This is a genomic window from Tenacibaculum aquaeponti (assembly GCF_057221555.1).
This window is the reverse complement of record NZ_CM170147.1, coordinates 2,497,298-2,958,670: the sequence shown is the minus strand read 5'-3', so window position 1 is coordinate 2,958,670 and position 461,373 is coordinate 2,497,298. Positions and strand designations below refer to the sequence as shown.

Annotated in this window: 436 protein-coding genes and 6 tRNA genes (2 of these 442 only partly in view); 221 read left to right on the top strand and 221 right to left on the bottom strand. The window is 29.7% G+C overall.

The annotated features are described in order from the left end of the window. The 4 genes in view from AC2TEO_RS13430 to AC2TEO_RS13415 are tightly spaced (at most 4 nt apart) and all read right to left on the bottom strand, a layout consistent with a single transcriptional unit that may run on beyond the window. Positions 1 to 338 carry the 5' portion of an NAD(P)/FAD-dependent oxidoreductase gene (locus AC2TEO_RS13430; RefSeq protein ID WP_442265322.1) on the bottom strand. Its footprint begins 910 nt before the window's first position, so 338 of the gene's 1,248 nt are visible here — the first part of the coding sequence; the start codon lies at positions 336 to 338; its stop codon lies off the left edge, out of view. A 2-nt stretch (positions 339 to 340) separates the two neighbouring features. Continuing rightward, entirely contained in the window at positions 341 to 1,348 is a 1,008-nt protein-coding gene (locus tag AC2TEO_RS13425) for a 4-hydroxyproline epimerase (protein ID WP_442265321.1), read from the bottom strand. Between the two features lie 4 nt (positions 1,349 to 1,352). Then, on the bottom strand, positions 1,353 to 2,930 hold the full coding sequence (locus AC2TEO_RS13420; protein WP_442265320.1) for an aldehyde dehydrogenase (NADP(+)): 1,578 nt from the start codon (positions 2,928 to 2,930) through the stop codon (positions 1,353 to 1,355). A gap of 4 nt (positions 2,931 to 2,934) precedes the next feature. Then, complete coding sequence (locus tag AC2TEO_RS13415) at positions 2,935 to 3,849, bottom strand: dihydrodipicolinate synthase family protein (RefSeq protein ID WP_442265319.1); 915 nt, start codon at positions 3,847 to 3,849, stop codon at positions 2,935 to 2,937. 150 nt (positions 3,850 to 3,999) lie between these two features. Between AC2TEO_RS13415 and AC2TEO_RS13410 the strand changes: the two genes are divergently transcribed. Continuing rightward, the gene (locus tag AC2TEO_RS13410) at positions 4,000 to 4,839 is read left to right on the top strand and encodes an AraC family transcriptional regulator (protein ID WP_442265318.1); all 840 of its coding nucleotides are present in this window, start codon (positions 4,000 to 4,002) and stop codon (positions 4,837 to 4,839) included. On the opposite strand, the gene AC2TEO_RS13405 is transcribed toward AC2TEO_RS13410, so the two are convergent. Both AC2TEO_RS13405 and AC2TEO_RS13400 read right to left on the bottom strand, forming a co-directional pair. Continuing rightward, on the bottom strand, positions 4,836 to 5,201 hold the full coding sequence (locus AC2TEO_RS13405) for an MmcQ/YjbR family DNA-binding protein (RefSeq protein WP_442265317.1): 366 nt from the start codon (positions 5,199 to 5,201) through the stop codon (positions 4,836 to 4,838). The genes AC2TEO_RS13410 and AC2TEO_RS13405 overlap by 4 nt on opposite strands. Beyond that, positions 5,201 to 5,812: a DUF4230 domain-containing protein gene (locus AC2TEO_RS13400; protein WP_442265316.1), complete on the bottom strand. Its 612-nt coding sequence runs from the start codon at positions 5,810 to 5,812 to the stop codon at positions 5,201 to 5,203. The genes AC2TEO_RS13405 and AC2TEO_RS13400 overlap by 1 nt, the downstream gene beginning before the upstream one ends. Before the next feature lie 309 nt (positions 5,813 to 6,121). Between AC2TEO_RS13400 and AC2TEO_RS13395 the strand changes: the two genes are divergently transcribed. Further along, a complete protein-coding gene (locus AC2TEO_RS13395) occupies positions 6,122 to 6,703 on the top strand; it encodes a hypothetical protein (protein WP_442265315.1) in 582 nt (193 codons plus the stop codon). Next, the gene (locus AC2TEO_RS13390) at positions 6,700 to 7,695 is read left to right on the top strand and encodes a hypothetical protein (protein WP_442265314.1); all 996 of its coding nucleotides are present in this window, start codon (positions 6,700 to 6,702) and stop codon (positions 7,693 to 7,695) included. Before AC2TEO_RS13395 ends, AC2TEO_RS13390 begins: the two co-directional genes overlap by 4 nt. On the opposite strand, the gene AC2TEO_RS13385 is transcribed toward AC2TEO_RS13390, so the two are convergent. Genes AC2TEO_RS13385 through ruvC form a run of 4 tightly spaced genes read right to left on the bottom strand, consistent with a single transcriptional unit; the run spans position 7,692 to position 11,554 of the window. After that, on the bottom strand, positions 7,692 to 8,444 hold the full coding sequence (locus tag AC2TEO_RS13385) for a cyclase family protein (RefSeq protein WP_442265313.1): 753 nt from the start codon (positions 8,442 to 8,444) through the stop codon (positions 7,692 to 7,694). The two genes, AC2TEO_RS13390 and AC2TEO_RS13385, sit on opposite strands and share 4 nt — an antisense overlap. Continuing rightward, entirely contained in the window at positions 8,441 to 9,574 is a 1,134-nt protein-coding gene (gene hemW, locus AC2TEO_RS13380) for a radical SAM family heme chaperone HemW (RefSeq protein WP_442265312.1), read from the bottom strand. The genes AC2TEO_RS13385 and hemW overlap by 4 nt, the downstream gene beginning before the upstream one ends. After that, the gene (locus AC2TEO_RS13375) at positions 9,575 to 10,954 is read right to left on the bottom strand and encodes a DUF4932 domain-containing protein (protein WP_442265311.1); all 1,380 of its coding nucleotides are present in this window, start codon (positions 10,952 to 10,954) and stop codon (positions 9,575 to 9,577) included. Between the two features lie 48 nt (positions 10,955 to 11,002). Further along, positions 11,003 to 11,554, bottom strand: coding sequence for a crossover junction endodeoxyribonuclease RuvC (gene ruvC, locus AC2TEO_RS13370; RefSeq protein WP_442265310.1), 552 nt, complete (start codon positions 11,552 to 11,554; stop codon positions 11,003 to 11,005). A gap of 46 nt (positions 11,555 to 11,600) precedes the next feature. Between ruvC and AC2TEO_RS13365 the strand changes: the two genes are divergently transcribed. From AC2TEO_RS13365 to AC2TEO_RS13335, 7 genes are all read left to right on the top strand, one after another. After that, positions 11,601 to 12,344 (top strand): Bax inhibitor-1/YccA family protein, encoded by a 744-nt coding sequence (locus AC2TEO_RS13365; RefSeq protein WP_442265309.1) that lies wholly within the window; start codon positions 11,601 to 11,603, stop codon positions 12,342 to 12,344. A 132-nt stretch (positions 12,345 to 12,476) separates the two neighbouring features. Continuing rightward, positions 12,477 to 12,989: a hypothetical protein gene (locus AC2TEO_RS13360; RefSeq protein ID WP_442265308.1), complete on the top strand. Its 513-nt coding sequence runs from the start codon at positions 12,477 to 12,479 to the stop codon at positions 12,987 to 12,989. A 63-nt stretch (positions 12,990 to 13,052) separates the two neighbouring features. Further along, the gene (locus AC2TEO_RS13355; RefSeq protein WP_484730859.1) at positions 13,053 to 14,783 is read left to right on the top strand and encodes a tetratricopeptide repeat-containing sensor histidine kinase; all 1,731 of its coding nucleotides are present in this window, start codon (positions 13,053 to 13,055) and stop codon (positions 14,781 to 14,783) included. Then, positions 14,776 to 15,522 carry a LytR/AlgR family response regulator transcription factor gene (locus AC2TEO_RS13350; RefSeq protein WP_299617500.1) on the top strand — a complete coding sequence of 249 codons (747 nt, stop codon included), beginning with the start codon at positions 14,776 to 14,778 and terminating at the stop codon, positions 15,520 to 15,522. The genes AC2TEO_RS13355 and AC2TEO_RS13350 overlap by 8 nt, the downstream gene beginning before the upstream one ends. A gap of 231 nt (positions 15,523 to 15,753) precedes the next feature. After that, positions 15,754 to 16,224 carry a hypothetical protein gene (locus AC2TEO_RS13345; RefSeq protein ID WP_442265306.1) on the top strand — a complete coding sequence of 157 codons (471 nt, stop codon included), beginning with the start codon at positions 15,754 to 15,756 and terminating at the stop codon, positions 16,222 to 16,224. A 43-nt stretch (positions 16,225 to 16,267) separates the two neighbouring features. Continuing rightward, complete coding sequence (locus AC2TEO_RS13340; protein WP_442265305.1) at positions 16,268 to 16,675, top strand: DUF1842 domain-containing protein; 408 nt, start codon at positions 16,268 to 16,270, stop codon at positions 16,673 to 16,675. Between the two features lie 44 nt (positions 16,676 to 16,719). Beyond that, a complete protein-coding gene (locus tag AC2TEO_RS13335; RefSeq protein WP_442265304.1) occupies positions 16,720 to 17,028 on the top strand; it encodes a hypothetical protein in 309 nt (102 codons plus the stop codon). 70 nt (positions 17,029 to 17,098) lie between these two features. On the opposite strand, the gene ade is transcribed toward AC2TEO_RS13335, so the two are convergent. From ade to AC2TEO_RS13320, 3 genes are all read right to left on the bottom strand, one after another. After that, on the bottom strand, positions 17,099 to 18,721 hold the full coding sequence (gene ade / locus AC2TEO_RS13330) for an adenine deaminase (protein ID WP_442265303.1): 1,623 nt from the start codon (positions 18,719 to 18,721) through the stop codon (positions 17,099 to 17,101). A gap of 145 nt (positions 18,722 to 18,866) precedes the next feature. After that, entirely contained in the window at positions 18,867 to 20,477 is a 1,611-nt protein-coding gene (pckA, locus tag AC2TEO_RS13325) for a phosphoenolpyruvate carboxykinase (ATP) (protein ID WP_442265302.1), read from the bottom strand. A gap of 94 nt (positions 20,478 to 20,571) precedes the next feature. Beyond that, complete coding sequence (locus AC2TEO_RS13320; RefSeq protein ID WP_442265301.1) at positions 20,572 to 20,946, bottom strand: DUF423 domain-containing protein; 375 nt, start codon at positions 20,944 to 20,946, stop codon at positions 20,572 to 20,574. Between the two features lie 78 nt (positions 20,947 to 21,024). Here AC2TEO_RS13320 and AC2TEO_RS13315 point away from each other — a divergent pair, with 78 nt between their 5' ends. Beyond that, entirely contained in the window at positions 21,025 to 22,395 is a 1,371-nt protein-coding gene (locus AC2TEO_RS13315; protein WP_442265300.1) for a saccharopine dehydrogenase family protein, read from the top strand. A 65-nt stretch (positions 22,396 to 22,460) separates the two neighbouring features. Here AC2TEO_RS13315 and AC2TEO_RS13310 read toward each other — a convergent pair whose 3' ends face one another. The 5 genes from AC2TEO_RS13310 to AC2TEO_RS13290 form a co-directional block, all read right to left on the bottom strand. Beyond that, positions 22,461 to 22,865 carry a hypothetical protein gene (locus AC2TEO_RS13310; RefSeq protein ID WP_442265299.1) on the bottom strand — a complete coding sequence of 135 codons (405 nt, stop codon included), beginning with the start codon at positions 22,863 to 22,865 and terminating at the stop codon, positions 22,461 to 22,463. Positions 22,866 to 22,969: 104 nt separating this feature from the next. After that, complete coding sequence (locus AC2TEO_RS13305; RefSeq protein ID WP_442265298.1) at positions 22,970 to 23,692, bottom strand: tRNA1(Val) (adenine(37)-N6)-methyltransferase; 723 nt, start codon at positions 23,690 to 23,692, stop codon at positions 22,970 to 22,972. Continuing rightward, the gene (locus AC2TEO_RS13300; RefSeq protein WP_442265297.1) at positions 23,692 to 23,823 is read right to left on the bottom strand and encodes a hypothetical protein; all 132 of its coding nucleotides are present in this window, start codon (positions 23,821 to 23,823) and stop codon (positions 23,692 to 23,694) included. Before AC2TEO_RS13300 ends, AC2TEO_RS13305 begins: the two co-directional genes overlap by 1 nt. A gap of 297 nt (positions 23,824 to 24,120) precedes the next feature. Then, positions 24,121 to 24,774 (bottom strand): tRNA (5-methylaminomethyl-2-thiouridine)(34)-methyltransferase MnmC2, encoded by a 654-nt coding sequence (gene mnmC2, locus AC2TEO_RS13295; RefSeq protein ID WP_442265296.1) that lies wholly within the window; start codon positions 24,772 to 24,774, stop codon positions 24,121 to 24,123. Positions 24,775 to 24,776: 2 nt separating this feature from the next. Next, positions 24,777 to 25,295, bottom strand: a complete 519-nt coding sequence (locus AC2TEO_RS13290) for a DUF4920 domain-containing protein (protein WP_442265295.1) — start codon at positions 25,293 to 25,295, stop codon at positions 24,777 to 24,779. Positions 25,296 to 25,412: 117 nt separating this feature from the next. On the opposite strand from AC2TEO_RS13290, the gene AC2TEO_RS13285 reads away from it, so the two are divergent. Continuing rightward, positions 25,413 to 26,477 carry a branched-chain amino acid aminotransferase gene (locus AC2TEO_RS13285; RefSeq protein WP_442265294.1) on the top strand — a complete coding sequence of 355 codons (1,065 nt, stop codon included), beginning with the start codon at positions 25,413 to 25,415 and terminating at the stop codon, positions 26,475 to 26,477. A gap of 80 nt (positions 26,478 to 26,557) precedes the next feature. Further along, complete coding sequence (locus AC2TEO_RS13280; RefSeq protein WP_442265293.1) at positions 26,558 to 27,475, top strand: TlpA family protein disulfide reductase; 918 nt, start codon at positions 26,558 to 26,560, stop codon at positions 27,473 to 27,475. Between the two features lie 16 nt (positions 27,476 to 27,491). On the opposite strand, the gene AC2TEO_RS13275 is transcribed toward AC2TEO_RS13280, so the two are convergent. From AC2TEO_RS13275 to AC2TEO_RS13265, 3 genes are read right to left on the bottom strand one after another with little or no spacing between them, the layout of a single operon-like run. Then, entirely contained in the window at positions 27,492 to 27,878 is a 387-nt protein-coding gene (locus AC2TEO_RS13275; RefSeq protein WP_442265292.1) for a pyrophosphohydrolase domain-containing protein, read from the bottom strand. A gap of 18 nt (positions 27,879 to 27,896) precedes the next feature. Next, the gene (locus tag AC2TEO_RS13270) at positions 27,897 to 28,577 is read right to left on the bottom strand and encodes an HAD family hydrolase (RefSeq protein WP_442265291.1); all 681 of its coding nucleotides are present in this window, start codon (positions 28,575 to 28,577) and stop codon (positions 27,897 to 27,899) included. A gap of 2 nt (positions 28,578 to 28,579) precedes the next feature. Then, entirely contained in the window at positions 28,580 to 29,302 is a 723-nt protein-coding gene (locus AC2TEO_RS13265) for an SDR family NAD(P)-dependent oxidoreductase (RefSeq protein ID WP_442265290.1), read from the bottom strand. Between the two features lie 31 nt (positions 29,303 to 29,333). On the opposite strand from AC2TEO_RS13265, the gene AC2TEO_RS13260 reads away from it, so the two are divergent. After that, the gene (locus AC2TEO_RS13260) at positions 29,334 to 29,579 is read left to right on the top strand and encodes a hypothetical protein (RefSeq protein ID WP_442265289.1); all 246 of its coding nucleotides are present in this window, start codon (positions 29,334 to 29,336) and stop codon (positions 29,577 to 29,579) included. Here the strand turns inward: AC2TEO_RS13260 and AC2TEO_RS13255 are convergent. After that, a complete protein-coding gene (locus AC2TEO_RS13255) occupies positions 29,576 to 30,505 on the bottom strand; it encodes an ion channel (RefSeq protein ID WP_442265288.1) in 930 nt (309 codons plus the stop codon). The genes AC2TEO_RS13260 and AC2TEO_RS13255 overlap by 4 nt on opposite strands. Positions 30,506 to 30,514: 9 nt before the next feature. Further along, on the bottom strand, positions 30,515 to 31,075 hold the full coding sequence (locus AC2TEO_RS13250; RefSeq protein ID WP_442265287.1) for a DNA-3-methyladenine glycosylase I: 561 nt from the start codon (positions 31,073 to 31,075) through the stop codon (positions 30,515 to 30,517). Positions 31,076 to 31,170: 95 nt separating this feature from the next. On the opposite strand from AC2TEO_RS13250, the gene AC2TEO_RS13245 reads away from it, so the two are divergent. From AC2TEO_RS13245 to sppA, 3 genes are all read left to right on the top strand, one after another. Then, positions 31,171 to 33,231, top strand: a complete 2,061-nt coding sequence (locus AC2TEO_RS13245) for a protein-disulfide reductase DsbD family protein (protein ID WP_442265286.1) — start codon at positions 31,171 to 31,173, stop codon at positions 33,229 to 33,231. Positions 33,232 to 33,307: 76 nt separating this feature from the next. Beyond that, the gene (locus AC2TEO_RS13240) at positions 33,308 to 33,718 is read left to right on the top strand and encodes a DUF6146 family protein (RefSeq protein ID WP_442265285.1); all 411 of its coding nucleotides are present in this window, start codon (positions 33,308 to 33,310) and stop codon (positions 33,716 to 33,718) included. A 48-nt stretch (positions 33,719 to 33,766) separates the two neighbouring features. Continuing rightward, a complete protein-coding gene (gene sppA, locus AC2TEO_RS13235; RefSeq protein ID WP_442265284.1) occupies positions 33,767 to 35,518 on the top strand; it encodes a signal peptide peptidase SppA in 1,752 nt (583 codons plus the stop codon). Positions 35,519 to 35,937: 419 nt separating this feature from the next. Here the strand turns inward: sppA and AC2TEO_RS13230 are convergent, their stop codons facing one another. Both AC2TEO_RS13230 and metK read right to left on the bottom strand, forming a co-directional pair. Continuing rightward, the gene (locus AC2TEO_RS13230) at positions 35,938 to 36,696 is read right to left on the bottom strand and encodes a hypothetical protein (RefSeq protein ID WP_442265283.1); all 759 of its coding nucleotides are present in this window, start codon (positions 36,694 to 36,696) and stop codon (positions 35,938 to 35,940) included. A gap of 98 nt (positions 36,697 to 36,794) precedes the next feature. Next, a complete protein-coding gene (gene metK / locus AC2TEO_RS13225; RefSeq protein ID WP_442265282.1) occupies positions 36,795 to 38,048 on the bottom strand; it encodes a methionine adenosyltransferase in 1,254 nt (417 codons plus the stop codon). A 286-nt stretch (positions 38,049 to 38,334) separates the two neighbouring features. Between metK and trxA (AC2TEO_RS13220) the strand changes: the two genes are divergently transcribed. The 5 genes from trxA (AC2TEO_RS13220) (at position 38,335) to AC2TEO_RS13200 (ending at position 40,869) form a co-directional block, all read left to right on the top strand. After that, a complete protein-coding gene (trxA, locus tag AC2TEO_RS13220) occupies positions 38,335 to 38,652 on the top strand; it encodes a thioredoxin (protein ID WP_299677588.1) in 318 nt (105 codons plus the stop codon). A 66-nt stretch (positions 38,653 to 38,718) separates the two neighbouring features. Beyond that, positions 38,719 to 39,645, top strand: a complete 927-nt coding sequence (locus AC2TEO_RS13215; RefSeq protein WP_442265281.1) for a DUF58 domain-containing protein — start codon at positions 38,719 to 38,721, stop codon at positions 39,643 to 39,645. A gap of 66 nt (positions 39,646 to 39,711) precedes the next feature. Further along, positions 39,712 to 39,785: transfer RNA gene (locus AC2TEO_RS13210), tRNA-Asp, on the top strand. Between the two features lie 122 nt (positions 39,786 to 39,907). Then, a tRNA-Asp gene (locus AC2TEO_RS13205) sits at positions 39,908 to 39,981 on the top strand. Positions 39,982 to 40,113: 132 nt separating this feature from the next. Next, complete coding sequence (locus tag AC2TEO_RS13200) at positions 40,114 to 40,869, top strand: ThiF family adenylyltransferase (RefSeq protein WP_442265280.1); 756 nt, start codon at positions 40,114 to 40,116, stop codon at positions 40,867 to 40,869. On the opposite strand, the gene AC2TEO_RS13195 is transcribed toward AC2TEO_RS13200, so the two are convergent. Beyond that, positions 40,866 to 41,624: a response regulator transcription factor gene (locus tag AC2TEO_RS13195; protein WP_442265279.1), complete on the bottom strand. Its 759-nt coding sequence runs from the start codon at positions 41,622 to 41,624 to the stop codon at positions 40,866 to 40,868. The genes AC2TEO_RS13200 and AC2TEO_RS13195 overlap by 4 nt on opposite strands. A 164-nt stretch (positions 41,625 to 41,788) precedes the next feature. On the opposite strand from AC2TEO_RS13195, the gene AC2TEO_RS13190 reads away from it, so the two are divergent. From AC2TEO_RS13190 to AC2TEO_RS13100, 19 genes are all read left to right on the top strand, one after another. Continuing rightward, a complete protein-coding gene (locus AC2TEO_RS13190) occupies positions 41,789 to 42,469 on the top strand; it encodes a hypothetical protein (RefSeq protein WP_442265278.1) in 681 nt (226 codons plus the stop codon). A 129-nt stretch (positions 42,470 to 42,598) separates the two neighbouring features. Then, positions 42,599 to 42,832 (top strand): hypothetical protein, encoded by a 234-nt coding sequence (locus AC2TEO_RS13185; RefSeq protein WP_442265277.1) that lies wholly within the window; start codon positions 42,599 to 42,601, stop codon positions 42,830 to 42,832. A 75-nt stretch (positions 42,833 to 42,907) separates the two neighbouring features. Next, positions 42,908 to 43,483 carry a hypothetical protein gene (locus AC2TEO_RS13180; RefSeq protein ID WP_442265276.1) on the top strand — a complete coding sequence of 192 codons (576 nt, stop codon included), beginning with the start codon at positions 42,908 to 42,910 and terminating at the stop codon, positions 43,481 to 43,483. Between the two features lie 28 nt (positions 43,484 to 43,511). After that, positions 43,512 to 44,423, top strand: a complete 912-nt coding sequence (locus AC2TEO_RS13175; RefSeq protein WP_442265275.1) for an HTTM domain-containing protein — start codon at positions 43,512 to 43,514, stop codon at positions 44,421 to 44,423. A gap of 54 nt (positions 44,424 to 44,477) precedes the next feature. Beyond that, positions 44,478 to 44,813, top strand: a complete 336-nt coding sequence (locus tag AC2TEO_RS13170; RefSeq protein ID WP_299677561.1) for a PadR family transcriptional regulator — start codon at positions 44,478 to 44,480, stop codon at positions 44,811 to 44,813. Next, positions 44,810 to 45,394 carry a DUF1700 domain-containing protein gene (locus tag AC2TEO_RS13165; RefSeq protein WP_442265274.1) on the top strand — a complete coding sequence of 195 codons (585 nt, stop codon included), beginning with the start codon at positions 44,810 to 44,812 and terminating at the stop codon, positions 45,392 to 45,394. Before AC2TEO_RS13170 ends, AC2TEO_RS13165 begins: the two co-directional genes overlap by 4 nt. A 71-nt stretch (positions 45,395 to 45,465) precedes the next feature. Then, entirely contained in the window at positions 45,466 to 48,075 is a 2,610-nt protein-coding gene (locus AC2TEO_RS13160; RefSeq protein WP_442265273.1) for a carboxypeptidase-like regulatory domain-containing protein, read from the top strand. Between the two features lie 35 nt (positions 48,076 to 48,110). Then, a complete protein-coding gene (locus AC2TEO_RS13155) occupies positions 48,111 to 48,836 on the top strand; it encodes a GLPGLI family protein (protein WP_442265272.1) in 726 nt (241 codons plus the stop codon). A 57-nt stretch (positions 48,837 to 48,893) separates the two neighbouring features. Then, the gene (locus tag AC2TEO_RS13150; protein ID WP_442265271.1) at positions 48,894 to 49,754 is read left to right on the top strand and encodes an ABC transporter ATP-binding protein; all 861 of its coding nucleotides are present in this window, start codon (positions 48,894 to 48,896) and stop codon (positions 49,752 to 49,754) included. Between the two features lie 4 nt (positions 49,755 to 49,758). Continuing rightward, the gene (locus AC2TEO_RS13145) at positions 49,759 to 51,315 is read left to right on the top strand and encodes a hypothetical protein (protein ID WP_442265270.1); all 1,557 of its coding nucleotides are present in this window, start codon (positions 49,759 to 49,761) and stop codon (positions 51,313 to 51,315) included. Then, positions 51,305 to 51,712 (top strand): thiol-disulfide oxidoreductase DCC family protein, encoded by a 408-nt coding sequence (locus tag AC2TEO_RS13140; protein ID WP_442265269.1) that lies wholly within the window; start codon positions 51,305 to 51,307, stop codon positions 51,710 to 51,712. The genes AC2TEO_RS13145 and AC2TEO_RS13140 overlap by 11 nt, the downstream gene beginning before the upstream one ends. Before the next feature lie 306 nt (positions 51,713 to 52,018). After that, entirely contained in the window at positions 52,019 to 52,843 is an 825-nt protein-coding gene (locus tag AC2TEO_RS13135) for a prephenate dehydratase (protein ID WP_442265268.1), read from the top strand. Continuing rightward, positions 52,840 to 53,997, top strand: a complete 1,158-nt coding sequence (locus AC2TEO_RS13130; protein WP_442265267.1) for a pyridoxal phosphate-dependent aminotransferase — start codon at positions 52,840 to 52,842, stop codon at positions 53,995 to 53,997. The genes AC2TEO_RS13135 and AC2TEO_RS13130 overlap by 4 nt, the downstream gene beginning before the upstream one ends. A gap of 7 nt (positions 53,998 to 54,004) precedes the next feature. Further along, entirely contained in the window at positions 54,005 to 54,868 is an 864-nt protein-coding gene (locus AC2TEO_RS13125; RefSeq protein ID WP_442265266.1) for a prephenate dehydrogenase, read from the top strand. Positions 54,869 to 54,880: 12 nt separating this feature from the next. Then, positions 54,881 to 55,963, top strand: coding sequence for a chorismate mutase (locus tag AC2TEO_RS13120; RefSeq protein ID WP_442265265.1), 1,083 nt, complete (start codon positions 54,881 to 54,883; stop codon positions 55,961 to 55,963). A 56-nt stretch (positions 55,964 to 56,019) separates the two neighbouring features. Further along, positions 56,020 to 56,772 (top strand): DUF5995 family protein, encoded by a 753-nt coding sequence (locus AC2TEO_RS13115; protein ID WP_442265264.1) that lies wholly within the window; start codon positions 56,020 to 56,022, stop codon positions 56,770 to 56,772. Between the two features lie 42 nt (positions 56,773 to 56,814). After that, on the top strand, positions 56,815 to 57,765 hold the full coding sequence (rsgA, locus tag AC2TEO_RS13110; RefSeq protein WP_442265263.1) for a ribosome small subunit-dependent GTPase A: 951 nt from the start codon (positions 56,815 to 56,817) through the stop codon (positions 57,763 to 57,765). Between the two features lie 7 nt (positions 57,766 to 57,772). Further along, positions 57,773 to 58,225, top strand: coding sequence for a D-aminoacyl-tRNA deacylase (gene dtd, locus AC2TEO_RS13105; RefSeq protein ID WP_442265262.1), 453 nt, complete (start codon positions 57,773 to 57,775; stop codon positions 58,223 to 58,225). 73 nt (positions 58,226 to 58,298) lie between these two features. After that, the gene (locus AC2TEO_RS13100; protein ID WP_442265261.1) at positions 58,299 to 58,943 is read left to right on the top strand and encodes a YceI family protein; all 645 of its coding nucleotides are present in this window, start codon (positions 58,299 to 58,301) and stop codon (positions 58,941 to 58,943) included. Positions 58,944 to 58,980: 37 nt separating this feature from the next. Here AC2TEO_RS13100 and lipB read toward each other — a convergent pair whose 3' ends face one another. Next, positions 58,981 to 59,694 carry a lipoyl(octanoyl) transferase LipB gene (lipB, locus tag AC2TEO_RS13095; protein ID WP_442265260.1) on the bottom strand — a complete coding sequence of 238 codons (714 nt, stop codon included), beginning with the start codon at positions 59,692 to 59,694 and terminating at the stop codon, positions 58,981 to 58,983. A gap of 276 nt (positions 59,695 to 59,970) precedes the next feature. Here lipB and AC2TEO_RS13090 point away from each other — a divergent pair, with 276 nt between their 5' ends. The 3 genes from AC2TEO_RS13090 to AC2TEO_RS13080 all read left to right on the top strand — a co-directional run bounded on the left by AC2TEO_RS13090 (position 59,971) and on the right by AC2TEO_RS13080 (position 68,077). After that, positions 59,971 to 62,238: a zinc-dependent metalloprotease gene (locus AC2TEO_RS13090; protein ID WP_442265259.1), complete on the top strand. Its 2,268-nt coding sequence runs from the start codon at positions 59,971 to 59,973 to the stop codon at positions 62,236 to 62,238. A 122-nt stretch (positions 62,239 to 62,360) separates the two neighbouring features. After that, positions 62,361 to 65,663 carry a reprolysin-like metallopeptidase gene (locus AC2TEO_RS13085; protein WP_442265258.1) on the top strand — a complete coding sequence of 1,101 codons (3,303 nt, stop codon included), beginning with the start codon at positions 62,361 to 62,363 and terminating at the stop codon, positions 65,661 to 65,663. Between the two features lie 167 nt (positions 65,664 to 65,830). After that, positions 65,831 to 68,077, top strand: a complete 2,247-nt coding sequence (locus tag AC2TEO_RS13080; protein ID WP_442265257.1) for a reprolysin-like metallopeptidase — start codon at positions 65,831 to 65,833, stop codon at positions 68,075 to 68,077. Between the two features lie 67 nt (positions 68,078 to 68,144). Here the strand turns inward: AC2TEO_RS13080 and AC2TEO_RS13075 are convergent, their stop codons facing one another. The 4 genes from AC2TEO_RS13075 to AC2TEO_RS13060 form a co-directional block, all read right to left on the bottom strand. Further along, the gene (locus AC2TEO_RS13075; protein WP_442265256.1) at positions 68,145 to 70,916 is read right to left on the bottom strand and encodes a TonB-dependent receptor; all 2,772 of its coding nucleotides are present in this window, start codon (positions 70,914 to 70,916) and stop codon (positions 68,145 to 68,147) included. A gap of 30 nt (positions 70,917 to 70,946) precedes the next feature. Beyond that, positions 70,947 to 71,804, bottom strand: a complete 858-nt coding sequence (locus AC2TEO_RS13070) for a GLPGLI family protein (protein WP_442265255.1) — start codon at positions 71,802 to 71,804, stop codon at positions 70,947 to 70,949. Positions 71,805 to 71,908: 104 nt separating this feature from the next. Next, entirely contained in the window at positions 71,909 to 72,736 is an 828-nt protein-coding gene (locus AC2TEO_RS13065; RefSeq protein WP_442265254.1) for a GLPGLI family protein, read from the bottom strand. A 39-nt stretch (positions 72,737 to 72,775) separates the two neighbouring features. Next, the gene (locus AC2TEO_RS13060; protein WP_442265253.1) at positions 72,776 to 73,360 is read right to left on the bottom strand and encodes a hypothetical protein; all 585 of its coding nucleotides are present in this window, start codon (positions 73,358 to 73,360) and stop codon (positions 72,776 to 72,778) included. 122 nt (positions 73,361 to 73,482) lie between these two features. Between AC2TEO_RS13060 and AC2TEO_RS13055 the strand changes: the two genes are divergently transcribed. From AC2TEO_RS13055 to AC2TEO_RS13045, 3 genes are read left to right on the top strand one after another with little or no spacing between them, the layout of a single operon-like run. Next, the gene (locus AC2TEO_RS13055) at positions 73,483 to 75,075 is read left to right on the top strand and encodes a sensor histidine kinase (protein ID WP_442265252.1); all 1,593 of its coding nucleotides are present in this window, start codon (positions 73,483 to 73,485) and stop codon (positions 75,073 to 75,075) included. Then, positions 75,068 to 75,748, top strand: a complete 681-nt coding sequence (locus AC2TEO_RS13050; RefSeq protein ID WP_442265251.1) for a response regulator transcription factor — start codon at positions 75,068 to 75,070, stop codon at positions 75,746 to 75,748. The genes AC2TEO_RS13055 and AC2TEO_RS13050 overlap by 8 nt, the downstream gene beginning before the upstream one ends. Before the next feature lie 57 nt (positions 75,749 to 75,805). After that, positions 75,806 to 76,420, top strand: a complete 615-nt coding sequence (locus AC2TEO_RS13045) for a deoxynucleoside kinase (protein WP_442265250.1) — start codon at positions 75,806 to 75,808, stop codon at positions 76,418 to 76,420. On the opposite strand, the gene AC2TEO_RS13040 is transcribed toward AC2TEO_RS13045, so the two are convergent. Continuing rightward, positions 76,412 to 77,149 carry a TrmH family RNA methyltransferase gene (locus AC2TEO_RS13040; RefSeq protein ID WP_442265249.1) on the bottom strand — a complete coding sequence of 246 codons (738 nt, stop codon included), beginning with the start codon at positions 77,147 to 77,149 and terminating at the stop codon, positions 76,412 to 76,414. The genes AC2TEO_RS13045 and AC2TEO_RS13040 overlap by 9 nt on opposite strands. Positions 77,150 to 77,219: 70 nt before the next feature. Here AC2TEO_RS13040 and tamL point away from each other — a divergent pair, with 70 nt between their 5' ends. From tamL to accD, 3 genes are all read left to right on the top strand, one after another. Then, positions 77,220 to 79,700: a translocation and assembly module lipoprotein TamL gene (tamL, locus tag AC2TEO_RS13035; protein WP_442265248.1), complete on the top strand. Its 2,481-nt coding sequence runs from the start codon at positions 77,220 to 77,222 to the stop codon at positions 79,698 to 79,700. Between the two features lie 113 nt (positions 79,701 to 79,813). Continuing rightward, positions 79,814 to 80,872, top strand: a complete 1,059-nt coding sequence (gene fbaA, locus AC2TEO_RS13030) for a class II fructose-bisphosphate aldolase (protein WP_442265247.1) — start codon at positions 79,814 to 79,816, stop codon at positions 80,870 to 80,872. A 213-nt stretch (positions 80,873 to 81,085) separates the two neighbouring features. Beyond that, positions 81,086 to 81,943: an acetyl-CoA carboxylase, carboxyltransferase subunit beta gene (gene accD, locus AC2TEO_RS13025; protein ID WP_442265246.1), complete on the top strand. Its 858-nt coding sequence runs from the start codon at positions 81,086 to 81,088 to the stop codon at positions 81,941 to 81,943. Between the two features lie 56 nt (positions 81,944 to 81,999). On the opposite strand, the gene AC2TEO_RS13020 is transcribed toward accD, so the two are convergent. Beyond that, entirely contained in the window at positions 82,000 to 82,845 is an 846-nt protein-coding gene (locus AC2TEO_RS13020; RefSeq protein WP_442265245.1) for a hypothetical protein, read from the bottom strand. Positions 82,846 to 82,997: 152 nt separating this feature from the next. On the opposite strand from AC2TEO_RS13020, the gene rpsO reads away from it, so the two are divergent. From rpsO to folK, 3 genes are all read left to right on the top strand, one after another. After that, positions 82,998 to 83,267, top strand: coding sequence for a 30S ribosomal protein S15 (gene rpsO, locus AC2TEO_RS13015; protein WP_075341725.1), 270 nt, complete (start codon positions 82,998 to 83,000; stop codon positions 83,265 to 83,267). A 148-nt stretch (positions 83,268 to 83,415) separates the two neighbouring features. Then, the gene (locus tag AC2TEO_RS13010; RefSeq protein WP_442265244.1) at positions 83,416 to 85,596 is read left to right on the top strand and encodes a polyribonucleotide nucleotidyltransferase; all 2,181 of its coding nucleotides are present in this window, start codon (positions 83,416 to 83,418) and stop codon (positions 85,594 to 85,596) included. 168 nt (positions 85,597 to 85,764) lie between these two features. Then, positions 85,765 to 86,895 carry a 2-amino-4-hydroxy-6-hydroxymethyldihydropteridine diphosphokinase gene (folK, locus tag AC2TEO_RS13005; RefSeq protein WP_442265243.1) on the top strand — a complete coding sequence of 377 codons (1,131 nt, stop codon included), beginning with the start codon at positions 85,765 to 85,767 and terminating at the stop codon, positions 86,893 to 86,895. Here folK and AC2TEO_RS13000 read toward each other — a convergent pair. From AC2TEO_RS13000 to gldB, 3 genes are all read right to left on the bottom strand, one after another. Further along, complete coding sequence (locus AC2TEO_RS13000) at positions 86,892 to 87,224, bottom strand: hypothetical protein (RefSeq protein WP_442265242.1); 333 nt, start codon at positions 87,222 to 87,224, stop codon at positions 86,892 to 86,894. The two genes, folK and AC2TEO_RS13000, sit on opposite strands and share 4 nt — an antisense overlap. 285 nt (positions 87,225 to 87,509) lie before the next feature. Continuing rightward, positions 87,510 to 87,848: a gliding motility protein GldC gene (gldC, locus tag AC2TEO_RS12995; protein ID WP_442265241.1), complete on the bottom strand. Its 339-nt coding sequence runs from the start codon at positions 87,846 to 87,848 to the stop codon at positions 87,510 to 87,512. Further along, a complete protein-coding gene (gene gldB / locus AC2TEO_RS12990; RefSeq protein WP_442265240.1) occupies positions 87,849 to 88,808 on the bottom strand; it encodes a gliding motility lipoprotein GldB in 960 nt (319 codons plus the stop codon). A 57-nt stretch (positions 88,809 to 88,865) separates the two neighbouring features. On the opposite strand from gldB, the gene nadE reads away from it, so the two are divergent. Then, on the top strand, positions 88,866 to 89,654 hold the full coding sequence (gene nadE, locus AC2TEO_RS12985; protein WP_442265239.1) for an NAD(+) synthase: 789 nt from the start codon (positions 88,866 to 88,868) through the stop codon (positions 89,652 to 89,654). 312 nt (positions 89,655 to 89,966) lie between these two features. Here nadE and dnaG read toward each other — a convergent pair whose 3' ends face one another. From dnaG to AC2TEO_RS12930, 11 genes are all read right to left on the bottom strand, one after another. Then, on the bottom strand, positions 89,967 to 91,985 hold the full coding sequence (gene dnaG / locus AC2TEO_RS12980) for a DNA primase (protein ID WP_442265238.1): 2,019 nt from the start codon (positions 91,983 to 91,985) through the stop codon (positions 89,967 to 89,969). 228 nt (positions 91,986 to 92,213) lie between these two features. Beyond that, positions 92,214 to 93,452, bottom strand: a complete 1,239-nt coding sequence (gene clpX, locus AC2TEO_RS12975) for an ATP-dependent Clp protease ATP-binding subunit ClpX (RefSeq protein ID WP_442265237.1) — start codon at positions 93,450 to 93,452, stop codon at positions 92,214 to 92,216. 34 nt (positions 93,453 to 93,486) lie between these two features. Continuing rightward, on the bottom strand, positions 93,487 to 94,146 hold the full coding sequence (gene clpP, locus AC2TEO_RS12970) for an ATP-dependent Clp endopeptidase proteolytic subunit ClpP (RefSeq protein ID WP_299677428.1): 660 nt from the start codon (positions 94,144 to 94,146) through the stop codon (positions 93,487 to 93,489). 366 nt (positions 94,147 to 94,512) lie between these two features. After that, positions 94,513 to 95,832: a tetratricopeptide repeat protein gene (locus AC2TEO_RS12965; protein WP_442265236.1), complete on the bottom strand. Its 1,320-nt coding sequence runs from the start codon at positions 95,830 to 95,832 to the stop codon at positions 94,513 to 94,515. A 784-nt stretch (positions 95,833 to 96,616) separates the two neighbouring features. Continuing rightward, on the bottom strand, positions 96,617 to 96,781 hold the full coding sequence (locus AC2TEO_RS12960; RefSeq protein WP_442265235.1) for a hypothetical protein: 165 nt from the start codon (positions 96,779 to 96,781) through the stop codon (positions 96,617 to 96,619). 486 nt (positions 96,782 to 97,267) lie between these two features. After that, positions 97,268 to 98,581 (bottom strand): NADH:ubiquinone reductase (Na(+)-transporting) subunit F, encoded by a 1,314-nt coding sequence (nqrF, locus tag AC2TEO_RS12955; protein ID WP_442267766.1) that lies wholly within the window; start codon positions 98,579 to 98,581, stop codon positions 97,268 to 97,270. Positions 98,582 to 98,583: 2 nt separating this feature from the next. Beyond that, on the bottom strand, positions 98,584 to 99,324 hold the full coding sequence (nqrE, locus tag AC2TEO_RS12950) for an NADH:ubiquinone reductase (Na(+)-transporting) subunit E (protein WP_299677412.1): 741 nt from the start codon (positions 99,322 to 99,324) through the stop codon (positions 98,584 to 98,586). 26 nt (positions 99,325 to 99,350) lie between these two features. Then, positions 99,351 to 99,995, bottom strand: a complete 645-nt coding sequence (locus AC2TEO_RS12945; protein ID WP_095074484.1) for an NADH:ubiquinone reductase (Na(+)-transporting) subunit D — start codon at positions 99,993 to 99,995, stop codon at positions 99,351 to 99,353. A gap of 1 nt (position 99,996) precedes the next feature. Further along, positions 99,997 to 100,737 carry a Na(+)-translocating NADH-quinone reductase subunit C gene (locus tag AC2TEO_RS12940; RefSeq protein ID WP_442265234.1) on the bottom strand — a complete coding sequence of 247 codons (741 nt, stop codon included), beginning with the start codon at positions 100,735 to 100,737 and terminating at the stop codon, positions 99,997 to 99,999. Between the two features lie 2 nt (positions 100,738 to 100,739). After that, positions 100,740 to 101,945 (bottom strand): NADH:ubiquinone reductase (Na(+)-transporting) subunit B, encoded by a 1,206-nt coding sequence (locus AC2TEO_RS12935; RefSeq protein ID WP_442265233.1) that lies wholly within the window; start codon positions 101,943 to 101,945, stop codon positions 100,740 to 100,742. 4 nt (positions 101,946 to 101,949) lie between these two features. Next, complete coding sequence (locus AC2TEO_RS12930) at positions 101,950 to 103,296, bottom strand: Na(+)-translocating NADH-quinone reductase subunit A (protein ID WP_442265232.1); 1,347 nt, start codon at positions 103,294 to 103,296, stop codon at positions 101,950 to 101,952. A gap of 161 nt (positions 103,297 to 103,457) precedes the next feature. Between AC2TEO_RS12930 and AC2TEO_RS12925 the strand changes: the two genes are divergently transcribed. From AC2TEO_RS12925 to AC2TEO_RS12915, 3 genes are read left to right on the top strand one after another with little or no spacing between them, the layout of a single operon-like run. Continuing rightward, complete coding sequence (locus AC2TEO_RS12925) at positions 103,458 to 104,675, top strand: type IX secretion system plug protein (RefSeq protein WP_442265231.1); 1,218 nt, start codon at positions 103,458 to 103,460, stop codon at positions 104,673 to 104,675. Positions 104,676 to 104,721: 46 nt separating this feature from the next. Continuing rightward, a complete protein-coding gene (apaG, locus tag AC2TEO_RS12920; protein WP_442265230.1) occupies positions 104,722 to 105,108 on the top strand; it encodes a Co2+/Mg2+ efflux facilitator ApaG/CorD in 387 nt (128 codons plus the stop codon). Beyond that, positions 105,108 to 106,226: a DUF3667 domain-containing protein gene (locus AC2TEO_RS12915; protein WP_442265229.1), complete on the top strand. Its 1,119-nt coding sequence runs from the start codon at positions 105,108 to 105,110 to the stop codon at positions 106,224 to 106,226. The genes apaG and AC2TEO_RS12915 overlap by 1 nt, the downstream gene beginning before the upstream one ends. On the opposite strand, the gene AC2TEO_RS12910 is transcribed toward AC2TEO_RS12915, so the two are convergent. After that, a complete protein-coding gene (locus AC2TEO_RS12910; protein ID WP_442265228.1) occupies positions 106,215 to 106,922 on the bottom strand; it encodes an NRDE family protein in 708 nt (235 codons plus the stop codon). The two genes, AC2TEO_RS12915 and AC2TEO_RS12910, sit on opposite strands and share 12 nt — an antisense overlap. 133 nt (positions 106,923 to 107,055) lie before the next feature. Here AC2TEO_RS12910 and pruA point away from each other — a divergent pair, with 133 nt between their 5' ends. After that, positions 107,056 to 108,681: an L-glutamate gamma-semialdehyde dehydrogenase gene (pruA, locus tag AC2TEO_RS12905; protein ID WP_442265227.1), complete on the top strand. Its 1,626-nt coding sequence runs from the start codon at positions 107,056 to 107,058 to the stop codon at positions 108,679 to 108,681. A gap of 100 nt (positions 108,682 to 108,781) precedes the next feature. Beyond that, positions 108,782 to 109,876, top strand: a complete 1,095-nt coding sequence (locus AC2TEO_RS12900; RefSeq protein ID WP_442265226.1) for an acyltransferase family protein — start codon at positions 108,782 to 108,784, stop codon at positions 109,874 to 109,876. A gap of 13 nt (positions 109,877 to 109,889) precedes the next feature. Here the strand turns inward: AC2TEO_RS12900 and rsmG are convergent, their stop codons facing one another. After that, the gene (gene rsmG / locus AC2TEO_RS12895) at positions 109,890 to 110,519 is read right to left on the bottom strand and encodes a 16S rRNA (guanine(527)-N(7))-methyltransferase RsmG (RefSeq protein WP_442265225.1); all 630 of its coding nucleotides are present in this window, start codon (positions 110,517 to 110,519) and stop codon (positions 109,890 to 109,892) included. A gap of 141 nt (positions 110,520 to 110,660) precedes the next feature. Here rsmG and AC2TEO_RS12890 point away from each other — a divergent pair, with 141 nt between their 5' ends. From AC2TEO_RS12890 to AC2TEO_RS12880, 3 genes are all read left to right on the top strand, one after another. Further along, complete coding sequence (locus AC2TEO_RS12890) at positions 110,661 to 111,752, top strand: fatty acid desaturase family protein (RefSeq protein ID WP_442265224.1); 1,092 nt, start codon at positions 110,661 to 110,663, stop codon at positions 111,750 to 111,752. Positions 111,753 to 111,764: 12 nt separating this feature from the next. Further along, positions 111,765 to 112,952, top strand: coding sequence for a pyridoxal phosphate-dependent aminotransferase (locus AC2TEO_RS12885; protein ID WP_442265223.1), 1,188 nt, complete (start codon positions 111,765 to 111,767; stop codon positions 112,950 to 112,952). Between the two features lie 85 nt (positions 112,953 to 113,037). Continuing rightward, positions 113,038 to 113,682, top strand: coding sequence for a hypothetical protein (locus AC2TEO_RS12880; RefSeq protein WP_442265222.1), 645 nt, complete (start codon positions 113,038 to 113,040; stop codon positions 113,680 to 113,682). Between the two features lie 42 nt (positions 113,683 to 113,724). On the opposite strand, the gene AC2TEO_RS12875 is transcribed toward AC2TEO_RS12880, so the two are convergent. Further along, positions 113,725 to 114,204 (bottom strand): retropepsin-like aspartic protease, encoded by a 480-nt coding sequence (locus AC2TEO_RS12875; RefSeq protein ID WP_442265221.1) that lies wholly within the window; start codon positions 114,202 to 114,204, stop codon positions 113,725 to 113,727. 41 nt (positions 114,205 to 114,245) lie between these two features. Between AC2TEO_RS12875 and AC2TEO_RS12870 the strand changes: the two genes are divergently transcribed. From AC2TEO_RS12870 to AC2TEO_RS12860, 3 genes are read left to right on the top strand one after another with little or no spacing between them, the layout of a single operon-like run. After that, a complete protein-coding gene (locus AC2TEO_RS12870) occupies positions 114,246 to 115,010 on the top strand; it encodes a TatD family hydrolase (protein ID WP_442265220.1) in 765 nt (254 codons plus the stop codon). 1 nt (position 115,011) lies between these two features. After that, positions 115,012 to 115,410: an NUDIX hydrolase gene (locus tag AC2TEO_RS12865; protein WP_442265219.1), complete on the top strand. Its 399-nt coding sequence runs from the start codon at positions 115,012 to 115,014 to the stop codon at positions 115,408 to 115,410. 8 nt (positions 115,411 to 115,418) lie between these two features. Then, positions 115,419 to 115,901 (top strand): methylated-DNA--[protein]-cysteine S-methyltransferase, encoded by a 483-nt coding sequence (locus AC2TEO_RS12860; protein ID WP_442265218.1) that lies wholly within the window; start codon positions 115,419 to 115,421, stop codon positions 115,899 to 115,901. Between the two features lie 12 nt (positions 115,902 to 115,913). Here the strand turns inward: AC2TEO_RS12860 and AC2TEO_RS12855 are convergent, their stop codons facing one another. Then, positions 115,914 to 116,360, bottom strand: a complete 447-nt coding sequence (locus tag AC2TEO_RS12855; protein WP_442265217.1) for a nucleoside deaminase — start codon at positions 116,358 to 116,360, stop codon at positions 115,914 to 115,916. Then, positions 116,357 to 116,914, bottom strand: coding sequence for an MOSC domain-containing protein (locus AC2TEO_RS12850; RefSeq protein ID WP_442265216.1), 558 nt, complete (start codon positions 116,912 to 116,914; stop codon positions 116,357 to 116,359). The genes AC2TEO_RS12855 and AC2TEO_RS12850 overlap by 4 nt, the downstream gene beginning before the upstream one ends. Positions 116,915 to 116,983: 69 nt before the next feature. On the opposite strand from AC2TEO_RS12850, the gene AC2TEO_RS12845 reads away from it, so the two are divergent. Together AC2TEO_RS12845 and AC2TEO_RS12840 are read left to right on the top strand one after the other, a co-directional pair. Beyond that, positions 116,984 to 117,739 (top strand): UDP-2,3-diacylglucosamine diphosphatase, encoded by a 756-nt coding sequence (locus AC2TEO_RS12845; RefSeq protein WP_442267765.1) that lies wholly within the window; start codon positions 116,984 to 116,986, stop codon positions 117,737 to 117,739. A 181-nt stretch (positions 117,740 to 117,920) separates the two neighbouring features. Next, complete coding sequence (locus AC2TEO_RS12840; protein ID WP_442265215.1) at positions 117,921 to 118,070, top strand: T9SS type A sorting domain-containing protein; 150 nt, start codon at positions 117,921 to 117,923, stop codon at positions 118,068 to 118,070. 77 nt (positions 118,071 to 118,147) lie between these two features. Here AC2TEO_RS12840 and AC2TEO_RS12835 read toward each other — a convergent pair whose 3' ends face one another. Further along, entirely contained in the window at positions 118,148 to 119,467 is a 1,320-nt protein-coding gene (locus tag AC2TEO_RS12835; protein ID WP_442265214.1) for a RagB/SusD family nutrient uptake outer membrane protein, read from the bottom strand. Positions 119,468 to 119,477: 10 nt separating this feature from the next. Continuing rightward, a complete protein-coding gene (locus AC2TEO_RS12830; protein ID WP_442265213.1) occupies positions 119,478 to 122,438 on the bottom strand; it encodes a SusC/RagA family TonB-linked outer membrane protein in 2,961 nt (986 codons plus the stop codon). A gap of 211 nt (positions 122,439 to 122,649) precedes the next feature. On the opposite strand from AC2TEO_RS12830, the gene AC2TEO_RS12825 reads away from it, so the two are divergent. The 13 genes from AC2TEO_RS12825 to AC2TEO_RS12765 all read left to right on the top strand — a co-directional run bounded on the left by AC2TEO_RS12825 (position 122,650) and on the right by AC2TEO_RS12765 (position 136,062). Then, positions 122,650 to 123,639, top strand: coding sequence for an AAA family ATPase (locus AC2TEO_RS12825; protein ID WP_442265212.1), 990 nt, complete (start codon positions 122,650 to 122,652; stop codon positions 123,637 to 123,639). Between the two features lie 73 nt (positions 123,640 to 123,712). Further along, entirely contained in the window at positions 123,713 to 124,042 is a 330-nt protein-coding gene (locus tag AC2TEO_RS12820) for a hypothetical protein (protein WP_442265211.1), read from the top strand. A gap of 1 nt (position 124,043) precedes the next feature. Continuing rightward, a complete protein-coding gene (locus AC2TEO_RS12815) occupies positions 124,044 to 124,910 on the top strand; it encodes a DUF58 domain-containing protein (protein ID WP_442265210.1) in 867 nt (288 codons plus the stop codon). A 1-nt stretch (position 124,911) separates the two neighbouring features. Beyond that, positions 124,912 to 125,994 carry a hypothetical protein gene (locus AC2TEO_RS12810; RefSeq protein WP_442265209.1) on the top strand — a complete coding sequence of 361 codons (1,083 nt, stop codon included), beginning with the start codon at positions 124,912 to 124,914 and terminating at the stop codon, positions 125,992 to 125,994. Continuing rightward, positions 125,984 to 126,988, top strand: a complete 1,005-nt coding sequence (locus tag AC2TEO_RS12805; RefSeq protein ID WP_442265208.1) for a vWA domain-containing protein — start codon at positions 125,984 to 125,986, stop codon at positions 126,986 to 126,988. The genes AC2TEO_RS12810 and AC2TEO_RS12805 overlap by 11 nt, the downstream gene beginning before the upstream one ends. Before the next feature lies 1 nt (position 126,989). Next, positions 126,990 to 128,030: a VWA domain-containing protein gene (locus AC2TEO_RS12800; RefSeq protein WP_442265207.1), complete on the top strand. Its 1,041-nt coding sequence runs from the start codon at positions 126,990 to 126,992 to the stop codon at positions 128,028 to 128,030. A gap of 2 nt (positions 128,031 to 128,032) precedes the next feature. Further along, positions 128,033 to 128,830, top strand: coding sequence for a TPR repeat aerotolerance protein BatC (batC, locus tag AC2TEO_RS12795; protein ID WP_442265206.1), 798 nt, complete (start codon positions 128,033 to 128,035; stop codon positions 128,828 to 128,830). A 91-nt stretch (positions 128,831 to 128,921) separates the two neighbouring features. Next, the gene (gene batD, locus AC2TEO_RS12790; protein WP_442265205.1) at positions 128,922 to 130,679 is read left to right on the top strand and encodes an aerotolerance protein BatD; all 1,758 of its coding nucleotides are present in this window, start codon (positions 128,922 to 128,924) and stop codon (positions 130,677 to 130,679) included. After that, the gene (locus tag AC2TEO_RS12785) at positions 130,676 to 131,443 is read left to right on the top strand and encodes a tetratricopeptide repeat protein (protein ID WP_442265204.1); all 768 of its coding nucleotides are present in this window, start codon (positions 130,676 to 130,678) and stop codon (positions 131,441 to 131,443) included. Before batD ends, AC2TEO_RS12785 begins: the two co-directional genes overlap by 4 nt. Before the next feature lie 113 nt (positions 131,444 to 131,556). Then, positions 131,557 to 131,796, top strand: a complete 240-nt coding sequence (locus AC2TEO_RS12780) for a hypothetical protein (RefSeq protein ID WP_442265203.1) — start codon at positions 131,557 to 131,559, stop codon at positions 131,794 to 131,796. 86 nt (positions 131,797 to 131,882) lie between these two features. Continuing rightward, positions 131,883 to 133,493 carry a SulP family inorganic anion transporter gene (locus AC2TEO_RS12775; RefSeq protein WP_442265202.1) on the top strand — a complete coding sequence of 537 codons (1,611 nt, stop codon included), beginning with the start codon at positions 131,883 to 131,885 and terminating at the stop codon, positions 133,491 to 133,493. Positions 133,494 to 133,557: 64 nt separating this feature from the next. Then, positions 133,558 to 135,420 carry a SulP family inorganic anion transporter gene (locus tag AC2TEO_RS12770; protein ID WP_442265201.1) on the top strand — a complete coding sequence of 621 codons (1,863 nt, stop codon included), beginning with the start codon at positions 133,558 to 133,560 and terminating at the stop codon, positions 135,418 to 135,420. Positions 135,421 to 135,432: 12 nt separating this feature from the next. After that, positions 135,433 to 136,062 (top strand): carbonic anhydrase family protein, encoded by a 630-nt coding sequence (locus tag AC2TEO_RS12765; protein WP_442265200.1) that lies wholly within the window; start codon positions 135,433 to 135,435, stop codon positions 136,060 to 136,062. A 77-nt stretch (positions 136,063 to 136,139) separates the two neighbouring features. Here the strand turns inward: AC2TEO_RS12765 and AC2TEO_RS12760 are convergent, their stop codons facing one another. Beyond that, positions 136,140 to 136,664, bottom strand: a complete 525-nt coding sequence (locus tag AC2TEO_RS12760; RefSeq protein ID WP_442265199.1) for a CvpA family protein — start codon at positions 136,662 to 136,664, stop codon at positions 136,140 to 136,142. Between the two features lie 66 nt (positions 136,665 to 136,730). On the opposite strand from AC2TEO_RS12760, the gene AC2TEO_RS12755 reads away from it, so the two are divergent. After that, positions 136,731 to 137,087, top strand: a complete 357-nt coding sequence (locus AC2TEO_RS12755; protein ID WP_442265198.1) for a hypothetical protein — start codon at positions 136,731 to 136,733, stop codon at positions 137,085 to 137,087. On the opposite strand, the gene AC2TEO_RS12750 is transcribed toward AC2TEO_RS12755, so the two are convergent. Further along, complete coding sequence (locus AC2TEO_RS12750; RefSeq protein ID WP_442265197.1) at positions 137,080 to 137,874, bottom strand: SDR family oxidoreductase; 795 nt, start codon at positions 137,872 to 137,874, stop codon at positions 137,080 to 137,082. The two genes, AC2TEO_RS12755 and AC2TEO_RS12750, sit on opposite strands and share 8 nt — an antisense overlap. Before the next feature lie 119 nt (positions 137,875 to 137,993). Between AC2TEO_RS12750 and AC2TEO_RS12745 the strand changes: the two genes are divergently transcribed. Further along, positions 137,994 to 139,388 (top strand): TlpA family protein disulfide reductase, encoded by a 1,395-nt coding sequence (locus AC2TEO_RS12745; protein WP_442265196.1) that lies wholly within the window; start codon positions 137,994 to 137,996, stop codon positions 139,386 to 139,388. Between the two features lie 3 nt (positions 139,389 to 139,391). Then, a complete protein-coding gene (locus tag AC2TEO_RS12740; protein WP_442265195.1) occupies positions 139,392 to 139,649 on the top strand; it encodes a TlpA family protein disulfide reductase in 258 nt (85 codons plus the stop codon). A 482-nt stretch (positions 139,650 to 140,131) separates the two neighbouring features. On the opposite strand, the gene AC2TEO_RS12735 is transcribed toward AC2TEO_RS12740, so the two are convergent. Next, a complete protein-coding gene (locus AC2TEO_RS12735) occupies positions 140,132 to 140,491 on the bottom strand; it encodes a YraN family protein (protein ID WP_442265194.1) in 360 nt (119 codons plus the stop codon). 36 nt (positions 140,492 to 140,527) lie between these two features. Between AC2TEO_RS12735 and AC2TEO_RS12730 the strand changes: the two genes are divergently transcribed. Further along, positions 140,528 to 140,890, top strand: a complete 363-nt coding sequence (locus tag AC2TEO_RS12730) for a hypothetical protein (RefSeq protein ID WP_442265193.1) — start codon at positions 140,528 to 140,530, stop codon at positions 140,888 to 140,890. A gap of 34 nt (positions 140,891 to 140,924) precedes the next feature. Here the strand turns inward: AC2TEO_RS12730 and AC2TEO_RS12725 are convergent, their stop codons facing one another. Beyond that, positions 140,925 to 141,845: a S66 peptidase family protein gene (locus AC2TEO_RS12725; RefSeq protein WP_442265192.1), complete on the bottom strand. Its 921-nt coding sequence runs from the start codon at positions 141,843 to 141,845 to the stop codon at positions 140,925 to 140,927. 89 nt (positions 141,846 to 141,934) lie between these two features. Here AC2TEO_RS12725 and metG point away from each other — a divergent pair, with 89 nt between their 5' ends. The 7 genes from metG (at position 141,935) to AC2TEO_RS12690 (ending at position 151,744) form a co-directional block, all read left to right on the top strand. Further along, positions 141,935 to 143,995, top strand: a complete 2,061-nt coding sequence (metG, locus tag AC2TEO_RS12720; protein WP_442265191.1) for a methionine--tRNA ligase — start codon at positions 141,935 to 141,937, stop codon at positions 143,993 to 143,995. Positions 143,996 to 144,090: 95 nt separating this feature from the next. After that, on the top strand, positions 144,091 to 145,560 hold the full coding sequence (locus tag AC2TEO_RS12715; RefSeq protein WP_442265190.1) for a hypothetical protein: 1,470 nt from the start codon (positions 144,091 to 144,093) through the stop codon (positions 145,558 to 145,560). After that, the gene (locus AC2TEO_RS12710) at positions 145,561 to 146,463 is read left to right on the top strand and encodes a histone deacetylase family protein (RefSeq protein ID WP_442265189.1); all 903 of its coding nucleotides are present in this window, start codon (positions 145,561 to 145,563) and stop codon (positions 146,461 to 146,463) included. A 60-nt stretch (positions 146,464 to 146,523) separates the two neighbouring features. Beyond that, a complete protein-coding gene (locus AC2TEO_RS12705) occupies positions 146,524 to 148,647 on the top strand; it encodes a Tex family protein (protein ID WP_442265188.1) in 2,124 nt (707 codons plus the stop codon). A gap of 95 nt (positions 148,648 to 148,742) precedes the next feature. Then, positions 148,743 to 149,324, top strand: coding sequence for a hypothetical protein (locus AC2TEO_RS12700; protein ID WP_442265187.1), 582 nt, complete (start codon positions 148,743 to 148,745; stop codon positions 149,322 to 149,324). Positions 149,325 to 149,411: 87 nt separating this feature from the next. Further along, complete coding sequence (locus AC2TEO_RS12695) at positions 149,412 to 150,725, top strand: cytochrome ubiquinol oxidase subunit I (RefSeq protein WP_442265186.1); 1,314 nt, start codon at positions 149,412 to 149,414, stop codon at positions 150,723 to 150,725. Next, positions 150,722 to 151,744: a cytochrome d ubiquinol oxidase subunit II gene (locus tag AC2TEO_RS12690; protein ID WP_442265185.1), complete on the top strand. Its 1,023-nt coding sequence runs from the start codon at positions 150,722 to 150,724 to the stop codon at positions 151,742 to 151,744. The genes AC2TEO_RS12695 and AC2TEO_RS12690 overlap by 4 nt, the downstream gene beginning before the upstream one ends. Before the next feature lie 190 nt (positions 151,745 to 151,934). Here AC2TEO_RS12690 and AC2TEO_RS12685 read toward each other — a convergent pair whose 3' ends face one another. Together AC2TEO_RS12685 and AC2TEO_RS12680 are read right to left on the bottom strand one after the other, a co-directional pair. Further along, complete coding sequence (locus AC2TEO_RS12685) at positions 151,935 to 152,444, bottom strand: endonuclease V (RefSeq protein WP_442265184.1); 510 nt, start codon at positions 152,442 to 152,444, stop codon at positions 151,935 to 151,937. A 114-nt stretch (positions 152,445 to 152,558) separates the two neighbouring features. Further along, positions 152,559 to 152,894 (bottom strand): single-stranded DNA-binding protein, encoded by a 336-nt coding sequence (locus AC2TEO_RS12680; RefSeq protein ID WP_299673171.1) that lies wholly within the window; start codon positions 152,892 to 152,894, stop codon positions 152,559 to 152,561. 167 nt (positions 152,895 to 153,061) lie between these two features. Between AC2TEO_RS12680 and AC2TEO_RS12675 the strand changes: the two genes are divergently transcribed. After that, the gene (locus AC2TEO_RS12675; protein ID WP_299673169.1) at positions 153,062 to 153,415 is read left to right on the top strand and encodes a hypothetical protein; all 354 of its coding nucleotides are present in this window, start codon (positions 153,062 to 153,064) and stop codon (positions 153,413 to 153,415) included. Here the strand turns inward: AC2TEO_RS12675 and AC2TEO_RS12670 are convergent, their stop codons facing one another. Together AC2TEO_RS12670 and AC2TEO_RS12665 are read right to left on the bottom strand one after the other, a co-directional pair. Continuing rightward, the gene (locus tag AC2TEO_RS12670) at positions 153,416 to 154,990 is read right to left on the bottom strand and encodes a hypothetical protein (protein ID WP_442265183.1); all 1,575 of its coding nucleotides are present in this window, start codon (positions 154,988 to 154,990) and stop codon (positions 153,416 to 153,418) included. It lies immediately after the preceding gene. Between the two features lie 112 nt (positions 154,991 to 155,102). Next, complete coding sequence (locus AC2TEO_RS12665) at positions 155,103 to 155,804, bottom strand: hypothetical protein (RefSeq protein WP_442265182.1); 702 nt, start codon at positions 155,802 to 155,804, stop codon at positions 155,103 to 155,105. 102 nt (positions 155,805 to 155,906) lie between these two features. On the opposite strand from AC2TEO_RS12665, the gene AC2TEO_RS12660 reads away from it, so the two are divergent. Beyond that, complete coding sequence (locus AC2TEO_RS12660) at positions 155,907 to 156,584, top strand: hypothetical protein (protein ID WP_442265181.1); 678 nt, start codon at positions 155,907 to 155,909, stop codon at positions 156,582 to 156,584. Positions 156,585 to 156,586: 2 nt separating this feature from the next. On the opposite strand, the gene AC2TEO_RS12655 is transcribed toward AC2TEO_RS12660, so the two are convergent. Then, positions 156,587 to 157,054, bottom strand: coding sequence for a CBS domain-containing protein (locus tag AC2TEO_RS12655; RefSeq protein ID WP_442265180.1), 468 nt, complete (start codon positions 157,052 to 157,054; stop codon positions 156,587 to 156,589). 103 nt (positions 157,055 to 157,157) lie between these two features. Here AC2TEO_RS12655 and AC2TEO_RS12650 point away from each other — a divergent pair, with 103 nt between their 5' ends. Both AC2TEO_RS12650 and AC2TEO_RS12645 read left to right on the top strand, forming a co-directional pair. Continuing rightward, positions 157,158 to 159,452: a M20/M25/M40 family metallo-hydrolase gene (locus AC2TEO_RS12650; RefSeq protein ID WP_442265179.1), complete on the top strand. Its 2,295-nt coding sequence runs from the start codon at positions 157,158 to 157,160 to the stop codon at positions 159,450 to 159,452. A gap of 57 nt (positions 159,453 to 159,509) precedes the next feature. Further along, positions 159,510 to 159,791: a Sec-independent protein translocase subunit TatA/TatB gene (locus tag AC2TEO_RS12645; RefSeq protein ID WP_442265178.1), complete on the top strand. Its 282-nt coding sequence runs from the start codon at positions 159,510 to 159,512 to the stop codon at positions 159,789 to 159,791. Here the strand turns inward: AC2TEO_RS12645 and AC2TEO_RS12640 are convergent, their stop codons facing one another. The 4 genes from AC2TEO_RS12640 to AC2TEO_RS12625 form a co-directional block, all read right to left on the bottom strand. After that, positions 159,792 to 160,433: an O-methyltransferase gene (locus AC2TEO_RS12640; protein ID WP_442265177.1), complete on the bottom strand. Its 642-nt coding sequence runs from the start codon at positions 160,431 to 160,433 to the stop codon at positions 159,792 to 159,794. 102 nt (positions 160,434 to 160,535) lie between these two features. After that, positions 160,536 to 160,802, bottom strand: coding sequence for a hypothetical protein (locus AC2TEO_RS12635; protein ID WP_442265176.1), 267 nt, complete (start codon positions 160,800 to 160,802; stop codon positions 160,536 to 160,538). Positions 160,803 to 160,806: 4 nt separating this feature from the next. Next, positions 160,807 to 161,376 carry a sigma-70 family RNA polymerase sigma factor gene (locus tag AC2TEO_RS12630; protein WP_442265175.1) on the bottom strand — a complete coding sequence of 190 codons (570 nt, stop codon included), beginning with the start codon at positions 161,374 to 161,376 and terminating at the stop codon, positions 160,807 to 160,809. Between the two features lie 15 nt (positions 161,377 to 161,391). Further along, positions 161,392 to 161,871 carry a nuclear transport factor 2 family protein gene (locus AC2TEO_RS12625; RefSeq protein ID WP_442265174.1) on the bottom strand — a complete coding sequence of 160 codons (480 nt, stop codon included), beginning with the start codon at positions 161,869 to 161,871 and terminating at the stop codon, positions 161,392 to 161,394. Between the two features lie 115 nt (positions 161,872 to 161,986). Here AC2TEO_RS12625 and panB point away from each other — a divergent pair, with 115 nt between their 5' ends. The 5 genes from panB to AC2TEO_RS12600 all read left to right on the top strand — a co-directional run bounded on the left by panB (position 161,987) and on the right by AC2TEO_RS12600 (position 167,512). Further along, positions 161,987 to 162,805 (top strand): 3-methyl-2-oxobutanoate hydroxymethyltransferase, encoded by an 819-nt coding sequence (panB, locus tag AC2TEO_RS12620; RefSeq protein ID WP_442265173.1) that lies wholly within the window; start codon positions 161,987 to 161,989, stop codon positions 162,803 to 162,805. Positions 162,806 to 162,851: 46 nt separating this feature from the next. Beyond that, a complete protein-coding gene (locus AC2TEO_RS12615) occupies positions 162,852 to 163,790 on the top strand; it encodes a 2-hydroxyacid dehydrogenase (RefSeq protein ID WP_442265172.1) in 939 nt (312 codons plus the stop codon). Positions 163,791 to 164,181: 391 nt separating this feature from the next. Then, positions 164,182 to 166,335, top strand: a complete 2,154-nt coding sequence (locus tag AC2TEO_RS12610) for a C10 family peptidase (protein WP_442265171.1) — start codon at positions 164,182 to 164,184, stop codon at positions 166,333 to 166,335. Positions 166,336 to 166,670: 335 nt separating this feature from the next. Beyond that, positions 166,671 to 167,126 (top strand): DUF1801 domain-containing protein, encoded by a 456-nt coding sequence (locus tag AC2TEO_RS12605; protein WP_442265170.1) that lies wholly within the window; start codon positions 166,671 to 166,673, stop codon positions 167,124 to 167,126. Then, the gene (locus tag AC2TEO_RS12600) at positions 167,123 to 167,512 is read left to right on the top strand and encodes a VOC family protein (RefSeq protein ID WP_442265169.1); all 390 of its coding nucleotides are present in this window, start codon (positions 167,123 to 167,125) and stop codon (positions 167,510 to 167,512) included. The genes AC2TEO_RS12605 and AC2TEO_RS12600 overlap by 4 nt, the downstream gene beginning before the upstream one ends. Here AC2TEO_RS12600 and AC2TEO_RS12595 read toward each other — a convergent pair. After that, the gene (locus AC2TEO_RS12595; RefSeq protein WP_442265168.1) at positions 167,507 to 169,012 is read right to left on the bottom strand and encodes a hypothetical protein; all 1,506 of its coding nucleotides are present in this window, start codon (positions 169,010 to 169,012) and stop codon (positions 167,507 to 167,509) included. The two genes, AC2TEO_RS12600 and AC2TEO_RS12595, sit on opposite strands and share 6 nt — an antisense overlap. Positions 169,013 to 169,166: 154 nt before the next feature. On the opposite strand from AC2TEO_RS12595, the gene yiaA reads away from it, so the two are divergent. Together yiaA and AC2TEO_RS12585 are read left to right on the top strand one after the other, a co-directional pair. Then, entirely contained in the window at positions 169,167 to 169,661 is a 495-nt protein-coding gene (gene yiaA / locus AC2TEO_RS12590; RefSeq protein WP_442265167.1) for an inner membrane protein YiaA, read from the top strand. A gap of 109 nt (positions 169,662 to 169,770) precedes the next feature. After that, positions 169,771 to 170,271 carry a hypothetical protein gene (locus AC2TEO_RS12585; RefSeq protein WP_442265166.1) on the top strand — a complete coding sequence of 167 codons (501 nt, stop codon included), beginning with the start codon at positions 169,771 to 169,773 and terminating at the stop codon, positions 170,269 to 170,271. A gap of 73 nt (positions 170,272 to 170,344) precedes the next feature. Here AC2TEO_RS12585 and AC2TEO_RS12580 read toward each other — a convergent pair whose 3' ends face one another. The 4 genes from AC2TEO_RS12580 to AC2TEO_RS12565 all read right to left on the bottom strand — a co-directional run bounded on the left by AC2TEO_RS12580 (position 170,345) and on the right by AC2TEO_RS12565 (position 174,932). Further along, a complete protein-coding gene (locus AC2TEO_RS12580; protein WP_442265165.1) occupies positions 170,345 to 171,214 on the bottom strand; it encodes an OmpA/MotB family protein in 870 nt (289 codons plus the stop codon). A gap of 134 nt (positions 171,215 to 171,348) precedes the next feature. Continuing rightward, positions 171,349 to 173,154, bottom strand: coding sequence for a lysophospholipid acyltransferase family protein (locus AC2TEO_RS12575; RefSeq protein ID WP_442265164.1), 1,806 nt, complete (start codon positions 173,152 to 173,154; stop codon positions 171,349 to 171,351). 52 nt (positions 173,155 to 173,206) lie between these two features. Next, a complete protein-coding gene (locus AC2TEO_RS12570) occupies positions 173,207 to 174,460 on the bottom strand; it encodes an aspartate kinase (protein ID WP_442265163.1) in 1,254 nt (417 codons plus the stop codon). After that, complete coding sequence (locus AC2TEO_RS12565) at positions 174,447 to 174,932, bottom strand: GNAT family N-acetyltransferase (RefSeq protein WP_442265162.1); 486 nt, start codon at positions 174,930 to 174,932, stop codon at positions 174,447 to 174,449. Before AC2TEO_RS12565 ends, AC2TEO_RS12570 begins: the two co-directional genes overlap by 14 nt. Before the next feature lie 184 nt (positions 174,933 to 175,116). Here AC2TEO_RS12565 and fbp point away from each other — a divergent pair, with 184 nt between their 5' ends. Further along, on the top strand, positions 175,117 to 176,127 hold the full coding sequence (gene fbp, locus AC2TEO_RS12560; RefSeq protein WP_442265161.1) for a class 1 fructose-bisphosphatase: 1,011 nt from the start codon (positions 175,117 to 175,119) through the stop codon (positions 176,125 to 176,127). 128 nt (positions 176,128 to 176,255) lie between these two features. Further along, complete coding sequence (locus AC2TEO_RS12555) at positions 176,256 to 176,864, top strand: superoxide dismutase (RefSeq protein ID WP_442265160.1); 609 nt, start codon at positions 176,256 to 176,258, stop codon at positions 176,862 to 176,864. Between the two features lie 316 nt (positions 176,865 to 177,180). On the opposite strand, the gene AC2TEO_RS12550 is transcribed toward AC2TEO_RS12555, so the two are convergent. The 3 genes from AC2TEO_RS12550 to AC2TEO_RS12540 form a co-directional block, all read right to left on the bottom strand. Beyond that, the gene (locus AC2TEO_RS12550) at positions 177,181 to 177,774 is read right to left on the bottom strand and encodes a TetR/AcrR family transcriptional regulator (protein ID WP_442265159.1); all 594 of its coding nucleotides are present in this window, start codon (positions 177,772 to 177,774) and stop codon (positions 177,181 to 177,183) included. A 77-nt stretch (positions 177,775 to 177,851) separates the two neighbouring features. Next, positions 177,852 to 179,000: a cystathionine gamma-synthase gene (locus tag AC2TEO_RS12545; RefSeq protein WP_442265158.1), complete on the bottom strand. Its 1,149-nt coding sequence runs from the start codon at positions 178,998 to 179,000 to the stop codon at positions 177,852 to 177,854. 15 nt (positions 179,001 to 179,015) lie between these two features. Then, on the bottom strand, positions 179,016 to 179,471 hold the full coding sequence (locus AC2TEO_RS12540) for a DinB family protein (protein ID WP_442265157.1): 456 nt from the start codon (positions 179,469 to 179,471) through the stop codon (positions 179,016 to 179,018). Between the two features lie 42 nt (positions 179,472 to 179,513). On the opposite strand from AC2TEO_RS12540, the gene AC2TEO_RS12535 reads away from it, so the two are divergent. After that, positions 179,514 to 179,861, top strand: coding sequence for an arsenate reductase family protein (locus tag AC2TEO_RS12535; protein WP_442265156.1), 348 nt, complete (start codon positions 179,514 to 179,516; stop codon positions 179,859 to 179,861). 20 nt (positions 179,862 to 179,881) lie between these two features. Here the strand turns inward: AC2TEO_RS12535 and AC2TEO_RS12530 are convergent, their stop codons facing one another. Genes AC2TEO_RS12530 through AC2TEO_RS12505 form a run of 6 tightly spaced genes read right to left on the bottom strand, consistent with a single transcriptional unit; the run spans position 179,882 to position 184,154 of the window. Then, positions 179,882 to 180,346, bottom strand: coding sequence for a DUF4252 domain-containing protein (locus AC2TEO_RS12530; RefSeq protein WP_442265155.1), 465 nt, complete (start codon positions 180,344 to 180,346; stop codon positions 179,882 to 179,884). Between the two features lie 50 nt (positions 180,347 to 180,396). Continuing rightward, complete coding sequence (locus AC2TEO_RS12525; RefSeq protein WP_442265154.1) at positions 180,397 to 180,861, bottom strand: DUF4252 domain-containing protein; 465 nt, start codon at positions 180,859 to 180,861, stop codon at positions 180,397 to 180,399. A 56-nt stretch (positions 180,862 to 180,917) separates the two neighbouring features. Further along, the gene (locus tag AC2TEO_RS12520) at positions 180,918 to 181,943 is read right to left on the bottom strand and encodes a DUF3089 domain-containing protein (protein WP_442265153.1); all 1,026 of its coding nucleotides are present in this window, start codon (positions 181,941 to 181,943) and stop codon (positions 180,918 to 180,920) included. A gap of 1 nt (position 181,944) precedes the next feature. Then, positions 181,945 to 182,787 (bottom strand): tetratricopeptide repeat protein, encoded by an 843-nt coding sequence (locus AC2TEO_RS12515; protein ID WP_442265152.1) that lies wholly within the window; start codon positions 182,785 to 182,787, stop codon positions 181,945 to 181,947. A 13-nt stretch (positions 182,788 to 182,800) separates the two neighbouring features. After that, on the bottom strand, positions 182,801 to 183,193 hold the full coding sequence (locus AC2TEO_RS12510) for a DUF6165 family protein (protein ID WP_442265151.1): 393 nt from the start codon (positions 183,191 to 183,193) through the stop codon (positions 182,801 to 182,803). Positions 183,194 to 183,209: 16 nt separating this feature from the next. Further along, positions 183,210 to 184,154, bottom strand: coding sequence for a DUF8457 domain-containing protein (locus tag AC2TEO_RS12505; protein WP_484730858.1), 945 nt, complete (start codon positions 184,152 to 184,154; stop codon positions 183,210 to 183,212). Positions 184,155 to 184,256: 102 nt separating this feature from the next. On the opposite strand from AC2TEO_RS12505, the gene AC2TEO_RS12500 reads away from it, so the two are divergent. From AC2TEO_RS12500 to mscL, 3 genes are read left to right on the top strand one after another with little or no spacing between them, the layout of a single operon-like run. Then, a complete protein-coding gene (locus AC2TEO_RS12500) occupies positions 184,257 to 184,865 on the top strand; it encodes a thymidine kinase (protein WP_442265149.1) in 609 nt (202 codons plus the stop codon). Then, on the top strand, positions 184,862 to 185,962 hold the full coding sequence (gene alr, locus AC2TEO_RS12495) for an alanine racemase (protein ID WP_442265148.1): 1,101 nt from the start codon (positions 184,862 to 184,864) through the stop codon (positions 185,960 to 185,962). Before AC2TEO_RS12500 ends, alr begins: the two co-directional genes overlap by 4 nt. 55 nt (positions 185,963 to 186,017) lie before the next feature. Continuing rightward, positions 186,018 to 186,428, top strand: coding sequence for a large-conductance mechanosensitive channel protein MscL (gene mscL, locus AC2TEO_RS12490; RefSeq protein ID WP_442265147.1), 411 nt, complete (start codon positions 186,018 to 186,020; stop codon positions 186,426 to 186,428). Positions 186,429 to 186,509: 81 nt separating this feature from the next. On the opposite strand, the gene AC2TEO_RS12485 is transcribed toward mscL, so the two are convergent. Beyond that, positions 186,510 to 187,100 (bottom strand): carboxymuconolactone decarboxylase family protein, encoded by a 591-nt coding sequence (locus tag AC2TEO_RS12485; RefSeq protein WP_442265146.1) that lies wholly within the window; start codon positions 187,098 to 187,100, stop codon positions 186,510 to 186,512. Between the two features lie 59 nt (positions 187,101 to 187,159). On the opposite strand from AC2TEO_RS12485, the gene AC2TEO_RS12480 reads away from it, so the two are divergent. Genes AC2TEO_RS12480 through AC2TEO_RS12470 form a run of 3 tightly spaced genes read left to right on the top strand, consistent with a single transcriptional unit; the run spans position 187,160 to position 189,683 of the window. Further along, positions 187,160 to 187,582, top strand: a complete 423-nt coding sequence (locus AC2TEO_RS12480; RefSeq protein ID WP_442265145.1) for an OsmC family protein — start codon at positions 187,160 to 187,162, stop codon at positions 187,580 to 187,582. A gap of 18 nt (positions 187,583 to 187,600) precedes the next feature. After that, positions 187,601 to 189,286, top strand: coding sequence for a single-stranded-DNA-specific exonuclease RecJ (gene recJ, locus AC2TEO_RS12475; RefSeq protein ID WP_442265144.1), 1,686 nt, complete (start codon positions 187,601 to 187,603; stop codon positions 189,284 to 189,286). Positions 189,287 to 189,338: 52 nt separating this feature from the next. Further along, positions 189,339 to 189,683, top strand: a complete 345-nt coding sequence (locus AC2TEO_RS12470) for a hypothetical protein (protein WP_442265143.1) — start codon at positions 189,339 to 189,341, stop codon at positions 189,681 to 189,683. A 98-nt stretch (positions 189,684 to 189,781) separates the two neighbouring features. Here AC2TEO_RS12470 and AC2TEO_RS12465 read toward each other — a convergent pair whose 3' ends face one another. The 3 genes from AC2TEO_RS12465 to AC2TEO_RS12455 all read right to left on the bottom strand — a co-directional run bounded on the left by AC2TEO_RS12465 (position 189,782) and on the right by AC2TEO_RS12455 (position 192,844). After that, positions 189,782 to 190,207 (bottom strand): hypothetical protein, encoded by a 426-nt coding sequence (locus tag AC2TEO_RS12465; protein ID WP_442265142.1) that lies wholly within the window; start codon positions 190,205 to 190,207, stop codon positions 189,782 to 189,784. Positions 190,208 to 190,218: 11 nt separating this feature from the next. Then, positions 190,219 to 191,703 (bottom strand): hypothetical protein, encoded by a 1,485-nt coding sequence (locus AC2TEO_RS12460; protein ID WP_442265141.1) that lies wholly within the window; start codon positions 191,701 to 191,703, stop codon positions 190,219 to 190,221. 97 nt (positions 191,704 to 191,800) lie between these two features. Next, entirely contained in the window at positions 191,801 to 192,844 is a 1,044-nt protein-coding gene (locus AC2TEO_RS12455) for an endonuclease/exonuclease/phosphatase family protein (protein ID WP_442265140.1), read from the bottom strand. Positions 192,845 to 192,997: 153 nt separating this feature from the next. Between AC2TEO_RS12455 and AC2TEO_RS12450 the strand changes: the two genes are divergently transcribed. The 4 genes from AC2TEO_RS12450 to AC2TEO_RS12435 all read left to right on the top strand — a co-directional run bounded on the left by AC2TEO_RS12450 (position 192,998) and on the right by AC2TEO_RS12435 (position 200,518). After that, a complete protein-coding gene (locus AC2TEO_RS12450; protein ID WP_442265139.1) occupies positions 192,998 to 195,763 on the top strand; it encodes a carboxypeptidase-like regulatory domain-containing protein in 2,766 nt (921 codons plus the stop codon). 24 nt (positions 195,764 to 195,787) lie between these two features. Continuing rightward, complete coding sequence (locus AC2TEO_RS12445; RefSeq protein ID WP_442265138.1) at positions 195,788 to 197,212, top strand: DUF5689 domain-containing protein; 1,425 nt, start codon at positions 195,788 to 195,790, stop codon at positions 197,210 to 197,212. Between the two features lie 76 nt (positions 197,213 to 197,288). Continuing rightward, positions 197,289 to 198,179 (top strand): metallophosphoesterase, encoded by an 891-nt coding sequence (locus AC2TEO_RS12440; protein WP_442265137.1) that lies wholly within the window; start codon positions 197,289 to 197,291, stop codon positions 198,177 to 198,179. A gap of 80 nt (positions 198,180 to 198,259) precedes the next feature. After that, a complete protein-coding gene (locus AC2TEO_RS12435) occupies positions 198,260 to 200,518 on the top strand; it encodes an inorganic phosphate transporter (RefSeq protein ID WP_442265136.1) in 2,259 nt (752 codons plus the stop codon). A gap of 40 nt (positions 200,519 to 200,558) precedes the next feature. On the opposite strand, the gene AC2TEO_RS12430 is transcribed toward AC2TEO_RS12435, so the two are convergent. After that, on the bottom strand, positions 200,559 to 201,881 hold the full coding sequence (locus AC2TEO_RS12430) for a serine hydrolase domain-containing protein (protein WP_442265135.1): 1,323 nt from the start codon (positions 201,879 to 201,881) through the stop codon (positions 200,559 to 200,561). 88 nt (positions 201,882 to 201,969) lie between these two features. Between AC2TEO_RS12430 and AC2TEO_RS12425 the strand changes: the two genes are divergently transcribed. The 4 genes from AC2TEO_RS12425 to AC2TEO_RS12410 all read left to right on the top strand — a co-directional run bounded on the left by AC2TEO_RS12425 (position 201,970) and on the right by AC2TEO_RS12410 (position 206,050). Further along, positions 201,970 to 203,181, top strand: coding sequence for an aminotransferase class V-fold PLP-dependent enzyme (locus tag AC2TEO_RS12425; protein ID WP_442265134.1), 1,212 nt, complete (start codon positions 201,970 to 201,972; stop codon positions 203,179 to 203,181). Between the two features lie 290 nt (positions 203,182 to 203,471). Then, positions 203,472 to 204,527, top strand: a complete 1,056-nt coding sequence (locus AC2TEO_RS12420) for a zinc metalloprotease (protein WP_442265133.1) — start codon at positions 203,472 to 203,474, stop codon at positions 204,525 to 204,527. A 76-nt stretch (positions 204,528 to 204,603) separates the two neighbouring features. Next, positions 204,604 to 205,563 carry a zinc metalloprotease gene (locus AC2TEO_RS12415; protein WP_442265132.1) on the top strand — a complete coding sequence of 320 codons (960 nt, stop codon included), beginning with the start codon at positions 204,604 to 204,606 and terminating at the stop codon, positions 205,561 to 205,563. A gap of 70 nt (positions 205,564 to 205,633) precedes the next feature. Continuing rightward, entirely contained in the window at positions 205,634 to 206,050 is a 417-nt protein-coding gene (locus AC2TEO_RS12410) for a hypothetical protein (RefSeq protein WP_442265131.1), read from the top strand. Between the two features lie 4 nt (positions 206,051 to 206,054). On the opposite strand, the gene AC2TEO_RS12405 is transcribed toward AC2TEO_RS12410, so the two are convergent. After that, entirely contained in the window at positions 206,055 to 206,693 is a 639-nt protein-coding gene (locus tag AC2TEO_RS12405) for a ribonuclease H1 domain-containing protein (RefSeq protein WP_442265130.1), read from the bottom strand. Beyond that, on the bottom strand, positions 206,686 to 207,258 hold the full coding sequence (purN, locus tag AC2TEO_RS12400) for a phosphoribosylglycinamide formyltransferase (RefSeq protein WP_442265129.1): 573 nt from the start codon (positions 207,256 to 207,258) through the stop codon (positions 206,686 to 206,688). The genes AC2TEO_RS12405 and purN overlap by 8 nt, the downstream gene beginning before the upstream one ends. 171 nt (positions 207,259 to 207,429) lie before the next feature. On the opposite strand from purN, the gene AC2TEO_RS12395 reads away from it, so the two are divergent. From AC2TEO_RS12395 to pyk, 5 genes are all read left to right on the top strand, one after another. Continuing rightward, positions 207,430 to 207,666: an acyl carrier protein gene (locus AC2TEO_RS12395; protein WP_075340350.1), complete on the top strand. Its 237-nt coding sequence runs from the start codon at positions 207,430 to 207,432 to the stop codon at positions 207,664 to 207,666. Between the two features lie 12 nt (positions 207,667 to 207,678). Next, positions 207,679 to 208,932, top strand: coding sequence for a beta-ketoacyl-ACP synthase II (fabF, locus tag AC2TEO_RS12390; RefSeq protein WP_442265128.1), 1,254 nt, complete (start codon positions 207,679 to 207,681; stop codon positions 208,930 to 208,932). Positions 208,933 to 208,948: 16 nt separating this feature from the next. Further along, entirely contained in the window at positions 208,949 to 209,686 is a 738-nt protein-coding gene (gene rnc / locus AC2TEO_RS12385) for a ribonuclease III (RefSeq protein ID WP_442265127.1), read from the top strand. Positions 209,687 to 209,764: 78 nt separating this feature from the next. Beyond that, a complete protein-coding gene (locus tag AC2TEO_RS12380) occupies positions 209,765 to 210,235 on the top strand; it encodes an IPExxxVDY family protein (RefSeq protein WP_442265126.1) in 471 nt (156 codons plus the stop codon). Between the two features lie 3 nt (positions 210,236 to 210,238). After that, a complete protein-coding gene (gene pyk, locus AC2TEO_RS12375) occupies positions 210,239 to 211,666 on the top strand; it encodes a pyruvate kinase (protein ID WP_442265125.1) in 1,428 nt (475 codons plus the stop codon). 510 nt (positions 211,667 to 212,176) lie between these two features. On the opposite strand, the gene AC2TEO_RS12370 is transcribed toward pyk, so the two are convergent. The 8 genes from AC2TEO_RS12370 to AC2TEO_RS12335 form a co-directional block, all read right to left on the bottom strand. Next, complete coding sequence (locus AC2TEO_RS12370) at positions 212,177 to 212,470, bottom strand: F0F1 ATP synthase subunit delta/epsilon (protein ID WP_442265124.1); 294 nt, start codon at positions 212,468 to 212,470, stop codon at positions 212,177 to 212,179. Positions 212,471 to 212,493: 23 nt separating this feature from the next. Then, positions 212,494 to 214,005, bottom strand: a complete 1,512-nt coding sequence (gene atpD, locus AC2TEO_RS12365; protein WP_442265123.1) for a F0F1 ATP synthase subunit beta — start codon at positions 214,003 to 214,005, stop codon at positions 212,494 to 212,496. A gap of 182 nt (positions 214,006 to 214,187) precedes the next feature. Continuing rightward, positions 214,188 to 215,585: an OmpA family protein gene (locus AC2TEO_RS12360; RefSeq protein ID WP_442265122.1), complete on the bottom strand. Its 1,398-nt coding sequence runs from the start codon at positions 215,583 to 215,585 to the stop codon at positions 214,188 to 214,190. Between the two features lie 120 nt (positions 215,586 to 215,705). Then, positions 215,706 to 216,899 (bottom strand): glycine C-acetyltransferase, encoded by a 1,194-nt coding sequence (gene kbl, locus AC2TEO_RS12355; protein WP_442265121.1) that lies wholly within the window; start codon positions 216,897 to 216,899, stop codon positions 215,706 to 215,708. 24 nt (positions 216,900 to 216,923) lie between these two features. Next, positions 216,924 to 220,049, bottom strand: coding sequence for a UvrD-helicase domain-containing protein (locus AC2TEO_RS12350; RefSeq protein ID WP_442265120.1), 3,126 nt, complete (start codon positions 220,047 to 220,049; stop codon positions 216,924 to 216,926). Between the two features lie 66 nt (positions 220,050 to 220,115). Then, on the bottom strand, positions 220,116 to 220,943 hold the full coding sequence (locus AC2TEO_RS12345) for a DUF2911 domain-containing protein (protein ID WP_442265119.1): 828 nt from the start codon (positions 220,941 to 220,943) through the stop codon (positions 220,116 to 220,118). Between the two features lie 3 nt (positions 220,944 to 220,946). After that, positions 220,947 to 221,945 (bottom strand): AraC family transcriptional regulator, encoded by a 999-nt coding sequence (locus tag AC2TEO_RS12340; RefSeq protein WP_442265118.1) that lies wholly within the window; start codon positions 221,943 to 221,945, stop codon positions 220,947 to 220,949. Positions 221,946 to 222,069: 124 nt separating this feature from the next. Next, positions 222,070 to 222,759, bottom strand: a complete 690-nt coding sequence (locus AC2TEO_RS12335; RefSeq protein WP_442265117.1) for a hypothetical protein — start codon at positions 222,757 to 222,759, stop codon at positions 222,070 to 222,072. 209 nt (positions 222,760 to 222,968) lie between these two features. On the opposite strand from AC2TEO_RS12335, the gene AC2TEO_RS12330 reads away from it, so the two are divergent. Continuing rightward, the gene (locus tag AC2TEO_RS12330) at positions 222,969 to 223,919 is read left to right on the top strand and encodes a carbon-nitrogen hydrolase family protein (RefSeq protein ID WP_442265116.1); all 951 of its coding nucleotides are present in this window, start codon (positions 222,969 to 222,971) and stop codon (positions 223,917 to 223,919) included. 6 nt (positions 223,920 to 223,925) lie between these two features. Further along, complete coding sequence (locus tag AC2TEO_RS12325; protein WP_442265115.1) at positions 223,926 to 224,492, top strand: cysteine hydrolase family protein; 567 nt, start codon at positions 223,926 to 223,928, stop codon at positions 224,490 to 224,492. 245 nt (positions 224,493 to 224,737) lie between these two features. On the opposite strand, the gene AC2TEO_RS12320 is transcribed toward AC2TEO_RS12325, so the two are convergent. Together AC2TEO_RS12320 and AC2TEO_RS12315 are read right to left on the bottom strand one after the other, a co-directional pair. After that, positions 224,738 to 225,574, bottom strand: coding sequence for a ZIP family metal transporter (locus AC2TEO_RS12320; RefSeq protein ID WP_095074666.1), 837 nt, complete (start codon positions 225,572 to 225,574; stop codon positions 224,738 to 224,740). Next, a complete protein-coding gene (locus AC2TEO_RS12315) occupies positions 225,571 to 226,227 on the bottom strand; it encodes a metal-dependent transcriptional regulator (protein WP_442265114.1) in 657 nt (218 codons plus the stop codon). Before AC2TEO_RS12315 ends, AC2TEO_RS12320 begins: the two co-directional genes overlap by 4 nt. Before the next feature lie 114 nt (positions 226,228 to 226,341). Here AC2TEO_RS12315 and AC2TEO_RS12310 point away from each other — a divergent pair, with 114 nt between their 5' ends. The 3 genes from AC2TEO_RS12310 (at position 226,342) to AC2TEO_RS12300 (ending at position 233,951) form a co-directional block, all read left to right on the top strand. Further along, positions 226,342 to 228,624 carry a TonB-dependent receptor gene (locus AC2TEO_RS12310; RefSeq protein ID WP_442265113.1) on the top strand — a complete coding sequence of 761 codons (2,283 nt, stop codon included), beginning with the start codon at positions 226,342 to 226,344 and terminating at the stop codon, positions 228,622 to 228,624. A 197-nt stretch (positions 228,625 to 228,821) separates the two neighbouring features. Continuing rightward, positions 228,822 to 231,608 (top strand): TonB-dependent receptor, encoded by a 2,787-nt coding sequence (locus AC2TEO_RS12305; RefSeq protein WP_442265112.1) that lies wholly within the window; start codon positions 228,822 to 228,824, stop codon positions 231,606 to 231,608. 126 nt (positions 231,609 to 231,734) lie between these two features. Then, positions 231,735 to 233,951 (top strand): beta-helix domain-containing protein, encoded by a 2,217-nt coding sequence (locus AC2TEO_RS12300; RefSeq protein ID WP_442265111.1) that lies wholly within the window; start codon positions 231,735 to 231,737, stop codon positions 233,949 to 233,951. A gap of 77 nt (positions 233,952 to 234,028) precedes the next feature. Here AC2TEO_RS12300 and AC2TEO_RS12295 read toward each other — a convergent pair whose 3' ends face one another. After that, positions 234,029 to 234,379, bottom strand: coding sequence for a toxin-antitoxin system YwqK family antitoxin (locus tag AC2TEO_RS12295; protein WP_442265110.1), 351 nt, complete (start codon positions 234,377 to 234,379; stop codon positions 234,029 to 234,031). Between the two features lie 157 nt (positions 234,380 to 234,536). Between AC2TEO_RS12295 and AC2TEO_RS12290 the strand changes: the two genes are divergently transcribed. The 3 genes from AC2TEO_RS12290 (at position 234,537) to AC2TEO_RS12280 (ending at position 236,476) form a co-directional block, all read left to right on the top strand. After that, a complete protein-coding gene (locus AC2TEO_RS12290; RefSeq protein WP_442265109.1) occupies positions 234,537 to 234,737 on the top strand; it encodes a dodecin family protein in 201 nt (66 codons plus the stop codon). A 244-nt stretch (positions 234,738 to 234,981) separates the two neighbouring features. Further along, positions 234,982 to 235,782, top strand: a complete 801-nt coding sequence (locus AC2TEO_RS12285; protein ID WP_442265108.1) for a mechanosensitive ion channel family protein — start codon at positions 234,982 to 234,984, stop codon at positions 235,780 to 235,782. A gap of 16 nt (positions 235,783 to 235,798) precedes the next feature. Continuing rightward, positions 235,799 to 236,476, top strand: coding sequence for a hypothetical protein (locus tag AC2TEO_RS12280; RefSeq protein ID WP_442265107.1), 678 nt, complete (start codon positions 235,799 to 235,801; stop codon positions 236,474 to 236,476). Here AC2TEO_RS12280 and tsaB read toward each other — a convergent pair. The 10 genes from tsaB to cyoE all read right to left on the bottom strand — a co-directional run bounded on the left by tsaB (position 236,461) and on the right by cyoE (position 243,594). Further along, positions 236,461 to 237,147 carry a tRNA (adenosine(37)-N6)-threonylcarbamoyltransferase complex dimerization subunit type 1 TsaB gene (gene tsaB, locus AC2TEO_RS12275; protein ID WP_442265106.1) on the bottom strand — a complete coding sequence of 229 codons (687 nt, stop codon included), beginning with the start codon at positions 237,145 to 237,147 and terminating at the stop codon, positions 236,461 to 236,463. The genes AC2TEO_RS12280 and tsaB overlap by 16 nt on opposite strands. Before the next feature lie 92 nt (positions 237,148 to 237,239). Further along, positions 237,240 to 238,577 (bottom strand): TolC family protein, encoded by a 1,338-nt coding sequence (locus AC2TEO_RS12270; RefSeq protein WP_442265105.1) that lies wholly within the window; start codon positions 238,575 to 238,577, stop codon positions 237,240 to 237,242. Between the two features lie 70 nt (positions 238,578 to 238,647). Then, the gene (locus AC2TEO_RS12265; protein WP_527252139.1) at positions 238,648 to 238,857 is read right to left on the bottom strand and encodes a CAMCR motif-containing small membrane protein; all 210 of its coding nucleotides are present in this window, start codon (positions 238,855 to 238,857) and stop codon (positions 238,648 to 238,650) included. Then, on the bottom strand, positions 238,850 to 239,380 hold the full coding sequence (locus AC2TEO_RS12260; protein ID WP_442265103.1) for a DUF420 domain-containing protein: 531 nt from the start codon (positions 239,378 to 239,380) through the stop codon (positions 238,850 to 238,852). The genes AC2TEO_RS12265 and AC2TEO_RS12260 overlap by 8 nt, the downstream gene beginning before the upstream one ends. Continuing rightward, positions 239,373 to 240,020, bottom strand: coding sequence for an SCO family protein (locus AC2TEO_RS12255; protein ID WP_442265102.1), 648 nt, complete (start codon positions 240,018 to 240,020; stop codon positions 239,373 to 239,375). Before AC2TEO_RS12255 ends, AC2TEO_RS12260 begins: the two co-directional genes overlap by 8 nt. After that, the gene (locus AC2TEO_RS12250) at positions 240,007 to 240,687 is read right to left on the bottom strand and encodes a hypothetical protein (protein ID WP_442265101.1); all 681 of its coding nucleotides are present in this window, start codon (positions 240,685 to 240,687) and stop codon (positions 240,007 to 240,009) included. The genes AC2TEO_RS12255 and AC2TEO_RS12250 overlap by 14 nt, the downstream gene beginning before the upstream one ends. 56 nt (positions 240,688 to 240,743) lie before the next feature. After that, on the bottom strand, positions 240,744 to 241,082 hold the full coding sequence (locus tag AC2TEO_RS12245; protein ID WP_442265100.1) for a cytochrome C oxidase subunit IV family protein: 339 nt from the start codon (positions 241,080 to 241,082) through the stop codon (positions 240,744 to 240,746). A 23-nt stretch (positions 241,083 to 241,105) separates the two neighbouring features. After that, the gene (locus AC2TEO_RS12240) at positions 241,106 to 242,086 is read right to left on the bottom strand and encodes a cytochrome c oxidase subunit 3 (protein ID WP_442265099.1); all 981 of its coding nucleotides are present in this window, start codon (positions 242,084 to 242,086) and stop codon (positions 241,106 to 241,108) included. A 57-nt stretch (positions 242,087 to 242,143) separates the two neighbouring features. Next, complete coding sequence (locus AC2TEO_RS12235) at positions 242,144 to 242,728, bottom strand: cytochrome c oxidase subunit 3 (protein ID WP_442265098.1); 585 nt, start codon at positions 242,726 to 242,728, stop codon at positions 242,144 to 242,146. Further along, on the bottom strand, positions 242,728 to 243,594 hold the full coding sequence (gene cyoE / locus AC2TEO_RS12230) for a heme o synthase (RefSeq protein ID WP_442265097.1): 867 nt from the start codon (positions 243,592 to 243,594) through the stop codon (positions 242,728 to 242,730). Before cyoE ends, AC2TEO_RS12235 begins: the two co-directional genes overlap by 1 nt. A 257-nt stretch (positions 243,595 to 243,851) precedes the next feature. On the opposite strand from cyoE, the gene AC2TEO_RS12225 reads away from it, so the two are divergent. The 16 genes from AC2TEO_RS12225 (at position 243,852) to AC2TEO_RS12150 (ending at position 257,695) form a co-directional block, all read left to right on the top strand. Then, a tRNA-Leu gene (locus AC2TEO_RS12225) sits at positions 243,852 to 243,937 on the top strand. A gap of 257 nt (positions 243,938 to 244,194) precedes the next feature. Next, positions 244,195 to 244,266 (top strand) — tRNA-Gly (locus tag AC2TEO_RS12220). A 25-nt stretch (positions 244,267 to 244,291) separates the two neighbouring features. Next, positions 244,292 to 244,377, top strand: a tRNA-Leu gene (locus AC2TEO_RS12215). Between the two features lie 486 nt (positions 244,378 to 244,863). Beyond that, positions 244,864 to 245,031 carry a hypothetical protein gene (locus AC2TEO_RS12210; RefSeq protein ID WP_442265096.1) on the top strand — a complete coding sequence of 56 codons (168 nt, stop codon included), beginning with the start codon at positions 244,864 to 244,866 and terminating at the stop codon, positions 245,029 to 245,031. Between the two features lie 530 nt (positions 245,032 to 245,561). Further along, positions 245,562 to 246,272, top strand: coding sequence for a DUF547 domain-containing protein (locus AC2TEO_RS12205; RefSeq protein ID WP_442265095.1), 711 nt, complete (start codon positions 245,562 to 245,564; stop codon positions 246,270 to 246,272). Positions 246,273 to 246,307: 35 nt separating this feature from the next. Beyond that, complete coding sequence (locus AC2TEO_RS12200; RefSeq protein WP_095074706.1) at positions 246,308 to 246,643, top strand: arsenosugar biosynthesis-associated peroxidase-like protein; 336 nt, start codon at positions 246,308 to 246,310, stop codon at positions 246,641 to 246,643. 75 nt (positions 246,644 to 246,718) lie between these two features. Beyond that, positions 246,719 to 247,771 carry an arsenosugar biosynthesis radical SAM (seleno)protein ArsS gene (gene arsS / locus AC2TEO_RS12195; RefSeq protein ID WP_442265094.1) on the top strand — a complete coding sequence of 351 codons (1,053 nt, stop codon included), beginning with the start codon at positions 246,719 to 246,721 and terminating at the stop codon, positions 247,769 to 247,771. A gap of 3 nt (positions 247,772 to 247,774) precedes the next feature. Then, the gene (locus AC2TEO_RS12190; protein ID WP_442265093.1) at positions 247,775 to 248,278 is read left to right on the top strand and encodes a rhodanese-like domain-containing protein; all 504 of its coding nucleotides are present in this window, start codon (positions 247,775 to 247,777) and stop codon (positions 248,276 to 248,278) included. Then, positions 248,271 to 248,873, top strand: coding sequence for a TIGR04282 family arsenosugar biosynthesis glycosyltransferase (locus AC2TEO_RS12185; RefSeq protein WP_442265092.1), 603 nt, complete (start codon positions 248,271 to 248,273; stop codon positions 248,871 to 248,873). The genes AC2TEO_RS12190 and AC2TEO_RS12185 overlap by 8 nt, the downstream gene beginning before the upstream one ends. Then, complete coding sequence (locus AC2TEO_RS12180) at positions 248,870 to 249,685, top strand: purine-nucleoside phosphorylase (protein WP_442265091.1); 816 nt, start codon at positions 248,870 to 248,872, stop codon at positions 249,683 to 249,685. Before AC2TEO_RS12185 ends, AC2TEO_RS12180 begins: the two co-directional genes overlap by 4 nt. After that, positions 249,685 to 250,098, top strand: coding sequence for a DoxX family membrane protein (locus AC2TEO_RS12175; protein ID WP_095074716.1), 414 nt, complete (start codon positions 249,685 to 249,687; stop codon positions 250,096 to 250,098). The genes AC2TEO_RS12180 and AC2TEO_RS12175 overlap by 1 nt, the downstream gene beginning before the upstream one ends. A gap of 2 nt (positions 250,099 to 250,100) precedes the next feature. Further along, positions 250,101 to 251,069, top strand: a complete 969-nt coding sequence (arsM, locus tag AC2TEO_RS12170) for an arsenosugar biosynthesis arsenite methyltransferase ArsM (protein ID WP_442265090.1) — start codon at positions 250,101 to 250,103, stop codon at positions 251,067 to 251,069. A gap of 201 nt (positions 251,070 to 251,270) precedes the next feature. Beyond that, positions 251,271 to 252,632 (top strand): TlpA family protein disulfide reductase, encoded by a 1,362-nt coding sequence (locus AC2TEO_RS12165; protein WP_442265089.1) that lies wholly within the window; start codon positions 251,271 to 251,273, stop codon positions 252,630 to 252,632. 119 nt (positions 252,633 to 252,751) lie between these two features. Beyond that, positions 252,752 to 253,426, top strand: coding sequence for a DUF2064 domain-containing protein (locus AC2TEO_RS12160; protein ID WP_442265088.1), 675 nt, complete (start codon positions 252,752 to 252,754; stop codon positions 253,424 to 253,426). Positions 253,427 to 253,522: 96 nt separating this feature from the next. After that, entirely contained in the window at positions 253,523 to 256,633 is a 3,111-nt protein-coding gene (locus AC2TEO_RS12155; RefSeq protein WP_442265087.1) for a TonB-dependent receptor, read from the top strand. A 159-nt stretch (positions 256,634 to 256,792) separates the two neighbouring features. Further along, on the top strand, positions 256,793 to 257,695 hold the full coding sequence (locus tag AC2TEO_RS12150; protein WP_442265086.1) for a sterol desaturase family protein: 903 nt from the start codon (positions 256,793 to 256,795) through the stop codon (positions 257,693 to 257,695). A 13-nt stretch (positions 257,696 to 257,708) separates the two neighbouring features. Here the strand turns inward: AC2TEO_RS12150 and AC2TEO_RS12145 are convergent, their stop codons facing one another. The 6 genes from AC2TEO_RS12145 to AC2TEO_RS12120 form a co-directional block, all read right to left on the bottom strand. Continuing rightward, positions 257,709 to 259,739 (bottom strand): DUF3857 domain-containing protein, encoded by a 2,031-nt coding sequence (locus AC2TEO_RS12145; RefSeq protein ID WP_442265085.1) that lies wholly within the window; start codon positions 259,737 to 259,739, stop codon positions 257,709 to 257,711. Continuing rightward, positions 259,705 to 261,525 (bottom strand): transglutaminase-like domain-containing protein, encoded by a 1,821-nt coding sequence (locus AC2TEO_RS12140; RefSeq protein WP_442265084.1) that lies wholly within the window; start codon positions 261,523 to 261,525, stop codon positions 259,705 to 259,707. The genes AC2TEO_RS12145 and AC2TEO_RS12140 overlap by 35 nt, the downstream gene beginning before the upstream one ends. 119 nt (positions 261,526 to 261,644) lie before the next feature. Next, positions 261,645 to 262,907, bottom strand: a complete 1,263-nt coding sequence (locus AC2TEO_RS12135) for a POTRA domain-containing protein (protein WP_442265083.1) — start codon at positions 262,905 to 262,907, stop codon at positions 261,645 to 261,647. A gap of 2 nt (positions 262,908 to 262,909) precedes the next feature. Continuing rightward, positions 262,910 to 263,647 (bottom strand): hypothetical protein, encoded by a 738-nt coding sequence (locus tag AC2TEO_RS12130; RefSeq protein ID WP_442265082.1) that lies wholly within the window; start codon positions 263,645 to 263,647, stop codon positions 262,910 to 262,912. Continuing rightward, positions 263,637 to 264,638: a glycoside hydrolase family 113 gene (locus tag AC2TEO_RS12125; protein WP_442265081.1), complete on the bottom strand. Its 1,002-nt coding sequence runs from the start codon at positions 264,636 to 264,638 to the stop codon at positions 263,637 to 263,639. Before AC2TEO_RS12125 ends, AC2TEO_RS12130 begins: the two co-directional genes overlap by 11 nt. A gap of 46 nt (positions 264,639 to 264,684) precedes the next feature. Next, positions 264,685 to 265,566: a hypothetical protein gene (locus AC2TEO_RS12120; RefSeq protein ID WP_442265080.1), complete on the bottom strand. Its 882-nt coding sequence runs from the start codon at positions 265,564 to 265,566 to the stop codon at positions 264,685 to 264,687. A 157-nt stretch (positions 265,567 to 265,723) separates the two neighbouring features. Here AC2TEO_RS12120 and AC2TEO_RS12115 point away from each other — a divergent pair, with 157 nt between their 5' ends. The 6 genes from AC2TEO_RS12115 to AC2TEO_RS12090 are packed head-to-tail and all read left to right on the top strand — an operon-like array spanning position 265,724 to position 272,732. Next, positions 265,724 to 267,067 (top strand): NAD(P)/FAD-dependent oxidoreductase, encoded by a 1,344-nt coding sequence (locus tag AC2TEO_RS12115; protein WP_442265079.1) that lies wholly within the window; start codon positions 265,724 to 265,726, stop codon positions 267,065 to 267,067. 17 nt (positions 267,068 to 267,084) lie between these two features. Next, a complete protein-coding gene (locus AC2TEO_RS12110; RefSeq protein ID WP_442265078.1) occupies positions 267,085 to 268,689 on the top strand; it encodes a 4Fe-4S binding protein in 1,605 nt (534 codons plus the stop codon). Continuing rightward, complete coding sequence (locus tag AC2TEO_RS12105; RefSeq protein WP_442265077.1) at positions 268,679 to 269,155, top strand: toxin-antitoxin system YwqK family antitoxin; 477 nt, start codon at positions 268,679 to 268,681, stop codon at positions 269,153 to 269,155. Before AC2TEO_RS12110 ends, AC2TEO_RS12105 begins: the two co-directional genes overlap by 11 nt. Then, a complete protein-coding gene (locus AC2TEO_RS12100) occupies positions 269,155 to 269,850 on the top strand; it encodes a glycosyltransferase family 2 protein (RefSeq protein WP_442265076.1) in 696 nt (231 codons plus the stop codon). The genes AC2TEO_RS12105 and AC2TEO_RS12100 overlap by 1 nt, the downstream gene beginning before the upstream one ends. Continuing rightward, a complete protein-coding gene (locus AC2TEO_RS12095) occupies positions 269,850 to 271,340 on the top strand; it encodes a cellulose synthase family protein (protein ID WP_442265075.1) in 1,491 nt (496 codons plus the stop codon). The genes AC2TEO_RS12100 and AC2TEO_RS12095 overlap by 1 nt, the downstream gene beginning before the upstream one ends. Then, complete coding sequence (locus tag AC2TEO_RS12090; RefSeq protein WP_442265074.1) at positions 271,341 to 272,732, top strand: MptA/MptB family glycosyltransferase; 1,392 nt, start codon at positions 271,341 to 271,343, stop codon at positions 272,730 to 272,732. A 164-nt stretch (positions 272,733 to 272,896) separates the two neighbouring features. Here AC2TEO_RS12090 and AC2TEO_RS12085 read toward each other — a convergent pair whose 3' ends face one another. The 9 genes from AC2TEO_RS12085 to glpK form a co-directional block, all read right to left on the bottom strand. Next, positions 272,897 to 273,646: an energy transducer TonB gene (locus AC2TEO_RS12085; RefSeq protein WP_442265073.1), complete on the bottom strand. Its 750-nt coding sequence runs from the start codon at positions 273,644 to 273,646 to the stop codon at positions 272,897 to 272,899. Positions 273,647 to 273,748: 102 nt separating this feature from the next. Further along, positions 273,749 to 274,474 (bottom strand): energy transducer TonB, encoded by a 726-nt coding sequence (locus AC2TEO_RS12080; protein ID WP_442265072.1) that lies wholly within the window; start codon positions 274,472 to 274,474, stop codon positions 273,749 to 273,751. A 48-nt stretch (positions 274,475 to 274,522) separates the two neighbouring features. Further along, positions 274,523 to 274,912 carry a VanZ family protein gene (locus tag AC2TEO_RS12075; RefSeq protein WP_442265071.1) on the bottom strand — a complete coding sequence of 130 codons (390 nt, stop codon included), beginning with the start codon at positions 274,910 to 274,912 and terminating at the stop codon, positions 274,523 to 274,525. Beyond that, positions 274,878 to 275,258, bottom strand: a complete 381-nt coding sequence (gene gcvH, locus AC2TEO_RS12070; protein WP_442265070.1) for a glycine cleavage system protein GcvH — start codon at positions 275,256 to 275,258, stop codon at positions 274,878 to 274,880. Before gcvH ends, AC2TEO_RS12075 begins: the two co-directional genes overlap by 35 nt. A 35-nt stretch (positions 275,259 to 275,293) precedes the next feature. Further along, entirely contained in the window at positions 275,294 to 282,469 is a 7,176-nt protein-coding gene (gene sov, locus AC2TEO_RS12065) for a T9SS outer membrane translocon Sov/SprA (protein WP_442265069.1), read from the bottom strand. A gap of 5 nt (positions 282,470 to 282,474) precedes the next feature. Further along, the gene (ruvA, locus tag AC2TEO_RS12060; RefSeq protein WP_442265068.1) at positions 282,475 to 283,056 is read right to left on the bottom strand and encodes a Holliday junction branch migration protein RuvA; all 582 of its coding nucleotides are present in this window, start codon (positions 283,054 to 283,056) and stop codon (positions 282,475 to 282,477) included. A gap of 66 nt (positions 283,057 to 283,122) precedes the next feature. Next, positions 283,123 to 285,411 carry an NADP-dependent malic enzyme gene (locus AC2TEO_RS12055; protein ID WP_442265067.1) on the bottom strand — a complete coding sequence of 763 codons (2,289 nt, stop codon included), beginning with the start codon at positions 285,409 to 285,411 and terminating at the stop codon, positions 283,123 to 283,125. Positions 285,412 to 285,491: 80 nt separating this feature from the next. After that, the gene (locus tag AC2TEO_RS12050) at positions 285,492 to 286,928 is read right to left on the bottom strand and encodes an SLC13 family permease (RefSeq protein ID WP_442265066.1); all 1,437 of its coding nucleotides are present in this window, start codon (positions 286,926 to 286,928) and stop codon (positions 285,492 to 285,494) included. Between the two features lie 14 nt (positions 286,929 to 286,942). After that, on the bottom strand, positions 286,943 to 290,113 hold the full coding sequence (gene glpK / locus AC2TEO_RS12045) for a glycerol kinase GlpK (protein ID WP_442265065.1): 3,171 nt from the start codon (positions 290,111 to 290,113) through the stop codon (positions 286,943 to 286,945). 134 nt (positions 290,114 to 290,247) lie between these two features. Here glpK and AC2TEO_RS12040 point away from each other — a divergent pair, with 134 nt between their 5' ends. Next, a complete protein-coding gene (locus AC2TEO_RS12040; RefSeq protein ID WP_442265064.1) occupies positions 290,248 to 290,874 on the top strand; it encodes a PAS domain-containing protein in 627 nt (208 codons plus the stop codon). A gap of 38 nt (positions 290,875 to 290,912) precedes the next feature. Here the strand turns inward: AC2TEO_RS12040 and queG are convergent, their stop codons facing one another. Then, complete coding sequence (queG, locus tag AC2TEO_RS12035; RefSeq protein WP_442265063.1) at positions 290,913 to 291,848, bottom strand: tRNA epoxyqueuosine(34) reductase QueG; 936 nt, start codon at positions 291,846 to 291,848, stop codon at positions 290,913 to 290,915. 116 nt (positions 291,849 to 291,964) lie between these two features. Between queG and AC2TEO_RS12030 the strand changes: the two genes are divergently transcribed. From AC2TEO_RS12030 to AC2TEO_RS12020, 3 genes are all read left to right on the top strand, one after another. Continuing rightward, entirely contained in the window at positions 291,965 to 294,595 is a 2,631-nt protein-coding gene (locus AC2TEO_RS12030; protein WP_442265062.1) for an AsmA family protein, read from the top strand. A gap of 411 nt (positions 294,596 to 295,006) precedes the next feature. Then, positions 295,007 to 297,472 carry a DUF5686 and carboxypeptidase regulatory-like domain-containing protein gene (locus AC2TEO_RS12025; RefSeq protein ID WP_442265061.1) on the top strand — a complete coding sequence of 822 codons (2,466 nt, stop codon included), beginning with the start codon at positions 295,007 to 295,009 and terminating at the stop codon, positions 297,470 to 297,472. 173 nt (positions 297,473 to 297,645) lie between these two features. Continuing rightward, on the top strand, positions 297,646 to 298,398 hold the full coding sequence (locus AC2TEO_RS12020) for an ATP-binding cassette domain-containing protein (protein WP_442265060.1): 753 nt from the start codon (positions 297,646 to 297,648) through the stop codon (positions 298,396 to 298,398). On the opposite strand, the gene AC2TEO_RS12015 is transcribed toward AC2TEO_RS12020, so the two are convergent. Genes AC2TEO_RS12015 through porZ form a run of 4 tightly spaced genes read right to left on the bottom strand, consistent with a single transcriptional unit; the run spans position 298,395 to position 304,203 of the window. Further along, the gene (locus tag AC2TEO_RS12015; RefSeq protein WP_442265059.1) at positions 298,395 to 298,676 is read right to left on the bottom strand and encodes a DUF3817 domain-containing protein; all 282 of its coding nucleotides are present in this window, start codon (positions 298,674 to 298,676) and stop codon (positions 298,395 to 298,397) included. The two genes, AC2TEO_RS12020 and AC2TEO_RS12015, sit on opposite strands and share 4 nt — an antisense overlap. A gap of 8 nt (positions 298,677 to 298,684) precedes the next feature. Further along, positions 298,685 to 301,156: a TonB-dependent receptor gene (locus tag AC2TEO_RS12010; protein ID WP_442265058.1), complete on the bottom strand. Its 2,472-nt coding sequence runs from the start codon at positions 301,154 to 301,156 to the stop codon at positions 298,685 to 298,687. A gap of 3 nt (positions 301,157 to 301,159) precedes the next feature. Next, positions 301,160 to 301,882: a DNA repair protein RecO gene (gene recO, locus AC2TEO_RS12005; protein ID WP_442265057.1), complete on the bottom strand. Its 723-nt coding sequence runs from the start codon at positions 301,880 to 301,882 to the stop codon at positions 301,160 to 301,162. Then, positions 301,882 to 304,203, bottom strand: a complete 2,322-nt coding sequence (porZ, locus tag AC2TEO_RS12000) for a type IX secretion system anionic LPS delivery protein PorZ (protein ID WP_442265056.1) — start codon at positions 304,201 to 304,203, stop codon at positions 301,882 to 301,884. Before porZ ends, recO begins: the two co-directional genes overlap by 1 nt. 68 nt (positions 304,204 to 304,271) lie before the next feature. Between porZ and AC2TEO_RS11995 the strand changes: the two genes are divergently transcribed. Then, positions 304,272 to 304,742, top strand: coding sequence for a CYTH domain-containing protein (locus tag AC2TEO_RS11995; RefSeq protein ID WP_442265055.1), 471 nt, complete (start codon positions 304,272 to 304,274; stop codon positions 304,740 to 304,742). On the opposite strand, the gene trhA is transcribed toward AC2TEO_RS11995, so the two are convergent. Then, positions 304,743 to 305,384 carry a PAQR family membrane homeostasis protein TrhA gene (trhA, locus tag AC2TEO_RS11990; protein WP_442265054.1) on the bottom strand — a complete coding sequence of 214 codons (642 nt, stop codon included), beginning with the start codon at positions 305,382 to 305,384 and terminating at the stop codon, positions 304,743 to 304,745. Beyond that, positions 305,359 to 306,147 (bottom strand): lysophospholipid acyltransferase family protein, encoded by a 789-nt coding sequence (locus AC2TEO_RS11985; protein WP_442265053.1) that lies wholly within the window; start codon positions 306,145 to 306,147, stop codon positions 305,359 to 305,361. Before AC2TEO_RS11985 ends, trhA begins: the two co-directional genes overlap by 26 nt. Before the next feature lie 79 nt (positions 306,148 to 306,226). Here AC2TEO_RS11985 and AC2TEO_RS11980 point away from each other — a divergent pair, with 79 nt between their 5' ends. From AC2TEO_RS11980 to AC2TEO_RS11960, 5 genes are all read left to right on the top strand, one after another. Next, the gene (locus tag AC2TEO_RS11980) at positions 306,227 to 306,703 is read left to right on the top strand and encodes a hypothetical protein (protein ID WP_442265052.1); all 477 of its coding nucleotides are present in this window, start codon (positions 306,227 to 306,229) and stop codon (positions 306,701 to 306,703) included. 143 nt (positions 306,704 to 306,846) lie between these two features. Further along, positions 306,847 to 307,026, top strand: a complete 180-nt coding sequence (locus AC2TEO_RS11975; protein WP_442265051.1) for a hypothetical protein — start codon at positions 306,847 to 306,849, stop codon at positions 307,024 to 307,026. A 1-nt stretch (position 307,027) separates the two neighbouring features. Then, on the top strand, positions 307,028 to 307,996 hold the full coding sequence (gene trpS / locus AC2TEO_RS11970; RefSeq protein WP_299672760.1) for a tryptophan--tRNA ligase: 969 nt from the start codon (positions 307,028 to 307,030) through the stop codon (positions 307,994 to 307,996). Between the two features lie 82 nt (positions 307,997 to 308,078). Continuing rightward, positions 308,079 to 309,329 carry a hypothetical protein gene (locus AC2TEO_RS11965; RefSeq protein WP_442265050.1) on the top strand — a complete coding sequence of 417 codons (1,251 nt, stop codon included), beginning with the start codon at positions 308,079 to 308,081 and terminating at the stop codon, positions 309,327 to 309,329. A 254-nt stretch (positions 309,330 to 309,583) separates the two neighbouring features. Next, complete coding sequence (locus AC2TEO_RS11960; RefSeq protein ID WP_442265049.1) at positions 309,584 to 311,011, top strand: S41 family peptidase; 1,428 nt, start codon at positions 309,584 to 309,586, stop codon at positions 311,009 to 311,011. Between the two features lie 82 nt (positions 311,012 to 311,093). Here the strand turns inward: AC2TEO_RS11960 and AC2TEO_RS11955 are convergent, their stop codons facing one another. The 4 genes from AC2TEO_RS11955 to AC2TEO_RS11940 all read right to left on the bottom strand — a co-directional run bounded on the left by AC2TEO_RS11955 (position 311,094) and on the right by AC2TEO_RS11940 (position 314,346). Beyond that, positions 311,094 to 311,444, bottom strand: coding sequence for a c-type cytochrome (locus AC2TEO_RS11955; RefSeq protein ID WP_442265048.1), 351 nt, complete (start codon positions 311,442 to 311,444; stop codon positions 311,094 to 311,096). Between the two features lie 4 nt (positions 311,445 to 311,448). Further along, a complete protein-coding gene (locus AC2TEO_RS11950; protein ID WP_442265047.1) occupies positions 311,449 to 312,489 on the bottom strand; it encodes an NADP(H)-dependent aldo-keto reductase in 1,041 nt (346 codons plus the stop codon). A 2-nt stretch (positions 312,490 to 312,491) separates the two neighbouring features. Further along, entirely contained in the window at positions 312,492 to 313,091 is a 600-nt protein-coding gene (locus tag AC2TEO_RS11945) for a hypothetical protein (protein WP_442265046.1), read from the bottom strand. Positions 313,092 to 313,158: 67 nt separating this feature from the next. Then, the gene (locus tag AC2TEO_RS11940; RefSeq protein ID WP_442265045.1) at positions 313,159 to 314,346 is read right to left on the bottom strand and encodes a phosphoglycerate kinase; all 1,188 of its coding nucleotides are present in this window, start codon (positions 314,344 to 314,346) and stop codon (positions 313,159 to 313,161) included. A 137-nt stretch (positions 314,347 to 314,483) separates the two neighbouring features. Here AC2TEO_RS11940 and AC2TEO_RS11935 point away from each other — a divergent pair, with 137 nt between their 5' ends. Further along, entirely contained in the window at positions 314,484 to 315,014 is a 531-nt protein-coding gene (locus AC2TEO_RS11935; protein WP_442265044.1) for a GNAT family N-acetyltransferase, read from the top strand. 66 nt (positions 315,015 to 315,080) lie between these two features. Continuing rightward, a complete protein-coding gene (locus AC2TEO_RS11930; RefSeq protein WP_442265043.1) occupies positions 315,081 to 315,659 on the top strand; it encodes a hypothetical protein in 579 nt (192 codons plus the stop codon). Here the strand turns inward: AC2TEO_RS11930 and AC2TEO_RS11925 are convergent. After that, on the bottom strand, positions 315,640 to 318,390 hold the full coding sequence (locus tag AC2TEO_RS11925) for a PD-(D/E)XK nuclease family protein (protein ID WP_442265042.1): 2,751 nt from the start codon (positions 318,388 to 318,390) through the stop codon (positions 315,640 to 315,642). The two genes, AC2TEO_RS11930 and AC2TEO_RS11925, sit on opposite strands and share 20 nt — an antisense overlap. A 145-nt stretch (positions 318,391 to 318,535) precedes the next feature. Between AC2TEO_RS11925 and AC2TEO_RS11920 the strand changes: the two genes are divergently transcribed. From AC2TEO_RS11920 to AC2TEO_RS11905, 4 genes are all read left to right on the top strand, one after another. Then, positions 318,536 to 319,312 (top strand): amidohydrolase, encoded by a 777-nt coding sequence (locus AC2TEO_RS11920; protein ID WP_442265041.1) that lies wholly within the window; start codon positions 318,536 to 318,538, stop codon positions 319,310 to 319,312. Continuing rightward, positions 319,313 to 319,933, top strand: coding sequence for an acyloxyacyl hydrolase (locus tag AC2TEO_RS11915; RefSeq protein ID WP_442265040.1), 621 nt, complete (start codon positions 319,313 to 319,315; stop codon positions 319,931 to 319,933). It abuts the gene before it with no gap. A gap of 56 nt (positions 319,934 to 319,989) precedes the next feature. Beyond that, entirely contained in the window at positions 319,990 to 320,823 is an 834-nt protein-coding gene (locus tag AC2TEO_RS11910) for a rhomboid family intramembrane serine protease (protein ID WP_442265039.1), read from the top strand. Positions 320,824 to 320,905: 82 nt separating this feature from the next. Beyond that, complete coding sequence (locus AC2TEO_RS11905; RefSeq protein ID WP_442265038.1) at positions 320,906 to 321,445, top strand: DUF4377 domain-containing protein; 540 nt, start codon at positions 320,906 to 320,908, stop codon at positions 321,443 to 321,445. Between the two features lie 51 nt (positions 321,446 to 321,496). On the opposite strand, the gene AC2TEO_RS11900 is transcribed toward AC2TEO_RS11905, so the two are convergent. The 26 genes from AC2TEO_RS11900 to AC2TEO_RS11775 all read right to left on the bottom strand — a co-directional run bounded on the left by AC2TEO_RS11900 (position 321,497) and on the right by AC2TEO_RS11775 (position 347,016). Then, positions 321,497 to 322,477, bottom strand: a complete 981-nt coding sequence (locus AC2TEO_RS11900) for an acyl-ACP desaturase (RefSeq protein WP_442265037.1) — start codon at positions 322,475 to 322,477, stop codon at positions 321,497 to 321,499. A 12-nt stretch (positions 322,478 to 322,489) separates the two neighbouring features. Beyond that, positions 322,490 to 323,221, bottom strand: coding sequence for a lysophospholipid acyltransferase family protein (locus AC2TEO_RS11895; RefSeq protein ID WP_442265036.1), 732 nt, complete (start codon positions 323,219 to 323,221; stop codon positions 322,490 to 322,492). 49 nt (positions 323,222 to 323,270) lie between these two features. Then, positions 323,271 to 323,684, bottom strand: a complete 414-nt coding sequence (locus AC2TEO_RS11890; protein WP_442267764.1) for a hypothetical protein — start codon at positions 323,682 to 323,684, stop codon at positions 323,271 to 323,273. Positions 323,685 to 323,781: 97 nt separating this feature from the next. Beyond that, on the bottom strand, positions 323,782 to 327,009 hold the full coding sequence (locus AC2TEO_RS11885) for an outer membrane beta-barrel protein (RefSeq protein WP_442265035.1): 3,228 nt from the start codon (positions 327,007 to 327,009) through the stop codon (positions 323,782 to 323,784). Positions 327,010 to 327,133: 124 nt separating this feature from the next. Then, positions 327,134 to 328,702: a glucose-6-phosphate isomerase gene (gene pgi, locus AC2TEO_RS11880; RefSeq protein ID WP_442265034.1), complete on the bottom strand. Its 1,569-nt coding sequence runs from the start codon at positions 328,700 to 328,702 to the stop codon at positions 327,134 to 327,136. A 7-nt stretch (positions 328,703 to 328,709) separates the two neighbouring features. Continuing rightward, positions 328,710 to 330,026 carry a M23 family metallopeptidase gene (locus tag AC2TEO_RS11875; protein WP_442265033.1) on the bottom strand — a complete coding sequence of 439 codons (1,317 nt, stop codon included), beginning with the start codon at positions 330,024 to 330,026 and terminating at the stop codon, positions 328,710 to 328,712. A 91-nt stretch (positions 330,027 to 330,117) separates the two neighbouring features. Beyond that, positions 330,118 to 330,897 carry a DUF3108 domain-containing protein gene (locus AC2TEO_RS11870; RefSeq protein WP_442265032.1) on the bottom strand — a complete coding sequence of 260 codons (780 nt, stop codon included), beginning with the start codon at positions 330,895 to 330,897 and terminating at the stop codon, positions 330,118 to 330,120. A gap of 65 nt (positions 330,898 to 330,962) precedes the next feature. Then, a complete protein-coding gene (locus AC2TEO_RS11865) occupies positions 330,963 to 333,521 on the bottom strand; it encodes a TonB-dependent receptor (protein WP_442265031.1) in 2,559 nt (852 codons plus the stop codon). Continuing rightward, positions 333,518 to 334,447: a FecR family protein gene (locus AC2TEO_RS11860; RefSeq protein WP_442265030.1), complete on the bottom strand. Its 930-nt coding sequence runs from the start codon at positions 334,445 to 334,447 to the stop codon at positions 333,518 to 333,520. The genes AC2TEO_RS11865 and AC2TEO_RS11860 overlap by 4 nt, the downstream gene beginning before the upstream one ends. Positions 334,448 to 334,450: 3 nt before the next feature. After that, positions 334,451 to 334,969, bottom strand: a complete 519-nt coding sequence (locus tag AC2TEO_RS11855) for an RNA polymerase sigma factor (RefSeq protein WP_442265029.1) — start codon at positions 334,967 to 334,969, stop codon at positions 334,451 to 334,453. Positions 334,970 to 335,063: 94 nt separating this feature from the next. Continuing rightward, entirely contained in the window at positions 335,064 to 335,717 is a 654-nt protein-coding gene (locus AC2TEO_RS11850) for a hypothetical protein (protein ID WP_442265028.1), read from the bottom strand. Between the two features lie 141 nt (positions 335,718 to 335,858). Beyond that, on the bottom strand, positions 335,859 to 336,776 hold the full coding sequence (locus tag AC2TEO_RS11845) for a tryptophan 2,3-dioxygenase family protein (RefSeq protein WP_442265027.1): 918 nt from the start codon (positions 336,774 to 336,776) through the stop codon (positions 335,859 to 335,861). Between the two features lie 139 nt (positions 336,777 to 336,915). After that, positions 336,916 to 338,076, bottom strand: a complete 1,161-nt coding sequence (hppD, locus tag AC2TEO_RS11840) for a 4-hydroxyphenylpyruvate dioxygenase (protein ID WP_442265026.1) — start codon at positions 338,074 to 338,076, stop codon at positions 336,916 to 336,918. 259 nt (positions 338,077 to 338,335) lie between these two features. Then, entirely contained in the window at positions 338,336 to 339,493 is a 1,158-nt protein-coding gene (locus AC2TEO_RS11835) for a homogentisate 1,2-dioxygenase (protein WP_442265025.1), read from the bottom strand. Positions 339,494 to 339,796: 303 nt separating this feature from the next. Then, positions 339,797 to 340,303, bottom strand: a complete 507-nt coding sequence (locus AC2TEO_RS11830; RefSeq protein WP_299618465.1) for a ferritin — start codon at positions 340,301 to 340,303, stop codon at positions 339,797 to 339,799. 96 nt (positions 340,304 to 340,399) lie between these two features. Then, positions 340,400 to 340,702: a hypothetical protein gene (locus AC2TEO_RS11825; protein ID WP_442265024.1), complete on the bottom strand. Its 303-nt coding sequence runs from the start codon at positions 340,700 to 340,702 to the stop codon at positions 340,400 to 340,402. 36 nt (positions 340,703 to 340,738) lie between these two features. Next, the gene (locus tag AC2TEO_RS11820) at positions 340,739 to 341,074 is read right to left on the bottom strand and encodes a 2Fe-2S iron-sulfur cluster-binding protein (RefSeq protein WP_442265023.1); all 336 of its coding nucleotides are present in this window, start codon (positions 341,072 to 341,074) and stop codon (positions 340,739 to 340,741) included. Position 341,075: 1 nt separating this feature from the next. After that, the gene (locus tag AC2TEO_RS11815; protein ID WP_442265022.1) at positions 341,076 to 341,513 is read right to left on the bottom strand and encodes a hypothetical protein; all 438 of its coding nucleotides are present in this window, start codon (positions 341,511 to 341,513) and stop codon (positions 341,076 to 341,078) included. 104 nt (positions 341,514 to 341,617) lie between these two features. Further along, complete coding sequence (locus AC2TEO_RS11810) at positions 341,618 to 342,523, bottom strand: sterol desaturase family protein (RefSeq protein ID WP_442265021.1); 906 nt, start codon at positions 342,521 to 342,523, stop codon at positions 341,618 to 341,620. A gap of 1 nt (position 342,524) precedes the next feature. Then, positions 342,525 to 343,580 carry an NAD(P)/FAD-dependent oxidoreductase gene (locus tag AC2TEO_RS11805; RefSeq protein ID WP_442265020.1) on the bottom strand — a complete coding sequence of 352 codons (1,056 nt, stop codon included), beginning with the start codon at positions 343,578 to 343,580 and terminating at the stop codon, positions 342,525 to 342,527. Between the two features lie 13 nt (positions 343,581 to 343,593). Next, entirely contained in the window at positions 343,594 to 343,827 is a 234-nt protein-coding gene (locus AC2TEO_RS11800; RefSeq protein ID WP_299672661.1) for a NifU family protein, read from the bottom strand. 11 nt (positions 343,828 to 343,838) lie between these two features. Beyond that, complete coding sequence (locus AC2TEO_RS11795) at positions 343,839 to 344,969, bottom strand: Mrp/NBP35 family ATP-binding protein (RefSeq protein WP_442265019.1); 1,131 nt, start codon at positions 344,967 to 344,969, stop codon at positions 343,839 to 343,841. Positions 344,970 to 345,094: 125 nt separating this feature from the next. Then, a complete protein-coding gene (locus tag AC2TEO_RS11790; RefSeq protein ID WP_442265018.1) occupies positions 345,095 to 345,424 on the bottom strand; it encodes an MGMT family protein in 330 nt (109 codons plus the stop codon). Between the two features lie 3 nt (positions 345,425 to 345,427). Continuing rightward, a complete protein-coding gene (locus AC2TEO_RS11785) occupies positions 345,428 to 346,039 on the bottom strand; it encodes a hypothetical protein (protein WP_442265017.1) in 612 nt (203 codons plus the stop codon). Between the two features lie 69 nt (positions 346,040 to 346,108). Then, complete coding sequence (gene trmB / locus AC2TEO_RS11780; protein ID WP_442265016.1) at positions 346,109 to 346,780, bottom strand: tRNA (guanosine(46)-N7)-methyltransferase TrmB; 672 nt, start codon at positions 346,778 to 346,780, stop codon at positions 346,109 to 346,111. 17 nt (positions 346,781 to 346,797) lie between these two features. Beyond that, a complete protein-coding gene (locus AC2TEO_RS11775) occupies positions 346,798 to 347,016 on the bottom strand; it encodes a DUF6341 family protein (RefSeq protein ID WP_299672638.1) in 219 nt (72 codons plus the stop codon). Between the two features lie 42 nt (positions 347,017 to 347,058). Between AC2TEO_RS11775 and AC2TEO_RS11770 the strand changes: the two genes are divergently transcribed. Continuing rightward, positions 347,059 to 347,961 carry a DUF6427 family protein gene (locus tag AC2TEO_RS11770; protein ID WP_442265015.1) on the top strand — a complete coding sequence of 301 codons (903 nt, stop codon included), beginning with the start codon at positions 347,059 to 347,061 and terminating at the stop codon, positions 347,959 to 347,961. Here the strand turns inward: AC2TEO_RS11770 and upp are convergent, their stop codons facing one another. After that, positions 347,962 to 348,615, bottom strand: a complete 654-nt coding sequence (gene upp, locus AC2TEO_RS11765; protein ID WP_442265014.1) for a uracil phosphoribosyltransferase — start codon at positions 348,613 to 348,615, stop codon at positions 347,962 to 347,964. It lies immediately after the preceding gene. A gap of 115 nt (positions 348,616 to 348,730) precedes the next feature. Between upp and AC2TEO_RS11760 the strand changes: the two genes are divergently transcribed. Continuing rightward, positions 348,731 to 349,516, top strand: coding sequence for a hypothetical protein (locus AC2TEO_RS11760; protein ID WP_442265013.1), 786 nt, complete (start codon positions 348,731 to 348,733; stop codon positions 349,514 to 349,516). A gap of 80 nt (positions 349,517 to 349,596) precedes the next feature. Here AC2TEO_RS11760 and AC2TEO_RS11755 read toward each other — a convergent pair whose 3' ends face one another. The 4 genes from AC2TEO_RS11755 to AC2TEO_RS11740 all read right to left on the bottom strand — a co-directional run bounded on the left by AC2TEO_RS11755 (position 349,597) and on the right by AC2TEO_RS11740 (position 355,186). After that, complete coding sequence (locus AC2TEO_RS11755; protein WP_442265012.1) at positions 349,597 to 351,969, bottom strand: TonB-dependent receptor domain-containing protein; 2,373 nt, start codon at positions 351,967 to 351,969, stop codon at positions 349,597 to 349,599. 132 nt (positions 351,970 to 352,101) lie between these two features. Next, the gene (locus tag AC2TEO_RS11750; RefSeq protein WP_442265011.1) at positions 352,102 to 353,220 is read right to left on the bottom strand and encodes a helix-turn-helix domain-containing protein; all 1,119 of its coding nucleotides are present in this window, start codon (positions 353,218 to 353,220) and stop codon (positions 352,102 to 352,104) included. Between the two features lie 4 nt (positions 353,221 to 353,224). Continuing rightward, a complete protein-coding gene (locus AC2TEO_RS11745) occupies positions 353,225 to 354,355 on the bottom strand; it encodes a helix-turn-helix domain-containing protein (protein WP_442265010.1) in 1,131 nt (376 codons plus the stop codon). A 45-nt stretch (positions 354,356 to 354,400) separates the two neighbouring features. Beyond that, a complete protein-coding gene (locus tag AC2TEO_RS11740; protein WP_442265009.1) occupies positions 354,401 to 355,186 on the bottom strand; it encodes an alpha/beta fold hydrolase in 786 nt (261 codons plus the stop codon). Positions 355,187 to 355,231: 45 nt separating this feature from the next. On the opposite strand from AC2TEO_RS11740, the gene AC2TEO_RS11735 reads away from it, so the two are divergent. Together AC2TEO_RS11735 and brnQ are read left to right on the top strand one after the other, a co-directional pair. Further along, positions 355,232 to 356,020 carry an alpha/beta fold hydrolase gene (locus AC2TEO_RS11735; protein WP_442265008.1) on the top strand — a complete coding sequence of 263 codons (789 nt, stop codon included), beginning with the start codon at positions 355,232 to 355,234 and terminating at the stop codon, positions 356,018 to 356,020. Positions 356,021 to 356,027: 7 nt separating this feature from the next. Next, positions 356,028 to 357,302, top strand: a complete 1,275-nt coding sequence (gene brnQ / locus AC2TEO_RS11730; protein ID WP_442265007.1) for a branched-chain amino acid transport system II carrier protein — start codon at positions 356,028 to 356,030, stop codon at positions 357,300 to 357,302. On the opposite strand, the gene AC2TEO_RS11725 is transcribed toward brnQ, so the two are convergent. From AC2TEO_RS11725 to AC2TEO_RS11695, 7 genes are all read right to left on the bottom strand, one after another. Then, entirely contained in the window at positions 357,299 to 357,775 is a 477-nt protein-coding gene (locus AC2TEO_RS11725) for a hypothetical protein (protein ID WP_442265006.1), read from the bottom strand. The genes brnQ and AC2TEO_RS11725 overlap by 4 nt on opposite strands. A gap of 88 nt (positions 357,776 to 357,863) precedes the next feature. Then, positions 357,864 to 361,238, bottom strand: coding sequence for a DUF8818 domain-containing protein (locus AC2TEO_RS11720; protein WP_442265005.1), 3,375 nt, complete (start codon positions 361,236 to 361,238; stop codon positions 357,864 to 357,866). Between the two features lie 212 nt (positions 361,239 to 361,450). Then, positions 361,451 to 361,981, bottom strand: a complete 531-nt coding sequence (locus AC2TEO_RS11715) for a hypothetical protein (RefSeq protein ID WP_442265004.1) — start codon at positions 361,979 to 361,981, stop codon at positions 361,451 to 361,453. A 220-nt stretch (positions 361,982 to 362,201) separates the two neighbouring features. Then, positions 362,202 to 362,693: a hypothetical protein gene (locus AC2TEO_RS11710; protein WP_442265003.1), complete on the bottom strand. Its 492-nt coding sequence runs from the start codon at positions 362,691 to 362,693 to the stop codon at positions 362,202 to 362,204. Positions 362,694 to 362,735: 42 nt separating this feature from the next. After that, positions 362,736 to 362,852 (bottom strand): FeoB-associated Cys-rich membrane protein, encoded by a 117-nt coding sequence (locus AC2TEO_RS11705; RefSeq protein ID WP_442265002.1) that lies wholly within the window; start codon positions 362,850 to 362,852, stop codon positions 362,736 to 362,738. After that, positions 362,849 to 364,945, bottom strand: a complete 2,097-nt coding sequence (feoB, locus tag AC2TEO_RS11700) for a ferrous iron transport protein B (protein ID WP_442265001.1) — start codon at positions 364,943 to 364,945, stop codon at positions 362,849 to 362,851. The genes AC2TEO_RS11705 and feoB overlap by 4 nt, the downstream gene beginning before the upstream one ends. Continuing rightward, positions 364,946 to 365,176 carry a FeoA family protein gene (locus AC2TEO_RS11695; RefSeq protein WP_299672588.1) on the bottom strand — a complete coding sequence of 77 codons (231 nt, stop codon included), beginning with the start codon at positions 365,174 to 365,176 and terminating at the stop codon, positions 364,946 to 364,948. A gap of 126 nt (positions 365,177 to 365,302) precedes the next feature. Between AC2TEO_RS11695 and AC2TEO_RS11690 the strand changes: the two genes are divergently transcribed. The 6 genes from AC2TEO_RS11690 to AC2TEO_RS11665 all read left to right on the top strand — a co-directional run bounded on the left by AC2TEO_RS11690 (position 365,303) and on the right by AC2TEO_RS11665 (position 372,030). Continuing rightward, a complete protein-coding gene (locus tag AC2TEO_RS11690; protein ID WP_442265000.1) occupies positions 365,303 to 366,454 on the top strand; it encodes a DNA polymerase III subunit in 1,152 nt (383 codons plus the stop codon). Position 366,455: 1 nt separating this feature from the next. Further along, a complete protein-coding gene (locus AC2TEO_RS11685; protein WP_442264999.1) occupies positions 366,456 to 366,947 on the top strand; it encodes a hypothetical protein in 492 nt (163 codons plus the stop codon). 52 nt (positions 366,948 to 366,999) lie between these two features. Beyond that, entirely contained in the window at positions 367,000 to 368,412 is a 1,413-nt protein-coding gene (locus AC2TEO_RS11680) for a sensor histidine kinase (protein ID WP_442264998.1), read from the top strand. A gap of 3 nt (positions 368,413 to 368,415) precedes the next feature. After that, positions 368,416 to 369,198 carry an enoyl-CoA hydratase/isomerase family protein gene (locus AC2TEO_RS11675; RefSeq protein WP_442264997.1) on the top strand — a complete coding sequence of 261 codons (783 nt, stop codon included), beginning with the start codon at positions 368,416 to 368,418 and terminating at the stop codon, positions 369,196 to 369,198. 146 nt (positions 369,199 to 369,344) lie between these two features. Beyond that, positions 369,345 to 370,088 (top strand): LytR/AlgR family response regulator transcription factor, encoded by a 744-nt coding sequence (locus AC2TEO_RS11670; protein ID WP_442264996.1) that lies wholly within the window; start codon positions 369,345 to 369,347, stop codon positions 370,086 to 370,088. A gap of 1 nt (position 370,089) precedes the next feature. Next, a complete protein-coding gene (locus AC2TEO_RS11665) occupies positions 370,090 to 372,030 on the top strand; it encodes a tetratricopeptide repeat-containing sensor histidine kinase (protein ID WP_442264995.1) in 1,941 nt (646 codons plus the stop codon). Here the strand turns inward: AC2TEO_RS11665 and dinB are convergent. Next, complete coding sequence (gene dinB, locus AC2TEO_RS11660; protein WP_442264994.1) at positions 372,027 to 373,109, bottom strand: DNA polymerase IV; 1,083 nt, start codon at positions 373,107 to 373,109, stop codon at positions 372,027 to 372,029. The genes AC2TEO_RS11665 and dinB overlap by 4 nt on opposite strands. Positions 373,110 to 373,226: 117 nt before the next feature. Here dinB and AC2TEO_RS11655 point away from each other — a divergent pair, with 117 nt between their 5' ends. After that, on the top strand, positions 373,227 to 374,291 hold the full coding sequence (locus tag AC2TEO_RS11655; protein WP_442264993.1) for a COX15/CtaA family protein: 1,065 nt from the start codon (positions 373,227 to 373,229) through the stop codon (positions 374,289 to 374,291). Here the strand turns inward: AC2TEO_RS11655 and AC2TEO_RS11650 are convergent. The 6 genes from AC2TEO_RS11650 to mutY are packed head-to-tail and all read right to left on the bottom strand — an operon-like array spanning position 374,283 to position 378,903. Further along, positions 374,283 to 375,071, bottom strand: a complete 789-nt coding sequence (locus AC2TEO_RS11650; RefSeq protein ID WP_442264992.1) for a hypothetical protein — start codon at positions 375,069 to 375,071, stop codon at positions 374,283 to 374,285. The genes AC2TEO_RS11655 and AC2TEO_RS11650 overlap by 9 nt on opposite strands. A gap of 16 nt (positions 375,072 to 375,087) precedes the next feature. Beyond that, complete coding sequence (locus AC2TEO_RS11645; RefSeq protein ID WP_442264991.1) at positions 375,088 to 375,489, bottom strand: hypothetical protein; 402 nt, start codon at positions 375,487 to 375,489, stop codon at positions 375,088 to 375,090. A gap of 10 nt (positions 375,490 to 375,499) precedes the next feature. After that, the gene (gldD, locus tag AC2TEO_RS11640) at positions 375,500 to 376,060 is read right to left on the bottom strand and encodes a gliding motility lipoprotein GldD (protein WP_442264990.1); all 561 of its coding nucleotides are present in this window, start codon (positions 376,058 to 376,060) and stop codon (positions 375,500 to 375,502) included. Beyond that, a complete protein-coding gene (gldE, locus tag AC2TEO_RS11635; protein WP_442264989.1) occupies positions 376,053 to 377,381 on the bottom strand; it encodes a gliding motility-associated protein GldE in 1,329 nt (442 codons plus the stop codon). The genes gldD and gldE overlap by 8 nt, the downstream gene beginning before the upstream one ends. Positions 377,382 to 377,400: 19 nt before the next feature. Next, a complete protein-coding gene (locus tag AC2TEO_RS11630) occupies positions 377,401 to 377,826 on the bottom strand; it encodes a single-stranded DNA-binding protein (RefSeq protein ID WP_442264988.1) in 426 nt (141 codons plus the stop codon). A 33-nt stretch (positions 377,827 to 377,859) separates the two neighbouring features. Then, a complete protein-coding gene (mutY, locus tag AC2TEO_RS11625; RefSeq protein WP_442264987.1) occupies positions 377,860 to 378,903 on the bottom strand; it encodes an A/G-specific adenine glycosylase in 1,044 nt (347 codons plus the stop codon). Between the two features lie 142 nt (positions 378,904 to 379,045). On the opposite strand from mutY, the gene AC2TEO_RS11620 reads away from it, so the two are divergent. Both AC2TEO_RS11620 and AC2TEO_RS11615 read left to right on the top strand, forming a co-directional pair. Then, positions 379,046 to 379,336, top strand: a complete 291-nt coding sequence (locus AC2TEO_RS11620) for an HU family DNA-binding protein (RefSeq protein WP_075340504.1) — start codon at positions 379,046 to 379,048, stop codon at positions 379,334 to 379,336. 282 nt (positions 379,337 to 379,618) lie between these two features. After that, positions 379,619 to 381,160, top strand: coding sequence for an Rne/Rng family ribonuclease (locus AC2TEO_RS11615; RefSeq protein ID WP_442264986.1), 1,542 nt, complete (start codon positions 379,619 to 379,621; stop codon positions 381,158 to 381,160). Positions 381,161 to 381,220: 60 nt separating this feature from the next. Here the strand turns inward: AC2TEO_RS11615 and AC2TEO_RS11610 are convergent, their stop codons facing one another. The 4 genes from AC2TEO_RS11610 to AC2TEO_RS11595 are packed head-to-tail and all read right to left on the bottom strand — an operon-like array spanning position 381,221 to position 387,016. Further along, positions 381,221 to 383,419, bottom strand: a complete 2,199-nt coding sequence (locus tag AC2TEO_RS11610) for a patatin-like phospholipase family protein (RefSeq protein WP_442264985.1) — start codon at positions 383,417 to 383,419, stop codon at positions 381,221 to 381,223. Next, the gene (gene uvrC / locus AC2TEO_RS11605; protein WP_442267763.1) at positions 383,416 to 385,215 is read right to left on the bottom strand and encodes an excinuclease ABC subunit UvrC; all 1,800 of its coding nucleotides are present in this window, start codon (positions 385,213 to 385,215) and stop codon (positions 383,416 to 383,418) included. Before uvrC ends, AC2TEO_RS11610 begins: the two co-directional genes overlap by 4 nt. 47 nt (positions 385,216 to 385,262) lie before the next feature. Then, positions 385,263 to 386,261, bottom strand: coding sequence for a sensor histidine kinase (locus AC2TEO_RS11600; protein WP_442267762.1), 999 nt, complete (start codon positions 386,259 to 386,261; stop codon positions 385,263 to 385,265). Positions 386,262 to 386,320: 59 nt separating this feature from the next. Further along, positions 386,321 to 387,016: a response regulator transcription factor gene (locus AC2TEO_RS11595; RefSeq protein ID WP_442264984.1), complete on the bottom strand. Its 696-nt coding sequence runs from the start codon at positions 387,014 to 387,016 to the stop codon at positions 386,321 to 386,323. A gap of 213 nt (positions 387,017 to 387,229) precedes the next feature. Between AC2TEO_RS11595 and AC2TEO_RS11590 the strand changes: the two genes are divergently transcribed. Beyond that, positions 387,230 to 389,359: a T9SS type A sorting domain-containing protein gene (locus AC2TEO_RS11590; protein WP_442264983.1), complete on the top strand. Its 2,130-nt coding sequence runs from the start codon at positions 387,230 to 387,232 to the stop codon at positions 389,357 to 389,359. A gap of 91 nt (positions 389,360 to 389,450) precedes the next feature. After that, a complete protein-coding gene (locus tag AC2TEO_RS11585) occupies positions 389,451 to 390,074 on the top strand; it encodes a DUF6973 domain-containing protein (RefSeq protein WP_442264982.1) in 624 nt (207 codons plus the stop codon). On the opposite strand, the gene AC2TEO_RS11580 is transcribed toward AC2TEO_RS11585, so the two are convergent. The 5 genes from AC2TEO_RS11580 to AC2TEO_RS11560 all read right to left on the bottom strand — a co-directional run bounded on the left by AC2TEO_RS11580 (position 390,071) and on the right by AC2TEO_RS11560 (position 394,485). After that, complete coding sequence (locus tag AC2TEO_RS11580; protein WP_442264981.1) at positions 390,071 to 391,210, bottom strand: ATP-binding protein; 1,140 nt, start codon at positions 391,208 to 391,210, stop codon at positions 390,071 to 390,073. The genes AC2TEO_RS11585 and AC2TEO_RS11580 overlap by 4 nt on opposite strands. 1 nt (position 391,211) lies before the next feature. Further along, entirely contained in the window at positions 391,212 to 392,084 is an 873-nt protein-coding gene (locus AC2TEO_RS11575) for an aldo/keto reductase (protein ID WP_442264980.1), read from the bottom strand. Next, positions 392,074 to 392,829 (bottom strand): SDR family NAD(P)-dependent oxidoreductase, encoded by a 756-nt coding sequence (locus AC2TEO_RS11570; protein ID WP_442264979.1) that lies wholly within the window; start codon positions 392,827 to 392,829, stop codon positions 392,074 to 392,076. Before AC2TEO_RS11570 ends, AC2TEO_RS11575 begins: the two co-directional genes overlap by 11 nt. Positions 392,830 to 392,967: 138 nt before the next feature. Next, complete coding sequence (locus AC2TEO_RS11565) at positions 392,968 to 393,900, bottom strand: hypothetical protein (RefSeq protein ID WP_442264978.1); 933 nt, start codon at positions 393,898 to 393,900, stop codon at positions 392,968 to 392,970. 105 nt (positions 393,901 to 394,005) lie between these two features. Further along, positions 394,006 to 394,485 carry a hypothetical protein gene (locus AC2TEO_RS11560; protein WP_442264977.1) on the bottom strand — a complete coding sequence of 160 codons (480 nt, stop codon included), beginning with the start codon at positions 394,483 to 394,485 and terminating at the stop codon, positions 394,006 to 394,008. An 83-nt stretch (positions 394,486 to 394,568) separates the two neighbouring features. On the opposite strand from AC2TEO_RS11560, the gene AC2TEO_RS11555 reads away from it, so the two are divergent. Next, entirely contained in the window at positions 394,569 to 395,675 is a 1,107-nt protein-coding gene (locus tag AC2TEO_RS11555) for an NAD(P)/FAD-dependent oxidoreductase (protein WP_442267761.1), read from the top strand. Further along, positions 395,672 to 396,121, top strand: coding sequence for a GreA/GreB family elongation factor (locus AC2TEO_RS11550; RefSeq protein ID WP_442264976.1), 450 nt, complete (start codon positions 395,672 to 395,674; stop codon positions 396,119 to 396,121). The genes AC2TEO_RS11555 and AC2TEO_RS11550 overlap by 4 nt, the downstream gene beginning before the upstream one ends. Here the strand turns inward: AC2TEO_RS11550 and AC2TEO_RS11545 are convergent. The 4 genes from AC2TEO_RS11545 to AC2TEO_RS11530 all read right to left on the bottom strand — a co-directional run bounded on the left by AC2TEO_RS11545 (position 396,111) and on the right by AC2TEO_RS11530 (position 400,634). Continuing rightward, positions 396,111 to 397,037, bottom strand: coding sequence for an ABC transporter ATP-binding protein (locus tag AC2TEO_RS11545; RefSeq protein WP_442264975.1), 927 nt, complete (start codon positions 397,035 to 397,037; stop codon positions 396,111 to 396,113). The genes AC2TEO_RS11550 and AC2TEO_RS11545 overlap by 11 nt on opposite strands. A gap of 65 nt (positions 397,038 to 397,102) precedes the next feature. Beyond that, positions 397,103 to 397,840, bottom strand: a complete 738-nt coding sequence (locus AC2TEO_RS11540; protein WP_442264974.1) for a DUF3667 domain-containing protein — start codon at positions 397,838 to 397,840, stop codon at positions 397,103 to 397,105. Positions 397,841 to 397,951: 111 nt separating this feature from the next. Further along, positions 397,952 to 398,416, bottom strand: a complete 465-nt coding sequence (locus AC2TEO_RS11535) for a hypothetical protein (protein ID WP_442264973.1) — start codon at positions 398,414 to 398,416, stop codon at positions 397,952 to 397,954. Positions 398,417 to 398,480: 64 nt separating this feature from the next. Next, the gene (locus tag AC2TEO_RS11530) at positions 398,481 to 400,634 is read right to left on the bottom strand and encodes a prolyl oligopeptidase family serine peptidase (RefSeq protein ID WP_442264972.1); all 2,154 of its coding nucleotides are present in this window, start codon (positions 400,632 to 400,634) and stop codon (positions 398,481 to 398,483) included. 146 nt (positions 400,635 to 400,780) lie between these two features. Here AC2TEO_RS11530 and trxA (AC2TEO_RS11525) point away from each other — a divergent pair, with 146 nt between their 5' ends. The 3 genes from trxA (AC2TEO_RS11525) (at position 400,781) to AC2TEO_RS11515 (ending at position 405,095) form a co-directional block, all read left to right on the top strand. Beyond that, entirely contained in the window at positions 400,781 to 401,140 is a 360-nt protein-coding gene (gene trxA, locus AC2TEO_RS11525; RefSeq protein ID WP_299672485.1) for a thioredoxin, read from the top strand. Positions 401,141 to 401,643: 503 nt separating this feature from the next. After that, positions 401,644 to 402,615 (top strand): ribonucleotide-diphosphate reductase subunit beta, encoded by a 972-nt coding sequence (locus AC2TEO_RS11520; protein WP_442264971.1) that lies wholly within the window; start codon positions 401,644 to 401,646, stop codon positions 402,613 to 402,615. Positions 402,616 to 402,704: 89 nt separating this feature from the next. Continuing rightward, positions 402,705 to 405,095 carry a ribonucleoside-diphosphate reductase subunit alpha gene (locus AC2TEO_RS11515; RefSeq protein ID WP_442264970.1) on the top strand — a complete coding sequence of 797 codons (2,391 nt, stop codon included), beginning with the start codon at positions 402,705 to 402,707 and terminating at the stop codon, positions 405,093 to 405,095. Positions 405,096 to 405,151: 56 nt separating this feature from the next. Here AC2TEO_RS11515 and AC2TEO_RS11510 read toward each other — a convergent pair whose 3' ends face one another. Both AC2TEO_RS11510 and AC2TEO_RS11505 read right to left on the bottom strand, forming a co-directional pair. Continuing rightward, positions 405,152 to 405,484: a hypothetical protein gene (locus AC2TEO_RS11510; protein ID WP_442264969.1), complete on the bottom strand. Its 333-nt coding sequence runs from the start codon at positions 405,482 to 405,484 to the stop codon at positions 405,152 to 405,154. After that, entirely contained in the window at positions 405,477 to 406,013 is a 537-nt protein-coding gene (locus AC2TEO_RS11505; RefSeq protein WP_442264968.1) for a Panacea domain-containing protein, read from the bottom strand. Before AC2TEO_RS11505 ends, AC2TEO_RS11510 begins: the two co-directional genes overlap by 8 nt. Positions 406,014 to 406,151: 138 nt before the next feature. Here AC2TEO_RS11505 and AC2TEO_RS11500 point away from each other — a divergent pair, with 138 nt between their 5' ends. Next, the gene (locus AC2TEO_RS11500) at positions 406,152 to 407,489 is read left to right on the top strand and encodes a deoxyguanosinetriphosphate triphosphohydrolase (RefSeq protein WP_442264967.1); all 1,338 of its coding nucleotides are present in this window, start codon (positions 406,152 to 406,154) and stop codon (positions 407,487 to 407,489) included. A gap of 64 nt (positions 407,490 to 407,553) precedes the next feature. Beyond that, the gene (locus AC2TEO_RS11495) at positions 407,554 to 410,736 is read left to right on the top strand and encodes a PA domain-containing protein (protein WP_442264966.1); all 3,183 of its coding nucleotides are present in this window, start codon (positions 407,554 to 407,556) and stop codon (positions 410,734 to 410,736) included. Positions 410,737 to 410,819: 83 nt separating this feature from the next. Here the strand turns inward: AC2TEO_RS11495 and AC2TEO_RS11490 are convergent, their stop codons facing one another. From AC2TEO_RS11490 to AC2TEO_RS11470, 5 genes are all read right to left on the bottom strand, one after another. After that, the gene (locus tag AC2TEO_RS11490; RefSeq protein WP_442264965.1) at positions 410,820 to 411,500 is read right to left on the bottom strand and encodes a hypothetical protein; all 681 of its coding nucleotides are present in this window, start codon (positions 411,498 to 411,500) and stop codon (positions 410,820 to 410,822) included. A gap of 1 nt (position 411,501) precedes the next feature. Then, positions 411,502 to 412,101, bottom strand: coding sequence for a hypothetical protein (locus AC2TEO_RS11485; protein ID WP_442264964.1), 600 nt, complete (start codon positions 412,099 to 412,101; stop codon positions 411,502 to 411,504). A gap of 129 nt (positions 412,102 to 412,230) precedes the next feature. Continuing rightward, complete coding sequence (locus AC2TEO_RS11480; RefSeq protein ID WP_442264963.1) at positions 412,231 to 414,414, bottom strand: T9SS type A sorting domain-containing protein; 2,184 nt, start codon at positions 414,412 to 414,414, stop codon at positions 412,231 to 412,233. 11 nt (positions 414,415 to 414,425) lie between these two features. Beyond that, complete coding sequence (locus AC2TEO_RS11475) at positions 414,426 to 414,995, bottom strand: hypothetical protein (protein ID WP_442264962.1); 570 nt, start codon at positions 414,993 to 414,995, stop codon at positions 414,426 to 414,428. 2 nt (positions 414,996 to 414,997) lie between these two features. Further along, positions 414,998 to 415,759 (bottom strand): DUF4412 domain-containing protein, encoded by a 762-nt coding sequence (locus AC2TEO_RS11470; protein WP_442264961.1) that lies wholly within the window; start codon positions 415,757 to 415,759, stop codon positions 414,998 to 415,000. A 107-nt stretch (positions 415,760 to 415,866) separates the two neighbouring features. On the opposite strand from AC2TEO_RS11470, the gene AC2TEO_RS11465 reads away from it, so the two are divergent. Together AC2TEO_RS11465 and AC2TEO_RS11460 are read left to right on the top strand one after the other, a co-directional pair. Next, a complete protein-coding gene (locus AC2TEO_RS11465; protein WP_442264960.1) occupies positions 415,867 to 416,409 on the top strand; it encodes an RNA polymerase sigma factor in 543 nt (180 codons plus the stop codon). Next, on the top strand, positions 416,402 to 417,124 hold the full coding sequence (locus AC2TEO_RS11460; RefSeq protein ID WP_442264959.1) for a tetratricopeptide repeat protein: 723 nt from the start codon (positions 416,402 to 416,404) through the stop codon (positions 417,122 to 417,124). Before AC2TEO_RS11465 ends, AC2TEO_RS11460 begins: the two co-directional genes overlap by 8 nt. A gap of 2 nt (positions 417,125 to 417,126) precedes the next feature. On the opposite strand, the gene AC2TEO_RS11455 is transcribed toward AC2TEO_RS11460, so the two are convergent. Further along, positions 417,127 to 417,693, bottom strand: coding sequence for a DUF3109 family protein (locus AC2TEO_RS11455; protein WP_442264958.1), 567 nt, complete (start codon positions 417,691 to 417,693; stop codon positions 417,127 to 417,129). Between the two features lie 94 nt (positions 417,694 to 417,787). Between AC2TEO_RS11455 and AC2TEO_RS11450 the strand changes: the two genes are divergently transcribed. The 5 genes from AC2TEO_RS11450 to AC2TEO_RS11430 all read left to right on the top strand — a co-directional run bounded on the left by AC2TEO_RS11450 (position 417,788) and on the right by AC2TEO_RS11430 (position 421,513). Then, positions 417,788 to 418,369, top strand: coding sequence for a MarC family protein (locus tag AC2TEO_RS11450; RefSeq protein ID WP_442264957.1), 582 nt, complete (start codon positions 417,788 to 417,790; stop codon positions 418,367 to 418,369). A 1-nt stretch (position 418,370) separates the two neighbouring features. Beyond that, the gene (locus AC2TEO_RS11445; protein WP_442264956.1) at positions 418,371 to 418,985 is read left to right on the top strand and encodes an FAD-dependent oxidoreductase; all 615 of its coding nucleotides are present in this window, start codon (positions 418,371 to 418,373) and stop codon (positions 418,983 to 418,985) included. Between the two features lie 184 nt (positions 418,986 to 419,169). Then, complete coding sequence (locus AC2TEO_RS11440) at positions 419,170 to 419,820, top strand: hypothetical protein (protein ID WP_442264955.1); 651 nt, start codon at positions 419,170 to 419,172, stop codon at positions 419,818 to 419,820. Beyond that, positions 419,820 to 420,836, top strand: a complete 1,017-nt coding sequence (locus AC2TEO_RS11435) for a sensor histidine kinase (RefSeq protein ID WP_442264954.1) — start codon at positions 419,820 to 419,822, stop codon at positions 420,834 to 420,836. The genes AC2TEO_RS11440 and AC2TEO_RS11435 overlap by 1 nt, the downstream gene beginning before the upstream one ends. After that, positions 420,833 to 421,513, top strand: coding sequence for a LytR/AlgR family response regulator transcription factor (locus AC2TEO_RS11430; protein ID WP_442264953.1), 681 nt, complete (start codon positions 420,833 to 420,835; stop codon positions 421,511 to 421,513). The genes AC2TEO_RS11435 and AC2TEO_RS11430 overlap by 4 nt, the downstream gene beginning before the upstream one ends. A gap of 1,135 nt (positions 421,514 to 422,648) precedes the next feature. Here AC2TEO_RS11430 and AC2TEO_RS11425 read toward each other — a convergent pair. After that, positions 422,649 to 423,827 (bottom strand): acyl-CoA dehydrogenase family protein, encoded by a 1,179-nt coding sequence (locus tag AC2TEO_RS11425; RefSeq protein WP_442264952.1) that lies wholly within the window; start codon positions 423,825 to 423,827, stop codon positions 422,649 to 422,651. A gap of 69 nt (positions 423,828 to 423,896) precedes the next feature. Between AC2TEO_RS11425 and rnpA the strand changes: the two genes are divergently transcribed. The 18 genes from rnpA (at position 423,897) to purD (ending at position 444,129) form a co-directional block, all read left to right on the top strand. Then, positions 423,897 to 424,280: a ribonuclease P protein component gene (rnpA, locus tag AC2TEO_RS11420; RefSeq protein WP_442264951.1), complete on the top strand. Its 384-nt coding sequence runs from the start codon at positions 423,897 to 423,899 to the stop codon at positions 424,278 to 424,280. Continuing rightward, positions 424,270 to 425,892, top strand: coding sequence for a S41 family peptidase (locus AC2TEO_RS11415; RefSeq protein ID WP_442264950.1), 1,623 nt, complete (start codon positions 424,270 to 424,272; stop codon positions 425,890 to 425,892). The genes rnpA and AC2TEO_RS11415 overlap by 11 nt, the downstream gene beginning before the upstream one ends. 8 nt (positions 425,893 to 425,900) lie before the next feature. Then, positions 425,901 to 427,574, top strand: a complete 1,674-nt coding sequence (locus AC2TEO_RS11410; RefSeq protein ID WP_442264949.1) for a DUF6909 family protein — start codon at positions 425,901 to 425,903, stop codon at positions 427,572 to 427,574. Between the two features lie 2 nt (positions 427,575 to 427,576). Next, positions 427,577 to 428,626 (top strand): hypothetical protein, encoded by a 1,050-nt coding sequence (locus tag AC2TEO_RS11405; protein ID WP_442264948.1) that lies wholly within the window; start codon positions 427,577 to 427,579, stop codon positions 428,624 to 428,626. A 45-nt stretch (positions 428,627 to 428,671) separates the two neighbouring features. After that, positions 428,672 to 429,787, top strand: a complete 1,116-nt coding sequence (gene gmd / locus AC2TEO_RS11400; RefSeq protein ID WP_442264947.1) for a GDP-mannose 4,6-dehydratase — start codon at positions 428,672 to 428,674, stop codon at positions 429,785 to 429,787. Continuing rightward, positions 429,780 to 430,838: a GDP-L-fucose synthase family protein gene (locus AC2TEO_RS11395; protein ID WP_442264946.1), complete on the top strand. Its 1,059-nt coding sequence runs from the start codon at positions 429,780 to 429,782 to the stop codon at positions 430,836 to 430,838. The genes gmd and AC2TEO_RS11395 overlap by 8 nt, the downstream gene beginning before the upstream one ends. Further along, a complete protein-coding gene (locus tag AC2TEO_RS11390) occupies positions 430,828 to 431,697 on the top strand; it encodes an N-acetylneuraminate synthase family protein (RefSeq protein WP_442264945.1) in 870 nt (289 codons plus the stop codon). Before AC2TEO_RS11395 ends, AC2TEO_RS11390 begins: the two co-directional genes overlap by 11 nt. Further along, entirely contained in the window at positions 431,697 to 432,848 is a 1,152-nt protein-coding gene (locus AC2TEO_RS11385; RefSeq protein ID WP_442264944.1) for a 3-deoxy-D-glycero-D-galacto-nonulopyranosonate 9-phosphatase, read from the top strand. Before AC2TEO_RS11390 ends, AC2TEO_RS11385 begins: the two co-directional genes overlap by 1 nt. A gap of 1 nt (position 432,849) precedes the next feature. Continuing rightward, positions 432,850 to 434,076: a CDP-glycerol glycerophosphotransferase family protein gene (locus AC2TEO_RS11380; RefSeq protein WP_442264943.1), complete on the top strand. Its 1,227-nt coding sequence runs from the start codon at positions 432,850 to 432,852 to the stop codon at positions 434,074 to 434,076. After that, positions 434,069 to 435,286, top strand: a complete 1,218-nt coding sequence (locus AC2TEO_RS11375) for a hypothetical protein (RefSeq protein WP_442264942.1) — start codon at positions 434,069 to 434,071, stop codon at positions 435,284 to 435,286. The genes AC2TEO_RS11380 and AC2TEO_RS11375 overlap by 8 nt, the downstream gene beginning before the upstream one ends. Before the next feature lie 805 nt (positions 435,287 to 436,091). Then, the gene (gene wzy / locus AC2TEO_RS11370; RefSeq protein ID WP_442264941.1) at positions 436,092 to 436,697 is read left to right on the top strand and encodes an O-antigen polysaccharide polymerase Wzy; all 606 of its coding nucleotides are present in this window, start codon (positions 436,092 to 436,094) and stop codon (positions 436,695 to 436,697) included. Continuing rightward, complete coding sequence (locus tag AC2TEO_RS11365) at positions 436,698 to 437,903, top strand: O-antigen ligase family protein (protein ID WP_442264940.1); 1,206 nt, start codon at positions 436,698 to 436,700, stop codon at positions 437,901 to 437,903. Then, the gene (locus AC2TEO_RS11360; protein ID WP_442264939.1) at positions 437,893 to 438,972 is read left to right on the top strand and encodes a glycosyltransferase family 4 protein; all 1,080 of its coding nucleotides are present in this window, start codon (positions 437,893 to 437,895) and stop codon (positions 438,970 to 438,972) included. The genes AC2TEO_RS11365 and AC2TEO_RS11360 overlap by 11 nt, the downstream gene beginning before the upstream one ends. Further along, on the top strand, positions 438,965 to 439,513 hold the full coding sequence (locus AC2TEO_RS11355) for a putative colanic acid biosynthesis acetyltransferase (RefSeq protein ID WP_442264938.1): 549 nt from the start codon (positions 438,965 to 438,967) through the stop codon (positions 439,511 to 439,513). Before AC2TEO_RS11360 ends, AC2TEO_RS11355 begins: the two co-directional genes overlap by 8 nt. A gap of 17 nt (positions 439,514 to 439,530) precedes the next feature. Continuing rightward, positions 439,531 to 440,703, top strand: a complete 1,173-nt coding sequence (locus AC2TEO_RS11350) for a glycosyltransferase family 4 protein (RefSeq protein ID WP_442264937.1) — start codon at positions 439,531 to 439,533, stop codon at positions 440,701 to 440,703. A gap of 6 nt (positions 440,704 to 440,709) precedes the next feature. Next, positions 440,710 to 442,065 (top strand): undecaprenyl-phosphate glucose phosphotransferase, encoded by a 1,356-nt coding sequence (locus AC2TEO_RS11345; RefSeq protein ID WP_442264936.1) that lies wholly within the window; start codon positions 440,710 to 440,712, stop codon positions 442,063 to 442,065. Continuing rightward, positions 442,065 to 442,820, top strand: coding sequence for a glycosyltransferase family 2 protein (locus tag AC2TEO_RS11340; RefSeq protein ID WP_442264935.1), 756 nt, complete (start codon positions 442,065 to 442,067; stop codon positions 442,818 to 442,820). Before AC2TEO_RS11345 ends, AC2TEO_RS11340 begins: the two co-directional genes overlap by 1 nt. 37 nt (positions 442,821 to 442,857) lie before the next feature. Beyond that, on the top strand, positions 442,858 to 444,129 hold the full coding sequence (gene purD, locus AC2TEO_RS11335; protein ID WP_442264934.1) for a phosphoribosylamine--glycine ligase: 1,272 nt from the start codon (positions 442,858 to 442,860) through the stop codon (positions 444,127 to 444,129). A 26-nt stretch (positions 444,130 to 444,155) separates the two neighbouring features. Here purD and AC2TEO_RS11330 read toward each other — a convergent pair. Beyond that, positions 444,156 to 444,239: transfer RNA gene (locus AC2TEO_RS11330), tRNA-Leu, on the bottom strand. 111 nt (positions 444,240 to 444,350) lie between these two features. On the opposite strand from AC2TEO_RS11330, the gene AC2TEO_RS11325 reads away from it, so the two are divergent. Together AC2TEO_RS11325 and AC2TEO_RS11320 are read left to right on the top strand one after the other, a co-directional pair. After that, a complete protein-coding gene (locus AC2TEO_RS11325) occupies positions 444,351 to 445,292 on the top strand; it encodes a ribose-phosphate pyrophosphokinase (protein WP_442264933.1) in 942 nt (313 codons plus the stop codon). A 22-nt stretch (positions 445,293 to 445,314) separates the two neighbouring features. After that, a complete protein-coding gene (locus AC2TEO_RS11320; RefSeq protein ID WP_442264932.1) occupies positions 445,315 to 445,890 on the top strand; it encodes a 50S ribosomal protein L25/general stress protein Ctc in 576 nt (191 codons plus the stop codon). Positions 445,891 to 445,973: 83 nt separating this feature from the next. Here the strand turns inward: AC2TEO_RS11320 and AC2TEO_RS11315 are convergent, their stop codons facing one another. Then, positions 445,974 to 446,357, bottom strand: coding sequence for an ankyrin repeat domain-containing protein (locus AC2TEO_RS11315; protein WP_442264931.1), 384 nt, complete (start codon positions 446,355 to 446,357; stop codon positions 445,974 to 445,976). 245 nt (positions 446,358 to 446,602) lie between these two features. Here AC2TEO_RS11315 and AC2TEO_RS11310 point away from each other — a divergent pair, with 245 nt between their 5' ends. Continuing rightward, positions 446,603 to 447,523, top strand: a complete 921-nt coding sequence (locus AC2TEO_RS11310) for an OmpA family protein (RefSeq protein WP_442264930.1) — start codon at positions 446,603 to 446,605, stop codon at positions 447,521 to 447,523. A gap of 11 nt (positions 447,524 to 447,534) precedes the next feature. Further along, entirely contained in the window at positions 447,535 to 448,272 is a 738-nt protein-coding gene (locus tag AC2TEO_RS11305) for a hypothetical protein (RefSeq protein ID WP_442264929.1), read from the top strand. A gap of 62 nt (positions 448,273 to 448,334) precedes the next feature. On the opposite strand, the gene AC2TEO_RS11300 is transcribed toward AC2TEO_RS11305, so the two are convergent. The 16 genes from AC2TEO_RS11300 to AC2TEO_RS11225 all read right to left on the bottom strand — a co-directional run. Further along, positions 448,335 to 448,697, bottom strand: coding sequence for a hypothetical protein (locus AC2TEO_RS11300; protein ID WP_442264928.1), 363 nt, complete (start codon positions 448,695 to 448,697; stop codon positions 448,335 to 448,337). 50 nt (positions 448,698 to 448,747) lie between these two features. Next, the gene (locus AC2TEO_RS11295; protein ID WP_442264927.1) at positions 448,748 to 449,305 is read right to left on the bottom strand and encodes a carboxymuconolactone decarboxylase family protein; all 558 of its coding nucleotides are present in this window, start codon (positions 449,303 to 449,305) and stop codon (positions 448,748 to 448,750) included. A 313-nt stretch (positions 449,306 to 449,618) separates the two neighbouring features. Continuing rightward, positions 449,619 to 450,464: a helix-turn-helix domain-containing protein gene (locus AC2TEO_RS11290; protein ID WP_442264926.1), complete on the bottom strand. Its 846-nt coding sequence runs from the start codon at positions 450,462 to 450,464 to the stop codon at positions 449,619 to 449,621. 165 nt (positions 450,465 to 450,629) lie between these two features. Further along, positions 450,630 to 451,061: a TIGR02594 family protein gene (locus AC2TEO_RS11285; protein ID WP_442264925.1), complete on the bottom strand. Its 432-nt coding sequence runs from the start codon at positions 451,059 to 451,061 to the stop codon at positions 450,630 to 450,632. Positions 451,062 to 451,349: 288 nt separating this feature from the next. After that, the gene (locus tag AC2TEO_RS11280; RefSeq protein WP_442264924.1) at positions 451,350 to 451,895 is read right to left on the bottom strand and encodes a hypothetical protein; all 546 of its coding nucleotides are present in this window, start codon (positions 451,893 to 451,895) and stop codon (positions 451,350 to 451,352) included. A gap of 3 nt (positions 451,896 to 451,898) precedes the next feature. Further along, positions 451,899 to 452,594, bottom strand: coding sequence for a hypothetical protein (locus AC2TEO_RS11275; RefSeq protein WP_442264923.1), 696 nt, complete (start codon positions 452,592 to 452,594; stop codon positions 451,899 to 451,901). Positions 452,595 to 452,663: 69 nt separating this feature from the next. Beyond that, positions 452,664 to 453,284, bottom strand: a complete 621-nt coding sequence (locus tag AC2TEO_RS11270; RefSeq protein ID WP_442264922.1) for a DUF2589 domain-containing protein — start codon at positions 453,282 to 453,284, stop codon at positions 452,664 to 452,666. Positions 453,285 to 453,751: 467 nt separating this feature from the next. After that, a complete protein-coding gene (locus tag AC2TEO_RS11265; protein ID WP_442264921.1) occupies positions 453,752 to 454,090 on the bottom strand; it encodes a hypothetical protein in 339 nt (112 codons plus the stop codon). 173 nt (positions 454,091 to 454,263) lie between these two features. Beyond that, complete coding sequence (locus tag AC2TEO_RS11260) at positions 454,264 to 454,779, bottom strand: hypothetical protein (protein ID WP_442264920.1); 516 nt, start codon at positions 454,777 to 454,779, stop codon at positions 454,264 to 454,266. Between the two features lie 20 nt (positions 454,780 to 454,799). Continuing rightward, positions 454,800 to 455,144: a hypothetical protein gene (locus AC2TEO_RS11255; RefSeq protein WP_442264919.1), complete on the bottom strand. Its 345-nt coding sequence runs from the start codon at positions 455,142 to 455,144 to the stop codon at positions 454,800 to 454,802. Positions 455,145 to 455,146: 2 nt separating this feature from the next. Next, positions 455,147 to 457,894, bottom strand: coding sequence for a hypothetical protein (locus AC2TEO_RS11250; RefSeq protein ID WP_442264918.1), 2,748 nt, complete (start codon positions 457,892 to 457,894; stop codon positions 455,147 to 455,149). A 141-nt stretch (positions 457,895 to 458,035) separates the two neighbouring features. Continuing rightward, positions 458,036 to 458,956 carry a hypothetical protein gene (locus AC2TEO_RS11245; protein WP_442264917.1) on the bottom strand — a complete coding sequence of 307 codons (921 nt, stop codon included), beginning with the start codon at positions 458,954 to 458,956 and terminating at the stop codon, positions 458,036 to 458,038. Positions 458,957 to 458,960: 4 nt separating this feature from the next. Further along, complete coding sequence (locus tag AC2TEO_RS11240; RefSeq protein ID WP_442264916.1) at positions 458,961 to 459,680, bottom strand: hypothetical protein; 720 nt, start codon at positions 459,678 to 459,680, stop codon at positions 458,961 to 458,963. A gap of 535 nt (positions 459,681 to 460,215) precedes the next feature. Further along, a complete protein-coding gene (locus AC2TEO_RS11235; RefSeq protein ID WP_442264915.1) occupies positions 460,216 to 460,704 on the bottom strand; it encodes a hypothetical protein in 489 nt (162 codons plus the stop codon). A gap of 85 nt (positions 460,705 to 460,789) precedes the next feature. Beyond that, positions 460,790 to 461,125: a hypothetical protein gene (locus AC2TEO_RS11230; protein ID WP_442264914.1), complete on the bottom strand. Its 336-nt coding sequence runs from the start codon at positions 461,123 to 461,125 to the stop codon at positions 460,790 to 460,792. 96 nt (positions 461,126 to 461,221) lie between these two features. After that, a protein-coding gene (locus AC2TEO_RS11225) for an SMI1/KNR4 family protein (protein ID WP_442264913.1) crosses the window boundary here: on the bottom strand, positions 461,222 to 461,373 show its 3' end. It continues 268 nt past the right edge of the window; only the last 152 of its 420 coding nucleotides appear in the window; the start codon falls outside the window, past its right edge; the stop codon is at positions 461,222 to 461,224.

Here is a 461,373-nt window from a genome sequence, read left to right as displayed (position 1 = left end):
TTAATATCTCTAATTACAGGTATAGAAGTGGTTACTTTTTGAGAAGTTGCTGATTTTTTAAATAACCAAGTCCATTTTAAGAAATCGTAATTTAACCTTGGCTTTACATAAAAAGGACTCGATGCATCAAACATCCATTGTAATCCTTTTGTAATTATTCCTGGGCTGGCTAAAGAAATAATATGACTTGGAGTAATTAAACCTGCATTTACATAAGAAGCCCCTGAAGAAAAATCTGATTTATCAATCACAATAATCTCAGCAGCTTCTTTTTGTAAATAATAGGCTGTGCATAGCCCAATTATTCCCCCTCCAATTATAACTACTCTTTTTTTCATTTTTATATCACTTGAAACCCATGTGCATATGGATCATCTTCATCATCTATAATTATTGTATTATAACCATATATCTTAGCCCATCCTTGAACACTTGGTATTATCGCTTTCTTATTATCTATTGTAGTTTCTTCTTCAATCTTACCTACAAACTTGCTTCCTATAAAGCTCTCATGTACAAAATCTTCTCCTTGTTTTAATTTTCCTTTAGCATATAATTGAGCCATTCTTGCAGAAGTTCCTGTTCCACAAGGACTTCTATCTATAGCCTTATCTCCGTAAAAAACAGCATTTCTACCAGAAGAATTTTCATCTAAAGGACTACCTGTCCACAACATATGAGATACATCTCTAATGGTATCATCTTCTGGATGCACAAAATAATTCGGGTATTTTATATTTATTCTATCACGAACAACCTGAGAATACTGTATAATTTTAGAGGCAGTAAAATCTTGTATTCCTGAGAAGTTTTTTTGAGGATCTATAATTGCATAAAAATTTCCTCCATAAGCTACATCAAAAGTTAACTCTCCCAATTCAGGACAATCTACAGTTAATCCTTCTGCTGCTAAATAACTTTTTACATTTTTTAATTTAACCCACTCAACTTTACCTTCATTTTCTTTATAAACTATTTCGACAAGTCCAGCAGGAGCTTCCATTTTAATAACCCCTTTAGTTTTAGGCTGAACTAACCCCTCTTCAACGGCTATTGTAATAGTACCTATTGTTCCATGTCCACACATTGGTAAACAACCAGAAGTTTCTATAAATAAAATCCCAAAATCATTTTCTGGATTTTGTGGTGGATACAAGATACTTCCGCTCATCATATCATGTCCACGAGGTTCAAACATTAAACCTTTACGAATCCAATCGTATTCTTTAAGAAAGTGCTGACGTTTTTCACTCATTGAATTACCAATAAGATTTGGTCCCCCTTCTTTTACTACTCGAACGGGATTTCCACATGTATGACCATCAATGCACGTAAAAACACTTTTCATCTTATTAAAATTGATTTAATTGTCCGTTTACTAATCTTGTTATACCTAATGGATTCTCATCCTTTAACTCGTCTGGCAATAATTCATTAGGCCAGTTTTGAAAACTAAACGGACGAACCCAACGTTTTATAGAGTTAATTCCTACAGCTGTAAAACGGCTATCTGTTGATGCAGGATAAGGTCCGCCATGGACCATTGAAGGACAAACTTCAACTCCAGTTGGAACTCCATTAAAAATTAATCTTCCTACTCTGTTTTGCATTTTAGCCACTAAACTAGGATACTCTGATATTTCATTATCATCTGAAATTATAGTTCCTGTTAATTGACCTTCTAAATTTTCAATAATTTGCTCTAACTCATTTGTGGTTTCACATTGAATTACAATTGAAAATGGCCCAAAAACTTCATGATGCAATGTAGAGTTTTCTATAAATGTTTTTCCTGACACAACAGCAACAGCTTGAGAACCATAATTTATTTTTAAATCAGCATCTAAATCTGCAATTACTGTAACTTTGTTTTGACTTATTGCTTCTGATTTTCCTTTTTTGTAAGCCTCATAAATATTAGGATGTAACATACACGAAGGATTTATTCCTTTAATTTTTGATCCTAATTCTTCAATAAAACCAGATAATCCCTCTCCAGCAACTCCTAAAATTAATCCTGGATTTGTACAAAACTGCCCAGCTCCTAAAGTGATAGAACCTGCAAAAGTTTGAGCAATAGTTTTCCCTCTGTTTTTCAATGCTTTTGGCAATACTACGACAGGGTTCACACTACCCATTTCTGCGAAAACAGGAATTGGCTCTTCTCGTTTAGCCGCAATATCTAATAAAGCTCTTCCTCCTTTGATACTTCCAGTAAAACCAACAGCCTTTATTTTGGGGTGGCTAACCAACTGTTGACCAACTGCATAATCTTTAGAGTTAACATTTGAAAAAACTCCTTTTGGCATTCCTGTTTTTTCTACAGCTTTTATAATTGCTGAAGCTATTAATTCACCAGTTCCTGCATGCATTGGATGTGATTTCACTATTACTGGACAACCTGAAGCCAAAGCAGCAGCCGTATCTCCCCCAGCAGTTGAATATGCTAGCGGAAAATTACTCGCTCCAAAAACTACTACAGGTCCTAAAGGAATATTCATTTTCCTCAAATCTGGTTTTGCTACAGGAGTTCTATCTGGAATTCCTGTATCTATACAAGCTTCTACCCAAGAACCTTCCTCTACTAAATCTGCAAAAGATCGTAATTGAAAAACTGTCCTACCTCTTTCTCCCGCAGCTCTTCCTTCTGGAAGACCAGTCTCTGAACAATAAGTATTAATTAAATCGTCTCCCAAGGCTTCTATCTCATCGGCTATTGCTCTTAAAAAATCAGCTTTTCGCTTTCCTGAGTAATTTTTATAACTATGAAATGCTTCTTCAGCTAAATTTATAGCTTGATTTACTTCCTCTTCAGTAGCCTGAACAAATGAATATTCATTCTCTGCATTTAATTCAGGATTAATTGTTGTAAATGTGATATTTCCTTGAGAAGATAATTGATTTCCAATATGATTTTTTCCAGTAATCATGGTTTTATAAACTTTTATAATTTGGTAGTGATGGTCTTTTTTTAAGTCCGTCTTCAATAATTTGAAGCACTTTACTTCGTTCCTCACCTATTAATGGTAATCGAGGAGCTCTTACAGTTTCAGTTCCTATTCCTGTAGCAACTTCAGCTAATTTAATATTTTGAACTAATTTAGAATTTATATCTAACTCTAACAATGGTAAAAACCATCTATAAATCTCAATCGCTTCTTTTATTCTCCCTGCTTTTTGTAACTCATAAATCGCCACAGTTTCTCTTGGAAATGCACAAACCAAACCAGCAATCCAACCATCTGCTCCCATTAATAAACTTTCTAAAGCTAATGTATCTACACCTGTCATTATCTTTAATCTATCTCCAAAATTATTTTTAATTCTGGTAACGTTAGATATGTCACGGGTAGATTCTTTAACAGCCTCTATATTATCACAAGACAATAATTCATCAAACATACTTAATGTTACTTCTATACCATAATCTACAGGATTATTATATACCATAATTGGCAATGAAGTATTTTCTGCAACTGCTTTAAAATAAGCAACAGTCTCTCTTCCGTCGGCCTTATATCGCATAGGTGGTAACATCATTAATCCTTTAGCACCATCTTGTTCAGCTTTTTTTGCTGCTGCTATAGCTGACTTAGTTGTTTGTTCCGCAATATTTATTAAAACAGGCACTTTACCGTTAACTACATTTACAGTTGTTTGTGTTAAAATGCTTTTTTCTTCATTAGATAAAGTACTCGCCTCTCCTAAAGTCCCTCCTAAAACAATTCCGTGAACACCAGCGTCTAACTGAGCATTTATATTTAACTCAAAAGTTTTAAGATCTAATTGATCATCTGATGTGAATTTTGTAGTTACGGCTGGCATAACTCCGTTCCATTCTATTGACATGATAGTTTGTTTTTTTTATGACAAAATTATCAGAGGTTTAGAAATGTAAAATCATCAAAATTACTCAAAACTAATACTATATTAATCATTTTTGTTCTTAATTAGTTAAAATCTATTAATTTTATACTTAACAGTATTTTATTGTTTATTATGAAAGTGTTACCATTTAAAATTCCCAAACCGAAAAACCTAGGTTTAATTTACCAAGAAGACAAAGGTGTCTTATATGATAAATTACATCAACATGAAGAAATACAAATCTCATACATTGTAAATGGAAAAGGAACTTTAGTTGTTGGAGACACTGTTCATCATTATTACACTAATGATGTACTTATAGTAGGTAGCAACTTACCTCATCTTTTTAAAAGTGACCCTTCGACTTCAGACAATTCATTTATGATTTCTCTTTTTTTTACTGAAGAGTCTTTCGGTAAAGATTTCTTTTCTTTAGATGATTTTAACTCTCTAAAACACCTACTAAAAAAAACAGCTAACGGACTAAAAATAAGCAAACCTAACATCATTATAACTCAGTTGTTTCATTCTCTAAAAAACACTTCTGATTTAAATCGCTTTATTGCTTTTTTTAAATTATTAGATGAGTTTAATAAAGTAAACTCTAAACCGCTTTCAAAATTTATTTATCCTAAAAAATATACTGAGAATCATGGTAGAAGAATGCAAGCTATTATGAACTATACTATGAATAATTTTAGTTCTGATATTGACTTAAATACAATTGCTGAAAAAGCAAACATGACTAAGAATGCTTTTTGTAATTATTTTAAAAAAAGAACCAATAAAACTTATTTTACTTTCTTAAATGAACTTCGTGTTGAAAACGCTTGTAAATTACTTTTAGAAAATAGAGAAGTAGCTATTAATGAAATAGCCTACCAATGTGGCTATAGTAGTTTATCTAATTTTAATCGAAAATTTTTAGCTGTAAAAAAAATGACTCCTTCTCAATATAGAAAAAACCATTAACTTTTTTTGAGTTCTTCTTTTAATTTTTTTGTTAGTCCTTTCACAACCAAATCATATGAATGATCTATTAACTCAAAGATTAGTTTATCTGGAACATCTTGATTTATAGTTATTGTGTTCCAATGTTTTTTATTCATATGAAATCCTGGATTAATTCCTTCATATTCGCTTCTTAGTTCCTCTGATTTTTCGGGATCGCATTTTAGATTTATTTTCTCTTCGCCTTTTTCCCAGTGATTAAGTCCAACTAAAGCAAACATTTTTCCCATTACTTTAAACACTAAAGTAACTTCATCAAAAGGAAATTCTTCAGTAATTCCTTTTTTACGAATACAATATTCTCTAAGTTGTTCTATATGCATTATTCTAATAATTTCATGTTTCCACTTGGTAATTCAAGAGATGAATAATCTAATTTCCAACCAATAGCTTCTATTAAATTTTTCATCAACGCAATTGCCTCTAGCGCTTCGTGATTTGCAGCATGCATTAAATTACTATTCGGGATTTTTTGAAGCACATGTTCTTTAGCAGCTTGATTAACTTTTGTTAAATCTTCTGAATTAAATTTATTTAAAAAACCATCTTGTATATCGTAAAAACGAATATTAGGTTCTACAGATAACACTTCTGGCTGAGGGAATTCAGATAATTTAATTGTTTTATTTTTTGTATCAGCTTCCATTTTAATCTTTCTAAAATCAAAACCAATATGTGTTTTTGCGTTAATTAAAATAATTGCTTTTTTCTTACTAGAAATTAATCCTAAAAATTTTCCCTGCGTATCTTCATGGTGATAAATCTCTGCAAAATCTCCTTCAACAGTAATTAGCTTAGTAACCTTTTTTATCTTATCTAATAAAATTACAGATTGATTTTCTGTTAAGTTCCTGCTTTTCACATGAGAAAACTTTTGAAAAACAAAATAAGAAACCACAGCACCTAAAGCCAATCCAAAAAACAATAATTCCATAGGATAAATATAAGTTTATATCATTAATTGAGACCAATTTTTCACAATGAAAGTCACAAACATTTTAGTATTGTTAAGAATACTAAAATTATTTTTGATTTTATAATTCCTCATTTTTTATTCTGTCATTAAAAAACTTCATAAAGAATTACTTAAGAATTTTATTTAACATTAGTCTGAAATAATCTATAATGTTTAATTTTTCCAAAAAAATATATTGAGAACAAATAACAACCCACAATTAAGCATTTATAATCACAGGTTTTTATATTACCAATAATTCAGTAAATTCGTGTAAATTAATTTCTATTGAAAGAGAACTTCCTTTTTAATCCATTTTCTGGAGTTTTGCATGAAGATATTCCTCAGGTAATTCTGCCAAATATTGATATCAACCAAATAATTCATAAGATTAAGAATTCTAATTCTTTAGCTATTGAGTTTATCGGAAAACAAGGAAGAGGAAAAACTAGCCATTTAAGATATTTACAACATATATTACCTGAATATCCTATTTTTCTTTTAAACTCTACTTCATCAGTTTCTGATGTTATGAAAAATACTTCAGAAATTGTTTTTGTAGATAGTATTCATCATTTAAGTTTTTCAAACAGAGTTCAATTATTAAAACAAAAAAAAGTAGTAATTTACACTACACATTGGCGAAGAAAAATTGATTGTTTATTAGCTAAAAAAGAATACCATTCTATACGATTTAAAGGAATTGAGCCAGAAAAACTTCAAGCTATTTTAAATGAAAGATTAAAGTTAGCTTCTAGCTCTAATACACCTGAAACTTTATTTAGCATTACTGATGTAAATAAGCTAATCAAAAAATTTGGAGATAATTACCGAGGAATTATTAATCATTTATACGAAAAATACCAATGAGCAATTCTATATTAAATGCCAGTATTAACGTTTTTGGCACTATAACATCTAACGTATATGATGGGGTTTTAAATATTCATCCTAAAGAAGATTTAATAATCGACCATATTGATGGAATTGTATATTTGGAAGCTCGCGGAAGAATGTCGAGTGTAAAAAAACAATTGGTAACTTTTAAAATTGATGACAGAATAGTTTTAACTAAAGACGAAGCTTATGAAATTCCTTTTTCATTTAACTTAGATGAGGATTATATTGAATCTTATACCGGAAAAAATGTTAGTATTTCATATAGTTGTGAAGCCAAAATTCATGTTAATGAAGAAGATTTAGAAAAATTAGACCGAGGTGTGTTAACAAGAATGAAATCTTTTTTCACTTCAGATTATTCCACTAAAATATCTGGTTATTTTAATAAGTTCAATAACGAAGAACAATATAAAATCGGGGAAAGTCATAGTGATTTAAAATTAGCATTTAACTTTTCGAGCGCATTAATTATTGCTTTAATTATTGCTGCTTTATATATATTTTTCTTGATTGGCTTAAATTTTAATTTTCATGGATTTCATATTTTTTTACTAGTTATTGCGACTGCAATAATAAGTTATGTTCAATTCAAAATTAAAAAGAGTAGAATTGGAGATATTTCTTTAAAAACTTCTAATAGAGAAAATGGATTTATTTGCTATGTAAAACCTGCTCGAAATTTTAGTTTGAATAAAGCTAAAATTCACTATCGTATTGTAGAAAAAGTAGTAGATAACAGAGGAACTTCTTCTACAACATATACAGAAGCTATATTTAAATCACCCATAAAACCTTTAAAAAGTAGAGGGAGTTCTGAAGTAGAATTTCAATTCCCTGAAAACAAAAGATTAGCAAGCATGGAGTTTGAAGACGCTTCAATTTATTGGGAAATAGTAATTAATGGAACACATAACGGAGTTACAGAAAAACTAACTTGCACTATAGAAGCCTATAAAGTTTAATTTAAAATTTTATATAAAATAGGTTTGCTTGGTGTTGCGTCATTTTCAAAAGGTGCAATCATTAAATTTAAAAAGTAAGCTCCATCCTCTATTGTATTTGCTACAAATATAAACTCTGTAATTGTAGCATTTAATCGTACTTTTCCATTAGTAAACCAAAAAGCATTGTGAGCAAGTAACAATCCATCATCTTTTTCTTTATCTACAGAAGGCAAATCAATTAATAAATGTTCTATTCCTTTTTCTCTTAAATAAACAGCTGCTTCTTCTAACAAATATGGTGGGTTAGTATTTGAATATCTTTTTGATTTTTTTTCATTTTCTAAATTAGGTAAAGTTCTAATTACTATTGCTTCTCTTTTTTTATTTCCTAAGGCAATTTGTAATTGCTTTTTAGAAATTACTTCATCTTCCCCTAATGTTTCTGGAACTACAGTAATTACTTCGGTTAAAAAGAAAAAACGTTTCAAATTTTCATTAACAGAATGTACTTTCTCTGTGATATGACCAACACACTCTGTATGCGTAATGTGTGCATGAGGATTAAATTGAATAGAATTAAAATTCACTGGTGCTCCTTCTGAAACTTTTATTACCTCATCACCAAATTGTTCTGCATAAATCTTGGGTTCATCTAAATACCATGCGTTTACATTTCCTTTGGAAATATCAATAGGAATAGAAATATCTATTGGATTAAGTAAATCTATTTGATATTTTTTTGAGTTGTATTGAATTGTTGTAATCAAGATAAATTTAATTTAAACAAATCGGAAGCTATACCATCGGTTAAAAACTTTCCTTTTCGCGTTGTTTTTAGTGTTTCATTTTCAATATACAATAAATCTTCAAGAATAAATTTCTCTGATTGCATTTTTAAATATGTTAAATATTTAGCCCCAAAGTCTTCTTGAATTTTTTGAAAAGACACTCCCCAAATCGTTCGTAAACCAGTCATTACATACTCATTATAACGATCTGTAATCGATAAACTTTCTATTTCAGATGGCAATTCACCTTTTGTTATTTTTTTAATATACAAAGCGTTATTCGCTATATTCCAACCACGTTGTTTTCCATTGAAAGAATGTGCAGAAGGGCCTATTCCTAAATATTTTTTCCCTTGCCAGTATGCTGAATTATTCTGACTAAAAAAACCTTCTTTCCCAAAGTTCGACAATTCATAATGTTGAAATCCTGCTTTATCTAATTCATCAACTAAGATTAAAAACTGCTCTTGAGCTAATTCATCATCAACATTATCAATTACTCCTTTTTTAATAAAACTTTCTAAAGCAGTTTTGGGCTCTACTGTTAACGCATAACTTGAAATATGTGGAACTCCAAAAGATAGTGCTGTTTGAATATTTTCTCGCCACTCTTCATTTGTAGTATTTGGAATTCCATAAATTAAATCAATTGAAATATTATCAAACTTACGAATCGCATGAGATAAACTTCTTTTTGCTTCTTCCGCATTATGCGCTCGATTCATTAGTTTTAAATCCTTTTCAAAAAAAGATTGAATTCCTATACTTAATCTATTTACAGAAGAACTTGCTAAGTTTTCAATTCGCTCTGAAGTTAAATCATCTGGATTGGCCTCCAAAGTAATCTCTGGATTAGCAATAACTTTATAATTATCGTAAACTTCTTTAATAATACAATCAATTTCTACTTGATTTAACACACTTGGTGTTCCTCCTCCAAAATAAATTGTTTTAACCTCTTCTTTATCAAATTCATGCTTACGCATTTTTAACTCAGAGATTAATGCTTTGATCATATCTTCTTTTGTTTTTAAAGAAGTAGAAAAATGAAAATCGCAATAATAACATGCTTGCTTACAAAATGGGATATGTATGTATATTCCTGCCAATTATTTATTACACTCTTGTTTTTTTATCCATTGAATTACTTCTGGATATAACTTTTCTAAAGATACATTTGGGTTTTTCTTGTACCAATCTAACACATAACGGTTAAATGATTTAAATTTTATAAACCCTCTACTTTTTGACATCATGAAATTTTCTAAAGCTGTGTTTCTTTTATTAAAAACTTCTTCATTAAAATTATCATATAAGTATAAAGTAAAAACAGACCAAGTCATATATTCATTAAATGTAGCATAGCTACTACCATAACCTTGTTCGCTTTTATTCCAACAATTTAAAGGTTTTAATAATGAATTAATTTCTGGATATTTATTTGTTGTTGGGTTAACATAGTTATGATCTATTTCAGTAAAAACAATTCTAGACAATATGGCTTCCTTTTCTTTTTCTGAATATTGATCTGGTAATGTAGGTCCGTTAACAAACATTAGTGTTTCCGAAAAACCATTGTCTTTAAATGTTTTTGTACTATGAGCTCCTCCCACTAAAGGTGAAAAATAAATTTTATACGAATCGTGTTTAACTGAAAATTTATTCTCTATCCATTGCCACATTTTATCTACTGGAACCAACTTATAATAATCATCAATTAATGATTTATAATAGGTTTCATTAGCTTTATAAAACTCATTGAATTTAGATTTTTCAGAGAAATCTTCTAATAAAGGTAATAAATTGTTTAAATAATTATCTTCTCCAAAACTCATTCTTTTATATGGTGAATCATTAACTATTTTACCATCTTTATACGAATATATATTTGCATTCATTCTAATATTGTAGTAATACTCATAAGTTTTACCACTCATTCCATAAGCCTCTGTAATATGATTGTTTAAACTATCTATTAAGGGATGTGATTTATATGGCTCGAAATACGCCATTACTCTCTCATAATAATCAAATCCTTTAGGTATCATATTATTATCCTTAGCTCCAACTTCCGTTAATGCGATAGCAATATTTACTAATTCATGGACTTTTGGCGCATATACTTTATATTTTCCTTTTTGCTTTTGTATGTATGCATCTGAAAACTCTGCTGAATTAGATTTTCCTATTACTAATACAGAAATACTATCCTTTTTATTAATAACAAAAGTTAAAGGAATACTATCTTTTGGAGCTAATTTAAATTTTACACTATCATTTTCAGAGTAAAATCCAACTTCGTTTGTTTTTCCGGTATAAGGAAAAAAAAGATCTTCATTAACAACAGAAAACGGAAACTTTTGTCCGTTAAACATTGCTTGAATTTCTTTTTTATTTGTAGATAAATACTTTTTTGTCTCTTTTTCATTTTTCTCTTTACATGATAACACTATAAAAATTAAGCAAAATAAGGCTAGTTTTTTCATCATAGAATTTAGTTTATTGGTTGAATAACAAATGTAAAAAAAGCGTAGTTATTATTTTATTTTATTAGGATTTTGTTTCACAAAAGCAGCCCAACCAGTGTAGTTCTTCCCTCCTACTTTTGTTCCAGAATTATAAAAATGACAAACTGCTGCTGCTAGTCCATCTGTTGCATCTAAATTTTTAGGTAAGGTTTTTAGATTCAATAATGATTTTAACATTAAAGCTACTTGCTCTTTACTCGCTTTTCCATTACCAGTTATTGCCATTTTAATTTTTAATGGTGCATATTCTGTTACAGGAATTTCACGAGACAATCCTGCAGCCATTGCAACTCCTTGTGCACGTCCTAATTTTAACATCGACTGCACATTCTTACCAAAAAATGGAGCTTCTAAGGCTATTTCATCTGGCTTATATGTATCGATAAGTTCAATAGTGCGTTCAAAAATGAGTTTAAGCTTTAAGTAATGATCAGTATATTTTTTTAAGATTAATTCATTCATTTGAACAAACTCCATCTTCTTTCCTACGACCTTAATTATCCCAAATCCCATAATGGAAGTTCCTGGATCTATACCTAATATGATTTTTTCTGTCTTCAAATTTATTGTACTTTGTACAAACACAAAACTAATCAATAAAAAACGAATGCCTTTATTTGGATTACGAACTTCTAACCCAGCTTTTAATCGTTATTTCTGGCGAAAACAGAAGATGTATTTCAAAAGTAAAATGAGTATTAGTGGAATAATCATAAAGTCTTTTGCTATGCTTATCATTGTCCTAATTACAGCCTCATATACTTGGCATCTTTTTTTCTCTGGAGTTATTATTAAATGGTATACTGCTATTGGTATGTTTGTTGCTATATGCTGTAGTTTATTTATATCTTTTAAACATAATACTGTAAAATACCTACTCCCAATTTATGCTATTGCAAAAGGTATGTTTTTAGGAGGCATTAGCGCTTATGCTCACAAACGTTTTCCTAATTTACCTTTTCAAGCTATTGCAGTTACAATTACCACATTCTTTGTAATGCTTTTTTTATATCGTTTAAAAATTATTAGAGTTACCAAAGAATTTAGAGCAATAATTATTAGTGCTTCTGTTACTATTTTTTTATTCTATTTTATTGGTTGGGTGTTATGGCTTTTAAAAATTGATGCTTTGCCTTTATGGGGGACTTCGTGGTTTGCTATTGGTTTTAATGTAGTAGCCGCAATTGTAGCTTCATTCTCTTTATTACTCGATTTCTATCATATAGACAAACAAGTTGGTCGTTATCCTAAAGAACGAGAATGGTTAGCTACTTGGGGATTGTTAATCACTTTAATTTGGTTGTATGTTGAAACTTTACGCTTATTAAAAAAACTTGCCATACGGTTTTAGTTTCATTCCTAAAAAAAGAACGTTTGTACCAATAAACAACTACACTTGTGCCTTTTTAATTTTTAAAATCTTTAAATTATTAGTTGATTTGTTTTTAAACATAAAAATATTTAACCAAACACCAATTTTATTATGGAAAATACTAAAATAAGACAATGCAGTGATATCACAAATCCTGCTGGAATTTGTATAACAGATTTTACAGTTAATGAATTAAATTCTGAAATAAGTTTTGACTTCCAGAGAAATTCTATAAAACCTTTACAACCACTAAATGCTACACAAGTAGACAACAAAGGTAATTTAAACGTAAGTTCGATCGTATTTATAGATAACTCTGTTACGATTAAAAAGAAAAATACTCATATTAAGCAATATTTAAGTTATGATAACAATGGCGATCCTTTTTTAAATTTTTATATTATTTACGACTCTAAACCGAAAAAAAAGCAAAAATTTAAAGCTTACCAGTTTAATTTCACTACAGTTTGGGGAGAAAATGGTTATACTCCTAACCCTATTCATTCTAACCCTAATCCTCCAACTTTAAATGATATTAATTTTATTAATACGTTTTTAATGGATTTAGATCCTGAATTATCTAGAGGGACTGTTACTACTGTTAAAACTACAGGAGGTAATTAAAAAACTCATTAAGAAATCAAGTAGGTTTTTTTTTTATAAGTTTGTAACTTAACTAGTAGTTACATGAATTTTCAAATTAAATTAAGCCTACTATTTCTCTTTCATATTTTCTTAACTTATTCTCAAAACAAATACAAAGAAAAAATTGATAATGAGATTTTATTAATTAGTAATTCCCCAAAAAAAGATCTAGATTTTGAAAAGACTTTAAATTTTTTTATTAAAAAAAAATGGGACTCAGTTATAGTTTATTCTCAGAAAACTTTATCAAAAAACATAGATCCTCAAATAATTAACTACACTCGTTTTATGAGAGGGTTTAGTTTTAAAACGAAAAAAATCTTCTTAGAATCTAAAAAAGAATACCTGCTTATACCAAAAGATTTTAAATTATACCTTTTAACAAAAACTTATTTAGGAGAAATAGCTTTAGAACAAAAAAAATATAACGAAGCAATTGTTTTTTTTAATGAAGTATTAAACATAAAAGATGATGAAAGAGAGTTTATAAATAAAGAATCTCTTATCCACAATCTAGGAATTGCATATTTACATCTAAAAAAATACAGTAAAGCTGAACCTTATTTAATTCAGAGTCTACAATACCAAGAACAGAAAAAAGATACTTCAGAACTTGTAGGTTCGTATAGTGATATTGCAAATTTTTATTATGAGCAATATAAAGATGACATCGCAATTCCTTATTTTGAAAAAGCTTATTTATTAGCTAAGCAGACCAATGATTTTACATTAAAAAAAAATACTACTCAAAACATGTCTGTAGTTGAACAAAATCGTAAGGATTTTGAAAAGGCATTGATTTATAGAAAAGAAATGGAAATCTGGGTAGATTCTTTAAACAATCAAAATAGAATTTACGAGGTTGCTAAAAAAGAAAAAGAATTTGCTGTTGCAGCTAAACAACAAGAAGTAGATCTTTTACAAATAGAAAACAAATTAAAGGAAACACAACGAAATATCTTTTTAATCTCAGCTATTAGTTTACTAGCATTTTTAGGTGTTGGTGCTTATTTATTTAGAGAAAAAGTAAAAGCCAATAGAATTATTGCTCAACAAAAAGAAACCTTAGATGAATTAAATGCTACTAAAGACAAATTATTCTCAATTGTGAGTCATGATTTACGTTCTTCTGTAAATGCTTTAAAATGGAGCAATGCTGTTTTATTAGATAATTTACAGTCTAAAAACTTAGATGCTTTAGAGCATTTACTTCAAAAAAACAGTGGTATTGTAAACGGTGCCTATGGCTTATTAGACAATTTATTAAATTGGGCTTTACTTCAAACCGATGGCGGTTATTTTCACGTAGATACACATCGATTATTTATCATAGTAGAACACGTTGCTTATAATTACAAAGCCTTACTTTCAGAAAAAGCAATTCATTTTGAAAATACCGTTTCGAAAAAGGCTGTTGTAGCAATTGATCAAGAATCAATTAAAATTGTATTACGAAATTTAATTGATAATGCAATTAAGTTCTCAAAACCAAAAGGAGCGATAACTATTTATGCAGAAGAATCTGGTAATTTTTGGAATTTAATTGTGGAAGATACTGGTTTAGGAATGAGTGAAACCACTAGATTAGAATTACTAAAAGATTCTGCTTTACTTAATAAAAAAGAACATGAAGATGTTTTGGGAACCGGATTGGGTTTAAGTTTAGTGAAATCTATGATTCAAAAAAACAATGGAAAATTCAATATTGAGAGTATATTAGGAAAAGGTACGAAAATGATTGTATCTTTACCTAAAACTACTACTAATGGATAACATTAACGTACTAATTATTGAAGATACAGTTGAAGAAAGCAACAAGCTTGTAAAACTTTTAGAAGAAAATAATTATACTGTTAGTGGAATTGCAAGAACTTTTCAAGAAGCTCTAGCTTTATTTTATAAAGTGAAGGTTGATATTCTTATTGTAGACATTTTTTTAAACGGTGTTCCTGAAGGGATTACTTTTGCTGAAACCATTACTACTGTTCCGGAAGCTGCAAAACCGTTTGTGTTTCTAACAAGCTCAAAAGATCGACAAATTTTTGAGCGTGCAAAACTTACCAAACCTTATAGTTTTTTATTAAAACCTTTTAATGAACTAGAGGTTTTGTATGCTATTGAAATGGCAATTGAAAAATTTTACGATCAGTCTGATGTGTTTTTCACTGAAGAAGAAGATACTGTAATTAGTGGAGATAGTTTATTTATTAAAAAAGGAAAATCTTTAAAAAAAGTATTACTTACAGACATTATTTACATTGAAGTTGAAGAGAAATACTGCAATATAATTACTGAAAAAGAAAAATTCGTAATTCTTATTTCCCTTACTAAGATTTTAAAACTTTTAGACCCGAATTCTTTTTGTAGAACACACAGAAATTATATCGTAAATATTAATAAGATCGTTGAAATTGTTCCTTCGGATAATCTTATTGTATTACAAGGAAAACATCATGTTACGCTTAGCGAACGCTATAAAGACTTAATTAAAAAAGTCCGTACTCTTAAATAACATTTTTCTTTCTTTTTCTACTGAAGTGATTTAGCTATTTATAAAAATAGATTGCTTCATTCTTCATACTACTTATTTTTTTATTCCATTTTTTTCCTTTTACATGGAAAAGAAAACGTCCTTCATTCCATTTAAAGTCTGCAACCTATTTGTTCACAGTAATTTTACATCAGAAATAACACGCTAGCATATTTGTTTCATGTAATATTTACTAACCACAAAAAACTTATTATGGCTTCAAAAAACACATTTCAATTATCAGCTTTAAGTCAAAACGACCCAGGAGCTGCAGACGGATCAAAATTATACTGTGAAGTAACTTCAATTAGTAATGGAACATTAAGAACAGGATCATTTCCTATTAATGAAGAAGTAAAATTACCAATTCCTCCAGGAGAAGGAAAAGATGCTCCAGCTACACCAACTTGGTTTTTAGAAACTGAAGAAGGTAAAGATGCTAGTTTTGAAATTACAATCTTCTGTCCTACTGACATCAATTATCCAAAAACAACAATTGTAGTAAAAGAATCTGATGTAATCGGATGGGATACTCAACCTTTTGATGAAAGAGTTAATCAAATCTATCAAAAAGGTGAATACGGAATTATTGGTTTTGCTCAAAAAGGTCCAGAAGGATATATCTACACAATAACAGCAGGAATATTAAATCCAAGATTACACGGAAACTTAGCCGCTATTTAATACTCCTAAAATTTAATACTAACCAAACTTAAAATTTAAAATTATGGCAACTACAGCTTTAGCAACAAAAACAGTTTATTTCAAAGGATTAATGGGATTTGCTCCTAACCTTTTAGCAACAGTCGTTAATTTTTCATTATTAGTTCATTCCGATAAACACACTGTAAGTGGAACTGTAAAAATCAACGTAGGAACAGATAAAAAATCATACTCTGGTAAAGTAAGCGGAACAGTATATGCAACTGGTTTAAACGATATTGTAAGAGTAATTAGTTTACAAGGACATATTCCTTCTGAGAATAAATTAACTCCATTAGAATTTCCTTTTGAAGCAAATATGGCTTTAAAAGCAGATTGGAGTGGTGAAGGTGGGTTTTCTTTTCAAGGACAACATGATGAGAAAGTTCCTGTAAAAGGTTCGACTTTCAATTTAGATTCGGCTGCTGAATAAAATTTAGAATTTCAACAATTCAATAACAGTAAAAAATCAAAACAATGTCAAATAATGTACAAACAAACCTAATCAAAGGAACTAGCCATATAGAGAGACTTGAAATATCATATACTATTGACACTACTACTTACAACATAACAACTTCATTAAACTTTGATGGACTTGATTTAGGAAGTGGAACTATGACTCCTGAAAACCCAAACCAAACTATATGGAAAAATTTAGGAATTCAACAATTTAGCGGAGAGCTTAATGCTAACTTTGAAAATTCTACATTAGAATGTAAATTTGAAATTACCGAGTATGGTCAAGTTGTGTTTAAAGATACAAAAACCATAGCTACATGGTAACTCTTGTAAAAAAAAGTGTTTTTAAATTTAACAAATAAAGAGAGAGCTAACTTTAAAAAAGTGCTCTCTTTTATTTTATTTCCACAGAAGTATATTTAAAAGAATTACCATCAAATAACCCTTTATCAGAAAGTTTTAAAGATGGGATTACTAGTAATGCCATAAACGATAAAGTCATATAAGGCGCTCTTAGTTTACTTCCTAAATCTTTAGCCATTTGATCTAATTCAGCATAAGATTTCCCGATTTCTTCAGCAGACAAATCACTCATAATCCCAGCTACAGGAAGCGATACTATTTTTGCTTCAGTGTTTGAAACTGCACAAACTCCTCCTCTATTTTCGATAATTAAATTCACAGCTTTACAAATCGCTTCATCAGATACTCCTACAGCAATAATATTGTGAGAATCGTGTCCTACTGAACTTGCAATAGCACCTTCTTTTAGTCCGAAGTTTTTGATAAATGCAATAGCTGGTTCTGAGTTTTGATAACGATTTACAACCGTCATTTTCAAAACATCATTTTCTACATCTGAAACTAGATTTCCATTCTTGATTAAAGAATTCTCTTCAATTTCATTTGTTACTAATTCTCCATCTAAGGCTTCAATAACTCTTATTTTTTCTGAAGCTGAATGAAATTCGAAATCAGTGATTTGTTTTTTATCGGTATCGAAGTTATTTAAAACCTCAAAATCTACAGAAGTAATATTGGATTTTCCGTTTTCTGCTACTAATTCTCCATCAATGTAAGTTTGTAGCACTTTAAATTTTTCTAAGTTTTCAACCACAATAAAATCAGCTTCATCTCCTTCTTTTAATAAACCTACATCTAAATTATAATGAAATACCGGATTTATACAAGCAGCTTGTAAAACTTTAAACACATCAATTCCTTTCGCAACAGCTCTTTCACACAATTGATTGATATGACCTAATAATAAATCATCTGGGTGTTTATCATCTGAACAAAACATCATGTTTTCATAATGTTCTGGTAAAAGATCAATTAAAGCTTCAAAGTTTTTAGCCGCACTACCTTCACGAACAATTACTTTCATTCCTTTTTGTAGCTTTTCTAAAGCTTCATCATAAGTAAAACATTCGTGATCTGTATAAATTCCTGCGGAGATATATTTCGTTAAATCTTCACCTCTTAACCCTGGTGCATGACCATCAACCGGTTTATTATAATGCTTTGCCCATTCTATTTTTTTCATGACTTCTGCATCTTCATAAATTACTCCCGGGTAATTCATCATTTCAGCTAAATATTTAATATCAGGATTCTCTAAAAGTTTTTTAATATCACCAGAATCTATAACTGCTCCAGCACTTTCAAAAGAAGTTGCTGGCACACATGATGGCGCTCCAAAATTAAATTTCAAAGGAACTTTTTTCCCATTTTCAATCATAAAATCAACTCCTGTAACTCCTAAAACATTTGCAATTTCATGCGGATCTGAAACAGTTGCAATTGTTCCATGAGTTACTGCAATTTTTGCAAATTCAGAAGGTACTAACATTGAACTTTCAATATGAATGTGTGCATCTACAAAACCTGGTAAAATATAATTCTCTACATTATGATTACTTTCTGTTATCGATTTTATTTTACCTTCTTCAACTACAATTTCTCCTTTAAAAATCTTTTTATTTAAAATATCTACAATATTTCCTTGAATAACCATTTGATTGAATTTTAATATAAAAGTAAGTAATAATTATACGTTAATCATTACAATAATAAATGAGTTTTTCACTGTTTAAGATTATAAAATACAAAAGCGATTGTATTACTACAACCGCTTTTATATTTAACAACTACTAAATATGTTAGTAACCATAACGTTGAGGTCCTCCACGTCTGATTTCTTCATTAGCATATTCTTCAAACTTTTTGAAATTTTCTCTGAATGCATTCGATAATTTAAATGCAGTTTCATAATATAATTCATCATTATTCCAAGTTGCTCTTGGGCTTAGAATCTTATCTGGTACTCCAGGGCAAGTTCTAGGTTGAGCTACTCCAAATACTGAATGGATATGATAATCTTCGTAAGTATAATCTCCTAAATCACCATTTAACACAGCACTAATCATGGCTCTTGTATATTTTAAAGCAATTCTAGAACCAACTCCATACTGTCCACCAGACCATCCAGTGTTTACCAACCAAACATTTACATTTGCCTCAATCATTTTTTTACTTAACATTTCAGCATAACGAGTTGGATGTAATGGCATGAAAGGAGCTCCAAAACACGCTGAGAAACTTGGCATAGGTTCAGTAACCCCTGCTTCAGTTCCAGCAACTTTAGCTGTGTAACCAGAAATAAAGTGGTAAGCAGCTTGAGCTGGAGTTAATTTAGATATTGGAGGTAACACTCCAAATGCATCTGCAGTTAAGAAAAAGATATTCTTTGGATTCTTTCCTGTAGATGGTACTCTAATATTCTCAATATGATGAATCGGATAACTTACACGTGTGTTTTGTGTAATAGAGGTATCTCCAAAATCTACTTCCCCTTTATCGTTCATGATGATATTCTCAAGGATTGCTCCTTTTTTAATAGCTCCATAAATTTCAGGTTCTTTTTCTTGAGAAAGGTCTATTACTTTAGCATAACAACCTCCTTCAAAATTAAATACTGTATTTTCAGCAGTCCATCCATGTTCATCATCTCCGATTAAACTTCTGTTTGGATCTGTAGACAAAGTCGTTTTACCTGTTCCAGATAATCCGAAGAAAATTGCGGTATCGCCATCTTTACCAACATTTGCAGAACAATGCATAGGCAATGTGTTCTTATTTACTGGTAAAATAAAGTTTAATGCAGAGAAAATTCCTTTCTTTATTTCTCCAGTATAACCAGTCCCACCTATTAAAGCTACTTTTCTAGAAAAATTTAAAATTGCAAAATTATGTTGGCGAGTTCCATCAATAGCTGCATCAGCCATAAAACCTGGTGCATTTATTACAGTCCATTCAGGAGAAAAACCATTTAATTCCTCTTGACTAGGTCGTAAAAACATATTGTAAGCAAACATGTTACTCCATGGATACTCGTTTACAACTCGTATATTTAATTTATAATCTTCATCTGCACAAGCATAACTATCTCTAACAAAGATTTCTTTATCTGAAAGATATGTCGTTACTTTATCATATAGTTTATCAAATTTACTTGATTCAAAAGGAATATTGATATCTCCCCACCAAATTTCATCTTTAGTGATATCATCTTTAACTATAAATCTATCCATAGGAGATCTACCTGTAAATTCACCTGTATTTACAGCTAATGCCCCAAATACAGTTTCCTTTCCTTGTTCTTTTTCTATAGTTAAATTATGTAACTCCTCAGAAGTTAATTGATAACGAACATTATTGCTCTTGATACCAAGATACTCTAACGAAATCGTTTTCGTGTCAAGATTATTCATCTCTGTAATTTTAAGTTGTGTTTAATTTGTGACAAAAATAAACCTTTTTGTTTAAACAGGTTAGTCTATTTATTTTTTTATTGTTTTTTTAATTTTAGGCTGATTTCTTAAAAAATATTATACCTAAATAAAGCCAACCTAATATTAATATTAAACCTCCTAATGGAGTTATAAACCATATCTTTTTAGAAGAAATTTCTGCTAAGTAAATCGCATAAATTGAACCTGAAAAAAACAAAATTCCTAATAAAAATAAATAAGTCATAATTTTCTTTTCTTTTGATGAAAAAGTATGACTTAAATTAATTATAAGTAAAACTATTACATGATAAACTTGGTATCGTACTGCTGTTTCGAAACTTGCCATCTCTTCTGTATTCAACTTATTTTTTAATATATGAGCTCCAAAAGCGCCTAACACGACTGCTAATCCACCAATAATTGAAGTTAGTGTTAAATTTTTATACATATTTAGTATATTTGTTAAATTTCAAACTTTAAACAACTAAAAAACTTAGTTCTTTTTACAAAAGTACTGCATTATTTTATGAGAAAAATATTAATTATTGGAGCTGGAAGATCTAGTTCTTCTTTAATAAAATACTTATTAGACAAATCTAATTCTGAGAATTTACAAATAACGATTGGAGATATTTCTATTGAAAATGCTCAAAAGAAAATAAATAATCATCCTAATGGAAAAGCCATTACTTTGGATGTTTTTAATGAAGAACAACGTATAGCTGCAATTAAAGATTCAGATATTGTAATTTCAATGTTGCCTGCACACTTACATATAGAGGTAGCTAAAAATTGTTTAGAGTTTAAAAAACATATGGTTACTGCTTCATATATTTCCAAAGAAATGCAGGAACTAGATCAACAAGTTAAGGATAATGGATTAATTTTTATGAACGAAATTGGCTTAGATCCTGGAATAGATCATATGAGTGCTATGCAAGTAATTCATAAAATACGTGAAAAAGGAGCAAAAATGTTGCTTTTTGAGTCTTTTTGCGGTGGTTTAGTTGCTCCTGAAAGTGATGATAACTTATGGAATTATAAATTTACTTGGAATCCAAGAAATGTTGTTTTAGCTGGACAGGGAGGCGCTTCTATGTTTATTCAAGAAGGAACTTATAAATATATTCCTTACCATAAATTATTTAGAAGAACTGAATTTTTAACAATTAATGGAAGTGGAAAATTTGAAGCTTACGCTAATAGAGATTCTTTAAAGTATCGAAGTATTTACGGTTTAGAAAATATTCCAACCATGTACAGGGGTACAATTCGTAAAGTTGGTTTTTCTAGAGCTTGGAATAGTTTTGTGCAATTGGGTATGACGGACGACACATATACTATAGAAAATTCTGAACACATGAGTTACAGAGATTTTACAAACTTATTCTTAGCATACTCTCCTTCCGACTCTGTAGAATTAAAGTTTCGTTCATATTTAAAAATTGATCAAGATGATTTAATGTGGGCTAAATTTATAGAATTAGATCTTTTTAATCCTAACAAAAAAATTGGTTTAGTAAATGCTAGCCCTGCTCAAATTCTTCAAAAAATCTTAATGGATTCTTGGACTTTACAACCAGATGACAAAGACATGATAGTTATGCATCATAAATTTGGTTATGAAGATGAAAAAGGAAAGCATCAAATAGAAAGTAGTATGGTTATAAAAGGTGATGATCAAACTTACACAGCCATGGCTAAAACAGTAGGACTTCCTGTAGCTATTGCTACTTTACAGATATTAAACAAGAAAATTACAACCACAGGGGTTCAATTACCAATAAATAAAGAAGTGTATGAGCCTATTTTAAAGGAACTAGAAGACTATGGTGTAATTTTCATTGAAAAAGATGTACCTTATTTAGGATACAATCCAGAAAGTATAAGGGGGTAATATATACTCTCTTTGGTTTAAAAAAATTTCTTTTTAATTGTTATTAGGTTATTTAATTAAATAGCCTAATAACTTTTTTTATTAGAACTACAATCTTGTTCGAAATTTATCTTTACTCCTTCTTTTTGCAATTCAAAAAAGGTTTCTTTATTAATAATTATCTCCCATACTCCATTGTAATTAGCTAAGACATATCCTAAGTTTGATAATACAAATTTCCCTTCTATAAAAGCCCAATTTCCCTTATCTACCATTTCTTTATCACTGTTATAAACAACAACGTTATTATTAGAAAAATCAATAGATAAAATAAAATTTGCTCCCTGACTAAAAGGTGACCAAAAACATTCAGATAAATTAGCTTGCAAATTTACTGGAGTAGTTACTATAGTTGTATCTCCTGTATTTTGACAAGATGTTAAAAATAAGGCAACAGACACAAAAATAATGTATAAAAAGTTGCTATTCATTTTTTTTAAAAGAGGTTAAGTTTAATTTGAAAATAGTTTTATAATTATTAAACATTTTACCTCAAAAAAACCCTACCCTTTTTAAAAAACAGTATAATTTAGAGCTACATTTTTAAATAAAAATCTTTAGTTAGATCGATATAGGCATCAGTATACTGGTGTCTTTCTTTTTCTATAATTAATTCCTCTTCAATTACTTCTTTTTCTTCAAAAGAAAATGCAAGTAAACTTCTTTTTATTTCTGAAGTTTCATTTCCTTTAACACGACAAACTTTAGTATTAAAAAGATCATAATTAAGAGCTAGTTGAATAAACTTCTGTTCTTCTTCAAAAGGAATTATAACATTAAAAACTCCTGCTTGACTCAAAAGTTGGCTTACACCTTTTAATAAACTTTCAAACGATAATGCACTTTTTGTAAATCTAGCTTTATTTCTTGACTCATCTTCTGAATGATAATCTGTATTGTAAAAAGGTGGATTAGAAACAATTAGATCATAAGTTTCTTCATCTTCTTGCATTTCGTTAGCAAATTCCTGAAAAGATACATGGTAACAAAACAAACGATCTCCCCAATCTGAACGTTCAAAATTTTCTACAGATTGTTCATATGCTTCTTCTTCAATTTCGATAGCATCTATAGTCATTGCATCTGTTCTTTGTGCTAACATTAGCGCAATGACTCCTGTACCAGAGCCAACATCTAAAATTGAATCAGGATAGAAATTAATATCACTCCACGCACCTAATAAAACAGCATCTGTACCAATTTTCATAGCTGCTTTATCTTGATGAACTGTAAACTCTTTAAATTTGAATGGTTTCATTATAGAATTCGAGATAAGATTTTATCTGCATTAAAAAACAAGTATAATGCTAAAGCTAAAAGTATTACTAAAAACAATCCTCTTTTGGAATTTGTTCTTTTTCTATTACCAAATCGTTTTTGAAACTTCATTTTATCTTATTAAATCTTTAAAAATAATCTCCAATCTTTTCTTCTCTGGGAAGCTGCAAGATACTTTATTGTTTTATATTCTTTAATTGTTATTACTAACTTTTCTGCATGAAAATCATTCTATGATATTCGCGTCTTAAATTTAAAATATTAGTCAAACTATATTTTTTTGTATCAGAAATACATATGATTTTTAACCAAAAAATATTTTCAACTGAAAAGTAAAAAAAGAAAAATGAAACCATCACATAAAGAACTATTATCTTTATCTTTAATCTTGTGTTTATCTCAATAAAATTATTTCTTTATTGCTCTTAACATTTCTCTTTTCCCAGGAGGACCTGATAATCTTTCGACAGTAAAACCAACAGATTCCATAGCTCTTCTTACACTACCTTTTGCAGAATACGTTACTAAAACCCCTTCTTTTTTAGTTGCTTTATACATTTTTTCGAAAATAACTTCAGACCATAATTCAGGCTGAACTCTTGCTCCAAAAGCATCAAAGTAAACTAAATCGAAAGCATTTTCATCATCAATATCTTGAAAAAACTGTTCACGTTTCGTTAATAAAAAATCTGAATCTATTTCATTTTTAACTTCCCAAGCAAGCTCATGAATTAATTGAAATTTTTCAGTTCTTTTTTCTGCTTTCAGTTCTTTTACATAATTCAATTTATTCACCTCTTCTTTAGCTACAGGATAAGCTTCTACTCCAACATAATCGATTTTTGCTGTATGTTCTAAATAAGTAATAAAGCAATTTAACCCTGTACCAAAGCCAATCTCTAAAATAGAAATTGGCTTTGCTTTGAATAATTCTAATCCATTCTTTATAAACACATGATATGCTTCTTGAATAGCACCATGTTTTGAATGGTATTGTTCATTCCAATCAGGTAAATGGATAGTTGTAGAACCATCCGAAGTAATTATAATTTCTCTCTTCAAGTTTACTTTAATAATACACCATGAGCTAAGAATGCCATTTCTTGCTTAGGTTCTGTAATTTTTTCAATCTCTTCTTTAGATTTACCAGCATCTTCTGCATAATGACGTAATTCATCTACAGGTGTAATTTTCACAAAAGCTTTTCCTTCAACAATCACATCTTTACCTTGACTATCTAAAGGCATAAAAAATCCGTAATCTTTAAAACGCACCATAATCTCTTCATCTTGAGACAATGGTAATTTCATCCAACATCCTTTTTTAGTACACACTTCATTAATCTTAGAAGCAAACTTGATAGTTACTGTATCCCCTACTTTTAAATCTTGATATTTTTTTAAAGCTTCTTCTGAAGTTGAAGCTCCTTCTGCAGAAATTTTTTCACCAAATAAAGCATATTCACTTTTCTTCTTTTCAACAGTTACTTCTTTTTCAACTTCTTTAGAAGTTTCTTTTTTTTCTGTTTTACAAGATGTTAACAATAAAGTCGCGCTAAAAAAAGCAATAATTAAGTTTCTCATTTACAATAATTTGAACATAGTTTAATACAAAGATACAATTTTGAGTGTTTTTTCCTTCCTTGAATTAGAATTTAAGTGCGCTCTATTTTGTAATTTAGCGTATCTAAAAATTTATTTATGAGTTCATCATCAAACATTAAAATTACCCCAATACAAAATTCTAAAATTGATAGTGTAGATTTTAATAATTTATCTTTTGGTACTGTTTTTACTGATTACATGTTTGAATGTGAATATAAAGATGGAGAATGGCAAACTCCAGAAATAAAACCTTATGGTAATATTTCTGTTGCTCCATCTGCAAGAGTATTTCATTATGGGCAAGCTGTTTTTGAAGGTATGAAGGCATATAAAGATGAAAATGAAGATATTTTTCTTTTCAGACCAGAGGAAAACTTTAACCGTATAAATAAATCATCAAGTCGTTTAGCTATCCCAGAATTTCCGAAAGAGTATTTTATGGATGGTTTAACTCAGTTATTAAACTTAGAAAAAGATTGGATAAAAAAAGGAAAAGGAAATTCTATGTATATCCGTCCTTTTGTTATTGCTACACAGCCTGCTATTTCTGCTTCACCAGCTAGTGAATATAAATTTATGATTATACTCTCTCCTGCTCAAGCATATTATGCAGGTGAAGTTCGTGTTTTAATAGCTGAAGAATATAGTAGAGCTGCAGATGGTGGAGTTGGTTTTGCTAAAGCTGCTGGAAATTACGCAGCTCAATTTTACCCAACAAAACTAGCTCACGAAAAAGGGTTTCAACAAATTATTTGGACAGACGCTAACACTCATGAATATTTAGAAGAAGCAGGAACTATGAATGTTTTCTTTAGAATTAACGATAAACTAGTTACTGCACCTAATAATGATCGTATTTTAGATGGAATTACTCGTAAATCTGTAATTCAATTAGCTGAAGATAATAATATAGAAATTGAAGTACGAAGAGTTTCAGTAGCCGAAATTAAAGAAGCTGCAAAAAACAAAACTTTATTAGAAATTTTTGGAACTGGTACAGCAACAGTAATAAATCCAATTATTGGTTTTAGTCATAAAGGAGAATCTTTCGATTTACCTAAAATTGAAAATACTTACGCTTCATTTTTTAAAGAAAAACTAACAAATATTCAATATAATCTAGCTGAAGACCCACATAATTGGAGACTAAAAATTAGTTAACATCTGATTATTAAGTAACAATTTTTTAACATTCCCTTCGCTTTTCATATATTTGTTAAAAAGCATTAGGGGTTATTAGTATGAAAAATCTACTCATTACGATTGTTACCATAGCAGCTGGATTCGGCATTACTTATTATGTATTAGATAATGTTTTCATTCAGAAAGATGATACTTTAACATCTATTATTAACGATGACTCTATAAGTTCACTAGATGATAACAAAGAAATAGACGAAACTCCTTCTAATAATACAAGTACAGCTATTATAGATAACGAGATGTTTCCTCAAGATTTTAACAACAACCTTACTTCTGAAAAAAACTGGAAAGATTATTATAACGAAAATATTGATTTATCAAGTAATTTTATAGCGTTAAATTCTGAAGGAGAAGAAATAGATAAAGGTGATTTTTTATCTAACTTAACTTCCGGAGACTATGTACCTGTTAAACTTCTGTCAGGTGAAGAAATGTACCAACTTTATAGTTTAAACGACTCTCAAAAAGACATTTCTGAAATTATAAAAAACACTTCAGAAGTAATATATTCATACTATTCAAAAGAGGGAACTAAACTGCCTGAGTTTAATTTTACTGATTTAAATGGCACTAAATTTTCAAGCGAAAACACCAAAGGGAAAATTATAATTATGAAATGCTGGTACATGGACGACAATGCCAGCACAAAAGAATTTAAAGAGTTAAATAATTTATATGATGAATACGAAGCTTATGAAGATGTAATTTTTTTAAGCTTAGCCTTTGACACTCCAAGTAACCTTAAAAACTTTTTAATTAAAAACGAATTTAGATACCCTGTAATACCTAACCAAAGAGATTTTATTGAAAACAAAATGGAAATCTCTCACTTTCCTACACATTTAATTATCGACGAAGAAGGATATGTTGAGAAAATGGTTGGTAGTGTAACAGAACTTAAAGAAACCTTAAATAAAATGTCAGCTCCTGATATTAATGAAGAAATAAATCAATAATTTCTTTTAAATTGTTTTATTTTTCTAGAATAGCTTTAATATCTGGTTTAAAATAATCTGGTCCTTTCATTACTTTTCCATCCTCTCTATAAATAGGGTTTCCTTCTTTGTCTAATTTACTCATATTACTTCTTTGAATCTCATTAAAAACCTCATCAATTTTATATTGCATTCCGTGCTCTATTATTGTACCACACAAAATATATAGCATATCGCCTAAAGCATCAGCGGTTTCAACTAAATTGTTATTTTGTACAGCTTCTAAATACTCTTCATTTTCTTCTTTCATTAAATTGAAACGAAGTAATTTTCTATCATCACCAATATCAACTTTGGGACTTTCATTTATTCCTAAACCAAAAGCTGTATGAAACTCTTTTACTGCTTTAATTTTATTTTTCATTTAATTTGATTCTTGTTTTTAGTTTATTTTAAATATTTCTTCTGCTTTATTCAGATCGAAGCTTGTCCAATCTTCAACATGATACAATACATTTTGTTTTCTAAAATCTTCAACATTTCTCTTATTTACTCCTACAAAGTGTAAACCTAAATTTTCTGCAGTTGTAACATCCCATAAACCATCACCAAAAGATATAATGTGATCGAAATTTGTTACCCCATAATATTTCTTTGCTTTATCTATTGCTGAAGAAACAATTCCTTCTCTTGTATAAATTTGGTTTGAAGTTTCTAAAACTTCTTCAGAAAATAATATTCCTGCTTGTTTTAACTTTAATAATGCAGGCTGAAACAATGATCCTGTAGCAAAACAAACTCCGTAAACGGTTTCTTTCTCAAAAAAATCTACAATATTTTTTGCTCCTAAAACCTCCTTCGAATCTTGATAAGTAATAAAATGATCTGTCATTACTTTTTCGAAATCTTCAAGTAATTCTAAAGAGAAATCTTTTTGAAAAACTCTTTCAAAGTTTTTTTTAACGATATAACTATCTGTAGCATTAGCATAATTTCTCCAATCTGTATCTACATTTTTAATCCCCATATTATCCATAGCAAAAAGCAATGAATCTGTATGTTTTTTTTCACTACTTGTTAATGTATCATCGATATCAAAAACAATTAAATTCTTTTTTTTCATTCTTAAATTACTTTTTTAAGTAACCAACTTGGTGTTAATTTTAAAGCGAAAGCAATAATACGCCAACGTTTAGAAATATAAGCCACTCTTTTCTTTCTTTTTATGGCTTGAAATATTTGTTCTGTGGCTTTTTCAAGAGATACCATCCAAAATATTCCATCTCCTAAAGCCATAGCTGTATCTACAAAACCAGGACGAATATCTGTTATAAAGACTTGTTTACTTTTTATTGTTTTGGTTTTAATGTAAAGACTTTCTAAATATGCCTTTTGATATGCTTTTGAAGCAAAATATGCTGGCGCTGCTCGATTACCTCTAAGTGAAGCAATGGAAGAAATTCCTACTAAATGCCCATAACCTTGCTCTCTAAATAAATTATAAGTTAAATCGTACAATTTTGTAACTCCTAAGACATTAGTTAAAATAGTTTCCTGTTCTTTATCCCATGCTAAATCTGGATTTACATAACCAACTCCTGAAGATTGAACTACAATATCAATAGCACCAAATTCCTTTACAATTTCTAAAAAAACTCTCTCTACTTCATTTATTTCCTGAATATCATTTTGTTTAATTAGTATTTTTTCTGGGTACTTTGCTTTTATCTCTTCTAACTTCACCAATCTTCGTCCAGTAATTGCAACTTTACAGCCTTCTTTAACAAACAAATCGACTAAAACTTTACCTATACCTGATGTTGCTCCAAAAATTACTACTTTTTTCATTTATTTAGTACTTTTGTTAAATGTACAAAGAATGTACACACTAATCTATTTAACACATAATTTTATGCTAATTATAGCTTCTAAAATGTTTACAACTGGCAGAATAATTTTTGCTTCACTTTTCCTTATTGCATTTACTGCCTTAATGATTTTTAGTTATAAAAAAGACGCTAAGAATAATAAAAAGTATTATCAAAATGCTGCTATTTATGTTGCTATTGGAATTATAGTAACCATAGGACTTTTATTTCTTTCAAAATATTTAGTGAAAGGTTAGAGTTTTTCCACATCACTTAATTTATCATGATCTAAAACCGTGTAACCTTCTTCATTAAAACTTGAAGAGGGCGCGTATTTCACATCAATTTCTACTTGTGAAAACTTGTAAGATGTTGCTTGATATACTGTTTGACCAAATGATTCTTCGTGATATTGAATTAATATATATAAACCAGCGTCTAAATTTTTAATTTCTTCGTTAGATAAATCATATAACGGACTTTTTTTATCAATAATGTGAACTACTGTCCACACTGTTGGCAAATACATAATCTTATTGCGTTCTAAATCTAAAGCGAAAAAACTTCTTTTATACTGACCGCTTTCATCTTTATGATTTAAAGATAATGTTACAGTTACTTTTGGTTCAATCATTATTGTTTTTCGGCTATTCATTAATCGAAACATTAAGGCTCTACCTCCATTAAACTCTCTAACGATTAAATTCTTACTGAAACGAATAGCTGCTTTAGGCCTAGAAAATCGACCATAAAGTAATCCAGTTACAAAAGCGAAACTCACCAAACCAATTAAAGCCTCAAAGGCAGCAATAACATTAGCTGTTAATCCTTTCGGAGCAATCCCTCCGTAGCCAACAGTTGTTAATGTTTGTGCACTAAAGAAAAAACCATTTAAAAAATCTCTAAATGCATTTCCTGTAGAGGGAGTTATTTGTTCTATACCAATTAATGTATATACTATTCCAAAAAAAACATTTAGCATCGTATAACTTAGAACCACAATAATAGAAAACTGAATCCAAGATAAACTGATAAAAAAACTATATAAATCATCAACACCAAACTTACGATTGATGTGAATAATATTAGAACTTCCATCTTTATTGATAGTTCCTTTTACATTTTTAGCTGATTTATAACCAAATCCTGGATCTTTAGTTTTTTTAGCCATTATCTTTAACATATTATTCTTTTAAACTTCATTATACTTGAAACAATCTGTTGTATGATCGTTTACCATACCTGTAGCTTGCATAAAAGCATAAATAATTGTTGATCCTACAAATTTAAAACCTCTTTTTTTAAGTGCTTTTGATATTTCATCTGACAAAGGTGTGGTTGCAGGAACCTCTTCTCTAGTTTTAAAATTATTTTTTATTGGTTTTCCATTAAAAAAAGCCCAAATATATTTAGAAAAAGAACCATACTCCTTTTGAACTTCCATAAAAGCTTTAGCATTAGTTATTGCAGCTTTTATTTTTAATTTATTCCTTATGATCCCTTCATTTACTACTAATTCATTGAATTTATCTTCGTTATAATTTGCTATTTTCTTATAATCAAAACCATCAAAAGCTTCTCTAAAATTCTCTCTCTTTTTCAAAATGGTAATCCAACTTAAACCCGCTTGAAAAGACTCTAAAAGTAAAAATTCAAATAATGTTTCATCATCGTAAACAGGACCCCCCCATTCTTTATCATGATATTCAATATATAATGGATCATTACTAACCCAAAAGCAACGTTTTTTCATTGTTAAAATTTGTTTTAAATTTAACAAAAACAGGAACAAGTCTATTATTTGAAAAAAGTTATTTTTACAAATCGTAGCTACAAATTTAAAACACAATGAAAAAAGTCTTTTTTCTATTCACTATATTAATTAGTTATATTGGTTTTTCGCAAATCCTAGATCCAGTAAAATGGAAAACTAAAACTGAAAAAATATCTGATAACGAATACTATTTAATTTCTACTGCCACTATTGATGATGGATGGCACTTATACGCACAAGACATTCCTAAAGGAGGACCAAGACCAACAATATTTTCTTTTACTCCTAACGATAGTTACGAACTTATGGGAAAAACTTCAGAAGAGAAAGGTATTACAGAAGATGACAAAGTGTTTAAAATGCAAATTAAGTACTTTGCCAATAAAGCTACATTCAAACAAAAAATACGTTTACTTAAAGAAGACGCTAAAATTGAAGCTAATGTTCAATTTATGGTCTGTAATGATACTCGTTGTTTGCCCCCTCGATCTGAAGATTTAACTTTCTTCACTTCTGAAAAAAGTAAAGCTTCTGCTGTTAATAAAGTAGCTAAAGTAGCAGATTTAAGTGACGATGAAGCTAACACAATACTATACGGCTTATCTAGCAAAGACATTAGAGAACCTTCTGTTGATTTAAATGCTGTGGGAGTAACAAATGAGAATGCTACTATTGAGAAAAAAAATGACAACTCTTCTTTATTTAGTATTTTCGGTTTAGGTTTTTTAGGAGGTTTACTTGCATTATTAACTCCTTGTGTTTTCCCTATGATTCCTCTTACAGTTAGCTTTTTCACTAAAAAAGACAGCTCTAAAAGCTCTGGAATTTCTAAAGCACTTTTATATGGATTCTTTATTTTGGCCGTATACTTATTACTAAGTGTTCCTTTCCATCTATTAGACTCTATTAATCCTGATATTTTAAATGAAATTTCCACTAACGTTTGGCTTAACGTTATCTTCTTTATTGTATTTGTCTTCTTTGCTGGATCATTTTTTGGTTTTTATGAACTTACATTACCTAGTAGCTGGACTAATAGAACTACTGAAGGAGAAAATTCTGGAGGAATAATAGGAATATTTTTTATGGCTTTAACTTTAGCTATAGTTTCATTTTCATGTACTGGGCCAATTTTAGGTTCTTTACTTGCAGGGTCTTTATCTTCTGATGGTGGTGCTTGGCAATTAACTTCCGGGATGGCTGGTTTTGGAGTTGCATTAGGACTTCCTTTTACTCTTTTTGCAATGTTCCCGAACATGTTAAAATCACTACCTAAATCTGGTGGTTGGATGACAACTGTTAAAGTTGTTTTAGGTTTCTTAGAATTAGCCTTGGCATTTAAATTTTTATCTAATGCCGATTTAGTAGCACACTGGAATATTTTAAAAATTGAACCTTTCTTAATTTTATGGATCTTGATTTTCGCTGGTTTAGCTTTATATCTATTTGGGTTAATTAAATTTCCGCATGATTCTCCTTTTCAAAAAATTGGTTTCTCTAGAATAACTTTTGGAATTTTAGTAGCTGCTTTTACAGTTTATTTAGCTTCAGGATTTATGGTAAATAAAGAGACAAAAACTTTTTCGTCTTTATCTCTTTTAAGTGGTTTAGCTCCACCTGTGGGTTATAGTTATATATACCCTAACGAGTGTCCTAATAATTTAACTTGTTTTAAAGATTTAAAAGAAGGTTTAGCTTACGCTAAAAAAACAAATAAACCTATCATGTTAGACTTTACAGGTTATGCCTGTGTAAACTGTAGAAAAATGGAAGAACATGTATGGCCTGCAGAAAAAATAGATAATGTATTACGAAACGACTATGTTTTAATATCTCTTTATGTTGATGACAAAAAAGAACTTCCTAAAGAAGAACAAATTATAGTGAATAGAGTTAATGGAGGTACAAGACAACTTTCTAACTACGGGCATAAATGGTCGCATTTTCAAACTGTTTTCTTTAAAACTAATACACAACCTTATTATGTTTTATTAAGCTCTGATGGAAAACAAATTTTAAACACACCTGTTGGCTACACACCTAACGAAGATGAATACTTTAATTGGTTACAAGATGGAAAAGAGAAATCTAAAAACACATTAAATAACTTATTTAACCAAGTAGAATTTAACTAATAACAAAATATTAACGAATTAAAAATTAAAGACATCTTCTTAATTTTCGTATCTTATAAGGTAAATTGATTTTTGTATGAAAACTAAATTCTATTATATCTTTTTAGGACTAGCGATTTTTCTTTTTATAGGTAATTGTAATACTCCAAAAAAAATTTCTAATTCAGAAATAAAGGAAGAACCTGTTGTAATTAAAAATGATAGCTTAGAATATGAAATTATAATTCTTGATATCGGTTTTAATCAATATTTAAATACAATAGCTCAACCTGTTGGTTATTATACACAAGCTTATTTAGAAAACAGAAATCGTTTTTTAGTTCCAATTTGGAATTCTAGAGTTTCAGATCCAACGAGATTTAATCCTAATATTTATCAGAATATTATAGATTATAATGCAAATATTAATTATGGATACGACGTAAATTACAAACTCTTTAATTACTTTCAATTTGCTCAACGAAAGTACCGCATGACGTTGAGATAATTAACCACCTTAAAAAGCGTATATTTGCACGCAATTATTATTAATAAAATGAATTTTTTACGAAACTTATTAGCCGCTATTTTAGGTTTTTTTATTAGCCTATTTTTAATTTTTATTTTGTTTATCGGTATAGCTTCTTTAGCTGGAAAACAAGAAACTGTAGTTGTTAAACCAAATTCGATTTTAGAATTAGATTTAACTTCTATTGTTAAAGATTATGCTCCTGACGAAAAGAACCCAATTTTAGAGGCTTTAGAATTAGATAATACTAAATTAGCTTTAAATAAAATCTTCAACGCATTAGACAACGCCCAATTAGACAACAACATTAAAGGAATCAGTTTAAATTCAACTTTTGTAAATGCTGGTTTTGCCCAAACTCAAGCCTTGAGAAAAAAGTTAGAAGAATTTAAAGAATCAGGAAAATTCATTTATGCTTATAACGATGTATATACTCAAAAAAACTACTATTTAAGTTCTGTAGCCGATAGTGTTTATTTAAATCCTGTTGGACAAATAGACTTCACTGGTTTATCTACTGAAATTTTATATTATAAAGATTTTGAAGATAAGTACGGAGTAAAAATGGAAGTTATAAGACATGGTAAATATAAAAGTGCTGTTGAACCTTACTTAGACAACAAAATGAGTGAAGCTAACCGTGAACAAACAACTTCTTTCTTAAAGTCTATTTGGTCTGAAATCACTGCAGATATTAGTAAATCTAGAAAAATAACTGAAGAAGAAGTTAACAGTATAGCTGATAATTCTAAAGGTAGAAATGCTGAATTAGCAAAAACAAATAAACTTATAGATAATTTTATTTATCAAGATGAGTATGAAGAGAAGTTAAAAGCTGCTGTAGAAGATGGTAAATACGCTACAATATCTATTCAAGACTATATTAAGTCTGGAAAAGGCAGAAAAACTTCATTAGCAAAAGACCGAATAGCTGTTATTTACGCTCAAGGTCAAATTATGTACGGACAAGGAAATGAAGATGTTATTGGTCAAGGAATTATTAATGAAGCTATCAAAAAAGCTGTTAAAGACAAAAACGTTAAGGCAATTGTTTTACGCGTAAACTCTCCTGGTGGAAGTGCATTAGCGTCTGATTTAATTTGGAGAGAATTAGAATTAGCCAGAAAAGAAAAACCTTTGGTAGTATCTATGGGTAATTTAGCAGCTTCTGGTGGATATTATATCGCTTGTAACGCAGATTTGATTGTAGCAGAACCTACAACTATTACTGGCTCTATTGGTGTATTTGGCGCACTACCAAATGCTTACGAACTTTCTAAGAAAATGGGAATAAATGCAGAGCAAGTTTCAACTAATAAAAGTGCTCAGTACAGTCTTTTTGAACCAATGAATAAAAAGTTTTACGACGTTACCAAAGAAGGTGTTGAACAAATTTACAAGACATTTGTTAATAGAGTAGCTCAAGGAAGAAAAATGACTTTTGAACAAGTAGACGCAGTTGCACAAGGTAGAGTTTGGTCTGGAAAAGAAGCTATCTCAAAAGGTTTAGTTGATGAATTAGGTGGATTAGATCATGCTATTAATGCTGCAGCCCAACTAGCTGAGTTAAACAAAGGTTATCGCATTAAAAACTTCCCTAACTACAAAACAGACTATAAAGAAATGTTTAAATTCTCTCCCTTTGGAAAAGTAAACAAACAAGAAATTTTGAGAAAAGCACTTGGAGATGAGAGTTATCGTTTATTTAATGAGATTAACCAATTAAAAAACTTAAAAGGAATTCAAGCTAGAATGCCTTACATTATCAACATAAAATAAACGTCTTTTTCTTTTTTAAACAAAATAGAATCAAAAAGAGCTACATATTTAATGTAGCTCTTTTTCTTTTTTTTTAGTATTTTAATGTTTGATAGCATAACTAGCAGCTTTCCCCGACTCTGCTAAAGCTTTCAAAACTATTCTATAAAATACTCTAATTCTAATAAGTAAAATTTTCCCCATGATTTTATAATTTTATAATCCCCTTTGATTAATTCTATTACAAAAATACATTAACAAAACAACAGAGAGTTTAAAATTTGTAACACAACACAAAACCCAAAAAAATACTGATAAACAACATATTAGATGTTTCAGGACTTCTATTTGTAACATCTTTAAAGATTTGAATTTAACTTAAACAAAAAAAGGTGAGAAAATTAATTTCCTCACCTTTTAAATAGTTTATAATATATTTTCTAATTGTAGGAAAAATTAATCGCAACTGTTTCTGAAGAAGATCTCGCATTTAATACTGCAATTGCATTAATCGGATAATTATCTTGATCATAAGTATAACTAATATCAATTGAAGCCTCTACACCTCCATTTTCATTCTTATAAACAAACTTTACAGGATTGTTCATAGGCAATAACTGACTTGCCTTAATAATTTCTGAAGCTTGAGCATTCATACTAAAATCTAATTGAACTTTATCTAAAATATCAATAATACCAGCAGCTTTTAAAGTATAAAAATACATATTAGGAGCATCATCGTAGATAATTTCTGCCGTTAAACTAATAGTTTCATATTGCCCTGTATTGTAATTATAAACCTGATCTTCAAAAGAAATTTGAGAAGGGTTTCTATTATCATCATAACTTACAACTTGTCCTAATTCATAAGCATTAAATGGTGATTGAAACAATTCTTCTAGATTTAATGTTTCATTAAGTCCTTGAGCAGAAACATTTAATAAATCACCTGTATTTGTATATTGAATAGAGCTTGTTTCATTTCTAGACACACCTGTAATTCCTGTTAATTTATTGTTTCCATCATATGAAAAACTTACAGAAATATCTTCTCCGTTCTGATTCGATGAAATTTTCTTTAATCTTTTTTCTGCAACATCTTGATTCATGTCATCAAAATCATCAGAAACTGAATTACTACAACTTGTAGCTAAAATAGAAAGTGTTAAAATCGATAAAAAATAATTGATTTTTTTCATAGTTAATAATTTTATAATTGGTACACAAATAAACAAAAAAAGTCTAGAAAACTTTGTGTAATCTAGACTTTTAACGTTATAGTAATGTCAAATTATTTTTATAAGCTAAAAGCTCTTTTTACTTGATCTATATAATCTAATTTTTCCCAAGTAAATAATTCTACATCTAATGTTTTTTCTTCACCATTTGGTTGAACAAATGTTTTAGACACTATTTCATTTACTCTTCCCATATGACCATAGGCAGCAGTTTCACTGTACATTGGAGTTCTAAGCTTTAACCTTGATTCAATTGCATGAGGTCTCATATCAAAAATCTCAGATACCTTATTCGCAATTTCACCATCATTTAAATCTACTTTTGAAGTTCCATAAGTATCTACAAAAATCCCCATTGGCTCAACAACCCCAATCGCATAAGAAACTTGAACTAAAACCTCATCTGCAACTCCTGCAGCAACTAAGTTTTTAGCGATGTGACGTGTAGCATAAGCTGCACTTCTATCTACTTTACTTGGATCTTTTCCTGAAAAAGCTCCACCACCGTGAGCTCCTTTTCCTCCATAAGTATCAACGATAATTTTTCTTCCAGTTAAACCTGTATCTCCATGAGGTCCACCAATAACAAATTTTCCTGTAGGATTAATATGATATTTGATATCATCGTTAAATAACTTTTGAATACTCTCTGGTAATTTAGCTATTACTCTTGGAATTAAAATATTTTTGATATCCTCTCTAATCTTATCTAACATTGTAGCATCGTCTCCAAAATCATCATGCTGTGTAGAAACCACAATTGCTTCAATTCTTTGTGGCACATTATCATCTGAATACTCAATAGTTACCTGACTTTTAGCATCTGGCCTTAAATAAGAAATATCTTTTCCTTCTCTTCTTAACTCTGCTAATTCTTTTAAAATTAAGTGAGATAAATCTAAAGCTAAAGGCATATAGTTTTCAGTTTCATTAGTCGCATAACCGAACATCATACCTTGATCTCCTGCACCTTGCTCTTCTTTCTTAGCTCTATCTACACCTCTATTGATATCATCTGACTGTTCATGAATTGCAGAAAATACTCCACAAGAATTTCCATCGAACATATATTCGCTCTTAGTGTAACCAATCTTATTAATTACATTTCTAGCGATTTTTTGAACATCTAAATAAATATTAGACTTCACCTCACCTGCTAAAACTACCTGACCAGTAGTCACTAAAGTTTCACAAGCAACTTTAGATTCTGGATCGAAGGCTAAAAAATTATCAATTAATGCATCACTAATTTGATCTGCAACTTTATCTGGATGTCCTTCAGATACACTCTCTGATGTGAAAAAATATGGCATGTTATCTTTTTTTCGTTTTGAATTAATAAACTTTTTCTGAGGAAGTTGTCGTAAAATATAGCAAACATTACTGTTTTAGCATTTTTTTACGAGGTCGCAATCAGAACAAATCTTTCCTCAAAAAAATCAGCGTCAAATTTAATATATATATATTCATTTTTAAAATTTATCTCCGTTAATATTTACAAAATCAATTGATACATAAGAAAAACCAATTTAAACACTATTGAAAAAAGTGAAATAAATTATTACATTTGTAGTTAATAAATACATAAAAGACAAAAGAATGGCATTAGAAATTACAGATACATCATTTGAAGAAGTAGTATTAAAATCTGACAAACCTGTTTTAGTTGATTTTTGGGCTACTTGGTGTGGGCCATGTAGAATGGTTGGACCTATCATAGATGAGATTAGTAGCGAATATGAAGGTAGAGCTGTTGTTGGTAAAGTAGATGTAGATGCTAACCAAGAATTTGCAGCTAAGTACGGAGTTAGAAATATTCCTACTGTATTAGTTTTTAAAAATGGTGAAGTTGTAGCTAAGCAAGTTGGTGCTGCTCCTAAGAAAGCATATACTGACAAAATTGATGCTGCACTATAAATTTTATAGAAAAATTAAATAAAAAAGGTTTGACGATCGTCAAACCTTTTTTATTTTTAAAAACTTATGAGTATACAACTTTCATCTCTTCAATCTTCAGAAATAAAAAATTTAGAACTTCTTGCGAAACAAGTTGTAGAAGGTTTTATAACAGGAATGCATAAAAGTCCGTTTCATGGTTTCTCTGTGGAATTCTCTGAACATAAACTTTACAACAAAGGAGAAAACACTAGACATATTGACTGGAAACTTTTTGCTAAAACAGAAAAACTATACACTAAGAAATATGAAGAGGAAACTAATTTAAGGTGCCATATCATTATAGATAACTCTTCATCGATGCATTATCCGATTAAGCAAGTTCAAAAATTTGATGATCTTAACAAAATTGGATTTTCTTGTGTGGCTGCTGCTTCATTAATTGAAATCTTAAAAAAACAAAGAGATGCAGTTGGCTTGAGTATTTACTCTGACACATATGAATTTTACGCTCCTGAGAAAGGAAGCGAACGTCATAGAAAACTCATTATTAATGAATTAGAAAAAACATTAACTTCAAAAACTAATTCAAAGTCAACAGATACATATAAATATCTTCATGAAATTGCAGAAAAGATTCACCGTAGGTCTTTAATTTTTGTTTTTACTGATATGTTTCAAACCAATAAAAATCAAGAAGAATTATTTAATGCACTGAGACATTTAAAGTACAACAAACATGAAGTTGTGTTATTTCATACTTACGATAAAAAGTTAGAATTAGATTTTGATTTTGAAGATGGACCTAAAAAGTTTGTTGATATAGAAACTAATCAAGAAATAAACCTTTATCCTGATACAGTTAAAGACAATTATAAAAAACAGACGGAATTATTTTTTAATGATTTAAAAAACGAATGTTTGCAATATAAAATTAATTATGTGCCTGTTAATATTCATGATGGATACAATTCTATTTTAACAAGCTATTTAATTAGCAGAAAGAAAATGTAATTTTTTTAAAAAAAGTTTTTGCAGAAATGAAAAAAGATTATATATTTGCACCCGCAATAAGGCAACGGTCTGGTAGTTCAGCTGGTTAGAATACATGCCTGTCACGCATGGGGTCGCGGGTTCGAGTCCCGTCCAGACCGCAAAAGCTTCTCAATTTTGAGAAGCTTTTTTTATACATTAAAATTTTTTCTCTAAACATTTCTTCATAAATACTTTATCAATTTAAAAAAAAATAGTAAGTTTGCACCCGCAATAAGGCAACGGTCTGGTAGTTCAGCTGGTTAGAATACATGCCTGTCACGCATGGGGTCGCGGGTTCGAGTCCCGTCCAGACCGCAAAAAGCTTCTCAATTCTGAGAAGCTTTTTTTATATTTTCAAAATAATTGACTTACTTTTTAAACAACTAAACTTTTGTGTAGTTAACATCTTATTAATTGATAGTACTTTTGACCTAAATCCCAGTAAAAATGAATGAACGATACATTAGAAATAGATTATATTTAAATAGCCAAGAGCAAGAGATCATTAAAAATTGTTCAGTTATTCTTGGTGGATCTGGGATAGGAAGTGTAATAGCCGAATGTGCATTACGATTAGGTTTTGAGAAAATAACCATTATAGACGGAGACCAAGTAGAATACTCTAATTTAAATCGTCAAAATTACACGGAAAAAGATATTTCAATAGACAAAGTAGAAGCAATTAAAAACAGATTATTAAGCATTAACTCTAATGCTGAAATTAATGTATTTAATGAATTTATTACAGAAGATAATATAAAAGGATGTATAGAAGGTCATCAAATTGCGATTAACGCTTTAGACTTTTCTTCAGACATCCCTTTATTATTTGACGAAATTTGTCAAGAAAACAACATACCTGTACTTCACCCTTACAATTTAGGTTGGGGCGGTTTAGTAACTGTGATATCTCCTAAAGGATTATCTTTAAAAACCCTTAAACGTGTAAATGAAGATTTTAACGAAGTTAACGTAGTGAAATACGCTACTAGTTATCTAAAATTTTGGGGTAACCCACACGATTGGATTGAAGAAATCCTTGAAAAATACATTAACGAAAAAGAGCCTTTACCTCCACCACAGCTTTCTATAGCATCATGGACAGTAGCAGCAATGTGTACACATCTTTTATTTAACATTGCAACCGGTAAAGAGCACAAAGAATTTCCTGAGTTTTATTTATCTACAATTATGAATAACTAGATTAATCTATTGTTTGTAGCATAAGCAATTGCTTCAGAGATATTAACTACTTCTAGTTTGTCAAATAACTTTCTTCTATGAAATTTTACAGTATCTGGAGATACAAAAATTGCTTCTGCAATCTCATTTATAGTGTAACCCCTAATAGAATATCTTAAAATTTCACTTTCTCTACTAGTTAATTTTATCTTCTCTGTAGTTTTCCAAAAGTCTCCCTCAAGATCATATTTGAAAATTTTATTATCCCCTTTTTTGTAAACTTTAATATTCCCCGAGTTTTGTTCAGCCGATAACGATATTATACATAAAGCTTTCCATATTTTCCCATCATTAGTTAAAAACAAAGGAGTTAATTTCTGATTAATCAAAATTATTTTCCCTTCGTTATTCTTTAAATGAAAATCATAAGAAATAGTATAATTCTTTCGTTCCTCTACCGGTAGCTTCTCATAAAAATCGAAACCTATAGTATTAATCTTTAATAAGAGATCTAAATCTGGTTCAGTAACATACTTGAAATAAAAAGCGTACCCCATCTTTTCCACTTCCTCTGCTGTATGTCCACATAAAAAAAGTGGATTATCTGAAACATATTCAAAACCTTTTTTTTCATAATCTATAATATAGATACTTTTATAGGTAGTCCTAGCAAAAGCCTTTACTGGTTCCAGATAGTCAACCGTTTGATTTTGATCTTCATCTGAAATTTCGTTAACGGTATTTTTGCTGTAAAAAAAATCATTAACATTTGCCATATATAGAAGGTTGGTTAGTATTTTCCAAATATAAATCTTTTTTTTATTTCACAATTTTCAAAACTACACTTTTGTGTAGTTTTCAGTAAATCAACATATTACTACACTTGAGTGTAACAAAACTGCTTCAATCTCTAGATAGTTTTAAGGTAAAATATTCAATTATGATACCATCTAAAAACTATTTACAGAAACTAGAAATACATCAAATAATAGAATTAGCAGAGTTTATTGTTCATGAAAACTACAATCATCACACCAATGAAACTCTACCTGAAAATCATACAGATGACATCAACTCTATCTATTATGAAGAACTAAACTATTATAATAATTCTGAAATTTTTGTATCTAAAGATATCATAGGCAGTATAAACGGAGCTATTCGAGTTTTAAAATGGAATTTTAAAGATATTTTACCCATTCAAAAGATATTTGGTATTAATCCATTTTTAGCAGTTAAGAATGACTCTATAAATAACATATTTCATATTGGTCGTTTTGCAATCAAAAAAAATGTTGGAGATATTAATTTATTTAAAAAATTAATGGTTTGCGCCATAGCTCCAGTTTGTGAACATGAAAATAATGTTGCATTTGCAGAATGTGATAGTAAATTATTAAGAGTATTGCGTTTATTAGGTATAAAAGCAGAAATAATAGGCAGACCTATACACTATTTAGGGTCAGAAACTATACCAGTAGCATTACCATATAAGGGACTAATAGACTTCTATAATAAAAATAAATCATTAGTAACAATAAACACTACTGAGGACAACTCTCAATTACTACCCAAAAGTGTAGTTTTCAATAGATTAAACATCAACTACCCTTTTGTGTAGCATCGAAAGAAGAGATTGTTACTACCTTTGAAGTGTAACAAATACCGAAGGCCAGAGGTTAGACCGATGATCAATTAACGTCTCAAAACTATGATTGTTTTTAATTAACCTTTTTTAAATATTATAAACATGAAAAATTTAGTATCAAAATTAATCGGAGGAATCGCTTTAACTGCTTTAGTAATCGGATCTTTAACTACAACTGTAAACGCTCAACCAGTAGACATGAATGATGTAAACATCAATACTGCTGAAAGTTTTGAAGCTTTTGTAGCTGAAAAAGAAGATTGGACTTTTATTTCTAGAGATTTCGTTTACAAAGGATCTAAAGAAACTGCTACTCCTGATAAATCAGAGAACTAAGATTCTTTTAAAAAATAAGGAAGGGTTACAACCGGTAACCTTTTCCTTTTTTTAAACTTTTTAAAATTAAACTCTATGAAGACTTTTAAATACATACTATTAGGATACCTTATTACTCATATTTCTTTTATGTTGATTGTTGGATTTACAAGCTTTACCGAGTTTAAAGACAAAAAATCGTACGAAACATTAAATCCGGTTGGTCAATCAATTGTTGATTTCAGCAGCATATTTGAATGTTCTAAATCTGTAAACGATTTCATATACTTTTATTCAATTTTTACAGGAACAAACAGAGGATATTCCTTTTTTTCACCAAATGTAGCTGAGACAAAAGTAGATATCACTTTTGTTGCTGATGGAAAACGAATTGACTTACCATTACTTACTCAAGAATCTAAATTAAAGTTTGAATGTGCAAACTTGCATTTCAAATCTAATATTTTTAATGAGGAAGAACGGGATGTTATACTGCGCTCCATATCTTCTTATCTTTTCTCTGCTAATCCAACCATTGATAAAATAGATGTTTATTTACACTTAAGTAAATATATGGATCTACAAACAGCAAGAGATTTAGGTTACGGTGTTAAGCGTAAAAGTATATTAGGATTTTCTGCAACAAAAAAGGAGAGAATAGCTAAAAAATAATCAAGTAATAACAATTAATAATAGTATTATGATTACTAAAATTGAATCTTTTATTTTTAAAAATTCTATAAGTATAAACAGAGAGTTTGCGATTAAACTTATTACTCTTTTTGCTTTAGTGAATATACTTACAGTATTACCAGATGTATTTCATATTTTTAGCGATCAAGGCATTATTAAAAGCCAAGTAAATCAAAGATATGCTTTTTGGTACCAACCAGTACTAAATTGGTTCTTTAAAAGTTTTTCTTATATCGGCTTAAATGCTAATGCTACGCTACTAGTGTTTATCTTTATGTATATTGGTAGCTTAATAGCAATACTTTCTAATTTTAAAAGAACTGGATTTGCTTTTGTAGCTTGGTTTGTTCACTTTACATTAATTAATTCAGCTTACTTATTCTCTTACGGAGCAGATTATTTCATGTCGTTTACATTATTTATTAATCTAGCTATATGTTCTAGTTTATTATTTAAAAAAGACATACAAAGTTCATTGTATTCATTTATCATACGATTTTTACAAATTCATTTGTGTCTGGTATATTTCTTTGCTGGACTAGGAAAAGCTTTAGGTACAGATTGGATTGATGGAAATGCAATATGGTTCGTTATAAACACTTACACTTCTGATAGTGTAATTGAAAACTCATTACCTTTAATTGCTTATCCAATGTTTTTTAAAATACTGGGGTGGGGAACTGTGATTTTAGAATTACTATACCCAATTTTAATGTTCACTAAATTCACAAGAAAAGTAACATTGTGGTTAGTTGTTTTATTACACGTAGGAATCGCGGTATTTATGGAATTTTACACTTTTGGCTCGATAATGATATTATTAAATTTTATTGCATTCGGACAACATCTTAAATTGAAGTTCATTGAAAAAATCAATATTAAATTCAATAAAAAGTCTTTAAAAACGCAAACAGTCTAACATTTTTTAGCACAATACATAGCATTACAATGTATTTTTTTATATATTTGAATTATGAATTCAGAATTTGTTCAAAAATGGCAGTCGCAAGTAAAGAAAGGTACATTAGCTTTTATCCTGTTAAATGTACTAAGAGATAATGAGTTTTATGGCTACGAACTTATTGAACAGGTAAAAAAATATACAACTATAGAAATTGCTGAAGGTACATTGTATCCATTAATGAATCGACTAAAAAAAGAAGGATTAGTGACTTCTAAATGGGTAGAACAAGAATCAGGAATTCCTAGAAAATATTATCAACTTACTGCTATTGGGGTTGAAACATTAGACGAAATGATTGAGTATTGGCAATCACTTGAAACATCAATTAAAAAGCTAACAAAATGAAAAACATAGAGTTTAAAGACAAATCGGCTCAAAAAATCTACGATAATTATTTTGGAAGAATTCGTAGAACGATTTCTGTGTTAGCGGATAGCGATAAACAAGATGTATTAATGGAGTTTAATAGCCATATATATGAAGGTATATTAAATAATAGCAACACAAACGAAGTGGAAAAAATATTAAAAATAACACAAGATTTAGGAGATCCAGAGGTAGTTTTAAAACCTTTAGTTGCTGACAAAAAATTAAAACAAGCAACAAGAACTTTTAATCCTAAACATATATTTGAAGCTATATTTTTAAATATAAAAAATGGATTTGTTTATAGTGTTTTTGCTATTCTATACATTCTTTTATTAGGTTTTGGGATTTTAATGTACTTGAAAATTAGATATCCAGAAAATACTGGTTTATTCTTAAAAGACGGAGAATTTGTAGCCTTAGGAATGTTAAAGACAAATGAGAATGTAACAGAAATACTAGGTAATTGGTTCATTCCTGCCGTATTTTTTAGCGCATTAACATTATATATTCTTTTAACTATACTGCTAAGAACAACAAGAAAAAGAAAGAAAGAATAATTTTTTTGACCATATACATAGCTTTACAATGTATATGGTTATGAAAACAACATTGTATAACTCATACTGAAATGAATTTAAATCGTAAACATATTATCATCCTTATTTTCTTAATGCAAACCTTATTAGGTTTTGCTCAAAGTAAGGTTATCTCAGGAAAAGTGATAGACTTAAATCAACTTCCTATAGAAGGTGTAGCAGTAATACTTTACAATACTCAAAAGAAAATTATAGAGTACACTGTAACCAACGAACAAGGAAACTATGAAATTAAAGCTGCTGTAAATTCGGGTTATACATTAGAAGTATCTCACATTGCTTTTCTTAAAAAACAATACAACTTTACAACTGAAGATCTAAACAAAAACTCAATTATTAAAAATTTCACACTAGAAGAAAATCTAACTTCTTTAGATGAAGTAATTCTAGTGTCTAGTAAAAAAGCAAAAGACACTGTTAAGTTAGAGTTAGATAAACTTAACTTATATGATAACGACAATTTAAAAGACATACTAAAGAAAATACCAAACTTTAGACTTTCTGATGATGGGACTATTATTTATAAAGGAAAAAACATAGATAAAATTTTAGTTAACAAAAAACCTTCATTTGAAAATCAAAATAGTATTGCTTTAGAAAATATTGAAAATAAAATCATAGAAGGAATTAGCGTAATTAATAACTATAGTGATGATTTCTCTTTAGATTTTGAAGATGAAGAAGAAAGTGTATTAAACATTGACACTAAAAATAAGAATCAAACAATTATGAATGGTTCTTTAGAGACTAAGTACGGCTACAACAACAAATACGAAATACGTGCAAAAGGATTTTTATTCTCTCAATCTTTAAACGCATTCTTAACACAAAACACCAACAACATTGGTAAAACAACAATAAAATCAAACGAAATAAAGAAATTATTTAGTGTAGGACAACCTTTCTCTCCATATCAGGCTCAGAGTTTAGGAATGTTATTTGCATCAAACGAAAACCTTCAAAAAGATTTCTTTTCAAGCACAAACTTAACTTTAAGAAATCAAACTCAACGTTTAAAAACTTCAGGAGTATTTTATCACTTTGCTCCAGATAGAATTAGCAGTGTTTTACAAAACACAAGCACATTAAACAATGAGAATTTATTAAATACAACAGATAATACAAGAACAAAAACTCAATCTTTCTTAGGCGCTTTAGGTTTAGCATACAAAGTTTCAGACAAAACAATTTTAAGTTACAATTTAAATGCAAATTATATAGATGATACAAATAAAAGTACAATTGAAAATGAGTTGTTCACTAACGGAACAGCAAGCGGCACTAACAATATTTCATCTAGTAATTTAAATGAGGTTTTCTCAGGATATCATCAATTAAATTTAAAAAGTAAACTTAGAAAGAATTTAATTTTAGAGGCAAATACAGCATTATATCATGAAGGAACAAATTTCTTGAACGATTATAACGTTACAGATAATTCATCTACAATTAACGATGAACAAGATTATAAGTTTAATAAGAATCAATTTTCTGGAGGTTTAGGGTTACGATTAAAAGTATCTGAAATCTTTATTCCAAGGTTAACACTGGATTATTACAGGACTCAAGAAAAAATCTTCGACAAAAATAATAGTATAAATCTTATAGAAAGAGATCGTAATAATTACATAGTAAACTTAAAAGTAAGAGGTAACGATGTTATTAAAAAAGGATTAGATTATCAATTTTCTTTAGGAACAGATGTTTTTTCTAACACATTAAACAACATTACTGAACAGAATGACACTTTTATACCAATGTCACTTTGGGTAGATTATGATCGTAAAATGCATAGATATTACATTAGTTATTCTAGAAAAAGAAAATTCAACGAAATAGAATCTGGTATAAATACAATTCAACCTTTTAATAGTATCTGGAATGGAAATTCAATTTTTCCTTTAGGCTTTAACTATTCAGATCAATTTTACACGAGTTATAATTACGATAATCTTTTTGATGCAGAAATATTCTCTATCTCTTTTAATTATGAAACACAGAATAATTCTTTAAGAAGAGCTTTTGTACAACAACAAAACGGTATTTCGGAATATGATTTTTTCATTGCCGAAAAAGCACAAGACTATTCTATAGAAACTTTTTACTCTAAAACAGTAGCGCCAATTAAGTTTCCTACAAAAGTTGATCTTTCTCTATCATATTCTGGAGCTAAATACCCGTCTAAAATCGGGCAACAAGATGTAAATATTACAACACAAAATATAGCTCCAAGATTAAATATAGAAACAATAACAGACAGTTTTATAAATTTTAGTCTTTCTACAAGATTATCTTTTATTACTGATGAAGTTGAAAATTTATCTTACGATTCTAGATACTCAAGCAGTTCTTTTTCAATCTTATTTAAAGATAAATCTTACAAAGGAAACATTAGTTTCTTATACGATAATAACATTATAAACAACACTACTTTTTCTAGAAAGAACATTAATCTAGGATTTGAATATACTAAAGGTAAAATCACTTATAGTATAGAAGGACGACACTTAGGAGAATTGTTAAACATCTTTGAAAACGATGCTTATAACTCACAATTCATCATCAGAAACGGTATTACCACAACGCTGGTAAATAACCAATCATTAAACTATTTCATAGCAGGAATAAAATTCAATTTATAAAAATTAAAAAATATAACCTTTTAAAACTTAATACCATGAAAACATTTAAAACTTTAGCAGTAATCATTTGTGCAATCTTCGCATTAAACACTAACGCTCAATCAAATAAAAAAGAAGTACTTAAAGTAAATTATACCAGTGGATGTGTATCTGACTTTATGGTTGGAATGATGAAAAAGCAAATTCAAGATCCTCAGAAATTATCAAACTTTTTAAAGATGATGGGAGATTACAAAGTTCATAGTACATATTATATCAACACAAAAACTAAAGAATCGTTATTCGTTTTAGATTCTGTTTCTGAAGTTAAAAATTTAAGTACAACAGGATATACTTTTTATGTTTTAAAGAACAAAAAAGGAGAAATTAAAGGAAAAGAAAACTTTATGGGTAAAGACATCTTTTTCCAAGAAAAAAGTAACAACATTAAGTGGGAATTTACTGATGAGCAAAAAGATATTAACGGATACCAATGTAAAAAAGCTCACTTAAAAGGAAATGCTGATATTTATGTTTGGTTTACTCCAGAAATTCCAGTAAACGGTGGACCTCATACTTTCTTCGGATTACCAGGATTAGTATTAGAAACTAATAGTCCATTCGAATCTACAAACACAAACACAATTTCTTATTGTACAGCTAAAGAGTTTAACAATCGTTTTAAAGAAGTAGACGAAAAAGATAAGACTCAAAAATCTATTCCATTATCACAAGTACATGTTAAGAAAGAGAACTTCCAACGTATGATTAGCAAAGGATAGTCTTTCAATAAAAAAACAAAAATATCAATAGAATATTCACCTTAAAAATTAAAGAACATGCAGTTAACGATAAAAAATCTTACGAAAAAATACAATTCAAAGAAAATAGGATTAAGTGATTATTCTATTGATATTTCATCAGGAATCTTAGGAGTTTTAGGTCCGAATGGTGCCGGTAAATCAACATTAATGAAAATGATTTCTACCATTACAAAACCAACGCAAGGTGATATTTTCTTAAATGAAAATGATGTGGTGAAACATCCTAATTATATGCGTCAAACACTTGGTTATTTACCTCAAGATTTTGGAGTATATCCTAACTTAAATGCTTACGAATTTTTAGCATATATGGCTGCTATGAAAGGTGTCGGTGGAAAAAATTTACACTATAGAATTGAAACATTATTAGAAGAGGTTAATTTAACTGATGCAGCTAAAAACCAACTAAAAACATACTCTGGAGGAATGATTCAGAGAATTGGAATTGCACAAGCATTATTAAATGACCCGAAAGTCTTAATTTTTGATGAACCAACTGTTGGTTTAGATCCAGAAGAAAGATTGCGTTTCCGTGATTTAATTTCAGATTTAGCAACAAATAGAATCGTTATACTATCTTCTCATATCGTTTCTGATATAGAATCTATCGCAGATGAAGTTGCGATCATGAAAAAAGGTAATCTTATTATTAAAGACAAACAAGATTCAATTACCAAACTAGCAGAAGGTAAAGTTTATGAAACTACTATAAGTAGAGCTAATATAAATAATTTCAAAAACAATTTTAACGTAGTTAGTTCATATCGAATGAATGACGAATTTAAAGTACGTTACATTTCAAATGCAGTGAATCAAATTGGAGAAATGGTTACTCCTACTCTAGAAGATGCCTATATCTATTTAACTAAAAACTAAAACCATGATGTTACAATATTTCAATATTATTAAAGGAAATTATTTACAATATATTAGAAGTTATTCTTTTCTGATAACTATAGCCTTTAGTTTATTTATTGCTTTTAATTTTGTGCCTTCTCAAGAAGCAAATTATACCACTGTTAGTTTTGGCGGATATACTGGAGATTATACAGCAGAATGGATCGGTTTTGTAACAGCCATTTTAGCAAGTACATTTTTATCTTTATGTGGATTCTTCTTAGTTAATGGAAGTATTAAAAAAGATATAGAAACCAGAATTGGTCACATTATAGGAACTACTAAAATCTCAAATATTGCTTATATATTCTCTAAAATAGCAAGTAATTTTTTAGTTTTATTAACCATTTTGCTTATAATTTTTATTACTGGAATTGCATTATTTTTCTTGTATGGAAACACCCATACTTTCAATGTTTTAAGTTTTATTATACCTTATGTATTAATAGCTATTCCAACATTGTTTTTAATTGCTAATCTAGCTGTAGTATTAGAAATATTTTTTCCAACTAAACGAATGCTTCAATATGGAGTGTTTTTATTCTTATTCTTCGCTACATTATTTTCAGCAACTAATAATGAAACTTCAGTTTTTTCTTCAGACATTTTTGGAATTCAACATGTAACAAGTAGTGTTGCAAATCAAGTACAAGAAACTTTTAATAAAAAGGATATTGGATTATCTATTGGTTTTGTCTCTGGAAGTAGAAATCCTGAAAAAACATTTCAAATGAACTCGCTTTTTTTTCCTAGTTGGTACATATATAGTAGGTTGTTTTGGATTTTAATTGCTGCTTTGGTATCTGTAATTGCTTCTTTTTTCTTTCATAGATTTAATTATAAGGAATCACCTAGGAAAACTATTACTATTTCTGAAGAAACTAAATATAAAAGTGCTGATTTCAAGCTCGGAAACTTAAATCAAGATATTGAAATGTCTTACAGCTTAGCTCCGTTAATTGAAGCAGAGTTATTAATGATTGTTCGTAAAAACCCATCGTATTTATGGATATTAACTATATGCGGATTTACAAGTATGTTTTTTATACCTTTAAGTATTGCTCATTTATATGTATTACCTATTTTATGGTTTTTACAAGTAACCGTATGGTCAGATTTAGTTACAAAGGACCAAACATTTAGAACACATTTCTTTACCAACTCTTCGTATAATCCATTAAAAAGATTAACTATTTCAAGAATTATAGCTGGCTTATCTATCTCATTATTTATTGCATTACCTGTACTAATTAGGTATTTAATAGAATTAAATTTTAGTAGTGTATTAAATGTTTTACTTGGCGCTATCTTCATTGTTCTAGTTGCAGTTTTTTTAGGAGCTTTTACAAAATCTAAAAAAACTTTTGAAATCACCTTTTTCTTTTTAGTGTACTGCAACTTAAACCAAGTTAAAGAATTAGATTATTTTGGCGGATTACATAGTTCTTATAGTTATGGATTTGTAATGACTATAATTGTTTCAGTTTTATTCATTGCATCATATTTACTTCTATATCGAAATAAAACTTATGGAAACTAAAAAGTTATTAGAAAAATACGTTATTGTATTATATGATGGAACTTGCGGATTTTGCAATCAATCTATCTTATTTATATTAAATAAAAAACCTTCTGATAGATTACGATTTATTTCTCAACAATCTAATATTGGCAAACAAATTAAGCTACAGTTTAATATTAATGAACAATTAGACTCTATTTTTTTAATTGAAAATCAAATAGTTTACACTAAAGCAAATGGGTTTTTAAAAATTTTAAGTCATTTAAACTCTAAATGGTATTACATTTCTTACTTAAAATATGTTCCAAACTTCATTAGTAATCCTGTTTATGATCTAATTGCGAAATATCGACATCAATTTATATCTAAAAGTTGTAGATTATTATCTTTAGAAGAACGTAAATATTTTATTTAATTTTTTATTAAACACATAAATACCTCAAAACTTTTTTCACTTTTCAAAAATTAAACAACTTTTTTTATTAAAATCATAAAAATTAAACTTTGACAAATCATTTATTTGTTTTTATCATTTTAATATATAGATTTGTTTCAGACATTTAAGTTAAGAGTATATGTTACAAAATTTATGGCAAGGTTTCTTTTTTTACTTTTACTATTTTAGTAAGAGGAGAGGCTTTGTATCATAAATTTAAAAAATAACATTAAATTATATAAACTATAAAGCCTCGATTTTCGAGGCTTTTTTTTATGGATTAAAATGAAAAAAATAGCCATCCAAGGAATAGAAGGAAGCAACCATCATATTGTTGCAGAGAAGTTTTATCAAGAAGACATTATCTTAGAAAAATGTTTATCTTTTGATGCTCTTGTAGAAAGTTTAACGAGCCAAAAATCCGAACAAGCAGTAATGGCTATTGAAAACACCATTGCTGGTTCAATTATACCTAACTATGCATTAATAGATAAATACAACTTGCATATTTCAGGTGAATATTACTTACCTATTCATCATCATTTAATGGCTTTACCGAATCAATCTATAACAGAAATTCGTGAAGTTTGTTCTCATCCAATGGCGTTGTTACAATGTAAAGAATTCTTTAAAAAACATCGTCATATCAGATTAGTTGAGGATGTAGACACATCTGCAATAGCTCGTAGAATAGCTGATAAACAATTAAAAGGTGTAGCTGCAATTGCTCCAAAAATGGCCGCAAACATTTTCAATTTAGAAGTTTTAGAAGATGAAATTCAAACGATTAAAAATAACGCTACTCGTTTTGTAATTCTACAGACATCTAATCCAGAAAACGGAAAAGAAAACATTAATAAAGCATCGTTAAAATTCGAATTAGATCATAAGCGAGGAAGTTTAGCTGCAATGTTAAATGTAATGAGCGATTGTAAACTGAATTTAACTAAAATTCAGTCGTTACCAAAAATCGAAACACCTTGGAAATATGCTTTTTTCGTTGATGTTACTTTCGATACTTATGACGATTACGCTAAAGCCAAAGCAATTATAGAGATAATGGCTACAGATTTTAAAATATTAGGAGAATATAAAAACGGAAGATCATGATACAATTTGCAGATCGTTTAAATACCGTACAAGAATACTACTTCTCAAGAAAACTCAGAGAAGTTAGAGAGTTAATAGCTGAAGGAAAACCAATTATTAATATTGGAATTGGAAGTCCAGATTTACAACCACCTTCAGAAGTTATTAAAGCTATTACAGATGGAATTAACGAAAATGGTGCTCATAAATATCAGAGTTACCAAGGAATCCCAGAATTAAGAGAAGCTATTTCATTATTTTACAAAACACACTACAACACAACTGTAAACCCTTCAAATGAAGTGCTTCCCTTAATGGGTAGTAAAGAAGGAATTATGCATATCTCTTTAGCTTTATTAAACGAAGGAGATCAAGTTTTAATTCCAAATCCAGGATATCCAACGTATACTTCTGTTACAAATCTTATTGGTGCAGAAACTGTGTACTATAATCTTTCAGAAGAAAATGGATACCAACCTAATTTTGATGAATTAGAAAGTTTAAATCTTTCTAAAGTAAAGTTAATGTGGATTAACTACCCACATATGCCAACAGGTGAAAATGCAAAAAAGAATACCTACGAAAAACTAATTCAGTTTGCAAAAAAACATAGTATTCTTATTGTAAATGATAACCCGTACAGTTTCATTTTAAATGAAAAACCAACTAGTATTTTAGAGTTGGATGGAGCTAAAGATGTGGCCTTAGAATTGAATTCTTTAAGTAAAACATTTAATATGGCGGGTTGGCGTGTAGGAATGTTGTTAGGAAACGCTAATTTTCTCAACCAAGTACTCAAAGTAAAAACACAAATGGACTCAGGAATGTTTTATGGAGTACAAAAAGGAGCTATAGAAGCTTTAAAAACTTCTAAAAGTTGGATTCAACAACAAAACGAATTGTATAAAGAACGAAAAGAACTTGTTTTTCAATTAGCAGAAAAAATAGGTTGCACTTTTAATAAAAATACAAGCGGGCTTTTTGTTTGGGCAAAACTTCCATCAGGAAAAACAACAGAAGAGTTTATTAATGAATTGCTATATAAGTATCACATTTTCGCGGCACCAGGAACTATTTTTGGTTCGCAAGGAGAAGGATACATACGTTTCTCTTTATGCGTAAATAAAGATCAAATTAAAGAAGCTATTAACCGATTGGAAAATCATAACAATTAAGAAAATTATGAATGTTTTTATTATAGGAATTGGATTAATTGGTGGTAGTTTAGCTAAAGATATTCGAGAGAAATATGCTGAAGCAGTACTATTTGGAGTAGACAATAATGAAGCTCATATTAATGAAGCTATTGAAAAAGGTATAGTTGATAAAGATGCTTCTTTTGAAGAATTAAAGAATGCAGATATTGTTGTTGTTTCTGTTCCTGTAGATGTTTCTTTGACTTTAATTCCTAAAGTTTTAGATATTGTTTCTGAAAACTGTTTAGTTTTTGATGTAGGATCTACCAAAGAACAAGTTTGTGAAGTAATTAAAGAACATCCTAAAAGAAGAAATTTCTTAGCAACGCACCCAATTGCGGGAACAGAATTTTCTGGTCCTTCAGCAGCTTTAAACAATTTATACAGAGGTAAAACAAATATTATTTGTGAAGTTGAAAAAACAGCTTTTAAACTTCAAGAGAAAGCCTTAGAGATCTTTTCAAACTTAGGAATGAGAATCCGATATATGGATCCTGTTTCTCACGATAAGCATATTGCTTATGTATCACATTTATCACACATAAGTTCATTTATGTTAGGTAAAACAGTAATCGAAAAAGAAAAAAACGAACGAGATATTTTCGATATGGCAGGAAGTGGATTTGCTTCTACAGTTCGTTTGGCAAAAAGTTCACCTGCAATGTGGACTCCAATTTTCGAGCAAAACAAAGAAAATGTCATAGAAACCTTAACTGAATACATTCAAAATTTAGAATATTTTAAATCATTATTAGAAAAGAATAATTTCTCAGCAATATACACTGAGATGGAAAATACCAATCATATTAAACAAATTTTAAACGGAATACAAGAAGTAGAACTTCATTAAACGAGATTCACAATGGAAAACAAAAAAGAATTAAGAACATGGTTAGATGATTTCAAACTTAATCATCCATTAGTAATAGCAGGTCCATGTAGTGCTGAAACTGAAGATCAAGTATTAAAAATTGCTCATGAATTAAAAGATAGTGATGCTACGGTTTTAAGAGCTGGAATCTGGAAACCAAGAACTAGACCTGGAAATTTTGAAGGTGTTGGTGCTTTAGGATTAAAATGGTTAGAAACTGCCAAGAAAGAAACTGGAATGTTAACAACTACAGAGGTAGCCAACAAAAACCATGTAGAATTAGCATTAAAACACGATGTTGATATTCTTTGGATTGGAGCAAGAACAACAGTAAGTCCTTTCATCGTTCAAGAGATTGCAGATGCTTTAGAAGGAACTGACAAGATCGTTTTAATTAAAAACCCTGTAAATCCAGATTTACCTTTATGGCTAGGAGCTTTTGAACGTTTTTATACTGCTGGAATTACTAAATTAGGAGCTATTCATAGAGGTTTCTCTACTTATGAGAAAACGAGATATAGAAACAATCCAAACTGGCAAATTCCTATCGAATTACAAAATCGTTATCCAGATTTACCTTTAATTTGCGATCCTTCTCATATTGCTGGTAGAAGAGATATCATTTTTGATATTTGTCAGACTGCCTTAGATTTAAATTTTGATGGATTAATGGTAGAAACTCACTATGATCCAGATAATGCTTGGAGTGATGCAAAACAACAAATAACACCAGCTACTCTTATCCAAATGATGATTGATTTAAAAATCAGAAAGGAAACAGATACTGAAGCCGATTACAAAAATGCACTAAATACTTTAAGAACTCAAATCGATGTGGTAGATCACCAATTAATCGAAATGATGGGAAAAAGAATGAAAATTTCTGATAAAATAGGTTCTTTAAAGAAAGAAAAAAATGTCGCTATTTTGCAAACAAAACGTTGGAACGAAATATTAGGCAAAATGATTTTAGAAGGTGAAGAAAATAATTTAAGTGAAGAATTTGTTTTAAAAATATTTAAAGCAATTCACCAAGAAAGTATTAATCATCAGAAAAAGATTATTAACGGATAAAAAAAGCGCAGTTTTGCGCTTTTTTTATTTTCTTTAGTCATCTAAATCAACCGACTATGAGAACCATCAATACAATCGATGATGTTATCAACACACTAGAAAACATCATTACCGAATCTAAACAAACCTCTTCTACTCTTGGTTATTTTGCTGCTCTTTATAAAAAAGTTACTATAAAAGTTAAAGAAGGTATTGCCGAAGGATTCTTTGATGATGGACCTAGAATGGAAAAACTAGATGTAATTTTTGCGACAAGGTATATTGATGCTTATTATAATTTTAAAAAAAACATCCCTATAACTCAATCTTGGGAAAAAGCATTTAACTTATCTGAAAAATTTTGGCCGATTGTACTACAGCATTTATTAATAGGAATGAATGCGCACATTAATTTAGATTTAGGAATAGCTGCCTACGAAGTAACTAAAGGAGAAAACATTGAAAGCTTAAAAAACGATTTCAATAAAATAAATACAATTCTCTCTTCTTTGGTATCGGATGTTGAAAATGACTTAGCTACAATTTGGCCTTTTTTAAGAAAAATATTAAAACTCACTAGTAAATTTGATAACTTTTTGGTTAATTTTAGTATGGAAATAGCTAGAGATGGTGCATGGGGTTTTGCTGAGAATCTAGCTAATTCTCCAAAGAATCAAATTCAAATATTAATAACTAAAAGAGATCATAATGTTTCAGAAATAGCTTCTTTAATTACAAATCCTGGAATTATTGCAAACATTATTTTTGGTATAATTCGATTAGGAGAAAAAGGAAGCATTCCTCAAAAAATAAATGACTTAACCGTATAATCTTATAGTTAAGATTCGCTAATTTATTCTCATCTTTGTTTTATGAAAGGAACGGTATATAAATCAACAGGAAGCTGGTATTGGGTTAAGAGTGATAACACCTTTTATAAATGTCGTATCAAAGGAAAATTCAGAATAAAAGGTATAAAAAGTACCAACCCAATTGCTGTAGGAGATCACGTTGTATTTACAATTGAAACAAAAAACAATGAGGAGACAGGAATTATTACAGATATTTTAGAACGAAAAAATTATATCGTTAGAAAATCTGTAAATCTATCTAAACAAACTCATATAATTGCTTCAAATATAGATCAAGTTTTTCTACTAATTACTATTGATAATCCTCCTACATTCACTACGTTTATCGATCGTTTTTTAGTTACTGCAGAAGCTTACTCTATAGATGTTATTCTTATTTTTAATAAAATAGATACATATACAATTGAACAAAAAGCAGAAATTTTATACTTAAAAGATATTTACGAACCAATTGGTTATAAATGTATTGAAACCTCTGCTACTACAGGTAAAAATGTTGATTTAATAAAAAACATGATGATTGATAAGGTAAGTATGTTCTCAGGACATTCTGGTGTTGGTAAAACTACTTTAGTAAATTATATAGAACCTTCTTTAAATTTAAAAACAAAAGAAATTTCTGATCAGCATAAACAAGGACAACACACTACAACTTTCGCAGAAATGTTCGATTTAAGCTTTAATGCTTCTATTATTGATACTCCTGGAATTAAAGGTTTTGGAGTAGTTGATATGGAAAAAGATGAATTAGGTGATTATTTTCCTGAATTTTTTGCTTTAAAACAAGATTGTAAATTTAACAACTGTATTCACTTAAACGAGCCTCGTTGCGCTGTTAAAGATGCTTTAGAAAATGAAGAAATCTCTTGGTCTCGTTACAAAAGTTATTTACAAATAATTGAAGGTGAAGAAGAAAATTATAGAACTGATATTTTATCTGGAAGACAATAATTAAGTTATGAGAACTGTAATTCAAAGAGTTTCAAAAGCAAGTGTTACTGTAGAAAATAAAGTTATTTCAAGCATTAAAAATGGATTGTTAATATTAATTGGTATTGAAGATGAAGATACTGATGAAGATATTTTATGGTTAGCAAAAAAAATAGTTAACCTAAGAATTTTTAATGATGAAAATAATGTGATGAACTCTTCGTTATTACAAACACATGGCGAAGCGATAGTGGTAAGTCAATTTACTTTACATGCATCAACAAAAAAAGGAAATAGACCAAGCTACATTAAAGCTTCTAAGCCAGATATCGCAATTCCTATGTATGAGAAATTTGTAAAAGAATTCGAAAATCAATTAGGTAAACAAGTTCAAACAGGAATCTTTGGAGCAGACATGAAAGTAGAATTACTAAATGACGGACCAGTAACCATTGTAATAGACACAAAAGACAAAAAATAATTCTTCAGGCAAGAAATAATAAATATATTTGCCATGGAATATAAATTTTAAATACACATAAAACAATCTAAAAATGAAAAAACTAATCTTATCATTAGCAGTAGTAGCTATAGCTTTAACATCTTGTAAGAGTGAAAAAAAAGTAGAAACTAAAGAAGAAGTTAAAGTTGAGAAAAAAATAACTAACCCTATCAATTCTTACAATGTAAATGTTGCTGAATCTACAATGACATGGAAAGGAGATAAAAAAGTTGGAGATGCACACAACGGTACTATTAAACTAGAAAAAGGTTTATTTGATGTTGAAGCTGGTCTTTTAAAAGCTGGTGAGTTTACAGTAGATATGAACTCTATTTCTTGTTCGGATTTGGAAGCTGGAAAAGGTAAAGAGAAATTAGAAGGACATTTAAAGGCTGCTGATTTTTTCGATACTGAAAAATTTCCTACTGCAAAATTTGTAGTTGCTAGTTCTGAGGTTAAAGATGGTAAACTACACATTACTGGTAACTTAACCATTAAAGAGGTTACTAAAAGTATTACAATTCCTGCTACGTTAACTGAAAATGGAAACGATGTTACTTTAAAAAGTGATACTTTTGGAGTTGATAGAACTGATTTTGGAGTACAATATGCATCTGGTAAGTTCTTTGATAGTTTAAAAGATAAAGCGATCAACGATATTATCCAGTTCTCTTTCGATATTAAAGCTAGAAAGTAATTATATAAATATAGCTAATATTAAAAAAGCGAGCATATTATAAGCTCGCTTTTTTAATAAACTCATTTACTTCAAAAAGTTCTTTAAAATAGAAGAGTATTTTTTCTTTAACCTCGTTTATATTTAACTTTTCACCAAGCTCAACTTCCATAGAAGTAACTGATTTATCATTAATTCCACAAGGAATAATATGATCAAAATAGCCCAAATTGGTATTTACATTCAATGCAAAACCATGCATCGTTACCCATCTACTTGTTCGGATTCCCATTGCACAAATTTTTCTTGCAAAAGGAGTTCCAACATCTAACCAAACACCTGTTTCACCAGGACTTCTTTCCCCTTTTAAACCATACTCACCAATAACCTTAATAATTACTTCCTCAAGTAAACGTAGATATTTGTGAATATCTGTAAAAAAATTTTCTAGATCTAAAATTGGATAACCGACTATTTGCCCTGGTCCATGATATGTGATATCTCCTCCTCTATTAATTTTGTAAAAAGAAATCTCTTTCTCTTCTAATTGTTTTTCATTTAACAGAAGGTGTTTTATATCTCCACTTTTCCCAAGAGTATAAACATGAGGATGTTCAACAAATAAAAAATAGTTTGAAGTAGGAATATTTAATTCCTCTCTTCTATTTTTAATTTTTAAATCTACTATACTTTGTAAGGTTTTTGTTTGTAAATCCCAAGTATCTTTGAAATCTTTTTGAGATAAATCTACTAAACAGATGTTTTTATTCATATTTTTGTAATCTGTTATAAAATATTTAACATTTTATAGTTATTTTAGTTTGGTGTAGTTTGAGCAAATTTCGTGGAAAAAAATTAATTTATAAAATTTAGATGCTATCCCTAACCAATCAGAATTTCCAGGAATAATCAAAAACACCAATAGGAGTGTTAAAAAAACGTGTTATTATTTTTTTATACACTAATATTGACCTCCCGATTTAACCCAAAACAAGTAGTAAACAAAAACTTAACTATTTCGTTTATTGTTTTTTATAAATTTAACCCCATGAGAAAAATTACATTTCTTTTACTTTTTTTAACTTTTAATATAGTTAATGCTCAAAGTTCTTGGAAAAAATTAGATTCTGAAAACTTATCATTTAGAAGTAACCAATTATTAGAAAGAGACACAAATCCTCTTAAATTTGATCTCTTTAGCTTAGATCTTGCAAATTTCAAAAAAAAATTAACACTTAAATCTCGAGGATTAAATAAAACTATTGAGCTACCAAACCACAAAGGCGAAATTATAAATTATCAGATTATTGAATCTTCAAACTTTACAGAGCCAGTAGCTAAAGAATATGGTTTAATTACCTCTTACAACATAATTAGTACTAAAGATAAAACCGAAACAGGTAAATTAACTGTTGGTTCTAATGGAATAAATATTTCACTAAAATCTGGAAATCATTCTACTTTATTAATTAATCCTTATACAAAAGATAACAAAACTTATATTAGTTTTCTAATAGAAAATAATAATATTTTAGAAGATAATTTTTCATGTAAAGTTAAAAATGAAGTTGAAAGTGAATTTAATGAAAGGGTTAGTTTCAACAAACGAAAATCTATCCCTTTGAATGATGGTAACTTAAGAACTTATAAATTAGCTTTATCTTGTACTGGAGAGTACGCTCAATTTCATATTAATCAACAAGGTGTTTCAACAGGAAGTACAAACGAACAAAAAGCTGCTGTTTTATCGGCAATGAATACCTCAATTGCTCGTATAAATGGAATTTTTGAAAGAGAAATAGGTGTAAAATTAGAAATAGTACTAATTAGTGGCGACAATCCTTTAATTTTTTTAGATCCTAGTAGAGATAATTTAACAAACGACAACACTTCCACTTTACTAACTGAAAACCAATCCCTTTGTGACAACTTAATAGGAACTAATAATTATGATGTAGGCCATATTTTAGCAGCGGATAACCCTGGAGGTAGCGGAGTTGCTTTCTTGAATTCAGTCTGTGACAGAAACTTTAAAGCTGGAGGAGTTACTGAAAACATTACTCCATCTGGTGATGGGTTTGATATAATTTTAGCTCATGAATTTGGACATCAATTTGGGACTCCTCATACATGGAATGCAGATGCAGGAGTTTGTGATGATTCGAATAGATCACAAGCTACTGCTGTGGAACCAGGAAGTGGTTCAACTATTATGAGTTATGCAGGTAGATGTAACGATAGGTTTTCTAATCATAATGTCCAAAATAGAGGTGATGATTATTTTCATGCAGTTAGTTTGTCCTTAATTTGGAGTTTCATAGAGACAACTTCTTGTGCTAATCTTACAAGCACAGCAAATAATGTCCCTTCTGCAGATGCTGGTAGCGATTATACAATACCTAAATTAACACCTTTTGCCTTAAGAGGTGAAGCAAATGACACCAATAACACAGGATTAACTTATACATGGGAACAAACTGATAATGAACCTACAATTGTTCCTCCATCAGATATCAGTACGTCTGGACCTGCATTTCGTTCTTTCCCTCCTATTAGTACCCCAACAAGATACGTTCCTAAATTAGAAACTGTTTTACAAGGTAAAACTCAATCTAAATGGGAAGTTTTACCTTTTTTTGCTAGAGAATTTAATTTTGCTTTTGTCGTAAGAGACAACAATCTTGGCGGAGGTGGTACTTCAAGAGATGACGTAGTCGTTACAGTAGTTAACGTACTACCTTTCAAAGTTACAGCACCTAGTACAGCTGTGAGTTGGAATGGAGCTACTACACAAACAATCACTTGGGATAAATCTGCAACAGATCAAGCACCAATTAATTGTCAGAATGTTAGAATTAAACTTTCAACAGATGGAGGATTAACTTTCGATACCGTTTTAATTGACAGTACTCCTAACGATGGTTCTCAAGATGTTGTTATCCCTAACTTACCAACAACTCAAGCAAGAATTATGGTTGAAGCCGTTGATAATATATTTTTTAATGTAAATTCTACAAACTTTACTATTGTAGATAATCCTACTGCTTCTGTAGAAGATTTTAGTTTCAATAATTTTAGTTTATTCCCGAACCCTTCTAATGGTAGATTTAATATATCTTTTGATGTTTTAAATACCGAAGAGGTTAAACTTAGGGTTTTCGATTTTAGCGGACGTTTGGTTGAAAATGTAGCATACAAAAATGTTTCAAATAAGTTTACTACAGAATTAGATTTTGAAAAATTAAACTCAGGTTTATATCTGTTACAAATTGAAAACGGAAATCAACAAACAACAAAAAAACTAATTATAAAATAATTTAAAAGAGCGCTTTAAGTGCTCTTTAATTAACCTTTTTATTTAAGAATCAATAAATTACTACTGTATGTTTTTTTATTGTTTTTTATTGTTTTTTATTGTTTTTTAAAAAATTTCACCCCATGAGAAAAATTACATTTCTTCTACTTTTTTTAGCTTTTTGTATAGCTAACGCACAGAGTTCTTGGAAAAAAATAGATTCTGATAAGTTATTTTTTAGAAGTAACCAATTATTAGAGAGAGATACGAACCCTCTTAAATTTGACCTCTTTAGCTTAGATCTCGAGAATTTCAAAAAAGAATTAAATCTTAAATCTCGAGGATTAAATAAAACTATTGAGCTACCAAATCACAAAGGCGAACTTATAAATTATCAGATTATTGAATCTTCAAACTTTACAGAACCAGTAGCTAAAGAATATGGTTTTATTACCTCTTATAATATCGTTAACAATGAAGACAAAAGCGAAACTGGTAAATTGTCTATAGGAATAGATGGTGTTCATGTTACGCTATATTCAGGGAAAAGACCTACACATTACATAGATCCTTATACCAAAAATAATAAAACATATATTTCTTACAGTAGAGCTAATATTAACAAACCTAGTTCAGGATTTGGATGTAATTTATTAAAAGATGTTAAAATTCCTTATTCAAATAAATTAAGTACTAGAAATCCTAATGATGGAACCCTAAGGTCATATAGATTAGCTTTATCGTGTACTGGAGAATACGCTCAGTTTCATGTAAACAGACAAGGTTTATCTTCAGCTACAGCAGCGCAACAAAGAGCAGCTGTACTATCTGCTATGAATACAACTATGGCTAGAGTTAATGGGTTATTTGAAAGAGATTTAGCTGTACACATGAATATTGTTTTAATCGCTGGAAGTAATTTATTAATTAACTTAGATCCTGCTACTGACAATTTAGATAATAATAATGCTACTACATTAATAAATCAAAATCAAACTCTGTGTGATAATGAAATTGGTAGAAATGGTTATGATATAGGACATAACTTTTCTACTGGTGGTGGTGGTTTAGCTTCATTAGGAGGTGTTTGTCTTAATGGTGAAAAAGGTAGGGGTATTACAGGTTTATCTTCTCCTACAGGAGACTCTTTTGATGTAGACTTTGTTGCTCATGAATTCGGACATCAATTTGGTGCTAATCATACCTTTAATGGTGACACAGGTAGTTGTGCAGGTGCTAATAGAAATAATACTACTGCTATAGAGCCTGGAAGTGGAACTACCATTATGGCTTATGCAGGAATTTGTACTCCAAAGAATGTACAAAATAATAGTGATGATTATTTTCATGCAATAAGTATTGGAGAAATTTGGAATACTATTCAAACAGGAGGAACTTGTGCTTCCACTACAAATACAGGTAACACTGCTCCTACAGCTAATGCAGGGGCAGATTATATTGTTCCAAAAAGTACTCCACTAATTCTAAGAGGTAGTGGTTCTGATATTGATTCTGGTGCTAGTTTAACATATTGTTGGGAACAAGTTGATAATGAAATTGTAGTTTCACCACCGGTATCTACAAGTATAGGAGGAGCAACATTCCGTTCATATTCACCTACAAGTTCTCCAAACAGGTATCTACCTAGATTGCAAATAGTTTTATCAGGAGCTGTATCTGATCAATGGGAAGTAATGCCATCTGTGGCAAGAGATATGGATTTTACTTTAACAGTAAGAGACAACCAAACTGGAGGTGGTGCTACAGCATCGGATGATATGAAAATAACAGTATCTGATACTGATCCATTTATTGTAACTTCAGAACTCACCGGAGTAACTTGGGATGCAGGTAGCACACAAACTATTACATGGAATAAATCTACAACAGACCAAGCTCCAGTAAACTGTAAAAATGTTAGAATCAAACTATCAACTGATGGAGGAAATACTTTTCCTATAGTTTTAGCAGAAAATACTCCAAATGATGGCTCACACAATGTAACTGTACCTAACAATGTAACTAATTCTGCTAGAATAATGGTAGAAGCAATAGATAATATTTTTTATAATGTTAATTCTAGTAATTTCTCTATAGTCTCTAATATTCCAACTTTTGTATTAAACAATACCACTTCTAAACAAATAACTTGTAATTCCGGTAATAATACAGTAGAATACGATCTAAATTTAGATTTTGTTAATGGATTTAATGAAACTGTTTCATTTAACGCTAGTAACGTTCCTTCAGGAGCTTCTGTTACCTTTACACCAAATACTATAAATAGTGACGGAAATGTAAAAATGACTATTACTAACTTAAACGGGATAACCCCTAATAGCTACAATTTAACGATTAACGGTACTTCTACATCTGTTAATCAATCTACTGATGCAGAATTAGAAATATCAGATGGTAGTTTTTCTAGTTTTAATTTGACTGCTCCATCTAACGGAGCTACTAATGTTAGTATAGTTCCAAATTTATCTTGGGAAAATATTGCGGAAGCAGAATCTTACGACATACAAGTAGCTACAGATAATGCATTTAATAATATTATACTTAATATTAATTCTGTAACTAATTCTTTCTCTATTACTCCTCCTTTAAATGGTTTAACACAATATTTTTGGAGAGTTCGAGGAAAAAACGCATGTGGAGAAGGAAATTACACAAGTACATTTAACTTTACAACTAACAATCCTTCATATTGTACTTCTACTTTTACTGATGAAGCTGGAGGAAATGAACATATCACTAATGTTACATTTAATACAATTAATAACACTAGTGGTAATGATACTGTTGATGGATATATAGACTATACATCAATTTCAACAGATATTAATGCAGGTGATAATTACTCTGTAAGTGTATCTTTCGATCCTGCTGGATATAGAGATCACTGTTATGTTTTTATTGATTGGAATCAAGATTTTATTTTCGATGTAAGTACAGAAAGATACGACTTAGGAAGTTTAACAAGTCCAGGAGCTAGAACTGCAGACATTACAGTTCCTTCAAATGCTATTAATGGAAACACTCGAATGCGTGTAATAATTCAGTACTTTGACAATAATACCTTTATTCTTACTGATGGTGCTTGTGATACAGATCATTCATCTGAATGGGGAGAAACAGAAGATTACACAGTTAACGTTATTAACAATACTGCTTCTGTAGAAGATTTTAGTTTCAATAATTTTAATTTATTCCCAAACCCTTCTAATGGTAAATTTAATGTATCCTTTGATGTTTTAAATACAGAAGAAGTAAAACTTAGGGTTTTCGATTTTAGTGGACGTTTGGTTGAAAATGTTGCGTACAAAAATGTTTCAAATAAGTTTACTACAGAATTAGATCTTGAAAAACTAAATTCTGGTCTATATCTGTTACAAATTGAAAACGGGAATCAACAAACAACAAAAAAACTAATTATAAAATAATTTAAAAGAGCGCTTAAGGCGCTCTTTTTTATATAATTTAAATTGAATTTTCCTTTCTAGAATATTTTTATCAATACAGCGTTTTTATTTATACATTTGTTAAAGTCCTATATTTATTTACCATAAAACAAGTAATTAAAATCGTAAAACACTCAAATTAAAATTTCATGAAAAAAACACTATTACTGCTTTTTATTAGTATTTATGTTGTAAACTCACAGAATACTTGGGAAAAAATAAACCCAAATAACTCTAGTTTGTTAACAAAAAAAACTAAACAAACTAATCATCTACCTAAGAAGTACAGTTTATTTTCATTAAATATTAATAACTTTAAAAACCAACTGAATTTAAAAAGTCGAGGGACAGAAAAAACAATTCTGCTTCCTGATACTAATAATAATATTTCTGAATTCTTTATTAAAGAAAGCTCTAATTTTTCAGAATCTTTAGCCCCTGAATTTGACTTTATCAAATCATATTCAATTATAAGTAAACTAGATAAAAAAACCACTGGTAAATTAAGTATTGGTAGCGATGGTGTTCATATAACTTTATATAAATTAGATAAACCAACATATTATCTAAACCCTTACACAAAAGACAATTCGGTTTATATACTGTTTAATAGATCTGATTTAAATCAAAATAATTCTAATCCTGGGTGTACAGTGCTCGAAGAAAACAAAATTCAAGAATCTATTCATTATTTTGATAAAAAAATAATAAATGATGGAACATTACGCACATATAGATTGGCTTTAGCTTGTACTGGTGAATATTCTCAATTCCATGTAAATGAGCAAGGTTTAAGTTCAGGAACTGAAACTCAACAAAAAGCAGCAGTTTTATCTGCTATGAATACAACTATTGCTCGAGTAAACGGAATCTACGAAAGAGATTTATCTGTACATATGAATATCGTTTTAGTTGGTGGAACTAATCCTTTAATCAATCTTGACCCTGTTTCTGACAATTTAGACAATGATGATTCTATTGCACTTATCGATCAAAATCAAAATTTATGTGACAACATCATTGGTTCCGAAAATTATGATTTAGGACATATATTTGCTACTGGAGATGGTGGAATTGCTCGTTTTAGATCAGTCTGTGTTAATGGTTTTAAAGCTGGGGCTATGACTGGGTTAAATTCTCCTATAAATGATCCTTTTGACATTGATTTTGTTGCACATGAATTAGGACATCAATTTGGCGGGCATCATACGTTTAATGGTAATACTGGAAGTTGTATCGGTGGAAACAGAAATGATGAAACTGCTATTGAACCAGGAAGTGGCTCTACAATTATGGCATACGCAGGCATCTGTCACCCTAATAATATTCAAAATAATAGTGATGACTATTTTCATACAATAAGTATTCAAGAGATGCTTGGTTTTATTCAAAATAGCACTCCTTGCAGTTCGAATTCAAGTACGGGAAATACCGCTCCTACAGCTAATGCTGGTTTAGATTACACAGTACCTAAAAGAACACCTTTAATATTAAGAGGTAATGGATCTGATAACAACACTTCTGCTAACTTAACATATTGCTGGGAACAAGTTGATAATGAAATTGTCATCTCTCCTCCTTCTTCAACAAGTACAGGTGGGGCATCATTTAGATCTTTTACTCCAACAACTATCCCTAACAGATATTTACCTAAATTAGAAACTATTGTTTCAGGTGAATTTTTCTCTTTTTGGGAAGTTATTCCTGAAGTAGCTCGAGAAATGAATTTCACATTAACTGTAAGAGACAATCAACCTAATGGTGGAGCTGTTGCTTTTGATGACATGAAAGTTACAGTTATAGATGCTAAACCTTTTACCGTTACATCTCCAAACACAGAGGTTAGCTGGGATGGAGCAACGGCTCAAACTATTATTTGGGATAAATCTACAACAGATCAAGCTCCTATAAATTGTAAAAATGTACGCATTAAATTATCTACAGATGGTGGTCTTACTTTTCCAACTGTGATTATTGATAATACTCCTAATGATGGAATAGAAACAGTTATTATTCCTAATATGGCTACGACTGAGGCTAGAATAATGATTGAAGCTGTGGATAATATCTTTTACAATGTAAATCCAACAAATTTTACAATTATTAACAATCCGAATGCAGGAACTGGAGAAGTTATTGACTTTGCAAATTTTAGTATCTTCCCAAACCCTTCAGAAAACAAAACTTTTAATTTAGTCTTTGATATTGAAGCTTTAAGTTCAGTAAAAGTTCAATTATTTGATTTAAGCGGTAGATTAGTAGGAAATAAAGAATTTAGTAATACTACAAACAAATTTGCTGAACAACTTAATTATAATAATATAACTTCAGGGTTATATTTATTACAAGTTGTGAAAAATGATAAAACAGAAGTAAGAAAAGTTATTATTAAATAGCATTCTTAATTTTATATATCAAAAAGGGCGAGGAATACCTCGTCCTTTTTGTTGATTAAAACAATAATTATAAATTATATTTTACTGAAAAAGTAATATATCTTGGTTGGATTATGTAAGCTGAAGAGCTATTAAAAATGGTATTAGAACTATCTTGATTTAAAGATTTTGTATCTAAAATATTTGTCACCATCATTTTGTATTCCCACTTACTATCTTTCTTTTGATAAGTTAAATTTGCATCCCAAAAACTAAAATCATTTAGTGTTTCAGATTGATTTCTGTAGTTATTATAGGTGTATTTTGTATTAAATATTAAATCTCTGGTGATAAAAGCATCGAAATTAATAAACGGGCTGTGTGTAGTAAATGTATTTACAATTCCTCCTTGATCATACCTATTAATACTTACATTATAACCTACATCAAAATTTGGAAACTCTCTAAAGTTTGTACTAAACCTTGTTCTATAAGCTTGAGTAAATGAATTTGACTCTCTATTCTCATTTTCATTTGTAAAACGATTAAAAAACAGGTTGTTTGAAACTGAATAACCTACATTTCCGCCGACTGTAACTTTAAATTTTCGATAACTCTTTTGAAAATTAGCATTCGCTGAAATTGTTTCATCTGGGAATATAGAATTGATTGATGTTGATACTTGATCTACTCCATTAAACGTAGTTAATCCTTTTACCGCATCTATAAGTTTACTGTAATTTACGCTAGCAAAAATGTTTGTGTAATTAAACATATTAAAACTGAAATAACTCAAGTTTACATTGTGTGATAAAGAACTTTCTAATTCTCTATTTCCTGAGTACAACCTATTGTAATTATTAAATACAAAACCTTCTGCAACTCTATTTATATCTGTAAAACTTACTTGTTGACTATAATTTAATCGTATAGTTTCCGACTTTTTAAGTGCTACTTTTATAGAAGCATCTGGTAATAATTTTGTAAAACTATTATCAAAAACACTTCCTAGTTGTGTGTTTTTTGCTGAATACTGATGTGCTGTAAATCCTTGATTAAAAGTAAATATTCCTGTAATAAACTTATAATGTAAACCAGCATAATAATCATCGAAAGTATAATTTACATCATTAATTGAGTTTACATTACTTATAGAATTCGTTGTTCCATTTTCTAAAACTTGAAAAATATTAGAGTTGAATTGCTGATCACTTACAGTAGTTCCTAAAGTTACATTTAAATTACTCTTTGGGTTAATCACATAAAAGTAATCTAACTTAGCATCTAATTTATTTGTTTTGACTCTTTTATTCTGAGAAACATCAAAAGGAACAGGACTTTCATCAACTAAACCTAGAACATTGAAAAAAGATAAGTTTTCTAACTCAGCATTGTAAAAAGGATCTTCATTTTGCCATAAATATTGAGCTTCTAAAGCAAATATATTACTGTCGTTTAATGTATAATAATAATTCAAATTTTGACTAATTGAATACGGATTTTGACTAGATAGTTGATGAATTGGAATAGACTCATCTGCATCATTTAAATAGGTACGTGTAGAATTTAAACTTTGTATTTCTTCTTGATTTGAAATTTTAGCGAAAACATCATAATCAAATTGATTATCGGTATTTGGGCGATAACTTGAACTTAGTTTTAGTAAACCTAAATCACTCCTTTGTTTAGAAACACTATTTATTTCTTCAGTATTAATAAATCTAATCGAATTTGGATCTGTTCCATTGAATGGCGGCAAAGCAGAAGCATCAACATTTTCATTGATATAATTTCTTATTGTATTTTCTTCCATATCTACTTCTGATCCAGAGTAAATTCCGAATCCACTTAAATCCCAATTCTTTTTAGGAGAATAACTAAAATTCACTGCTCCGAATCTTGATTCGATTTCTTTAGCTCTGTTGTTTCGAAGTGTTAAGAAACCTATATCAGATGACGCTACATTAAAACCTGTACCTCTTCCTCCGGCTCCTCTAAATCCACCAGTAAACTTAAAGTAATCTCTACGTGTAAATGGAACCTCACCAATATTATTAAAATCTGTAATTAAGTTTAAACTATATTTCGGACTGTAATAAAATAGCTTTGGATGTACGATATATCGGCTATCTTCTGTTGCCATTCCTACTCCCGCAGAAACCTCTCCAAACCAAAAATTCTTCTTTCCTTCTTTTAGTTTTAGATTTATAACAATATTATCTTCATTATCAGTAACACGACTCATCTGACTAACTTCACTATGATTTTTTAAGACCTCAACTTTATCAATCGCATTAGCTGGAATATTTTTAGTAGCAAGTTTAGAATCTCCATCAAAAAAATCTTTTCCTTCTACCATTACCTTTTTTACTGTTTTTCCTTCGACTTGAATTTCTCCTTCATCGTTTACCTCTACTCCAGGAAGTTTTTTTAGTACGTCTTCTAGCTTTTTTTCTGTTCCGCTTTTAAAGGAATCTGCATTGTACACAATTGTATCACCTTTTACAGTTACAGGCATTTTAGAAATAATTTCTACTTCATCTAAAGTATTATCAAAAAGTAAAACAATATCTTTTTTAATATCACTTTCTTTAGTGCTAACGTTAAACTCACCTGTTTTCATTCCTACATAACTCGCTTTAATGATATAGCTAGCATTTTTCTGCAAATTCAGTTTATAATTACCAAAAGCATCTGTAAATCCGTAAGAATCTACTTTGTTATCTTTTTGGTTTATAGCCAACATATTTGCCATTTCTAGCGGGTTTCCAATGCTGTCTTTTACTATCCCTGTCAGTTTAATTTGGGCACTAGTATAACAGGCAACCATTACGATCGCCAGAAAAAATATTTTTTTCATTATTAAAGTTTGATTAATTCATAAAACTTACTAAGACCTACCTCTTCTTCTGCCTCTCCACATTTCTCTCATTTCTTCCATCTTCTTTTTCACTATAGCATTATACTCTTCTCTTGTAACTTCGTCTCCTTTAGTTAAAGGCTCTATTTCTTTCTTTTCTTTAGGATTTAAAGTTACTTCTGTACATAAAATTGTAGTTTTTCCTGAATTTATTTCCAAAATTAAACCTGGTAACCCCCAATATTCTCCAGGGCCATTACTTACAGGAATTTGTGGTGTATACCATGCCGTAACTAGTATTTCTTTTGGTATTTCTAAATCTTCAGTAACTTTTTTAACTTTTGCACTATCAGGTTTCTTATTATCTTTATCTCTATTTCTACCTCTTCCTCTTCTTCTCATATTTTGCCAATCGAACTCATCAGTTTTTTTTACCATGGTAGCTTTATAACATAAATAGTTTCCTATTTGTTTTTGCTCTCCACTCATTTCCCATTTTGGCATTTCAGACGGATCTTCTATTAAAAACTTCTTTCCAAAAAACTCTCTCTCTTCTAAAAACTTTTTGTCTTGTGTATTTTTATATTGAATTCCACTAGAAAAACCTCCAAAACGAAAACCTCCTCTTCCTCCACCTGGTGCTTCTAATTTTTCTTCTTCTTCATACAATGATGAAGTTCTATTGAAATGAAGCGTATATGTTTTTTCTAACATATTCTTCATTCTTTCCATGATTCTTTTCTTTTGTTGTTCGGATAACTGACGATTTCCCCATTGATTCATATCAAAAGAAGTTTTCGATTTATACACAGCTTTTCCGTGAAAGTTTTTTTGAGCATAACCAAATGCTACTGAAAATAATAAGAGGTAAGTAAAAAGCGATTTCATAATTACATGATTAATTTTATTCTTTTCTTGTTAAAGATAACCTTAGTTATCTTTACTAAGACTTAAAAAAATTGTAAAGGTTTAAAATCGCTTCTTTAAAAAAATCACCCTCCTATTTGTATATTTATAGATTCTCCATTTCCACGATTATTTTTAAATCTTTCATTCATTTCAGCAACTTTTTCCTTCACTATTTTTTCATATTCTTCTTGATTTACTTTTTTTCCTCCCCTAGGTTCTTTAATTTTTACTTTCTCGGCAGGATTTAAAACAATCTCGGTACAAACTATGGTTCTTTTACCTTCATGTACTTCTAAAATTAAACCTGGTAAACCCCAAAACATATCTGGTCCATTACTCACTGGAATCTCTGGTGTATACCATGCCACAGTATTAATCGTTACCATTTGCTTTTTCTCCTCAGTTTCACCATCGGTCATTATGTGACTTATTTGTTCTTCTTCTCTAGTTCTCGTAGCCTTATAACACGTATATTTTCCAATCTTTTTTGTTTCTCCACTCATTTCCCATGCTTCGTCAGACAACTTGTCTTTGATTAAAAATTCTTTACTAAACACTTCTGTTTTATTCACATACTTCTTTTCAGTAGTATTTTTATAAAGAATATCGTTTCCTCCACCACTTCCGAACATCATTATTTGAACTCCTCCTGATTGAGCTGCTGGCTCTAACTCTTTATTTTGAGTATATGTTGATGTAGATTTGGTAAAGTTTAAAGTGTATGTTTTTTGAAACATTTTCTTCATTTTTTCTTGAAGCTGTTTCTGAAGATCTGAATTTGGTGCTTTATCACCTGTACTTATTTTAAGATCTACATTTCTATGTGTCTTATAAACTGCTCTTCCTTGAAAATCTTGAGCTATTGTAGTTAATGAACATAATACGGCTAAGAATAGAAATTGAATTTTCATTTTTTTATATTTTTATATTTTTATATTACTGTTTTACTTCTATTTTTCTTGAGATGACGTATAATTCATCATCATTTTAATTAATTTGTCTAACTCTTTTGCTTCAGCTGAAACAATAAAACTTTGCTTTACATCTAATTTTGATTTTTCTTTTTTTACTCTTTTTACTTTACAACCTAAAGTAATTTTTTGGTCTTGATCATGATCTTTAAAAAAAGTCCTTGCTTCTTCCCAGTCAATTGTTTTTAACTCTTCAATAGAGTCTACTGTATAAATTAGAGATAAAGGTTTTGTCTTTGCTGTAGTTTTTACTTGATACTTTTTCATAATATGTATCAACTTGTCTAGATCTTTAACCTTTCCTTTTATTTCAAAACTTTGCTTTGTTTTAACTTTTGATTTTTTCTTATTTAACCCTTTTACTTTTATACCTAAAGTCACTTCCTCTTCTTCCGTATTTCCTTCAAAAAACTCTTTAGCTTCGTTCCAATTAATAGTTTCAAGTTCATTAACAGAATCTACTGTATAAATTAATGATGAAGCTTTAATCTTTACACTATCAACAGATTGAGAAAATGTTTTTACTACTATTATTAATAACACTATTAGTATTGCTTTTTTCATGACGAAATAATTTTTTGTTTCACAGCACAAAGATGTTTTCAATATTTGTATTTCTAAGTTAACGAGTGTTAACGAGTGTTAACCGACTTATTTTTATAGAATTAGAAATGTACCTTTGGAGAATGAATACTAAAAAACATAATTGGATTCTTTATTTTATAGTTATAACAATATGCACGACTATAACTGTACAGTTTTATTGGAATTATAAAAATTACCAACAAAACAAACTAAGAGTAATGAATGAAATTCAGATAAGTTTAGATAATGCTATTGAGAAATATTTTACAGATTTAACGAAGGCTAATCATTTTTCAATTATCACTCCAAAAAATGATTCTACTAAATCTATAAAAGTTAGAAATGTTATGAAAGATATTTTTTTATCTATTGATAACATTAATAATCGTCCTAAAAAAAAGGGTCGTAAAAAAACTAAAGAAGAATCAAAAGACAGTACAAGTTTAGCTATTCAATCTTTAGTTATTACTACCGATAGTTCGAATGAATACAACAATACAGCTTTTACAGTAGATAATTTTTTTAAAAAAAATAATGACTGTAATTTAAATCATACTCATTATGATAGTATAAACTGTAAACAAAATCAAAACTTAACCAAAGCAAACGACATTAGAGTTTTTAGAGGAAAAAAGGCTGCAGATAGTTTAAAATTAATTAAAGGAATTCAAACTTTTTTTATTGCGATTCAAAATGACACTATGAATCATGGGAAAATTGACACTATTCTTAAAAATGAACTTCGTCAAAAAAAAATTAATGTAGACTACGCTTTCGAATATTACAAACAAGACACTATTCATACCATTTTTTCTCCTCAACCAATAGAAGAGTATACTATTATAGAATCAAAATCAACATTTCTTGGACCTGATAAGAAATTCAAAATGAAGTATAGCAACCCTTCTTCTGAAGCTTTAAAACGAAGTTCTACAGGAATTCTATTGTCTTTATTATTATCCTTAGCTGTTGTTTTTAGTTTATTCTATCTATTAAAAATCATTAATGATCAAAAAGAATTAGCAGAAATTAAAAATGATTTAATTAGTAATATCACTCACGAGTTTAAAACACCTATTACTACAGTATCTACTGCATTAGAAGCTATTAATAACTTTAATGCTATTGATGATAAAGAGAAAACTAAAAAGTATGTTTCTATTTCTGAAAGTCAGATTAAGAAATTACATGTAATGGTAGAAAAGCTTTTAGAAACCGCTACACTCGACAGCGAAAAATTATTATTAAAAGAAGAAGCTGTTGAAATTGTAAGTTTATTAGAAAAATTAAGTAGAAAACATCAGCTATTTACAACTGATAAAAAAATAAACTTCATTTCAAACACTGACGATTTAGTGATTAAAGTTGATGAGTTTCATTTAGAAAATGCTGTTTCTAATTTAATTGATAATGCAATAAAATATGGAGGAGATGAAATTCATCTTGAATTTGAATCTTCTGCAAAAAACCTTCAGATTACTGTATCTGATAACGGAAAAGGAATCGACAAAAACCAACAAGATAAAATCTTCGATAAATTCTATAGAGTTCCTAAAGGAAATACACACGATGTAAAAGGTTTTGGAATCGGTTTATATTACACTAAAAAAATTATTGAAAAGCATAACGGAAGCATTCAATTACACTCTATTCCTGGAAAAACAACATTTAAAATCACTATGCCTTATGAGTAAAAAGATAAAATTATTGTTAGCAGAAGACGAACCTAGCTTAGGTCAAATTGTTAAAGAAAGCTTAGAGACTAGAGATTTTGAAGTTTTTCACGCTGTAAATGGTGAAGAAGCCTACGATATGTATACTAAAGAATCACCCGAAATTTTGGTTCTAGATGTAATGATGCCTAAAAAAGACGGTTTTACTTTAGCCAAAGAAATTAGAGAAGAAAACAACAGTATTCCAATTATATTTCTCACTGCAAAATCACAAACAAAAGATGTTATCGATGGCTTTCAACATGGTGGAAATGATTATTTAAAGAAACCTTTTTCGATGGAAGAATTAATCGTTAGAGTCCATAGTTTGTTAGATAGAATTAACTTAAAAAAGAATCTAGAAAAAATAATTATTGGTAATTATACATTCAATTACGAAAAGCAAAAATTATATTTTAAGAATGAAACAGAACTATTAACTCATAGAGAAAGCGAATTGCTATACTACTTAACAGAAAAGAAAAATGAAATCTTAGATCGTTCATTTATATTAAAAAAAATATGGGGAGACGACGATTTTTTTAATGCTAGAAGTATGGATGTATTTATTTCTAAACTACGAAAAAGACTCAAAAAAGACCCAGCAGTAGAAATTATTAATGTTCGAGGTTATGGATATAAATTAACTTGTTAATATCTAATAATCGAAGAATAATATGTAATTTTGACCCCATCAAAAAACAAGTATAGTATGCATGTAGCTATTGCAGGAAATATAGGAGCTGGTAAAACTACACTTACCAAATTATTAGCAAAGCATTACAATTGGCAACCACACTTTGAATCTGTAGATGAAAATCCTTACCTTGATGATTTCTATGGAGAGATGGAACGTTGGTCGTTTAATTTACAAGTATATTTCTTAAATAGTAGATTCAGACAAATTTTAGATTTAAGACAAACTGGAAAAAATGTAATTCAAGATAGAACAATCTACGAAGATGCACATATATTTGCTCCGAACTTACATGCTATGGGATTAATGACTAATAGAGATTTCAGTAACTATTCATCTCTATTTGAATTAATGGAAAACTTAGTAAACCCACCAGATTTATTAATTTATTTACGTGCTGATATTTCTACTTTAGTCGGACAAATTCACAAAAGAGGTCGTGATTACGAAAGCTCAATTAGTATCGATTATTTGAGCAGATTGAATGAAAGATATGAAGCTTGGATTAGCACTTATAATAAAGGAAAATTACTTATTATTGAAGTAGATAAATTAGATTTCGTTGACAATCCTGAAGATTTAGGATATATTATTGATCGAATTGACTCTCAAATCAACGGTTTATTCTAAATTTCTTTTAAATTCGCTTATTAATATTGATGTTGCTGTGGCTACATTTAAACTTTCCGTTTGGTTACTTTCACCAAAACGAGGTATTGTTAGTTTGTTTTGTATGATTTTTCGAATAGACTCAGAAACTCCATTTGCTTCATTACCCATAACTAAAACAGCTTCTTTTGGTAAAGTAGTTTTGTAAACATTTTCTCCATCCATATCAGCAATAAATGTTGGTAAAGTAGTTGTTTCTAAATAATTCCCTAAGTCTTCATAAGAAATATCTACTCTACTAATAGACCCCATTGTTGATTGAATTACTTTTTGATTGTAACAATCAACAGTATCTATGGAACAAACTAATTTTTGAACTCCAAACCAATCACATAAACGTATAATTGTTCCCAAATTACCTGGGTCATTAATAGCATCTAAAGCAATTACCAAACCCCTATCTTCAATTTTACTTTCTTCAGGAATATAAAAAACACCTAAAACTTTATTAGGAGTTTTTAACGTTGTAATTTTCTTCAATTCTTTTTCAGAAATGATAGTTGTAATCTTTGCGTATTTTTCATCCAATTGGTAATCTTCTGTAGCAAAAATTGTATTTACTTTTAAACTAGATTGCAACAATTCATTAACTACTTTTATTCCTTCAGCAATAAAAAGTTGATTAATTTTTCTATATTTCTTTTGTCTTAAACTATTGATTAGCTTAATTTGGTTTTTTGACAAGCTCATTGGCAGTTTTTTAACAGCTCTTAATTGTAAAAATGGTATTTTTGACAATTCAATTCGACGTGTAAAGTTAATGAAAAAACACAGCTTTTATTTTTTATTATTCTTATTTTTTGGTGCTTGTAGCACAATTAAACACGTTCCTGAAAATGAATTACTACTTACAAACAACATAATAATTGTTGATAGTATTAAACAAAAAGACGAACGTTTAAATAGTTTACTGCTTCAACAAAAAAATGCTAGAGCTATTGGCTTACCTCTATCTCTTTATTTCTACAACTTAGGAAATCCAAAAGGCTCTAAAGATGTTGAAGAATGGGAAAAAAACCATCCAAAATGGTATAATCTTTTTAAAAATATCTTTTCAGAAAAACAAAGTATAGCTGTAGCTAATACATTTATAGGATTAAATAACTGGTATTTAAATAATGGACAAGCACCAATAATAATTAATGATAAAAAAACTAGAAGAACAGCAAATAAGTTATTGGCGTACTACATTACCGAAGGTTATTTTAGAGCAAAAGTTTCCTATAGAAAAGATACAGTAGGACAAAAAAAAGGAACCCTAACTTATTTTATAGAAAAAGGTAATCCTTCTTTTCTAGATTCAATTTATACAGATATAAAGTCTCCTGTTTTAGATTCAATATATAAAAAACATGCCCAGAAAAATTTCTTAAAAAAAGGAGAACAATACAAAGATGAAAACTTTATCAAAGAGGCAAATAGAATTGTGCAACTTTTTAGAAACAAAGGAGTATACAAATTCAACGAAAATTCTTTATCATTTGAACCAGATACTTTAAAAAACTATCAAAAAACAGACGTTAAAATAGAAATTAAAGACGAGTTAGTTGAAATAGATGGAAAATATGTATCTAAACCTTTTAAAATTCAGAAAATAAAGAACATTAATATTTTCACTGACTATACTTACACTAAAAGAAATGAGCCTTATTATAATAAAGCAAAATTCGAAGGAATTAATTTTCTTTCTCACGATAAGCTAAAATATAATCCTAAACACTTAACTCAATCAATTTTTATAAGGCCCAATCAGGTATATACTGATTCTTTAAGAAGACTAACTCAATTACATTTAAGAGGTTTAAAAAACTTTAAAACAACATCTATTCGTTATAACTCTATTAGTGATGATGAATTAGAGGCTAATATTTTCTTAACTCCTATTGAAAAATATTCTATTGGAATTGATGCTGAATTATCTCGTTCTAATATTAGAAATTTTGATATTTCTGGAAAGTTTTCAATTACAAACAGAAATACATTTAAAGGAGCTGAAATATTTCAACTTTCTCTTCAAGGAGGTTTTTTTAACTCAGCCAATGGCCCTGGATGGGAATTCGGAGGAAATTTATCATTAGAAGTTCCCCGTTTTATGGCTCCTTTCGGTTTCCATAAACTCGTTCCTAAACGTATGCAGCCCCGAACCATTTTTAATACTGGATTAAGTATTCAAAAAAACATTGCTTTAGATAAACAAAATGTTTCTGCAGGAGTTGATTATAGATGGCAATTTAACAAAAGAAAATCTATTCAATTAGAACTTTTAAATGCTCAATATATTAGAAATTTAAATGTTGGGAATTATTTCAATATTTATGGATCTGAATACAATAAGCTTAAAGAAGTTGTTTCTATTTTCGATTCAACTTTCAATTTACCCCAACCTGCTCCAGAAAATAATGATCTCATTGTTAACAAAATGAGAGAAATATCTATAGATGAAAACTTCAGAACAAACAACCCTGAAGCTTTCAGAGATAATTTAAATATCTTAAATAGATATAACATTATTACCTCAGATTTCTTAATCCCTGAAATTGCTTATACTTTTACATATAATAATCAAGAAAACATCAAAGATTCTAACTTTTCTTACTTCCGAATAAGATTAGCAAATTCTGGAAATATAATGGGGGTATTATCTAATCAAACTAATAGAAACGGACAAACCACTGTTTTTAAAATTCCAATTGCAGAATACTTTAAAACGGATATTGAATACAAAAAATATTGGAATTTAGGAGACAATAATATTCTAGCACATCGTACATTTTTAGGAGCTATATTAACTTATAATGACTCTAGTATTCCATTTTCTAGAAGTTATTTCGCTGGTGGATCTAATGATATTAGAGCATGGCAAACTTATGATTTAGGACCTGGTAGAAGAACTCCAGGATTAGAGTATAATATTGGTAGTTTAAAGTTTTTATCTTCTTTTGAATATCGTTTTGATATTGCTGGAAGTTTAAAAAGTGCTATATTTTTAGATTTTGGAAATATTTGGGATATTACTAATTCTTCTAGAGTAGATACTGAATCTAGATTCCAAGGAATTAAATCATTAACAGATATGGCTGTTGGAACTGGTTTTGGTTTACGCTACGACTTTAAATTTTTAGTTGCACGTTTAGATCTTGGATTTAAAGTAAGAGAACCTTACTTAACAAACAATAGGTGGTTTCAAAATACCAATTTCGCAAACTCTGTATTTAATATTGGAATTAATTATCCTTTCTAAAATTAAACAACTAAAACGTAATCGTAATCTAACTTTTGTTTTTCTTCTTTTAATACAAAAATTATGTAGTTTTGTTTCAATTGAAATTACAACACAAACTAAAAAACAAAAAAATGATAAAACCAGGAGTAGCCACTGGACGCGAAGTTCAAGAAATTTTTAAGTTAGCAAAAGAAAAAGCATTCGCATTACCTGCGGTAAATGTAGTTGGGTCTAATTCTATTAATGCTGTTTTAGAAACTGCTAAAGAAGTTAACTCTCCTGTAATTATTCAATTCTCAAATGGAGGAGCATTATTTAATGCAGGAAAAGGGTTATCAAATGAAGATCAAAAAGCTGCAATTGCTGGAGCTGTAGCTGGTGCAAAACATATACATTTATTGGCAGAAGCTTATGGTGTTCCTGTAATTTTACATACAGATCACGCTGCTAAGAAACTATTACCTTGGATAGATGGATTATTAGATGCAAGTGAAAAACATTTTGAAGAAACTGGTAAATCATTATTCAGTTCTCATATGATTGATTTATCTGAAGAGCCATTAGAAGAAAACATCGAAATTTGCAAAGAATATCTAGCTCGTATGAGTAAAATGGGTATGACTTTAGAAATAGAATTAGGAATTACTGGAGGAGAAGAAGATGGAGTAGATAATACTGATGTAGATAGTTCTAAATTATATACACAACCTGAAGAAGTAGCATATGCTTACGAAGAGTTATTAAAAGTAAGTGATCAATTTACAATTGCAGCTGCATTTGGAAATGTACACGGAGTTTACAAACCAGGTAATGTAAAATTAACTCCAAAAATCTTAAAGAATTCTCAAGAATATATTTCTGAAAAATATAATGTACCAGCTAATACAATCGATTTTGTATTTCACGGAGGATCAGGTTCAACTTTAGAAGAAATTCGTGAAGCAATTGGTTATGGTGTTATCAAAATGAATATCGATACAGATTTACAATATGCTTTTAATGAAGGGATTCGTGATTATATGAAGAAAAACGCCGATTATTTAGCTGCTCAAATTGGTAATCCTGATGGAGATGATATTCCTAACAAAAAATACTACGATCCTCGTAAATGGCTTAGAGAAGGAGAATTAACTTTCAAAACTCGTTTAAAGCAAGCTTTCGAAGATTTAAATAACATAAATACTTTATAGTAGCTTTTATAAGTTATAACCAACTTTACACAAAAGAGTCTCTTAAATTTTAAGAGGCTTTTTTACCTTATAAAAGACTAAAAATCAAACCATTATTAATTTTAATTTAAAAAGAATACTCAGTAATTAAAAAACTTTTACATTTGTAAACTAACCTATCCCTAAATAAGGGCTGAGTTATTTAAACTGACACTAAACAAACAAAACTAGATTATGGCTTGGTTTAAACGAAAAGATAAAGGGATTCATACCCCTACCGAAGAAAAGAAAGACACACCAAAAGGCTTGTGGTATAAAACGCCTAGCGGTAAAATTATTGATACTGAAGAATTAAAAAGAAACTTATATGTAAGTCCAGAAGATGGTTATCATGTAAGAGTTGGAAGTAGAGAATACTTCGAATTATTCTTTGACAACAATGAATTCACAGAACTTAATGAAAAGTTAGTTGCTAAAGATCCTTTAAAGTTTGAGGACACTAAAAAATATCCAGACAGATTAAAAAGCGCTCAAGATAAAACAGGATTAAAAGATGCTGTTAGAACTGCAGTTGGTAAATCTCAAGGAAAAGACTTAGTTATCGCTTGTATGGATTTTGCTTTTATTGGAGGTTCTATGGGAAGTGTTGTGGGAGAAAAAATAGCTCGCGCTATCGATTATTCTATCCAAAATAACATTCCTTTCTTAATGGTATCTAAATCTGGTGGAGCTCGTATGATGGAAGCTTCATTATCATTAATGCAATTAGTAAAAACATCCGCGAAGTTAGCTCAATTAGCAGACGCTAAAATTCCATATGTATCTTTATGTACAGATCCAACTACTGGTGGAACGACTGCTTCTTTTGCAATGTTAGGAGACATTAATATTGCTGAACCAAATGCTTTAATTGCATTCGCTGGTCCTCGTGTTGTAAAAGATACTACTGGTAAAGAATTACCAGAAGGTTTCCAACGTTCTGAATTTGTTTTAGAACACGGTTTCTTAGACGCTATTTACGAACGTAAAGATTTAAAGAAACAAGTTAATTTATACTTAGATTTAATACAAAATCAACCTGTAAGAGCTTAATAAAATAAAAAGACCAGCGTTATGCTGGTCTTTTTTTTATCCTAAATAAATCCTAATTATCTTCTTCTTAGCATTATTTCTCTTGATTCTCCACTACTATTAGTTACTGTAGCTATATTGTCACAAGTACCATCTCCAAAATCTAAAGTATAAGCAACTCCATTTTTTGTAATTTCTGTAACTCCACTTACTATGAATTTACAAGCGTACTCTCTTCTTAATTTTTCTGTAATATTTCCTGTAAATTCATTACCTAATTTATTTACAAACTTCCAATTACCTGAAATTAAATACACATCATCTCCTCTAGTTAATGTATCGTCACCAGCTATCTTTTCTCTTACTCTAGTTCCTTCTAAACTTACAGTTTCTCCAGTAGCTAATGTTACAGAAATATTTACCGTATGCGTTGCTTCTTTATTTCCATTACCATTATCTTTTACTTTTACTACAGACTTAGACCCTTCAATTACATTACCATCAACAGAGAAATTATCGAAACTAACTTCTTTTGAGTAACCTGTATCTGTTTTTTGATATACAATAACTATTTTACCAGATAATTCTTTACCTCTTGGCCCAATACAATTATCTCCAAAATCTAGGGTAATTGTTAATGTTTCTGACGTTGTATCTGCTTCAACAGTTCTAGTTACACAATCAGCCACACTACTACTTGAACTACCTGCACTTCTACTTAATAAATTAAAATCGATATCATCGTCTTCTAAAATGTTATCAATATCAGAAGTAATATCATCTGCTATCACTACATCTTGAATATCTTCTGTACTTAATTCCACTGAATCATTCATGGTAACTCCCTCTTCATCAGAACATGAAATAAAAATCATGGTTCCAAGCAACATTATTAATCCAAATTTTAAAACTTTCGCTGTCATAATTAATAGTTTTTAAAAGTTAATCTGATTCTTGGACTTAACATTAAGAAAAAGGTTTAATAAACTTTAATTATTTTTTTAGGAAAATTAGTTGTACTTTTGCCACTTCAATGAAAAATTTGATACATTAAAATCATTTAAACAATATTGGTATGTATTTAACTAAAGAAGTAAAAGAGCAAATTTTTGCAAAGCATGGTAAAGACGGAAAAGATACTGGAACAGCAGAGGGACAGATCGCGTTATTTACTCACAGAATTAACCACTTAACTGAGCACTTAAAAAGAAATCGTAAAGATTTTAACACAGAGCGCTCTCTAGTGAAAATGGTAGGTAAGCGTAGAAGCTTACTTGACTATTTAAAGAAGAAAGATATCAACAGATATCGTGCAATCATTAAAGAATTAGGAATTAGAAAATAATACCTATCTAAAAGAGGCTGGAATTTTCAGCCTCTTTTTTTATTATCTTAGCGAAAGTTTTTTAACTTTATAAACTTCCATTGAAACAACAACAACACACACAACACAACTACAACTAACAACGTAATTTATTTGAAAAAAACACTTTATGATTCCAAAAGTATTTAGCCAAGTTATTGAACTTGGAGATGGAAGAACCATTACCTTAGAAACAGGAAAGTTAGCAAAACAGGCAGATGGTTCAGTTGTTGTAAGTATGGGAGATACCATGATTTTAGCTACTGTAGTTTCGGCAAGAGAAGCTAATCCTGGAATTGACTTTTTACCACTTACTGTAGACTATAGAGAGAAATTTGCCGCTGCTGGTAGATACCCAGGTGGTTTTATGAAACGTGAAGCTAGACCAAGTAACGAAGAAATCCTTACAATGCGTTTAGTAGACAGGGTATTACGTCCATTATTCCCAAAAGATTATCATGCAGAAACTCAGGTAATGATGCAATTAATGTCTCATGACCCAGAAGTTATGCCAGATGCTTTAGCTGGTTTAGCTGCATCAACTGCAATTCAGTTATCTGATATTCCTTTTGAAGCTCCTATTTCTGAAGTAAGAGTTGTAAGAGTAAATGGAGAATTTATTATTAACCCTAGCCCTGCTCAATTAAAGGAAGCTGACATCGACTTAATGGTTGGTGCTTCTAAAGACTTCGTTGCCATGGTTGAAGGTGAAATGGATGAAGTTTCAGAAGAAGAAATGGCAGATGCAATTCGTGTAGCACATGACGCTATTAAAGTACAATGTGAAGCGCAAGAAGCATTAGTAAATCAAATAGGTAAAAAAGAAACTCGTGAATACGAGGCTGCTGTTACTGATGAAGAGTTAGAAGAAAAAATTAAAGCTGTAGCTTACGATAAATGTTACGAAATCGCTAAAAAAGGAACTTCTAAAAAAGAAAGAGGTCAAGCTTTTTCTGAAGTAAAAGATGAAGTTTTAGCTTTATTTACTGAAGAAGAATTAGAAGAAAAAGGAGATTTAATCTCTAAATATTTTAGCAAAGCTCATAAAGCAGCTGTTCGTGATTTAACATTAAATGAAGGTTTACGTTTAGATGGACGTACAACTACAGATATAAGACCAATTTGGTGTGAAGTAGATTATTTACCAAGAACTCATGGTTCATCTATCTTTACACGTGGAGAAACTCAAGCATTAGCAACTGTTACTTTAGGTACTTCTAGAGATGCTAATATGATTGATTCTCCAACAATTCAAGACGAAGAACGTTTTTACTTACACTATAACTTCCCTCCATTTTCAACAGGAGAAGCACGTCCAATTCGTGGAACTTCTCGTCGTGAAATAGGACATGGAAACTTAGCACAAAGAGCTTTAAAAGGTATGGTTCCTGAAGATTGTCCATATACTGTTCGTGTAGTTTCTGAAGTTTTAGAAAGTAACGGATCGTCTTCTATGGCAACAGTTTGTTCTGGTACAATGGCATTGATGGATGCTGGTGTTCAACTTAAAAAACCAGTTTCAGGTATTGCTATGGGATTAATCTCTGATGGAGAACGTTATGCAGTTTTATCTGATATTTTAGGAGACGAAGATCATTTAGGTGATATGGATTTTAAAGTAACAGGTACGGCTGATGGAATTACTGCTTGTCAGATGGATATTAAGATTAAAGGATTATCTTATGAAATCTTAGTAAATGCATTAAAACAAGCTCGTGATGGTCGTTTACATATCTTAGAAAAATTAACAGATACAATCGCAACTCCAAATGCTTCAGTAAAAGCTCACGCTCCAAAAATGGTTACTGTTCGTATTGCAGGAGATTATATTGGTGCTATGATTGGACCTGGAGGTAAACATATTCAAGAATTACAAAAAGAAACTGAAACTACTATTGTAATTAATGAAGATGAAGTTACTGAAGAAGGTATCGTAGAAATTTTAGGTACAAGCCAAGAAGGAATAGACAAAGTACTAGAACGCATTAAAGCAATTACTTTTAAACCTGAAAAAGGTAGTATCTATGAAACAAAAGTTATAAAAGTTTTAGAATTTGGTGCTGTAGTAGAATATACTGAAGCTCCTGGAAATGAAGTTTTATTACATATATCTGAGCTAGCTTGGGAACGTACAAACAATGTTACAGATGTTGTTAATATTGGAGATATAGTAGATGTAAAATACTTTGGTGTTGATCCAAAAACTCGTAAGGAAAAAGTTTCTAGAAAAGCTTTATTACCTAGACCTCCTAGAGAAGACAAAAAACCTAGGGAGGAAAGAAAACCTAGAGAAGATAAGAAACAATCTTAAAACTCTTCTTTATTCATAACAAAAAAACGTCAAGTAAAAAATACTTGACGTTTTTTTGTTTGTTTCATTCATATCTAATAAATAACATTATCTCTTTTTAAAAAAACAACCTAAAAATTTAAATTAATCCTATAAGGTTTTGTTTCTTTGCCTACTGAAATAAAGGCATTGAGAATACAACGTATTACATATTTATCATTAGGTACTAACCAAGGAAATAAGGCAGAAAATCTTCAAAATGCAATTAATTTAATTGCAGAAGAAGTTGGTTCAGTTTTAAAAATTGCTTCTATTTATGAAACAGCTTCTTGGGGTTTTAATAGCGACAATTTTTATAACACTTGTATTAAAGTTTCCACCTATTTACCTCCTGAACAACTTATTCAGAAACTTTTATGGATAGAAAAAGAGTTGGGAAGAATTAGAAAAACTTCTGATTCTTATGCTGATCGATTAATTGATTTGGATGTATTATTATTTGAAGATGAAATTATTTTCACTCAAGAATTAATTGTTCCACATCCAAGAATGTTAGATCGTAAATTTGCCTTAGCTCCACTTGCTGAAATCGCTAAAAATGTAATTCACCCTATAGCTAAAAAACAAATAGCGAATTGTTTACAAGAATGTTCAGATACTTCTGAAATTAAACTGTTAGATATCATTTTAGAAAGACCAATTCCTATTTCTGAACAATATAATTATATTGCTATTGAGGGAAATATTGGTGCAGGAAAAACGACTTTAGCGACTATGATTTCTAATGATTTTAATGCTAAAATCGTTCTAGAACGTTTTGCTGATAACCCGTTTTTACCAAAATTTTACGAGGATCAGGAGCGTTATGCTTTTCCTTTAGAAATGAGTTTTTTGGCTGATCGCTATCAACAACTTTCTGATGATTTAGCACAATTTGATTTGTTTAAAAATTTTGTAATTTCTGATTATTACATTTTCAAATCATTGATTTTTGCTCAAGTTACTTTACAAAATGATGAGTACAAATTATATCGAAAAATGTTCGATTTAATGTATAAGGAAATTGTAAAGCCAGATGTATATGTGTATTTATACCAAAACACTGATCGATTATTACAGAATATTGAAAAACGTGGGCGTGAATACGAGCAAAATATTGAAGCTTCTTATTTAGAGAAAATTCATGATGGTTACAGTAACTTTATAAAAACACAGCAAAATTTAAATATTTTAGTGATAGATGTTTCTGAGCTAGACTTTGTTCAAAATAAAGAACACTATAAAACTATCATAAAAAAAATCAAGGAACACCGTCCTTAATTGAATTCTTTAATCTCAACCGTATCTTTTTTAAGAATCACTGTAATATCTTTATTTGGAGGAAATCCATTGGAATAATAACCAAACGAATATATTTGATTAGAATAGGTTTCATCAGTTTTTAACCCCATTATTCCATCAGTTTTAGTTTTAAGCTCATTAAAATCGATGAAAAAACTTTGTGATTCTCCTTCATTAATTTTCTCTAACAACTCTGAACTAAAACCTGTTTCAATACTAATATTTTCTAAAGTTTTCCCACTTTCATTAATAACATGTATTGTTGTACCGTTTTTACAAGAGAAACAAAACCCAATTAAAATAATCAATAAATAATACTTTATATTTTTTATAACTATAATTTTTAATTCTTATTCTTTATTAGTTTAAAATTTACTTCAGTATTTTTTAATTCTATAAAATTATCTCCAAAATTTAAAATTTTATACGCTTGAATATCTCCCTTAATTGCCTTCGGGTGATAAAATCCTTGTGATTCGCTGTTGCTCTTGTAGACTTCTAAAATATAAATTTATCACAAAACAAAAGTGCGGGTAAACCACACTTTTAATGTGGTTTATCCGCACTATATACTTTAAAATTAAGTCTGAGACTTACTTTTTAATCAGCTCTAATTTTTCTGCGAAATAATCACAGAAATCACGCATAGTTGCGCTCATTTTAGTATCGTCTGTAGCACGTTCAAAAGTATCTGCCATAGAAACTAAAGTTTGGTGAAAAAATTGCTTCATTTCATCTACTGGCATATCTTTTGTCCATAAATCCATACGCAATGTATCTTTTTTCTTATGATCCCATACAGACAACATAACAGCTTTAGATTCTGCTTCTTTTATGCCTCCATCTTCAGCATTCCATGTGATTTCTTCAGGAACTCTATTTTCATCTAATGCTATTTTAAATTTTATTTCAGAAGTATGTGCTATTGCCATTTATTTACGCTTAGGTTTGTACTTTGATTTTTTAAAAATTTCGTCTCCTCTTTTTGATAAAAGTTCCTGCAAAGATACGTCATTATTTCGCATGTAAGAACGAACTATTTGCCATCCTACCCAAGCTCCAATTCTGCCTGGAGATAAATTATCTTCTCCTAAATAAAATTTAGAAAAAGGAGCAATATCTAAAAAACGTTTGTTCAATTTACTATCAGTACTATATAACAAATCTCGCTCTATAAAATACTTCCAAATATCTTCTTCACTATTTACTGCCCAGTCAAACTTTTCAGATGCGTAACCTATTTTTTCTTTATCTGATATATTAGGCAAATATCTATCGAGCAAATACAACTTTTTACCTTCATAAATCATTTTATTAATAAAACTTCGCTCGGTATTTGGTGGTAACTGCACATTAACTATTGCATTTGCTGCATCTACTATAATATGATCTTCTGTATTATTTTGTTTTACATACTGCGGATAATCATTATAAAACTCATGCGATGCACCTAAATAACAATCTAAAGAAATCAACATAAAATCACCATTATAAACAACTCTATTATCATAATCTATATTTGTTAGCATAGTAATTACCACTGGTGCTACAAACTTTTTGTTGTAATATGTAACATACTGAAATAGTGATTTTAATTTTTGAACCTGTGCTGTAAAATCTGTATATTTTTTTTGAACTTCTGTAAAAAGCTCTTGTTCATCTTTATTTTGAATTTTATTTACCCAAACAGAATCGTTATTATGAGGAAAAAGTAATGGATACTTTTCTTTAACCTTTGGCAATGTTTTTTCAGTAGCTGTATAAAAATCGATATCAAATCGATATAGTTTAGAATCTACTGTAATTTTAGACACATCTACTTTAAATTTTTCTTCTTTTTTACAGGATAATATTATGAATCCTACAATAAAGAGGCATATAATTTTACGCATGAAATCGCTATCTTTACGTTTAAATATTAAACTTCGAATTTACTAAAATCGTATAACATGAATACACCTAAAGTTGCTGAACATATTACAAACTGGTTAAAAGATTATGCTGAAAATGCGAAAGTAAAAGGATTTGTAGTTGGAGTTTCTGGAGGAATTGACTCTGCTGTTACATCTTCTTTATGTGCCAGTACAGGATTACCAACTTTATGTGTAGAAATGCCAATTCACCAAGCGCAAAGCCAGGTAAATCGCGCACAAGAACATATTGCACAATTAAAAGAACGTTTTTCTAATGTTTCTGAAGCTAGAGTTAATTTAACATCTACTTTTGAAGATTTTAAAACTGTAACTCCAGAAGTGGAACAATCTGCTCAATTAGATTTAGCTTTGGCAAATACACGAGCACGTTTAAGAATGACTACTTTATATTATTTTGCTGGTTTACATGGTTTACTAGTAGCTGGAACAGGGAATAAAGTAGAGGATTTTGGTGTTGGTTTCTTTACGAAATATGGTGATGGTGGCGTAGATTTAAGTCCGATTGCTGATTTAGTAAAATCTGAAGTATATGCTTTAGGTGAATATTTGAAAGTACCTGAATCTATCCAAAAAGCACAACCTACAGATGGACTTTTTGGTGATAGCAGAACAGATGAAGATCAAATAGGAGCTTCTTATGATGAATTAGAATGGGCAATGAAAATGCAAGATGCAGGTAAAAAAGCTGATGATTTTTCTGGTAGAGAAAAAGAAGTATTTAGTATTTACATTCGATTAAACACAATTAACCAACACAAGATGGTTCCAATTCCAGTTTGTGAAATTCCAAATGACTTAAAATAGGAATTCATTTCTACACAAATAAAACTGTCTTAAGACACAAATAAAAAACCATATAAAAAATATATGGTTTTTATTTTTTTGCGATAAAGGAACTATAATAAGTTCGCTGAAATCATTAATTGTTTAATTTTTTTGTATGCTTTTTTCTTGTGTCCATTTGAAATTTGAAATGGCAATTCAATGAACAACACGATTAATTGACCAATTTGGAGCAATTTTCTCATAGTTTCTAGATTTATTTCTGATTCTTTTTTGTTTCTGTTTCTTTCTTTCGGACTACGAATATATAAAAAAATGTTAAAAATCAAAAAGTTAAATCACCCTACTAAGCTTTTCGTACAATAATTTTTTTAGTTCAATGTAGTTTACAACTTCTTCTTTTAGTTCATTATATAGATTTGTATCTTCAGTTTCATCTTCTTTATCAGATGAAGTTTTTGATAATTCTTGACCTTTACTCACTATATCCAGCAATTTTCTCTCTACCAAAACTCTCCTTAAATTAAGAATAGCATCTGTTACTAATTTTGGTAAAATTTTACCCACTTCTGTAATCACAATATCCTTTCTACTCCAATCACTTAACTGATACCTCTCTTCGTCCATCAATATATTTGTTACCACTTCAGCGATTGTAGGGTTTTCATTTGCTATAAGCTTATCTATAGAGATTTTTTCATCTTGGTTTAGCTGATGTATAATTTCGTAATAAACCACTCTAAAAACTTCATTAGAAAACTCTATTTCATCTTCTTGCAAATTTAAATACAACTCATTAGAAACTGTATTGATATATTCTTCTTTTTCTAAAATTGGTCTTCCATGTTTATCATGTGCATTTACCCAATTAACAAACCCAACCTCCTCATTTCCATACAATAATAAAATTCTAATTATTTCCTTTTCCAACAAAAGAAGGCTATCTACTTTTGGTTTTTTAGAACTTTCCCTTACAGGTTGCATTTGTGGTTTAGCAGAAGCTTGATTTCTATTTCTTTCTACTCTAGTTTCACCACCTCCCCTATTAATTAACTGTGCTAATTCGCTAAAAAGTACTCGTTCGGAAATATCCATAATACGAGCACATTCTTGCACATACACTTCTCTTTGAATTCCATCAGGGATTTTTGAAATACTTGTTACAATATCTCGAATTAATCCTGCTTTTTTAACCGGATCGTTTTGAGCATCTTTAATTAATAACGATACTTTAAAATCGATAAAATCTTGAGCTGTTTCTTCTAAATATTTTTTTAATTCTGCATCGGAATGTGATTTTGCAAAACTATCAGGATCTTCTCCTTCAGGAAAAGTTACTACTTTTACATTCATTCCTTGCTCTAGAATAAGATCTATACCACGTAAAGAAGCTCGAATACCGGCAGCATCTCCATCAAAAAGTACCGTAATATTATTAGTTAAACGGTTTATCAATCGGATTTGATCTGGAGTTAAGGCTGTTCCTGAAGAAGCTACAACATTTTCTATTCCTGATTGATGGAAAGAAATTACATCGGTATATCCTTCTACAAGAAAACAATTATCTTGCTTTGCAATCTCTTTCTTAGCATGGTACAATCCGTAAAGAATTTTACTCTTATGATAAATATCGCTTTCTGGAGAATTTAAATACTTAGCAGCTTTTTTATCATTGGTTAAAATTCTCCCTCCAAAACCAAGTATTCTACCAGACATACTATGGATTGGAAACATAACTCTTCCTTTAAATCTATCGAAAGTTCTTACTTTTTCTCCACCTTCTTTTACAATAGTTAACCCTGTAGATTTTAAATACTTTAAATCGTATCCTTTAGCTAGAGCTGCTTTTGTAAAATTATCCCATTCATCTTTACAATAACCTAAGTCAAACTTTTCTATTGTGTCTTCTCTGAAACCACGTTCTTTAAAATACGAAAGTCCTATTGCTCGACCTTTTTGGGTATTCATTAAAACATCATGAAAGTAATCTTTAGCAAATTTTGAAACCAGAAACATGCTTTCTCGTTCATTCATTTGCTCTTTTTGCTCATCACTTTGTTCTGTTTCTTCAATTTCTATATTGTACTTTTTCGCTAACCATCGAATTGCTTCAGGATAGGTAAAATGTTCGTGCTCCATTAAAAATGAAATCGAATTCCCTCCTTTTCCAGTACTAAAGTCTTTCCATATTTGTTTTACAGGAGACACCATAAAAGAAGGAGTTCTTTCATCTGTAAAGGGGCTTAACCCTTTAAAATTACTTCCTGCTTTTTTCAATTGAACAAACTCTCCAATCACCTCCTCTACTCGAGCAGCTTCGAAAACTTTTTCTATGGTTTGTTGGGTAATCATCTATAAAAATTGAAGCGCAAATATAGTTTTGTTCTTCTATGAAAACTAATATTTAAATCAATCAAATTTAATAAAACCTTATTTAATAATATTTTTTAGTCTTTTATAACTCAGTCTCAAAGATATTTAACAAAAAAAGCATCGAGATAAACTCAATGCTTTAAATATTTTTTTTTAAAAAACCTGTCAACCTAATTTAGGACGACTTATTTTTTGAATAAAAACTTTTTAAGATGCTGCTTTTAATTTCTGCAAAGCCTTCTTTGTTAATTTTTCTTCTGCATATTCTCTTGTTACTTCAAACTCTTTTATCTCTGAACCTGGTAATTCGAACATCGCATCTGTTAAAATTGCTTCACATAATGAACGTAAACCTCTAGCTCCTAACTTATATTCAACAGCCATATCTACAATATACTGTAAAGCATCTTCTGTCATAGAAAACTCAACATCATCCATAGAAAATAACTTTGTATATTGCTTTACTATTGAATTTTTAGGTTCTGTAAGAATCGCTCTTAATGTTTTTGCATCTAAAGGATTCATGTAGCTTAAAACTGGTAAACGACCTATAATTTCTGGTATTAAACCAAAAGATTTTAAATCTGCAGGTATGATATATTGAAGTAAATTATCCTCATCAATTTTATCTTCATCTATAGAAGCACTATACCCTACAGCTTGCATATTTAATCGTTTACTAATGATTCTGTCTATACCCGAGAATGCTCCACCCGCTACAAATAAGATATCTTTTGTATCTACTTGTATAAATTTTTGTTCTGGATGTTTCCTTCCTCCTTTAGGTGCTACATTTACAATTGCTCCTTCAAGTAACTTTAACAAAGCTTGTTGAACACCTTCTCCTGAGACATCTCTAGTTATAGAAGGATTATCCCCTTTACGAGCAATCTTATCAATCTCATCTATAAAAACAATTCCTCTTTCTGCTTTTTCTACATCATAATCAGCAGCTTGCAATAGCCTGCTTAATATACTTTCTACATCTTCTCCAACATATCCTGCTTGAGTTAATACTGTAGCGTCTACAATAGCAAAAGGAACATTTAGCATTTTAGCGATAGTTCTAGCTACTAATGTTTTACCTGTACCTGTTTCTCCTACTAATACAATATTTGATTTTTCAATCTCAACACCATCGTTTGGAGATTTAGATTGTAGCAATCTTTTATAATGATTGTATACTGCAACAGACATTGCTTTTTTAGTTTGCTCTTGTCCTACAATATATTCATCTAAGAAAGATTTTATTTCTATTGGTTTTTTTAAGATTAGATCATTAGAGAGACTTGTTGTTTTTGCTTCTGCAATTTCCTCCTCCACTATTCCATGTGCTTGCTCGATACAACGATCACAAATATGTGCATCCATACCTGCAATTAATAAATCTGTTTCCGCTTTTTTGCGTCCACAAAACGAACATTCTAAATTTTGATCTTGTGACATATTAATTTACTACATTTTCTATTATAATCTTAGCTTACTTTCTGCTAAGTACTTCATCAATCATTCCGTATTCTTTCGCTTCGTCTGCTTTCATCCAATAATCACGATCAGAATCTTCATGAACTTTATCGAAAGGTTGCCCTGAATGATTAGAAATAATGTTGTAAAGTTCAGTTTTTAACTTTCCTATTTCCTTTACAGTAATTTCCATATCAGAAGCTTGACCTTGAGCTCCGCCTAAAGGTTGGTGGATCATTATTCTTGAATGTGGTAATGCAGAACGCTTACCTTTTTCTCCTGCACACATTAAAACTGCTCCCATTGAAGCTGCCATACCAGTACAAATTGTTGCTACATCTGGTTTAATAAATTGCATAGTATCGTAAATACCTAAACCAGCATAAACTCCACCTCCTGGAGAATTAATGTATATTGAAATATCTTTGTTTGAATCTACACTTTCTAAGAATAATAACTGAGCTTGAATCACATTTGCAATTTGATCGTTTATTCCTGTTCCTAAAAAAATAATACGATCCATCATTAAACGCGAAAAAACGTCCATTTGTGCAACATTTAATTGACGCTCTTCAATGATATATGGAGTTAAGCTACTTGTTATTTTATTATAATATGTGCTACTGATACCGTGGTGTTTAGTAGCATACTTTTCAAATTCTTTTCCGTAATCCATTATATAAGATTTGTTTTAAAGTTACAAACGTTAAAGATACAAAGATTTTTTTGTTAAAAAACAGTTTACTTTTGTTATTGAAACGCTAAAAACAAAAGTAGAAAACATGAAAAAAAGCATTCCTAAAAGCAAAAATTTTCTCTTATATTTTAAATTTAGCACAATATTATTCCAATAAAAAAACCAGTAAAAATTTACTGGTTTAGATTAACTACTTATCTAGGGATAATTTATTCAAATTAATTTAGGGATTATTAAATGGTGGAAACCACGCCCGTGTAGTTTTTGAAAACTCTTCACTTTACAAAAGTAACCTCTTAATTCAAAAAACGAAACAAAGTTAAGGTAACAAAAAGTGACAAATCACTATAAACTTTGAATAAACCTCTCTAATTCTTGATTTTTAGGCACTTTCATTTTTTTACGGATTCTATAGCGTAATGATTTAACCGAATCGATACTTGAATTCCTAATTGATGCTATTTCTTTTATTGACAAATTTAACCTTAAAAAAGTACAGACTTCTCTTTCTGTTTTAGTAAGTTCTGGAAATTTATCAATAATAATTTGATCAAAACCATGATTAACTGCGTTGATTTTATCTTGTAACGATGATAACTTATTTTCTGTTCCTATTTGATTTTGCAATTTTAGCAATAACACATTCGCATAATTCTTTACATCATCTGAAGTAGATTTATTTTTATCGTCTTTAATTTGTTTAGATAAACGTTTAATAAACTCTAATCTCATTGTATTATCTGCTATTAAACTTTTTAATTCAGATTCTGAAACTTTTATTTTCTGTGATAAAATTTCTTTTTTTAACTTTTCTTTTTCGAATTTATCTCTAATTCTTTTAGCTCTAGTTTTATAATCTCGCCATAGTAATAAACCAATAATTAATGTAAAAAAAAGTATTAAAATTACAATTAAAACATATGATCTTAATTCTAATTCTTTTTTATTGGCTAATATTTCTAAATCTTTCTTTTTAACTTCAAACTCTCTTTTTAACTCTAATTCTTTTATTTGCTTCTGTTTTTTTAAATCAAAAATAGAATCAGAATATTTCTTGTGTAAAACCTGGTACTGATATGCTTTTTCATATTGCTTTAAATGATAAAGTACTTTTCCTTTAACATCTGTCACTTTAGATAACCTAAATTTAAATCCATCTTTCTTAGCTATAGCTTCAGAAGAATCTAAGTACTTTAGTGATTTTTCATATTCTTTTAATTTATAGTACGAATACGCGATGTTAAAATATGTTATGGCTACATTTCTTTTACTATGATTGTTTTTTATATATTCTATGTTGTTTAAATGAACCTCTAATGACTTATCATAACGATTTTGAAAAGCATAAAGAATTGCCATATCATTGTTTACATTACTTAACCTAAGCTCGTTATTAGTTTTTTTAAAAATAGTAAGGGCTTTATTATAATAAAATAATGAAGAATCTATTTGTCTTAATCTCCTAAAAGATCCTCCCATACTGGTGTAACATCTACCTAACAATGTAGAGTCGTTCATTTTCAAAGCTAACGAAACTGATTTTCTATAACTTAGCAAAGCTCTTCTATTTTCATTCAAATTTTTTTGTACTCTACCTTCTCTTAAAAATAAATCAGCAACATTTAATGAATCTTGTAGTTTATTGTATATTTTTTTTGCATTCATAAAATACATTAAACTTTCTGTATAATTCCCTTTTCTATAAGCTATACTACCAAAGAATCGTAAAATATTTGCTTGCTGAATAGAATCTTCATTTGAGACTAAACTTTTTGCTTCGTTAAAATATATTATAGATTTATCTAAGTCTTTTTCTAAAAAATAATCTCCTTTTTTAATTAAATAATTGAGTTTATTATCATATTCTTTTATTCCTTCTAAATCTTTTCGGATTATTAAATAAGTAGAATCTATGTTCTGAGCATTAGTTAAAACGCTACAAACAAAAAAGTTGTTATGATATATTTCTTAAACATTTAACAAATTTCAAAAAAAAACCAGCAATAATATTGCTGGTGCATACTACAAATTTGGGCAATTTAATTCAAATTAAATTAGGGATTATTAAAATAGGGAAATTACCCTGTAGTTTTAAAACTATTTGAGAAACAAATGTATAAGAAGTAAGCAAATTTCAAAGAAATTAATGGTAACAAAAAGTGACAAAACTTTTACAAACCATGAATAAAACACACTAATCATTGACTTACAGATATTTATACTTCTCCTCTAATCCTATACCTCAAAGCTATTATTTCGTCTATACTTGAGTTTCTTAATAACACAATCACTTTGATCGATAAATTTAGAAGTGAAAAAAACAAACTTTCAGTTTATATTGTAAAGATTTATTCTGTTTTTTTACATAAAACACTTAGAAGCTACAATTGAATATACTGGTGCAACACTTAATTTTATCATCTGAATTTTTAATACTTTAAATGCATTTTTAAGGCTTTATTACTCTTGTAGTCGTTTCATTTTCTTTCTTCATTTTTTGCTTTGAAAATTGAAATAGCCTTACGTTAGAAAGTAAAAGAAGAATCAATTTTTTTAACCCTATATATGCTACCTCATAATACATTATAGGATGTACTGATAATAATACTATCATTTTTGAATAAAGCTAATCATAGTGCTTCTTAAACATAACTACAGATGTTTTATAATCGCCTAGCAGCTTATTTATTATTCAATTATGAATAGCCTCGGCTATTTTTAATGTGTTATTTAAATCATAATAAAGCTTTTTGGACTCTATTCCAAACTTCATACTCTTATTAAAATTTTCACAATTCCTATAAATCAAACCTATTTTTTAAAAACATCAACTTTATTAACTAGATCATCTTTTTTTTAATTTTCTCTGCTTGTAACTAATATCATTCAGCTTTAGCGTTATCTTTTTTATATAAATGATGCTATATCAAGTACAAATTTCACTTTTTAACATCATAATTAACGGTAGAGTCTAATTTCTGTATGACCTTTAAAATTGATATTAAAAAAACAAAAAAATAGCTTTCTTAGAAATTTATGTATTAAATACAAAAAAAAACCAGCATTCGTGCTGGTTTTTTTTATTGTATGTGATTTTTTCTTATCCTCCAAAGTCATCAAAACGGATATTTTCGTCATCAAGACCAAAATCTTCACCCATTTTTTGTACTGCTTTGTTCATTAATGGTGGTCCACAGAAATATAATTCTAAATCTTCAGGACTATCATGTTTCGATAAATATTGATCTATTACAACTTGGTGAATAAAACCAACAAAACCGTCACCTGATTCATCGTTAATATCTGTTTTAACTTTCCAGTTATCTTTCTCTAACGGTTCAGATAACGCTAAATAAAACTTAAAGTTTGGAAAATCTTTTTCTAATGCTCTAAAGTAGTGGATATAGAATAATTCTGCTTTAGAACGACCTCCATACCAATATGTTACTTTTCTACCAGTTTTTAAAGTTCTAAATAAATGATAAATGTGAGAACGCATTGGTGCCATACCAGCTCCACCACCTACATATAACATTTCTGCTTCAGAATCATTAATAAAGAATTCTCCATAAGGTCCTGAAATCGTTACTTTATCACCTGGTTTTTGGTTAAAAATATAAGAAGATGCTACTCCAGGATTTACATCCATCCATGCATTTTTAGCTCTATCCCATGGCGGAGTTGCAATACGAACATTTAACATAATTTCTCTTCCTTCTGCTGGGTAAGAAGCCATAGAATATGCTCTTTCTACAGTCTCATCATTCTTCATTACTAATGGCCACAATCCAAATTTATCCCAATCTGCTTTGAATTTATCTGGTTCACCTGGATGATCATCTGGGTGAGCAGTAATATCCATACCTTCATATTTTACTTCACATTGAGGTATTTCTATCTGAATATATCCACCCGCTTTGTAGTCCATTTCTTCAGGAATTTCAACTACAAATTCTTTAATAAAAGTTGCTACGTTATAATTTCTTACAACAACTGCCTCCCATTTCTTAATTCCAAAAATTTCTTCTGGAATAGAGATATCCATATCTTGCTTTACCTTAACCTGACAAGCTAAACGGATACCGTGTTGTAATTCTTTTCTCGTAAAGTGAGGTGTTTCTGTTGGTAAAGCTTCACCTCCACCAGAATTTACATGACACTCACACTGGACACAAGAACCACCACCACCACATGCAGATGGTAAGAAAATCTTTTGATTACCTAATGTAGATAATAACGTTCCACCTGATGGTACTTCGATAGTTTTTTCACCATTGATCGTAATTTTAACTGGACCAGATGGTGCTAATTTTTGCTTTACAAATAATAACAGTGCTACCAATAACAAAGTAACTGCTAAAAAAGCGACTACGGTTATTGCAACTGTTCCTCCTGTACTTACTTCTAAAAACATCATTACTTTGTAATTTCTTTAGTGTTATTTGCTAATTTTTCAGCTTTCTTATCTACATCCTCTTTAACCTCTACCTTCACTTCTGCTTTAGTAGTAGCTCCTTCTTTCTTTGGCGCATCATCTCCACCAGTTAACATTCCACCGAAACTCATGAATCCGATAGCCATTAAACCAGTGATGATAAATGTAATTCCCAATCCTCTTAATGGACCTGGAACTTGAGAATATCTGATTTTCTCACGGATAGCAGCGATTGCTAAAATAGCTAAGAACCAACCGATTCCTGAACCAATTCCGTAAACAAAAGATAATCCTAAAGTTGGAATCTCACGAGACTGCATAAATAAAGAACCTCCTAAAATCGCACAGTTTACAGCGATTAATGGTAAGAAAATACCTAAAGAGTTATATAATGCTGGTGCAAATTTCTCAACGATAATCTCTACTAATTGTACCATAGTTGCAATCGTAGCGATAAACATAATGAATGATAAGAAACTTAAATCGTAACCTGCATATTCTTCACCTAACCAAGATAAAGCTCCTGGTTGTAATAAATATTGATCTAATAACCAGTTTACAGGAACCGTTACAGCTAATACGAAAATAACTGCTGCTCCTAAACCTACAGCTGTTGATACTTTTTTAGATACTGCTAAGTAAGAACACATTCCTAAGAACGTAGCAAATACCATGTTATCTATAAATATCGACTTAAAAAATAATTCTATGTACTCTAACATAATTTTTTCTTTTAATGTGTGTTAGACTAATCTTCGATTAATGCTTTATTTCTACTACGTTGTACCCAAATAATGATTCCAACTACGATTAAAGCCATTGGTGATAATAACATAAATCCGTTATTCTCGTAACCGATAGCATATAAACCAGTTTTTTCAATTGGATCTCCTAAAACTTTGAAGCCTAATAAAGTTCCAGAACCTAACAACTCTCTAAAGAATCCTACAATAATTAAGATTACTGCATATCCTAAAGCATTTCCAATACCATCTAAGAATGATCTCCATGGTCCATTTCCTAAAGCAAATGCCTCGAAACGTCCCATAATAATACAGTTTGTAATAATTAATCCAACAAATACCGATAGCGTTTTACTTAACTCATAAGCAAAAGCTTTTAGTACTTGGTCTACAATAATTACTAATGCAGCAACTACGATTAACTGTACGATAATTCTAATTTTTGATGGAATAATATTTCTCATTAATGAGATTACCACGTTACCTACTCCTAATACAAACAATACAGAAATAGACATTACTATTGAAGCTTGTAATTCTGCTGTAATTGCTAAAGCAGAACAAATACCTAATACCTGAATTGTAATCGGGTTATTATCCGCTAACGGATCAGTGATTAGTTTTGCGTCTTTCTTTGATAAAAGTCCCATATTATTTTAATGTTTTAAAGTAAGGCACGTACAATTTCAACTCAGACTTGATCATTGCTGCAACACCGTCACCAGTAATTGTAGCACCTGCAATTGCATCTACCTCATTATCAGTTTTATCTTCATTCTTAGGATCTGCATTAGATTTAGAAACTGCAATTCCTTTGAATTGACCGTTACTCATTAAATCTTCTCCTGCAAAATCATCCATAAAGAAACGTTGCTTAATGTTAGCTCCTAAACCTGGTGTTTCTCCTTTATGATCGAAGAATACTCCTTGAACTACCATATTTTTGTCCATTGCAACATATCCCCAAATCGCATCCCAAAGACCTTTACCTCTAATTGGAGCGATATAAGACATTTTACCATCTTTAGAACCTATAAACAATGGTAATCTTCTTACTTTACCGCTTTTAGCAGCAGCTTGTTCCTTTTTAATATCAATTAAGAAAGCTTCATTATTTTCAGAAATTTTATCTCCTTCAATAACTAATTGCTTTTCGATATGCTTTTTAAATACATCTTCTACTTGATCTTTAGATATAAATGCTACGCTAGTTCCTTCGTTTTCATTTACACCCATAGCGTATAAGATGTTTTGTTGTTTTTCTATTTTCTTATTAGCATCAATCATTGGACGCAACGATGACGCTGTAAAAGCCAACAACGCACCTACTACTAACACCATTCCGATGGCGAATAGTACTGTATATGAATTACTATCTGTCTTGTTACTCATAATTAAGCAGTTTTAACTTTAGCACGTTTTAATCTCTTCTTCACATTACCTTGCACTACGTAATGATCGATTGTTGGAGCAAATACATTCATTAATAAAATCGCTAAGAATACTCCTTCTGGGTAAGCTGGATTGAATACACGAATCATAATCGAAATAAAACCAATTAAGAAACCATAAATCCACTTTCCTTTATTAGTTTGTGAAGCCGTTACTGGGTCTGTTGCCATATATACAGCTCCGAATGCTAAACCTCCAATCATTAAATGATCATACCAAGAAGCACTCATTAATCCGTAAAACTTACTTGTATCTGCAATAATTCCATTACTTGCAACCGCATTAAAGATTAATCCCATTACAGCAGCTCCAATGAAAGTAGAAACGATAATTCTCCAACTACCAATCTTCGTAAAGATTAAGAATGCAGCTCCTAATAAGATTAAAAATGTAGATGTTTCTCCAACAGAACCTGGAATAAATCCGAAGAATTTCTCAAACATTGAATATGCTACTTCTTGATTTTGTGCATAACTACCTAAAATAGTTTCACCAGAAATAGCATCTGCAGTACCTGCTCTATTTACAGCATCGTGAACCCATACTTTATCTCCAGACATCCAAGTTGGATATGCAAAGAATAAAAATGCACGAATTGTTAACGCTGGGTTTAAAATATTCATTCCAGTTCCTCCAAATACTTCTTTACCAATAACAACTCCAAAAGCAACTGCTACCGCAAGCATCCATAATGGTAAATCTACTGGTACTATTAACGGAACTAACATTCCTGTTACTAAATAACCTTCTTCAATTTCGTGTCCTTTAATAATACAGAAAACGAATTCAATTGCTAAACCTACAACATAAGATACAATTACAAGTGGTAATACTTTAATTGCTCCTATCCATAAGTTTGATAAACTCCAAAAGTTACCACTAAAAAAACCTGTAACTCTTTCTACTTCACCAGTAGCTAAGTGATGTTGGTAACCTGCATTTAACATACCGAATAATAAACATGGGATTAAAGCCATGATTACAGTATTCATTGTACGTTTTAAATCATCTGCTGCCTTAATGTGAGTTCCTCCGTGAGTAGTCTCATTTGGCAAGTATAAGAAAGTATGGAAACCATTAAATAGTGGTGCTATTTTTTTTCCTTTATACTTTTCTTTTAAGTTATGTAAATTTTGTTTTAAGCTCATAATCTTATCCTAATTCTTTCATCATCAAGTCTAATCCTTCACGAATAATCTTTTGATGTGGTTGTTTTGATACACAAATAAACTCTGTTAAAGCAAAATCTTCTGGCGCAACTTCATAAGCTCCTAGACCTTCCATTTCATCAAGATCTTTGTACATACAAGCTTTTAATAATTGCATCGGATAGATATCTAACGGGAAAACCTCCTCATAAGCTCCTGTTACTACAAATGCTCTATGTTCTCCGTTAGTATTAGTATTTAAATCATACTTTTTCTTAGGAGTTAACCAAGAGAAAGTTAATGCTCTAGAAGTAGAAATTTTATTAAATATTGGTTTATTCCAACCAAAAAATTCATAATCGTCTCCTTCAGGAATAGCAGTAACTTGGTTATCATAAAAACCTAAAAATCCATCTTCGCTAACTTCTAAACCAGATAAAACGTTACCACTAATAACTCTTGTGTTGTCGTTATTTAAGTTTCCTTTTACTACATCAGAAATTTGTGCTCCAGCGATTACAGAAACATACTTAGGCTCGTTTATTTTAGAACCAGTTAATGCAACTTTTCTTGTAATATTTAACTTACCTGTTAAAAGTAACTCACCTATTACAACTAAATCTTGTGGAGTAACCACCCATACAACCTCACCTTTGTTAATTGGATTAACTTGTGCAATTTGAGTACTTACATTTCCTACTGGATGTGGTCCTTTAACATTATGTAACTCTACTCCTTTAGCAGATGCTAGAGGTGATTTAGCAGAACCAACAGAAACATGAACTTTACCTTCAGTTAATTTTGTTAACGCAGTTAAAGCAGCGTTTAATTCAGCCTCTTTACCTTCTAAAACATAATCATAATCTGCAGCTAAAGGCGCACTGTTATACCCTGACACAAAGATTGCTTTTGGCGCTTGATTTGGATTAGCAACAACATCATACGGACGTTGTTTGATAAAAGGCCAGCATCCAGAAGCAAACAGGTGATTTTTTATCTCTTCACCAGACATTGCATCTACATCTACCTTACCAAAGTCTTTATGATCTTGCGTTCCGTTAGTTGTAATTTTTATCTCTAAAACTTTTCTACGAGCTCCACGAACAACCTCTGTCACTTTACCACTTACAGGACTTGGAAATAAAATACGCTCGTCACTTTTATCGTAAAAAAGTGCCTCACCTGCCTTTACTTCAGTTCCTTCTTTTGCTAAAATTTTTGGGATAACGCCGTGAAAATCATCTGGTCTTACAGCAAAAACACTACCTAATGGAAGTTCGGTAGTTACTTGCTTTGCCTCACCAACGAGCTTTATATCAAGCCCTTTTTTTATACGGATGTCTTTTGACATAGTAACTAATGTATTTGATTTTCTTAAAAAACACGCAAATTTAATTATTTTAAAATCGACCAAGTAGTGAATTAGTGGTATATCTTACAATCACACTCTTATTTATACTTGTTCTAAATAAAAGATTGTTCTTTGGCTTACATTTTGATATTTTTGTAAGCATGAAAAAAATCATTGTTTTTTTAAATCTATTTTTATTTTTCTGCTTTAATACAGCAGGTCAAGAAATTAAAACCATACAACTAAAACCTAGAGGAAATAAAAACCCAGTTCCAATTGCAAGATTAGGCTCTGTTTTAGAATTATCTTTTGATGACTTAGAAGCCGATAATAAAGAATATCAGTATAAAATTCAACACATGACTTACGACTGGAAGCCTAGCAACCTTCAGTCTAATCAATATATAAATGGCTTTGATCAAAATTACATAATAGATGTTACAAACTCATTTAACACGCTACAAAATTACACTCATTACAAATTAACTATACCAAATCAAAATACCACAATCACAAAAAGCGGCAATTATCTATTATCTGTTTTAAATGATTATGATGAAGTTGTTTTTACGCGAAGATTTGTTTTATATGAAGATTTAACTACTGTAGGCGTAAATGTTATTAGAAGCAGAAACACAAAAACTGTAGACACCCAACAAACTGTTCAATTTATTGTAAATCACGAAAACTTATTCATTAACAACCCCAATCAAGAGGTAAAAATTCAACTTTTACAAAACAACATATGGGAAACTGCTGTTACTAACTTAACCCCTCTTTTTATCAGAAACAATCAACTAGTTTACAACAACACCATAAAAACTAATTTTTGGGGAGGAAATGAGTATTTCAATTTTGACAATAAATACATAAGAAATACTAATGTAAATATTGTAAAAACAGAAAGAAGAGATCTTTTCCACAACTACTTATACACAAATATCGAGAGAAACGATAGGCCATACACTTATTACCCAGACATTAACGGACAATTTACTATCAGAACTTTAGACGCAGAAGATGAAGCCTCAGAAGCCGATTATGCTATGATGCATTTTTCGTTAGAAGTATACCAACCTTATGATAAAGATGTTTACGTGTACGGAGCTTTTAATGATTTTCAATTAGAAGAGGAAAATAAAATGACCTATAATTTTGATAAAGGAATTTATGAAGCAAAAATCCTTTTAAAACAGGGATTCTATAATTATACTTATGTCACAGTAGATTCTAATGGAAAAGTAGACCCTACAGAAATTAACGGATCTTTTTTTCAAACAGAAAATGTGTACAATGCTATAATTTATTACAGACCTTTTGGTGGTATTTTTGATAGAGTAATTGGGCTTGGACTTGGATACTTTGATCAAAACAGGTAATTTGCACGAAATTGCTATTGTAAATAAAAAGCATTATATTTAATATATGTTTCAACAGGTCACGAAAGGAATTAAAATATCAGTAAAAACCGCTTTTAACGGTACAATTTACAGAGGATACATGCAACATTATGCCTTTAGTTATTTTATTACCATAAAAAATAATTCCAATGAAACTGTTCAACTACTTGAACGTTTTTGGACTATTTTTGATGCTTTAAACAATAAAGAATACATAGAAGGAGAAGGAGTTGTTGGCCAGATGCCCATAATAAAACCTAACGAAGAATACAATTACAGATCTAACTGTTTTTTACTTTCTTCTGTAGGATCTATGACAGGAAAATACAAAATGATAAATACCGAAACTCAAGAAGAGTTTTTAGTAAACATACCAACTTTTCAACTAACTACGACACCGACGCTTAATTAATGGCGAAAAAAAAACAACTAATTAAAAGTAACGAAACTAACTGTTTAAATTGCGGTTATGAATTCGAAGGACATGAACTATTTTGTCCTGTGTGCGGACAAAAAAACAAAGATAAAAGAATAACTTTTGGCAGTTTTGTTAAAGAGGTTTTTGCAGGGTTCTTTTCTTGGGACGCTAAATTTTGGCGAACCTTAAGACCTTTACTATTTAAACCTGGAAGAGTATCGAAAGATTACATAGAAGGAAAGCGAGTGAAATACAGCAATCCTTTTCGTTTTTATCTTACCACTTCTGTTTTATTTTTTCTTCTTGTCGGCTTAAATAATACAATCAAGGAATATAGAGAATTATCTTCTACAGATATAAAAAATGAGAAAAAAATAACCGTAAAACAAGTTTCCGATTCAATAAAAAAAGAAATTGAAACAGGCAAAAAACAATACATAAACACAGATTTTAGAGGATTCAAAAAAGGCCTACAAGCTGGAATGAAGAACGGGATGAAAGATGGAATTAAAAAAGATTCTAGCTCCACTACCGATAGCATTAAAAAAGGCAATAGCTTTGATAACTTCGTAAAATTTAATACTAAAAACCCTAAATTATCTACAGATGAAGCATTAGACAGCTTAAACGTAGAAAAAAACTTTAGTAACCGTCTTAAATATTCTAAAGCAAAAACATTCTCTTCTCTTATTAACAATGAAGATGGTGTTAAATCTTTTATAGACAACTTAGTCTCTAAAACATCAGTAGCTCTTTTTATACTATTACCAATCTTTGCTTTATTTTTTAAGCTAATTTACATCAGAAGAAAATTTACATACGTTGAACATTTAGTATTCATCTTCCACATACAAACTGTGTTTTTTATCATTTTTATTTTGTTTGTACTATTTGATATTGGATTACCTGAACAAATGGAAACAAATGGCTCAACAGTAATTTCTATTCTAGTTTTAATTTTTATGATTTACCTTTTTATTGCAATGAAAAGGTTTTATAAACAAGGTTTTTTTAAAACTTTAATAAAGTACTTTTTTGTAAACTTAACTTTTATGATGCTTGCAAGTTTAGGAATGTCTGTTCTAACCTTAATAACATTTCTACTTAATTAACACATGAGATACCTCCTCAGAAACATAATCAATATATTTCAAAGAAACAGTTTCTTTATTTTTTAATACAGAAGTTGTTGAGACTGTTTCTACATTTTTTCTTTTCATTTTTATTGAAGTTGTCGTATCTCCTAAATGCTCGTTTTGATGAAAATTCAAAATATCAACTTGATTAAAAACCTCCTTATCACTTAACCAATCTTCAAACCATTCTTTCCTTTGTGCTTTCATTTGTGAACTATACAATGTAGAACTAGACCAAACTCGTGGTTTTTGTGGTAATTTTTCAAAAAACTTTTCTTTTCCTGTCCATATTAATTCATACAATTCTAAATTAACACCCCAATCAACCAAAACAATTGTAAAAGGCTCTATTTCTAACAAATCATAATCTTCAACATCTTTAACAACATTATCCGAACTCAACAACCTTTTAACAATAATCCCTCTACTATACCTGTATTTATCTTTTTTTATATGATTTTCCAAACCTCCATTTAACAAACAGATCAATCTTTCTTTCCCACTAACTCCAATCCAAGTACCACCAGCGAACTTATCTTTAGGATAAAACAAATCCACATTATCTTCGGCATATTTTCGAGGCTCTATAGTTTCTCTTTTAGGATCTTCATCTCTATTAGAAGTTAATATAAAATCATCATTCCCTAATGGTAAGTAAGTAACTGTACACATTTATTATTCGTTTTTAAAATCGTATTATTCACTTTTGTAGTAGTATAATAAAAACTATCATTACAAAAAGATCTAAAAATTGTAACTTTGTTACACCAAAATTATCATATATAAATTCAATAAACAAACAACCATGGGAAAAGGATTTTTCAATGTACCTATAGCTGTAAACGAACCTGTAAAAGCTTACATTCCTGGTTCTCCAGAAAGAGAAAGCGTATCTGCACAATATAAAGAGTACTTCAATGGATCTATTGATGTACCAATGTATATTGGGAGTGAAGAAATTAGAACAGGAAACACTAAAAACATGACCCCTCCACATGACCATCAACACGTTGTTGGTCAATACCACATAGGAGACAAAACACATGCGCAAAAAGCTATAGACACTGCTTTAGAAGCTCGTAAAGAATGGGCTCAAATGCCATGGGAACAAAGAGCTGCAATTTTTTTACGTGCTGCTGAGTTAATTGCTGGGCCTTACCGTGCAAAAATTAATGCAGCAACAATGATTGCCCAATCTAAAACCATTCATCAAGCTGAAATTGATGCTGCATGTGAATTAATAGATTTTTTACGTTTTAACGTAGAATACATGTCTGATATTTACAACGAACAACCAAATTCTGACGACGGAATTTGGAACAGAGTAGAATACAGACCATTAGAAGGTTTTGTATACGCAATCACCCCTTTTAACTTCACAGCTATTGCTGCAAATCTACCTGCTTCTGCTGCTATGATGGGTAACACTGTAGTATGGAAACCTTCAGATAGTCAAATATTTTCTGCAAAAGTAATTGTAGATATATTTAAAGAAGCTGGAGTTCCTGACGGAGTTATTAATGTAATTTATGGTGATCCAGTTGAAATTACTGAGGTTGTATTATCTTCTCCAGATTTTGCTGGCTTACACTTTACAGGATCTACTTTTGTTTTCAAAGAATTATGGAAAAAAATTGGAGAAAACATCCACACATACAAAACTTACCCAAGAATTGTAGGTGAAACTGGCGGTAAAGATTTTATTGTAGCTCACCCTTCTGCAAATCCAAAACAAGTTGCAACTGGGATTTCTCGTGGGGCTTTTGAATTCCAAGGACAAAAATGCTCTGCTGCTTCTAGAGTTTATTTACCAAAATCTATTGCTAACGAAGTTTTAGATTACGTTAAAGAAGATATTGCTTCATTTAAAATGGGATCTCCAGAAGACATGAGCAATTTTATCACTGCTGTAATTCATGAAGGATCTTTTGACAAATTAGCTAAATATATTGATCAGGCTAAATCAGATAATGATGCTGAAATTATTGCTGGAGGTAATTACGATAAATCAAAAGGATATTTTATTGAACCTACTGTTATTTTAGCAAAAAACCCTAAATATACTACTATGTGTACTGAATTATTCGGACCTGTAGTTACTATTTATATTTATGAAGATGCCGACTGGGCTAAGACATTAGAATTAGTAGACGGAACTTCTGAATACGCTTTAACTGGAGCTATTTTCTCTACAGATAGATACGCTATTGCCGAAGCTACAAAAGCATTAGAAAACTGCGCTGGTAATTTCTATATTAACGATAAACCAACCGGAGCTGTTGTAGGACAACAACCATTTGGTGGAGCAAGAGCATCTGGAACAAACGACAAAGCTGGTTCTGCACAAAACTTATTACGTTGGGTTTCTCCTAGATTAATCAAAGAAACTTTTGTTTCTCCAACTGATTATAGATATCCTTTTTTAGGATAATTTAAAAATATTTTTTTTTACTAAAGACTGGATTAAAATCCAGTCTTTTCTTTTTCAAAAAAAATTAATACATTTCTCATGATTCTTAAAGCGTAATAAAATGAAACGAGACCGAATAGCTTCTGTAGACTTTTTAAGAGGTATTACTGTTATTCTAATGATTTTAGTTAACACACCAGGTAGTTGGTCTCATGTTTACGCTCCTTTACTACACGCTAAATGGAATGGATTAACTTTCGCTGATCTTGTTTTTCCTTTTTTTTTATTTATAATGGGAATATCCATATCCATAGTATTTAACAACAAAAAAATAAACTCCTCTGTATTAAAAAAGATAACTATTAGGAGTTTTAAACTAATTTTAATTGGATTATTCTTAAATGCATTTATCCCATATTTTCCTTTTTTTACAAATTTAGAATCTATTCGAATTCCTGGTGTTTTACAACGTATAGGAATTGTATTCTTTTTCACTTCATTGTTTTATTTAATTTGCAACAAAAAATCTTTTTACATCTTAACCACAATCAGTCTAATTGGCTATTGGTTTTGGATCGCATACCTTCCTATTCCAAAATTCGGAACTGTTAGCTTAGAACAAGTTCCTAACAATTGGATTATGTACATAGATATGCTTTTTTTAAAAGGACATACCTGGTTACCAGACTATGACCCTGAAGGAATTTTAAGTACAATCCCATCAATTTCCACGGCTTGTATTGGTGTAATTATTGGTGAATTTTTCCACACTACAAAAAACAAACAACGTATTTTTCTACTACTAGGAATAATTTTATTATCTATAGGATATCTTTGGAGTTTTACCTTTCCTATTAATAAAAACCTATGGACAAGTAGCTTCGCTTTAGTAACTAGTGGATATGCGACACTAATTCTTTCCTTTTTCTACTATTTTTTAGACATAAGAAAGATTAATCTTGGCACAGCAATTATTGCTGTTGGAACCAATCCAATAATTATTTATTTTTCATCAATGTTTATTGCTAAATGTTTTTATCTATTAAAAATTAATTCTAAAACAAACATTCATGATTGGCTGTTTAACAATTTCTTTATTAATCAAGAAATTATAAGCCTTAAAACATCCTCTTTACTTTATGCTATAACTGTTATTCTTTTTTACATACTATTTGCTTATATCCTGTATAAAAAGAAAATCTTTATAAAAGTATAATTTTTATTAAAAATTAGCCCTTAAACTTTATTGGTAAGTGGACTACTTTTTTGGTTTTAAAGAAATCTTCATCAAAAAAATCTGGTAAATCATAAATAGTAGCTTTAGGAAACTTTGCTAATTCCTCTGTTAAATCACCACCTTTTAAATATAAAATTCCATTTTTTAATTCATGATTTTGCTTCTTGTGAACTTTATTTTTCACCCATCTATGAAAAGTTTCCATTTGCGCAACAGCTCTACTTACAATAAAATCATAAGTTTCATCCACTTCTTCTACTCTTCCATGCGTAGTTTTTACATTTTCTACCCCTAAACCTTCTACAACTTCATTTACAACTTTAATCTTTTTTCCAATAGAATCTACTAAATGAAAATTAGTTTCAGGAAATAAAATAGCTAAAGGCACACCAGGAAAACCACCACCAGTTCCTACATCCATTACACTAGTTCCAGGTTGAAACTCCATCACTTTTGCTATACCCAAAGAATGTAATACGTGACGTAGATACAGTTCATCAATATCTTTTCTAGAAACAACATTAATTTTTAGGTTCCAATCTTCATATAATTCCTGTAAAAGTGTAAATTGGCGTAACTGATTTTCAGTTAAATCAGGAAAGTATTTTAAAATGATATCCATGCTATTATATTTGCGTGACAAAAGTAATAACATTTGTTTATATAGTTAAGATTTTTACAAATCAATAATTATCGTTAAAAACTTTCGTTATCAGATAAACATGAGCGAAAAACACTTATTTTTACCCCATTAAATTACGACATGAATTCGATTAAATTTTCAAGAATAGATAAAGCCAAGTTCTTTAGAACTTTAAACAAAAGAGTAAACGATTACTTTAAAGAAAATGACATTAAAAGAACAGGAAACTGGAAATTGTATTTAAAAGCAATTATCATGTTTACACTTTTCTTAGCGCCTTTTGCAGTTATATTAACTGTTGACATGCCTAACTGGCTTAGATTTCTATTAACAATTGTTATAGGAATTGGTATGGCTGGTGTTGGTATGAATGTGATGCACGATAGTAACCATGAATCTTTCTCAAGTAAAAAATGGGTCAACAATCTTATGGGAAGCAGCATGTATATTTTAGCAGGAAATGTGTATAATTGGAAAGTACAACATAATGTTTTACATCATACATATACCAATATTCAAGATCATGATGAAGATATGGATGCTGGTAGAATTATTCGTTTTTCTAGACATACAGAATGGAGACCTTTTCATAGATTTCAAAAATATTACTCACCAATTTTATATGGTTTATTAACTATAAACTGGGCAATTACTACAGATTTCAAGCAAATGCATAGTTATTTAAAGAGAAAATTATCTTACGGAAAATTTCCTAATCCAAAAGTGGAATGGACTAAATTAATTGTTACTAAAATTATTTATTATGCAATGTGGTTAGTTCTTCCATTATTAGTTTTAGACATTGCATGGTGGAAAGTTTTAATTGGTTTCTTTGTGATGCATTATACTGCTGGAATTATTTTAAGTTTTGTTTTCCAATTAGCACACATCGTACCATCAACAGAAACTCCTTTGCCAGATGAAAATGGTAATATGAAAAATACTTGGGCAATTCATCAGTTATATACCACAGCAAATTTTGCCCCAAAAAATTGGTTCATTAATTTCTATACAGGTGGTTTAAACCACCAAGTAGAACACCATATTTTCCCTCACATTTCGCACATTCATTACAGTAAAATAGCGAAAATAGTTAAAGAGACTGCTAAGGAATTTAATTTACCTTATCACGAATATAAAACAACACGAAGAGCAATATTAGAACACTTAAGACATATTGCCGAACTAGGAAAAAAACCGCAACTAGCATAATCAACTAAAACAATGTCAGAAGCATTATCGAACAGAATTAATAGTTTACCTGTATCGCAAACATTAGCCATGGCTGCTAAAGCCAGAGAATTAAAAAGTCAAGGAAAAGACATTATCAGTTTAAGTTTAGGAGAACCTGATTTTAACACACCTGATTTTATTAAAGAAGCTGCCATTGAAGCAGTAAATCAAAATTACAATTCATACACTCCAGTAGACGGATATGTAGAATTAAAAGAAGCTATTTGTAAAAAATTCAAACGTGATAATGATTTAAACTATACTCCAAATCAAGTTGTAGTCTCTACAGGAGCCAAGCAATCTATCACAAATGTAATGCAAGTGTTATTAAACCCTGGAGACGAAGTTTTATTACCTTGCCCTTACTGGGTAAGTTACTCTGCAATTGCAACATTATGCGAAGCTGTTTCTGTTGAAATTCCATCAACTATTGAAACAAACTTTAAAATTACTCCAGAGCAATTAGAAGCTGCAATTACACCAAAAACAAAATTAATTTTATTCAACTCACCAAACAATCCGAGTGGTACAATTTACACTAAAGAAGAGTATTTAGCTTTAGCTAAAGTATTAGAAAAGTATCCAGAGATTTTCGTGATGTCTGATGAAATTTATGAGCATATTAATTACGGAACAAAGCCTTTTAGTTTTGCCGCTATAGAAAGCATGTACGATAGAACAATTACCGTAAACGGATTAGCAAAAGCTTTTGCCATGACAGGTTGGAGAATTGGTTATATAGGAGCTCCTGCTTGGATAGCTAAAGCTTGTACTAAAATGCAAGGACAAGTTACTTCTGGAACCAATTGTATTGCACAGAGAGCCGCAATTACAGCTGTATCTGCAAACCCAAGTGCTGTTCAGTACATGGTAGATGAGTTTAAATCGAGAAGAGACATTGTACTTGATTTATTAGGAAAAATCGAAGGTTTTAAATTAAACGTTCCTGAAGGAGCTTTCTATATCTTCCCAGATATTTCTGCTTTCTTCGGAAAAACAATACAAGGTAAAGAAATTAACAATGCTTCTGACTTCTCTATGTTATTATTAGAAGAAGCAAATGTAGCTACAGTAACTGGCGATGCTTTTGGTGCACCAAACTGTATTCGTATGTCTTATGCCGCTTCAGAATTACAATTACGTGAAGCTATAAAGCGTATTAAAGAAGTATTAAGTTAGTTTTCTTAATAAACACTTAAAAACATAAAACAAGAAACCTGATTTATTATTATCAGGTTTTTTGTTTTTAAAAGCTCGAAAAAGAATGAATAAATTGGTTTGTAAATTAAAAAACGTTGAAAATTTAACCATCCAAAGCTTACGACGAAGAATCGATGACGGATATCGATTTATTGTCTATCAATACAGTATCTCTTTAATTGTAGGTAATATTTTTACTGTATCATCTGCATATTTACTAAAAAAAGAAGATCAAAAAACACACACACTCAAATACAACTTATTATCCTTTATTTTTGGTTGGTGGTCTTTAGACGGAGTTACAAATACTTTAAAAAGTTTAAAAACAAATTCCAAAGGTGGTCTTGATGTAACTAAGGACATAATGCTTAATCTAGACCACACCTCTTTAAAAGCTAGAAAAGTAAAAATAGAAGAATTATACACAATATTTAAACACCCGTCGAAAGCTATTTTAAAAGATTTTATCAAATCGATTAATAATGTTATTGGTTTAAACACTTATCAAAATATTTATTTAGGACAATATTTAAATACTGAAGGCTCAAGTTACTTTATTACATTCGAAAATATTTCAGAAACTTCTAAAGAAGATTTAATGAAAGAACTCAGAAAAATATTTTATGATCATGTTCATATTGATATTTCAGAAATTAATAATCAAGATGAAGTAACTAATAGACTTATCGAACAAGGAATAAAGTTGTAAATCTTAATTTAACTACGAGATTTCGAAATAAATTCAATAGTTCTAAAAAGGCAACGATAAATTTCGTTGCTTTTTCTTTTTAATTTTTCTTAAGTACAACACTTTCTTATCATAATCGATAAGAGCTTTTCCTTTTTCTAAAACATCAGCACCAATTATTCCATGTACTTCTTTAGCATTATGCATCGTTAATGCAGCATTTACATGTTTTAAGTCAAAAAGAACTAAATCACAATTTTTCAATTTCCAATCTCCTATTCTTAATCGATTACCAGTAGATTTATAAGTTTCCATATCAGTTGCTCCTGCACCAGCTGCCTTAACTTCGCTAACCTCAGAAACCAACTTAAATTGATCAACTAAATGTAATCCAACACAAGAGTTTGAAGCTCCAGTATCTAAAATAAAAACACCTTTTACACCGTTGATTTCAGCTTTCAACTCAAGGTGATTTGTTTTCATTTTTTTCAACTTTATTCGAACGTATTTCTTTTTTCGTAATACTTTTTTCAAACTTGCCATTTCTTGTACTTTTGTCGCTACAAAGATACAGTTAAAATCACATGATTACAGATACACACACGCACTTATATTCAGAGCAATTTAATGACGATAGAGATGAAATGATTAATAGAGCCAAAGATGTTGGTGTTTCTCGTTTTTTTATTCCAGCAATTGATAGTTCACACACAGAAAGCATGTTCGAATTGGAAAAGAATTATCCCAATGATATTTTCTTAATGATGGGACTTCACCCAACTTCTGTTAAGGAAAATTATAAAGAGGAATTAGCTCACGTAAGAGAATGGATTGACAAACGTGATTTTTATGGAATTGGAGAAATTGGAATTGATTTGTACTGGGACAAAACATTTTTAGCTCAACAACAAGAAGCTTTTAAAACTCAAATACAATGGGCAAAAGAGAAACAACTTCCAATTGTAATTCACTGTAGAGAAGCTTTTGATGAAATTTTCGAAATTTTAGAGGAAGAAAAAGGAGATGATTTGCATGGAATTTTCCATTGTTTTACAGGAACTTTTGAACAGGCTCAACAAGCAATTTCATACAATATGAAGTTAGGAATTGGCGGCGTAGCAACTTTTAAAAACGGAAAAATCGATAAGTTCTTAAATGAAATAGATATCCAACATATAGTTTTAGAAACCGACTCACCTTACTTAGCTCCTACTCCATATAGAGGAAAAAGAAACGAAAGCAGCTATATCACTCAAGTTGTTGGTAAATTAGTTGATATTTACGGTAAATCATTTCAGGAAATTTCCGAAATTACAACAGAAAACTCGAAACAAATTTTCAAAATATAATATGAAAGAAATTGATAAAATTGCGTGGATAGAAACTAAGAATGGCAAAATTCTAAGTACTCGATCTAAAGGAAAAGAAAAATTTTATATTCCTGGAGGAAAAAGAGAACATAACGAATCTGATGAAGAAACACTTATTCGTGAAATAAAAGAAGAGTTAAGTGTTTCTATAATAAAAGACACTATAGAATATCTTGGAACTTTTAAGGCGCAATCGGACGGTGCTAAAGAAGGAATCTTAGTTAAAATGACTTGCTACAAAGCAAAATTTACAGGAACCATACTAACAGATAACGAAATTGAAGAAACACAATGGTTAGATTCTTCTCATATGGACATTATTTCCGAAGTTGATAAGAAAATATTTTCTTTCTTGAAAGAGAAAAAAGAGATTAAATAACTACTAAAGTGAATAGAGAAACAGCATATTATTCATCTCCTATTGGGATTGTAGAAATAACCGGAGATGATAAATCAATTCACTCTATTTATTTCATAGAAGATGAACATTCTGCCTCAGAAAATATTTCATCAAAAGAAATTAGAAAATGTGTTCAACAACTAGACGAATATTTCTCTGGAAACCGTAAAGAATTTGAATTAACTTTAGCTCCTAAAGGAACCATGTTCCAAGAAAAAGTTTGGAATGAATTATTAAGAGTTCCTTTTGGAAAAACTAGGAGTTATTTAGAACAATCAAAAGCATTAGGTGATATTAAGGCCATAAGAGCCGTAGCCTCAGCAAATGGTAAAAATCCGATTTCAGTAATTATTCCGTGCCACAGAATTATAGGTTCTGACGGTTCTTTAACTGGATATGCAGGCGGTGTATGGCGAAAAAAATGGCTTTTAGAACATGAAAACGGAACGAAACAACAAAGCTTGTTTTAATAAAATTACAGTTTAATTCAAATTACGTTTTTGAATAAAAAACTTCTTCATAATTTCAGCACATTCTTTTTCTAAAACACCAGACACAACCTTAGTTTTTGGATGCAATTTTGTTCCTAAAATTGTAAAACCAGATTTAGGCTCATTGGCTCCGTAAACGATTTTTCCTATCTGAGTCCAAAAACTTGCACCAGCACACATTTGACAAGGTTCTAGAGTTACATACAATGTACAATCTCTTAAATATTTGCCACCTAAAAAATCTGCTGCTGAGGTAAAAGCTTGCATTTCTGCATGAGCTGTAACATCGTTCAATCGTTCTGTTAAATTATGAGCTCGCGCAATAATCTGATTTTTAAAAACTATAACTGCACCAACAGGAACTTCACCTTTATCAAAAGCCAATTCAGCTTCCTGTAATGCTTTTCTCATGAAGTAGGCATCATCGAATACATTCATCCTATTTTCTTCTTTCTTTTCATTGAATATACCTCTGCTATAGTTGGATTTTCTGGTTTTGATACTATTTTTTCAAAAACATCTCCTGTTTTTACAAATCCTGTTTTCAGTACCTTGAAGTAAACTCCACTCATTGTTGTATTCCAAAATTCTTTTACTACAGACATGTCATTAAAGCGAACTCCTAATTTCATGCAAGGTTGCCTTGGTTTTGTTACTTCTAAAAGTGTTTCTCCAACTTTATAAGTATCTCCTACATGAATTTCTGATTCTTCTAAATCACTTAACGTAAGATTTTCTCCGAACATTCCTAATTCCCATTCTAAATTTGGATATATTTTTTTAAAGTGAGCATAATGTTTTTCTGAAAAAGCATAAACAGCCTGATCTACACCTCCATGTTTTTCTCGATTACAAATTGTATCTCCTTTAACATCTTCAACATCTAAAAAAATAGGTTCTTCAACCGGATATTTAAAAATTCCAGTAGTAACTTTTTTACCTTTCCAATCTATTTCTTTACGTTCTCCAATATTTGTAGCAAGAATCTTCATATAAGTGCTTTTTTACAAAGTTAGCTAAATAAAATAGTTATTTTTACCAAAATTTTAGGTTTGATTTCAATAGATATCCCAACAGATAAAAAAGTATATTTTGCCTCAGATCAACACTTAGGAGCACCTACAAGAGAAAAAAGCTTTCCTCGAGAAAAGAAGTTTTTAAGCTGGTTAAATGAAATAGAAAAAGATGCTGAAGCTATTTTCCTTTTAGGTGATTTATTTGATTTTTGGTTCGAATATAAAACTGTTGTTCCTAAAGGATTTGTTCGCGTTTTAGGAAAGTTAGCACAACTAAGAGATAATGGAATTCCGATTTACTTTTTTGTTGGAAACCATGATCTATGGATGAAAGATTACTTTGAAACAGAATTAAATATCCCTGTTTACTTTAAGCCTAAAGAATTCAAAATCAACAACAAAATTTTTTTAATTGGACACGGAGATGGCTTAGGTCCACATGATCTTGGTTATAAAAGAATGAAAAAAGTTTTTACTTTTCCTCTTTTTAAATGGTTATTTAGATGGTTACATCCAGATTTAGGAGTTCGCTTAGGTCAATATATGTCGGTAAAAAACAAAATGATTTCTGGAGATGAAGATTTTAAATTTTTAGGGGAAGAAAAAGAATGGTTAGTTCAGTATTGCAAACGTAAGCTAGAAACTAAACATTACGATTATTTTGTATTCGGACATCGACATTTACCTCTTGATATCACACTTAACAAAAATAGTAAATACTTTAATCTTGGTGACTGGGTTCAATATTTCACTTATGGAACTTTTGCTAGTTCTAAATTTACACTCGACAAATACGAATAACTATTTTTTAATCTTTTTTCACTAAAAACAAAAAGGGATTTCACCCATAAAAAACTAACTAACAAGACCATACTATTGTTTTTAACATGAAAATTGCATAACACATTTTCACTTAAAAACATGAATATGATTAAAAGAATTACCTCTATTATTTTTCTACTTATAACTTAATGATAGGATTTTGAATAAAGAGGTTAAATCTTATAAAAACTTAAACACCCAAAAAAGTTTGGTAAACTCTCAAGGATTAAATTCAGGTATTTACATTGCTAAAATAAGTACAACTGAAGGTGATAAAACAATACGACTCATTAAAAATAAAATTTATTAAACTCATAATCAAAATTTAAGCAATAAAAAAAGTAATCTCAAACGAGATTACTTTTTCATTTTATTACTGTTTTTATTTTAATTCACATTTTCACTAAATGGAGTTGGAAAAGCATCTAAAGCATTATCTCCCATTCTATCTAAAGGCAAGAAATTAACATCATTTAATCTTCCTGTTCTTCTTAAATCAATCCACCTATGTCCTTCTCCAATTAAAGAGTACCTTCTTTGGTTTAGCACCTCTAATTCCAAAGCAGTATCTGTTGTAGCTCCAGAATAATTTGCTAATCCAGCAGCGTTTCTAATCACATTTATTGCATTTACAGCTTCAGCATTATTAGTTCCGATATTAGCTTCTGCATAAATTAAAATTAACTCTTCATTTCTGATTAAATATACAGGATCGGTATTACTCGTATATAAAGCCATTTGATGTGTTGCTGTTAAATCGTCAAACATTCTTGGTGTTGATAGCATAAATGACTTATTTGCAACTCTTGTATCTCCAGCTTCAGCATCTGCAATCCAAGAATTATGAATCATATACTCTTGACCAGATTGACCTAAAACATAAAATTGAGCATTTAAAACATCGTTTCCTGTAGCACCAAAAACATGAGCAACTCCTACATTTAAAGCTCCTGAAATATCAAAGAACGAATTACTTAATAATGATAAAGCATCTGATTTATTCCCTTGATATAATGCTACTCTAGCCGCTAAAGCTCTATTGAAAGTAGCAAATGTTGCTGGTGTAGCAAACCCATCATAACCAGAACTAATAGGAAAGTCGAAAGTTCCTCCACCGTTTGTTAAATCTGAATTTGCATCATTCAATAAATTTCTAATTGCGGTTAAAGCTTCTGGGTATCCTAAAAACGGACCTAAATTATCTGGATCTGCAACATCTACTCTAATTCCATTACTGAATTGACGATTAGCAACCATTAATAACGCATAAGCTTTAATTGTATTTGCATATCCATAATAAGAACGTTTAGTCGCATCTGAAAAACCTGCTTCAGAATTTTCAACAGCAGTTACTAAAACATTTGCTGCTTTTACAACTCTATACCAAGCAGAATAAGCACGTGTTGTTAAAAATCCATTATTATCTAAAGGCCCTTTTAACAACTCTCCTGTATATCTTGGATCTGTTCCTGTTAAATCATAATACTCTCTACCGATATAGCTAATTGTCTGATAGTGAAACTCTAAATCATTTCTCATTACTGCCTCTAATCCTACTGCTAAAGATTGAACATCAGCCTGAGAAGCTCCATCTGCAAAACTCTCTAAAGTAGGAGCATTTTCGTTAGGTAAATCTTCTAATTCACAACTTGTAAAAAAAACAGCTGTGAACACTAATATTAAAATTGAAATTTTATTTTTAAGCATTGTATTTTTTTTAGAAGTTAACATTTAAATGAAAGTTAATAAACTGAGAAGCTGGATAAGGAGTTACTTCTACATTGTTTGCTAAAACATTATTTCCGAAGTTAGAAACCTCAGGATCGTAACTATTATAATCGAAAATATTAATTAAGTTTCTACCAGAAATTCCAACTTTCACTCTTTCAAAACCTTTAAATACATTTTCGTCAAATGTGTAATACAAACCTACTTCACGTAATCTAATATATCCTGCATCTTCAATTACTGGTGCTGGATTAACGAAAGCCAAACTAGATCTATACTCTCCGTTCGTTTGTACTCCTAAAGGATCTAAACCAGTATCATCATAATCCCAAGTAGTACCTGCTAAATCATAAAGTAAAGTTGTTAAATTAATTCCATCTCCACCTTTTTTCCAATGCCACAAAAATGTTAAATCAAAGTTTTTATAACTAATCTGGTTTTGCCATGACATTTGAAAATCTGGCTCTGCATTACCATACACAGCAAATCCATCTCCTTCTGGATCTATTTGCGCTATAGCTTCTGGAGTTAATCCAGTACTATCGTATGTACCTACAATTTGTGTAGCACTAAATCCTTCTTGAATGTAAAAAGTTCCTAATGATGATGCAAATCCTCCTGTTGTAAAGGCAGGAACATCTAAACGAGTGATTTCAGAAGTATTTTTCCACCATTTTAAATTAGCACTCCAAGAAAAATCTTCTTTCTCTATTATGTTCGCGTTTAAACCTATTTCGATACCATTATTAGCTAAAGCACCAGCGTTTTTAGACTCTCTTGTTTGTCCACTTGACGTAGGAATTTGATCTTGAATAATTAAATCTTCGATTTCTTTGTTATAAAAAGTAGTTTCTAAAACAACTCTATTATCAAATAGTCCTAAATCTAAACCGTACTCTAATTCTTTTTGACGCTCTGGCTTGATATTTGGATTTCCTCTTAATGTCCCAGGAGCTAAACCAGAATTACCATCAATAAATTGTCCAGATGTTAGTGTAAACTTGTTTCCAAAAGGAGGAAATCTTCCTGCCTCACCATAGGCTACTCTTGGTTTAATTGTTGAAAAAATTTCAGACTCAAATAATCCTAATTTATGGACATTAACTGCTAAACTCGCTTTAGGATAATAGAAAATTTCATCTGCACTACCATTATTTGTAGACTTATCACCTCTAATACCTAATGTTCCAATAATTTTATCTGCATAATTAATTTCTTCTTGAACAAAGAAACCTGTATCCTCTTGTAATCTTATATCTTGAGTAACAGAAGAATTTTCCGCAAGCCCTAAGTTAGTTAAAGAACCATTAAACCCTGTTCCAACAGTGATTACAGTATTACGATCAAAATCTTGCAAGAAAGTACCTACCTGAGTTGTAAACCCTAAACCATTTTCAAAATCTAAATTATAAACCAAAAATGCAGAAAGGTTATAGTTGGTATTTACTGTAGTACCAGAAATAGCAGCACCTCTTAATGTGCTTGGATCTCTAAAGTATGATAAACTTCTTGGAAAAATATTTGTTGTTCTTAAAGTATATTGATCAAAACCTAATTCTAAAGTTAACTTTAATCTATGCATATCAGAATCTAAAATCTGTAAGTTTGATTTAGCACTTCCAATAAAACGATTCACGTTTTCTCTATTTGTAGTATTCGCTACAGTTTCTAAAACATTAGATCCAGCGGCTCCTGCTGGAAAAACACCATTAACTGGAGATAAATCTTCCCAAGGGAATGTAAAAGCCAAGGCGTAACCAACAGTTCTGTTAGCATTACCATTATTAAAAAAACCTCTATCAGCCTCAGAATTAATGTAATTAGACGTAACATAAATATCTAACCAATCTGTTAATTTCTGACCTAAATTTAATCTAAATGAAGTTTTTTCATATCCTGTATTTTCTACCAAACCAGGCTCATCTTTATGAGTAACTCCAAAGAAATAATCCGATTTATCATTTCCTCCAGAAGTAGTAAATCTTGATGTTGTAGAAACTCTTGTATGATCGAAAAGCTCTGCTTCATAATCATTCAAAGTTGCATTTGCTGGCCCTCCTGCTGCAGTTATTTCTGCCTGATCCCAATCTCTTAAACCTAACAACCTTGTTGGACTTCTTAATCCTACAGTTTGAGAAAAAGAAACTCTAGGTTTACCAGATTTTCCTCTTTTAGTAGTAATAATAACAACTCCTCCTGCTGCTCTTGAACCATAAAGTGCAGCTGCAGATGCTCCTTTTAAAATCTCAACATTTTCAATATCCTCCGGATCAATATCTGCAATCCTGTTTGAAGCGTCATCTTGATTTGTAGAGGTATTTCCTCCTCCTGCTGCTTCACTCACTATATTATTACCTGATGAAATTGAAGAGTTATCCACATAAACTCCATCTACAATAAATAAAGGTTGTTGGTTTCCAAAAACAGAAGTTACTCCTCTTAACCTCATAGATATTCCTCCACCAGGAGCTCCTGAATTTGCTCTAATTTCAGCTCCTGTAAATTTTCCTGACAAGGCACTATCAAATCCAGATTGATTTGTTACTTGCGCTAATTGAGCTGCTGATACACTAGCAACTGTATTGGCTAAATTCGATCTTTTCGTAGTTGTTGCTAATCCTGAAATTACTACTTCTTCTAAAACATCTGAATCTTCTTTTAATGTTACGTTAATAAATTTTGATGCAGAAGTAATTTTAATTTCCTGGTTTGCAAAACCTAAAGAAGATATAACTATTGTAGTTGGTATTTTTTTTACAGTTATACTGAATTCCCCGTCCCCGTTTGTTGAAGTTCCATTAGTAGTTCCTTTTTCAATTACATCTGCAAAAGGAATGCTTTCCCCGGAAGCTTCGATTACTTTCCCCTTTATAGTTTGTGACGATAAGCTAAAACTCACAAACGTCAATAAAAAGAAAAAAAGATTTTTTTCTAATGATTTTTTTCTCATAGATAAGAAGTGTTTTTAATTAATATTCGGTTAAGCCCTCAATTTAGTAAAATAAAATATTAAAAAATGTTAAAATTATTCCAACCCCTTAATTAACAATCGTTTTATTTATTAAAATCTTCAAATACCTTTAACCTCACTTTAACAAGAAAAAAATTGTTAATATTGTAGCTTTGTTCACTTAAAATCATAACTAATAATTTCTTATCACATGGACGTAGATGTTAGAGCGATTAACGAAAAAATAGAGAGAGAGAGTGCTTTTGTTGACCTTTTGACCAATGAAATGAATAAAGTTATAGTAGGTCAGAAAACAATGATTGAAAGACTTTTAATAGGTTTACTAGGAAATGGACACATTTTACTTGAAGGTGTACCAGGTTTAGCAAAGACTTTAGCTATTAATACATTATCTAAAGCTGTACAAGGTAGTTTTAGTAGAGTTCAATTTACACCAGATTTACTTCCTGCTGATGTTATTGGTACTATGATTTATAACATAAAAGATAATGATTTCTCAATTAAGAAAGGACCTATTTTTGCCAACTTTGTATTAGCGGATGAGATTAACAGAGCTCCTGCTAAAGTTCAATCTGCATTACTTGAAGCAATGCAAGAAAGACAAATTACTATTGGAGATGAGACTTTTAAATTAGACGAACCTTTCTTAGTAATGGCAACTCAAAACCCTGTTGAACAAGAAGGTACTTATCCGTTACCTGAAGCACAGGTTGATCGTTTCATGTTAAAAACAGTAATTGATTATCCTAAATTACAAGACGAACAATTAATTATGAGACAAAGCTTAAACAATAGCTTTGGTAAAGTAAACCCAGTTATTTCTTTAGATCAAATTCTTAAGGCTAGAGAAGCTGTAAATGAGGTTTACATGGATGAAAAAATAGAAAAATATATTTTAGATATAATTTTCGCTACACGTTATCCAGAAAACTATAATCTAGAAAAACTTAAACCTTTAATAAGTTTTGGATCTTCTCCTCGTGGTAGTATCGCATTAGCTAAAGCAGCTAAATGTTATGCCTTTATCAAACGAAGAGGATATGTTATTCCTGAAGATGTTCGTGCCATGACAAAAGATGTATTACGTCACAGAATTGGCATTACTTACGAAGCTGAAGCAGAAAACATGACTTCTTTAGATATTATTAATGCAATTATTAACGAAGTTCAAGTTCCATAAATTACCAAACTAAAAATCAACAAAACTAGCCATTCAACAAAACTAAATTAATCCCTTAAATTTTTTGCTAAGAATGACTTTCAAATTAACAACGTACAAAACACTAACAGGAAAAAAAGAAATTTTAGAAACTAAACAACAAAAAAACACACAAGCCATAGTTTACCAAAATGATAAACCATCGTTTTGGGTAGATTGTTTCGATTTAAAAACAGAATCAAATGTTCAAATGAACTATTTAGTATTGTGTCAAAAAAGAAGTATGAAGGAGGTAATTAAAGAAATCGCTAAAAAGAATAATGTAAATATTACTATTCAAGAAGCACCTTTATTTTCAGTAAAATCAGATTCTATTGATACTGAAATTCAATTACCACCTTTACCATTAGAATGGTTAAATTAATATGAATACCAAAGAGTTATTAAAAAAAGTTCGTAAGATAGAGATTAAGACAAAACGTTTGTCTAATCACATTTTTGGAGGAGAATACCACTCAACCTTTAAAGGTCGTGGTATGACTTTCTCCGAAGTGCGTCAGTATCAATATGGTGACGATATTAGAGCGATAGATTGGAATGTTACTGCTCGATATAACGAACCTTATGTTAAAGTTTTTGAAGAAGAACGCGAACTTACAATGATGCTCATGGTAGATGTTTCTGGATCAGAATCTTTCGGGACATCAGTTCAATTTAAAAGAGATACTGTAACAGAAATTGCTGCTACATTAGCTTTTTCAGCAATTCAAAACAATGATAAAGTTGGATTAATCTTGTTTTCTGATCAAATTGAATTATTCATACCTCCAAAAAAGGGAAAAAGCCATGTACTTAGAATTATCCGTGAACTTATAGAATTTTCTCCAAAAAGCTCAAAAACAAATATAAACGAAGCCTTAAAATTCTTATCTAGTGTAATGAAGAAAAAAGCTATTGTTTTTATGTTATCTGACTTTATTGATGAAAACTATATGAAAACATTAAAAATTGTTGGAAATAAACATGATTTAACAGGAATTCGAATTTACGATAAGTTTGATGAAGAAATTCCTAATCTAGGAATGGTTCCAATGTTAGATAATGAAACCAAGGAAGTACGATTAATTAATACCAGTTCTAAATCTTTACGAAATAAATACAAAGCTAATGCACTTCGTTTAAAAGATGAATTCCAAACTTCTTTTAAGAAAAGTGGATTAGGAACTATTAACATAAGAGTTGACGAGAATTACGTCAAAAAACTATTAAGTTACTTTAAAAACAAGGCATAATTTGAAAAATTTATTACTATACATAGTATTATTACTTTCTATTCAAGCTATTTCGCAAACTGGTCCTGTTCAGGCTGAAGTGGATACTACGAATATTCGTATAGGTGAACAGTTTCAATATAAATTATCTATAGATGGTACAGAAAATGTAATCATTCCTAAGCTAGAATTGAATGGTTTAGAAATGATAGATAGTCTTAAACTAGATACATTAAAAAACAAACTTGTTCAGAAATATATTTTAACTGGCTTTGATAGTGGATCTTTTTATATCCCTAGACAACAAATATTTATTAGAAACCAAACTTTTTTTACAGATAGTTTATTAGTTAATGTAGCTACAGTACCTGTAGATACAACTCAAGTAAAAATGTTTGCTATTAAAGGAATTAAAGGAGAACCTCTTCGTTTCAGTGATTACAAGCATATTGTTTTTTGGGTTTTAGCCATATTTCTCTTAGTAGGTTCTGTATTATATTTCGCTTTAAAAAGAACTAATGATGATCAAATTCAAACTTCAGAGCAACTCTTATCTCCATATCAAGAAGCTTTAAAAAATTTAAAGGTACTTGATGGAAAATTATTGTGGCAAAACAATCAAATTAAAGAACATTATAGTGAATTAACTCACATTATTAGAAATTTTATTGAACGTGAACTTCATATTCCTGCTTTAGAAACGACTTCTGACGGACTTATAGAAAGCCTAACAGATTTCAAAGATTCAAACTCAATTATAGCAGAAAAAGAAACAATTGATAAACTAAACGGTTTACTAAAACAAGCAGACTTAGTTAAGTTCGCAAAATCTAAACCTTTAGCTCACGAGATTGAAGCTGATAGAAATATTGCTAAATATGTAATTGACAATTTAAAACCTAATGGTGTAGATACCGAAACTACTGAAGTGGATTTAGAACCTATTATTATTGTTGAAAAACCAATAGTAAAGAAACCATCTATACTTGTTAAAATAATTACTATTACCGTATTACTTTTAATAATAACTGTTATTATTTACTCTGTATCTAAATCAGCTCCAGAATTAAACTCATTAAAACCTCAAGTAACAAATGTTCAATAATTTTGAATTCCATAATCCAGAATTTTTGTGGTTATTAATTATTGTACCACTTTTAGCTTTGTGGCTTTTTTCTAACAGAAAAAAAGAGAACACATTACTTTCAGTACCTAACCTAAAAGGTTTTGGCACAAGTGGTTCTTTACTACCAAAACTAAAACCATTTTTACATGTTTTTCGACTTTTAGCATTAGCCGCTTTAATTGTTGCTTTAGCTAGACCAAGAAATGTTTCTGTTAGTAAAAAAACAAAAACAAATCGAGGTATTGATATCGTTATGGCAATAGATGTTTCTGCTAGTATGTTAGCTAAAGATTTAAAACCTAACAGACTTGAAGCTTTAAAACGAGTTGCTATCGATTTTGTTAATAGAAGACCAAACGATAGAATAGGTATTGTAGTTTATGCAGGAGAAAGTTTTACACAAACACCAATAACCAGTGATAAATCTATCGTAAAAAGAACCATTTCAGAAATTAAATGGGGACAATTAGAAGGTGGTACAGCTATTGGTATGGGACTAGGTTCTGCAGTTAATAGACTAAAAGAAAGTAAGGCAAAAAGTAAAGTAATTATTTTACTTACAGATGGTGTAAACAATGCTGGTTTTGTAGATCCGAAAACTGCTACAGAATTGGCAAAAGAAATAGGAATTAAAGTATATACTATTGGTATAGGAACTAATGGTATGGCTCCATTCCCATGGGCAAAAGACCCAAGAACTGGTAAATTATCTTTTAGAAATCAGAAAGTTGAAATTGACGAAAAATTATTACAATTTATCGCCGATGAAACTGAAGGTGAGTATTTCAGGGCAACCGACAATACTTCTTTAAAAGAAATTTACGATGAAATAGACAAGTTAGAGAAAACTAAAATTGAAGAATTCAAATATTATAATTACACAGAAAAGTATCGACTTTTAGTGATTTTAGCAGGAATATTCTTGATTTTAGAATTCATATTAAGAAACACGTTATTTAAAAGCTTTATATAACATGTATAAAATAGAAGAACCAATATATTTTACCCTTTTCATTATCATTCCAGTAATGATTATCATTTTTTTATTGGTTTTATGGTGGAAAAAAAATACCCAAAAGAAGTTTACTAATACAGAGCTATTGACAAAATTGGCTCCTAATGCCTCTACATTTAAACCTATTTTAAAACTTATCTTTTTATTAGTCGGTTTAAGTTTTTTAATTATTTCTTTAGTAAACCCTAAAATGGGAACTAAACTCAAAACTGTAAAACGCGAAGGAGTTGATATTATTTTTGCTTTAGATGTTTCAAAAAGTATGTTAGCTAAAGATATTGCTCCGAACCGTTTAGAGAAATCAAAACAAATCATCTCTAAAATTATAGATAAGCTAGGAAGCGATCGTGTTGGAATAATCATTTATGCCGGAAATGCATATCCTTTACTTCCGATCACAACCGATCATGCGGCAGCTAAAATGTTCTTGCAAAATGCAAATCCTGATATGGTTTCTAGCCAAGGAACAGCAATTAATGAAGCTCTAGATCTTTCTAAAACATATTATAACAACGACGAACAAACTAATAAGTTTCTAGTAATTATTTCTGATGGAGAAGATCATCAAGAAGAAACTAAACAAAAAGCTCAAGATATAGCTAATGAAGGCGTAAAAGTATACACAATTGGTGTAGGAACAGAAACTGGTGGTCCGATTCCTATCGAACTTAATGGCGGACATATTGGTTATAAAAAGAACAGACAAGGTGAAACTGTAATTACCAAACGTAAAGCAGACGTTTTAGAAAGTATTGCAAGTGTAGCCAATGGAAAATATATTGACGGAAACAAAACCGAACAACCTGTAAAAATGATCGAGAAAATTATTTCAAATGCTCAAAAAAGTGAGTTTGAAACCACCCAATTTTCTGATTATAAAGATCAATTTCAATGGTTCATCGGTATTGGAATACTATTCTTAGTAATAGATTTGTTTTTCTTTGAAAGAAAAACAAAATGGATTAAAAAAGTAGACTTGTTTAACGAAAAGGAATCATAACCATGAGATTGTTTATTAATTTTTGTACTGTTTTCTTATTACTAACAAGCACTTTTATTGGTGCTCAACAAGACACACTAAAACTTCAACGTGAAGCCAGATCTTTACTGCGTGAAGGAAATGAGTTATACAACAAAGAAAAATTCAATGAAGCTTCTATTGCATACAGAAAAGCTTTAGGCAAAAACAGTAAATACGATAAAGCGAGTTACAACTATGGAAATTCTTTATATCAAGGAAAGAATTTTAAAGAAGCTGTATCTCAATACGAACTCACTACGAAAACTTCTAAATCTAAAGCAGAAAAGGCTGAAGCATTCCATAATATTGGAAATGCAATGATGGAGCAAAAACAGTTTGAACAAGCTGTAGAAGCTTATAAAAATGCTTTACGAAATAATCCTAATGATGATGAAACTCGTTATAATTTAGCTGCTGCTCAAAAGCAAGTAAAAAAGCAACAACAGCAAAATAAAAACGACAAGAACAAGAACAAAAAAGACAAGAAGGATAATAAAGATCAGAAAAAGGACAACAAAGATCAAAAGGATCAGAATAAGAAAGATCAAGATAAAAAAGACGACAATAAAGATCAAAAGGATAATAAAGATCAGAAAGATCCGAAAAAAGACAAACAAGATAAGAACAAACAAAAACCCAAACCTCGTCCAGGTAAAATGACACCTGAACAAATGAAACAGCTATTAGAAAGCTTAAATAACGAGGAAAAGAAGACTCAAAAGAAAATGAACGTTAAAAAATCAAAAGGTAGAAAAATAAAACAAGAAAAAGACTGGTAAGAATTAAGAAAATTTTAAGGATCAAAATCTTAAAAATCAATTAATTTATACTTCGGAAAAATAATTATTTTTGTGCGTTTTTGAATAACAAATGAAATTGAAGTTTATAACATATATACTAACATTAGTATCGCTAACAGTTTTTGCTCAAGATGCTAAATTAACAGCTACGGTAAGTAAAAACAAACTTGGAGTGAATCAACGCTTACGAGTTGAGTTTGCTATAAACAAACAAGGTGCAGATAATTTCAGTCCACCAAGTTTTAAAAATTTTAAAATAGTAGGAGGACCAAGTCAATCTGTTAGTCAATCGTGGATTAATGGTAAATCAACATTCTCTCAATCTTATACCTATATAATTCAACCTTTAAGAAAAGGAGAATTTAACCTTCCATCAGCAAGTATTCAACTAAATGGAATAACTTTAAAATCTGAACCTGTAAAGATTATTGTTACTGCAGCTGTAAAAACACCTAAAAACCCTAATGATCCAGATTATATAGCTGAACAAAACATCCATTTAGTAGCTGAAGTCTCAAAAGGGAAGCCTTATGTTGGAGAAGGTATTTATGTAGAATACCGACTGTATTTTAGTAATAATGTTGGTATTTACGACAATGCTATTACAGAATCTCCACAATATATTGGTTTTTGGAATCAAGAAATAAAAAACAACAATTACGATTTTAAAACAGCTATGTACAATGGTGAACAATATAGATATGCTGTTTTACATAAGGCTTTATTAATTCCTACAAAATCAGGGAACTTAACTATTGATCCTATGAAGATGGATATATTAGTTGCAGTTCCTACAGGAAGAGCAGACTTCTTTGGAAACCCAATCACAAGAAGAGTTAGAAAACAATACGCCTCTGCAAAAAAAATAATTAAAGCTAAAGCTTTGCCTGAAGAAGGAAAACCTGATAGTTTTACTGGAGCGGTTGGTAATTTTGAATATACGTTAACTTCTAATAAAAACACATTAAAAGCTAATGAATCTTCAGAATTAAAAGTGGAAGTTTCTGGTTTAGGGAATTTAAAATTATTTGAACTTCCGAAGGTTGAAACACCAAAAGAACTTGAAGTATATCAACCCGAGAGAAAAGAGAATGTAAAAATCTCTACTTCTGGTTTAAAAGGATCTGTTACAGACACATACACTGTTGTACCTCAATATAAAGGAAAATATAAAATACCTAGTACTGAGTTTTCATATTTCAATCCTAAAGACAATAAATATCATACGATTAGTACAGATGACTTATTTGTTAATGTAACTGAAGGAAAAGAATTAGTATCAACTACTGAAAATCAAGTAAGAAAACAAGATGTGCAGGTAACAGGAAATAACTTTAGATTTATACAAACTTCTACATCGTTAGGAGTAATTGATACATCTAAATTTTTCAAATCTATTCCTTTTTATTTCCTTCTTTTACTTCCTTTAATAACTATACCATTTGCTATTTTTATTGGTAAAAAGAAAAATAAGAGAGATGCTGATATATTAGGAAACAAACAACGTAAAGCAGATAAATTAGCAAAAAAATATTTATCCGAAGCTAGTCAACAATTAGGTAATAAAGAAGAATTTTATGAAGCTTTAGAACGTGCTTTACATAATTACCTTAAAGCTAAACTAAATGTTGAAACATCAGATATAAGTAAAGAAAAAATAACTGAATTACTAGATAATAGAAAAGTTCAAATTTCAATTATTGATGATTTTATTGATGTATTAAAGCAATGTGATTTTGCAAGATACACTCCAATAACAAATACTCAAATGAATGAAGAGTATAATAAAGCTAAACAAGTAATAACCTCATTAGACAGACAATTATGATGAAGAGAATAATTTGGTTACTTACCTTAGTTGTAACTACCAACTTTACTAACGCACAGAACTCCGATGAGCTTTTTAACAAAGCTAATAACTTATATAAAAACGGTTCTTATGAACAAGCTGTAGAGTTATATAAAAGTGTAATAGAATCTAAAAACGTTTCTTCTGAATTATTTTATAACCTTGGTAATTGTTATTATAAGCTTAACAAAGTAGGTCCTTCGATTTATAATTACGAAAAAGCTCTATTGCTAGATCCTTTAAACAAAGATGCAAAAAACAACCTTGTGTTTGCTAAGCGCTTAACTTTAGACAGAATTGAAGAGTTACCAAAGTCTGTTTTACAAAAATTTAATGAAAATTATATTAGTAAAATCAGTTTTAACAACTGGGCTGTCGTAGCAATAATGTTTTCTATTTTGACATCGCTATTTTTCATTTTATATTACTTCTCGAGTAAACCAACAAAAAAAAGAATATTTTTCGCTACAAGCATTTTATGCTTTATTGCGTTAATATTTTCTATTTCGATTACTTATCATCAATATAATAAGTATAACAATACTATTGAGGCTATTGTATTTTCAGATGAAGTTTCTGTAAAAAACGAACCTACTATAAATGGTGATGAAATCTTTACTCTTCATGAAGGAACTAAATTAATTGTTATTGACGAAGTAGATGATTGGAAAAAAATACTCTTAGCTGACGGTAAAATAGGCTGGTTAAAAAGTAAATCTATAAAAGAACTAAGCCTTATTTAAGTTTTTTTAACAAGATTTTTAACGTTTTGTTTCTTATATTTGGTTTTTTCATATTAATGACTAGGCAGTTTTACACATATTTTTTTTCACTTGTACTAATAACATCTATAGTGTTGCCTACTTATATTAGTATTACAAAATTTAATTGTGAAATTTCTATAGAAATTGATATAGATGAAGATGGTGAAGAAACAGAAGTTACCAAAGATTCTGAAGTTAAAATTGTGAATCCTTCACCTCTTTTTAACACTTTTTCTAAAAACAAAATTCAAAACTCAATAATCTATATATCTACTAGATATAACTCTATTTTCAAAAAATTAGACTCACCTCCACCAGAAATTTATAGTTAATTTAATCTGTTTCCCATTTAAAATACATTAAAAATTAATTATAAATACTCAACTTGTATGTACAGGTTGTAAAAATATATTTCACCATGTTTAAAACAATAAAAAGTGATATACCCGCTAGTATAGTGGTATTTTTTGTGGCATTACCTCTATGTTTGGGAATTGCCTTGGCGAGTGGAGCGCCATTATTTTCTGGATTAATAGCTGGTATCGTTGGAGGTATTGTAGTAGCTAGTATCAGTGGATCAAGTATAGGTGTAAGTGGACCTGCTGCTGGCTTAGCAGCTATTGTATTAGCAGCAATAGTAACTTTAGGAGGGCTAGAAAACGGAGGTTTTGAAAAATTTTTAGTTGCAGTAGTTTTAGGAGGAATTATTCAAATCCTTTTAGGAGTTGCCAGAGCTGGTATCATTGCATATTTCTTTCCTTCTTCAGTAATTAAAGGAATGCTTACCGGTATTGGAATTATTATCATTTTAAAACAAATTCCATATTTCTTTGGAATGGAGAAAAATCCAACAGGAGATTACTCCTTCCTTCAAGTTGAATGGAAAAATTTAATTTCCGGGTTATTAAATTCAATTAATGCATTAATTAGTGGTAACATTAGTATTGGAGCAACAGTTGTTGGATTTATTGCTTTAGGAATTTTATTATTATGGTCTAATATTTTATCAAAAAAAGGAAAAATATTCCAGTTAATTCAAGGACCATTAGTTGCAGTAGTAGTAGGAATCATTTTCTATGTAATGACTAAAGGAGGTTCTTTAGAGTTATTGCAAAAACAATTAGTATCTGTACCTGTTCCTGATAGCTTCGATAGTTTTAAAGCACAATTTAGTTTTCCAAATTTTTCAGCTATTGGAGATAAAGATGTTTGGGTAATAGCATTTACTATCGCTATAGTTGCAAGTTTAGAAACATTATTATGTGTTGAAGCCACGGATAAATTAGATCCAGATAAAAATGTAACTCCTACCAATCGTGAGTTAATAGCTCAAGGAACTGGAAATATTATTTCTGGATTAATTGGTGGATTACCAATTACTCAAGTAATCGTAAGAAGTTCAGCAAATATTCAATCTGGAGGAAAAAGTAAAATGTCTGCTATAATGCATGGATTTTTGTTATTAATATCTGTTATTTTAATTCCAACTTTATTAAATAAAATCCCTTTATCTGTACTTGCTGCTGTTTTATTTGTAGTTGGTTTTAAATTAGCAAAACCATCAACATTCAAAACAATGTTTAAGTTAGGATGGAAACAATGGTTACCATTTATGACTACAGTTTTACCAATGGCAATTACTGGTGATTTATTATTAGGAATCGGATTAGGATTAGCTGTTGGGATTTTTGTTATCTTATTTAAGAGTTTTCAAAACTCGCACTTCTTACACAAAGAAGGTGAAGATATTAATGACGGAAAAATAAAAATGACATTAGCTGAAGAAGTTACTTTCTTTAACAAAGGAGCTATATTAAAAGAATTAGACAGCTTACCTGAAAATTCAGCTTTAGAACTAGATGTTACTAAAACAAGATACTTAGATAATGATATTATAGAAATTTTAGAAGACTTTGCATATAAAGCAAAAGAAAGAAATATTAATATCAAATTAATTTCAGAAAGAGGTATTGTTGAAAACCCACCAAGTTATATTGAGTTTTTTAAACTTAACCCTAAGTTAAGTTAAGCGGATTCTTGTAAAATGATTTTTTGTAATATAAAATAAAACTAAAAATTCAATTTATCTGAAAATGAAAAGTTTATTTTCTAATATTAAAGGCGATTTATTTGGTGGTATCACAGCTGGTATTGTAGCACTACCTTTAGCGTTAGCTTTTGGAGTTTCTTCAGGCTTAGGACCTACAGCTGGACTTTACGGAGCAATAATCATCGCTTTTTTTGCTTCTCTTTTTGGCGGTACAGATACTCAAATATCTGGCCCTACAGCTCCAATGACTGCTGTAAGCATGGTTGTTATTGGTACAATTATAGCTGCAAATGATGGCAATATAAACCAAGCTTTACCAACAATCCTTACAGTTTTTTTATTAGCTGGTCTTTTACAAATTGGGCTTGGATTACTTGGTTTCGGTAAATATATAAGGTATATACCTTATCCTGTAGTTTCAGGATTTATGACTGCTATAGGTATCATTATTTTATTTACTCAAATTTTACCATCTATAGGGTATTATGCTAAGGAAGATAATTCTTTTGTGGAACAATTTAAACCTAAAGCGCAAGAAATAATTCTACAAAACATTTTAAAAGATGAATCTGGAGAAGGAATATTAGTATTAGAAGATTTTAAAGAAACAATTAAACGTTCTAGTGAAATTACTCAAGAAGCTATTTTAAAAGAAGCTAAAACTTTAGCTGGAAAAGAATCTTCTGGAGTAATTGGAGCGTTAAAAGTATTACCAAGAGCGATAAAAAAAATCAATCTTTTAGAACTACTTTTAGCATTAGGAACAATTATTATTATTTACGGATTTAAAAAAATCACTACTGCAATACCTAGCACATTGGTTGCATTAGTTATCATGACGGCTATTGCTCTAATTTTTAATTTAGAGTACAGACCTATTGAAGAAATACCAGGTGGATTTCCAGTTCCAAATCTAGAAATTTTCACCGGATTTAATCTCGGCAGTATAAAGCCTTATATTTTTACAGCTTTTACACTGGCATTACTGGGCGCTATAGACTCTTTATTAACTTCTGTTGTTGCAGACAACATGACTAAAACCAAACATAAACCAAATAAAGAATTAGTTGGTCAAGGTATTGGTAATAGTATTGCTGCAATTTTTGGTGGTATTCCAGGTGCAGGTGCTACAATTAGAACCGTTGTAAATATTAAATCTGGAGGAAAAACTAAACTTTCTGGTATGATTGCTGGTGTTATGCTATTAATCATATTATTAGGTTTAGGTCCAATAGCCTCTAAAATACCAGCTGCCGTATTAGCGGGAGTATTAATCACTGTTGGTATTGGTGTTATGGATTATAAAGGTTTACGTGCTATACCGAACTTACCTAAAGATGTAAAATTAGGACCAATAAAATTAAGTTCTGAATTTATTATTATGTTAGTAGTATTATTATTATCAACATTTTGGGATTTAGTTTATGCTGTAGGTATTGGTTTAGTAATTGCTTCTTTAATTTTTATGAAAAAAATCGGAGATGTTTCAGCAAAAAGATCAGATGTTTCACCTCTCCAAGAGGAAGCTTGGGAAGATGAAGCTGAATTTCCAGATCAACTTTCAGAGGAAGTATTTATTAAACACATTGATGGGCCTTTATTTTTTGGATCAACAAGTAATTTTCAACAGTTAGCAAAACAAATCCCAGATACAGCTAAGACAGTAATTGTTAGAATGGGAAAAATGCCTTATGTAGACCAATCTGGTTTATTTGCTCTAGAAGATATTCTTATCGATTTAGAAAAAGATGGGGTTCAAGTATTATTTGTAGATGTACTTGAACAACCTAGATACATGATGGAAAAGATTGGATTAATTCCTGATTTAGTATCAAAAGAACATACATTTAAAACCTTTTCTGATTGTTTAGATTGGGTTAAAGAAAATATAAAAGATAACCATTAAAAAGAATTTAAAATGAGAAATACAGCTTTAACAAAAGAATTACAAGGTGGATTAACCCCAAATTCTGTTTTAGAAGAATTATTAGAAGGAAACAATCGTTATGTTTCTAATAGCTTAACAGCTTCTGATGTTACCTCTTTAGTTAAACAAACTACTGGAGGTCAATTTCCAAAAGCAGTAATTTTATCTTGTATCGATTCTCGAGTACCTGTAGAGTTAGTTTTCGATCAAACTATTGGAGATGTTTTCGTAGCTCGAGTAGCTGGAAACTTCGAAAATGTTGATATTTTAGGAAGCATGGAATATTCATGTGCTGTAGCTGGTAGTAAATTAGTATTTGTATTAGGACATGAAAGTTGTGGTGCTGTAAAAGCTGCATGTGATGGTGTAGAGTTAGGAAATATAACTGAAATGCTAGCTAACATTACCCCAGCAGCTAAAATGGCTTCTGAACAAGTAGACGGAGTTGCAGATTCTTCTAACCCTGCTTTTGTAGCAAAAACTGTTGAAAATAATGTGAAATTAACCATAGAAAGAATTCGTGAAAGAAGTAAAATTTTACAAGAAATGGAAGATAACGGAGAGATTTCTATCGTAGGTGGAGTTTATTCTTTACAAACAGGAAAAGTAACAATGTTATAAACATATCTTCTATTCAAAAAATAAAGAGTGCTTAATTTTATAATTAAGCACTCTTTATTTTTTATTTTAAAGTCGACCTAAATTAATTTTTCATCATCATTTACTTTATCATCATCATCATCTGCTTTTATTATAGATGGAAAAATCATTGGTGCAATTTTTTTTACAGGATGAAATAAAATTGATTCTTCTAAACTCTCTTTCTTTACAAAAGGAATTGTATCATTCATTTTACCAAAAAAAATAAAAATAACACTTAAAATTAAACCTATCTTTAAGGCTCCAAAAGCACCTCCTAAAATCTTATTTAAGATACCTAAAGAAGCAAAATCAGCTATTTTAGTTAAAATTTTCCCCAATAAAGCAATAACTAAAATTATAACAACAAACGTTCCTGCAAAAGCCACTAAAGTTATATATTTCTCATCCCAATCTAAACTATCTTTTAACCAATCTCCTAAAAAATAAGAAAAATGAATTGCACCATATACTCCAGCAACTAAGGCAACCAAAGAAGCTATTTCAACAAACAAACCTTTCATTAAACCTCTTACAAAACCAAAAAGAAGTAATGCTGAGATAATAATATCTAAAGTATTCATAGTTTTAAGAATTTTAACAAATATAAGTATCTCGTTTGTATCTTTGCATTCCTAAATAAAATACAGATGGAGAAGGCTATAAATTTGAAAGAAAAATGGGATTTTATAATAAACACACTAACTAATCAATTCGCTGAAGGTGATGAATTAACAATAGATGCTGTAATATATCTTATTGGTGTGCAAGAATTAGGTCAGGGCCAGAGAAGATTCAAAAAAGACGAAAAAATTAATTTAATGCATATTGCAATTTGTAAACTTTTAGAACCATATGGTTATTATGAATTTGATTTTTTTGACGAGGAAGGCTGGCCACACTATAAAACACTTACAGAATTACCGAACTTAAAACCAGGCGAACAAACTGTGTTAATGAAAGAGGCAATTATATCTTACTTTGATAGTATTAATTTTTTTAAGTAACACTTAATTTCCTTATCATTTTTGACAACAAACTAGGGAAAAAACGTTTAGCATAAACACCTAATTTTTCTTTAACTCCAGCAATATAGACTTCCTCTTTTTCGGCTTCTATAGCTTTTAACATTAATTTAGCAAAACGATCAGGGGCTATTCCATTTTTAGTTGCCTTATCCATGGTGTTTTGTGGAGAACCGTCACCAGTTAAAGCATTTTTAGAAACATCCGTCGCTACAAAACCAGGACAAATCAAAGTTACTTTTATATTATTATTAAAAACTTCAGCACGTAAACTGTCAAAAAAGCCATGAAGAGCATGTTTTGTTGCTGCATAGGTAGATCTCAGTGGTGTACCAATTTTCCCAACAATACTTGTTGTTACAACAAAATGCCCAGAATTTTCATCTATGAAATGTGGTAATATCGCTTTCGTTAAAGCCACAGTTCCTAAATAATTAATATCCATCAACCTTTTATCAACCAAAACACCTGTATCTTTTGCTAAAGATCTTTGGCTAATTCCTCCATTATTAATTAAAATATCTATCTTACCAAAAAACATTTTTGCTGTATTAACTTTTTCAGATAAATTTTCATAATCTTCTAAATCTAAAGGCAATATTTTTACATTTTCAGGAAAAAGACATAAGGCTTTTACCTCATTTAAAGTCGATTCGCTTCTTGAAGATAAGATTAATTTTGTATTTTGCCGTGAAAGTAAGATAGCTAGAGATTTTCCAATACCAGATGAAGCTCCAGTTAACCAAACTATTTTGTTTTTTATAGTCATTATGGTCAATAAATTTAAACCTAAAGTACTTAAATTAAATAAGAAATAGTAATTTTGGTACGCTTATTGGAATACTTGAAGTAGAATTTAAATATATTTTAATATAAAATCCCTTATTAATGATGAAAAGATTTTTTGTTTTACTAATTTTTGTTACCTCAATTGCAAACGCGCAATTTTCTGTGAAAGGGACAATGACACCTCCAGAAAAAAGTGATTGGGTTGTATTATATAGAATTGATGGTGCTAAACAAAAATTCATTAGCAATTCGACTATTAAATTTGAAGATGTTGATTTAGGAGGAAGCACGCAAAAAGTTGGTCGTTTTGAATTACAATTACCAGCAGACGCAAAAGTTGGATCTTACAGAGTAAGTTATAGAAATACAGGTGCTGGCTTTGTTGATTTCTTTTTTAATAAAGAAAATGTAGAATTTGTTTTTAATCCTCAGTTTCCAGAAGAATCTGTTGTATTTACAAAATCTAGAGAAAATAAAGTTTACAGAGAGTATTTAGATGCTTTATCTTTAACACAACGTGCAATAGATTCTTTACAGGTTGAGTATTTAAAATCTGACGAAAAGAAAACTAAAAAAGCTTATAAAAAAGCTTATAAAGAACAAGAAGAAGTTCAAGAAATTTACGAAGGTAAATCTGAAGGAATGTTAGTAAACACTTTTATTAAAGCTTCTGAAGCAACTAACTCTGACGATATTTTTGACGACACTCAAGAATATTTGAATCATGTTTTAAATAGCTTTTTTGACAACATTGACTTTTCTAATAAAACATTATATAACTCACCATTTATTGTTGATAAGATCACCAACTATGTATTTTATTTAAACATAGCTGAGAGTCAAACCTTGCAACAAAAATTATACAAAGAATCTATCGAAAAAATTATGAACATCGTAAAAAATGATGCTACTAAAAAAGAGATTCTAGAATATTTAATTACACGTTTTACAATTCAAAGAAATTCAGAAATTGTAGATGACGTTTTTGCTAAATACTATGATAAATTACCTACTGCATTGCAAGATGCTAAATTTAAAGAGAAAAAATTAGGTGAATTAAGTGTTTCTGTTGGCCGTACAGCTCCTGATTTTTCTTGGAAAGAAGACGGTAAAGATTTTTCTTTATCTACTTTAAACGACGGAGACTATTATTTAATGATTTTCTGGAGTACTCAATGTAGTCACTGTGTTAAGGAGATTCCTGAAGTTTATGAGTTCATGAAAGAATATGAAAACACTTCTGTAATTGCTTTCGCTATTGAAGAAAATGATCTTGACTTTAACTCATGGGCTAAAAACAAATTATACAAGTGGCATAATGTACTAGGTACGCATCCTACTTATAAATTTGACAATGAAGTAGTTCAAAAATATAGAATTGATGCTACGCCAACATATTTTATACTAGATAAAAACAAAAAAATTATCGCTGTTCCTAATGCTATTGAAGACATTAAAGAGTTCTTAAACAAAGAGAAAGCAGCTTCTAAATAATTAATGAAATATTTTATATTCTGGATTATTATTTTTTCTTCTACTATTACTTTCTCACAAGAGAATCTTAAAGCAGGAGATCAGGTTCCAGAATTTAAATTCTGGCTTACAAACGGTAGTAAGCTTACTAAAAACGACATCCAGAATAAGGTTGTCGTTTTTAAGTTTTGGTTTACCTCTTGTTTATCCTGTTTAGAAGACACTAGTCTATTGAATGATTTAGTTGATGTTTATAAAGAAAAAAAGATATTCTTTTTATAGCTCCAGCATTAGATCGAAAAGAAATTGTTAAAGCATTTCTTAAAAAAACTGTTTTTAAATTTAAAACAGCTTATTCTGCTATTGATGCAAGCTTAACTTTTAACCCTAAACAAGTATATCCTTCTTACTTCATTATAGATAAGACAGGTACGTTTAGCTATATTGATAATGGAACGAAAAAATCAAAATTCCTAAACTTAAAAAGAGCTGTAGAGAAAACATTATTAGGAAAATAAAAATGGAAAAAGAAAAAGTAAATTATTTGATAAACTATTACATTCACCTTGTTCCTTTAGAATTTAAAAAAAATTAAAGTATCCTTATTTAAATCAAAAAGAACTTCAACAAGAAAAAGAAAAAATTGCTAAAATTATTATTGATAAATATTCAAACAATATCATTTTAAATTATTGTTCTAAATGCAATAAATTAACACGAACACCAAAGGCTAAACAATCTAAAAATTGTTTTCATTCATGGCATTAAAAAAATAAAAAAGCATCTTCAATATGCTCTATTTTAAAATTATTTTTTTGCTTTAGAACAGCAATAATATCAAATCGTACTTCAACATCTAAATCGTGCTCAATTACATAAGAATTCATAGCTTCAACTAACATTTTCTTTTTCTTTGCATTTACAAAATCAGCTGGATTACCATAATAATCAGTAGATCTTGTTTTCACTTCTACAGCAATTAGCCAATTTTCTTTTGTTATTATAAGATCTATTTCGGCTTTTCTTAATCTGTAGTTTTGTTCAAGAATTTCATAGCCTTTTTCTTTTAAGAATTCTAAAGCTAGCAGTTCTCCTTCTTTTCCTAATTCATTATGTTTTGCCATAACTTTTTTAACAAAAATATTTATTTTTGTTAAACTATGGATCAAGAAAAACTTTTTAAATACTTATCATTCTTACTTATAGAATGTAAAAGACATAATGCTGATAGTGAAATCACAGATGACGAGATAAATCAATTAAACATTGAAATAAATAGATTTATAAATTACGTCTCTAAAAGTGATTATTTAAACAACAGTATCAAAAGAAAAATTCTTTCTATTGATTTCAACTTAAATAATAACAATCGTAATAAACGTTCAAAATCTAAATTCTTTTGGTGGTTGATTGGTGGAGATTATGCATATCGAGAAGCAGAACAAACTAACAGAAAATATAGATTTAAACAATTATCTGAAGATATCGAAAACTTAGAATTTGAGTTAAGAGCTATATTATAAATAATTTTATTTTTTTGCCCATTATAACCAACTCTTATTTAAAGAAAATTAATTTAGAATCTTGATCTTTATGAATAGATAATTCAATCGTTCTTCCCATTACTAACGCACGATTGTCTGGTTCGTGTCCTGCAGGAAAACCAAAAAGTACAGGAATGTTTTCAGGCAACACATTTAAAATTAAATCTTCAATAGACATTCCCCATTTTGTTGAATTCTCTTTTACCTTCGATACATCTCCAATAATTACACCTTTAACATTTTTAAAATAATCAGCTCGTTTTAAGCTAAACAACATACGATCAATTGCATACTCATACTCACCAATTTCTTCAATAAATAGAATTTTATCTGTTGTATTAAGCTGACTTTTTGACCCTAACATTGATGCTAAAATTGCTAAATTTCCTCCGACTAATTGTCCTGTCACTACTCCTACTCTATTATTTTGATTTGATGGTAATCGATACTCTAAATCTTCACCAAAAATAGCTTTACGAAAAGTCTCTACAGATTCTTTGATTACAACTATATCATCTTGCATACTGGTTCCCATAATCGCATGTAAGGTTTCAACTCCTAAATTGTGAATGTGATTATGAAAAACGGTAACATCAGAATAACCTATAATCCATTTGGGCTGTTTCAGAAATTGATCAAAATTTAAATGATCTATAATTCGTACAGAACCATAGCCACCTCTAGCGCACCAAATTGCTTTAATACTTGGATCATCTAACGCTTTTTGAAAATCTTGGATTCTTTCTTCATCTGAACCAGCAAAATGATTTGACTGAGTAAATACATGATTTCCTAAAACAACATTTAATTCCCAATTATTAAGTAGTATAATTGCTTTTTTAATTACTTCTTCTCTATCTTTTAATATACCAGCAGGAGCAATTATAGCAACAGTGTCGCCACTTTTTAAATACGGTGGTGTAATTAATTTCATGATTTAAAAAACCTAAAAAATCTATCTTTCGTAAATGTAACAAAATAGCAGTGGGTTTTGTACTTTTGTGACTTCAAAAAAGTGATATAATGAGTTCTTCTAAAAGATATACAATTACAGCTGCATTGCCTTATACTAATGGACCAATTCATATTGGACATTTAGCTGGTGTATACGTGCCTGCTGATATTTATTCTCGATTTTTACGTTTAAAAGGTAACGATGTTGCTTATATCTGTGGTTCAGATGAGCACGGTGTGGCCATACCAATGCGTGCTAAAAAAGAAGGCGTAACCCCAACGGAGATTATTGATAAGTATCATGCAATTATTAAACAATCTTTTGAAGACTTCGGAATTTCTTTTGATAACTATTCTAGAACTTCAAATAAAATTCATCATGAAACAGCTTCTGATTTTTTCAAAAAGATGTATGCTGATGGTGAATTTATCGAAGAAGTTTCTGAACAATTATACGATGCTGAAGCTGATCAGTTCTTAGCTGATCGTTTCGTAATTGGTACTTGTCCGAAATGTGGAAATGAAGAAAGCTATGGTGATCAGTGTGAAAAATGCGGAACAAGTCATAATGCAACAGATTTAATTAACCCTAAATCTGCAATTACTGGAAATGTTCCTGTGTTAAAGCAAACGAAACACTGGTTTTTACCTTTAGATAAACACGAACCGTTTTTACGTGAGTGGATTTTAGAAGGCCATAAAAATGACTGGAAAGCCAATGTATTAGGACAAGTGAAATCTTGGATTGATGATGGATTACGTCCGCGTGCTGTAACTCGTGATTTAGATTGGGGAATTCCTGTTCCAGTTGAAGGTGCTGAAGGAAAAGTTTTATACGTTTGGTTTGATGCGCCTATCGGATACATTTCTTCTACAAAAGAATGGGCTGCAAGAGAAGGTAAAAACTGGGAAGATTATTGGAAGAATGAAGACACAAAATTAGTGCACTTTATTGGAAAAGATAATATTGTATTCCACTGTATTATTTTCCCATCGATGTTAAAAGCGCATGGAGATTATATTTTACCAGAAAACGTTCCTGCAAATGAGTTTTTAAATTTAGAGGGAAACAAATTATCTACTTCTAAAAACTGGGCTGTTTGGTTACACGAATATTTAGAAGAATTTCCTGGACAGCAAGATGTATTACGTTATACATTAACTGCAAATGCTCCTGAAAACAAGGATAATGATTTTACTTGGAAAGATTTTCAAGCGAAAAACAATAATGAATTAGTAGCTGTATTCGGAAACTTTATTAACCGTGTGGCTGTTCTTACGAATAAATATTATGATGGAGTTGTTCCTGCACCTAATGAGTTCACAGAATTAGATGAAGAAGTTTTAGAGCAATTACAACAATTCCCTGATATTATAGAAAAATCAATTCAACGTTATAGATTTAGAGAAGCTTCTCAAGAGTTTATGAATGTTGCCCGTTTAGGAAATAAATATCTAGCGGATGAAGAACCATGGAAATTAGTTAAAACTGATGAAGAGCGAGTAAAAACAATTATGTATGTTGCTTTACAAATCGCAACGGCTTTATCTGTTTTATCTGAGCCATTTTTACCATTTACTTCTGAAAAATTAAAAGGTATTTTAAAAACCGATCCAAATTTAGGTTGGAATGATATCGCAGAAAAAGATGCTTTATTACCAGAAGGACATAAGATTAAAGAAGGAAAAGCTCCACTTTTATTCAATCCGATTGAAGACAAAACTATTGAAAATCAATTAGAAAAATTAGAAGCTACTAAAAAAGCAAATGAAGCTGCTAATAAAGTTGTAGAACCTCAAAAAGATATTATTGAGTTCGATGATTTTACTAAAATGGATATTCGTATTGGTACTATTTTAGAAGCTGAAAAAGTAGCAAAAACTAAAAAATTACTAAAATTAAAAGTAGACGTTGGAATTGATGTTCGTACTATTGTTTCTGGAATTGCAGAGAGCTTTTCACCAGAAGATATTGTCGGACAACAAGTAACTGTACTTTGTAATTTAGCTCCGCGAAAAATTAGAGGTGTTGAAAGTCAAGGAATGATTTTAATGACAGATGCTGAAGATGGTTCTTTAGCTTTTGTAGAACCTCAACAAAAAGTAAAAAACGGAGGACAAGTTTGTTAATCATATAAAAGAGCTGCTAAATGTAGCTCTTTTATTTTTTTACTATTGAAACCTTCATAAAGATTGCTTAAATTAGCTTATTAAGTGATGTGTATATGAAGAGTGCTGTTATTTCCCTTTATTTTATATTCTTAAGCTTTACTTTAACAAGTCAAAAAAGTATTGGCGAATTCAATCATTCCTTAAGAACCAAAAACAGAACCGTTAAAAGCTCTTTCTCTGTTGTAAATAAATCGACTAATGATATTGCTACTTTTATTAGTGATAGAAAATATATTTACGCATATTTAACTGATAATACATTCAAAGTAAAAAAGGAACTTAAATTCAAAAAGAGTTCAAAATACAGAGGCGTTGTGGGCAAAATTTACAATACTAATAATAATTTTTCCTTTATTGTTTCTAACACCAATGTTTCTGAATTTGGTATCATTGATTTTGATTTTAAAAATGATACTGTAGTTTTTAATAAAGATATATTTAACACAAAGGGCCTTACATTACTTCAAAATTTCAATCAGGAAAATAAATCCCATTTACTTTTTTTAAACAAAAGTAGTTCTGAATTAATTGTTAGAACTTACACCAACGATAAAGAGGCAAAAAATCAATCTTTTAAATTAAAGAATGAAAGATTACTTATTGGAAAAAACAGAAAAACCTCTCTCACAAAACTTTTGTATAATTCGTTATATAACGATTATACCATAACTAAGATTCAATCTTTTGAATATGGGACAAAAAAAACGAATAAAATTCAACCTATTTCTATAGAAACCACAGCAGAGTACACTAAACTTTATGCTGAAAACGATCTAATCAAAATTGTTTTTGATAAAAATAAATTCTATAGTCAAATTCTTACTCTAAATTTAAAAAAAGGAACTTACACATTAAAAAAAATAGAAAAACCTCTATTTACAGTTTCTGGTAGAAACAAAGCTTCAAATTCTTTCCTTTTTAATGACTTTTTATTCACTTCTGCTTGTTCTAAAAAAAACCTTGGGATTGCAATTTATGATTTGAAAACCGATAAAAAACTTCAAGAATTTACTTTTGGCAACAACAAACCTTTACCTTTAAAAAATGCTCCTATTATAATTCAAGGTAAAGAATACAAAAAAGTAAACACAAAAGAAACTAAAGTTTTTTTAAAAAAAATATACTATAGTGATATGGGAATAACTGTATCAAAGCAAAAAGATAATTTTATAATTACTGTTGGCGGAAAAAAACCTGCTACCTTACACAATCCTATGATGAGCTTAAAAATGGGAGATAATGTATCTATTTATGCTGTGAATAATTACAGGGGATTTTTAGATCCACATTCATATATTCTTAACATTTTTAGAAATAAGAAATCTACATATTTTAAAGCAATACTAGATACTGAGTTAAATCTTGTTGATATTCCTATAGAAAAAAACGTATACGATACTATAAACACTTATGTTCAAGAAAATGGCAAACAAGAAAACAGTCATATTTTTGAATTCAATGGAGAAATGATTTATAGTTATTATCATCAACCATCAAATACTTATAAATTTTTAGCTTTCTAAATGCTTAAAATCGCACATCACGAAATTTATAATCATCCGTTACCAGATAAACATCGTTTTCCGATGGAGAAATACGATCTGATTCCACAACAACTTTTGTATGAAGGAACTTGTACAAAAGACAATTTCTTTGAACCTGAAATTCCAAATAACAAACATTTTTTTACAGTTCATACTCCTGAATATTTTTTTGATCTATTAAATATTACATTGTCGAAAAAAGAAGAACGTAAAATCGGATTTCCATTAAGCGAACAATTGATTGCACGAGAAATGATTATTGCTGACGGAACAATGAAAGCCTCTGAATATGCTTTAGAACATGGAGTTGCCATGAATATTGCTGGAGGAACACATCATGCATTTACTAATAGTGGTGAAGGTTTCTGCATGTTAAATGATCAAGCAATTGCTGCTCGTTATCTTCAAAAGAAAAAATTAGCGAACAAAATTCTTATTGTAGATTTAGATGTACATCAAGGTAATGGAACTGCCGAAATATTTAAAAATGATACTTCTGTTTTTACCTTTTCTATGCACGGAAAAACAAATTACCCTTTTCACAAAGAACAATCTGATTTAGATATTCCTTTAGATAATGAGACTAAAGACGAAGAATATCTTTCTTTACTAAAAAACACACTTCCAAAACTTATTAAAGAGCAACAACCTGATTTTATCTTTTATCAATGTGGTGTAGATATTTTAGAAAGTGATAAACTAGGTAAACTAAGTGTTTCTCCAGAAGGTTGTAAAGAACGAGATCGATTTGTTTTACAAACTTGCTTTGATCAAAAAATCCCTGTGATGTGCAGCATGGGCGGTGGATATTCTCAAGATATTAAAATCATCGTAGAAGCACATGCCAATACATATAGATTAGTACAGGAGATATTTTTCTAAATCAAATAGCATTTTCGTTTCTTTGTAACTCTAAATTCATTTTAAAAATACATACTGTCAATGCAGCTAATTTCATATATAGCCTCAAAAACTTCATATTCAGAAAAAAGTATTCAAAATACCGTTGAATTGTTGAATGAAGATTGTACTATTCCGTTTATTGCTCGTTATCGTAAGGAACGAACTGGGAATTTAGATGAAGTTGAAATCGGAGAAATTGTTGCTTTAAAAGAAGCTTTTGAAACGTTAGAGAAAAGAAAAAAAGCGATTCTTAAAGCCTTAGAAGAACAAGAAGTACTTACTCCAGAATTACAATCAAAAGTTGAAAATACACAAGATTTAACAACTCTGGAAGATATATATTTACCGTATAAGAAAAAGCGTAAAACAAAGGCCGATACGGCAAGAAATAATGGATTAGAACCATTAGCGAAAATCATCATGAGTCAGAAATCTGATGATTTAGATTATATAGCTTCTAAATATGTAAATGACAAGGTTGAAAATGAAGATAAAGCTTTAGAAGGTGCTAGACATATTATTGCTGAATGGATTAATGAACGAACAGACATCCGTAATTTAATCCGCAAAGAATTAGAACGCTTTTCAACAATTGAAACTAAAGTTGTAAAAACGAAAAAAGATGACGAAAATGCTCAAAAATTTAAAGATTACTTCGATTGGTCTGAGAATTTAAGTAGAATTCCATCTCACCGTTTACTAGCCATTTTACGTGCAGAAAAAGAAGGTTTTATTCGAGTTAAAATTACAATTGATGATGATAGGGTTCTTGAAAAAGTAGATCGAAAATTAATTAAAAATAATAATGAATGTGGTGCTGAGATTCAATTAGCTATTGACGATTCTTATAAACGTTTATTGCTACCTTCTTTAACTACTGAAGCAATGAATATTGCTAAAGAAAAAGCAGACGAATCTGCAATTACAGTATTTAAGAAAAATCTTGAACAATTATTACTCGGAGCTCCATTAGGTGAGAAACGAATTTTAGCTTTAGACCCTGGTTTTAGAACAGGTTGTAAAGTAGTTTGTTTAAATGAACAAGGTGAATTATTACATAATACAGCTATTTATCCGAACGCTCCTCAAAATAAAATTACAGAAGCTGCATTTACAATTGAACACTTAATTAAGAAATATAATATCGAAGCAATTTCTATTGGTAACGGAACTGCATCGAGAGAAACTGAGCGTTTTATTAAAAATATTGGAGCTGCTAAAGCTTTGGAAGTATTTGTTGTGAATGAAGCTGGAGCTTCTATTTATTCTGCATCAAAAATTGCCAGAGATGAATTTCCTAAAGAAGATGTAACTGTTCGTGGAGCTGTTTCTATTGGACGTAGATTAGCTGATCCTTTAGCAGAATTAGTAAAAATTGATCCTAAATCAATTGGTGTTGGTCAATACCAACATGATGTTGATCAAAATCAATTGAAAAAATCATTAGATACTGTAGTACAACTTTGTGTAAATAAAGTTGGTGTAAATGTAAATACAGCTAGTGCTTCTTTATTAAGTTACGTTTCTGGAATTGGGCCTAAACTTGCTGAAAATATAGTAAATCATAGAAATCAACATGGTGTTTTTAAAACAAGAAATGATATTAAAAAAGTAGCTCGTTTAGGAGGAAAAGCTTTTGAGCAATCTGCTGGTTTCTTACGCATTAAACAAGGAAATAATCCATTAGATGATTCTAGTGTTCACCCAGAGAGCTATACTTTAGTTAAAAATATAGCTAAAGATTTAAAACTAAAAACTGAAGATCTTATTGGTAACGTAAAACAGTTAAAAGAAATTAAATTGAATAATTATGTTACTGCTGAATTCGGTTTACCTACTTTAAAAGATATTGTAAAAGAATTAGAAAAACCTGGTTTAGACCCTAGAGAAAAAGCAAAAGCATTTTCTTTTGATGATAATGTAAAAACTATTGACGATTTACGCACAGGAATGGTTTTACCAGGAATCGTAAATAACATTACCAATTTTGGCTGTTTTGTAGATGTAGGAATTAAAGAAAGCGGACTAATTCATATTTCTAATTTATCTGATACTTTCGTTGACGATATTAACAAAATAGTAAGCTTACAACAGCAAGTACAAGTGCAAGTTTTAGAAATAGATATTAAAAGAAAACGTATTCAATTAAAACTAATAAAATAACTACGTGATCATGTTAACTCATTAAAAGATCAGGATTACTCAATACTGATTTCACAATAAACTAAAGGCTAATACTTTTACTAAAAAATAATAAAATGAAAAATTTAGTAATTGTATTAGCTTTATTTTTAGGACTAAATACTTTTAGTCAACAATTTGAAAAAACTGATGATTTTTACATCACTGAAATTGATTCAACAACTCGAAGAGAATATTGGGATAAATTTCCTCATGAAAATCAAAACTTACCAATCTTTTTAAAAGATAAAGACAATAATACCATCTTAGAATTATCTGTAAACTTAATGTCTTACGATGAAACTTCAGTTCATGTTTTAAATACCAATAACTTTAATAATATAAAACAAGTTGTTCGCATTACTACTTCTCATACTGCATGTTGTTCCACTTTAATTTCTCATTATTTGTGTATCACAACAAATGGAAATGTTATAAAACTACCTCAACTAGAAAATTCTCATTGTGATGGACCAGAACCTTGGATAGAATATATTTTCCCTAATCAGAAAAATGGACAAAAAAATAAGATTATAATGGCTGAATCTATTTACAATCCTGAAAATAATTCAACTACATCTACACTTCAAAAAACACTTACTTGGAATGGAAATAATTTCCAAACAGAAGCTATAAAAAACTCAGTAGCAATACGCTAATTTTTTAAGGTCTTTCAGCACTAAAATACTAACGAAAAACAGGAGAATTTCGTAAATTTACGAGACTTATCTTTTAAACATTTCGTTATGGAAAATATAGATGCAGCAAGACTTCAAATGGCATTCACGCTAATTTTTCATATTGTTTTTGCCTGTATCGGAATGGTTATGCCTTTTTTTATGATTGTCTCTCACAAAAAGTGGTTGAATACAGGAAATCCAGTATATTTAAAATTAACTAAAGTATGGCAAAAAGGTGTTGCCATTTTCTTTGTAACTGGTGCAGTTTCGGGTACTGCACTTTCCTTTGAACTAGGACTTTTATGGCCCGAATTTATGGAACATGCCGGACCAATAATCGGCATGCCCTTTTCTCTTGAAGGAGCGGCTTTTTTTGTTGAAGCAATTGCTCTTGGTTTTTATTTATATGGATGGGATAAAATCTCTCCAAAATTTCATTGGTTTACAGGAGTTATTGTTGGAATTGCAGGTGTTGCATCTGGAATTTTAGTAGTTTCTGCTAATGGCTGGATGAACGCTCCATCTGGTTTTGATTATGTTGATGGACAATTCTTAAATATTGATCCTGTAAAGGCATTACTTAATCCAGCATGGTTCACACAAGCTTTACATATGGTTTTAGCTGCTTTTACTGCAACTGGATTTGCAGTTGCTGGTATTCATGCTTTTCAGATTTTAAAAAACAAACAAACTGAAATTCATAAAAAAGCTTTTAAAATAGCCATTACATTTGGTGCAATTGCTGCAATTTTACAACCGATTAGCGGAGATATTTCTGCAAAAGACGTTGCGCAACGCCAACCTGTAAAATTAGCTGCTATGGAAGCGCATTACGAAACTTCTAAAGGAGTTCCTTTATATATCGGTGGGATTGTAGATCAGGAGAAAAAAGAAGTAAAATATAAAATTGAAATTCCGAAAGCTTTGTCTTTTTTAGCTTTTGGTGATTTTGATGCTGAAGTAAAAGGTTTAAACGACTTTCCTGAAGATGAAATTCCGAATGTAGCTATTGTACATTATGCATTTCAAATTATGGTTGGTTTAGGCGGACTTTTACTCATGGCTGGAGTTTTCTTTTTCTTTGTAAACAGCAAGAAAAAACAGTGGTTAGATAAAAAACTGTTCTGGAAATTATTTGCTTTTTTAGCTCCTGCTGGATTCATTGCTTTAGAAGCTGGTTGGATTGTTACTGAAGTTGGAAGACAACCTTGGATTATTCACAAAATTATGAGAACTAAAGATGCTGTAACTCCTATGCCTGGAATTCAGTATAGTTTTTATTTGTATGTTTTCTTGTATTCTATTTTAACTGTAACCGTAGCTTGGTTGTTAAACAGGCAAATTAAATCGTTAAATAACTCACCTAAATTAAGTGTATGATAGCTGTTGTTTTATTCTTTTTAGCCTTTTCTCTTTTATTGTATGTTTTGTTGGGTGGCGCCGACTTTGGTGCTGGAATTATTGAACTATTTTCTTCTGAAGATAATCAGAAAATCACTAAAAAGACAATTTATAGAGTAATGGGACCGGTTTGGGAAGCAAATCATATTTGGATTATCATTTTAATTGTAATTCTTTGGGTTGCTTTTCCTCAATATTATAAAGTTATGGTTACTTCTTTACACATACCTATTACTTTAATGTTAATTGGGATTACTTTACGCGGTGTTGCTTTTATTTTTAGACATTATGATGCTTATGTAGATAAATCTCAACGTATTTACAATTGGCTATTTCGTGTTTCTAGTTTAGTTACGCCTATTTTCCTTGGGATGATTTTTGGAGGAATGATTTCTAGTAAAATTGTACTTCCTACTGGAGAAGTTCTACCAACATTTGCTGAAGCTTATATTACACCTTGGCTTAATATCTTTTCGTTCTTAGTCGGGCTATTTTTTGCTAGTTTGTGTGCTTTTTTATCTGCTGTATTATTAATTGGTGAAGCTGATCAAGAAGGATATCCTGTATATGTTAGAAAAGCTAAAATTGCTACAATTGTTGTAGTTTTACTTGGTTTCATTACAATTGCTTACGGATATGTTACTGATACTTATTTTGTAAATGGAATTATTAAAAACCCTATTAGTGTAGGAATGATTCTTCTTTCTGCTTTAGGATTAATTCCTTTATGGTTTTCAGTAAAAAAAGGAAATAGAATTAACAGTAGAGTTTATGCAGGATTCCAAGTAATACTGATTATTGCTGTGGCTTTAATTCCTCATTTCCCACATTTACTCTTAATTGAAAACGATAGCATGAGTCTTCTTGAAGATGTTGCACCTGACTCTGTAATTCGAGTACTCGGGATTTCTTTAATCGTTGGTGGATTAATTATTATACCTGGATTATTTCATCTATTGAAATCATTTAAATTGATTAAAATTCTAGAAAATAATTAATGGATAAAATATTAAAGCCTGGATTTTATAAATAAAATCTTCTTATTAAATAGTTCAACGGAAAATCCAATATCTGTTAATTCTTGTTATATATCAAAATCAAATATTGGTTCAACAGATAGGTAAGATTCTTCCTCCAAAAAAATCTTTTCTTCTAATCTACATTTTGGATGCGTTTCTGTATCTATTTTCATTTCGTGTTTTCCCTCGTCTTAGTATCTAAAACTTTTAACAATGTTGGCATACGAAAATTACCATGCATATCTTTAATAGCATTATAAGCCTCATTTAAATTTAAACCTATTGCAGAAACATATAATGGTTTTTTACTTTCTCCTCTAAATAATTCTCTAGCATACTTATTTTCAGTATTAAATTGAGATTTTGCAACTCCAATGATGGGAATTTTTTTCTCTAATGCTTCATACAAATAACCTCCTAAACCTAATTTTCCTTCGTTATTAAGAATTGCATATCCATCAACAATAATCAATGTTATTCCCTCAAGATCAAATTGTTTTAAAAGACTCAAAATACATGGCATTTCTCTCTTATAAAACTCTCCTGGAACATACTCTGATACTCCATCAATAATTTCATCTGTGATAGCTATAGAAGTTTCGTCTGTTATCTTATTAAAACTAACACAAACTGTCTTTGCTTTACTCTCGTAATAAAATGTATCAAAAGCTAAAATCATAGCATGATTTAATTTATTTTTTGTACGACAAATTTAAAAAAAGAGTGTTCATATATATGAACACTCTTACTTTTTTCTTTTTCAATTCAATACGTTTATAGCAAATTTCCCCTCTTACTTGTTTCCTAACATTAATAGTTCGTTACAAACAACTTCAGTTACATAGCGTTTCTCTCCTTGGTTAGTTTCATAACTTCTAGAGGTTAATTTTCCTTCAATCATTATTTCGCTTCCTTTATCTAAATAGTTTTCGATAATCTCAGCAGTTTTGTTCCAAGCAACTATATTATGCCACTGCGTGTCTGTTACTTTCTGACCTTCTGAATTTTTGTACGTTTCGTTGGTAGCAATAGAAAATTTTGCTAGCTTTTTTCCAGAATCTAAATAAATGATTTCTGGTTTGTTTCCTAAGTGACCAATTAACTGTACTCGATTTTTAAGTGCGTTCATTCTATTAATTTATTGTTTTAAACAGTTAAGACTAATTTGCCGTTCTAGTGAACTGACACTGCAAAGATGCAACCTATTTAAAGGTAGACTCGGTTGCAAAACATTTACTTTCGATTGTAAACGTTTGTAGTCGATTACATTCGAATATATTTGTATCTTTGAAACTTATGGAAGCAAGAAAATGTTTAGAATGTTCTGAGCCTTTAAGAGGAAGAGCCGATCAAAAGTTTTGTTCTGATTATTGTAGAAATTCTTATAATAATAAAGTAGATAAGGATACCAAAAACTTAATTAGAAATATAAATAACAGACTTAAGAAAAATTACAAAATACTTTCTGAATTAAACACGAAAGGAAAAACTAAAGTATCTCGTACAAAATTGTATGATAAAGGGTTCGATTTTAAACTGTTTACTTCGCTATATCAAACCAAAACTGGTAATACATATTATTACGTTTACAATCAAGCTTATTTAGAGTTAGAGAATGAATTGTATTTATTAGTTAAACTAGATGATTAGTTATTTTACTTCGAATGTAAAAAAATAGGTTCCTAACAATCCATCCTGACTATTAACCTCTATACTTGCTTGGTAAATCCCTCTTACTTCACTCGTTGTAAATTCAATCTCAAACTCTCCTTTTTGGTTATTCAACAAATACGGATTCCAATATAAATTCGTTCGTAAATCTTGAAAACCTTCAACTTTTTGTTTTTTATTATAATTATAAAAACCTTTTAGCTTTAATATATTACTCTCTACTTTTTCTTTTGTTTTACTTTTAGATTTTGGTGCTTTGTAAACAATTTTTTCTCCTCCGTTTATTAAATAAACACCTCCTTCTACAGGTTTATATCCTTGTCTATGATTTACACAATTTAGAATATCATACTCGTAACAAACATAATCGAAAAAAGATCCTTCGTGCAGTTTTTTAACTCCAAATGCTTCTACATTTTTCACTTTTTTTGTCACAACAACTTCATCCAGTGAATTTGAGTAATCGAAACTAAAATCTTCAGAATACTTTTTAGAAATTTTCTTTCTGCTTAAAAAAGAAATGTTATTAGATATATTAATAAAGTCCTTTTTTAGAAACTCTTCAGATTCTACAAGAAAATCACTTTTCGTAAATAAATGAGAATCACTATTACCGTAAGCTACTGTAAAATATTCACTGTTTATTTGTTCTAATTTTGATGGAGATATTTTAAAATTCCCCAGAGAGTCTACAATTATAGAGTTATTATTTACTCCAGCTATAACAGGAATTCTTTTATTTCTTTCTGCAATTAAATTGTTTGCTAAACCTCTTCCGTATAATTTTCCAAAAATACTTTCTTGATAGGATTTCGTATGCTTTTTATAATTAGAATCATTTCTAATATAGGTTTTAGTTAGCATTAAATCATCTAAAACCCAAGGTCTTTTTTGTGTAAAATATTTTCCTGATGACACAATTCTTTCATTCGAATTTTTTATCAATTGATAGTAAGAACATAGATCCATGCCGTTCTCAAATAAAACACTTTTATCATTAGAAATTCTTATAGTAGCAACAGCTCTTTTATTTTTTTCAAGATGATCTGAGACTTTAAATCTAAGTTTGATTTTTTCTTTTGGTTTATACCTTCTTCTAATTGTTTTTAGCGGTTTAACGTAAAGTTTTTTATGTTGATTAACAAACACATCTCTGGAAGCTAAAACATTATTATTAACACCTAACAACTCAACAAATACAACACCAGATGAAAGATCTTGTACATGGATTGGAAAACTTACAAGATTTTGTAATGAAGTAATTATCTCTTCATGAATTTCTTCTCCATTATTATACGCTTTTACTTTAAAACTTTTGTCATTTCTCAAATTAATTGGAAACAAATCAACTTTTAAAGTTTTGCCTTTTTCTGTAACCTTTAAATACACTCCAGCATTTGTAAACTCAGGAAAGGGAATACTATATTCTTTATTGCTGACTCTTGATTTTATAAAGTACTTTTTATCTCTTTTAAAATTATAAGTGAATGCAGCGATTCCTTTCTCCTGTAAATCTAGTTCTTGAAGTTTCTTTTCTTCTTCATATAAAAACACTTTACTCTTTACAGGTTAATTCCATTCGTTAATTATCTTTATACCTACTTTTTGTTCTATTCCAGAAAATAATTGTCCACCTTCAGGAAAAAACTGAACATTGAATTTATTATTAAAATTTGGAGATGGTAAACTTATAATCTCTTCTCTTTTTCCCAGAATCATCAAAAACTGTAAATACCAATCTACTAAAATCAATATCAGCAACATCTTTCAACTTAAAAACCGCAATTCCTTTATCATTTGTTTTTATTCTTTGTTTCTTATTTTTCCCTGATTTTGTTTTGTAAACTAATTGTGTTTTTAACTTCTTGTAAGGTTTATATTTTCTATCATATACTTTAAAATTTGCAAGTAACTGATTAGAAACACTATCACTCACTAAATCGTAAGCTATATGTAATCTTTTGTAAAAGTTTTGTTCTATATGAAAAGGTTTTTGAGCACGTATATTCAAGTTTTTATTTATGGAATGTACAGTCATAACATTCAAAAAATATAAACCATTCTTAAAATTATCTTTTAATTTATACACTCCTTTACAAACTCCTCTATCAATAGGAAACTTATGACTAAACTCAACTTTTTTATTAATATTTAGAATTTGTAAATACAAGATTTTACTTGTGTAAGAAGGCTTTAATGTTTTAGTATTTAAAACAGTTACCTTAAACTTTATTTCTTCTCCTGAAGTATAAATGTCTTTATTAGTTTGAATATACAGAGATTCAAGTTCTTGATGTTGTCTCTTATATTGAGAACTAATGCAAAAAACATTAAATATAAAACATAAAAGAATGATATAATTTTTCATAGTCATCGAAGATTATTAGCAAGCAACTTAATTATCACTAAGTTATAAAAAACATGTAACATTTTGATAGTTAGTGCTACTTATAGTTAAAAAATTGATATTATGCATATTCTTTTTATTGTAATTCCTTTAATCATTCTAATCATATTTTTAGTTAACCATTACAGTAACAAAGAAGTTTTAATTAGAAAATTAAAAGAAATACCAAGTTCCTCTGTAAACAATTTAAAAACAAATCAGCTTACTAAAATTACTGGTAAAGCTTTGCATGTGAACGAGCCTTTAATCGCTCCTTTTAGCAAACGTAAGTGTGTATTTTATAGAATTAAAATAGAACAGAAAAAACATAATGGAAATACTCCTACTTGGGTTACTGTAGCCAAAGAAGAAAAAATTGAACCTTTCTTTTTAAACAAAAATGGTGAATTCGTAATGGTTCAACCTTCACAGGATTTAAAGAATTTTAAAGCTCATTTGGTTGTAGACAAAAAACATTCTACTAATACTTTTAATGGTGCATCACCAGAATTTCAAAAACTATTAGATAGATATAACATTAAAAGTAAAGCTTTTTTAGGCTTTAATAAATCTTTACGTTATAGCGAAGCTATTGTAGAAATTGGTGAAGAAATAACGGTTGCTGGAATTGGTAAATGGAAAACTTTAAATGAACCTATTGAAGGTTACATGTACTCTAAAATTGCAACACTAGAAAGTAACGATAATCAACAATTGCTGATTACCGATTTACCTAAAGAGCGAATAAATAAAAGAAAGTAATATTATTTCCAAGAGTTACCTTTCATTTTTAAGGCCGCCTTTAATATATCTTTTTGACTTATTTGTCCTACTAATTTCCCTTTTTCTAAAATTGGAAATCGTCTTCTTTTAGAGTGTAAAAACTGATTAGCTGCGTCGAAAATATTCATATTACCATCTATAGTTTCTACTTCCGTAGCCATTGCTTTTTCAACAGTATTATCTTTATCTACAGGTAAATTATAATATCTACTTTCAGCAATATGCTTTATACAATCTCCTTCAGAAATTATCCCTATTAATTCATTAAACTCATTAACAACTGGACCTCCAGAAATTCTATTAGCAACTAATGTCGCAATAACATCTTCTAAAGATTGACTTTTAGAAAATGTTATTAAGTTTTTCGTCATATAATCAGAAACTAAAATTGGTTCCGTTTCTTTCTTTAGTACTGCAGTTCTTTTACCTTGAAAACTCTTTATCGCCATAATTGATTGATTTATAGAACCTTAAATATAGTGATTTTCAGTTAATTATAAAAACACAATTATTCTATTAAATTTTCTATTTTTAGAATCGTAAAATTTAGCCATGAAAACCTCTACCAAATTATTATCATTATTTATTATTATTACTACTGTTTATTGGAGTTTCTCGGATATGATTCCTAGTTATTCTAAAAATAAAAAAGAAAATACTTCAAAAGAATTTTCGATAAATAATGCTTTAAAACACCTGAAAGTAATTTCTCAAAAACCTCATAATGTTGGCAGAAAAGCACATAAAGAAGTACAAAATTATTTAGTTAAAGAATTAAAAAAATTAGATTTACATACAGAAATTCAAACAAAAACAGTCTTTAATGATAAATGGACCTCGGGCACAACTGTTGAAAATATTATTGCAAAAATTGAAGGAACTTCTAATGGAAAATCACTTGTTTTATTAAGTCATTATGATAGTAATCCACATTCTTCAATTGGTGCAGCAGATGCTGGTTCTGGAGTTGTAACTATTCTTGAAGGAATTCGAACTTTTTTAGAAAGTAATCAGAAACCTAAAAATGACATTATAATTGTTTTTTCTGATGCTGAAGAATTAGGTTTATTAGGAGCTAAGGCTTTCGTAAATCATCATCCATTAGCTAAAAATATTGGTTTAGTTTTGAATTTTGAGGCTAGAGGAAGTGGTGGTCCAAGCTATATGCTAATGGAAACTAATGGTAAAAACAGTAAACTCTTAAAAGGCTTTTTAAAAGCTAATCCTAAATATCCTGCTGCAAATTCATTAATGTATAGTGTTTATAAAATGCTCCCTAATGATACCGATTTAACCGTTTTTAGAGAAGATGGAAACATTAATGGGTTTAATTTTGCTTTTATTGGCGATCATTATGATTACCATACAGTACAAGACAATTTTGATCGATTAGACAGAGCCTCTCTAGTACATCAGAAAGAATATTTAATGAGCGGATTAAATTATTTTTCTAATGCTGATTTATCTGATTTTTATAGTGATGAGGATTTTGTTTATGTGAACTTTCCCTTTATTGGTTTATTAATTTATCCTTTTAGCTGGATTCTGACTATGTTAGTTATAGCTGTAGTTCTTTTTGTAGTGATTATTACGGTAGGAATTCGAAAAAAAAGATTAACAATAAAAGGAATTGCCACAGGTTTTTTACCTTTTTTAATTTCTTTTACTTCTTCTGTAGCTATATCAATAGGGTTATGGAAATTATTGGTCTTCGTACATCCTCATTACCAAGATATTTTACATGGCTTTACTTATAATGGTTATCAATACATTGCCGCTTTTACATTCTTAACATTATGGATTGTTTTTAAGGTTTATAATTTATTTAAAAACAATAACCCTCTCGATTCTTTAGTTGCTCCTATCTTTATCTGGATAATTATTAATATTTTAATTTATACATATTTACAAGGAGCTGCTTTTATGATTATTCCTGTTTATATGGCATTATTAGGATTAACTATTTTAATTTTCAGAAAAAAAAGAGCTCCCAAATCAACATTATTTGCAATTTTATCTATACCAACTATTTATATTTTTAGTCCTTTAATAAAAATGTTTCCTGTTGGATTAGGGCTAAAAAATTTATTTATAGTTTCAATTTTTTCTGTATTAGTTGTTGGATTAATAGTTCCTGCTTTTCAAGAACATAAAAGAAAAAATTTATGGCAATATTTAGTAGGTTTTTTATCTATTTTATTTTTTGTGCTTGCTACTTTTAATAATGGATTTTCTACAGAGAAAAAAAGACCTAATAGTTTAGTTTATGTTCAAAATTCAAAAAACAAAACTGCGTTTTGGGGAACATATAATAAAACTTTGGATAACTATACAAAACAAATTTTTAATTCTGATTATATTGAAGGCGGGATACCTAATGCAGAGACTAAGAGCAAGTACAACACTAAATTTAATTACCACAAGAAAGCTGAATTTAAAGCTATAGAAACTTCTAAAATAGATATACTTTTAGATACAATAATTGGTAATAATCGTAATGTAAAGTTTAAATTAACTCCTAACAGAAAAGTTAGTAAATATGAGATTTTTAATAATAAAAATCTATCTATAAATTTTTTAAAAGCAAATACTGGTGTTATAATAAATAGTACAAAAGAATTAAAAAATGAAACTTTACTAATTTTTCATATGGCAAATATCGACAAAAATTTAACTATTGAAATTTCCTTTAGTAAAGATCAAAAACCAAACTTTACAATTAATGAAATTTCTAATGATCTTCTTGAGCATAAAAAATTTAACTTAAAACCAAGATCGGAAGAAATGATCCCTATGCCCTTTGTTACTAACGATGCTATTATTTGTACTACGAATTTTAGTTTTTAACACAAAACTCATTAGAATTAAAAAGTAGGAAACAGTTTATTAGTTATCTTTGCAGTTATGAAATTACCTTTTTTATTCATTGGTGGACCTGAAATTTTTGTAATCATGTTATTTGTTGTGGTTGTTTTTGGTGCTGATAAAATTCCTGAAATCGCTAGAGGTTTAGGTAAAGGTATTCGTCAGGTTAAAGACGCAACAAATGATATTAAGCGTGAAATAAACGAAAGCGCTCAAAAACAAGGAATTGACACTGAAATAGTTTCAGACATCAATAAAGAAATTAATGATGTTAAAGATAATATTGATGACTTAACAGGTCCTATTAAAAGAAATATGTAATTATTTCACTCTAGTTATTGTTAATCCATCTCTTATTGGCAGTAAGACTGTTTCTACTCTAGTATCTGTAACCAATAATTTATTATATTCTAACAACATTTTAGTATCTATATCTTTCGGGTTAAGTTCTTCTACAACTTTACCGCTCCACAAAACATTATCTGATAAGATTACTCCGCCTTTGTTCATTTTCTCTATAATCAGCTCGAAATAATTAGGATAATTAGATTTATCGGCATCAATAAAAACCAAATCAAATTTCTCATTAATTGTAGGAATTATTTCGATTGCATTTCCTACATATTGTTTGATTTGATCTCTAAATTCAGATTTTTGAAAATACTTGTATTGTAATTCCTCTAACTCTTCGTTTTTATCAATGGTGTATAACATCCCATTTTCTGCTAACCCTTCAGCTAAGCACAAAGCAGAATATCCTGTATAAGTTCCAATTTCTAAGATTTTATTTGGGTTAATTAATTTAGAAATCATAGCCAAAACTCTCCCTTGAAAAGCTCCACTAAGCATTCTTGGATTTAAAACTTTTTGCCAAGTTTCTCTACTTAACTCCTGTAATAGTTGAGGTTCTTTTTCAGAATGTTCAACTACATAATTATCTATTTTTTCAGGTAAAAAATGCATTTTAATTATTTTATAAAGTATAAAAAACGGAATCCACACTGATGTAAATTCCGTTCAATCTAACAAAAAATCAAAAAAACGGTTTTATAAAAACCGAAATCTTTATGAAGACATTTGCTCCTTTAATTTTTCTTTAAGTATCTCTTTGTCTTTATCACTCATGCAGTGTGATTCATTCCTACAGTCCATAGCCTTAGCCTTAAACATACCTGTTAGCTTAACATTTTGTTTAGTATATAAAGCACAAGCCTTACAAAAAGCTATATGTAACTGAAGCTTCATTCTTTCTGAGAAAGTAGACTCATTATACTGAGACTTATTACAAATCTCATTAGCCTCTTGACATGAAATTTTTAAAAATTTAAACATCTTTTTATTTATTAAACCAATTTTTCTCCATACAAGTTCTCAATTGAGTTCTTGCTCTATGGATTATTACCCATAAATTTGACGGAGTAATATCTAGTTCCTTACAAATTTCTTCTGTTTCAAACTCTTGTATAGTTTTCATTCTAAAAACCATAGCGTACTTTTCTGGTAAACTATCAATACAAAGATCTATTTGATTTTTAAGCTCAGTATTTTCTATGTTTTTCTCAGCTTCACTATTCCATGATTGTGGTACTCTTTCCTCAATCCAGTTTCCCTCATTCTCACCATCTTCATAAAAACTCATCCTAACCTCAGCTTGTCCTTTTTTTGAATTGATTTTTCTGTAATAATCAATTATTTTTCTTTTAAGGATAGAGATTAACCAAGTTCTTTCTGTCGATTTACCTTCGAAATTTTTAGCAGAACGCAAACCAGCAAAGAATGTCTCTTGTACAAGATCTTTAGCCGTATCACTATTATTTACTCTAACTACTGCATAATTATACAAATAATCAGAATAGTTATCTATCCATTTATCAGGACTTAAGGTATGTTTACTTACTTTATCCACAGGGTCAAATATACATTAATTTTTCTCTAGATTAATTTTACAATTCTGCCTTCTTCTCATATCAACTAAATATATAATTTCCCAAGAACCATTGTTATTAAACAGTTGAAATGAATTAGCTCCGCAATGGCTAAACTTACTATTTAAATAAAATTCATAAGGAGTCCATACTGAAGCTAAATTGCCATCAACTTTAATAGTATAGGATAATAATTTTTCAAAATAAGAATCTTCTTTTTTCTTCGACGCTATAGCTTTTAATAATTTTTCTCTTGATTCTGCAACTAAAACTTTCTTCCCTTTTTTATTTGTAAATGTAGTTTGAATTTTAACTTCTTTATGTAATGTTTTATTCACCAAACTAGAATCACCTTTATGCAATCCATCAAAAAAAAGTTGTATCACTTGTTTTATGTTTTGATTTTCAGAACTATCCTGAGCAAAAACAGTGAATGAAGTAAATGATAAAAAAACTAGAAAAGAAAACTTATACATATTTGTATTTTATGTAAAACTAACAAAAAAGAAACTATCAAAATCAAATTAACACAATATTAACGAGTTTGCGGTATTTTGTATATTTTTACTCCATATTTATAACAAATCACACATGTCTGTAGCTAAAAAACAATATAAAAGAATCACGGTGAAGTCGTTGATTGAAATGAAAAGTAACAATGAAAAAATTTCAATGTTAACTGCCTACGATTATACAATGGCCAAAATAGTTGATGGTGCTGGAATTGATGTTATTTTAGTTGGAGATTCTGCCTCTAATGTTATGGCAGGACACGAAACTACTTTACCTATCACTTTAGATCAAATGATTTACCATGCAAGTTCTGTAATTCGTGCTATAGATCGTTGTTTAGTTGTAGTTGATTTACCTTTCGGTACTTATCAAGGAAATTCTAAAAACGCATTAGATTCTGCTATTAGAATTATGAAAGAAACTGGTGGGCATGCAGTGAAACTTGAAGGTGGTAGTGAAATTTCTGAGTCAATTTCAAGAATATTAACTGCTGGAATTCCTGTAATGGGTCACTTAGGTTTAACTCCTCAATCTATTTATAAATTCGGAACATATACTGTAAGAGCTAAAGAAGAAGCTGAAGCTAAAAAACTAAAAGAGGATGCTAAATTACTAGAGGAATTAGGTTGTTTCGCTTTAGTTTTAGAGAAAGTTCCTGCAAAATTAGCTCAAGAAGTTGCTGAAAGTTTAACTATTCCTGTAATTGGAATTGGCGCTGGTAGCGGTGTAGATGGACAAGTTTTAGTAATGCACGATATGTTGGGAATGACACATGAATTTAATCCTCGTTTTTTACGCAGATATTTAGATTTACATACGGAAATGACCAATGCTTTTAAACAATATATTAGTGATGTTAAAAGTGTAGATTTCCCTAATGAAAATGAGCAGTATTAAACTAGTAATTAATTCTGTTGTTGTAACCTTTGACTAGACTTTTTAAATGAAAATACTCCATTTAGATACCAATCACGATTTAATGATTCAACAGTTAACCGAATTAGGTTACGAAAATCATGAAGATTACACTTCTTCTAAAGAAGAAATCGAAGCTAAAATTCATAATTACGATGGTTTTATAATTCGAAGTCGTTTTACTATTGACAAACAGTTTTTAGATAAAGCTACGAACCTAAAATTCATTGGTCGTGTTGGAGCTGGGTTGGAAAATATTGATTGTGAATATGCCATTTCAAAAGGTATTCAACTTATTTCTGCTCCTGAAGGAAATCGAAACGCTGTAGGAGAACATGCTTTAGGAATGCTTTTATCTTTATTTAATAAACTAAATAAAGCCGATCAAGAAGTACGTTCAGGAAAATGGCTTCGTGAGGAAAATAGAGGAATAGAACTCGATGGTAAAACAGTCGGACTTATTGGTTACGGTAACATGGGAAAAGCTTTTGCTAAAAAACTTCGTGGTTTTGATGTTGAGGTACTTTGTTATGACATTAAGGATGGAGTTGGTGATGAAAATTGTAAACAAGTTTCTTTACAAGAACTTCAAAAAAAAGCTGATGTATTGAGTTTACATACGCCACAAACTGAATTAACCATTAATATGGTTAATGAAGAGTTCATTAATAACTTTAAAAAAACATTCTGGTTAATTAATACAGCTAGAGGAAAATCTGTTATTACAAAAGATTTAGTTTCCGCTTTAGAAAGCGGTAAAATTTTAGGAGCAGGTTTAGATGTATTAGAATACGAAAAAAAGTCTTTTGAAAATCTTTTTACTGAAAGCGACATTCCAGAAGCTTTTCAATATTTAATTGATTCCGACAAAGTATTACTATCACCACATGTAGCTGGTTGGACTGTAGAAAGCAAAATAAAATTGGCACAAACTATTGTAGACAAAATAAAAGAACTTAATCCTTAAGTTTCTTTTAATAGATTTAACTATTTAAAAAATCTTATTTGATAAAAATTACTTTTATACCCCCATTTTCTAAATACAACTCAAAAATTATTTTTATTTAAAAATAACACTTTATTAACATGTGTTTTTTGTTTATTTCTCAAGAATTAAAGAATAAAAAAAGCTCCATATTTATCCCCTTAAACATCAATTATTTTAATTCAAAATAACAACTTAAAAAAACGAAAGTAGATTAACCTTAATTTAATTTTTATTGACTTAAAAATTAATTGAGCTAAAATACTTTTGTGAAACTTTAAACAAAATCTGGTTAACCAGATTTTAAAAAACAAAACACCTTATCAAAGGTGGAATTCGAAAATAATTAACCTCTATATTAAAAATCAATTAAATGAAAAAAATTACCCTTTTAAGTATCTTTTTATTATTTTTTGCAAAAGATATTTTTGCAAACCCTGTAGACAAAGCAAAAGCAATAGCAGTTGCTAGTAATTGGATTCAAGGAAAACAAAGTTTTTTAAGAAAACAAAAAGTCACAACTTTATCCATTAATGAAGTTAAGTACAAAAATAAAATTGTTTATTACATTATAAATTTTAAACAAGGTGGTTTTGTAATTGTTTCAGCGGATGACTCAACTAAACCAATTTTAGGTTATTCTCACACTTCTAATTTTGAGGCTATTTCTGAAAATTTACCTACTAATAATTTACTTGATGCTTATAAATCTTTTGTTTATGAAAGTTCTTTCACTAAAAAAAATAAAAGTAGAAAAGCTACAAAAAGAGCTTGGGATAATATTTTAAACAATAAAACATCCAAACAGTTTAGAGTAAAATCGGTTGAACCATTTATGGATGATATTTTATACACTCAATCAAATGGTTTTGAAAGATTTTGTCCTAGTGATGATGATGGTCAAGCGATTGTTGGATGTGTGGCTACCGCAATGTCACAAGTAATGAGATACTGGGAATTTCCTAAAACTGGGAAATCTCAAACTACTTATACACACCAGAAATATGGTACCTTAAGTGTTAATTTTGAAAATCAATTGTATGATTGGGATAACATGTCTAAAACAATAGCAGATAATGAAAATGCAAAGCTTTCATACCACACTGGAGTAGCAGTAAAAATGAATTATGGTACTTCTGCAAATGGAGGATCTGGAGCATATACCACTAATGCTTTAAAGGCGTTAAAAACTAACTTCAAATATAATAGTGGCGCAAAAATGATGTATAGACATTATTACTCAGACCAAGAGTGGAGTCAATTATTAAAAAATGAGTTAAATTTAAAACGACCAGTTTTATATTCAGGAAGAAGTAAAAATCTTCAAGATCCAAACGCTGGGAGTGCTGGCCATTTATTTGCATTGGATGGATATCAGGTTACAGAACAAGGTGATTTTTTCCATATTAATTGGGGTTGGGCAGGAAGAAGTAATGGATACTTTTACTTAACTGAAATGATAACTCATGGTGGGAAATATAATTGGATTGATTACAATTCAGCCATTGTTGATTTATATCCAACAAATTTAGCTCCTGTTTTTGAAACAAAACCTTTATTAAATCATATTAAGATTAATCAAATTTATGAATATGTAATCAAAGTAAGCGACGAAAACAGAAATGATCAATTAAGCATTTCTATAAAAGAAGGTTCTAACTGGTTATCTATTAATAAAAAAGAAAAAGGAGTTTTTGTATTAGAAGGAACTCCAACTACATCAAGCTTAGGAAAAACTTCAATTGTATTAGAATTAACAGACGGTATTAATACAACTACACAAAATTTTGAAATAATTGTTGAAGAAAATAATAATCAAAGTTATTGTGATTCTAAAGGTTATAACACAAATTATGAATGGATTGATTTTGTTTCTTTTGGAGGAATGAGTAATTCATCAGGGAATAATAATGGTTATGCTGATTTTACCAACAAAACAGCAACAGTTAATTTGGGTAGCGTTAATGAACTTATTATTAGAGCAGGTTATAATGACTATAGCTATAAAGAACACCTTGGTGCTTGGATAGATTATAATCAAAATGGAGTGTTTGAAGATAATGAAAGAATTATTGACACTTCTGTCAACAACAATACTAATCAAAAGTATTCTATAAATATTCCTAATAATGCTTTAAAAGGAAAAACAAGAATGAGAGTTTCTATGAAATACGACAACAAACAAAACTCTTGTGAATCTTTTACTTATGGAGAAGTAGAGGATTATACTATTGAAATTAAAGAAGGAATAAATTTTAGAGAAATTTCAAATAATGAAAACCTTAATTTTTCTGAAAAAAATCTATTTGTTTACCCTATTCCAGCAACTAATTTTTTAAACATAAAATCAAAAAATAATAGCATTAAAATTGATTATTATGAAGTTATAGATTTAAACGGTAGCGTAATACTAAAAAATGATTTTAAAGAAAAAATACACATAAACAATTTAAAAAGAGGTATTTACTATATTTTAATGTATGATGAAAATTCGAATCGTTATATGAAAAAATTTATCAAAAACTAAACTAAGTAAATCACTCAATACTAAAAACATAGAAGAGGTTAATTATATTTAAGGAGGCTTTTAAGCCTCCTTTTTTTATTCTGAAGGAAAGTTTTATTTGAGTTATATTTTTTAAACAACCCATACTTACACAAAATGCTCCAACTATAAATAATAACTTCGTTAAAAGTATAATTCATTTGCACATAAGTAAAACCTCAACTAATCAATGCTTTTTAAAATCGATTCATTTATCTTCATAAAAAATTATAAAGAGCTAGTCTACCAATCAGAAACGAACTTGCTTTTCTCTTTTTTGTATATTAGTTTCAGCATAATTTCAATTTTTATTCAAAATGAAATACGAAGCAAATACTCCACAAGAATATATAGATCAACTTCCGGAAGAGCGTCAATCTGTTATTCAGCAATTACGAGACGTTATTAAAAAACATCTTCCTGAAGGTTTTGAAGAAGGTATTAATTACAATATGATCGGATATTATGTACCACATTCAATATATCCAGACGGTTATCATTGTGATCCAAAATTACCTTTACCTTTTATGAATATCGCTTCTCAGAAAAACTCTGTGAATTTATATCATAGTGGAATTTACGCTAATCCAGAAATACATGATTGGTTTGTAAGTGAATACCCGAAGCATTGTAAACAAAAACTCGATATGGGTAAAAGTTGTGTTCGCTTTAAAAAGCTAGATGATATTCCGTATGAATTAATTGGAGAATTATGTAGTAAAATAACAGTTGAAGATTGGATTTCAACCTATGAAAAAAATGTAAAGAAATGAAAAAAGGTAAAGTAACAGGAATTGGCGGCGTATTTTTTAAGACTGAAGATGTAAATTCAACTAAAGAATGGTATAAAAAACATTTAGGCTTTAATACAGATGATTGGGGATGTACATTTTGGTGGAAAGATAATGATGGAAATAAAGCATCGACACAATGGAGTCCGTTTAAAAAAGATACAGATCATTTTCTTCCTTCGAAAAAAGGATTTATGATTAATTACAGAGTTGAATATTTAGAAAACTTACTAGAACAACTTAAAAATGAAGGTGTAACTATTCTTGGAGAAATTGAAGAATATAGCTACGGTAAGTTTGCTTGGATTATTGATTTAGATGGTAATAAAATTGAGCTTTGGGAACCAATAGACGAGGCTTTTTTATAATTCTTGAGCCTGAGTTATTAAACCTAAAGTAACTTCGAAAATTGGTTCATTTATCATTTTACTTTTTAACCAAGCATAAAAACTCATCACAAAAATATCTTCTTGTTTAGCTCCAATCCACTCAAAAGAGTTCTCTACAGTTTGAAAGAATTTTTCTGAAGCAATCTCTTTCGGATTATCATAATAAAGCGCTACATATTTTAAGAAAATTAATACACGCTCCTGCCCTATTTCTTTTAAGTAAATACCGTATTGTCTTTTAAATCTTAACAATCGATTTTCAAAAACATCAAAATTATCCAACTCAACAAGTAATAATATTTCAATTAAACTCTTTTTAATCACCCATTCTTTCCCAACCTTTTCCAAATACCATTTGTCTGTATGATATAATTTAGTCAATAGTTTATATGACTCTTTTATTGCTCCTTTCTGAAAATAAAATACCACTAAACTTAAATGAAGATCCAATGCTCCAACCACATCTGAATGTTTCTTTTTTAAAACAAACTCTAATCTTTCAATAGCCTCATTTTGATTATTCATATAATTCAAATTTAGCGTATACAACAACTCATATTTTAATCTGAATGTACGTTCATACTTACGTTTATTTTTTAAAATTTCAGTATCCATAATCTTTAAAAAACTTAAAGATTTTTCAAATTGTTTTGTTCTAAACAAGGTATTAGCAATCATATACAATACATGAATATGATAAAACCGTTCTTTTTCTTTATTTGGTTTCTCTTTTAAAAACTCATACATATCCAACATAAAAGACTCTATTTCTAAATAATCTTTAGTTACAAATGCAGAAATACTAGCAATGGTTAATAGCTGATAAAGCGATTTAAAAGAAAGTGTTTTATTAATATCTATATTTTGCTCATGTAATATTTTTAAAACAATTTTTTGAAAATCAATAACTTCTCCTTTTGCAAAAATTTGATGTAAGATTACTCTTACTTTTGCGTATACAATATTCAGTTCTTCTTCTAACTCTGCTTGTTTTTTATTTTTTCTGAACGCTTCAATTAAGTCTTCTAAATTTTCTTTTTCATTCTCATGTGAAAATTGAATTCTTAAATGATAAATTTCATTCAGGTAAGGATATAATTGATATTCTTCAGCAATTTTAGTTGCTTTTTGTAATAATTTAAATCCTAAAGCATATTGTTGTTGCTGCAAAAAAGAACGTGAAACTAAAATGTATTTTATCACAGCTACTTTCTCTGAATTCTCTTCTTCTAAATTTAAAGCTGCTAAATACTCTATTAAAGCTTCATACAACCGTTTTCTAAGGGCATGATACGCATCTTTTTTACCACCAGAATATAATGTTTCACACATTTCTTCTGATGAGAGTTCATTTGCATATATCAACTTAAAAAGTTGAATATTTTTCACATCAGTTCTTTTATTTTTTTTACTTAAAAAACTAATAAACCGCGTATAATCTTCCGTAGAAAACGAAGAAATAATTGCATTTAAACTCATTTTTAATCGTCAGTTTTAAATATAAAAACTCAATAAATATAACAATTAATTAAAATATTTAAATTTATATATCATCAGTTTTAATGAAATTTAGTTTTCTATACTTCTCGATCACTTCTCATCTTTGTAGTGTAATTATTTAAAATAAATTATTATGGATTATCAAACAACAATTACAAACAAAGACGCTACAAACCAAAAAGAAAAAGGAAAAGAAATTAAAATTTACGATCAAAAGCCAACAAGTGCTTTTGTAGGTGCATCTTGGGCATCTTTATTTGTGGGAACAATTGCTTTTTGTATCGGTTTATGGAATGCCGATATGTTATTAAATGAAAAAGGATATTACTTTACTATTTTGTTATTCGGATTATTCTCTGTAATCTCCGTTCAGAAAGCTGTGAGAGATAAACTAGAAGGAATAGAAGTAACTAACATGTATTACAGTATAAGTTGGGCAACTACTATCATTTCTATACTTCTTTTAATTATAGGACTATGGAATGCCGAATTAGAATTAAGTGAAAAAGGGTTTTATGCAATATCATTTATGTTAAGTATTTATGCTGCAATTGCCGCTCAAAAAAACACAAGAGACATTGCTTTTATCGAAAGAAATCAAAAGAACAATCAGAAAGATTTGTTTTGATAGTTCGATTAGTTACATAGCTGATCAAAAAACCCAGCAACATAATTTTGCTGGGTTTTCTTTTTATTTTTTTTAAATTTGAGAAGTAACTCACTTTAAATCAATAAAAATGTCTGAAGAGAATAAGAATTTAGAAGACCAAACAAACGAAGCAACAGAAAACATTGAAAATACTGCTGAAGAAACAACCAACGAAACCAAAGAATCTGCTAAAGAAGCATTTAATAAAGCAGCAGATAAGGCCACTGAATTAGCTGGGGAAGCCAAAGAAGCTTTTAATGATGCTGCAGAAAAAGCAGGTGAATATGCAAAGGTTGCTGAAGAAAAAATTTCTGATTTTGCTGGTGATGCTAGTGAAAAACTTGCTGATTTAGCCGACGATGCTAAAGAAGCTCTAGGAAATGCGAAAGAAAAAGTTAATGAAATCTTAGCCAGTGAAGAAGTACAAAACATAAAAACTAAAGCTAGTGAATTTGCTGGAGATGCTAAAGAGGCATTAGATGACGCTGCAGAAAAAGCAGCAGATTTAGCTGAAGATGCTGTTGAGGAATTAAGAGAAGTAAAAGGTAAAGCAAAAAACCTATTTCAAAGATTATTTGGAAAAAAGTAATAAAACAAAAAACTAATCCTTTTTCAAGGATTAGTTTTTACAAAGTCTAGGGATTATCCAAGTTAAATTACTACTAAGGAGTAATTGTTTCTTCTTGAGCTAACAATCCGAAGAATTTATCTAAATTTGGTAAAATAACAATTCTTGTTCTACGGTTTCTCGCTCTATTTTTAGCTGTAGAATTATCCACTAAAGGCACTGAACTTCCTCTTCCTGCAGCAATTAGCCTGTTTGAATCTACATTATATTTTTTCTCTAGTAAACGAACTATAGAAGTCGCTCTTTTCACACTTAAGTCCCAGTTATCTTGAATCACTGCATTGTTAATTGATCTAGAGTCTGTATGTCCTTCAATCATAACATCCATACTTGGCTCTGAGTTAATTACATTTGCTAACTGTTCAATAAGTTTATATGCTTTTTTCTTAACTCTATAACTTGCTGTATTGAATAATAACTCATCAGAAACAGAAATCATAACAACTGTTTGATCAATATCAACATTAATATCTTCAGAGTTTTCTAATTCAGAAGTATTAATTGATTTCTTTAAGTTATATGCTATAGCCACATCCATAGAATCTTTTAATGTTTTAGCATTTGCTAACTCTGCAGGATCTACTTTAGCTAAAGTTTCTCTCATTTTCTTTTTCATAGAATTAGACATTACAGCAGTTTTACCCACCATATCTAATTTTACATTATTCTCTTCTTTTAATGAAGAATTATAATTTTTAAGTGAATTAATTTTTTCATTGTAGTTATCAACTCGCTTTTCAATTTTTGCAAATTTTGCTTCTAGCTCTTTCTTCTCGAAAGCAGTTTTTTGAAGATTTCCTTTAGTATCTTCATACTGTTTTTGTAATTCTACATATTTCTTCTTAGAAACGCATGATGCAAACGCTAATGTAGAAACACCTAGGAGGATTATAGCTTTTCTCATTATTAAAATTTAATTGGTTGTTACTTTAACGGAAGCTTTACCTAAATATTATACAAATAAAAAATGCTACTCTTAAAAGAGTAGCATTTGTATAAAGTTTAATGTGACAAAATACTAATTTATATCATCACACTTTATTTATTAGCATTTTCTAAAGCTTTACGTTCTAGCTCGGCTTGAAACTCTTCTAAAACTGGCTTTACAGTACTTTCAGGTAAATCTGCAACTTTAATATACATTAAACCATCAATAGCATTATTAAATTTTGGATCTACATTAAATGCAACTAATCGAGCATTTTGTTTGATATATTTTTTAATTAAAACAGGAATTCTTAAAGCACCTGGTTCAACTTCATCTATAATTTTATCAAACTTATTCATGTCTGATTGTGTTGCATCAAAAACAAAATCTTTATCACCATCCTTAAGCTTTACCTTAAACTCTTTCTTTGGATGAATATACTGTGCTACATAAGGATCATAATAATGTGATTTCATGAATTCAATCATTAATGATTTAGAAAAATCCGAAAATTGATTACTAATACTCACTCCTCCCATTAAATACTTATACTTAGGATAACGTAACGTAACGTGTACAATTCCTTTCCAAAGTAAAAATAACGGCATTGGTCTTTGTTGATATTCTTTAGTAATAAAAGCTCTCCCCATTTCAATGGTATTTTCCATCATAGGGTGCAACTCGGGTTCAATTTTAAATAATGTTTGAATATAAAAACCATTTATTCCATAACGTTTATAAATCTCTTTTCCTAATCCCATTCTGTAAGCTCCAACTACTTTTTTTGCATTGTTATCCCACAATAATAAATGATGATAGTATTTATCGAATTTATCTAAATCTAACGCATTATTTGTGCCTTCTCCTACTTCTCTGAATGTAATTTCACGTAAACGTCCTATTTCATGTAAGATATTTGGTATTTCTTTAGTATCTGTAAAGAACACCTCATAATCTTTACTTATTAATAGCCGTTTACCATGATCTCTCAAGCTATCAATCTCTTTTACAAATAATTCAGGATTTCTCTGATTACTAATGTTTTTTGTTTTTTTAGGAAGTTTTAGCTTTTGTGTAGAGATTAATCTCTGGTTCGTTTCAAAAGGATTCGCTAACATGTAAGTTTTCTTTCTTAAAAACTCGTAGAAAGCAGGTATTTCTTTGTATGTATCCTGATCTTTAACTGAAATTGGCTTACCAATTCTTACTTTTATTACTCGCTTCTTTTGAGATAATAATTCTGATGGAAGTTTAGCTGTTCTTAATGTATCACTAATTTTTGATAAGAAATAAAATAGACGACTATTTTTAGCATGAAAATAAATAGGAATTACTGGTACTTTTGCTTTCTTAATTAACTTTACAGCTCCTTCTTCCCATTCTTTATCAACCATTAGTTTTCCATCTCTATAGGTTGAAACTTCACCTGCTGGGAATATACCTAAAGGTTTCCCTTCTCGTAAATGTAATAATGCATTTTTAATACCAGAAACACTAGACTTTGCATCCTTATGGTTTTCAAAAGGATTTACTGGCATTACATAAGGTTTTAACGGCTCTATTCTGTGCAACAAGAAATTAGCAATAATCTTATAATCTGGTCTGTGCTCTACCAACAATCGCAATAATAAAATTCCATCTATACCTCCTAAAGGATGGTTAGATATTGTAATAAACGGACCTTCTTTAGGAATACGTTTAAAATCATCTTCTGGTATTTCAAATTCTATCTGAAATTCATCTAACAATCCCTTTAAAAAAGGTAAATCATTTAAATGTTTATGTTTATTATATACTTTATTTGCGGTTGATATACGCAAAACTTTCATTAATAACCAGCCAATAAACGTACCTACAAAACCTAGTTTATCAACTTTTATTGCTTTTGCGACTTCTTTAGATGTAACTAAACCCATAATTAAGTTTGGTGTTAACGTAAGTGGCAAATATAGCAGAAAAATACTTTGGTTAAGCGTTTTCTTGAATTACTAACTGTGCTGTTTCTGTATTAATTTGTCTAATAATTGCTTTTCCTTTTGCTCTAATACTTTTAATCGCTTCATCATCAAAATGTCTTATTGTATATAATGTGACATCTTTATATGATTTAATTGTGTAGAAAGATTTTAATTCATCATAAAAATCATCAAACATATTAAACTTATCTTCAATACAAACTGAAAAACTAATTGCTGAATTCTGAATTAAATTCACCTTTAACTTATAATCGTGTAATTTTTTAAATACATCACTAATATTGTCTTCTACCATAAACGAAAAATCTTTAGCCGATATAGAAACTAATATTTGATTCTTCTTTACAATATAACATGGTATTTCTGGAGTAATTCCTTCTGTTTTTAAAACTGTTGTTCCTTCTCTATCTAAATCATCGAAAGAACGAACATATAAAGGAATTTGTTTTTGTTCTAACGGTTGAATTGTTTTCGGATGAATTACAGAAGCTCCGTAAAATGCCATCTCAATAGCTTCAGTATAAGAGATTTTCCTTAAAAGTTCTGTCTCACTAAAAACTCTCGGATCTGCATTTAAAACTCCTGGCACATCTTTCCATATAGTTACACTATCTGCTTCTAAACAATATGCAAAAATACCTGCAGTATAATCTGATCCTTCTCTACCTAAAGTCGTTGTATACTCTCCATCATTCCCTAAAAAACCTTGAGTTATATTTAACTTGGTTGTATCTACTTTCTCCTTAATTATAGTTTCTGTAAGTTCCCAGTTTACCTTTGCATCTCTATAGTTATTATCTGTTTTTATATACTCACGAACATCTAACCATTGATTTTCTACACCAATTTTTGTTAAGTAAGCACTCACTATTGTTGTTGATAATATTTCTCCGAAACCAACAATTTGATCGTATATATAATTATAATCTTCAGACGTATTAATAGCCATTCTACCAGCTAATTCGCCAAATAAGTACATTACCTTAGTATACACTTCGTCACCTTTATCAAAAAGACCGTCTAACATTTCTGTATGAAAATCTTTTATTACCTCTAATGCAGGCTTTACATCGTCTGTACTTTCTGTATATGCTTTAATTAAACGTTCGAAAGCATTTGTCATTTTTCCCATTGCAGAAATTACTACTAAAGTATTTTCTGTTCCTTCATGCTGTAGTACACGTACAACATTTTTAACTGCATCAGGATTTTTTACTGATGCCCCTCCAAACTTAAAAATTCTCATTTATAAATCTTTCTAAATTTTGTTCATTCATTTGGGCTACGTCCCAATCCCTTAAAACTTTTGCTCCACTTTTTTCATAAAAATCAATAGCATTTGTATTCCAATCTAATACTTCCCATGCTACACGTTTATACCCATTATCTGAAGCATATTTCATTATTGATTTATATAATTCTTTTCCCGCTCCTATTCCTCTTTTAGATGCTGTTACCATTAAATCTTCTAAATGAATTGTTTTACCTTTCCATGTAGAATATCTTTCATAGAACAACCCCATACCTATAATAGTACCATTAGCTTCTTCTGCGACAAAAGTGTTGAATCTTGGATTTTCTGAAAATCCATCTTTTATTAAATCTTCAACAGTTATTTCTACCGCATCTGGTTCTTTTTCAAAAACGGCTAACTCAACAATTAAATTATGAATCGCTTGAACATCTTCTTTTTTTCCTTTACGAATAGTAAAACTCATGTTTAAAATTTTTAGGCAAAAATAGTTTTTATAACACCTTGTTAAAAAAAATAACAAATTACAACACATACAATTGTTTTGTTGATTTTTCTACTTTAACAATTCCTGTAAAATACTAAACTAAAACGTTGTAGTTGTAAAAAAAGTTATCATCTTTGTAAACAGATAAAATCTGTATCGTTTTATGGCTAAAAAAAATCAAACTCTTGGTGAATTTATCATCGAAAATCAAACTTCTTTTAAATATACTTCTGGTGAATTATCTCGATTAATCAATTCTATTCGTTTAGCTGCCAAAGTTGTTAATCATGAAGTAAATAAAGCTGGTTTAGTAGATATTATTGGTGCTGCTGGTGAAACCAACATCCAAGGTGAAGATCAACAAAAACTTGATGTTTATGCCAACGATAAATTTATTCAGACATTAACTAATAGAAATATTGTTTGTGGTATTGCAAGTGAAGAGGAAGATGATTTTATAATCGTAAATAGTCAAGATGAAAACCATCAAAATAAATATGTCGTATTAATTGATCCTTTAGATGGATCTTCTAATATTGACGTAAATGTTTCTGTTGGTACTATTTTTTCAATTTACAGAAGAGTAACCCCAGTAGGAACTCCTGTTAAACTCGAGGATTTCTTACAAAAAGGAAGTGAACAAGTTGCTGCAGGATATGTAGTTTATGGCACATCCACCATGTTAGTATACACTACAGGAGATGGTGTAAATGGTTTTACTTTAAATCCAGCTATAGGTACTTTCTACTTATCTCATCCAGATATGAAATTCCCTGAAGATGGAAAAATTTACTCTGTAAATGAAGGTAATTATATTCATTTCCCTTTAGGAGTAAAAAAATACATTAAGTATTGTCAAGAAGAAGAAGGAGACAGGCCTTATACTAGCAGATACATAGGATCTTTGGTTTCTGATTTTCATAGAAACATGATCAAAGGAGGGATTTATATGTACCCAAAAAGCTCTAAAAATTCTAATGGTAAACTTCGTTTATTATATGAATGTAACCCAATGGCATTTTTAGCAGAGCAAGCAAAAGGAAAAGCTAGTGATGGTTTTAATAGAATTATGGATATTCAACCAACAGAATTACACCAAAGAATTCCTTTTTTCTGCGGAAGCAAAAATATGGTCGAAAAAGCTGAAGAGTTTATGAGAGAATATTCTGAATAAAAGTAATTTAATTCTGTTATAATATTATCTTATTATACTATAAGAATCAAATAGGGCTAACTGTTGTTAGTCCTGTTTTTTTATGGTAACTTCGTGTCAGTTAATTAGTAATCAAATAAACAAAAATTATGGCTTTTGAATTACCAGAATTAGGTTACGCTTATGATGCGTTAGAACCAAATATTGATGCAAGAACTATGGAGATTCACCACTCTAAGCATCATAATGGATATACAACTAAATTAAATGCTGCAATTGAAGGAACAGATTTAGAAGGTAAATCTATAGAAGATATTTTAACAAACTTAGACATGAATAATGCTGGAGTTCGTAATAATGGTGGTGGTTTTTATAATCACTCATTATTTTGGACTGTAATGAACCCACAAGATAGAGGATACTTATCTGGTGAATTAAAGGATGCTATTGAAGCTGAATTTGGTTCTAAAGAAGCTTTTATTGATGCTTTTTCTAAAGCTGCTGCTACTCAATTTGGTTCTGGATGGGCTTGGTTATGCGTACACAAAGGTGGTAAAGTAGAAGTATGTTCTACTCCAAACCAAGACAATCCTTTAATGCCAGGTGTTTCTTGTGGAGGAACTCCTATTTTAGGGTTAGATGTGTGGGAACATGCTTATTATTTAAACTATCAAAATAGAAGACCAGATTATATTGAAGCTTTCTTTAAAGTTATCAACTGGAATGAAGTTGAAAGAAGATATGCAGAAGCTAAATAAGACAACAATATAGTTCTTATATAAAAAAAGCACCCAGAACGGGTGCTTTTTGCTTACACTTTTTTTCGAAAATCGTAAACTTTTTAATTCTTTTTAGAAGTTTGTTTGTTTAAAAACGGTTATACAATCTTTTCAAATAGTTTAAGCCTGTCTTCGACATTAGTTCTTGAAGACAACGTTAACAAATTAAAATACACTAAAGAACTAATTTAGTTTAGTTTAGCTCAAAAGAGCTAGTTTTGTTTATGTTTTTCAATAAACATACTTGGGATTAAATTAAACTTATACCAATCGGTATATTTTATTTTAAATTTTTTTAAACTTTCAATTCATTATCTATTATTTTCTTCATTACATCTGCTAAATCAAATAGATAAGTCTCATCTTTCATTATGTGAGACATATACACTGCTCCTTCTATCATGTAGGAAAATCTTTTTGCATAAACAGCACTATCAACATTATTTTTAACCTCATTAGTCTCTTTTGCCACCTCAATTAAATTCGTGAATTTCTCTAAGATTCGCTCATTATAAGATCGTACTAATTTAGATATTGAATTTTGCTGATATTCTGAATCAACACCAATATTTAATATTGGACAGCCTCCAAATTTTTTACAATAACTATAATAGTTTTTATAAAAATTAGAAACATTAATCAATCTATTTAACGCTGTTTCCCCCTTTGCAACATGTGCATTTAAATCTTTTAAAACGGTTCGGATACAATGGCGAAAAGCTTCTATGGCTAATTCTTCTTTACTTTCAAAATGCCCGTATATAGCTCCTTTTGTTAGACCAGCTGCTTGAGTTATTTGTGATAAACTCATAGCTGAATATCCTTTCTTATTAAATATAGGAGCAACCGTTTCAATAATATGTAATCTTGTCTTCTCAGATTTCAACATATATGGCAAATATATAAAAATATACCAATTGGTATATTTTTTAACAAAAAAAATTCCTCATAATGAGGAACTTATTTTTATTTATTTAATGCTTGATCTAAATCTGAAAGCAAATCTTCTATATCTTCGATACCTACACTTAAGCGAATTAAAGAATCTGTAATCCCCATTTTTAATCGCTCTTCTTCAGGAATTGAACCATGTGTCATGGTTACCGGATGATTAACTAAACTCTCTACTCCACCTAGTGATTCAGCCAAAGTAAATACTTTTACATGTTCTAAAAATTTAAAAGTAGCAGATTTACTTTCATCTTTTAACCGGAAAGAAACCATACCACCAAAATCTTTCATTTGCTTTTTAGCTACTTCATGATTTTCATGACTTTGAAATCCTGGATAATATATTTCTCCTACTTTTTTGTGATCACGTAAAAATTCAGCTACCTTTCTTCCATTTTCACAATGTCGTTGCATACGAACATGTAATGTTTTAATTCCTCTTAAAGCTAAGAAAGAATCCATAGGACCTGCAATTGCCCCAGCAGCAAACTGAATAAAATTAAGTTCAGTAGCTAACTGTGCGTCTTTTACTATTAGAGCTCCCATAACTAAATCGGAATGGCCGCCTAAATATTTAGTCGCAGAATGCATAACAATATCGGCTCCTAAATCTAACGGTTGTTGTAAATAAGGCGTTGCAAAAGTATTATCAACAGCAATTAAAATCTCTTTTTGAACTTGCTTTACTGATTGTGAAATTTCTTCAATATCAGCAATTTTCATTAATGGATTTGTTGGTGTTTCAATCCAAATTAACTTAGTAGATTCAGTAATAGTGTTAACCACATTACTTGGATCATCCATATTTACATATTGAAATTTGAGTCCGTATTTTTCAAATAACCTTGTAAACATTCTGTAAGTTCCGCCGTATAAATCGTCTCCAGCTATCACCTCGTCGCCTGGTTTTAATAACCTTAAAACGCAATCTATAGCTGCTAAACCTGAAGCAAAAGCATAACCATGCGTTCCGTTTTCTAAAGATGCAAAAGCATTTTCTAGTGCGGTTCTTGTGGGATTTGCTGAACGTGAATACACATATCCTTTGTTTATGCCTGGACTAGATTGTGCATATGTAGAAGTTTGAAATATTGGTGTCATTACCGAACCTGTAGCTTCTTCATGTTGCTGACCACCATGTATGGTTTTTGTATTAAACTTCATCAGATAAAATTAGATTTATACTAATTTAGATAATGCCATTATTGCTCCTAAATGAATACCTTCGTGTAAATTATTAAAAGCAATTGCATTATCGATTGAACTTAACACATACCCTGTACTTGTTGGATACTCTGTATATTCTTTAAAAATTCCTTCTTTGTAATCTTCTTCTAAAGTATCTGGCAAACCAACTAACAATTCTTTAACCTCTTCAAACTCTTCTACTGATAACTCTTCCGTAGGAGCTGTTCCTTTTCTATATTTTTCAATTAAATCATCTGGAACTAAACATTGTAAACCTGATAATTTATAATGTAATAATTGTTGAGTTACTACTAAATGAGCAACATTCCATGCTATATTATTATTAAATCCTTCAGGAATTTTATGTAATTGCTCGTGAGTTAAACCTTCTATTCTTTTTAAAACAAGTTCTCTAGATTTTCTTAAGATATCAAATTGTGTGTTCATTTTTCTGCCTATTTTAGCGTTTATAAAGATACACTTAATACCATGAAGAAAGTTTATTTTTTACAAACTTGTGATACTTGTAGAAGAATTTTAAAAGAAGTAAACCTAGAAGGTTTTGAAAAACAAGAAATAAAATTGGATCCTGTTACTTTTTCGCAATTGGAAGAAATGTATAGCTTCTCTAAAAGCTATGAAGCTCTTTTTAACAAGAGAGCTAAATTGTATAGAGAAATGGATTTAAAAAATCAGAATTTAACTGAAGATGATTATAAACAATATATACTTGATGAATATACTTTTTTAAAACGTCCTGTATTTATTGTTGATAATGAAATTTTTATTGGAAACAGTAAAAAAACTGTTGAAAGTTTAAAAGAAAAGCTTCTCTAGTGAGAAGCTTTTTCTAAATTTTAAGATTTTTCCATTTCGGTAATTAAAGAGCTAAACTCATCTTTAGATAAATTTGTTTTTAAACCTAAGAAAACCAACTCATCTCCTTCATTTTCAGACATAATAATAATTTCTCTAATCTTATCTTTATGCTCTAAAAAATAAATTCCTGCTTTATCTTTTCCATCTTTTGTTCTTACTAAAGTTTTTAAATTACTATTTTTTACAAAGTTTTTAAAATCACTAGATACACTATCTACTCTTTCTGTAAAAGTTAATATTTTAAAGTTCCTTGCTTTTTTTATTAAAATTTCTTCTTCACCTAAATCATCATTATCGACAAACATTCTTGCAATGAATCCTGGGACATTTAACGATACTTCTGCATTCTCTTTGTGAGATTTATAAAAACTTTTGAATGATGTCTTTTGAGCATTAATTGCTACTGCCAAAAATACTAATACTACTGTTACAATTCTTTTCATAAAAAACTTGGTTTACTTTATATTTAAATTTTATTGAAAGCTATTGCTTATTAATCTTTCGAAATTTTAGTTACAACAGATGCTAACTCATCTTTAGTTAATGTAATTTTTAAGCCAATCATTACCATTTTTTCTTCTTCACTGTTAGCACTAATTATAATCTCTCTAATTAAATCATCTTTTTCTATAAAGAATATTCCTGCTTTATCTTTTCCATCTCTAACTCTCATTAAAGTTTTCAAACCTTTCCTTCTTGAGAATTTTTTAAAGCTTTTTTCAATTATATTGTTCTCGTTGTTGAAAACAACAATTTTACAATGTTCTGCTTTTTTCATTAGTTCTTCAAACTCTTCAGATTCTTCATCATCTGAGAAAAAACTCCCTAAAGAAACAGGAACGCTCATTGAGAATTGACTTTCATCTTTATTCGCCTTATAAAAATCTGAATAAGCTGTGTTTTGTGCATTAATTACAAATGCGATACAAATTAAAATAGCGGTTATTAATCGTTTCATAATACTTGGTTTTTGTAATGAAGACGACATCTATAATTTTTTGTTACACAAGATTTTTATTTTTGATTGACATTCAACCAAGTGTTTGTTCTCAACGTTACATTTTCTCTAATGTTTTGCCAAAATAAATTTATATCTCCTGCATGATAATTTTTTAAAAATGACATAAAGAAACGTAATGGAAACTTTGGATTTGTACTCCAAACTAATCCATCTGTAATTTGAATCACTAGTGCTTCTTTGTAAATTTTTCCGTTTGTATATAAAAAGCCTTTATGTTCTTTTAGTATGGTTGTTGTAGAATTATCCCAAGTAATTGGATTTGTAGTTACATAACCTTTATACCAATCTTTATCTTTTTTTGGATAATGATTTTTCTTATATGTATTCCAAGAAATAAAACCTCCAATCTCGTTTGGAGATTTCATTAATTTAATTGATGAAAACTCATTTTCTTTTATTCTAATTCCTGGAATATAAGCTGCAATTAATTGCTTTTGTAGTTCTTTTTTATCAAAAAAATCTTTTAATAATCGTACTGTGTGTGTTGTTCCTTGACTGTGACCAACCATAATAATCGGTCTTCCTTTATTGTATTTCTTCAAATACACCTCAAAGGCACTTTTAACATCTAAATACGCCAAATCTTGAGCCTCTTTTCCTCCTTTATTAAATAATCTGTATGAACGAATATGAGCTTGACGATAAAATGGTGCATAAACTTTACCTGAAGTTGCAAAAGCTGATGCTTGCATTAACACAGCTTTATTTAAAACTGCGTTATTTTGCTTTTTGTCCGAAATTGGAACATTCCAACGAATATCTTTTTTACTTGTAATTAAAGTAGGGTATACATAAAAAACATCAGCCTGTAATGTATCTAAACGATTAGACGCATAAGTTTTAAAATTCTCTTGATATTTAGTTGGTAGAACTGCCCAAAAACTTTCTTTAGTATAATCTGGTTTAACAGGAATATTTTCTTGTAAAAAAGCTTGCGTTTTGTAGGTTGAACGACAATTGAAACACAACAATGATATTAAAACTACATATAAAACCGATCTCGCTTTTTTTACAAACATTTTATTTTTTCTTATTTTCTTCAGAAATACTGTTCAGCACTAATTTTGCTAGCTCTTGGTTCCCGAAAGTAGATTTAGAGTTAAATATGACTTGCATTAATAATTCCTTGGCTTCTTCAAACTGTCCGTTTAAATTTAGAACTAAAGCTTTATTAATAGTAAGAACTCCTTCTGTTTCAATATCTGGATTCTCGTTTAATCCCTTTTCTATAGCCTGAAGTCTTTCTTCTCCTTCTAAAAAATTTGAATAATCTTTCCAAGCTGGAGCTAAAGAAGGAAAATTATCAACTAATAACTTTAACATTTGAGCCTTTTCTTGTGGATTATCGATCCACTCTAAAGCTATATAGTTTTTATACAAACCTTCAGTAAAAACTCCTGTTTTCTCTTTTCTTAAAACATCTACAGCTGTTTTAGATGTAAAAAAACCATTTGGAGCCACTTTATCTGTTAACTCGTAATATTTTAAAGCATTTTCGAAATCATCATTTAACAAATATGTATAAGCTAAATCATAATACGGATAAGCCCATTCAGGTGAATCTTGTATAGCTTCTTCAAGATGACTGACAGCTTCAGTATAATCACCTTTCTGCCCATATTCTCTTGCTTTTTGATGTAATTCTTTAGCTTTATCAGAAGATTTATCTATGCTATAAATGGCATAATTATATCTTCCTGTAGCTTGTGATAATTCTTCTTTTGATATTTCATTTCCTTGTTGATCTGTAAACTTAATATCATTTATTCTTTGAGAATGAGAATTATCTTGTTCTATTCTTTTAACTTCTTTAGTTCCTGAAATTCCTAAAGAAGTTAAAAGTTTTGATAAAGTCTTTTTCATAACATTTTATTTTCTACTTATAATCTTCGTACGATTTTTCTTCTACTAAATCTGAACCAGTTAACGTATTAATATCTTTTTTAACTACGGAACGATCATCATTTGTAAAGTATACTGCACGGGCTAGATTGACAAAAGTTTCACCAAAATCTTTAGCACGTTCACATTCTCTAATATCATCTTCTATTTTCCACAATTTTTTATTAATCTCTAATAAATCATTGTGTAGTTTTTTCAATTCATCTTGATCTGAAACTTCATTATAAATTTGATCTACAACTGGTGTTAACACATCATATTCATTTTGAATGTTTTTAAGTTTATTTTGATTTTTAATCTCAGTTAACTTAATTGCTAAAATGGTATACTTGTCTATTATTTCTCCGTTAGAAACTTCAATCTTCATTAATTTATCTTTTGTATTAAACGAAACGACGTTCTATTATTTCTAAAAAACGTACTTCATATTCTTCTTTTGTACTCCAATCGTAATCTGGTTTTACCATTTTACTGATAAAGTTTTTAGCTTCTCTTTCTGTTTTAAAAGTATTTAATTGTGAAATAACTCTATTAAAATCAGTTTGATTTCCATCAAATAAATGTTTCACAAAAGCAATACGATCGTTAAGTCCAATTTGTATTGTTGACTGTAAATGATCATTTACAGTTTTTTTAGGTTCTACTTTTTGAAATAAATCTGCCATTACATCAACAGGCAAAGTATCTTTTAATTCATCTTCTAAAGTAGGTATTTTGGATTCAGTAGTTACTTCTTCTTTTTTCTCTTCTTCAGGTGATTTTAAATCTTCAATGAATTTAGCTTCATCAAAAATTGTAGGATCATCATTTCCAAACAATAAACTTTCAAGTTCATCAAAAGGTTGCTCTTCTATTTCTTGAACTTTATCTTCAACTTTTTCTTCTTTTACTTGAATTAAAGTTGGTTCTTCAATAATCTCTTCAATAACTTCAGAAAGTTCTTCTTCTATAGTTTCTTCAACTATTTCTATTTCTTCTTCAACTTCTTCAACAACTTCAGCTTTTTCATCAATTGAATTAACAATTGGCCTTTCCTCAATTACCTCAACTATTTCTTCTTCATGATTTGTATTGATAACTTCTTCCTCTTGATTTACAACATTAGTATTCCTTGCTGTTTCAATTTGCGTAACTATCTCAATCAGTTCTTCTTTAGTTTCTTTTGCCTGAGGTGTTGTGTTAATATACTCTTCTACATAAGCCAATACGGCTAACTTTTCGTAAACTTCATATGCTTTTTCTTTTAATGCAAAAACATCTTCTTTGTTTTTCATCTTTAAAATGCTATGCGCTAAACTAGTTAGGTCTGAAGCCAATTTTTTGTGCATAAGTTATGAGTAGGTTTTATTTTTTGCTCTTAAATTTTAATAAATTTGTTCCCTTATCGAAATGTAAGACAAAAATAATTATTTGAGCATTAAAATTACAAAATGTTTCTTGAAAATACAGTAAATCATACAGAACAGTTTGGGTGGATAGAGGTAATTTGCGGCTCAATGTTTTCGGGGAAAACTGAGGAATTAATTCGTAGATTAAAAAGAGCAAAATTTGCCAAACAAAGAGTTGAAATTTTTAAACCTGCTATTGATGTAAGATATGATGAGGAAGAAGTAGTTTCTCATAACGATAATAGAATTCGATCTACACCAGTACCAGCTTCTGCAAATATCAGATTACTTGCTAACAATGTTGACGTCGTAGGAATTGATGAAGCTCAGTTTTTTGACAATGAAATTGTTGCCGTTTGTAACGACCTAGCTAATAGAGGAATTCGAGTTATTGTTGCTGGTTTAGACATGGACTTTAAAGGAAATCCGTTCGGACCAATGCCTGCTTTAATGGCAACAGCAGAATATGTAACTAAAGTTCATGCTGTTTGTACAAGAACCGGTAACTTAGCACATTATAGTTTTAGAAAAGCCAAAAGTGAAAACATTGTACTTTTAGGTGAAACTCAAGAATACGAACCACTTAGTAGAGCTGCTTACTACAAAGCCATACAAGAGCAAAACGCTCAACTTAAAGAAGAGGAAGAATGAACAACCATGTTACCGTATTAGAAATTAATGCAAATGCTGTTTTGCATAATCTAAGTTATTTCAAACAAAAATTACAACCTACAACTAAAATCTTGGCCGTAGTAAAAGCTTTTGGTTATGGAAGTGAAGCTGTTGAGGTAGCTAAAATTGTAAAAGATCATGTAGATTATTTTGCAGTTGCATATAGTCAAGAAGGTATCGCTTTAAGAGAAGCAGGAATTGATACACCTATTCTAGTATTACATCCGCAAATACCAAATATTGAAACTATTGTTAAATATCGTTTAGAACCTAATTTATATAATTTTAAGATTTTTGAAGCTTTCTTAAGTTATGCAGATAGTGTTCCTCTAATGAACTACCCTGTTCATATCAAATTTAACACAGGGTTAAATAGATTAGGATTTTGGCATTCAGACGTACCCAACATTATTTCCTCATTAAAAAAATCTAACCATGTTGTCGTACAATCTATTTTCTCTCATTTAGCAGCGAGTGAAGATCCTAATGAGCAAGAATTCTCCATTAACCAAATTAATAATTTTGCATACATAGTAAAACAGATTTATCAACATTTAGGATATGAGCCATTAATTCACATTTTGAACACATCAGGAGTTATTAATTATCCAAAAGCTCAATTTGACATGGTACGCATTGGAATTGGTTTATACGGCTTTGGAAACAACCCTAATGAAACTGCCAATCTAAAAAATACACACAGTTTAAAAAGTATTATTTCTCAAATCCACATGATTCAACCAGGAGAAACTGTCGGATACAACAGAGCTTTTGTTGCTAGCAAACCAACTAGAAGCGCTACAATCCCTATAGGTCATGCTGATGGGATTTCTAGAAAATTAGGAAATAAAAATGGTTTTGTAATCATAAATAATCAACCTGCTCCTATAATTGGAAATGTTTGTATGGATATGTTAATGGTAGACGTTACAAAAATTGATTGTAAAGAAGGTGATGACGTTATTCTTTTCAACCACCAACAACACATTGAGTACATGGCTCATAAATGCGAAACTATTCCTTATGAAATCTTAACAAGTCTTTCTCAACGCATAAAAAGATTGGTTAAAAGTTAAAAAAATCTTAAATTACAACCAGTAATTAATTAATAATCAAAAAAACTATTCAAAAATGGGAATGTTAAAAGAGTTTAAAGACTTTGCCATGAAAGGCAATTTAGTAGACATTGCAGTTGGTTTTGTAATGGGTGCTGCTTTCAACAAAGTTGTTTCTTCATTCACTGGAGGTATTGTCTCTCCTTTAATTGGCTTAATATTTAATGCTGACTTTAAAGACTTAAAGTATATAATTAAAGAAGGCGTAGCTGATGCTTCTGGAAAAGTATCTGGTGAAGTCGCCGTATTATATGGTGAATTTATTACTAATGTTATTGATTTTATTATTGTTGCATTTGTAATGTTTATGATTGTAAAAGGTGTTAATGCTATGAAGAAAAAAGAAGAGGAAGCTCCTGCTGCTCCAGCTGGACCTACTCAAGAAGACTTATTGACTGAAATTAGAGATTTATTAAAGAAGAACTAATCTTCTTCACCAATCACTATAAAGTTTAAGAGGCTATTGATTTCATCAATAGCCTCTTATTTTATATAATTAAAAATTTAATTATATATGTTTTCCTTTATTCCATCCATGTTTTCCTAAGTATTGCTCTCCACTCTCTACAGCACCATCTTCAATACTTGTTCCCATAGAATCATTCCATCTATTCAAATAACCAAACAAAGAAACCACTCCTAACATTTCAACAATTTCTCCTTCATCCCAATATTTGTATAATTCTGTTTTTATTTCTTCATCTACATTATTAGGCACTACAGAAGCCGCTAATGAAAAATCTAACGCAGCTCTTTCAGCATCAGAAAAAGCAGAATGTGTCTTATATTCCCAAATATTATCTAATTTTTCTTGTTCAGCTCCATAACGCTCTGCTGCTCTAATTGCATGTGCTTGGCAATACCTACAACCTGTAGCATTACTACTTACCCAAGCAATCATTCTTTTTAAAGCAGAAGTTACACGACCGTGATTTGCCATAACTGCTTTATTTAAATTAATAAAAGCTTTAGAAATTTCTGGTCTTCTTTGCATTGTAAGTACTGAATTAGGACAAAATCCTAATGTCTCATTATAAAAATCTGACAACCTTTTTGTCTCCTCATCATGATTCGGATCTAAGGGAGTTACTAATGGCATAATTTATTTTTTTATTAAGTAATTTTGTAATTTCATACAAGAAACAAAAAAAAACTCATATGACATCAAATATTGTAACTACAGAATGGAAGAAAAATTTACTTTTTAAAAGTGACAACCCTAATGGAGCGCAAGTTTTAATGGATACCTCTTTTGCTAATGGAGGAAATGCTGTTGGCGCCTCACCTAAAGCCCTAATGCTATCTTCTTTAGCCGGATGTTCTGGATTAGATGTTGTTATGATTGCTGAAAAAATGCGTGTTTCTTTCGATGATTTAAAAATAGTTATTGAAGCTAATTTAACCGAAGAACACCCTAAATATTATGACAAAGTTCATGTAAAATATTTTTTCGAGGGTAACAATTTAGATCATGATAAACTTACTAAAGTAGTGAACTTATCTATTGAGAAATATTGTGGAGTTATGGAAATGTTTCGTCAGTTTGCAAAAGTGACTACAGAAATTATTTTCAACGACTAACAGCATCACTTTTTCGCTATGAAATGGACTTTAAAGCCCAAACCTGATTTCAACATTGTAAATACTTTAGCTAATGAATTAAATATAGATTTAAAATTAGCAGAAATCTTAGTTCAAAGAGGAATCAAAACTTTTGATGAAGCTAAACATTTTTTTAGACCTTCATTAGAAGATCTTCACGATCCTTTTTTGATGAAAGATATGTATGAAGCTGTTTCTAGAGTTGAAAAAGCTATAAAAAATGGAGAGAAAATTTTAATTTATGGCGATTATGATGTTGATGGAACTACATCTGTTTCATTAATGTATTCATACTTAAAGAATATTCACCCGTATTTGGCAACATATATCCCTGATAGATACAAAGAAGGATATGGGGTTTCGTTTGCCGGAATAGATTTTGCTCACGATAATGAATTTTCTTTAATCATTGCTCTTGATTGTGGAATTAAAGCCATTGAAAAAGTTGCTTATGCTACTGAAAAAGGTATAGATTTTATTATTTGTGATCATCACAAACCTGGAGAAAAAATACCTGACGCGATTGCTGTATTAAATCCTAAACGAATAGACTGTAATTATCCTTATAAAGAACTTTGCGGATGTGGTGTTGGATTTAAATTAATTCAGGCAATAGCACAACAACAGGAACAAACTATAAACGATTTATTGCCTTATTTAGATTTAGTAGTAACTGCTATTGGAGCTGATATTGTTCCTATGACTGGCGAAAATAGAGTTTTATCTTATTACGGGTTAAAAGTAATAAACACTGCTCCTCGTATTGGTATTCAAGCACTAACTCAGCACATAAACAAAAAAGAACTTTCCATAACTGACGTTGTTTTTATTATAGCTCCTAGAATTAATGCAGCTGGCAGAATTAAACATGCCAGCTATGCTGTAGATTTATTAATCTCTGAAGATCTTGATCTGGCAAAAAATATTGCAAAAGAAATTGAAGAGTTTAATGCACATCGAAAAGAGTTAGATCAGGAAATCACAAAAGAAGCTTTGCATCAAATAGAAACAAATAATGAAAAGCATAATTTCACTTCCACTGTTTACGATGAAAGTTGGCACAAAGGCGTTATCGGAATTGTTGCTTCAAGATTGACTGAAACGTACTATCGCCCTACAGTAGTTTTCACAAAAAGCGGTGAATTTTTAGCTGCTTCTGCAAGATCTGTTAAAGGTTTCGATGTTTACAATGCTTTGGATGCTTGTTCTGAATACATTGAACAATTTGGTGGACATAAATATGCTGCTGGATTATCTATAAAACCAGAAAATTACAACGCTTTTAAATCAAAATTTGAAGAAGTTGTAAAAAATACAATTCAAAAAGAACTATTAGAACCTGAAATTGAAATTGACGCAGAATTACATCTCAGTAATATTTCTCCTAAATTCTACAGAATAATAAATCAAATGGCTCCCTTCGGTCCATTAAACAGAAGACCTATTTTTCAGTCTAACTCAGTAAGAGACAATGGTTATGGAAAACAGGTTGGACAAGATAAAACTCATCTAAAACTAACTGTTTTCCAAGGAAATCCTAAAAACTGTATTGGAGCTATCGGTTTTAGTTTAGGAAATAAAATAGAACATGTACAACAAGAGTTTGATATTGTTTACCAGCTTGATGAAAATACATGGAATGGAAATACATCCATACAACTACAATTGAAGGATTTAAAGTAGTTTATTTAGATTAAATAAAAATAATGTATATTTGTTCTATAAAACAAACACTATGGAGCAAGTAAAAACTATTTATACTAATGATATTGGAATTTCATTTCAATGGATTAACTCAAAAACAGAACTGACACAAATAGTTTTTAGAGATATTGGATTTCATTTAACCTTAACTGAAATAGAATCTTTTTTAGAATTTACAATTGATGCTAAATTTCAAAGTAGATGTAGTGAATGTAAAATGGGAGATAATTGCCGATCTCTTTTACTAAGAACTCCATCAAACAAAGTAAGTCTAGCTGTTTCAATAATTGATTTAGGTCAAATTGAAGACTTATTAAAAGGAACTTTATTCCAACTTAAGTTTAATGACTATGTAGAGAAAATTTGTAAGATTTAAGCAAAAACAGCTTAGATTGATTAATATCAACCCAAGCTGAAAACGGATATATAAAAACAATCAATCACTTAAAAGAAGTAATTGATTACTCTTAATAATTAATTACCCTTAAAATGAAAAGTCTCTATTTTTCTACTATTCTTTAATCCATGTTCGATCTTTATAGTAAAAAAGGGATAGTTTTCTTCTTTAATTTTTATAATTTCTGGATTTAAAACACCTTCAATTTTATATAATTTACTCGTTGAATAACTATCTCCATCTGGAGTTACTGAAATCATATAACTACTCAAAAATTCCTCTGATTCAGAAATATTTATTCCTTTGGAAATTTTAGAATCGGAAAATTTATAAATAGATAAATACAAACTTTGATTGAACAAGTTTTGATGTATTGGTTTTTCATTATACATTCTTGAAAATATATAATTCATCTTAATGTCTGAACTAGATAAATCTAATTTTTGTTGTGCATTACACCCTAAAACAGTTCCTAAAACTGCAATTAAAAATAGTTTTTTCATTATTATATTTGTTATTTTCTCACTGATATATGTATATGATCTTTATGTCCACCTACTGAATAATTAAAATTCCATCTGCTAGTATTTAAGTCATATTTATGTTTAAAGTGTGGTCCAAAATTTTCTCTAATATATTCGAAACCATCAAAAGCTTTTTGCAATTCTATTATTTGATTTGTCACACCAGTTATTGCCATTTTCTTACCATTAATTCTACTTATATCTATCGCCAATCCCAAAGGATGATTACTAGTTGCACTATGTTTTCCATTTGTTGTAGCTGAAACATAAATACTGGTTATTTTATCAGATGAGCTTAAATTATTATTAGCTTTTTCTAAAGCAAATTTAATCGCATTAATTAAAACTGGGGAAACTTGTTGATTTGCGTTTTTATTATCAGATTTAGTAACACCAAAATTAACACTAACCGAAGTTCCATTAGATAAAATTATTGTACTAGGAATAGATTCTTTTGGCCCTGTATAAAAATAACTATCATCAGATACTTTAGTTTTAATATACCAATCATCAAAATTCACATCTCCATTATCAATAAGAACATCTATAGCTTCTTTTATAAAATCTTCTGCTCTTTTAGAAAAATTATCTCTTTCGTAAAAAACTCCTATTTCTTTTCTAATAGATGAATTCTCTATTTCATACAAGAATTTATGCTGCTCTGGAGTTAATCTATCAACTAGTTCAAAAAACTCAGTTTTTAAATCTGAAGGTAAAAGGGATGTTATTATAGTACCTCCACTATCAGAAGAGCCTCCTGAACCTCCTGAAGTACCGCTATCAATTACTCCTCCTCCACCATCGGTTTCATCAGTAAAACTTGGTGGACCAAATGTTGTTGAACATTCAATAGATTGAGCTGTGTAAATATTATCTGGTCTTGTACATGCTTCAGTTACTTGATGATCTGAAGTATAATCTCCTCTATTATCATTACACATTAAAACACCAACTCTATAACAAACTGTAGTACTTCTAGACAACAAACCCTTTACGCTTTTCTCTTCTACAGGTACAATTTCTAATGTTCCTTGAAATGGATATGGATTTCCATTTTGATCTACTTGTAATACAGTTGCCATTTTATACTTTAAAAAAGCGGCAGTTATTTTATTTTCTTGTAAATTTTTAGTGATTACTAAATTTTCATATTCATTTCTTTGTAAATGATTTCTATCTACTGAGAAAGTATATGATTCAATCTTATCTGTTTTAATTCTTCTAATTAAAGTAGAATTAACACCTATTCGTTCACCACCTCTATTTAAAACTTCTCCTTTATTAATAACTTCATTATAAAATTCCTTTAACTCTTGTTTCCGTATAAAACTATTAAAGTTAATATCTTCGATTTCATAATTTAAATTTTGTTTTTGTTCTAATTCAATTTCTTCTTCATTGCAATTTGCAAAAAACAAAACTGCTCCTAAACAACATAGAAACAGTTTGATGTAACTTAATTTTTCTTTTAGCATTTTTTTAATTTTTTACTTTTTCAATACAAAAGTAACTATGCTAAAAGAAACATGAGTACGGGCCACCCACACTTTTGGTGTGGAAAAACCACACTTTTTATTTCTCTTTTATCAAATATAGGTAAACTGGGTAGTGATCACTATAACCTCCGGAGTACTGTCCGTTAGAAAAACTTCTAAAAGGATACCCTTTATATCTACCTTGTTTCTGCATTAAGAAACGTTTATTAAAAATACCAGATTTAAACATTTTATAAGTAGAAAAATCTTTTCTACCTTTTTTATTTAGTAAAGGAGCTGTAAATAAAATTTGATCAAATAAACTTAGATTATCTCTGTATGCCGTTGTATTTAATCCTTTTTCAAACATTTTTTCATAAGGATTATACACATCATCTTTAGCAACATCATCTTTATCCGATTTGGTTCTAATTACTTCTTTAAAAGATTTATTCATTGGATCATCATTAAAATCTCCCATAATGATAATCTTTGCATCTTTATCATTTTCTCTAATTCTCTCAATAATTTGAGTCACTTTATATGCAGCTTTCTCTCTTAATGGACTACTCTTAGCTTCGCCTCCTCTTCTTGATGGCCAGTGATTTACTAAAACATGTACTAATTCATCATCTAAATATCCAGAAACCCAAAGAATATCTCTAGTATATATTTTTTTATTCTCTGAATAAATATTTGGATTCACAGCTTCAAAATGAACTGGTTTAAAGTAACGTTGTTGATACAACAAAGCTACATCAATACCTCTTTTATCTGGTGAATCGAAATGTATAATTCCATAACGCTTCTTTTTTAAATGCTTACTTTTTACCAAATCTTCTAAAACTTGTTTGTTTTCAATCTCAGCTACTCCTAAAATAGCTGGACTGGTTTTAGCTTTCTCTGCGCCTAATCCATTAATAACTTTTCCAAGTTTATCAATCTTGTCCCAATATACTTTAGATCTTCCTGTTTTTAACTCCATCATTGGACTAAACTCATCATCCTTAGCAACATCATTAATTGTATCAAACAAATTTTCTACGTTATAAAAAGCTACTGTTCTAATTTTGTATTCCTTTTGAGCACTCACAGAAAAGAGACTCATTATAGAAACTAATAGTACTATTAATTTTCTCATGAAATTATTTTTTAACTGCACAAAAGTAAAAACAAATTTCAAGCCAATTCCCAGATTGTGCATAATATTCTCATTTGTTAATGTTAAGTTAACATTAACACCCTTGAAAAAAACTAAGTTTGCGGGCATTTTTTTTAAAAAACATAAACTTTTATGAAACAAATTATCTTAACAGTATTGCTTTGCTTTACAATAGCTTACGGAGCATTAGCACAAAATACTGTAAAAGGAGTTGTTAAAGACAGCGACTCAGAAAAGGTATTACAAGGCGTTTCAGTCAGTATCGAAGGGAGAAATGACAGTCAGGTTACTAACATTGACGGTGTTTTCTCTTTACAGAATTTACCTGACGGAAAATTCATTGTTACCTTAAAAAAAGGAGGTTACGAAACTCAAAACTACCCTATTACATTATCTGGAAAAGTTGTAAATTTAGGTGAAATCTTTATGTATAAAGACGAGTTTTCAGAAAACCAAGACCTTAGTACCATTATTATTGCTGATGATGAATTAAACGACGATAGTAGTGCTGCAGACAACATTTCTAGTTTACTTCAATCATCTAGAGATGTATACTTACGTGCTGCTGCTTTCGAATTTAGTTCTTCTTTCTTTAGAATTCGTGGTTTAGATTCTGACAACGCTAAACTATTAATCAATGGGATAGAAATGAACAAATTAGAAACAGGTCGTCCTGAATGGGCAAACTGGGGTGGATTAAATGATGTTTTAAGAAACCAAGAATTCACAAACGGCTTAACGCCTTCCAATTACACTTTCGGTGGTGTTTTAGGTTCTACTCATATCAGCACAAGAGCTTCTCAATATCGTAAAGGCGCAAGAATTTCTTATGCTTCTTCAAATAGAAGTTACAGACATAGAGTTATGGGAACATACTCATCTGGATTATTAAAAGATGGATGGGCATTTACAGTTTCTGGAAGTAGACGAGCTGGTAATGAAGGTTTCGTAGACGGAACTTCTTATGATGCCACTTCTTTATTTGCTTCTGTTGAAAAAATATTTAACGATAATCATAGTTTAAACTTAACATCTATTTTCGCTTCTAATAAAAGAGGTGTAGGTTCGCCTAACACTAAAGAAGTAGTAGATTTAAAAGGTATTCGTTACAACTCTAACTGGGGTTATCAAGATGGAAAAATCAGAAACTCTAGAATTAAAGATGTTGAAGAGCCATTCACAATGTTAAGTCATTACTGGAAAATTAACGACAAAGTAAATTTAAACACAAACGTTTCTTATCAGTTTGGAAAAATTGGTAGAAGTAGAATTGATTTTAACGGAGGACAAAACCCTAACCCAATCCAATTCAGAAACTTACCAAGTTACTGGTTATCTATTGGTGATTTAGCCGGTGCTTATGAAGCTGAGCAACGTTTCTTAAATGACGGACAATTAAACTGGAATGCTATTTACGATGCTAACATTAACAATTCTCAACAAGGAATTGATGCTGCATACGTTTTTTATGAAGATAGAGTAGACAATAATACTTTAAACGTTAATTCTATTCTTTCAGCAGATCTTACAGACAACATTACTTTAAACGGTAGAGTACAATACACAAAATCTGAATCAGAAAACTTTGCTAACGTTTTAGATCTTTTAGGAAATTCTGTTGGATATGTAGACGTTAATGGTTTTAGTAGCATAGGAACAAACCAAAGACAAAACGACTTATTAAATCCTGATCGTGTTGTAAACGTTGGTGATCGTTTTAAATACAACTACAACATCAATTCAGAAATAATGAATGGTTTCTTACAGGCTCAATTTAAATACAACAAGTTTGATTTTTATGTAGCTGGAGACATCACTAAAACTTCTTATCAAAGAGAAGGTTTTTACCAAAGCGGATCATTAGCTACTACTGACCCTAGAAACTCTTTAGGAAAATCACCAGAAGTAGATTTTACTACTTTTGGAGCTAAAGGAGGAATTACATATAAATTATCTGGTAGACATATTTTAGACTTTAATGCGGGGTATCTAGAAAAAGCTCCAACTATTAGAGATGCTTTTACTCAAGCCAGAGAAAGTAACATTATTACAGATTTCTTAACTAGTGAAAAAGCATTATCTTTTGATGCTAGCTATATTGTTAGATCTCCTAGATTTACTTCTAGAATTACAGGATACTATACTACAATTGAAGATAGCGTAGAATCTAACTTCTTCTTCTTACAAGGAGGACAAAGTGAAGGATTCTCTCAAGAAATTGTTACTGGTGTAGATAAGCGTCATTTAGGAGTTGAATTAGGTTTTGAATACAAATTAACTTCTACTTTAAACTTAAAAGGAGCTGCTAACATTGGAGAATATGTTTATAGTAATAACCCTAGCAATGTTCAATTAGCAGTTAGAGACATCAATACTCAAGAATTAAATATTAATAATTTAGGAGAAGCACAACTGAAAAATTACAGATTAAACTCTGGCCCACAAAAAGCATACTCTTTAGGTATCGAGTATCGTGACCCAGATTACTGGTGGGTAAGTATGACAGGTAATTATTTTGACGATACTTACATTGGCGTTAGTCCAATATTAAGAACTGATAGATTCTTTACTGATGTCGATGGTGTGCCAATTAACAACTATAACCCTGTAGAAGCTAAAAGATTACTACAGCAAGAAGAATTTGGAGGTTACTTTGTTGCCAACGTAATTGGTGGAAAGTCTTGGAAAATAAGTAGAGACAATAAATTTATTGGATTTACTTTAGGAATTAGCAACATCTTCGACCAACAATTTAGAACTGGAGGATTCGAACAATCTAGAAGAGGAGATTTCACCTCTTTAAGTGAAGATTTTAGTAACCCTAAGAGATTATTTGGTCCAAGATATTGGTATGGTAGAGGTGCAAACTACTTCTTTAACGTTTATTATAGATTCTAAAAAATAAAAAAATACATTTCAATCATGAAAATTAATTCAATTAAAATAATAAGTGTAATCTTAATTACATTATTACTATCATCTTGTGTAGATGATAACTTTGACGTACCTACTCCTTCTGGTAGTGAAGAAAATAAAGAGTTAAGTATTATATTAGGTAATATTGCTAATGACATCAACTGGAACTTAGTATCAATTGCAGATCTTAAATCTAGATATAGCTCAGGTAGTGCACCAGTAGCTATTACATCTAATGACGTTGTGAAAGGTTATGTAGTTTCTTCTGATCGTACAGGAAACTTTTTCCAAGAAATATACATTCAAGATTCTCCAGAAAACCCAACTGCAGGTATTAGAGTTGTTTTAAACTTAAGGTCTAGTTACACAAGATATAATGTTGGTAGAGAAGTTTATGTATACCTAAACGGATTATACCTAGGAGAAACAAACTCTGGAGACGGAATCATTTCAATTGGAGGTAAAGTAAATCCTGACGATAGTGATGAAATAGAAGTAATTAGCGAAAACCAATTAGGAAACCACGTATTTAGATCTACTAATACAGAAACTATTATTCCAAAAACAATAAAAGTAGCAGAAATAGGAGACAATTTAATTGGTACATTTATAAGAATAGAAGATGCTTTCTTCCCTGCTGAGTTAGATGGATTAACTATTATTGATCCAAATGAAGATTTTGACACTCAAAGAACTTTATCTGCTTGTAATGGTTCTGGTTTTTCAGAATTCATTTTAGAAACTAGCTCATTTGCTAATTTCTCTCAAGTAAAAATGCAATCTGATGAAGGAGGAGCAATCAGCGCTATTTTAACTAAAGATTTTGGAGGAAATAATTTTGTTGTTGTTATTAATGATGTAGAAGATATTCAATTTAACGAATCATTATGTCAACCTTTAGATTTAAGTACATTTACTCCTATTTTTGAAGAAGATTTTGAAGGAACTTCTGGTTCTGGAGACTTAACTATCACAGGTTGGACAAACTATAGTCAAGAAGGTACTAGATTATTTAGAAGTTATAACGACAGTAACTCTGGAAGTAGAGCTACAAGTATTGGTGCATTCAGATCTGGAGATGCGAGCACAATCACTTGGTTAATTACACCATCTATCAATTTAGACGCAACTGCTAATGAATTTTTCTCTTTCGAATCTTCAAATAGTTTTGCTGATGGAAGTGAATTAGAAGTATTAATTTCAACAGATTGGGACGGTACCGAAGCTAATATAGCTACTGCTACATGGAACTCTTTACCTGCAGCTGTTGTAACAGATAGTGAAAACTTCAGAAACTGGGTAAGCTCTGGTGATGTAGATTTATCTTCTTTCACTGGAAATGCTTATATCGCTTTCAAGTATATTGGTAGCGGAGACTCTGGAAGTGATGGTACTTTTGAAATTGACAACATAAAAGTTGTTGCTCAATAATTAATAGTATAAATAATACTAAAAAAACCGAGTTTTGAAAACTCGGTTTTTTTTTTGAAATTTATCAAAAACAAAAATGTCTGCTAATAGTCGATTATCAAGAGCTTTTAAAAACGCAAAAAAACTCCCCCTTAATCAAAATTCAAAATACATACTTTTCTCAGATTGCCACAGAGGAGATAATGGTTTTGCAGACGACTTTTCTCATAACAGAAAAGTTTATAATTATGCAATTTCTCAATATTTCAACAATGGTTTTACTTATATTGAACTTGGAGATGGAGATGAACTTTGGGAGAATAAATTTGACACAATTTTTAAAGCTAATAAAGACACCTTTTTACTATTAAAGAAGTTCTACGACATAAATAGAATTCATTTCATCTGGGGTAATCATGACATGGATTACAAGAATCAAAAAAACATTAAAAAAAACTTAAGTCGTTATTACGAATCAGCCACAGATGAATTTAAAGAATTCATGCCTAATGCTCCGTTTCACGAATCAATAAGATTAGAAAACAATAATCAAAATTCAATTTTTTTATTACATGGTCATCAAGCAGATTGGTTTAATTATTCCTTTTGGAAATTAAGTCGGTTTTTAGTTCAATATTTATGGAAACCACTACAAATAGTAGGAATAAAAGACCCTACAAGCCCTGCTCAAAATTTTAAAGAACTTATAAAAGTAGAAAGACACATAGAGAAATGGATTAAAAATAACAATAATCAAGTACTAGTAACTGGTCATACTCATAGACCAAGATTTCCTCAACCTAATGAACTACCTTACTTTAATGATGGTAGTTGCGTTCATCCAAGATGCATAACAGGCATAGAAATAGAAAATTATCAAATCACCCTTATAAAATGGCATTTTACCACACATGAAGATGGCACAATGCAAATTGTTAAAAGCATTCTTGAAGGCCCAGAAAACTTAAGTAATTATGTAGATTTGTAGCATTTCATAACAATTACATAACATACCAAAAAACAGAGGTGTTTACTTTTGTCAAGTTATAATTATCTTATATATAAAAGATGGGAGATCCTTTTATTTTAATGCTAGTTGCACTGGGAGCATTAGCTATTTTAGATTTAGTTGTAGGAGTGAGTAACGATGCCGTTAACTTTTTAAACTCAGCTATCGGTTCTAAAGCCATTCCTATTAAAACCATAATGATCATTGCCAGTGTTGGTGTATTCTTTGGAGCTGTATCTTCTAGTGGAATGATGGAGGTAGCAAGAAAAGGTATTTTTAACCCAAATATGTTCATGTTTGAAGAAATTATGTACATTTTTATGGCGGTTATGATTACCGATATACTGTTACTTGATATTTTTAACTCTTTAGGAATGCCTACTTCAACTACAGTATCTATTGTATTTGAATTATTAGGTTCTGCGGTTGCCATAGCTTTAATTAAAATCTCAGGAACAGATGGATCTGTTTCCCAAATCTGGAACTATATCAATCACGAACAAGCTACATGGATTATTTTAGGAATTATACTATCTGTTGTTGTCGCTTTTACAGTAGGTGCAATTGTACAATATTTTTCTAGAATTATATATTCTTTTGATTTCGAAAAAAGACCCTTATATATTAACGCTTTATTCGGTGGTTTTGCAATTACAGCTATCACTTATTTTATCATTATAAAAGGATTAAAAGGAACTCCGTTTTACGGAAACATGAAAGGATTAATCGAAGGAAATTCATTAGCTATTATAGCAGGAAGTTTTGTTTTATGGTCTGTTATTTCACTTGCTTTAATTAAACTTTTTAAAATAAATATTCTTACTGCTATTATCGCTATTGGTACTTTTTCTTTAGCCATGGCTTTTGCAGGTAATGATTTAGTAAACTTTATAGGGGTACCAATTGCTGCTTTAAACTCCTATGATGCTTGGCAACTTTCTGGTAAAGCTGCCAATGAATTCTCAATGGGAATTTTAGCAAAAAAAGTTCCTTCTAATGTTACCCTATTATTAGTAGCTGGAGCTATCATGGTAATTACCTTATGGACATCAAAAAAAGCTAGAGCTGTTATTGAAACTGGTATTAATTTATCTAGACAAGGTGATGGTCATGAAAAATTTAGACCAAATAATTTATCAAGAATTGTAGTTAGAGCAGCCATGTTTACAAACTTAGGTTTTAACGCTATTGTTCCTGAAAAAACAAGAAACTATATTAACTCAAAGTTTGAAAAACCTGTAATAAAATTACCTAAAGACAAAACATACGAATTACCTGCTTTCGATTTAGTAAGAGCTGCTGTAAATTTAATTATGGCTAGTATTTTAATTTCTATTGCTACATCTATGAAGTTACCTCTTTCCACCACATATGTAACATTCATGGTAGCTATGGGTACATCTTTAGCTGACAGAGCTTGGGGACGTGAAAGTGCTGTTTATAGAGTTGCTGGAGTTTTAAATGTAATTGGCGGATGGTTTTTAACTGCAATCATCGCTTTTACAGCAGCAGCAATAGTTGCTTTATTAATCTCTTGGCATCAAGCTATGATACCCGTTTTATTGTTAGTAGTAATAGCAATGTTAGTAAGAACAACTATTCAATATTCTAGAAAAAGTAAAGAAGAAAAACAACAACAATTTGTTGAACGTGCAGAATTATTATCCATCAATGAAATTATTGATGAAAGCTCTGAACATATTGCAAATGTAGCTCAGCGAGTAAACAAATTATATTCGAATGTTGTAAATGATCTTGCAACTCATGATTTAAATAAACTAAGAAAAACTGAAAAACACGTATTAAAATTAAACGAAGAAATTGAAAATTTAAAAAATGGAGTTTTCTATTTTATCAAGTCTTTAGATGACACTTCGGTTAAAGCTAGTAAATTTTACATCTTAATATTAAGCTATTTACAAGATGTAACCCAATCAATTAGTTACATCTCTAAGATTACATTTAATCATGTTAACAACAATCACAAAAACCTTAAGAAATCCCAATTAAAGGACCTTAAAAATATCGACAATCAACTTAGTGACTTATTAGACAAAGTTAGTCAAACGTTTGATAAAAAAACATTTGACAACCTTACTTACATCTTAGATGATCAAAAGAAACTCACTTCTGATTTATATAATTCGATAGAAAATCAAGTAGATAGAATTCGAACAGATGAAACAAGTCCTAAAAACACTACATTATATTTTAGTATTTTACTAGAAACTCAAGATTTAGTTGGAGCCCTTGTTAGTCTTTTAGAAAACTGTAATGAATTTTATATTTCAACTAAAACTGCATCAGTAAGAATATAAAAACACTCGAATAAAAAAGGCTTCAAAATTGAAGTCTTTTTTATTCAAAAGAATTTAAAATCTCACTTAAAAAATGATTTACATCTGCATTTTTGGTCAAACCTAATCGTACAATTACCATTTCTTGATCTGGCAAGACAAAAACATTCTGCCCTTGATAACCATTAAAAGAATACATATTCTTTGGCACATCTGGATATCTTCCTCCTGCATTTAACCAAATTTGAGCTCCATACCAACCATCAGAAGTAGGTGTTGGTGTAGTTGCATAATCTACCCAATCTTTATCGAAAAGAGATTCACCTTTCCATTGACCATTTTTTAAATACAACAAACCAAATTTAGCCCAATCTCTTGCTGTTGCCCAAGAATAAGAAGAACCTACATAATTACCATTCATATCTGTTTCAACAACCATCGAATTCATTCCGATTTTATCAATTAATTCTTCGTACCAAAAATCTAAATACCCCTGATGAGAATTAAATTGTTTTCTTATAATTGCTGACAATACATTTGTAGTACCCGAAGAGTAATTCCATGTTTTATTTGGCTCTCCTACCATAGGTTTGTTAAGCTGTAATTTTGTTACATCTTCGGATAAAAACAACATCTTTGTTACATCTGAAATTGAATTATAATCTTCCACCCATGCTAAACCACTATTCATTTGCAACAAATTATGAATAGTTATGTTTTTTCTTTCATCATTCGCCCATTCTATAAAAGGAGCTTTATCATATACATTAAGCTTACCTTTGCATTGTAAAATCCCCATCACTGTACTAGTAAGACTCTTGGTCATAGACCAACCCAATAACAATGAATTTTTATCAAAACCATCTGCATATTTTTCTGCAATAATCTTATCCTTATAAACAACCAAAAAAGCTCTTGTTTTGTATGTGTCATTAAACATATCACTTACAGCTTTATTCAATTTATTATAATTAATTTCAGCAAAAAGAGAATCCACTGGATCTAAATTTCCGTAAGGAAATGGAGTTTTATCATCTGGAATCGTTCTTTTAGGAACCAAAGGTTTTTTCTCAAATCCCACCCCGTCTACTACCAAAACACTCCCTAAACCTTCCCTATAAATAGCTTTCCTCTTTAACAATCCAAAAGCAGAAGCATAAGCCTCTTTCTTATTTTTATTAATTCGATTAAAAGCTAAGTTAATTGGTGAAAAATTAGTATCTGTACTATCTGTAAACTTCAAATTTCTATTTGCTAAAAAAACTGAAGAAGCCGTATTTTTCGCAGAATAACCAGCTATAATATTTAACTTCGGGTAATTATAGAAGACAGCTACTAGCAAAATAGCTATTAAGAGCAGAACTACTCTTTTAAAAATTCTCATAATTTGGGTCGTTTTCACAAATGTAAGAATTTATCTGTTTGATTGTTCTTTTGAGATCATAGCCGTATTTTTGTATAAAACTAATTTCATGTTAGATATCAAAAAAATCCGTGCAGACTTCCCTATTCTTGAAAGAAAAGTGCATGGAAAACCATTAATATATTTTGACAACGGAGCAACATCACAAACTCCAACTGTAGTAATTGATGCTATTGTTGATTATTATTCTAATTACAACGCAAATATTCACCGTGGCGTTCATACTTTGAGTCAAGAAGCCACTGATAAATATGAGGAAGCTAGAATTAAAATTCAAAAACATTTTAACGCCAAGCATCCTTATGAAATCATTTTAACATCAGGAACTACTGAAAGTGTAAATATCGTAGCTTCAGGATTTTCATCTTTATTACAAGAAGGTGACGAAGTAATTGTTTCTGCGTTAGAACACCATTCCAATATTGTTCCTTGGCAAATGATGTGTGAAAAAGTTGGTGCTGTTTTACGAGTAATACCCATGGATGAAGACGGTTCTTTACGAATTGATCTTTACGATGAAATGTTAAGTAATAAAACAAAGTTAGTTTTCTGTAACCATGTCTCAAACGCATTAGGAACCATAAATCCTATTGAAACCATTATTCATAGAGCTCATAAATTTGGCGCTTATGTATTAATAGATGGTGCACAAGCTTGTCCGCATATTAAACCAGATGTACAAGAACTAGATGTTGATTTTTATGTTGCTTCTGCTCATAAAATGTGCGGCCCTACTGGAGTTGGAATTTTATACGGCAAACAAGAGCTATTAGAAAAACTACCTCCGTATCAAGGTGGTGGAGAAATGATAGAAACTGTAACTTTTGAAAAAACTACTTATGCAGGTTTACCTCATAAATTTGAAGCAGGAACTCCAAATATTTGTGGGGGAATAGCTTTTGGAGTAGCCATAGACTATATGAACTCTATTGGATTTGAAAACATTCAAAAGACAGAACATGAACTTTTAACCTATGCTACTGAAAAACTTTCAACCATCGATGGTTTAAAAATTTACGGTACATCGACCAAAACATCGGTAATCTCATTCAATATAGAAGGAATACATCCTTATGACATTGGCTCTATTTTAGATAAACTAGGAATAGCGGTTAGAACAGGACATCACTGTGCACAACCAATAATGGATTTTTATAAAATTCCAGGAACAGTTAGAGCATCTTTAAGTTTTTATAACACCAAACAAGAAATAGACATAATGATAGAAGCTGTTAAGAAAGCAAAAATAATGCTTAGCTAACTCTATTTTTTTAAGATAAAATTAAAAAAAATAACAAAAATTGACATTTTTGTTAACTTTCAAACAATAAAAAAAAGAAGTTTAACAAACAAAAAAACTCTGAACCCCAATAAAACACTGGGATTCAGAGTTTTTTTTATTTAAAGCTGAACTTTCTAAAAAAAATAGTATTTTGGCAATCGTAAAATTTTAACATTTTTAACTGTTTATCTATAAAAATTTAACTCCCACTTAAATTTTAATCAGATTAAAAATGAATACTATTTATTAACACTTTAAAACCATTACAAATGAAAAGAGTTTTTTTAAGTATTGCTATTGTGGCAGGATTATTAATCGGATGTCAAGATGAGGATACTAAAAACACTGACCTATCTCAACAAGAAGCTATCAACATGAGTGATTTTTATGTTCAAACTGATGAGTTGAGTTCTAGATCAGCTGATGGAGCTGGAGAGAAATGTCAATCAATGAAAGTATTAAACCGCCAATTAAAGGAAAACCCTGGTTTATACAAAAAAATGTATGACATTGAGTACAACACAAGAAAATTTATTGCTGCGAAGAAAGGAAATGGAAATGGAGGAGGAAACAATGGTGGTGGTGACGGAGGTGGAACTCCTGTTACAGACAATCTAGGGGTTATTAATATACCTGTATATATACATGTAGTATACAGCAACTCTCAACAAAATATTTCAGACGCTCAGATATCTTCACAAATGAGAGTGTTAAATGATGATTTTAGAATGCAAAATTCTGATGCCAACAACACGCCTTCTGAATTTGCAGGTGTTGCTGCTGATTCTGAAATCACTTTTTCTTTAGCTGGTACATTTAGATATGCTGACTCTAGAAGTTCTTGGGGAACAAATGACGCTGTAAAATCTGCTTACCCACCAGTAACACCTGAAACACATTTAAATGTATGGGTTTGTAATATTGGAGGTGGAATTTTAGGATATGCACAATTCCCAGGTGGTAATTCTGCTACCGATGGTGTAGTATGTTCTCCTCAATATTTCGGAACTACAGGATTTGTACAAGCTCCTTTTAACGGAGGAAGAACTATGACACATGAAGTTGGTCACTACTTAAACTTACGTCATATTTGGGGAGACGGAAGATGTCGTCAAGATGATTTTGTTGCTGACACACCTTCATCAGATCGTCCTAACTACGGATGCCCAACATACCCAACTGCTCACTGTCGTTCAAATGACATGACTATGAACTATATGGATTACACAGATGACGCATGTATGAGTTTATTTACTGAAGGACAAAAAGCTAGAATGAGAGCAGTATTCCAACCAGGCGCTGCTAGAGCATCAATCTTAAATTAAATTCAAACAACAACTTAATTATAAATTAGAAGATTAAGTATATAAAATACTTAATCTTCTTTAAAAACCCTTTCAAATGAAGAAAACAGTTTTATCTATTGTAGCTGCTGCTGCATTATTTATCGGTTGTCAAAACAATGAAAACGAACAACCATTAGAAGTTAGCCCTGAAGCTTCTTTGTTAAAAGCAGAAAAGCAATGTTTTACTATGGATAAGCTAAATGAAAATTTAGCAAAAGATCCAGACTTAGCTAATAGAATGGCTAACATAGAACAACAAACTTCTAACTTTTTAGCAAACCAAGTAGATCTTCAACAGAGATTAGTAAATGGAAAAATTCAAATCCCAGTTGTTTTTCACGTTATTTACAGACAAGCAAGTGAAAATCTACCTTTATCTGTTTTAGAAGATCAAATAGCAGCAATGAATGAAGACTTCAATTTACAAAACCCTAATAGAGGAGCTATGCCAGCAGAATTTGCAGGTGTAGAAGCTAATGTAGGAATTGACTTTGTTATAGAAGATGTAATTCGTGTTAGCAGCAGAAAAAGAAGCTGGAGACCAGACGATTCTATGAAATTTTCATCTAGCGGTGGAAGTGACGTTGTAAATCCTCAAGAATTTTTAAATATCTGGATTGTAAATAATATGCCTTATAGAGGAGGAACTATTTTAGGATACGCTCAATTCCCTGGTGGAAACTGGGCTACTGACGGAGTAGTTTTAGGAAGTAGATTTGTTGGTAGAACTGATAGAACTGCAACTCATGAAGTTGGTCACTGGTTAAACTTACGTCATATTTGGGGTGACGGAGGATGTGGAGCTAGCGATTTTGTTGCTGACACTCCAGATGCTGATGGACCAAGTAGAGGATGTCCTACATACCCAACTATTGAATGTGGTAGTACAAACATGACAATGAACTTCATGGATTATTCAGATGATAGTTGTATGTACATGTTTACAAATGGTCAAAAAGCAAGAATGGATGCTGTTTTTGCTCCTGGAGCATTTAGAGCAACTATGGCAGACTAAATAGACAAAAAAAGTATATATTTATAGGCGTCATAGTTAACTATGACGCTTTTTTATTAAATAATAAATCATGAAATTTTTAATCTCTATCATAATTTTACTTTCAACTGTGGGCTGTATTTCTCAAAAAGACAATCAAACTTCAATAATTTCAGAAGTTACCTTTAATGCCCACACGAGAGGCGCAATGGAAAATATCAGTTTAATTGATAACACTATAACCTACAAAGATTACAACACAACAAAAACATACTCTATCACTAAAGATCAAAAAGAACAACTTTTTAATCTTATAAAAAATTTAGAATTAAAATCTATATCTGAACTTAAAGCCCCATCAGACAAAAGAGCTACAGATGCTGCTTTACATGCTTCTCTTCAAATAAAGACAACAAATGAGACATATATATCTAGTGATTTTGATCACGATAATCCTCCCAATGAACTAAAACCTATTATAGATTTATTGAGAAATTTTGTAAAATAAATATTTACTTTCTTCCAAAATCTGCAGGAATTTCTCCCCAGGCTTTGGTTTCCCATTTTAAAATCGGATTAGTTACTGGATTTTCCTTTAACCATGTCTCAGCTCTTTTAATTAAATCTAGCAAATCTTTATTAGCTTCTGTGAAAGTTATATTTGTTCTACATTGTTTCTTTTTTACCCAAGAAATTGCAATTTTAGAATCTGAATATAATGGATAATTAGGAAGTTTTTGCTTTTTTAACAAGGCTAAACCATGAACTAAAGCTAAAAACTCCCCAATGTTATTGGTACCCTCTTTAAAAGGGCCTTGAATAAAAATCTGTTTTTTTGTTTTTGTATCTACTCCTCTATACTCTAATATTCCTGGATTTCCGGCACATGCAGCATCTACAGATAAACTTTCTAACACAGGAGTTCCATATTTTTCTTTTTCTGAAGCAGACAACTTCTTTTTTGTTGTGTCTTTCCCTTTATAGTCACTATAGTTCTTTGTAAGCGCTATTTTAGCTTCTTCTTCACTTGAAAAAGCCTTATACTGAGCACCTTCAAATCCGGAAATTTGCTTTTTGCAAGTCTCCCATTTATTAAACACGCCTGTTTTTTTACCTTTCCAGACGACATAGAATTTCTTTTTTTTACTCATTCTGAGATAAGATAATATCTTCTATTACTTTAGGATAGTGTTCATATTCTAATTCATGTACTTTTCTAGCAATATCTTCAACAGAATCTTCAGGACTCAAAGCAGTTTTTTCTTGAAAAATAATAGCTCCTTCATCATAATGCTCGTTTACATAATGTATAGTTATGCCTGTTTCTGTTTCTTTATTATTTTTAATTGCCTTATGAACATGACTCCCATACATTCCTTTTCCACCATATTTTGGCAATAACGCAGGATGAATATTCACTATTTTATTTGGAAAGTTTACTACAATATGCTCAGGAACTTTCCACAAAAAACCTGCTAAAATGATTAAATCTGCTTCCTTTTTCAAGAAATCAAGCACCTTATCAGACTTAAAAAACTCTTCCCTATCAAAAACCAAAGAACTAACACCCAGTCTTTTGCACCTTTCCAAAACTTTGGCACGCTCGTTGTTAGTAAGCACATGAGTAACCTTAGCAGTTCTTTTAGTTTGAAAAAAACCTATAATATTCTCGGCATTACTTCCGGACCCCGAAGCAAAAATTACTATTCGTTTCATAATCTTAAAAATAGCTATGTTGTTACTGCAAAAAAACAATAATTATTAATAAGAGTGTGGTCCTAAACAAAAGATTTTTTATTTTAGACCTCACATTTTTGAGCAAAAATTAGAATAAAATCATAAGATTCGTATTTTTGCCTCGATTTTAAATTTAAAAATTAAAAAATTATGTCAGACATTGCATCTAGAGTAAAGGCAATTATCGTTGATAAATTAGGAGTAGACGATAACGAAGTAACTAACGAAGCAAGTTTCACTAACGACTTAGGAGCTGATTCGTTAGACACTGTTGAGTTAATCATGGAGTTTGAAAAGGAATTTGATATTCAAATCCCAGACGATCAAGCTGAAAATATTGCTACAGTTGGTCAAGCAATAAGCTATATAGAAGAAGCAAAGAAGTAAATTTAATTACATATGCAATTAAAACGAGTTGTAGTAACTGGACTTGGCGCATTAACGCCTATAGGAAACAATATTGAACAATACTGGAATGGCTTAGTTAACGGAGTTAGCGGTGCTGCACCTATAACATATTTTGATGCTGCCAAGTTCAAAACTCGTTTCGCATGCGAGTTAAAAAACTTTGATGTAAAGGATTACATTGACAGAAAGGAAGCTCGTAGAATGGATAGATTTACCCAGTATGCTATGATAGCTTCTGACGAAGCAATTAAAGATGCTGAATTAGATTTAGACAAACTAAACAAATATAAAGTTGGTGTAATTTGGGGAGCAGGAATTGGCGGTTTAGAAACTTTTCAGAACGAAGTAATAAGTTTTGCTGCTGGTGATGGAACCCCAAAGTTTAACCCATTCTTTATACCTAAGATGATTGCAGATATTGCTCCAGGTAACATTTCTATTAAACATGGATTTATGGGACCTAATTATACAACAGTATCCGCTTGTGCATCATCAGCTAATGCTATGATAGATGCATTAAATTACATTCGCCTTGGTCATTGTGACGTTATTGTTACTGGTGGTAGTGAAGCTGCTGTTACAATTGCAGGAATGGGTGGTTTTAATGCAATGCATGCTTTATCTAAAAGAAATGAAAGTCCTGAAACTGCATCTAGACCTTTTGACGCAGAAAGAGATGGATTTGTATTAGGAGAAGGTGCGGGTGCTCTTATTCTTGAAGAATATGAACATGCCAAAGCTCGTGGTGCAAAAATTTATGCTGAAGTTATCGGAGGCGGTATGTCTTCAGATGCTCATCATATGACAGCTCCACATCCTGAAGGGTTAGGCGTAATAGCAGTAATGAAAAACTGTCTTGAAAATGCTGGCATTAAACCAGAGGACGTTGATCATATAAACACACACGGTACTTCTACTCCTCTTGGTGATGTAGCTGAACTAAAAGCTATTTCTGAAGTATTTGGAGATCATGCCAAAAACATTAATATCAATTCTACAAAGTCTATGACAGGACACTTACTTGGTGCTGCTGGAGCTATTGAAGCTATTGCTTCATTATTAGCCATGAAGCATGGTATTGTTCCACCAACTATAAATCATAGTACTCCAGATGAAAATATTAATCCAAATTTAAATCTAACTTTAAATAAAGCTCAAGAGAAAGATATTAATGTGGCTTTAAGTAACACATTTGGTTTCGGCGGACATAACGCGTGTATCGCTTTTAAAAAGCATAAGCAATAATTAATTAATTACATATATGAATTTTCTTCGTAAAATAGTTAGGCCTAAAACTAAAGAGGACGAAGAATTTTTTTATGAACTTAAAGCTTTACTAAATTTCAAACCTATTGTTTTAAATCATTATAAAAAGGCTTTTATCCATAGGTCTTTAAAAATGACAGATAATAAAGGTAAACCTATTAATTACGAACGTTTAGAGTTTTTAGGTGATGCCATTTTAGGCTCTGTAATTGCTTCTTTTTTATATAAAGAAGCACCTAGAGGTAACGAAGGTTACTTAACTCAAATGCGATCTAAAGTTGTTAGTAGAGAAAGTTTAAATAAATTAGGTAAGGAGTTAGATTTAATACGATTCGTTAAAAGCAATATTAATCAAAACCAAGTTGGAGAAAATATTCACGGTAATATTTTCGAGGCATTGATTGGTGCTATATATTTAGATAGAGGATACAACTATTGCCATCAGTTTATTTACGACCAAGTTATATTTCCTTATATTGATCTTCAGCAACTTGAAAACAAAATAACAAGTTACAAGGGGTTTATTATAGAATGGTGTCAAAAAACAAAAAGAAAATATGCTTTTGAAAGTTATGAAGATTCAGGAAATCAGAATCAAAAGCATTTTAGTGTTCGAGTAATTATTGATGGTCAAAAAATAGCAAAAGGAAGAGCTACTTCCAAAAAGAAAGCAGAAGAAATGGCTGCCAAGCGTGTTTACTATGCTTTTCAAAACCAAATAACTAATTCATAATAAGCAAACAAGAAATCGTTTTCGTTAATTTCATCTTATTTTCACATTACATTATGTAAATTAGCATAAATTATTTTTATGCAAATTCATTCACTTACGTTAGATGATTTTTCATCTACTGATTACAATTTAATTGGAATTCATAGTCCAATAGAAGATTATCGTTTAGCGTATCTTTTGAATTTACACTTGCAACTTAATCTGAAACGATCAGATTTTGATATTGATGTTACAAAAGATAATGTCAATGCTTTTTTTTCACTTTATGAGTTCACTCATAACGCAACAGAAAACACATGGCATCTTATATCAAACTATCATAAAAAAAAAGTTGCTGGAAATAATTTAAGTTTATTTTCAGAAAGTCAAACGGTAACGTTTTTACTTCCTGAAAGGAAAAAAGTAGACTATTTTTTAAAACTGGAAGGAGATTTTAACTCTATACTTATTAACAAAACTATAGAATTAATAAATAAAATTCCACAAATAGTAACTTCTTATTCCATAGATACAAACAAACTAAAATCAAAAGAGTCTTTAATTTTTTAACCTATGCCTCACAACAAAAAAACAAAAATTGTTGCCACATTAGGACCTGCAACTAATACGAAAGAAATTCTAACAAAAATGGCGGAAGCTGGTGTGAATGTATTTAGAATAAATTTTTCTCATGCAGATTATGATATTGTAAAAGAACGTGTACAACAAATACGTGAAATAAATGAAGAAAAAGGATATAATGTCGCGATTTTAGCAGATTTACAGGGCCCTAAACTAAGAGTAGGTGTTATGGAAGACGACATAGAAGTTAAAGCCGGAGACAGCTTTATTTTCACTACTGAAAAGTGTATTGGAACAAAGGAAAGGGCTTTTATGACATACAAACGTTTCCCTAAAGATGTAAAACCTGGTGAAAACATTCTTGTTGATGATGGAAAATTACTTTTTGAAGTGATTTCAACAGACAAAGAAAAAGAAGTTGTAACTAAAGTAATTAATGGAGGTCCTTTAAAATCTAAAAAAGGAGTAAACTTACCAAATACTGATATTTCTTTACCTGCACTTACTGAAAAAGATAAAAAAGATGTTGTTTTTGCTTTGGAGCAGGAAGTAGATTGGATTGCCTTATCTTTTGTTAGAAACCCTGAAGATTTAAGAATGCTTCGTGATTTAATTAAACAAAAATCAAGATATCGTGTACCAGTAATTGCTAAGATTGAAAAACCTGAAGCCGTAGAAAACATAGATGCTTTAATTCCATATTGTGATGGATTAATGGTAGCCAGAGGTGACTTAGGTGTAGAAGTTCCTATGCAAGATGTACCGTTAATACAAAAGAGTTTAGTAAGAAGAGCTAAAAAAGCAAGAATACCTGTTATTATTGCTACTCAAATGATGGAAACTATGATAGAAAATAGCGTTCCAACACGTGCAGAAGTTAATGATGTTGCAAATTCAATTATGGATGGCGCAGATGCTGTAATGCTATCAGGTGAAACTTCAGTAGGAGCACATCCTGTAAAGGTTATTCAAAAAATGACAGAAATTATTGGTAGTGTTGAATTCTCTCCTTTAATTAAAGTTCCTATTGAACCTCCTCATGTTAGAACTAATCGCTTTATAACAAAATCTGTTTGTCATCATGCTGCATTAATGGCAGATGATATAAAGGCTTCTGCTATTTCTACTTTAACAAATAGTGGTTACACGGCTTTTCAAATATCTGCTTGGAGACCAAAATCTCATGTTATTGCTTTTTCTTCAGAAAGAAGAATTCTTGGGAAATTAAATTTACTATGGGGGGTCAGAGCTTATTATTATGATAGAGATTTAAATACAGATGATACTGTAAAAGATATTAATGAAATCATTAAAGAAAAAAACTTCGTGAAATCAGGTGAATTTGTTATTAACTTAACCTCAATGCCTGTTGAGGAAAGAGGTATGGTTAATACTTTAAGAGTTTCACAAATAGACTAAATAAAATTAGTCGAAAACTAAATCACTCTGTAATGAAAATACAGAGATATATTACACAGGGGGCTAAAAAGCCCCTTTTTTTTTATTCTAATATAAAAAATAGAATTGTCTGAGTTTGATAATCTATGATATTCGTTAATCATTTCATCTGTGCTATTTACAGTACTACAAATACCAAAAGATGCTTGCATAGTATAAATCACTAAACTTTCTAAATTCTTATTTAATCTTGCGAAAACCTCTATTCTTGAGTTACTTTACTTAATAACTGAAACTTATTTAAAGCTATGTTTTATGCATATATGGATAAGTTCTGAACTAAATAGTCCTTTTAAATTCGATACGGTCTCTATATTACAAATTTTCATAAGAAATTCTCGACAGTAAACTTTTATATCTCCTTTTAATAACTGATAGCGATATTTTGTAACCTAAATGTTACCAATAAAAAAACCCGTAAATTAATTTACGGGTTTATAGTTTATATATAATCAAAACAATATTTATAATCTAATCAGCTAGAATAATTGCTTTGTTATCTTTAATTTCTATTGTTCCAGAATTGATCGCTAAAGTTAGTACTTTATCATCTGCTGGTAATTTTTCAATACTACCATGTAAATCATCAAATACTAAATGACTTTGATTATGAACATGTACTTTAACTACACCTTTATTTAAAACAGACACTATAGGCGCGTGATTGTTTAAAATTTGGAACTCTCCATTCACACCTGGAACTACAACAGAATCAATTTCTGATGAGAAAACAACTGCTTCAGGAGTAACGATTTCTAAAAACATAATTAACTATTAAATAATTAATATTAAGCTTCTGCTAACATTTTCTCTCCAGCTTCAATTGCGTCATCAATTGAACCTCTTAAGTTAAATGCTGCTTCAGGGTATTTATCTAATTCACCATTCATGATCATATTAAATCCTTTGATGGTATCTTTAATATCAACTAACACTCCTGGAATACCAGTAAATTGTTCTGCTACATGGAATGGTTGAGATAAGAAACGTTGAACACGACGAGCTCTATGCACTACTAATTTATCTTCTTCAGATAATTCTTCCATACCTAAAATCGCGATAATATCTTGCAACTCTTTATAACGTTGTAATAACTCTTTTACTCTTTGTGCACAATTATAATGCTCATCACCTAAAATTTCTGGAGTTAAAATTCTAGAAGTAGAATCTAATGGATCTACCGCTGGATAAATACCTAACTCAGCAATTTTACGAGATAATACAGTAGTAGCATCTAAGTGAGCAAACGTTGTTGCTGGTGCTGGATCCGTTAAATCATCTGCAGGTACATAAACTGCCTGAACAGAAGTAATCGATCCTTTCTTTGTAGAAGTAATACGCTCTTGCATTGCTCCCATCTCAGTAGCTAATGTTGGTTGGTAACCTACTGCAGAAGGCATACGTCCTAATAATGCTGATACCTCAGATCCTGCTTGAGTAAAACGGAAGATGTTATCAACGAAGAATAATACATCTTTTCCTTGATCTTCTCCAGCCCCATCACGGAAATATTCAGCTATAGTTAAACCAGATAATGCTACACGAGCACGTGCACCTGGTGGTTCATTCATTTGTCCAAATACGAAAGTAGCTTTAGAATCTCTCATTGTAGCTTTATCTACTTTAGATAAATCCCATCCTCCTTCTTCCATAGAATGCATAAAATCATCACCATATTTGATAATTCCAGATTCTAACATCTCTCTTAATAAATCATTTCCTTCACGAGTTCTTTCACCTACTCCAGCAAAAACAGATAAACCTCCGTGTCCTTTTGCGATGTTGTTAATTAACTCCTGAATTAATACAGTTTTACCTACTCCAGCACCTCCAAATAATCCAATTTTTCCTCCTTTAGCGTAAGGTTCAATTAAATCGATAACTTTAATACCTGTAAATAAAACTTCTGTAGAAGTAGATAATTCTTCAAATTTAGGTGCCTGACGGTGAATTGGAAGACCGTCTTTTCCTGTTTTTGGTAATTCACCTAAACCATCAATTGCTTCTCCTGTTACATTAAATAAACGTCCATAGATATCATCTCCAATTGGCATTTGTATTGGATTTCCTGTAGCTATTACTTCCTGACCTCTTTTAAGACCATCCGTAGCATCCATTGATATTGTACGAACAGTATCTTCACCAATGTGTTGTTGAACTTCTAAAACTAATGTAGTACCGTCAGTTTTTTTAATTTCTAATGAATCATAAATTTTTGGTAACTCTGAATTTTCAGTGTTAAACTCAACATCGATAACCGGACCAATAATCTGAGAAACTTTACCTTTTATTGTAGACATTACTTTCTGTAATTAAGTTATTGTATTTATTAAGTGTTTATTATCCCACTTTTCAGTGCGCAAAGGTAATTTTTTTATAACAATATAAAAAACTTTAGCCATAAATTTTAATTTACACAAAGACAATAAAAAAAGCCTCGCAAATGCGAGGCTTAATATGTTCTATAACTTATTTAGAAAAATTATTTCTTTAAGTTAATTTCTACACGTCTGTTTTGTGCTCTACCAGCTCTAGTTTTGTTAGAAGCAATTGGGTAATCTTCTCCTAAACCTACTGAAGATAATCTATTACCAGCAATTCCGTGAGAAGCTAAGTAATCTAAAACAGCTTTAGCTCTTCTTTCAGATAATCTTTGGTTAGCTGCATTAGCTCCTTGGCTATCAGTATGTCCTTCGATATTGAAGTTAGCATTTGGATACTCCTTCATGATACCTGCAATTAAATCTAACTTTCCTGTTACTCCAGGTCTGAAAGTAGCTCTTCCAGAGTTAAAGTAGATAGCTCTTGCGAAGTTTTGTAATTCTTTTAACTTAACTTCCTCAATTACTGGCTTAGGCTCTGGACAACCTTGTCTTGAAGCAACACCAGGCACATCTGGACACTTATCTACGTTATCTTTAACACCATCGTTATCTTTATCTCCCCAAGGACATCCTCCATTTTCTGCTGGACCTGCCTCATTTGGACACTTATCGTTCTTGTTAGCGATACCATCTCCATCAGAATCTGGACATCCGTTCATTGCTTTAGTTCCTGCTTCAGTTGGACAAGCATCATCTTTATCAGCGATACCGTCACCATCAGCATCAGGACAACCGTTTAACTCAGCTTTACCAGCTTCGTTTGGACAAGCATCATCAGAATCTTTGATTCCGTCACCATCAGCATCAGGACAACCATTAAACTCTTTTAAACCAGCAACTTCTGGACAAGCATCATCTTTATCGTAAACACCATCTCCGTCAGTATCTTTTCCTCCGAAACGGAAAACAACACCTAAACTATGTTGGAAATGATCTTGAATTTTATCAGCAAATTCTTTTTTAGCTCCAGTTTGGAAGTTTAAACCTATGTTTTCGTTGAACCATACGTTAAATCCAGCACCTACATTTAAAGTACCTTCTCCTCCGTCTTCGAATACGACTCCATTGATTCTACCAAAGTCAGTGTAACCACCCCCAACGTATACGTAAGGATCCCACCAACCTGTATCTCCGATTAAGTGGTTAAAATCCCACTTAACATTTAAATCTACAGCCCAGTATAATTCATTAATATCTCTTTCTGATCTATAAGTCTTAATCTTGTTGATAGACCCAGCTAATTGTAAAGTAAAACCGTCAGCTAAATACTTCTCAACGTTTACTCTAGAAATAGATGGCAATAAGTTATCAGACCACTCTGAAGTCCCAACATAATCTTGTAAATAGTCTCCAAATTCACTAGGAATTCTAACATCTACAACATTAACACCGAAACCAACAACCCAAGGATTGTTTTCATCTTGCGCATTAACCTTACTAAACGATAGTAATGTCAACACAGCTGTAAAAATCACAGCAAAATTTAATTGTTTCATTATCAAAAATTTAAATTAAAAGTTCGTTTATATATAACGCAAATGTAAGTTCTAAAAACTTATTTACAAAAGCAAATCTACAAAAACTTATAAAAAAAACAAGTTTTTGTTCGTCTTTTACTAAATAATACTTAACGATTTTCCTACTTTTACAAATGCATTTATTGCCTTATCTAAATGTTCTTTTTCATGAGCTGCGGATAATTGCACTCGTATTCTTGCTTGTTCTTTTGGTACTACTGGGTAAAAGAAACCTATAACATAAATACCTTCTTTTAAAAGCTCATTTGCCATTACTTGAGACAGTTTTGCATCGTATAACATAACAGGAACTATAGCAGCATCTGCACCAACTAAATCAAAACCTGCTCTTTCCATTTCAGTTCTAAAGTAATTTGTATTCCACTCTAATTTATCTCTTAAAGAAGTATCATTAGATAACAGATCAAAAACTTTTAACGAAGCTCCAACGATTGCTGGCGCAAGTGAGTTAGAGAATAAATATGGTCTTGATCTTTGACGTAAGATTTCTATAATTTCTTTTTTACCCGTTGTGTAACCTCCCATTGCTCCACCTAAAGCTTTACCTAAAGTTCCTGTAATGATATCTATTCTACCCATTACTCTCTTTAACTCTAGTGTACCTCTACCAGTTTCTCCAATAAAACCTGCTGCATGACACTCATCTATCATAACCATTGCATCGTATTTATCTGCTAAATCACAAATCTTATCTAATTCAGCAACGATACCATCCATAGAAAAAACTCCATCAGTAACAATAATTTTAAACCTATGGTTTTGTTTATTTGCTTCAATTAATTGCTCTTCTAATGAAGCCATATCATTATTATTATAACGATAACGTGCCGCTTTACATAAACGAACACCATCGATGATAGAAGCATGATTTAAACTATCAGAAATGATAGCATCTTCTTTTGTTAATAATGGCTCAAAAACACCTCCATTTGCATCAAAAGCTGCTGCATATAAAATTGTATCTTCAGTCTGATAAAATTCGGCAATTTTAGCTTCTAATTCTTTATGAATATCTTGAGTTCCACAAATGAAACGCACAGAAGACATTCCGAAACCATGAGTATCCATAGTATCTTTAGCGGCCTGAATTACTTCTGGATGATTTGATAAACCTAAATAGTTATTTGCGCAAAAATTGATCACCTCTTCACCTGTAGAAATCTTAATTACAGCATCCTGTGAAGACGTAATAATACGTTCTGTTTTATATAATCCAGCATCTTTAATATCCTGAATTTCTTTTTGTAAATATTCTTTTATTTTTCCGTACATGGCTTGTTTGTTTATGTGGTAAAATTATGCAATTTCTTCCACTAAAATTTCATCATTTATATATATCAATATTTTTTTATCTACCTTAAAATTCAACTGACCTAAATCGTTGGCGTATTTATTAATTTGATGCATATGTGAACGATCTGGTTTTCCTGTTTTATAATCGATAACAGTTACCATATTATTATAGAACACTAAACGATCTGGAATAATAATTTCATCCATATTATTTCGTATTTCTCTTTCGTTAACGACAGTCACCTCATCAGAATAAAAGAAAGTCAGTTTAGGATGATTTAAAATATCTCGAATTCGAGCAGTAAGATTATCTAAAACTTCTACATCTAAATCTCCTTTACTTTTATAAAAGTTTAAAATTTCATCTACATCTTTGTTAGTTTTTATCTTCGATAAAATATCGTGCGTAATGTTTCCGTAAGCAACAGCTTCTTCTGCATCAGTATTCCAAACTTTCGATGCACTTGACAACAAAACAATATTATGATCTTGCCAAGAAGTAGAAATAAATTGATCTTGTAATTTCAATTTATTAGTATCAACAACAACTTTTTCACTATTTCTTTTTGATTCTCCAAAAACATATTCATTTACATCTTCTTCCCATCTTCCTACTTTTTTTAAATAAGAAATAAAAGCTCCGGAATAATAATTCATATTTTCACCTGATTTAGTTAATCTTTTCTCTGTGATAATATGTAATTGCTCTACCGATCTTGTTAATGCAACATATAATAGGTTGAAATTATCTAACTCTAATTCTTGTCGTTGCTGATGATAAATTTCTTTTCCTAAGTCATTAATATATTCGAGACTTTTACTGTAATCGATAAGTAACTCTTCAAAACCTAAAAAGTCGTTTGACAAATTATGAAACCAAACTTTAGGTTTTACTTGTCGATAAATATCTAAATCGAAAGGAAAAATAACCACAGGAAACTCTAAACCTTTAGATTTATGAATTGTCATTATTTTAACCGCTTCAGATTCATCTGGTGTTGCTATACTTAAATTATCTTTTTTAGAACTCCAAAAATCTAAGAAATCTTGAATCGTAACACCTCTTCCTTGTTGATCTAAAACTAAATCAAGAAAAAACTGCACATATGCATCTGATGTTTCTAATAAAGAAAACCCACGAATGATGTATTCTATCTTTTCGTAGAAAGGCAGTGTATTAAAAAGCTCTAATTTAAAATTCGTTCCTAAACCATTTAACAACTCGATAAAGGTTGGCAAATCACACTTCACCTTGTCTGTTAGAAATGTATGTAGATCACTATTTGTTTGTAAATGCTTGTGAAGAAAACATAGTAACTCGAATCGGTTTTGCTCATCATTAGGATATAAAATTAACTTCAAGAAATTAATAATGAATAATACCTTATTACTATTTGCTAACAGTAATGTTTCTGAAGAAACTATTGGAATTCCTTTTTCCGATAAATAATTTGCAACAGCAATTCCTTCTTTTTTCTTGCGAACTAACACTGAAATTTCACTTAAAGCGTACTGTTGCTGTAACTCGACGATTTGCTGATAAACTTTTTCTGGATATTTACTTTTCTCTTCTTCTTTATCTTCTTTTTTTTCTAAAAACGAAATACTAACACAACCTCCTGTTTTACTATTTTCTTGTTGCTGATTTCCTTCTATAAATAACTCTTTATAATTCGGATTAGAGAATAAGGTGGCTACATGCTGAAAAAAATCGTTATTGAAATTGATAACTTCAGAATAACTTCTAAAGTTTCTTCCTAAAAGCTTTAATTCTTTTTCAATATTGAAAGTTACATTTTCAGAAGAACTTAAATCAATTAACTGTTCTGCTTTTCCTCCACGCCATCTATAAATCGCTTGCTTTGCATCTCCTACTAACAACAAACTACTACTTTCTTGTGCTAACGCATTGTCTATTAAAGGAATTAAGTTTTGCCATTGTAAGATTGAAGTATCTTGCATTTCATCAATAAAATAGTGCATAAAACGCTGACCAATTCTCTCATAAATATATGGTGTAGGTTGATCTTTAATATGATCTGAAATCAGTTGATTGAATTCGGCATTTAATCGAATATTATTTTCTTCTTTAATCGTATTTAATTCTTTATTGACATTATTTAACACCGCTAATGGAACCAAACTTTTTAAAGCCAATTGTTGCAATAATACATCTTGAAAAATCTTTTCTGATTCAAAATATAGATTCAAAAGTTCTGGAAGAATTCCATCAATTGCAGATTTAATATCTTCAGATTTTGATTTCGAATAGAACATATTTTCTTCTATTCTTTCTTTCAGTTTACTTTGATCGAAAAACTTAGCTTGTAACGGATCTTTTTGTAAGGCTATAAAATGTTTAGGAATTAAAGAATAATAGAAATCTTTATGATCGAGATTCATAGTGGCAATTACTTCCAATCCCCTTGCTCCTATTTCTTTTAATCTTTTTACTGCTTCCTTTTTACTTTTCTTTAATTTGTCTTGTAAAGCATTAAAATCTCCAACAGTTTTCTGACTTAACTTCCTGAAATGTTTTACATCATCTTCTCTAAGTAAAACCTTAGAAAATTCCTTCAATTCAAAAGAGACATCCCAAGATTTATCTTCATCTATTTTCGATGCAGAATATTCAATTAAAAGTTTCGTAATATCATTTCGAACACCAATTTTAGAAACTAAAATATCAACTGCTTCATTCAGCAATGAAACCGCATCCATCTCAACTTCAAAATTTAAAGTTAGTCCAAGATCATAAGCGAAATTCTTAATAATCTTATGTGTAAAACTATCGATAGTTGTAATAGAAAATGCAGAATAGTTTTGAAGAATCGCATTTAAAACTTTCTGACTTCTTTCTTTAATTATAGTTACATCTATTGGAGTTTCTTGCAAGATGAGTTCTAGCATATCTGTAGACTCTCCATTAGAAAAAGCGTTTAAATTTTTCAACACTCTTTCTTTCATTTCTCCTGCTGCCTTATTGGTAAATGTAACTGCTAAAACTTTTTGAAAGTAAAAGATATCTTTCGACTGAAGTAAAATCTTAAGATATTCTTTAACAAGTGTAAACGTTTTTCCGCTACCTGCTGAAGCATTATATATTTGAAAAACAGATGTATCTTGCACGTACTAAATTTTATGCAAGTTAAATAAAAATTACCCTAAATAAATAGGGTAATTTTAATATTTGAGTTACTGCAACTCTTTAATAAGTTTAGAATTGATTCTTATAAAATCGTCGTTTTTTGCTTTTTCTGATAAAGCTAAAGCTCGTTTTGCTGAATCTAAAGCTTCTAATTTTCTATTTAAATCTTTAAGTATTAAAGCTTCTCTTGTTACTTGAAAGAATAAAGCTTTACTCGAACTCGTAACTTTTTGAACATAATTTAAAGCTTTATTTAAATCTGTTTTTGTTTCGTGTAAATAAACCGCCGCTCTAAAATAATCGTTGTTACTAGGCCCTGATAAAGTCTTATCGATTGAGTTTAATATTTCTTTTTGCTCATCTAATTCTAAAGGAATTACAACTCTTGTAGTTTCCCACTCAATAAAAAGTTTAGCACTATTTATTGTAATATCTTGTAAACGGATATCTAAAGTTTCTACGTTAGATAACATTTTGTTTACCGGAACTTGTATTGTAAACAATGGTTTTTCCTTTAAATAATTTGTCCATCTAGAACTAGAATAGTTAAACCATTTTATTTCCCAACTGTTTTTATTAGGGTAACTCAACAAGGTATAACTTCCTTTTTCTAATAATTGACCGTTTACTTTTGTTGGTTTTGAAAATGATATTTTCGTAGCAGCATTAGCTCCCGTTCTCCATACTTGATAAAACGGTAATAACTCTCCAAAGATTTTTCTTCCTCTTTTACTTGGCCTTGAATATTCAATAGTGATTTCTGAAAGTCCGACACTTTGTGTGCTTACAGATTTCGGACTTAAACTTGGGGTTTTTATTTGTCCAAACACTACTGCATTGACGAAAAGAAATAAGATGATAATTTTATGTTTCATTTTTTACTGATTTTTATTGAAATATGCTGATGGTGATACTCCCATCAAGTTTTTAAATGACTTATTAAATGTTGTTTTTGAATTGAATCCAGCTTCTTGTGCTAATCCAAAAAATGTAAGTTGCTTTCCTTTTTCTGATTCTGCTAATTGTACAAATTCTTTTATTCGATAATAATTGACATATTCGAAGAAATTCATCCCTATGTTTTCATTCAATAACCTTGATAATTCTGGACTATGAACTCCTAACATTTCAGCTAATTCTTTTTTCAGTAGTTTATTATTTAAATAAGGTTTCTTCTCCAACATTAATCGTTCTAAATCTATTTTTAATCGTTCTAAATCTTGAACATCTAATTTTGATTGTTGGTACTTTTTCTCTTTTAACTCTGGAATAGCTTTAAGCACTTTAGGATTCATCATTAAATAATACGTGATGAATAAAACTATGAACGTTAAGATTAACCAAATGTATGGTCTTGAATTTCGTTCTAGCATTGGAAATCCAAAGAAACTTGTTAAAAACAAGATCAACCAAACTAACATACACAAACCTGTTATTACAAGAAAGTTTTTCAGAAACTTAGTGTGCGGAACATAAGAAATTTCTTTTCGATATACTTCTGAAAAAGATTGAAATACTTTAACACCCAAAAACCAATACCAAATATTTACAACTAATCCAACAGCATGACACATGTAGATAACATGCATTAACGGAACAATTTTATTTCTTGCTAAAAGAGTTTCTCTCGATGGCAGAATAAAATATCCTAAAATAAATATTGAATATAAAAAACCAGGCACATAATGCATTATATCTCTCTTTATAAACTTTTGTTTATGCAGTACAGATCTTACGAAAAGAAAAATAGTTGGCCCGAACAACAAAGCAGAAAACTCAGACATAGCAATTAACCTGAAGTTCTTATTAAAAAACCCACCACTATGCAAAACTTTACCTAAAAAACCTACAGAAAGAACAGCAATTAAAATCAACATGAAATCATTTATATATTCTCTTTTTTTAAAAGAAATAAAATAAATAACAATTATTAACAAACTTTGAAAAAAGCCAAAATAGATCAGTTGATTAAGTAGCATTTGCATAATTTTTGTGGTGAATTTAATCAATTACAAATTGATGTACATGTTTTAAATCTTTATAAGTTGACAACGGATGCTTCTTTAAAAAAGACTGAAATGCTTCTTTAGTTTCCCAAGTTACAATTGTAATTAAAGTAGGATTATAATAATAGCCTAAAGGAGATTTTCCTTTTGTAAGTTTTATAACAATCTTTCCACCTGATTTTTCAACTTCTTTAATCCATTTTTTTGTAAATTTTTCACTTTCGTTATTCTTTTTCCAAAATGAAGTTACTACATTATGTTTATTTCGATCAATCTCAAATTTTATATCATTTTTAATTTCATAATATACTAATTCAAAATGAGGAAATAACCTTTTCCTTTGCTCGTGAAAATCTGGCACTTCTTTTTCAATAACATCTAAAAAACTTTCTCTTTTCATAACACTTTCCCACTTACCAAAAACTAAACTATTTGGAAGATAGCCTCCCAAAATAAGCTCATCTGTTTTAAAGCCTTTCTGTGGAGTAAATGAATATTTTACACCAACTGGAAAAATTGTTTTCTTATAGCGATCGAACAACTTGTTAAAATCTTTCTTGGTATTACTAATTAAAAGTATATCTAACACCTCTCCTTTTTTAAAATCATAGTATTGAATATTTTTCTGCGCGTAAAAATAACTACTGAAAAACAACAATAATAAACTCGTTAGTTTTAGATTCATTTTTTTCTGTTTTTAATTTTCTTCAAAAAAAAAACAAGATTTAATTAAAAGCAATTTTTTAGTGTACGCATAAAGTATATGCACTTGTAAATCACCAATATTGTTGCAAACTCTACATTTTACAACAATTTGTTAAATCCGTTTTCATTTTAAAATTCTCATCTCATTTTTGAATATATTCGTGTAACAAACAAACCTAAACAACTATAATGAGCAGTATCTTAAAAATTGGAATGGCGCAAATTTCTCCTGTATGGCTGAACAAAGAAAAGACCATTGACAAAGTGAAATCTTATATACTGAAGGCTGCAAATGAAAATTGTGATCTTGTGATATTTGGTGAAGGATTATTACCTGGATATCCGTTTTGGTTATCGATAACTAATGGTTCTGAATTCAATTCGCAAATCCAAAAAGAGATACATGCTCATTATATTAAGAATTCTGTTCAGATTGAAAAAGGCGATTTAGATGATATCTGCAAAATCGCTAAAGAAAAATCAATCGCTATTTATTTAGGTATTATTGAAAGAGCTGCTAACAGAGGAAATCACAGCTTATATTGCTCACTAGTTTACATTAATGAATTAGGAGAAATTAAATCTGTTCACAGAAAATTACAACCTACATACGAAGAACGACTAACTTGGTCTCCTGGAGACGGACACGGATTACAAGTTCACCCATTAAAAGACTTTACAGTTGGTGGTTTAAATTGTTGGGAAAACTGGATGCCATTACCAAGAACTGCTTTATATGCTCAAGGTGAAAATTTACATGTTGCCGTTTGGCCTGGTGCAGAAAGAAACACTTTCGATATCACGAAATTTATCGCTAAAGAAAGTAGATCGTTCGTAGTTTCTGTTAGCGGATTTATGAGTATTGAAGATTTTCCGAAAGATACACCTAACTACGATGTTGTTGTAAAAAATGCTCCAGAAGTTTTAGCAAACGGAGGATCTTGTATTGCTGGTCCAGATGGAGAATGGGTAATTCCGCCAGCTACAGGAAAAGAAGGACTTTTTACTGGAGAAATTGATTTTCAGAAAGTATTAGAAGAACGTCATAATTTTGATTGTGTTGGACATTATTCTAGACCAGATATCACAAAACTTACTTTAAACACAGAAAGACAATCTATTATTGATTTTTCTAACTAATTACTTATGAGCTTAAAAGATTTAAACACCGCTTTACTACTTATTGATATTCAAAAAGGATTTGAAGACGAAGATTATTGGGGCGGAAATAGAAACAATAAAGATGCTGAAAAAAAATGCGAAGAGATTTTAGAAAAATGGAGAGCTGCTGAATTACCTGTATATCACATTATGCATAGTTCTCAAGATCCGAAATCTTTATTACATGAATCGCATCCTGGTTTCGAACTTTGTGATGAAATTAAACCTTTACCAAACGAACCTGTAATTGTTAAGAACGTAAACAGTGCTTTTATAGGAACAAATCTAAAGGAGATTTTAGAAGAAAATAATATCAATACTGTTGTAATTGTTGGACTAACTACAAATCATTGTATTTCTACGACAACAAGAATGTCTGGAAACTTAGGTTTTAATACCTTTTTAATTTCTGATGCAACAGCAACTTTTGATAGAAAAGGAATCAACGGTGAAGTTTTCTCTGCTGAAACTATTCATCAAACCACATTAGCGAATTTGAATGAAGAATTTGCTGAAGTAATTTCAACAGAGGAATTATTAAAACGATTATAACATTTAAAACTTACTGTATAAATCAAAAGAGACACTAAAAAATTAGCGTCTTTTTTCGTTTTTTATATAAAGTGTTATTCTTTTTTTGAATATCCGTTATAAATCATATTTGATGCTTAAGCGTCATTCCGAATTCATTTCGGAATCACATAATTTTAATAAACAAGGATTTATGATGAGAACCTGAAACAAGTTTAGGTTGACGTTTGTTTATTATTGCACATTATGGATAAGCATATTCTTTTTTACCCTAAACCAACATCTAAAGACATCATTACGATAAATCCACCTATAAAACCTAACGTAGCTATATCTGTGTATTTATCTCTTTGTGTTTCTGGAATTACTTCTTCTACAACAACGAAAATCATTGCTCCTGCTGCAAAAGCTAAAGCATAAGGTAAAATTGGTGTAAAGAAAGAAACTGCTAATGCTCCTAACACAGCTGCAAAAGGTTCTACTATGGCAGATAATTGTCCGTACCAAAAACTTTTTCTACGACTTACACCTTGTCTTCTTAAAGGCATTGCTACTGCAAATCCCTCAGGAAAATTTTGAATACCAATACCAATCGCTAAAGAAATAGCAGCAATAATCATTTCAGTTTGCTCTACTCCTACCAATGTAGATGCAGCTCCAAATAAAACCCCAACAGCTAAACCTTCAGGTATGTTATGTAACGTAATTGCTAAAACTAATAATGTAGTTTTATGCCAATTCGTTTTTACACCTTCAGCTTCATCTTCTTTAAAATTGATATGTAAGTGTGGCAACCATTTATCCATTCCAAATAAAGCTAATGCTCCTAAAGCAAAACCAATTGCAGAAGGAATAACTTTTACAAAGCCTTCTCCCGGACTATTATCTATTGCTGGTGATAATAAACTCCAAAAACTTGCAGCTACCATTACTCCACCCGTAAAACCTAACATTCCATCTAAAACTGCTCTGTTCAATTTTTTGAAAAAGAAAACTAACGCAGCACCTAACGCTGTTAACCCCCAAGTAAACAATGAAGCATATAACGCTCCCTGTATTGGATGCTCTTTAGCGAAATTAACTAGTTGATCAAAAAAACTCATCTTTTTTGTATGTATAAATTACTTGCTATTTTATTTGAGATGGTAAGCACTTTCCCATTGACTTCTATAACGAAAGAACCATCAAAAGGCTCTATTTCTACTATTCTAATACTATTTCCTAAACCTATTCCTTGCTTATCTAAAAACTTCAAAAAATCAGATGACGTATCATCAACACCAACACAAACACCTTCTTCTCCTTCAGTTAACACTGATAATAGTTTTTTTTCTATTTGATGAATATTTCCTTCAGCATCAGGAATAGGATCTCCATGCGGATCTTGCTTTGGATGCCCAAGAAATGCGTCTAATTCAGAAATTAGCTTTGGAGACTTGATATGTTCTAATTGCTCTGCAACTTCATGAATTTCATCCCAAGAAAAATTTAGTTTCTGTACTAAAAACACCTCCCATAAACGATGTTTTCTAATAATGCTAGCCGCTACTTTTTTTCCTAAATCAGTTAAAGTAACACCTTGATATTTCTTATACACTACAACTTCTTTTTCTGACAACTTTTTAACCATATCTGTTACAGAAGATGCTTTAGTATTTAATTGCTTTGCAATAGCATTTGTACTTATACCTCCATCAAAACCTATACTTAAGTGGTAAATTGTTTTAATATAATTTTCTTCGGACTGTGAAAACATAACTAATTTTTTCCTTTTGCAAACATACAAAATTTATATTAGTGAAATTCAATTTTTAGGCAAGTCTAAAAATTAGTTTATATTTGCATCAAAATAAATTTTAGAAAAGGTAAAATGAAATCTATTTATCACATTATATTCTTACTACTTGGAATTACAATTCAAGCACAAACTATCTCTGGAAAAGTCTCTTTTAAAAATCAACCTATCCAGAATGTTTCTATATATATAAAAGATACATCCATTGGTACTATAACAAATGAAAATGGGGATTATACAATTAAATTAACATCTAAAAACCATGTTTTAGTTTTTCAAAATATCGGATTCAAAACAATAGAAAAAAATATTACTTCAACAGAAAATCAAATCTTAAACATTAGTTTAGAAGAAGACTTATTAGGTTTAGATCAAGTTGTAGTTAGTGCTACTCGTTCATATTTAAACAGAAAAGTTGCACCTGTTATAGTTACTGTTACCGATTCAAAATTATTAGAAGCTACTCAAGCTGTAAGCCTGTCAGAAGGCTTGAATTTTCAACCTGGTTTGAGAATGGAGACAAATTGTCAAAATTGCGGTTTCTCACAAGTTCGTATTAATGGATTAGACGGTGCTTATTCACAAATATTAGTAGACAGTAAACCGATTTTTAGTGCTTTAAATGGTGTTTATGGCTTAGATCAAATTCCTACAAATATAATTGAACGTATTGAAGTTGTTCGTGGTGGTGGCTCTGCGCTTTATGGTGCTAACGCAATTGCGGGTACAATAAATATTATAACTAAAGACCCTGTCGAAAACACTTTTCAAGTTGGACAAAATATATCAATAATTAAAGGTGAAAAGTTAGATCTAGCGACAACCTTAAACGGAACTGTAGTTAATGATGAAGCTACTGCTGGTTTAACATATTTTGGAATGTACCGAAATAGAAATCCTTTTGATTATGATGGCGATTCTTTTACTGAAATCACAAAATTAGAAACACAAACTTTTGGTTTTAAAGGATACCTAAGAACTTCTGAAACAGAAAGATTAACAGCGGAATTTAACAGTACTAACGAATTTAGAAGAGGAGGAAACAAACTAAGTTTACAACCTTTTAAAAGTGATGTTGCCGAACAAATTGATTCAAAAGTTCTTTCTGGAGGACTTACTTATGAAACTTCTTTTAATGATGGTAAGCAAAATTTTTCATCTTATGTTTCTTCTTCATTATCGTCAAATAACAATTATTATGGCGGAGACGAAGATTTAATTGCTCAAAACGGTCAAGTTATTGGTTTTGGTGAATCAAAAGATGAAACATGGGTTTTAGGCGCTCAGTACGGACATAAATTTAACTCTTTCTTAGGAGGGAAAGGAAACTTTACTGGAGGAATCGAGTATAAATATGATCATATGATTGATGAAAAACCAGGGTTTAATGCTTTTGTGAACCAAATTTTAAGAACTTATGGTATTTATGCACAGCAAGAATGGACAATTAATAAGAAATGGAAAGTTTTAGGGGGAATACGCGCAGATATTCATAATTTAACCGAAGAAAATATTGTTTGGAATCCTAGATTAAATGTTATGTATTTTGCTAATGATAACCTTAGATTAAGAGCTTCTTACGCAAAAGGTTTTAGAGCACCACAAGTTTTTACTGAAGACTTACATGCTCAAATTGCAGCTGGTGAAGTATTAACTGTTAGAGTAAATCGTGACAATTTAGTTTCTGAAACTTCTCATAGTTTCACTGCTTCTTTAGATTGGAATAAAAATTTAGAAAAAGGTGAATTTTCTTTTACACTTGAAGGCTTCTACACCAACCTTGTTAACCCTTTTATTTTAGAACAATTAACTGATGTTATTTGGGAAAAAAGAAATGGAGATAATGCTAATGTTTTTGGTGTAAATCTAGAAACTAAGTACGCTCCTAATGAAAAATGGATCATTCAAACCGGAGGAACCGTTCAACAAGGTAAGTTTAATTCACCCGTTGCTTGGTCTGATGATCCTAATATATCTTTAGAAAATGCAGATAAATTTTTCAAGTCTCCTAATGTATACGGAAACTTCATAATTACATACGCTCCAACTAAAAAGTTTCAAAATAATATCTCTGGTATTTATACAGGAAGTATGTACGTTCCACATTTAGCAGGATTTACTACTGAAGATAAACTAGAGAAAACTTCTGACTTTTTTGAATTAAACTTCAGGTCATCTTATAGTATTTCACTTGATAAACACGAACATTCAAAGATTCAAATTAGTGCAGGTATCCAAAATATTTTTGACAGTTATCAACAAGATTTTGATCAAGGTGTTAATAGAGATGCTAATTATGTATACGGTCCTTCTAGACCTAGAACATATTTCTTTGGAATAAAATTCATTAACGATTAGCTTATTAAAGCACATAAACCACTAATAAACAAACAGCTACTTCTTCAACCTAAAAGTAGCTGTTTTATTTGGCTTAACTTTTATTATTCCTTTACTTAACATAAAATAAACATTCTAATAATGTAACATTAATTTATATGTAACCTTTTGTTTACACTTTCAGTAGACTTTTGCAATTGATTTTAGAATACGTAAAAATGAAAAAAATTTTATTAGTTGCTTTAGTTTATCTGTGTCAAATGGTCGGTGCACAAGATAAAGGTACAGTTACGGGGACTGTTACTGATAAAGAAATGAATGGCGATACTTTACCTTTTGCTAATGTTTTTATTAAAGGTACTTCTATTGGAGGAACTACAGATTTAGATGGAAAATATACCATATCTGTACCAGCTGGAAACCATACATTAGTTTTTAGTTTTGTTGGTTATCAAACTATTGAAAAACCAATTACTATAATATCTGGAAAAACTTTAGTGATTAATCAAGAACTTGGTTCTAGTGGTGGGGAGCAATTAGAAGAAGTTCAAATTAATACAACTGTAAGTCGAGAAAAAGAAAGTGCCCTTTTATTAGAGCAAAAAAAAGCAGTTGTTATCCAACAAAAAATAGGAAATCAAGAACTTGCAAGAAAAGGTGTAAGCGATGTTGCTACAGCTGTTACTAAAACTACTGGTGTATCCAAAGAAGAAGGTTCAGGAACTGTATTCGTAAGAGGTTTAGGAGATCGTTATAATGTAACAACTCTTAACGGGTTACCTTTACCATCTAACGATCCTTCTAAAAAGAATATCGACTTAAGTATTTTTTCTACTGATATTGTTGAATATATCGGTATTGACAAAACTTACGCACTTAGTAATTACGGTGATTTTGCAGGTGCTAATGTTGATATTTCTTCAAAAGTATATAAAGGAAAAGGATTTGCTGAAATCAGCTTAGGTTCAGGAATTAATACTGTAGCTAATAATAAAACTTTTTATGGTTCAGATGGTCCTAATAGTTTTGGTTTTTATAAAACTAACTATCCTGCATTTCCATTAAACAATTACAATTTTACAACTAGCTGGGATAGACAAGAAGGAAATGCTCCAGTAAATACTTCAATTGCAATTAAAGGAGGAGATTCTTTTGATTTATCTGACAATACAAGATTAAGTTTCTTTGCTGTTGGTTCTTTCAATAACGACTTTACATATCAACAAGGAGTTACAAGAGCAGATGTAAACGTTTCTGGTGTAGCGCGTAGAGATTTAACAAGAGAATCTTATTCATATAACACGAATACTACAGCAATGGGTAACTTACGTTTAAAGTATAAATCTCATGAGTTCAAGTATAACGGTTTAATGGTAAATAATTCTAGTAATAGTCATGACGATTACCAAGGTATCTATGATATTTTTGATAATGCTCCAGAAGGTGGTGCTGTTATACAAAGACAAACTTATGTGCAAAACACATTGTTTGTTCACCAATTATTAGGAGATCATAAATTCGGAGAAAATATCGAATTTGATTGGGGAGCTTCGTATAACTTTAACAAAAACAACGTTCCAGACAGAAAACAAACTACTGTTTTACCTAATAGAAATGACGAACCTAACGGACCAAAGTCTTTCTTATTAATCAGTAATGATTCTGATAACCATAGATTCTTCTCTGACCTTGAAGAAGAAGAAATTGCTGCAAATTCTAGTATTACATACAAGTTTGCCAAAGATGCAGACGACATTAACAGAGCTAAATTAAAATTAGGTTATAGTGGAAGATTTAAAGATGTTGATTTTGACGCAACTCAATTCAACTTTGCTATTACTTTAAGAACTGTAACACAACCTATCATTAACGATGTTTATAATTTAGATAGCTATTTCAATCAAGATAACTTTAATGCAGGTTTATTTACCATTAGAACATTTAGAGGAGGATTAGGTAGTACTATAGATGTGCTTTTACCACAAACTTATGGTGGTAAGCAAAATATTAATGCTGCTTATGCACAGTTTGAATATAAATTTTCTGATAAATTCACTGGTATTTTTGGTATAAGAGGAGAAAAAATCAGTCAATCTTTATTTTATAACACTTCTATCCTAAATGGACAAAGTGAATTAGATGAAACTCAAATTTTACCATCTGTTTCTTTAAAATATACTTTAAACGACAAAAACAATTTAAAGTTTGCTGCTAGTAAAACATATACATTACCTCAATTTAAAGAAAGAGCTCCTTTCTTATTTGAAGATATCGTAAATAATTCTTTAGGTAATCCTAACTTATATTCTTCAGATAATTATAATGTTGATTTCAAGTGGGAATTCTATCCTGAAAAAGAAGAAATTATCTCAGCAGGTTTATTTGGTAAGTATATTGCAAATCCAATTAATGAAGTAAGAATTAACTCTGCTTCTAATGATATTAGTTATGCAAACACTGGTGACTGGGGTATTGCCTATGGTGTCGAATTAGAATTAAGAAAAAAACTTTTCAATTTCGAAACTGAAACTAACGACAAAACATTAAATAATAAATTAACTTTTGGATTTAATGGTTCATACATGATGCACAATCAAGAGTTAGATAAAGAAAAAGTAATCAGAGAAAATCCTGGAAATAGTGTGGACTTTTCTTTTGAAGAAGATGGTTTTGCTGGAGCTTCTGACTTCTTATTAAATACTGACTTTACATATTTAAAAGATTTTAGAAATGGTATGAATATACAATCTACTATAGTTTTCAATTATTTTACAGATAGAATTTTCGCTTTAGGAACTGAAGGAAAAGGAAACTTGGTAGATAAAGGCTATGGGACTTTAGATTTGATCTTAAAGTCTGCAATAAATGAAAATATGAGTATTGGTATTTCTGCTAAAAACTTATTAAACCCAAGTATCGAAAGGTTCCAAGACAACCAAGATGTTACTATTTTATCTTTTAGAAGAGGTGTAAATCTTAATTTCTCTCTATCATATAAGTTCTAAATACACATAACATTTTATTTACAATCCAATAACCCAAGATTAATTTTTGTAAAACATTAAATTAATCTTGGGTTATTTCATTTGTAGCATTGGAAATTCTATATAAAATTATAAATTTAAAAAAAAATGAAAAGACAATTTTTTAGCCTAATGATGATGGTTGCTACTTTAGCTTTCGTTGTATCATGTGGAGACGATGATCCTGTTCAGACTGCTTCTTGTTCTGATGGAATTCAAAATGGTGACGAAACTGGAGTTGACTGTGGGGGTTCTTCATGTCAACCATGTACTAGTGCTAATTTATCTGGAGACGTAACTAGTGAAGTTACTTTAAATGCTAGTGTAACTTATAAGTTAACTGGTGCTTACGTTATCCAAAACGGAGGAGTTTTAAACATTCCTGCTGGAACAAAAATTGAGGCTACAGGAGGTACTTCTTCTTACATTGCTGTTGCTCAAGGAGGTAAAATATTTGTAAATGGTAATCAAGACAATCCAGTTGTTATGACTTCTGGTGCTGCTACACCTGCTCCAAAGGATTGGGGGGGATTAGTTGTTTGTGGTAAAGCTCCAACAAACGTAGGTTCTACCGCTACTTCTGAAGTTGCTGGTTTAACTTATGGTGGTACTGAAGCTAATGATAACTCTGGATCTATTCGTTACTTAAGAATCGAATATACTGGTGCTACTTTCAACTCTTCTAAAGAATTCAACGGACTTTCTTTATTCGGTGTTGGTAACGGAACTACTGTTGAATATGTACAATCTTACGAAGGTGGAGACGATGGTATCGAATTCTTCGGAGGTACTGTTAATGGTAAATATTTAGTTGCTACTAACTCAGGAGATGATTCAATTGATTTCGCTGACGGATGGGCTGGTACTGGTGAATACTGGTATATCTCAGGAAGTGCAAAAGCTGGTATCGAAGGTTCTAATAATGGAGATAACGGTAATGCTACTCCTGTAACTAACGCTACTTTAAAAAATATTTCAGTTGTAGGTCCTGTTACTGAAGGTGCTTTATTCTATAAAGAAGGTGGAGGAAACTTTAACATTGATAACTTCTATATATCTGGAGTTGATTTAGGTGTTAAGGTAAAAGATACAGACGCTGAGGCTGGTGTTAGAATTGAAAATGGAGATTTAGTTATGACTAATGTTCAGTTTGCTTCTAATGCAACAGGATTTGAAATGACTGACTATGCTGGTGCAAACCAATCATTCATTTCTCAAGGTGTAACTTCAGGTGCTGGTAATGGTGCTGCTGCTCCAGACTGGACTGCTGGTTGGACAAGAGGTTTAAGTAACAGTGGTGTTACTTCAGAAAATTTAGCTGGTGAAGTAACTGGAGAAGTTACTTTAAATGCTGATGTTGAATACTTATTAACTAGCTCTTTTGTAGTAAAAGATGGTGGTAAATTAACTATTCCTGCTGGTACTACTATTAAGGCAACAGGAGGTACTTCTTCTTACATTGCTGTAGCTCAAGGTGGTCAAATCTTTGTTGAAGGTACTGCTTCTGACCCAGTAGTAATGACTTCTGGTTCTTCTAACCCTGCTCCAAAAGACTGGGGAGGACTAGTAGTATGTGGTAAAGCTCCAACAAACGTAGGTTCTGTAGCCACTTCTGAAGTTGCTGGTTTAACTTACGGTGGAAGTACTACTAATGATAATTCAGGTTCTATTCGTTACTTAAGAATTGAGTATACTGGTGCAACTTTCAACTCTTCAAAAGAGTTTAACGGACTTTCTTTATTCGGTGTTGGTAACGGAACTACTGTTGAGTATGTACAATCTTTCGAAGGTGGTGATGATGGTATCGAATTCTTCGGAGGTACTGTAAACGGAAGCTACTTAGTTTGTACAAATTCTGGTGATGATTCATTAGATGTTGCTGATGGGTACAATGGAACAATTGAAAACGTATATATTTCAGGAAGTGCTAAAGCTGGTGTTGAAGCATCTAACAACGGAGATAACGGTGATGCTGCTCCTGTAACTAACTTAACACTAAGAAACATTACTGTTGTAGGTTCTGTAACTGAAGGTGCTTTATTCTACAAAGAAGGTGGTGGTAACTTTACTATCGATAACTTCTACATTTCTGCAGTTGATTTAGGGGTTAAAGTTAAGTCTACTGATGCAGAAGCTGGTGTTAGAATTGAAAACGGAGATTTGGTTATGACGAATGTTCAGTTTGCTAATAACGCTACTGGTTTCCAAGTTACTGATTATACTGGTGCTGCTGGTTCATCTTTCTTAACTGAAGGAACTGCAACTGGTGCTGGTAACGGTGCTGCTGCTCCAACTTGGACTGCTGGTTGGACTAGAGGTTTATAATATTTTTTTATATATAAGTAAAAAAGCGAGATCATTAATGATCTCGCTTTTTTACTTATATATCTATGTAGTAGTTTTTACTTTACAGCTATTTTAGTACTTTCTTTCCAAGACTGTATACTAGCTATTGAATTATTTTCATAGTTTATTTCTTTTAATTCATCTTTATCCCAAATAAACCACTTACCTACTTTTTTACCTTTTTCGTAAAAAGCCATAACTTTTTTATCTCCTTTTGCATCATAAATCACCCATTTACCGTGTAATAATTTATCCTTATAAAAACCTTGCTCTTTAACATTACCATTATTATGAAAGTGAGTTACTTTAATTAAATCACCTTCTTTCTCGTATAAAGGTTTTATTTCATTTTGCGCAAACGCACTTCCCATAACTATGAAGCAAACTAAAACTACAAATTTTTTCATATCTAAAACATTTATTCATTAACATTTATATTACAAATATAACGATTAATTTACCATTAAGCAAACTTTTGTTTACTTTAATTTAACATTGGAGTGTTTTTTGATTCTGATTATCAAAAAGTTTATATTTGTGTTAGTAATTAATTAAAATTGTATTATGGCAGTAATGAAAGTAATCGAGATTCTAGCTAACTCTGAAAAAAGCTGGGAAGATGCTACAAAAAAAGCAATCAATCAAGCATCAAAATCTGTAAAAAACATCAAATCAGCTTTTGTTCAATCGCAGAGTGTTGTTGTTAAAGATGATGAAGTATCTGAATTTAGAGTAAACTTAAAAGTAACCTTTGAGGTTAAATAAATAAAAACAAAGCTACTACTTTTATAAAACGCGGTATTTGATACCGCGTTTTTCATTTGTTTAATTAGTAATTATGTTAATTAAAACCCAAAAACATTTAAAATTTTATTAATCAGGTAGGAGTTATTTATTTTTAACTGTTATACTACATGTATGCCATAAAAAAAAAGGCGAACATATTAGATATTGATGTAGATAACCAAGCTATTGAATTGAATAGCTCTTACTAACAATCAATCAAAACATGGAAAAAAACATAGAAAAATTCAAAGATGTATTAATTGAATATGCTCCAAAAGTAGCAGCAGCCTTATTGTTATTAATTATTGGATTATGGGTTATAGGTATTATAACTAAAACAGTTAAGAAATTAATGGAAAAAAGAGATATAGATACATCTCTCCGTGGTTTTTTAGGAAGTTTAGTTAACTGGACTTTAAAAATCTTTTTACTAGTAACAGTTGCCGGTCAACTTGGAGTAGAAACTACTTCTTTTGCTGCTATTATTGCTGCAGCTGGTTTAGCAATCGGTATGGCATTACAAGGTTCACTATCAAACTTTGCTGGAGGTGCTCTTATTATGATTTTTAGGCCATTTAAAGTTGGGGATTACATCGAAGCTCAAGGAGAACAAGGAGTTGTAAAAGACATACAGATTTTTACAACAAAATTAAATACAGTAGATAACAAAGAAGTAATTATCCCTAATGGAATATTATCTAATGGAAATATTATCAATTATTCATCAGAAGAAAAAAGACGTGTTGATTTAACATTTGGTGTTTCTTACGATGCAGATATAAAACAAACAAGAAAAGTACTTTTATCTGTTATAGAAAACACACCTTTTACATTAAAAAATCCTGAACCAGTGGTATTAGTAGGAGAATTAGCTGATAGTTCTGTAAATTTTATCACAAGAACTTGGGTTAAATCTTCTGACTATTGGGATGCATATTTTCATATAATAGAAAACACAAAGATTGAATTAGATAAGGCGGGGATTGAAATACCTTATCCACATTCGGTTGAAATTCAAAAATAGAGTAAATACAAAAATCATGACAAAAAACATTCTTAAGGTTTTAGTTTTTTTAATCACTACTACTACTTTCGCACAAAGTATAGGTTCTTCGGGGAGTTCAAGAGGTAGATTCTTTAGTGATTTAATTAGTAAAGAAGGGAAAAATGTAGATTATACAGGAGTAGAAGGGTCTCCTTATATCGTTAAAGATTTTTTCCAAGGTAAAATTAATGAATATCCAAATGAAGTACTTTTTAGATACAATGCTTATAGAGACGTTGTTGAAATTAAGTCGAACTCAAAAACATACGAGTTACCAAGAAAAGAAGGAAACAGAGTATATAATAGTAGTTTAAAAATTGCTTACAGCGTTCATAAAGATCCTGTAACAGAAACTATCGGATACTATAAGGAAGAATTACCTTTAAAAAACTTCACCTTATTATCTAAACAAAAAGTAAAATTCCTTAAGGAAAAGCAAGCTGTATCTAGTTACGAAAATTCTAAACCTGCAAGGTTTAAAAGAATAAAAGATGTTTACTATTTAGACTTTGGAAAAGGTGAATTAAAAAAACTTCCAAAGAAAAAGAAAGCTTTTTTTAAGATAATGGGTGATAAAAAAGATCAGGTTAAAGAATTTGCCAAAAAAAACAAATTAAAACATAAAAGAAAAAAAGACTTATTTAGAATTTTAAGGTACTATAATTCTTTATAACTATTCTTTTGTGGAGTAACCATAAAATCTTTTAAATAAAAAGGCTCAAAATAAGCGACATCTTCGATGTCGTTTTTTTTGTACTTTATATAACTTAATTCTGCCATTTGGATTGAAGAAGGATGTTTACCTTCTACAAACACAAAATTAGAATGATTAAAGACCTCTTTACATTTTTCACTTCCATCACCAAGTAAGTAAACTTTCTTATCAGCATATTCTTTAAATGAATCTTCATCTATAATTTCAGCTTTTACTTCTCTAACTTGCTCTTTAGAATTAGTAAAAACTGCTGAATACACCTCCATACGTCTAGCATCTAACATTGGAATGATATAAGCATCTTCTTTTACATCTATAGAAAGTGCTAAAGCATTTAATGTTCCTATACTTATTAATGGTTTATTTAAAGCAAAACAAAGCCCTTTTGCTGCTGAAACCCCGATTCGTAAACCAGTGTAAGAACCAGGACCTTTACTTACAGCTATAGCAGCTAAATCATTTATAGAAACCCCTGAACTTTTCACAACATCTAAAATAAAAGGGTGCAATTTTTCTGCATGAGAATAACCAACATCATTTAACTCTTTAGATATTATAACTTCACCTTTATTAGAAATACAAACGGAACAGTTTTTAGTAGATGTTTCTATATTTAAAATTAAAGCCATTAATATAATTTTTATGCAAATATATTATATATATAAAAAAACCTCACAAATTAATTTGCAAGGCTTAAAATAAGTATAGTTAGTCGTTTATTTTAATCTAAAATATTTTCTCCGTAATAAAACTTTAAAACTTTTGTTTTAAAAATATAATCAAATTTAGCTCTAATTAAAGCAGATTCGGCATTTACTAAACGATTACGGACTTGATCATAATCGAATCTTGTCATAGCTCCGTATTCATAGCTTGCTTGAGCATTTTTAAAAGCTTCATTTTGTGATTCTAAAGAGATACTTGCAGCTTCAAAAGTTTTTGCAGCAGCTTTAGCATCTAAAAATGCTTGCTCTATAGTTTGCTTTAAACTTAATTTTTCAATTTCTAAATTGTTTTCAGAAATTAATTTTTGAATTTTAGATCTTTCAACATTAGCATCATTTCTAAAACCATTAAAAACAGGAATATTAATACTAAAACCTAAACCATAACCAAGGTTGTTATCTAGCTGAGTAAATAATCCTGTATTAGAAAAACCAGGAGGTAAATCTAAATTAAAACCATAATTAGATCCAATATTAGCTGATGTAGAAATAGAAGGTAAATAACCTGATTTTGCAATCTCTATTCCAAATTCAGAGTTTTCTATACTCAACTTAGCTCTTTCAATTTCAGGTCTGCTCTTTAAAGCTTTTTGATATACTTCATTAGAACTACTATATAGTAATGCCGCAGAAGGAGAACCTATTTCAATAGTTGCAACTTCAAATCCTTCGTAGCTAACTTGTAATAGTTGAGATAAATTTAGCAGAGCTATATTTAAACTATTTTCTTGTGTTACTACATTTTGTGCATCATTAGCTGCTGTAGATTGAATATTCAACAAATCTCCTTTAGGAATAGAACCTGAATCAAACTGAGCTTGAGCTCCTTCTATTTGTTTTTTACTTATATCTGCTTGAAATCTGGCTACTTCTAAATTTTCTTTAGCAAACAACACATTTAAATATGTATTCACAACTCTTAATGCAATATCATTTTCAATAACTTCCAAGTCTAATTTGCTTCTTTCTACACCTAATTTAGCTTGTTTATATGTATTTAAATTTCTAAAACCATTAAATACTGTGTAGCTTACCCCTAAACTTAAAGAACCTCCAAATGTAGTTGTAGATACCCTGTCGTTAGATACAGGATCGAAAGTAGAACCAAAATTTAAGCTTCCACCTGTTGAAGCATTAACAGAAGGCAAGAAATTAGCTTTATTACTTTTTACATCTTTTTCTGCAACTTGAACATTAAGTTCATTTATTTTAACCTGTATATTATTCTTTAAAGCATGATCTACACACTCTTTTAATGTCCATTTTTTTTGACTATAGGAAAGTATAGAAACTAATAAAAAAGGAAATAACAGTAGTAATTTTTTGTTCTTCACAATCTTTGTTTATTTAGTAAGTATCGATATGACGACAAAGTAAACAATATGTTACAAAAAAAGAACGAAATTAATTACTAGTTTTTTTTCTATGTCTGTATAAGAAGAATAAAAGTAATCCAATTAATAAATATGGAAATACCATCAAATAGGTAATTCCATTGTTAACTCCCTCGGCAACAGACTCATCACCTCCTTCAATAACGGCTTTACACATTGCACATTGTGCGTTTGCTAGCGAAGAAATCAATAATAAAAAAAATAAAATTCTTTTAAGCATAATAGGGTGAAATCATGATATAAATAATTACTCCAGTAACTGCAACATATAACCATAATGGATAAGCAATTTTTGCTAGTTTTTTATGTTGTGGAAATTGTCCCAGTTTTGCTCTCATAAATGTAAATAACACAAAAGGGATAATTATAATAGATAATAATATATGAGTAATTAATATAAAGTAATAAACGTATTTAACGAAACCTTCTCCTCCAAAAGGTGTAGATTCAGAGGTCATATGATAAGCAACATACATTACCAAAAACAATGCTGAACAAACTATTGCTAAAGTATTTAACAATTCGTGTCTTTTTCTATTTCCTTTCTTTATTGCAATAACTGAAAAGACTAATAAAACAGCTGTAATTCCATTCATTGTTGCATAAATTGGAGGCAAAAAACTTAATGGTTCTACATTAGATAATTTTATTCTAAAAAGTGCTGCTACGGCTATCGGTATTACAATAGAAACTATCGTAATAAAATTCTTATACTTCTTTTCTTGAACAGTTAAATTACTCATTTAATAATAATTTTATGTCTTGTTTTAACTCTGTAATTTGATCTGGAAATGTTTCTTCTTCTAATGCTCTGTAATACATTATTGGATTTCCATGTTCGTCGTACCTTGAACGTATAAATCCATTTTTATCAACTAAAGCAAACAAACCTGAATGATAAAAACCTCCATGTTCTTCTCCACCTACTCCAACAGGTAATTTAAATCCAGTTTCTGATAAATTAAACACATCATCTACAGGCTTACCTGTTAACATATGCCAATTAACATGTGATATCTTATAGTTATCTGCATACTCTTTTAAAACTTCAGGAGTATCTTTATCTGGTGTAATTGAAAATGATGCAATTCCAAAATTAGGATTCCCTAAGAACTCATTCTGTATTGTAACCATCTTCCTGTTCATAATTGGGCATATTGTTGGACAAGTAGTAAAGAAAAACTCAACGACATAAACCTTTCCATCATAGTCTTTATTGGTTATTGTTTTTCCTTTTTGATTTACAAATTCAAAACTTGGTACTTTATTGAATTTGTGTAAATCAGGTTTTTGAAAATGCTTTACAATTTTAGGGATTGAGTAGATTCCAAATAGTAAGATTATAAATGAAATCCCTATATAAGAATAATTACTTTTCTTCATTTGATATACTTTTTATTCTTCTATCTTCACTTCTATTATTCTTCTTTAATGCCAAACTATATTCTGCTAGAACAACTTTAACATCATCGAACATATCATTTTTTAATTCAGCTACAGATTGCATATTATAACCATAAAGTTTCTTTTCTTTAAGTTTCTTTATAGTAGATTCTCCTCTGCGCAAAGCTACTTCTTTGTCTATTATGAAAGCCTTTTTAGAATGAATATTAGCATCTAGTTTTTCATTGGTCTGAAAACTTTCATAGAGTGCATCTATCTCAACTTTAGAAGCGTATAAAAACTTCCATTTAACCATGTTTGTATACTTACCTAATTTCTTTGCCAGTTCTTCTGTTTGACTTTTATAGGCTTCATCTACAAATGAAATTAATTGAAAATCTGTGTATCCGTAAAATTTCTTATAAATCTTTTCATTCAAATTGAAAATTTCACCTCTACTATTTGTAGTATCCTTACCAATAAAATTAACGACAGTGACTTTTCCTTTGAATTTAAATTTTCTATCAATATTACTTACATCTATAACATCCTTTGTAACCACAGGTAATTTACCGAAATTATAAGTTCCCATTTGAAGATATATATAGAATAATAAAGGAACTATGAATAGGATGAAAAGAACTAAATGTTTTTTACTAATCTTCATGAAAATGTATAGTTTAAAGCAAAAAAAAGGTGGTTAAAACCACCAATTTTATATTATTACCATTTAATTAATGGTGCTAATGTATCATATAAATAATCGCCTTCTAATAGTACTATAAATAATAAGTAACAAATTAAGAAAACTCCTGTCCATACTATAGATCTTCTAAACCATTTTTTCTCTCCTTCTAAGTGCATGAACGCCCAAGCGATATAATAAGCTTTAGCTAAAGTAAGGATAATGAATATCCAGTTTAACCAACTTGTTCCTGGACCATGTAAGTGTAATGCATCTGGCTTAACAATACCTAAACCTACTTCTACTGCTGTAATTATAGATAATATAGCTAGAACTATCCAGATTCTTTTATTTGACTCGTGTGAATGACCTGCCATTTTAAAATACTTTTAAATATTAATTATACTAAGTAGAAGAATGTAAATACGAATACCCAAACTAAATCTACAAAGTGCCAATATAATCCAACTTTTTCTACCATTTCGTAGTGTCCTCTTTTTTCGTATGTTCCTAAAACAACATTGAAGAAGATAATGATATTAATTACAATTCCTGAGAATACGTGGAAACCGTGGAAACCTGTAATAAAGAAAAAGAAATCTGCAAAGATTGGATTACCGTATTCGTTATCACGTAAATTCGCACCTTCAACAACTAATTTTACTTTAGCCATTTGTTTAAGACTTTCTTCTCTAGATAAGATGATTTTCTTCTTAGTTGCTAAATCAATTTTTTCACTTCTAACTTGTAAAGAAGGATCGTTTTTAAACGCTTCTTGTACCTGAGCAACTGAATATTGAGAAATTGTAGCTTCGTTAGTAAACCATAATCCGTTCTTTCTTGAGTGCTGAACTCTTCCGTCAGTTCTATCTCCCTGAACAAAATCAGCTAAAGCGATCTGCTCTCCATCTTTAACGAATTGTAATATATGATTATCTGTAGTTTTAACAGCTCCATAAGAACCTTTAATGAATGTTTTCCATTCCCAAGCCTGAGAACCAACGAATATTAATCCGAAAACAATAGTAACAAACATATAAAGTGCTACTTTCTTTTGTTGCATTTTATGCCCTGCATCTACAGCTAAAACCATAGTTACAGAAGACACAATAAGAATAAATGTCATGAATGCAACATAATACATTGGGTAGTTACCATGGAAAAAAGGAACGTGAGTAAATACTTCATCGGCAATCGGCCATGAATCTATAAACTTAAAACGTGTTAAACCATAAGCAGCTAAGAACCCAGAAAAGGTTAAAGCATCAGACAAGATGAAGAACCACATCATCATTTTACCATAACTAGCGCCAAATGGTTTCACTCCACCTCCGCTCCAGGTCTCTTTATTATCAGAATTTACAGCGATATTAGCTTCCATAAATATCTTTATCAGTTAAATTTTGTTAAATCGTCCGCCAAAATTACACATTTTTAATCATCTAATGAAATAGAAAAAGAAAAATAGATAAATCCATAAAACATCTACAAAATGCCAAAAGATTGCACCTAGTTCAAAACCAAGCATATCGGCAGAAGAGTACTTCTTTTTAAAATGATTATAAATAACAACAATTAACACAATCACACCTCCTAACAAGTGTAAAACATGCATAAAAGTAATAATTAGTAGTAATGAAACAGAAACTGTACTTCCTGGACCTGTAAAATATAACCCAGAACTACGTAATTGCTCAAACCCTACATATTGGAACCAAACAAATGCTAAACCTAAAATAAAAGTTAGGGTTAGTAAAACAAAAGATAGTTGTAGTTTATCTTGTTTTAGTAATCTATGAGATAAAAACAAGGTTATACTACTTAAAACTATTAAAACTGTACTCACATAAAAAGCCTGAGGTAAATCGAAAGTTACCCAATCATCTCTTTTCATACTTATAATGTAAGCACTTGTTAAACCAGCAAAGAACATTACCATACTTATAAGTGAAACCCATAACATTGGTTTTGCTGATTTTCTTTTCGCTACTCTTAACTCACTATCAACTTGAGCTCTATCCATTAGTGTAAAAATTTATCTATAACATATATTATTGGCAACACTGTGATATAAAACACACTAGCCAACATTAACTTTCTCGCATCTATATTCGACTCTGATTTATACAATTTTATTGCATAAAATAGCATTAACAGCCCTAAACTTGCTACAATGACTGCTGTTATGGGATATATATATAGACTCCCAGTACTCTTTAAAACTGGTGCAATAGAAATTAAAATCATTACAGCAGTATAAAATATCATTTGAACAACAGCTCCTTTGTCTTTCTTATCCATTGGAAGCATATGTAAACCAGCTTTGTTGTATTCTTCATATTGCAACCATCCGATAGCCCAAAAGTGTGGAAATTGCCAAAAAAACTGAATCATAAATAAAAATCCAGCTTCAACACCAAATTTACCTGTTGCTGCAACCCAACCTAACATAAAAGGAATTGCTCCAGGAATTGCTCCAACAAACACAGCTAAAGGAGTCACAGCTTTTAAAGGTGTGTATGCACTTGTATAAAGAAAAATAGATATTGCTCCAAACAAAGCACATTTCGGATTGATAGCATATAATATTGCAATACCAGATATAGTGAATAATGAAGCTATGATTAATGCCACAGTAGGACTCATTCTTCCAGCAGGAAGTGGTCTGTTTTTAGTGCGTTGCATTAATTTGTCTATATCTTTTTCAATTACTTGATTAAAAGCATTAGATGCACCAACCATTAAGTAGCCACCAATAGCTAACATTAATATAGTTGTATAATCTATAGTTTCTGCTCCTAATAAATATCCAGCAATTGATGTAAATACAACACTTACCGAAAGTCCTACTTTAGTAAGCTGCTTAAAATCTAAAAAAACTGTTTTCAATATCGACTTATCTTCAACCAAAACTAAACCCACCTTGCTAATTCCAAAATTTTTGCAAAGATATTCTATAATAGTGTAACCACCATGTTTTTTGAGTTTTATTAATGAGTGAAAATATTTTTATTGAAAAAACATCTTTTTTATTTGCAGAATAAAAAAACCATTGTATATTTGCACCCGCAATAACAATTGCACAAGTTCTTAAAATTACAAATCAGAAATTATTTATTAAATCTGATTTCTATATAAAATACCATGCAGAAGTGGTGGAATTGGTAGACACGTTGGACTTAAAATCCAATGGGCCGTAATGCCCGTGCGGGTTCAAGTCCCGCCTTCTGTACTAAACCGTTGTTAACCCTACGTTTTCAACGGTTTTTTTATGCGCTTAATTTTTCTCGCTACACGATTTAACCCTCTATTCATTTTAACAAAAATATTTTTTTATTTACACAACTGTTTTTAAACCACTTAAACATTAAAAAAACATTTTACTTATAAAAAGCTGTTTTAAATACTTGTTTTTTATTTGTAGAATAAAAAAACCGTTGTATATTTGCATCCGCAATAACAATTGCACAAGTTCATAAAAAAGCTTACGCGAAAGTAGCTCAGGGGTAGAGCATCACCTTGCCAAGGTGAGGGTCGCGGGTTCAAATCCCGTCTTTCGCTCGAACTCTTAATATAAACACACCATGCAGAAGTGGTGGAATTGGTAGACACGTTGGACTTAAAATCCAATGGGCCGTAATGCCCGTGCGGGTTCAAGTCCCGCCTTCTGTACTAAACCGTTATTAATCTTATGATTTTTAACGGTTTTTTTTATTTTAAAAACTAAAACCTCCTTTCTATTTGTTATAACTACGAAGATAAATAGTCTTAAAGCAAGTTTTAACAGCGATATAGCATTGTTTTAAAAACATCTTGACAACGAAATTTGTAAGAAAACAAAATGCAAAATTTCGAATTTATTTTAACCTTAAACGCTTTAAGCTACAGTTAAGAAAACTTATTCAAAGGGATATTTTTCTCTTATAATGCTTCAATCATGAGTTTACTCAAAAGATTGAAAAGGATTCATGGAATATAATAGAATCATCTATAAAAGCTTTTCAACAAGATATAACTTTTAAAGATTGTCATCCTATAATTCGAAAAAACTTAACTTCTTACTTTGTGAAAAATATAGTTAAATGCTGGGCTGAAGATATAAATTCGGTGATTGATAAACTAAACGAAAAAAATTCTGAAAGGCTTTTAAAAAATAAATTGAATCATAATCAAATTGATGTATTTAGTCATTCAAGAGCAGCAGCAGGAGAAGCATTATTAACCAATAATGAAATAAGAACAGGATACAATCTTGATGGTTTTCAATGGGGACAAGTTGCAGGCACTATCTTTCGAAAACCATTTCTTTTTATTTCATCAGACTAGCCTGAAATACATCTAACCTTTAACAAACACATATTTATAAATAAAAGCAATTCATATTTTATGATGCTAAAATTCTACAATCTCGACATAGTAACTTTATGGACATTCCTTATAAAATTCCTATAAAAGCAATTAATGAACCAGTTAAAATCTAAGTGTTCTAAACTAAAATTTAAAATATTTCAAAACGGAATCATAAAGTAAACAGAGCTAAAAAACCTCTTTTTAAAATTTTTTTCGAAACAGAAAAAAATTTAACATAAAAAAAACACTTCTTAACCATTGATTTACAACACAATAAAAAAAACACAAAAAAAAACCATGTTTTTCCTGTTTTTATACCTTTTAATTGCTTTATATTTGTAGTGTCCTCAGAGACGTTTGAGGACACTTTTTCTTTTTCATAGCAATTTTCCCACTCAATCTTTGAGTGGGTTTTTTTATTTAATTTGGTTACTCTTTAATATTCCTAAATATTCTTTGTAAAGTTTTTTTAAAACTAACGTCTACATTTATAAATAACAATTATCATGAAAAAAATCGTTTTTATTTTATCAATATTTTTATCAATAAATGTAATAGCTCAATCTTCAAAGTTCAACACATTATTAAATAAACATGTAGATACTAAAGGAAACGTGAATTATAAAGCATTTAAAAAAGATGAAGCTGTTTTAGATTCTTATTTAGCGTATTTAAACCAAACAATACCTAGTCTTTCTTGGTCTAAAGACAAGCAGAAAGCTTTTTGGATTAATGCTTACAATGCATATACGATAAAATTAATTTTAGAGAACTATCCATTGAAGAGTATCACTAAAATTAAAAAGAAAGGTAAAAACGCTTGGAAAATTCCATTTGCAAAAGTTGGCGGTAAAACATATACTTTAGATCATATTGAACATAATATCTTAAGAAAAAAATTATTTGATCCAAGAATTCATGTTGGTGTAAATTGCGCTTCTGGTTCTTGTCCTAAATTACACAACAAAGCTTTCACAGCTAAAAATATTGATAGTGAATTAGAAAGCTTAATGAAGCAATTCATAAATGATTCAAAAAGAAACAAATTAAATAAAAAGAAAACAATACACATCTCAGAAATCTTCAACTGGTTTAAAGGAGATTTCACGAAAGAGGGTTCTGTTATAGATTATATTAATAAGTATGCTGATGAAAAAGTAGCTAGCGAAGCTAAAATCCATCACTTACCTTACGACTGGAATCTAAACGGAAAATAGTATCTTTAGTTTTCTAAATACATAAGAAATTATCAATGTCTAAAACATATTACGATCCTTCAGACTTAAGAAAGTTTGGAAAAATTACAGAATGGAGCGAAGAACTTGGAAACAAGTTCTTCGACTATTATGGAAAAGTTTTTGAAGAAGGAGCACTTACTGCTCGTGAAAAAAGCTTAATTGCTTTAGCTGTAGCACACACAGAGCAATGTCCTTATTGTATTGATGCTTATACAAAAGACGGATTACAACGAGGTATTACTAAAGAAGAAATGATGGAAGCAATTCATGTTGGAGCTGCTATAAAAAGTGGAGCAACTTTAGTACATGGTGTGCAAATGATGAATAAAGTGAATAAACTTGAAATGTAATCATGCTATGAATTATTCTAAATTATGAATTGAACTTGATTTCGTTTATAATTTTTAATTCACAATTAAAACTCGATGAAAAAATCACTCTTAGCTAGAAACAATGATTTGGCAAATACTACTCATCAATTAGAAATATTATCTAACGGAATATTTCAAAATGGTGAATTACCAACATTTGCAGATAAGATAAAAGAGACTAATCAGTTTCCTTTGCGTCCAAAAAAGCTAGAAATTTTACAAATAAACTTAGGTTACATGTGTAATCAAGTATGTGCGCACTGTCATGTTGATGCGGGTCCAGACAGAAAAGAAATTATGACCACTGAAACTATGCAACAATGCTTAGATGTTATTAAAAAAACTGGGGCACATACATTAGATTTAACTGGTGGAGCGCCAGAAATGAATCCAAATTTCAGATGGTTTGTTGAAGAAGCTTCTAAAGCAGGAATCAAAGATTTTATCGTTCGTTCTAACTTAACTATTATTAGAGCCAACAAAAAGTACTACGATTTACCAGAGTTCTTCAAAAAACATAATGTTCATGTTGTTTCTTCTATGCCACACTGGACAAGAGGAAAAACAGACAAACAAAGAGGTGATGGTGTTTTTGATAAGTCTATCAAAGCACTTCAAATGCTAAATGAGGTTGGATACGGAAAAGAAGGATCTGGACTTCAATTGGATTTGGTTTACAATCCTTCAGGAGCATTTTTACCAGGAGATCAAGCAGCTTTAGAAAGTGATTTCAAAAAAGCATTGCATGAAGATTTTGGTATTATTTTCAATAGCTTATTTGCAATTACAAATTTACCTATCAGTAGATTTTTAGATTATTTAATCGCTTCTGAAAATTATGAAGATTATATGTACGCTTTAGTTGAAGCTTATAATCCAATGGCTGTAGAAAATGTAATGTGTACAAATACTTTATCTGTAAGTTGGGATGGTTGGTTATATGATTGTGATTTCAATCAAATGCTAAATCTAAAAGTAGCAAGTAAAGTAAAACACATTTCTGAATATAACGAAGAATTACTTCAAAACAGAAATATCATTATCAATCAGCATTGTTACGGATGTACTGCTGGAGCAGGAAGTAGTTGTCAAGGAACTGTTGCATAAATCATGAAGACTAAAATTGTATTTTTTCTATCGTTTTTTATTTTCTCATTTACTTTCTCACAAAGTAGTTTAAAACGACTATTGAAAAAATACAATACTGAGTCTGTTCCGTATATTACTGTTGAAGAGTTATCAAAACAAAAAAGTAACTATATTCTATTAGATGCTCGAGAAGCTAAAGAATATAATGTTAGCAGTATTAAAAATGGAATCTTTGTTGGTTACCAAAACTTCGATTTAAAAAGAACTACAGATGTAATTTTAGCAAATAAAAAAGATGCTAAAATAGTAGTATATTGCTCTCTCGGAGTACGTTCTGAAGACATCGCAGAACAGCTACAAAAAAAAGGATTTACCAATGTATTTAATTTATACGGAGGTATTTTTGAATGGAAAAACAAAGGTTTTACTGTGATTAACACAAATAATAAACCTACAGAAAAAGTACATGCTTTTGATAAAGAATGGGGAAAGTGGTTAAAAAAGGGCATAAAAGTATATGAGTAAAAATTTGCTGATGATTTTTACGCGAAATCCAGAATTGGGTAAAGTAAAAACAAGGCTTGCAAAATCTCTAGGAGATCAAAAAGCATTAGATATATATAAATTCTTACTGAATAAAACCAAAGAAGTTACGCAGCATTTATCTTGTGATAAAGCTGTTTTTTATTCTGTAAAAATTAGAAACAACGATATTTGGGATACAACGTATACAAAACACCAACAATCTGGAGAAGATTTAGGTATGCGTATGCAAAATTCATTTACAGAAGCTTTTGAAAATGGTTATGAAAAGGTTGCTATTATCGGTAGTGATTTATTCGATTTAACTCCAGATCATATTAATGAAGCTTTTGAAAAACTAGATCATAATGACATTATTATTGGTCCAGCAGAAGATGGTGGTTATTATTTATTAGCCAGCAAAAAAGTGTATCCTGAAATATTCCAAAACAAAGCTTGGGGAACCTCAACTGTTAGAAAAGAAACACTACAAGACTTACAAAAAGAAAGTGTACATTTATTACCCATGTTAAATGATGTTGATGTTATTGAAGACATTCAACAACACCCTGCATTTCAACAATTTTTAAACTTATGAAAAAACAACAGCTACAAGAAACTATAAACTACCTTAAAGAAAATGATATTACAAATCCTAAAATCGGAATTGTATTAGGTACAGGTTTAGGAAAATTAGTAGATGAAATAACAATAGAAACAGAAATTCCTTATAGTGATATTCCAAATTTTCCAGAAGCTACAGTAGAATTTCATTCAGGGAAACTAATTTACGGAGAATTAGCTGGTAAAAAAGTGGTTGTAATGTCTGGACGTTTTCATTTATATGAAGGCTATACACCATGGGAAGTTACATACGGAATTCGAACTATGCACGGATTAGGAATTGAAAACTTATTAATTTCTAATGCTGCCGGAGCTATTAATTTATCGTACAACAAAGGTGAGTTAATGCTTATTGAAGATCATATTAATTTACAAGGACAATCTCCTTTAGCTTTTGGTGAAGCCAAAGAATTCGGAAACATTTTTGCAGACATGTTAGAGCCTTATTCAAAAAAATTAAATGATTTACTGAAAGGTATTGCTCAAAAACACGACATAACGCTACACGAAGGAGTTTATGCTAGTGTATTGGGTCCGCAATTAGAAACGCGTGCAGAATATAGAATGCTTCAAATACTTGAAACAGATGCTGTAGGTATGAGTACTGTTCCTGAAGTAATTGTAGCTAAACAATTAAATATTCCATGTTGTGCTATTTCGGTTTTAACTGATGAGTGCGACCCTAAAAATTTACAACCAGTAGATATTGCTGATATTATCGCAACTGCTGGAAAAGCAGAACCTAATTTGGTCGCTATATTTAAAGATTTAATTAAAGAACTATAATGCTTAACAAACAAATAGCTGTTTTAACAATTAGACTAATTCTTGGATTTATTTTCTTTTTCCAAGGATTTGGAAAAGTATTCAAATTTGGATTGGATAATGTTTACAAAAACTTCTTCCAATCCAGTTATGGTGAATTACTTCCTGACTTCTTATTGTTATTTTCTGCTTACTTTACTTCTTTAGCAGAATTTATTGGTGGTTTTTTGTTAGTAATTGGTTTAAAAAGAGATTATGCCTTATATACTTTAGCCTTAGTTTTAGTAATTGTAACTTTTGGGCATGGTTTAAAGGATCCTATTTGGGATTTATCTCATGTAATGTATAGAACAATACTTTTGGTAAGTTTATTATTACTACCAAAAGAACTTGATAAATTTTCTGTAGACTTTTTAATTAAAAAAGACAAGTAAGAATGAGTTATTTAGAAACAACAAAAGATGTATATAAAGAAGCAGCATTAACTCCAGATGTAGGATTATGTTGTACTACTAACCCAATTTGGGAATTACCAGGATTAAAAATCCCTAAAATTATGCAAGAAATGAACTACGGTTGTGGTTCAACAGTGCATGCTAGAGACTTAACTAATAGTCCGAAAATATTATACGTTGGTGTTGGAGGTGGAATGGAATTATTACAATTCTCTTACTTCTCTCGTCAAAAAAATGGGGTTATTGGTTTAGATGTAGTCGATGAAATGTTAGAAGCTTCTCGAAAAAACTTTATTAAAGCAGAAGAACAAAACGATTGGTTTAAAAGCGAATTTGTTGATCTACGCAAAGGTGACGCAATGAATTTACCTGTAGAAGATAACTCTATCGATGTTGCTGCTCAAAATTGTTTATTCAACATTTTTAAAGCAGATGATTTAAAGAAAGCTATTGCTGAAATGTATCGTGTATTAAAACCTCACGGACGTTTAGTAATGAGTGATCCAACTTGTGAACAACCAATGAATGAGACGTTACGAAACGACGAACGTTTACGTGCTTTATGTTTAAGTGGAAGTTTACCGATTGCTGAATATGTAAAAATGTTAACTGACGCTGGTTTCGGTACTATTGAAATTAGAGCTAGAAAACCTTACAGAATTTTAGATCCAAAAAATTATCCTACAGATGAATTGATTTATATCGAATCTATAGAAGTAGCTGCAATAAAAGATCCTATGCCAGAAGATGGTCCATGTATTTTTACTGGAAAAGCTGCTATTTACTACGGTGAAGAAGAGTATTTCGATGATGGTAAAGGACACACTTTATTACAAAATCAACCTTTAGCGATTTGCGATAAAACAGCCACTGCTTTACAAGCTTTAGGAAGAGATGATATTTATTTTTCAGAATCTACTTTCCATTATGATGGAGGTGGATGCTGTTAATAATCAACACGTATTCTAATCAAAAAAACGACCTGATAGGTCGTTTTTTGTTTATATGATTTTAATAAATCTGCAATAAAAAAACCAAAAAGAAACAAACAAATTAAAAATCAACCAAATAAGATGTAGAGTCGGCATTATTTTTGATAAAAAATCATATATTTAATTCATATTAAAAACCAATCTAAATCTTAAAAAATTATGAAAAAGCTACTTTTTGGTATCGCTACTATAGCTTTAGTTTCATGCGGTAAAGAACAAACAGTTAACTACGCTTTATTTAAAGGAAACATTAAAAATCCTAACAGCAAAGAATTAGCAATTATAAATAGTTCTAACGAATTGGTTAAAACAATTAAACTATCAGAAGATGGTTCTTTTGCCGACACCATTTTTAATGCTAATGGTCATCATCGTTTTAGCGACGGAAAAGAATCCTCTTCTTTCTATTTAAAAGACGGATATGAGCTTTCTTTAAATATGGATGCTAAAGAATTTGATGAAACAATTGTGTATTCAGGTGAAGGTAACGAAGCAAATAACTTTCTAGCTCAAAAATACTTAATTAAAGAAAGAGCTGGATCTATGCAAGACTTATACTCTCTTGATGAAACTGCATACTTAGCTAAAATGGACGACATAAATAAAGAACTTGAAAAAACTTTAGAAAATGTAGATAGCGATTTTGCTAAGGAAGAGAAAATCAATTTAAATTACGAGTATTTATCGCATCTAACAAATTATCAACCTGCACATCGATATTTTTCAAAAGATAATGAGTTTAAAGTTTCAGAATCTTTCCCTCTTAACTTAGATAAATTAGATGTAAATAATGAAGATCATTTCAAAAAGTTCAACTCTTATAAAAACATTGTTAGTTATCATTTTACTAACTCTGCTCGTATCAAATCAAAAGAAAAAAACATCTCATTTGAAGATGCAGCTATTGAATATATAGAATCACATAAAAGTGAAATAATCAAAAGTAGCTTATTAAAGGATATGGCTTTTCAAATATCGGCGAACAATCCTAAATCAGAAGTTTTATATAATGCCATTATGAAGCTTTCTAAAGACGAAGCCTTAAAAGAAAGAATAACAAAACAGTTTAATGGAATTAAAAAATTAGCCGCTGGTAATGCTTCTCCTTCTTTCGAAAACTATGAAAATAATGCTGGCGGAACAACATCTTTAGCAGATTTAAAAGGAAAATATGTGTACATCGATCTTTGGGCAACATGGTGTAAACCTTGTAAAGCTGAAATTCCATTTTTAAAGAAAGTGGAAGAAAAATATAGTGATAAAAACATTGCTTTTGTTAGTATTTCAATTGATGCTGAAGCTGATCATGATACTTGGAAAAAAATGATTAAGGATAAAGAATTAGGAGGAATCCAGTTAATGGCTGACAAAGACTGGCAATCTAAATTTGTTTTAGATTATCAAGTTCAAGGAATTCCTCATTTTATTTTAATTGATCCTGAAGGAAACATTGTAAAATCTTACGCTCCTAGACCATCAGACAAAAAACTTATTGAATTATTTGACGAATTAAAGATTTAAAAGTCAATAATATTACAACATATTCATTGTTAAAAAACGACCTTTTTGGTCGTTTTTTTTCTTTATCAAGTAATGTGTTGTAATTTATATCGACTATATACTCCACTTTATTAAAAAGAATGTTAAATAAAAGTATCAATACTGCCATTTTATTGTTTTCAAATACTTCTGAAAAAGAAGTAAAAGAAAAGCAAATACGCAAGGGTCAACTTTTATTCAAATATTTACATCAAAAAACACTTTCTGAAGCTCAAAAAACAGGATTAGACATTCTTGTTTTTAATGAAAAGAATCAAAAAGGAAAAACTTTCGGTGAACGATTTTCTAATGCAATTGAAACTGTTTTTAATCAAGGATACGATCATGTAATTACTATTGGTAACGATAGTCCTGAATTAAATTCACAACATATTTTAATCGCTCACGAAAATTTAATTGGACACAGAAACACATTAGGTCCTGCTTTTGATGGTGGAGTGTATTTAATAGGAATTTCAAAACAACAATTCCAAAAAGATGAGTTTGCTGCATTACCTTGGCAAACTTCAGAATTGTTAGAAGTTTTATCTACGCTATTCACTAAAAAAAATTCGGCACCTCTTCTTTTAAATCCTTTAAAAGATTTAGATTCTAAAAGTGATCTTTTTTACTTTTTAAACACCAAAAATTCTGTTTTAGAAAGTATCATTTTAACTATCATCTCAACCTTCTGTATTCCTTTTTACACTGAATGTACTTCTTCAGAAACTTATATAAAAAGTCAGCATAATAAAGGTTCTCCCCTATTAGCTTAATCATATTATTTACTTGTGATAAACTTTTAAGCAACTACTTAAAAGTACAAGCTATGCACACCTTTATTTTAATTAACTAAATCATTTTTCATTCGTATGAAAATTAAATTTTTTATTGCTGTTCTTTTTTCTGTTTTATTCAGTTACGCTCAAGAAACTACAGGGAATGTTGAGGGGAAAATAACAGATAAACAAGGACTTTCAATTCCTTTTGCTTCGATAATTATAACAGACACAGAAACTAATTTTTCTTATGGAACAAGTTCACAAGAATCTGGTCATTATGTAATCGCTAATATTCCACCAGGAAATACATATAAAATTGAAGTTCATTTTATTGGCTATCACACATACGTTAAAACAGGAATTACAATTCAATTGGGAAAAACATTAACTATAGATATTCCTTTACAGGAAGAAAATGCTACGTTAGATGAAGTTGTAATTTCTGGAAAATCGAATAGGATAAATCCATCTGTTATTAACACCAAACAATTGTTAAAAACTCCTACAATTAGTAGAAGTGTGCAAGATTTAACAAGAAACTTATCTGAAGCCAATTTGAATTCATTTGGAGGAGCAAGCAATAGATTTAATAATTTTAATATTGATGGAATAGCTAGTAACGACGTTGTTGGTTTTCAAGAGCCAGCAAGTGGTGCAGCTGGATCTTCTGCAAATGGAACTCCTGGAAGTTTATCTCGTAGTCAGCCTATTAGTTTCGGAGCAATTAAAGAGCTTTCTGTTAAAACCTCACCGTTTGATGTAAGTATAGGAAATTTTACTGGAGCCAATATTAATGTGGTTACAAAAAACGGAACAAATACTACAAAAGCCGAAGTATATGGCTATGGAAACAATCAATTACTAATTGGTTCTTTTGCTGATGGAATTGAACAAGAAGCGAATAGTTTTTATGATATTCAGTTTGGTGGTGGCGTTGGTGGAGCCATAAAAAAAGATAAACTATTTTATTATGTAAATGTTGAGCAAGCGTTGAGTAAAACTCCTCTTATCGGAGCTCCGGGTTCTTCAGGGTCAAATATTAGTCAACAAACTGTAATTGATATTGCTGATAAATTAAGAACAGATTATAATTACGATCCTGGTGCTTTTGAAAGTAGTGATATAGAAACTGCTTCTACGAAGATTTTTGCTCGTTTAGATTATAATATTTCAGAAAAACATAAACTAACTTTACGGAATAACTTTGTAAAGAGTTTTACTGATAATTTAGAATGGAACCAAGCGGTTTTTAATTTTGGAAATCAGGGATACCGACACAATAGTATTCTTAACGGTACAACATTAGAATTAAACTCTAGTTTATCTGAAAACACATCTAATATTTTAACTTTCGGTTACACAAAAGTAAAGGAAGATCGTTCGTATGACGGAAGAGTTTTTCCGCATATAGAAATTAACGATTCTTCTAATAGAATTTTTGCCGGAACATATCGAGAAGCTTCTATTTACAATACAAATTTGAACACTTTTCAGCTCACAAATAAGTTAACGTATTACAAAAATAATCATACAATTACGGGTGGATTATTATTTCAATACAATGATATAGATTACGGATTTTTAACTGCATGGAATGGACGTTGGGCTTATCGTTCTGTCGATGATTTTTTAAATGATAGACCTTCCAGAATTCGTGGAGTATATCATGTTACAAACAATTCTTTTGATTTTGTAAACAATCGCCCTTCAGCAACAATTGATGTTTTGACTTCAGCTTTTTATCTTCAAGATAAAATAAGAATCAGTGATAAATTCTCATTAAACTTAGGTGTTCGATTAGATAATCAATTCTTATTAGACGATTTACCTTTAAGTCCGTTAGTTAGAAACACTCCAGAGTTCAGTAATTTCACGAATCAAATAGAAGTAAATCCACATATCAATCCAAGAGTAAGTTTTGAATATACGTTAGATGAAAACAAAAAATACAAACTTAGTGGAGGAAGCGGATTATTTACAGGTAGAATTCCGTATTTATGGTTTGCATATGCAGAATATATTTCTGGAACAGATTATTTTAATGTAGATATTCGCCCTAATGGAAATACAGTTCGTTTAGAAGAAAATTTAGGAACATTAGCTACTCAACAGCCAGGCTTAACAGAAATCAATTTAATTGATAACGATTTTGAATTACCAAGAGAATGGAAAACTCGCTTACATTTCGAAGCAAAATTACCAAGGAAGTTTAGATTTACAGCTGAAGCAACTTATACTGATGTTTTAAAAGGAATTTTCTTTCAATCGATAAACAGAAGACAAGAATTTGGCAATTATTCTGGAGCAGATAATCGTTTATTTTATAATGGAACTCGCGTAAACGACAACTTTACCAATGTGTTTTTATTAAGTAATACAAACAAAGGATACCGTTATAATATCAATCTTGGTTTATATAAAGAAACCGATAATTATTCTGGGTTCTTAGGATATACAAATGGAAAAAGTAAAGAAATATCGAGTACTGTTCGTAATTCTTCCGCTGCAAATTTTGAATGGAATCAGGCTATAAACTCTCACGATCCAGATTTATCATTCTCTAATTTCGATTTACGTCATAAGTTTGTTTCATCACACGGTTACAATATCAACTTCAAAAACAAACATCAAATACAGCTTTCTGCTTTATATACAGGAACCTCAGGAAACCCGTATTCTGTAGTGTATCAAGGAGATGTAAATAGAGATGGATCATCTAGAAATGATTTGGTTTATATTCCAGCAAATCAAGGAGAAATTCAATTGCAAAATATTACAGACACCAATGGAAATGTATTAGTTTCTGCGCAAGAACAATGGAATCGTTTAGATGCTTTTATTGAGAATAATGATTATTTAAGAGAAAATAGAGGAAGTTATGCAGAGAGAAACGGAGGTAGAACACCTTGGAATCATCAATTAGATGCTAAGTTTGTATACAATCTTCCTTTTGAAAATAATTCGAATTTACAAATCAGTTTAGATGTTTTTAATGTTTTAAACTTAATTCATAAAAACTGGGGACGATTAGTTTTTGTACCTAACGTAGTAAACTCAAATTTCAACTTATTAGAATTTAGAGGTGTTCAGAATAATCAACCTGTGTATCAATTCACGTTAGATGAAAACGCTACACCTTGGGTTTTAGATGGAATTAATTCTCGCTGGAGAGCCCAACTTGGATTAAAATATCAGTTTTAATGCCGCTAGATAAAATCTTTTTAATTTATAAAGAGGGAAAACACATTTAAAAATATCTTTTCCCTCTTTTACACAATAACTATTACTCCATAGTACTGTATATAATATCTATATAAAGCGACTTAATCTATTGAACTATTCTCGTATTTTTACAAAAGCATGCAGAAGTATCTAGAACTTATAAAAAACTCATATATAAACTACTGGAATTACATTAAACAATCTGTTTTAATGGAATTAAACTGGGAGAATTATTTCTATGGATTAATTCTAATTTCTTTAGTCGTATGGGGATTAGAGATTGTGTTTCCTTGGCGTAAGAATCAACCTACCTTCAGAAAAGATTTCTGGTTAGACACCTTTTATATGTTCTTTAATTTTTTCTTATTGAATTTGATTGTTCTAATTGCTCTTTCCAATACAGCTTCTGAAGTTTTCAATGATATTTTAGGGTTGTTGAACATCTCAATAACAGACCTTAAATTATTTGATATTAATAGTTTCCCTTATGCTTTACGCTTATTTGTATTCTTCATTATCATTGATTTTGTACAATGGTACACACACACTTTATTACACAAATACAAGTTTTTATGGAACTTTCATAAAGTACATCATTCCGTTAAACAAATGGGGTTTGCAGCTCACTTGCGTTACCATTGGATGGAACCTGTTGTATATAAATCAATGAAATACATCCCTTTAGCTATTATGGGTGGATTTACAGCTCAAGACGTTGCTATTGTTCATTTCTTTAATATTACTATCGGACATTTAAACCATGCCAATATTAATTGGGATTATGGTGTTTTAAAATACATTTTAAACAACCCTAAAATGCATATTTGGCATCATGTTAAAGAGTTACCAGAAGACCGAAAAAACGGTGTAAACTTCGGGATTACATTAAGTATTTGGGATTATATTTTTAAAACAAATTACATTCCGTATTCTGGTAGAGATATTGAAATTGGCTTTGAAGGTGACGAAAAATTCCCAAAAGATTTTCTTGGACAGGAGTTGTATCCTATCAACCAAAAAAATCATAATATGAATTATTAATTACATCTTCTTTTTACGATTTTATCTTTTTTAATTTAATTACAAATCGTTTGCCTTTTGCTTCACTAACTTTTTCATTGATAAGTTTTATATCAGTGAGCTTTTCTTTAGGAATTAAATCTTTTAGAATTTTATAATCTGATTTTAATTTAATTTGATTATTCTTAGTTTTTTTTAATTCAAAAGAATATTGACCTATATCATTTTCACATTTCAAGTTTATCTCTTTTTTACCTAAAATTTCTATATCATATGGAAAGTTTAAAAAACACATCATCAAATCAGAATAACTATAATCTAAATAATAACTTAATTCTGAAGAGTTAGCATCATTATCTAACTGATTATGATTAATCAGTTTATCCACAGAAATACTTACTAGACTATCGTTTATAAATGTAATTGCATTATTTAATGTACCCTTACCTCTAACTTTATAAACAAAAGGAGTTTTTGGACTCAATGACCTACTTGTTATTGTATCTATATCTATAGCATTATCTACACCTTGATATTCTGACAAGGCGTTATAAAAATCACTAGCTTTTTGATCTTGATCTAACATACCGTAAAAACTTCGTAATTCTGTAGATAATCCTCCCGAAATTTTAAAAATTGATTTAAAGGAAGTCTTTTTCTGTTTAACATCTACCTCACCAGAAATTATTTGATGTAGGTAATTAATGTTAGCACTCATACTAGGTAATTTAACAGTTTTGATGGATACTGAATCTGCCTTAGCTAACTTTAAATTTCTAGAAATAAATTTATCTTTTTTCCTTCTTTTTTTGGTTAAATGTGGTTTTACTAGAATAACATCTGAGTTATAAATAGAAGTAGGTATTTCATTAATTCGATATTGATAAAAATCTTCGTGAGGATATAATAATTTTAATTGTTTATTTTGATCTTCAAAGGCAAAAAATATATGATCAAACTCTCCTCTTCTAATATAATGTTTACTAATAGCCCCTAAACGTTTGGTTCTACCAAAAACAGCCCAATACTCTATTTCTAGATCCTCTAATATTTGCCTATAAAACCTTTTTATACTTAATGGATCAAATCGTTTTTTCTTTAAAAAATAACCACTAGACTTAATTAATTCTTCTTTTCTAGTAGGTTCCATTTTAAAATTATTTACTACTTCAGTATGCAATAAGTTAAATTTGTAATATTTCGAACTATCTTTAGCTTTCCCTACTACTCTTCTCTTCCACCTTTTATAGTATGAAAACTTTTCATAATCTAAAGCAAATGGTTGAGTAACAAAATTAAACTCCTCGTTATAAACATCTTTCCATGTTCTCAATTTTGTATCTTTTTTGTCTATAGAGTAATATAGATATGGTTTTTCGCAAGGCAAACAGTTAAATTCATTTTTTTTAATTCCTTTTACCTTATCCATAGAAAACTGAACATAGAATAAAGTGTCATTAGATACCACTGCTGGTTCTGGAAAACCATTATATGATTTGTATCTCAATAATACATCTGGATGAGTTTTTATAGTATATTGAGAATTTATACTAGGTACATCTGTATATAAATCCACATAATTCTTTAAATCGTTCTTTTTTAATCTTTCATAGTATATATAATTCATTTCAATGGTGTCTCCTGGCTCTACAGCTGGAATTGGATAATTTATTTCTCCAAATTTCTTTCCTTTAGAAGTACGTTTGAATACCAGACCAGAATCTAATTTAACTTTGGTTCCATCTGCTTTTAGAGTTTTAACCTTAATGCTTTGTAAATGATTACTTTCATATTCACTTAGATTTAAAAAAGCATAATCTTCAACTCCTTTAGATGTGTTTATTACTAATTTATTTGTAATAGAAATATATTTCTTATATCCAGACCATTCTTTAGCATAAGTAACATCTTTATAAAAATATGAATAATAAGCATCTGATTTTTCACAGAGAGTAGTGAAAGGGTCATTTCCTTTACTTAAAACAGATTTAAAACTATAAAAAAGTAAGCATATGCTTATGGCAATTAAACTAACTTTTCTGTTTTTTAAATATGATAGGTTCATTTATTATTTTTTTAAATGATTTTAAAATGTCGTTTGCTTTATCAACATTTTCTTTATCTATGTAAATATGATTAAGAATAAAATCGTAATTACATTCGATTTCTAATTCTGATATATACTTAATAATTACTTTAAGTGAAATTCCTTTTTCTTTGTAGTTATATGTTATAGGCTCGAAATCTTTTATGGGTTCGTTAATTTTTACTTTTGTACGAACTTTTTTATGAAATGGGTTTGCCAAATTAATCCCCTCCATTAATATTTCTCTATTTTCAGTTTCTATAATTCTTGGTAAAAAATCGATAAATAAGTATTTATTTTCTCCATCATCAAAAGACTTACTACTAATAGATATATCTCCTTTATATTCTAGTTTTTCAACATTTAACAGCTCTAAATTAGAAACAGATTGATTTCTGAAAATTTCTTCATAAAATGTATTTCCAAAATCACTAAGTTCTTCCTCTTTTTTACCCTTAAGTCTACGCTTCAAATAATTCCCAGAAATCCCATTATATGAAGTATAAAATGTTCCTTTAATATTTGTATTATCTTCCTTTAATTCTAATTGATATAAAATAGAATTCTCTTCTGGAGTAAAGCTTTTTACAGTATGAAAAACACCTCCATTTGAATTCACAATTAAAATATTACGATCTTGTAAACTCTCTACGGGTGTTCCTTCTCTATGAATTGAGTCTGTAGGATCTAACAGAATCACTTTTCCATTTATATAAGCTACAGCAATCACGTGATTCGCAGAGCTTAAAGACGGAAAATCACAATCACTAATATGATCAAAAGTAGCTGCTAAAGCTATATCACTTTTAATTCCTTTATATCTTAAAGCCTCTGATAAAAAATTTGATAGATCTTTACAATCTCCTTCTTTATTTAAATAAACAGCATTTGCATGAGTTGGAATAAAAGCGCCCATACCTACTTCTATAGCTACATACTTAAAGTTATTTTTAACATAGTTATAAATGATGTTGATAATTTCTGAGGGATCTTCAATGTTAATTGTTAGTTGGTCTATTTTTTGTTTTACCTGATAGTTTAACCCTTTTTTTGAAGCTACTTTTTCTGAATACCAATCGTTAATATAATTAGTAGGCCTATTTTTATAAGAATCTGGAGTGACTATAATTCGCATCAAAGGATTTCTCATATTCTTATAAACACCAAAAAACTGAAAAGGATCTGGTTCTACTTTTTGAGGAACTACTTCAATATTCCATACTGAATTGGTATTTGTTTTAGTAGAATCTATTTTATAGTAAGGAATAGATTCTTTGTAAATTGTATTATGAGCCAACTCAAAATTTTTAGCAATTTTTATTTTATAACTAAGTGTATCTATTTGATTATAAGAAAAAAAAGGCAAACTTGAAAAATACATTAATTCCTTACAACTAACTGAATAAGAAAGTTTAATTTCTTTATCAGCAGGAATCATGACATATTTAATTTTCTTACTTGTAATATACTCTAACTTAGCATCTTCTTCATAGATCTTTTTAATATATATTGGTTTATCTCTTCTCCTTTTCTTGATAAACAGTTTAATATCTGATACTTTTTCTAATTCTGTATCATAAAATATAGGGTAAAAGCGCGGTTTATTACTTTTTTTGAAAAGAATTGAAATATTATTTATGAAAGAAGAATCTTCTTTGATTTCTATGGTTTCCTTTATAGATTTTAAATGAATATCTTGACTGTAACATTTGAAATCATAGAAAATAAAAAGTAATAAAATTAGAGTACTTAATATCTTTTTCACTTTTGCATATTTTTATTAGTATACAACTATTATAATTAATTGTGTATACTTTTTAATAAAGCACAAAGTTACTCAAAATGTTTTTTAAATAACCTTAGATAATAATTCAAGTTTTAAGTCTAAAAATACTGCCCAATTCCAAAGACTATACCATTAGTTTTATCAGTTAAGCTAATTCCATAGTCAATTCGAAAAATTGCGTTGTAAATTTTCTTATTGATAAAACGTAGTCCGACTCCTGAGTAAAATCTCATATTATCTGACTTCCAAAAATCTGAAATCTCTCCACCAGGTTGTCTCCAGGTTCCTACATCTAAAAACCCATTAGCTTGAATTGTTAGCCATTTTTTATCGTAAAATGTATGTCTGTATTCAGTATTATAAACCATACTTGCTGTACCACGATCTACAATAAAACCAACACCTCTTAAATTAATATTGTTATCTAAAGCAAATGGAGCAAAAGGAGAATCACTGTTAGAAGCAAAACCTATGCGTAATCGATTTGCCCAATTTCCTTTCTTCCCTACTCTATCGTAATAAAAGAAATCGTTCCAAGCTATAATAAACTTATCTTGAAAATCATTTTGAGAAGTAACATATTGAAGATATAAAATGCTTTTAAATCCATCTAAATAATGAAAATAATATTCAAGATCTTCATATGTATACAAAAGCTTATATAATATTTTATTTACTTTTAAATCTCTGGGAACTTCCGGACTTGTAGCTCCATTTAAATATTGATATTTTTCTTGAAAATAATTGAATCCAAAAGTTATATGATGATTAAAATTAATTTGATATAATCCTAATAATTCAGTTGAAATATTATTGTACAAATAGTTCGCTGTCTGATTATCGAAAAATAACGGTTCTTCACTTTTCCAATTTTGATGACTAAAACCTAGTCCAAACTTTTTTGAAAATAAATTAGGAGCTCTAACATTAAACGCATAAGTATCATGTCCGTTATTCTGATAAAATCCGCCAACTGCGATATTTCTACCTAAGAAATTATATTCATAAACACCTAATTTATAAGCAAACCTATTATTAGTTGTTGTCCAAAAAGCTAATTCTGGTAAAATCGTTGAGCTTTCTTGAATGTGAAATTCAAGATCACATTTTCCATCTTCGGTGTTTGTCTTTAAATAGGCATGTGCAACAGCTGGTAATCGCTTTAAAATAGTAATATCTTGTTCAACTTTTCTAGTATTGTATACATCTCCTTTCTTTGTCTCTGTTATCGATTTCAAAAAAGATGCTTTCGTTCTTTTCATACCTTTAAAAGTAACTGAACGAACTATCATTCCATCTTCTTGAGAGAACGCTGAAAATGTAAAAAATATTAAAAGTAGTATGGTTATTAATTTCTTCATTATTACTCTGCGGTAAAATTTTTGTAGGAATAACTATTTACCCAATTATCTAGACTTACACCTAGTACAATAAACTGGTAATCATTTGCTATTTCTAATTTAGGAGGTGTGGTTGGATTTATCGTTAAAACTACATTAGATGTATCATAATAACGGAAAAATCGATCAAAAGTATAAGTTCCTGATACAAAGATACTGTTTTGCTCTAATAAGACTTGAAAATAAATAGCATCATTTTTCAACTCGCTTTCATTCCAACGAAATTCTGGTGACAAACGAACAGACGTATCAATTGTCACATCAGAATTATATACTGTTGCTTGTTGCGTATGCTTTATTCGTATAGGATTCGATTTATGAATTTTACCTTCGGTTTGGTATGTAACAATTCCCCAAGCATCTTGTAATTCATTTCTTTTAAAGGCCGAAAGTTTATTTCCGAAGACACCTTCAATAGGTAAAATTTTAAGCTTATAATTAGAAAAATCATCAGGATTTACATTTATACTCTCAGTTTCGTAATATTTAAAATCAAAACTTCCTTCTTCAGGAAAATAATATACCAAAACTATATCTTCATTGTTACTACTTCCTGCACATGCAATAACTTCATCTAAAACTTTATTTGAATGATTCTGTAAAAAATCACTTAAAATAGTATCAGATAAATTGGTTGATTTTTCATCTTTACTACATGAAAAAAGTAGTATTAAAACAATAAGTATCCACTTACTGTGCATATAATTTCTGAATTAATTTTTCTGCTGGTTTATTCTGAGGTGTAAATCGATTGTTATTTTCTCCTCCAACTTTTTCGTGATCGTGAAACCATTTCCATAAGAACCCACCAGCAAACCAATCTTCTTTCCAAAACTGATTATAAATTGCTTGGGTAGCATTTTCTTGAGCTTTTAAATTTACTTCTCCAGAGATTCTGTTCGAACTCCAAGGTTCTTTACCAGTGTAATTCACACTTCTATATCCGAATTCAGTAAATAAAATAGGTTTATTAAATTTCTGATACAACTCTTTAACTGTTGCTTTATGAGGTTTCCAACCTTGCTCTAACTCTTCAACAGAAGGGGTTTTCGCTTCACTTAAAGGAAAATAGGCATCTATACCAATAAAATCTAATTGATTCCAAAACGGAACTCTTTTAAACTCATCCCAATTTGCTGCATAGGTTAATTTACCTGAATATATTTTTTTAACTTTCTGAATTAAAGAATTCCAATAATTCGGTCTGTTCATTACAAACTTTTCTAACTCAGTACCAATGCAAAGAATGTCTGCTTTAACTTCTTCAGCAGCTTTCGCATAATCTAAAATAAAAGCACTGTAAGAGTTTTCTAAAACTTTCCATTCCTCTTCAGTTTTCATTTCTATATACCCGGTAAATTCGCCTCTCCAAACCCAAATCTGAGGTTTAATCATAAACTTTATTCCTAGTTTTTTAAATTCTTCAGCATATTGTTTTACTCCTTTTTTGGTTTCACCAAACCATTGTCGAGACGAATTATATCGAACTTCTGGAGATGCTAAATCTTTTATAAAACCAAAAGGCATCAACGAAACATAATTCGCTGACGCCTTAACTACGGGTGTTGTATGTTTATCGCTTATTGCTTCCGAAGAAGCAACAAAGCTTAATCCGTTTATTTTTTCTTTTTGACTATTGCAAGAAGTACATAGTACTAAAAACAATACTATAAAAATTTGCTTGATCTTCATGCATTAAAAATAGCCATTAAATTACACTTCTTTATACATTAAAAGTTTAAAATAAAGCTCTAATTCCAAAACTATATGTTTCTCCTAAACCTTGAAAATTAAACCCTCTTACTATGTTACTGTATAAAACTTCTAAGTTTATTACATCTGTTAATTGGTATTTACCACCAAAACCTAAAGAAGTATTGTCTTGCTCAAAATCTCCAAAACGCTCAGAATGTTGAGCAAAAGCTAAAACTGTTGCTTTTTGAGTTGGAAAATAACTAATAAAAACTCCTGGAACTACTAAAAAAGTATTGTTAGCAAAACTCTTATCATCTCCAAAACCATATTCAGTATTTAACTCTGTAAATAATTGCCACTTTCCGCTTGGAAATGTGTAATCGTAAAAGAATCTATTTTGAAACGACCATGCTGTTTGATCTAAAAATCCTCCATCTGGATTACTTTCGTCACCACTTCCTAACAAAGGAATGTGAATCGCACTTTGAATAGAAAAATTTCCAATACTTTTAAAAGGTTGAATCTTTACTGCTGGAGCAATTGAAGAAATTCCTACTCTATTTGTTGGAGTATCTTCTAAGCTAAATACAGAAAGTGCTTGTCTTCCACCAAAAGTATTTGAACGAAATTCAATAATACCACCTATATTTATTCTGTTATTTTCTGAAACTCCAGTAAATACTTCCACAGTAGATGTAAAAAAATTTGATCTTGCCACATCACGTCCTTCACTATTGTTTTGACCTGTTTCTCTAGTCTGTGTGTATAAACCATTAAACCATTTTATATCCCATTGACCTTTATTTAATAATTTAGATGGAGTAAATACTTGTAAGTTATTTTTCTCTTCTTCTTGCTTTTCTTCTTGAGAAAAACCAGTGTAGTTAAATGTCAGTAATATTAAAAGAATTGAAATTCGTTTCATGAGTAGTTTTTTTTTGATCTTAAGCTGAGTCGTTTAAAAAAACAAATCATTACATGAAGGCTCTATCCCTTTCTCTTATTTAAATCAATTCTAAATTTAAAACAAAAGTAAATTATTATCTTTTCTAGCGACATAGTCAATAGCAATTTTCAAAAACATGGAACACATCGTTATTATTGGTAATGGTATTTCTGGCGTTACTGCAGCAAGACATATTCGAAAACTTTCGGATAAAAAAATTACCATTATCTCCTCAGAAACTGAACACTTTTTCTCTAGAACGGCTCTTATGTATATTTATATGGGGCACATGAAATTCGAAAACACAAAACCTTATGAAGATTGGTTTTGGAAAAAGAACCGAATTGAATTAAAGAAAGGCTTAGTAGAAAAAATCGATGCTGAGAATAAGCAGTTGTTATTGCAAGATGGGAGCTCTTTTTCTTATGATAAATTAATTCTTGCTACTGGTTCTAAACCAAATAAATTTGGTTGGCCTGGTCAAGATTTAGATGGTGTTATGGGTATGTACCATAAACAAGATTTAGAAAGTTTAGAAAAATATGCTCCGAACAATAAAGTCTGTAAACGTGCTGTAATTGTTGGTGGTGGACTTATTGGTATTGAGCTTGCAGAAATGTTACATAGTAGAAATATCCCTGTAACTTTTTTAGTTCGTGAGTCTAGTTTTTGGAATGGTGTACTACCTGAACAAGAATCTGAAATGATTAATAAAGAAATTTTAGAAAATCATATTGATTTAAGATTAGGTGTAAACTTAAAAGAAATTAAAGCAGATAAAAACGGTAACGTAAAATCTATCGTTATTGCTGAAACTGGTGAAGAAATTGCTTGTAATGTTGTTGGATTAACTGCTGGTGTTTCCCCAAACATCAACTTTGTAAAAGAATCTTCTATTGAAACAAATAGAGGAATACTTGTAAACCGCTTTTTAGAAACTAGTGAAAAAGATATTTATGCTATTGGTGATTGTGCTGAGCAACATGAAGCTATTGGACAAAGAAGACCAATAGAAGCTGTTTGGTATACTGGTAGAATGATGGGAGAAACTGTGGCGCAAACTATTTGTGGAAATAGAATTGAATACAAACCTGGACATTGGTTTAACTCAGCAAAATTCATTGACATTGAATATCAAACTTATGGATGGGTTTGGGCTAAACCAAAAGAAAATGAAGCGCGTTTTTTCTGGAAAGATGAGACGGGTAAAAAAGCCATTCATTTAAATTATGATAAGGAAACCCAAGAGTTTATTGGTATTAATACTTTCGGAATTCGACTTAGACATGATTTTTTCGATAAAGTGCTTACCGAGAAAAAAAGTGTAACTCATGTTTTAGAACATTTTAAAGATGCCAATTTTGATCCTGAATTCTTTAAACAACACGAAGAAGCAATTGTATCGCAATTCAATAAAGAAAACGGTACTAATCTTCAAGTAAAAAAGAAAAGTTGGAAACGCATATTTAGTAAGGCATAAAAAAATTAATGAATACCATGAAAGTAATTAAAAATATAGGTTTAGTAATCTCACTTATTGGGTTTGCTATTTTTACAGCAAGTATGTTTACAGGAACTAATAAAGTTTCTGAAGAAACATTTAATACTTGGGCTTCACAGAATGTTAAAAGTGAAGTTTTTATTGAAAAAGCGAAACAAGAAATTGTTGGTAAAGAACTTAGTGCCGCTCAATTATCTTCTAAAATTGTTGATATAGCTAAACAATCTAACGAATATCATAAAAGTCAAAAGGAAATTGCTTGGGATAAAATCATCTGGATAAAATGGAATAAAACATATAAAGATTTTGTTTATCCATTAGTTAGGTCTTCAGCGACTGGCTGGGTTGTTCAAAACCAAGGATTATTTTTCTTTTTAACCTTCGGATTAGCCATTTTAGGTGGACTATTATTCTTTGGAGCTGATTATAAGTTATTAGGACCTGCAGGAATAAAAAATAATGGAATTTTTCAACATTCTGCAACCAATAGGGGTGTTTTAGGAATGATTGCTTTCGTATATTTCGTAGGGTTTTATATGTTATTGTATTTCTTCCCAAATTACTTAATCAACCCTATTTTATCTGTAAATCCAATCAAGCAAGCTTTAAATGGTAATGCTTCAGATCAATGGTTTTTATATGGATTCATGTATTGTTCTGTAATGACGGTTTTTGCCATCAGAATGTTTATCAAATACAGACATAATAATTATCAAATTGTAAGAACTGCTGTCGTATTATTTTTCCAAATTGCATTTGCTTTCTTAATTCCTGAAATTTTAGTTGCATTTAACAAACCTTGGTTCGATTTTAAAAATGCTTGGCCTTTAAATTACACGTTCTTCTTCGACTGGAATATTAATAGTTTAATAGAGAACGGGAACTTAGGAATCTTCATGTTAGTATGGGGAATCATTTTAACCTTGGTTATTGTTCCTGTAATGGTATATTTCTATGGGAAAAGATGGTATTGTTCATGGGTTTGTGGTTGTGGTGGTTTAGCCGAAACTTTAGGAGACCCGTACAGACAATTATCAAGTAAGTCTTTATTATCATGGAAAGTAGAACGTTGGTTAATTCACGGAGTTTTAGTTTTTGCTACGGTAATGACAGCATTAACATTGTACACATATTTCGCAGAAATTGAAAGTTGGAAAGAAGTTGCATTTGGTTTATCTGCTTATGATATTCAAAGTTCATACGGATTCTTAATTGGTTCTATTTTCTCTGGTGTTATTGGAACAGGATTCTATCCTATTTTAGGAAACCGTGTTTGGTGTCGTTTTGGTTGTCCTTTAGCTGCTTACATGGGATTAGTGCAACGTTTCAAATCTCGTTTCAGAATTACAACTAATGGAGGGCAATGTATTTCTTGTGGAAACTGTTCTACATACTGTGAACAAGGAATAGACGTGAGATCTTATGCACAAAAAGGAGAGAATATAGTTCGTTCAAGTTGTGTTGGTTGTGGTGTATGTTCGGCTGTTTGTCCTAGAGGTGTTTTAAAATTAGAAAATGGACCAGAAGATGGTAGAATTAACCCAACACAAGTATTATTGGGTAATGATGTAGATTTGATAAAATTAATGAATGAAAAGTAAGTTTTTATTATTCTTTTTATTAATTGGTTTTTTAGGTATTGCTCAAAAGGTATATCAAAAAAAATATTATCCAAACGGTTCTATTAAAGAAGAAGGATGGTTAAAAGATAACTTAAAACATGCTTATTGGAAATTTTATTATCCTAATGGACAAATCAAAGAAAAAGGTCATTACAGTAAAGGCTTAAAAAATAAATATTGGTATTTTTACCGCGATAATTCTTCTAAATTAAAAGAAGGACATTATCTAAATGGTATGCAAAACAATTGGTGGCTTTATTATAATAATAAAGGTACTGTTGAACATAAATGTCAATTAAAAAATGATATCAAAAACGGATACTGTTTAATTTACAAAAAAAGTAAATTAATTAAAGCTTCTAAATTTGTGAATGGTAAAAAAGTAAAAGAATGGACGGATTTCTCTTCCTTCAAGAGAGAAAATAATCTTAATGATTTAAAATAATGAAGCAACCATTAATTAGAGTAATTATACCTGCATATAACGAACAAGATTCAATTCCTAAAGTAATTAATGATATTCCTGATATTGTAGAAGAGGTAATTGTTGTAAATAATAATTCAACAGACAACACTCCTAAAAATGCTAAAAAAGCAGGAGCTACAGTTTTATCAGAAGAAAGAAAAGGATACGGTTACGCTTGTTTAAAAGGAATAAATTATATCACATCAAATAATCTAAAAACTGATATCGTAGTGTTTTTAGATGGTGATTATTCAGATTACCCAGAACAACTTATTGAAATTGTAAACCCGATTCTTAATGAAGATATCGATTTTGTAATTGGTTCTCGTGTTAAACGACTACGTGAAAGTGGTTCTATGACTCCGCAACAAGTTTTCGGTAATTGGTTGGCTACTTTTTTAATGAAAGTGTTTTTTAATGCTAGATTTACAGACTTAGGGCCTTTTAGAGCAATAAAGTTTGATAAACTTTTGGCGCTTAATATGGAAGATAAAACATATGGTTGGACAGTAGAAATGCAATTAAAGGCAATTAAAAGGAAGTATTCTTACGTGGAAATTCCTGTGAAATATAGAAATAGAATTGGGGTATCTAAAGTTTCTGGTACAATAAAAGGAACTATATTAGCAGGCGTAAAAATATTAAGTTGGATTTTTAAATACAGTTTTAAATAATGGTACTTGAATACATCATTATAGGTTTATATAGTATATCTTTATTATTAGTTTTTTTATATGCAATTGCTCAGTTAAATTTATTGTTTAACTATCTATCTTCAAAAAAGAAAGTAGATAATTCACCTAAATTTGACTTAACAAATGAAGATGAAGTTCCTTACATCACTATTCAACTTCCAGTGTACAATGAACTTTATGTAATGGAAAGGTTATTAGACAACATTGCCTTAATTCAATACCCTAAAGACAAACTGGAAATTCAAGTTTTAGATGACTCTACTGATGAATCTGTAGAATCAACAGCGGCTCAAATAAAAAAACTCCAAAAAACTGGATTAGATATTCAACATATTCGTAGAGAGAATAGAACTGGTTTTAAAGCTGGTGCTTTAAAGGAAGGCTTAAAGTTTGCTAAAGGTGAGTTTATTGCCATTTTTGATGCTGATTTTTTACCTAAACCATGCTGGTTAGAAAAAACTGTTCCTTATTTTAAGGATCCTGAAATTGGTGTAGTTCAAACTCGTTGGGGACATATCAACAGAGATTACTCAACTCTTACCAAAGTGCAGGCTTTTGCATTAGATGCGCACTTTTCTTTAGAGCAAGTAGGTAGAAATAGTAAAGGACATTTTATCAACTTTAATGGAACTGCAGGTATTTGGCGTAAAGAATGTATTATCGACGCAGGAAATTGGGAAGGTGATACACTTACAGAAGATTTAGATCTAAGCTATAGAGCACAGTTAAAAAAATGGAAATTTAAATATTTAGAAGATGTTGTTACTCCAGCAGAATTACCAGTTGTAATTAGCGCAGCTAGATCTCAACAATTCAGATGGAACAAAGGTGGGGCAGAAAACTTCCAAAAAATGACGGCTAGGATTATTACTAGCAAAAACATTAATTTAAAAACTAAAGTACATAGTTTACTTCACTTATTAAACAGCTCAATGTTTACTTGTGTATTTTTAATGGGAATTTTAAGTATCCCTATGTTATACATTAAAAACAAATACGGACACCTAGAACTTTATTTTTGGGTAATGAGTTTCTTTGTTACAAGTACACTTATCTTTTTTGTTTGTTATTGGTTTATGTATAAAAACTCTTTTGGTGGTGGTATAAAAAACTTTATAAAATATATTGGTGCATTTTTCACTTTCTTTTCTATTGCCATGGGCTTCTCACTACATAATACTATAGCTGTTATAGAAGGTCATATTGGTAAAAAAAGTGAGTTCGTAAGAACACCAAAATTCAATATTAAAACACTAGCTGATAGCTGGAAAAATAACAAATATATTAAGAAGCGACCATCTTTAAATGTAGTTATAGAGGGGTTACTTGTACTATATTTTGCTTTCGGTTTGTTTAGTGCTTTTACAGTTGGTGATGGTGATGGTGACTTTGGGCTTTTTCCTTTCCACTTGATGTTATTCATCGGTTTCGGCTATGTATTCTTTAAATCAGTATTTTCTAAAGCATAAATGAATTTTCTAAAAAGAAATTCAACGATACTATTTGTTACACTTTTCTCTAGTGTTCTATATTATTTTTTTGCTTATCAAACTGATAGAACTCAATTTGTTCAGGTTGTTACCATTTGGTTATTATTGTTTTCAGGATATTATTTCCTTACAAAGAAAACAAAAATACCTACGAATTATTACTTAGCTATAGCCATAATATTTCGTTTAATTTTTATTGCAACACTCCCCAATCTATCTCAAGATTTTTATCGTTTTATTTGGGATGGAAGAATGGTTTTTGAAGGACTCAACCCATACATATCTCTACCTGAAACCTTTATAAATAAAGGAAATTATCCCATAAAGCAAGCGGCAGAGCTTTACGAAGGCATGGGAGCGATGAATGGAAGTCATTTTACAAACTATCCACCAATAAATCAATTGTGCTTTTACATTGCAGCTTTACTATCTAATGAATCAATTTTAGGAGCAGCTATAGTAATGAGAGTTATTATAATTCTTGCTGACATTGGAATATTTTATTTCGGATACAAACTTTTAAAAAAACTGAATAAGAATCCTAATTTAATTTTCTTGTATCTTTTAAATCCTTTTATAATTATTGAACTCACAGGAAATTTACATTTTGAACCTGTTATGCTGTTCTTTTTTGTTTGGGCTTTATATAATCTTCAGAAAAAAAATTGGATTTTAGCAGCATTTTTAATTTCATTTTCAATCAATGTGAAATTGATACCGCTTCTTTTCTTGCCTTTATTTTTCTATTGGTTTATAAGAACAAATAATAAATTACAATGGAATCAATTTAGGAAACTAATTTTATTTTACAGCATCATAATATTAATCTCTATTGTTTTATTTGTACCATTCTTTTCAAAAGAGTTAATAGATAGTTATAGTAATTCTATTGGTTTATGGTTCCGTAATTTTGAATTTAATGCAAGTTTTTACTATATTTTTAGGGAGATTGGTTATATGTTCAGAGGTTATAATGAAATTGCCACAATAGGTAAAATAACACCTGTTTTAACCATTCTTTTTTTAGCATATTTAACTTTCTTTAAACGTAATAATCTATTTGAGATATTGGTCACATCTATGTTATTTGGGCTTTCGTTCTACTATTTCACAACTACAACAATGCATCCATGGTATTTAGCTACATTAATAGTGCTGTCTATTTTCACTAAATATAGATTTCCATTACTATGGTCTGTAGTAATCATTTTAAGTTATCAAGCTTATGCTAATACTCCTTGGAAAGAAAATTTATGGTTTGTTTTTACTGAATATTTGGTGGTATATTTATTTATGTTGTATGAAATAAAAACCCACTCACGTCTGAGTGGGAAAAATTGCTATGAAAAAGAAAAAGAAAGTGGTTTATAACCACATAACAAATATATAGTTAATTATGTTTCAACCAAAATAAATTAACATTTTATTGTTAAAATTTTAACACAAAATTTTCTCCTTCAATAATTTAACTTATTAAAAATTACGCTATCCTTTAAAAAATAAAAAAGTCCAATTAAAACTGGACTTAAATATTATTACTCTACCATAAAACTTATAGGTAATGTGTACCTGACTTTTGCTGGTTCATTATTTTGTATTCCTGGTTTAAATCTTGGTATTTTTTTAATAATCCTATCTGTTTCTTTTTTCAATCTTGGATGTGGTGCTCTAATAACAATATCCGTAATTAAACCGCTTTTATCAATTACAAACTGAGTTACTATTCTTTTCTTGCCTCTTTGTAATCCTAATTCGTTGGCTAACTCAGTATTGAAATGACGTTGTACTAAGCGTTTCATTTTCTTTTCAAAACAAACTCTGGCTTCACTTTCAGATAAACCTTCACATCCTTTAAAAATAGGAGCTTTTTGCACAAACTTCATTGAAACTGGTTCATCACCACCATCTATTTCTTCATCTTTTACAATTTCGATAATATCATCTTCATCAACTTCAATAATTTCATCATCACTATCTATAACTTGCTCAACAATATCTTGATCGTTATCTACAACTTTTGGTTGTTCAAATACAACTGGCTTTTGTTTAGTTTTTTTAACAGGCTGCTCGACTTTTTCTACTCTTTTAATAAGAACAGGAATTTGTTCAAAAACTATTGGTTTAGAATTGTCATCATCATGCTTTTCAGCTACCTCTTTTTTTACTTCGGATTTATGCTCTAATGTTACAAAGACAATAAAAAGAACGGCAACTAAACCTAATTGCATAAAAATTGTTGAGAATTTTTCTAGCTGTTTTTTTGGATTTTTTTTAAACTTTTTCATCTTATTAGTTTTTAAATTGATACTTAAAAACACCAAAAAACATGCCACAAAAAAAAGCAATCCTAAGATTGCTTTTTATTTATTTTCGTTTTGAGTAAGATATTACTCTACATTAAATGTAATTGGTAATGTATACCCTACACGTACTGGTTTTCCTCTTTGTCTACCAGGAATCATTTTAGGTAATTTCTTAGCAATACGTTCTGCTTCTCCTTTTAATCTTGGATGCGGTGCTCTTGCATTTACACTGGTAATTGTTCCATCTTTGTCAATTTTAAATTGAACAAAAATTCTTTTTTTACCTGGTGCTAAACCTAATTCATTAGCTAACTCTGCATTGAAATACTTTTGAACGTGCTTACGCATTTTTTTGTTCAAACAATCTTTCTTTTGTTGGTTAGTTCCTTTACAACCTGGAAATACTGGTACTTCTTCAATAATTGAAAAAGGCACATCCTCTACAACCTCTTCTGCTTCTTCAACCTCTTCGATTTCTTCAACTTCTACAGCTTCAGACTCATCAGTTTCAGTAGACTCGATTACTGTTTCTTCAATTTCCTTGTCATCTTCAACAACCTCAATTTTCTCAGGTGTTGGTGGTGGTGGAGCTGGTGGTGGTGGTGGTGGCGGTGGTGGTGCGTTAATAACTAACGTCTCTTCTTCTACTTCAGAACCAAGATCCGCACTTCCTAAATCACCATACTCTTTCTCGTAGGTTTTATGCTCTATAGCTACATAGGTAACAAATAAAGCCAAAACCAAACCAAGTTGAATGAACAACTTACTATAGTTCTCAAGGTTAAATTTTGGATTTTTCTTTATTTCCATCCTTTTAGTTTTTTCTGGTTTGCTAATTTAGTTAAATTCTTTGGACTTTTACAAGCTATTTAACATATTGATTAGATTTTTTTCAATTCTGTTAAAAAATAACAAACCTATTAGTACTCCTACAGTATTTGCTACAATATCTAAATATTCAAATAATCTGTAGTTTGTTAAATTAGATTGAAGGAATTCCATCAGAATTCCAAAAGCAATACATAATAATACTATTTGATTTTTTCTTTGTTTACCAATAAACACAGATAACCATGATATGGTTAGAAAAAAATAAGCCAAAGTATGATGTATTTTATCTATATAATTAAAGTAAATAATTAATTTACCTTTTAAGTTAGCCAAACTAAGATAAACAACTATTAATGTTAAGAATATAGCAATATATATAGCTTTATCCCTTAATAAGCTCTTGATAAGCTTCTGCATCTAACAATCCTTCTACTTGACTAGCGTCTGAAATCTTAACTTTAATCATCCATCCTGCTTCATAAGGATCTGAGTTTACTAACTCTGGTTCATCTTCTAAAGCTTCATTGAACTCTATAACCTCCCCTGATAAAGGCATAAAAAGATCTGATACAGTTTTTACAGCTTCTACAGAACCAAAAACTTCTTCTATTTCTACTGTATCATCTAAGGTATCTACATCTACATAAACGATGTCTCCTAACTCACTTTGAGCGAAATCAGTGATTCCTATTGTTGCGACATCACCATCAATTTTAATCCATTCATGGTCTTTTGTGTACTTTAATTCTGCTGGAATGTTCATTGTAATGTTGTTTAATATATTGTTTAGATTTTAATTTAGTTTCCTAAGTTATATACAAGATTAAATCCTCCATTAATTGATTGTCTTGGGAAGTTTGTAGAAATCGCATAATCGAATGTATTGTGATTATAATAAAATGAAACCGTTAAGTTTTTATTTAAATTATAATCTGCCAAAAACTTTAATCCAAATAATCGCTCACCACCTGTGATTTGATTATTTTGTTCATCTATCGATCTTATTAATGTTAAATTATCTCTTAAAGAAACATCTGCTCTAAAATTAATATCTCCTTTAAGTGTTTCTTTTTTACCAGTAATTCTGGTAATAAACTTAACATCTTTTATTCTATAACCTAATCCTAAAACATATTCAGTTCCTTTGATATCAGTTAACGTATTGTTATTAAAATTAAGTGTTAAACTTCTATCTTTTTTAATCTCTCCACGGAACGAAAATGAGTTTCTCATTTTCATATCTAACTTTATCAAAGGTGAGAATTCATCTACTAATGTTGCCGACGAAATTAACAATTCTGGTTGATAATTCCCCGAACTATTTGTTAAACTAAGATCATTAGGATCGAACTGTAAGTTATTAGTGTAATTAAGAATACTATACGATGATTTGTAACTATGAGATAATGTAAAAGAAGAAAACCTCTTTTTAAACCACTTAATCTTCATTAAACCGTTGTAACGCATTGTCCAGTTTGGAATTGGAATATTTCTGAAAATCCCAGTATCAACTTCATTTGGATTTACTCCTGAATAAGCCGCTAGAAAAGCTGGCAGCATTGATTGTTGTCCTTCTTTTTGGAAAGCATTAAAAATACCATTTGGTTGTGCCTGACTTGCTAATCTATTCGATATTATTTGTCTATAACCTAAGAACTTTTCATAAAGCGCATCTCCATCTTCGAACATAGTTCCTAACATAAAATGACTGATATTAAAGTTTCCTGTTTCAAAAGCTCTTAAATCAGGATTTTGCCTTACTGTTCCATCTGCAAATTCAACAATATCTAATTGTTGTGTGGTATTAGATGTTCTTATTCGAGTACCTCTAAGATCTATTGTGAAATCTTTAAAAGGCTTAATCGAAATATTATAATCTAATTTATTAGCTTGTGTTTGTGCAAAGTTCTTATTAAAATAATCTTCATCTTCACCTCTGGTTACTAACCAACCTTGTTCAATACCTCTACTTATAATATCAGTTTGACTTCCAAAAACAAATCCTAATGTTGGTGCTGCACTTCCGTTAAAATTTGTTCTTCCTAAGAAACCAACTGAAGGTCTGTACCCTTGTAATAAGGTTCCATTTTCTTGAGAATAGCTTACTTTTGCTCGCTTTACAGCAGTTAAAACATCATAAGTTCCTTTTAACATTTTTTGCGCAAAAGAAGCATTCTTTTTTAGTTTTGGTTTAGGTGTATTTTTAGCTTTTGCTCCTAAAGCTACCTTACCTTTTGTAACTTTTCTTTTAGTTCCTTTTAGTAATAATTTTTCTAAACCTAGTGTCTTATAGAAACGATTAAAATCAATTGTTGCATTAATATTATGCTTGTTTGAATTTTGAATCATGTTACCTACTTTATCTTCAATACTAACATCTACTGAATTTCCTGAAGCATCTGTTTCTGTTATTGTACTTCTAGATGAAGCTTGCCAATCGAAATCAGCTGTGTAACCATAATCTGAAGTAATAAAGTTTAAATATGGTAATTTATTAATTGGTAAATTATAAGTAGCGTTTAATGTTTGATGATACTGATTTCTTCTACCAAAAGTGAAAAACTTATCGAAAATCTCAAGTTCTTCATCTTCACCAAAACTATCATAGATATAATTATTTGTTGCTTTAAAGTTTAAATTTAAAGAACGTGTTAAATCGAAAACTACCGCGTAATCCCAATCGAATAAAAATCTTCTTTGAATTAATTCTGGTTGAGCTACAGGTAAATCAACTAAATTTCTTGATTGTTGTAAATTATAATTCCTATTAATTTTAGAATTTAAAGCTAAAGATTTTGGAAGTGGATTAAAATTCAGATCTTTTATAAACTTCCAATGTTTACTCTTTAATTTTTCAGACTTTTTAAATGGTTCTATACTCCAAGGTGCGAAATTGAAATTATAACTAGCACCCGCCATTAGATTTTGATTTACGAATCTTTGAATATTATAATCTCTATGAAACTCTTCATTAAAAGCGTAAGAAACAGAAACATTTTCTACATCGTAAAACTTAGGTTTCTTATCACTTTTCGGGTTTCTATTTTTCTTTACATTGATAAAACTAATACTTTTTCTTCTTGTGTAATCTTGTGCATTTTCAGCATTACGTTTTACCTGATCTGAACCTGAGGCTTTAGCATCAGCAAGTTCAACATCTTGATATTGTGGATCGAATTTAGGATCAATAAATTGCTCTCCATAACTGTAACTCATAGGAACTTGCATGTTCCATTTTTTAGGCATCATTTTACCTAACTGTACATTTGTAGCTACGCTATATTGTTTATTTTCTTCTAAACTTCTTTCTTGTACTCTTTGATCTACATTACCAAAACCAACTGTAGACATACTACCTGCTAAAGTTACATCTGCAACATCTGCAAAGTTAGCATCTGCATTTAATACAGCAGCCCATCCTCCTTTATTATCAAAACCAACAGCTCTTAATTCATTAAACCAAACTTCTCCACTTACATTATTTGTGGTATTATTTTTGACCCCTAATAAAACTGTTCTAATTTGTGCTAAAGTTGGATTACCTTTTACTTTTATTGTTAAACCATTAGAAGAAGTTCCTGTATACACATCTGTCACAGCTGTTCCTGTACCATCACGCTCTAACTTTAAACTTGCTAACTGAGATAGTGGGACATCTAAATTATTTTCCTCTGGCCAAACTTCCTCTGGAACGTTGCTTAATGTTGATAGGATTAAAGGTTTTTCAATTTCATAGTAATTATCATTTAAGTCAGTACCTAGTCTAATAACCGCATTCATTTCATTATCTCCTAATACACTACCAGGAATTGCTTCAGCATGTAAGAACATTCTTAAATTCTTATAACGACGTAAATCGATACTTATATTTTTAAATATTGCTCTAGCTTTATTAGGTTCTAAATTTGTAACAGTAATTGTAGACGATTGTTCATTTTGTCGTTGAATTCTATTTGTACCTTGTAATTGTTCCCTAGGAATACCTGGAGGTAATTCATAGCGATCATCATTTTGTTCGATACTTACAACCCCAACTTCAAAATTATTTAAGTCTGTATTATCTAAATCTTCTTGAGGATCAATTGCTGGATCTAAAGTTCTTGTATAACGTCTCCAGTCTCCACGAACTAATTCTAACTCTGCAAAACGCAAAATAACTGGCATTCTAAATTGCGTTAAATACATACGCATAAAACGAATACTGTTAAAATCAGTAATACCTCCAACTGCTTGTGAGAATCCATTTCTTACAGGAATTCTAAATTGATACCAAGTTGTGCTTCTTGTTTCTCCGTTAGGTAAAGAAATTGGTTCAGATTTTACATCTACAATAAAGTTAGATCCTTTTACTAAATCACTTCTTTTTAATGAAACCTCGTACTCAAAATACGCACTAACCGCATCCATTGTTTGGTCTCTGTTTAAATCTTCTGTATCTGGATATGTTGACCCTGATGTTGGAAAATCTTCACTAGATTGATCAATTGTTGGAGAATTACCTTGTGTACCATTATAGTTTTTATAACGTGTAAGAATAGAAGCTCCAATAGCATCAAACTCACTCCCTCTAAAAAACTGGAAGTTATCTCCAGCCGGATCATTTCCAAAAATACTTCTTGCTTGTTCTACATCAGCAATACCTGGAAAATTTTGAACAATTTTCTCAAGTTCTTGTGTATCATTTAACCCATCTAAACCAACATCTTGTTGTGATCTTTCATCTGCATCTGTACTAAATGCATATAAAATTGATGGATTTCTAGGTACATTACCCCAAACAGTTTCAACTTGAGGTGCCGGATTCTGTGTTGTAGACAACCCATTTTCGAATTGTTTTTGTGAATCTCTTAGAATATCTTCAGAAATACTACCTAAGTTTAAAAATAGTTTACCTTGATTGATATCACTTTGAGGATCTATTCCTGTTGGTAATCCTTCTTCTGCAGTTAAAGAATATCCTTCATATGGATCCATTAACCAAAACTGTACATACTCTACGTTCGCTTGCTCGAAGTTATTTGTAGTTGTTAAAGCTCTCATTATCCCACCCCATTTGTCTTCTGGATTTCCTGCAGTTTGATTAAAATTATATGGTCCTCTTTCATTTGGATAGAAAGCTAAATCTAAAGTTCTAACTAAGTTTAACTGAGTAATATCTAAATCTGTATTCGGAAATAATTCAGAAAAACTAACTTGTCTTACCTCATTTCTTGATAATTCAATATCATTTATATTTGATGGTCTATTCGCACTATTTGAATAAAATAACTGATCAATACTATACCATGCTAATTTAGCTCTGTTATCATTATATCGTAAATCTATATCTTCCGAAAATGGCTGAGACAAAGGTGAACTTGCTAATGCCCATTGCTGTGGAGAAGTAAGATTAATAGGAATTTGAGTTGCCTCAAAATCATCTAAATATGAAGTTGCTGCTCCATTAACATCAATTCCGCTAGGCGAACCTGGTAATAAATAAGCCATATCTGCTCTAACAGATAAATTTGATGGTGCATCAGTTTCAACAAAAGGTAATTTATTTGCAAGCTTTGTAAAATATGGTACTTCAGTAGAAAAATCAACATTCAAACCGAACATCATATTATCTATTGGTTCTGCTCCAAAATTAACTTTTGGAGTAATTGGTCGTTCTGTAACATTTAAGAATGTAGCTCCAAGAATAAAATTCTCATTAAATTTATGTTCTACATCAACTCCTAAAAATGTTTTTCTTTGCTGATTAAAGAATGTGTTATTTTCAACCGAAGCATTAATTGGAACTCCAGACGCCTCTAAACCAGGGTCTAAAATTTGAACCCTACCTAACTGATAATCTACCACATAATCTACTCCTTCTACTAAAGTTCTACCTCCAGCAGTTACTCTTACTGATCCTCTTGGAATATTGAATGCTCCTAAAGGAATTCCTCTACTTGTTTCTGATTTATAATATCCTTTTAAGAAGAATTTATCTCTATCTTGAAACTCATTTTTAGCTTGAATTTTTGTTGTAGAGTATAACTGATCGAAAGCAAAACGTTGCCTATCTGCAGCATCTGTAATTGCTAAATCTTCTCCAAAAGGTTCTGGTTTTGGAAAATAAATTAACCCTCTAGCAGAGTTTACTGTGATTCCTTCTATATAATCAAAGAAACCATCTCCTCCATCAACTTTAAATTGACTTTGATCTAGTTTATCTATCTCAAATAAATTCAATAAAGTTCTATTTAATAAACTAGGATCATTTGCTCCTTGTAGTGTGTTTTGTAAAATCCCTGTATTATCATCTCTATATAATAACTCAAAACGAAAACCATCTTGATTTAAAGGTACAGCTCCCAAAGCATAAACGTTTTTCATCATTAAACGCCAAGTTGGAAAAGGAACAAAATTATTAGGTGAAATTTCTCTTCGAGTAGTTAAAATTTCGCTACGCAGTAATTTTACTGCTATATTTGAAGGAGCATTTATTCCATCATTAGAAAATTCTCCAACTTTATATATAGTTTCATTTACAGAACCTCCGCTCTGTTGAGCACCAACAACTGTATATTCATAGGCAACAGCTAATACTTCACCATCATTTAATCTCCTATTTAAAGAGATAAAACCTAATTGAGGATGTAATGTATATTCATTTGGCTGTAACTTTCTAGCATTTTGTAAATATGAATAATCTCTACCTTGAACCATTTCTGTTGGAACTGTAGTATTTATTGTTGCTACATCTCTTATTCCTCCATTATCTATAAGTAAATCATTTATATTATTTACTCCATTATAAGGTAAATTTTCACCTCTAACTGTAATTGGGTTATTTACAACATCTACATATCCTTCTTGAAAAACCCCTCCAACCGCAGTTGCACTTACTAAATTATCTGGTTTAGATTCTCCAATATCTGCAAAAGCAACAATACTTCTAAAATCTGTTACATTTTGATTCCTATTCGTTACCCAAACTTCAATTCTGTTGATGTTAATCGGACTGTTTATTAATGGATAGTTTTTTAATGCAGTTTCGTAATTCTCTCTAAAAAATTGAGATAAGAAGAAGTGGCGGTCATTATCGTAATCTGTTGCTCTAATTTCAAAAGTTTCTATTGAACCTCCCGCTTGAGCAACTACATTACGAGATTGAGAATTTTGTTGTGAAAAGACTGAGCGAATTGTGGTTTTTCCAAATTGAAAATCTGCTCGAACCCCAAATAAAGCTTGCGCCCCATTAATTAAGGAGTTTTTAATTGGCAAGTTTACGTTACCTGCATCAATTTTTTGAATAATATCATCTTCAGTAGGTGTATATTCTAATTTGATAATATTTTGAAAATCGAAAGTCGTTTGTGTGTCGTAATTTGCTGTAACCTGTAATCTTGTTCCTACTTTAGCTTGTATACTTGCACTAATTTGTTGGTCGAAATCGAAAGTAAAACTACTTTGGTTTTCTACAGAAATCTGAGGATTTTCAGTGTTTTGATAAATCCCTCCAAGCTTTATACTAATTTGTCCTGTTGGAATAACTTCAACCTCTGTGCCTCCAAAAACAGATTCAAAAAACTTAGAATTCACATAATATTTTGGCAATAAATTTTTTCTTCCTTTATTATCTTTTTTATTAGGATTTGTAGCATCAACTTTTTCTTTAAAATATGTTTTCACATCATTTTTTAATCGAAACTTATCATACTCTCTAGGAGTTAAGTACATTGGAGTTCCAATTAAATAATTCCCTATTTTTTCTACAATTACAAACTTATCAATTGACTTATCGTAAGTAACTTGAACAGAACTCGGATTATTTAAAAAGAGATGAGCTTTTTGATTGAAATTAAAATTATATTTAAGAGGAATGATTGTGTCTTTTTTTCTAGATATTGAATCATTCTTCTTTGTTGTATTTTGAGCAAATAAAACAACACTTACCAATAAAGCAAGTGTCGTTAAACATTTATTGCGAAAATTTTCTCCCAACCTTTTTACAAATTTTTTAGTGCCTTTTTTATCAGCTCTTCTACACTTGCTGATGGCAATTCTTTTAAAATATCGTTTATAACTTTACCTGCTTGTTTACGTGTAAAACCTAAAACCTCTAATGCAGATAACGCTTCTTCTTTGTTTGTATTGTTTTGAACCACTGAAACTTCATCAATATTAAAGGTCTTCAATATTTTTTGTTTCAAATCGATTATAACACGTTGAGCTGTTTTTGCCCCTATACCTTTTACTGATTGGATTACATTTACGTTTTCTGAAGCTATGGCTTGTTGTACTTCCTCTGCTGTCATTGAAGACAACATTGTCCTAGCAATACTAGGGCCAACACCAGACACAGAAATCAGTAATTTAAACACTTCTCGTTCAACTTTATTTATAAATCCGTAAAGTGTATGCGCGTCTTCACGGATAGATAAATGTGTATACAACAATACATTTTCATCTTTGGGGAGAGCAGAGAATGTATTTAATGAAATATGGAGTAAATACCCCAATCCATTACAATCAACAACTACATGTGTAGGATTTTTTTCAACTAACCTTCCTTTTATTTGTGTAATCATTGTTCTCTTTTAACAGACGCCTAAAGTAGTAAATTTTTTACTATTGTAAAACCGATACTTTACTGTTTAAAAATTACTTAATCTTCCCTTCTCACGCTCTTGTGCATCAACTATTGCTACTGCTGCCATATTTACCATTTCATCTACACTTGCTCCTAGTTGTATGACGTGAACTGGCTTACTTAAACCTAATAAAATCGGCCCAATAGATTCTACTCCATTAACTTCTTTCATTAATTTATATGTAATATTAGCTGACTCTAAATTAGGAAAGATTAAAACATTAACTTTTTGACCATTTAATTTAGAAAATGAGAATTCCTTAGATAACATTTCTGCATTTAATGCAAAATCAGCTTGTAATTCTCCATCAACAATTAAATCGGGGTAATTTTCATGCATGTAAGCAACTGCTTCTCTAATTTTTGTTGATGTTTCTGACTTGGTTGAACCAAAATTAGAAAAACCTAACATCGCCACCTTTGGCTGCATACCAAACATCCTAGCTAAAATACTTGTATAGTGTGTTATCTTTGCTAGCTCTTTTGCTGATGGATTTATATTTATTGTTGTATCTGCTAAAAACATAGGTCCTTGCTTAGTTAACAATAAATTTGTTGCTGCTATTTTTTGTACTCCCTTATCTCGGTCTATTAATTCTAAAATTGGTTTTACTACCGAAGAGTAAGGCCTAGAGTATCCTGTTATTAATGCATCTGCTTCTCCTTCATTCACCATCATAGAAGCAAAATAATTACGTTGACGCATCCACTTTTCTGCTTCTAACAAAGTCATTCCTTTGCGTTGACGTTTTTCCCAAAACAATTTACCAAAACGTTTAGTTCTTTCTACTTCTTCAGTAGTTTTAGGATCTATAATTGGCACATTAGCGTCAAAACCTAATTCTTCTTTTAACTCTAAAATTATCTCCTTGTTTCCTAAAAGAATAGGGTGCCCTAACTTTTCATCATAAACTCTTTGTGCTGCCTTTAACACATCTAAATGATCTGCTTCTGCAAACACAATTCGTTTAGGATTTGTTCTAGCTCTATTGTGTAGTATACGAACTTCTTTGCTACCAGAACCAGAACGATCCATCAACTCGTATCTATACTTTTCCCAATCTTGAATTGGCTCTTGAGCAACTCCACTTTCTATAGCTGCTTTAGCAATTGCTGGTGGAATTTCATAAATTAATCTTGGATCAAAAGGCTTTGGAATAATATAATCTTTACCATAAGAAAGACTAACTTCATCATAAACAATGTTTACTTGCTCAGGTACAGATTTCTTTGCTAAATCTGCTAACGCATGTACAGCAGCCATTTTCATTTCTTCATTAATCTTTGTTGCTCTAACATCTAAAGCTCCTCGAAATATAAATGGAAAACCAAGTACATTGTTAACTTGATTAGGATGATCTGATCTACCAGTAGCCATAATAATATCATCTCTTGTATCCACAGCTAAATCATAATCAATTTCTGGCTCTGGATTAGCCATAGCAAATACAATAGGATTTTTCGCCATAGATAATAACATTTCTGGACTCACCACATTTCCTTTAGACAAACCAATAAACACATCTGCGTTATTCATTGCTTCTTCTAAAGTATTTAAATCTCTTTCTGTAGCAAATTCTTCTTTTTGAGAAGTAAGGTTATCTCTATCTTTTCGGATTACTCCTTTACTATCACACATTACTACATTTTCACGCTTGGCTCCTAACGCTAAATACAAACGTGTACAAGAAATCGCAGCTGCCCCAGCTCCGTTTACCACAATTTTAACCTCTGAAATATTTTTACCATTAATTTCTAATGCATTTTTTAAAGCTGCAGCAGAAATAATAGCTGTTCCGTGTTGATCATCGTGCATTACGGGAATATCTAATTCCTCTTTTAATCTTCTCTCTATTTCAAAAGCCTCTGGAGCTTTGATATCTTCAAGATTTATTCCTCCAAAAGTAGGAGCAATAGCTTTAACTGTTTCTATAAATTTATCTACATCTGTTGCATCTACTTCAATATCAAAAACATCAATATCTGCAAAAATCTTAAATAACAGCCCCTTACCTTCCATTACAGGTTTTGATGCTTCAGGACCAATGTCTCCTAATCCTAAAACGGCTGTTCCGTTAGATATTACTGCTACCAAATTTCCTTTAGCAGTATATTTATATACGTTTTCTTTGTTTTTTTCAATTTCTAAACATGGTTCTGCTACACCAGGAGAATACGCTAATGATAAGTCGTGTTGAGTTGCATACTTCTTCGTTGGCACCACTGATATTTTACCTGGCTTAGGTTTAGCATGATACAATAGTGCTTCTCGTCTTTTACGTGATTGACTCATAAACTCTTTTAGTTGATTATTTAAAAAATAAATATAGTTGTTTTGTTATAACTTTTATGGTTTGATTGAAAAAATATCAATTAAAGTAAAATTGGTATAATATATTTAAAGATTATTACTAGTAATAATACCGCTAAGCAATTTAAAATCAACCCTGTTTTCATCATATCTTTTACTGTAACGTAACCACTCGCAAAGACAATTGCATTTGGCGGAGTTGCCATTGGTAACATAAAAGCACAACTACTTGCTATGGTAACAGGAATTAACAAATTAATAATTGGAATATTTAAACCTAAAGCGATACCCGCAACTACTGGTGCTAATACAGCTATTAACGCTACATTACTCATAAGCTCTGTCATAAATAACATAAGAAATATTAAAATAACACCTGTTAAAAACACTCCTAAATTATATGATGCAATTGTATTAGAAACCATATCTACAATACCGCTACTTGACATTCCTTTGGCTAGCGCCAAACCTCCTCCAAATAATATTAAAATCCCCCAAGAAAGCTTCTCTGTATCTTTCCAGTTTAATATAAAATCTCCTTTTTTAAAATTGAATGGAACCGCAAAAATTGCCAATGCAGCAAATACGCTAATCATCGTATCTGTAAGCTTTAATTCCGGAAAGACTTTATTAATTAAAGCTCTGAAAATCCATAAAAATATAGCGCAAACAAAAACTAACAAAACAAATTTCTCACGTTTTGATATTTTTCCGAGCTTTTTTAATTCTGCATGAATTACTTCTTGAGAAGCCTTAAATTTCAAATTTTTATTTGGATACATAAACTCTACCAACACCAAATACACAACTGAAATCATTATTAGAGAAAATGGAAGACCGATAGTCATCCACTCTAAAAAAGAGATTTCAATATTGTATTCATTTTCTAAAAATCCTATTAAAACAGAATTAGGTGGTGTACCTATAATTGTTGCTATTCCTCCAGCATTTGCTGAAAAAGCAATTCCTAACATTACTGAAACTGCAAAGTTCTTATCATCTTTTGTAAAACCATCTTCATCATCAATTAACAATTGAATTACAGACAAAGCTATTGGTAGCATCACCACTGTACTAGCTGTATTGCTAATCCACATACTTAACAATCCTGTAGCAATCATAAAACCTAACACTACTTTTTTGGGTGTTGTTCCTGTTAATTTAATAATGGTTAATGCAATACGTTTATGCAAATTCACTTTCTCTAAAGCTAAGGCCATTACAAATCCTCCGAAGAATAAAAATATAATCGGACTCCCGTAATTGGAACCAACTTCATTCATCGGCATAACTTTCAGCAAAGGAAATAAAAGCAAAGGAAGTAATGCCGTTACTGAAATTGAAACTGCTTCTGTGATCCACCATGTAATCATCCAAAGTGCTACACTAATAACTTTATCACCATTATCAGAAACCAGTTCAAAAGGTAAAACACTAATAATCAAAAAGAAAACAGGGCCTAAAAGTAAACCTACTCTTTTAGTAATCGGGTATTTCATTTTAAATACATTCTTTATGAATTAAATTCTGTTTCATAATACGTTGTTGCATCGTCTAAAAGCATTTGTAAAATTTGCTTTTCGTGCTCAATTCGTTTACGATCCCAATCTAATGTTTTGACACAATCTTTTAAGACTAAATCTTTGTATTTAAAGATGCTGTGAATATCAAAATATAATCTTCCTGTTCTTCTCACAAAGAAATCTGCTAATCCGTTTACCATTTCAAAATGAATACAATACCAAAGTTCTGCTCGAATGAAACGCTCTTCGATTGTTCCTGATAAATAAAAAGAAAAACGTTCTAAAATCTTACTTGCATTCTTTCCAAAATTTGTAGCCAAATACCAAGCATAATCTTCATCATCTATTCCTAAGTTCGCCAAATTCGTTTCCAATTCTTTTTCGTAAGCCTGAACTTCTTCCGAAGATGACATTGAAGGGTTTACTAATGAAATATGTTCTGTTTCTGATTTTTTAACTGATCTTCTACGTTTTTCACTCATGGTTTTTAAAACAGCATCAATTACTCGATGTGCCATTTTTCGATACCCCGTTAATTTTCCTCCAGCGATAGAAATTAAACCTGTATCTGAAACAAAAATCTCATCCTTTCTTGATAAATCTGACGGATCTTTTTCCTCTTCATGAATTAAAGGACGTAATCCTGCCCAATTTGATTCTATATCATCTATTGTTAAATGAATTTCTGGAAACATATTATTCACAGCGCTCAACAAATATTCTGCATCTTTTTTAGTCGCTACTACTCTATCTAAATCACCAGCATAATTTGTATCAGTTGTTCCTACATATGTGCAACGACCTCTAGGAATTGCAAAAACCATTCTTCCGTCTGGAACATCAAAATAAATAGATTGTTTAATTGGTAATTTCTCTAACGGAAAAACAATATGCACACCTTTTGTTAAATGCAGGTGTTTATTGTTTAGTGAATTATCTTTTCTACGCAATGTATCTACCCAAGGACCAGCAGCAGACACATAATTATTTGCTTTAATATTTAATGTTTTCCCGGTATTGTGGTCTATACAGTTTAAACTTTCAATCTTTGATTCACTATTGTAAACAAACGATTCCATTTCACAATAATTCACAATTGTGGCTCCGAATTCTGTTGCTTTCTTTAAGATTTCCACTGTTAATCTAGCATCATCTGTTCTATATTCTGCATAATAACCACTTCCTAAAGTGATACTTTCATCTAAAAGCGGTTCTTTTTCTAAAGTCTGTTTTTTATCTAACATTCTTCTGCGATCGTCACCATCTACATTTGCTAATAAATCGTAAACTTTTAATCCGATTGCGGTCATCATTTTACCATAAGTTCCACCTTCAATTAAAGGCAATAACATTTTCTCTGGAATTACTAAATGCGGAGCTAATTGATGCACAATAGCACGTTCTGTACCCGATTCTCTAACTAAACCAATTTCTAGCTGTTTTAAATAACGTAAACCGCCATGAATCAGTTTTGTTGATTTATTACTTGTACCTGAAGCAAAATCATTCTTTTCAATCAAACACACTTTCATACCTCTGGATGAAGCATCTAAAGCGATTCCAGCTCCAGTGACTCCTCCACCAATAATGATTAAATCAAAAACTGTGGATTTCATTTTTTTTAGCTGTCGTTCTCTATCTAAAACTGAAAATCGAATTGGTTTTTGCTTTTTATTTTTCCCTTTTGTTTGTGTTTTTTCAATTGCTTTAAGCCATCCTTTGTATTTCTTTTTTCTGGCTTTCGGAGTCATTTTTGTTTGAAAAACCGTATCAATTTTTCGTATAGTATCGACATCATTTAATGTCCAAACCCCAGATTTAATTCCAGCTAATAAAGCAGCTCCAAAAGCAGTAACTTCAATCATTTTTGGTCGATCTACTTCAACATTTAAAATATCAGATTGAAATTGCATTAAATAATTATTCGCACTTGCTCCACCATCAACTTTTAGCGTAATCATTTCTTTACTACTATCGGTAATCATTGCATTAATTACATCTTTCGTTTGATAAGCTAAAGATTCAACAGTTGCTTTTATAATTTCATCTCTACCAGTATCTAAGGTCATTCCATAAATACTTCCTTTCGCTTCTTGATCCCAATACGGAGCTCCAAGTCCAGCAAACGCAGGAACCACATAGATACCTTTTAACGATGGAATACTATTACAAATCGCTTCTGTATCGGAAGCTTTATCTATAATTTTCATACGATCTCTTAACCACTGAATAGAAGCGCCACCAACAAATACACTTCCTTCTAAAGCATATTTCGTAGGTTCATTTTCTAAAGTACAAGTTAGAGTCGTTAATAGTCCATTATTAGAAACAACTTGTTTTCTTCCGATATTTAACAGAATAAAACAACCGGTTCCATAGGTGTTTTTTGCAATACCAGATTTAAATCCACCTTGACCAAATAATGAAGCTTGTTGATCTCCAGCAACTCCATAAATAGGAATTTGTTCACCTTCAAAATTAATACAACCAAAATCAGAAGAAGACTGCTGAACACTTGGTAATAATGATTTCGGAATATCTAAAGCATTTAAAATAGTTTCATCCCAAGACAAATCCTTGATATTATACAACATTGTTCGAGATGCATTGGTATGGTCTGTTAAGTGTTTTTCACCGTTGGTAAACTTATAGATCAACCAACTATCGATCGTACCAAAACATAATTTACCTTGATCTGCTTTCTCTCTTACACCTTCTACATTATCTAAGATCCATTTCAGTTTTGTTCCTGAAAAATAAGAATCGATAATCAATCCCGTATTTTCTTGAATATAAGATGAAAGACCTTTGGTTTTTAATTCTTCGCAAATCGCTTTAGTTCTTTTATCTAACCAAACAATTGCATTATAAACAGGCTCTCCTGTTTCTTTATCCCAAACCACAGTTGTTTCTCTTTGGTTTGTAATTCCAACCGCAACAAGTTCTGTAGGTTTTATATCTGCCTTTCTTACCGCCTCTTTAAATGTTTCTAATTGATCGTTATAAATATCAATCGGATTATGTTCTACCCAGCCAGATTCTGGATAATGTTGTGTTAATTCTTTTTGAGCAATACCAACAATTTCTCCATCAGTATTAAAAATTATAGTTCTTGTACTTGTAGTACCTTGATCGAAAGCTGCTATATATTTCTTGTGCATATCTGTAAATTCAGATTCAAATTAATTTCTTCTAAAATAGTTAAAATGAATTATTATAAAAGAAACATGACAAATATCATTCTTTAACATCGTTTATCTTAAGATTTTTGTGATTAAACTTAAATACTAATACTATGAATCACATCCCCCCGACTCAACAAATAGTTGATGAAGAAATACAATGGAACAAAGAAAAAACTATTGTTAGTAAAACCGATGCATTCGGAACCATACTATATGTAAATGATGTATTTAGTGAAGCTTCAGAATACAGTAAAGTAGAACTTATTGGTGAACCTCATAACATTATACGACATCCAGATATGCCTAAAGTTGCTTTTAAAATTTTATGGAAAGCTTTAAAAGATGGAAAAAACTTTCACGCTATTGTAAAAAATAGAACTAAATCTGGAAAATACTATTGGGTAATCACAGATTTCATTATAGACAGAAATGATAAAAATGAAATTACAGGTTATACCGGTAGAAGAAAAGCTGTTCCAAATAGTGTTATCAAAAAAATAGAACCTATTTATAAAACACTAGTAGAAATAGAAAAATTAAAAGGAGAAAAGGCAAGCGAACTATACTTTAATGCATATTTAAATGAAGAAATAGGCAAAAGTTATGATGAATTTGTTCTTGATTTATTTGAAGAAGAAGTTGCTAAACAAAAGAAAAAAAACGCTATAGCAAAAAGAGAAAATATATTTAAAAAAGGGCTCAACTGGTTTTTTGTTACAGAATATGAAATGAGTTGATTGTTGATTTGTGTGAACTACACCTTAAATAAATCTTTTTAAGGTGTAGTTTTTTTAATAAAATCAATTGTACTTGTTAAACCTTTAAATTTAGCCCTCTTAACTGCCGATTTTTTAAAAACCTTGCTAAATGTTTCTTGTGTTAACTCTTCCCAATCTCTTTTTTTTAATCCTAATAAATTTTCTTTTGGATTGAATAATGGTTCGTTATGAGGTTTTGAAAAACGATTCCACGGACAAACATCTTGACAAACATCACAACCAAACATCCAATCTTCCATATTTTCTTTAAACTGACTCGGAATATTATCACGCAACTCAATGGTTAAGTAAGAAATACATTTACTACCATCTATTTGATTATTTGGCAATATTGCTTCCGTCGGACAAGCATCTATACATCGTGTACATTTTCCGCAATGATCTGTTTCGAAAGGGTGATCATACGCCAATTCTAAATCAATAATTAACTCTGCTAAAAAGAAAAAAGATCCTTGTTGTTTTTGAATTAATAAAGTATGTTTTCCATTCCAACCTAAACCTGCTTTTTCCGCCCAAGAACGTTCCATTACAGGAGCAGAATCAACGAAACAGCGACCATTAACCTCCCCTATTTCGTCTCGTAAAGATTCTAATAATTCAAAAAGTTTATTTTTAATAACATGATGATAATCTTCCCCATAAGCATATTTTGCCAATTTATAGGAATCAGAATTCTGAACTTCCTCTGGAAAATAATTATAAGACAGTGAAATTACTGATTTCGCTCCTTCTACCAAAAGCCTAGGATCTAAACGTTTATCGAAATGATTTTCCATGTAATGCATTTCTCCATGAAAACCATTTTTTAACCAAGTTTCTAATCGCGAAGCTTCTTCCTCTAAAAAATCTGCCTTCGCAATACCACAAGACATGAAGCCCAGTCTTTTAGCTTCATTTTTTATGAATTGAGAATATTCTGCAGTTTTTTTCAAAAATTAAACTTTTTATTAACTACAAAATTACTCATAACTTTTAACTTTGTTATTTATTTACTAAATGTAAATCCAATAAACCCCAATATAAATCGTTGTCATAAAAAATAAGTATCATGAAAAAAATTGTCAAAATTATAGCCATAACATTAGTAGTAGTCATTGTTGCGCTAGCGGCAATTCCTTTCATGTTTCAAGATAAAATTGTTGCTCTTATAAAAGAAACAATTAACAATAACGTAAATGCTAAAGTTGAATTCGCGGATGCTAATTTGAGTTTACTTAAAAACTTCCCTAAAGCTTCTGTAGAATTAAAAGATGTTTTGGTTACCAATTTTAAGCCTTTTGAAGGTGACACATTGCTTTACAGCGAATCTGTAAAAATTAAACTTAAACTTACTGAGGTTTTTAAATCCTCTAACAGTCAGTTAAATATAAACTCGTTCACTATTGATAATTCTTTAGTAAAAATCCATATTGATGAACAAGGAAATGCAAATTATGACATTGCAAAAAAAGACGCATCTAAAGCAGTAGAAGAAAAAACTGAAGAAGCTACCGGAGAAAGCAGTAACTTTAGTTTATCATTAAAAGAATATGCAATTACTAATGCTACTTTAAGATACCACGACGACAAAGGAAAAATGGATGTAGTTTTATCTGATTTCAACCATTCTGGAAGTGGGGATTTTTCTCAAAAAACAACAGAGCTTGATACAAAAACAACAACTAACATCCTTTTTGAAAAAGATGGTAAAGCATTAGTTAAAAATCAACATTTAGATCTGAATGCAGTTTTAGCTCTAGACTTAGAAAGCGGAAAATATTCATTTTTAAAAAACGAAGCACATATTAACCAACTTCCTTTAATTTTTGATGGATTTGTTCAATTAAATAAAGATAACAGCCAAGAAGTTCATGTGAATTTTAAAACTCCATCTTCTGACTTTAAAAACTTTTTAGCTTTAATTCCAGAAGAATATGCTAAGAATATTTCTGATGTAAAAACTACTGGTGATTTTAGTATTGTTGGTAAAGTAGACGGAAAAGTTACAGAAACAACTATCCCAAAAATAGATGTAACCATTGCCTCTAACAACGCTTCATTCAAATATCCTAGTTTACCAAAAAGCGTAAAAAACATTCGTATTAATACTCAAATTAAAAATACTACTGGAAATGTAGATGATACTTATGTTAATCTTCAAAAGTTAGCCTTTAAAATTGACGAAAATGAGTTCAGTGGAAATGCTAAAATTAGTAATTTGACTAAAAATCCTTATATCAACTCTACTGTTAATGGAAAAATTGATTTAAGTCATATTGATAAAGTATATCCTTTAGAGCTTAAAAACGACTTAAGCGGAATTATAACAGCAAATTTAACTTCTAGCTTTGATATTGATGCTGTTCAAAATAATAAATACCAACGCATAAAAAACAGTGGTAATTTAGAAATTAAAGACTTTTTATTTAGCGGAGAACAAGTTGCTAATCCAATACAAATTAATGCAGCAAAAGTAGATTTTGCTCCAAAAAAAATATCATTAACAAAATTTAATGCCGTTACAGGTACAAGTGATTTAAATGCTACTGGTACAATTAATAATTTACTAGGTTTTTTACTTTCAGATAAAAATTTACAAGGAAACTTTAACTTAAACTCTAACTCTTTTAAGGTTAGTGATTTTATGGTTGCTGAAACCGAAACCAGTGAAATTCCTAAAGAAAAAACTCCTGAAAGCAAAGAAGGACAACCTAAAGAAAAACTTAAAATTCCAGCATTTTTAGATTGTGTTGTAAACGCTTCTGCAAAAGAAGTTCATTACGATAATTTAAAACTTTCTAATGTTCAAGGAAAGTTAATTATAAAAGATGAAAAAGCTACATTACAAAATGTAAATGGAAATATGTTTGGTGGAACTATAGCCTTAAACGGAGCTGTAAATACTCAAAAAGAACAGCCTGTATTTGATATGGATATGGGAATTAAGTCTTTTAACATCAGTGAATCATTTAAAAACATTGAACTATTTAAAATGCTTTCCCCAATTGCCGATGTTTTACAAGGGAAATTAAACACCAATTTAAATTTATCTGGAAATCTTAATGATGATTTTACACCTAATTTAACTTCTATGACTGGTAAAGCTTTAGCGGAAGTATTAGCAACAAATGTAGAACCTAAAAACTCCAAAGCTTTAAGCTTATTAGATCAAAACTTAGGATTCGTAGATTTAAAACAACTGAATTTAAAAGACATTAAAACTAATTTATCTTTTGATAATGGAAAAGTGAATGTAAAACCTTTCAACCTAAAGTATAAAGATATTGACATTCAAGTTGGAGGTAGCCATGGTTTTGATCAATTAATGGATTATAACGCTACCTTTAATGTTCCTGCAAAATACTTAGGAAGTGAAGTTAGTAATTTACTTGGTAAACTAGACAGTAAAGATCAAAACGTGAAAGTTCCTGTTACAGCTAACTTCTCTGGAAGCTTTTCTAACCCATCAGTAAAAACTGATTTAAAATCTGCTGTTAGCAACTTAACTACTCAATTGGTTCAAAAACAAAAAAACAAACTATTAGATAAAGCTGTAGGTGGTTTATTAGGAAATAAAAACAATAAAGCTTCTGCTACCGATAATAAAAAGGATAATACAGTAAATGCTGTAAAAGATGTCTTAGGTGGTTTATTTGGTAAAAAGAAAAAAAAGAAGAAAGAAGACAACAAAAAAAACTAAATATAAATCATTGATTTTTAGTATTTTATTTTTATATTTGAATTATACAATCTTAGTTTTAACTTTAAAGCTTAATATCCCCTATTATGAAACCTTTATTTCGCTCCATGAAGTTCTCTTATTCTTTTAAGTTCTTTTTTTAACTTAAAATAATTATACACACAATAACAGAAAAATGTTATTTGTATGTACTTCTAAAGAATTCAATTAATAGTTAACGATATTTCGTTATTATAAAAAGCTAGCAGTAAATAGTTGTATTAATAGTCCCTTGTATAATTGAGTACAATAGTTAATTATTTATATTACTGTTGTACTCATTTTACAGTAAAAACATTCTTTAACATTTCGTAAATAATATTTCATAAATAATTCAATTATGTTTGCCCTTGAAAAACCAAACTATTGATTATGAAAAACTTTACTTTTATTCTTTTTCTTTTAACTTCTTTAATTAGCTCGGCTCAAATTAAAGGTAAAGTAATAAACAAAAACAACGAACCTTTACCCTTTGTAAGTATTTATTTAGAAAATTCCCTAAAAGGCACAACAACTAATGATAATGGTTTTTACGAATTATCAACTTCTAAAAAAGGAAAGCAAACAGTTGTATTTCAATTCTTAGGTTTTAAAACAGTAAAGAAAGAGATTACTATTAATCAATTTCCTTTTGAATTAAACATTAAAATGGCCGAAGAAGAAGAGTTACTAGAAGAAGTAACTGTTTCTTCTACGGAGAATCCTGCAAATACTATTATAAGAAATGTTATTGCTAGTAAAGAAAAAAATACTAATAAATCTGGAAAGTATAAAGCAGATTTTTACTCTAGAGGATTGTTTAAAATTAAAAATGCTCCTAAAAAAATATTAGGTCAAGAAATTGGTGATTTAGGTGGTGGATTAGATTCTACACGTAGTGGAATAATTTATCTTTCTGAAACAATTTCGAAAATTTGGTACCAGAAAAAACCTAAAAACTTTAAAGAAGTTATTGTCGCATCTAAAGTAAGTGGCCAAGACAATGGAATCTCTTTCAACAGAGCTGCCGATGTAAATTTCAATCTATATAAAAATTTAGTTCCTGTCGCCGACACAGATATTTTCTCTCCTATTTCTAACTATACTTTTAGCTACTATAAATTTAAATTAGTAGGTACTTTTTATGATGAAAATGGAAAGTTAATTAATAAAATTAAAATCATTCCTAAAAGAAAAAATGATCGTGTTTTTGGTGGACACATTTATATTGTAGAAGATGACTGGGCTGTTTATGGAGCTGATTTAACTATTACTGGAGCACAAATTAACAATCCTGCAATAGATATTTTACATATTAAACAAAACTATAACTATGAATCTAATTCTGGAATTTGGGCTTTAATTTTACAAACTATAGATTTTAAAGTTGGTTTTTTAGGTTTTAATATTGACGGACGCTTTTCTGCTTCTTATTCGAATTATAATTTTTCTCCAGAATTTAACACTGAAACTTTCAGTAAAGAAATTTTATCTTTTGAAAATAATGCCACTAAGAAAGATTCAGTTTATTGGAATGAATTAAGAAGTGTTCCACTAACCAAAGAAGAGCAAAAAGATTACCTTGTAAAAGACAGTATTAAAGTTGTTCGTAATTCTAAAAAATATTTAGATTCAATGGATACAAAAAGCAATAAAATCACATTGCTTTCTCCTGTATTAGGATATACATATCGTAATAGTTACGATAAATGGTCTTTAAGTTATAATGGATTTATTGATAATATTCGTTTTAATACAGTACAAGGATTTAACTTTAATCCAGAAGTTTCATATTATAAAAGGATAAATGATAAAGGTAATATATGGAGATTAAGCGGATCTTTAAATTATGGATTTTCAGATAAAAAATTCCGTCCTGTTGTTAGCTTTTATAAAAAATGGAACAACATAGATAAGCCTCGACTTTCTATTTCTGCAGGAAATAAATTAAGTCAGTTTGACGAAAGAGATCCTATCAGCAGTTTAAACAATGGTTTTTATTCTTTAATGTTTAAAGAAAACTTTGCTAAGTTTTTTTCAAAATCATTTGCTTCCGTAGCCTTTTCTAAGGAATTATACCCTGGAGTTCAATTCTTTTCGAGTGCCGAATTTGCTGATAGAAGACCCGTAGTAAATACTTCAGATTATTCTTTCTTTAAAAGAGATAGAACTTTTGAAACAAATAATCCTATCGATCCGACTTCTAATACTGTTTCGTTTACAAAGCATCGTATTATTAAAGCACAAATAGCAACAACTATAAACTTTGGAAGTAAATATATTAGTTACCCAGATTCTCGATTTACAGTAAGAAGCAATACGTTTCCAACATTAACTTTAGGATATAGAAAGACGTTTGGATCAGAAAATTCTGAATTCCATTCTGATTTACTTTTCTCAAGGTTAGAACAATATATTTCTTTAGGCAATATTGGTGATTTCGATTACAGTCTTAGAGCTGGAATGTTTTTAGAACAGAAAAATATTCCTTTTATGGATTTCTATCATCCTTTAGCAAACGAAATAGATTTAACTCCTTCTGATCGTTTAAGTAGCTTTTTTATCATGCCTTATTATGATTTTAGCACTAATGATAGTTATGCTGAAATGCATATACAACATAACTTTAAAGGCTTTTTACTAAATAAAATTCCTTTGATTAACAAACTAAATTTCCATACTGTAGTAGGAGCTAAAGGATACTTTTCTGGTGGTAGAAAACCTTATTCTGAGTACTCTATTGGTTTAAACAATATCGGATGGGGAAAATGGCGTTTTTTACGATTTGATTTTGTACAATCTAACTTTAATGGAGTTAAAGAAAATCGTTTCCTTTTCGGAATTAGTCTGTTTGATTAATAACATTCAATGAAATTCACCTTTAGCAGGTCAATATTTTTATTTCAGTGGAAAATTATAAAAATTAGTTTCCCTATTGCTTTTCTATTTAGTTTTTCAGGATTGCACTTTGGAATTAGTCATCTGTTAATCAGTGTTTTTAATCATTTCTATATATGAAGTAAAATCAAAAAATGAGTATTATTTTTATCTTAATCAAGGAATTGATAAATCAACTCTTTGGTTTTCTACAATATTGCTGGTTTTCTTGTATTAATCTTAAATTTAATATGGACAAACTTCATTTAGATAGCACGATCAAAACTTTTGGTAATCATCAGATACTTAATAATGTTTTTTTAGAATGTAAAACAGGTGATATCATAGGTTTACTTGGAAGAAACGGTTCTGGAAAATCAACTTTATTAAAGATAATTTTTGGTACCGTGAAAGCTAATTTTAAATTTTTAAAAGTAAATGACTGCATCCTTAAATCTTCAAAAGAGATCACTAAGTACATAAGCTATTTACCACAAGAAACCATGCTTCCAAAAGAATATACAATAAAAACATTACTACATATTTTCGCTGGTAAAAGAGGAATCAAAAAAGCAGAAGAAAATACTTTTTTAAAAAAGTTATTAGCCACTAAAGCTGGAAACTTATCTGGAGGAGAACAAAAAATCATTGAAGTTTTTATGGTTTTTAATTCTAATTCGAAATTCGTTTTACTGGATGAGCCTTTTAAAGGAGTATCTCCTATCAATAGAGACTTCATTAAAGAATTAATTCAAGAAAACTCTAAAAATAAAGGTATCATTGTTACAGATCATGATTACTCTAGTATTATAGAAATATCTAGTGAAATACAATTATTAGATAACGGAAACTTAAGAAGAATCTCTCAAAAAAAAGATTTAATTGAATATGGTTATTTACCCGATTAATCTTCTTTTTTAGTCAAATACTTTCCAACAAAAAAAGTTCCGAAAGGAATTATTGCTAACAAACAAACTTTTACAAACTCTTTGTTAGCCCATTTAAATTCAACCTTCAGTAAAACTGCCAATGCTATATACCCTATAAATAGAATTCCATGTGGCATTCCTAACATTTTTACATAGGTTTCATTGTCATAAATATACTTTATAGGAGAAGCTATAAATAGTAAAAGGATATACGAAATCCCCTCTAAAAAACTTACTATTTTAAATATGTTGATCATAATTAGTATTAAAAATTAGCAAATAAACTCACTGAAAGGTTTCTTCCAGGTGCGGAAACTCCAGATGCAAATTCGCGATAATGTTCATCGAAAATATTATCTACTCTTGCTTGTAAACTGAAATTATTACTTAAATTATATCTAGCAAAAGCACTTAATGTATTCCAGCTTGGAGAACCAAAATATTTTTCCGTTTCCTCTGTTGCATTTATATCTACAATTGGAGTTTGCTCATGATTATCTATTCCTTCGTCAATATTAAAATCTGTAATATCTTTTTTAGCATTGAAACGGAAATTAACTCCAGCTTCTACTTTTTTTGTAACATAATTCACATCAAAATTTCCAAATAATGGTGGAATTGAAGACATTGGTTGATCTGTATCAAAAGTTTTTCCTTTTGTATAAGTGATAGAACCAGTAGTTGTCCAATTTTTGAAAAGCTTCCCCTGATAATTTACTGTAAAACCAGTTACATAAGCATTATCTCTATTTACATTTGCTACAATATTGTTACCATCTACACCATCGAATCTAATTGTAGACTGACCATTTAAAATAAAGTCTTCTCTGTAAATATAATTTGCTAATAAAGTATAATACACATTAGCTCCAATCTTAAATTTTCTATCATTAAAATACTTTTCTAATCCTATTTCACCACTGTAGGCATGTTCTGGCCTTAAATTCACATTTGGCACAGTTACGTTTCCTCCTTTTTCTCTTACCTTTCCAACGTCATCGATATTAGGAGATCTAAATCCAGAAGAAATTACAGCATTTAATTTCCAATTTTTAGTAGGTTTATGTACATAACCCACACTAAACGTTACTGCGGTATTACTTAAACTAATATCACTATCTGGTAGAGTAATAAAAGTATCATCAATCCATTTAGCTCTAAGTTGAGTATTTGTTAAACGAATACCAGAATTTAATGTTGAGTTTTTAGATATATCTTGTCTGTAATCTACATATAATGCTGAGCTTAAATAACTGCTTCCTCCATCTGCGTAACGAGATTGCACGGCAAAATCGCCATTAAACCCTACAATTTCATTATTAACTACACTAAGCTCTTTTCCAAAAGAATTTGAATTCACATCGTTGTAAGCAACTTCAAATCCATATCCTAAATTTCTATACTTAGCTAATGGAACTGAAAAATCTCCATTCAAACTAAAAATATCAACATCTTCTTCTCTGTATGATCTTTGTAAACTACCAAATTTTCTTTGAATTCTACTTTCTTTAATATTCTGATAAGCTAAAGTAAAAACTCCTCTTTTCATCCATTTTTTCTTTGGATTAATTTCTAATTGAGGAGATATTAATAATCGATCTTGTGGTCCATAATACCATTCTGCAAACTTTAAAGTAGATGGATCTGTTTCATCTTTAAGCTCTGTTAGTCTGTCAAATCGAGGAACATCAGAAGATGTAGAATACTGAATATTTATTTTAAGATCTGTACTTTTAGAAAGCGGCACATAAAATTTTTGTAGAATATCAGTTTGATTGTAACCTGTATTTCTTTGAAGATTTGGATCTGAGTTTAATGTTGGTGTTAATTTAAAATTGTTTCCAACATTTTCTGAAAAGTAATTAATTTTACCCCAATTTTCAAATCCATGTGATCTATTCTCTCCCATTTTTAAATCACCAAAATCACTATGTGATACACTTGTAAAACTTCCCCATTTTGGAAATCGTAACTCTACAGAAGCCTGATTTGTAATTTCGTTATTAACAGTAGAAAAACGTGAGAAAAAGTTACTTTTAACTTCTTTATTCTTAGATAATTTTGGCGTTTTAGTATAATAATGGATAACACCTCCTAAAGCATCTGAACCATAAGTAACTGAAGTTGGGCCAAAAACAATCTCAGTTCTATCTAACATACTTGGCGCGACAGTAATTGAATTCTGCAAGTGCCCTTTTCTATAAATTGCATTATTCATTCGAACACCATCAACAACTAAAAGCACACGATTACTTTCCATCCCTCTCAAAACAGGACTACCTCCTCCAAATTGAGATCTCTGAACTCGAATTCCTGGTACATTTGCTAATACATCAGCTGAACTTTGAGCTACAATTTTTTGTATTTCTCTGGCTTTAATTACTTCTATTTGCTCTGCAATTCTTTTCGTCTTTGCTTTATTCTTAAATACAGAAACTACAACCTCATCGAGTTGTTCAGACTCTTTAGAAAGAAAAACTTCTTTGTTATTAAGAAGTATAATTGATTTTTTACTTGAAAATTCTGCATAAGAAACATGAGAAAAGTAAATCATTTCGTTTGAAAAAAGTGTGAGGTCTACTTTACCATTTTCATCTGTTACACCAGATTTACTCTTGTCTTTATTAAAAACTGCTACCGCTTCTATAACTTTACCTGTTTCTGTATCGTATACAGTAACTTCCTGAGAAAATAAAGTAGTAGAAACACATAAAAAAAGTAAAAATATCCACTTCATGAGTTAACTAAACACTGATTCTAAAACGTCTAAAGATTTTGGTTTTTTAAAACCTTCCAAATGTAACTCAAAATATCGAATTATTAGCTTTAGCACGCTCTGTCTTTCTTTTTTATTAAATGAAATTGTATGAATTGCATCAAAATTTATGCCTAACAGCTTTTTAAATAAAATAAAATCGTTACCCGTTATTGTTGTTTTCTCATAAAGTGAATTTGTGAAACTTCCTTCCAATAAATTAAACCCTAAACTTTCTGTATGAGTAGTATCTGGATAAAATCCTAAAAAACGTGATAAATTAAGTAAAAACAACAAATGAAAATTAGAAATTGAATCATGAGTATCTAACCAAATCAAGGCTGTTTCAATGTAGTTATACAGCATTTCGTTTTTCTCTTCTTCCTGAATAATATTAGATAAGATTTCTGATATAAATAGCACTATAGTTTGCTTAACAACCGACATATATATCGTTTCATACATTGGTAAAACCTGCGCTTCTTTAATAGAGTTTAAATTCCCTTTATTATTATGACTTGCAGTTAATTGCAGTAAAGTTAACGGTTGAAAATATGCAGCTTTTAGTTTTCCTTTTTTTGACTTTAAAACACCTCTTATCATATAAGTTTTAACTCCATCTTCTTCAGTAAAACATTTTACAATTAAGCTAGAGTCTCCGTATTTTATAGCACTAAAAACAATTGCTTTTGTAGAAACTACTGCCATTAGTTTACAATTGCAATTTTGGTTGTAGCAGATTCCTCTCCTTCTTCAGTAGTTAATAATACAATATAAATTCCAGAAGCAACTTTTTGCCCTGCTAAATTTCTTTTATTCCAAACTACTTTTCCTCCTTGTACTTGCTGACCTTCAACAACATTTGTTTCATACACTAAATTTCCAGAAGCATCTAATATTTTTACATTGGTTCCTTTAGGAATATTAGTCCCATTTCTACCAGCTATAGTAACTTGATCGTTATTACTTAAAACAGGATTCGGATATGCATATACCTCACTTAACTCATCACCAAAAGGAGCAACATTACTGTTATAAGCGACTATACCTTTGTCTGTCGCAAAAAATACTTTTCCTGTAAACTCATCTACAGTAATTTTTAAAATTTTATTTGAAGGTAGTGGTGAGTTATCTTTATTAAAATTCGCTAAAGTATTTTGACCATTTGGGTTTGTATATAAAACACCTCCATTATCTGTTCCAAACCATTTATTATTAGCTCCATCAACTTTTATAGCATTTATGGTTTGATCTCCCAATAATTTTTTAGCAATACCATCATCTAAAATAATAATTGGCTCTGCATCGAAAACATTTGCATCAAAAATAGAAGCTGGATTATTATACACCACTAAACCAGACAAAGTTCCAATCCACAATCTATTATTTTTATCAATCGCTACTGTTCTGGTATTTCTATTTGGTAAATTTCCTTTTGTAGGTTCTGTTGTTAATGCTCTCTTTCTATCTCCATTTTCGTTGTATGCAAACAAACCATTACTTCTGGTAGTAATCCAAATTGTATTTGTATTGTCGATTGCTATCTCTCCCATACCAGGCCTATTTTGAACATATAACTCATTAATATTAAAACTTGTCCAATTTCCAGCAGGTGATAACTTCTTCAATCTTGATGAACCTAAAATATTCGTCACCCATAAGTTTCCTTCTCTATCTAGCGCTGTTCCACCAATACGGATAGTAACTCGAGAAGGATTTGTTGGAACAATATCTTCTAAAGGGCTATTTAAATGATTATAAAAATTTGAAATGTTATCATCCACAACTTCAAATAAGCCACCAGTTAATGGCGTATTTACAGCTCCAGTATCTCCAAAAGAACTTATAAAAACTCTATTATCACTATTTTTATCTATAGTAATACTTACTAAATCTCCAAACGGATTAGCTGGATTGAAAGGTGTATTTAACCATGTTTCACCGTTGAATCTTGAATAACCTTGACGTACCTGAGAAGGTGTAAATGTTACATCGTATCCTCCATACAATACCCAAAGATTATTATTAAAAGCTTCAATAGAAAAAACTTGATTAGATAATGGTCCATCTGGATGAATCTCTGTATAAGATCGTGTAGCTAAAGGAGCCATTAATAAACCAAATTCTGAGGTTCCTAATAATATTGAATCACCGTTAACGAAAGCTGTATTTAATGAAAAATTAAACGTAGTTGAACTTGTATTCGTTCCTTGTAAAACTAGAGAAGTGTTATAAACATTAGCTGAACTAGATAGTGATACTACTAAATTTGTAGCAGAACTTTTTATATCGTTAATGTTTTCAGGAAAAGAAAGTACGTTTTGTTGTGTTACCCCGTTTAACCTAACCAAATTACGATTAGACACTGCATAAATATTTCCTGAAAAAGATGTGATTTTTTGGAAGCTCCCTGTGAATCTTTGTTCCCAATTTGCAGCATCGATTAAGTTAGGGTTTGTAATATCTGCAACAAATATTCCATTATCTGTAGCTGCGTAAATTTCATTATTTAAAACTGTAATTTGATTTACATTTATACTGGTTGATCCAGAACCAATAAAATAAGTATCTCCAAATTCTAATCGTTCAATATCATATACAACTATTGCAAATGAAGTTGCTATAAATAATTGGCCGTTATGCTCAAAAATATCATTAATTCGTTTTAAACCAGATTGATTAAAATTTACGATATCAGGAGAAACCGTAACTGTACCATCATCACTAATTACCTCTATTAAACCAGTGTCATATCCGATAACAATTCTATCAAAAGCTTCATTATAATGAATTGCTGAAGTCGTTTCTCCAGATAAACCATTGACAGAAGACAATTTCTTTAATTCTTCTGAAGTTATATTGTATGAAAAAACCGCATTATCTGTTAATGCAAAGACATTTTCACCATTAATAACAAAGTCTCTTACATTATTGTATGAAAAAAAATCTTCCCAACGATCACTAAAATCATTTTGTGCATTAGATAACAACAAAAAACATAAGGCTATTAGTGTACAGATTTTCTTCATAATTGCTTCAAAGATATTTAATAATAACGATAAAAGCGATACATTCGTACAAAATAGAACTTGATCTTATGAGTGTTGAAATAGAACGCAAATTCTTAGTAAAAGATAATAGATTTATAAACGAAGCTTCGAAAAAAGTGTATATCAAACAAGGATTTTTAAATTCTGATAAAGAACGTGTAGTTAGAGTACGTTTAAAAGATGATCAAGGTTTTTTAACTATTAAAGGAAAATCAAATTCTTCTGGAACTACGAGATTTGAATGGGAAAAAGAAATACCTAAAACAGAAGCTGAGAGTTTATTCAATTTATGTGAAAAAGGAATTATTGAAAAATACAGATATCTTGTTGTAATAGATAATCACACTTATGAAGTAGATGAATTTTTAGGTGATAACTTAGGTTTAATTATTGCTGAGATAGAACTTTCAAGTGAAAACGAAAACTTCGTAAAACCAGATTGGTTAGATAGAGAAGTAACTGGTGAAACTAAATATTACAATTCTAACATTAGTAAATTTCCTTATAAAGATTGGTAATTATAAGTTATAAATGGCCCAAAAGTGACAAAGACTTCCTAATAATACAAAAACATGAAAAATCGCGTGGTTAAAAGGTATTTTCTTTATTGAATACAAAATAGCTCCAATAGTATAAAAAACTCCACCAGCTATTAAATAATTAGCTCCTTCTTCAGATAAACTTTCCATTAATGGTTGAATAAAAAATACTACCAACCACCCCATTAATACATACATTACTGTAGATACGTGTTTTAACTTCCCTGTAAAAAACAATTTGAAAATTATTCCTACCAAAGCGAAAGTCCAAACAATTAAAAACATTCGTAAACCTAAATCGGATTTTAAAGCAACCAAACAAAAAGGAGTATAACTTCCTGCTATAAGCATAAAAATTGCTGCATGATCGAAAACTTTTAGTCGTTTCCTTTTAACTGAATCTGTTGCTTTATGATAAAATGTAGATGCTGCATACAATGTTATTAAACTTATTCCGTAAATAATAAAACTTATTTGGTACCAAACATTAACATAGCAATATGCTTTAAATATCAAAAAAGGAAATGCAACACAACTCGCGAATAAACCAATTGCATGTGTGAGTACATTTAAATACTCTTCTTCTTTACTATACTCACTTACGTTCTTTCTGTTTTGCATGTAATGCTTTATTAGTGTCTTTCATGTATTGTTTATCTCTAGATAGTGCTGTATACATTAATTCAAAAAGTTTTTCTTTTATTCGATGTCTGTCTTCAATTTGTAAAGAATCTGTTGGTATAAATTTATATTGTTTTACGCGTAATTTCGTTGGCCCTCCTTTAAATATATTCCAAGAAAAAGATCTTTTACAATCAAAATATACTTGTGGAACAACAGGAATTTTGAACTCTATAGCCAAACTAAATGCCCCATTTTTAAAAGGAGCTAATATTACATCTTCTTCAGGAACTAAGCCTTCAGGATAAATCGCAACACTTGTACCATTGCTTAATCTTTTTTTTGCCAAACCATAAACCTTCCTTCTACTTTCAGCATTTCCTCTATCTACCATAATAACCACTCTCTTATAAAAAAAACCAAAAACAGGAATTTTAACCAGTTCTTTTTTTCCTACAAAAACAATTGGATTTTTACTCATAATAATCATTAACCAAATATCAAAAAAAGAGGTATGGTTAGCACAAAATACATAGCTTTTATTTCTATCAATTTCTTCTTCTTTTTCTATGTCGATACGACATCCCATTCCGTAAATTAAAAAGTAAGAAAAAACCCTTACCAACTTCCAAAAGTACGGGTATAACTTTTCACTAGAAGATAAAATGATTAGTAATGGCGACAATAAAACAATACCTATAAACATTAATACATAAAACCATGCACGCCATAATAATAGAAAGGGAATCTTTATGTATTTCATAGTTGCTAATGTAGTAATTTCTTTTGTTTGGAAAGTTTAAAGCTTATTTTTGTTTTACTTATTTTTAAAAAGTTTGCTAATGAAATTTTATTATATATCTCTGTTTTTGATATTACATTCATTACTCGCTAATGCTTGTAATTCTGCTTATCAATATAAAATATTTCCTATTGGAATTCAAAATCAAAATATTATCACTTTAACTGTAAATATTCATAGAACAGATTTTTTGGATAACACAGCCGAGTTTAGAGGTCCTGAAATTGGATGGAATATGGAATATTATGTTTCCACGTACAATTTAAATGGACAACTGATTTCAAAGGATAAAGCTGAAAAAATCGTAATTGAAGCGGAACATTATCTTAAGGAATTAACTGAAGTCTTTCAGAAAAAATTAAAAAGCGTAGTCTCACAAAATAAAAATATCACATTATTTAATCCTGAATATATTTCTTTTTGCGACTTTCAGAAGAAATGTAACATGCTTACTTTAGAAAACAATATTAAAAAGAAGAAGGATTATTTAATTTATAAATCAAAAACCACCCTATAAGTCTTAATGCTTTTCAAGAGTTTAAAAGAAGTGCTACATTTACCGATAATTTAAAAGCCTATTATTTAAGTTCTACTCGCGTTTATAGAGCAAATAATATTGAGATTATTATTGGTCATGTAGGAACTGGTCATGAAATATCTATGGGATGGATCACAAATGATCCTAATAAAAAGCCTAAAGATGAGTATGATGTTGTAATTTTGGCAAAAGAACGCAAACCAAATATAAAATTTGACAAAATAAGTGAAACCATATATGAAGAACCATTATTACATCATGGATATGGGTTTGACTTTTTAATATTAAAAGAAACAAAATAAAATGTCTAGAATTTTAACTGGTGTACAAAGTACTGGTACGCCACATTTAGGAAATTTATTAGGTGCAATTTTACCAGCAATTGAAATGGCTAATCAGCCAGAAAACGAGTCGTTTTTATTTATTGCAGATATGCACTCATTAACTCAAATTAAAGACGGAAATCAATTACGTGAAAACACTTACAGCACAGCTGCTACTTGGTTAGCTTGTGGTATTGATGTGAATAAAACTGTATTTTATCGTCAAAGTGATATTCCTGAAGTAACTGAATTAACTTGGTATTTAAATTGTTTCTTTCCATACAACAGATTAAAACTTGCGCATAGTTTTAAAGATAAAGCAGATCGATTAGAAGATGTTAATGCTGGATTATTTACTTACCCGATGTTAATGGCTGCTGATATTTTATTGTATGATGCTGAAATTGTTCCTGTAGGAAAAGATCAATTACAGCATTTAGAAATGACAAGAGATGTTGCCGAAAGATTAAATAATGTTGTTGGAGAAACGTTAGTTCCGCCACAAGCAAAAATTCAAGAACACACACAATTAGTTCCTGGAGTTGATGGTGAAAAAATGAGTAAATCTCGTGATAACGTAATTAATATCTTTTTACCAGACAAAAAGTTACGCAAGCAAATCATGAAAATTCAAACGGATAGCACTCCTTTAGAAGAGCCTAAAAACCCTGATGGAGATAATGTTTTTGCTTTGTATAAATTATTAGCTTCTGACGAGCAAATTGCTGAGATGCGTGCAAATTATGAAGGTGGAAATTATGGTTATGGACATGCGAAACAAGCTTTATATGAATTGATTATTGATAAGTTTGCTGATGTACGTTCAAAATACAACCACTACATGGAGAACAAAAATGAAATCGATGAAGCGCTAGCAATTGGTGCTGAAAAAGCTAGAAAAGTAGCTCAAGATGTTTTACAACGTGTACGTGCAAAAGTAGGTTACTAAACACAACCAAATTTAACATATAAGTTTAGTTTTTTTCGTAATTAAAAGTATACTTTTGCCTGCTTTTAATTACGAAAAAACTATGAAAAAATTATTCTTTGCGTGTATCACGCTAATATGCTTAAATGCATTTAAACTAACATCTCAAAACACATTCAAAAAAGGTTATTTTGTAACAAACTCCAACAAAAGAGTAGAGTGTTTGATTAAAGACGAAGGTTGGCAAAACAACCCAAAATCATTTAAATACAAACAAAATAATACTGAAAATATAAGCACTTCTGACAATGCTAAAGAATTTGGTATTTATAACCATGTTACATATATAAAATCAGCAGTAAAAATAGATAGATCTAGTAATAAAGTTAATTTTCTAACAGAAGAGCGTTTTCCTCAATTTAAAGAAGAGATTTTATACCTAAAAGTCTTACAAAAAGGTAAAGCTAACTTATTCCAATTTCAAGATGGTACCTTAATTCGTTACTTCTACAACTTAAACAACACTACCCCAAAACAACTTGTATATAAGAAATATAAGATTGGCAGTGATAAAATAAGAGAAAACCAGAGTTACAAACAAGAGTTATTCACAAAATTAAAATGTAAGGAAATAACCCTAAAAAGAGTAGAATCTATAAAATATAATGAAAGTGATTTAACAGCATTTTTTAGTGAATATAACCTATGTAATGGTAGCAAACCAGAATATAAAGTTAAGAAAGAAAAAACACCTGGTAAATTTAATGTATCAGTAAAAGCAGGTGCTAGTTTTTCTTCTTTAAATATTGAAAACAATATACTTCCTATAAAAAATGTAGAATTTAGTAGCATATCTAATTTTCGCCCTGGTTTAGAATTTGAATATATTTTACCAATTAACAATAACAAATGGGGACTTTTTTTAAAAACAACATATCAAACTTTCACTGGAAAAAGTGAAGAAAATTCTTCACAAGGTATAATTGTTAATACCATTAATACTGAAATTGATTACTCTTCTATAGAAATACCTATTGGCGTAAAACATTATATGTACCTAAATAAAAAATCTAAATTATTTATAGGAGCTGGATATTTAATTGATTTTCCTTTAGATTCTAAATTAAACTTTTCATTTGAGAGTACTTTAAATGGATCTGTGACAAGTACTAGTTCAGGAGAATTGAATTTAGAAGATAGTTCGACAGCTTTCCATTTAAACTTTGGGTATAAATATGATAAGTTTAGTATAGAATTTGAACATTATACTAATAGAAATATTATGAAAAATATTCCTTTCTGGAATTCTTCTTCATCAACAACTGCAATTACATTAGGATATACTTTGTTTTAATCTCCTTATAATTTTAACGATATATTTAATTAAGCTTCTAAGAGTATTTCTTAGGAGCTTTTGTTTTTTTTAAATTATTTGTTAATTACAATTAATCATTCTATTCAGAAAAAATAATTTACTGTTGGGAAAATAAATCAATTTCTCTATTTAAAAATTCATAATTTGATTTGTAAAGAACTCTATTAGCCAAAAACTTTAGTGTAACAACTATACATTTTAAATGTCTTTTTAAGACAACTAAAAAATCAAACATGAGAAACTTACTTACACTTTCACTACTACTTTTAACACATCTTTCTTTCGCTCAAAAACAATGTAAATGTTCTAAAGATTTAGATTTTGTAATTACTTATTATGAAAATAATCTTCCCGGATTTAAAGACAATGTTACTTCTAAAACAAAAGCAACATACACTTCCTTAAAAACCAATTTAATTGAAGAAGCAAATAAAGTCAGCACGAAAAACGATTGTTATAAATTAACATTACAATATGTAGAGTTTTTTAGAGACAATCATTCTTCAATTTACATGAGAAGTCAAAATATTGATGAAAATAATGAAGAAGAATTGCAACAATTTTTAACTTCAGAAACTTATACTTCAAGAGAAACGATTCCATTAGAAAAAGTAGATCAAAAACAATATCCAATAGATAATATTCTTGGAATTTATGAAATCAAAAATGCATATACCGTTGCTGTAATTCCGAGTAAAACTAAGCTGAGAGATTATGTTGGTGTAATTTTAGATGCGAAAACAAAACTTTGGAAAAAAGGACAAGTAAAGTTTGAACTTAAAAAAACAGCCTCTCCAAATGAGTTTTTGGCAATTAGTTATTTAAAAAATCATGCTATAAAATACGAAAGTCGGTTCTCTTTAAAAGAAGGTGTGCTAGGAGATTATTGGTTTAAAACCTCTTTAAATTCTTATGTGAACCATGCAATTGATGTTCCATCTACTTACGATTTTAAAATAATTAACGATAGTATTTCTTATTTACGAATTCCTACCTTTTCTGGTAAAAGAACTGCTAAAATAGATTCGTTATACAAAGCTTCCTTTAATAAAATTAAAAAGCAACCTTATTTAATTATTGATGTTCGTAATAATGGTGGTGGAAGTGATGATAATGTAAATCCACTTTTAGAATTCATGTACACAAATAAAATTAAAACCGATAAAGTTGATTTATACATTACTAAAGACAATATTAAAATTTGGGAAAGCTGGTATGAAGATGCAAAAAGCGATACTGTAAACTTTGATAAAGATCGAGTAAAATGGTTTAAGAAAAGGGTAGAACGAATGAAAGAAGCAAAGTTAGACTCCTACATTTCTGTATCGAAAGGAGGACGAATGAGTAGAAATTTTAAACCTAATGCTGTAAAAAAGGTTGCTATTATATATAATAAAAATTGTGCTAGCTCTTGTGAAACTCTTTTATTCTGGGCAAAACAAAGTAAGAAAACAATTTTAGTTGGAGAAAATTCTGGTGGTTATGTTGGTTATGGTGAAGTTGGCGCTGTAACAACTCCTTGTTACAATTTTACATTAACATGTACATCTAGTCGATACAAAAAGCAACGTACTTATGAAGTAATTGGTATTGCTCCTAATTTCTATTTAAACAATCAAAAAAGTTGGGTAGATCAAACTATTGAACTTTTGAAGGAATAAACTGAAAAAAAAGCTGTTTAAAATTAGCATAGTGAGATTCTGAAAAAAATTCAGAATGTCATTGTTTTTTAGACAGCTACTTTTAATCTTTAGTATACTTTAGAATTTCATTGACTTGCTCGATACTTAACTGTGGAAAAGTAGGTTGATGTTTTTTAGAACTCAAATATTCATGTAAAGAAAGTGAATCAAATTTTACACCTCGTAAAGCAGGGCCTGTAATATGTTTGTCTAACTTATGACAAGAAGCACAATTTGCATTAAAAAGCTTTCTTCCAGCTCTCTTTTCTTCAGTAATTGTATCTACAGTTCCACAAAAAAATCTTGGCTCTTCTTCTGCTGTTTCAGAAAATAACACAGAAGAAAAAAGCATCATCATGATCGTAATGAATACGACCAAATATGATGCAAATATTTTGTTTTTTAAACTCAAGAAACTAAGGTGCTGGATTCGGCATTACTGCGTGTACCGCTTCTATTTCTTTTAAAATTTCTTCAGTTAATTCAACATGAATTGAATTAATATTTTCTTTTAATTGATCCATTCTTGTAGCTCCAATAATATTACTTGTTACAAATGGTAACTGATTAATATAAGCTAAAGCTAATTCAGACAATGTTAAGCCGTGTTTTTCTGCAATTGCTAAATATGCTTGTACTGCATTTTGAGATCCGTCTCCCATATAACGCGCAATAAAACGTGGAAATAAAGTTCCTCTAGCTCCTTCTGGCTTTCCTCCATTTAAATACTTTCCTGAAAGTACTCCTTGTGCTAAAGGAGAATATGCTAAAAGTCCGATATCTTCACGCATCGAAACTTCAGACATTCCGTATTCGTAACCTCGATGAATTAATGAATATGAATTTTGAATGGTTACCATTCTAGGTAAATCATACTGTTCAGCAGCTTGTAAATACTTCATTGTTCCCCAAGGGGTTTCGTTAGATAAACCTACATGTTTTATCTTTCCTTCTTTAATTAAACCTTGAAGTGTTTCTAAAATTTCAATATGATTTTCTGCTTCTTTTGCTGATGTTTTGTACGGATAATCACGCACACCGAAACAGTTTACTCCACGATTTGGCCAGTGTAACTGATATAAATCGATATAATCTGTTTGTAAACGTTGTAAACTACCTTCAACAGCTTCAATGATATTCTTTCCTGTTAAACCTCCAGATCGAATGTGCGCTGTATAATCTCCACCCCCAGCTATTTTAGAAGCTAAAACAACTTTATCTCTATTTCCTGTTTTCTTAAACCAGTTTCCGATGATCTTTTCTGTAGCTCCATAAGTTTCTGGAGTTGCAGGTACAGAATATAACTCAGCAGTATCAAAAAAGTTCACACCTTGTTCTAAGGCATAATCCATTTGCTCAAATCCTTCTGCTTCTGTATTCTGATTTCCCCAAGTCATTGTTCCTAAACAAATCTTAGAAACTTTAACATCGGTATTTGGTAACGTTGTATATTTCATTTTTATCTCTTTAGATATTGAGTAATTGTTCGTGATTTCATTTTTTTCATTAGAGAATATAACACAACGGCTAAAATCATCAAATACCCTAGAGTAACTTTTAATGTACCAAAATGTGCTAATCCTAAAATCACACCTGTTAAACCTTCTTTTCTCCCTACAATTTCGTATTCATATCCTTTTTCAAGCTGATTTGCTAAATAATAAATCCAAGTAAAAATACCTGAAGAGAACAACAGCGCAAATAATTGAGGTTTTAAATGATTAATTATAGAAGGTTTCTTTTTTAAATATTCAAAACTGAATAACCTTTCTTTTAAGACTTTAAAAACTTCCTCTTTTGCTCTATGATCATTAAAATTGATACTTTCTTCACTATTACTATTACCGTAGAAAATTGTAATCTCTTTTTTATTCTCAGGATTTACAATCTTTTTAATATAAGAAAAAGGAATACTAAACAACTGATTTGGAATATTCCCTTTATTTAACTCTGATATTATTTCAGATTTGATAAGTTTTTTCAAACTTCCAAAGCAAATTAACTTTTCATTTATTACTATTAAATAATTTTTATTTTCTCCTAGCAACCAATATTTCATTCTTTTTCACTCAAATTTAGCGCAATCAAAGATTGAAATTCAATAATTGCGCTTTTTGTTTTCATACTTAACTTAAAATCGCGTCAATTCCTGGTAAAACTCTACCTTCTAAACTTTCTAACATTGCACCACCGCCAGTAGATACATAACTTACCTTATCTGCAAATCCGAATTGTTTTACTGCTGCAACAGAATCTCCTCCTCCAACTAAAGAGAACGCTCCGTTTTTAGTAGCTGCATCAATTGCATTTCCTAATTCAATAGTACCTTTTGCGAAGTTTTCCATTTCAAAAACTCCTAAAGGTCCGTTCCATAAAATAGTTTTAGAATTCGCTAAAACTTCTGCAAACTTTTTAGATGTTTCTGGCCCAACATCTAATCCCATCCAACCATCAGGAATTTCATTAGTATTCACTGTTTGAGTATTTGCGTCGTTTGCAAAATTATCTGCAATAACAGCATCTACAGGCAAGTGAATTTCTGTATTTTTCTCTTTTGCAATTTTTAAAATATCTAAAGCTAATTGTAACTTATCTTCTTCAACTAAAGAGTTCCCAATTGATCCGCCTAAAGCTTTTACAAATGTGAACGTCATTCCTCCACCAACAATAATATGATCTACTTTTTCAATAATATTTTCAATTACACCAATTTTAGACGATACTTTAGCTCCTCCTAGAATTGCTGTTACTGGTTTCTCTGAATTATTTAAAACTTTATCTATACTTTCTATTTCTTTCGCTAACAGAGACCCGAAACATTTTCTTTCAGGAAAAAATTGTGCAATTACTGCTGTAGAAGCATGCGCTCTATGCGCTGTACCAAAAGCATCGTTTACATAAACATCTCCTAATTTTGATAATTGTTCTGCAAAAGCAATATCTCCTGCTTTTTCTTCGCCATGAAAACGTAAGTTTTCTAACAATAAAATTTCACCGCTTTTTAATTCAGTAACAGCAGCTTCTGCGGCTTCTCCAACGCAATCTTCAACAAACTTTACTTGCACTCCGATTACTTCACTTACTTTATCAACAATATGCTTTAAAGAAAATTTTTCATCTACTCCTTTTGGACGACCTAAATGCGACATTAACACACAACTTCCTCCGTCTTCTAAAATTTTAATGATTGTTGATTTAGCTGACTGAATTCTAGTATCATCTGTTACCTGAAATTCGTCGTTTAGTGGCACGTTAAAATCTACACGGATTAATGCTTTTTTATCTTCAAAATTAAAATCATTGATTGTCTTCATTTTTTGTTTTTTTAGAAGTTTGCTCTTTTGTTGATTCCAACAAAAATAATTATTCTAAATTAGAAAAAACACGAATAAAAAAGCTTATTTCTTTAAATTTATAACGAAAACGTTTACTGTAAACCTTCTACTTATTTATGATCACTTTTACAAAAACTTCTAATGTTTCTGAACTAACTCAAATTTTAGAATTACAACAACGCAACTTACCCAAGAAACTTACTGAAGAAGAAAAGAAAACTCAGGGTTTTGTTACTGTTGAACATGATTTAGAAATACTTTCTAAAATGCATGATCTTCATCCTCATATTATTGCAAAAGACAATGATAATGTTGTTGGCTATGCACTATCGATGTCAACTTCATTTAAAAATGAAATTCCTGTTTTAATTCCTATGTTTAATGAAATAGACAAACTTAATATTAACCCGAATTTTATTGTAATGGGACAAGTTTGTGTTGATAAAGCATATAGAGGAAAAGGAATTTTTAGAGGTTTGTATGATACAATGGCCACAACTTTTTCTGGTGAGTTTACAAGTATTATCACAGAAATTGACGCTAATAATACTCGATCTTTAAAAGCACATGAAACTATTGGGTTTTCCGATCTTTGTACTTATGAAGCTGGACAACAATTATGGAAAGTAGTTGTTATGAATATTTGATCTATTAGTTTTGATAACACAATGGAATAATCTTTGATACAAAAAAATCCTATAAAATCTTATGCTATGAAAAAATATATACTATCACTATTTTTTATATCATTATCTATTTACAACTATGCATGTAGCTGTAATGATATTCCATTTGAAAAAGCTGTTGAATGGGCCGATGAAATTTTCATTGGTCGTTTAATTGAAATTAAAGAAGTGAAATATGAAACAAGTTTAGATGACCCCGAAGAAAGATATACTAGACTATGGTATGCAAAATTTGAAATAACAAAAAAATGGAAAGGTTCAAATAAAAAATATATTAAAGTATATCAACCTTCAACTAGTTGTGATTTTGATTTTAACTCACTAAATAGACATTATTTGGTATACACTAAAAAAGAAGAAGTTTTTAAGTTTTTTAATACTGAAAATGAAATTTCAAGACATACTACATGGCTTTGTGCTAGAAACAGAGAATACGAATTTGTTAATGAACCTGAAGATAGTGATTATTTTAAACTCAATAAATTATTTCCAAACGAGGTTAAATTAAGTAATTTTCAAATTAACTGGAAATTACCACTTTTGGGAGTATTAATTTTTATCACTGGTTTATTTATTGGAAGAAAAACTAAAAAGGCAAATCTGTAGGTTCTAAAAATGATATTTCTGGATTGTAAATCTCTTGAATTAACTTTTTAACTTGATCGATAAACGAATCTATTCTATCTAAAGAAACATTGTTGTCTTGCCCACGATACTTTTCAGAGAAGTTTAACTTCATAAATCCAGATTTCAATCTTTTAAAAGAAATGATTCCAGCTTCTATTTCAAGTTCTGCCGTAGGATTATTTTGTGTATACATAAACGCATACAACAATACCTGAATGGCTTTGCTATATTTAAAATCTACAACGGCTGTTATATCCGAAATTTTTAAATCTGAAGCATTAACAACTCCTGTTTTGTAATCAATAATACGAGTTACTCCGTTAAGTTGATCTACACGATCTACTTGTCCGTGTATTTTAATCGGATAATCGATTCCGTCTACATTAAAAAATGCTTCATAATCTTTTTCTACTTCAACAATTTTTAAGGCATTATTCTCATCTGAAAGCAATGTGATTTCTTGATCTAAAAAGTTTTGTACAAAACGAACAGCAACTTCAAAAATCAATCTGTTTTTTCCAGTAGTAATATCTCCATTTTTAAAATACTCTGCGAAGAAATGTTCTACCAATTCAGAAACCTTCTTCTTCATCACAGATACATCATTTTTCACGATAAACTTTCCGACAAAAGGTTCGTATAAAACACGTAACGTTTCGTGCACAACAGTTCCTAAAGTATTAAATGCAACTTCTTCTTCGATATCGTCAAACTCTCTAATTTTTAAAACTTTTTGCTGATAAAAAGCAACCGGATTATACAAATAATTGGTTAATGCAGAAGGAGAAATTCCTTTAGTAGCTAATTCTTTTAATCGTTCAAGAATCGCTTTATTTTTATGAACTTCTAATTGTTCTTTGGTTTGCTGTGTTACTTTCGGACTTATAAATGTGTGCTTTACATTATCTTTTAACAACTCTAATTGTGTTAAAAAACGACTCTTCTCTCCTCCTCCATACGAATCACTTTCCGTATTATAAATCAAATAAATATTTTCTGCTCTTTGAATCAGTCTGAAAAAGTGATACGAGAAAATTGCATCTTTTTCTTTATAACTAGGCAAACCGTAATGCACTTTTGCATCAAAAGGAATAAATGACGTTTGTTTACTAGATGCTGGAAAAACACCTTCATTTACCGAAGTAATAATTACATTTTTAAAATCTAACAGACGTGTTTCTAACATTCCCATCAACTGTAAACCTTGTAAAGGTTCTCCTTGGAAGGATAAACTTTCAGAAGAAATAAGCTGTTTAAAGAACTGATATAAAACTTTTAAATCGGAAAAATAACCAAACTCTAATTGTAAATTTTGTAACTGATTAAAAGCTGTGTAGTATCGAAATAAAAACTCTTTTTCTAATCCTTCAACTTTATCTTTTAAATGCTCTATAAATCGAACTATTCTTTGTAAAAAAGCATCTACTGTTTTAAACTCTGAAAATAAATCGGAAATCAAATCTCGTTTTACTTCATCTAAATTTTTAAGATAACTTTCGATGTAAGTTTTAGAAACAAAAGTTCTGTTTTCAGTAAAAATTGCACCTATAATTTGCTCAGAAACAACTTCGGTTTCTGTAGTTAGTATTTTATAAACAAAAGGTTCTTTCAATAATTTTACTACTTCTTTGTAATAAAATTGTTGCGCATCTTTTTTCTGAAGTCTTTCTTGTGTAATGAACAGTTGAAACAACGACAAAAACAAACTTGTTGACGGCATATCTTTTAACGGATATCCCATCGTAATATTCACTGAATTTACATTCAGCGGTAACGAATTTAAGGTAATTGGTAATTGTGATTCTTCGGCTAAAACTAAAGCTGTATTTTCATGACTAGAGAATTGCGATAACAATTCTCCTGCATACTTCATTTGTGTTACATTTTTAGAAGCTCCGATTAATTCGATATTCTTAGGTTGCGAAAACCAATTTCCAACCGTTTTTATTTCATTTGTTTGATAATATTTCCACCTGGTTTTATACTTTCTAATAAATGCACCTGCTTGATGATTTGAATACAAAAACGTTTCATCAATATCCCAATACACTTCAGTATTTCCTTCCAACAACATTTGTTTTATCATGAATTCTTCTGCTTTGTTTAAAGCATTAAATCCAATAAAAAAGAACTTTCTATCTCCAGATTGTTGTAAAAATCCTTCTAATTTTTCGGTCGCTTCTCTGTACAGACATCCTTGATATCCGATTTTATTTTCAATCAGATATTCATAGAAAAAATTATAATATTCGTTTAGTTTTTCAGTGAATGCAAAGTGATCTTTTATTAATTCAGTTTCTTGAAAAGTACCTTTTACTGACCATTTTTTTAAACGTTCTACGTCTCGAATGTAAACGAACACTTCTTTCGTATTTACTAAATGCTGATCGATCTCATTAAAGTCTTGTAACACTGTAAATGCCCAAGAAGCAAAAACATCAAACGTATCTGGTTTTTCTTCAACCTTTTTATAAATCTGATAGAAATAAAACAATAACTGAATTGAATCTACTTTACGAATTCCAGATACTTCTTCTGTAAACTCTTCAATGTTCAATATTTCAGGGAAAAAACCTTTTACTTGCGCATCTTTTAGTGCTTGCTTTACAAAAACTCCAGCACGATTCGATGGCAATACAAAAGTTACATCTTGAAAAGATTGCGTCGTTTTTAAGATGTCTTGAATTGTTTCCTGAATAAATGTTTGCATTTATTTTATTTCTGTTTGAATCTTTAAATTGAGAATACAAAGTTAAGTCAATAATGTTATTCTTAAGAATAAAGAGATAACATGATAACTGGATAGATTTCTAAAATACGATAATTATGTTATTTTTGATTTCAACTAAATACAAATGAATACACTTTCTGTTGCTGCATTACAATCTGATTTAGTTTGGGAAAACCCGACTAAAAATTTAGAAAACTTCACAAAGAAAATAAATCATATTTCTGATGCTGTAGATCTTATCGTGTTACCAGAAATGTTCACCACCGGTTTTTCCATGAATGCTAGAAATTTGGCTGAAAAAATGGATGGTGTTTCTGTACAATGGATGCAAAAAACAGCAGTAGCAAAAAATGCCGCTATACTTGGAAGTATTATTATTGAAGAAAATGATGCGTATTTTAATCGTTTGTTATTTGTTTTTCCGTCAGGTGAAATTCAGTATTACGATAAAAAACATACGTTTACTTTAGCTAAAGAACACGAAACGTATACTTCGGGAACTCAAAAGTTAATTGTGGAATACAAAGGATGGAAAATTTGTCCGCTTATTTGTTACGATTTACGTTTTCCTGTTTGGGCTAGAAACGTAGAAGATTATGATTTACTTTTATATACTGCAAGTTGGCCTAAAAAACGAATTAACGCTTGGGATGCTTTATTAAAAGCTAGAGCAATTGAAAATATGAGTTTTACCATTGGTGTAAACAGAATTGGTTTAGATGGAAATGATTATGAATACGTTGGTCATTCTGCTGTTTATGATTGCTTAGGGAATTGTTTGTCTGAAGAAAATAATGAACTAGAAAATACAATTACATTGAAACTTCAGAAAAATGAACAAGATACAGTTCGAGAAAAACTTGGCTTTTTAAAAGACCGAGATAAATTTAGTTTGCTATAAATGAAAAAATCAATTTTCTTATTTTTTTTATTCAATCTAACGGTAATAACACTTTTTTCTCAAGAACGCAAAATTTACTTGGGTTTAAATTATGGTAGAGCAACACAGAATAGCTTTCCATTAAATGATCCAGATTACAGTTATGATAATCAGTATTTAAAAGTTCAGATCAATTATCCGCTAACACTAAAGGAGAACTTTAATTTTGAACTTTTAATTGAGCCAAGTATATACTTTGCTAATCATCAATTATTAAACGAACAATTTGTTTTACCAACCACAGAAAACTATTTAGAGTTACGAGAAAAATTTACCAAAAGGAGAGCTTTTGAAGAATATGCTTTAAACATTGGAATTTTAGTTCGCTATAATGTGTTTTCAAATTTTAGTTCGTATTTACTTGGTAGTGTAGGTCCTATGATTTCTAATGAAGACACAGAACGTTTAAAAAGAGGATTTGCTTTTTCTGATATTTTAGGTTTAGGGTTTTCTTGGAAACAAAAAAGAATACTATTTGATTTTCGATTGACCTTACGACACAATTCTAATTTAAATTTTGCTTCCCCTAATAAAGGACATAATAGTTTTGGTATTGAATCTGGAATTTCTTTTCAACTTTAAATGAATCGTTTTTATTCCTATTTTTACTAACGAGTTAAAAAATATTCAATATTTATATGGAAAAAGTACAACTGTTCACTTTACTTCTTATCGGTGTAACAGCTTTTATTACTAACAAAGGTTTAAAGGAATTTACTTTTCAAGACAAATTCTTATTTCATGTTGATAAAGTATTCATCAACAAAGAATATATCCGACTAATTTCATCAGGTTTTCTTCATGTAGATTGGAAACACTTTGCATTTAATATGATTACCCTATATCTTTTCGGATCTAATTTAGAGGATTCTATTGGTGCATTTCTTTTCTTCCTAATTTATCTCATCAGTTTAATCGGTGGAAATCTGTTTGCTTTATACATTCATAAAAACCATTCCGATTATAGAGCTGTTGGTGCTTCTGGAGCTGTTAGTGGAATCGTTTTTGCTGCTATTGGATTGTCTCCTGGTATGGAAATTGGTTTTATCATTCTTCCTTTTAAATTTCCTGCTTGGTTATATGCTATAGGATACGTTTTATACTCTATTTACGGAATTACAAGTAAAAAAGATAATATTGGGCACGAAGCTCATTTAGGTGGTGCAATCATAGGTTTATTAACCGCTATTGCTATTAAACCAGAAGTTATTAATACTAATTTTTTAACTATTGCGCTAGCATTAATTCCAACTTCTATATTCTTGTTTTTACTTATTATTAAACCCCATATTCTTTTATTGAATGATCCGTTTAAAAGCGCACCTAAAAACGTTACTATTGATGATAAATTCAATGAAATAAAAGTAGCTAAACAACAAGAAATTGATTCTATCTTAGATAAGATAAATCAAAAAGGATACAATAATCTTACTCAAAAGGAAAAAGAAAGATTAGATGAGCTTTCTAAATAATAAGATTAAAAATAAGTTCTTTTCTTAAGCAACCAAATTAAACATTCATTATCTATCTAGTATAAATTAAAAAGATTTAGAAATGAAAAAACTTATTTTATTATTTACTTTTATTGGATTATTAACCTCTTGTGAAGAAGACAATGAAAGTCAAATTGTTGACATTCGTGTAAATCATTACAAAAACACTGCTATAGGTTTAGCTCCACAGTTTACACTTTTAGTTCAAGAAGGAAATGTTTTAAACACTGACACTTGGTTTAATTTCTTTTCTACAATTGAAGGATTCACCTACGAACCTGGTTATACTTATGCCTTGTCTGTAAAAAAAGAAGTTGTTTCTAACCCGCCACAGGATGCTAGTTCTTTAAAATATACTCTTCAAAAAGTGATATCTAAAGAAAAAGTTAGTGACGATACTTCTTTTAATCTTTCTCTTAAACTTGACGGAAATAGCTTTGTAAATGTTTCTTCTTCAAATTTTTTAATTCTAAATACAATAACAATTGATTGTGGAGATTTATGTCAAGAATTAGAAAACAAACTATTAACCGAAAACAATGTAACTGGTACTTTTAAGCATATAAATGAAAATAAGTTAAAATTAGTTGATTTAAATTAAATCAAATTTGTCCATAAATAAAAAAAGCAACCGAATTGGTTGCTTTTTTGTTTATGCTGGTATCATCCATTTAAATTTAAAATCTGTATCTGGAATTACAATTCTTTCTGTAATTCGATACATTCTATCTGGCAATTTCATTAAGTAATCTCTTGCCTTTTCAGCTTCAGCGGTTAAACCTGTAATTTTATCAATTTCCCAAGCTGCATTTAATTTTCTAAGAATATCTACATAATCGAAACCTGTATATACTCCAATTCGTTGTGCTACTGTTGAAAAATCATCAAATAAGCTTCCTTTCTCATTAAAAGATTCACGTAAATGCATTGCTGGCATCACAATTTTATGTTTCATCATTTTTTCAAAAGCTAACATCATTTCACTAGGATCTATTGTAAAAATTTCTTTTACAAATGCTGTATAAGCTTTATGATGTCTCATTTCATCTCCTGCAATAATTTTAGACATTCTTGCTAATAATTTATGCCCTTTTTTACGTGCTATTTTTGCAACATTATTATGCGAAATATATGTTGCTAGTTCTTGAAAACTGGTATATACAAAATTCTTATACGGATCTGTTGAAGTTCCAATATCAAACCCATCTGCTATTAAATGCTGTGTAGAAATTTCTACTTCACGCATATTCACTCTTCCAGAAAGGTATAAGTATTTGTTTAATACATCACCGTGACGATTTTCTTCCGCTGTCCAAGCTCTTACCCATTTAGCCCAACCGTTATCAGGATCTTGTTTCACTCCATCTAACTCCATTAACCAAGATTCATAAGTTGGCAAAGCTTCTTCGGTAATTGTATCACCTACTAAAACAGCCCAAAAATCATCTCCTAATTCTTTAGAAATTTCTTGTATCTCTTTAACCTCTTCTATAAAGTTATCACTCTGAGAATTAGGCAAAAAATCAGTTGGTTGCCAAATTTTTTCAATTGGTATTAAAAAATCTTCTACAAAACCATGGATTTTACTTTCCAAGGTTTTCATTACTTCTTTTCTTATATTGTTTATCGACATTAATCTAGTTGTTTATTCTACTACAGCACCCTTAATATCAGCTTCTACTTTAGCTAATAAATCATCAAATGGTAAACTGTTTATCTTTATTGGTTCGTGTGTTGTAATTTTTATCGGACTTCCAATTCCTAAAGGAAATTTTCCATACTTAAATACTTTCCAAGAATTGTTTATTGTTAATGGAACTACATAACTATCTGGATTGTATTTTACAAGCATCTTAAGTCCATTAGATGCAAAGCTTTTAGGTTGTCCATTTCTACTTCTTGTTCCTTCAGGAAAAATAGTTGCGGACCAGTTATTTTTATGAATTCTTTTAGCGAAATCGATCATTTCTGTTATAGCTTGTTTTCTATCTTTTCTATCGATTAAGGCAGCTCCTCCATGTTTTAAATTGAAAGAAATACTTGGAATTCCTTTTCCTAATTCTTTTTTAGAAACAAATTTTGGATAATGTTTTCTGAAATACCAAATAATTGGAGGAATATCAAACATACTTTGATGATTAGACACAAAAATAATCGTTTGGTTTTCTGGAATTTCATATTTGTTTTCTACACGAACTGGCACTCCTAAAATTAGTAATGATTTTACTAAAAACCAGTTCATAATATTCACTACTTTTTGATGCCCTTTTTGACCACCTAATTTTAAACCTAACCATTGAATTGGGTGAAAAATTAGAAGTAGCAAGAAAAATACAATTGCAAAAATTGAGGATAAAAAATAACTTATTAACTTCATTTTTTAAAAAATAAGATTCCCGCTAATTGCGGGAATTATGTTTTTAGTTTTAAGATAACCAATTAGACCAAGGAATTCTTGACAAAACAAACAGTAAGGCTATTCCATAAAAAATAGTAAAGGTTTTAAATTTAGATTCACTTTTCACTTGTTTCTTATGCTTAGACCATCCTATTGTGATTAAAGTAATTGCTAAAATCATCATTATTGGGTGCTCTACAGCCAACAACCTGTTTGTAGCATCTATTCCATTAGCTTTCATAGATTTATACCAAGGAGACATAAAGTACCATCCTAAACCTATCAATAACTGAATGTGAGCAGTGATTAAAGTAAACAATCCTAAGCGGAAATCTTTATGTGTAAATTCTTTTTTCTGTACTAATCCTATTACAGCATTTACAACAGCAAAAAGTAATACTGCTAATGCAATGTAAGCCCAATAAGAGTGAACTGTTTTCATCATAATTAGTTAGTTTATTTATATGGTAAAAGTACTGAATTTTATGCATAAAAAAACCACCTCAAATGAGGTGGTTTTAAAAAATATGGTGAATATCTTAGTTAAAGATATATCTAAGACCAATTTGTGCTTGCCATCTAGAAGATTGAATTCCTCTATCATCAATTTGATTGATAGTTGGTCTTCTATTTGGATCGAAAGTAAACTCTGGATTATCAGTACCTCCTCTTGTAACATTAATAAGACTTACATCACTAGCGAAATATGTTTTACCCCAATCTTTATTTAATAAGTTTGTGAAGTTAAAAATATCTGCACTTAACTGTAATGTATGCTTTTGACCGAAAGCTTTAACTGTGAAATCTTGTAAGAACTTTAAATCTACAACATGAGAAAATCTAGCTCTATCTCCATTTCTTTCTGCATAAGTACCTCTTCTTGTTCTTAAATAATCATCATTTTCTATATAAGCATCTAATGCTGCCCACTGCTCAGCAGCTGTTACTGTAGTACCGTTACTTGTAAAATCAACTAAGTTAATTTCAGAAGCATTAGCTGGTACATAGATTAATGCATTATCTCTTGAATCATCATTTAATAAATCACGTCCTCCATATACATAAGAGAATGGTCTTCCTTCTGCTCCATTATAAAATAAACCAATTGTTGTTTTTAAGTTTTCGTTCCATTTGAAATCTGCACTTACATTAGCGAAAACTCTACTTCCTTGATCAAAACCTGATCTACCTAATTGAGGATTTCCGTTTTTACCATTAACAGTAACGATTCCTCTCCACTGAGAACTGTTTTGAGATGAAGTACCATCGAAGATACTTGTAGAAGATCCGTAAGAATAAGTAGCAGTAGAATATACATCAATTAAAGAACTCTTAAATGTGTTTCTAGCTGTGAAAGATGTATTCCAAGAACTACCAACATTTGTATTAGATGCTAAAATAATTCTTCCATATGTATTATCTATAGAACCTCTTCTGTTATAGAATGGTCTGTTATCTGCTCCAATTAAATTTCCTACTGCATCAGGAATATTTAAGTTTTCATAGAAAATTGCTGATAAATTATCGTTATAAACAAAATCAGCAGAAACAGAGAAACCTGCTGGTAACTTTCTATCAACAGCAATGTTATATTTTACTACTTGTGGTAATTGGAAATCTGGAGTAAATAAATCTACATTTCCTCCTGTGAATCCAGAACCTGGAGCAACACCAATTGGCTGAGTATTAACATCTGGGTTAAAAGTTAAACCTGTAGCATCTTCAAAGTTTCCTTGAGTAACACCATTATTGTTATATGTTCCTCCTGGCCATACTAATGGTAATCTAGAAACGAAGATACCCATACCTCCACGAATTTGAGTAGTCGATTTTCCATCAACATCCCAGTTAAATCCTAATCTAGGAGAAATATATAATCTTGAGTTAACTCCTCGACCAACTCTAGCTCCTTTTAAATCTTTTCCTGCAGCTTCTAACAAAGCAACAGTTCTTGTATTAAAATCATTATTTACTGCTCCATCTTCCCATACTGGAACGTCGAAACGTAAACCTGCAGTAAGTTTTAAGTTATCTGAAAAATCTACTTCATCTTGAACATAGAAACCAAATTGTTTAGTTCCGAATTCTGCAGCACCAGAAGAATCATCTCCTACACTATTAGAAATTAATGAGTAGTTTCTTTCAAAATCAATTAAATTCGTGTTATTGATAAAATCATCAACAGAATCGTATACATATGTACCATAGTTAGAAGCAAAGAATAAATTCTTAACATCTGTAAATTCGTTATGAGTTCCTAAAGTTACAGTATGCTTACCATAGTAAATATTAAAGTTGTTTGTTACAGTTAAAACATCTGTGTTTAACAAGTTAGCTGTTGAAAAACGTTCAGCACCAAACTGAATACCATCAAAACCAAAAGTATTAATACCATCTCCAATTACTACAGTTGGGAATGGGTTACCAAATGGAGATCTATCGTCTCTTACTCTTGTATAACCAACTAATAAACTGTTTGCTATTTTATCTCCTTGATAATTCCACTCTAAAGAAGAAGAGTTTGTGTTACTGATGAAAAACTCAGAACCATTAGAAAAACCTAAACTTCTAGAACCAGAACTTCTAGTTTCTAAATTTTCTGCACTTACATAAGTGTGTTTTAATAAAAGTTTATTTCTATCATCAATATTCCAATCGATTTTTGCAGTAATCTTATCACTTTGTAAAGTTCTTAATGCATTCTCGAAGCTTCCGATATCGTAACCATAAGTATTTAACACATGGTTTCTTAATCTAGTAATATCAGCAGCATCAGAATCACCGTCATAATTTTCAATTGCAAATGGTTGTGGTAATTCATCATCTTGTCTTTCATAATTTACGAAGAAGAATAATTTATCTTCAATAATAGGACCTCCAATTCTTACACCATAAGTATTAGCAGTAAATTCTCCTAATTTTTGTCTTCCTTCAGAACCTACTAAATCAACTGGAGTTTTTCCAGCTAAATCTTCATTTCTTGTAAAGAAATAGGCAGATCCTTCAAACTTATTAGTTCCTGATCTTGTAATAGCATTAATTGCACCTCCTGTAAATCCAGATTGTCTTACATCAAATGGAGCAATATTTACTTGAAATTGCTCGATTGCATCAATAGAAAAAGGACTAACACCTGTTTGTCCTCCGTTTGTTCCAGAACCTGCTAAACCGAACACATCATTGTTTACAGCTCCATCAATATAAATAGAGTTATATCTGTTATTCTGTCCACTAATAGAAATTGAGAATCCATCATCTCCTTCACTAATTTGAGTTTGAGGAGTTAATCTTACGAAATCTGCAACAGAACGTGAAGCAGAAGCTAACGTAGCTAATTCTCTTTTTCCGATAGTAGTTTCAGAACCAGTTTTATTACCATCGATTAATCCATCTCTTTGCGCATTAATTACAACCTCTTCAAGTTGATTAGAATCTTCTTTAAGAGTAAGGTTGAATTTTTTAGACTGACCTAATGTTAAATAGATCCCACTATTTTCAATTGTTTGGAAACCAACAAAAGAAATAGTTAACTTATATGGCCCACCTGTTCTCATGTTAGAAATTCTAAAGAATCCATCAAGATCTGTAGAAGCACCATACTTAGTTCCTGAAGGTGTATGTACTAAAAGTACATTAGCACCTGGTAACGGTTCCCCTGTGTTATCTGTGATTTTTCCAGAAGCAGAAGAAGAAGTTACCCCCTGACCTAATACTGTTGTTACAACAAACAGTAAAGATACTAGTAGTAAATTTTTGAAATTTTTCATTGTCCTTTATATAATGTAATTAAAACGAAGCAAAATTCACTCTTTTTAATATTTCCAATATTAAATAAATGTTAACTTTTTTAACGATCCTTTAAGAATATTCTCTTCGTTTTAATTTTCAGGACTAATTTTTTAAGATTTTTTTAGCTAATTCCTTCCCTAACTCAACTCCAAACTGGTCATAAGAATATATATTCCAAATGATTCCCTGCACAAAAATTTTGTGCTCATATAATGAAATTAGTTTCCCTAAAGATTTAGGTGTCAATTCATCAAATAAAATCCCATTACTTGGTCTATTACCTGTAAATACTTTATAAGGAAGTAATGAGTTAATTTTCTCCATTTCCCCAGAAGTTTTTAACTCTAAATGTACTTCTTCTTTGGTTTTACCGAAAGCAAGTGCCTCCATTTGGGCATTATAGTTTGCCAATAATTTATTGTGGTGATCTTCCAAACCGTGTAACGATACTTTGTAACCTATAAAATCTGTTGGTATTAGCTTTGTACCTTGATGAACTAACTGCATAAATGCGTGTTGCATGTTTGTTCCTGTGCTTCCCCAAACAATTGTTCCTGTTTGATAAGTAATTTCATTTCCATCTCTATCAACTCCTTTTCCGTTACTTTCCATAACAGCCTGTTGAAGATAATCTGGAAGTTTTGATAAGTATTGTGTATATGGTAAAATTGCTTCTGTTTCTGCTCCATAGAAATTATTATACCAAATACTTAATAAAGCTAAAATAACAGGTATATTTTCATCAAACTCTGAAGTTCTGAAATGGATGTCCATTTCTTCTGCTCCGTTTAATAATTCTCTAAAATTATCGAATCCTACAGCTAAACTTATTGACAAACCTACTGCAGACCATAAAGAGAATCTTCCTCCAACCCAATTCCACATTGGGAATACATTATTTTTATCGATACCAAAATCGTAAACTGCATCTAAGTTTGTAGAAACTGCAACAAAATGTTTTGCTACATCGAAAATTGATCCAGATTTTAAAAACCAATTTTTGATTGTATTGGCATTACTAATTGTTTCTTGAGTTGTAAATGTTTTTGATACAATTACAAAAAGTGTTGTTTCAGGATTTAAATTCTTTAATACTTCAGAAACATGATCTCCATCTACATTAGAAACAAAATGTGTATTTAATTTATTCTTGTAAAACTTTAGTCCTTCAACAATCATATCTGGACCTAAATCTGATCCTCCTATTCCAATATTTACAACATCAGTAATAGATTTTCCCGAATACCCTTTCCATTTTCCAGAAATTACTTTATTACTAAAAGCTCTAATTTTTCTTAGTGCGGTTTGAACTTTTGGTTTGATATCTTTTCCGTCGACTAAAACTGGCTCTTCAGAAGTACTTCTTAAGGCAGTGTGTAATACAGCTCTACCTTCAGTAACATTTATCGTTTCTCCTGTAAAATATTTCTCTATGGCATCTTTTAACTCTACCTCATTAGCTAATTCAACTAATAAATCTAAAGTTTCTCTAGTGATTCTATTTTTTGAGAAATCAACTTCTAAATCATTAACTGTTACAGAGAAATTTTCTTTTCTATTTTCATCTAACCTAAATAATTCTTTTAAGTTTAAGCTTTTAGATGCTTCAAAATGATCTGTTAATTTTTTCCAAGCTTCTGTTTGAGTTGGATTATAGTTTTTCAAAGCCATAGATTGATTAATTTTTAACGATAGTTTTATCCTCTTCTGTTTTTTCTAACTCTTCTGTTTCTAAAATATCATCTTCAATTACAGGCAAAGGAATTTTATTTAGTTGTTCTTTTAAGGGACTTATAAACTCAAAGTATTTTGGTTTAAGACTATCTACCATTGGTTTAGCAGTAGGTAATTTTTGTCTGAAAGGATCTACTTGCTTCCCATTTTTCCAGAATCGATAACATACGTGTGGTCCACTAGTATTACCTGTCATCCCTACCCATCCTATAATATCTCCTTGTTTTACATAATCTCCAACACGAACTTTACGTCGTTTCATGTGTAAATATTGAGTAGTATATGTGCTATTGTGTTTCACTTTAACATAATTCCCATTCCCTCCTCTTCTTGCAGATTCTACAACAGTTCCACTTGCAGTAGTCATAATTGGAGTTCCGTAAGCTGCTGCAAAATCTGTTCCTTTATGTGGTCTCACTTTATTGCCATATAACGCAATACGCCTTCTTAGATTGTATCTTGAAGAAATTCGGTATTGAAATTTTATTGGTGATTTTAAAAATTGCCTTCTTAGTAATCCAGCCTCATCATCATAATAATCTACATCTCCTTTAATAGAATCTGCTACATAACGATATGCATACAAATCGGTTCCTTTGTGATTAAACACAGCTGCTTTTATTTTTCCATACCCAACAGGAACTGTATCATTTATAAATTTTTGCTCGAATATTAATTTAAAAGTATCATCCTTTTGAAGCCTGTAAAAATCTACAGTCCAAGAATAAATATCAGCTACTTCATTAGCCAAGGTAGCTCCATAACCTAAAGTATCTATCGCTTGAGAAAAATTATCTATAATTTTTCCTGAAACTTCTCTTTCTACAATTTTGACAGGCTCTTTGTATGTATACGCTTCAACGATAGAATCTTTAAAATTAATTACTGTAGATTCTATTCTATTGTGTTTATAAATAAAAACTTGGGCTACTTGAGCTGTATCTTTTGATGCTAAAATGGTGTAAGGTTTACCAGCCCTAACTTTCCTAACATCAAACGTATCTTTTATTGTTGTAGAAATTGCATTAATTTTTGGATAAAACACATGATGCCGATCTAGAATAATCCCAAAACTTTCTCCACTTTTTATTGTATCATTAATAACAATATAATTATCAATATTAAAACCATACTCTATGACTGGTTCTGGTTCTTTTATTTCTATAACCTCTTCTGGTGTTTCTTCTATTTTTTCTTGCTTACAAGAAATTGATAAAATAATAATGATTAAAAAAATACACGAATAGTAACTAGCCTTCACCTCTTTGTTTTTTGCTCCTCTTAAGAAACAAATGTACAAATAATTGCTTTCGTTAAAGCTACTTTAACACAATGTAAATAACTAAAACGATTTAGTCATAAATAACCTCAAAAGGATTTGCTAAACCTTTGTATGATTCTAATTCTGCTCTAAGCGAACCTACAGCTAAAGAAGCTTTCATTTTAATTGGAATTTTATTGTCGTCTGCTGTGATCCAAATCGTCACGCTCTCTTCTGCTTTAAAAACTCTTCCCGCTTGTACTAGAGGCCTAAATTTCTGAGTCTTAAGTTTTCCGAATTTTGTATTTATGGTTTCGTATCCTAAACAATGTAGTTTAAAAGGATACGATTTTTCATCAAAAAACATAGAGACGTCAATTTCATCACCTTTTTTAAGGTTTTTAGTGTCATGGCTTCTGAGAAAGTAAAATGTAGAAATCATATCTTGAGGTCCTTTAACAGAAAATACACTATCTTTTTTCTTAAGAAAATCTTGAACTCTTGCTGTATTTTTGTTGTGATCGAAAGTTATTTGTTTATCTTTTTTATAACCGCCTTCATCTATTTTCCTCTTAAATAAAATAGGTTTTACCTCTGGAATTTTAAAATAACTCTCATATTTATCTTCTACTTTAAAAAACCAACCGACTACTGTTGAAGTTTTCCCTTCTCCTGTAGCATGAAGTACTTTTTCTCCTTCAAGTTCAGTTTCTTGCAAAGATAATGTTGCTGTACCTGCTTTTAAAAAACCGCTATAGCTCATTCGGTATTGTAACCATTCACCTCCTTTAAAAGCAGATGGTATTGATTCTTGTGAAAAAACTTCACACAGTCCTAATAAAAAAACTAAAAAAAATATCGTTTTTCTCATACTTTCAAACTTATAAAAAAAGAATGACAATTATTGTTCCAAAAAATTAATTAGTAATTTAATAACTAAAACTGAACTCTAAAAACTACATTTGGAGTAAAGCCTAAAGAAAAAGTATCAACTGTATCATAACCATCCATAAATGTACTTCTTGATTTTTCAAAAGTTCTTCTCAATATATTTCTTCTATCATATAAATTGATAAAAGAAATTCCTATTTTGGATTTTATATTTTGTTTTTTATCCCAAAAAAAATCATAAGTAACAGAAGTATCTAAGCGATGATATACTGGTAAAAACTTCCCGTTTCTCTTTCCTAGTTCGTCTATTACAAATTGTTGTTCATCTGGATCTCCTGCAATTATTTCGTCAAAAGGCAAACCTGCTCTTATATTCCATCCTAAAGAAAAATTCCATTTTCCAAGAGTGACTTGTTGAGCTACATAAATAGCATTAGAAATACTAAAAGCACCATCGAAAGTACTTCCTTCATTCACTCCCGAAAATGTAGACTTATTATCACCAAAAGTGTAAGTTAACAATGTATTTGTATACGGTGACCATTCTTTTTTCACTAAAATTTCTGCTCCTAAAACTTGAGCCTTTCCATTAAACACAGTTTCTCCTTCTTCATTATTAAAACCTGTTACTAAAGAAGTAATTCCGTTTATGTTTTTATAATACGCTTCGAAATCTATTAACCAACTACCTTTATTAAATAACAATCCTGCCGTGAATTGTTGGCTTTCTAAAAGAGGAACTTCTCTACCATTAGAAATAGTCCAAAGTTGATTTTCTAAACCAAATTCAGTAGTGAAAAATTCATTTATTCGGCTCGTATATTGTTTCTTTAACTCTGCAGAAGCATTTAACCATAAACCAGAATCTACTTGTACTCTTCCATAAATTCTAGGTTCAAAAAAAGTTTCATTCAGCAAAGGCATATAACTAGCTCTTAAACCTGCACTTATATTTATTCTTTTTCCTTTTTTAAGAATATATTCTAACAATACAGTTTGTTGATTGTTTATATTATCATCTGAATCTTGAACACTAGTTGGAACAGCTGTATTTTCTTGCTGTAAACTGTAAGTAATATCGCTATGTGTAAATTGATAACCTAATTTTATCGTACTGAAATCTCCTATCTTTTTGCTAACCTGAGTGTAAAAATCAACTTCTTCAATGTCATTCTTTTTTAAAGTAAAATCGAAAACTGAATCGTCTTGAGTTTTATTTCCATCGTAAAACAACTTGTACTTTGAATAATATATTTGAAACATTGATTCTACTGTTTCACTCCACTTTTTCTTCCAAGTAAAACCATAACCATCATTTTCTATATCGATAAAATCTGAACGAACTTCGCGTTCATTTTTATTATCTAAAATGTAGCTTAAATCATTTTTGATACTTATTTGCTGAAATGAAAATGTATTGTTTTCATTAGGTTGATAAACAACTTTTGTATTAAAATCGATAAAACTAAACTCATTCTTATCTTCTATAAAAGAACGTTCTTCAACCATTCTACTTCCATCGGAAATGATTGTATTCTGAAATACTTTTTGAGATAACTTATCAAATGTTGGTGTATTAAACACATCTGCAATTGATCTTCTAAATGAAAATTGCACCCCTAATTTATCACCTAAAGGAATTGTAGTATTTACATCTGCACTAGTGAAATTAAATCCTGCTCCTGCTGAAAACTTTTCAGGAACTTTATTCATTGTTTTAATATCAATAACCCCTGCAATATGATTTCCATACTTTGCATTGGAAGCGTTTTTATAAACAAAAACATTATCAACAACATAAGGGTTGAAAGCAGAAATAGACCCAAAGAAATGAGAAGTATTATATAATTTTATTCCATCAAAAAGAATTAAATTCTGATCTGGTGTTCCTCCTCTAATATGAATTCCTGAAGCACTTTCAATAGGACTTTGAATACCTGGTAATTGCTGTGTGCTTAATAAAACATCTGCTTCTGTTAAACCTGGTAAAATTCCCTGTTTTCTTGGTGTTAACAAAATTGAACCATCTGTGTTTTTTGCAATTCCCGTGGTTAAATAACTGGAAATTATAATCTCGTTAAGTGTTTGAGACGATTCTTTTAAGTACACTTTTATATTATTTTCTTTTTTCAATTCAGTTACTGTTTTTTCTATATTTTCGTAACCAACAAAGGAAAAAGTAACAGTATCTTTTTCATGTAAACCTTTCAACTCAAAATAGCCTTTTTCATCTGTTCCTACACCTTTCTCTTTTGTAAAAACTGCAGCATCTAGTAATGGAATTTTTGAATTTCCATCGAAAATATAACCCGAAATCTTAATGTTATCTGTATTAGAAGCTATTGTATAATAACGATCGTTAATCTTTTTAATTTTTAATCCTGTTTTCTTCTCTATTTGCTGAATTAAAACAGCTAATAAACTATCTCTATTATCAACCTTTATTGATTTGTTTTTGATAATATCTTCAGAAAAAGAAAACTTTATATTATACGTTTTTTCAATCGTGTTTAACACCTCTAACAAGGGCACCTGCTTCTCTTTTTGAGCAAAAAGAAAAGTATAAAACACGATAAAAATTAGGGATAATCGTACTCTTATCATTTCTGCCCTTTAGATCGAAGTGTTACTTTTTTACCTTCTTCTAAATCGTAATTTAAATTCATAGAAGTAGTAATTGTTTTTAATGCAATTTCTAGATCATTTGTTGGAAAACTTCCAGAGAAACGTTTGTCTAAATCGACATTATCTGAAATTACAGTAGCTCCATAAGTTTTAATTAAACTTTGCACTACAAATCGTAATGGTGTGTTTTTAAAACTGCTTTCAAAATTTTTCCAAGTTGGTGAAACTTCAGAAAAATTCCAGCTTTCAAATGCAGCATTTCCTATCTGACGAACTGCATCTCCTTGAGTTAAAATAAACTTTTCTTTATTTCTAACTACACGGACTTTACCTTCAAAACAATGTACCTCTAAAAAGTTTTTATGTTGATTTACATTAAATTGAGTTCCTAATACTGCTACTGATCCTTCAGAAGTTACTACTTCGAATTTACTTCCTTTTTTAACCTTGAAATATGCTTCTCCTTTAAGATTTAACCTTCTATTTTTTTTCCAATCTTTTTTATTGAATTCTAAAAAAGAATCTGAATTTAAAACTACCTCTGAACTATCTGGTAATAAAACAGCTAATTGCTCACCGAAATCTGTAGCGTATGTTTCGTTAGTGTTAAATATTTGAAATAAACCAAATAAAAATATTAAAGAAGCTGCAACACCGCTAACTAAATAATATCTATTTAATTTTCGCACTGGTTTTTGCTCTTTTTCATTAAACTTGGTTTTCTCCATGAAGGCATTAAATGACTTATCATTATCTACATAAGGAGTAGAAAATCCCGATGAACTTTCTAATATCTTTTTATAAGTAGAAAATTCTGATGAATTCTCTAAAACATTAAGTTCTTCGGAAGAAATGTTTCCTTCTATAAACTTATTTAATAATATTTCAAATTCTTGATTTTCCATTTCTTAAATACCTTCTATTTGATTTCTCAACTGCTTCAATGCTTTACTCATTCTCTTCTCAACTGTCTTAATAGAAATATTAAGTAAGTCTGCTATCTCTCTGTATTTCTTTTTATCTATCCTATTTAAAAGAAACACTTCTCTTTCATTATCTGGTAAATCTGCAATTGCGGATTCTAGTTTTTTTAAAAACTCTTGTTCTTCTAATAAAAACTCTGGATTCTCGTTAGTTCTATCGTTAGTGTTTTTATTTAGTTTTTGATGTTCTAAAACTATTTTTTTGTGTTTTACCATATTTAAAAAAGCATTAGAAGCCATGGTAAACAATAACGATTTTACAGATTTAAATACTATCGTAGAACATTTTTTCCAGATTGTCATAAAACAATCTTGAATAATATCTTCAGCCACATCTATATCTCCACACTTATAGTACACAAAATTGCGTAATGCCGTTGCATTAGTTTTGTATACTTGTTCGAACACTTTCGAATTACACAATGATTTATCCTCTACTTCCATTAATGCTAAAATAACTCCTTTTACATCAAAAAAAATAAGAACAGAGTATTTGTACTTATTTAAACTCTGTTCTTTTACCAGAAGAAGTTAAAAACTATTTAATAATTAAACTTATATCATCAATAGCTACTACTCCTGCCATTAATACCACCAATCTATAGTTTCCTGCAATTAAATCTTTTGGTAAGTTTTCAGAAAACTGAATCCAACCTTCAGAATTTACTGCTGGTCTAAACCTAATCGTTCTTTCTGGAAATGAAGGAACATTCGGGTCAATTCTTTCTAAGATCACATCCAACCTGTTTGTTTCCAAATTTAATCCTGTAGTTTCATCTGGCATATAATATTTAAACTCTACTCTACTTTTCTCTTTAATTAAGTCAGATTCTAATTTAAAATTTGTTGCAACAATACCTTTAAAAGGATCTTCACAAGCTCCTTTATCTATCCCCATAAAAAATGTTGAGTTTCCATTAAAATCGTACCCTTTCCATGGAGAAAAATCTTCTTTTTGGGCTCTATATAATCTTGAACATCTAGAACCCATATCATCCTTTGCGTCTGTTACTGGGGCATTTGTTGGATGACCTGTTATAGTACTATGCCCAATAAACCCTTCTGAGTCATCTTCAAAATCAAATAAAAACACAATCTTTTCTTCACTTTCAATAGGTTCTAAACTTGTATCTGAACAGCTAAAAAAAAGGGCTAAACTTACTAAAACTAGTAATACATTTACTTTTTTCATTTTATAAATTATTTTTAATGTTATGTGTATGTAATACAACTAACTTTTTTTTTACCCTCTCTTTCTTAATTATTTTTTTAAAAAACAAAAAAAAGATCAGTTATTTCAACTGATCTTTTTTTATATACTTTGTATTATTTTTTAAAAAGTTCCCCAACTTTCTAACTCTTCTTTACTCCATAAATAAGGGAAGAAAACTCTTTTTTGATATTTCGGGTGTAAATATTTTCTCCAACTACTACCTCCTGTAGCTTCTAAATCTTTATCATTTCCTCCTAAATATTTTCCTGCAGCATTATAATGTGCCATTACCCACTTTACATTTACCGTATAATCATAATGACGCATTGCTTTAATCAAAGTTTCGTCTTTTTGAATATCTTCTGGAAGTTGTTTAAATTTTTTAGAAAGATTTATGTCATTATAATCTTCCATAAACTCTATAAATTCTCCCATATATTTTTTTTCAAACAACTTTAATAATGTTGTTTTTTGACCCGTGGAATAGTTTTTTCCAGCGGCTTGCCAATATAAATGCTCATAAGCGTTTTTAAATGAAGAATTACGATCAATTGTGTCTCTAAAACGAACATCTATTAAGTTGATTAATTCTGTAGAAGCAAACTCAATTTTTCTATACTGAGCACTTTGAAATCCACTCGCAGGAGTTAAAGTATTTCTAAATTTTAAATATTGTTCAACATCCATTCCATCTCCCATAACATTAAATGAGCTACTCAAAACATCAAAATATCTACTAATCCTCATTAAATGCTTTGAAAATTTATCTGCTGAAATTGTAACACTTTTTGCTACTTGATCAATTTCCCAAAGAATCATTTTGAATAATAATTCGTTTACCTGATGATACATGATAAACACCATTTCATCTGGCTCTGTAGTTCTAGGAATTTGTAAACCTAATAATGCATCTGTTTGAATATAATCCCAGTATGTAATTGGTTTACTCCAAAGCAATCCTTCTAACATTGCTTCAACAGGCACTCCTAATTTTTCATACTTTTCTTCTATTGCTTTCAGTAATTCTTCTCGACTCATTTGTTTTTAGACTAAAGAATAAAAGAAGCCAAGATACAAGACTTTGTATACTTTTAGAGCTTCTATTTTATTTTAATATTAAAAAAAGAACCAAGAAAGATAATTGCTTTTCTTGGTTCAATTCCTCAATTCTATATATTTATAGAGTTCCTCTTCTTTGTTGTTCTCTTTCGATTGACTCGAAAAGTGCTTTAAAGTTTCCTGCTCCAAAACCTCTTGCTCCCATTCTTTGTATAATTTCAAAGAATAAAGTTGGCCTATCCTCTACTGGTTTTGTGAAAATTTGAAGTAAATATCCTTCTTCATCTGCATCTACTAAAATTGACAATTCTTGTAATTTAGAAATATCTTCTTTCATCATATCTCTATGAACTCCTAAACGCTCAGGAATCATATCGTAATATGCTTGAGGTGGTGGTGGTAAAAATTCAACTCCATTAGCTTTCAATTGCGATACTGTTTTAATAATATCATCAGTAGCTACTGCAATATGCTGTACACCTTCACCTTCATAGAAATCTAAATATTCTTCTATCTGAGATCTTTTAGCTGCTTTAGCTGGTTCATTAATTGGAAATTTCACACGGCCATTTCCGTTACTCATTACTTTACTCATTAAAGCAGAGTATTCTGTATGGATTTGTTTGTCATCAAATGATAAGAAATTTTCAAATCCCATTACATCTTCGTACCATTTTACCCATTTATTCATTTGACCCCAACCAACATTTCCTACCATGTGGTCGATATATTTTAATCCTGCTGATGGTGGGTTATAATCAGATTTCCATTCCATGAATCCAGGCATAAATGTTCCTGAATAATTCTTACGCTCTACAAACATATGAACTGTCTCTCCGTAAGTATAAATTCCTGAACGCACTACTTCCCCATGCTCATCTGTTTCTACAGTAGGTTCCATATACGATTTAGCGCCTCTTTTTGTAGTTTCTTCCCAGGCAGAACGAGCATCTTCAACCCAAAGCGCAACAACTTTAACTCCATCTCCATGTTTAACGATATGGTTATTAATTGGAGATTTACTGTTTAGCGGAGTTGTTAATACCAAACGGATTTTATCTTGTACAAGTACATAACTTACTTCATCTTGAGATCCTGTTTCTAATCCTTTGTAAGCTAAAGATTGAAAACCGAATGCTGTTTTGTAAAAGTGCGCAGCTTGTTTTGCGTTACCTACATAAAACTCAACATAATCTGTTCCTAAAAGCGGAAGGAAATCTTGTGCTCCTTCAAATATTTTTTCTAAACCGTAGTTTACTGATTTTATATCTTTTGACATTATTTATTCTTTTTTGAATAGAAAATAAAGAGACTAGAATTTAAACTTTAACAGTTTATTTTAAATGATCTATTGTCTATTTTTGAAATTCTGTCAATTTTTCTTCTATATATATTTTAATTCTTATTGTGTTATATAATTTCTTTCATGAGCAATAATTAACTGAATTTCTAACTCAATTAGTAAGTTCAAAAACTATATTATAGATTCAGATTTTAAGATAATTGTATCTTTTCTCTATTTTATTTGTTCTTTTTAATTACTCTAACCAAGACTGATAATATGTATCATCAGCAATTTTCATTGCTTCTTCGGTTACCATTAATGGCTTAAATGTATCCACCATTACTGCTAACTCTTCTGTTACGGTTTCTCCAATACTTCTTTCCGTTGCTCCAGGATGTGGTCCGTGAGGAATTCCTGCAGGATGTAAAGAAATATGCCCTGCGTCTATATCATTCCTACTCATAAAATCTCCATCAACGTAATATAAAACTTCATCAGAATCGATATTACTATGATTATATGGAGCTGGAATTGCTTGTGGATGATAATCGTATAATCTTGGCACGAAACTACAAATCACAAATGCATCTGTCTCGAAAGTTTGATGTACAGGTGGCGGTTGATGCACCCTACCTGTAATTGGTTCAAAATCATGGATTGAGAACGCATATGGATAGTTAAACCCATCGTAACCAACAACATCAAAAGGATGTGTAGCATATACCATTTCTATGATTTCGTCTTGTTTTTTAATTTTTATTAAAAAATCACCTTTTTCATTATGTGTTTCTAACTCTTCAGGTTGACGAATATCTCTTTCGCAAAACGGTGCGTGTTCTAATAATTGACCAAACCAGTTTCTGTAACGTTTTGGCGTATATACAGGCCTATATGATTCAACAATAAATAAACGATTATCTTCTGTATCAAAATCTAACTTGTAAATCATACCACGAGGAATCACTAAGTAATCTCCATATTTGAAATTAATATTTCCCATATGTGTTCTTAATTTACCTGTTCCTCGGTGCACAAAAATTACTTCATCTGCATCTGTATTTTTATAGAAATAGTCGTTTGTAGATGATTTTGGTGCTGAAAGAATAATATTACAATCTGAATTTGTTAGAACTATTTTTCTACTTTCTAAATAGTCTTCGACCTGAGGCACTTGAAAACCTCTAAAACGATATGATTGAATATTATTTTTCTTTGCAATTTTAGGGGCTACAGAATATTGTTTTCTAATTTCTTTTACCTGAGTTGGTCTGTGCTCATGATATAAATTTGATGACATCCCATCAAATCCTATGGTACCAAATAACTGTTCATAATATAAACTTCCGTCTTCTTTACGGAATTGTGTATGACGCTTGTGTGGAATTTTTCCTAATTTATGATAAAAAGGCATATGCCGATAGTTTTATTTGTTAATGACTATATGTATGTCTAATATAAAAAATGATTAAGCATTACATTTTCAAATAGATAAATTGATTCATTAACCTATCACTCAGGGTTTCGTTTAATTAAAAATTTTAAGTGTGCTAGTAATCCTAACCAGAACATTTTTAACGATTTAGTTGTTTGTTCTACAAATATAATAAAAAGAATGTGGATTACAGACTGATAAAAATCACTCTTATCATGATTTGATACAACAAAAAATCCGAAGTTATTAACTTCGGATTTTTAAATATTGTTATAAATCAAATTACTCTTTTGGTAATCTTTCATCGATCATTTTTAATGGCATTCCTTCCATTAAATCAAATACATCGATAATGCTTCTCATTGTATCTTCTTCTTCAGATTGTTCTGAAATAAACCACTGTAAAAATACTTCTGTTACAAAATCATCTTCTTTTCTAGCTGTTTTAAAGATTTTAAAGATTGATTCTGTTACGTTTATTTCTTGTTCTAAAGAAGTTTCGTAAATCGCTCTAAGGCTTTCAAAATCGTTATTTACATTTTCTACACTTGGAGAGATTGCTGCTCCACCATTATCGTTTATAAACGCAAATATTTTCATTGCATGCTCTCTTTCTTCTTCAGCCTGCTTATAGAAAAATGATTTACTGTTTAATAATTCTCTTTGATCGCACCATGAAGCCATAGCTAAATAAGATGCAGAGGCTTTCATTTCTAATGCTATTTGACTGTTTAATAAATCCATAACTACAGGATTTATCGTCATTTGTTTTCTTATTGCTGTTTTCATGATATTCTAATTTTTACTTATTACAAAAATACGATAATACATCGCTGTAAAAAACTGGCAATCAAAATTTAAAGGAAGTCTAAATAAGGATATTATTTAGATTGAAACTGATTTAAAACTGTAAAAAAACGAATCTATTGTGTTTCTTAAGTTTAAGATTTGAGGAATATCTAAATAGATTAAATGTTGTTTATCTGCAACAAAAAGCAGTACAAAATTCTCTGAATCAATGATATCGTATAAAGCTTCTGGTTTTGTAAGATTATATACATTTTTTCTCAATTGTAATAATTGAGGAAATGACAAAAGGATTCTTTTATTAACTGTTTTTAATTCGTATTTACAAAATGTGATCTCTTTAAGATCGATCTCGTATTCAACAATTGCATCTACATTCATATTGCAAATGTAACACTTATTTAGAATAAATTAAAATTAACTTTCAGGAGCTATCTCAACTTCTAGTCCATCAAGTTCTGGAGTCATATGAATTTGACATCCTAAACGACTATTATCTTCAACATAAAAGGCTTCTGCAAGCATTGCATCTTCATCATCAGACATTTCTGGAAGTTCATGATCTGATTTCACATAACACTGACAAGAAGCGCACATTGCCATACCTCCGCAAATACCAACTGTTCCTTCTGGAGCTAATTCATAAGAACGAATTACTTCCATCAAATTCATGTTCATATCTGTTGGTGCTTGTACTTCGTGAGTTACACCTTCTCTGTCTGTAATTTTTATTGTAATATCTTGATCTTGCATGTTAAATAAAATAATCTATTCCTAATAACTTATATATCGGAGTCGCAATAATAATGATGATGAAAGTGAATAAAAGTAATTCACTAAAAGAAGACAGGTTTTGCTCAGTTTTAATATTATTCGATGAGTACTCAATACTTTCGATTAAAAACACATTCTTATTAGAATCGTATATTGATTTACCTTGAAAAAAAAAATTTAATTTCTTTTTCACTTTAAAATTTACTCCTCTGTAATAATTAAAATAAAAAATAGATAAAATCAAAGTTGGTAATATCAACAAACCTATATGTTCAGATATGGTTTCAAACGAATTAATTACACTAGTAATAATTAATAGAGAAATAAAATTCGCTGCTTTAAAAAGAATTTTAGAGTAATCTGAATAGTGCTTGTTTTTATTCCAATCTTTCCTTTCTAAAAAATTATAATACTTCATAAGAACAGCTATTAGAACTATTGATATTAAAGTAAAAAGCAATAAGGTTCTCGTATTTAAAACCTTATCGAAAAAATAAGTTGGAACTAAATTTAACTTTATCATCATAATTCTTCTTCTTTTAATTTCTTTCGAAGCACCTTAGCTCTTTTATCTTCTCCATCGTGACTCCAACCTGGTGAATTAAAAATATAGTTCAGTTTATCGGACCATTTATCCGCTCGTTTTACATCTTTCCATATTGCAGCATATTCGTGTGTAGCAACTTTTACTGGATGAAAGGTTTCAATATTTACTGTTAATCCATATACAGGTTGATCAATTTGTTTTAATTCTTCTGAAAACGTACCGAAAATACGATCCCAGATAATTAAAATTCCAGCATGGTTACAATCTAAATATCTGATATTGGATGCATGGTGAACTCTGTGATGAGAAGGTGTATTGAAAATAAACTCAATTGGCTTTGGCAATTTATCTACCAGTTCTGTATGCACAAAAAACTGATAAATTAAACTTACTCCCATCATGGTGAACATCATTAATGGATCGAACCCTAATAATGGAATCCATAACCAAAAGAAAAATTTATGAATACGTTCTCCTACTCCTTGACGTAATGCTGTTCCTAAATTCATGTAGATAGACGAATGATGTGGAACATGGCCTGCCCAAAACAAACGAACTTCATGATTTAAACGATGGAACCAATAATATGAAATATCATCAGCAAAAAACAATAACAACCAAGCCCACCATTGGCGGCCAACTATATCTTTTAAAGGACTTAATTCATGTAAATAGAAAAACACAACAAACGCCAATACTTTTGGAACAAACTCAATTACAGCAGAAAACACCATCATTAATAAAGAAACTGTAGTGTCTTTACCATGGTATTTATCTTTAGCAAATTGGTACTCTACCAGCATTGATATAAAAAACACTGGTAATGCAAAATACAAGAGTTTATCTTGTGATAATTGTTGAATATATTCTGTTAACGTCAATTTATTTTATAGCTTTTACTACAGCTTTAGGTGCTTCTTTTTTGGTTCCATCGAAACCTTGAACACCACCAACTGTTGTGTATTTCATTACATATTTTTTATCTGGAAAAATTCTTTTGAAAGCACTTTGACACATTAAAGTAGCCTCATGGAATCCACATAAAATTAATTTTAACTTACCAGGATATGTATTAACATCTCCAATAGCATAAATTCCTGGAATATTAGTTTGGTAATCTAATGCATTATTCACCTTAATTGCATTTTTCTCAATTTCTAGCCCCCAGTCAGCAATAGGTCCTAGTTTTGGAGATAAGCCAAATAGAGGAATAAAATGATCTGTATTAATTACAAAAGGCTCTTCATCTTTCTTGTGAACTTCTACTCCTTCTACCTTACCATCACCAACAATAGCTTTAACTTCTGCTGGAGTAATTAAGTTAATTTTACCTTGATTTTTTAATTCCTGTACTTGATCTACAGAATCTAAATGACCTCTAAATTCGTTTCGTCTGTGAATTAACGTAACAGAATTAGCAACGTCAGCCAAGAAAATAGACCAATCTAAAGCAGAATCTCCACCACCAGCAATAACCACATCTTTACCACGGTACATTTCTGGTTCTTTAATAATATACTCTACTCCTTTTCCTTCGTAATCTGCTATATTACTAATAGGTGGTTTTCTAGGCTCAAAACTTCCTAATCCACCAGCAATAGCAACTACCGGAGCGTGATGTTTAGTACCTTTATTTGTTGTTACGATAAATGTTCCGTCTTCTTGTTTCTCAACAGTATCTGCGCGTTCTCCTAAGGTAAATCCTGGTTCAAATTGTTTAATTTGCTCCATTAATTTATCTGTTAAATCACCAGCTAAAATCTCTGGATACGCAGGAATATCGTAAATAGGTTTTTTAGGATAAATCTCAGAACATTGTCCACCCGGTTGTGGTAACGCATCAATTAAATGGCAACGTAACTTTAATAAACCTGCTTCAAAAACTGTAAACAGACCTGTTGGACCGGCACCTATAATAAGTATATCGGTTTTAATCATAAAAGTAAAATTATTAAGCTACATTAATCACTTCTTCAATCTCTGGAGCATGTCTTTTAATTGTTGCTTCTACACCATTTTTAAGTGTCATTTGGTTTACAGAACAACCACTGCAAGCTCCTTCTAACTGTACTTTTACAATGTTATTTTCTACGGATAAAAGCTTAATATTTCCTCCGTCACTAATTAAAAACGGACGAATTTCTTCTAATGCTTTTTCTACTTTATCTTGTGTTTCTACTGACATATCTTACTGACTTATTTTGTACTACAACCACTCATAGTAGTAATTCGTACTACTTCTGTTGGAGGTAGGTTTTCATTTCTTTTTAATAACTGTGAAACTATTTCTTGTGTTATTTCTTTGAATGATTCTTCAAGTTTTGTTCCATTTTGTAAAGCTACAGGATGACCAACATCTCCTGCCTCTCTTATACTTTGAACGATTGGAATTTCACCTAAGAATTTTGTTTCTAAATCTTCTGCTAAATTTTTAGCTCCATTTTGACCAAAAATGTAGTATTTATTCTCTGGTAATTCTGCTGGTGTAAAATATGCCATGTTTTCAACAATTCCTAAAACAGGAACATTAATAGCTTCTTGTTGGAACATTGCTACACCTTTTTTCGCATCTGCTAAAGCAATATTTTGAGGAGTACTTACAACTACAGCTCCTGTAATTGGTAAAGCTTGAACTATTGATAAATGAACATCTCCTGTTCCTGGAGGTAAATCGATTAATAAGAAATCGATTTCTCCCCAATCTGCATCAAAAATTAATTGATTTAAAGCTTTAGAAGCCATTGGTCCTCTCCAGATTACAGCTTGATTTGGATTTGTAAAGAAACCTAATGATAATAATTTTACTCCGTAATTTTCAACAGGTTTCATTTTAGAACGTCCATCAACTTTAACTGATAATGGTCTTTCACGTTCAACATCGAACATAATATGTTGAGATGGGCCGTAAACATCAGCATCAAGAACACCTACATTAAATCCCATTTTTGCTAAACTAATTGCAACATTAGCTGTAACTGTAGATTTACCTACACCACCTTTACCAGAAGCAATTGCGATTATATTTTTGATATTTGGAATTTCTTTTCCTCGAATTTGGTTCAACTCTTCTTTTGGTTTAACTTCAGCTTTTACATTGACTTTAACTTCAACGCTGTCACTTACATTTTGATGGATTGCTTTTTTAATTTCAGTTTCCATCTTTTTTTTAGCTTGTAAAGTTGGGTTTCCAATTACAACATCAACAATTACTTCATTTCCAAAAGTAACCACATTCTTTACATTCTCATTTTCAACTAAACTTTTCCCTTCTCCAGGTGCAGTTATTGTTTCTAATGCATTGTATATATCTTGCTTTTTAAAGCTCATTATGTTTTTTATATTAATTCTAAATTACAAAGATACCATTTAAGCTTCAGATATTAAAGCCGTGTAATTACGATTGTTTATAGCTTTATAAGGATTTTTAATAAAAAGTATTTTACACGTTTACTTTAGTATAACTCCTTCATTGGATCCCAAAATACTTTTTCTAAATCTTGTATTTGATTTTCGATAACTTCTATTCCTTCACTTTCTAATAGTTGCTGCATTAAATTTGTTCCATCGAAATGATGTTTTCCTGTAAGAATACCTTTTCTATTTACAACTCTATGTGCTGGCACTTCTTTACCGCCTGAATTATTCATTGCCCAACCTACCATTCTTGCAGAACGAGCTGCTCCTAAATATTTTGCAATTGCTCCGTAACTTGTTACTCTTCCATGAGGAATTAACCTTGCTACTTCATATACTTTATCGAAAAAATTTTTAGAATCTTCCATACTTTAAAAGTACAACTTTATTAATGTTAATATTGCTAAAAAACCTGTAATTATACTCATTAACGGATTAAAAAACACCATTACTTTAGCCACTTTGGTTTCCATTTTTTTTACAAGTAAAATATAACTAGAAAGAACTGAGATTACACCTAATGAAATTCCGATTCCAAAAGACAACAAATAGTTATATTCTTCAGATAACCAACCTTTAGATATGAAGAATGAATATGTTAATATGAAAAAAGGAATTGCAAACATATTTATAAAAGAAAGTTTGATTCCGTAAGAAAAACATGTTTTTTGATTGCAAATCTGCTGTACTTTTTGCCTAGACGAAAATTCTTTATTCAGATAGAAAAAGGATAAATACATAAAAACAAAAACCGCTACATTTTTAATCCAAAATAATGTGTGGGGAAATTTGTGAATTAATCGAATCACTATTAAACTTAACAAAAATTGAAAGAAAACTACAATTGCTGCTCCTAAAATGAAATGTCTTGCTGATTTTTTATTTTCATCAATAAAAATTTTACCCACAGTTAAATTAAGCATACTTGGAGCTATAAATCCAAGATAAGAGGTTACAAAACCAAGAATAAAATGAAACAGCATTCTAAAAATTATTGATGAGTAACTTTAGACGCTCATATAGAAAAAAACTTTCTTTACAATTAAAAAAGCTTAGTAATTTAACCTGAATTTTATATAAGTAATTGGTTTACCTTTTTCTAGATATTGCTTCTCGTAAAAAGTTTGTGTACCTGTAACTTCTTCAGGAGAATAGTGATTTTTATACACATCGTGATTTGCATGTAATACTTCATGACCTTCACCATGTAAAAGCCCTAATGTATAACCATGCATAAACTCACTATCTGTTTTAAGATTTATAACACCATCTTCTTTTAAAACTTGATGGTATTTTTTAAGAAAACTAGTATTCGTCATACGATGTTTAGTTCTCTTATATTTTATTTGAGGATCTGGAAAAGTAATCCAAATTTCATGCACTTCATTCTTAGCAAAAATAAAATCAATTAATTCTATTTGCGTTCTGATAAACGCAACATTATTCATGTCATTTTCTAGAGCAGTTTTTGCTCCTCTCCAAAAACGTGCACCCTTAATATCTATTCCTATGAAATTGAATTCTGGATTTTTTTCAGCTAATGCAATTGTATATTCTCCTTTACCACAACCTAATTCTAAAACAATAGGATTGTCGTTTTTAAAAAATGTATTCCATTTACCTTTTAAAGAAAAATCGTTTACAACTTCTTCTCTTGTAGGTTGAATAACATTAGCAAAAGTTTCGTTTTCTCTGAAACGTTTGAGTTTGTTTTTACTTCCCAATATAAAACAGCTTAAGCTTAGGCTCTATCTTCAGTTCCTTCTCTCTTAAATTTAAGAGCTTGAGAAATCCAATAAGAAAGTAAGACGATAAGTACTAATAAGAAAATCCAATTGATAGTATTAGACGTCCACCATCCTGCACTACCTTTAGCAAGACTTAAACGAATCCATTCGAATGGAATGAATAATACTTGAAATATCTCACCTATGAATCTAAAAATATTTAATCCTAACATATCTTGATTATCTTTACGCCTGCAAAAATATAAAAAGAAAAAATGTTAACCAACTTTTTCAGTACAACTAAACCAGTAAATTCTATGTTTATCATAGGATTGTTTATTTGTTATGTCGTTGCTGGTTTTTTTACAAACCATGTAAACCTTATTAACATTCCTCTTTTCTTGTGGTTTTTAACACTTTTTGCCATCGTAAATTTTGTAAACTCGAGAAACAATTTAACTTTCGACAATTCTTACTTTTTTCTTTTCTTTATTATCCTTCTTAGTTTTTTTCCTGAAACTTTTAAGGTTAATACTTATTTTTATTCTAATCTGATTTTAACCATATATATAAGGAGAGTATACAGTTTTCAATCTTCAAAAAACATTATTAAAAAATTATTTGACAGTGGTTTTTGGATTGCTATTTCTTTTTTAATAGAACCGTTTACCTTAATCTTTTTTCTTTTTACTTTTATTGGGATTTTTATTCACCAACACATTGATATTAGACGAATTGCCACTCCAATAATTGGGTTTTCTGTTCCTATTATTTTATACTTCACTTATTGTTTTTGGTATGCTGAACTAGAACGTTTTTACACTCTTTTAAATTGGTATACAAATTTTGATTTCAATTTTTACAACACATCTAGATACCTTATTATATTAAGCTTATTATTATTACTAATTACTATATCTTTAATTTTAAAAACTCCAAAAACTTTACGTGTAAAAAACATGTTTAGAAAAAGTTGGATTTTAATCTGTTTTCACTTTTTCTTCTCATTACTTTTGTTATTAATTATAAGAGATAGAAATGGTAGTGAAATACTTTATCTTATTTTTCCTTCTGCTCTTATTATTGCTAATGGTTTTGAGTTATTTCAAAAGAAATGGTATTCTGACCTTATTCTTTTCGCAATACTCTCTATTTCACTATTTACTTATCTTTCGTAATTACATTTTTTGTCCAAAAGCTAAATCTCCTGCATCTCCTAAACCAGGAATAATATAACCTTTTTCGTTTAATTCATTATCTATATCTGCAATCCATAATGATGTATTTAAAGGAAAATGATTTTTGATATAATCTATTCCATCTAATGATCCAATTACAGAAACAATATGGATTTCTTTTGGAATTCCATAATTTTTTAGAGCAGCATAGACAGAAACTAAAGATCTACCTGTAGCCAACATTGGATCGATAAGTAAAACGGTTTTATTATCAATAGGTGGTGAAGCAAAATATTCAACTATGATTTCAAAATCTTCTGAATTATTAAGATGATGTCTATACGCTGAAATAAAAGCGTTTTCAGCATCATCAAAATAATTTAAAAGTCCGTCATGAAGAGGTAAACCTGCTCGTAAAATTGAACACAAAATCACTTCGTTGTCTTGTAAATTAATTTCTTTAACCCCTAAAGGCGTGTGTACTTTTTTAGTACTATAATTAAGTCTTTTACTTAATTCATAACCTAAAACTTCTCCAATTCTTTCGATATTCCTTCGGAATCGCATGCTATCTTTCTGAATATTTTCATCTCTAATTTCACTTAGAAATTTATTAAGAACTGAATTCTCTTGCGCTAAATGGAATACCTTCATTTTTCAGGAGTGCTAATAAACGTTAATTAAACCATAAAGTTAAACATAGCTTTCAGATATCAAAATTTACGGTACAAAATTTGGTAAAAAATGACAAAACTGAAACGAAACTACTATGAAACGAAAACTACTATTATTAGTGTTTATTCCCTTTTTTTTATGCAGTCAAAGTACTTTAAGTAAAGCTAAACAAAGTTTAAGCAGTAGCTCTAGTACATCATCTAGCAGTAATTCAAATGATGATTCAGACAATGATGATGATAATTTTTTTTTCGCTTTTTTCGGAGAAATTTTCTTAGATGTCTTTTATTATGCAAGTCTTGGAATTTTCATTGGAGAACCCACAGAAACAGCAATGAATCCTTATCCTTATTACAATGATAAAGAAGGTGAATATTCTATTAGCTTAGATGGAAACCTTAAAAAACAAAGCCTAAAATTAGGCACAAACTATTTATTTAATCGTGTACGAGGAATTGAGTTTAACGCTGTATACAAACCTGTTTATTTAGTGGGAGTTGAACTTTCTCACATTAACTTTTCTGAAAACACATTATTAAACTCGGAATCTTTAAATATTACATCTGTAAACTTAAATTATTACAGAATAAGAAATCGTAACATATCTATGTGGTGGGGATTAGGAGTTACTTATGTTGGAAATGGTGTAAATACTGCTGGAGTTTCTTATAATTTTGGCACAGATATTTATCCTGCCAAACCAATTAGCTTACACTTAGGTTGGAAACAAAGTTTTATTAACGATAATTCTGTAAATGTATTTAAAGCTCAAGCTAAATATCACATAAAAAAAACAGCTCTTTATACAGGATATCACAACTATAAATTAGGTAGTGAAACTGTATCTGGATTGGTATTTGGGTTGGAATATACTTTTTAAATTAAAAAAGATTCCTGCATAAGCAGGAATCTTAAAATACACTTCATTTTGCATAGCATTTTATCAAAACAAAACTTGTTTTAATTACTTCTTCTTCGTTCTTCGTCGTTACCGAAATTTCTGTCTTTTACTTTTATCTTTTTATTTCCGAAACTATACGCTAAAGAAATTCTGAAATTTCTATTACTTTCATTCTGTCCGTATACTTGTTCAACGCCATCCACTACAGATGTTAAATTATTTAAGGCACTTGTATTAAAAATATCATTAGCAAAAACAGAGAGTTTTATGTTGTTTTTAAAATCGTGTTGATATCCTAAAGACACGCTATACATTTCTCCAACACTAAATAAACCTCCACTATACGCAGAACTATACCATGAGTTCACTAAGAATTTTGATTTTTCTGACAATGAAAATGTATTATTTGAAGCTATTCTTGCTTGCACTCCATTTCTTGGCTTTGCTCCTATTTCTTTTTGAAATGTTGAATAATATCCTAAAATATTGATGCTATTCTGACTTTGCCACCATGAATTTGCTTTAAAACTATAGTTCTCAGAAATTCCATAATTATATTGTGTGATATAGTTATCACGAGTTACTATTTGAGTTTCTGCAACAGGATCTGAAGTAAAAATTACTCCGAAACCATCTGTAGTAACATTTAAAAATACACTTGTATTTAAATTTCTTTTATAAGAATGTGACAACTCAAAACTATCTGTGAATGATGACTGTAAAAAAGGATTTCCTTCTCCGAAACTATTATCATTAATATAATATCTAAATGGGTTTAAATCTGAAAATCTTGGTCTATCAATTCGTTTTCCGTAAGAGAAAGAAAAAGCATGATGATCATTTTTTCTATACGATACATATAACGTTGGAAACAACTTTGTAAATTCATTTTCTATCTCTTGATTTGTTTGCTCGCTAATTCCTTTTGTATTTGTATTCTCTAAACGTAATCCTAATTTTAACTCTAATTTTGAATTTAAGTTTGTACTTGCTGATATGTAAGCTGCCAAATTATCTTCTTGATATTCGAAATTATTCGATCTTGTTGGATCTAAAACTGGATTTCCAGAAAGTGTATCAAAGAATAAAATATTACTTTTTGTAGTTGTAAAACTTGCCTTTCCTCCAAACGATAATTGAACTTTATTTATTGGGTAATTCACATCTATTTTTGAACTATAGTTTTGAATATCTTGATCAGAAATATTTAATGCAGCCGATGATATTCCCACTGAATTTCCTATATTATCAAACACTTCAGTTGTAAAATCTCTGTCGTTTTTAGAATTGTAATTAAAGTAATCAGCATCAACAGAAATTGATCTTCCCAAAGAATCTAGTTTCGTTTCCGCATGAAAATTTAAGGTGTTATTTTTTCTATTAATACTATTATCTCCCTTGTTTTCAATAAATCGATCTAACTGTTTATTCTCATCAAAAATTGTTGATGTTACCGTAGTAAACCCTCCTGGTTTTCTAGCATTTCCTAAATATTGAATTCCTAAAGATGTATGGTCTGAAACTTGATAATCTAATTGAAATCTTCCTGAGAAATTATCTGTTCTTTCTTTAGATTCAATAGCAATATCCCAAAAGTTTTGTGGATACTGAATTTGTAAATCCTCAGTATGTCTATAATGTCCCTTTGTAGCATTTATACTTGCAACTACAGATAAATTATTCTTATTGTAAGAAAAGTTGTTTCGAAGAGAACCGAAATTATATTTGTTTTGATTGTAAACAGCTCTAACAGTATTATTCCAAGAATTTTGTTTCGATTTCTTTAAAATGACATTGATTAAACCTCCTCTACCAGAAACTTCATATTTTGCTGGTGGGTTTGTGATAACTTCAATTGTTTTTATGTCGTTCGCATTTAAACCTTGTAAAAAAGCTGTTAACTCCTCTCCTTCTAAAGGTGATAAACGACCATTAATTAAAACTCTAGAAGGTCCTTTTCCTAAAATTTCTAAAGTTCCATTTTGTACTTGAACTCTTGGTGCAACATTTAAAATATCAATACCATTTCCTCCTTCTGCAACAACACTTTTTTCTACATCAAAAACTAATCGATCTACTTTTTGCTGAATCACTCTTGTTTTTGATTTTATAACTACCTCTTCTAAATTTTCACTGTCTTCTAATAATGTAATTGTTCCCAAATCGATAGTATTCGTTATCGAAATCTGTTTTTTCCAATCTTTATACCCTAAAAAAGAAATTGTAATTTCATAGTTTCCTTTCTGACTTTTAAGTGAAAAAATTCCATCATCGTTAGAGTTTGTTCCTGCAATAACTTTCCCTGTAGTATCTTTTAAAACTACATCTGCAAATGCAATATTTCCTAAAGCATCTACAACTTTTCCTTTTACTTGTTGTGCGTAAACTAATACTGATAAAAACAATAGTGTTACTAAAGCTAAACGTTTCATATTTTGTGTTTTTTGTTTTGATGACACAAAAGTGCTTTAGATTCCTATGTTGTGCGACCGACAACATAAAGTCGAACCTTTTTCTCTTCTAAAAATTGGTTCGACTATTTTTTTAAAACGTTCGATTTTACGTTAATCAACTGATTTTCTGTACTGTGTAGGTGTTTTCCCAGTATGTTTTTTAAATGCAGTATTAAAAGATGATTTTGAATTAAAACCAACTTCATACAAGATTTCTAAAACAGTAACTTTAGATTTTGATGTATCTGAGAGTATTTTTTTAGCTTTTTCTATTCGATATCCATTTATAAAATCGAAGAAATGTTGATTCAAATTTTGATTAATTAACACCGATAAATCTCGCATAGGCATTTGCATATTTTCAGCAAGTTTCCGAATTGTTAAATCTGGATTTAAAAACGGCTCTTTTGTAATCATGTAGTTTTTTAAATCTTCTACCTTCGTATTGTTTTCATCTACTTCTTTTTCTATTTCTTTTGATGTAGAAAGATGAACATCTATTCCTCTAAATAATTTTGGAGAGTGTAATGCTTTTAAGAATAACCAAAAGATAAAAAAGACACCAAAAAGTAACACTACAATTCTTAAAACCTGAGTTACTTCATCATTTTCAATCGTATCTCTAGCATATCCTTTAATTAACGTTAACAGATGTCCGATAGTAATTAAAATTAGTAATTGTTTTAACCAATTATAATTTTTTAAAACATCAGAATTTGTGTAATTCTCAAGAATCAATTTTCGATATCGCAACACGTAATACAATGTTGCTAAGAAATAACCTAAAGAAACAAAATGTCCTGCAAAATCTAAAAATTGAATCTCCCAATTATCATCATAATTATTTAAAAAAGCTTCTTTTGCTGAAGCATCTACAAGAAAAAAATTAGGTAGTAATATCACTATACTTATCAACCAAAATAAACTATGTAATACGTGAATTCTCTTTAGCTTAAAATTAGAATAGATGACCGAAAGCACGTACAAGAACAATAATGGATCTTTAAAAGCAGATAATTTGATCCGTAACATTTCTAAATTCAAATTTGGCGTTACAAACATGGAATAAAAAAACACGCTAATATCTAAAGCTGTAACTATTAAGAAAAAAGCCAATAATCGGTTTCCTAATTTCTTATTGGTTTTTACAGTAAGTAAGAAGCCTGCAAAAAACAAGAACAACAAGAAAATTATAAATCCTAAAACTGCTATTACAGAAACTTTTTCCATGTATTTATGAGTTACGCTCTTTTTTTCGGTATTGAGTTGGAGTTAAATTCGTATACTTTTTAAACGCTGTATTGAAAGATGATTTTGAATTAAATCCAACTTCATATAAAATTTCTAAAACTGTTAATTTCGGCTGATTTTTATCGGTTAACAATTGCATTGCATTTTTAATTCTGTATTCATTTACAAAATCAAAGAAATGCTGTTTTAAATCGTGATTAATAGCTATAGACAATTCTCTTGAAGGAATTTTCATTTGTTGTGCCAAATTTCGAATAGATAAAGACGGATTCAGGTATGGTTTTTCTGTATCCATAAACAATCTTAATCTTTCTATAATTTCATCATTTTCTCCCTTCTCTTCAGCTTCATTTAATAAATCCTTTGTGAGTTTTGTTTGAGAATCTACTCCTTTAAATAACTCGGGATTGTTTAAGGCTTTTAAAATATACCAACACGTTACTACTAATATTGAAAAAATTAAAACAACTTGTGAAGAAGAAAAAATTGTATCTTGAACATTAGAATATTTTAAAACATTTTTAATAGCAGCTATACTGAAAATTACAATCCAAAACACTACAATTTGATACAACCATTTATAGGCTTGAATTCTATTCCCTGAATGGTTTTCGTAAAATATATTTTTAGCTTGTTTTAAAACAACTAAACTCATTACATAATAGTAAATTGATTGTAAATGCATTGAAATATGCATAAAAACCACTTCAAAAGTACCAATTATATCTAAAGAAATAGTTGCCATTTGCTCACTTCCTCCTATATAAAATCTTGGAATCATAATTATGTTTCCGATTAAAAAAGGTAACAAATGCCATAGGTGTTTCTTTTGAAATTTGAAATCAGAAAAACACACCGAACAAACGTAAAAATAAAAAACTGGTGTTATAAGGTAATAAATTGTGTTTTTAAACATTAAAACACGTAATGAAGTCACTACAAAATCATGAATAAAAAAACCACTCATTTCAATAGAACTCAGTAATAAAAACATACCAAACAAACGATTGCTTAATTTATTTTCAGATTTAACAGTGAAAATAAAAACAGCAAATAATAAGGTAATAAAAGTAGCGAGGATTCCAATGTAAACCCTTAAATCTAGATCATTCATTTTTTTGGCTTCAATTCAAATATAAATGAATATTCTTTGATGCACTTACAACAAGCAAAAATCTTTTAATACAACTACTAGTTCTTCCTCATTTTCAATATGACTCATATGTCCGTTAGATAAAATTCGTAGTGGAGTTTTTGTATTATTAGCTTCAATTTCTATCGCTTTTATATCTAAAACAGGATCTTTTTCTCCTCCAATTATCAATTTTTTAAACGTACCATTTTGCAAAACATCTGATCTATTTTTTCTCAATTTCATTCCCTCAGAACAAGCAATATAACCTTGTACAGTTGTTTTTAAAGCTTCCTGCTTACAAACTTCTATTTTATCTCCAAACTTTTCATGAGTTTCTCTTGCAAATAGATTTCCGACAGACATTGCGACTAATGTTTTATAATTTGTCTTAGCCATTTTAATTGCTCTATCTCGTATTTGTTTACGTTCTTCTGAATCTGGAGAAGATGTTGAGTTCAACAAACATAATCGTTCCACATAATCTGGATATTTTTCAGTTAAAGCTAGAGCCACATAACCTCCCATTGAATGACCAATAAGAGTTACTTTAGTAATTTTCTCTTTTTCAAATACTCGACAAATGGTTTCGGCAATTTCTTCCATGGTATGTACATAACCTAAACATTCCGAAGCTCCATGACCGAGCAAGTCTATAGTTATAATTTGAAAATCATTTTGTATTTTCTGAATTAAAAAATTCCACATTTTAGAGCTTTCTAAAAAACCATGTAACAAGACTATTTTTTGCTTTCCTGTTCCAAAAATCTGGTATGCAACTTTAGCATTTTTATATAGTATAGAATTTACCATGGCGCAAAAATATGTATCTTTCAAGATTAAAACGTAAAACAAGACTTGTTATATCACAATACATATTTACATAAAACCTCTACAGAATGGGTTACTTTTGTTCACGGAGCTGGTGGAAGTAGCACTATTTGGTTTAAACAAGTTAGAGAGTTTAAAAAACATTTTAATGTACTTATTCTTGACTTAAGAGGGCATGGAAGAAGTAAACCAACATTAGGCAAGCTTTTTAAAAGTGAATATAATTTTGATGTAGTTACAAAAGACATCATTGAAGTATTAACCCATATTAAAATTAAGAAATCTCATTTTATTGGAATTTCTTTAGGATCTATTTTAATTAGAAATCTTGCTGAAAAAAAACCTGAATTAGTAAAAAGCATGATTTTAGGTGGTGCAATTTTAAAACTGAATTTTAGATCGCAACTGCTTATGAAATTAGGTAATATTTTTAAATCTATTGTTCCCTATATGTTACTTTACAAGTTGTTTGCTTTTATTATTATGCCTAGAAAAAACCATAAAAACTCTAGACTTTTATTTATTAATGAAGCAAAAAAACTATATCAAAAAGAGTTTTTAAAATGGTTTAAACTTACTTCAGAAATTAATCCTTTATTACGTTTTTTTAGAAGTAAAGATATTAAGATTCCTACTTTATATATTATGGGAGAAGAAGACCACTTGTTTTTACCATCTATAAAAAGTGTGGTACAACATCATGTAAATTCTTCTTTATTTATTATAAAAAAATGTGGTCATGTCGTTAATATAGAACAACCAACTATTTTTAACGCCAAAACTATAGATTTTATCTCTTCGTTAAATTCAAAATAAACAATCAATGAAAAGTCCTAAAAAAGAAATCCTTATTGTTGGATTTGCTCTATTTTCAATGTTTTTCGGTGCCGGAAATTTAATTCTTCCTCCATTTCTAGGAAAAAATGCTGCAGATAATTGGCACTGGGTAACTTTAGGTTTTTTTATTACTACTGTTTTTATTCCTATTCTAGGAATTTTAGCTCATGCCCGTTTACAAGGAACTATGTACGATTTTGGAAAAAAAGTTTCTCCATCATTTAGTTTAATCTATTGTTTAATTGTTTATGCTATTTCCATCGCACTTCCTGCACCAAGGACAGCATCTGTAACACACGAAATGGCAATTGCTCCATATTTTGAAACAAGTTCATTATTAACCAGTAGTATTTACTTCATTCTTGTATTTATTTTTGTAATGAATAGAAGTAAAGTATTAAATCTTATTGGGCGTTTTTTAACCCCTTTAATCATTATCATCTTACTATCTATAATTTTTATTGGTATTTTTTCTGACAATACGATTACTGGAGCTACAATTTTCAATACACCTTTAGTTGACGGAATTCTTGAAGGTTATCAAACTTTTGATGCCATTGGAGCTGTCGTTATTGGTGGTGTTTTGGTAATCTCTATGAACTTTAAAAAAGATGCTAGTTTTCATGAGAAAAAAGAATTAATTAGTAAAGCAGGATTAATTGCTGGTTTAGGTCTTTTAGTTATTTATGCCGGATTGATTTATAATGGTGCCTTGTTTGGCGGAACTTTTGAAAAAGAAGTAACTAGAACAGAAGTTTTAACCGGATTAAGCACCAAAACCTTAGGAAACATAGGGACTTTATTTTTAAATGTTTTGGTGTCATTAGCATGTTTTACAACTGCTGTTGGAATTATTACTGGAACATCTGATTATTTTAAAGGTTTATTCCAAAATTCACAAAAAGCATACACTACTACTGCCCTCGTAAGCTGTTTCTTAGGCGTGGTTATGGGACAATTTGATGTACATCATATTATTCACTTTGCTATTCCTGCATTAATGTTTATTTACCCAATAACTATTGTATTAATTTTGCTTAATCTTTTATCTGAGAAAGTTGCTACAGCCACTGTTTTTAAAGCTGTGGTAATTGCAACACTAGTTTTTAGCACACCAGATTTTATACAATCTATCGCTAAAAACGATACCATTACAAACATTCAAAGTTATATTCCTTTAGCTAATTATAATTTAGGTTGGGTGTTACCAGCGTTGCTAACTTTTACGATAACTTTTTTCTTAAGCAAAAAGAAAGCTTAAAAACGGTATCCCACATTTAATCCGATTCTTGGCACTACCGAAGGAGATAAATCTGTAAAAAAGTTTCTTCCTAAACCACCATGAACACTAATTACTAAACCTCCATTAGATACATATTTTGTTCCTACGGAAATACCTAATGCACCATCAGTATAAGAAACTCCACTATCATTTTTCCCTGAATTGATTCCCATGAATATTTCTCCGAAATGATTCCAGTTTCTTGCTGTAGTAAAATAATGACGGAAAAATGGAGTAATCATATTGTCTTCATTATATCTAAAATCTGAGTTTTCTCCTTCAAAATTAAAAAGTGCAGATGCACCAATAGAAGACTGTTCTCCAATATAATGTTCGTAAGTAACTTCTAATGTTTTTATCACTAAAGCATCGGCTAAATCGATACTTACTTCTTGTTGTGCTTGTAAAAAATTAGCTCCTAAAATTGTTAAAATTAACACTAGTTTTTTCATGGTATACCTCATTATTTATATGTTTCAAGATACAATCAAAAACTATACAAAACTTAAAGTTTGACTCATATTTTTTTGAAAAATAGTATTAAAAAATCGCTTTTAACTGAACCGTTCCTGAATGAATAGCTTTAGAATTTTCACTTTTTCTTCCGAAGTAATTCAAACTTAAATTTAAAAATGAATTTATTTCTTGATTGAATAAAGCATTCCAAGTAAAGTTTCTACCTTCTTGTAAACCTTCTAACATTTGATATCCAACAGGTGAATTTGCACTTCCTTTAAAATTGTTTAAAAACATAGAAAAATCTGCTGAAATCTGATTCTTCTTTTTGGTTAAGTAAAAATAATTTACACCTACCTTATGCTGATTTAAAGTTTCTAAACCTGCAACTGTATTTTTTTTATCTTTTAAATGATAAAATACTGAAAAGCGATGATCTCTATTAAACAGATAACTCAGTTTTGGATTTAATTCTTTATTGATTAAACTATAATTTCTATTGGCAAAATTTTCGGTATCCAACTTATTTTCTCCGTAAGAAGAAGCGACTTCTAATAACCAAAATGAAGACAATTTATGCTGAAATTCTAATTGATGTATTAAAGCATTATTCTCTTGATTTCCTATGGAAAACTGTTGCTTATTTTTGGATGTTCCGTAAGTATAAATCCAACTGTATCGCTGCAAATTTCTATTGTAATAAAATGAATTTCTAATATTAAACTGCAAACTCAACAAACCTTCTTCCTCCAAATTAAACGGATTAAAATTAAAGCCGTCTCCTTCTCTTTTTCTCTCGTTATTAATGGTTAAAAACGTTTGATTATAAAAATGACTCATCCATTTTTTCCATCCTTTTTGTGTTTTCCATTGTGTAGGATTTAGCGTAATCGATTGTTTTAAAGCTGCTTTTTCCGTTGGTAAAAATCGAATATTAGGTAAAGGCACACGTAAATATTCTGCTTGATCTTGAAACTCGGCTATTTCAAATTCTTCAAACTGTTGAATTCCGTCATTATTGTAATCGTTCCAAGTATAAAAACCTTGACCAGGTTCTGTTTTTACATATACAAAATCTTGTTGAGCTACATTTCCTGACGACGTTTCATACACAGTTCCTAGATTTAAAAAACGTTTAAAGAATTGCTGATTGTATATTAATCTTGAATTTAGAGATTGTGCGTTAGGTTCGAACTTATTATCTGTAAATCGATAGTTTGCATACAACGATAAATTTGTGTTTTCGTTCTGAATTAATCTGCTGTCTAAATACAACGTGTTTCGATTATTGATTTGAGTAAAACGATTGCTTTTTATACTATCGTTTACTCTGTAATTCAATCCGATTTTAGCAAATACTTTTGTAGAATCTCCAATTCCGTAGAAACCTTCATATTCTTGAAATTGATGACTTAATGTATTAAAATCGTTCGTGTTTCTATTTTGAATTTCATTCGTTTCTGCTCCAATAAAACCACCCAACCATGATTTTCCTAAACTGTAAATTCCTTTGGCATACAATCGGAAAAAATTATCTTTTTCTGTATTTGAAGTGTTAGACAACAAACTACTTTTTATTTGAAATGATAGCTTTTCCCTGTTGATTTTAGATTGAATCTCATGTTTGTTTCCATTAAAACTTTCAGAAAAATTCAAGTGATTAAAACGATACGAAAGAAAGTTGTTTTCGTCTTTTTCTAACCACAATCGTGTTGATAATTGATTTTGATTTCCTAATTGTTGTCGCACATTCCAATCTCTATTAAACTCAACACTTCTAAAACGTTGTACGGTTCTAAAATTTTCTTGTACAAACTCATAATCGATTGTACTTTTTAACTTCCATGTAGTATCAAAAATTAACTGATCCCACTTTAATTTTGAAGCGACTTGCTGATTTTTTTCATCATCTATAGAAGAAAATAAATTCTGATCGTTATCACTATATGCCAATTCTGCTTGAATCTTTGTTTTCTCTGTAGGATTATATTCAGAATTCACCACTACAACTTGTAAACTCGTTGGCGCAATCAAACGAACAACCGGATCGAAGTTTCCTAAATTTGCACCAACATACCTGTAAATTGTTCCGGTAGCAATTGCGCTGTCTACAACATAACTTCCTCGATTTACACCTACATTAGAAAAAGTTACCGTAAATAAATCGGCTGTTTCATCTGTAGAAAATTCAAAGGTTTCGATTCCGCCAACAATTACTTTACGATATTGAATTCTATTTTCTGAAAATTCGTCTTCAAAAGCACTTTGTGATACCATTTGAGTTATATCGTTTCCGGCATTTGCTAAAATCTGTTTTTGATCGTTTGTTAAACTCTGTTGAATCGGCTGATTCTTAGCATCGTTTTCGTTGTAGAAGAATCCAGAAATTGAAAATTTATCGTTTTTATATTGCGCTTTTTCGTAGGTAATAAAGCGTGTATAATTTTGATCTGAAAATTGAAACTCTACTCGAATTCTCATATCGTTGGTAATTGGATAGGTCGTATTAAAACGAATCTCAGCCAAATTATAATCGATAATATAATCTTTATTTTCTCCACGTTCTAACTGAACTCCGTTAATAAAAACAGCATCACTTCCAGCTACAATTACAATATTCGCTTCGTTATTTGGACCAAAAATTTTATACGGACCTTGATTTCCTTCTACTCCAACAAAATTAAATGCAGAAAACCGACCACGAACAATGGCTCCTGAAGCTCCAACATTAAAATGCTCACTTAAATTTGCATCCACTTGTATTCCTGAAACCTGTTTATCGAAATTCAGGAAATAACTGTCTTTATTATTTAACGAAACATCTCCTCCTTTTACTTTCCAGTTTTTACTAAATAACTCAATAAAAATACGATCGAAATCGGTTAAACTTTGCGAATATCCATTTTGCTGAAGTGGTAAATTGGTGTCAAAAATATTAGCTCGAATACCAACTTCTTTGGATAGTTTTCCTTCTAATGTTAAATCTAAGGAAGCGTTTGTAACAGCATTTTGATTGTTTCCTGTTGTGATTCCTCGTGAGATAAAACCCTGAGTTTTTAATCCGTCAAAAAGCTTAAAATCTTGCTTCTTTTTATTCGTTGTTAAACTGTATAATTTATCTGTTCTATTTGTATTCGGAACTATGAGTTTTTCATCTAGAGGCGCGTATACTTTGGTCAAAAAATCTGGAAATCGTAAATATTCTATAGTAATTTTTCGATATTCTTTTGCATTGATAATCAATTTTGCTTTCGGAAAATCTACTTGATATTTATGCTTAGGAATGGAATCTCCTTTGCTATTGAGTAACTTAAAAAAAGTTGGATTGATACTTACCGAATCTATTTGTATGGTATCGGTTTTAACATTGATTTTTTTTGATCGAAATTCTTTAAGATTTCTCTGACTAAATCCAGCAGTGGCAATTAACAGAAAAAAAATAAATAGTTTTTTGATCATATGTTGTACAACGAATAGATGTCAAAAATAGTTTATTCTCTCAAAATTCAATTTGGTTTTGTGTTAAAAGGACTTCGATTCCTTACTACTAGTAAAAAAACACAACACTTATGAAAATGTTGTGGTTAGTATATTCAATTATTGTTCTTGATTACTCTTGCTTGGCACCCGAAAGGATTCCGGCGCTAGCGGGGTAGACAAAACCACCCTTTTTAATATATTACCTTAGATTCTATACTTCCTAAACTCTCAAAATTAGAAAGATTATTATTCTTATTAAACAAAGAAGTCTCAATTGTATTTCCATCTGATATCGGAGTAGATAAAATATAATCATTTTTAAATTTCACTTTTATCCCAAATGGTTCAGAATTATTCTTTAATCCTATTAATTCAAGAGACTCTATTCTAGAATCAACTATATTATAAAATTCCGAAACATTTGTTACCTCATAATACTCCGTTTCTAAAACATCTTCACATTCTAAATTCATCCAAGCATCCATTCTTAATCTAAATGATGACCAAGGGTATATTTTTAGAGGTATCTTCTGAGTTTGAAGATGAGGTGTCCACATATCCTCTTTATCTGTAGTAATAACATTTAAACGATCTGGGTATTTGGAGAATACTAAGCCACAAGATATATCAATATCTAATTCTTTTTCCTCTCCTAATGGAGGCCAAACTACAAGATATAATCTTTCTACTTTCTGATTTTTGAAATCTTTAAATATTTCCATAATCACATGATTGGTTTTGTGTTAAAAGGACTTCGATTCCTTGTTACTAGTAAAAAAACACAACACTTATAAAAATGTTGTGGTTAGTATACTTAATTATTGTTATTAATTACTCTTGATTATTATACCAACATCATTAAGACTTTAAAGTAATAACCAAATATTATAATTGTTACTAAAAACAATTAACAAACCTATTTTAACTTGTCCTTTGAATGGCTTATTTTGCCACACTAACATTATCAACAATTGTAAATGGATTTCTTAATTTTACACTAGAAGATATTTTTCCTGATTCACTTTTAAGGTTAACAATTGGTCTATCTAAAATAAAATCAGTTTTATTTTTACCATCAGATATTTTATAATAATAATTACCTTTATTAACTTTTGTAAAAACCTGATAATAAAACCTACCCTTATTAAGATTATACCATTCCCTCCACTTTAAAATTTCTTTCTTAGAGGGAGTATATTGTATACCTATCCAACTACCATCCCACTTCTCAGTAGAGATACCTGATAAATTTACAATATCTTCAACTAAAGAAAAATTAGCTTTTTTACCATTATTAAAATTTAACCATTGCTTTTCTATAAAATTAATTCTATTAAGAATTTCTGTTGAGGGATTATTTTTTATTTCTACGGTATACCTATTTGAAGAACAAGAAACACAAAAAAGTACAATTAAAATTACTAATAATCTCATAGATTTTTCATTTGTAAATCTTAAAATAAAAGAAAAAGTCATTTAACTACATCCGCAACCAGGATCGCAATCATTATTTTTAGATTTAAAAATAAATTTTCTTCCTAAAAAAAGAATAGCTAATGCAATAATACTATATGTGATAATTTCTTGAATCATCGTAAAATTTGAAATGTTATTAATGCAGAAACGTATGCCAAAATCCCCATACCAAAAAGTTGTACTAAAGGCCATTTCCAACTTTTAGTTTCTCGTTTTACAATAGCTAAAGTAGCCATACACTGCATTGCAAATGCATAGAAGATAAGTAACGACATACCTGTTGCAAAATTAAAACGTTTTTTACCTGTATCTGGATTTATTTCTGCCTCCATACGTTCTTTTATTGTTCCTTCATCTTCAACTCCTTCTATACTATAAATTGTGGCTAAAGTTCCTACAAAAACTTCTCGCGCTGCAAAAGAGGTAATTAAACCAATTCCTATTTTCCAATCGTAACCTAAAGGCTTTACTACAGGTTCTATAGTTTTTCCTGCAATGCCAATGTAAGATTTCTCTAGTTTTTTTGAAGCTATTTTTTGTGCAATTTCTTCTTCTGATAAGTTACTTAAACTTACTTCTTTCTTCACTTCTTCTTCTACTTTGTGAAATGATGAAGGTCCATGAGTTGCTAAAAACCACAACACTATTGAAATTGGTAAAATTATTTTTCCTGCCTCAATTACAAAGCTTTTTGTTTTTTCTACAACAGTAATAAAAACATTTTTTAACGATGGAATTTTATAATCTGGCATCTCAATCACGAAGAATGATTTACTCTTAACCTTTAGTGTTTTGTGCAAAATAAAAGCTGCTAATAAGGCTGTTGAAAAACCTAAAAGATATAAGGCCAAAAGTGTTAATCCTTGTAAATTAAAGAAACCTAAAACTTTATTTTCTGGTATAATAATCGCTATTAAAATTGCATATACTGGTAAACGAGCAGAGCAAGTTGTAAATGGTGTAATTAAAATTGTTATTAATCGTTCTTTCCATCCAGAAATTGTTCGTGTTGCCATAACAGCAGGAATTGCACATGCTGTTCCTGAAATTAATGGAATTACGCTTTTTCCACTAAGTCCAAAACGCCTCATAATTTTATCCATTAAAAAAACCACTCTACTCATGTAACCTGTTTCTTCTAAAACTGCTATCAAGAAAAACAAAATGGCTATTTGTGGAATAAAAATTAAAACACCTCCAATACCTGGAATTATTCCATCTGTTATTAGATCTGAAAGAATTCCATCAGACATATACTCTTTTACTTTCTCTGAAAGACTTCCAAAGGTTTCATCAATAAGATCCATTGGTATCGATGCCCAACTAAAAATAGATTGAAAAATTAAAAATAGAATTCCGAAAAAGATCGCATAACCAAAAATCTTATGAGTAAAAACTTTATCTAATTTTGCTCTTATGTCTTTCGCCTTATTTCTATCTAAAACATAATACTCTTTTAAAGCTTTATTAATTTTTTGATACCTGTATATCGTTTCTTTATGCTGGTATTTTTTCAATTTAGAAATATCATCTAAAAAATCAGAAAGATCTTCTTTATTTACATCTCTAAAAGATTGTTGTGTAGCACTCAACCATAAATGATATAATGATTTTTCTGGATTCACTTTTTGTAATGCATCAAAAAATGACACATCTATTCTCTTAGCTATTTCAGAAAAATTAGTAACTGGTTTTAAAACTTCATAATTTTCTAAAACACTTTTTAATTCCTGAATACCTGTATTTTTCTTAGCTGAAATAAGAACAACTTTTGTTTCTAAAGCTTTCTCTAATCCTGGAACGTCGATACTAATACCTTTTTTATCCATTTCGTCAGCCATATTAATAGCCAAAACTGTAGGAATACCAATATCTTGAACTTGGGTAAATAGCAATAAATTACGTTTTAAGTTTTCTACATCGGAAACAACAACAATAACATCTGGATAATTTTTTCCTGTTGGATTTTCTAACACTTTTAATACAACACTTTCATCTAATGATGTTGGATTAATACTATATGTTCCCGGCAAATCTGTAATTATCGCTTTATTTTTAGAAGATAAATTACAAACTCCTTGTTTTTTATCTACAGTAATCCCTGGGTAGTTTCCTACTTTCTGATTTAATCCTGTAAGCTTATTGAATAAAGATGTTTTTCCCGTATTTGGATTACCAATTAACGAAACTTGAATATTATTTTTCCCCATTTACGATTCTAAATTGGTAACTTTTATTTTTGATGCAATCTCTTTTCTTATTGCCATATGACTTCCATTTACATTAATATAAATAGGATCGTGTAAAGGTGCAATTTGAACGAGTTCAACTGTACTTCCAGGCAAACAACCCATTTCTAATAATTTTAAAGGAATAGAGTGTTCATTTTCTTCAGAAATTACTCCTACTTGTCCTACTTTTAATGATGCTATTGTACTCAAAAATGATGTGTTTAATACGAATATTCTTGCTGTTACAAGAATTGTAGAATAAATGCAAATATACTAAATTAGAATCGTTCTAAAGAAGTTGTTTTCTTCTCTTTTAAGAAATGGTATATTTGTCTTATGACTTTTGAAGAGATTGTTGGTTTAGAACACATTAAAAAACACTTAGTTACCGCAACAGAGAACGGAAGAATTCCTCATGCTCAACTATTTGTTGGGAAAGAAGGATCTGGAACATTACCAATGGCTATTGCTTATGCACAATTTTTACTGTGTAATTTTTCTAATAATGCTGAAGCTTGTAATATAAAATGTAACAAATTACAACATCCAGATTTACATTTTACGTTTCCAGTTACTACTAATGACAAAGTAAAAAAACACCCAACTAGTGATTTGTTTTTAGAAGAATGGAGAACCTTTGTTAATGAAACTCCTTACGGTAGTTTATTCGATTGGTTAAGACATATTGGTGTAGAAAATAAACAGGGACAAATTGGTGTAGATGAAGCTGAAGATATTGTTAAAAAACTATCCTTAAAATCTTACGAAGGTGGATTTAAAGTAATGATTATATGGATGGCAGAAAAAATGAATATAGCTGCATCTAACAAACTCTTAAAATTAATTGAGGAACCACCATCTAAAACCATATTTCTTTTAGTAACAGAAGATGAAGGAAAAATTATTAATACAATAAAATCACGTTGTCAAGCCTTAAATTTTCCTAGTTTATCTGAAAATGATATCGTTTCATTTTTAACTCAAAAACACGATATTAATCAACAAGATGCTAACAGAATAGCTCAACAATCTGAAGGAAACTTAAACAAGGCTTTACATTTATATCATAACGATTCTAACGATTTAATTTTTGAAGAATGGTTTATTACATGGATTCGTAGTGCTTTTAAAGCCAAAGGAAACGCATCTGTAATTCAAGATTTAATTCAATGGAGTGAAATCATTTCCAAATCTGGAAGAGAAACGCAAAAACAATTTTTACAGTACTGTTTACATTTTTTCAGACAAGCAATGTTATTAAATTATGGAGCTCCTGATCTTGTATATCTCATTCCTCAAACAGCAAATTTTAAACTAGAAAAGTTTGCTCCTTTCGTACACAGTGGCAATATTTTAACCATAGAAAAAGAAGTGAATGATGCCCAATACCATATTGAAAGAAACGGGAATGCAAAAATCATTTTGTTAGATTTATCTATAAAACTTACTCGTTTACTACACACCAAAGAACAAAAAATAAATGCATAATATGAAATCAACTTTTTTTATCATTACCATAAGTTTTGGATTGATTTTTGCTGCTTGTAAAAGCGAAGAAAATAAAACACCTGAAATAACTCAACAAAAATCTCTTAATGATTTTATGATTGGAAAATGGGAAACACAGTATATTAAAATTGAATATAATACTTTTCAAAAAGCCGATAGTTCATACATTTTTGAGGATGATTTTAGCACACCAAATTCAGGAAAAGCACAATCAGAATATTTGAATAATGGAACTTTTTCGGCTTGGTTTAAACAATCAGATAACACTAAAGTTGGTGTTACTTCTGGAAAATGGAAAACCAATGGAAATGATAGTTTATATGTAGATTATTTATATTTAGGAAAACAAGTTCAGGTTTGGTACACCATTGAACAAAAAGAAAATCAGTTTAAGGGAATAGTTACCTACGATTGGGATAATGACGGAGAAAAAGACGACAAATTAATTATGAAATCTAAAAGAATACAATAATAAATTGCCTATTTTAAACAATATATCACTACGAATTAGAATTTTTATTTCAATGATACTTTTAGTATTATTGGCTTCAATTTTAATTGCTGCTGTCACCTATTATCAATACGGAGAACAAACTAAAGAATATAATATTCATCGTTTAGAAAGAAAAGAAAAAGCAACTCGTTATAATATTGAAATAGAGTTAAGAAGAAAAACAACCTACGCAGTTACTGCTGAAAATTTATCAAAAATATTTCAAGATAGAATTTACGAAATTGCAAGCGTTCATAATCTAACCATCAGTATGTACGATATGAATGGTAAACTCTTAAAATCTTCAATTCCATACAATTTTGAAGAAACAGATGAAAAACCATTATCGAAAAATATAGTTAATGAATTGGCCAATAACTCTGATTATAGAATTTCAAAGGATCGAGTTATAAAGGATGTAACATATCAATCTTCTTTTACATACATTAACGACACTCGTTTTAAACGTATTGGAATATTAGAACTAACCATAGCTCAAGACAACGAAGAGCAGAAAAAAGAACTTCGAGAGTTTATGAGTAGACTTTTAGTTGTTTACTTTTTAATGCTAATTGCTGGTATAGCTCTAGCTTATTTTTTATCAACTTACATCACACGTTCAATTCAAACAATATCAAATAAGTTAAAAGAAACTCGATTAAATAAGCAGAATGAAAAAATCACATTAAACGCTGCTAGTTCCGAAATAAACTCTTTAGTTGACTCGTATAATAATATGATTGATCAACTTGAAGATAGCGCTGTAAAATTAGCACAAAGCGAACGTGAACAAGCATGGAGAGAAATGGCAAAACAAGTTGCTCATGAAATTAAAAACCCATTAACTCCTATGCGATTAACTGTACAAAGTTTTTTAAGAAAATTCGATCCTACAGATCCAAATATTAGAGTAAAAATAGCAGAATACAGCGAAACCATAATTCAACAAATAGATGTGATGAGCTCTATTGCTTCAGCTTTTTCAGATTTTGCCAAAATGCCTACGCAACGAAAAGTAAATTTAGATGTTGTAGATGTAGTAAAGCATGCTTTAGACATTTTTAATGAAAACTACATTCGTTATTATCCTCAAGAAAAAGAACTTCTTGCTCATTTAGATAAAACTCAATTAATTAGAATTATCACAAACTTAGTTAAAAATGCTACTCAAGCTATGAAAGATGATGAGACTAATCCAACTATTGAAGTAAAAGTAGCTTCTGAACAAAATAATGTAGTAATTACAGTATCTGATAACGGAAAAGGAATTTCCGAAGAAAATAAAAAGCTGATTTTTGAACCAAAATTTACAACTAAAACCAGCGGAATGGGCTTAGGCTTACCAATGATAAAAAACATTATTGAAGCTTATAATGGTAAAATAACTTTTTCATCTACTCTAGGCGTAGGAACTGTTTTTACTGTAACTTTACCAAAAACTTAATTTATGAACTTTGAGAATATCTTGGTTGAAAACACCAACGAAATAGCAACGATTACAATTAATAGACCTAAAAAGCTTAACGCTCTTAACAAGGCAACAATTGAAGAATTGCATGAAGCTTTTAAAAACTTAAATAACGATGTAAACACCAAAGTCATTCTATTAACAGGAAGTGGAGAAAAAGCATTTGTTGCCGGAGCTGATATTTCTGAATTTGCTCATTTTTCTGAAGAAGAAGGTGGAAAATTGGCTGCAAAAGGTCAAGAATTACTTTTCGATTTTGTTGAAAATTTATCAACTCCTGTAATTGCATTAGTTAATGGATTTGCTTTAGGTGGTGGATTAGAATTAGCTATGTCATGTCATTTCAGAATTGCTTCTGATAATGCTAAGGTGGGTTTACCTGAAACCTCTTTAGGTGTAATTCCTGGATACGGAGGAACACAACGTTTACCTCAACTTATAGGAAAAGGAAAAGCAATGGAGTTAATTATGACAGCAGGAATGATGTCTGCTGAAGAAGCAAAATCTTACGGATTAGTAAATTATGTTGTAACTCAAGAAGAATTAAAACCTTTAGCAGAGAAAATTGCAGGAAAAATAATTAAAAATTCATCTGTTGCTATAGGAAAAGCCATCGAAGCTGTTAACTCAGGGTTTAAAGATGGAGAAGATGGATACAAGTCTGAAATAAATGCTTTTGGCGCTTGCTTTTCAACACAAGATTTCAAAGAAGGAACCACAGCTTTTCTAGAAAAACGAAAACCTAATTTTCCAAATAAATAATATCTCAAAAAACTCGCTTTAATTTGCGAGTTTTTTATCTATCAGACCATTATTCCCTAGCAAATTAATAGTTTTTGTTAAAAAAATGTTTTTTTTGTATGAATGGTCGTTTTTTTTGTATAAATTGCAAAAAAAACTTTTTTAGCATGTTAAAAGCAATCATTGTCGACGATGAGGACAAGGCTATAAAAAGCTTATCATGGGAATTATCTAACTTTAATGACGAAGTTGAAATATTAAACACATTTACTAACCCTGGTAAAGCACTTGATTTTATTGCTAACAATAAAATTGATTGCCTTTTCTTAGATATAGAAATGCCCACTATGGATGGGTTTCAATTTATTGAGAAACTTCCTAAGAAGGATTTTGCTATTGTTATCACTACCGCTTATAATGAATATGCTATAAAAGCTCTTAAAAAAGAAGCTATTGACTATTTGCTAAAACCCGTAGACACAGATGATTTAGAACAAAGTTTAAAAAAAATCACAAAATTCACTAAACGAATTTCAGTTAGCGATACTAATGAAAAACTAGAACAAATACTTTACAATTTCAATCAGAAATTAGAAGAAAAAAAAGTAGTTATTAATGCAGATGGACGATTAATTTTCTTAGAGTCTTCTGAAATACTTTGTATTGAATCTGATGGAAATTATAGTTCTATTTACACTACAGATGGTAAAAAAATAGTAGTTACAAAAAAATTAAAAGAAGTAAACTCATTACTACCAGAATCTTTATTTTTTAGAATACATAATTCCTACATTATAAACCTCAGCAAAGTAAGAGAGTATTATAAAACTGATGGATATGTAATTCTTGAAAAAAATCACAAAATCCCTGTATCGCGCCAAAGAAAAACTGAATTCTTAGATAAGTTTTAAAATGAAAAATAAGTCTGTAATTCTTACTTTATTTTTTTTCAATGTATTAGTTTTCTCTCAGAACACTAGCAAAACCAACGTTAATTCTGTTCTAGAAAATTTAGTAGATAATAAATACAAAAATTATTTCTCTTTAGATTCTATTATTAATATAAATCACAAGTTAAATTTAATCTCCGAAGATAGTTTCCATAAACTTTATGATAATAGTTTAAAAAACAAATATGAGATAGGGCAGATTTATGCCTACAATAACATTGGACTTATTTTAAGACAAAAATCAAATTACAGCAAAGCTGTCGAATACCACATAAAAGCCTTAAAATTAGCTAACCACATCAAAAACAACGATATTAAAGCCTACACATTAAATCTTCTTGGATCTTGTTACAGAAGGTTAAACGATGTAAAGAACGCTTTAAACTGCCATCAAGACGCGCTAACTTTAACAAAAAGAAGCAGTAACACAGAAAGTTTAATTAATAAAAGGAATAAAAGTATTTCTGTAAATAATATTGGAAACATTTATTTGCTTTTAAAACAATATGATCTTGCTCTAGAACAATTTGAAAGCTCAATCTCTATCTCTAAAGAATTAAATAATAGGCTCGGTCTTGCTATTAATTATCAAAACATGGGATATAGTCAAGAAAATTTAGGTTTTTATGACGATGCTATCGAAAATTATTATAAATCTCTAAAAATAAACAAAGAATTAAACTCTGAAAGGGGTCAGATTATTTGCTATAACAGCATAGCTTCCACCTACTTACAAAAACTAGAGTTTGAAAAAGCTCTAGAAATAATTCAAAAAATATATCCTTTAGCCGTTGAAAAAAACAATAAATTTTATTTGGCTAGAACTTTAACAAATCTCGGAATTGCAAATCTTAAAAATAATAAACTTAAAGAAGCTAAAAAATACCTAACAGAATCTGTTCAACTATCTAACGAAAATAATTTCAATAGAAGTCACACAAGAAGTTTATTTGCCCTTGCAGAATTTTACGAAAAGAAAAACGACGAGCAAAAAGCCTACGATTTTTATAAAAAAGCCGTAGAATTAGAGAAACAAACCCTCACTAAAAAAACGTTCTCATATGTAAACAACCTTATCTCTAAGCAAAATGTTTTGGCTAAAATTAATGAAAGAGATAATATGGAGAAACAGTTTCAAATTCAAGATTTAAGGACCGAACAAGATAGAAATATTTTAATTATAACACTGGTTACCATAGCTTTATCTAGTATTGCTTTATATTCTGTTTACAGACAAAAATTGCTTAATAACGACAGAAAAATACTACTATTGGAACAGCAAGCGTTACAAACTCAAATGAATCCTCATTTTATTTTTAACGCTTTAAACTCTATTAAGCTTTACGTGATTAATAACGATCAGAAACAAGCCGTTTATTACCTAAATAAATTCTCTAAATTAATCAGAAACATCTTAGAAGTTTCTAAAGTAAAAGAAGTTAGCTTAAAAGAAGAGCTTTCAACAATGGATTTATACATGACTATTGAAAATATTCGTTTCTCAAACGAAATAGATTATAAGTTAGATATAAATCCAGATTTAAACACAGATACAATTAAAGTTCCTCCTTTGGTTTTACAACCTTTCTTAGAAAATGCAATTTGGCATGGTTTATCTTCTAAAGAAGGGGATAAAAAAATTACACTAACCGCTAATAAGATTTCAGAAGATATTGTTTCTGTAAACATTATTGATAATGGTATTGGTAGACAAGCTGCTGGGGAAATTAAAAGATCTAAATCTTTAAAAAGAAAATCTGTTGGTATCGATTTAACAATAGAAAGATTAAAAACTTTTGCTGAAGACTATGAAGAAGAATTTACACTTACCTATCATGATTTAACAAATGATTTTGGTGAACCTGTAGGCACAAAAGTATCTATTCAATTTCCTGTAGTTTAAAATTCAAACTGTAATTGAACCCAAACAGGATCTTTTTTTTCTGTATTTAAATTACTGAAAGAAATCCCCAATAAACGCACTGAATTTTTTAATTCTTCTTGCAAAAGCAAATCTTTAACAATTGGAAAAAATTCTCTTTTCTTATAAATAAAATACGATATGGTTTTACTTCGAGTTTGCTGTGTAAAATCACTGTATTTAATTTTTAACGTAATCGTTTTTCCTTTTGTCCCAGATTTATGCATTCGCCTTTCTAATTCTTCCGCTATGTGTTCTAATTTTTCAAGCATAAAAATTTCAGAGGACAAATTTTCATTAAATGTTCTTTCAGCAGCTATCGATTTTCTTATTCTATTCGGTTTAACTAGACTATTATGAATTCCTCTAACGATATTATAATAATGCACACCAGATTTCCCAAAGAGCTTTGTTAACTCTTCTAAAGTCCTTTTTTTTAAATCAATTCCTTTAAAAATACCAAGATTATGCATTTTTACCGCAGTAACCTTACCAACACCATAAAATTTTCCGACAGGAAGCTCTTCTAGAAAAGGAATTACATCTTCAGGGTTAATTGTTTTTTGTCCGTTTGGCTTATTAATATCTGAAGCAACTTTAGCAATAAACTTGTTTATAGAAATTCCTGCCGAAGCTCTTAATTCTAGTTCTTCCCAAATCCTATTACGAATCTCTTTCGCAACTAAACTAGCCGACGGATTGCCTTTTTTATTCTCTGTAACATCTAAATACGCCTCATCTAAAGACAAAGGTTCAACCAAATCAGTATAATCATAAAATATCTGTCTGATTTTTGCTGAAATCTCCTTATACCTTTCATATCTAGGCTTAACAAATATTAAATGCGGACATTTCTTTTTTGCCAAAACACCACTCATTGCAGATCGAACACCAAATTTTCTAGCTTCATAACTTGCAGCAGAAACCACACCTCTAACTTCACTCCCGCCAACAGCGACAGCTTTACCTCTAAGCTCAGGATTATCCAATTGCTCTACAGATGCATAAAATGCGTCCATATCTACATGAATAATTTTTCTAAAAGGTGGTTCCATTTCCATTTTATAAAATTAAAAAAAGAATAATTTAAATTCATTTTAAAATAACATCTTATAAAGAGAAAAATACTTTTTCTTTCGTTTTGCCGTATCTTTGTTAAAATTATTTTTCGAGGATCAATGTTAGCAAAGATTAACAACATACTTCACTACTTTAAGTCAAAATTTCCTAAGATTACTAAAATCACTTTAATTTCTGTTTATCTTATTTTCTTAGCAGGCGCTGTAGTAAGAATGACCGGATCTGGCATGGGATGTCCAGATTGGCCAAAATGTTTTGGTTATTTAATCCCTCCAACTTCTGAAGAACAAATCACTTGGCAACCGAATAAGGGGTTTAAAAAAGGAATGATTATCGTTAAAGATGAAACACTTTTTGTAGCTCAAAACGATATTAAAACTTCAAAAGAATTCACTGCTAGTAACTGGGAAAAATACACAAAACACGATTACGCTAAGTTTAACAAATATCATACTTGGACAGAATACATTAACAGATTAGCTTCTGTAGTTTCTGGATTCGTTTTTATCTTTCTAATTTTAGGCTCTATTAAATACTGGAAAGAAAAAAAATCGATTACTCTTTTATCTTTCTTCGCCTTATTTCTAATGGGCTTTGAAGCTTGGCTTGGAAAAACCGTAGTAGATTCTAATTTAAAACCGACTATAATTACCATTCATATGGTTGTTGGACTTTTAATTATTGGAATATTATTGTACTTACATTTTATTGTTTCTGAAAGAAAGAACACTTTTAAATACAATGCGCTTTTCAATAAACTTTTAATCTTTTCTGTAATTTTCTCAGTAATTCAAATTGCTATGGGAACTCAAGTAAGACAATTTATTGATGAGCAAGTAAAACAATTTGGTTTTGATAACAAGCAATATAGTTTACTAAATCCTAGTTTTAAATTTTACTTCCACAGGTCTTTCACAATTGCAATTGTGCTAGTTAATTTCGGAATGTTTTATTTGAATCAGATTAAAGACTTAGGTTACAAACTGGTAAACTGGATTGTATTTTTAATATTCCTAGAAACTATAACTGGAATTTTAATGTATTACGCAGAATTCCCTATTGGAACACAAGCTGTGCATTTATTAGCTGGAGCAATTTTATTTGGGTTACAATTTTACTTATGGATGCAAAGTAGAAAATCTACTTCTACGAAATTAGTATAATTGAAAATGGATATGGTCGTCGTGTCGAACAGCTTGACATCCATGAAATCGTATTTTTTTATTTGTTAGCCCCAATCTGTTTTTCAAATGTGGTTCAATAAAAAGTTTACTAATCTGTTTCTGTTTTAAAATTGTGTTTATTAATGATTTTGTTCCTTTTTCTGAAAACTGAACATCTTTATTAATACTACCAAAAGTTAAATACTTAGGAAAATCGTATTGCCATTTTCCTTTATTTTTACAGATATTTATTTGATTGTACTCATTCTTTTTAGGTCCACTAAAAACACCATAACCACTAATAGATTTCTTTTTATTGGTTACAATATTATCCTTTTCATAAATCAAAGAAACATCAATCTTTTTACCATCATTATGACTTAAATGAGGTAACAAAGGGAAACCATCAAAAAAAGGAAAATTAGCATCTAAATACACTAATTTAATTCCTTTATGCTTCTTGTTTAATTCTTCACTTACCTTATTTAAAACAAGATTTAACTCTGGCACTACATAATTACGATTGGCAAGCAAATAAATAAAAGAATTGGGCTGAATTAATTCGGTATTTTTAATTTTTTCTCTTCCAAAAAAAGGAGTTAAATAAGGTAAAATCAAAAATGAAAAAATACTATAACTACTTATAAAAGCAACTGCTTTAAACTTTCTATTTCTCTTTAAAAAGATGAGAATCGTAAATAAATAAACTACACCTCCTATTTGAGTTGTAATGGTAAGTAAAAAGGTTATTAAAAGATGAAATACTATTTTAAAAACCATAAAAGCTTGAATTTGATTACTGAAAATCCTCTTTAAATAATCTTCTTTTGGTCTCTAAAAATCGCTCTATGAAAAGTTCTTTTTGTTTCTCTCCTTTTACTTTAAAACTCATCAATAATCCCACGCCTAACACAAAAAAAAGAATTAATGGAAACCAATTACTTTGAATAGCAAAAACAACAATTGCCACTAAAAGAATTATGAGAAAAATTCTAAAACTATAATTCGTAGGAAATACATAATCGTGTTTAATATCAAATAAATCATCCTCCTTTAAAACTCCTAAAATTTTAATATTATTAGATTTTGAAGCTCTTTGGAGCTCAAAATTTGTAGGACTTATGATTCCTTCATAATGCTTATCTGAAATTATTTGATGTAATACTTTGAAGAGTTTTTCGTTGTTTTCTAATTCCATAGCAGGCATTTTAATCAATATTTTTCCACTCTAAAGTTTCCATCATTTTAACCATATCTTTTTTAACATAATCTACAGCTGGCAAAACACTATCAAAGTTAGGTTTAGAATAGAAAAATAACGAAGCTTTTAAAAAGTGCTGCACACTATCGGTAACATGAAATTGCACCTGAGAAGCTGCGTTTCCATAAATGAAATACATTTTCCCGTATACTTTTTTTTCTTTATTAATATAATCTTCTGTATTAGAAATATTATCAGCTTTAACCGTATGTTCAAAAACTAATTTTTCTGCTTCAAGCAACAATTCTTTAAGATTATCATTAACGGGTCTGTAAGTAATATCTACAGAGGCTTTTAATTCTGGATATTGAATTTTTAACCAATTTTTAGGTAGCGATTTTACTTTTGCTACATTGGAAACCTCGAAAGTATATGGTCTTTCCACATTGATTTTCTGATAACTTGGTTTTGCATAATTCAAGCTTAAATATGCTTTCGGTTTTGGTAAAGTTTCACCTCCACAACTCATCAAAATCAACAATAAAAAACCGCACAAATACCTATACATTTTTTGTTACTTTTATCTGTTTTACTCTTTTTCTATCTAAATTTTCTATAGTAAATGTATAATTTTTAAAGTTTATTTTTTCTCCCACTTTAGGAAACTTTCCAGACACTTCTAAAATAAAACCGGCTAAAGTTTCACTTTCTCCTTTATCATCTTCAAAAACATCTTCATCTTCATCTAAAACCCTACATAAATCTCTTATTGTTACCTTACCTTCAAAAATAAAATTATTAGCATCTAATTTTGAATATGTTAAATCATCATCATCGAACTCATCGTTTATATCTCCAACAATTTCTTCAATTACATCTTCTAAAGTAACAATTCCACTTGTTCCTCCATATTCATCAACCACTATTGCCAAATGATTTTTTCTTTCCTGAAAATCCTTTAATAAATCATCCAACTTTTTATTCTCAGGAACAAAGAATGGTTTTCTTAATAAAGACAACCAATCGAAATTCTTCTTATTTAAGTGTGCTAATAAATCTTTTGCATACAAAACACCTATAATATTATCGATATTTTCTTCGTATACAGGGTTTCTTGAATATCCATTTTTTAAGATTGTACTTAAAACTTTATCATAAGAGTCTGCTTTTGATATTGCACAAACATCTGTTCTAGGTTTCATAATTTGTACCGTTTCGGTATTTCCGAAAGTAACAATTCCTTCTAGTATTTTTTGTTCATCTTTAGTGGTTGCGTTTTCGGATGTTAACTCTAAAGCTTGTGATAATCTCTCTACAGATAAATTGTTATTTTTATTTCCTAGTTTTCTTTCAATTATCGTTGTAACACTTGTAAGCGGAATGCTTAATGGACTTAAAATTGCATTTAAAACATCTAAAGGTTTTGCTATAAAACTAGCAAACTGAAGAGATTTCCTACTCGCGTATACCTTTGGTAAAACTTCTCCAAACAGTAAAATTAAAAATGTTACCAACCCTACTTGAACTATAATTTTTACTACTGAAGCCGGTATAATGAAGAAAATTAAATCCAAAGAAAAATTCATATTTCCAAACATAAACTCATCAAGAGAAGCAAAAATTAAAACCACCAAAATATTGATGAAGTTATTAGTGATTAAGATTGTTCCTAAAAGCTTTTGTGGCTTTTCTAAAAGTTTTACTACGGTGTTTTTTCCTTTACTTTTTTCTGAAAGTTCATCTAATTCTGTTTGTGATAATGAAAAAAAGGCAACTTCTGCACCCGAAATTAATGCAGAACAAATTAAAAGAATTAATAAAACTATTAAACTTATTGAATTTAAAAAAGTGGTACTTGCTATAAGTAAAAAATGGGGTTCTGGGTCCAATTCTTAAATTTTGGTTAAACTAAAACGGTAAATCATCGTCTTCATTAGAAACACTTTGACTACTATTTTGCACTGGAGGTTGTGGCTGTTCACCTGGAGTATTTAACTCTTTTTTAGTTGTTAAAAAAGTCATCTCCTGAACATGAATCTCTGTAGTATATCTCTTTTGTCCTTCAACTTCATATTGACGGTTTTTAATTCTACCTTCAAGATACACCTTATCTCCTTTACTTAAATATTTCTCACAAATTTCGGCAAGTTTATTCCTCACAACAATATTATGCCAATCGGTATTAGAAACCCTTTCACCTGTTTGTCGGTTTGTATATGTTTCATTAGTAGCTAAAGGAAAACGTCCAACCGCATTACCTTCATCAAATCTATACATCTTCACTTCATCTCCTAAGTGACCAATAAGTATTACTTTATTTATTGTTCCTGCCATTATTTACACTTGTGTAATTTCAAATATACGAATTTAGTTTTTGCTTGTTTTGTATTCATTTAAAAAATTATGGATCAATATTGGAACTGGATAAGTATCAATATTATCCCAATTCACAACCTGTTGATTTGTTGTTTTACCTTCAACTATCCAAAATTTTGTATGCAAATGCTGATGAGATAATTTGTGCACAATATCTTTTGAGTTGAATAATTTAATTTTAGTATCGTTAGGAAAAAAACCAACAAATTCTTCATTTGATATTAACTCTTCTACCTGGATACTTTTTGAAGTTTCAATTAAAGGAAACTCAAACAAACCTTCCCAAATTCCTTTACCTTCTCTTTTTTTCAAGATGGTTTTATTGTTTGTATTTAAAACGAGGTAATTAAAAAAACGTTTTTTTACTTTTAATTTCTTCTCTTTTACGGGAAGAACATCAACTTTACTTTTTTCTAAAGCTACGCAACTTTCATTTAACGGACAAACTGTACAATCTGGACTTTTAGGTTTACATTGAATAGCTCCAAAATCCATTATTGCTTGATTGTATATTCCAATTCTATCAGCATCTATTGCTTGTTGAGCTAATTCTTTAAACTCTTTAATTCCTTTTGCGGAATTAATAGCAGTATCTACACCATAATATCTAGCAAGTACTCTATAAACATTACCATCTACCACCGCAGCTGCCTCATTAAAACAAATAGATGCTATAGCTGAAGCTGTATAATCTCCAACTCCTTTTAATTTTAATAGACCTTTATATGTATTAGGAAACTTCCCATTAAGATCATTTGCGATATACTTTGCTGTAAAATGTAAATTTCTAGCTCTTGAATAATACCCCAAACCTTGCCATAGTTTCAACACATTTTCTTCATCGGCATTTGCTAGGTCAAAAACCGTAGGAAAAGCCTCTATAAATCTTAAATAATATGGTAAACCTTGCGCAACTCTTGTTTGTTGTAACATGATTTCACTTAGCCAAATATTATATGGTTTTTTAGTTTTTCTCCATGGTAATTCTCTACTGTTTTTTAAATACCAGTCTATCAACACCTTATTAAATTCCATCCATCCAAAGTTGTATTGACAAAATTACTGTATTTTATTTAGATTTTTTTAAGAACAAATATTTTACGAATTGATTAATTATCATATATTTGCACCCTCGTAAAATTAAATTCACAACATATAATATAAAAGTATATATACAATGACAAAAGCAGATATCGTATCGAAGATTTCAGACAAGACAGGGATAGAGAAGGCAGATGTTTTAGCTACTGTAGAGGCATTTATGTCTGAAGTTAAAGATTCTTTAGAGAGTGGAGATAATGTATATTTAAGAGGTTTTGGAAGCTTTATTATTAAAACTAGAGCTGAAAAAACAGGTAGAAATATTTCTAAAAACACTACAATTAAAATTCCTGCACACAACATTCCAGCATTTAAGCCTGCTAAGACTTTTACAGAAGGTGTTAAAGCTAAAGTTGCAGTTAAGTAAGATATTAACCTACTCTTTTAAAAGAGTTTTAAAACATTTTTAATATGCCTAGTGGTAAAAAAAGAAAGAGAGCTAAGATCTCTACACATAAAAGAAAGAAAAGAGCAAGAGCTAATCGTCACAAGAAAAAGTAAGTAGTTTTCTACTTACTTTTTCATTTGCTTTTAAAAAGCATCAAGTTCTTTGAAATTGAGGTTTAAATCCTCAAACGGGTATTACAAAATACCTGCTTAAAAATCTTAATCAGTCTTCGTATTAATCGTTGACACAAAATTTATTCAGATGAAAACAGAATTAATTATTCGTTCCAATTCTTCTGATATTGATTTTGCCTTATTAAGAGATGGTAGACTTGTTGAATTGAATAAAGAAACAAGCGACAACAAATTCTCTGTCGGTGATATTTTTCTAGCCAAGATAGGAAAAGTTATGACAGGTTTAAATGCTGCATTCGTAAATGTTGGTTATCCTAAAGATGGTTTTTTACATTATCATGATTTAGGTCCGCAAGTTCAATCATTAAACAAGTTTATTAAAAAAGTAAGCACGGGTAAATTTAAAGAGTTCACTTTAAAAAACTTTCGCTTTGAAGATGATATCGACAAAGACGGAGGTATTAACAATGTACTAAAATCAGGTCAAAATTTATTAGTACAAATTGTAAAAGAACCTATATCTACTAAAGGTCCAAGGATAAGTTCAGAATTATCAATCGCTGGTAGATATTTAGTATTAGTCCCTTTTTCTAACAGAGTATCAGTATCTCAGAAAATTACTGATAATAACGAAAAAGAGCGTTTAAAAAAGCTAGCAAAAAGCATTAAACCTAAAGGGTTTGGGCTTATTTTGCGTACTGTTGCTGAAGGTAAAAAAGTAGCAGAGCTTGATAAAGATTTACAAAATTCACTTAACAGGTGGAAATCTTTATGTAAAAGAATTCCAAATACAAACACACCAACAAAAGTTTTAAGTGAATTAGACAGAGCATCTTCTATATTGAGAGATGTTATGAATGACTCTTTTACAAGTATTGTAACAAATGATGAAAGTTTAATGTTAGAAATTAAGGAGTATTTACAAGAAATATCTCCTGAAAAAGAAAACATTGTAAAACTTCACAGATCAAACATTCCAATTTTTGAAAAGTACGGTATAGAACGCCAAATTAAAACTTCCTTTGGTAGAACCGTATCTATGAGTAAGGGAGCCTATTTAGTTATAGAACATACAGAAGCACTGCATGTTATTGACGTAAATAGTGGTAACCGCTCAAATAAAGCAAAAAATCAAGAAGAAACTGCTTTAGAAGTGAACTTAATTGCTGCTACAGAGATAGCCAGACAATTACAACTTCGCGATATGGGAGGAATTATAGTTGTTGATTTTATTGATATGAAGTCTGCAGAAAACAGACAAAAACTATTTCAACACTTTAGAGAAGTTATGGCTTTGGATAGGACAAAGCATAAAATACTACCTCCAAGTAAGTTTGGACTTGTTCAAATTACAAGACAGCGAGTTAGACCTGAACTCGAAATTAAAACACGTGAACCTAATCCTAACAAAAATGGAGAAGTAGAAGCTCCAATTGTTTTAATTGATAAAATTGAAGCAGAATTAGATAAAATAGTTAATAGTCAAACAGAATACAAAGAGATCACGTTAAATGTGCATCCATTTATTTACGCCTATTTAACTAAAGGTTTACTAAAATCTATTCGCTTTAATTGGTTTTTAAGACATAAAAAATGGATTAAAATTATACCTAGAGATGCGTATCAGTATTTACAATACCATTTCTCTTACAAGAAGAAAAATAAATAAGGCAATTTTCTTATTAAGAAATCAAAACCTACTTGATGTATTTCAGGTAGGTTTTTTATTTTAAAACCAGAAACCTAAGTTAAAAACCAAAAACTTATCGTCGTGATCAGGCGACCATGTATACTTTAACTCTATAGGACCAATTATAGTTTCTAATCCATAACCTATCCCATAACCAGATTTGGTGTCTTTTAAAAGCTCTCCTCTTCTAAAAACATTTTTTGCTACTCTACCATAGTTTGCAATTAAACTGATGTAATTCTTCTTAAAAGGTTGATATCGCAGATGAAATTCTGATTTTAAGAATGATTGATTTGACAGAGAAGAAATACCATAACCATAAAAAGGAATAAAATTATTGATATAATTTTGATTATACCCACCGATACGATAATCAAAAATTTCTGAATCTTCTTCTCCTAAAGTAGCTCCAAATTGATATGAATTTAAAAATGTAAATTTCTCCCAAAATGTTGTTGCATAACTAAACAATGCATCTACTTGCGAGTATTGGTTAAAACCTACACTACCATTTGCGAAATCTGTAAGGCTACTATTTCTATTCGACCACATAAACCACTTAAAATTCGCATTTACCAAAAATCCTTTTGTCGGAAACATGCTTTTGTTATAAGTATCTATGTTCAGAAAAGCAAAGGAACTCAAATAGTTACTGCTATCAAAAATTGTTTCTTCCTCATTTGTTAAAAAAGTATCGGAAGAAACTTTAAGATTTTTAAATTCTAACCCTAAACCAAAAGCCGTTCTTTTATTTAAAACTGTTTGAGCAAAAATTCTATTTGTAAAATCTCTATAGTTTACATTAATCTTATTTAAGTTATTTTCATTAAAGAGCACATCTGTTTCAAAAGAATTAAATCTCGATGAAACACCATAACTTAACAAAAAACCATTGTCTATAAAATATTGAAAATCGTAACGAACATCATCTCCAATGACTAAATCTAAAGATATTTCGTCGTTAGAAGAAAGTATTTTTTTCTGATTATAATTTAATAGAACTCCTGTCTTATACAATAAATCATAATGCACTCCTAAACTTAAAAAACTTTTTATATCATTCTCTTTTACAACAACTTCTAATTTTTTTCCTTTAAATGAATTCTTTAAAGTATAATCAATTCTTTGGAAATTTTTTGAAGCAGTAAGTGTGTTAACTTTTTTCGAAATATCTCTATATGAAGCAGAATCTCCTTCTTTCAATCTTAACTTACCTAAGATGTAATCTTGAGTATAATATTTATTTCCTTTAAGTATAATTCTATCAATTAAAAATTGCTTATCCTTATAAACAATTTCTTTTTTTTCTCTTTTTATCTTCTGTTTTTCAGCTATTTCCTTAAAAACTTTTAAATAAGGTTTTACCGATTTTACACCTGCCCTAATAATCTCACTTTTTTTATCGAATGAAACTACATTATAATCTTCAATATTAGGGTGAAGGTGAATATCTAGTCTTTTTACTTGTTGATCAGATTTTTTATACATCTGAAAATTTACAATCTGACTTAATAAAGATGCTACTGAAGTTAATTCTTCTCTTTTTAACAATGTTCCCTGCACATTAACTCCTATAATTATATCTAAACCTTTTTCTTGCATTTTATCAACAGGAAAATTATTGGCAACACCACCATCCATCAATAATCGATTTTCAACTTCAACAGGATTTAACAATGAAGGGAAAGATGCACTAGCTCTTAAGGCCAAAGGAAGCGAACCTTTTTCTATCATCACTTCTTCACCAGATTCAGTATCTGTAGCTATACAAAAAAAAGGTATAGGAAGTTTAGTAAAATCATCAACATTATCAACTGGAGCTAAAAGTTCTGTAAGAAAATTTAAAACGTTTTGTCCTTTAGACAATCCTAAAGGTAAGCCTATACTTCCGTTTTTAATAGGAAGACTAACTGCAGTTTTCTCTAAAAATGCTTTTTCGAAATACGATTTGTCTTCTCTAGAAATATTATCTTGAATTACTGATAAAAAATCTATATCAGTAATAATATGTTCTATTTGATCTGGACTATAACCAGAAGCGTACATTCCTCCAACTATAGCTCCCATGCTTGTACCCCCGATATAATCTATCTGTACATCAAGCTTTTCTAATTCTTTCAATACACCTACATGAGCAAAACCTTTTGCTCCACCTCCACTGAGAACTAAACCTACTTTTGGTTGCTCTTGAGCATAAATTAATAATGGTAATATTAATATTAGAATTAGCTTTTTCATTTGTCTTTTTTTGTATGGTAATAATCGAAAACTTTTTTTGCTCTAGCGTTTCCAACCACCTCTATTAACTCTTCTAAAGTAGCACTTTTAACTCTTTTTGCTGATTTAAATTTTCGTAATAAATTCGTTATCGTTTGTTTGCCTACGTCTGGAATTTGTTCTAACTCAGATTGAATTGCACTTTTGCTCCTCTTATTTCTATGAAACGTAATTCCAAATCGGTGTGCTTCATTACGAAGGTATTGTATGATTTTTAAAGATTCGGATTTCTTATCTAAATATAATGGAATACTATCTCCTGGGTAATAAATTTCTTCTAAGCGTTTTGCGATTCCGATAATAGCTATCTTTCCTCTTAATCCTAAAACATCTAAACTCTTTAAAGCAGATGATAATTGACCTTTACCTCCATCAATAACAATTAATTGCGGCAATGGTTTATCTTCTTCTAAAAGTCTTTTATACCTTCGAAAAACTACTTCTTCCATAGAAGCAAAATCATCTGGTCCTTCTACTGTTTTAATATTAAAATGTCGATAATCTTTCTTGCTTGGCTTTCCGTCTTTAAAAACTACACAAGCTGCTACAGGATTTGTTCCTTGAATATTTGAATTATCAAAACACTCTATGTGTCTTGGTTCTTTGCTCAAACGTAAATCCTTTTGCATTTGCGCCATAATCCTTTTTGTATGGCGATCTGGATCTACAATTTTTATTTGTTTGAATTGCTCTTGTCTATAATATTTAGCATTTCGTAATGACAAATCTACAATTCTTTTTTTATCTCCTAATTTAGGAACCGTAACCTTAATTTTCTCTCCTAAATCGAGTTCAAACGGAACATAAACTTCTCTTGATAATGAATTAAATCGCTGACGAGTTTCAACGATAAAAAGCTCTAACAACTCCTTATCTGATTCGTCTAATTTTTTCTTGATTTCTGTAGTATATGATTGTACAATTGCCCCATTCATTATTTTAAAGAAATTCGCATAACCATGTGTTTCATCAGAGATAATTGAAAATACATCAACATTATTAATACTCGGATTTACAATGGTTGACTTTGCTTGATAATTCTTTAATGAATCTAATTTATCTTTAATACGTTGCGCTTCTTCAAAATTCATATCAGCAGCATAACCCATCATTATTTTATGTAAACTTTCTAGGCTTTCTTTAAAATTTCCTTTGATGATATTTCTTATCTCTCTTACATTTTTTGCGTAAGATTCTTCATTTTGATAAGCTTCACAAGGTCCTTTACAATTTTTAAGATGATACTCTAAACAAACTTTGTATTTTCCTGATTGTATTTTTGGTTCACTAAGATCGTAATTACATGTACGAAGGGGATATAATTGTTTTATTAAATCTAATAGATTATGTACAGTTTTTACACTTGTGTATGGCCCGAAATATTCCGATCCGTCTTTAACAACTCTTCTTGTAATAAATATTCTAGGGAAACGTTCTTTTTTTATACAAATCCAAGGATACGATTTATCATCTTTTAGCAACACATTATACCTTGGTTGATATTTCTTAATTAAGTTATTTTCTAATAATAAAGCATCTGTTTCTGTATCAACAACAATATGCTCAATTTTTACAATCTTTTTCACTAAGACTCTTGTCTTTCCATATTCATGATTTTTAGTAAAATATGAAGAAACTCGCTTCCTTAAATTTTTTGCCTTACCAACATAAATAATAGTATTCTCTTTATCAAAATATTGATAAACCCCTGGTGAATTTGGTAACGTTTTTACTTGTAGTTCTAAGTCTATTGGCATATAACGAAAATACAATTTATTCAATTAAATTGTATTTTTGTTATAAATTAGATTGCTTTTTCTAAGGTAAAAGAAAATTCTGATCCTTCACCAAAAATGCTTTTAAGTAAAATTGTTTCGTTATGTGCTTCTATGATGTGCTTTACTATAGAAAGTCCGAGACCTGAACCTCCTTGTTCTCTAGACCTACTCTGATCTACACGATAAAAACGTTCAAACAATCTAGGAATATGTTCTTGTTTAATTCCTTCTCCGTCATCAGAAATCTTAATTACAAACTTGTTTTCGTTATACGATTCAACACTTGCAGTAGTAACTCCATCAACTTTACCGTACTTAATAGAATTTACAATTAAGTTAATTAGTACTTGTTCTATTCGTTCTACATCTCCTTTTACAAACAAAGGAAAATCATAAACCTTATCGAAAACTAACTGAATATTTCTCTTTTTAGCTTTCATTTCGAACAGATCAAAAACCGTTTGAATTAATTCAATAATATTAAAAGGTTCTATTTTCATTTTCATTCCATCTGTTTCTAATTTGGCAATCATATCCAAATCTTTCACTATGGAAGTTAAACGCTCTACACCTTTATTTGCTCTTTCTAAATATTTATCTCGGATTACTTTATCATTGGCTGCTCCTTCAATTAAAGTTAAGATATAACCTTGAACAGTAAAAAGGGGGGTCTTTAATTCATGAGCAACATTCCCTAAGAAATCTCTACGAAATGAATCTCTTTCAGTTAAATTAGCAATCTCTTCTTTTTTATCTTCTACATATTCTTGAACGGTTTTTGTAAAATCTTCAATATCTGTAGTAATTTTATCCCTCTTTAAATCTTGAATATCTAGAATAGAAATATCTTGATATAATTTCTTAACCCTTTGATATATAAAATGTTCTGCTCTGTACTGAATTACAAAAAACGAAATTGTAAACAGTAGTATTCCGAAGATAATAATAGCAACTAAACCTAACGATTTAAAAAATGACAAATACGAAAAAACAGCAATAACAACTGATATTACTGTTAAATACATCGCAGAAGTAAGTGCGTATCTATATGTTTTTCTTAGCTTATTCAATAATAAATTAAAATTTATTTATCTGTTTCTAAAACAAATTTATAACCAACACCTTTAACAGTTTTAAAGTGATGATCTCCAATTTTTTCTCTTAATTTTCTAATATGAACATCTATCGTTCTACCTCCTACTACAACTTCGTTTCCCCAAACACTATCTAAAATAGTTTCTCTTTTAAAAACTTTTCCTGGCTTAGATGTTAATAAAGAGAATAACTCAAATTCTTTTCTTGGTAATGTAATTTTTTCATCACCTTTAAACACTACATACTCATCTCTATTAATTAAAATATCACCAATTTTAGTAGTGGCTTCAGAAACAGTATCTGTTTTAAGTCTTCTTAATAATGATTTGATTTTACTAACCAATACTTTTGGCTTTATTGGTTTAGTAATGTAATCGTCTGCACCAGCATCAAAACCTGCCATTTGTGAGTAATCTTCACCTCTAGCGGTTAAAAAAGAAATTATAACATTTTCTAAAGGCTTAATATCTCTAATTTTTTCACAAGCTTCAATACCATCCATTTCAGGCATCATTATATCTAGCAAAATTAAATGAGGTGTGATTTTTCTAGCGATTTTAACTCCTTCAGCCCCATTAGTTGCAGTAAAAACCTGATAACCTTCAGATCTAAGATTGTATCCTACAATCTCTAAAATATCTGGTTCATCATCAACTAATAAAATTTTAATATCGTTAGTATTCATACAGTTATAATTATTGTGCTAAACAACCCAAAAGTAGCGATTAAATAACAAAAATAGTTAAAGAGACTTTAACTTAATGTTGATTTAATATTAATAATAATTTTTATGTAAATAGTAAATATAAAACGCTTAACATTAAATTAATCTAAAAAAACTAACAAAAAGTCAGATAATTCCCTAATTTTGAGAGCATTTTTTTTAAAACGGGATAATATGAAAAAAAATTACTTTTTAACTTTTTTACTAACTTTTTTATTTAGTTCTGCTTTTTCTCAGGACTTAATTATAACTGGAGCTATTGATGGCCCTTTACCTTCAGGTGCTCCAAAAGCTATTGAATTATATGCAGTAAATAATATTGCTGATTTAAGTATTTATGGCATTGAATCCACAACAAATGGTGCCGCTGCGGCTGGAGTTGAGTATACATTTCCTGCTGATGCGGTAACAGCCGGTACATATATTTACTTATCCTTTGAAGATACACTTATTAATCAATATTTAGGAATAACTCCTCAATATGTTGATAATGTAATAAACGTAAATGGGGATGATACTGTGATTTTGTATAAGAATGGAACAATAGAAGATCTATTAGGAAGAATTGGCGAAGATGGTACTGGTAAAGATTGGGATTATGTTGATGGATGGGCATACAGAAAAGACGGGCAAGGACCAAGTGCTACTTTTGATCCAAATCAATGGACATTTAGTGGACCAAATGCTGTTGATGGATGTGATAAAAGTGATGATTCTGGAATAAACACTGACTGTTCTTCTGTATTTCCTGTTGGAACATACACAGCCACAGCTTCTTCGACACCTTCATTAACAATCAGTTCTCCTTCAAACGGATCTACAATATCTTTTACAGATATGGCAACAGTTAAGTTTTCAGTAAGTAATTTCAACATTGCTGCTGGTAGTACAGGAGACGGTTATATAAAGTGGACATTAAATAGTGTAGCTCAAGCTGATAAATTTGATACTGATGACATTACTTTTGCCACTACAGGTGGAACAACTTATGAAGTATTTATGGAGTTAGTTGATAATGCTGGAAATGCTTTATCAACTCCTGTTAATCAAACAATTTCTTTTACTGTAGGACTTCCTTGTGACATTCAAATCAGTACGATCACAACATCATGTGTTGCAGAAACTTCTGGTATAGACACTTACAATGTTTCTATTGATTTCACAGGAGGAGGAACCTCAACTTATATGTTAACAACTGACAATGGAACAATAGGAGGAGATAATCCTTCAATGATGGCAACAGGAACAATTACTATCTCTGGAATAACCGAAGGAACAAATATTATTTTTACTGTTAAAGGAGATACTAGCAATAGTAGTTGTGATTTTACGAGAAATATTTCAAGTCCAACTTGTAAAGGTTTACCTTTTATTGAAACCTTTGATTATGCTGATGCCTCTGTTTTATCTGATCAAGCTGACTGGGAAAGTGCTAACTCCGGAGACGATATAGTTACTACTACAGGTAGTTTAACTTATAGTGGATTAAAGCCTTCTGAAGGGAATAAAATTACGTTTAATGGGTCTGGGGCTGAATCCTTTACTAAATTTACTGATGTATCCTCAGGTACAGTATATAGTTCTTTTTTATTAAAAGTTTCTGCTTTCCAAACTGGCAGTAATCCTGATACTACAGATGGTGGGTATTTTGCTGGTTTAGCTGCAGGTACATCATCTTATGATGCTAGATTATGGGTTAGACCGAATCCAGATACTAGCGGAACTACATTTGATATTGGTTTTGGACCAGAAAGTTCAAATCCACCTTTTACAACATCTACTTATAATTTAGGGGACGTATTATTTATCATAATGGCTTACGATTTAGATAATGATGTTGTAAGCTTATGGATTAATCCAGATGCTGCAACTTTTGAAGGAGCTGCACCTACTCCAGATTTAGGAGGAAATGACACTAATGCTCCATCTTCTATTAATACTTTTATTTTAAGACAGGATTCAACAAATGAAACTCCTACTATTGAAATTGATGAATTAAGAATAGCTAAAACTTGGGCTGAAGTTACACCTAAAGATAATTCCACAGCTTCAGTAATAGAAAATGAAATAGATGGTTTTGGAGTGTATCCTAACCCTACAAATAACAAAACATTCACACTTACTTCTGCTTCAGTTGATGTAAAAGACATTCAAATCTTTAACATGATTGGTAAAAAAGTATACGAGACTTCTGTTTCAGGAACTAAAAAAGATGTAAATGTTTCATCTATTAGTTCAGGAATGTATATCTTAAAAGTAGTAGAGTCTAATAAAGTAGCTACACAAAGATTAATCATTAAATAATGAATTATACTTTATAATATATTGTTGGTAAAAAGAGAGGTTAAAAAACCTCTCTTTTTTCATTTATAAAAAACATAGTATCTTTCTTATCATGAAAAAAGTTTTCTTTATAATTCTTGGTTTATCTGTAAATTTTGGATTTTCTCAATCTAACTACAAAAAATTCAAAAAGCTTTCTTCTCCTAAAAAATGGTGGGTTATTTTTCATCCTTTTAAAGCAAAAAAAGCTTTGGAAATTTCTAAAGAAGCAAATCGAGTTTCAGATAGTATTCGAAAAACTAATTTATTAGATGGTGATCATGCTGGTGGACAAGTAGATGCTTTTAGACACGCATATTGGATGGCAAGATTACGTCAGGAAATCGGAAAATCTGCGGCAAGATCTCTTGGAAAAGCACACGAAAAAGAAAATTACTTAATGTATAAAAAACGTAAATTAGAGGAAGGTGTTGTGCCTGATAAAATCTCTTCTGAAATGGATTTGTACAACAATGAAATTGGACTTACTTTAACTATAAAAAACTGCAAAACCCCAAAAAACGGACTCATTTATAAAGTTATTAATACTCTTAATAAAGGTAAAATGAAAATGATTAAGAAAAACAAAAGGGGAGAATTTTTAACTTGCGAAGGAAAAGTAATTAAACCTAATTCTTTGAAAGGCAAGTGGAAAAACAATAAATGTTTGGTTAATTCTGACTACAAAAGAAATTAATGATACTTTACTTTTCTAAGCACTCTATTTACTTCTTTATACTTAATGTATGTTGTTTTATCTTCTAAATTCTTAATATAATCTTTAGCTTTTTCTAATTGTTCTCTAGCATCTAAAAACCCATTTAAGTAACAGATTAAATAGTTGTTTGGTAAACGATATACATCTTCATGCTCTGTTACAGATAAAGGAATATTGTTTTCAATATTATTAACTATATTATTACTATTCTCATAAATATGATTAATAATCTTACTGTCGTAAGTTGGAGGCTCAAATAAAAACTCTTTTATAATATCTAACTTTCCATTGTTTTTAAAATGAACAATTGTTTTCTCTAACGGAAATTTTACCTCGTTTCTTTCTAAACCTAAAGTTATATATTCAATAATTATAAAAGAATGATGGTTGATTTTGATTTTTACTTCATCTAATGCTGAATAGAAAAGCTGTACTTGCTCATTGATCAATTCAATATCAACTCTAGAATAAAACTCTTCTTCGTTTACCATTGTTTTTTTTCCTGCCCAACATAAAACAAACTGTTCCTTAAAAACTTTATATTTTGGATGATATTCATCTTTATGTCTATTAAAAAAATCGAAAACTCCATCGAGTGTTAGTTCAATATTATTTCTAGCATTTTTCTCAATAGACTCTACAATTTCTCTATTACTATTGGGTAATTTAAATTCTTCCAGTAATGGCATCGAATTACTTCCTCTTCTGTAAAAGACAGTTCCTCTAGGATATTTCCATACAAACTTAGATAAATGAGAAATTTTCTCTTTAGGGTGAATGGTAACTAATCCGACAACTTTATATCGAGGTAAACCTGGAAAAGGTATGTTTTCGTATTGAATATTGGGTGGATTTACTAAATAGGCGTTAACTAAATTTTGAATTTTACTATCATCAAAAAAATCGACCCCTATAACTTCGTTGTCTTCATCACGAATACCAATTAAGATATACGAATTGTTCTCTGGATTAGAATTAGATAAAGCACAAATATGTTTTATAAATTTTGCTTTTCCTTCTTTACTACCTAATGAAAGTTTTTGTTTTTTATCGTAAAAACTGTTTTCATCATTATGAGAAAGTAAATTCTTTATTAGCAACCTTTTATTAATCATACTAGGCTACTTTATGCCCTCTACTAGCTTCATAAAGAACAAACCAATCTTGTAAATTTAGATTAATTTGTAAAGCCTGATTTGACATTTTTATTCTTTCTTTATTCGATGTACCAATAACCGGAGCAACATTACATGGGTGTTTTAAAATCCAAGCTAATAATAACTGATCACTTGTTGCATTATACTTCTCGGACATTGGTTTTAAGACCTGTTTAATTCTCTTTGCTTGTTCAGTTTCCAAATTAAAAAAACTTCCCAAAGGACTCCAACTCATCACTTTCATATCTTCTTTAATTAGGTAATCTAAAGTACCTTGATCTATTGCTGAGTTTTGAACCAATGAAAACTCTAATTGATTACATGTTAAAGCTGTATCTTTTTTTAGCAATTCCATCTGACTAGAATTAAAGTTTGAAACCCCGAAATCAATAATTTTTCCTTCTTTCTGAAGCTTAACAACTGCCTCGTTAATTTCTTCAGATTGCATTAAAGGACTTGGTCTGTGTAATAGTAAAACATCTAAATAATCTGTTTTCAAATTCTTTAACGATTGTTCTACACTCCAAATGATATATTCTTTAGAATAATCGTAATGTTTTATCTTATTTTCATTTCTTTCTTCTGTAATATATTGTATTCCGCATTTAGATATTAATTGAACTTGTTCACGTTCTAGACCACTTTCAGCAAATGCTTTTCCAAAAGCTGCTTCAGTAGTATAACCTCCGTAGATGTCTGCATGATCGAAAGTGATATTTCCTTCTTCAACACAAAAATATATAAGATCAACCATCTCTTTAGTTGAAAAATTTTTCCCCCATACACCCCAAGACATACACCCTATAATTATGTCTGAAAGTTTAGTCTTCATTCTTATTTAACATTGTAGCACTTGCTTGTGCTGTTGGATAAACAATTAAATCTTCGATATTTACATGATACGGCCTTGTTACTACAAAATGAATAATATCTGCAATATCTTCAGCTTGAAGTGCCTTGTAACCTTTATAAACTTGTTTTGCTCTTTCAGAATCTCCTTTAAAACGAACATCAGAAAATTCAGTTTCTACCAAACCAGGATGAATTCCACTGACACGAATATTATATTTATTTAAATCTAATCTCATTGATTTATTTAAAGCATTAACCGCAAATTTTGAAGCACAATATACATTTCCATTAGGATACACTTCTTTCCCAGCAATAGATCCAATATTCACAATAAAACCTTGATTTCTTTCTATCATTGTTGGAAGTATAGCTTTTGAAACATATAACAAACCTTTTACATTTCCATCAATCATTGCATCCCAATCATCTAAACTTCCTTCTTGAATAGAATGTAAGCCATGTGCATTTCCTGCATTATTAATTAAAATATCTATTGCTTTAAATTCTGAAGGGAGACTTTCAATAGCTTTAAAAACATCTTTTCTAAAACGAACATCAAATTGTAGTGTATGTACTTTGGTTTGTTTTGATAAATCTTCTTCTAATCTTTTTAATTTTTCTGATCTTCTGCCACACAAAATTAAATTATAATTCTGTTTTGCAAATAAATAAGCACAAGCTTTACCTATTCCAGATGTAGCACCAGTAATTAATACGGTTGACATAAATTTTATTATTTACTATAAAAATAAAGATTTTAATGTAAACCTTATATTATATAAAGAGAAAACCGCCCTCTGAGGGGCGGCATCTCTAATTGGCTATTTTGAGAAATAACCAACCAAAAATCAACTAACCAAACTTTATTTTAATATTTTTCTTGTAATTTCTTTTCTTTTTATTTTAGTACGTTTTCTATTACTATTCCTTACTGGTTTTTGAGAACCTTTTACTTCTTTTCCTTTTAAGAACTGAATATATCCTCTACCTTTAAATACATATGTTGTTTCTGTAGTGATATGGAATAATTCTATTTCGCCATCATTAACAACGCTTAACTCGAACTCTTCAGTATCTCCTCCATCATAATTTAGTGTTAAAAACTTAACATCGTTGTAATCTCTTATATCATCTATTGTATAACCTCCCGTAAAGTCCCAATTGATAGAAGCAACATTTGTGCCAAAATCATCATGAGATGAGTAAAAAGTTGTGTTATTTTCTGGAGTAAATTGTAAAAAATGTTCAGCATCAAATGGATTTGGTACTCCATCTCTTGTTTCTATTCTTTCCCAAGCAATATATTCTTGTAAAAAGAACTCAATATTGTCATAAAATAACATATCATAATCAAAATTATTTCTCTGATACCCTACTAAAAAATAACTCACATTATTATTTAAATCATTTAATCGGATTTCATTATTACTTAATTCTATCACTTCAAAACTGTAATTTCCGTCTTGTGTATGAAAAGTTTCAATAACTCCATCATCAAAAGTTCTATAACTTCCTACATTAATTCCTAAACCATTTCCTGTTCTTCCTATATCTACAATATTATTATTTGCATACATATTCCCATTTAAAAAAGAAACAGTAAATGCTTTTGATAAAAACGGAATTTCTGCACTTCCTTGTGTTCTATGAAAATCTACATACCATAAATCATAACCTGAAACAATTGCTTCAGTAGGCACAAAATTATCTACAATGATTTCGTCGTTTCTTACAACACAAGAAGTTAAAGTTGTGGCGGCTACAAATAGCGTTAAAAGTAATTTTACTGTTTTCATAAGTTTAAGTTTTACGGTTACATAGAGATAATTTCAAAATACGTGCCAAAAAAATAAAGCCACTCTTTCGAATGACTTCATTTTACTCTATTTTTATGTGTTCTTTTACTGATACAACACCTGCTCTCCTTCAGTTAAACCACTGTATTTAAAATACTTTACCTCCCCTTTTTCAATATAACTTATCACAACTTCATTTCCATCTAATTTAAATGGAAAATCTTCTTTTGTTACATCTTTTGGAGGAGTATTACCATATTCATTTTTAGGATCTTCATGCAATTGAAAATCATTAGATTGATTTCTAAACTGTCCTAATATTGAAGTTTGATTACCATTTTCCTTATAACTTACTGGTGCTTTTCTTCCTCTATAAAATATATTTTCAAACTTTATTTTTTGTTCAGAAGAATATACAATATTGATATTAACTCCAGAGACACCTCGTACTCCTCCTACCCAACTTGTATACGTTCCTGACAAAACCTTAAAAGGTGTTTTTTTTTCAAATTGATAGCTACCGCAACTAACAATAACCAAAATAAAAAGTGGAAAAATTATCTTTTTGTTCTTAATTATCTTCATAATATGTATTTTCTAAATGTTTTTTCAAGGATTATACCAATGTACAAATTTAAATGAAACCTTTTTTATAGTTTTAACGCATGATACAACTAAGTTATTGGGAAATTAAAGAATGGTTTACAAATGTAGATTACACCATAGTTGGTAGTGGAATTGTAGGATTAAATTGTGCTTTACAATTAAAACAACGATTTCCTAAATCAAATATTTTAATTATAGAAAAAGGTATTTTACCACATGGTGCAAGCACTAAAAATGCCGGATTCGCATGTTTTGGAAGCTTATCTGAACTTGTTGATGATTTACAAAATCACACAGAAGATGACGTGTTAGGCTTAGTTAAAAAACGTTGGAACGGCTTACAATTATTACGAAAAAACTTAGGTGATAAAAACATTGATTTCCAACAAAATAAAGGTTTTGAATTATTTCAAAACAAAGAACTTTTAGACAGATGTTTATCTCAGAAAAAAACAATTAACAAGTTACTTTCAGGTGTTTTTGATACTCCAGTATTTTCAACATCAAACAATACTTTTAACTTCAAAAAAATAGAAGAGAAATACGTTATAAATAATTATGAAGGTCAGATCGATACAGGGAAAATGATGCATGAACTTCTTAAAAAAGTTCAATCACTTGGAGTTAAAATAATCAATAATATTACTGTTGAGGAAATTCAAGATCACAAAAACGCTGTTCATATTAAAACTAACTTACTAACCTTTAATTCAAATAAAATTTTTATCGCTACAAATGGATTTTCTAAAACTTTATTAAATGAGGATATTAAACCAGCTAGAGCTCAAGTTTTAATTACAAAGCCTATTAAAAACCTTCATATTAAAGGAACTTTTCATTTAGATAAAGGGTATTATTATTTTAGAAATATTAATGATCGTATTTTGTTTGGAGGTGGTAGAAATTTAGATTTTAAAACCGAAGAAACTACTGAGTTTTCTCTAACAGAATTGATTCAAAAGAAATTAGAAGAAATTTTAAAAGATACCATTTTACCAAATACCGCTTTTGAAATTGATCATAGATGGAGCGGAATTATGGGAATAGGAAATCAGAAAAAAAGTATTGTAAAACCAATATCTGAAAATGTATTTTGCGGAATACGATTAGGCGGAATGGGTGTTGCTATTGGTAGTTTAATCGGACAAGAATTAGCGGATTTATTATGAGTATAAAAGAAAAACTATATCAAGAATGTGTTTTTTATGTTGAAAAACGAGAACAAACAATTCAAGAAATTATAAGCTCCAACAAAAAAGCATTACTTTCTGAAACCAAAAGTTCGGCTGGTGACAAGCATGAAACTGGGCGAGCTATGCTTCAATTAGAAATGGAAAAAGCTGGTCAGCAAATTGCTGTCGTACATCAAATGAAAGAAACTCTAGCTAAAGTTGATACTGTAAATTCTCACGATTTAGTCCGTTTAGGTAGTGTTATAATCACCGAAAACATGAATTATTTTATCGCAATAAGTTTAGGTAAAACAATTATCGATAATAAAGATTACTTTATCATTTCTAGTTCTTCTCCAATTGGAAAAATGTTCTTAGGTAAAAAGGAAGGTGATGAAGTAGTTTTCAATGGAAAATCTATAACAATACAATCTATTCTTTAAAATTGATAAACCTTTCTGATGTAACTTCTAATTCAAATTCACTAGCAATAAAAAGACTTTGATTATCGTAAGCCACTTCAACCAACCAGTAAAATCCTTTAAAATAGTTCTTAAGTACCGTTACTTTAAACTCTGAATCTTCTACAAACTTTATTTGATGTGGGTAAAACAGTTTTATTTTATTATGAATTACAACTTCGTTTACATCATCAAATAGAGCTGCCACATATTTGTTGTTTCTTTTTTGATACAATTCAGATGGAGTTCCGGAAGCTATAATTTCATTGTGTTGAATTACAATTAACTGATCTGAAAACGACAAAGCATCGTTACCATCGTGAGTTGCTACTATACAAGCAATTTTATTCTTTTTTAGATACGAAAAAAGATTTCTTCTTAGAGCATTTTTTTTAAAATTATCAATCTGACTAAAAGGTTCATCTAACAATAATAATTCTGGCTCTTTTGCTAAAGCTTTTGCTATTGCGACACGTTGCTGCTGGCCTCCGCTTAAGTTTTTTACTTTTTCATTTGCATACGCTTTCATTTCTATAACATCTAACAATTCATTTGTTCTTCTTTCAGACTCTTCTGGATAAAATCTAGATAAGAATTTTGAGATGTTTTCAGCAACTGTTATGTAAGGCATTAAATCGAAGTTTTGAGGAACGTATTTAAAAAATTCCATTCCAGGAACTAAATGATAAGCTGGACCTAAAACTTCTTGATCTTTCCAAAAAATATTTCCTTCATCAAGATCTAACAATCCATAAATAACCTTCAACAATGTTGATTTTCCACATCCACTTTCGCCCATAACACTTAAGTGTTCGCCTTCTGAAAGTTTCAAGCTAATATTCTTAAGAATTTTCTTTTTCTCTGAATATGAAAATGTAATATTATTTACTTGTAGCATGAGTGTAAAAATAAACCTATTCTAAGAAAGACCTCTATAGATTTATAAACTTATTGAACTAAATTTCATATTAAAAGTGATAAAACAAGACCTATTAAACTCATAAAAATTAAATAAAACACATAGGTAAGAATTGTTAGAAGAATCGTTTTTATTTTTTTATAATTATTAAAAAACTGCAAGTAACTCCAAAAAGCATAACCTAAAACAAATAACATATAAATTGCCTCTATAAAAACACTGTCTTTTGTAATTGATTTTAAAATGAGAAAAAAAGTATAAATAACTGCTTGTTGACCAGTCACAAAAGAGTTCAATACTAAATGTTCAAAATAATTGTATTTATGCTTTCTAAAAGACAAATAAGAACCTAAAGAAAACACAGGTAAAAATAACAACATAGCGTATGCATAATTCTTAACTAACCATTGAAAAACAAGTATTTTGTCATTAGAGCTGACTTTAGAATTTTTATAATTACTCCAACCCGTTACAAAATCACCAAGCATTGTTCTTTCATCAAAAAAACCAGCAATTAAAGCATAAACTGTTGATAAAATTAACACAAAAGTTATAGGCTTAAAATAGTTTTTTCTTTTTCCATTTATAAAATCTTTTATACTGTATCCTGGCGCTATTGCTAATTGTTTTATTGTATAAAAAAAACCATGATCTACCTGAAAAAATGAATTGTTTAATTCTGATAATAGATATTTAAAATCTATTATACCTACGTTTGTTTTCTGTCCACAATTTGAACAAAAACTACCATTAACCTCTGCATTACAATTTTTACAATTCATGAAGAAAAATTAAAATAACATCCAAAAATACAGAAATCTACACACTTGATTTCAATAAAAAACCGACACTCTCGTATCGGTTTTATGTATAAATTATATGTTATCTAAAAACTACTCAAATGATAAGCTTATCTGCTTACCTTCTTTTTTAGCTTTCTCATCTTTTTGTTTTCCAATCATAGAACCAATTAACATTCCAAGCGGAAAACCTAATCCTAAAAAAGCAGTACTACCTATAGCCATAGAAAAAACTAAACCTATAGGAATTCCAAATGTGGTCATACCTAAAACAAACCATTGATTTTGATAGTGTTTTTCTGGAATTAAACCTTCTGTTTTTACCATTAGATTGATAATATTGCTTTTTTGAATTAAAATTTTTCGTCGAAACTTTCTTTCACTATCTTCATTAAAAGAATTAATCTCTTGAATTTTATCATTAATTTTTATCACAGAATCTTCTGATAAATTTAACCTTCTTAAAGCAACTAAAGTTTTTTCTAAATTAGAAAATGCTTTTTTCGTTGTTTCTTTCTGAGTTAAATAATTGTTTTTTTTCAATTCTATAATTTCCATAAACAATTTAATTAATTTGTTTTACGCTATATAAGAATCATTTTTAGATAAAATGTTACAGGAATTAACCTTTAACTTTAGTTTTTGGAGAATACGGCAAAGTTTCAAACCCCATATTAAACAACGTAAAACCGTAAATATCTGCACTTTGCTCAATTATTTTAGCTACTGGAGTTCCTGCGCCGTGACCTGCATTAGTTTCAATTCTAATTAATACTGGATTTGTTCCTTTTTGCTTCTCTTGTAACTCAGCAGCAAACTTGAAACTATGAGCTGGAACTACACGATCATCATGATCTCCTGTTGTAACCATTGTCGCTGGATATTCTACTCCTGACTTTACATTATGAACTGGTGAATATCCTTTTAAATATTCGAACATCTCTTTGTTATCTTCTGCTGTTCCATAATCGTATGCCCAACCTGCTCCTGCTGTAAATGTATGATAACGTAACATATCTAAAACTCCTACTGCTGGTAATGCCACTTTCATTAAATCTGGACGTTGTGTCATTGTTGCTCCAACTAATAAACCACCATTTGACCCTCCTCTTATTGCTAAGAAATCCGAAGACGTATATTTTTCCTTAATTAAAAACTCAGCTGCTGCGATAAAATCATCAAAAACATTTTGCTTTTGCATTTTAGTTCCTGCTTTATGCCATTTCTTTCCGTATTCACCACCTCCACGTAAGTTTGGAACCGCATAAACACCTCCTTGTTCCATCCAAACAGCATTTGTTATACTGAAACTAGGTGTTAAACTCACATTGAATCCTCCATAACCATATAAAATGGTTGGGTTCTTTCCATTAAGTTCAATTCCTTTTTTGTGTGTAATAATCATAGGAACTTTTGTTCCATCTTTAGAAGTATAAAAAACCTGCTTGCTTTCATATTCATCTGAATTAAAAGCAATATTTGGTTTCCAATATTTTTTATAAGTACCATCTTTTGGATTTAACTGATAAGATGTTCCTGGAGTTTTATAATTTGTAAAAGAAAAATATAATTCTTTTGCTTCTTTTTTTCCTCCAAAACCACCAGCAGAACCTACGCCTGGTAATTCGATTTCACGAATTAATTTTCCTTCATAATCATATTGAAATACTTTAGACACTGCGTCTACCATATAACTAGCAAAGAAATATCCAGAACCTGTAGACGGACTTAATACATTTTCTGTTTCAGATATAAAATCTTTCCAGTTTTTTACACCTGGATTAGCAGCATCCACAGTTACTATTTTTTTATTTGGAGCATCTAAGTTTGTCACTAAAAACAATTTACTACCCTCATTTTCTATTACATATGTATCACTTCCAGTATCATCAAGAATAGTAATTATTGGACTATCTTTTTTTGTTAAATCTTGCATTAACAATTTATTTCCAGATGTAGAAGTTCTAGGGTATATAAAAAGATATTTACCATCTTCAGTAACACTTCCTCCTACATACCTATGTTTTTCTTCTGGTTTATCCCCAAAAATAATTTTGTCAGACTTCTGACTTGTTCCTAATTTATGATAATACAGTTTATGCTGATCTGTTTTAGCAGATAATTCGCTTCCTTTAGGTTTGTCATAACTAGAATAATAAAAACCCTCATTTTCTTTCCAAGAAATTCCTGAAAATTTAACATCAACTAAAGTATCTTCTTTAATTTCTTTACTTTCTACATCCATAATAATGATCTTTCTCCAATCACTACCTCCTTCTGAAATTGCGTAAGCTAATGTTTTTCCATCTTTTGAAAAACTTGCTGTGCTCAAAGAAGTTGTTCCATCTTCTGAAAAAGAATTAGGATCTAAGAAAACCTCATCTTTCCCTTCTTTATTTTTTCTATATAATACATAATGATTCTGTAAACCATCATTTTTGTAGAAATATGTATAATCACCTCTCTCGAATGGAACCCCTAACTTTTCATAGTTCCAAAGCTCAGATAACCTTTCTTTTAGTTGATCTCTGTAAGTGATTTTGTCTAGATAATCGAAAGTTACTGCGTTCTCTGCTTTAACCCATTCTTCTGTTTTTTTACTTCTATCATCTTCTAACCATCTGTAATTATCAGTTACTTGAGTTTCAAAATAAGTATCTACTACTGGTACTTTCTCTGTTTCAGGATAGTTCAATTCTATTACATTTTTGGGTTTTTCTTGCTGACATCCAACAAGTAATAACCCTGTTATTACTGGTATAAATATTCTTTTCATTATTTAGATAGATTAGTTAATACTATCAAAATTAGATTAAAAAATTTATCAAACGTTACAATTTAAGAGCTTTTTAACATCTGTAGTCTATATCTGTAATTTCGATTACATTTAACGTCTAAACTAAAAACTTAAGCAAGATTAAAATGACTGAATTATTATCAAAAGATACATTTTTAGAAAAAGTGTTTAACTATGAAGAAAATAAAAAATGGAATTACTCAGGAAAATTACCTGCAATTATAGATTTTTATGCCGATTGGTGTGGACCATGTAAGATGTTAGCTCCTATTTTAGAACAACTAGGAGAAGAATACAAAGACAAAGTGGTTATTTACAAAGTTGACACAGAGGCTGAACAAGAATTGTCTGCCATGTTTGGAATTAGAAGTATCCCTTCAATGTTATTCTGCCCAATAGGTGAAGATCCTCAAATGGCACATGGTGCTTTACCTAAACAACAGATAGAAAAAATCATTGAAGATGTTTTAAAGGTGTCTAAATAAGGTGATTTTATTGTATGTTTTTTAAAGCCAACGTCTTTTGCTTACCAAATACACATAAAATTTAACCATTTATACAAAAAACAAATTCCAGATTATGTAAACTGTGTATATTCGCGATGTACTTTTATGTATTCAACATTTACACAATCATAAATCGTAATATTGGGGATTATTCGAATTATGGAATCAAAGGCAACGTTTCTCAGACGTTGCTTTTTTTATTGTCTTTTTTCTTTCAAAAAACAACAACTTTTTCTTGTGATTTTTTCAAAATAAGAATGTCAACAAACACAAGGAGTTGAACAAAAAACAACAATCCAAACAACTGTTTTACAACACATTAAACAAAACAAAATTATTTGTCGTTTTTTCAAAAATTAAGTTATTTGTTAAAAACTTCAAGGAGTTTGTGGATAAGTATACCTTTATTTTTCTCACAAAATTTTGAATCTTTGTTCTCCCCCCTAGCAGTAACTTTTTAACAAAAATTTGAACGTACAAAAATGGCCGTATTAGAACCAATTTTACAAGAAAATAAAGATCGATTTGTTATTTTTCCAATCCAACATAATGATTTGTGGGACTGGTATAAAAAACAACAAGCATGTTTTTGGACAGCTGAAGAAATTGATTTACATCAAGATCTTGATGATTGGAACAATAAATTATCAGACGATGAACGTTATTTTATAAAGCATATCTTAGCTTTTTTTGCTGCTTCTGATGGAATCGTAAATGAGAACTTAGCAGAAAACTTTGTAAACGAAGTTCAATATTCTGAAGCTAAATTTTTCTACGGTTTTCAAATTATGATGGAAAATATCCATTCTGAAACGTATTCATTATTAATTGATACTTATATCAAAAATGATGATGAAAAAAATAATTTATTTAAAGCTATTGAAGTTTTTCCTGCTATTAAGAAAAAAGCAGATTGGGCTTTAAAATGGATTGAATCTGATTCTTTTGCGGAAAGACTTATCGCTTTTGCTGCTGTTGAAGGTATTTTCTTCTCAGGATCTTTCTGTTCTATTTTCTGGCTAAAAAAGAGAGGTTTATTACCAGGATTAACATTTTCAAACGAATTAATATCTAGAGATGAGGGAATGCACTGTGATTTTGCAGTACACTTACACAATAATCATCTACAAAACAAAGTTTCTAAAAATAGAATCAAGGAAATAATAATTTCTGCTTTAGACATTGAACGTGAATTTATCACAGAATCATTACCTGTTAGTTTAATAGGTATGAATGCTAATTTAATGACTCAATATTTAGAGTTTGTAACAGATCGTTTATTATTAGAATTTGGTTGTGAAAAGGAGTATAATACATCAAATCCTTTTGACTTTATGGAGATGATTTCATTAGAAGGGAAAACCAATTTCTTTGAAAAAAGAGTATCTGAATATCAAAAAGCAGGAGTAAAATCTGGGGGAACAGGCTCTATCAGCTTTGATGCTGATTTTTAAGAGTTTACATCATATAAAAACATATAAAACAATTAAATCTTAGGGAAAAATTCTCCCTAAGACTAATCTATATAAAACCAAAATCAATCATGTATGTAGTAAAAAGAGACGGCAGAAAAGAACCTGTGATGTTTGACAAAATCACAGAAAGAGTAAAAAAGATGTGTTACGGATTAAACAGTATTGTTGATCCAGTTAAAGTAGCCATGAGAGTAATCGAAGGGCTTTACGACGGGGTTACAACCTCTGAATTAGATAATTTAGCTGCTGAAGTTTCAGCAACTATGACAACTGCTCATCCAGATTACGCTAAACTAGCCGCAAGGATCGCCGTTTCAAACTTACATAAAAATACAAAAAAGTCATTTACTGAAACGATGACTGATTTGTATAATTACATTAACCCTAGAACAGGAAAAAAAGCTCCTTTATTAGCTGATGATGTATACGAAATCATCATGAAAAATGCTGATAAATTAGATTCTACTATTATTTATAGTCGCGATTTTAATTATGATTACTTTGGTTTTAAAACATTAGAGCGTTCTTATTTACTAAAATTAAACGGACAAATTTCTGAGCGTCCTCAACAAATGTTGATGCGTGTTTCTATAGGTATCCACAAAGAAGATATTGACGAAGCAATTGCTACATACGAATTAATGAGTAAAAAATACTTTACTCATGCTACACCAACATTATTTAACTCTGGTACACCAAAACCACAAATGTCTTCTTGTTTCTTATTACAAATGCAAGATGATAGTATTGATGGTATTTACAACACCCTAAAACAAACTGCTAAAATTTCTCAATCTGCAGGAGGTATCGGTTTATCTATTCATAACATTCGTGCTACAGGTAGTTATATTGCTGGTACTAACGGAACATCAAATGGTATTGTACCAATGTTACGTGTATTTAACGACACTGCTCGTTATGTAGATCAAGGTGGAGGAAAGCGTAAAGGTTCTTTTGCAATGTATTTAGAACCTTGGCATGCTGATATTTTTGATTTTCTTGACCTAAAGAAAAATCATGGTAAAGAAGAAATGAGAGCTAGAGATTTATTCTATGCAATGTGGATTTCTGATTTATTCATGAAACGTGTTCAGGAAGATGCTGATTGGACTTTAATGTGCCCACACGAATGTCCACATTTATACGATACTTACGGAGAAGAATTTGAGCGTTTATACACTAGTTACGAACAGGCTGGAAAAGGTAGAAAAACAATAAAAGCTCGTGAATTATGGGAAAAAATTCTTGAATCTCAAATCGAGACAGGAACTCCATATATGTTATATAAAGATGCAGCTAACCGTAAATCGAACCAAAAGAATTTAGGAACAATTCGTTCTTCTAATCTTTGTACAGAGATTATGGAGTATACGGCTGAAGACGAAGTTGCTGTTTGTAACTTAGCTTCTATTGCTATTCCTATGTTTGTTGCTGAAGATGAAAACGGAAACAAATTCTTTGATCACGACAAATTATTTGAAGTTACTAAAAAGGTAATTAGAAACTTAGATACTGTAATTGACGAAAATTTCTACCCAGTTGTAGAAGCTGAAAACTCAAATACACGTCACCGTCCTGTTGGATTAGGTATTCAAGGTTTAGCTGATGCATTTATTATGCTTCGTTTACCATTTACAAGTGAAGAAGCTAAGAAATTAAATCAAGAGATTTTCGAGACTTTATATTTTGCTGCTGTAACTTCTTCAAAAGATATTGCTAAAAATAAAGGTGCATACTCTACATTTAAAGGTTCTCCAATGTCTGAAGGAGAGTTCCAATATAATATGTGGGGAATTAAAGATGAAGATTTAAGTGGAAGATGGGATTGGAAATCTTTACGTAACGAAGTTATAGAACATGGTGTTCGTAACTCCTTATTATTAGCTCCAATGCCAACTGCATCTACATCTCAAATTTTAGGTAATAACGAAGCTTTCGAACCATATACTTCTAATATTTATACTCGTAGAGTTTTATCTGGTGAGTTTATCGTTGTAAACAAACATTTATTAGAAGATTTAGTTGAATTAAACTTATGGAATAATGATATGAAAGAAGATATCATGAGAGCTAATGGTTCTATTCAACATATAAGTTCAATTCCTCAAAACTTAAAAGAGTTATATAAAACAGTTTGGGAAATGAGTATGAAAGATATTATTGATATGGCTCGTCATAGAGGATATTTTATCGATCAATCTCAATCTTTAAACTTATTCATGAAAGATCCTGATTTTGGTAAATTAACTTCTATGCATTTCTATGCTTGGAAGAGTGGATTAAAAACAGGAATGTACTATTTGCGTACAAAATCTGCTGTAAACGCTATTCAGTTTACATTGTCAAAAGAAAAGAACACAGAAGAAGATAAACCAATGAGTCCTGCTGAATTTAAAGCAATGGTAGAAGCTTCTAAAAACGCTGAAGGACCAGAAGATTGCTTAATGTGTGGTTCTTAAAATTTGAATTTAATTAAAAGGGAGTAAAAAGAGGAGTTGAAAAACTTCTCTTTTTTTTATCTAAATAAATAACGCATTACTAATATAAAAATACCAACAACACTTGCTAAAGAAGATGTTATTAAAGCTATTAAAACAGTATCTTCTAATTTAAAGTTTAATTGCTTAGAAAAACCAGCGGCCGTAATTATAAGTAAAATAAAAGAAGTAAAAACACTTAAAAAGATAAAGGTCCTGTAAGCATATTTTTTTCGCTCATTTCTATCCTGAATTCTGTCAGAAATCTCTTGCTGAGTTAAATTTAAATTAATATCAAAATCTAATTCTTTACCCTCAATACCAGTATCACCAGCACCTTTTAACAAGTCATCTAACTCAGAATTATGCACTTCTTAGGTATTTTCTTAAGTTAACAACGAATTCGTCGTAGTATTTTTTTATTAATCGATCACCTATCACTCTATTTTCTCCATACCTGTAAGTCAAACTCCATGGAGTTCCAGGCCTATGAGTAGAAGTTACCAACTCTTCAGAAGAAGTATCTTTGTATAAATTCCAAGCCAATTTAACAATTTTTTTATCTTCTTCATCGGTTAAAACAGGCTCGTAAGGAGTATCCCATTCATTCTTTAAAGCCATCGATTTAGATGTAATAGGATCTGATTTAAAATGTTTAAACTCATGATAAATACTAGGAACTACAGGACCATACTTCCAAGCTTCAATATTATCATCATTAAAAATTGGTCTTTCTAATAAAGATAAAGAAAGTCCTTGAGCAATATACATTAACTTAACCAATTTCATATTAGTTAACCCTATATTTTGCTCTTTTGAAAGACTTATAAATTCATTAGCTACAGAACTAGCTGTTCCCATACTTTTAATACTATGTTGTTTATACAAATCTAATGACAATTTTAACCTTTTTCAATTTCTACGACACAAAAATACAATTTCTGAAACTAAAAATCAAATAGTTAAAGTTATTCACATTTCTCTAATATAAAGAAAAAAGATTAAATAACTTTGTTTCAAATTGATTTATTAGAATAAATGAACTGGGAACAATTACTTTCTTTAAAACGTTATGGTGACACGAAAAAGCGTGAGCGTATTCAACAAGATGAAACTCGTTTAGGTTTTGAAGTTGATTTTGACAGAATTATCTTCTCTTCTCCTTTTAGAAGTTTACAAGACAAAACACAAGTTATTCCATTATCGAAAACTGATTTTGTACACACAAGACTTACACATAGTTTAGAAGTTTCTGTTGTTGGAAGAACATTAGGAAGAAGAGTTGGAAAAGAATTATTAGAACGACATCCTAACTTAAAGAAATTAGGATATACTTTTAACGATTTTGGAGCTATTGTAGCAGCTGCTTCTGTAATGCATGATATTGGTAATCCTCCTTTTGGTCATTCAGGTGAAAAAGCTATTGGAGAATATTTTAAAACAGGGAACGGAAAACAATACAAAGAGCAATTAACAGAGAAAGAATATCAAGATATTATTGATTTTGAAGGAAATGCAAATGGTTTAAAAATAGTTACGGAAGATAGAGCTGGAACTCCTGGTGGCTTACGTTTATCATATGCTACTTTAGGGGCTTTTATTAAATATCCTAAAGAGAGTCTTCCTAAAAAACCAACTAAAGAAATTTCAGATAAAAAATACGGTTTTTTTCAATCTGAAAAAGAAGCGTTTTTAGATTTAGTTGAAGACCTAGGAATGCTAAAAAAAGACAGAAATGAAATTGCTTTTCATCGTCATCCTTTAGCTTATTTAGTTGAAGCTGCTGATGATATCTGTTATACTATTATTGATTTTGAAGACGGAATTAATCTTGGACTTATCGATGAAAGTTATGCCCTAGAATATATGTCTAAGTTAGTTTCTAACATTAATAGAGAGAAATATTATTCCTTAAAATATAAAAAGGATAGAACTGCATACCTAAGAGCTATTGCAATTAACACACTTGTTGGTGAGGCAGTCTCTATATTCCTAGATAATGAAGAAGCTATTTTACAAGGTAAATTCAATAATGCATTATTAGAAAAATGTAAGTTTGAAGCTCAAATACGTGATATAATAAATATTAGTGTCGATAAAATTTACAAGAGTAAAGAAGTTATTGAAAAAGAAGTTTCAGGATATAAAATTATTGCAGATTTATTAGATGTTTTTGTTGTCGCTTTAAATAATAAATATGACGAAAAACAATCTAATTACGATAAATTAGTGCTGAATTTACTCCCTGAAGAATACCAAGAACCTAAAGAAAATTTGTACGATAGAATTATGCAAATTTGTAGTTACATAGCTAGTATGTCTGATGGATACGCTATTCGTTTGTATAAAAAAGTTAATGGAAATTTACTTAGTTAGTGTTAAAAAAGCTAAAAAAACTATTAACTGCTAGTAAATTAGCAAAAAATTAATTTTCTCTCAAATGAAACGAAAACTACTCTTTTCAGCATCAGCTTTATTAATGTTTTCTGCTGGTAGCTTTTTGTACTTTAATTCTAAAGAATCGACATTAAATAATGTTGAAAGATTAAGAAAAAGTCATGCAAAATTCCTTAAAGAACACCCTTATCAAAAGACTGGAAGTTTATCCAGACAAGAAAGAAAGAATGCTGGTTTACCTCCAAATGCTTATTTCGAACAAAAATACTTAAGTGAAATTAATCCCTCTACTGGAAGAGTTCATAAAGAAAATGTATACGATTTACAAGAAAAATTAAATAGTATAAAACAAAGAGTACCTGGAGATGCAGCTGATAATCCTTGGATAGAGAGAGGACCTAATAACGTAGGAGGAAGAACAAGAGCTATAATATTTGATCCTAATGATGCTACTAAAGAAACAGTTATTGCCGGTGGAGTTAGTGGAGGCTTATGGAAAAACACGAATATTAGCAACCCAAACTCTCAATGGCAGCAACTAAATGCCCCAGAAAACCTTTCGGTTTCATCTATAGCAGTTGATCCTAATAACTCCAATATCTTTTATGCAGGAACTGGTGAATCTTATTCTGGTGCTTTAATATTTTCAGGTAATGGTCTATGGAAATCTACAGACAAAGGAAACACATGGTTTAAAGTTTTTGGGGGTATTACTGGTGATGCTTTTTTGGACACCGACTCTCAAGTCACTGTAAATACACCTAGCTCAATATCCAATAATTATTCATCTATTCTAGCTAATTTCGGTGGCAACTTAAGCACTAATGTATCTGCTAACTTGGTTCTTATTGATGATGGCTCAGGAACCACAGAAGATGCTTGTGAAAATATAACGAATACTTCACAAATAAATGGTAATATAGCTGTAATAAGAAGAGGTGGATGTACTTTTGTAGATAAAGTTCTAAAAGCTCAAAATGCTGGAGCAATTGCTGTTATTATTGTTAATAATGTTTCAGGAAATCCTATAGGACAAAGTGGGACAGATCCTAGTATAACGATACCATCTGTAATGATTTCACAAACAGATGGAAATATTTTAATCAACACTTTAGCTACTGAACCTGTTAATGTGACCTTAAGAAAAGTTAACGATAATGCCACTGGTAGTTTTTTAGTTCCAGGAGTAACACATATAAATGATATAGCAATTAGAAATAATAGTGGAACATCAGAAATATATGTAGCTGTTGCAGATGCTGTTTATTCTAGTTCTACTCCAACACGTCCTTTAATTGGTGGAGATAGTTTTGGAGTATATAAATCTACTGATGGAGTTAATTTTAACAGATTAAATTTACCAAAAACAACAAACGGTAATAATTTTGAGCCTAATAATATAGAAATAGCTGCTGACAATTCAGTTTATGTAAGCACAATTACTAGTAATTCTAATGGTGACGGAGGTGGAACCATATTAAAATCTACTGATGGAAACACTTTTAACCTAGTTAATACAATATCTAATGGAAATAGAACAGAAATTACACTTTCTTCTTCAAATCCTAATATTGGTTACGTACTTACAGAAATCAATAGTAGTGCAGAACCTGTTAAAATACATAAAACTGTAGATGGATTTAACTCTATCACAGAAGTTTCTTTACCTAATGATGCCGATACAGGTATAGACGCTAATGATTTCACAAGAGGACAAGCAGGATATGATTTATTAATAAAAATTGACCCTAATAACGATAACACAGTATATGCTGGTGGTATTGATTTATTTAAATCTGAAAACGGAGGTACTACATGGAACCAATTATCTCATTGGTTTGGCGGGTTTGGTTTTCAAGAAGTTCATGCTGATCAACACGCTATTGCTTTTGCCTCTTCTAATAAAATAATTTTTAGTAACGATGGAGGAGTGTATATCAGTAATAATGCTGGAGAAGATATTTTCCCTAGAAAAAATAATTATAATACACTTCAATTTTACACTATTGGTGTAGCTCCAACTTCTGCATTTACTGGAGATTATTTCTTAGCTGGTGCACAAGATAACGGAACACAACTATTTACAGATGCTCCTGACAATATTGGTTCATCTACAGAAGCTTCTGGAGGAGATGGAGCTTACTGTTTTTTTGATCAAGATGGAAGAGACACTTATTACATTACAAATTTTGTTTTCAATAGATCTATTCAATTCTTCGATTTAAGCTCGGCAGGTATTCGAACAGTAACTATTAGTGATGAAGACGTCTCAAATGGAGATTTTATCAACCAAGAAGATTTAGATTCTAATTTTGATATTCTATATAGTAATTACTCTAATGGTTCAAACTTTATAATTAGAAGATATTCAGATTTTAGGTTTAATGCTACTTCAAAAAAAGATTTAACTGATGTTTTAATGGATGCTGAACCTTCTTATTTAAAAGTATCTCCTCATAGTAGAATTACTACTAGTGCTAGTAAACTATTCGTTGGTTTAAAAAGTGGAAAATTGTTAAGAGTTGATAATGCTAACTTTGCAAGTCCTACTTGGACAGATATTACAGGAAGTGAGTTTGTAGGTTCTATATCTGATATTGAATTTGGAGCTACTGAAAATGACATTTTCGTTACATTTCATAATTATGGCGTAAGAAACATCTGGTATACTAACGATGGTGGTACTACTTGGTTTGATAAAGAAGGAAATTTCCCTGATATTCCTGTTAAATCTATTTTACAAAACCCTTTAAACAGAGAAGAGGTAATTATCGGTACTGATTTAGGGGTTTGGAAAACATCTAACTTTAGTGCAACTTCTCCAAATTGGACAAGATCTGATAATGGTATGAGTAACGTTCCTGTACTTGATTTAGATTTAAGAGATGATAACGTTGTTTTTGCTGCTACTTATGGTAGAGGTGTATTCTCTGGAGCTTTTACAGCTGCAACTGCTTCTGTTGATGAAGTATTAAAAGGTGATAAAATATTTACAGTTTACCCTACAGTTTCTAATGGTGAATTTACTGTTTTCGCTAAAAGAGAAAATGGAGCAACAGATATTAATGTATTTAATTTATCAGGTAGTCAGGTTCTTACTAAAAAAGTAGATTTTAACGACAACGAAAAACAATTAATTTCTACGAATTTAAGTAGTGGAGTATATTTGGTTCAAGTTATTAATTCTGAAAAGAAAATTTCTACTAGAAAAATTGTAATCAAATAGTTATAATTTAATATATGAGTCAAAAGAGCTACCTGTTTAGGTAGCTCTTTTTTTGAAACAAATTATTAATCATCATGATAAAATTACCATGTTTTTATAATTGGTGGTATTGAGCTATTATTTGTTGATGAACCACTACCATTTTCATTCCACTTATAAATAATATCTTCAATACTTAAAGTACCTGATTTATCTATTTTATTGTAAATTAAAGTAGTTTTTCCTTGAAAAAGCAACTCTATAATTAAGCTTTTTTCTGTGATTTCCCAGGTTAAAGATCCAGTAGAACTACCTTCATTAATAATAAAAATCCCCGAATTTTCATCTAAAGATGTATTCCCTTTTAAAAAATTTAAAGAGAAACTACCTTTAGAAATATTATAAGTAAAAGAATATTTATCCAATTGTTTTTCTATTTCATAATTTACTTCAACTGTATCTTCAAAAAGGATATCTATCCAAGAAAAAGATTCTTTACTATTAGTTATGTTTGAAGAAATTGTGGTGTTTGGAACCTCCAAAAAAGCTACTATTTGATTGGTAATTTCAACAATATCATTAAATGCAACTACAGCTTCTTTGGAAGTTTCATTTGTATTTGAAACCATTGCTACTGGTAGTTCAGCTAAATTTAAAGTTTTTTTTAATTTACTTGTTATAGATACATGTAAAGGTTGAGATTCTTGTAAAACTTGATCATCATTACTACAAGAAAAAGATAATAATATCAATAAAAACAAGCTATAGTTCAATATTTTTTTCATCTTAAATTAATTTTTTTTGTTGCGCAATAAAACTCACTTTAATCATAGTATTTACTTCTGAAATACTATGATTATCATTTATAATTTTCATCAAAATAGATTCATTAAAACGTGCTTTTATTTTTCGTTTTTCATAAACTAAATCTTTTTCCCACGATGATATTTCCAATACTTCAGTAGTAGAGCAGCCTTTAAAATTGGCTCGGATTTCTTTATAAGGATAACTATTATTTTCATCTCTAAAGAACAAACTTCCACAACCGTTTGTAAACTCAACACTTTCTATTTCACCAACACTTACAGATCCTTTTAAAGTTCTTCTGAAGTTATTTAAAATAAGATTGTTTTCTGTTACGATGTTTTTAAATTCAAAACTCGAATTTCCATTAAATATATCTCCATCAATATCGCTATCAATCTTGTTTTCTATCTCTTTAAATGTGTAAGTTCCTTTATGAGGACCGTCTGTAAATTCAATTGTCAGTTGAAGTTCTTCTTTTATTTCTTGAACAATATCTTCATCAAGAATTTCTTCATTTTTACTACAAGAAAAAAAAACGACACCAATGATTAGTATTAATAATAAATTTATTTTTTTCATCTTTTAATATTTTTTAGATTGTCTTTTTATTAATGTATTCTTAAATAAAAGGTTAACATTTTTAAAAAGAAAGTCCCAGTATTTAAAATACTGAGACTTAAAGCAGAACAAACAATTCTATCAAAAAAACTAATTATCTACTATTATTTTTTGAGTAAAAACAGAAGTATTTGTTTTTATTTTAACAAGATAAATACCAGAATTCAATCCATCTAAATTCAGAGAGAACTCTAAATTTTTAATTACTTTTTTCTTTAAAACCAATTGCCCTGTAATTGTATATATTTCAACGTTATTAATTGTTTCAATATTTTTAGGATAAATTTTTATTTCTTTTGAAGCAGGATTAGGAAATATCTTAATGTTTTTTGTTTTGTTATTTTTTTCATCTTCAATAGATAGAACACTATTGTGTTTTATAAATAAATAAGCTTTTTTTTCTAAATTAATATTTAATCGGATGGTTTGGTTAACGTTATCAAAAGCATGAGGAGTTACTTCTTGCCAAGCATTATTTTGAAAAATAAGAACAGAAATGTCACTTGCACTTATTGAAGTATTTTGAAAATCATTTTTATGATATGATAATTCTACATCATATTCATTAATACTAGCAGAGGCTTCTATACTGTTTATGTTGTAAAACACATTTGCAATTCTTTCCTTTTCTATTGAATTTGGTAAGTTTATTATTTCATTTTTATAAATAGAGGAAATTGTGTCAAGCACCTGAATCTTTACTTTATTCACACTTCCGTTAATTGATTTAATTTCAGCCGTATACGAATTATCATTATACTCTAATGAAGCAATTGTAGAGCTTAATGAATTTCTATTAGCATTATTTGGTGTTAAAATTTCTGCTCTTTTTTCAGCGTTTAGAGTATACAATTTTCCATCATTAGTTGTAAATACAAACCCTGAATTATAAGTATAAAAATTATTTAAATTCAAATCTATTCCTTCAGGAAAAGAAAATTCAATAGTAATCGGTAAATTTACTTTAGGATCGTATGATAGAAGCTGATATCTTGATGCTCCTGACATTGAATATCGAGCTATGAAATATAGTTTATTGTTATTAATCTTTATGGTTCCAAAGTTATTAGCAAAAGCTGTTATAAAAGGAGGTAAATCCGCATAATCTGTTCCGCTGGCTTGACCGTTTGTTTTGTATAAACGTATTGTCCCATTACTAGTTTTTGACAGGATAAACACCTCGTTTTCAAATTGAATAAATTTAAAAGAGCTTGATGATTGTGTGGTAATTCCTAAATTTTCATCAGCCGGAGCAGAGTGAAAAGATCCACCAAAACTTCCTGTTTTATAATATAAAATTTGAGAATCAATTTTTCCTAAAATTTGTGATGAAAATTCTGTATTAGAATATGCTTTATAACCAAGTGAACCATCATCTCCATTATATATTGCCGTTTCAGTACTACCAAAATCGATATCTCCATTACTATAACAAATTGCAGTAGGATAATTACGGTCAACAGGTCCAGGAACAACATTAGTATAAAAACCATCTCTACCAGTAAAATAAATACGGTCATCTAATAAAAAATTATTAGGACTCACTCCTTTAAAAGCTGTTGGTTTACTTACCTTATTTTGTGTTACTCTTACATTAGTTAAAGCATCCACCTTATATATATCTTTCTCTCCCAAATAATTAGCAACAAAAAACACTTTTCCATCCCAACTAAAAAAATTAGTAGGTTTTGAATTAAATAACTCAGCATCTAACTTATATTCTCTAGACTCCGAAGTAATAGAATTGGCAATAAAATGACGTAAAAGCAATTTATTCTTTCCTCCTTCAAAAATTGTATCGACACTAATAACTCCATCATTTGCAACTAATTGTATGTTTTTATTACCACCTGGTTTTTCTTTTGTAAATCTGTTTTCAGGAATTAATAAAGTTCTTAAATCATTTAGTTTAGCTACATAAGTATCTTGTCCTGTTTGAAAAATTTTAGCATAAATATCCTTTCCTGCTGAAAAATTCCCCTCTTTATATAAAGCATAATTAGCATTAGATATAGTTTCTTGAAATAAAGCTATTTTATTTGTACCAGGAGTTAAATCTACACGAGTTTGTTTATCTCCAGTGCTTAAATAAGTACCAGAAGTTCCAGTTGTACTGTTGTCTATAAACGTATATAAAATATCATTATCATATATGGCTACAGATTGTACAAAACCAGAACCACTTCCTGATGGTTCATCTAATATTTTTAATTGACCATAAACACAAGAATAGCTAAATGCAATTAAAATTATAATAAATACATATGTTTTCATAAGTTCTTATTTTAAAATTTAGATTGGTTTGCTAAAAACTCTATAGTAACTTCTGTTATTATTGTTTCTTCTGAACCGTCGTCGTTAGTTATTTTAAATTTTATTGAATCTGTGAATGTTCCTGTAACTTTTCTTCTAAATTTCACAACACTCTTTTTCCAAGGAGTAACTTTAGTAATTTTAGTCTTTGTACAACCTGTGAAATCTCCATCAATTCTTTTATACTTCTGATTGTTCTTAAGATCTATAAAGTTTAAATGACCACATCCTGAAGTATATTTTTTAGTAGTCTGATCCCCTACTTTAGCTTCTCCTAAAAAACTTCTAGAAAAATTATGAATCTGAATTCCTTCTTCAGAAATAATTTTATTGGCACTTATTTGACTTACCTTATCGTGAAATCCGAGATTAATTTGACTCAAGTAATCTCCTTTTGCAGGTTTAAAAATATGTGTCCCTTTAAACGGCCCATTTTTAAAACTAATTTTGATGTATGGTTTTAAGTTTTTTGAAATCTTAAACTCTTCTTTAGGGTAAATCATAAGTAACATAACTCCTAAAACATATAAAACAGCTTTCATAATTAAAACATTGATTTATAGTCAGCCAAATTAACTTCGTACTTCTTGTCTTTTTCTATTTTTATGACTTGAACTAAACCTTTTTCGCCTGATTTAGATTCATAATCTAACTCCAACACAAAACCTTTAATATTAGTATTGTTTGTCATTCCTAATAAAGGTGCATAGTTAGATTCTATAGGAAACCTTGATGTTACCCAAATTGAAGCAGAACCTTCTTCATTTTTATATTGGTATTCTTCACAATTGTATCCTAAAATAGTTTTTGTATTTCCAGTTTTAATCAGGCCTTCTTCTCCTTGAGGCATTCTATCAGAATTATCAAATTCTATAGATTCACTTTCTTTTTTAATCTTCATACCGCCCGCATTAATTAAAGAAATAATTTTAGACGGTGTAATTACATTATAAATCTGATTTGTACCATCTACATTCATTTCCATACAAATCACATCTTCCCTCCTATTAAAAAGAAGATTAAAAACTGTTTTATCATTTTTTTCATTAGAAACTTCTACAGTAACGCTACCTTTAAAGAAATACTTTGTGCTTTCTGATGTTGTTTTTTTCTTTTTCTTCTTCTTTTTTAAAGCTCCGTCTATCGTTTCATCAGCTTTCTTATCAATTTTATTCATAGCTTTATTTTCAACTTTATCTTGAAGTCTTTTAGTAACCTTCTTCCAAAATTGAGCTTGTACATTCATTGGTGCATAAAGTAAACATGCTACAATACATACTGTTTTAATTAGTTTATTTGTTTTCATAATAGTAACTGTTTTATACCTTAATGTTTACTTTTAAAAAAGGTTAACATTACTATTGAAAAAAGTTTTTGAGATTTTTGTTTACTTTTAGAAAAAAATGACACTAAATGAATGATAGTGAGAAACTCCAGCGAATAAAAAAAGGAGACACTAAAATATTAAGGGAGATTTATATAGCATATAGAGAACCTTTTTTAGTGTTTGGTAAAAAGTTTAGTTCTTCTGATGAAGACCTCTTAGATGTATATCAAGATGCTATTATTGCATTTAGAGAACAAGTACTCAAAGGAAAAACAGACGATTTAAATTGTTCGTTGAAAACATATTTGTTTGGTATAGGAAAATATATGATTTTCGATAAAAACAGAAAACAAAACAAAGAAGTAAGCATTGTAAATCATGATATAAAAGATGATTATGATACAGTTGAAGTTCCTAGTTTTTCTGATACAATTAACCTACAACAAAGACAAATTCAAAAAGCATTACTCCAATTAGGAAAAAAATGTAAAGAGATTCTTACACTATTCTATTATAATAATTTAACTATAGAAGAGATTAAAGACTATTTGAAATACGATAATAAAAACGTAGTTAAGAGTCAGAAATCAAGATGTTTAAAACAATTAAAATCTAAGATCAATGGATAAGTTTTCACTTATAGAAAAATATTTTGAAGATACTTTATCTCCGAAGGAACGTGAAGAGTTTGATTCATTAATCAACACTGATTCAGAGTTTAAAAAGGATTTTGAATTTCAAACGAATCTACAACAAGCTATTCAACAAAATAAAAGAGAAGAACTAAAGAAAGAACTTCAAGATTTAGAGTTTAGCATTACAAATAAAGTAAAGAAAAAATCTGCATTCCCATTATTAAAAGTAGCAGCATCTATAGTTTTAATTTTTTCACTGGGAGCTTATTTCTTACTGAATAATAATCCTACTTCTTCAGAAGATTTATTTCAAGAATATTATAGTCCGTACGAAAATGTAGTACAACCTATTGTAAGAGGAGAATCGTCTGAAACCATAGAGTTTAAAGCTTTTATAAGCTACGAAAAACAAGAATACAAAGGGGCTTTAACTTTGTTTGAAGCTGCGTATAATAACACTCAAAAACCACATTTACTTTTATACAAGGCGAATTGTTTACTTTCTTTACAACAACCCGAACAAGCAATTAGCACTTTAAATGAATATCTTACTAAAGAAGAAATATTTAAAGATAAAGCAAATTGGTATTTAGGCTTAAGTTACTTACAACTAAACAATAAAGAACAAGCTAAAAAGTATTTTAAAAATGTTCGAGAATTTAGCGAATATAAAAACAAAGAAATAGAAGAGCTACTTAATAAATTATAAATTTATTTACGCTCTTCTGCAAATTTCTCTAACGCTGAGTACCAATTTTCTCCAAACTTTCTAATTAAAGCTTCTTTTACAAACTTGTATACAGGAACACCTAATTCCTCTCCTAAAGAGCAAGCATCATCACAAATTTCCCATTTGTGATAATTCACAGCAGAAAATTCGGCATAATCTTTTACTCGTACAGGATATAAATGACAAGAAACTGGCTTTTTCCAATCTACTAATCCTTTATTATAGGCCTCTTCTATAGCACACAAAGCTGTATTTTTTTCATCGAAAATTACATAAGCGCACTCAGCATGATTTACTAGTGGTGTTTCTAATTCTCCAAAATCACTTGTCACCCAAGTTCCTTGAGATTCTATAGCTTCTATACCTTCTTTACGAAGAAATGGCTTTACTTTCGGATAAATTTCTTCTAAAATCTTTGTTTCTTCCTTGTCTAATGGAGCTCCTGCTTCTCCTTCAACACAACAAATACCTTTGCATGCAGATAAGTTACATACAAACTCCTTTTCTATAATGTCTTCTGAGACTATTGTTTTTCCTAACTGAAACATAGCGCAAAAATAAACTTATTTTTACTACATTTAATTCCATTAATACATACTTTTGCCGCTTGTTTTAAAAAAAGTATAACTAAAAACATCAGTTATGGATTTTAATTTAAATGAAATTTTCACTGCATTCATGGTATTATTTGCCGTGATTGATATTGTAGGTAACATTCCTATTATTATCGATTTACGAAAAAAAGTTGGTCATATTCAATCTGAAAAAGCATCAATTATTGCCGGATTAATTATGATTTTATTTTTATTCGTAGGACAACGATTATTAGGATTTATTGGAATTGATGTAAATTCTTTTGCTGTTGCTGGTTCGTTTATCTTATTCTTTATTGCTTTAGAAATGATTCTTGGTATCACTTTATATAAAGATGAAGAAGATCAAGCGCTTAATGCTACAGTATTTCCTTTAGCCTTTCCTTTAATTGCTGGGCCTGGTAGTTTAACAACTTTACTATCACTTAGAGCAGAATTTCAATTAATGAATATTATTATAGCCGTTTTATTAAATGTCATTGTAATTTATTTAGTATTAAAAACTTCTGCTAAAATTGAACGCTTAATTGGTAAAAACGGTATTGCAATTATTAGAAAAATATTCGGAGTAATACTATTAGCCATAGCTGTAAAACTTTTTGCTGCAAATATTAAAATGTTATTGGCTTAATATGGAGTTTGATGTTTTAATTATTGGTGGTGGTGTTGCTGGTATGCAGTGTGCCTTAGTTTTAGGCTCTGCAAAAGAGAAATGGTTTGCCAAAAACAAAAACATTGGAATTATTATGCACCAAAGAAGTTCGCATTTACAAAACGCTTTATTTAATAACGTTTTAGGATTAAATCCTGGTTTTTTAGGTAAAGATATTTTAGAAATGGGAAAAAATCAAATGAATGAACTTTACCCTCATATTAATCAAATTCATAATGAAAAAGTTGAGGCTGTTCTCGATGATCAAAATGGTTATAAAGTAATAACTAACAAAGAAACATACTTTACGAAAAATGTTGTTATTGCTTTAAATTATGCTAAACCATTTTCTATAGCTGGACTAGAACAATATGTTGAAAAACATTCTCGTGCTAACCCAATGAAAGATCGAATTCAACTACGAAATTTTAATCACCTTATCAAAGATGGTTTATATGCCTGCGGAACAATCGCAGGTTGGAGAAGTCAATATGCTATAGCAGCTGGTAGCGGTGCTTCTGTTGCTACAGACATTCTTACGTTATGGAATGATAACATTTCAACAAAAATTCACGATAAAATTAATGCTGAATAAATGATTATTCAGCATTAACTTTATTATAAACTTACATTTATCACCTCTTTAAAGAAACTATAAATCACTCTAACTTTATTTCATATTTCGTGTTTGACTAGAAAACAATAGTGTTCATCGAAAAAAATTTCAATTCTTTTTACTTTAAGGTTCTTTTGACTCAAATAATTTAAATTTGAGTATTATGAAAACGAAACACATAATTTTAGTTTTAAGTTTAATAGTTTTTAATTCTTGTATTGTAAAATCTTTAAATCCTTTTTACACAAAAGATACTGTAAAACATATAGAAAGTTTAATTGGAGAATGGAAAGACAATAGTAATAATAGTTGGAAGATCATTTCTACAAAAGCAGAATTCTCTAAGCCTGAAAATAATGAAGGGGAAATTTCTAAGGAAGAAAAAATACTACGAGAGCAGTTTAAAAACTCTTACTTTGTTGAATATAAAAAAAAGAAAGAAACTTCTACTTTTATCGCAACACCTTTTAAAATTGAAAATCAATATTTTTTAGACTTTATCCCTTTTGATTCTGATAATGTTGATTTAAGTTCTTTAATGAAATACCATATTGTTTATACTCATTCGCTTGTAAAACTTGATATGTTAAGCGATGGAACTGTTAGTATAAAATGGTTTGATGAAAAAAGATTAGAAAAATTATTCACAGAAAAAAAGATAAAAATCAAACACAAAAAAGTTGGTGTGATGAAAGATGATATTTTATTAACTGCAACTTCTGAAGAATTACAACAGTTTTTAAAGAAATATATGGTTTCTAAATCTGTTGAAAAATGGGAAACTGAAACAAAGTTTACTTTAACAAAGAGTTAATGAAGCTTCATAAAAAATATAATATTTGGAACAGACACAATATAGCCACATTCAACGTTATATTGTGGCTGTTCTTTTTTGTCATTTTACTGTTTATCTTTTCTGATTATCCTATTCAAAAGATTGATATCATTTACACTGTAAGCTATCTAATCACATTAGTCCCTCCAGTTACTTTAGGGTTGTATTATTTTATTCCAAAACTTTTAAAAAAGGAAAAAAATGTACTCTTTGTAATTTGTATACTTACAACTACCTTATTCTTTTCCTTCTTAAATATTTCATTTCATAATATTTTAATTGATTTCTTGTTTCCAGATTATTTCTTTATTTCTTACTTAAAAAATTCTCAAATAGTGTTTTTGTTTATAACTGCTGTTTTCTTAGCCGTTTTTGTTAAGCTTGCAGAAGATTGGATTTATTTTAATCAAAAAGAAAAAGCGGCTCTACAGTTAGAACTTTCAGTTTTAAAAAATCAGATTAATCCTCATTTTTTATTTAACGCCTTAAATGTATTGTACTCTTTATCAATAAATAAAAAAGAAGAAACAACGCAAGCTATCTTACAATTATCAGATATTTTAAGATACGGTATTTATGAAACAGAAAATGAAAAGATTCCTTTAAGTAAAGAAATTGAACTTATTAAAAATTACATCGATTTTGAAAAAAACAGAAGTGCGCTTAATGCTAAAATTGATTTTGAACACACTATAGAAAAAGATCAAAAAATCCCTCCGATGCTTTTGTTACCTTTAATTGAAAACGCTTTTAAACATGGAATTAAAAGTGGTGTACAAAACCCTTTTGTACACATTAAATTAATAGAAGGAAATAATAATTTATCTTTTAGTATTTCTAATAATTTTTTAATCAGAAAAAATAAAACTCCTTACTCAGGTATAGGAATACAAAATGTTAAAAAACATTTAGAAATTTTATTCCCTAATCAACATCATCTAGAAATTACTTCTAAAAATGAGAAGTATTCTGTTTCATTAACAATAGAATTATGATCAAAAAAATAAACTGCATTATTATAGATGATGAACCTTCATCTCAAAATGTATTAGAACAATTTGTGAAAAAAATTGATTTTTTAGAATTAAAAGCTGTCTGCAATCACGCTCAAGAAGCACAAAAAGTGATAGAAGTTGAAAAAGTAGACTTATTGTTTTTAGATATTAATATGCCTATCATCTCAGGATTAGACTTTTATAAGTCGTTAATCAATCCACCTTTAGTTATTTTCACAACTGCATATGCAGAATTCGCTGTAGAAGGTTTTGATGTAAATGCAACCGATTATTTATTGAAGCCTTTTTCGTTCGAACGTTTTCAGAAAGCTGTAATTAAAGCTAAAGATATTTTAAAGCAAGATGAAGACAAACTTATTCTTAAAGCAGATAAAAGATTACATATTATAAAATTTGAAGACATCTTATTTGTTCAATCGTTAGGAGATTATGTTAAAGTACATACCACGAATAACACATTAACAACCTATAGTAAATTAAGTACTATGATAGAAAAGTTACCTTCAAACAATTTTATTCAAGTTCATAAATCATATGCTATAAATATTCAAAAAGTAAATTTTATAGAAGGAAACCATTTACTAATTTCCGAGCACAAAATCCCTATTGGCCAAAAACATAAACAAAACTTAACCAAACACTTAAACAACTATTAAGCTATTTTAATTAAATACGGAAAATCACATTTTATTATGCGGATATCCCTTTTTAAAAACTAAAAAACCATCTTACATTTGTAATGTAATTGTTTATTACATAAAACATTAGGGATTATTTAAAATTAACAACATGGGAAAATTATTACTTTTTAAAATTAACAAAATAGCCAAATCATTTACTCAAGCTTTAACTGAATGTGCTAAAGGAGCAAGTTACGCTTTACAACACTAAAAAATTAGTACCCCCCGAAACTTATAAACTATATCAAAAGCCACCTTTAATGGGTGGTTTTTCCTTTTAGTCTTAAGGAAAAAACCTTTTTACAACTACGGAAAACTACACGTTATCTTGCGGTTTTCCCCTTGCAAAAACCTTGTTACTGTCACTATATTTGTAATGTAATTATTTATTACACAAAACATTAGGGATTATTTAAAATTAACAACATGGGAAAATTATTACTTTTCAAAATTAACAAAATAACGAAATCATTTGCTCAAGCTTTAACTGAATGTGCTAAAGGAGCAAGTTACGCTTTACAGCACTAAAAAATAGTACCCCCCGAATACTTAAAACCATATCAATAAACCACCTTAACAGGTGGTTTTTCTGCTCTTAAAACTTAGGAAAAACCCTTTTACAATTACGGAAAATTACATGTTATCTTGCGGTTTTCCCTTTGTAATAACCTTATTGTGCCCACTATATTTGCAATGTTATTCTTTAATAACAAGTTTAGGGATTATTTTAAAATTAAAATTATGGGGAAAATTTTAATCATTAAAGCTAGAAGAATTTTAAAACGTTTTTTATTAGCTTTAAGAGAGTGGGGTAAAGGAGCAAGTTACGCTTTACAACACTAAACCGAACTTAATGTAAAAGCTATCGGTATTTCTTCGATAGCTTTTCTATTTTGTTTAAAAACCGTAGGGTGTTTAAACTCTGAGTTGTATTACTATCAGATAACCAACATTAAAACGGGAAATAAAATGAAACAATTTGAAGGGATATTAAAGAGATTAACTAATATTTTAAAAGAGATTACTAAAACTCTAGGCAAACTGGGTGAAGGGGCCAGTTATGCAATTCAACATTAGTTATCAAAAAAAGCTACCCTATCTGGTAGCTTTTTTATTTAAAAGCATTTAAACCTGTAATATCAAGTCCAGTAATTAATAAATGGACATCATGTGTACCTTCATAAGTAATTACACTTTCTAGATTCATTGCATGTCTCATAATAGAATATTCGCCAGAAATTCCCATTGCCCCTAAAACTTGTCTAGCTTCTCTTGCAATATTGATAGCCATTTCTACATTATTTCGTTTAGCCATTGAGATTTGTGCTGAAGTCGCTTTTCCTTCATTTTTCAAAACACCTAATCGCCAAGCCATTAATTGTGCCTTTGTTATTTCTGTAATCATTTCAGCTAATTTTTTTTGCTGTAACTGAAATTGTCCAATTGGTTTTCCGAATTGAGTTCTTTCTTTTGAATATCTTAATGCAGTATCATAACAATCCATAGCTGCACCAATTGCTCCCCAAGCAATACCATAACGCGCATGATCTAAACATTTTAAGGGAGCTCCTAACCCAGATTTATTAGGTAATATATTTTCTTTTGGCACTTTTACATTATTAAAAATAAGTTCTCCTGTAATTGATGCTCTTAACGACCATTTATTTTTAGTTTCTGGAGTTGTAAAACCTTCCATACTACGTTCTACAATTAAACCATGTACTCTACCTTCTTCATTTTTAGCCCAAACTACAGCCACATCACAAATAGGAGAATTAGAAATCCACATTTTTGCTCCATTCAACAAATAATGATCTCCCATATCTTTAAACTTCGTTTCCATTCCACCCGGGTTAGACCCATGATTTGGCTCTGTTAAACCAAAACTTCCAATCCATTCTCCTGAAGCTAATTTTGGTAAATATTTTTTTCGTTGTTCTTCTGACCCATAATTAAATATTGGTCCCATTACCAAAGAAGTTTGAACAGAAGCTGTAGAACGAATACCACTATCTCCTCTCTCTAACTCTTGCATAATTAAACCGTACGAGATTTGATCTAATCCTGCTCCTCCATATTCAGAAGGAATATAAGAACCAAAAGCTCCTACTTCTGCTAATCCAGTTACTAATTGTTTTGGAAATTCTGACTTTTGAGCATACTCTTCAATAATTGGTGATAACTCTTTTTTCACCCAACTACGTGTGGTATTTCTAACTAACTTATGCTCATCTGATAATAGATCATCTACTAAATAATAATCTGGTGCTTGAAAAAGATCGGGTTTCATATTCATTTACTTTATTCAAAAATAGCTAAAAAAACAGATATTAATCTTTCTTTGCTTATGTTTGTCCTAATGAAATTCACACTAGGAAAGCAAGAACGTTTAAAGAGTAGAAAGTTAATTTCACAATTATTTACTGAAGGTAAATCTATTAAAGTTTTTCCTTTAAGAATGGTGTATTTAAAAATTGAACATCATTCAAATTTCCCAGTTCAATGTGGAGTTTCTGTTCCAAAACGAAACTTTAAAAAAGCTGTAGATAGAAATAGAATTAAACGTTTATTAAGGGAAAGTTATCGTTTACAAAAAAATATAGTGTATTCGGAAGTTGATAAACCTTATGTGTTTATGATTTCTTATCTTGCAAAAGAAGAGTGGCAATACGCAGACTTAGAATCCTCAATGGAGAAACTTTTAAAGAAGTTTATCACAAAAATTTCTGAAGATGAGAAATAAAAAAATTTTAATTCTAATTGTTGGTTGTGTAATTATTGTTTCTTTTTCTTTTCAGTCTCGTTTCTTCGAGATTGCAAAACAAATAGAAATTTACAACAATTTATATAAGACACTAAATGTTGATTACATTAACGAAATAAATCCTGGTGAAATTACAACCAAGGCTATAAATAATACCTTAGAAAATTTAGATCCCTACACTCGTTTTTATAATGAGCAACAAGTAGAAGATGCAAAAATTAGGCGTGAAGGTGAATATGGAGGAATTGGAATTTCTTCTTGGTACTCTAAACAAGGAATTACAATTCGTACCATAAAAGAAGGGTTTCCTGCTGATAAAATTGGTTTAAAAGCTGGCGATATAATTATCGATGTTAATAACCAAAAACTACAAGGTTTAGATAATGAAAACTTGTCTCAAGTTTTAAAAGGAATTCCTGGTACGGCTATTTCATTAGTCGTTAAAAGAGGAGATAAAACATTAAATTTTAAATTAGAATTAGATAAAATTATTGACGATCCAGTTCCTTATTTTGAGATGATTAATAAAGATACTGGTTATGTTATATTAACTCAATTTACAGTTAGAAAATCTACCGATGGTGTAAGAAATGCTATTAATGTACTGAAAGAAAAAGGGATGAAAAAATTAGTTTTCGACCTAAGAAGTAATCCTGGTGGATCTTTGTATGATGCTGTAAATATTACTAATTTATTCATTCCTAAAGGAAAAAGAGTTGTTGACACTAAAGGAAAAACAAAAAAGAATTCTAGAAGCTATACTACTAGTCAAGATGCTCTAGATGAAACATTACCTGTTGTAGTATTAATAAATGACAGATCGGCATCGGCATCTGAAATTGTATCTGGAGCATTACAAGATTATGATAGAGCTGTAGTTTTAGGTGAACGATCTTTCGGAAAAGGATTAGTACAACGCTATTTCGATTTACCATATGGTACACAGATGAAAGCTACAATTTCTAAATACTATACCCCTAGTGGAAGATGTATTCAGGAATTAGATTATGCTAATCGTAACTGGAAAACAGGGAAAGTTCCTAAATTTTCTGATGGACAAGTAAACACTTTTAAAACTGAAAATGGTAGAGCTGTATATGATGGTGGAGGTGTAACTCCTGATGTAAAAGTTAATATCTCTAAAAAAACTGAAGAAACTGAGAAACTTTTAAATTCTAGAGCAATTTTTAATTTTGCTACAGATTATGTGAGAAAAAATCCAAAATCGGATATTAATTCTTTTTCGTTTAATGGTTTTGAAAATTTTAAAACATATTTAAAAACAAAAGATACTGCTTTTGTAACAGAGCAAGAAAAGTTATTTAAAGAAGCTTATAAAAAGCTGAAAAATAAAGATAATGTTGCTTCAGATTACAATCAATTAATCACAAAAATAAAAACGTATAAAGTTCAACAGATTAATAAAAATAAAGATATTCTGTTAGAAAAAATACAAGATGAAATTTTACAACAATATTTTTATAAGAAAGGTGTTTATCAATACCATTTGAAAAATGATGCCACGATCAAACAAGCAGTTCAGATATTAAATGATGAATCTAAGTACAATAAAATATTAGGAAATAGCTAAAAAGTAATATGTCAAAAATATATAAAGAAAGAACGAGAGCCCAAGAATCTACAAATGCAATAGAAAAATTATATATTTCTATGCGTCATTTATTTAGCCGTGGATTTTATAAGCCTATGGGAGTTTCAGGTGAAACTTTACGAAAATCGTTATTATCACTTAGACCTGAAATTTATGGGTCTATTGCCGAAAACAAAACTGAATTAAATGGCTTAAACTATATAATAGAAAGACTTCCTGAAGGAATAGAAGAATGTCAATTCATTAATCTTACAGGAGATGAAGGTTATAGAAACTCTCATTTTAAAGCAATTATTCCTCCAAAAAGAAGAAGAAACTGTTATCGAATAGATAAAGATCAAATGAATATTGAGATTACTAGGGGAAGATCTGATGTCTATGATATTTTAACACATCTTACCTTTTTATTTATAGAATCTCATAAAATAAAAGATCGTGTTTTAATTAGTGATGGTAAAAAAACAACTCGTGAATGGCAAAACCTAGAAGAAACAGTTCTTCACAACAAATCACTTACTGATCAAGAAAAAGATGTTTTGATAGTACATCTTGGAAGTATTTTAGGAAGAACTTACGAAGAAGTTTATCAAGCTTACAACACTTATGAGACAGAAGAAAACCCACATCGTTTCTTCCAATTAATTTATTGGTTAGGTAAACTAGCCATTAACGAAGAGCTTTATGATAAAAAAAGATCTATTCGTTTTAGCTCTGTTTTATCTGAAGAAATTGGGCGTCATTATCATGGAGAAAATTGGGCTAATGATATTAAAGAAGCCTTATTACAAAATAATTTATTAAATAGACCTATTCATATTATAAGCGCTAATATGCATAGTGTGTTAAACACATTATATGCGAATAATGCTTTACCTAAAGAAAATAACTCTGGTTTTGAATTATATGAGCTATTAAGTAACGCCAATAGCAAGCCCTTACAAACTTCTGTAAAAAATTACGCTTCTGAAAACGGATTAATTTACATTAAAGATAAAAGTGGAACAAACATTAATGTTCAAATTATAGACACTGCAAAAGTGAATTTTGATAACACAAAATTTAACAATCCTAATTCATCAGCAAAACCAGTGATTATTGTAATGGATTATGCTTTTGGAGAACAAGCTTATGAAACTATGGATGAGTTATTAAAACCATATAAACGTAATAATGAGATTCTTCATATAAATGTTGAATCTGTTTCCATAATGGGTAAAGCAGGAATTTTAGAAGGTGGTAAAGGAGATATTATGATTCCTTCTTCTCACATTTTTGAAGGTACTGCGGATAACTACCCTTTTAAGAATGAACTTAAAAAAGAAGATTTAGAAGGTTTTGGCGTTGAAGTATTTGATGGCGCTATGGTTACTGTATTAGGAACTTCATTACAAAACAAAGACCTTTTAAAATTCTTCCATGACTCAACTTGGGATGTTATCGGATTAGAAATGGAAGGAGCACATTACCAAAAAGCAATTCAATCAGCATCTAAGATTAGAGGTAATATTGGTGAAAATGTAAAAGTAAGATATGCGTACTATGCTTCAGATAATCCATTAGAAACTGGAGCAACATTAGCTTCTGGTGGATTAGGAATGAGCGGTGTAACTCCAACTTATGCAATTACTCAAAAAATATTAGAACAAATATTAAACGACTAAAAATGTCTGATCAATATCATAAAGAAAATGAAGAAGTAGATTTAGGGTCTTTGTTCATTATTATTGGAAAAGGATTTACAAAATTAGGTAACTCTATTTTGGGAATTTTTAAAGGTATATTCAATTTCTTTATTGAGATTCTTTTATTCCTAAAACTTAATGTAATTAAACTAAGTATCGCAACTTTTATAGGTGCCCTACTAGGAGTTTTTATGGAGTTTAATTCTGAAACAACTTACGAAGCAAATCTACATGTTAAACCTAACTTTAGTAGTTCTAGACAGTTATACAATAATATTCAATTTTATAATGATTTAGTAAAGCAAAAAAACATTGAGCAAATTAAATCTATATTTAAAATATCTGATACTGAAGCCAAATCTTTCAAAAAATTTGAAATCACTCCAATCATCAATGAAAATGACATTCTTACTTCTTATGATGAGCTTACACAATCGATAGATACATCTACTGTAAAAAGCTATTCGTATTTAAAATTTAAGAATGCATTTACTAAATTCGATTATAAGGTTCATAAAATAACTGTAAATTCTACTAGAGATAATATTTTTTCTAAGCTGGATGAAGTAATTATTGGTTCTATTGTTAATAATAACTACTTCAAGAATCTAAAAAAGATTAATAAAAACAATTTATTAAGAACTGATTCTTTATTAAGAAAAAACCTTAAACAAGCTGACTCTTTACATCACATATACAAACAAGTATTAATAGAACAAGCTAAAAAACCTAACTCATCTACTAGCATTAATATGGAAGGAAATAATCCTGGTTCGAAAAACAAAGAACAGGAGCTATTCAATGCCAAAATCAGATTAAATAATGATTTAGTTAAAGTTAACAAAGATCTATCTGAAAAATCGGAAATAATAAATATTGTTTCTAACTTCCAACCAATAGGTCATGAAATTAAAGAAATTGAAAAAAATAAAGCTTTTCAATTTGGTTTAGTAGGTTTAAGTTTAATGATATTACTACTATTATTATTAAAATTAAATTCATATTTAGAATCATATAGAAAGAGTAAATAATTTTAGAAATCTATTCTTTAAATAGGTTTTTTCTAAAAAAACAACATGAAAAAAGTAGCTTTAATTACAGGAATTACGGGGCAAGATGGTGCATATTTAGCAGAACTTTTATTAAAGAAAAACTATATAGTTCACGGTATAAAAAGAAGAGCATCTAGCTTTAATACACAACGTATTGATCATTTATATCAAGATCCACATACTGAAAATAGAAATCTGATTCTTCATTATGGAGATATGACCGATGGAACTAATTTAATCCGAATACTTCAAGAAGTTCAACCTGACGAAATTTATAATCTGGCAGCGATGAGTCATGTACATGTTTCTTTTGAAACACCAGAATATACTGCTAATGTAGACGGATTAGGAACATTAAGATTGTTAGAAGCTATTCGCATTTTAAAACTCGAAAATAAAACTAAAATCTATCAGGCTTCTACATCTGAACTTTATGGAAAAGTTCAAGAAGTACCACAATCAGAAACAACACCTTTTTACCCAAGAAGTCCGTATGGAGTTGCAAAAATGTATGCATATTGGATTACAGTAAATTATAGAGAAGCTTATAATATTTTTGGCTGTAACGGAATTTTATTTAATCATGAATCTCCAATACGAGGAGAAACTTTTGTTACACGTAAAATTACTAGAGCTGTTTCAAAAATTGCTCATGGGTTACAAGATAAATTATACCTAGGAAACCTAAATGCTCAAAGAGATTGGGGGCATGCGAAAGATTATGTTCGCATGATGTGGATGATTTTACAAGCAGATCAACCAGAAGATTGGGTAATTGCTACTGGTAAAACAACCACAGTTAGAGACTTTGTACAAATGGCTTTTAATGAAATTGGTGTAGAATTATCATTTGAAGGAGAAGGTAAAGAAGAAAAAGGAATTATAAAATCTTCTAATAACCCAAACTTTAATCTAGACGTTGGAAAAATCGTAGTTTGTATTGATCCACACTATTACCGTCCTACTGAAGTAGATTTATTAATAGGAGACGCTAGTAAAGCTAAAGAAAAATTAGGTTGGGTTCCGGAGTATACATTAGAAGATATGGTGAAAGAAATGATGGAAAGTGATTTAAAGTTAATGGAGAGAGAAACGTATTTGCAAAAAGGCGGACATGATATTTTAAATAATTATGAATAAATCTTCTAAAATATTTGTTGCAGGGCATAAAGGGTTAGTAGGTAGTGCTATAACTAAAAACCTTAAACAAAAAGGCTATACAAATATTATTACTAAAACACATAATGAGTTAGATTTAACAAATCAAACTGAAACTGCCTCTTTTTTCAAAAAAGAAAAACCTGAATACGTTTTTTTAGCCGCTGCAAAAGTTGGTGGTATTATTGCCAACAATACATATAGAGCAGATTTTATTTATGCTAATTTGATGATTCAAAATAATGTGATTCATGAAAGTTATAAACACAATGTAAAAAAACTTTTATTCTTAGGAAGCACTTGTATTTATCCTAAAAATGCACCTCAACCCTTAGTGGAAAATTCATTATTAACAGGAGAATTAGAATACACAAACGAACCTTATGCAATAGCAAAAATTGCAGGAATAAAAATGTGTGAGAGTTATAATTTACAATACGGAACAAATTTTATTTCTGTAATGCCAACAAATCTTTACGGACCTAATGACAATTTTGACCTGGAAAAATCTCATGTACTACCAGCTTTAATTCGAAAAATTCATTTGGCAAAACTATTATCTGAAGGAAAAGATTTAAATATTATAGAAGATTTAAAAGTTAAATCAATAGAAGAAGCTAGAATTTACTTATCAAAATTCGGAGTATCAGAAGATAGCGTAGAAATTTGGGGCTCAGGAAAACCTAAAAGAGAGTTTTTATGGAGTGAAGACATGGCAGATGCGTGTGTTCATATTATGAATAACGTTGATTTTAAAGACTTAATTAAGGGTTCTAAAGAAGTAAAAAATACACATATAAATATTGGTACAGGAAGAGAAATATCAATAAAAGAATTGGCTCAACTAATAAAGAAAAGAGTAGGATTTAAAGGGACATTAATGTTTAATATTAATAAACCTGATGGTACTATGAGAAAATTTACAGATGTAACTAAACTAAATAGTTTAAATTGGAAACATTCAGTTGAACTAACAGATGGAATAGATAGAATGTATAAATGGTATATAGAAAAGTATAAAAATGAACTATAAAAAACCAAAAGTAATTGCTGAAATCGGTTGTAATCACAAAGGTGACTTCGATATTGCAATTGAGTTATTAGACCTAGCAAAAGAATGTGGTGCTGATATTGCTAAATTTCAAAAAAGAAATAATAAAGAATTACTTACACCTGAACAATATAAAGCTAAACACCCAAACCCAGCTAACTCTTACGGAGAAACCTATGGAGCACACAGAGAGTTTTTAGAATTTACAGTTGAACAACATAAAAAACTAAAAGAACACTGTGATTCTATTGGTATTGAATATTCTACGTCTGTATGGGATACTACCTCTGCAAAAGAAATGATTACTTTTAAACCAAGTTTATTAAAAGTACCTTCTGCATGTAATAATCATTTTGAAATGTTAAAAGTACTAAGAGATGAGTTTGAAGGAGAAGTACATTTATCTTTTGGAATGACTACACAAGAAGAAGAGAAAAAAATAGTGGCCTTTTTCGAAGAAACTGGTCAAGCAAAAAATAGGCTAGTTATTTATTCTTGTACTTCAGGATATCCTGTTCCTTTCGAAAATGTTTGTTTACTAGAAATTACTAGATTAAAAAAAGAATTTGGAGATCGTGTAAAAGATATAGGTTTTTCAGGTCATCATTTAGGTATTGCTATAGATAATGCAGCTTATACACTTGGTGCAACTTGGGTAGAAAGACATTTTACAAAAGATAGAACTTGGAAAGGTACTGATCATGCAGCTTCTTTAGAACCAACAGGAATGAGAAAATTATGTAGAGATTTAAATGCTACATACAAATCTTTAAATTATAAAGAATCTGAAATTTTAGCAATTGAACAAGTACAAAGAGATAAACTAAAGTATAGAAAGTAATGAAAACAGTAGCTTTTATTCCTGCAAGAGGTGGAAGTAAATCAATTCCTCTTAAAAACATTAAACTGTTTTGTGGAAAACCCTTAATTTATTGGACAATAAAAGCTGCTTTTGAAGTAAATCAAATAAATGAAGTAGTTGTAGCTACAGATAGTCTAGAAATAGAAGAAACTGTCAGGTCTTTCAAATTTGAAAAAGTTACAATTTACCAAAGAGAAGCTAAAAATGCAGAAGATACTTCATCTACAGAAAGTGTAATGCTTGAATATTTATCAAAAGTAAACTTATCAGATTCTGATCGTTTTATATTGATACAAGCAACTTCACCAATGTTAACAAAGAATGATCTTGAAAACGGATTGAATCTATTTGTAAATAAAAAATATGATGCTGTTTTATCTTGTGTTCGAAGTAAAAGATTTTTTTGGTCACCCGACGGAAAAGCTTTGAATTACGATTTCAAAAATAGACCTAGAAGACAAGATTTTGATGGATTGTTAATGGAAAATGGTGCTTTTTACATAAGTACTGTAAAATCTATTCTCACAAATGAAAATAGAATATCTGGAAATATAGGTATAAGCGAAATGCCTGAATTTACTGCTGTAGAGATTGATGAAGAAGAGGATTGGATTGTTGCTGAATCTTTAATGAAAAAATTTATTTTAAATCAAAAAAAGCATAAAATAAAGTTAGTAATTTCTGATGTAGATGGGGTTTTAACTGATGCTGGAATGTATTATACCGAAGATGGTAATGAACTAAAAAAGTTTAATACTCACGACGGTATGGGATTTCAATTGTTAAGAGAAAATGGAATTAAGACTGGAATTATAACTTCTGAAAACACAAATATTGTTGCAAATAGAGCAAAAAAACTAAAAGTTGACTTTTTGTATCAAGGAAAAAAATTCGGAGGAAAATTAGAGTCTGTTTTAAAAATTTGTAACGAAAATAGTTTAGAGTTAGAAGAGGTTGCATATATCGGAGACGACATTAATTGCTTTGAACTGCTAAATGCAGTAGGTTTTGCTGCTTGTCCTGCCAATGCAACAAAAAAAATAAGAGACATCGTAAACATAACATTATTAGAAAAAAAAGGTGGTGAAGGTGTTTTTAGAGAGTTTGTGGAAAAAATATTAGCAAATTAAAATGAAAAAAATTCTTTATTACGATAACTGGGATAAAGGATACAGGAACTTTTTACGTTTAGATCCTATTTTTAAAGAAAATGGTTACTCTACAATTCTTTTACACACCTCTTCTTTAGTTGATGAAATTATTGAAATTGACAAAGAAATTGATGGCCTCTATTTAAGAGATATTTCTTTTTATAATACAAAAAGATTACGAAAGATTATAAGCAGTGAAGCTCCTGATGCAATTATTATGCTGAACTTATCTTTTATGATAGATAGAGCTTTAATAAGGATTTGTAATGATTTAAACATTAAAATTTATCATCTTTCACACGGGATGTTAATTCCTTCAGACAGTATTAAGGTAGTTAAACAAACAATAAAAGACTCTTCTAAAAAAAATCTTTTTTCAAAATTTAATAAAAAGAATAGATATGCTTTATTTAACTATCTAGTAGAATTAAAAAGCGTTACTAAAACAATATCTTTCTTTTACAAAGCAATAAAAAATCACACAAATTATACTCTTTTCCCCATTTATTCAGAAGAATTAAAGGTCAATAAATCGTTTGTCTTTTACCCTTCAGACTATCAAATTATGGTTAAAGATTTTGGCTTTCCAAAAGAAATGATAGAAGTTATAGGTAATCCAGAACTTGATGTTTTTTATAATTCTCAAATTATTGAGAAAACTACTTTTTTAAATACCAACAATATTAAAAATAGTAATTATATAGGTTATTTTGATGATGGACTTTCTAAAACACATGGTTGGAACAACAATAAATGGTTAGCTTTCTTAAAAGATTTAAATGATATTATTGTTAGTAAAGGCTCCTCACTTGTTATAAAACTCCATCCACGACGCGACATTAAAGAATGTATTTCATTCTTTGAAGAAAACAATATCACTTATTTATCTGATGTTGATTTTAAAAATTTTATACATCACTCTAAATTTATTATAAGTCATTTTTCTTCTGTTATTGTTTATGTTCTTCTTCTAAATAAAAAAGTAAAATCTCCCAGATGGGGTGAGTCAAGAGGTCTAGAAGAAAAATATCCTAACAATATTATTGAATATTTTTATTCTAAAAAATCATTTGAAGATAGCTTCTCATCAATAGAAACAAATAAAAACGAAACACAAAAATATTTATACAATACTGTCGGAAAAGTAGATGGTAAATCTACTAAAAGAGTTGTGAATAAGATTTTAAATGATTTAAAGAATGAGTAATAAAAGTTTCTTTTTAAATTCTTTAAAATATATTATCGTATCTGGAGCATCTAAAGGACTAAACTATTTAATTCTATTATATTTTGCTGTAGGTATTTTTTCTGAACAATATATAACAATACTTTTACTTCTTTCTTTAGAACAACTACTAAACTTACTACTTCCGTTAAATAACCCAACTATAATTTATTCCAAAACTGTAGTAGATTACGATAAGATAACTAATAAATTAATTTCTACTTCTTTTTTATTTCTTTGCTTTTACATCATAAGTTTTTGGCTTTTCAAGGAATCTATATTTAGATATTATGGTGTTTCCAATTTAATTATTTTCTCTTCCATTTTATTTAACGTTTTTACAAATGGTTATATATTTTATCTAACAAATTTTTATAAATTAATAGAAAACCATGATAAAGCTCTTAAAGTACAATCACTCTACTTTATCTCTTTTCTATCTATATTAATATTTTCTTTAGTGCTAGAAAATAAAGTATTAGCATTCTTTTTAGGTAAATCTGTAGGTTTCTTAATTATTATAATACTGATAAAACTATTCAAGTTTAATATTACAAAATTTCGTTTTTTAAACTTCACTGTAAATGAATGGAAGAAAATGTTAAATCTATTTTCAATAAGTATTTTAGGTTGGATTTCTGGTTTGGGGTTTATAAATCTTGCAAAAATATATTCAACCCCAGAGATTGTTCTAAGAATTGGTTATATCTTAAATTTATGGAATGTCTTTTTACTAATAGGTATCGGTGTAAATTCAGTATACCATCCTTTAATTAAAAAACACATTACAAATAAAATGCCTGATATTGCTAATAAAATAAAACATCAGACATTACTATTATATTTGGGAATTTCTTTGTGTGCATATATAATTTATTACACTTTAAACTACATAAATCTATTGGATAATTATCCTGAAATCCAAAAGGTATTTATTGAAATTCCAAATACTTTAATTCTTTTTGTAATAAGTGCCTTTTACTATGTTATTCATCCTTTTTATCTTGTTTATGATAAATTTAAAACCTTCAATTTCCTAAATATTTCTGCATTCATATTTACTGTTTTTATAACGTTTACAGGAACTTTTAATGGTTACAACAATTACATTATATATTTAATATTACTATATTTTTTTAAAAGCTCTTTTCTTTACATTTATGGTGAAAAAAAACTAATTAGAAATGTTTAAAGCAAAAAACTTATTCTTTGTAACTTATTTAGCTTTAACAGCTTTAATATTTTTAACATTTAGTGCTTCTTTTCAAGTTTATATATCTTTCTTTATTAGTAATTTATTTTTACTTTTAGTTGTTATATATCATTTATTTTATGAGAGAGACTATTCTCCCTTTATATCTGCTTATATAGTTTTTTATCTATTATTTTTTCTCCTTGCACCTATTTCACAAATAAACTCTTTTTCTGGAGTAGAAGGCAGTAGACTTGTCAATTTTTTTATCTACAAAGAGAACTTAGTAGTTTATGCCAATACACTAATTATAATATTCAATATAATTTTCATTTGCTTCTACATTGAATTGAAAAAAAAGATTTTAAACACAAAGAATATCTTTTTAAAAGAAACTTCAAAAAAATATCTTCCTGTTATTTTATCCATTCTTTTAATTATATCATTACTAGGTTTTTTTAGTAGCTACTCTTTTATAAAAGATGAATTTTTTAATCCTAATTGGTTAAAATCTCAAGAAACGTCAAAAGCAAAAGTTTTAATTAATAAAAAGTTTATATTCATGATACCTTTTACGGGTCTTGTATTGTGTATAAAATATATTAAATCACAAAAAAAACAACTTGTAAACTATATAATTATTCTTGCTTTTTTTGTGATCTTCTTTATGCTTTTGTTTTGGTTTAAAAATCCTTTGACTGAAAAAAGAAATGCGTTAGGTCCATTGTACATATGCTTGATTTTTCTGTTTTTCCCTAAATTGCTAAATAGCAATGTGAAAACATTATCTTTTTTGTTTTTTTCTATGATTATAGTATTCCCACTAACAGCTATAATCACTCATTCTGATGCTACTTTAGCTGAGATTTATAATAATCCTTTAATACTTATAAATCAAATGAAAGGAGGAGGTATAATTAGAGCTTTTAATACTTTAAATTATGATGCCTTTTTCAATTTTACAGCTTCAATAGATTATGTTGATAAAAATGGATTCTCTTTTGGCTATCAACTCTTAGGTGGACTTCTATTTTTTGTTCCTAGAAGTTTCTGGACTTCTAAGCCAGTATCTTCAGGAGAGTTAGTAGGTGATTATTTAGTTAATGATTTTGGGTTCAATTTCACAAACTTATCTAATCCTTATGTTTCAGAAGGTTTCTTAAATTTTGGATTAATTGGAGTTATTATTTACCCTATAATATTAGCATATGTATTGATCATAATGTTACAATGGATTAAATCTAAAAATCATTTAAAAAGAATAATGTCATTTTACTTTGCAATGCATTTATTATTTTTTTTGAGAGGTGATTTTACGAATGGGTTTTCATATTATATTGCTCCATTAATAGCTGTAGTTTACTTACCTAACTTCATAGAATATATAATTAAAAACATAGTAAAAAGATAAATGAAAGCACTTTATAAATTTTTAAAAGAGAAAAGTATTCCTTATGTTTTCATAATTATGTTCTCTTTGATATTGTTACCTAGAAATATAAAATCATTAGCTATAGCGCTATTTTCTGTAACAATTCTAATACATGCTGTCATTAAAAAAAATAAAATCAATTGGCGATTTTTTTTAATAAACAGTAGTGTTTATATATTTATAATTGGTACGCTTCTTTATTCTCATGATACACGACAAGCATCGTTAAAATTACAGACAATGCTTTCCCTTTTCCTATTCCCTTTAGTATTTTCCTTAATATCTAAAGAAAACTACACTAAAATTTATAATCATAAAGAAAAGTTTTTACAAGTTTATATTTACTCTGTTCTATTATTTAATCTTATAATATTTATAGGATATTGTATTAACGATCTTGCTTTTTTTAATGTTATAAAACATTATGTTATAATAGTAAATGAAAGATTACATAAATATAATATACATCCTATTTATCTTTCTATTCATTTATGTATTTCTTTAATTTTTAGCTTTTATTTATATAGTAAAAAACGAAAGATAATTACACTTATAAGTATAGTTTTACTTTCCTTTTTCTTGTTTATTTTAATGAGAAAAGGCCCTATATTATCCTTAATATTAATTTTATTATACTCCATTATTTTTCTTCTCAAGAGAAAATTAAAAATAATAACATCTATATCGTTAATAATTCTTGTTGTTTCATCATTTTTGATAGTACCAAAGGTTAAATCAAAATTTTCTGAAATATTAAATATTGAAAAGTTAACTGAGAAAAACATGAATTCTACTAATATTAGAGCTGAGATTTACAAATCCTCTTTAAAGCCTATAAAAGAATCTTTATTTTTGGGTTATGGGATAGGTGACTTCAATTCAGCTTTAATAAATAGCTATAAAAATAAAGTTCTAATTAGAAGACAATTTAACGCTCATAATCAATACATCAGTTTTTTACTAATTGGTGGTTTGTTTTTACTTTCAATCTTTTTATTAGTGCAGTTTTATAACATACGATTATCCTACGCAAATAATAATCATCTTTTTATCATTATTTGTCTTTTTTATCTATTTAATATGATGACTGAAAGTATACTTGAAAGAGAAAATGGAGTGATTTATTTTAGTTTCTTTATTTGCTTTTTTAGTTTAAAGAATTATATACTTGATAATGAAAAGTAAAGTGTTATTAATTGGTCCTTTTCCAGACCCTATATCTGGTGTATCATTAGCAAATAAAATTGTAAGAGACTTATTAAAAGAAGAAGAAAATTTTGAAGTTTCTTTTATCAATACCTCTAACCCTAATTTCAGTGAAGATTTAGGTTCATTCTCTTTAAAAAAAATGTTCTTTTATCTAAAACTAAATTTCAACTTATATAAAGTTTTTAAAAATAATATTATTTATATCACTCCTGGTCAAACTTTTTTTGGAATAGTAAAATATTCCGTATTTATTTTATTATCAAAACTCTTAAGAAAAGAACTTATTATTCACGTTCATGGAAACCATTTAATTGATTGTTATAATAGTTTACAAGGGGTTAAAAAACGTATTTTTAAAAATCTAGTATCAAAATTCTCAAAAGGAATAGTTTTATCAGAATCTTTAAAAAGAAATTTATCTCCATTTATTGAAGATGAAAAAATATTTATTCTTTATAATTTTGCTGAAGATTACCTAAAAATAGGAGAAACAAAAAAGAAATTCGAAAAAGTAAAGCTTGTTTTTTTAAGTAATCTTATGCAAGAGAAAGGAATTCTTTTTCTATTAGATGCTTTAAAAAGATTAGAAGAAAATGAAATACCTTACGAAGCTAAGATTGCTGGTAATATTGACGAGAATTTAAAAAATATAATTGTTAAAAAACTAAACAAATTAAATCATACCGAATATATTGGTATTGTAAATGGAAATATTAAAAAAGAATTACTTCTTTGGAGTAATACTTTTATTTTGCCAACCTTTTATAAAATGGAAGGTCAACCTATTTCAATATTAGAAGCATTAGCTAGTCAAAATTTTATCATAACAACTAAGCATGCAGGCATAACAGATATTATACATCAAAATGTTCACGGTAAATTTGTAGAACAACAAAATGTAGAAAGTATTTATATAATCATAAGGAATTTAACCGAAAACTTAAATGAACTCAAAGAAATAGCTCAAAATAACAGTAAGTATTTCCAACAAAAATTTTCATTAGATCTCTTTAAAGAGAATTTTATTAAAATATTAAATGCATAAAAAACAAGATTTAAATACATTTAAATTACCAAAAAATTTTAGAGGAAGAAATCCATTTATAGTTCAACTATGGTGGATTGTTCAATCGATACTTTTTAGAACTTCTCCTCAATTTTTGTACGGATGGAGACGCTTTTTATTACGCTTGTTTGGAGCTAAAATTGGTAAGAATGTTATTATTCGACCTACAGTTAGAGTTACTTATCCGTGGAAATTAAATATTGGTGATTATTCTTGGATTGGTGATGATGTAGTTCTTTATAATTTAGGTAATATTAACATTGGAAATAATGTGGTTATTTCTCAAAAATCATATATCTGTACAGGATCTCATGACTATACCATTCCCTCCTTCCCTATTTACGCTAAAGAAATTAATATTGAAGATGAATGTTGGCTTGCTACAGATGTTTTTGTTGCACCTGGAATCACTATAGGTAAACAATCTGTTATTGGCTCTAGAAGTAGTGTTTATAAAAATATTCCTGCAAATAAAATTTGCTACGGAAACCCTTTAAAAATAGTAAAAGATAGAAATTAATTCGACAACCACTTTTCATGATCAATAATCAATTAAACATAACTATAATTTCACCTTTCTTTTTTCCTGAACCAATATCTACAGGAAAATTTAATACTGAAATGGCTCTTGCTTTAAAAGCAAAAGGGCATCATGTAAAAGTATTATGCTTTCATCCTTTTTATCCGAGTTGGAAAATCAGTAAAAGTTCAGAACAAATTGATGGTATTGAAATAATTCGTGGAGGAAAATTTCTTCGTTTTACAAAAAACTCAACACTTCGTAGAATTATTTTAGAATTGAGTTTTTCCTTTTTTATGTTTAGAAACCTTCTAAAACTAAGAAAGAAAACAGATATTATTATTCCTGTTTTTCCACCAAGTTTAGCTTTTTATTTAATACATTTTTTTCTAAAGAAAAGCACAAAAAAAATTGGCATGATACACGATTTACAAGAAATATACGCCAATCAAAAAACGAGTATAATAAGTAAAGTAATTGCAAAGAGTATTCATGTAGTAGAAAAAGGCTGTTACAAATCTTGTGATTCATTAATTTTTTTATCCCAAGAAATGAAAGACTTTGCTCAAAATTTGTATGATTTACCAACTTCTAAATTAAAAGTTCAATATCCGTTTATTACAATTGATTCTAAAAATTTCACAAACGATCTAGAAATTATATTACCTAATACACACAAACATATTGTATACTCTGGAGCATTAGGAGAGAAGCAAAATCCACAAGGTTTATATAATTTATTTAACTTTTGCTCTGAACAACTTAATGGAGTTATGTTTCATATTTTTTCTCAAGGAAATCATTTCGAAGAATTAAAAGAAAAAAATAAAAACACTAAAATTAAGTTTCATTCATTAGTTCCTAAAAACAATATTGAAGAATTATATCGTAGGAGCAACATTCAAATTGTACCTCAACTTGCAGGAACTTCTAAAGGTTCTCTTCCTTCTAAGCTTCCAAATTTATTAGTAAGCGGAGTTAATGTTGTTTGTATTACAGATAAAGGAAGTGAAATTGAACTTTTATTTAAAAGAAATAACTTTAAAACAATAGTGACATCTTGGGATACAGAAAAAATTAAAGATATATTTGAAAAGTTACTTAAAGATGATTTTGAAAAATCAAATCAAATAGAAGTAAGCAAGAAATTATTCCTTATCGACTCAATGATTGACAAAATATTAAACTAATTAAGATTGATTTCAAAACTGATTAAAAACACCAATATTTTACTCTTGATAGTAGATTTACTACTCATCAATACTGTTGTATATTTTGTTTTTGAAAAAATTCATCAAAGTTTTCAATTTCATACCTATATTTCTATTTTTTGGTGTGTTACTTCAATTTTCACAAGCTATTATAAAGTTTATAGATTCACAAACTTATATAGATTACTTAGGTTAACAGTAGTTCAAGGATTATTTTTTACACTTGGTTTTTTTGCCTATTTCGGAATATTTAAAGAAGGGGAAGTTGTTAACACACAATTTAAAACTTTAGTAATAACCTTAGGTTCATTAGCTTTTTTTAAACTTATTTCTTTCCTAATTTTGAAAAAAATAAGACAATCTGGAAGTAATTTTAAAAAAGTAATTTTCTTTGAAAAAGATGATACTACCAAAAAAATGATCAAGCTTTTTCAAAATAAACCAAGTCTAGGGTATTCTTTCGTTGGTTATTTTTCAAATAAAGCAATTGATAATTCGAATTATCTAGGAAATGAAAGTGAGTTGTACGAGTTTCTTAAAGTAAATGAAATTGATGAGATCTATGCTACACTTTCAAATTTAAAAAAAGCACAAATAAAAAAACTTACTAAATATACTAGTATACATAACATAACTTTAAAATTAATTCCTGATTCTAAAGAATTTTACAGTAAAAGTAGAAATGTAGAATTTTATGACGATACATTAAAAGTATTGAGTGTTAAAAAGCTTCCTTTCGACTTAATTGAAAATAGAATTATCAAGCGTATTTTCGATATTCTATTTTCTTCATTTGTTTGTTTGTTTATTATTTCTTGGCTATATCCTATATTATGGATATTGATTAAAATTGAATCAAGAGGTCCTGCAATATTTAAACAAGAACGAGAAGGGTTTAATGGAAATGAATTTGTTTGTTATAAATTCAGATCTATGTACATAAATAAACAAGCAAATGAAGTTCACGCTACAAAAAACGATAGCAGAGTGACACCAGTAGGAGCTTTTTTAAGAAAAACAAGTTTAGATGAAATTCCTCAATTTTTTAATGTATTATTAGGAAACATGAGTGTAGTTGGACCTCGACCACATTTAGAAAGTTTAGCTCTTGAGTATCAAAAAGATGTTGACAATTATTTAGAACGACACGCTGTAAAACCAGGTATAACTGGCTTAGCACAAATTAGTGGTTATAGAGGTGAAATAAAAAAGAAATCAGACATTAAAAATAGAGTTCGCTTAGATATTTTTTATATCGAGAATTGGTCGTTTATGTTAGATATAAAAATTGTTGTTAGTACCGTGTTAAACGTTTTTAAGGGTGATGAAAATGCTTATTAATGAATAATTATACTGACATAACAGCTTGTATTGTATTATATAATGAGAATATTAATGATTTAGAAAATACTGTTAACTCCTTTTTAAATATTTCTTATTTCACAAAACATCTTTTTTTAGTAGACAATTCACCTCAACAGAACTTACCTCTATCACTAAAAAACCAACCTGATATTACCTATATTTTTAACAATGAAAACTTAGGTTTTGCGAAGGCTCAAAATCTTGTATTAGATAAAATAAAAAACTCTAAATATCATTTAGTTTTAAATCCAGATGTAACTTTTAAACCTAATGTTATTCAGCATTTAATTGAAACATTAAGAAACAAAACTAATATAGCTGTAATTACTCCTAAAATTCAATTTCCAAACGGAAAACATCAATATAATGTTAGGAAGTATCCTACTTTTTTTGATTTAATAATTAGAAAACTAAACATTTTTAGGAGTAGAATTCATGAACAAGAGTATAGAGATCAAGATTTAACCAAACCATTTTTTCCAGAAGCGATACATGGCTGTTTTATGTTATTTAAAACTGAAGATTTTGTTACTTTAAATGGTTTTGATGAACGTTACTTCTTGTATATGGAAGATATTGATATCTGTAAAAAAATAGATCTGATAGGTAAGAAAAAATTATATTATCCTAAAGTAAAAGTTTCACATGTTTTAAAACAAGGATCTTCTAAAAACATCAAATTATTTCTTTACCATTTATCTTCTGCTTTTAAGTATTTTGTGAAATGGTAATAGCTTATATTTGCAGCCAAATAACAACACAACACACATGAATATTTTAGTTTTAGGTTCTGGAGGTAGAGAACATGCATTTACTTACAAACTATCTCAAAGTAAAAAAGTTACTCAAGTTTTCGTAGCTCCTGGAAATGCAGGAACAGATAAAATCGCTAAAAATTTAAATCTTAATCCAACTGATTTTAATGCAGTTAAAACGGCTGTTTTAGAACATGAAATTAACATGGTAGTTGTGGGGCCAGAAGCTCCTTTAGTTGAAGGAGTTCACGATTTCTTTTTAGCCGACAATCAACTAAAAAACATTCCTGTGATCGGACCTAAAAAAGATGGTGCTTTATTAGAAGGAAGTAAAGATTTCTCTAAACAATTTATGGAGAAACACAATATTCCTACTGCAAGATATCAATCGTTTACACAAGATTCTTTAGAGGACGGATATGCTTTTTTAGAAACCTTAAATCCTCCTTTTGTTTTAAAAGCTGATGGTTTAGCTGCAGGAAAAGGGGTTCTAATTTTAGATCATATTGAAGAAGCTAAAACTGAGTTAAAAGAAATGTTAACCAATCAAAAATTTGGAGATGCTTCTGCAACAGTAGTTATCGAAGAATTCTTGAAAGGAATTGAACTTTCTGTTTTTGTACTTACTGATGGGAAAAGTTATAAAATTTTACCTTCTGCTAAAGATTATAAAAGAATTGGAGAAGGAGATACTGGATTAAATACAGGTGGAATGGGAGCAATTTCTCCTGTACCTTTTGCTGATACTGATTTTCTTACTAAAGTTGAAGATCGAATTATAAAACCAACTATTGATGGTTTACAAAAAGATGGAATCGATTATAGAGGATTTATCTTTATCGGTTTAATGAATGTAGCTGGAGATCCTTTTGTTATCGAATATAATGTAAGAATGGGAGATCCTGAAACTGAAGTGGTTTTACCTAGAATCAATTCTGATTTATTTGATTTATTTGAAGGAGTTGCTAACCAAAACTTACATGAGAAAACTTATGAAGTAACTTCACAAACTGCGACTACAGTAATGTTAGTTTCTGGTGGATATCCTGAAGCATACGAAAAAGGGAAAGCAATTTCTGGTTTCGAAGGAATTGAAGATTCTATTGTTTTTCATGCTGGAACAAAATTAGATAATCGTCGAGTAGTAACAAATGGAGGAAGAGTTATGGCAATAACATCTTTTGGTGATACTATTAAAGATGCTTTAGCTAAGTCTTATAAAAATATCGACAAGATTTCATTTGAAAAAATGAACTACAGAAAAGATATTGGATTCGATTTATAGAATTTTTAACCTGTAAAAAGTTATTGTACCAAAGGTGGGACTCGAACCCACACGCTCTAATGAGCATCGGATTTTGAATCCGACGTGTCTACCAATTCCACCACTTTGGCAATAATAGGCTGCAAATCTAAATATTTTTTATTGAATTCGAATAAATCTCTTTATTACTGTTTAAAATAATTTTACTTTTGCGCAAACACAACAATAAACACAACTAATAAATGTCTTATAATCAACTTACTCCTAAATTGTTTGCATGCAGACAAAGTATGGAGCTAGCAAAAAAAATAGCAAAAGAATATGGCGAAGAGCTAGGTAATGTTAAAATTACACCTTTTAGCGATGGTGAATTTCAACCTGCTTTTGAAGAATCAGTGAGGGGAAGAAGAGTTTTCATTATTGGTTCTACTTTTCCTACTGCTGATAATTTAATGGAAATGCTGTTAATGTTAGATGCTGCTAAACGTGCATCTGCAAGACATATTACTGCTGTTATGCCTTACTTCGGATGGGCAAGACAAGATAGAAAAGATAAGCCTAGAGTAGCAATCGGTGCAAAATTAGTTGCTAATCTTTTACAAGCTGCTGGAGCAACTCGTATTATGACAATGGATTTACACGCAGATCAAATCCAAGGTTTCTTCGAAAAACCAGTAGATCACTTATATGCTTCTACAATATTTATGGAATACATTGAAAGTTTAAAACTTGAAAATGTAACTATAGCTTCTCCAGATATGGGAGGTTCTAAAAGAGCATATGCATATTCAAAATATTTAGCTAGTGATGTTGTAATCTGTTACAAACAAAGAAAAAAAGCTAATGTAATTGAGCACATGGAATTAATTGGTGAAGTGAAAGGTAAAAATGTAATTCTAGTTGATGACATGATCGATACTGGAGGAACATTAACTAGAGCTGCCGATTTAATGGTAGAAAGAGGTGCAAAATCTGTAAGAGCAATTTGTACGCACCCAATACTTTCTGGAAACGCTTATGAAAGAATCGAAAACTCTAAATTAACAGAGTTAATTGTCTCAGATACAATTCCTTTAAAAAAGAACATTTCTAAAATAAAAGTTGTATCTTGCGCGCCCTTATTCGCTGATGTTATGCACAAAGTGCAAGAGAATACATCAATAAGCGATAAGTTTTTAATGTAAATTTTTAAAATAAATATAAGTAATGCAATCGATTACAATCAACGGATCTCAAAGAGAAAGCGTGGGTAAAAAAGCTACTAAAGCCCTACGTAATGCTGGAAAGGTTCCTTGCGTATTATACGGAGGAGATAAGCCTGTTCACTTTTCAGCAGAAGAAAAAGCGTTCAAAAGTTTAGTATACACTCCAAACGTATATACTGCTTCGATTGAACTAGACGGTAAAACTTACGCAGCTGTTTTACAAGACATTCAGTTTCACCCTGTAACTGACAAAATCTTACACATTGATTTCTATCAATTATTCGAAGATAAGCCAGTAACTATGGAAATTCCTGTTAAATTAGTAGGTAATTCTAAAGGAGTTATGATTGGTGGTGCTTTACGTCACAACATGCGTAAATTAAAAGTTAAAGCTTTACCAGCTAATTTACCAGACTTTATTGAAGCTGACATTACTGAATTAGAAATCGGTAATAAGCTTTACATTACTGAATTAGCAAATGAGAACTTTACTTTCTTACACCCAGATAACACTGTGGTTGCTCAAGTACGCATGTCTCGTAACGCTGCTAAAGCTGCTGCTGAAGCAGAAAAATAGAAAATATCATTTTTCAAAAATAAAAAGAAAGACCTACAAAATCGTAGGTCTTTTTTAATTCAAATAATTGACAAATGAAGTCTTTATTTCTTCATTGCTTTTTCAATAACTTTCATAGTTTCATTAGCTTTTGCTAATTCTGCCCATTTTAAAGCTGTTAATCCTCTATTCGATTTTACTTTTAACTTCGCTCCTTTATCTATTAATAATTTTGCGATTTTAACTCTGTTGTAACGCGCTGCAAACATTAATGGTGTTAATCCTGTAGATTTCTTATTAATATCTTCTCCGCTATTAATCATAGCTTCAACAGCTTCATAATTGCCTTCTTTAATTAATTTACAAAATGTTGTTACATCTTCATAATTTAAAAAAGTAGCATTTTCATTTGTTGGTAATTCTGTAGCGTTAACTGTTGTTGTATAAGCTCCAAAAGCTAAAGCGATGGTTAAGATGATTTTCTTCATAATACAATATTAATTAGTGGTTGTTTAGTTAAAAGACGCTTACATCTCAAAAGTGTTTCGTCATACTTCACTAATTAACAAAACAATAACTTTAGTAATGTTTTTGTTAACATTCATTAAAAAAACCTGTTTAAATCACGTTTTTCAAATTAAAAAAACTAAAAATTAACATCTTTATAATCAACAGTGTTAAAATTTTCAAAAAAAAATAATAACTTCACAATCAATAACCTAAATCAAAAACTATGGGTAAAAGATTAATATATCTTATAGGTATTTTACTTACCATTATTATTGGAACCTACTTTAGCTACATTTTGTGTTGTAATTCTGAAAGTCATAATGAAAATGTTATGACTAATGAAAATACAACACAAAAAAAAGTATACAAAAATCCAACCTTGTATCCTTTTAATGTTAAAGATGCTAATGGTGATTTTTTATTAAACACTAACGATAATTTTAACTTCGAAGCTTCTAACCTCAACTTTTTAACACCTATTTCTTCTAACTTAGATATAGAGATTAATAAATTAAAAGATTTTTTATCTGTAAACAATAATAAATCTCTATCAATCACTGGATATTACACACAAGAGGAAGAAAACAAATCTGCTTATCCTAATTTAGGTTTAGCCAGAGCAAATTCTATTAAAAACTTTTTAAACAAAAAAGGCATCCCCTCAAAAGTCATGAACACTTTAGGTGAATTAAAAGAAGACATGGTTGCAGATTCTTTACATGTTTATCATGGACCTTTAGTTTTTTCTATTTCAGAACTAAAAGATAACCCTGAAGAAATGGATAAACTTGCTGAATATATTAAAGCTCATGCAATAGAATTACATTTTAAATCTGGACAATTTGAAATTAACCTAAATGAAGAACAAAGACAAGAAATTGCAGACATTGCCAAGTATTTAGATAAAGTAGATGGTGCTATTTGCATAATTACTGGCCATACAGATAACACTGGAGATGTGACTACTAACATAACTTTGGGTCAAAATAGAGCAAATTCAGTAAAAGAATACCTTATTAAAAATGCGGCTATACCCGAAAATAAAATTATTGCAACATCTAAAGGCGAATCGGAACCCATAGCAGATAATAATACTGAAGAAGGAAAAGCAAAAAACAGAAGAACAATAATAACAATTAAATAAATAAGAAAATTATGAGTCCATGTATATACATTCCTATTATAGTAGGTCTTTTATGCGCTTTACTAGGCTATTTATTAGGTAGGCTTTTTAGAAAATCTAACAATGATAATTCTAATCACGATGCTATAGTACTAGAATATAAAAATAAAATCTCTCAACTTGAAGCTAATTTAGATGCTTGTAATAAAGCAAAATTAGCTTTACAAAAAGACTTAGACTCTTGCAGACAAAGTAAAACCGGATTAAGTTCTGATTTAAAATTAGCAAGAGAAGCAAGTGCTAATTTAGGAGCTGCAGCATCTTTAACAGGAAGTACAAATAATGATTCAGAATTAAAAGATAAAATTTCTAACCTGGAAGCTGAATTAGATGCTTGTAATAAAGCAAAAATTTCTTTACAAAATGATTTAAACAGAGCTAAAAATACAAATACTCATTTAAATTTAATTCCGTTTAATGCTGATGCTGCAAAAGCTGTATTTGGTAAAAAAATAAAACAAGATGATTTAAAAATCGTAGAAGGAATTGGACCAAAAATTGAAGGGCTATTCCATAATTTTGATATTAAAACTTGGAAAGCCTTAAGTGAAGCTTCAATTGAAAAATGTCAAGAAGTATTAAATAGCGGTGGCGATCGTTATCGAATTCATAAACCAGACACTTGGCCACAGCAAGCTAAACTTGCTTATGAAGGTAAATGGGAAGAATTACAGAAATGGCAAGATGAACTTGATGGAGGAAAATTATAAGAACAAAAAAAAGCTCGGTAAAATATTTATTACCGAGCTTTTTTGAAATTAACAATCTATATCTATTTTACAATCAACGTATATTGAGGTGTTGGGTTTAACGGACAAAAATAAACATACTCCCCTTTCGTAAGTGTTACTTTTTTAGAAGTAGATTTCTTATTATTCTTGGCTAATGAAGTAACATAAGCTTCTTTAATATGACTAGCTTGATCTGTTTTTCCTTTTGGAGCCAAAACAAAACCTACATCTTTACCAACATTACTATTTGCGATTTCGAAGATATAAGTTCCTTCAGATAATGTTACTGACTTTTGAGTAAACTCTCCTTTAGTTTGTTCTAAAGATACTGTTTTCACCTCTTGTGCATTTACATTCATTACCGCACCTAATACTACTACTAAAATTGCTATTACTTTTTTCATGTTTAATTAATTTATTGTTTTGGGATTTATAATTTTTATCTACTTTTTTATTATGAATTTACTGTGAATTTACCTGCTTCTACTGCTGGAAAATCTATCTCAGTTTCTGCGATATGATTTACATAATTTGTTAATGTATTAGATACCACATTTAAAACAATCTCTAATACATCTCCATCATTATATCCTGCTGCCTTAACTGCTGCTAATTCTTCAGAACTTACATTACCTCTATTTCTAGTTACACTTTGTGCAAATTGTAACCCTGCTGCTACTTTATCATCAGAAGAACGTCCTTGTCTGTTCGCTTCAGTTTGTTCATCGGTTAAACCATTCATTTTTCCAATTGCAGTGTGTGCAGATAAACAGTAGTTACAACTATTTTCTTCTGCAATTGCTAAAGCTAATTGCTCTCTGAATTTATTAGAAAAGTTTCCGCTAGCTGTTAAATCACCTAATGATAAATAACTTTGTAATGTTGCTGGTGAGTTACCAAAAACTTTAATTAAGTTTGGAATAAATCCTAATTTATTTTGAACTGCGTCAAACAATTCTTTTGATTTTCCTGTTGTTGTCTCTGGGTTTAATGTTTCTATTCTTGTACTCATTTTTAAGTTTTTTTATTAGTTATTATTTTCTTGTTTATTGTTTAATTCGTTTTGCTCTTCGTACTCTTGGTATCCCCAACAGTTAGGGCATTGATGTGTTATTACTTTCATGTGTTTTTTGTTTTAACGAGGATTAACAAATAATTCTGGTACAAAGATGCGACGAGAATAGACCTTAAAAAATGGACAAAAGTTCCTAAGCCTTGTACATTTGGACTTTTTACTGAAAAACAGGATGAAAAAGCAAAAAATCCGCCTTGAAATTTCTTCAAAAAGCGGATTTGTTTATAATTCTAAAAAGTATAATTTACAATTACACTTTTTGTATTTTCTTAAATTGTGCAGGAGAATTTCCTGTTGCTTTAGCAAAAAAACGTGAAAAGTAAGCCGGATCATTAAAGCCTAAATCGAAAGCAATATGTTTAACAGCCTCAGAAGAATATAATAATTGTCGTTTTGCTTCAGTAATAATTCTATTTTTAATAAAATCACTTGGAGTCTCTGCTCCTATTTTCTGAAAATGTTTAGTTAACGACTTTGGAGAAATTCCTAATCGATTTGCGTAATCTGTAACACTATGAAGTTTTCTGAAATTTTGCTCTACAAGCAAACTAAAATCTTTAAATAATTTAGTTTCTGTGTCATCTTTTACTATTGAATGTTCTTTTTTCATTCGAACAGAATAAATAATAAACTGTTTTAAAAATGATTGTAGCATATCATATTGTGCTGTTTCTGTTAATTCAAACTCTTCAACTAAATTATCTAAAATGAAATTTAGTTTTTTAATATCCTTTTCTGAAGGAGTTACAAAAGGAGTTTCATATACATTATTAAATAAAACGCCATTACAAGCAATCTCTGTATCGTGAGTTTGGATACAATAAAAATCTCTAGTAAAACTAAGTTGATAAGCTTCCTTTATTTTTTCAGAATCAACCGTAAAAACCTGTCCTGGTGACAGAAAAAACAAAACCGTTCCATTAAAAGAATAACTTTTAAAATCAATATTGTACGTTCCTTTACCTTCTTTAATCCAAAAGATTTTGTATTCGTTTATTTGGGTAGGTTTATTTACAACACAGGCTTTTTCAAAATCTACTAGTTGTAGTGAAAAAACATCTTGAAAAGTATAGGTTTTAATATCTTGAATTGCCATAATTCAAATTTACTAATTGGTCGTAAAAATGAAAACAACTAACAACAATTTCCTTTGTATTTATACAAAAAAGAACCGTTAAAATAAATTTAACGGTTAACTTTTCATGTTTCTTTCTCTCTTTTTAACTTACATTATCTTTCACAAAGCTTTTGTATATTTTATTTATACGTTTTTTTTCAAAACACGATAATCTAATATTCTATTTTTCGGATAAGCTTTTATACTCACGCTGTTTCCTTGATTTCCTCCAAGCAAATACACGTAGCGTTTAGATTCTTTTATCAAAAACCCTACATGACCTTTCCAACTACTCGGGTCTTCTCTCCACAATACAACTACATCTCCTTGTTTCGGTGCACTTGTAGATTTACCAACAGACAGCCAACTTCTTGCATTCAATTTATTTGACTTTTCATATCCTGCTTCTTTTGCTACCCAATTAGCAAAAGCACTACACCATGCTGTTTCATCACTATAATTTGTTATATCGAAACCCATAGTTTTAAAATAATTAAGTATTTGAGGATGATCTTTTGCTCCTTTTACTTCTTTAACTCCATATTGCGATAACGCCACTGATATTAATTTATTCATATAATTTTTTTTAATAAAAGCGTTAGCAGACAGAACATAAAAAGTTAACGGTTCTTTATTTTTCTCTTTTACCAGATTGTGGTTTAACCTAACTTTATGTTTCTACTTAACATAAAAGATTCATTATTAAAACAACACTAATTAATAGCAATACAAATATACAACATATTACATAAACACACAAACAAAATACAGTTTATTTTTGTAAAATGTTATATTTAATAAAAGCCCAATATTGATTATTGAGCTTATTTTTTTGTGATATTACTGTTTTTTAACCTTTATAAATTATAGGTTTTCTATTTCTATTTCTTCAGCAATAAGAAGTAAAACATCTGTTTTATTTATTAAAGATTGAATTTGAGCAGTAATTCCTCGTAATTGTTCATGCATTGTACAAAATTGCCAAACTTCTTTAATAAACTGAGTAAAATTTGTTTTAGGATCGTATTTAAATTGCTGGGTTTGATAAATAACTCCTAACAATTGTTTAATAGAAACCTTTGCTTTTTCTATAGTATCTGTTAATCTAGCATACACTGACCATAAATCTGCTTGAGCATCAGTTAAAAGTCTAGAACAAAAATGTAATTGTTCTTTTCTTTTATATTGATTATTTTTAGGGTAATAAGTTGATAACTCTGCTCTTTTCACAGAAAACATAGACGCTTCCGCCAAATTATTTTGTTGAAATAACTCTTCTGTTTCCGCCAACCAATCTCTTAATTCTTTTGAACTAGCACTACTCTTTCTTTCAAGTAAATCTACAATTGGATGTATCTTAGATAGTTGTATTTCTAAACTTTTTAAAGTATTAAGAATTGATTTTCTCATTGTTTATTCAGGTAATAATTTAGTGGTTACTATTCCATTTTCATCTTCAGAAATATGCCATTCCATTCCTTCTTCTTTTAAAGTCATTTTTATTTGAATAACATTTTCAGGCGGTAATTCTTTTAATTTATGTCCTTCAACAATAACCTTAGGTTCTATTTTTTCTTCACTAACAACTGGTTTTGGATTTACATACGGTTTTAGTTTATCTCTAAGTGTATTTGCTATTTCGGTCATATCAATTCTACTAGTCAGAGGAGGATAAATTGAAAAGTAAATTTTCACTATGCTTTGCGCATAAGTATTTAACTCATTAAAAAGATCTGAACCTAATTGTAAATTTTTCTCTAAAACAATAACTTGTTTATTTGTTTCACTTATAAGTTTCAACTCATTTTCTGGAATAGGTTTAACAGAGATTGGTGAGATTTCTTTTAAAGTTACAATTGTTTTTTCAGCAAAAGCATTTTTGTCTTCAATTGGAATATAGGGCATGGTATTCCCTGTACTAACTTCAGCAATAGCAACAGGAATAGTTAATTCAATATTTTCTGCTTTAAACCTAGGCACAGAAAAATGTTTTAATAAATTGTGTTTTGCAAATTGTTCTGCAACTTCTAAAGATTTTAGATCAGAAACTAACCTCGCTTCTGCAACGCTTGAAGCAATACTTCCTAAATATTCATTAAGTTTTACCATTATTTTTTTCTTTTTTTAAGAAGGTCATTCGTGACGAATGACCTTCTTTTGATTAATTCAAAAAAATTATTAAGCTACAGTAGCAATGCTATCTTCTAGCATATTTAAAATTCTGTTTAATCCTTCAGGTAATTCTTCGTTTACAGCTCTTACCTTTACTCCTAAGTTGTATGTTTTTTCAACTCTAGATCCTTGGGTAGTATTTCTTCTGTATGAGGCAGAAGCTTTAAAATTGATAAACTTAAACTTTAAACCTAACTTAGCATCTAAAGCAAATTGAGAAGACACACTTCTTGTTTCTACGGAACTTAAACGTGCATTAAAATCAATATTAACTTCATCAATTCGTAATGAAGGGATTGTTAACATTGTTAAAAAAGGAACTTTAATAGCTACTTCGCTTTCTAAAAACTGGTTATCTGTATCAGTATCTGCTGGTAAACCTTCATCTGAAAGTTCAAGTGGCGTTTTACCAAAATGTGGATTAGCTGTAGACTTTTTATACTTGAAATCGACATAACGTAAATTATCTACAGTATCAGGAACTCCATCATCTTCAAAACCAACTTTTTGAATAAAATCTACAGTTGCCATAGAAGCTGCTGTTTGTGCTTGAATTGCCGCTTGTAACGGCCCTCCAACGTACACATTAAAATCTAAACTGTTTAACTCTGGTACTAAATTTGACATAAATAGGATGGTTTTTAAAATAGGCTTACTCTGTTTTTTACATGGTTTTTCTGCTCACTCCATAAAAGGTTTTAATTTAATTCTTTCACAAAATGTTTTTGCCCTCTTTTATTAATTCACAAACATATACACCCGAAAAAGATGAACAGATTGCAGTTTTATAACATCATGATTCAAATGATAAGCGCTTTGCTATAAAAGCTTCAAAAAATATGTTGGAATTAATATGGAAGAGATTTAAAAAAATGAAGAAACTCAAGTTAAAACCTCAAAAAAGTACCGTTTGGAATTCATACAAAATAGCTCGATTTGCGACTGTATGCCAACTGACGATTACGAGTACAAATATACAATCTTTTTTTAGTTCACACAAACTTTTTACTGTTTTTTTTGTAAAATGTTTTGTTTTAATATAATAAAAACCCAGAAATATGATTTCGGGACTTGTTTTTTTGTGATATTGCTGGTTACTTACTATCGTATCGATCTTCATCTGGGTACCAGTAAAGATCATCAACTTCTAGTAAAGTTCCATTTTCGTAAGCTTTTAAATAATTCTCTATTGAAAGCATAGTTCCAAAAGTAACCACCCTTCCTTTTTCTTTTTCAACCATAAAAGGATGATTATTAGCTAAAGACTTTTTTTGATCTCCTGTTAAAACAAATTCTTTAGATTCAAAAATATAAACGTTGCCATATGGTTTACCCGACAGTTCATCCGAAAGAACCATTTCTATATTACTTTCCTTTCCTAACTTTTCTATATAGCGTTCCGCTACTTCTTCCATTTCCTTATTTGTTAACATACTTTATTTAAATATTTCTAAAGCTTATTGTGATTCAGTAATACTTTCAACAATATATTCATAATTAGCTTCTGGTAATTCACCTTTTATATTGTTTTTAATTCTTTCTATTTCATTCATTTTTCAAAACCAAAAAAAGAGGTTCTATTAAAACCTCTTTTATAATTATTAAACTATTCTAATTTTAAAGTGTCTGAATTCCAGGTTTTATAACTTAATACATCACGACCAGCTCTAGATATCCTTATAATTGTTTCATCATCCCCACTTGCTAAACTACTATGCGGTATACCTTGATGATGAAGTAATTCGTAAGCTATCGCACCAATATCTCTACCTAAAATAATTATTTCAAATCCATCTTCATATAATTGCGAACTATACCATTCCCAATCTCTAATAGTTAGAACTCTTCTAACCATATTAGGTATATGAGAAAGTAATTCATCTCTATAATCATCTTCTTCTAGTTGATTAGTAAAGGCAACCACTTCTTTAGGTAGTAATTGCTCCCATTTAGGATCTTCCTCATGCAAATCTTTATTTTTTAATATCATTAACATACTTTGTTTGTATGTTTCTAATGCTCTTTCTGGTTCTTTAATATTTTCAACAATAATATATCTGTATCCTATACCTTCTGGTAATTCTCCGTTAATATTACTCTCTATTCTTTCTATTTCATTCATTTTTTAAAAACCTAAAAAATTTATTCAAATACAATAGGTATAAAATATTTACCATTTTTATTTATCTCTAAAGGTAAAGTAATGGGCCTTCCTCCTAAAGCATAATTGGTGTAAGTTATAGCTTTTCCAGTGTTATCATCAACATGAATAACTATATTACCTCCTTTCCAACCATCTTTAGGAACTTTGGCATAAACCAACCAAGAGTTTTCTAGTATATCTCCAGTATAAAAATCTTTTTCGTTTTTTTTAAAAAAAGCTTCAAACGGAGTATCTTTATCAAAATATATACCTCCTCTTTGTTCATCTAAATCCTCTAATACTTTTTGTAATAGTTTTATGCAATAGTCTTCTGTATATTTCATCGTTATATTTTTTTTAAATAACTTTCTAAATCAAAAAACTCAAACTCATTTAATGTTTTATTTTTCTTAAAATTACGATTAAACGCATTCAAATCATCCAAAATATCAGTCTCGTCCCATTTTGTAAATTTACGTGTTTTAATAAATTCACTTAACACATAAGTTTCATGAATTTCATCTGGTATTTCATGAAAGATTTTTAGAAAATTATTAGGAAAAAGTTCTTTTATTCTTAACCACATTTTCATGTGAAATAATTCATGTTGTACTGTATACGAAGTAATATCAAAAAAACCTTTATCAAAACCTTTTACACCAATTCCTCTAAATAAATATAAAGCAGGTCCATCTAGAGGTATTCCATAGTTTTTTGAAATTAAAGGTTGATCAACCCATAAACCGTCAAGTGATTTTTTCTGCCATTTCTTAAATAATTCTTTCCACTGTTCATTGTTTTTATCTATTAAAAACATATCAACACCATGTTCTTTTTTAATACGTTTAGCTATTTTATTAAATTTAGCTATAGAAATTATTCCCTCATTTTTTATTGTAAACTTACCAATGTTTCTAGTTTTTTCGGAAACTGTAATAATATCATTAATAATGTCATTTTTATCTACTCTATCAAGTTTCCCTTTCTTAACCAAATCGTCTAACGATTCCTCAAACTTAGGATTATCAATTAATTCTGTAGCTGTGTTTTTTAACTTACGCTCTAATGAAGCCGAAATTCCTCCAGCCAATGAAGCCATTTCTAGATAAAACAAATATTTAGCTGCTAATTTCCCTAGTTCTGTGTCTTCTGCTCCTGTTAATTTTAATAAAGCATTTACAGTTCCGGAGGTAACCTCTACTACTCCATCAGTAAACTCTGCTGCGGCTTTTACTCCTTGTGTTGTTTTATAAAAAACAGTTTTTCCTTTCTTTAACACTCTTAATAAACGCCCTGCTTTAAGGATATTTGCAACACCAGATATTGTCGTAACTACATCTAAAGTGTATTCTAAACTAGTAAATACATTTTCCCAAAACGCTTTTTCGTTATTGGCAAATAAAACAAAAGCAGGTAGAATTGTTTTTGCTGCATTAGTAGTTTCTTCATCTTGTAATAAAAACTGTGGGTTTTCACTATTTACAAATGATATCGGTGAAAAAGGGTGATACTGATAATCGATATGTTCAAAAACATCTATAATTCTTGTTTCTCCCGTGTCTTCAAAAGTGACTTTACCATCATCAAAATTACTCCTAGGCTTTAGCACCTCCTTTTCTCCAGATTTTACTCGAACAGTAATATCTAGTTGGTTTTGCTCGTCTTTCCAAGTAATTTCTGCATTATCGGTATAAAAACCTAATATTTTATTGGTTCTATAATCTAATAATACAGGGCTAGTTTCAGATATTTTTACCTTTTTGTTTTTAGTTTCTTCTGTTACTGCGTAGCTACTATTTTTCCAAATTTGCCATACAAAATCAATAAACTTAATAAACTGTTCGCCATCTATTTTTTTAGTTAACTTGTACAATAACGAACCTTTGTCTTTTGTTCTCCTTTTTAAAAGCTCTTCTAAAAACAGATCGTTTTTCTTTTTATCTACATTATATTCATCGTCTTGATTTAACTTTATAGCTTCTAAAAGTTTTAAAACTATATCCTCTTTATTGGTTTTGAAATTAGTAATAGCTTCTTCCGCTGTTTCTTGCACTAACTGCCACAAGTACTCTTCTCCAAAGTTTAAACCTCTAAATTTTTTCTCAAAGATTTCTTGCGGAACATAATATAAATAAGCTAACTTTTTAGTAATATCGTTTTTACTTCTTTTCAATAAAAACTGGATAAGTTTTATGTATTTTATACTGAAATCAGATTTTCTATTTCCACAACCTTCCGTTGTATTTAAAATTGATACACCATTTAAAAAATAAACCTCTACCATAAAACCTAAAAAACCTTCTGGGTCTCTAAATTTCAATTTTATAGCATAATCTTCTTTGAGTGGATCTACCTCATTATCATCGTTTTCAATCATGTCGTAGTCGTAATAAACAGTAACTTGATTTTTATCGATTGTAAAATCTGGAAACCTATATAATTTACCTGGTTTTGGGTTTAAAGTTAAGTTTACATGTCTTTTATTAAGATCTTCTTCAGAAATTTCAGTTATGATTTTTCCTAATGTTCTATCTATAAAACTATTCCTATACCCTTTTGCATTGGTATAATCGACATAATATACTCCGCTAGATAACCCTCCTAGTTCTTTAGGATTATACTCTAATGTTTTTCGTACGGATATTACAACTTCCCTTAATACTACATTTAAAAGATATACACTATTTTGTTCTTCATTATAAAATAGAGTCTCTTCTGTTGTTATTCTTATCGCAATAAATGCTGAGTCATCTAACTCTAAGAAATTTTCTTCTATGGTTTCTCCTTTTATTAAATCTTCTATAGAAACATATTTAGTCCGTCCGTTAAAATCTTTCTGAAAGAAGTAAGTTAAACTCTTATTTGCTGTACTTACATATAGTGGTAATTCTGTAATGATTTCTGAAAATGTATTGTTAAATGGTCGATCGTCTTTATACCTTATAACTTTTGTAAGGTTATTGCTTTTTAAATCTTGATTTTCATTGATGAAATCATTATCAATCCGTATAAATTGATATTCTTCTCTTCTTCTACTCCCATTTTGACCTCGATAAGGATTTAGAAAATTGATTAAATTATTAAAATCACTCATAACATTTCTTTTTCTTTAACAAATTGTGTTCAACATACTATACACTGAATTAAACAACGCCGAAACCTTACTGAAAAAAGTAAGAATCTCAACGTCGTTTAAATAATGTTGAAATTTAAATTCTAATTGTTTTTAGAAATTTTATGGTCTGTAAACATTTGTTATGTAACTTCCTGAAGCTATAATTTTACCTTCATTAAAAGTTACTTCAGATAAGATTTTTGCATTATCTATAAAAGAAAAAGCGAATTGATCTGGGTTTCCAGCTGAATTAAACAACAACTTATTAAGCTGTGAATCAGCAATATTACTTCCTTCAAACAAACCAATATTAAAAACAAAACTTCTACTTATAACCTCAAATGGTAAACTATTTAAAATCAAACCACCTAAAGGAACACCTGAAGAATTTAAATTTAGTATTGTTAGATCGAAAGTAACTGAATTACCCACTCTTACATAATTACTAGTAATACTAGAAGTAAAATTATAAGTAGCTCCTCCTCCTAAATCTATTAATTGCGGCACAAATGTACCTTGTTCATAAAAGTTCGCTTTCATTAAACCTGCATTATCTTTATCAGCAACACGAATAATTGCTTTTTGACCAGTGCTTGACTTAATTTCTCCTATTGTGGGATAACTTACATATGATAAATGAGTTGCACTTGAAGCAGTAATTAAACTACTGAAATCGATAGTAAATACCGTATCATCATCTCTCTTAAAAGTTGCAATACCATTTTCATTAACCTCTCCAGAAACTAAACGAGATAAATTAGTATCATCTATATATGAAGTTAAATCAATTTGTTTAACAACTACTCCATCTTTTAATAATGATAATTTGTTATTTGTAATATCTGAAAGTGTATATTCTGGAATTACCTTTTCTGAAACTACAGATACTTCTCCATTTTCATCAATAATAAATCTTCGATTTGGTTCACCCACAGGCTGTTTCGCGTCGATGTAACTATCGATTAAATCTGAATATTCTGCTTGAGTTGGTTTATCTCCTGTTTCAAAATATTTTTTTATTTCTTCTTTCGTCTTTTTCATACTTTTAATTTGTTGTTGGAAATTGTTGTGAAACAACATGATCTTCTGAAGCAGGATTCCAATCAACTACCACATTTCCTACACCAAAATAAATGTTTGATACGAATACTGTAGGTGAATCTGGAGTATTAATGATAACGTTACACCTTAAACTCCTCAATAAAGTATTACCAAAAAAAGATTTAATAGCATTTATTCGTACTCCAGGTTTACCTGTATCTTCAATATTATCAGTTAACAACCCTATTTTTTCACTAATTATTTCTCCTTCTGATGTAGTAGCTAAAAACTCTACAGCTATTTCTCCTTCCTTACTTGTTTTCCCATAAACATAAAAATCTGCTGACATAAAATACTGTCTTTCTGATTGCAACGACCCCTCATAAAATTTGTAAGATGGAACTTTACATTCATATACAGTTCCATTTACACTAGCAGCAACATTACTTTTCAAAACATAATTGCGAGTAGGTATAATAATTGTTTTTTCTACCTCTGGTTTATTCTTGATATAATCTGGCTGACTGGCATCTGTTTGCGCCCAATCTGATTGTTGACCTACTAAATTTACTTCGCCATTTTCATTGATAATAAATGTTCTATTCGATTCTCCAACAGGTTGTTTCGCGTCGATGTAACTATCGATTAAATCTGAATATTCTGCTTGCGTTGGTTTATCTCCTGTTTCGAAATATTTTTTTAATTCTTCTTTACTTTTTTTCATTGTTATAATTTTTATTTTTTGTGAAATAAACGTGCATAACAAAAAACCCATAACCTTAAATAAGATTATTGTTTTTTATTAATACACATAATAATATTAACCTCTACAACAGAAGTTAAATTTTACTACAATACACGGAAGTGATTGTTTAATTGTTAAAAAAATTACTGATTTTCTTAGTTTTTATAGTCAAAATATCTGATATAAAACATATTAAAAAGTTTTTTACATCAAAAACATATACTATTAAAATAAACTATTCTTACAGATGGTTGTTTTTTAAATAAACAGAGATAAGTTGTAATATGATCCTTTCTTTTTCGTTTTTTCTTAACTAGATTTTAGTTTAATCAAATGTTCTTTTTCTCTATAATATTTTTTAAACTGTTAAATAAGCAATACAAATATACAAACATATTACAAGTTAAAAAAACATTTTACATTTAAAGTTTTGTGAAATTTATTAAATAAAACAACCTCGTCTATTAAGATTAAGACGAGGTTGTTTTTAAATTCTTCTTTTTAAAAAAACATTCTACCAAGGTTGCAACCCCTTTATAGCTCTATCCACTAAAGCATTAACTAAGTCGCTAAATGTAGGATGAGGTACCTTCCAAATTATTTCATTATCCTCAGAATCATAATCTTCATTTACTGAACAATTCCAAGGTTGAGGATCATCACCTTCATCCAAATAAACAAACATAAAACTCTCTCCTTCAAAATTGTCGAATATCATAAAAGGACGCTCAATTTTCACCCCTCTTTCTTCTAATTTTTTGTCATAATATTTTCGCAGACCTAAATAGTTCCCTTCAACAACATCAAACCCCAATGGACAAAATTTACCAGATATAAATAAGTATTCTATCAATGATTTAGGCAAGGGCAATCCTTGATTAAATACTTTTTGATATTCATATATTTCCTCAACTGAATTACCCTCTGGATTCCTTAAAATTACCGGAGAATTTTCTAAACTATCTTTAACTTCATTAAGCTTCTTTAAAAAAGTAAATTCCATAATTTTTTATTTTAATTTATCAAATAGATTTTGGCCATTTTTTATAGTTTCATCACTGTTAACTATTAATTTTATTTTCTTTCCTTTAGTTTTTTAAAAACTCTTTTAAAATCAACAATTCTCTTTGACAAGAATTACAAGCATAATAAATATTCTTAGTTTCAATGATGAATTTATCTGATGTATTCATATAGTTTTTAATAAAATGGTATATATACTTAAACTCACTATCATTTTGCCTTGATTTACCCCTATCATCAACCACTCCTTTTATAAATTTTTTAACAATTTCATCTGTTTTATCAAAAGCAGGAATGAAATTATCATAAACATTAAAACCTCCTGAATGAACTAAATCTTCAATAATTTCACTTTGATTATCATTAACTATATGTGTTGTTTTTTTGATAAACTTCTCCAAAAATCAACTTTATCCAACTTAAAAAACGCATCTTTTTTACACAAAAAACTACCCCACAAAAACTTGTAGGGCAGCTTTACAATTAATATACGTTATTTACAATTCTTTCAACCCTTCTAGGAACTCTGAAAAAGAACTAGCTAACTTATGCATTTCTCCATCTGAATAATAAACATAAATACTCCCGTAATCATCTTTTTTTACAGACATAGAAAAATTACCTGTTCTTGACCTCCCAATAGAAATTT

What these genes read in the sequence shown, in the direction of transcription:
- AC2TEO_RS13425 (WP_442265321.1), bottom strand. Translation starts at nt 1,348, where the DNA reads ATGAAAAGTGTTTTTACGTGCATTGATGGTCATACATGTGGAAATCCC.
- AC2TEO_RS13420 (WP_442265320.1), bottom strand. Translation starts at nt 2,930, where the DNA reads ATGATTACTGGAAAAAATCATATTGGAAATCAATTATCTTCTCAAGGA.
- AC2TEO_RS13415 (WP_442265319.1), bottom strand. Translation starts at nt 3,849, where the DNA reads ATGTCAATAGAATGGAACGGAGTTATGCCAGCCGTAACTACAAAATTC.
- AC2TEO_RS13410 (WP_442265318.1), top strand. Translation starts at nt 4,000, where the DNA reads ATGAAAGTGTTACCATTTAAAATTCCCAAACCGAAAAACCTAGGTTTA.
- AC2TEO_RS13405 (WP_442265317.1), bottom strand. Translation starts at nt 5,201, where the DNA reads ATGCATATAGAACAACTTAGAGAATATTGTATTCGTAAAAAAGGAATT.
- AC2TEO_RS13400 (WP_442265316.1), bottom strand. Translation starts at nt 5,812, where the DNA reads ATGGAATTATTGTTTTTTGGATTGGCTTTAGGTGCTGTGGTTTCTTAT.
- AC2TEO_RS13390 (WP_442265314.1), top strand. Translation starts at nt 6,700, where the DNA reads ATGAGCAATTCTATATTAAATGCCAGTATTAACGTTTTTGGCACTATA.
- AC2TEO_RS13375 (WP_442265311.1), bottom strand. Translation starts at nt 10,954, where the DNA reads ATGATGAAAAAACTAGCCTTATTTTGCTTAATTTTTATAGTGTTATCA.
- AC2TEO_RS13365 (WP_442265309.1), top strand. Translation starts at nt 11,601, where the DNA reads ATGCCTTTATTTGGATTACGAACTTCTAACCCAGCTTTTAATCGTTAT.
- AC2TEO_RS13360 (WP_442265308.1), top strand. Translation starts at nt 12,477, where the DNA reads ATGGAAAATACTAAAATAAGACAATGCAGTGATATCACAAATCCTGCT.
- AC2TEO_RS13355 (WP_484730859.1), top strand. Translation starts at nt 13,053, where the DNA reads ATGAATTTTCAAATTAAATTAAGCCTACTATTTCTCTTTCATATTTTC.
- AC2TEO_RS13350 (WP_299617500.1), top strand. Translation starts at nt 14,776, where the DNA reads ATGGATAACATTAACGTACTAATTATTGAAGATACAGTTGAAGAAAGC.
- AC2TEO_RS13345 (WP_442265306.1), top strand. Translation starts at nt 15,754, where the DNA reads ATGGCTTCAAAAAACACATTTCAATTATCAGCTTTAAGTCAAAACGAC.
- AC2TEO_RS13340 (WP_442265305.1), top strand. Translation starts at nt 16,268, where the DNA reads ATGGCAACTACAGCTTTAGCAACAAAAACAGTTTATTTCAAAGGATTA.
- AC2TEO_RS13335 (WP_442265304.1), top strand. Translation starts at nt 16,720, where the DNA reads ATGTCAAATAATGTACAAACAAACCTAATCAAAGGAACTAGCCATATA.
- ade (WP_442265303.1), bottom strand. Translation starts at nt 18,721, where the DNA reads ATGGTTATTCAAGGAAATATTGTAGATATTTTAAATAAAAAGATTTTT.
- pckA (WP_442265302.1), bottom strand. Translation starts at nt 20,477, where the DNA reads ATGAATAATCTTGACACGAAAACGATTTCGTTAGAGTATCTTGGTATC.
- AC2TEO_RS13320 (WP_442265301.1), bottom strand. Translation starts at nt 20,946, where the DNA reads ATGTATAAAAATTTAACACTAACTTCAATTATTGGTGGATTAGCAGTC.
- AC2TEO_RS13315 (WP_442265300.1), top strand. Translation starts at nt 21,025, where the DNA reads ATGAGAAAAATATTAATTATTGGAGCTGGAAGATCTAGTTCTTCTTTA.
- AC2TEO_RS13310 (WP_442265299.1), bottom strand. Translation starts at nt 22,865, where the DNA reads ATGAATAGCAACTTTTTATACATTATTTTTGTGTCTGTTGCCTTATTT.
- AC2TEO_RS13305 (WP_442265298.1), bottom strand. Translation starts at nt 23,692, where the DNA reads ATGAAACCATTCAAATTTAAAGAGTTTACAGTTCATCAAGATAAAGCA.
- AC2TEO_RS13300 (WP_442265297.1), bottom strand. Translation starts at nt 23,823, where the DNA reads ATGAAGTTTCAAAAACGATTTGGTAATAGAAAAAGAACAAATTCCAAA.
- AC2TEO_RS13290 (WP_442265295.1), bottom strand. Translation starts at nt 25,295, where the DNA reads ATGAGAAACTTAATTATTGCTTTTTTTAGCGCGACTTTATTGTTAACA.
- AC2TEO_RS13285 (WP_442265294.1), top strand. Translation starts at nt 25,413, where the DNA reads ATGAGTTCATCATCAAACATTAAAATTACCCCAATACAAAATTCTAAA.
- AC2TEO_RS13280 (WP_442265293.1), top strand. Translation starts at nt 26,558, where the DNA reads ATGAAAAATCTACTCATTACGATTGTTACCATAGCAGCTGGATTCGGC.
- AC2TEO_RS13275 (WP_442265292.1), bottom strand. Translation starts at nt 27,878, where the DNA reads ATGAAAAATAAAATTAAAGCAGTAAAAGAGTTTCATACAGCTTTTGGT.
- AC2TEO_RS13270 (WP_442265291.1), bottom strand. Translation starts at nt 28,577, where the DNA reads ATGAAAAAAAAGAATTTAATTGTTTTTGATATCGATGATACATTAACA.
- AC2TEO_RS13265 (WP_442265290.1), bottom strand. Translation starts at nt 29,302, where the DNA reads ATGAAAAAAGTAGTAATTTTTGGAGCAACATCAGGTATAGGTAAAGTT.
- AC2TEO_RS13260 (WP_442265289.1), top strand. Translation starts at nt 29,334, where the DNA reads ATGTACACACTAATCTATTTAACACATAATTTTATGCTAATTATAGCT.
- AC2TEO_RS13255 (WP_442265288.1), bottom strand. Translation starts at nt 30,505, where the DNA reads ATGTTAAAGATAATGGCTAAAAAAACTAAAGATCCAGGATTTGGTTAT.
- AC2TEO_RS13250 (WP_442265287.1), bottom strand. Translation starts at nt 31,075, where the DNA reads ATGAAAAAACGTTGCTTTTGGGTTAGTAATGATCCATTATATATTGAA.
- AC2TEO_RS13245 (WP_442265286.1), top strand. Translation starts at nt 31,171, where the DNA reads ATGAAAAAAGTCTTTTTTCTATTCACTATATTAATTAGTTATATTGGT.
- AC2TEO_RS13240 (WP_442265285.1), top strand. Translation starts at nt 33,308, where the DNA reads ATGAAAACTAAATTCTATTATATCTTTTTAGGACTAGCGATTTTTCTT.
- sppA (WP_442265284.1), top strand. Translation starts at nt 33,767, where the DNA reads ATGAATTTTTTACGAAACTTATTAGCCGCTATTTTAGGTTTTTTTATT.
- AC2TEO_RS13230 (WP_442265283.1), bottom strand. Translation starts at nt 36,696, where the DNA reads ATGAAAAAAATCAATTATTTTTTATCGATTTTAACACTTTCTATTTTA.
- metK (WP_442265282.1), bottom strand. Translation starts at nt 38,048, where the DNA reads ATGCCATATTTTTTCACATCAGAGAGTGTATCTGAAGGACATCCAGAT.
- trxA (WP_299677588.1), top strand. Translation starts at nt 38,335, where the DNA reads ATGGCATTAGAAATTACAGATACATCATTTGAAGAAGTAGTATTAAAA.
- AC2TEO_RS13215 (WP_442265281.1), top strand. Translation starts at nt 38,719, where the DNA reads ATGAGTATACAACTTTCATCTCTTCAATCTTCAGAAATAAAAAATTTA.
- AC2TEO_RS13200 (WP_442265280.1), top strand. Translation starts at nt 40,114, where the DNA reads ATGAATGAACGATACATTAGAAATAGATTATATTTAAATAGCCAAGAG.
- AC2TEO_RS13195 (WP_442265279.1), bottom strand. Translation starts at nt 41,624, where the DNA reads ATGGCAAATGTTAATGATTTTTTTTACAGCAAAAATACCGTTAACGAA.
- AC2TEO_RS13190 (WP_442265278.1), top strand. Translation starts at nt 41,789, where the DNA reads ATGATACCATCTAAAAACTATTTACAGAAACTAGAAATACATCAAATA.
- AC2TEO_RS13185 (WP_442265277.1), top strand. Translation starts at nt 42,599, where the DNA reads ATGAAAAATTTAGTATCAAAATTAATCGGAGGAATCGCTTTAACTGCT.
- AC2TEO_RS13180 (WP_442265276.1), top strand. Translation starts at nt 42,908, where the DNA reads ATGAAGACTTTTAAATACATACTATTAGGATACCTTATTACTCATATT.
- AC2TEO_RS13175 (WP_442265275.1), top strand. Translation starts at nt 43,512, where the DNA reads ATGATTACTAAAATTGAATCTTTTATTTTTAAAAATTCTATAAGTATA.
- AC2TEO_RS13170 (WP_299677561.1), top strand. Translation starts at nt 44,478, where the DNA reads ATGAATTCAGAATTTGTTCAAAAATGGCAGTCGCAAGTAAAGAAAGGT.
- AC2TEO_RS13165 (WP_442265274.1), top strand. Translation starts at nt 44,810, where the DNA reads ATGAAAAACATAGAGTTTAAAGACAAATCGGCTCAAAAAATCTACGAT.
- AC2TEO_RS13160 (WP_442265273.1), top strand. Translation starts at nt 45,466, where the DNA reads ATGAATTTAAATCGTAAACATATTATCATCCTTATTTTCTTAATGCAA.
- AC2TEO_RS13155 (WP_442265272.1), top strand. Translation starts at nt 48,111, where the DNA reads ATGAAAACATTTAAAACTTTAGCAGTAATCATTTGTGCAATCTTCGCA.
- AC2TEO_RS13150 (WP_442265271.1), top strand. Translation starts at nt 48,894, where the DNA reads ATGCAGTTAACGATAAAAAATCTTACGAAAAAATACAATTCAAAGAAA.
- AC2TEO_RS13145 (WP_442265270.1), top strand. Translation starts at nt 49,759, where the DNA reads ATGATGTTACAATATTTCAATATTATTAAAGGAAATTATTTACAATAT.
- AC2TEO_RS13140 (WP_442265269.1), top strand. Translation starts at nt 51,305, where the DNA reads ATGGAAACTAAAAAGTTATTAGAAAAATACGTTATTGTATTATATGAT.
- AC2TEO_RS13135 (WP_442265268.1), top strand. Translation starts at nt 52,019, where the DNA reads ATGAAAAAAATAGCCATCCAAGGAATAGAAGGAAGCAACCATCATATT.
- AC2TEO_RS13130 (WP_442265267.1), top strand. Translation starts at nt 52,840, where the DNA reads ATGATACAATTTGCAGATCGTTTAAATACCGTACAAGAATACTACTTC.
- AC2TEO_RS13125 (WP_442265266.1), top strand. Translation starts at nt 54,005, where the DNA reads ATGAATGTTTTTATTATAGGAATTGGATTAATTGGTGGTAGTTTAGCT.
- AC2TEO_RS13120 (WP_442265265.1), top strand. Translation starts at nt 54,881, where the DNA reads ATGGAAAACAAAAAAGAATTAAGAACATGGTTAGATGATTTCAAACTT.
- AC2TEO_RS13115 (WP_442265264.1), top strand. Translation starts at nt 56,020, where the DNA reads ATGAGAACCATCAATACAATCGATGATGTTATCAACACACTAGAAAAC.
- rsgA (WP_442265263.1), top strand. Translation starts at nt 56,815, where the DNA reads ATGAAAGGAACGGTATATAAATCAACAGGAAGCTGGTATTGGGTTAAG.
- dtd (WP_442265262.1), top strand. Translation starts at nt 57,773, where the DNA reads ATGAGAACTGTAATTCAAAGAGTTTCAAAAGCAAGTGTTACTGTAGAA.
- AC2TEO_RS13100 (WP_442265261.1), top strand. Translation starts at nt 58,299, where the DNA reads ATGAAAAAACTAATCTTATCATTAGCAGTAGTAGCTATAGCTTTAACA.
- lipB (WP_442265260.1), bottom strand. Translation starts at nt 59,694, where the DNA reads ATGAATAAAAACATCTGTTTAGTAGATTTATCTCAAAAAGATTTCAAA.
- AC2TEO_RS13090 (WP_442265259.1), top strand. Translation starts at nt 59,971, where the DNA reads ATGAGAAAAATTACATTTCTTTTACTTTTTTTAACTTTTAATATAGTT.
- AC2TEO_RS13085 (WP_442265258.1), top strand. Translation starts at nt 62,361, where the DNA reads ATGAGAAAAATTACATTTCTTCTACTTTTTTTAGCTTTTTGTATAGCT.
- AC2TEO_RS13080 (WP_442265257.1), top strand. Translation starts at nt 65,831, where the DNA reads ATGAAAAAAACACTATTACTGCTTTTTATTAGTATTTATGTTGTAAAC.
- AC2TEO_RS13075 (WP_442265256.1), bottom strand. Translation starts at nt 70,916, where the DNA reads ATGAAAAAAATATTTTTTCTGGCGATCGTAATGGTTGCCTGTTATACT.
- AC2TEO_RS13070 (WP_442265255.1), bottom strand. Translation starts at nt 71,804, where the DNA reads ATGAAATCGCTTTTTACTTACCTCTTATTATTTTCAGTAGCATTTGGT.
- AC2TEO_RS13065 (WP_442265254.1), bottom strand. Translation starts at nt 72,736, where the DNA reads ATGAAAATTCAATTTCTATTCTTAGCCGTATTATGTTCATTAACTACA.
- AC2TEO_RS13060 (WP_442265253.1), bottom strand. Translation starts at nt 73,360, where the DNA reads ATGAAAAAAGCAATACTAATAGTGTTATTAATAATAGTAGTAAAAACA.
- AC2TEO_RS13055 (WP_442265252.1), top strand. Translation starts at nt 73,483, where the DNA reads ATGAATACTAAAAAACATAATTGGATTCTTTATTTTATAGTTATAACA.
- AC2TEO_RS13050 (WP_442265251.1), top strand. Translation starts at nt 75,068, where the DNA reads ATGAGTAAAAAGATAAAATTATTGTTAGCAGAAGACGAACCTAGCTTA.
- AC2TEO_RS13045 (WP_442265250.1), top strand. Translation starts at nt 75,806, where the DNA reads ATGCATGTAGCTATTGCAGGAAATATAGGAGCTGGTAAAACTACACTT.
- AC2TEO_RS13040 (WP_442265249.1), bottom strand. Translation starts at nt 77,149, where the DNA reads ATGAGCTTGTCAAAAAACCAAATTAAGCTAATCAATAGTTTAAGACAA.
- tamL (WP_442265248.1), top strand. Translation starts at nt 77,220, where the DNA reads ATGAAAAAACACAGCTTTTATTTTTTATTATTCTTATTTTTTGGTGCT.
- fbaA (WP_442265247.1), top strand. Translation starts at nt 79,814, where the DNA reads ATGATAAAACCAGGAGTAGCCACTGGACGCGAAGTTCAAGAAATTTTT.
- accD (WP_442265246.1), top strand. Translation starts at nt 81,086, where the DNA reads ATGGCTTGGTTTAAACGAAAAGATAAAGGGATTCATACCCCTACCGAA.
- AC2TEO_RS13020 (WP_442265245.1), bottom strand. Translation starts at nt 82,845, where the DNA reads ATGACAGCGAAAGTTTTAAAATTTGGATTAATAATGTTGCTTGGAACC.
- rpsO (WP_075341725.1), top strand. Translation starts at nt 82,998, where the DNA reads ATGTATTTAACTAAAGAAGTAAAAGAGCAAATTTTTGCAAAGCATGGT.
- AC2TEO_RS13010 (WP_442265244.1), top strand. Translation starts at nt 83,416, where the DNA reads ATGATTCCAAAAGTATTTAGCCAAGTTATTGAACTTGGAGATGGAAGA.
- gldC (WP_442265241.1), bottom strand. Translation starts at nt 87,848, where the DNA reads ATGGCAATAGCACATACTTCTGAAATAAAATTTAAAATAGCATTAGAT.
- gldB (WP_442265240.1), bottom strand. Translation starts at nt 88,808, where the DNA reads ATGCGTAAAATTATATGCCTCTTTATTGTAGGATTCATAATATTATCC.
- nadE (WP_442265239.1), top strand. Translation starts at nt 88,866, where the DNA reads ATGAATACACCTAAAGTTGCTGAACATATTACAAACTGGTTAAAAGAT.
- dnaG (WP_442265238.1), bottom strand. Translation starts at nt 91,985, where the DNA reads ATGATTACCCAACAAACCATAGAAAAAGTTTTCGAAGCTGCTCGAGTA.
- clpX (WP_442265237.1), bottom strand. Translation starts at nt 93,452, where the DNA reads ATGTCACAAGATCAAAATTTAGAATGTTCGTTTTGTGGACGCAAAAAA.
- clpP (WP_299677428.1), bottom strand. Translation starts at nt 94,146, where the DNA reads ATGGATTACGGAAAAGAATTTGAAAAGTATGCTACTAAACACCACGGT.
- AC2TEO_RS12965 (WP_442265236.1), bottom strand. Translation starts at nt 95,832, where the DNA reads ATGAATGCAAAAAAAATATACAATAAACTACAAGATTCATTAAATGTT.
- AC2TEO_RS12960 (WP_442265235.1), bottom strand. Translation starts at nt 96,781, where the DNA reads ATGATAGTATTATTATCAGTACATCCTATAATGTATTATGAGGTAGCA.
- nqrF (WP_442267766.1), bottom strand. Translation starts at nt 98,581, where the DNA reads ATGTTTTTAGAAGTAAGTACAGGAGGAACAGTTGCAATAACCGTAGTC.
- nqrE (WP_299677412.1), bottom strand. Translation starts at nt 99,324, where the DNA reads ATGTTAGAGTACATAGAATTATTTTTTAAGTCGATATTTATAGATAAC.
- AC2TEO_RS12945 (WP_095074484.1), bottom strand. Translation starts at nt 99,995, where the DNA reads ATGGGACTTTTATCAAAGAAAGACGCAAAACTAATCACTGATCCGTTA.
- AC2TEO_RS12940 (WP_442265234.1), bottom strand. Translation starts at nt 100,737, where the DNA reads ATGAGTAACAAGACAGATAGTAATTCATATACAGTACTATTCGCCATC.
- AC2TEO_RS12935 (WP_442265233.1), bottom strand. Translation starts at nt 101,945, where the DNA reads ATGAGCTTAAAACAAAATTTACATAACTTAAAAGAAAAGTATAAAGGA.
- AC2TEO_RS12930 (WP_442265232.1), bottom strand. Translation starts at nt 103,296, where the DNA reads ATGTCAAAAGACATCCGTATAAAAAAAGGGCTTGATATAAAGCTCGTT.
- AC2TEO_RS12925 (WP_442265231.1), top strand. Translation starts at nt 103,458, where the DNA reads ATGAAAAAAATCATTGTTTTTTTAAATCTATTTTTATTTTTCTGCTTT.
- apaG (WP_442265230.1), top strand. Translation starts at nt 104,722, where the DNA reads ATGTTTCAACAGGTCACGAAAGGAATTAAAATATCAGTAAAAACCGCT.
- AC2TEO_RS12915 (WP_442265229.1), top strand. Translation starts at nt 105,108, where the DNA reads ATGGCGAAAAAAAAACAACTAATTAAAAGTAACGAAACTAACTGTTTA.
- AC2TEO_RS12910 (WP_442265228.1), bottom strand. Translation starts at nt 106,922, where the DNA reads ATGTGTACAGTTACTTACTTACCATTAGGGAATGATGATTTTATATTA.
- pruA (WP_442265227.1), top strand. Translation starts at nt 107,056, where the DNA reads ATGGGAAAAGGATTTTTCAATGTACCTATAGCTGTAAACGAACCTGTA.
- AC2TEO_RS12900 (WP_442265226.1), top strand. Translation starts at nt 108,782, where the DNA reads ATGAAACGAGACCGAATAGCTTCTGTAGACTTTTTAAGAGGTATTACT.
- rsmG (WP_442265225.1), bottom strand. Translation starts at nt 110,519, where the DNA reads ATGGATATCATTTTAAAATACTTTCCTGATTTAACTGAAAATCAGTTA.
- AC2TEO_RS12890 (WP_442265224.1), top strand. Translation starts at nt 110,661, where the DNA reads ATGAATTCGATTAAATTTTCAAGAATAGATAAAGCCAAGTTCTTTAGA.
- AC2TEO_RS12885 (WP_442265223.1), top strand. Translation starts at nt 111,765, where the DNA reads ATGTCAGAAGCATTATCGAACAGAATTAATAGTTTACCTGTATCGCAA.
- AC2TEO_RS12880 (WP_442265222.1), top strand. Translation starts at nt 113,038, where the DNA reads ATGAATAAATTGGTTTGTAAATTAAAAAACGTTGAAAATTTAACCATC.
- AC2TEO_RS12875 (WP_442265221.1), bottom strand. Translation starts at nt 114,204, where the DNA reads ATGGCAAGTTTGAAAAAAGTATTACGAAAAAAGAAATACGTTCGAATA.
- AC2TEO_RS12870 (WP_442265220.1), top strand. Translation starts at nt 114,246, where the DNA reads ATGATTACAGATACACACACGCACTTATATTCAGAGCAATTTAATGAC.
- AC2TEO_RS12865 (WP_442265219.1), top strand. Translation starts at nt 115,012, where the DNA reads ATGAAAGAAATTGATAAAATTGCGTGGATAGAAACTAAGAATGGCAAA.
- AC2TEO_RS12855 (WP_442265217.1), bottom strand. Translation starts at nt 116,360, where the DNA reads ATGAATGTATTCGATGATGCCTACTTCATGAGAAAAGCATTACAGGAA.
- AC2TEO_RS12850 (WP_442265216.1), bottom strand. Translation starts at nt 116,914, where the DNA reads ATGAAGATTCTTGCTACAAATATTGGAGAACGTAAAGAAATAGATTGG.
- AC2TEO_RS12835 (WP_442265214.1), bottom strand. Translation starts at nt 119,467, where the DNA reads ATGCTTAAAAATAAAATTTCAATTTTAATATTAGTGTTCACAGCTGTT.
- AC2TEO_RS12830 (WP_442265213.1), bottom strand. Translation starts at nt 122,438, where the DNA reads ATGAGAAAAAAATCATTAGAAAAAAATCTTTTTTTCTTTTTATTGACG.
- AC2TEO_RS12825 (WP_442265212.1), top strand. Translation starts at nt 122,650, where the DNA reads ATGGACGTAGATGTTAGAGCGATTAACGAAAAAATAGAGAGAGAGAGT.
- AC2TEO_RS12820 (WP_442265211.1), top strand. Translation starts at nt 123,713, where the DNA reads ATGACTTTCAAATTAACAACGTACAAAACACTAACAGGAAAAAAAGAA.
- AC2TEO_RS12815 (WP_442265210.1), top strand. Translation starts at nt 124,044, where the DNA reads ATGAATACCAAAGAGTTATTAAAAAAAGTTCGTAAGATAGAGATTAAG.
- AC2TEO_RS12805 (WP_442265208.1), top strand. Translation starts at nt 125,984, where the DNA reads ATGTTCAATAATTTTGAATTCCATAATCCAGAATTTTTGTGGTTATTA.
- AC2TEO_RS12800 (WP_442265207.1), top strand. Translation starts at nt 126,990, where the DNA reads ATGTATAAAATAGAAGAACCAATATATTTTACCCTTTTCATTATCATT.
- batC (WP_442265206.1), top strand. Translation starts at nt 128,033, where the DNA reads ATGAGATTGTTTATTAATTTTTGTACTGTTTTCTTATTACTAACAAGC.
- batD (WP_442265205.1), top strand. Translation starts at nt 128,922, where the DNA reads ATGAAATTGAAGTTTATAACATATATACTAACATTAGTATCGCTAACA.
- AC2TEO_RS12785 (WP_442265204.1), top strand. Translation starts at nt 130,676, where the DNA reads ATGATGAAGAGAATAATTTGGTTACTTACCTTAGTTGTAACTACCAAC.
- AC2TEO_RS12775 (WP_442265202.1), top strand. Translation starts at nt 131,883, where the DNA reads ATGTTTAAAACAATAAAAAGTGATATACCCGCTAGTATAGTGGTATTT.
- AC2TEO_RS12770 (WP_442265201.1), top strand. Translation starts at nt 133,558, where the DNA reads ATGAAAAGTTTATTTTCTAATATTAAAGGCGATTTATTTGGTGGTATC.
- AC2TEO_RS12765 (WP_442265200.1), top strand. Translation starts at nt 135,433, where the DNA reads ATGAGAAATACAGCTTTAACAAAAGAATTACAAGGTGGATTAACCCCA.
- AC2TEO_RS12760 (WP_442265199.1), bottom strand. Translation starts at nt 136,664, where the DNA reads ATGAATACTTTAGATATTATTATCTCAGCATTACTTCTTTTTGGTTTT.
- AC2TEO_RS12755 (WP_442265198.1), top strand. Translation starts at nt 136,731, where the DNA reads ATGGAGAAGGCTATAAATTTGAAAGAAAAATGGGATTTTATAATAAAC.
- AC2TEO_RS12750 (WP_442265197.1), bottom strand. Translation starts at nt 137,874, where the DNA reads ATGACTATAAAAAACAAAATAGTTTGGTTAACTGGAGCTTCATCTGGT.
- AC2TEO_RS12745 (WP_442265196.1), top strand. Translation starts at nt 137,994, where the DNA reads ATGATGAAAAGATTTTTTGTTTTACTAATTTTTGTTACCTCAATTGCA.
- AC2TEO_RS12740 (WP_442265195.1), top strand. Translation starts at nt 139,392, where the DNA reads ATGAAATATTTTATATTCTGGATTATTATTTTTTCTTCTACTATTACT.
- AC2TEO_RS12735 (WP_442265194.1), bottom strand. Translation starts at nt 140,491, where the DNA reads ATGGCAAAACATAATGAATTAGGAAAAGAAGGAGAACTGCTAGCTTTA.
- AC2TEO_RS12730 (WP_442265193.1), top strand. Translation starts at nt 140,528, where the DNA reads ATGGATCAAGAAAAACTTTTTAAATACTTATCATTCTTACTTATAGAA.
- AC2TEO_RS12725 (WP_442265192.1), bottom strand. Translation starts at nt 141,845, where the DNA reads ATGAAATTAATTACACCACCGTATTTAAAAAGTGGCGACACTGTTGCT.
- metG (WP_442265191.1), top strand. Translation starts at nt 141,935, where the DNA reads ATGAGTTCTTCTAAAAGATATACAATTACAGCTGCATTGCCTTATACT.
- AC2TEO_RS12715 (WP_442265190.1), top strand. Translation starts at nt 144,091, where the DNA reads ATGAAGAGTGCTGTTATTTCCCTTTATTTTATATTCTTAAGCTTTACT.
- AC2TEO_RS12710 (WP_442265189.1), top strand. Translation starts at nt 145,561, where the DNA reads ATGCTTAAAATCGCACATCACGAAATTTATAATCATCCGTTACCAGAT.
- AC2TEO_RS12705 (WP_442265188.1), top strand. Translation starts at nt 146,524, where the DNA reads ATGCAGCTAATTTCATATATAGCCTCAAAAACTTCATATTCAGAAAAA.
- AC2TEO_RS12700 (WP_442265187.1), top strand. Translation starts at nt 148,743, where the DNA reads ATGAAAAATTTAGTAATTGTATTAGCTTTATTTTTAGGACTAAATACT.
- AC2TEO_RS12695 (WP_442265186.1), top strand. Translation starts at nt 149,412, where the DNA reads ATGGAAAATATAGATGCAGCAAGACTTCAAATGGCATTCACGCTAATT.
- AC2TEO_RS12690 (WP_442265185.1), top strand. Translation starts at nt 150,722, where the DNA reads ATGATAGCTGTTGTTTTATTCTTTTTAGCCTTTTCTCTTTTATTGTAT.
- AC2TEO_RS12685 (WP_442265184.1), bottom strand. Translation starts at nt 152,444, where the DNA reads ATGATTTTAGCTTTTGATACATTTTATTACGAGAGTAAAGCAAAGACA.
- AC2TEO_RS12680 (WP_299673171.1), bottom strand. Translation starts at nt 152,894, where the DNA reads ATGAACGCACTTAAAAATCGAGTACAGTTAATTGGTCACTTAGGAAAC.
- AC2TEO_RS12675 (WP_299673169.1), top strand. Translation starts at nt 153,062, where the DNA reads ATGGAAGCAAGAAAATGTTTAGAATGTTCTGAGCCTTTAAGAGGAAGA.
- AC2TEO_RS12665 (WP_442265182.1), bottom strand. Translation starts at nt 155,804, where the DNA reads ATGAAAAATTATATCATTCTTTTATGTTTTATATTTAATGTTTTTTGC.
- AC2TEO_RS12660 (WP_442265181.1), top strand. Translation starts at nt 155,907, where the DNA reads ATGCATATTCTTTTTATTGTAATTCCTTTAATCATTCTAATCATATTT.
- AC2TEO_RS12655 (WP_442265180.1), bottom strand. Translation starts at nt 157,054, where the DNA reads ATGGCGATAAAGAGTTTTCAAGGTAAAAGAACTGCAGTACTAAAGAAA.
- AC2TEO_RS12650 (WP_442265179.1), top strand. Translation starts at nt 157,158, where the DNA reads ATGAAAACCTCTACCAAATTATTATCATTATTTATTATTATTACTACT.
- AC2TEO_RS12645 (WP_442265178.1), top strand. Translation starts at nt 159,510, where the DNA reads ATGAAATTACCTTTTTTATTCATTGGTGGACCTGAAATTTTTGTAATC.
- AC2TEO_RS12640 (WP_442265177.1), bottom strand. Translation starts at nt 160,433, where the DNA reads ATGCATTTTTTACCTGAAAAAATAGATAATTATGTAGTTGAACATTCT.
- AC2TEO_RS12635 (WP_442265176.1), bottom strand. Translation starts at nt 160,802, where the DNA reads ATGTTTAAATTTTTAAAAATTTCATGTCAAGAGGCTAATGAGATTTGT.
- AC2TEO_RS12625 (WP_442265174.1), bottom strand. Translation starts at nt 161,871, where the DNA reads ATGTATAAGTTTTCTTTTCTAGTTTTTTTATCATTTACTTCATTCACT.
- panB (WP_442265173.1), top strand. Translation starts at nt 161,987, where the DNA reads ATGTCTGTAGCTAAAAAACAATATAAAAGAATCACGGTGAAGTCGTTG.
- AC2TEO_RS12615 (WP_442265172.1), top strand. Translation starts at nt 162,852, where the DNA reads ATGAAAATACTCCATTTAGATACCAATCACGATTTAATGATTCAACAG.
- AC2TEO_RS12610 (WP_442265171.1), top strand. Translation starts at nt 164,182, where the DNA reads ATGAAAAAAATTACCCTTTTAAGTATCTTTTTATTATTTTTTGCAAAA.
- AC2TEO_RS12605 (WP_442265170.1), top strand. Translation starts at nt 166,671, where the DNA reads ATGAAATACGAAGCAAATACTCCACAAGAATATATAGATCAACTTCCG.
- AC2TEO_RS12600 (WP_442265169.1), top strand. Translation starts at nt 167,123, where the DNA reads ATGAAAAAAGGTAAAGTAACAGGAATTGGCGGCGTATTTTTTAAGACT.
- AC2TEO_RS12595 (WP_442265168.1), bottom strand. Translation starts at nt 169,012, where the DNA reads ATGAGTTTAAATGCAATTATTTCTTCGTTTTCTACGGAAGATTATACG.
- yiaA (WP_442265167.1), top strand. Translation starts at nt 169,167, where the DNA reads ATGGATTATCAAACAACAATTACAAACAAAGACGCTACAAACCAAAAA.
- AC2TEO_RS12585 (WP_442265166.1), top strand. Translation starts at nt 169,771, where the DNA reads ATGTCTGAAGAGAATAAGAATTTAGAAGACCAAACAAACGAAGCAACA.
- AC2TEO_RS12580 (WP_442265165.1), bottom strand. Translation starts at nt 171,214, where the DNA reads ATGAGAAAAGCTATAATCCTCCTAGGTGTTTCTACATTAGCGTTTGCA.
- AC2TEO_RS12575 (WP_442265164.1), bottom strand. Translation starts at nt 173,154, where the DNA reads ATGGGTTTAGTTACATCTAAAGAAGTCGCAAAAGCAATAAAAGTTGAT.
- AC2TEO_RS12570 (WP_442265163.1), bottom strand. Translation starts at nt 174,460, where the DNA reads ATGAGAATTTTTAAGTTTGGAGGGGCATCAGTAAAAAATCCTGATGCA.
- AC2TEO_RS12565 (WP_442265162.1), bottom strand. Translation starts at nt 174,932, where the DNA reads ATGAGTTTTACTATTCGTAAAGGAAAAAAAGAAGATGTTCAAGCGATT.
- fbp (WP_442265161.1), top strand. Translation starts at nt 175,117, where the DNA reads ATGGCTAAAAAAAATCAAACTCTTGGTGAATTTATCATCGAAAATCAA.
- AC2TEO_RS12555 (WP_442265160.1), top strand. Translation starts at nt 176,256, where the DNA reads ATGGCTTTTGAATTACCAGAATTAGGTTACGCTTATGATGCGTTAGAA.
- AC2TEO_RS12550 (WP_442265159.1), bottom strand. Translation starts at nt 177,774, where the DNA reads ATGTTGAAATCTGAGAAGACAAGATTACATATTATTGAAACGGTTGCT.
- AC2TEO_RS12545 (WP_442265158.1), bottom strand. Translation starts at nt 179,000, where the DNA reads ATGAAGTTTAATACAAAAACCATACATGGTGGTCAGCAACATGAAGAA.
- AC2TEO_RS12540 (WP_442265157.1), bottom strand. Translation starts at nt 179,471, where the DNA reads ATGAACACACAATTTGATATCTTAAGAAAATCTAGAGAACTTGTTTTA.
- AC2TEO_RS12535 (WP_442265156.1), top strand. Translation starts at nt 179,514, where the DNA reads ATGAAGAAAGTTTATTTTTTACAAACTTGTGATACTTGTAGAAGAATT.
- AC2TEO_RS12530 (WP_442265155.1), bottom strand. Translation starts at nt 180,346, where the DNA reads ATGAAAAGAATTGTAACAGTAGTATTAGTATTTTTGGCAGTAGCAATT.
- AC2TEO_RS12525 (WP_442265154.1), bottom strand. Translation starts at nt 180,861, where the DNA reads ATGAAACGATTAATAACCGCTATTTTAATTTGTATCGCATTTGTAATT.
- AC2TEO_RS12520 (WP_442265153.1), bottom strand. Translation starts at nt 181,943, where the DNA reads ATGTTTGTAAAAAAAGCGAGATCGGTTTTATATGTAGTTTTAATATCA.
- AC2TEO_RS12515 (WP_442265152.1), bottom strand. Translation starts at nt 182,787, where the DNA reads ATGAAAAAGACTTTATCAAAACTTTTAACTTCTTTAGGAATTTCAGGA.
- AC2TEO_RS12510 (WP_442265151.1), bottom strand. Translation starts at nt 183,193, where the DNA reads ATGAAGATTGAAGTTTCTAACGGAGAAATAATAGACAAGTATACCATT.
- AC2TEO_RS12505 (WP_484730858.1), bottom strand. Translation starts at nt 184,154, where the DNA reads ATGCACAAAAAATTGGCTTCAGACCTAACTAGTTTAGCGCATAGCATT.
- AC2TEO_RS12500 (WP_442265149.1), top strand. Translation starts at nt 184,257, where the DNA reads ATGTTTCTTGAAAATACAGTAAATCATACAGAACAGTTTGGGTGGATA.
- alr (WP_442265148.1), top strand. Translation starts at nt 184,862, where the DNA reads ATGAACAACCATGTTACCGTATTAGAAATTAATGCAAATGCTGTTTTG.
- mscL (WP_442265147.1), top strand. Translation starts at nt 186,018, where the DNA reads ATGGGAATGTTAAAAGAGTTTAAAGACTTTGCCATGAAAGGCAATTTA.
- AC2TEO_RS12485 (WP_442265146.1), bottom strand. Translation starts at nt 187,100, where the DNA reads ATGCCATTAGTAACTCCCTTAGATCCGAATCATGATGAGGAGACAAAA.
- AC2TEO_RS12480 (WP_442265145.1), top strand. Translation starts at nt 187,160, where the DNA reads ATGACATCAAATATTGTAACTACAGAATGGAAGAAAAATTTACTTTTT.
- recJ (WP_442265144.1), top strand. Translation starts at nt 187,601, where the DNA reads ATGAAATGGACTTTAAAGCCCAAACCTGATTTCAACATTGTAAATACT.
- AC2TEO_RS12470 (WP_442265143.1), top strand. Translation starts at nt 189,339, where the DNA reads ATGGAGCAAGTAAAAACTATTTATACTAATGATATTGGAATTTCATTT.
- AC2TEO_RS12465 (WP_442265142.1), bottom strand. Translation starts at nt 190,207, where the DNA reads ATGAAAAAACTATTTTTAATTGCAGTTTTAGGAACTGTTTTAGGGTGT.
- AC2TEO_RS12460 (WP_442265141.1), bottom strand. Translation starts at nt 191,703, where the DNA reads ATGCTAAAAGAAAAATTAAGTTACATCAAACTGTTTCTATGTTGTTTA.
- AC2TEO_RS12455 (WP_442265140.1), bottom strand. Translation starts at nt 192,844, where the DNA reads ATGAGAAAATTAATAGTACTATTAGTTTCTATAATGAGTCTCTTTTCT.
- AC2TEO_RS12450 (WP_442265139.1), top strand. Translation starts at nt 192,998, where the DNA reads ATGAAACAAATTATCTTAACAGTATTGCTTTGCTTTACAATAGCTTAC.
- AC2TEO_RS12445 (WP_442265138.1), top strand. Translation starts at nt 195,788, where the DNA reads ATGAAAATTAATTCAATTAAAATAATAAGTGTAATCTTAATTACATTA.
- AC2TEO_RS12440 (WP_442265137.1), top strand. Translation starts at nt 197,289, where the DNA reads ATGTCTGCTAATAGTCGATTATCAAGAGCTTTTAAAAACGCAAAAAAA.
- AC2TEO_RS12435 (WP_442265136.1), top strand. Translation starts at nt 198,260, where the DNA reads ATGGGAGATCCTTTTATTTTAATGCTAGTTGCACTGGGAGCATTAGCT.
- AC2TEO_RS12430 (WP_442265135.1), bottom strand. Translation starts at nt 201,881, where the DNA reads ATGAGAATTTTTAAAAGAGTAGTTCTGCTCTTAATAGCTATTTTGCTA.
- AC2TEO_RS12425 (WP_442265134.1), top strand. Translation starts at nt 201,970, where the DNA reads ATGTTAGATATCAAAAAAATCCGTGCAGACTTCCCTATTCTTGAAAGA.
- AC2TEO_RS12420 (WP_442265133.1), top strand. Translation starts at nt 203,472, where the DNA reads ATGAAAAGAGTTTTTTTAAGTATTGCTATTGTGGCAGGATTATTAATC.
- AC2TEO_RS12415 (WP_442265132.1), top strand. Translation starts at nt 204,604, where the DNA reads ATGAAGAAAACAGTTTTATCTATTGTAGCTGCTGCTGCATTATTTATC.
- AC2TEO_RS12410 (WP_442265131.1), top strand. Translation starts at nt 205,634, where the DNA reads ATGAAATTTTTAATCTCTATCATAATTTTACTTTCAACTGTGGGCTGT.
- AC2TEO_RS12405 (WP_442265130.1), bottom strand. Translation starts at nt 206,693, where the DNA reads ATGAGTAAAAAAAAGAAATTCTATGTCGTCTGGAAAGGTAAAAAAACA.
- purN (WP_442265129.1), bottom strand. Translation starts at nt 207,258, where the DNA reads ATGAAACGAATAGTAATTTTTGCTTCGGGGTCCGGAAGTAATGCCGAG.
- AC2TEO_RS12395 (WP_075340350.1), top strand. Translation starts at nt 207,430, where the DNA reads ATGTCAGACATTGCATCTAGAGTAAAGGCAATTATCGTTGATAAATTA.
- fabF (WP_442265128.1), top strand. Translation starts at nt 207,679, where the DNA reads ATGCAATTAAAACGAGTTGTAGTAACTGGACTTGGCGCATTAACGCCT.
- rnc (WP_442265127.1), top strand. Translation starts at nt 208,949, where the DNA reads ATGAATTTTCTTCGTAAAATAGTTAGGCCTAAAACTAAAGAGGACGAA.
- AC2TEO_RS12380 (WP_442265126.1), top strand. Translation starts at nt 209,765, where the DNA reads ATGCAAATTCATTCACTTACGTTAGATGATTTTTCATCTACTGATTAC.
- pyk (WP_442265125.1), top strand. Translation starts at nt 210,239, where the DNA reads ATGCCTCACAACAAAAAAACAAAAATTGTTGCCACATTAGGACCTGCA.
- AC2TEO_RS12370 (WP_442265124.1), bottom strand. Translation starts at nt 212,470, where the DNA reads ATGTTTTTAGAAATCGTTACTCCTGAAGCAGTTGTTTTCTCATCAGAA.
- atpD (WP_442265123.1), bottom strand. Translation starts at nt 214,005, where the DNA reads ATGTCTACAATAAAAGGTAAAGTTTCTCAGATTATTGGTCCGGTTATC.
- AC2TEO_RS12360 (WP_442265122.1), bottom strand. Translation starts at nt 215,585, where the DNA reads ATGAAACAATTAAATTTTGCTGTGATTTTTACAGCTGTGTTGACATTA.
- kbl (WP_442265121.1), bottom strand. Translation starts at nt 216,899, where the DNA reads ATGTACGGAAAAATAAAAGAATATTTACAAAAAGAAATTCAGGATATT.
- AC2TEO_RS12345 (WP_442265119.1), bottom strand. Translation starts at nt 220,943, where the DNA reads ATGAAACATAAAATTATCATCTTATTTCTTTTCGTCAATGCAGTAGTG.
- AC2TEO_RS12340 (WP_442265118.1), bottom strand. Translation starts at nt 221,945, where the DNA reads ATGTTGATTTTAATTGCTGTTCTTTCTGTAGGTTTTTTAGGTAAAGTT.
- AC2TEO_RS12335 (WP_442265117.1), bottom strand. Translation starts at nt 222,759, where the DNA reads ATGAATCTAAAACTAACGAGTTTATTATTGTTGTTTTTCAGTAGTTAT.
- AC2TEO_RS12330 (WP_442265116.1), top strand. Translation starts at nt 222,969, where the DNA reads ATGAGCAGTATCTTAAAAATTGGAATGGCGCAAATTTCTCCTGTATGG.
- AC2TEO_RS12325 (WP_442265115.1), top strand. Translation starts at nt 223,926, where the DNA reads ATGAGCTTAAAAGATTTAAACACCGCTTTACTACTTATTGATATTCAA.
- AC2TEO_RS12320 (WP_095074666.1), bottom strand. Translation starts at nt 225,574, where the DNA reads ATGAGTTTTTTTGATCAACTAGTTAATTTCGCTAAAGAGCATCCAATA.
- AC2TEO_RS12315 (WP_442265114.1), bottom strand. Translation starts at nt 226,227, where the DNA reads ATGTTTTCACAGTCCGAAGAAAATTATATTAAAACAATTTACCACTTA.
- AC2TEO_RS12310 (WP_442265113.1), top strand. Translation starts at nt 226,342, where the DNA reads ATGAAATCTATTTATCACATTATATTCTTACTACTTGGAATTACAATT.
- AC2TEO_RS12305 (WP_442265112.1), top strand. Translation starts at nt 228,822, where the DNA reads ATGAAAAAAATTTTATTAGTTGCTTTAGTTTATCTGTGTCAAATGGTC.
- AC2TEO_RS12300 (WP_442265111.1), top strand. Translation starts at nt 231,735, where the DNA reads ATGAAAAGACAATTTTTTAGCCTAATGATGATGGTTGCTACTTTAGCT.
- AC2TEO_RS12295 (WP_442265110.1), bottom strand. Translation starts at nt 234,379, where the DNA reads ATGAAAAAATTTGTAGTTTTAGTTTGCTTCATAGTTATGGGAAGTGCG.
- AC2TEO_RS12290 (WP_442265109.1), top strand. Translation starts at nt 234,537, where the DNA reads ATGGCAGTAATGAAAGTAATCGAGATTCTAGCTAACTCTGAAAAAAGC.
- AC2TEO_RS12285 (WP_442265108.1), top strand. Translation starts at nt 234,982, where the DNA reads ATGGAAAAAAACATAGAAAAATTCAAAGATGTATTAATTGAATATGCT.
- AC2TEO_RS12280 (WP_442265107.1), top strand. Translation starts at nt 235,799, where the DNA reads ATGACAAAAAACATTCTTAAGGTTTTAGTTTTTTTAATCACTACTACT.
- tsaB (WP_442265106.1), bottom strand. Translation starts at nt 237,147, where the DNA reads ATGGCTTTAATTTTAAATATAGAAACATCTACTAAAAACTGTTCCGTT.
- AC2TEO_RS12265 (WP_527252139.1), bottom strand. Translation starts at nt 238,857, where the DNA reads ATGCTTAAAAGAATTTTATTTTTTTTATTATTGATTTCTTCGCTAGCA.
- AC2TEO_RS12260 (WP_442265103.1), bottom strand. Translation starts at nt 239,380, where the DNA reads ATGAGTAATTTAACTGTTCAAGAAAAGAAGTATAAGAATTTTATTACG.
- AC2TEO_RS12255 (WP_442265102.1), bottom strand. Translation starts at nt 240,020, where the DNA reads ATGAAGAAAAGTAATTATTCTTATATAGGGATTTCATTTATAATCTTA.
- AC2TEO_RS12250 (WP_442265101.1), bottom strand. Translation starts at nt 240,687, where the DNA reads ATGAAGATTAGTAAAAAACATTTAGTTCTTTTCATCCTATTCATAGTT.
- AC2TEO_RS12245 (WP_442265100.1), bottom strand. Translation starts at nt 241,082, where the DNA reads ATGGCAGGTCATTCACACGAGTCAAATAAAAGAATCTGGATAGTTCTA.
- AC2TEO_RS12240 (WP_442265099.1), bottom strand. Translation starts at nt 242,086, where the DNA reads ATGGAAGCTAATATCGCTGTAAATTCTGATAATAAAGAGACCTGGAGC.
- AC2TEO_RS12235 (WP_442265098.1), bottom strand. Translation starts at nt 242,728, where the DNA reads ATGGATAGAGCTCAAGTTGATAGTGAGTTAAGAGTAGCGAAAAGAAAA.
- AC2TEO_RS12205 (WP_442265095.1), top strand. Translation starts at nt 245,562, where the DNA reads ATGAAAAAAATCGTTTTTATTTTATCAATATTTTTATCAATAAATGTA.
- AC2TEO_RS12200 (WP_095074706.1), top strand. Translation starts at nt 246,308, where the DNA reads ATGTCTAAAACATATTACGATCCTTCAGACTTAAGAAAGTTTGGAAAA.
- arsS (WP_442265094.1), top strand. Translation starts at nt 246,719, where the DNA reads ATGAAAAAATCACTCTTAGCTAGAAACAATGATTTGGCAAATACTACT.
- AC2TEO_RS12190 (WP_442265093.1), top strand. Translation starts at nt 247,775, where the DNA reads ATGAAGACTAAAATTGTATTTTTTCTATCGTTTTTTATTTTCTCATTT.
- AC2TEO_RS12185 (WP_442265092.1), top strand. Translation starts at nt 248,271, where the DNA reads ATGAGTAAAAATTTGCTGATGATTTTTACGCGAAATCCAGAATTGGGT.
- AC2TEO_RS12180 (WP_442265091.1), top strand. Translation starts at nt 248,870, where the DNA reads ATGAAAAAACAACAGCTACAAGAAACTATAAACTACCTTAAAGAAAAT.
- AC2TEO_RS12175 (WP_095074716.1), top strand. Translation starts at nt 249,685, where the DNA reads ATGCTTAACAAACAAATAGCTGTTTTAACAATTAGACTAATTCTTGGA.
- arsM (WP_442265090.1), top strand. Translation starts at nt 250,101, where the DNA reads ATGAGTTATTTAGAAACAACAAAAGATGTATATAAAGAAGCAGCATTA.
- AC2TEO_RS12165 (WP_442265089.1), top strand. Translation starts at nt 251,271, where the DNA reads ATGAAAAAGCTACTTTTTGGTATCGCTACTATAGCTTTAGTTTCATGC.
- AC2TEO_RS12160 (WP_442265088.1), top strand. Translation starts at nt 252,752, where the DNA reads ATGTTAAATAAAAGTATCAATACTGCCATTTTATTGTTTTCAAATACT.
- AC2TEO_RS12155 (WP_442265087.1), top strand. Translation starts at nt 253,523, where the DNA reads ATGAAAATTAAATTTTTTATTGCTGTTCTTTTTTCTGTTTTATTCAGT.
- AC2TEO_RS12150 (WP_442265086.1), top strand. Translation starts at nt 256,793, where the DNA reads ATGCAGAAGTATCTAGAACTTATAAAAAACTCATATATAAACTACTGG.
- AC2TEO_RS12145 (WP_442265085.1), bottom strand. Translation starts at nt 259,739, where the DNA reads ATGAACCTATCATATTTAAAAAACAGAAAAGTTAGTTTAATTGCCATA.
- AC2TEO_RS12135 (WP_442265083.1), bottom strand. Translation starts at nt 262,907, where the DNA reads ATGAAGAAATTAATAACCATACTACTTTTAATATTTTTTACATTTTCA.
- AC2TEO_RS12130 (WP_442265082.1), bottom strand. Translation starts at nt 263,647, where the DNA reads ATGCACAGTAAGTGGATACTTATTGTTTTAATACTACTTTTTTCATGT.
- AC2TEO_RS12125 (WP_442265081.1), bottom strand. Translation starts at nt 264,638, where the DNA reads ATGAAGATCAAGCAAATTTTTATAGTATTGTTTTTAGTACTATGTACT.
- AC2TEO_RS12120 (WP_442265080.1), bottom strand. Translation starts at nt 265,566, where the DNA reads ATGAAACGAATTTCAATTCTTTTAATATTACTGACATTTAACTACACT.
- AC2TEO_RS12115 (WP_442265079.1), top strand. Translation starts at nt 265,724, where the DNA reads ATGGAACACATCGTTATTATTGGTAATGGTATTTCTGGCGTTACTGCA.
- AC2TEO_RS12110 (WP_442265078.1), top strand. Translation starts at nt 267,085, where the DNA reads ATGAAAGTAATTAAAAATATAGGTTTAGTAATCTCACTTATTGGGTTT.
- AC2TEO_RS12105 (WP_442265077.1), top strand. Translation starts at nt 268,679, where the DNA reads ATGAAAAGTAAGTTTTTATTATTCTTTTTATTAATTGGTTTTTTAGGT.
- AC2TEO_RS12100 (WP_442265076.1), top strand. Translation starts at nt 269,155, where the DNA reads ATGAAGCAACCATTAATTAGAGTAATTATACCTGCATATAACGAACAA.
- AC2TEO_RS12095 (WP_442265075.1), top strand. Translation starts at nt 269,850, where the DNA reads ATGGTACTTGAATACATCATTATAGGTTTATATAGTATATCTTTATTA.
- AC2TEO_RS12090 (WP_442265074.1), top strand. Translation starts at nt 271,341, where the DNA reads ATGAATTTTCTAAAAAGAAATTCAACGATACTATTTGTTACACTTTTC.
- AC2TEO_RS12085 (WP_442265073.1), bottom strand. Translation starts at nt 273,646, where the DNA reads ATGAAAAAGTTTAAAAAAAATCCAAAAAAACAGCTAGAAAAATTCTCA.
- AC2TEO_RS12080 (WP_442265072.1), bottom strand. Translation starts at nt 274,474, where the DNA reads ATGGAAATAAAGAAAAATCCAAAATTTAACCTTGAGAACTATAGTAAG.
- AC2TEO_RS12075 (WP_442265071.1), bottom strand. Translation starts at nt 274,912, where the DNA reads ATGCAGAAGCTTATCAAGAGCTTATTAAGGGATAAAGCTATATATATT.
- gcvH (WP_442265070.1), bottom strand. Translation starts at nt 275,258, where the DNA reads ATGAACATTCCAGCAGAATTAAAGTACACAAAAGACCATGAATGGATT.
- ruvA (WP_442265068.1), bottom strand. Translation starts at nt 283,056, where the DNA reads ATGATTACACAAATAAAAGGAAGGTTAGTTGAAAAAAATCCTACACAT.
- AC2TEO_RS12055 (WP_442265067.1), bottom strand. Translation starts at nt 285,411, where the DNA reads ATGAGTCAATCACGTAAAAGACGAGAAGCACTATTGTATCATGCTAAA.
- AC2TEO_RS12050 (WP_442265066.1), bottom strand. Translation starts at nt 286,928, where the DNA reads ATGAAATACCCGATTACTAAAAGAGTAGGTTTACTTTTAGGCCCTGTT.
- glpK (WP_442265065.1), bottom strand. Translation starts at nt 290,113, where the DNA reads ATGCACAAGAAATATATAGCAGCTTTCGATCAAGGTACTACAAGTACA.
- AC2TEO_RS12040 (WP_442265064.1), top strand. Translation starts at nt 290,248, where the DNA reads ATGAATCACATCCCCCCGACTCAACAAATAGTTGATGAAGAAATACAA.
- AC2TEO_RS12030 (WP_442265062.1), top strand. Translation starts at nt 291,965, where the DNA reads ATGAAAAAAATTGTCAAAATTATAGCCATAACATTAGTAGTAGTCATT.
- AC2TEO_RS12025 (WP_442265061.1), top strand. Translation starts at nt 295,007, where the DNA reads ATGAAAAACTTTACTTTTATTCTTTTTCTTTTAACTTCTTTAATTAGC.
- AC2TEO_RS12020 (WP_442265060.1), top strand. Translation starts at nt 297,646, where the DNA reads ATGAGTATTATTTTTATCTTAATCAAGGAATTGATAAATCAACTCTTT.
- AC2TEO_RS12015 (WP_442265059.1), bottom strand. Translation starts at nt 298,676, where the DNA reads ATGATCAACATATTTAAAATAGTAAGTTTTTTAGAGGGGATTTCGTAT.
- AC2TEO_RS12010 (WP_442265058.1), bottom strand. Translation starts at nt 301,156, where the DNA reads ATGAAGTGGATATTTTTACTTTTTTTATGTGTTTCTACTACTTTATTT.
- recO (WP_442265057.1), bottom strand. Translation starts at nt 301,882, where the DNA reads ATGGCAGTAGTTTCTACAAAAGCAATTGTTTTTAGTGCTATAAAATAC.
- porZ (WP_442265056.1), bottom strand. Translation starts at nt 304,203, where the DNA reads ATGAAGAAAATCTGTACACTAATAGCCTTATGTTTTTTGTTGTTATCT.
- AC2TEO_RS11995 (WP_442265055.1), top strand. Translation starts at nt 304,272, where the DNA reads ATGAGTGTTGAAATAGAACGCAAATTCTTAGTAAAAGATAATAGATTT.
- trhA (WP_442265054.1), bottom strand. Translation starts at nt 305,384, where the DNA reads ATGCAAAACAGAAAGAACGTAAGTGAGTATAGTAAAGAAGAAGAGTAT.
- AC2TEO_RS11985 (WP_442265053.1), bottom strand. Translation starts at nt 306,147, where the DNA reads ATGAAATACATAAAGATTCCCTTTCTATTATTATGGCGTGCATGGTTT.
- AC2TEO_RS11980 (WP_442265052.1), top strand. Translation starts at nt 306,227, where the DNA reads ATGAAATTTTATTATATATCTCTGTTTTTGATATTACATTCATTACTC.
- AC2TEO_RS11975 (WP_442265051.1), top strand. Translation starts at nt 306,847, where the DNA reads ATGGGATGGATCACAAATGATCCTAATAAAAAGCCTAAAGATGAGTAT.
- trpS (WP_299672760.1), top strand. Translation starts at nt 307,028, where the DNA reads ATGTCTAGAATTTTAACTGGTGTACAAAGTACTGGTACGCCACATTTA.
- AC2TEO_RS11965 (WP_442265050.1), top strand. Translation starts at nt 308,079, where the DNA reads ATGAAAAAATTATTCTTTGCGTGTATCACGCTAATATGCTTAAATGCA.
- AC2TEO_RS11960 (WP_442265049.1), top strand. Translation starts at nt 309,584, where the DNA reads ATGAGAAACTTACTTACACTTTCACTACTACTTTTAACACATCTTTCT.
- AC2TEO_RS11950 (WP_442265047.1), bottom strand. Translation starts at nt 312,489, where the DNA reads ATGAAATATACAACGTTACCAAATACCGATGTTAAAGTTTCTAAGATT.
- AC2TEO_RS11945 (WP_442265046.1), bottom strand. Translation starts at nt 313,091, where the DNA reads ATGAAATATTGGTTGCTAGGAGAAAATAAAAATTATTTAATAGTAATA.
- AC2TEO_RS11940 (WP_442265045.1), bottom strand. Translation starts at nt 314,346, where the DNA reads ATGAAGACAATCAATGATTTTAATTTTGAAGATAAAAAAGCATTAATC.
- AC2TEO_RS11935 (WP_442265044.1), top strand. Translation starts at nt 314,484, where the DNA reads ATGATCACTTTTACAAAAACTTCTAATGTTTCTGAACTAACTCAAATT.
- AC2TEO_RS11930 (WP_442265043.1), top strand. Translation starts at nt 315,081, where the DNA reads ATGAAAAAATATATACTATCACTATTTTTTATATCATTATCTATTTAC.
- AC2TEO_RS11925 (WP_442265042.1), bottom strand. Translation starts at nt 318,390, where the DNA reads ATGCAAACATTTATTCAGGAAACAATTCAAGACATCTTAAAAACGACG.
- AC2TEO_RS11920 (WP_442265041.1), top strand. Translation starts at nt 318,536, where the DNA reads ATGAATACACTTTCTGTTGCTGCATTACAATCTGATTTAGTTTGGGAA.
- AC2TEO_RS11915 (WP_442265040.1), top strand. Translation starts at nt 319,313, where the DNA reads ATGAAAAAATCAATTTTCTTATTTTTTTTATTCAATCTAACGGTAATA.
- AC2TEO_RS11910 (WP_442265039.1), top strand. Translation starts at nt 319,990, where the DNA reads ATGGAAAAAGTACAACTGTTCACTTTACTTCTTATCGGTGTAACAGCT.
- AC2TEO_RS11905 (WP_442265038.1), top strand. Translation starts at nt 320,906, where the DNA reads ATGAAAAAACTTATTTTATTATTTACTTTTATTGGATTATTAACCTCT.
- AC2TEO_RS11900 (WP_442265037.1), bottom strand. Translation starts at nt 322,477, where the DNA reads ATGTCGATAAACAATATAAGAAAAGAAGTAATGAAAACCTTGGAAAGT.
- AC2TEO_RS11895 (WP_442265036.1), bottom strand. Translation starts at nt 323,221, where the DNA reads ATGAAGTTAATAAGTTATTTTTTATCCTCAATTTTTGCAATTGTATTT.
- AC2TEO_RS11890 (WP_442267764.1), bottom strand. Translation starts at nt 323,684, where the DNA reads ATGAAAACAGTTCACTCTTATTGGGCTTACATTGCATTAGCAGTATTA.
- AC2TEO_RS11885 (WP_442265035.1), bottom strand. Translation starts at nt 327,009, where the DNA reads ATGAAAAATTTCAAAAATTTACTACTAGTATCTTTACTGTTTGTTGTA.
- pgi (WP_442265034.1), bottom strand. Translation starts at nt 328,702, where the DNA reads ATGGCTTTGAAAAACTATAATCCAACTCAAACAGAAGCTTGGAAAAAA.
- AC2TEO_RS11870 (WP_442265032.1), bottom strand. Translation starts at nt 330,897, where the DNA reads ATGAGAAAAACGATATTTTTTTTAGTTTTTTTATTAGGACTGTGTGAA.
- AC2TEO_RS11865 (WP_442265031.1), bottom strand. Translation starts at nt 333,521, where the DNA reads ATGATAAGAGTACGATTATCCCTAATTTTTATCGTGTTTTATACTTTT.
- AC2TEO_RS11860 (WP_442265030.1), bottom strand. Translation starts at nt 334,447, where the DNA reads ATGGAAAATCAAGAATTTGAAATATTATTAAATAAGTTTATAGAAGGA.
- AC2TEO_RS11855 (WP_442265029.1), bottom strand. Translation starts at nt 334,969, where the DNA reads ATGGAAGTAGAGGATAAATCATTGTGTAATTCGAAAGTGTTCGAACAA.
- AC2TEO_RS11850 (WP_442265028.1), bottom strand. Translation starts at nt 335,717, where the DNA reads ATGAAAAAAGTAAATGTATTACTAGTTTTAGTAAGTTTAGCCCTTTTT.
- AC2TEO_RS11845 (WP_442265027.1), bottom strand. Translation starts at nt 336,776, where the DNA reads ATGAGTCGAGAAGAATTACTGAAAGCAATAGAAGAAAAGTATGAAAAA.
- hppD (WP_442265026.1), bottom strand. Translation starts at nt 338,076, where the DNA reads ATGTCAAAAGATATAAAATCAGTAAACTACGGTTTAGAAAAAATATTT.
- AC2TEO_RS11835 (WP_442265025.1), bottom strand. Translation starts at nt 339,493, where the DNA reads ATGCCTTTTTATCATAAATTAGGAAAAATTCCACACAAGCGTCATACA.
- AC2TEO_RS11830 (WP_299618465.1), bottom strand. Translation starts at nt 340,303, where the DNA reads ATGAAAACAGCAATAAGAAAACAAATGACGATAAATCCTGTAGTTATG.
- AC2TEO_RS11825 (WP_442265024.1), bottom strand. Translation starts at nt 340,702, where the DNA reads ATGAATGTAGATGCAATTGTTGAATACGAGATCGATCTTAAAGAGATC.
- AC2TEO_RS11820 (WP_442265023.1), bottom strand. Translation starts at nt 341,074, where the DNA reads ATGCAAGATCAAGATATTACAATAAAAATTACAGACAGAGAAGGTGTA.
- AC2TEO_RS11815 (WP_442265022.1), bottom strand. Translation starts at nt 341,513, where the DNA reads ATGAAGTATTATAATTTTTTAGAAAGGAAAGATTGGAATAAAAACAAG.
- AC2TEO_RS11805 (WP_442265020.1), bottom strand. Translation starts at nt 343,580, where the DNA reads ATGATTAAAACCGATATACTTATTATAGGTGCCGGTCCAACAGGTCTG.
- AC2TEO_RS11800 (WP_299672661.1), bottom strand. Translation starts at nt 343,827, where the DNA reads ATGTCAGTAGAAACACAAGATAAAGTAGAAAAAGCATTAGAAGAAATT.
- AC2TEO_RS11795 (WP_442265019.1), bottom strand. Translation starts at nt 344,969, where the DNA reads ATGAGCTTTAAAAAGCAAGATATATACAATGCATTAGAAACAATAACT.
- AC2TEO_RS11790 (WP_442265018.1), bottom strand. Translation starts at nt 345,424, where the DNA reads ATGGAAGATTCTAAAAATTTTTTCGATAAAGTATATGAAGTAGCAAGG.
- AC2TEO_RS11785 (WP_442265017.1), bottom strand. Translation starts at nt 346,039, where the DNA reads ATGCTGTTTCATTTTATTCTTGGTTTTGTAACCTCTTATCTTGGATTT.
- AC2TEO_RS11775 (WP_299672638.1), bottom strand. Translation starts at nt 347,016, where the DNA reads ATGTTAGGATTAAATATTTTTAGATTCATAGGTGAGATATTTCAAGTA.
- AC2TEO_RS11770 (WP_442265015.1), top strand. Translation starts at nt 347,059, where the DNA reads ATGTTAACCAACTTTTTCAGTACAACTAAACCAGTAAATTCTATGTTT.
- upp (WP_442265014.1), bottom strand. Translation starts at nt 348,615, where the DNA reads ATGAAGGTATTCCATTTAGCGCAAGAGAATTCAGTTCTTAATAAATTT.
- AC2TEO_RS11760 (WP_442265013.1), top strand. Translation starts at nt 348,731, where the DNA reads ATGAAACGAAAACTACTATTATTAGTGTTTATTCCCTTTTTTTTATGC.
- AC2TEO_RS11755 (WP_442265012.1), bottom strand. Translation starts at nt 351,969, where the DNA reads ATGAAACGTTTAGCTTTAGTAACACTATTGTTTTTATCAGTATTAGTT.
- AC2TEO_RS11750 (WP_442265011.1), bottom strand. Translation starts at nt 353,220, where the DNA reads ATGGAAAAAGTTTCTGTAATAGCAGTTTTAGGATTTATAATTTTCTTG.
- AC2TEO_RS11745 (WP_442265010.1), bottom strand. Translation starts at nt 354,355, where the DNA reads ATGAATGATCTAGATTTAAGGGTTTACATTGGAATCCTCGCTACTTTT.
- AC2TEO_RS11740 (WP_442265009.1), bottom strand. Translation starts at nt 355,186, where the DNA reads ATGGTAAATTCTATACTATATAAAAATGCTAAAGTTGCATACCAGATT.
- brnQ (WP_442265007.1), top strand. Translation starts at nt 356,028, where the DNA reads ATGAAAAGTCCTAAAAAAGAAATCCTTATTGTTGGATTTGCTCTATTT.
- AC2TEO_RS11725 (WP_442265006.1), bottom strand. Translation starts at nt 357,775, where the DNA reads ATGAAAAAACTAGTGTTAATTTTAACAATTTTAGGAGCTAATTTTTTA.
- AC2TEO_RS11720 (WP_442265005.1), bottom strand. Translation starts at nt 361,238, where the DNA reads ATGATCAAAAAACTATTTATTTTTTTTCTGTTAATTGCCACTGCTGGA.
- AC2TEO_RS11715 (WP_442265004.1), bottom strand. Translation starts at nt 361,981, where the DNA reads ATGGAAATATTTAAAGATTTCAAAAATCAGAAAGTAGAAAGATTATAT.
- AC2TEO_RS11710 (WP_442265003.1), bottom strand. Translation starts at nt 362,693, where the DNA reads ATGAGATTATTAGTAATTTTAATTGTACTTTTTTGTGTTTCTTGTTCT.
- AC2TEO_RS11705 (WP_442265002.1), bottom strand. Translation starts at nt 362,852, where the DNA reads ATGATTCAAGAAATTATCACATATAGTATTATTGCATTAGCTATTCTT.
- feoB (WP_442265001.1), bottom strand. Translation starts at nt 364,945, where the DNA reads ATGGGGAAAAATAATATTCAAGTTTCGTTAATTGGTAATCCAAATACG.
- AC2TEO_RS11690 (WP_442265000.1), top strand. Translation starts at nt 365,303, where the DNA reads ATGACTTTTGAAGAGATTGTTGGTTTAGAACACATTAAAAAACACTTA.
- AC2TEO_RS11685 (WP_442264999.1), top strand. Translation starts at nt 366,456, where the DNA reads ATGAAATCAACTTTTTTTATCATTACCATAAGTTTTGGATTGATTTTT.
- AC2TEO_RS11680 (WP_442264998.1), top strand. Translation starts at nt 367,000, where the DNA reads ATGATACTTTTAGTATTATTGGCTTCAATTTTAATTGCTGCTGTCACC.
- AC2TEO_RS11675 (WP_442264997.1), top strand. Translation starts at nt 368,416, where the DNA reads ATGAACTTTGAGAATATCTTGGTTGAAAACACCAACGAAATAGCAACG.
- AC2TEO_RS11670 (WP_442264996.1), top strand. Translation starts at nt 369,345, where the DNA reads ATGTTAAAAGCAATCATTGTCGACGATGAGGACAAGGCTATAAAAAGC.
- AC2TEO_RS11665 (WP_442264995.1), top strand. Translation starts at nt 370,090, where the DNA reads ATGAAAAATAAGTCTGTAATTCTTACTTTATTTTTTTTCAATGTATTA.
- dinB (WP_442264994.1), bottom strand. Translation starts at nt 373,109, where the DNA reads ATGGAAATGGAACCACCTTTTAGAAAAATTATTCATGTAGATATGGAC.
- AC2TEO_RS11655 (WP_442264993.1), top strand. Translation starts at nt 373,227, where the DNA reads ATGTTAGCAAAGATTAACAACATACTTCACTACTTTAAGTCAAAATTT.
- AC2TEO_RS11650 (WP_442264992.1), bottom strand. Translation starts at nt 375,071, where the DNA reads ATGGTTTTTAAAATAGTATTTCATCTTTTAATAACCTTTTTACTTACC.
- AC2TEO_RS11645 (WP_442264991.1), bottom strand. Translation starts at nt 375,489, where the DNA reads ATGGAATTAGAAAACAACGAAAAACTCTTCAAAGTATTACATCAAATA.
- gldD (WP_442264990.1), bottom strand. Translation starts at nt 376,060, where the DNA reads ATGTATAGGTATTTGTGCGGTTTTTTATTGTTGATTTTGATGAGTTGT.
- AC2TEO_RS11630 (WP_442264988.1), bottom strand. Translation starts at nt 377,826, where the DNA reads ATGGCAGGAACAATAAATAAAGTAATACTTATTGGTCACTTAGGAGAT.
- mutY (WP_442264987.1), bottom strand. Translation starts at nt 378,903, where the DNA reads ATGGAATTTAATAAGGTGTTGATAGACTGGTATTTAAAAAACAGTAGA.
- AC2TEO_RS11620 (WP_075340504.1), top strand. Translation starts at nt 379,046, where the DNA reads ATGACAAAAGCAGATATCGTATCGAAGATTTCAGACAAGACAGGGATA.
- AC2TEO_RS11615 (WP_442264986.1), top strand. Translation starts at nt 379,619, where the DNA reads ATGAAAACAGAATTAATTATTCGTTCCAATTCTTCTGATATTGATTTT.
- AC2TEO_RS11610 (WP_442264985.1), bottom strand. Translation starts at nt 383,419, where the DNA reads ATGAAAAAGCTAATTCTAATATTAATATTACCATTATTAATTTATGCT.
- uvrC (WP_442267763.1), bottom strand. Translation starts at nt 385,215, where the DNA reads ATGCCAATAGACTTAGAACTACAAGTAAAAACGTTACCAAATTCACCA.
- AC2TEO_RS11600 (WP_442267762.1), bottom strand. Translation starts at nt 386,261, where the DNA reads ATGTATTTAACAGTAATATCAGTTGTTATTGCTGTTTTTTCGTATTTG.
- AC2TEO_RS11595 (WP_442264984.1), bottom strand. Translation starts at nt 387,016, where the DNA reads ATGAATACTAACGATATTAAAATTTTATTAGTTGATGATGAACCAGAT.
- AC2TEO_RS11590 (WP_442264983.1), top strand. Translation starts at nt 387,230, where the DNA reads ATGAAAAAAAATTACTTTTTAACTTTTTTACTAACTTTTTTATTTAGT.
- AC2TEO_RS11585 (WP_442264982.1), top strand. Translation starts at nt 389,451, where the DNA reads ATGAAAAAAGTTTTCTTTATAATTCTTGGTTTATCTGTAAATTTTGGA.
- AC2TEO_RS11580 (WP_442264981.1), bottom strand. Translation starts at nt 391,210, where the DNA reads ATGATTAATAAAAGGTTGCTAATAAAGAATTTACTTTCTCATAATGAT.
- AC2TEO_RS11575 (WP_442264980.1), bottom strand. Translation starts at nt 392,084, where the DNA reads ATGAAGACTAAACTTTCAGACATAATTATAGGGTGTATGTCTTGGGGT.
- AC2TEO_RS11570 (WP_442264979.1), bottom strand. Translation starts at nt 392,829, where the DNA reads ATGTCAACCGTATTAATTACTGGTGCTACATCTGGAATAGGTAAAGCT.
- AC2TEO_RS11565 (WP_442264978.1), bottom strand. Translation starts at nt 393,900, where the DNA reads ATGAAAACAGTAAAATTACTTTTAACGCTATTTGTAGCCGCCACAACT.
- AC2TEO_RS11560 (WP_442264977.1), bottom strand. Translation starts at nt 394,485, where the DNA reads ATGAAGATAATTAAGAACAAAAAGATAATTTTTCCACTTTTTATTTTG.
- AC2TEO_RS11550 (WP_442264976.1), top strand. Translation starts at nt 395,672, where the DNA reads ATGAGTATAAAAGAAAAACTATATCAAGAATGTGTTTTTTATGTTGAA.
- AC2TEO_RS11545 (WP_442264975.1), bottom strand. Translation starts at nt 397,037, where the DNA reads ATGCTACAAGTAAATAATATTACATTTTCATATTCAGAGAAAAAGAAA.
- AC2TEO_RS11540 (WP_442264974.1), bottom strand. Translation starts at nt 397,840, where the DNA reads ATGAATTGTAAAAATTGTAATGCAGAGGTTAATGGTAGTTTTTGTTCA.
- AC2TEO_RS11535 (WP_442264973.1), bottom strand. Translation starts at nt 398,416, where the DNA reads ATGGAAATTATAGAATTGAAAAAAAACAATTATTTAACTCAGAAAGAA.
- AC2TEO_RS11530 (WP_442264972.1), bottom strand. Translation starts at nt 400,634, where the DNA reads ATGAAAAGAATATTTATACCAGTAATAACAGGGTTATTACTTGTTGGA.
- trxA (WP_299672485.1), top strand. Translation starts at nt 400,781, where the DNA reads ATGACTGAATTATTATCAAAAGATACATTTTTAGAAAAAGTGTTTAAC.
- AC2TEO_RS11520 (WP_442264971.1), top strand. Translation starts at nt 401,644, where the DNA reads ATGGCCGTATTAGAACCAATTTTACAAGAAAATAAAGATCGATTTGTT.
- AC2TEO_RS11515 (WP_442264970.1), top strand. Translation starts at nt 402,705, where the DNA reads ATGTATGTAGTAAAAAGAGACGGCAGAAAAGAACCTGTGATGTTTGAC.
- AC2TEO_RS11500 (WP_442264967.1), top strand. Translation starts at nt 406,152, where the DNA reads ATGAACTGGGAACAATTACTTTCTTTAAAACGTTATGGTGACACGAAA.
- AC2TEO_RS11495 (WP_442264966.1), top strand. Translation starts at nt 407,554, where the DNA reads ATGAAACGAAAACTACTCTTTTCAGCATCAGCTTTATTAATGTTTTCT.
- AC2TEO_RS11490 (WP_442264965.1), bottom strand. Translation starts at nt 411,500, where the DNA reads ATGAAAAAAATATTGAACTATAGCTTGTTTTTATTGATATTATTATCT.
- AC2TEO_RS11485 (WP_442264964.1), bottom strand. Translation starts at nt 412,101, where the DNA reads ATGAAAAAAATAAATTTATTATTAATACTAATCATTGGTGTCGTTTTT.
- AC2TEO_RS11480 (WP_442264963.1), bottom strand. Translation starts at nt 414,414, where the DNA reads ATGAAAACATATGTATTTATTATAATTTTAATTGCATTTAGCTATTCT.
- AC2TEO_RS11475 (WP_442264962.1), bottom strand. Translation starts at nt 414,995, where the DNA reads ATGAAAGCTGTTTTATATGTTTTAGGAGTTATGTTACTTATGATTTAC.
- AC2TEO_RS11470 (WP_442264961.1), bottom strand. Translation starts at nt 415,759, where the DNA reads ATGAAAACAAATAAACTAATTAAAACAGTATGTATTGTAGCATGTTTA.
- AC2TEO_RS11465 (WP_442264960.1), top strand. Translation starts at nt 415,867, where the DNA reads ATGAATGATAGTGAGAAACTCCAGCGAATAAAAAAAGGAGACACTAAA.
- AC2TEO_RS11460 (WP_442264959.1), top strand. Translation starts at nt 416,402, where the DNA reads ATGGATAAGTTTTCACTTATAGAAAAATATTTTGAAGATACTTTATCT.
- AC2TEO_RS11455 (WP_442264958.1), bottom strand. Translation starts at nt 417,693, where the DNA reads ATGTTTCAGTTAGGAAAAACAATAGTCTCAGAAGACATTATAGAAAAG.
- AC2TEO_RS11450 (WP_442264957.1), top strand. Translation starts at nt 417,788, where the DNA reads ATGGATTTTAATTTAAATGAAATTTTCACTGCATTCATGGTATTATTT.
- AC2TEO_RS11445 (WP_442264956.1), top strand. Translation starts at nt 418,371, where the DNA reads ATGGAGTTTGATGTTTTAATTATTGGTGGTGGTGTTGCTGGTATGCAG.
- AC2TEO_RS11440 (WP_442264955.1), top strand. Translation starts at nt 419,170, where the DNA reads ATGAAAACGAAACACATAATTTTAGTTTTAAGTTTAATAGTTTTTAAT.
- AC2TEO_RS11435 (WP_442264954.1), top strand. Translation starts at nt 419,820, where the DNA reads ATGAAGCTTCATAAAAAATATAATATTTGGAACAGACACAATATAGCC.
- AC2TEO_RS11430 (WP_442264953.1), top strand. Translation starts at nt 420,833, where the DNA reads ATGATCAAAAAAATAAACTGCATTATTATAGATGATGAACCTTCATCT.
- AC2TEO_RS11425 (WP_442264952.1), bottom strand. Translation starts at nt 423,827, where the DNA reads ATGAAACCCGATCTTTTTCAAGCACCAGATTATTATTTAGTAGATGAT.
- rnpA (WP_442264951.1), top strand. Translation starts at nt 423,897, where the DNA reads ATGAAATTCACACTAGGAAAGCAAGAACGTTTAAAGAGTAGAAAGTTA.
- AC2TEO_RS11415 (WP_442264950.1), top strand. Translation starts at nt 424,270, where the DNA reads ATGAGAAATAAAAAAATTTTAATTCTAATTGTTGGTTGTGTAATTATT.
- AC2TEO_RS11410 (WP_442264949.1), top strand. Translation starts at nt 425,901, where the DNA reads ATGTCAAAAATATATAAAGAAAGAACGAGAGCCCAAGAATCTACAAAT.
- AC2TEO_RS11405 (WP_442264948.1), top strand. Translation starts at nt 427,577, where the DNA reads ATGTCTGATCAATATCATAAAGAAAATGAAGAAGTAGATTTAGGGTCT.
- gmd (WP_442264947.1), top strand. Translation starts at nt 428,672, where the DNA reads ATGAAAAAAGTAGCTTTAATTACAGGAATTACGGGGCAAGATGGTGCA.
- AC2TEO_RS11395 (WP_442264946.1), top strand. Translation starts at nt 429,780, where the DNA reads ATGAATAAATCTTCTAAAATATTTGTTGCAGGGCATAAAGGGTTAGTA.
- AC2TEO_RS11390 (WP_442264945.1), top strand. Translation starts at nt 430,828, where the DNA reads ATGAACTATAAAAAACCAAAAGTAATTGCTGAAATCGGTTGTAATCAC.
- AC2TEO_RS11385 (WP_442264944.1), top strand. Translation starts at nt 431,697, where the DNA reads ATGAAAACAGTAGCTTTTATTCCTGCAAGAGGTGGAAGTAAATCAATT.
- AC2TEO_RS11380 (WP_442264943.1), top strand. Translation starts at nt 432,850, where the DNA reads ATGAAAAAAATTCTTTATTACGATAACTGGGATAAAGGATACAGGAAC.
- AC2TEO_RS11375 (WP_442264942.1), top strand. Translation starts at nt 434,069, where the DNA reads ATGAGTAATAAAAGTTTCTTTTTAAATTCTTTAAAATATATTATCGTA.
- wzy (WP_442264941.1), top strand. Translation starts at nt 436,092, where the DNA reads ATGATTATAGTATTCCCACTAACAGCTATAATCACTCATTCTGATGCT.
- AC2TEO_RS11365 (WP_442264940.1), top strand. Translation starts at nt 436,698, where the DNA reads ATGAAAGCACTTTATAAATTTTTAAAAGAGAAAAGTATTCCTTATGTT.
- AC2TEO_RS11360 (WP_442264939.1), top strand. Translation starts at nt 437,893, where the DNA reads ATGAAAAGTAAAGTGTTATTAATTGGTCCTTTTCCAGACCCTATATCT.
- AC2TEO_RS11355 (WP_442264938.1), top strand. Translation starts at nt 438,965, where the DNA reads ATGCATAAAAAACAAGATTTAAATACATTTAAATTACCAAAAAATTTT.
- AC2TEO_RS11350 (WP_442264937.1), top strand. Translation starts at nt 439,531, where the DNA reads ATGATCAATAATCAATTAAACATAACTATAATTTCACCTTTCTTTTTT.
- AC2TEO_RS11340 (WP_442264935.1), top strand. Translation starts at nt 442,065, where the DNA reads ATGAATAATTATACTGACATAACAGCTTGTATTGTATTATATAATGAG.
- purD (WP_442264934.1), top strand. Translation starts at nt 442,858, where the DNA reads ATGAATATTTTAGTTTTAGGTTCTGGAGGTAGAGAACATGCATTTACT.
- AC2TEO_RS11325 (WP_442264933.1), top strand. Translation starts at nt 444,351, where the DNA reads ATGTCTTATAATCAACTTACTCCTAAATTGTTTGCATGCAGACAAAGT.
- AC2TEO_RS11320 (WP_442264932.1), top strand. Translation starts at nt 445,315, where the DNA reads ATGCAATCGATTACAATCAACGGATCTCAAAGAGAAAGCGTGGGTAAA.
- AC2TEO_RS11315 (WP_442264931.1), bottom strand. Translation starts at nt 446,357, where the DNA reads ATGAAGAAAATCATCTTAACCATCGCTTTAGCTTTTGGAGCTTATACA.
- AC2TEO_RS11310 (WP_442264930.1), top strand. Translation starts at nt 446,603, where the DNA reads ATGGGTAAAAGATTAATATATCTTATAGGTATTTTACTTACCATTATT.
- AC2TEO_RS11305 (WP_442264929.1), top strand. Translation starts at nt 447,535, where the DNA reads ATGAGTCCATGTATATACATTCCTATTATAGTAGGTCTTTTATGCGCT.
- AC2TEO_RS11300 (WP_442264928.1), bottom strand. Translation starts at nt 448,697, where the DNA reads ATGAAAAAAGTAATAGCAATTTTAGTAGTAGTATTAGGTGCGGTAATG.
- AC2TEO_RS11295 (WP_442264927.1), bottom strand. Translation starts at nt 449,305, where the DNA reads ATGAGTACAAGAATAGAAACATTAAACCCAGAGACAACAACAGGAAAA.
- AC2TEO_RS11290 (WP_442264926.1), bottom strand. Translation starts at nt 450,464, where the DNA reads ATGGCAATTCAAGATATTAAAACCTATACTTTTCAAGATGTTTTTTCA.
- AC2TEO_RS11285 (WP_442264925.1), bottom strand. Translation starts at nt 451,061, where the DNA reads ATGAATAAATTAATATCAGTGGCGTTATCGCAATATGGAGTTAAAGAA.
- AC2TEO_RS11280 (WP_442264924.1), bottom strand. Translation starts at nt 451,895, where the DNA reads ATGAGAAAATCAATTCTTAATACTTTAAAAAGTTTAGAAATACAACTA.
- AC2TEO_RS11275 (WP_442264923.1), bottom strand. Translation starts at nt 452,594, where the DNA reads ATGGTAAAACTTAATGAATATTTAGGAAGTATTGCTTCAAGCGTTGCA.
- AC2TEO_RS11270 (WP_442264922.1), bottom strand. Translation starts at nt 453,284, where the DNA reads ATGTCAAATTTAGTACCAGAGTTAAACAGTTTAGATTTTAATGTGTAC.
- AC2TEO_RS11265 (WP_442264921.1), bottom strand. Translation starts at nt 454,090, where the DNA reads ATGTTAACAAATAAGGAAATGGAAGAAGTAGCGGAACGCTATATAGAA.
- AC2TEO_RS11260 (WP_442264920.1), bottom strand. Translation starts at nt 454,779, where the DNA reads ATGAATGAAATAGAAAGAATAGAGAGTAATATTAACGGAGAATTACCA.
- AC2TEO_RS11255 (WP_442264919.1), bottom strand. Translation starts at nt 455,144, where the DNA reads ATGAAATATACAGAAGACTATTGCATAAAACTATTACAAAAAGTATTA.
- AC2TEO_RS11250 (WP_442264918.1), bottom strand. Translation starts at nt 457,894, where the DNA reads ATGAGTGATTTTAATAATTTAATCAATTTTCTAAATCCTTATCGAGGT.
- AC2TEO_RS11245 (WP_442264917.1), bottom strand. Translation starts at nt 458,956, where the DNA reads ATGAAAAAGACGAAAGAAGAAATAAAAAAATATTTTGAAACAGGAGAT.
- AC2TEO_RS11240 (WP_442264916.1), bottom strand. Translation starts at nt 459,680, where the DNA reads ATGAAAAAAAGTAAAGAAGAATTAAAAAAATATTTCGAAACAGGAGAT.
- AC2TEO_RS11235 (WP_442264915.1), bottom strand. Translation starts at nt 460,704, where the DNA reads ATGGAATTTACTTTTTTAAAGAAGCTTAATGAAGTTAAAGATAGTTTA.